Annotated in this window: 407 protein-coding genes, 3 tRNA genes, 5 pseudogenes and 1 riboswitch (1 of these 416 cut by a window edge); of the genes and pseudogenes, 181 read left to right on the top strand and 234 right to left on the bottom strand. The window is 56.4% G+C overall.

Going from position 1 to position 461,373, the window contains the following annotated elements:
- Positions 1-16: 16 nt before the first annotated feature.
- From potF to nfsA, 4 genes are all read right to left on the bottom strand, one after another.
- Positions 17-1,126, bottom strand: coding sequence for a spermidine/putrescine ABC transporter substrate-binding protein PotF (potF, locus tag CPA59_RS09870; RefSeq protein ID WP_038918839.1), 1,110 nt, complete (start codon positions 1,124-1,126; stop codon positions 17-19).
- A gap of 384 nt (positions 1,127-1,510) precedes the next feature.
- Positions 1,511-1,990 carry a YbjN domain-containing protein gene (locus CPA59_RS09865; RefSeq protein ID WP_033568365.1) on the bottom strand — a complete coding sequence of 160 codons (480 nt, stop codon included), beginning with the start codon at positions 1,988-1,990 and terminating at the stop codon, positions 1,511-1,513.
- A 129-nt stretch (positions 1,991-2,119) separates the two neighbouring features.
- On the bottom strand, positions 2,120-3,022 hold the full coding sequence (gene rimK / locus CPA59_RS09860) for a 30S ribosomal protein S6--L-glutamate ligase (protein ID WP_038918838.1): 903 nt from the start codon (positions 3,020-3,022) through the stop codon (positions 2,120-2,122).
- Between the two features lie 12 nt (positions 3,023-3,034).
- Positions 3,035-3,757 carry an oxygen-insensitive NADPH nitroreductase gene (gene nfsA / locus CPA59_RS09855; RefSeq protein WP_107759194.1) on the bottom strand — a complete coding sequence of 241 codons (723 nt, stop codon included), beginning with the start codon at positions 3,755-3,757 and terminating at the stop codon, positions 3,035-3,037.
- A 503-nt stretch (positions 3,758-4,260) separates the two neighbouring features.
- Between nfsA and CPA59_RS09850 the strand changes: the two genes are divergently transcribed.
- On the top strand, positions 4,261-4,518 hold the full coding sequence (locus tag CPA59_RS09850) for a GrxA family glutaredoxin (protein ID WP_107759192.1): 258 nt from the start codon (positions 4,261-4,263) through the stop codon (positions 4,516-4,518).
- A gap of 136 nt (positions 4,519-4,654) precedes the next feature.
- Here the strand turns inward: CPA59_RS09850 and CPA59_RS09845 are convergent, their stop codons facing one another.
- Positions 4,655-5,029: an inner membrane protein YbjM gene (locus tag CPA59_RS09845; protein ID WP_038920938.1), complete on the bottom strand. Its 375-nt coding sequence runs from the start codon at positions 5,027-5,029 to the stop codon at positions 4,655-4,657.
- 345 nt (positions 5,030-5,374) lie between these two features.
- Between CPA59_RS09845 and CPA59_RS09835 the strand changes: the two genes are divergently transcribed.
- On the top strand, positions 5,375-7,063 hold the full coding sequence (locus CPA59_RS09835) for an aspartate:alanine antiporter (RefSeq protein ID WP_100849437.1): 1,689 nt from the start codon (positions 5,375-5,377) through the stop codon (positions 7,061-7,063).
- Between the two features lie 480 nt (positions 7,064-7,543).
- Positions 7,544-8,314, top strand: coding sequence for a DNA-binding transcriptional repressor DeoR (gene deoR / locus CPA59_RS09830; RefSeq protein WP_049853884.1), 771 nt, complete (start codon positions 7,544-7,546; stop codon positions 8,312-8,314).
- 63 nt (positions 8,315-8,377) lie between these two features.
- Here deoR and CPA59_RS09825 read toward each other — a convergent pair whose 3' ends face one another.
- Positions 8,378-9,586, bottom strand: a complete 1,209-nt coding sequence (locus tag CPA59_RS09825) for a serine hydrolase (protein ID WP_038918834.1) — start codon at positions 9,584-9,586, stop codon at positions 8,378-8,380.
- A gap of 522 nt (positions 9,587-10,108) precedes the next feature.
- On the opposite strand from CPA59_RS09825, the gene CPA59_RS09820 reads away from it, so the two are divergent.
- Positions 10,109-10,927, top strand: coding sequence for an alpha/beta fold hydrolase (locus CPA59_RS09820; RefSeq protein ID WP_038918833.1), 819 nt, complete (start codon positions 10,109-10,111; stop codon positions 10,925-10,927).
- A 76-nt stretch (positions 10,928-11,003) separates the two neighbouring features.
- Here the strand turns inward: CPA59_RS09820 and CPA59_RS09815 are convergent, their stop codons facing one another.
- The 3 genes from CPA59_RS09815 to CPA59_RS09805 form a co-directional block, all read right to left on the bottom strand.
- Positions 11,004-11,666 carry a methionine ABC transporter permease gene (locus CPA59_RS09815; RefSeq protein ID WP_038659430.1) on the bottom strand — a complete coding sequence of 221 codons (663 nt, stop codon included), beginning with the start codon at positions 11,664-11,666 and terminating at the stop codon, positions 11,004-11,006.
- Positions 11,659-12,675, bottom strand: coding sequence for a methionine ABC transporter ATP-binding protein (locus tag CPA59_RS09810; RefSeq protein WP_049853882.1), 1,017 nt, complete (start codon positions 12,673-12,675; stop codon positions 11,659-11,661). Before CPA59_RS09810 ends, CPA59_RS09815 begins: the two co-directional genes overlap by 8 nt.
- 145 nt (positions 12,676-12,820) lie before the next feature.
- Positions 12,821-13,666 carry a MetQ/NlpA family ABC transporter substrate-binding protein gene (locus tag CPA59_RS09805; protein WP_107759190.1) on the bottom strand — a complete coding sequence of 282 codons (846 nt, stop codon included), beginning with the start codon at positions 13,664-13,666 and terminating at the stop codon, positions 12,821-12,823.
- 270 nt (positions 13,667-13,936) lie between these two features.
- Here CPA59_RS09805 and CPA59_RS09800 point away from each other — a divergent pair, with 270 nt between their 5' ends.
- A complete protein-coding gene (locus CPA59_RS09800; RefSeq protein ID WP_038659438.1) occupies positions 13,937-14,554 on the top strand; it encodes a glutathione S-transferase family protein in 618 nt (205 codons plus the stop codon).
- Between the two features lie 46 nt (positions 14,555-14,600).
- On the opposite strand, the gene CPA59_RS09795 is transcribed toward CPA59_RS09800, so the two are convergent.
- Positions 14,601-15,725, bottom strand: a complete 1,125-nt coding sequence (locus CPA59_RS09795) for a PQQ-dependent sugar dehydrogenase (protein WP_038918830.1) — start codon at positions 15,723-15,725, stop codon at positions 14,601-14,603.
- Between the two features lie 255 nt (positions 15,726-15,980).
- Here CPA59_RS09795 and rimO point away from each other — a divergent pair, with 255 nt between their 5' ends.
- Together rimO and sanA are read left to right on the top strand one after the other, a co-directional pair.
- Positions 15,981-17,384, top strand: a complete 1,404-nt coding sequence (rimO, locus tag CPA59_RS09790) for a 30S ribosomal protein S12 methylthiotransferase RimO (RefSeq protein ID WP_174213739.1) — start codon at positions 15,981-15,983, stop codon at positions 17,382-17,384.
- A 171-nt stretch (positions 17,385-17,555) separates the two neighbouring features.
- Positions 17,556-18,311 carry an outer membrane permeability protein SanA gene (gene sanA, locus CPA59_RS09785; protein WP_038918829.1) on the top strand — a complete coding sequence of 252 codons (756 nt, stop codon included), beginning with the start codon at positions 17,556-17,558 and terminating at the stop codon, positions 18,309-18,311.
- Here sanA and yeiB read toward each other — a convergent pair whose 3' ends face one another.
- Entirely contained in the window at positions 18,312-19,460 is a 1,149-nt protein-coding gene (gene yeiB / locus CPA59_RS09780) for a DUF418 domain-containing protein YeiB (RefSeq protein ID WP_174213738.1), read from the bottom strand. It abuts the gene before it with no gap.
- A gap of 11 nt (positions 19,461-19,471) precedes the next feature.
- On the opposite strand from yeiB, the gene CPA59_RS22985 reads away from it, so the two are divergent.
- On the top strand, positions 19,472-19,621 hold the full coding sequence (locus CPA59_RS22985) for a hypothetical protein (RefSeq protein WP_162942894.1): 150 nt from the start codon (positions 19,472-19,474) through the stop codon (positions 19,619-19,621).
- Here the strand turns inward: CPA59_RS22985 and folE are convergent.
- The 6 genes from folE to CPA59_RS09750 form a co-directional block, all read right to left on the bottom strand.
- The gene (gene folE / locus CPA59_RS09775) at positions 19,609-20,277 is read right to left on the bottom strand and encodes a GTP cyclohydrolase I FolE (RefSeq protein ID WP_038659451.1); all 669 of its coding nucleotides are present in this window, start codon (positions 20,275-20,277) and stop codon (positions 19,609-19,611) included. The genes CPA59_RS22985 and folE overlap by 13 nt on opposite strands.
- A 200-nt stretch (positions 20,278-20,477) precedes the next feature.
- Positions 20,478-22,163, bottom strand: a complete 1,686-nt coding sequence (locus CPA59_RS09770) for a methyl-accepting chemotaxis protein (protein WP_049853878.1) — start codon at positions 22,161-22,163, stop codon at positions 20,478-20,480.
- A 378-nt stretch (positions 22,164-22,541) separates the two neighbouring features.
- On the bottom strand, positions 22,542-24,209 hold the full coding sequence (locus tag CPA59_RS09765) for a methyl-accepting chemotaxis protein (protein WP_038918825.1): 1,668 nt from the start codon (positions 24,207-24,209) through the stop codon (positions 22,542-22,544).
- Positions 24,210-25,003: 794 nt separating this feature from the next.
- The gene (locus tag CPA59_RS09760; protein WP_107759186.1) at positions 25,004-26,665 is read right to left on the bottom strand and encodes a methyl-accepting chemotaxis protein; all 1,662 of its coding nucleotides are present in this window, start codon (positions 26,663-26,665) and stop codon (positions 25,004-25,006) included.
- 494 nt (positions 26,666-27,159) lie between these two features.
- Positions 27,160-28,833 carry a methyl-accepting chemotaxis protein gene (locus CPA59_RS09755; RefSeq protein WP_107759184.1) on the bottom strand — a complete coding sequence of 558 codons (1,674 nt, stop codon included), beginning with the start codon at positions 28,831-28,833 and terminating at the stop codon, positions 27,160-27,162.
- A gap of 661 nt (positions 28,834-29,494) precedes the next feature.
- Positions 29,495-31,087, bottom strand: a complete 1,593-nt coding sequence (locus CPA59_RS09750; RefSeq protein ID WP_241043414.1) for a methyl-accepting chemotaxis protein — start codon at positions 31,085-31,087, stop codon at positions 29,495-29,497.
- A gap of 836 nt (positions 31,088-31,923) precedes the next feature.
- Between CPA59_RS09750 and CPA59_RS09740 the strand changes: the two genes are divergently transcribed.
- From CPA59_RS09740 to CPA59_RS09725, 4 genes are all read left to right on the top strand, one after another.
- Positions 31,924-32,787 (top strand): LysR family transcriptional regulator, encoded by an 864-nt coding sequence (locus tag CPA59_RS09740; protein ID WP_049855401.1) that lies wholly within the window; start codon positions 31,924-31,926, stop codon positions 32,785-32,787.
- Positions 32,788-32,884: 97 nt separating this feature from the next.
- Positions 32,885-34,006 carry an S-(hydroxymethyl)glutathione dehydrogenase/class III alcohol dehydrogenase gene (locus tag CPA59_RS09735; protein ID WP_038918821.1) on the top strand — a complete coding sequence of 374 codons (1,122 nt, stop codon included), beginning with the start codon at positions 32,885-32,887 and terminating at the stop codon, positions 34,004-34,006.
- A 20-nt stretch (positions 34,007-34,026) separates the two neighbouring features.
- Positions 34,027-34,872, top strand: a complete 846-nt coding sequence (gene fghA / locus CPA59_RS09730) for an S-formylglutathione hydrolase (RefSeq protein WP_049855403.1) — start codon at positions 34,027-34,029, stop codon at positions 34,870-34,872.
- 329 nt (positions 34,873-35,201) lie between these two features.
- Positions 35,202-35,414: a KTSC domain-containing protein gene (locus CPA59_RS09725; RefSeq protein WP_038918819.1), complete on the top strand. Its 213-nt coding sequence runs from the start codon at positions 35,202-35,204 to the stop codon at positions 35,412-35,414.
- 48 nt (positions 35,415-35,462) lie between these two features.
- Here the strand turns inward: CPA59_RS09725 and CPA59_RS09720 are convergent, their stop codons facing one another.
- Positions 35,463-36,551, bottom strand: a complete 1,089-nt coding sequence (locus CPA59_RS09720) for an oxidoreductase (protein ID WP_107759182.1) — start codon at positions 36,549-36,551, stop codon at positions 35,463-35,465.
- 378 nt (positions 36,552-36,929) lie between these two features.
- On the opposite strand from CPA59_RS09720, the gene CPA59_RS09715 reads away from it, so the two are divergent.
- Positions 36,930-38,441, top strand: coding sequence for a sugar ABC transporter ATP-binding protein (locus CPA59_RS09715; RefSeq protein ID WP_107759180.1), 1,512 nt, complete (start codon positions 36,930-36,932; stop codon positions 38,439-38,441).
- Positions 38,442-38,524: 83 nt separating this feature from the next.
- A complete protein-coding gene (locus tag CPA59_RS09710; RefSeq protein WP_231348873.1) occupies positions 38,525-39,445 on the top strand; it encodes an ABC transporter permease in 921 nt (306 codons plus the stop codon).
- A gap of 167 nt (positions 39,446-39,612) precedes the next feature.
- On the opposite strand, the gene CPA59_RS09705 is transcribed toward CPA59_RS09710, so the two are convergent.
- The 5 genes from CPA59_RS09705 to CPA59_RS09685 form a co-directional block, all read right to left on the bottom strand.
- On the bottom strand, positions 39,613-40,686 hold the full coding sequence (locus CPA59_RS09705; protein WP_107759178.1) for an alpha/beta hydrolase: 1,074 nt from the start codon (positions 40,684-40,686) through the stop codon (positions 39,613-39,615).
- Complete coding sequence (locus tag CPA59_RS09700; protein WP_107759177.1) at positions 40,683-41,429, bottom strand: 2-oxo acid dehydrogenase subunit E2; 747 nt, start codon at positions 41,427-41,429, stop codon at positions 40,683-40,685. Before CPA59_RS09700 ends, CPA59_RS09705 begins: the two co-directional genes overlap by 4 nt.
- Positions 41,407-41,646, bottom strand: a complete 240-nt coding sequence (locus tag CPA59_RS09695; protein WP_038659498.1) for a phosphopantetheine-binding protein — start codon at positions 41,644-41,646, stop codon at positions 41,407-41,409. The genes CPA59_RS09700 and CPA59_RS09695 overlap by 23 nt, the downstream gene beginning before the upstream one ends.
- Positions 41,647-41,648: 2 nt before the next feature.
- Complete coding sequence (locus CPA59_RS09690) at positions 41,649-43,397, bottom strand: HAD family hydrolase (protein WP_107759175.1); 1,749 nt, start codon at positions 43,395-43,397, stop codon at positions 41,649-41,651.
- Positions 43,398-43,691: 294 nt separating this feature from the next.
- A complete protein-coding gene (locus CPA59_RS09685; protein ID WP_038918813.1) occupies positions 43,692-44,717 on the bottom strand; it encodes a 3-oxoacyl-ACP synthase in 1,026 nt (341 codons plus the stop codon).
- Between the two features lie 676 nt (positions 44,718-45,393).
- Between CPA59_RS09685 and CPA59_RS09680 the strand changes: the two genes are divergently transcribed.
- Positions 45,394-46,581 (top strand): sugar transporter, encoded by a 1,188-nt coding sequence (locus CPA59_RS09680; protein WP_038918812.1) that lies wholly within the window; start codon positions 45,394-45,396, stop codon positions 46,579-46,581.
- A 98-nt stretch (positions 46,582-46,679) separates the two neighbouring features.
- Here CPA59_RS09680 and CPA59_RS09675 read toward each other — a convergent pair whose 3' ends face one another.
- Together CPA59_RS09675 and yieE are read right to left on the bottom strand one after the other, a co-directional pair.
- Positions 46,680-48,164 (bottom strand): amino acid permease, encoded by a 1,485-nt coding sequence (locus CPA59_RS09675; protein ID WP_038918810.1) that lies wholly within the window; start codon positions 48,162-48,164, stop codon positions 46,680-46,682.
- A gap of 163 nt (positions 48,165-48,327) precedes the next feature.
- Positions 48,328-49,206 (bottom strand): DNA-binding transcriptional regulator YeiE, encoded by an 879-nt coding sequence (yieE, locus tag CPA59_RS09670; protein WP_038918809.1) that lies wholly within the window; start codon positions 49,204-49,206, stop codon positions 48,328-48,330.
- Positions 49,207-49,313: 107 nt separating this feature from the next.
- Here yieE and CPA59_RS09665 point away from each other — a divergent pair, with 107 nt between their 5' ends.
- Together CPA59_RS09665 and nfo are read left to right on the top strand one after the other, a co-directional pair.
- Positions 49,314-50,396, top strand: coding sequence for a YeiH family protein (locus CPA59_RS09665; protein ID WP_107759173.1), 1,083 nt, complete (start codon positions 49,314-49,316; stop codon positions 50,394-50,396).
- 80 nt (positions 50,397-50,476) lie between these two features.
- A complete protein-coding gene (gene nfo, locus CPA59_RS09660) occupies positions 50,477-51,334 on the top strand; it encodes a deoxyribonuclease IV (RefSeq protein ID WP_038918807.1) in 858 nt (285 codons plus the stop codon).
- Between the two features lie 50 nt (positions 51,335-51,384).
- Here nfo and CPA59_RS09655 read toward each other — a convergent pair whose 3' ends face one another.
- From CPA59_RS09655 to fruB, 4 genes are all read right to left on the bottom strand, one after another.
- The gene (locus CPA59_RS09655; RefSeq protein ID WP_038918805.1) at positions 51,385-52,095 is read right to left on the bottom strand and encodes a hypothetical protein; all 711 of its coding nucleotides are present in this window, start codon (positions 52,093-52,095) and stop codon (positions 51,385-51,387) included.
- Between the two features lie 122 nt (positions 52,096-52,217).
- Positions 52,218-53,906 carry a PTS fructose transporter subunit IIBC gene (gene fruA, locus CPA59_RS09650; RefSeq protein ID WP_107759172.1) on the bottom strand — a complete coding sequence of 563 codons (1,689 nt, stop codon included), beginning with the start codon at positions 53,904-53,906 and terminating at the stop codon, positions 52,218-52,220.
- Positions 53,907-53,922: 16 nt separating this feature from the next.
- Positions 53,923-54,861: a 1-phosphofructokinase gene (gene fruK / locus CPA59_RS09645; protein WP_038918802.1), complete on the bottom strand. Its 939-nt coding sequence runs from the start codon at positions 54,859-54,861 to the stop codon at positions 53,923-53,925.
- The gene (fruB, locus tag CPA59_RS09640; protein WP_038918801.1) at positions 54,858-55,997 is read right to left on the bottom strand and encodes a fused PTS fructose transporter subunit IIA/HPr protein; all 1,140 of its coding nucleotides are present in this window, start codon (positions 55,995-55,997) and stop codon (positions 54,858-54,860) included. Before fruB ends, fruK begins: the two co-directional genes overlap by 4 nt.
- Positions 55,998-56,332: 335 nt before the next feature.
- Between fruB and CPA59_RS09635 the strand changes: the two genes are divergently transcribed.
- Positions 56,333-57,514: a sugar efflux transporter gene (locus CPA59_RS09635; RefSeq protein WP_038659534.1), complete on the top strand. Its 1,182-nt coding sequence runs from the start codon at positions 56,333-56,335 to the stop codon at positions 57,512-57,514.
- 5 nt (positions 57,515-57,519) lie between these two features.
- Here the strand turns inward: CPA59_RS09635 and CPA59_RS09630 are convergent, their stop codons facing one another.
- A complete protein-coding gene (locus CPA59_RS09630) occupies positions 57,520-57,774 on the bottom strand; it encodes a YkgJ family cysteine cluster protein (protein WP_107760793.1) in 255 nt (84 codons plus the stop codon).
- A gap of 188 nt (positions 57,775-57,962) precedes the next feature.
- On the opposite strand from CPA59_RS09630, the gene yeiP reads away from it, so the two are divergent.
- The 8 genes from yeiP to yejF all read left to right on the top strand — a co-directional run bounded on the left by yeiP (position 57,963) and on the right by yejF (position 67,129).
- Complete coding sequence (gene yeiP / locus CPA59_RS09625) at positions 57,963-58,535, top strand: elongation factor P-like protein YeiP (protein ID WP_038659537.1); 573 nt, start codon at positions 57,963-57,965, stop codon at positions 58,533-58,535.
- 70 nt (positions 58,536-58,605) lie between these two features.
- Positions 58,606-59,580 (top strand): GTP-binding protein, encoded by a 975-nt coding sequence (locus CPA59_RS09620; RefSeq protein WP_107759171.1) that lies wholly within the window; start codon positions 58,606-58,608, stop codon positions 59,578-59,580.
- Positions 59,581-59,628: 48 nt separating this feature from the next.
- Entirely contained in the window at positions 59,629-60,342 is a 714-nt protein-coding gene (locus CPA59_RS09615; protein ID WP_107759170.1) for a phosphatase PAP2 family protein, read from the top strand.
- Between the two features lie 425 nt (positions 60,343-60,767).
- Complete coding sequence (mepS, locus tag CPA59_RS09610) at positions 60,768-61,343, top strand: bifunctional murein DD-endopeptidase/murein LD-carboxypeptidase (protein ID WP_038918798.1); 576 nt, start codon at positions 60,768-60,770, stop codon at positions 61,341-61,343.
- A gap of 251 nt (positions 61,344-61,594) precedes the next feature.
- A complete protein-coding gene (locus tag CPA59_RS09605; RefSeq protein WP_107759169.1) occupies positions 61,595-63,409 on the top strand; it encodes an extracellular solute-binding protein in 1,815 nt (604 codons plus the stop codon).
- Between the two features lie 9 nt (positions 63,410-63,418).
- Positions 63,419-64,513, top strand: coding sequence for a microcin C ABC transporter permease YejB (locus tag CPA59_RS09600; RefSeq protein WP_038918796.1), 1,095 nt, complete (start codon positions 63,419-63,421; stop codon positions 64,511-64,513).
- Entirely contained in the window at positions 64,510-65,535 is a 1,026-nt protein-coding gene (locus CPA59_RS09595; protein ID WP_107759168.1) for an ABC transporter permease, read from the top strand. The genes CPA59_RS09600 and CPA59_RS09595 overlap by 4 nt, the downstream gene beginning before the upstream one ends.
- A 1-nt stretch (position 65,536) precedes the next feature.
- The gene (gene yejF, locus CPA59_RS09590) at positions 65,537-67,129 is read left to right on the top strand and encodes a microcin C ABC transporter ATP-binding protein YejF (RefSeq protein WP_038918794.1); all 1,593 of its coding nucleotides are present in this window, start codon (positions 65,537-65,539) and stop codon (positions 67,127-67,129) included.
- Positions 67,130-67,201: 72 nt separating this feature from the next.
- Here the strand turns inward: yejF and CPA59_RS09585 are convergent, their stop codons facing one another.
- The 3 genes from CPA59_RS09585 to rsuA all read right to left on the bottom strand — a co-directional run bounded on the left by CPA59_RS09585 (position 67,202) and on the right by rsuA (position 69,884).
- Positions 67,202-67,546, bottom strand: coding sequence for a YejG family protein (locus CPA59_RS09585; protein ID WP_038918792.1), 345 nt, complete (start codon positions 67,544-67,546; stop codon positions 67,202-67,204).
- Positions 67,547-67,904: 358 nt separating this feature from the next.
- Positions 67,905-69,029, bottom strand: coding sequence for a Bcr/CflA family multidrug efflux MFS transporter (locus CPA59_RS09575; protein WP_237431766.1), 1,125 nt, complete (start codon positions 69,027-69,029; stop codon positions 67,905-67,907).
- 156 nt (positions 69,030-69,185) lie between these two features.
- A complete protein-coding gene (rsuA, locus tag CPA59_RS09570; protein ID WP_038659563.1) occupies positions 69,186-69,884 on the bottom strand; it encodes a 16S rRNA pseudouridine(516) synthase RsuA in 699 nt (232 codons plus the stop codon).
- 256 nt (positions 69,885-70,140) lie between these two features.
- Here rsuA and CPA59_RS09565 point away from each other — a divergent pair, with 256 nt between their 5' ends.
- The 3 genes from CPA59_RS09565 (at position 70,141) to rplY (ending at position 72,615) form a co-directional block, all read left to right on the top strand.
- Positions 70,141-70,380: a YecH family metal-binding protein gene (locus CPA59_RS09565; protein WP_107759167.1), complete on the top strand. Its 240-nt coding sequence runs from the start codon at positions 70,141-70,143 to the stop codon at positions 70,378-70,380.
- Positions 70,380-72,170 carry a DEAD/DEAH box helicase gene (locus tag CPA59_RS09560; protein ID WP_107759166.1) on the top strand — a complete coding sequence of 597 codons (1,791 nt, stop codon included), beginning with the start codon at positions 70,380-70,382 and terminating at the stop codon, positions 72,168-72,170. The genes CPA59_RS09565 and CPA59_RS09560 overlap by 1 nt, the downstream gene beginning before the upstream one ends.
- Positions 72,171-72,327: 157 nt before the next feature.
- Positions 72,328-72,615 carry a 50S ribosomal protein L25 gene (gene rplY, locus CPA59_RS09555; protein ID WP_038918788.1) on the top strand — a complete coding sequence of 96 codons (288 nt, stop codon included), beginning with the start codon at positions 72,328-72,330 and terminating at the stop codon, positions 72,613-72,615.
- 181 nt (positions 72,616-72,796) lie between these two features.
- Here rplY and CPA59_RS09550 read toward each other — a convergent pair whose 3' ends face one another.
- From CPA59_RS09550 to yejK, 4 genes are all read right to left on the bottom strand, one after another.
- Positions 72,797-74,014, bottom strand: a complete 1,218-nt coding sequence (locus tag CPA59_RS09550; protein ID WP_049854363.1) for an OFA family MFS transporter — start codon at positions 74,012-74,014, stop codon at positions 72,797-72,799.
- 185 nt (positions 74,015-74,199) lie between these two features.
- A complete protein-coding gene (locus tag CPA59_RS09545) occupies positions 74,200-74,934 on the bottom strand; it encodes a LytTR family DNA-binding domain-containing protein (protein WP_038659577.1) in 735 nt (244 codons plus the stop codon).
- 25 nt (positions 74,935-74,959) lie between these two features.
- Positions 74,960-76,660 (bottom strand): sensor histidine kinase, encoded by a 1,701-nt coding sequence (locus CPA59_RS09540; RefSeq protein ID WP_107759165.1) that lies wholly within the window; start codon positions 76,658-76,660, stop codon positions 74,960-74,962.
- A 144-nt stretch (positions 76,661-76,804) separates the two neighbouring features.
- Entirely contained in the window at positions 76,805-77,815 is a 1,011-nt protein-coding gene (yejK, locus tag CPA59_RS09535; protein WP_042859586.1) for a nucleoid-associated protein YejK, read from the bottom strand.
- A 161-nt stretch (positions 77,816-77,976) separates the two neighbouring features.
- Here yejK and CPA59_RS09530 point away from each other — a divergent pair, with 161 nt between their 5' ends.
- From CPA59_RS09530 to CPA59_RS09510, 5 genes and pseudogenes are all read left to right on the top strand, one after another.
- A complete protein-coding gene (locus CPA59_RS09530; RefSeq protein WP_013317597.1) occupies positions 77,977-78,207 on the top strand; it encodes a YejL family protein in 231 nt (76 codons plus the stop codon).
- A gap of 13 nt (positions 78,208-78,220) precedes the next feature.
- Entirely contained in the window at positions 78,221-79,993 is a 1,773-nt protein-coding gene (gene yejM, locus CPA59_RS09525; RefSeq protein WP_038918784.1) for an LPS biosynthesis-modulating metalloenzyme YejM, read from the top strand.
- 78 nt (positions 79,994-80,071) lie between these two features.
- A tRNA-Pro gene (locus CPA59_RS09520) sits at positions 80,072-80,148 on the top strand.
- A 186-nt stretch (positions 80,149-80,334) separates the two neighbouring features.
- Positions 80,335-81,585: pseudogene (locus tag CPA59_RS09515) on the top strand (integrase domain-containing protein).
- A 211-nt stretch (positions 81,586-81,796) separates the two neighbouring features.
- Complete coding sequence (locus CPA59_RS09510; RefSeq protein ID WP_255412293.1) at positions 81,797-82,396, top strand: hypothetical protein; 600 nt, start codon at positions 81,797-81,799, stop codon at positions 82,394-82,396.
- A gap of 466 nt (positions 82,397-82,862) precedes the next feature.
- Here the strand turns inward: CPA59_RS09510 and CPA59_RS09505 are convergent, their stop codons facing one another.
- From CPA59_RS09505 to CPA59_RS09485, 5 genes and pseudogenes are all read right to left on the bottom strand, one after another.
- Positions 82,863-83,258 carry an Imm63 family immunity protein gene (locus CPA59_RS09505; protein ID WP_049854362.1) on the bottom strand — a complete coding sequence of 132 codons (396 nt, stop codon included), beginning with the start codon at positions 83,256-83,258 and terminating at the stop codon, positions 82,863-82,865.
- Positions 83,255-83,485, bottom strand: a complete 231-nt coding sequence (locus CPA59_RS09500; protein ID WP_038659597.1) for a hypothetical protein — start codon at positions 83,483-83,485, stop codon at positions 83,255-83,257. The genes CPA59_RS09505 and CPA59_RS09500 overlap by 4 nt, the downstream gene beginning before the upstream one ends.
- 229 nt (positions 83,486-83,714) lie before the next feature.
- Positions 83,715-84,098: a hypothetical protein gene (locus CPA59_RS09495; RefSeq protein ID WP_049854361.1), complete on the bottom strand. Its 384-nt coding sequence runs from the start codon at positions 84,096-84,098 to the stop codon at positions 83,715-83,717.
- Between the two features lie 300 nt (positions 84,099-84,398).
- Positions 84,399-84,824: a glutaredoxin-dependent arsenate reductase gene (arsC, locus tag CPA59_RS09490; RefSeq protein WP_107759163.1), complete on the bottom strand. Its 426-nt coding sequence runs from the start codon at positions 84,822-84,824 to the stop codon at positions 84,399-84,401.
- A 43-nt stretch (positions 84,825-84,867) separates the two neighbouring features.
- Positions 84,868-85,179 (bottom strand): annotated as a pseudogene (locus CPA59_RS09485) (ArsB/NhaD family transporter); the annotation flags it as partial.
- 371 nt (positions 85,180-85,550) lie between these two features.
- Here CPA59_RS09485 and CPA59_RS09480 point away from each other — a divergent pair.
- Both CPA59_RS09480 and CPA59_RS09475 read left to right on the top strand, forming a co-directional pair.
- Positions 85,551-86,573 carry a sensor domain-containing diguanylate cyclase gene (locus tag CPA59_RS09480; RefSeq protein WP_100849405.1) on the top strand — a complete coding sequence of 341 codons (1,023 nt, stop codon included), beginning with the start codon at positions 85,551-85,553 and terminating at the stop codon, positions 86,571-86,573.
- Positions 86,574-87,356: 783 nt separating this feature from the next.
- A complete protein-coding gene (locus tag CPA59_RS09475) occupies positions 87,357-87,722 on the top strand; it encodes a protease inhibitor I42 family protein (RefSeq protein ID WP_038918774.1) in 366 nt (121 codons plus the stop codon).
- A 76-nt stretch (positions 87,723-87,798) separates the two neighbouring features.
- On the opposite strand, the gene CPA59_RS09470 is transcribed toward CPA59_RS09475, so the two are convergent.
- On the bottom strand, positions 87,799-88,215 hold the full coding sequence (locus CPA59_RS09470) for a helix-turn-helix domain-containing protein (protein ID WP_197724543.1): 417 nt from the start codon (positions 88,213-88,215) through the stop codon (positions 87,799-87,801).
- A 183-nt stretch (positions 88,216-88,398) separates the two neighbouring features.
- On the opposite strand from CPA59_RS09470, the gene CPA59_RS09465 reads away from it, so the two are divergent.
- Complete coding sequence (locus CPA59_RS09465) at positions 88,399-88,824, top strand: hypothetical protein (protein WP_198677302.1); 426 nt, start codon at positions 88,399-88,401, stop codon at positions 88,822-88,824.
- 101 nt (positions 88,825-88,925) lie between these two features.
- Here CPA59_RS09465 and CPA59_RS09460 read toward each other — a convergent pair whose 3' ends face one another.
- From CPA59_RS09460 to CPA59_RS09440, 5 genes are all read right to left on the bottom strand, one after another.
- Positions 88,926-89,933: an ABC transporter ATP-binding protein gene (locus CPA59_RS09460; protein WP_107759162.1), complete on the bottom strand. Its 1,008-nt coding sequence runs from the start codon at positions 89,931-89,933 to the stop codon at positions 88,926-88,928.
- Positions 89,923-90,945, bottom strand: coding sequence for an ABC transporter ATP-binding protein (locus CPA59_RS09455; RefSeq protein ID WP_255412292.1), 1,023 nt, complete (start codon positions 90,943-90,945; stop codon positions 89,923-89,925). The genes CPA59_RS09460 and CPA59_RS09455 overlap by 11 nt, the downstream gene beginning before the upstream one ends.
- A 7-nt stretch (positions 90,946-90,952) precedes the next feature.
- Complete coding sequence (locus CPA59_RS09450) at positions 90,953-91,798, bottom strand: ABC transporter permease (protein ID WP_107759161.1); 846 nt, start codon at positions 91,796-91,798, stop codon at positions 90,953-90,955.
- A gap of 5 nt (positions 91,799-91,803) precedes the next feature.
- Complete coding sequence (locus CPA59_RS09445; RefSeq protein ID WP_038918772.1) at positions 91,804-92,757, bottom strand: ABC transporter permease; 954 nt, start codon at positions 92,755-92,757, stop codon at positions 91,804-91,806.
- A 74-nt stretch (positions 92,758-92,831) separates the two neighbouring features.
- Complete coding sequence (locus CPA59_RS09440; RefSeq protein ID WP_107759160.1) at positions 92,832-94,391, bottom strand: ABC transporter substrate-binding protein; 1,560 nt, start codon at positions 94,389-94,391, stop codon at positions 92,832-92,834.
- A 509-nt stretch (positions 94,392-94,900) separates the two neighbouring features.
- On the opposite strand from CPA59_RS09440, the gene CPA59_RS09435 reads away from it, so the two are divergent.
- Positions 94,901-95,434 carry a hypothetical protein gene (locus tag CPA59_RS09435; RefSeq protein WP_038918768.1) on the top strand — a complete coding sequence of 178 codons (534 nt, stop codon included), beginning with the start codon at positions 94,901-94,903 and terminating at the stop codon, positions 95,432-95,434.
- Positions 95,435-95,563: 129 nt separating this feature from the next.
- On the opposite strand, the gene CPA59_RS09430 is transcribed toward CPA59_RS09435, so the two are convergent.
- Positions 95,564-95,905 carry a GlpM family protein gene (locus CPA59_RS09430; RefSeq protein ID WP_038659628.1) on the bottom strand — a complete coding sequence of 114 codons (342 nt, stop codon included), beginning with the start codon at positions 95,903-95,905 and terminating at the stop codon, positions 95,564-95,566.
- Between the two features lie 285 nt (positions 95,906-96,190).
- Here CPA59_RS09430 and pemB point away from each other — a divergent pair, with 285 nt between their 5' ends.
- Positions 96,191-97,492 (top strand): pectinesterase PemB, encoded by a 1,302-nt coding sequence (pemB, locus tag CPA59_RS09425; protein ID WP_107759159.1) that lies wholly within the window; start codon positions 96,191-96,193, stop codon positions 97,490-97,492.
- 51 nt (positions 97,493-97,543) lie between these two features.
- Positions 97,544-98,578 carry a hypothetical protein gene (locus CPA59_RS09420; RefSeq protein WP_159077934.1) on the top strand — a complete coding sequence of 345 codons (1,035 nt, stop codon included), beginning with the start codon at positions 97,544-97,546 and terminating at the stop codon, positions 98,576-98,578.
- Positions 98,579-98,649: 71 nt separating this feature from the next.
- Here the strand turns inward: CPA59_RS09420 and CPA59_RS09415 are convergent, their stop codons facing one another.
- From CPA59_RS09415 to CPA59_RS09355, 13 genes are all read right to left on the bottom strand, one after another.
- On the bottom strand, positions 98,650-99,930 hold the full coding sequence (locus CPA59_RS09415; protein ID WP_107759158.1) for an HlyD family secretion protein: 1,281 nt from the start codon (positions 99,928-99,930) through the stop codon (positions 98,650-98,652).
- Positions 99,920-101,365 (bottom strand): TolC family protein, encoded by a 1,446-nt coding sequence (locus CPA59_RS09410; RefSeq protein WP_049854354.1) that lies wholly within the window; start codon positions 101,363-101,365, stop codon positions 99,920-99,922. Before CPA59_RS09410 ends, CPA59_RS09415 begins: the two co-directional genes overlap by 11 nt.
- The gene (locus tag CPA59_RS09405) at positions 101,355-102,617 is read right to left on the bottom strand and encodes an ABC transporter permease (protein WP_255412291.1); all 1,263 of its coding nucleotides are present in this window, start codon (positions 102,615-102,617) and stop codon (positions 101,355-101,357) included. Before CPA59_RS09405 ends, CPA59_RS09410 begins: the two co-directional genes overlap by 11 nt.
- Positions 102,547-103,203 (bottom strand): ABC transporter ATP-binding protein, encoded by a 657-nt coding sequence (locus tag CPA59_RS09400; RefSeq protein ID WP_049854352.1) that lies wholly within the window; start codon positions 103,201-103,203, stop codon positions 102,547-102,549. Before CPA59_RS09400 ends, CPA59_RS09405 begins: the two co-directional genes overlap by 71 nt.
- Positions 103,204-103,278: 75 nt before the next feature.
- Positions 103,279-103,653 (bottom strand): hypothetical protein, encoded by a 375-nt coding sequence (locus CPA59_RS09395; protein ID WP_049854351.1) that lies wholly within the window; start codon positions 103,651-103,653, stop codon positions 103,279-103,281.
- Between the two features lie 410 nt (positions 103,654-104,063).
- A complete protein-coding gene (locus tag CPA59_RS09390; protein ID WP_049854350.1) occupies positions 104,064-104,456 on the bottom strand; it encodes a hypothetical protein in 393 nt (130 codons plus the stop codon).
- A gap of 385 nt (positions 104,457-104,841) precedes the next feature.
- Positions 104,842-105,330 (bottom strand): Hsp20 family protein, encoded by a 489-nt coding sequence (locus CPA59_RS09385; protein ID WP_049854349.1) that lies wholly within the window; start codon positions 105,328-105,330, stop codon positions 104,842-104,844.
- A gap of 167 nt (positions 105,331-105,497) precedes the next feature.
- A complete protein-coding gene (locus tag CPA59_RS09380; protein ID WP_038918758.1) occupies positions 105,498-106,802 on the bottom strand; it encodes a cytosine permease in 1,305 nt (434 codons plus the stop codon).
- 213 nt (positions 106,803-107,015) lie between these two features.
- Entirely contained in the window at positions 107,016-108,038 is a 1,023-nt protein-coding gene (locus CPA59_RS09375) for a biotin-dependent carboxyltransferase family protein (protein WP_100849390.1), read from the bottom strand.
- Positions 108,028-108,909, bottom strand: coding sequence for an allophanate hydrolase subunit 1 (locus CPA59_RS09370; RefSeq protein WP_107759155.1), 882 nt, complete (start codon positions 108,907-108,909; stop codon positions 108,028-108,030). Before CPA59_RS09370 ends, CPA59_RS09375 begins: the two co-directional genes overlap by 11 nt.
- 1 nt (position 108,910) lies before the next feature.
- The gene (locus CPA59_RS09365) at positions 108,911-110,296 is read right to left on the bottom strand and encodes an acetyl-CoA carboxylase biotin carboxylase subunit (protein ID WP_107759154.1); all 1,386 of its coding nucleotides are present in this window, start codon (positions 110,294-110,296) and stop codon (positions 108,911-108,913) included.
- Positions 110,297-110,353: 57 nt separating this feature from the next.
- Positions 110,354-110,602 (bottom strand): acetyl-CoA carboxylase, encoded by a 249-nt coding sequence (locus CPA59_RS09360; protein WP_038918755.1) that lies wholly within the window; start codon positions 110,600-110,602, stop codon positions 110,354-110,356.
- Between the two features lie 29 nt (positions 110,603-110,631).
- Entirely contained in the window at positions 110,632-111,414 is a 783-nt protein-coding gene (locus CPA59_RS09355; protein WP_038918754.1) for a 5-oxoprolinase subunit PxpA, read from the bottom strand.
- 127 nt (positions 111,415-111,541) lie between these two features.
- Between CPA59_RS09355 and CPA59_RS09350 the strand changes: the two genes are divergently transcribed.
- Positions 111,542-112,456: a LysR family transcriptional regulator gene (locus CPA59_RS09350; protein WP_107759153.1), complete on the top strand. Its 915-nt coding sequence runs from the start codon at positions 111,542-111,544 to the stop codon at positions 112,454-112,456.
- On the opposite strand, the gene CPA59_RS09345 is transcribed toward CPA59_RS09350, so the two are convergent.
- The gene (locus CPA59_RS09345) at positions 112,453-113,634 is read right to left on the bottom strand and encodes an MFS transporter (protein WP_038918753.1); all 1,182 of its coding nucleotides are present in this window, start codon (positions 113,632-113,634) and stop codon (positions 112,453-112,455) included. The genes CPA59_RS09350 and CPA59_RS09345 overlap by 4 nt on opposite strands.
- Before the next feature lie 97 nt (positions 113,635-113,731).
- On the opposite strand from CPA59_RS09345, the gene CPA59_RS09340 reads away from it, so the two are divergent.
- The gene (locus CPA59_RS09340; RefSeq protein ID WP_038918751.1) at positions 113,732-114,226 is read left to right on the top strand and encodes a MarR family winged helix-turn-helix transcriptional regulator; all 495 of its coding nucleotides are present in this window, start codon (positions 113,732-113,734) and stop codon (positions 114,224-114,226) included.
- 71 nt (positions 114,227-114,297) lie between these two features.
- Here the strand turns inward: CPA59_RS09340 and ompX are convergent, their stop codons facing one another.
- A complete protein-coding gene (gene ompX, locus CPA59_RS09335) occupies positions 114,298-114,813 on the bottom strand; it encodes an outer membrane protein OmpX (RefSeq protein ID WP_038918750.1) in 516 nt (171 codons plus the stop codon).
- Positions 114,814-115,184: 371 nt separating this feature from the next.
- Between ompX and rhtA the strand changes: the two genes are divergently transcribed.
- The 5 genes from rhtA (at position 115,185) to glnQ (ending at position 119,731) form a co-directional block, all read left to right on the top strand.
- Entirely contained in the window at positions 115,185-116,066 is an 882-nt protein-coding gene (gene rhtA, locus CPA59_RS09330) for a threonine/homoserine exporter RhtA (protein WP_038918749.1), read from the top strand.
- A gap of 435 nt (positions 116,067-116,501) precedes the next feature.
- Positions 116,502-117,005 (top strand): DNA starvation/stationary phase protection protein Dps, encoded by a 504-nt coding sequence (dps, locus tag CPA59_RS09325; RefSeq protein WP_038918748.1) that lies wholly within the window; start codon positions 116,502-116,504, stop codon positions 117,003-117,005.
- 501 nt (positions 117,006-117,506) lie between these two features.
- Positions 117,507-118,253: a glutamine ABC transporter substrate-binding protein GlnH gene (glnH, locus tag CPA59_RS09320; RefSeq protein ID WP_038918747.1), complete on the top strand. Its 747-nt coding sequence runs from the start codon at positions 117,507-117,509 to the stop codon at positions 118,251-118,253.
- A 99-nt stretch (positions 118,254-118,352) separates the two neighbouring features.
- Positions 118,353-119,012, top strand: coding sequence for a glutamine ABC transporter permease GlnP (gene glnP / locus CPA59_RS09315; RefSeq protein WP_038918746.1), 660 nt, complete (start codon positions 118,353-118,355; stop codon positions 119,010-119,012).
- Positions 119,009-119,731 carry a glutamine ABC transporter ATP-binding protein GlnQ gene (gene glnQ, locus CPA59_RS09310; protein WP_033568280.1) on the top strand — a complete coding sequence of 241 codons (723 nt, stop codon included), beginning with the start codon at positions 119,009-119,011 and terminating at the stop codon, positions 119,729-119,731. The genes glnP and glnQ overlap by 4 nt, the downstream gene beginning before the upstream one ends.
- Before the next feature lie 144 nt (positions 119,732-119,875).
- Here glnQ and CPA59_RS09305 read toward each other — a convergent pair whose 3' ends face one another.
- Positions 119,876-120,271: a nuclear transport factor 2 family protein gene (locus CPA59_RS09305; RefSeq protein ID WP_038918745.1), complete on the bottom strand. Its 396-nt coding sequence runs from the start codon at positions 120,269-120,271 to the stop codon at positions 119,876-119,878.
- 68 nt (positions 120,272-120,339) lie between these two features.
- Complete coding sequence (locus CPA59_RS09300) at positions 120,340-120,978, bottom strand: DsbA family protein (protein ID WP_107759152.1); 639 nt, start codon at positions 120,976-120,978, stop codon at positions 120,340-120,342.
- 84 nt (positions 120,979-121,062) lie between these two features.
- On the opposite strand from CPA59_RS09300, the gene CPA59_RS09295 reads away from it, so the two are divergent.
- Complete coding sequence (locus CPA59_RS09295; protein ID WP_049842543.1) at positions 121,063-122,034, top strand: LysR family transcriptional regulator; 972 nt, start codon at positions 121,063-121,065, stop codon at positions 122,032-122,034.
- 157 nt (positions 122,035-122,191) lie between these two features.
- The gene (locus tag CPA59_RS09290; RefSeq protein WP_049854341.1) at positions 122,192-123,889 is read left to right on the top strand and encodes a DUF1349 domain-containing protein; all 1,698 of its coding nucleotides are present in this window, start codon (positions 122,192-122,194) and stop codon (positions 123,887-123,889) included.
- 152 nt (positions 123,890-124,041) lie between these two features.
- Here the strand turns inward: CPA59_RS09290 and CPA59_RS09285 are convergent, their stop codons facing one another.
- Both CPA59_RS09285 and CPA59_RS09280 read right to left on the bottom strand, forming a co-directional pair.
- Positions 124,042-125,322 (bottom strand): phosphatase PAP2 family protein, encoded by a 1,281-nt coding sequence (locus CPA59_RS09285; RefSeq protein ID WP_255412290.1) that lies wholly within the window; start codon positions 125,320-125,322, stop codon positions 124,042-124,044.
- A 361-nt stretch (positions 125,323-125,683) separates the two neighbouring features.
- Positions 125,684-126,970 (bottom strand): phosphatase PAP2 family protein, encoded by a 1,287-nt coding sequence (locus CPA59_RS09280; RefSeq protein WP_038918741.1) that lies wholly within the window; start codon positions 126,968-126,970, stop codon positions 125,684-125,686.
- A gap of 300 nt (positions 126,971-127,270) precedes the next feature.
- On the opposite strand from CPA59_RS09280, the gene CPA59_RS09275 reads away from it, so the two are divergent.
- A complete protein-coding gene (locus CPA59_RS09275; RefSeq protein ID WP_159077933.1) occupies positions 127,271-128,389 on the top strand; it encodes a hypothetical protein in 1,119 nt (372 codons plus the stop codon).
- 90 nt (positions 128,390-128,479) lie between these two features.
- Here CPA59_RS09275 and CPA59_RS09270 read toward each other — a convergent pair whose 3' ends face one another.
- From CPA59_RS09270 to dinG, 4 genes are all read right to left on the bottom strand, one after another.
- Positions 128,480-130,345: a M3 family metallopeptidase gene (locus CPA59_RS09270; protein ID WP_107759149.1), complete on the bottom strand. Its 1,866-nt coding sequence runs from the start codon at positions 130,343-130,345 to the stop codon at positions 128,480-128,482.
- Between the two features lie 98 nt (positions 130,346-130,443).
- Positions 130,444-131,412, bottom strand: a complete 969-nt coding sequence (gene ybiB, locus CPA59_RS09265) for a DNA-binding protein YbiB (RefSeq protein ID WP_107759148.1) — start codon at positions 131,410-131,412, stop codon at positions 130,444-130,446.
- Positions 131,413-131,588: 176 nt separating this feature from the next.
- The gene (locus CPA59_RS09260; protein ID WP_107759147.1) at positions 131,589-132,755 is read right to left on the bottom strand and encodes a YfaP family protein; all 1,167 of its coding nucleotides are present in this window, start codon (positions 132,753-132,755) and stop codon (positions 131,589-131,591) included.
- Positions 132,756-132,924: 169 nt separating this feature from the next.
- Positions 132,925-135,030, bottom strand: coding sequence for an ATP-dependent DNA helicase DinG (gene dinG / locus CPA59_RS09255; protein WP_107759146.1), 2,106 nt, complete (start codon positions 135,028-135,030; stop codon positions 132,925-132,927).
- Between the two features lie 212 nt (positions 135,031-135,242).
- Here dinG and CPA59_RS23130 point away from each other — a divergent pair, with 212 nt between their 5' ends.
- Entirely contained in the window at positions 135,243-135,350 is a 108-nt protein-coding gene (locus CPA59_RS23130) for a membrane protein (protein ID WP_012770198.1), read from the top strand.
- Positions 135,351-135,468: 118 nt separating this feature from the next.
- Here the strand turns inward: CPA59_RS23130 and bglX are convergent, their stop codons facing one another.
- Positions 135,469-137,787, bottom strand: a complete 2,319-nt coding sequence (gene bglX / locus CPA59_RS09250; RefSeq protein ID WP_107759145.1) for a beta-glucosidase BglX — start codon at positions 137,785-137,787, stop codon at positions 135,469-135,471.
- Between the two features lie 1,175 nt (positions 137,788-138,962).
- Here bglX and CPA59_RS09245 point away from each other — a divergent pair.
- Positions 138,963-140,597, top strand: coding sequence for an NAD(P)-binding protein (locus CPA59_RS09245; protein WP_107759144.1), 1,635 nt, complete (start codon positions 138,963-138,965; stop codon positions 140,595-140,597).
- Entirely contained in the window at positions 140,594-144,169 is a 3,576-nt protein-coding gene (gene nifJ, locus CPA59_RS09240; protein ID WP_107759143.1) for a pyruvate:ferredoxin (flavodoxin) oxidoreductase, read from the top strand. Before CPA59_RS09245 ends, nifJ begins: the two co-directional genes overlap by 4 nt.
- A 439-nt stretch (positions 144,170-144,608) precedes the next feature.
- Here nifJ and CPA59_RS09230 read toward each other — a convergent pair whose 3' ends face one another.
- Positions 144,609-145,949 (bottom strand): aspartate aminotransferase family protein, encoded by a 1,341-nt coding sequence (locus tag CPA59_RS09230; protein WP_049854331.1) that lies wholly within the window; start codon positions 145,947-145,949, stop codon positions 144,609-144,611.
- Positions 145,950-146,349: 400 nt separating this feature from the next.
- On the opposite strand from CPA59_RS09230, the gene CPA59_RS09225 reads away from it, so the two are divergent.
- Together CPA59_RS09225 and CPA59_RS09220 are read left to right on the top strand one after the other, a co-directional pair.
- A complete protein-coding gene (locus tag CPA59_RS09225; RefSeq protein WP_071605195.1) occupies positions 146,350-147,126 on the top strand; it encodes a DeoR/GlpR family DNA-binding transcription regulator in 777 nt (258 codons plus the stop codon).
- A 96-nt stretch (positions 147,127-147,222) separates the two neighbouring features.
- Positions 147,223-147,909 carry a glutathione S-transferase family protein gene (locus tag CPA59_RS09220; RefSeq protein ID WP_107759142.1) on the top strand — a complete coding sequence of 229 codons (687 nt, stop codon included), beginning with the start codon at positions 147,223-147,225 and terminating at the stop codon, positions 147,907-147,909.
- A 19-nt stretch (positions 147,910-147,928) separates the two neighbouring features.
- Here the strand turns inward: CPA59_RS09220 and pbpG are convergent, their stop codons facing one another.
- Positions 147,929-148,882, bottom strand: coding sequence for a D-alanyl-D-alanine endopeptidase (gene pbpG, locus CPA59_RS09215; RefSeq protein ID WP_038918729.1), 954 nt, complete (start codon positions 148,880-148,882; stop codon positions 147,929-147,931).
- A gap of 253 nt (positions 148,883-149,135) precedes the next feature.
- On the opposite strand from pbpG, the gene CPA59_RS09210 reads away from it, so the two are divergent.
- The gene (locus CPA59_RS09210; RefSeq protein WP_038918728.1) at positions 149,136-149,819 is read left to right on the top strand and encodes an epoxyqueuosine reductase QueH; all 684 of its coding nucleotides are present in this window, start codon (positions 149,136-149,138) and stop codon (positions 149,817-149,819) included.
- 95 nt (positions 149,820-149,914) lie between these two features.
- Here CPA59_RS09210 and cyaB read toward each other — a convergent pair whose 3' ends face one another.
- The 3 genes from cyaB to CPA59_RS09195 all read right to left on the bottom strand — a co-directional run bounded on the left by cyaB (position 149,915) and on the right by CPA59_RS09195 (position 153,901).
- Positions 149,915-150,454, bottom strand: a complete 540-nt coding sequence (gene cyaB / locus CPA59_RS09205; RefSeq protein ID WP_038918727.1) for a class IV adenylate cyclase — start codon at positions 150,452-150,454, stop codon at positions 149,915-149,917.
- 751 nt (positions 150,455-151,205) lie between these two features.
- Positions 151,206-152,141 (bottom strand): tRNA dihydrouridine(16) synthase DusC, encoded by a 936-nt coding sequence (dusC, locus tag CPA59_RS09200; RefSeq protein WP_107759141.1) that lies wholly within the window; start codon positions 152,139-152,141, stop codon positions 151,206-151,208.
- A gap of 164 nt (positions 152,142-152,305) precedes the next feature.
- On the bottom strand, positions 152,306-153,901 hold the full coding sequence (locus CPA59_RS09195; RefSeq protein WP_049854328.1) for an ABC transporter substrate-binding protein: 1,596 nt from the start codon (positions 153,899-153,901) through the stop codon (positions 152,306-152,308).
- Positions 153,902-154,016: 115 nt separating this feature from the next.
- On the opposite strand from CPA59_RS09195, the gene pepT reads away from it, so the two are divergent.
- Positions 154,017-155,258, top strand: a complete 1,242-nt coding sequence (gene pepT, locus CPA59_RS09190) for a peptidase T (protein WP_049854327.1) — start codon at positions 154,017-154,019, stop codon at positions 155,256-155,258.
- Here pepT and CPA59_RS09185 read toward each other — a convergent pair.
- The 11 genes from CPA59_RS09185 to CPA59_RS09130 all read right to left on the bottom strand — a co-directional run bounded on the left by CPA59_RS09185 (position 155,250) and on the right by CPA59_RS09130 (position 165,531).
- Positions 155,250-156,128 (bottom strand): helix-turn-helix domain-containing protein, encoded by an 879-nt coding sequence (locus CPA59_RS09185; protein WP_049854326.1) that lies wholly within the window; start codon positions 156,126-156,128, stop codon positions 155,250-155,252. The two genes, pepT and CPA59_RS09185, sit on opposite strands and share 9 nt — an antisense overlap.
- 74 nt (positions 156,129-156,202) lie before the next feature.
- A complete protein-coding gene (locus tag CPA59_RS09180) occupies positions 156,203-156,544 on the bottom strand; it encodes a tRNA-binding protein (protein WP_049854325.1) in 342 nt (113 codons plus the stop codon).
- A gap of 45 nt (positions 156,545-156,589) precedes the next feature.
- Positions 156,590-157,552, bottom strand: a complete 963-nt coding sequence (locus CPA59_RS09175) for a DMT family transporter (protein ID WP_038918721.1) — start codon at positions 157,550-157,552, stop codon at positions 156,590-156,592.
- 79 nt (positions 157,553-157,631) lie between these two features.
- Complete coding sequence (locus tag CPA59_RS09170) at positions 157,632-158,396, bottom strand: AraC family transcriptional regulator (RefSeq protein ID WP_049854324.1); 765 nt, start codon at positions 158,394-158,396, stop codon at positions 157,632-157,634.
- A gap of 162 nt (positions 158,397-158,558) precedes the next feature.
- Positions 158,559-159,359 (bottom strand): glycerophosphodiester phosphodiesterase family protein, encoded by an 801-nt coding sequence (locus CPA59_RS09160; protein WP_049854373.1) that lies wholly within the window; start codon positions 159,357-159,359, stop codon positions 158,559-158,561.
- A 77-nt stretch (positions 159,360-159,436) separates the two neighbouring features.
- Positions 159,437-160,315, bottom strand: coding sequence for an ABC transporter permease (locus tag CPA59_RS09155; RefSeq protein ID WP_049854322.1), 879 nt, complete (start codon positions 160,313-160,315; stop codon positions 159,437-159,439).
- Between the two features lie 11 nt (positions 160,316-160,326).
- Positions 160,327-161,253 carry an ABC transporter permease gene (locus CPA59_RS09150; RefSeq protein WP_049854321.1) on the bottom strand — a complete coding sequence of 309 codons (927 nt, stop codon included), beginning with the start codon at positions 161,251-161,253 and terminating at the stop codon, positions 160,327-160,329.
- Positions 161,247-162,119 carry an ABC transporter ATP-binding protein gene (locus CPA59_RS09145; RefSeq protein ID WP_049854320.1) on the bottom strand — a complete coding sequence of 291 codons (873 nt, stop codon included), beginning with the start codon at positions 162,117-162,119 and terminating at the stop codon, positions 161,247-161,249. Before CPA59_RS09145 ends, CPA59_RS09150 begins: the two co-directional genes overlap by 7 nt.
- Positions 162,116-162,988 carry an ABC transporter ATP-binding protein gene (locus CPA59_RS09140; protein ID WP_107760791.1) on the bottom strand — a complete coding sequence of 291 codons (873 nt, stop codon included), beginning with the start codon at positions 162,986-162,988 and terminating at the stop codon, positions 162,116-162,118. The genes CPA59_RS09145 and CPA59_RS09140 overlap by 4 nt, the downstream gene beginning before the upstream one ends.
- Positions 162,989-162,998: 10 nt before the next feature.
- Positions 162,999-164,558 (bottom strand): ABC transporter substrate-binding protein, encoded by a 1,560-nt coding sequence (locus tag CPA59_RS09135; protein ID WP_107759140.1) that lies wholly within the window; start codon positions 164,556-164,558, stop codon positions 162,999-163,001.
- 199 nt (positions 164,559-164,757) lie between these two features.
- Positions 164,758-165,531, bottom strand: coding sequence for a DeoR/GlpR family DNA-binding transcription regulator (locus CPA59_RS09130; protein ID WP_038918714.1), 774 nt, complete (start codon positions 165,529-165,531; stop codon positions 164,758-164,760).
- Positions 165,532-166,045: 514 nt separating this feature from the next.
- Between CPA59_RS09130 and CPA59_RS09125 the strand changes: the two genes are divergently transcribed.
- Positions 166,046-166,942 carry a DMT family transporter gene (locus CPA59_RS09125; protein WP_042859510.1) on the top strand — a complete coding sequence of 299 codons (897 nt, stop codon included), beginning with the start codon at positions 166,046-166,048 and terminating at the stop codon, positions 166,940-166,942.
- A 143-nt stretch (positions 166,943-167,085) separates the two neighbouring features.
- Here CPA59_RS09125 and rhlE read toward each other — a convergent pair whose 3' ends face one another.
- Positions 167,086-168,456, bottom strand: coding sequence for an ATP-dependent RNA helicase RhlE (rhlE, locus tag CPA59_RS09120; RefSeq protein WP_049854318.1), 1,371 nt, complete (start codon positions 168,454-168,456; stop codon positions 167,086-167,088).
- Between the two features lie 421 nt (positions 168,457-168,877).
- Here rhlE and hlyD point away from each other — a divergent pair, with 421 nt between their 5' ends.
- From hlyD to clsB, 6 genes are all read left to right on the top strand, one after another.
- Positions 168,878-169,882 (top strand): secretion protein HlyD, encoded by a 1,005-nt coding sequence (gene hlyD / locus CPA59_RS09115; RefSeq protein ID WP_049854317.1) that lies wholly within the window; start codon positions 168,878-168,880, stop codon positions 169,880-169,882.
- Positions 169,872-171,623: an ATP-binding cassette domain-containing protein gene (locus CPA59_RS09110; RefSeq protein ID WP_100849368.1), complete on the top strand. Its 1,752-nt coding sequence runs from the start codon at positions 169,872-169,874 to the stop codon at positions 171,621-171,623. Before hlyD ends, CPA59_RS09110 begins: the two co-directional genes overlap by 11 nt.
- Positions 171,607-172,752 carry an ABC transporter permease gene (locus CPA59_RS09105; protein WP_107759139.1) on the top strand — a complete coding sequence of 382 codons (1,146 nt, stop codon included), beginning with the start codon at positions 171,607-171,609 and terminating at the stop codon, positions 172,750-172,752. Before CPA59_RS09110 ends, CPA59_RS09105 begins: the two co-directional genes overlap by 17 nt.
- A gap of 64 nt (positions 172,753-172,816) precedes the next feature.
- The gene (locus CPA59_RS09100; protein ID WP_100850444.1) at positions 172,817-173,923 is read left to right on the top strand and encodes an ABC transporter permease; all 1,107 of its coding nucleotides are present in this window, start codon (positions 172,817-172,819) and stop codon (positions 173,921-173,923) included.
- Positions 173,924-174,015: 92 nt separating this feature from the next.
- Positions 174,016-174,786 carry an endonuclease/exonuclease/phosphatase family protein gene (locus CPA59_RS09095; protein ID WP_107759138.1) on the top strand — a complete coding sequence of 257 codons (771 nt, stop codon included), beginning with the start codon at positions 174,016-174,018 and terminating at the stop codon, positions 174,784-174,786.
- Positions 174,783-175,994, top strand: coding sequence for a cardiolipin synthase ClsB (gene clsB, locus CPA59_RS09090; protein WP_100849367.1), 1,212 nt, complete (start codon positions 174,783-174,785; stop codon positions 175,992-175,994). Before CPA59_RS09095 ends, clsB begins: the two co-directional genes overlap by 4 nt.
- Before the next feature lie 277 nt (positions 175,995-176,271).
- Here the strand turns inward: clsB and CPA59_RS09080 are convergent, their stop codons facing one another.
- The 13 genes from CPA59_RS09080 to CPA59_RS09020 all read right to left on the bottom strand — a co-directional run bounded on the left by CPA59_RS09080 (position 176,272) and on the right by CPA59_RS09020 (position 188,185).
- Entirely contained in the window at positions 176,272-177,261 is a 990-nt protein-coding gene (locus tag CPA59_RS09080; protein WP_107760790.1) for an IS110 family transposase, read from the bottom strand.
- A 332-nt stretch (positions 177,262-177,593) separates the two neighbouring features.
- Positions 177,594-178,304 (bottom strand): Bax inhibitor-1/YccA family protein, encoded by a 711-nt coding sequence (locus CPA59_RS09075; protein ID WP_038918705.1) that lies wholly within the window; start codon positions 178,302-178,304, stop codon positions 177,594-177,596.
- Positions 178,305-178,485: 181 nt separating this feature from the next.
- On the bottom strand, positions 178,486-179,520 hold the full coding sequence (locus CPA59_RS09070) for an ABC transporter ATP-binding protein (RefSeq protein ID WP_107759136.1): 1,035 nt from the start codon (positions 179,518-179,520) through the stop codon (positions 178,486-178,488).
- Positions 179,517-181,019 carry an iron ABC transporter permease gene (locus CPA59_RS09065; protein ID WP_255412302.1) on the bottom strand — a complete coding sequence of 501 codons (1,503 nt, stop codon included), beginning with the start codon at positions 181,017-181,019 and terminating at the stop codon, positions 179,517-179,519. Before CPA59_RS09065 ends, CPA59_RS09070 begins: the two co-directional genes overlap by 4 nt.
- 124 nt (positions 181,020-181,143) lie before the next feature.
- The gene (locus CPA59_RS09060; protein WP_107759134.1) at positions 181,144-182,160 is read right to left on the bottom strand and encodes an iron ABC transporter substrate-binding protein; all 1,017 of its coding nucleotides are present in this window, start codon (positions 182,158-182,160) and stop codon (positions 181,144-181,146) included.
- A 246-nt stretch (positions 182,161-182,406) separates the two neighbouring features.
- Positions 182,407-182,856: a molybdopterin synthase catalytic subunit MoaE gene (gene moaE, locus CPA59_RS09055; protein WP_038918702.1), complete on the bottom strand. Its 450-nt coding sequence runs from the start codon at positions 182,854-182,856 to the stop codon at positions 182,407-182,409.
- Positions 182,857-182,859: 3 nt separating this feature from the next.
- Positions 182,860-183,105: a molybdopterin synthase sulfur carrier subunit gene (gene moaD / locus CPA59_RS09050; protein ID WP_038918701.1), complete on the bottom strand. Its 246-nt coding sequence runs from the start codon at positions 183,103-183,105 to the stop codon at positions 182,860-182,862.
- Positions 183,102-183,584, bottom strand: coding sequence for a cyclic pyranopterin monophosphate synthase MoaC (gene moaC, locus CPA59_RS09045; RefSeq protein WP_038659837.1), 483 nt, complete (start codon positions 183,582-183,584; stop codon positions 183,102-183,104). The genes moaD and moaC overlap by 4 nt, the downstream gene beginning before the upstream one ends.
- Before the next feature lie 6 nt (positions 183,585-183,590).
- Complete coding sequence (gene moaB, locus CPA59_RS09040) at positions 183,591-184,103, bottom strand: molybdenum cofactor biosynthesis protein B (protein WP_038659841.1); 513 nt, start codon at positions 184,101-184,103, stop codon at positions 183,591-183,593.
- 31 nt (positions 184,104-184,134) lie between these two features.
- Positions 184,135-185,124, bottom strand: a complete 990-nt coding sequence (gene moaA / locus CPA59_RS09035) for a GTP 3',8-cyclase MoaA (protein ID WP_107759133.1) — start codon at positions 185,122-185,124, stop codon at positions 184,135-184,137.
- Positions 185,112-185,255, bottom strand: a riboswitch (molybdenum cofactor riboswitch). Its footprint overlaps the gene before it by 13 nt.
- A 311-nt stretch (positions 185,256-185,566) precedes the next feature.
- Positions 185,567-185,713 carry a DUF2474 domain-containing protein gene (locus tag CPA59_RS09030; protein WP_071605258.1) on the bottom strand — a complete coding sequence of 49 codons (147 nt, stop codon included), beginning with the start codon at positions 185,711-185,713 and terminating at the stop codon, positions 185,567-185,569.
- A gap of 47 nt (positions 185,714-185,760) precedes the next feature.
- Positions 185,761-186,768, bottom strand: a complete 1,008-nt coding sequence (gene cydB / locus CPA59_RS09025) for a cytochrome d ubiquinol oxidase subunit II (RefSeq protein ID WP_107759132.1) — start codon at positions 186,766-186,768, stop codon at positions 185,761-185,763.
- 1 nt (position 186,769) lies between these two features.
- Positions 186,770-188,185 carry a cytochrome ubiquinol oxidase subunit I gene (locus tag CPA59_RS09020; protein WP_100849362.1) on the bottom strand — a complete coding sequence of 472 codons (1,416 nt, stop codon included), beginning with the start codon at positions 188,183-188,185 and terminating at the stop codon, positions 186,770-186,772.
- Positions 188,186-188,816: 631 nt separating this feature from the next.
- Here CPA59_RS09020 and yvcK point away from each other — a divergent pair.
- Entirely contained in the window at positions 188,817-189,737 is a 921-nt protein-coding gene (gene yvcK, locus CPA59_RS09015; protein ID WP_049854308.1) for a uridine diphosphate-N-acetylglucosamine-binding protein YvcK, read from the top strand.
- A 3-nt stretch (positions 189,738-189,740) separates the two neighbouring features.
- Here yvcK and CPA59_RS09010 read toward each other — a convergent pair whose 3' ends face one another.
- The 6 genes from CPA59_RS09010 to bioB all read right to left on the bottom strand — a co-directional run bounded on the left by CPA59_RS09010 (position 189,741) and on the right by bioB (position 196,673).
- Positions 189,741-190,172 (bottom strand): VOC family protein, encoded by a 432-nt coding sequence (locus tag CPA59_RS09010; protein WP_038918694.1) that lies wholly within the window; start codon positions 190,170-190,172, stop codon positions 189,741-189,743.
- 121 nt (positions 190,173-190,293) lie between these two features.
- Entirely contained in the window at positions 190,294-192,306 is a 2,013-nt protein-coding gene (gene uvrB / locus CPA59_RS09005) for an excinuclease ABC subunit UvrB (RefSeq protein WP_038918693.1), read from the bottom strand.
- Between the two features lie 732 nt (positions 192,307-193,038).
- Positions 193,039-193,719 (bottom strand): dethiobiotin synthase, encoded by a 681-nt coding sequence (bioD, locus tag CPA59_RS09000; RefSeq protein WP_038918691.1) that lies wholly within the window; start codon positions 193,717-193,719, stop codon positions 193,039-193,041.
- Positions 193,712-194,494 carry a malonyl-ACP O-methyltransferase BioC gene (gene bioC / locus CPA59_RS08995; RefSeq protein ID WP_107759131.1) on the bottom strand — a complete coding sequence of 261 codons (783 nt, stop codon included), beginning with the start codon at positions 194,492-194,494 and terminating at the stop codon, positions 193,712-193,714. The genes bioD and bioC overlap by 8 nt, the downstream gene beginning before the upstream one ends.
- Positions 194,481-195,635, bottom strand: coding sequence for an 8-amino-7-oxononanoate synthase (gene bioF, locus CPA59_RS08990; RefSeq protein ID WP_107759130.1), 1,155 nt, complete (start codon positions 195,633-195,635; stop codon positions 194,481-194,483). Before bioF ends, bioC begins: the two co-directional genes overlap by 14 nt.
- Positions 195,636-196,673 carry a biotin synthase BioB gene (gene bioB / locus CPA59_RS08985; protein WP_038920918.1) on the bottom strand — a complete coding sequence of 346 codons (1,038 nt, stop codon included), beginning with the start codon at positions 196,671-196,673 and terminating at the stop codon, positions 195,636-195,638.
- An 89-nt stretch (positions 196,674-196,762) separates the two neighbouring features.
- On the opposite strand from bioB, the gene bioA reads away from it, so the two are divergent.
- The 12 genes from bioA to CPA59_RS08920 all read left to right on the top strand — a co-directional run bounded on the left by bioA (position 196,763) and on the right by CPA59_RS08920 (position 211,184).
- Entirely contained in the window at positions 196,763-198,046 is a 1,284-nt protein-coding gene (gene bioA / locus CPA59_RS08980) for an adenosylmethionine--8-amino-7-oxononanoate transaminase (RefSeq protein ID WP_107760789.1), read from the top strand.
- Positions 198,047-198,456: 410 nt separating this feature from the next.
- Positions 198,457-200,433 (top strand): glycoside hydrolase family 3 protein, encoded by a 1,977-nt coding sequence (locus CPA59_RS08975; RefSeq protein WP_107759129.1) that lies wholly within the window; start codon positions 198,457-198,459, stop codon positions 200,431-200,433.
- A gap of 146 nt (positions 200,434-200,579) precedes the next feature.
- Positions 200,580-200,990, top strand: coding sequence for a CidA/LrgA family protein (locus CPA59_RS08970; protein WP_038918688.1), 411 nt, complete (start codon positions 200,580-200,582; stop codon positions 200,988-200,990).
- Positions 200,990-201,685, top strand: a complete 696-nt coding sequence (locus tag CPA59_RS08965; protein ID WP_038659877.1) for a CidB/LrgB family autolysis modulator — start codon at positions 200,990-200,992, stop codon at positions 201,683-201,685. Before CPA59_RS08970 ends, CPA59_RS08965 begins: the two co-directional genes overlap by 1 nt.
- A 102-nt stretch (positions 201,686-201,787) precedes the next feature.
- On the top strand, positions 201,788-203,134 hold the full coding sequence (locus CPA59_RS08960) for a PD-(D/E)XK nuclease family protein (RefSeq protein WP_107759128.1): 1,347 nt from the start codon (positions 201,788-201,790) through the stop codon (positions 203,132-203,134).
- Positions 203,135-203,307: 173 nt separating this feature from the next.
- A complete protein-coding gene (gene cdd, locus CPA59_RS08955) occupies positions 203,308-204,195 on the top strand; it encodes a cytidine deaminase (protein WP_107759127.1) in 888 nt (295 codons plus the stop codon).
- A gap of 280 nt (positions 204,196-204,475) precedes the next feature.
- Positions 204,476-206,173, top strand: coding sequence for an NAD-dependent malic enzyme (locus CPA59_RS08950; protein WP_038918685.1), 1,698 nt, complete (start codon positions 204,476-204,478; stop codon positions 206,171-206,173).
- A 218-nt stretch (positions 206,174-206,391) separates the two neighbouring features.
- Entirely contained in the window at positions 206,392-207,627 is a 1,236-nt protein-coding gene (gene moeA / locus CPA59_RS08945) for a molybdopterin molybdotransferase MoeA (RefSeq protein ID WP_107759126.1), read from the top strand.
- Positions 207,627-208,385 (top strand): molybdopterin-synthase adenylyltransferase MoeB, encoded by a 759-nt coding sequence (gene moeB / locus CPA59_RS08940; RefSeq protein ID WP_107759125.1) that lies wholly within the window; start codon positions 207,627-207,629, stop codon positions 208,383-208,385. Before moeA ends, moeB begins: the two co-directional genes overlap by 1 nt.
- A gap of 213 nt (positions 208,386-208,598) precedes the next feature.
- Positions 208,599-208,994 (top strand): acyl-CoA thioesterase, encoded by a 396-nt coding sequence (locus tag CPA59_RS08930; RefSeq protein WP_038918682.1) that lies wholly within the window; start codon positions 208,599-208,601, stop codon positions 208,992-208,994.
- Positions 208,995-209,109: 115 nt separating this feature from the next.
- Positions 209,110-210,162 (top strand): glycosyltransferase family 2 protein, encoded by a 1,053-nt coding sequence (locus tag CPA59_RS08925; RefSeq protein WP_107760788.1) that lies wholly within the window; start codon positions 209,110-209,112, stop codon positions 210,160-210,162.
- 467 nt (positions 210,163-210,629) lie between these two features.
- Positions 210,630-211,184 (top strand): flavodoxin family protein, encoded by a 555-nt coding sequence (locus CPA59_RS08920; RefSeq protein WP_038659899.1) that lies wholly within the window; start codon positions 210,630-210,632, stop codon positions 211,182-211,184.
- Positions 211,185-211,255: 71 nt separating this feature from the next.
- Here the strand turns inward: CPA59_RS08920 and CPA59_RS08915 are convergent, their stop codons facing one another.
- From CPA59_RS08915 to CPA59_RS08900, 4 genes are all read right to left on the bottom strand, one after another.
- Entirely contained in the window at positions 211,256-211,423 is a 168-nt protein-coding gene (locus tag CPA59_RS08915; protein ID WP_038918679.1) for a YqaE/Pmp3 family membrane protein, read from the bottom strand.
- A gap of 156 nt (positions 211,424-211,579) precedes the next feature.
- Complete coding sequence (locus CPA59_RS08910; RefSeq protein WP_107759123.1) at positions 211,580-213,658, bottom strand: discoidin domain-containing protein; 2,079 nt, start codon at positions 213,656-213,658, stop codon at positions 211,580-211,582.
- A 104-nt stretch (positions 213,659-213,762) separates the two neighbouring features.
- Entirely contained in the window at positions 213,763-214,110 is a 348-nt protein-coding gene (locus tag CPA59_RS08905) for a DUF3168 domain-containing protein (protein WP_107759122.1), read from the bottom strand.
- Between the two features lie 401 nt (positions 214,111-214,511).
- A tRNA-Ser gene (locus CPA59_RS08900) sits at positions 214,512-214,601 on the bottom strand.
- A gap of 94 nt (positions 214,602-214,695) precedes the next feature.
- On the opposite strand from CPA59_RS08900, the gene mtfA reads away from it, so the two are divergent.
- The 8 genes from mtfA to CPA59_RS08855 all read left to right on the top strand — a co-directional run bounded on the left by mtfA (position 214,696) and on the right by CPA59_RS08855 (position 223,413).
- Positions 214,696-215,487 carry a DgsA anti-repressor MtfA gene (gene mtfA, locus CPA59_RS08895; protein WP_107759121.1) on the top strand — a complete coding sequence of 264 codons (792 nt, stop codon included), beginning with the start codon at positions 214,696-214,698 and terminating at the stop codon, positions 215,485-215,487.
- Positions 215,488-215,596: 109 nt separating this feature from the next.
- A tRNA-Asn gene (locus CPA59_RS08890) sits at positions 215,597-215,672 on the top strand.
- A gap of 161 nt (positions 215,673-215,833) precedes the next feature.
- Complete coding sequence (locus CPA59_RS08885; protein WP_049112341.1) at positions 215,834-217,084, top strand: integrase arm-type DNA-binding domain-containing protein; 1,251 nt, start codon at positions 215,834-215,836, stop codon at positions 217,082-217,084.
- Positions 217,085-217,844: 760 nt separating this feature from the next.
- Positions 217,845-219,293 carry a xylulokinase gene (xylB, locus tag CPA59_RS08875; protein ID WP_072351807.1) on the top strand — a complete coding sequence of 483 codons (1,449 nt, stop codon included), beginning with the start codon at positions 217,845-217,847 and terminating at the stop codon, positions 219,291-219,293.
- On the top strand, positions 219,290-220,315 hold the full coding sequence (locus tag CPA59_RS08870) for an ABC transporter permease (protein WP_032693575.1): 1,026 nt from the start codon (positions 219,290-219,292) through the stop codon (positions 220,313-220,315). Before xylB ends, CPA59_RS08870 begins: the two co-directional genes overlap by 4 nt.
- Before the next feature lie 41 nt (positions 220,316-220,356).
- A complete protein-coding gene (locus CPA59_RS08865; RefSeq protein WP_107759119.1) occupies positions 220,357-221,337 on the top strand; it encodes a substrate-binding domain-containing protein in 981 nt (326 codons plus the stop codon).
- Between the two features lie 19 nt (positions 221,338-221,356).
- Positions 221,357-222,868, top strand: a complete 1,512-nt coding sequence (locus tag CPA59_RS08860; RefSeq protein WP_255412289.1) for a sugar ABC transporter ATP-binding protein — start codon at positions 221,357-221,359, stop codon at positions 222,866-222,868.
- Positions 222,869-223,128: 260 nt separating this feature from the next.
- Positions 223,129-223,413 carry a DUF3892 domain-containing protein gene (locus CPA59_RS08855; RefSeq protein ID WP_049112343.1) on the top strand — a complete coding sequence of 95 codons (285 nt, stop codon included), beginning with the start codon at positions 223,129-223,131 and terminating at the stop codon, positions 223,411-223,413.
- 51 nt (positions 223,414-223,464) lie between these two features.
- Here the strand turns inward: CPA59_RS08855 and hxlB are convergent, their stop codons facing one another.
- From hxlB to CPA59_RS08800, 12 genes are all read right to left on the bottom strand, one after another.
- The gene (gene hxlB, locus CPA59_RS08850) at positions 223,465-224,025 is read right to left on the bottom strand and encodes a 6-phospho-3-hexuloisomerase (protein WP_107759117.1); all 561 of its coding nucleotides are present in this window, start codon (positions 224,023-224,025) and stop codon (positions 223,465-223,467) included.
- A gap of 15 nt (positions 224,026-224,040) precedes the next feature.
- A complete protein-coding gene (locus tag CPA59_RS08845) occupies positions 224,041-224,793 on the bottom strand; it encodes an SDR family NAD(P)-dependent oxidoreductase (RefSeq protein ID WP_015697030.1) in 753 nt (250 codons plus the stop codon).
- Between the two features lie 109 nt (positions 224,794-224,902).
- On the bottom strand, positions 224,903-225,547 hold the full coding sequence (rpe, locus tag CPA59_RS08840; RefSeq protein WP_049089944.1) for a ribulose-phosphate 3-epimerase: 645 nt from the start codon (positions 225,545-225,547) through the stop codon (positions 224,903-224,905).
- Positions 225,548-225,571: 24 nt separating this feature from the next.
- Entirely contained in the window at positions 225,572-226,825 is a 1,254-nt protein-coding gene (locus CPA59_RS08835) for a PTS transporter subunit IIC (RefSeq protein WP_020439340.1), read from the bottom strand.
- A 24-nt stretch (positions 226,826-226,849) separates the two neighbouring features.
- Positions 226,850-227,143, bottom strand: a complete 294-nt coding sequence (locus CPA59_RS08830) for a PTS sugar transporter subunit IIB (protein ID WP_024359913.1) — start codon at positions 227,141-227,143, stop codon at positions 226,850-226,852.
- Between the two features lie 18 nt (positions 227,144-227,161).
- The gene (gene gatA / locus CPA59_RS08825; protein WP_047611334.1) at positions 227,162-227,611 is read right to left on the bottom strand and encodes a PTS galactitol transporter subunit IIA; all 450 of its coding nucleotides are present in this window, start codon (positions 227,609-227,611) and stop codon (positions 227,162-227,164) included.
- A gap of 419 nt (positions 227,612-228,030) precedes the next feature.
- Positions 228,031-228,999, bottom strand: coding sequence for a sugar-binding transcriptional regulator (locus CPA59_RS08820; RefSeq protein WP_015697025.1), 969 nt, complete (start codon positions 228,997-228,999; stop codon positions 228,031-228,033).
- Between the two features lie 198 nt (positions 229,000-229,197).
- Positions 229,198-229,509 (bottom strand): hypothetical protein, encoded by a 312-nt coding sequence (locus CPA59_RS22860; RefSeq protein ID WP_159077932.1) that lies wholly within the window; start codon positions 229,507-229,509, stop codon positions 229,198-229,200.
- Between the two features lie 223 nt (positions 229,510-229,732).
- Positions 229,733-230,494 carry a thiol:disulfide interchange protein DsbG gene (dsbG, locus tag CPA59_RS08815; protein WP_107760787.1) on the bottom strand — a complete coding sequence of 254 codons (762 nt, stop codon included), beginning with the start codon at positions 230,492-230,494 and terminating at the stop codon, positions 229,733-229,735.
- A gap of 90 nt (positions 230,495-230,584) precedes the next feature.
- Positions 230,585-231,937, bottom strand: a complete 1,353-nt coding sequence (gene gorA, locus CPA59_RS08810) for a glutathione-disulfide reductase (RefSeq protein WP_107759116.1) — start codon at positions 231,935-231,937, stop codon at positions 230,585-230,587.
- 34 nt (positions 231,938-231,971) lie between these two features.
- The gene (locus CPA59_RS08805; protein ID WP_049112349.1) at positions 231,972-233,195 is read right to left on the bottom strand and encodes a MalY/PatB family protein; all 1,224 of its coding nucleotides are present in this window, start codon (positions 233,193-233,195) and stop codon (positions 231,972-231,974) included.
- A 130-nt stretch (positions 233,196-233,325) separates the two neighbouring features.
- A complete protein-coding gene (locus CPA59_RS08800; RefSeq protein WP_049112351.1) occupies positions 233,326-234,174 on the bottom strand; it encodes a DMT family transporter in 849 nt (282 codons plus the stop codon).
- Between the two features lie 188 nt (positions 234,175-234,362).
- Between CPA59_RS08800 and CPA59_RS08795 the strand changes: the two genes are divergently transcribed.
- Positions 234,363-234,857 (top strand): thioredoxin family protein, encoded by a 495-nt coding sequence (locus CPA59_RS08795; RefSeq protein ID WP_024359916.1) that lies wholly within the window; start codon positions 234,363-234,365, stop codon positions 234,855-234,857.
- A gap of 244 nt (positions 234,858-235,101) precedes the next feature.
- Here CPA59_RS08795 and CPA59_RS08790 read toward each other — a convergent pair whose 3' ends face one another.
- The 4 genes from CPA59_RS08790 to CPA59_RS08775 form a co-directional block, all read right to left on the bottom strand.
- Positions 235,102-235,854, bottom strand: coding sequence for a S9 family peptidase (locus CPA59_RS08790; RefSeq protein WP_007374395.1), 753 nt, complete (start codon positions 235,852-235,854; stop codon positions 235,102-235,104).
- 87 nt (positions 235,855-235,941) lie between these two features.
- Entirely contained in the window at positions 235,942-236,715 is a 774-nt protein-coding gene (locus CPA59_RS08785; protein WP_032693564.1) for an SDR family NAD(P)-dependent oxidoreductase, read from the bottom strand.
- Between the two features lie 62 nt (positions 236,716-236,777).
- Complete coding sequence (locus tag CPA59_RS08780; protein ID WP_032693563.1) at positions 236,778-237,479, bottom strand: DsbA family oxidoreductase; 702 nt, start codon at positions 237,477-237,479, stop codon at positions 236,778-236,780.
- An 81-nt stretch (positions 237,480-237,560) separates the two neighbouring features.
- On the bottom strand, positions 237,561-238,667 hold the full coding sequence (locus CPA59_RS08775) for an alkene reductase (RefSeq protein ID WP_107759115.1): 1,107 nt from the start codon (positions 238,665-238,667) through the stop codon (positions 237,561-237,563).
- 368 nt (positions 238,668-239,035) lie between these two features.
- Between CPA59_RS08775 and CPA59_RS08770 the strand changes: the two genes are divergently transcribed.
- Positions 239,036-239,599: a YbhB/YbcL family Raf kinase inhibitor-like protein gene (locus CPA59_RS08770; protein WP_032693561.1), complete on the top strand. Its 564-nt coding sequence runs from the start codon at positions 239,036-239,038 to the stop codon at positions 239,597-239,599.
- Here CPA59_RS08770 and CPA59_RS08765 read toward each other — a convergent pair.
- Positions 239,583-240,377 carry a helix-turn-helix transcriptional regulator gene (locus CPA59_RS08765; protein WP_255412288.1) on the bottom strand — a complete coding sequence of 265 codons (795 nt, stop codon included), beginning with the start codon at positions 240,375-240,377 and terminating at the stop codon, positions 239,583-239,585. The genes CPA59_RS08770 and CPA59_RS08765 overlap by 17 nt on opposite strands.
- Before the next feature lie 339 nt (positions 240,378-240,716).
- Between CPA59_RS08765 and CPA59_RS08760 the strand changes: the two genes are divergently transcribed.
- Positions 240,717-241,046, top strand: coding sequence for a co-chaperone YbbN (locus CPA59_RS08760; protein WP_015697014.1), 330 nt, complete (start codon positions 240,717-240,719; stop codon positions 241,044-241,046).
- Between the two features lie 121 nt (positions 241,047-241,167).
- Here CPA59_RS08760 and CPA59_RS08755 read toward each other — a convergent pair whose 3' ends face one another.
- Positions 241,168-242,487 (bottom strand): 6-phospho-beta-glucosidase, encoded by a 1,320-nt coding sequence (locus CPA59_RS08755; RefSeq protein WP_032693560.1) that lies wholly within the window; start codon positions 242,485-242,487, stop codon positions 241,168-241,170.
- 141 nt (positions 242,488-242,628) lie between these two features.
- Between CPA59_RS08755 and CPA59_RS08750 the strand changes: the two genes are divergently transcribed.
- The gene (locus CPA59_RS08750) at positions 242,629-243,531 is read left to right on the top strand and encodes a LysR substrate-binding domain-containing protein (protein WP_032693559.1); all 903 of its coding nucleotides are present in this window, start codon (positions 242,629-242,631) and stop codon (positions 243,529-243,531) included.
- Between the two features lie 127 nt (positions 243,532-243,658).
- On the opposite strand, the gene CPA59_RS08745 is transcribed toward CPA59_RS08750, so the two are convergent.
- The 3 genes from CPA59_RS08745 to CPA59_RS08735 form a co-directional block, all read right to left on the bottom strand.
- Positions 243,659-244,000, bottom strand: a complete 342-nt coding sequence (locus CPA59_RS08745; RefSeq protein ID WP_032693558.1) for a carboxymuconolactone decarboxylase family protein — start codon at positions 243,998-244,000, stop codon at positions 243,659-243,661.
- Between the two features lie 16 nt (positions 244,001-244,016).
- On the bottom strand, positions 244,017-244,586 hold the full coding sequence (locus CPA59_RS08740; RefSeq protein WP_024359925.1) for a TetR/AcrR family transcriptional regulator: 570 nt from the start codon (positions 244,584-244,586) through the stop codon (positions 244,017-244,019).
- A gap of 183 nt (positions 244,587-244,769) precedes the next feature.
- Positions 244,770-245,327, bottom strand: a complete 558-nt coding sequence (locus CPA59_RS08735; protein WP_032693557.1) for an OsmC family protein — start codon at positions 245,325-245,327, stop codon at positions 244,770-244,772.
- Positions 245,328-245,787: 460 nt separating this feature from the next.
- Here CPA59_RS08735 and CPA59_RS08730 point away from each other — a divergent pair, with 460 nt between their 5' ends.
- The 4 genes from CPA59_RS08730 to CPA59_RS08715 are packed head-to-tail and all read left to right on the top strand — an operon-like array spanning position 245,788 to position 248,765.
- On the top strand, positions 245,788-246,507 hold the full coding sequence (locus tag CPA59_RS08730) for a cupin domain-containing protein (RefSeq protein WP_024359926.1): 720 nt from the start codon (positions 245,788-245,790) through the stop codon (positions 246,505-246,507).
- Positions 246,508-246,528: 21 nt separating this feature from the next.
- Positions 246,529-247,104, top strand: coding sequence for a DJ-1/PfpI family protein (locus CPA59_RS08725; protein WP_024359927.1), 576 nt, complete (start codon positions 246,529-246,531; stop codon positions 247,102-247,104).
- Between the two features lie 58 nt (positions 247,105-247,162).
- The gene (locus tag CPA59_RS08720; RefSeq protein WP_224328057.1) at positions 247,163-247,840 is read left to right on the top strand and encodes an HAD family hydrolase; all 678 of its coding nucleotides are present in this window, start codon (positions 247,163-247,165) and stop codon (positions 247,838-247,840) included.
- A 43-nt stretch (positions 247,841-247,883) separates the two neighbouring features.
- Positions 247,884-248,765: a polysaccharide deacetylase gene (locus tag CPA59_RS08715; RefSeq protein ID WP_015689823.1), complete on the top strand. Its 882-nt coding sequence runs from the start codon at positions 247,884-247,886 to the stop codon at positions 248,763-248,765.
- A 38-nt stretch (positions 248,766-248,803) separates the two neighbouring features.
- Here the strand turns inward: CPA59_RS08715 and CPA59_RS08710 are convergent, their stop codons facing one another.
- Together CPA59_RS08710 and CPA59_RS08705 are read right to left on the bottom strand one after the other, a co-directional pair.
- On the bottom strand, positions 248,804-249,706 hold the full coding sequence (locus CPA59_RS08710) for a LysR family transcriptional regulator (RefSeq protein WP_015689822.1): 903 nt from the start codon (positions 249,704-249,706) through the stop codon (positions 248,804-248,806).
- A gap of 425 nt (positions 249,707-250,131) precedes the next feature.
- The gene (locus CPA59_RS08705) at positions 250,132-251,049 is read right to left on the bottom strand and encodes a LysR family transcriptional regulator (RefSeq protein ID WP_107759114.1); all 918 of its coding nucleotides are present in this window, start codon (positions 251,047-251,049) and stop codon (positions 250,132-250,134) included.
- 142 nt (positions 251,050-251,191) lie between these two features.
- On the opposite strand from CPA59_RS08705, the gene CPA59_RS08700 reads away from it, so the two are divergent.
- The 24 genes from CPA59_RS08700 (at position 251,192) to CPA59_RS08590 (ending at position 271,905) form a co-directional block, all read left to right on the top strand.
- Complete coding sequence (locus CPA59_RS08700; RefSeq protein WP_024359930.1) at positions 251,192-251,896, top strand: type 1 glutamine amidotransferase domain-containing protein; 705 nt, start codon at positions 251,192-251,194, stop codon at positions 251,894-251,896.
- A 3-nt stretch (positions 251,897-251,899) separates the two neighbouring features.
- Complete coding sequence (locus CPA59_RS08695) at positions 251,900-253,093, top strand: MFS transporter (RefSeq protein ID WP_103072771.1); 1,194 nt, start codon at positions 251,900-251,902, stop codon at positions 253,091-253,093.
- A gap of 220 nt (positions 253,094-253,313) precedes the next feature.
- Positions 253,314-254,240 carry a hypothetical protein gene (locus CPA59_RS08690; RefSeq protein WP_071991933.1) on the top strand — a complete coding sequence of 309 codons (927 nt, stop codon included), beginning with the start codon at positions 253,314-253,316 and terminating at the stop codon, positions 254,238-254,240.
- Between the two features lie 138 nt (positions 254,241-254,378).
- A complete protein-coding gene (locus CPA59_RS08685; protein WP_009635172.1) occupies positions 254,379-254,573 on the top strand; it encodes an AlpA family transcriptional regulator in 195 nt (64 codons plus the stop codon).
- Positions 254,574-254,587: 14 nt separating this feature from the next.
- Complete coding sequence (locus CPA59_RS08680) at positions 254,588-255,175, top strand: DUF2857 domain-containing protein (protein WP_029669918.1); 588 nt, start codon at positions 254,588-254,590, stop codon at positions 255,173-255,175.
- On the top strand, positions 255,165-255,374 hold the full coding sequence (locus CPA59_RS08675) for a TraR/DksA family transcriptional regulator (protein WP_009635174.1): 210 nt from the start codon (positions 255,165-255,167) through the stop codon (positions 255,372-255,374). The genes CPA59_RS08680 and CPA59_RS08675 overlap by 11 nt, the downstream gene beginning before the upstream one ends.
- A gap of 396 nt (positions 255,375-255,770) precedes the next feature.
- Positions 255,771-255,992, top strand: coding sequence for a hypothetical protein (locus CPA59_RS08670; RefSeq protein ID WP_107759113.1), 222 nt, complete (start codon positions 255,771-255,773; stop codon positions 255,990-255,992).
- A 68-nt stretch (positions 255,993-256,060) separates the two neighbouring features.
- A complete protein-coding gene (locus CPA59_RS08665) occupies positions 256,061-256,708 on the top strand; it encodes a lytic transglycosylase domain-containing protein (RefSeq protein WP_107759112.1) in 648 nt (215 codons plus the stop codon).
- On the top strand, positions 256,708-256,986 hold the full coding sequence (locus tag CPA59_RS08660) for a TrbC/VirB2 family protein (protein WP_047611357.1): 279 nt from the start codon (positions 256,708-256,710) through the stop codon (positions 256,984-256,986). The genes CPA59_RS08665 and CPA59_RS08660 overlap by 1 nt, the downstream gene beginning before the upstream one ends.
- Before the next feature lie 11 nt (positions 256,987-256,997).
- Entirely contained in the window at positions 256,998-259,745 is a 2,748-nt protein-coding gene (locus CPA59_RS08655; RefSeq protein WP_107759111.1) for a VirB3 family type IV secretion system protein, read from the top strand.
- A gap of 23 nt (positions 259,746-259,768) precedes the next feature.
- Entirely contained in the window at positions 259,769-260,488 is a 720-nt protein-coding gene (locus CPA59_RS08650) for a type IV secretion system protein (protein WP_107760786.1), read from the top strand.
- Positions 260,489-260,498: 10 nt separating this feature from the next.
- The gene (locus tag CPA59_RS08645; RefSeq protein ID WP_107759110.1) at positions 260,499-260,774 is read left to right on the top strand and encodes an EexN family lipoprotein; all 276 of its coding nucleotides are present in this window, start codon (positions 260,499-260,501) and stop codon (positions 260,772-260,774) included.
- A gap of 73 nt (positions 260,775-260,847) precedes the next feature.
- On the top strand, positions 260,848-261,879 hold the full coding sequence (locus CPA59_RS08640; RefSeq protein WP_107759109.1) for a type IV secretion system protein: 1,032 nt from the start codon (positions 260,848-260,850) through the stop codon (positions 261,877-261,879).
- A gap of 89 nt (positions 261,880-261,968) precedes the next feature.
- On the top strand, positions 261,969-262,109 hold the full coding sequence (locus CPA59_RS22980; protein WP_015696803.1) for a hypothetical protein: 141 nt from the start codon (positions 261,969-261,971) through the stop codon (positions 262,107-262,109).
- Positions 262,102-262,785, top strand: a complete 684-nt coding sequence (locus tag CPA59_RS08635; RefSeq protein WP_107759108.1) for a virB8 family protein — start codon at positions 262,102-262,104, stop codon at positions 262,783-262,785. Before CPA59_RS22980 ends, CPA59_RS08635 begins: the two co-directional genes overlap by 8 nt.
- Positions 262,785-263,672 (top strand): P-type conjugative transfer protein VirB9, encoded by an 888-nt coding sequence (gene virB9, locus CPA59_RS08630; protein ID WP_107759107.1) that lies wholly within the window; start codon positions 262,785-262,787, stop codon positions 263,670-263,672. Before CPA59_RS08635 ends, virB9 begins: the two co-directional genes overlap by 1 nt.
- The gene (gene virB10 / locus CPA59_RS08625) at positions 263,669-264,973 is read left to right on the top strand and encodes a VirB10/TraB/TrbI family type IV secretion system protein (RefSeq protein ID WP_107759106.1); all 1,305 of its coding nucleotides are present in this window, start codon (positions 263,669-263,671) and stop codon (positions 264,971-264,973) included. Before virB9 ends, virB10 begins: the two co-directional genes overlap by 4 nt.
- A complete protein-coding gene (virB11, locus tag CPA59_RS08620) occupies positions 264,963-265,991 on the top strand; it encodes a P-type DNA transfer ATPase VirB11 (protein ID WP_107759105.1) in 1,029 nt (342 codons plus the stop codon). Before virB10 ends, virB11 begins: the two co-directional genes overlap by 11 nt.
- Positions 265,992-266,040: 49 nt before the next feature.
- On the top strand, positions 266,041-266,343 hold the full coding sequence (locus CPA59_RS08615) for a TrbM/KikA/MpfK family conjugal transfer protein (protein ID WP_107759104.1): 303 nt from the start codon (positions 266,041-266,043) through the stop codon (positions 266,341-266,343).
- An 18-nt stretch (positions 266,344-266,361) separates the two neighbouring features.
- On the top strand, positions 266,362-266,667 hold the full coding sequence (locus CPA59_RS08610; RefSeq protein WP_107759103.1) for a hypothetical protein: 306 nt from the start codon (positions 266,362-266,364) through the stop codon (positions 266,665-266,667).
- A 748-nt stretch (positions 266,668-267,415) separates the two neighbouring features.
- Positions 267,416-269,290, top strand: coding sequence for a type IV secretory system conjugative DNA transfer family protein (locus CPA59_RS08605; RefSeq protein ID WP_107759102.1), 1,875 nt, complete (start codon positions 267,416-267,418; stop codon positions 269,288-269,290).
- A gap of 10 nt (positions 269,291-269,300) precedes the next feature.
- Complete coding sequence (gene mobC / locus CPA59_RS08600; RefSeq protein ID WP_107759101.1) at positions 269,301-270,047, top strand: MobC family replication-relaxation protein; 747 nt, start codon at positions 269,301-269,303, stop codon at positions 270,045-270,047.
- A 103-nt stretch (positions 270,048-270,150) separates the two neighbouring features.
- Positions 270,151-270,435, top strand: a complete 285-nt coding sequence (locus tag CPA59_RS08595; protein ID WP_107759100.1) for a hypothetical protein — start codon at positions 270,151-270,153, stop codon at positions 270,433-270,435.
- 243 nt (positions 270,436-270,678) lie between these two features.
- On the top strand, positions 270,679-271,905 hold the full coding sequence (locus CPA59_RS08590) for a deoxyguanosinetriphosphate triphosphohydrolase family protein (RefSeq protein ID WP_107759099.1): 1,227 nt from the start codon (positions 270,679-270,681) through the stop codon (positions 271,903-271,905).
- Positions 271,906-272,161: 256 nt separating this feature from the next.
- On the opposite strand, the gene CPA59_RS08580 is transcribed toward CPA59_RS08590, so the two are convergent.
- The 4 genes from CPA59_RS08580 to CPA59_RS08565 all read right to left on the bottom strand — a co-directional run bounded on the left by CPA59_RS08580 (position 272,162) and on the right by CPA59_RS08565 (position 278,579).
- A complete protein-coding gene (locus tag CPA59_RS08580) occupies positions 272,162-273,079 on the bottom strand; it encodes an ion channel (protein ID WP_107759098.1) in 918 nt (305 codons plus the stop codon).
- 423 nt (positions 273,080-273,502) lie between these two features.
- A complete protein-coding gene (locus CPA59_RS08575) occupies positions 273,503-274,447 on the bottom strand; it encodes an ArdC family protein (protein ID WP_107759097.1) in 945 nt (314 codons plus the stop codon).
- Between the two features lie 656 nt (positions 274,448-275,103).
- Positions 275,104-276,327, bottom strand: a complete 1,224-nt coding sequence (locus CPA59_RS08570) for a hypothetical protein (protein WP_255412285.1) — start codon at positions 276,325-276,327, stop codon at positions 275,104-275,106.
- 38 nt (positions 276,328-276,365) lie between these two features.
- A complete protein-coding gene (locus tag CPA59_RS08565) occupies positions 276,366-278,579 on the bottom strand; it encodes an AAA family ATPase (RefSeq protein ID WP_255412284.1) in 2,214 nt (737 codons plus the stop codon).
- A gap of 260 nt (positions 278,580-278,839) precedes the next feature.
- On the opposite strand from CPA59_RS08565, the pseudogene CPA59_RS08560 reads away from it, so the two are divergent.
- Positions 278,840-280,007, top strand: a pseudogene (locus CPA59_RS08560) (IS3 family transposase).
- Between the two features lie 71 nt (positions 280,008-280,078).
- Here the strand turns inward: CPA59_RS08560 and CPA59_RS08555 are convergent.
- From CPA59_RS08555 to CPA59_RS08545, 3 genes are read right to left on the bottom strand one after another with little or no spacing between them, the layout of a single operon-like run.
- Positions 280,079-282,820: an AAA family ATPase gene (locus CPA59_RS08555; protein ID WP_255412283.1), complete on the bottom strand. Its 2,742-nt coding sequence runs from the start codon at positions 282,818-282,820 to the stop codon at positions 280,079-280,081.
- Positions 282,813-283,358: a hypothetical protein gene (locus tag CPA59_RS08550; protein ID WP_107759093.1), complete on the bottom strand. Its 546-nt coding sequence runs from the start codon at positions 283,356-283,358 to the stop codon at positions 282,813-282,815. The genes CPA59_RS08555 and CPA59_RS08550 overlap by 8 nt, the downstream gene beginning before the upstream one ends.
- A complete protein-coding gene (locus CPA59_RS08545; RefSeq protein WP_107759092.1) occupies positions 283,351-285,738 on the bottom strand; it encodes an ABC-three component system protein in 2,388 nt (795 codons plus the stop codon). Before CPA59_RS08545 ends, CPA59_RS08550 begins: the two co-directional genes overlap by 8 nt.
- A 1,022-nt stretch (positions 285,739-286,760) precedes the next feature.
- Between CPA59_RS08545 and CPA59_RS08535 the strand changes: the two genes are divergently transcribed.
- Positions 286,761-287,222 carry a hypothetical protein gene (locus CPA59_RS08535; RefSeq protein WP_107759090.1) on the top strand — a complete coding sequence of 154 codons (462 nt, stop codon included), beginning with the start codon at positions 286,761-286,763 and terminating at the stop codon, positions 287,220-287,222.
- Positions 287,223-287,675: 453 nt separating this feature from the next.
- Here the strand turns inward: CPA59_RS08535 and CPA59_RS08525 are convergent, their stop codons facing one another.
- The 3 genes from CPA59_RS08525 to CPA59_RS08515 all read right to left on the bottom strand — a co-directional run bounded on the left by CPA59_RS08525 (position 287,676) and on the right by CPA59_RS08515 (position 290,642).
- The gene (locus tag CPA59_RS08525) at positions 287,676-288,854 is read right to left on the bottom strand and encodes a DUF3800 domain-containing protein (protein ID WP_107759088.1); all 1,179 of its coding nucleotides are present in this window, start codon (positions 288,852-288,854) and stop codon (positions 287,676-287,678) included.
- 62 nt (positions 288,855-288,916) lie between these two features.
- Complete coding sequence (locus CPA59_RS08520; protein ID WP_107759087.1) at positions 288,917-290,344, bottom strand: hypothetical protein; 1,428 nt, start codon at positions 290,342-290,344, stop codon at positions 288,917-288,919.
- Between the two features lie 79 nt (positions 290,345-290,423).
- Positions 290,424-290,642 carry a hypothetical protein gene (locus tag CPA59_RS08515; RefSeq protein ID WP_107759086.1) on the bottom strand — a complete coding sequence of 73 codons (219 nt, stop codon included), beginning with the start codon at positions 290,640-290,642 and terminating at the stop codon, positions 290,424-290,426.
- Positions 290,643-290,807: 165 nt separating this feature from the next.
- Here CPA59_RS08515 and CPA59_RS23125 point away from each other — a divergent pair, with 165 nt between their 5' ends.
- Positions 290,808-291,044 carry a hypothetical protein gene (locus CPA59_RS23125; RefSeq protein WP_369831431.1) on the top strand — a complete coding sequence of 79 codons (237 nt, stop codon included), beginning with the start codon at positions 290,808-290,810 and terminating at the stop codon, positions 291,042-291,044.
- A gap of 136 nt (positions 291,045-291,180) precedes the next feature.
- Here the strand turns inward: CPA59_RS23125 and CPA59_RS08505 are convergent, their stop codons facing one another.
- Both CPA59_RS08505 and CPA59_RS08500 read right to left on the bottom strand, forming a co-directional pair.
- Entirely contained in the window at positions 291,181-291,609 is a 429-nt protein-coding gene (locus CPA59_RS08505; RefSeq protein WP_255412282.1) for a hypothetical protein, read from the bottom strand.
- Between the two features lie 46 nt (positions 291,610-291,655).
- Positions 291,656-292,600: an AraC family transcriptional regulator gene (locus tag CPA59_RS08500; RefSeq protein ID WP_369831430.1), complete on the bottom strand. Its 945-nt coding sequence runs from the start codon at positions 292,598-292,600 to the stop codon at positions 291,656-291,658.
- Positions 292,601-292,959: 359 nt separating this feature from the next.
- Between CPA59_RS08500 and CPA59_RS08495 the strand changes: the two genes are divergently transcribed.
- The 7 genes from CPA59_RS08495 (at position 292,960) to CPA59_RS08465 (ending at position 300,171) form a co-directional block, all read left to right on the top strand.
- Positions 292,960-294,108, top strand: coding sequence for an iron-containing alcohol dehydrogenase (locus tag CPA59_RS08495; protein WP_107759083.1), 1,149 nt, complete (start codon positions 292,960-292,962; stop codon positions 294,106-294,108).
- A gap of 81 nt (positions 294,109-294,189) precedes the next feature.
- Entirely contained in the window at positions 294,190-295,281 is a 1,092-nt protein-coding gene (locus CPA59_RS08490; protein ID WP_038918646.1) for an alpha/beta hydrolase, read from the top strand.
- A 289-nt stretch (positions 295,282-295,570) separates the two neighbouring features.
- Positions 295,571-296,506, top strand: coding sequence for a metal ABC transporter solute-binding protein, Zn/Mn family (locus tag CPA59_RS08485; RefSeq protein WP_038918645.1), 936 nt, complete (start codon positions 295,571-295,573; stop codon positions 296,504-296,506).
- On the top strand, positions 296,503-297,399 hold the full coding sequence (locus CPA59_RS08480; RefSeq protein WP_107759082.1) for a manganese/iron ABC transporter ATP-binding protein: 897 nt from the start codon (positions 296,503-296,505) through the stop codon (positions 297,397-297,399). Before CPA59_RS08485 ends, CPA59_RS08480 begins: the two co-directional genes overlap by 4 nt.
- Positions 297,392-298,246 carry a metal ABC transporter permease gene (locus CPA59_RS08475; RefSeq protein WP_038918643.1) on the top strand — a complete coding sequence of 285 codons (855 nt, stop codon included), beginning with the start codon at positions 297,392-297,394 and terminating at the stop codon, positions 298,244-298,246. The genes CPA59_RS08480 and CPA59_RS08475 overlap by 8 nt, the downstream gene beginning before the upstream one ends.
- 1 nt (position 298,247) lies before the next feature.
- A complete protein-coding gene (locus CPA59_RS08470) occupies positions 298,248-299,075 on the top strand; it encodes a metal ABC transporter permease (protein WP_107759081.1) in 828 nt (275 codons plus the stop codon).
- Positions 299,076-299,238: 163 nt separating this feature from the next.
- On the top strand, positions 299,239-300,171 hold the full coding sequence (locus tag CPA59_RS08465; protein ID WP_038920912.1) for a LysR substrate-binding domain-containing protein: 933 nt from the start codon (positions 299,239-299,241) through the stop codon (positions 300,169-300,171).
- Here CPA59_RS08465 and mdcH read toward each other — a convergent pair.
- The 9 genes from mdcH to CPA59_RS08415 form a co-directional block, all read right to left on the bottom strand.
- Positions 300,155-301,063 (bottom strand): malonate decarboxylase subunit epsilon, encoded by a 909-nt coding sequence (gene mdcH, locus CPA59_RS08460; RefSeq protein ID WP_107759080.1) that lies wholly within the window; start codon positions 301,061-301,063, stop codon positions 300,155-300,157. The two genes, CPA59_RS08465 and mdcH, sit on opposite strands and share 17 nt — an antisense overlap.
- A 1-nt stretch (position 301,064) precedes the next feature.
- The gene (locus CPA59_RS08455; protein ID WP_107759079.1) at positions 301,065-301,679 is read right to left on the bottom strand and encodes a malonate decarboxylase holo-ACP synthase; all 615 of its coding nucleotides are present in this window, start codon (positions 301,677-301,679) and stop codon (positions 301,065-301,067) included.
- 3 nt (positions 301,680-301,682) lie between these two features.
- Positions 301,683-302,642: an AEC family transporter gene (locus CPA59_RS08450; protein WP_038918637.1), complete on the bottom strand. Its 960-nt coding sequence runs from the start codon at positions 302,640-302,642 to the stop codon at positions 301,683-301,685.
- A 303-nt stretch (positions 302,643-302,945) separates the two neighbouring features.
- Positions 302,946-303,746, bottom strand: a complete 801-nt coding sequence (mdcE, locus tag CPA59_RS08445) for a biotin-independent malonate decarboxylase subunit gamma (RefSeq protein ID WP_107759078.1) — start codon at positions 303,744-303,746, stop codon at positions 302,946-302,948.
- Complete coding sequence (locus CPA59_RS08440; RefSeq protein ID WP_107759077.1) at positions 303,743-304,576, bottom strand: biotin-independent malonate decarboxylase subunit beta; 834 nt, start codon at positions 304,574-304,576, stop codon at positions 303,743-303,745. Before CPA59_RS08440 ends, mdcE begins: the two co-directional genes overlap by 4 nt.
- Positions 304,569-304,868, bottom strand: coding sequence for a malonate decarboxylase acyl carrier protein (mdcC, locus tag CPA59_RS08435; RefSeq protein WP_038918634.1), 300 nt, complete (start codon positions 304,866-304,868; stop codon positions 304,569-304,571). Before mdcC ends, CPA59_RS08440 begins: the two co-directional genes overlap by 8 nt.
- A gap of 9 nt (positions 304,869-304,877) precedes the next feature.
- Complete coding sequence (locus CPA59_RS08430; RefSeq protein WP_107759076.1) at positions 304,878-305,735, bottom strand: triphosphoribosyl-dephospho-CoA synthase; 858 nt, start codon at positions 305,733-305,735, stop codon at positions 304,878-304,880.
- Complete coding sequence (gene mdcA / locus CPA59_RS08425) at positions 305,735-307,390, bottom strand: malonate decarboxylase subunit alpha (RefSeq protein ID WP_038918631.1); 1,656 nt, start codon at positions 307,388-307,390, stop codon at positions 305,735-305,737. The genes CPA59_RS08430 and mdcA overlap by 1 nt, the downstream gene beginning before the upstream one ends.
- A 392-nt stretch (positions 307,391-307,782) precedes the next feature.
- Positions 307,783-308,757, bottom strand: coding sequence for a chemotaxis protein (locus CPA59_RS08415; protein WP_049855209.1), 975 nt, complete (start codon positions 308,755-308,757; stop codon positions 307,783-307,785).
- A gap of 711 nt (positions 308,758-309,468) precedes the next feature.
- Between CPA59_RS08415 and CPA59_RS08410 the strand changes: the two genes are divergently transcribed.
- Positions 309,469-310,713, top strand: a complete 1,245-nt coding sequence (locus tag CPA59_RS08410; protein ID WP_159077931.1) for an MFS transporter — start codon at positions 309,469-309,471, stop codon at positions 310,711-310,713.
- A 118-nt stretch (positions 310,714-310,831) separates the two neighbouring features.
- On the opposite strand, the gene CPA59_RS08405 is transcribed toward CPA59_RS08410, so the two are convergent.
- Entirely contained in the window at positions 310,832-311,452 is a 621-nt protein-coding gene (locus CPA59_RS08405; RefSeq protein ID WP_107759074.1) for a transcriptional regulator, read from the bottom strand.
- Positions 311,453-311,647: 195 nt separating this feature from the next.
- Between CPA59_RS08405 and CPA59_RS08400 the strand changes: the two genes are divergently transcribed.
- Positions 311,648-312,616, top strand: coding sequence for a threo-3-hydroxy-L-aspartate ammonia-lyase (locus CPA59_RS08400; RefSeq protein WP_107759073.1), 969 nt, complete (start codon positions 311,648-311,650; stop codon positions 312,614-312,616).
- 42 nt (positions 312,617-312,658) lie between these two features.
- Here the strand turns inward: CPA59_RS08400 and CPA59_RS08395 are convergent, their stop codons facing one another.
- The 10 genes from CPA59_RS08395 to CPA59_RS08345 form a co-directional block, all read right to left on the bottom strand.
- Positions 312,659-313,744: an alginate lyase family protein gene (locus CPA59_RS08395; protein WP_255412281.1), complete on the bottom strand. Its 1,086-nt coding sequence runs from the start codon at positions 313,742-313,744 to the stop codon at positions 312,659-312,661.
- 180 nt (positions 313,745-313,924) lie between these two features.
- Positions 313,925-315,304 (bottom strand): glutamine synthetase family protein, encoded by a 1,380-nt coding sequence (locus CPA59_RS08390; protein WP_100849342.1) that lies wholly within the window; start codon positions 315,302-315,304, stop codon positions 313,925-313,927.
- A 197-nt stretch (positions 315,305-315,501) separates the two neighbouring features.
- Positions 315,502-316,407 carry an alpha/beta hydrolase gene (locus CPA59_RS08385; RefSeq protein ID WP_107760784.1) on the bottom strand — a complete coding sequence of 302 codons (906 nt, stop codon included), beginning with the start codon at positions 316,405-316,407 and terminating at the stop codon, positions 315,502-315,504.
- Between the two features lie 76 nt (positions 316,408-316,483).
- A complete protein-coding gene (locus tag CPA59_RS08380; protein WP_107759072.1) occupies positions 316,484-318,277 on the bottom strand; it encodes an ABC transporter ATP-binding protein in 1,794 nt (597 codons plus the stop codon).
- A gap of 3 nt (positions 318,278-318,280) precedes the next feature.
- Positions 318,281-319,201, bottom strand: a complete 921-nt coding sequence (locus CPA59_RS08375) for an ABC transporter permease (protein ID WP_107759071.1) — start codon at positions 319,199-319,201, stop codon at positions 318,281-318,283.
- A complete protein-coding gene (locus CPA59_RS08370; protein WP_038659970.1) occupies positions 319,198-320,172 on the bottom strand; it encodes an ABC transporter permease in 975 nt (324 codons plus the stop codon). Before CPA59_RS08370 ends, CPA59_RS08375 begins: the two co-directional genes overlap by 4 nt.
- A 162-nt stretch (positions 320,173-320,334) precedes the next feature.
- Complete coding sequence (locus CPA59_RS08360) at positions 320,335-321,303, bottom strand: nucleoside hydrolase (RefSeq protein WP_038659973.1); 969 nt, start codon at positions 321,301-321,303, stop codon at positions 320,335-320,337.
- The gene (locus tag CPA59_RS08355) at positions 321,303-322,253 is read right to left on the bottom strand and encodes a nucleoside hydrolase (protein ID WP_038918622.1); all 951 of its coding nucleotides are present in this window, start codon (positions 322,251-322,253) and stop codon (positions 321,303-321,305) included. The genes CPA59_RS08360 and CPA59_RS08355 overlap by 1 nt, the downstream gene beginning before the upstream one ends.
- Positions 322,250-323,134 carry a dihydrodipicolinate synthase family protein gene (locus CPA59_RS08350; protein ID WP_107759069.1) on the bottom strand — a complete coding sequence of 295 codons (885 nt, stop codon included), beginning with the start codon at positions 323,132-323,134 and terminating at the stop codon, positions 322,250-322,252. Before CPA59_RS08350 ends, CPA59_RS08355 begins: the two co-directional genes overlap by 4 nt.
- Positions 323,135-323,326: 192 nt before the next feature.
- Entirely contained in the window at positions 323,327-324,865 is a 1,539-nt protein-coding gene (locus tag CPA59_RS08345; RefSeq protein WP_107759068.1) for an ABC transporter substrate-binding protein, read from the bottom strand.
- A 166-nt stretch (positions 324,866-325,031) separates the two neighbouring features.
- On the opposite strand from CPA59_RS08345, the gene CPA59_RS08340 reads away from it, so the two are divergent.
- The 3 genes from CPA59_RS08340 (at position 325,032) to CPA59_RS08330 (ending at position 327,969) form a co-directional block, all read left to right on the top strand.
- The gene (locus CPA59_RS08340; protein WP_107759067.1) at positions 325,032-325,931 is read left to right on the top strand and encodes a LysR substrate-binding domain-containing protein; all 900 of its coding nucleotides are present in this window, start codon (positions 325,032-325,034) and stop codon (positions 325,929-325,931) included.
- A gap of 172 nt (positions 325,932-326,103) precedes the next feature.
- The gene (locus CPA59_RS08335; RefSeq protein ID WP_107759066.1) at positions 326,104-326,868 is read left to right on the top strand and encodes a CDP-diacylglycerol diphosphatase; all 765 of its coding nucleotides are present in this window, start codon (positions 326,104-326,106) and stop codon (positions 326,866-326,868) included.
- Between the two features lie 174 nt (positions 326,869-327,042).
- Complete coding sequence (locus CPA59_RS08330) at positions 327,043-327,969, top strand: LysR family transcriptional regulator (RefSeq protein ID WP_049855196.1); 927 nt, start codon at positions 327,043-327,045, stop codon at positions 327,967-327,969.
- Positions 327,970-327,973: 4 nt separating this feature from the next.
- Here the strand turns inward: CPA59_RS08330 and CPA59_RS08325 are convergent, their stop codons facing one another.
- Positions 327,974-329,071, bottom strand: a complete 1,098-nt coding sequence (locus tag CPA59_RS08325) for an ABC transporter substrate-binding protein (protein WP_174213737.1) — start codon at positions 329,069-329,071, stop codon at positions 327,974-327,976.
- Positions 329,072-329,311: 240 nt separating this feature from the next.
- Between CPA59_RS08325 and CPA59_RS08320 the strand changes: the two genes are divergently transcribed.
- The 4 genes from CPA59_RS08320 to CPA59_RS08305 all read left to right on the top strand — a co-directional run bounded on the left by CPA59_RS08320 (position 329,312) and on the right by CPA59_RS08305 (position 334,742).
- Entirely contained in the window at positions 329,312-330,916 is a 1,605-nt protein-coding gene (locus tag CPA59_RS08320; protein WP_255412280.1) for an ABC transporter permease, read from the top strand.
- Complete coding sequence (locus CPA59_RS08315) at positions 330,913-331,716, top strand: ABC transporter ATP-binding protein (RefSeq protein ID WP_038659998.1); 804 nt, start codon at positions 330,913-330,915, stop codon at positions 331,714-331,716. Before CPA59_RS08320 ends, CPA59_RS08315 begins: the two co-directional genes overlap by 4 nt.
- Before the next feature lie 12 nt (positions 331,717-331,728).
- Positions 331,729-333,522 carry an aryl-sulfate sulfotransferase gene (locus CPA59_RS08310; protein WP_107759065.1) on the top strand — a complete coding sequence of 598 codons (1,794 nt, stop codon included), beginning with the start codon at positions 331,729-331,731 and terminating at the stop codon, positions 333,520-333,522.
- A gap of 215 nt (positions 333,523-333,737) precedes the next feature.
- Entirely contained in the window at positions 333,738-334,742 is a 1,005-nt protein-coding gene (locus CPA59_RS08305) for a DUF2167 domain-containing protein (protein ID WP_071605192.1), read from the top strand.
- Between the two features lie 277 nt (positions 334,743-335,019).
- On the opposite strand, the gene CPA59_RS08300 is transcribed toward CPA59_RS08305, so the two are convergent.
- The 5 genes from CPA59_RS08300 to CPA59_RS08280 form a co-directional block, all read right to left on the bottom strand.
- A complete protein-coding gene (locus CPA59_RS08300; protein ID WP_038918610.1) occupies positions 335,020-335,412 on the bottom strand; it encodes a hypothetical protein in 393 nt (130 codons plus the stop codon).
- 353 nt (positions 335,413-335,765) lie between these two features.
- Positions 335,766-336,425, bottom strand: a complete 660-nt coding sequence (locus tag CPA59_RS08295) for a methionine ABC transporter permease (protein WP_161131149.1) — start codon at positions 336,423-336,425, stop codon at positions 335,766-335,768.
- Positions 336,422-337,213, bottom strand: coding sequence for a methionine ABC transporter ATP-binding protein (locus tag CPA59_RS08290; RefSeq protein ID WP_072093975.1), 792 nt, complete (start codon positions 337,211-337,213; stop codon positions 336,422-336,424). The genes CPA59_RS08295 and CPA59_RS08290 overlap by 4 nt, the downstream gene beginning before the upstream one ends.
- A 3-nt stretch (positions 337,214-337,216) precedes the next feature.
- On the bottom strand, positions 337,217-338,023 hold the full coding sequence (locus tag CPA59_RS08285; RefSeq protein ID WP_038660006.1) for a MetQ/NlpA family ABC transporter substrate-binding protein: 807 nt from the start codon (positions 338,021-338,023) through the stop codon (positions 337,217-337,219).
- Between the two features lie 43 nt (positions 338,024-338,066).
- Entirely contained in the window at positions 338,067-339,101 is a 1,035-nt protein-coding gene (locus tag CPA59_RS08280) for an isopenicillin N synthase family oxygenase (RefSeq protein WP_107759064.1), read from the bottom strand.
- A gap of 507 nt (positions 339,102-339,608) precedes the next feature.
- Here CPA59_RS08280 and CPA59_RS08275 point away from each other — a divergent pair.
- A complete protein-coding gene (locus CPA59_RS08275) occupies positions 339,609-340,385 on the top strand; it encodes a DUF2076 domain-containing protein (RefSeq protein WP_038660012.1) in 777 nt (258 codons plus the stop codon).
- Positions 340,386-340,756: 371 nt separating this feature from the next.
- Here the strand turns inward: CPA59_RS08275 and CPA59_RS08270 are convergent, their stop codons facing one another.
- The gene (locus CPA59_RS08270) at positions 340,757-343,000 is read right to left on the bottom strand and encodes an NACHT domain-containing protein (RefSeq protein ID WP_107759063.1); all 2,244 of its coding nucleotides are present in this window, start codon (positions 342,998-343,000) and stop codon (positions 340,757-340,759) included.
- A 726-nt stretch (positions 343,001-343,726) separates the two neighbouring features.
- Here CPA59_RS08270 and CPA59_RS08265 point away from each other — a divergent pair.
- Positions 343,727-344,662 (top strand): LysR family transcriptional regulator, encoded by a 936-nt coding sequence (locus tag CPA59_RS08265; protein WP_038918606.1) that lies wholly within the window; start codon positions 343,727-343,729, stop codon positions 344,660-344,662.
- Here CPA59_RS08265 and CPA59_RS08260 read toward each other — a convergent pair.
- The 4 genes from CPA59_RS08260 to CPA59_RS08245 all read right to left on the bottom strand — a co-directional run bounded on the left by CPA59_RS08260 (position 344,649) and on the right by CPA59_RS08245 (position 351,681).
- The gene (locus CPA59_RS08260; RefSeq protein WP_049842652.1) at positions 344,649-345,383 is read right to left on the bottom strand and encodes a DUF6250 domain-containing protein; all 735 of its coding nucleotides are present in this window, start codon (positions 345,381-345,383) and stop codon (positions 344,649-344,651) included. The two genes, CPA59_RS08265 and CPA59_RS08260, sit on opposite strands and share 14 nt — an antisense overlap.
- A 109-nt stretch (positions 345,384-345,492) precedes the next feature.
- A complete protein-coding gene (locus CPA59_RS08255) occupies positions 345,493-348,261 on the bottom strand; it encodes a Tat pathway signal sequence domain protein (protein WP_107759062.1) in 2,769 nt (922 codons plus the stop codon).
- Between the two features lie 10 nt (positions 348,262-348,271).
- Positions 348,272-350,578 (bottom strand): TonB-dependent receptor, encoded by a 2,307-nt coding sequence (locus CPA59_RS08250; RefSeq protein ID WP_107759061.1) that lies wholly within the window; start codon positions 350,576-350,578, stop codon positions 348,272-348,274.
- Positions 350,579-350,667: 89 nt separating this feature from the next.
- Complete coding sequence (locus CPA59_RS08245) at positions 350,668-351,681, bottom strand: ABC transporter substrate-binding protein (protein ID WP_107759060.1); 1,014 nt, start codon at positions 351,679-351,681, stop codon at positions 350,668-350,670.
- Between the two features lie 541 nt (positions 351,682-352,222).
- Here CPA59_RS08245 and CPA59_RS08240 point away from each other — a divergent pair.
- The 6 genes from CPA59_RS08240 to CPA59_RS08215 all read left to right on the top strand — a co-directional run bounded on the left by CPA59_RS08240 (position 352,223) and on the right by CPA59_RS08215 (position 358,588).
- A complete protein-coding gene (locus CPA59_RS08240; protein ID WP_107759059.1) occupies positions 352,223-353,116 on the top strand; it encodes an energy transducer TonB in 894 nt (297 codons plus the stop codon).
- A gap of 14 nt (positions 353,117-353,130) precedes the next feature.
- On the top strand, positions 353,131-353,829 hold the full coding sequence (locus CPA59_RS08235) for a MotA/TolQ/ExbB proton channel family protein (RefSeq protein WP_049855188.1): 699 nt from the start codon (positions 353,131-353,133) through the stop codon (positions 353,827-353,829).
- A gap of 2 nt (positions 353,830-353,831) precedes the next feature.
- Positions 353,832-354,233 carry a biopolymer transporter ExbD gene (locus CPA59_RS08230; protein ID WP_049855187.1) on the top strand — a complete coding sequence of 134 codons (402 nt, stop codon included), beginning with the start codon at positions 353,832-353,834 and terminating at the stop codon, positions 354,231-354,233.
- Positions 354,234-354,251: 18 nt separating this feature from the next.
- The gene (locus CPA59_RS08225; RefSeq protein WP_107759058.1) at positions 354,252-355,832 is read left to right on the top strand and encodes an ABC transporter permease; all 1,581 of its coding nucleotides are present in this window, start codon (positions 354,252-354,254) and stop codon (positions 355,830-355,832) included.
- A 710-nt stretch (positions 355,833-356,542) separates the two neighbouring features.
- Positions 356,543-357,955 (top strand): GGDEF domain-containing protein, encoded by a 1,413-nt coding sequence (locus CPA59_RS08220; protein WP_049855185.1) that lies wholly within the window; start codon positions 356,543-356,545, stop codon positions 357,953-357,955.
- Positions 357,956-358,102: 147 nt separating this feature from the next.
- On the top strand, positions 358,103-358,588 hold the full coding sequence (locus CPA59_RS08215) for an EVE domain-containing protein (RefSeq protein WP_049855184.1): 486 nt from the start codon (positions 358,103-358,105) through the stop codon (positions 358,586-358,588).
- Positions 358,589-358,712: 124 nt separating this feature from the next.
- Here CPA59_RS08215 and CPA59_RS08210 read toward each other — a convergent pair whose 3' ends face one another.
- Both CPA59_RS08210 and CPA59_RS08205 read right to left on the bottom strand, forming a co-directional pair.
- Positions 358,713-361,787 carry an efflux RND transporter permease subunit gene (locus CPA59_RS08210; RefSeq protein WP_107759057.1) on the bottom strand — a complete coding sequence of 1,025 codons (3,075 nt, stop codon included), beginning with the start codon at positions 361,785-361,787 and terminating at the stop codon, positions 358,713-358,715.
- A gap of 2 nt (positions 361,788-361,789) precedes the next feature.
- A complete protein-coding gene (locus CPA59_RS08205) occupies positions 361,790-362,944 on the bottom strand; it encodes an efflux RND transporter periplasmic adaptor subunit (protein WP_107759056.1) in 1,155 nt (384 codons plus the stop codon).
- A gap of 159 nt (positions 362,945-363,103) precedes the next feature.
- Between CPA59_RS08205 and CPA59_RS08200 the strand changes: the two genes are divergently transcribed.
- The 3 genes from CPA59_RS08200 (at position 363,104) to dsbG (CPA59_RS08190) (ending at position 365,080) form a co-directional block, all read left to right on the top strand.
- Positions 363,104-363,748: a TetR/AcrR family transcriptional regulator gene (locus CPA59_RS08200; protein WP_049842649.1), complete on the top strand. Its 645-nt coding sequence runs from the start codon at positions 363,104-363,106 to the stop codon at positions 363,746-363,748.
- Between the two features lie 166 nt (positions 363,749-363,914).
- The gene (locus CPA59_RS08195; protein WP_107759054.1) at positions 363,915-364,256 is read left to right on the top strand and encodes a copper resistance protein; all 342 of its coding nucleotides are present in this window, start codon (positions 363,915-363,917) and stop codon (positions 364,254-364,256) included.
- Positions 364,257-364,327: 71 nt separating this feature from the next.
- Positions 364,328-365,080 (top strand): thiol:disulfide interchange protein DsbG, encoded by a 753-nt coding sequence (gene dsbG, locus CPA59_RS08190; protein ID WP_107759053.1) that lies wholly within the window; start codon positions 364,328-364,330, stop codon positions 365,078-365,080.
- A gap of 84 nt (positions 365,081-365,164) precedes the next feature.
- Here dsbG (CPA59_RS08190) and CPA59_RS08185 read toward each other — a convergent pair whose 3' ends face one another.
- From CPA59_RS08185 to CPA59_RS08165, 5 genes and pseudogenes are all read right to left on the bottom strand, one after another.
- On the bottom strand, positions 365,165-365,689 hold the full coding sequence (locus tag CPA59_RS08185; RefSeq protein WP_107759052.1) for a M20/M25/M40 family metallo-hydrolase: 525 nt from the start codon (positions 365,687-365,689) through the stop codon (positions 365,165-365,167).
- Positions 365,690-365,691: 2 nt separating this feature from the next.
- Complete coding sequence (locus CPA59_RS08180; protein ID WP_107759051.1) at positions 365,692-366,618, bottom strand: glyoxylate/hydroxypyruvate reductase A; 927 nt, start codon at positions 366,616-366,618, stop codon at positions 365,692-365,694.
- Positions 366,618-367,466, bottom strand: coding sequence for a GNAT family N-acetyltransferase (locus tag CPA59_RS08175; protein ID WP_107759050.1), 849 nt, complete (start codon positions 367,464-367,466; stop codon positions 366,618-366,620). Before CPA59_RS08175 ends, CPA59_RS08180 begins: the two co-directional genes overlap by 1 nt.
- A 9-nt stretch (positions 367,467-367,475) precedes the next feature.
- Positions 367,476-368,807: an FAD-binding oxidoreductase gene (locus CPA59_RS08170; protein ID WP_107759049.1), complete on the bottom strand. Its 1,332-nt coding sequence runs from the start codon at positions 368,805-368,807 to the stop codon at positions 367,476-367,478.
- Positions 368,808-369,035: 228 nt separating this feature from the next.
- Positions 369,036-369,218: pseudogene (locus CPA59_RS08165) on the bottom strand (ABC transporter); the annotation flags it as partial.
- Positions 369,219-369,470: 252 nt separating this feature from the next.
- Here CPA59_RS08165 and CPA59_RS08160 point away from each other — a divergent pair.
- Positions 369,471-370,277, top strand: coding sequence for a C1 family peptidase (locus CPA59_RS08160; protein WP_038918588.1), 807 nt, complete (start codon positions 369,471-369,473; stop codon positions 370,275-370,277).
- Positions 370,278-370,394: 117 nt separating this feature from the next.
- Here CPA59_RS08160 and CPA59_RS08155 read toward each other — a convergent pair whose 3' ends face one another.
- The 6 genes from CPA59_RS08155 to fdnG all read right to left on the bottom strand — a co-directional run bounded on the left by CPA59_RS08155 (position 370,395) and on the right by fdnG (position 380,040).
- Entirely contained in the window at positions 370,395-371,675 is a 1,281-nt protein-coding gene (locus tag CPA59_RS08155) for an MFS transporter (protein ID WP_107759048.1), read from the bottom strand.
- Positions 371,676-371,728: 53 nt separating this feature from the next.
- Positions 371,729-373,858: an alpha-galactosidase gene (locus CPA59_RS08150; RefSeq protein WP_107759047.1), complete on the bottom strand. Its 2,130-nt coding sequence runs from the start codon at positions 373,856-373,858 to the stop codon at positions 371,729-371,731.
- Between the two features lie 136 nt (positions 373,859-373,994).
- A complete protein-coding gene (locus tag CPA59_RS08145; RefSeq protein ID WP_107759046.1) occupies positions 373,995-375,020 on the bottom strand; it encodes a LacI family DNA-binding transcriptional regulator in 1,026 nt (341 codons plus the stop codon).
- 417 nt (positions 375,021-375,437) lie between these two features.
- A complete protein-coding gene (fdnI, locus tag CPA59_RS08140; RefSeq protein WP_042859393.1) occupies positions 375,438-376,079 on the bottom strand; it encodes a formate dehydrogenase-N subunit gamma in 642 nt (213 codons plus the stop codon).
- Complete coding sequence (fdxH, locus tag CPA59_RS08135; RefSeq protein ID WP_042859392.1) at positions 376,072-376,980, bottom strand: formate dehydrogenase subunit beta; 909 nt, start codon at positions 376,978-376,980, stop codon at positions 376,072-376,074. The genes fdnI and fdxH overlap by 8 nt, the downstream gene beginning before the upstream one ends.
- A gap of 12 nt (positions 376,981-376,992) precedes the next feature.
- Entirely contained in the window at positions 376,993-380,040 is a 3,048-nt protein-coding gene (gene fdnG, locus CPA59_RS08130) for a formate dehydrogenase-N subunit alpha (RefSeq protein ID WP_107759045.1), read from the bottom strand.
- 550 nt (positions 380,041-380,590) lie between these two features.
- Between fdnG and CPA59_RS08120 the strand changes: the two genes are divergently transcribed.
- The 3 genes from CPA59_RS08120 to CPA59_RS08110 all read left to right on the top strand — a co-directional run bounded on the left by CPA59_RS08120 (position 380,591) and on the right by CPA59_RS08110 (position 382,628).
- Positions 380,591-381,646, top strand: a complete 1,056-nt coding sequence (locus tag CPA59_RS08120) for an MBL fold metallo-hydrolase (RefSeq protein ID WP_107759044.1) — start codon at positions 380,591-380,593, stop codon at positions 381,644-381,646.
- Between the two features lie 279 nt (positions 381,647-381,925).
- The gene (locus tag CPA59_RS08115) at positions 381,926-382,186 is read left to right on the top strand and encodes a type II toxin-antitoxin system RelE/ParE family toxin (RefSeq protein WP_024105364.1); all 261 of its coding nucleotides are present in this window, start codon (positions 381,926-381,928) and stop codon (positions 382,184-382,186) included.
- Positions 382,187-382,259: 73 nt separating this feature from the next.
- Positions 382,260-382,628, top strand: coding sequence for a helix-turn-helix domain-containing protein (locus CPA59_RS08110; protein WP_024105363.1), 369 nt, complete (start codon positions 382,260-382,262; stop codon positions 382,626-382,628).
- Positions 382,629-382,759: 131 nt separating this feature from the next.
- Here CPA59_RS08110 and CPA59_RS08105 read toward each other — a convergent pair whose 3' ends face one another.
- From CPA59_RS08105 to phnE (CPA59_RS08030), 15 genes are all read right to left on the bottom strand, one after another.
- On the bottom strand, positions 382,760-383,401 hold the full coding sequence (locus tag CPA59_RS08105) for an RraA family protein (RefSeq protein WP_107759043.1): 642 nt from the start codon (positions 383,399-383,401) through the stop codon (positions 382,760-382,762).
- Between the two features lie 32 nt (positions 383,402-383,433).
- On the bottom strand, positions 383,434-384,243 hold the full coding sequence (locus CPA59_RS08100) for an ABC transporter ATP-binding protein (protein ID WP_049854931.1): 810 nt from the start codon (positions 384,241-384,243) through the stop codon (positions 383,434-383,436).
- Between the two features lie 11 nt (positions 384,244-384,254).
- A complete protein-coding gene (locus CPA59_RS08095) occupies positions 384,255-385,286 on the bottom strand; it encodes an iron ABC transporter permease (protein ID WP_039695444.1) in 1,032 nt (343 codons plus the stop codon).
- Positions 385,287-385,296: 10 nt separating this feature from the next.
- The gene (locus tag CPA59_RS08090) at positions 385,297-386,319 is read right to left on the bottom strand and encodes an iron ABC transporter permease (RefSeq protein WP_100849302.1); all 1,023 of its coding nucleotides are present in this window, start codon (positions 386,317-386,319) and stop codon (positions 385,297-385,299) included.
- A complete protein-coding gene (locus tag CPA59_RS08085) occupies positions 386,316-387,233 on the bottom strand; it encodes an ABC transporter substrate-binding protein (protein ID WP_107759042.1) in 918 nt (305 codons plus the stop codon). Before CPA59_RS08085 ends, CPA59_RS08090 begins: the two co-directional genes overlap by 4 nt.
- Positions 387,234-387,701: 468 nt before the next feature.
- Positions 387,702-389,624, bottom strand: a complete 1,923-nt coding sequence (locus CPA59_RS08075) for an IucA/IucC family siderophore biosynthesis protein (RefSeq protein ID WP_255412277.1) — start codon at positions 389,622-389,624, stop codon at positions 387,702-387,704.
- A 4-nt stretch (positions 389,625-389,628) separates the two neighbouring features.
- Positions 389,629-390,405 carry an HpcH/HpaI aldolase/citrate lyase family protein gene (locus CPA59_RS08070; RefSeq protein ID WP_107759041.1) on the bottom strand — a complete coding sequence of 259 codons (777 nt, stop codon included), beginning with the start codon at positions 390,403-390,405 and terminating at the stop codon, positions 389,629-389,631.
- Positions 390,399-392,255 (bottom strand): IucA/IucC family siderophore biosynthesis protein, encoded by a 1,857-nt coding sequence (locus CPA59_RS08065; protein WP_107759040.1) that lies wholly within the window; start codon positions 392,253-392,255, stop codon positions 390,399-390,401. Before CPA59_RS08065 ends, CPA59_RS08070 begins: the two co-directional genes overlap by 7 nt.
- A gap of 156 nt (positions 392,256-392,411) precedes the next feature.
- Positions 392,412-393,857, bottom strand: coding sequence for a DHA2 family efflux MFS transporter permease subunit (locus CPA59_RS08060; RefSeq protein WP_107760781.1), 1,446 nt, complete (start codon positions 393,855-393,857; stop codon positions 392,412-392,414).
- A complete protein-coding gene (locus tag CPA59_RS08055) occupies positions 393,847-395,082 on the bottom strand; it encodes a type III PLP-dependent enzyme (protein WP_107759039.1) in 1,236 nt (411 codons plus the stop codon). The genes CPA59_RS08060 and CPA59_RS08055 overlap by 11 nt, the downstream gene beginning before the upstream one ends.
- On the bottom strand, positions 395,075-396,937 hold the full coding sequence (locus tag CPA59_RS08050; protein ID WP_049854936.1) for an IucA/IucC family siderophore biosynthesis protein: 1,863 nt from the start codon (positions 396,935-396,937) through the stop codon (positions 395,075-395,077). Before CPA59_RS08050 ends, CPA59_RS08055 begins: the two co-directional genes overlap by 8 nt.
- Positions 396,938-397,191: 254 nt before the next feature.
- Positions 397,192-399,306 carry a TonB-dependent receptor gene (locus CPA59_RS08045; protein WP_049854937.1) on the bottom strand — a complete coding sequence of 705 codons (2,115 nt, stop codon included), beginning with the start codon at positions 399,304-399,306 and terminating at the stop codon, positions 397,192-397,194.
- A 171-nt stretch (positions 399,307-399,477) separates the two neighbouring features.
- Positions 399,478-400,857, bottom strand: a complete 1,380-nt coding sequence (locus CPA59_RS08040) for a diaminobutyrate--2-oxoglutarate transaminase (protein WP_107759038.1) — start codon at positions 400,855-400,857, stop codon at positions 399,478-399,480.
- Between the two features lie 433 nt (positions 400,858-401,290).
- The gene (phnE, locus tag CPA59_RS08035) at positions 401,291-402,181 is read right to left on the bottom strand and encodes a phosphonate ABC transporter, permease protein PhnE (RefSeq protein ID WP_107760780.1); all 891 of its coding nucleotides are present in this window, start codon (positions 402,179-402,181) and stop codon (positions 401,291-401,293) included.
- A gap of 2 nt (positions 402,182-402,183) precedes the next feature.
- Positions 402,184-403,050, bottom strand: a complete 867-nt coding sequence (gene phnE, locus CPA59_RS08030) for a phosphonate ABC transporter, permease protein PhnE (RefSeq protein WP_174213735.1) — start codon at positions 403,048-403,050, stop codon at positions 402,184-402,186.
- 27 nt (positions 403,051-403,077) lie between these two features.
- Here phnE (CPA59_RS08030) and CPA59_RS23120 point away from each other — a divergent pair, with 27 nt between their 5' ends.
- Positions 403,078-403,209, top strand: coding sequence for a hypothetical protein (locus CPA59_RS23120; protein WP_255412276.1), 132 nt, complete (start codon positions 403,078-403,080; stop codon positions 403,207-403,209).
- Here the strand turns inward: CPA59_RS23120 and phnD are convergent.
- The 3 genes from phnD to CPA59_RS08015 all read right to left on the bottom strand — a co-directional run bounded on the left by phnD (position 403,206) and on the right by CPA59_RS08015 (position 406,192).
- Entirely contained in the window at positions 403,206-404,138 is a 933-nt protein-coding gene (gene phnD / locus CPA59_RS08025; protein ID WP_107759037.1) for a phosphonate ABC transporter substrate-binding protein, read from the bottom strand. The two genes, CPA59_RS23120 and phnD, sit on opposite strands and share 4 nt — an antisense overlap.
- Positions 404,139-404,285: 147 nt before the next feature.
- Positions 404,286-405,146: a phosphonate ABC transporter ATP-binding protein gene (gene phnC / locus CPA59_RS08020; protein ID WP_107759036.1), complete on the bottom strand. Its 861-nt coding sequence runs from the start codon at positions 405,144-405,146 to the stop codon at positions 404,286-404,288.
- Between the two features lie 149 nt (positions 405,147-405,295).
- A complete protein-coding gene (locus CPA59_RS08015; protein WP_038920890.1) occupies positions 405,296-406,192 on the bottom strand; it encodes a LysR family transcriptional regulator in 897 nt (298 codons plus the stop codon).
- Between the two features lie 103 nt (positions 406,193-406,295).
- Between CPA59_RS08015 and CPA59_RS08010 the strand changes: the two genes are divergently transcribed.
- The gene (locus CPA59_RS08010) at positions 406,296-406,946 is read left to right on the top strand and encodes an NADPH-dependent F420 reductase (protein ID WP_038918565.1); all 651 of its coding nucleotides are present in this window, start codon (positions 406,296-406,298) and stop codon (positions 406,944-406,946) included.
- A gap of 129 nt (positions 406,947-407,075) precedes the next feature.
- On the opposite strand, the gene phnP is transcribed toward CPA59_RS08010, so the two are convergent.
- From phnP to phnF, 10 genes are all read right to left on the bottom strand, one after another.
- On the bottom strand, positions 407,076-407,825 hold the full coding sequence (phnP, locus tag CPA59_RS08005; RefSeq protein WP_107759035.1) for a phosphonate metabolism protein PhnP: 750 nt from the start codon (positions 407,823-407,825) through the stop codon (positions 407,076-407,078).
- Between the two features lie 442 nt (positions 407,826-408,267).
- Positions 408,268-408,807, bottom strand: a complete 540-nt coding sequence (gene phnN / locus CPA59_RS07995) for a ribose 1,5-bisphosphokinase (RefSeq protein ID WP_107759034.1) — start codon at positions 408,805-408,807, stop codon at positions 408,268-408,270.
- A complete protein-coding gene (gene phnM / locus CPA59_RS07990; protein WP_107759033.1) occupies positions 408,807-409,976 on the bottom strand; it encodes an alpha-D-ribose 1-methylphosphonate 5-triphosphate diphosphatase in 1,170 nt (389 codons plus the stop codon). The genes phnN and phnM overlap by 1 nt, the downstream gene beginning before the upstream one ends.
- Positions 409,973-410,695 carry a phosphonate C-P lyase system protein PhnL gene (gene phnL / locus CPA59_RS07985; protein ID WP_100849288.1) on the bottom strand — a complete coding sequence of 241 codons (723 nt, stop codon included), beginning with the start codon at positions 410,693-410,695 and terminating at the stop codon, positions 409,973-409,975. The genes phnM and phnL overlap by 4 nt, the downstream gene beginning before the upstream one ends.
- Before the next feature lie 24 nt (positions 410,696-410,719).
- Entirely contained in the window at positions 410,720-411,547 is an 828-nt protein-coding gene (gene phnK / locus CPA59_RS07980) for a phosphonate C-P lyase system protein PhnK (RefSeq protein ID WP_255412275.1), read from the bottom strand.
- Positions 411,534-412,388: an alpha-D-ribose 1-methylphosphonate 5-phosphate C-P-lyase PhnJ gene (locus CPA59_RS07975; protein WP_038918559.1), complete on the bottom strand. Its 855-nt coding sequence runs from the start codon at positions 412,386-412,388 to the stop codon at positions 411,534-411,536. Before CPA59_RS07975 ends, phnK begins: the two co-directional genes overlap by 14 nt.
- The gene (locus CPA59_RS07970; RefSeq protein ID WP_107759032.1) at positions 412,366-413,457 is read right to left on the bottom strand and encodes a carbon-phosphorus lyase complex subunit PhnI; all 1,092 of its coding nucleotides are present in this window, start codon (positions 413,455-413,457) and stop codon (positions 412,366-412,368) included. The genes CPA59_RS07975 and CPA59_RS07970 overlap by 23 nt, the downstream gene beginning before the upstream one ends.
- Positions 413,457-414,032 carry a phosphonate C-P lyase system protein PhnH gene (gene phnH / locus CPA59_RS07965; RefSeq protein ID WP_107759031.1) on the bottom strand — a complete coding sequence of 192 codons (576 nt, stop codon included), beginning with the start codon at positions 414,030-414,032 and terminating at the stop codon, positions 413,457-413,459. The genes CPA59_RS07970 and phnH overlap by 1 nt, the downstream gene beginning before the upstream one ends.
- The gene (phnG, locus tag CPA59_RS07960) at positions 414,029-414,478 is read right to left on the bottom strand and encodes a phosphonate C-P lyase system protein PhnG (RefSeq protein WP_107759030.1); all 450 of its coding nucleotides are present in this window, start codon (positions 414,476-414,478) and stop codon (positions 414,029-414,031) included. The genes phnH and phnG overlap by 4 nt, the downstream gene beginning before the upstream one ends.
- Positions 414,479-415,198 (bottom strand): phosphonate metabolism transcriptional regulator PhnF, encoded by a 720-nt coding sequence (phnF, locus tag CPA59_RS07955; protein ID WP_038918555.1) that lies wholly within the window; start codon positions 415,196-415,198, stop codon positions 414,479-414,481.
- A 637-nt stretch (positions 415,199-415,835) separates the two neighbouring features.
- On the opposite strand from phnF, the gene CPA59_RS07950 reads away from it, so the two are divergent.
- The 4 genes from CPA59_RS07950 (at position 415,836) to CPA59_RS07935 (ending at position 420,339) form a co-directional block, all read left to right on the top strand.
- On the top strand, positions 415,836-416,072 hold the full coding sequence (locus tag CPA59_RS07950) for a hypothetical protein (protein ID WP_107759029.1): 237 nt from the start codon (positions 415,836-415,838) through the stop codon (positions 416,070-416,072).
- A 187-nt stretch (positions 416,073-416,259) separates the two neighbouring features.
- On the top strand, positions 416,260-417,552 hold the full coding sequence (locus CPA59_RS07945; RefSeq protein ID WP_255412274.1) for a DUF4297 family anti-phage-associated protein: 1,293 nt from the start codon (positions 416,260-416,262) through the stop codon (positions 417,550-417,552).
- A 15-nt stretch (positions 417,553-417,567) separates the two neighbouring features.
- Entirely contained in the window at positions 417,568-419,238 is a 1,671-nt protein-coding gene (locus CPA59_RS07940) for an ATP-binding protein (protein WP_255412273.1), read from the top strand.
- A gap of 798 nt (positions 419,239-420,036) precedes the next feature.
- Positions 420,037-420,339 (top strand): hypothetical protein, encoded by a 303-nt coding sequence (locus CPA59_RS07935; RefSeq protein ID WP_107760778.1) that lies wholly within the window; start codon positions 420,037-420,039, stop codon positions 420,337-420,339.
- A gap of 105 nt (positions 420,340-420,444) precedes the next feature.
- On the opposite strand, the gene ygjG is transcribed toward CPA59_RS07935, so the two are convergent.
- Positions 420,445-421,863, bottom strand: coding sequence for a putrescine aminotransferase (gene ygjG, locus CPA59_RS07930; protein ID WP_107759026.1), 1,419 nt, complete (start codon positions 421,861-421,863; stop codon positions 420,445-420,447).
- 278 nt (positions 421,864-422,141) lie between these two features.
- Positions 422,142-423,578 carry an aminobutyraldehyde dehydrogenase gene (gene patD / locus CPA59_RS07925; protein ID WP_107759025.1) on the bottom strand — a complete coding sequence of 479 codons (1,437 nt, stop codon included), beginning with the start codon at positions 423,576-423,578 and terminating at the stop codon, positions 422,142-422,144.
- Positions 423,579-423,854: 276 nt separating this feature from the next.
- Here patD and CPA59_RS07920 point away from each other — a divergent pair, with 276 nt between their 5' ends.
- Entirely contained in the window at positions 423,855-424,004 is a 150-nt protein-coding gene (locus CPA59_RS07920) for a hypothetical protein (RefSeq protein ID WP_242449536.1), read from the top strand.
- Between the two features lie 684 nt (positions 424,005-424,688).
- A complete protein-coding gene (locus CPA59_RS07915) occupies positions 424,689-426,029 on the top strand; it encodes an anaerobic C4-dicarboxylate transporter (protein ID WP_038918550.1) in 1,341 nt (446 codons plus the stop codon).
- An 87-nt stretch (positions 426,030-426,116) separates the two neighbouring features.
- Here CPA59_RS07915 and CPA59_RS07910 read toward each other — a convergent pair whose 3' ends face one another.
- The 3 genes from CPA59_RS07910 to CPA59_RS07900 form a co-directional block, all read right to left on the bottom strand.
- On the bottom strand, positions 426,117-426,839 hold the full coding sequence (locus tag CPA59_RS07910) for an aspartate/glutamate racemase family protein (protein ID WP_107759024.1): 723 nt from the start codon (positions 426,837-426,839) through the stop codon (positions 426,117-426,119).
- Positions 426,839-427,852: a D-cysteine desulfhydrase gene (locus tag CPA59_RS07905; RefSeq protein ID WP_107759023.1), complete on the bottom strand. Its 1,014-nt coding sequence runs from the start codon at positions 427,850-427,852 to the stop codon at positions 426,839-426,841. The genes CPA59_RS07910 and CPA59_RS07905 overlap by 1 nt, the downstream gene beginning before the upstream one ends.
- Positions 427,853-428,032: 180 nt before the next feature.
- Entirely contained in the window at positions 428,033-429,055 is a 1,023-nt protein-coding gene (locus CPA59_RS07900; protein ID WP_107759022.1) for a malate/lactate/ureidoglycolate dehydrogenase, read from the bottom strand.
- 417 nt (positions 429,056-429,472) lie between these two features.
- On the opposite strand from CPA59_RS07900, the gene CPA59_RS07895 reads away from it, so the two are divergent.
- The 6 genes from CPA59_RS07895 (at position 429,473) to yghU (ending at position 435,206) form a co-directional block, all read left to right on the top strand.
- Complete coding sequence (locus CPA59_RS07895) at positions 429,473-430,441, top strand: ABC transporter substrate-binding protein (RefSeq protein WP_049854954.1); 969 nt, start codon at positions 429,473-429,475, stop codon at positions 430,439-430,441.
- A gap of 23 nt (positions 430,442-430,464) precedes the next feature.
- The gene (locus tag CPA59_RS07890) at positions 430,465-431,316 is read left to right on the top strand and encodes an ABC transporter ATP-binding protein (protein WP_038660166.1); all 852 of its coding nucleotides are present in this window, start codon (positions 430,465-430,467) and stop codon (positions 431,314-431,316) included.
- The gene (locus CPA59_RS07885) at positions 431,276-432,142 is read left to right on the top strand and encodes an ABC transporter permease (RefSeq protein WP_038918543.1); all 867 of its coding nucleotides are present in this window, start codon (positions 431,276-431,278) and stop codon (positions 432,140-432,142) included. The genes CPA59_RS07890 and CPA59_RS07885 overlap by 41 nt, the downstream gene beginning before the upstream one ends.
- A 34-nt stretch (positions 432,143-432,176) precedes the next feature.
- Positions 432,177-433,265 carry an iron-containing alcohol dehydrogenase family protein gene (locus tag CPA59_RS07880; RefSeq protein WP_107759021.1) on the top strand — a complete coding sequence of 363 codons (1,089 nt, stop codon included), beginning with the start codon at positions 432,177-432,179 and terminating at the stop codon, positions 433,263-433,265.
- 403 nt (positions 433,266-433,668) lie between these two features.
- Positions 433,669-434,301 carry a glutathione transferase gene (yfcF, locus tag CPA59_RS07875; protein WP_174213734.1) on the top strand — a complete coding sequence of 211 codons (633 nt, stop codon included), beginning with the start codon at positions 433,669-433,671 and terminating at the stop codon, positions 434,299-434,301.
- Positions 434,302-434,342: 41 nt separating this feature from the next.
- Positions 434,343-435,206, top strand: a complete 864-nt coding sequence (gene yghU / locus CPA59_RS07870; RefSeq protein ID WP_038918540.1) for a glutathione-dependent disulfide-bond oxidoreductase — start codon at positions 434,343-434,345, stop codon at positions 435,204-435,206.
- A gap of 38 nt (positions 435,207-435,244) precedes the next feature.
- Here yghU and CPA59_RS07865 read toward each other — a convergent pair whose 3' ends face one another.
- From CPA59_RS07865 to cbl, 4 genes are all read right to left on the bottom strand, one after another.
- On the bottom strand, positions 435,245-436,234 hold the full coding sequence (locus tag CPA59_RS07865; protein WP_107759019.1) for a Gfo/Idh/MocA family protein: 990 nt from the start codon (positions 436,232-436,234) through the stop codon (positions 435,245-435,247).
- 196 nt (positions 436,235-436,430) lie between these two features.
- The gene (locus CPA59_RS07860) at positions 436,431-437,201 is read right to left on the bottom strand and encodes a YdcF family protein (protein WP_107759018.1); all 771 of its coding nucleotides are present in this window, start codon (positions 437,199-437,201) and stop codon (positions 436,431-436,433) included.
- Positions 437,202-437,414: 213 nt separating this feature from the next.
- The gene (gltP, locus tag CPA59_RS07855) at positions 437,415-438,731 is read right to left on the bottom strand and encodes a glutamate/aspartate:proton symporter GltP (protein WP_107759017.1); all 1,317 of its coding nucleotides are present in this window, start codon (positions 438,729-438,731) and stop codon (positions 437,415-437,417) included.
- 435 nt (positions 438,732-439,166) lie between these two features.
- Positions 439,167-440,120: an HTH-type transcriptional regulator Cbl gene (cbl, locus tag CPA59_RS07850; RefSeq protein ID WP_107759016.1), complete on the bottom strand. Its 954-nt coding sequence runs from the start codon at positions 440,118-440,120 to the stop codon at positions 439,167-439,169.
- Between the two features lie 216 nt (positions 440,121-440,336).
- On the opposite strand from cbl, the gene CPA59_RS07845 reads away from it, so the two are divergent.
- The 3 genes and pseudogenes from CPA59_RS07845 (at position 440,337) to CPA59_RS07840 (ending at position 442,560) form a co-directional block, all read left to right on the top strand.
- The gene (locus tag CPA59_RS07845; RefSeq protein ID WP_107759015.1) at positions 440,337-441,311 is read left to right on the top strand and encodes a DMT family transporter; all 975 of its coding nucleotides are present in this window, start codon (positions 440,337-440,339) and stop codon (positions 441,309-441,311) included.
- 180 nt (positions 441,312-441,491) lie between these two features.
- A pseudogene (locus tag CPA59_RS23285) lies at positions 441,492-441,578 on the top strand (hypothetical protein); the annotation flags it as partial.
- Between the two features lie 247 nt (positions 441,579-441,825).
- Complete coding sequence (locus CPA59_RS07840; protein WP_107759014.1) at positions 441,826-442,560, top strand: DJ-1/PfpI family protein; 735 nt, start codon at positions 441,826-441,828, stop codon at positions 442,558-442,560.
- Between the two features lie 157 nt (positions 442,561-442,717).
- Here the strand turns inward: CPA59_RS07840 and CPA59_RS07835 are convergent, their stop codons facing one another.
- Together CPA59_RS07835 and hybG are read right to left on the bottom strand one after the other, a co-directional pair.
- Positions 442,718-443,665 carry a GlxA family transcriptional regulator gene (locus CPA59_RS07835; protein ID WP_107760777.1) on the bottom strand — a complete coding sequence of 316 codons (948 nt, stop codon included), beginning with the start codon at positions 443,663-443,665 and terminating at the stop codon, positions 442,718-442,720.
- A gap of 277 nt (positions 443,666-443,942) precedes the next feature.
- On the bottom strand, positions 443,943-444,218 hold the full coding sequence (hybG, locus tag CPA59_RS07830; RefSeq protein ID WP_038918529.1) for a hydrogenase maturation factor HybG: 276 nt from the start codon (positions 444,216-444,218) through the stop codon (positions 443,943-443,945).
- Between the two features lie 515 nt (positions 444,219-444,733).
- On the opposite strand from hybG, the gene CPA59_RS07825 reads away from it, so the two are divergent.
- Genes CPA59_RS07825 through hycI form a run of 11 tightly spaced genes read left to right on the top strand, consistent with a single transcriptional unit; the run spans position 444,734 to position 456,111 of the window.
- Positions 444,734-445,360, top strand: coding sequence for a 4Fe-4S dicluster domain-containing protein (locus tag CPA59_RS07825; protein WP_038660206.1), 627 nt, complete (start codon positions 444,734-444,736; stop codon positions 445,358-445,360).
- Complete coding sequence (gene hyfB, locus CPA59_RS07820; protein WP_107759013.1) at positions 445,357-447,396, top strand: hydrogenase 4 subunit B; 2,040 nt, start codon at positions 445,357-445,359, stop codon at positions 447,394-447,396. The genes CPA59_RS07825 and hyfB overlap by 4 nt, the downstream gene beginning before the upstream one ends.
- A 12-nt stretch (positions 447,397-447,408) precedes the next feature.
- Positions 447,409-448,356 (top strand): respiratory chain complex I subunit 1 family protein, encoded by a 948-nt coding sequence (locus CPA59_RS07815; RefSeq protein ID WP_038660209.1) that lies wholly within the window; start codon positions 447,409-447,411, stop codon positions 448,354-448,356.
- A gap of 16 nt (positions 448,357-448,372) precedes the next feature.
- Positions 448,373-449,812 (top strand): hydrogenase 4 subunit D, encoded by a 1,440-nt coding sequence (locus CPA59_RS07810; RefSeq protein ID WP_107759012.1) that lies wholly within the window; start codon positions 448,373-448,375, stop codon positions 449,810-449,812.
- A 9-nt stretch (positions 449,813-449,821) separates the two neighbouring features.
- Positions 449,822-450,472, top strand: a complete 651-nt coding sequence (gene hyfE / locus CPA59_RS07805) for a hydrogenase 4 membrane subunit (RefSeq protein WP_013317235.1) — start codon at positions 449,822-449,824, stop codon at positions 450,470-450,472.
- Between the two features lie 4 nt (positions 450,473-450,476).
- On the top strand, positions 450,477-452,138 hold the full coding sequence (locus CPA59_RS07800; RefSeq protein WP_107759011.1) for a hydrogenase 4 subunit F: 1,662 nt from the start codon (positions 450,477-450,479) through the stop codon (positions 452,136-452,138).
- The gene (locus tag CPA59_RS07795; RefSeq protein WP_038918525.1) at positions 452,131-453,858 is read left to right on the top strand and encodes an NADH-quinone oxidoreductase subunit C; all 1,728 of its coding nucleotides are present in this window, start codon (positions 452,131-452,133) and stop codon (positions 453,856-453,858) included. The genes CPA59_RS07800 and CPA59_RS07795 overlap by 8 nt, the downstream gene beginning before the upstream one ends.
- A gap of 10 nt (positions 453,859-453,868) precedes the next feature.
- The gene (hyfH, locus tag CPA59_RS07790; protein WP_039691199.1) at positions 453,869-454,438 is read left to right on the top strand and encodes a hydrogenase 4 subunit H; all 570 of its coding nucleotides are present in this window, start codon (positions 453,869-453,871) and stop codon (positions 454,436-454,438) included.
- Entirely contained in the window at positions 454,435-455,226 is a 792-nt protein-coding gene (locus tag CPA59_RS07785) for an NADH-quinone oxidoreductase subunit B family protein (RefSeq protein WP_038918522.1), read from the top strand. The genes hyfH and CPA59_RS07785 overlap by 4 nt, the downstream gene beginning before the upstream one ends.
- Complete coding sequence (locus CPA59_RS07780) at positions 455,223-455,621, top strand: formate hydrogenlyase maturation HycH family protein (protein WP_107759010.1); 399 nt, start codon at positions 455,223-455,225, stop codon at positions 455,619-455,621. Before CPA59_RS07785 ends, CPA59_RS07780 begins: the two co-directional genes overlap by 4 nt.
- Positions 455,614-456,111 (top strand): hydrogenase maturation peptidase HycI, encoded by a 498-nt coding sequence (gene hycI / locus CPA59_RS07775; RefSeq protein WP_107759009.1) that lies wholly within the window; start codon positions 455,614-455,616, stop codon positions 456,109-456,111. Before CPA59_RS07780 ends, hycI begins: the two co-directional genes overlap by 8 nt.
- 84 nt (positions 456,112-456,195) lie before the next feature.
- Here the strand turns inward: hycI and CPA59_RS07770 are convergent, their stop codons facing one another.
- Together CPA59_RS07770 and CPA59_RS07765 are read right to left on the bottom strand one after the other, a co-directional pair.
- Positions 456,196-456,684 carry a DNA-binding protein gene (locus CPA59_RS07770; RefSeq protein WP_038918520.1) on the bottom strand — a complete coding sequence of 163 codons (489 nt, stop codon included), beginning with the start codon at positions 456,682-456,684 and terminating at the stop codon, positions 456,196-456,198.
- Positions 456,685-456,691: 7 nt separating this feature from the next.
- Entirely contained in the window at positions 456,692-456,949 is a 258-nt protein-coding gene (locus tag CPA59_RS07765) for a DUF4160 domain-containing protein (RefSeq protein ID WP_107759008.1), read from the bottom strand.
- 497 nt (positions 456,950-457,446) lie between these two features.
- On the opposite strand from CPA59_RS07765, the gene CPA59_RS07760 reads away from it, so the two are divergent.
- Positions 457,447-457,989, top strand: coding sequence for a 4Fe-4S dicluster domain-containing protein (locus CPA59_RS07760; protein ID WP_107759007.1), 543 nt, complete (start codon positions 457,447-457,449; stop codon positions 457,987-457,989).
- Between the two features lie 34 nt (positions 457,990-458,023).
- Positions 458,024-460,174, top strand: coding sequence for a formate dehydrogenase subunit alpha (fdhF, locus tag CPA59_RS07755; RefSeq protein WP_049854965.1), 2,151 nt, complete (start codon positions 458,024-458,026; stop codon positions 460,172-460,174).
- 68 nt (positions 460,175-460,242) lie between these two features.
- On the opposite strand, the gene flhA is transcribed toward fdhF, so the two are convergent.
- On the bottom strand, positions 460,243-461,373 hold the 3' portion of the coding sequence (gene flhA, locus CPA59_RS07750) for a formate hydrogenlyase transcriptional activator FlhA (RefSeq protein ID WP_107759006.1). It continues 1,050 nt past the right edge of the window; 1,131 of the gene's 2,181 nt are visible here — the last part of the coding sequence; the start codon falls outside the window, past its right edge — the gene reads right to left on this strand; it ends in the stop codon at positions 460,243-460,245.

The raw sequence follows: 461,373 nt of genomic DNA, 5'->3' as shown, positions 1-461,373 counted from the left end.
GAATCAAGGGTGGCGGTTATTTCCCGCTTTTCACCTTGGTCCACGAACGCGTAATCACGCGATCGATTTTCGGTGACTGTACCTTGAGCGTAAACAGCTTGGCACGAATATCCGCAGGCGGATAAATGTTCGGGTTGTTACGCACGTCGTCTTTCACCAGCGCGGTCGCTTCCTTGTTAGGGTTGGCGTAATACACATGGTTACTGACGTTGGCAATCACTTCCGGTTTCAGCAGATAGTTGAGGAACTGATAGGCTGAATCCAGGTTTTTGGCGTCTTTCGGAATCGCGAACACGTCAAAGAACGCCAGCGCCCCTTCCTTCGGAATGCTGTAGCTGATGTTCACGCCGTTTTTCGCTTCTTTCGCCCGGTTGGCCGCCTGCATGACGTCGCCGGCCCAGCCGATAGCCACGCAAATATCGCCATTCGCCAGATCGTTGATGTACTGGGACGAGTGGAAATAACGCACGCTCGGACGCAGTTTCAACAGCAGGTCGGTCGCGTCTTTGGTGTAATCGGACTCATTGGTGCTGTTCGGGTTTTTGCCCTGGTAGTTGAGCACCGTGGCATAAATTTCAGCCGGCGCGTCGAGGAAGGAAACGCCGCAGCTCTTCAGCTTTTCCAGGTTTTCCGGTTTCAGCACCAGATCCCAGCTGTTGACCGGCGCATCTTTACCCAGTACCGCTTTTACCTTATCCACGTTGTAGCCAATACCGGTGGTGGCCCACAGATACGGCACCGCATATTTATGGCCCGGATCGTGTTCCTCGATCAGCTTCATCAGCTCGGGATCAAGATTTTTGTAGTTCGGCAGCTTGCTCTTATCCAGCGGCTGGAAGACACCGGCACTGATCTGGCGCCCCAGGAAGCTGGCGGAAGGCACCACCAGGTCGAACCCCGTGCTGCCGGCCATCAGTTTGCCTTCCAGCACTTCGTTGGAGTCAAACACGTCATACACTACTTTAATACCGCTCTCTTTCTGGAAATTCTCCAGCGTGTCCGGCGCGATATAATCAGACCAGTTATAGACGTGCAGCGTTTTCTCTTCCGCAGATGCGGTGACGGACGCGGCCATCATTAAGCCGGCTAAAACACCCGAAAGCCATTTTTTACGTTGGGTGAACATCCGTTCCTTCCTCCATACCAGGGGGTAAATATAGGGGGGTGAATGTACGGTGCCCGGAAACAACACCGCTCTTTGTTTCTCCGGGCTCAGAATGACGGCGCGATGAATGGCTATGCACCCGCTTTTTTCATCGTTAACACACAACCAACCGCGACGTTATTACCTGAACCATACAGAAATAAAGCATAACCGCACTGTTACGCCCGTACCATACCGGAACACAAAAAACAGGTTTTATCGATTATTTATTCACAATTTATCTATGTGCTGCGTCCTGAAACGATAAACGCAGAAAAACATCTGGCTTAGACAGTAAAAAACCGCATTAAATGCGGTTCGCAAAAATAAGAAAAGCTGATGGTCGGCTATTGATACATAACGCGATCAGTGCAGGCTTGAGGTATTAAAACGCTCAGCAGGGCTCTCTTCCTCATCTCCCAAAAACAGCAGATTATTGGCGCTGGCTTCCATGATCACCATGGAGATCTGCTCCTCAGCCTGCTGCATGAAATGGCGGAACTGTTCCAGCGTGATGCCGGCGCCGGCGCTGAATGTCTGGCAGACGATCAATTTAGGCAGGTTGTCGTCCTGAATATCGAGAAACGCCTTGGCGGTTAATGAACTGGCGTTGATCTGGCTTAGATTGCCCACCAGCGGAATCAAGGCGGTCGGTTTCACTTCCGCCAGCGCGGAGAACAGGATGACGCTGTCGGCCATATCGACCTTGGCGTCGAACACGCCGTCAAAATTCTGCATGTGCGGCAGATGCAAGGCCTGGCAGGAGTCGCACTCGAAGTAAATGATGCCCAGTTGATCCAGCCACCGCCGAAGCAAATTCAAATCAGGGACGATGATTGAATCCATCTGACCGCCTCATATTTCATGGATGATAAAAAACCCTGACCTACGCAATGCCTAACCCAGGAATAGAGGGCCAATCCTCGCTGACTGACCACGACGGCGCGCCCAAAAGACTGCGTCCGCGCCGGGCATTCACCCTGCCCTGACTGAACGGGATGTCGCACGGTGATGGTGTTCAATGTATTCGATCATCATCCCTGCGATATCCAGCCCGGTGGCGGTTTCAATCCCTTCCAGCCCGGGCGAAGCGTTGACCTCCATGACCAGAGGCCCGCGCGCCGACCGCAGTATATCAACACCCGCCACATTGAGTCCTAATGTTTTTGCGGCCTTGACCGCAATTGCGCGCTCCTGCGGCGTAATCCGCACCCGGCTGGCTGACCCGCCCCGATGCAGGTTGGAGCGAAAATCACCCGGTTTGGCCTGTCGTTCGATCGCCGCCACTACCCGTTCGCCGACCACCAGACAGCGAATATCCTTGCCATGAGCTTCACGGACATATTCCTGTACCAGAATGTGGGCGTTGAGGCCACGAAAGGCATCAATGACGCTTTCCGCCGCCTGATGGGTTTCCGCCAGCACCACCCCGATTCCCTGCGTGCCCTCCACCAGTTTCACCACCAACGGCGCGCCGCCGACCATCTTGATCAGGTCGGCGGTATCGTCCGGCGAGTGCGCAAAGCCGGTAATCGGCAAATCGATGCCCTGACGGGCCAGCAATTGCAGCGAATGCAGTTTGTCGCGGGCGCGAATCACCGACATGGCGTTATTCAGTACGACGCTGCCCAGCATCTCAAACTGGCGCAACACGGCCGTACCGTAAAAGGTAATCGCTGCGCCGATACGCGGAATCACCGCGTCATAATGGTCCAGTTGGCGCCCCCGATAATGAACGGACGGCGCGGCCGAGTTAATGTTCATATAGCACGACAACGGATTGATCACCTCAATGCTGTGCTGCCGCTCCTCCGCCGCTTCGCATAGCCGCTTGCAGGAATAGAGAGAACCGTCCTGCGACAGAATGGCGATTTTCATAGCGCTCCGGTGCTATCGGGTGGCCCAGCCCTGCTGTCGCAGGTAGTCCAGCATGAACGGACGACGTTCCTTGCTCAGGGTGCGTCGGATTTGGTCGCTCCAGCTTTCCATACGCTGATTGCTGTCGCGGTGGCGATAATACTCGACGATATGCTGGTCATATTCCGCCAGCACGGCGTGATCCAGCGGCTGATAGCGGTTCTCATGCACCACCAGCGCCGCCGGCAAACGCGGTTTGAGATCAGGCTGCGCGGCCGGATACCCCAGACACAGCCCAAACAGCGGCAATACCTGTTGCGGCAACGCCAGCAACCGGGTTACTTCGGCGATCTGGTTGCGCACGCCGCCAATGAAGACGCCGCCCAATCCCAGCGATTCGGCCGCCACCAGCGCATTCTGCCCCATCAGCGCGGTATCGACGCAGCCGAGCAACAACTGTTCCGCCAGCCCCAATTCAGCTTGCGGATAAATCTGCTGATGACGATGAAAATCGGCGCAGAACACCCAGAACTCCGCCGCCTGTCCGACCCAGGGCTGTTCGCCGGTCAGATGCACCAGATGCGAGCGTAATGTGGGATCGGTAATGCGAATAATCGAACTGCATTGCAGGAAACTGGAGGTGGACGCACTCTGTGCAGCGGCGATGATGGCATTGCGCTGCTCATCGCTGAGCGACTGGTCGGTAAACGATCGGATGGAGCGGTGCTGGCGTAACAGTGAAATGGTTGGCGTCACGTTGAATATCCCTGAAACACAATGTTGAGATGACACAACGCCGGCTGCGCTTTCCGGCGCGAAACACAGGCAGACAAGCGCGGTACCCGGCGTGCTGCCATCCGGCGTCGCCGTTCTGTTGATAAAACGACCATTCAGCGGCGTCCTGCACTGATTTCGCGCCGACAAGCTGAGGCTGGTTCGCCGCAGCCGTCACGCATCATGAACAGGAACAACCTGGATGCAACCTACCTTTCGGTATTAAGTGGCAAGTATATGTCAGACCGTCAGACAGACCAATGCCACCGGCGATTTTAGGCTATATCTGGCGTCGCACACGGTTGCAATAGATGACGCTAATCGTTATGACAGGCAATGACTACTTCAGATCGACCCTGATTGCAGGCATAGTAACGCAGTTGGCTACACTAAATAGTAACGCGGTTGACTAGAAACCGTTTACAACCTGGGTATCTCCCTGATTACAGGGAAACCCAGACAAAATTAGAACGTAAGGAGTTCACATGTACGCTGTTATTTTCGGTCGCCCCGGCTGTCCTTATTGTGTTCGCGCCAAAGAGCTGGCTGAGAAACTGACCGAAGAGCGTGACGATTTCAATTACCGTTACGTCGACATTCACGCGGAAGGCATCACCAAGGCCGACTTGTCCAAAACGGTAGGTAAACCGGTGGAAACCGTCCCGCAGATTTTCCTGGATGAAAAACACATTGGCGGCTGCACCGACTTCGAAGCCTACGCCAGAGAAAACCTGCTCCAGTAATCCCGGTTACCGGCAAAAAAAGGCGCCAGCGGCGCCTTTTTGTTTTTCTGCCATACGAGATGAGCACGTTGCCTCACAGCTATCTATGGCGTTGGGCAACGAACCACTGACGAAAACCTCTCCGACTGAAACAGCTTTAGTGGAAATAGTGTCGGCTGACCGCTCGCAAAAACAGGAACACCAGCCCTCCCATCAGGCACCAGAATACCGCACTGCTGACATAAGCCAGCTCCTGCCAGAACGACAGGCTGGAAAACTGCCACAGTTGCAGCACCAGCAGGCAGATCGGCATCGCCACCAACGCCCCCATCAGGGGATAATGTAATCGCCGGTTGCGCGACAGATAGCTCGATACCATCCCCGGCAGCAAAAACAGCAACATTCCGGGGTCGCCCCGGAAACCGTCTTCCAGCGACGTGCCGACAATTCGCATTTTCTGACTTAGAAACACCAGCGTAAACAAGACAAAACAACTGACCACGCCCAACCAACCTCTGTTGTTGCCTGTCATGTGAGCCTCCCCGAAATAGACTAAAGCCGCGCATGACGAGCGACGATCGTCGCCCACAGCAATCATGCCGCGGCAGGTATCCCTGATGGGACGAAAAGCCAGCGATGAGATGATTTATCAGCATCATCAGCTGGTTGTCCGCTGGAGAAATCACTAAAATGGCGTTGCCATACCAGACGGTGCCGCCGCTGTTTCGGGGCATTGCCGGATAATGAATAACGGAGCCAAGCCTTCCTTATCATCATGTTGTCGTCCAGACATGGCCGGAACCCCTGCAATGGGGTAAATTTAGTCTAAATTATTTTTTATATCAATAATTTACCAGTAAACAACAAGTTACATTCCATGAATATAAACGTCGCTGATTTGTTAAACGGGAATTACATTCTGCTGCTGTTCGTGGTTCTCTGTTTAGGTCTTTGTCTGGGAAAATTGCGGCTCGGTTCGGTTCAACTCGGCAATTCCATTGGCGTTCTGGTGGTTTCGCTGTTGCTCGGGCAGCAGCATTTCGCCATCAACACCGACGCGCTCAACCTCGGTTTTATGCTGTTTATTTTCTGCGTCGGCGTGGAAGCCGGCCCCAACTTCTTCTCGATTTTTTTTCGCGACGGCAAAAATTACCTGATGCTGGCACTGGTCATGGTCAGCAGCGCATTGCTGATCGCGCTGGTGCTGGGCAAGGTATTCGGCTGGGGAATCGGCCTGACCGCCGGCATGCTGGCGGGGGCGATGACATCGACGCCGGTGCTGGTGGGCGCCGGGGATACGCTGCGCAACACCATCAGCCTCGGGCCGCAGTTAGCGATGACGCAGGAGCAACTGAGTCTGGGCTACGCGCTGACCTACCTGATCGGTCTGGTCAGCCTGATTTTCGGTGCCCGTTACCTGCCCAAACTGCAACATCAGGACCTGCCGACCAGCGCCCAGCAGATTGCCCGCGAACGTGGGTTGGACGCCGACAGTCAGCGCAAGATCTACCTGCCGATCATTCGCGCCTACCGGGTCGGGCCGGAGCTGGTGGCCTGGGCTGACGGCAAAAACCTGCGCGAATTGGGCATTTATCGTCAGACCGGTTGCTACATTGAGCGCATCCGTCGCAATGGCATTCTGGCGACGCCGGATGGCGACGCCGTACTGCAATTAGGCGATGAAATCGCGCTGGTGGGGTATCCGGACGCTCACGCCCGCCTCAACCCCAATTTCCGCGACGGCAAGGAAGTGTTTGAGCGCGACCTGCTGGATATGCGGATCGTGACCGAGGAAATCGTGGTGAAAAACCACAACGCCGTGGGCAAGCGCCTGAGCCAGTTGAAACTCACCGACCACGGTTGTTTCCTCAACCGCATCGTCCGCAGCCAGATTGAAATGCCGATCGACGACGCCGTGGTGCTGAACAAAGGGGACGTTTTGCAGGTCAGCGGCGATGCCCGTCGGGTGAAAAGCATCGCTGACCGCATCGGGTTTATTTCCATTCACAGCCAGGTCACCGACTTGCTGGCCTTCTGCGCCTTTTTCATCATCGGCATCATGGTGGGGCTAATCACCTTCCAGTTCCGCAATTTCTCCTTCGGCATCGGCAACGCGGCAGGCTTGCTGTTTTCCGGCATCATGCTCGGTTTTCTGCGCGCCAACCACCCGACGTTCGGTTACATCCCGCAGGGCGCGCTGAATATGGTAAAAGAGTTCGGCCTGATGGTCTTCATGGCCGGCGTCGGACTCAGCGCCGGCAGCACCATCAACCACAGCTTCGGCGACATCGGCATTCAGATGGTGCTATCCGGGCTGATCGTCAGCCTGTTGCCGGTGGTGATCTGTTTTCTGTTTGGCGCCTATGTGCTGCGCATGAACCGGGCGCTGCTGTTCGGCGCCATTATGGGCGCGCGCACCTGCGCCCCGGCGATGGAGATCATCAGTGACGCCGCCCGCAGCAATATCCCGGCGTTGGGCTACGCCGGTACCTATGCCATCGCCAACGTATTGCTGACGCTGGCCGGGTCGTTGATTGTGATTATCTGGCCGCAACTGCCCGGCTGAGTCACTTTGTAAATCAACGTCAATTTTTTTCGAATTACGCAGAACTTTTTTCCAGAGGTAAAGTCTGAATAAATGCCACTGCTTTTCTTTGATATCCCTGAATTGAGGAGCCCGTCGTTCACGCCGGTTAGGTTCAAGAGCGACGGGCATTTTCTTTTTTATGGTTTAGCCCCCGATGTTATCTGCCGGCGTCACGCGAATTACCCATTGGTTTATTTACGTTAATTAGCCGATCTAATAAGGTCCGGTGCGTTATAACATTTTCATGATGGATTTGCGCCCCACCTTTCATGAAGGTTATATTAATGCCCCATCTGCTGAGCAGTCAGCGCACATTGCCTGCGGTTAACCATCCCCGGTGCATTTCACTTTCATCCTTAATCACGTATCCCGATTCAGGCATTTGTCATGAAGGATGGCGTAGTGCATGGTGAAGATTCTGCATCGGAGCACGTCTGACCGGCATTATCGAGGAAAAACATGGAAACGCGTCGCGCAGCACGGCTCAACAAACTGGCTCAGGCTTTAAAAAAGGCCGATAAACTGCACCTGAAGGATGCGGCGCAACTGCTCGGCGTCTCTGAGATGACAGTTCGACGCGACCTGAACGCCCAGCCGGAGGCGTCGGTAGTGCTGCTGGGCGGCTACGTGGTTTGTGATCTGAAAGCCAACGGCGCCACCAGCTATTTTGTCTCCGATCAGCAGACCAAGCATGTGGTGGAAAAAAGCATCGTGGGCGAGCTGGCCGCCGCCTGCATCGAACCAAACGATACCGTGTTTTTTGACTGCGGCACCACCATCCCTTTCATCATTGCCGCCATTCCGGATGACCTGCCGTTTACCGGCATTTGCTATTCGCTCAATACGTTTCTGGCACTGCAAGGCAAACCGAACGGCCGGGTGATCCTGTGCGGTGGGGAGTTTCATCCTGACAACGCCATTTTTACTCCGCTGGGGCGTCAGCATGAACTGGATCAGATCTGCCCGACCAAAGCGTTCATCTCAGCGGGGGGAATCGATCAGGAAGCAGGCGCCACCTGTTTTAACTTCGCCGAACTGGCGATGAAACATCGCGCCATGGCGTTATCCCAGCGCGTGATTCTGGTGGCGGACGGCAGCAAATTCGGCAAACGCAAGCCCGCGCGCATCGGCGCGCTGACCTTATTTGACACGGTCATTACCAACCGCACGCCGGACGCTGACTGCATACACTATCTCAAAGCCAACAGCATTCGATTGCTGACGCCCTGAGACTGACGACCTTACTCACGGCAGATGACCCGGCTGGGCCATCTGCTCGCAATTTCAGGCCGGTTAACCGAATACCCCGCCAAACCAGCCGGACAGCGTCATCAGCACCCTATCCCACAGGCGGCTGAAGAAGCCGGCTTCCGGTATATCCTCCATCACCACCAATGGACGCTGGCCGACACTGTTGCCATCCAGCTGAAAATCAATGGTTCCGACCACCTGACCTTTCTTCAACGGCGCCTGCAACTGCGGCTGCGCCAGCGTGAAACTGGCCTTCAGGTTTTTCATTTGCCCTTTCGGCACGGTCAGCGCGGCATCCTGCGCGACGCTCAGTCTGGCCTGTTTTTCGGTGCCGAACCACACCCGCGACGTGGTAAATGGCGTATCGCTGCGCACCGGCGTCACGGTTTCAAAGAAGCGGAACCCCCAGGTCAGCAGTTTTTCACTCTCCCGAAAGCGCACCGCGTCCGACGGCGCGCCCAGCACGACCGAAATCAGCCGCATGTCGCCATCGACGGCGGACGCCACCAGACTGTGACCCGCCCCGCCGGTATAGCCGGTTTTCACGCCATCCACGCGCAGATTGCTGTTCCACAGCAGGCGGTTGCGGTTTGGCTGGCGGATATTATTGAACGTAAATTCTTTTTCGCTGTGTAGCGCGTATTCGCCCGGTACATCGCGGATCAACGCCTGAGTCAGGCGCGCCATGTCGCGGGCGGTGCTGTACTGCCCAGACGTATCCAGACCATGTACCGTGAGAAAATGGGTATTCGCCAGCCCGAGTGTGGCGGCGTACTGGTTCATCAGGCTGACGAAGGCATCCTGGCTGCCGGCAACATAATCAGCCAGCGCGATACTGGCATCGTTGCCGGACTGAATCACCATGCCTTTATTAAGATCGGACACCGGAATCTGGTCACCCGGCTTAAGGAACATCAACGACGACCCGCGCAGCACCGGATTACCGGTAGCCCAGGCATCTTTCCCAACGGTGACTTTATCTTCCGGCGTGATCTTCCCCACCTTGATGGCCTGACCAATCACATAGCTGGACATGATTTTAGTCAGGCTGGCGGGATCCAACCTGACATCGGCATTCGACTCCGCCAGCACCCGCCCGCTGGCGTAATCGATCAGAATAAAGGCTTTGGCCTCAATTTGCGGCGGAGGCGGCATCTGCTCAGCCCGAAGTACCGGCGAAACCGTCATCAGCACCGTGGCGGCCACCACGACTACGCGTCCCCAGGAAATGAGAGGTGTCACTATCTTCATGCGCGCTGCCCATAAATTGTTAAAAGTGAAGAGGATCAATCGGTTTACCCAGTCTAACCCGTACTAAGGTAGCCCGGCATACCTGAGAATAAAATCGTTCACTCTGTAAAGTTCGTCAAAGAAAATAAAAAATCAGCAGAATCCGCCCGAGCACACAGTCAGATTCACTACCAACAGGCGATAATCCCCTTGTTTACGCCACCACAGCACGCCCTCGCCCACACATCTGTCGAAATCATTAAAATTTTTTACCAAATCATCTTTGCATACCGCTTAGGTCGACATTTTTAATATGTTATTTCTTTTTAGAAAGCTTAATGCTGCGAATAAATTAAGTGGCATTTATCTCATCCCAAATAATGTGATAAATTAACGATGTCAATATATTAACAACAAGGATAGAAACGGTTTTCCTTCGGTCTTTTTTCAGAGGGAGAATTATTAATTCGGTTAAATCTCACAAATAAAAATGTTCTAACGATAGCGCCATGCCTTGGCCGGGCAAACAAAAGGGAATTTATCATGTCCATAGAAAAATGCATTGTCACATATGACTCATGGAAAATATATGTTGAAAAGCATATTTCCGATCCTGCACATGAAACCATTATTATGGTTAACGGAGCACTATCGACAACCGCAGCATTCAAAAATACCGTAAAAAACCTGTCCAGCAGGTTTAATATAATTCTTTTTGATTTGCCGTTTATTGGTGAATCCCTGCCGCACAACACGCTGGATAGAGTCATAACCAAAAGCGATGAAGTCAATATCCTGCTTCATCTCATCGACACGCTTGAACCGGACCATATCCTGTCGATTTCCTGGGGCGGCCTGTCTTCAATGCTTGCCTTGTCAAACAAGCCCAAGCAGATCAAGAAAGCCGTGATCGCGTCATTTTCAGCGCATCTTAACGATAAAATGCGAGATTATATCCAACGCGCCAGGCAATATATTCACTCGAAGGAATTCGAAAACGCGGCAGAACTGCTCAATAATGAAGTAGGTAAATTCCTGCCGCCTTTATTGAAACATATTAATCTGAAACATATCTCCTCCATGAGCGAATTTGCATTCCAGCAGGTCAATTTCCATATCGACCAGGTTCTCACGCTCAAGGAAGAGCATTATATAGAAATGTTCAAAGATATTAACGCTGAGGTACTTTTTCTGAATGGTGAAAATGACGAGTACACCACCGCCGACGATATCAAGAAAATGGAAAAATATATCAGGATCTGCGAATTCAGTACGATTCCTGAGGCAGGTCACTTCCTTGACCTCGAAAACAGGAAAGCCGCAAAACAGGTAGCGGAAAGAATAATATCGTTTTTCGCATAACAAAACACTTATTCGCCAGGCCGCTGAACCAATATCAGCGGCCTGGTCACTAAGTAGATTATCAAATAATATTTAATTATCGGCGACGTTCGCGCTTGTCAGCGCGTTTTGCCAACCAGTCACCCAACGTTTGCACGATCTGAACCAGAATAACCAGTGCAATCACGGTAATCACCATCACCTGGGTTTCGTAGCGGTAATAGCCGAAGCGAATCGCCAGGTCGCCCACACCGCCGCCGCCGACAATCCCGGCCATCGCGGAGTAACCGATCAGACTGACCAGCGTAATGGTCAACCCTCGCAGCAACCCGGCGCGCGCCTCGGGCAGCAGTACCGTGCAGATGATGCGCAACGGACTGGCGCCAAACGCTTCCGCCGCTTCCACAATCCCCGGATCCACGTCACGCAGAGCGCTGTCGACCAGACGCGCATAGAACGCGATCGCCGCCACCGACATCGGCACCGCCGCCGCTACCGGGCCGATGGTGTTCCCCAGCAGGAACTGGGTCAACGGCAGCAGCAATACCAGCAAAATGACGAACGGAATCGAACGGATGATATTCACCAGCACAGTACCGAACAGATAGAGAAACCGATTTTCCCAGAACAGATGACGGTCGGTTACATAGATTAGGAACCCAAGCGGCAACCCGCCCAGCAACGCAAACAGCGTCGAAATGCCTACCATCTGGAAGGTTTCGCCAAAGGCATTGAACAGATCGGCCAGCAACTCAGCCATGCAGCACCTCCACCTGAGCCGTGCGTTGTTGAATGTGTTTCACCGCGTCCGCCACAACCCGATCGTCACTGGGATGGGTCAGTAGCGCGACCAGAATGCCTAACGCCCGATGACCGATATACTCGATTTTGCCGTGCAGGATATTGACCGATACGCCATAGCGGGTCGCCACATCCGACAACACCGGTTGCTCTGCCGACTCGCCGATGAACAGGATTTTCAGCAACGTGCCGCGCAACTCTTCCTTCAGGCGCGCCGGCAGTTCCAGATTGAGGGTGTGCGACACCAGTTGCCGGGTAAAGGCATGTCGCGGCGTGGCGAAAATATCGAACACATCGCCCTCTTCCACCACACGACCGCCGGTCATCACCGCCACCCGGTCGCAGATCGCCTTGATCACGCTCATTTCGTGGGAGATCAACACAATGGTGATGCCCAGCTTCTGATTGATCTCTTTCAGCAAATCCAGAATCGCCGCTGACGTTTCCAGATCCAGTGCCGACGTCGGCTCATCGCACAGCAGCACTTCCGGGTGATTGGCGATGGCGCGGGCGATGCCCACACGCTGTTTTTGACCGCCGCTCAACTGCGACGGATAGGCGCCGGCTTTATCCGCCAGCCCAACCAGCGCCAGAATTTCCGGAACCCGCTGATCGATAATCGGTGTCGGTTTACCGGCGGCGCGCAGGCTGAATGCCACGTTCTGCGCTACGGTGCGCGTCTGCATCAAATTGAAATGCTGAAAAATCATGCCAATTTTCTGACGCTCGGTCCGCAGCGCCTGGCCGCTCAGGTCGCTGACCTGCACGCCATTGACCCGTACCTGACCCGAAACCGGGCGTTGCAGCAGATTAATGGTGCGCAGCAGCGTACTCTTTCCCGCCCCGCTGGCCCCGACAATCCCGTAGACCTCTCCCTGACGAATGTGCAGGCTGACGTCATCCACCGCCCGCGCGCCCGCGCCTTTTCCCTGAGGAAATTCTACGCAGATATTTTCTAACTGAATCATTATCCGCATGACTCCTGATAACCAATGGAAGAAAAACAGAAAGCCGGTCGAAGACCGGCTCATGCTGATACTACGCGATCCTTGTGCTGAATCGGCGTACTGCCGATGGCGTCATACCTCAAACGCCATCGGCTTCAGGTGATTATTATTTGGCCGGCGCCGGCGTTTGCGCCGTCATCCAGTCAGGACGCTGGAACTGGCTGAACATCGTGGCCGGATCGTTAATCACCGCGGCATACGCCGGGGATTCCACTACCGCTTTAATCTCTTTCACAAACGGCTTGTCCAGATCATCGGTGCGCACCGCAATCACGTTTTTCAGGTTTTCATCCAGCGTTTCCAGCTTCAGCGCGGAAGAGAGTTTCAGCCCGGCGGCGATGGCGAAGTTGCCGTTCACCAGCGACGCGGTCACGCTATCCAGCGTACGCGGCAATTGCGCAGCCTCCAGCGGCTTGAACACCAGTTCGCGCGGGTTGTCCTGAATATCTTTTTCCGACGCTTTGGTCGGATCAATATTCGGTTTAATGGTGATCAACCCCAACGATTGCAGAAAACGCAGACCGCGCGCCAGGTTGGTCGGGTCGTTGGACAAGGTGATCACATCGCCTTTCTTCAATTGATCCAGCGAGGTAATTTTACGGGAGTAGAACCCCATACTGGCGGTCGGCACCGTGATCAGGCGAGTGAGTTTCAGCCCTTTATCGGCGGAAAATTTCTCCAGATACAGCGAATGCTGGAACAGGTTGGCGTCGATGCTGCCGTTAGACAACGCCAGATTAGGCTGCACATAGTCGCTGAATTCACGCACCACCACGTTGTAGCCTTTTTTGGTCAGCTCCGGCTTGATGGCCTGATTCACCATATCCCCGTATGGCCCTGGCGCTACGCCGAATACGATCGTGTGCGGGTCGCTCTGCGCTAACGCCAGCGAGGTTCCAGAAGCCAAAAGCGCAACCGTCAGCGCGGCGCGAATCGAATGGGTTAATGCCATGTAATAGTTATCCTGTCTGCTAATAAATAGCGGTCATTATTGGAAATATCAGCCTGATTGGTAAATAGAAAAAAGCTATATCAATATTTCCTGTCTGTCTGTTGTACCGAATGACGAATAAATCGCCATCTAAGAAGCGGTTACATCCCACCGCGGCTATGAGTATAGTGACAATAGCGTTATTTAAAGCACTGACATTAGCATGAGCGTCAGGCGGCACGATAACCGCCGGCGTCATTGCGTAAAAAACCAACGGGAAGGAGTGATGTGATGCTGATAATCTGGGGTCGTGAAAATTCGACCAATGTGAAGAAGGCGCGCTGGTGTGCGGCAGAACTCGGGTTGGCGTATGAACTGGTGCCGGCGGGCGGGCAATTCGGCCGCAACCGCGATCCGGACTATCTGTCCATGAACCCCAACGGGCTGGTGCCCTGCCTGCAGGATGACGACCTGGTGCTGTGGGAATCGCATGCCATCGTGCGTTATCTGGCCGCGCAATATGGTCAGGGCCGCTTCTGGCATGCCGACCCGAAAACACAGGCCGGCATCGATAAATGGCTGGATTGGGCCGCGGGGTTCACCGAACCTTACAAACAGGTCTTTATCAACCTGGTGCGTACCGCGCCGGAAAAACGCAATATGCAGGATGTCGAAACCGGCATCGCCGGTTGCGAAAAATTATTTGCTATCGCCGATGCGGTGCTGGCGAAGCAGCGCTGGCTTTCCGGCGATGAATTCGGCATTGGCGACATTCCGTTAGGGTGCATCGCTTATAGCTGGTTCAATCTGCCGATTAGCCGCCAGCCTCGTCCGCATCTGGAGCGCTGGTATCAGCAATTGACCGAACGGGACGCATTCCGTCAGACCGTGATGTTGCCGCTGACTTAATCTTGCTGGAGCGCCCGGCGCGGGCGCTCCGTTACGCTAGATGTCGTCACTCCGCCAGCCCGACTTTCAGCAATTTGCCGTTATCCTGATCGGTCAGCACATAAAGATAGCCATCCGGCCCCACCCGCACATCGCGGATACGCTCTCCCCGATCGGCCAGCAGCCGCTCTTCCGCAACGACCCGATCCCCTTCCAGCGACAGCCGGATCAGGCTGGTACTCGCCAGCGCGCCGATGAATAACGAATGACGCCAGGCCGGGAAACGGCCGCTGTTGTAAAACGCCATCCCGCTGATGGCCGGCGAAACTTTCCAGTAATAAACCGGGTTGGCGGTGCCGGCCACTTCCGTTCCCTGAAATTCCGGAATCTTTTGCCCCGAATAATCGATGCCGTACGTCGCCAGCGGCCAGCCGTAATTTTCGCCCGGCCGGGGAATATTCACTTCATCGCCACCGCGCGGTCCGTGTTCGCTTTCCCAGATATCGCCGGACCACGGATTCAGAGCCAGCCCCTGCGGATTGCGCAATCCGTAGGACCAGATTTCCGGTCTGGCGCCCGAGTGGTTAACAAACGGATTATCGGCCGGCACCTCGCCTTCCGGGGTGAGACGCACCAGTTTGCCCTGCAAACTGCCCAGATCCTGAGCCAGCATGCGCTGCTGATTTTCGCCCAGCGCGATAAACAGATGCCCCTGCCGGTCAAACGCCATACGTCCACCAAAATGGGCGCCGGTCGAGCGCTTCGGCAACTGCCGGAAAATCACGGTGAAGTTGTTCAGTTTGCGCATATCATCCGACAGAACGCCAAATCCCACCGTTGTTCCCGCCAATCCTTCCGGTCCCGATTCGGCATAACTCAGGTATACGCGGCGATCCTGCCGGAAATTCGGCGACAGCACCACATCGAGCAAACCGCCCTGCGAACGGGCAAACACCGCCGGAACGCCGTCGAGCGGCGCCGACAACCCTTTTCCAGCCTGCCAGTACCGCAACTGGCCGGAGCGTTCCGTCAGCAACAATCCCTGATCGTCCGGCAAGAACGCCAGCGACCACGGATGATCAAGATTATCCTGCAACACCGTGACTGTCGGCGCAGCAAACAGACTCATGGAAAACAGCCAGCCTGCCGCCAGCAGCGGCAAGGTAATAAAATGAACGCGGGGAAAAAACATGCAGGTTCTCCCTGTTATGGGACATGGCGATGAAATCACCACATGTAAAACGACACAGAATGTAAAACTAATAGCATGTTGAACCAAACCGCCAGGTAAAATTTACTCAAATTTGCATCCTGTTCCACCAAACCGCGCCAGTCGCCGGCGGTCGGTTCTCGCTGATTATTTTATAATCATCCGGGACTGTTTCCTGACGATGATTCAGGTATAATCCGCCGCATTTTTCCGCCCCAACCCGATGTATGAGACGCTATGACTGTTAACACCTTCGATCCATCCCAGACCACTACGCTGTCGGCACCGCAAAAAGCCCTGAGCGATCAATCCGGTGGCGCCGGCAAAGACCTGTCACGCAAGATCGGCTTTGTCAGCCTCGGTTGCCCGAAAAACCTGGTGGATTCGGAGCGCATCCTGACCGAACTGCGTACCGAAGGGTATCAGGTAGTGCCAAGCTACAACGACGCCGATCTGGTGATCGTCAATACCTGCGGTTTCATCGACAGCGCGGTGCAGGAATCGCTGGAAGCGATTGGCGAAGCGCTCAACGAAAACGGCAAGGTGATTGTGACCGGCTGTCTGGGTGCGAAAGAGAATCAGATTCGCGAAGTGCATCCCAAAGTGCTGGAAATTACCGGCCCGCATAGCTACGAGCAGGTGCTTAATCATGTGCATCACTACGTTCCCAAACCGGAACACGACCCGTTCACCAGCCTGATCCCGGCGCAGGGCGTGAAACTGACGCCGCGCCACTACGCCTATCTGAAAATTTCCGAAGGCTGCGATCACCGTTGCACTTTCTGCATCATTCCGTCGATGCGTGGCGATTTGGACAGCCGTCCGATCGGTTCAGTACTGGATGAAGCCAAACGGCTGGCGGATGCGGGCGTGAAGGAACTGCTGGTCATCTCCCAGGACACGTCCGCCTATGGCGCCGACGTCAAACACCGCACCGGGTTCTGGAACGGACAGCCGGTGAAAACCAGCATGGTCAGCCTGTGCGAGCAACTGGCGACGCTGGGGCTGTGGGTGCGCCTGCACTATGTTTATCCCTACCCGCACGTGGACGACATCATTCCGCTGATGGCGGCCGGTAAGGTGCTGCCGTATCTGGATATTCCGCTGCAACATGCCAGCCCGAAAATCCTCAAGCTGATGAAGCGCCCCGGCGCGGTGGAGCGAACGCTGGAACGCATCAAGCGCTGGCGTGAGATTTGCCCGGAGTTGACGCTGCGTTCAACCTTTATTGTCGGCTTCCCCGGCGAAACCGAGGAAGATTTCCAGATGCTGCTGGATTTCCTGCAGGAAGCGCAGTTGGATCGCGTGGGCTGTTTCCGTTACAGCCCGGTGGAAGGCGCAGCGGCAAACGACCTGCCGGAGCAGGTGCCGGAAGCAGTAAAAGAAGAGCGTTACCACCGTTTCATGCAGATACAACAGCAGATTTCCAGCCAACGCCTGCAGGCCAAAGTGGGCCGCGAACTGAAAGTGTTGATCGATGAAATCGACGAGGAAGGCGCTATCGGCCGCAGCATGGCGGATGCGCCGGAGATCGACGGCGCGGTCTATCTGAACGGCGAAAGCCGGGTCAAAGTGGGCGATCTGGTTACCGTGAAAATCGAACACGCCGACGAATACGACCTGTGGGGCAGCCGGGTCTGATTCCGTCCAAACCAGTCGGGTTGATAGCCCGGCTGGTGTTTCCCCACCCCGTCATTCTGACCAAAAAACCAGCAACGTTTATCGCTTCCGGACAGTTCGCCTTGCGTCGTTCCGACGCCTCAAGTAGCCTTGCCTCATGACTATCTACTCCATGCGGACGAAGGCAGCAGCATGTGGAAACGCCTGATATTTGGTCTTTTCACCGCCATTCTGGTGATGGCCTGCGGCGCTTTTCTGCTTGACCGCTGTATCAGCTGGCGCACCGCGCCTTACATTTACGAGGATGTGCAGGATCTGCCGCCGCGCCAGGTCGGGGTAGTCTTGGGCACCGCCAAGTATTATCGCGCCGGCGTCATCAACCAGTATTATCTGTTCCGGATTCAGGGCGCGCTCAACGCCTACAACAGCGGCAAGGTCAGCTACCTGCTGCTGAGCGGCGACAATGCCCAGCAAAGTTATAACGAACCCATGACCATGCGACGCGATCTGATCGCCGCCGGGGTTCCGCCCACCAATATTGTGCTGGACTATGCCGGATTCCGCACGCTGGACTCCATCGTGCGCACCCGCAAAGTGTTCGATACCAACGATTTCACCATTATTACCCAGCGATTCCACTGCGAGCGTGCGCTATTTATCGCGCTGCACAAAGGTATTCAGGCGCAGTGCTTCGCGGTGCCGTCGCCCAAGGATATCTGGCAGGTACGTATGCGGGAGTTCGGCGCCCGGTTGGGTACGCTGTTCGATCTCTACATTCTCAAGCGCGAACCCCGCTTTCTGGGGCCGCAGGTGCCGATTCCATCCGAGTACAAGATTTCGGATGACGAGCCCAGTTACCCGGCGGTGCCGCCTGAATTCATGAACGACCTGGATTCGCGCGTGGAGCCGCCGCTGCGGCAGAAACCGTCGCCGCCAGCATCCCGCTGATCAGGGTTCGTGCGCGGATTGCGCAGAAACCGGCCCGGCAACCCGAGCCGTCAGCCAGCGCCATACGCCCTCTAGCGGCCCTTGCCGGAAAGCGCCCAGCCAGATACGCGCCGCCAGCAGATTGCATAGCCATACCGGCGGTACCACCAGCAGTAGCTGCCAGCGATCCAACTGCATAAACCAGCCGAGGCGGTTGAACAGCGCGGTGCAAATCAGGGTTTGCAACAGATAGCTGCTTAACGCCATACGCCCGACATCGACAATCCAGCGAGTTAGCCGCCAGTTCGCCAGCGTCGGCCAGAATCCGTAACACAACGCCAGATACGCAATCGCCTGCAGCGGCGCGCCCACTTCCCGCGGGATTTGCAACAGCAAACCGCACCAGCGGTAGTCCCATCGCAGTTGCCACTGTGCAGCGACGCCCACCCCGTCAATCAGCAACGCCAACGGCAGCAGCCATAGCGCGACGCGGCGATAATGCCGCTGGCTAAACTGCCCACGCAGCCAGCCGCTGCGCATCAGCGCCGCGCCCATCACCATCGACCCGGCCAGCAGCCAGCCATACTGGATGCCCAGCGACAACAGGCTTTCATTCAGCAACGACAGTCGATTACGCCAGGCTTCCGGCCCGCCTTGCACCAGCCACCAGGCTTCATAGGTGACCTCGGCCGGCCCCGGCTGCCAGAAACTGCCGCCGTCCGGACTTAGCACCTGACTCAACACCACCAGCATCGCCAGCCCCATCAGATACAGCACCACACCGGTACGCAGCAACATGCGGGTGCTGTCGGCGTGCCGCAACAGGCCGTAGCACACCAGGCCGATCAGGCCATAGTCCAGCAGGATATCGCCGTCCCACATAAAAATGCTGTGAAACAGACCGAACACCATCAGCCAGAACAATCGCGCATGAATCCAACGCTTGCCGCGTTTTAGCAGCAGTTGCAGCCCGGCGCCAAACAGCAGGGCAAACAGGGTGAGAAATTTCCCCTGCGCCACCATATCCATCAGCGCCCACGTCCAGGCATCCGCGACAGAAGGCGGCCCCTGCCACGCCGGGTTGAGGTAGGCCGCGTGCGGCAGACCGAACGAGACAATATTCATTAACAGAATGCCGAGCATCGCCAGGCCACGGGCGAAGTCCAGCATAGGAATACGGGATGAAGAATGAGGCGGTGGCGACATGGCTTTTAGCAAATACAGGGAAGTATCAGCGAATTGTAGTGACTGGCACGGCAAATGCCCATGATTTTATGGCGGCCGACACCGGCCGCCGGAAGACAACCAACCGGGACGATCAGTTGTGGTGATGACGCACGGCGCGCAGGAACTCCTGCCGGGTATTCTGACTGGATTTGAACAGGCCGCCCAGCGACGTGGTGGTGGTGGCGCTGGTGGCGTCGCGAATACCGCGCGCCTTGACGCAATAGTGCACCGCGTCAATCGACACCGCCACGTTGTTGGTGCCGAGCAGCGTCTGCAACGCCACCAGAATCTGCTGGGTCAGACGCTCCTGCACCTGCGGGCGCTGGGAGAAGAACTGCACGATACGGTTGATTTTGGACAGCCCAATCACGCCCTCTTTCGGGATGTAGGCCACCGTGGCTTTACCGTCGATAGTCACAAAGTGGTGTTCGCAGGTACTGGTCAGGGTGATGTCGCGCACCGTCACCATTTCGTCCACTTTCATCTTGTTTTCGATAATGGTGATTTTCGGGAAATTGGCGTAATCCAGACCGGAAAAGATCTCTTCCACATACATTTTGGCGATGCGGTGAGGGGTTTCCGCCAGACTATCGTCTTCCAGATCGAGATTCAGCAGGTTCATGATTTCCGTCATGTGCTCAGCGATGAGGCGCTTACGGGTTTCACTCTCCAGCATCTTGCCGCGCAGTGGGGTTTCCAGGCCACGCGCCAGCAGCGCCTCGTGAACCAGGGCCGCTTCTTTTGTTAATACAGCCGACATGTTTTTCTCCAGCAGGTGTCTCTCAGTCTGACGTTGCCCAGGGCCAACGCCGGCCACAACTCTAATGGAGTGTCTGAAGATTATCCAGTGATTGTGTGTCATGGCTGATGAAAAGACTTCAACTTGCCACGGCGCTTACCACGTCAAACACCGCGCCCGCCGTATCCGTTACAACGAACACGACGGGTGGTCGGACAGGATCAGAATTTTTCCCAGTTATCCTGCTCGTTGGCCTTACGGGCAGGCGGCAAAGCCGGGGTTGTTCCCCTGAGCGCCGGGCGCTTCAGCGCCATGTTGCCCGCCGGGTTTGCGCGCCCGGCGGCCGTCTGGTGTTCAGTGCCGAGGTGGAACACTTCTACTGCCTGCGTCAGTTGTCGCGCCTGATCTTCCAGCGACGTGGCGGCCGTCATCGCCTGTTGCACCAACGCGGCATTCTGTTGCGTCACGCCGTCCATTTCATTGACGGCCTGTCCGATTTGCGCAATCCCCCGGCTCTGTTCATCCGATGCCGAGGCTATCTCGCCAATCAGGTCGCTGACATGCGATACGGCGGTGATAATCGTACCCATCGCCTCCCCCGCCTGTTTAACCTGCGATGAGCCGATATCCACCCGGGATACCGATTCCGCGATCAGCCCCTCGATCTCTTTGGCCGCCTGCGCGCTGCGCTGCGCCAGACTGCGCACTTCTCCCGCCACCACCGCGAATCCCCGTCCCTGTTCGCCGGCCCGAGCGGCTTCCACCGCGGCATTCAGCGCCAGAATATTGGTCTGAAAGGCAATGCCATTGATGACCGAGGTAATATCGGCAATCTTGCGGGAGCTGGCGGTAATACTGTCCATGGTTTCCACCACATTGTTGGTAATTTTCCCGCCCTGTTTTGCCGCGTCGGTGGCTTCTCCCGCCAGCTTACTGGCCTGATGCACGTTTTCAGCATTATGCAGCACGGTAGAGCTGAGTTGTTCCATGCTGGCGGCGGTTTCCTGCAGCGCGGAGGCCTGCTGTTCGGTACGGCTGGACAGGTCATTATTACCGTGACGGATTTCCGTCGCGCCCTGATAAATGGTTTCCGCGCTATTACGAATTAACGACACGGTATTTATCAGGCTATTCTGCAATTGTTTAATATCGGGAATAATACGCCCGGCGCAATTACGCCCAAATTCCGCCAAATGTTGATCCAGTCGCCCGGCGGTCAGCTTTGACATGTGCGCCTTAATACTGCCGATGGGGCTAACCAGATAGTTAGCCAGATAACGTTCGCTGATCACAAACACCAGCAGGCTCATCAGCAAAGCGAAAACCAAGACATTCCGGTTCCAGCCATTATAGGCATTCACCGACTGGATATAATCGGAACTGGTTATCGCGCTGGAGTACTTCTGGGCTACCTCGCCAAAAGCGACGCTGGCGGCGGGATAGACCGTCCGAAAAATACGCCGGAACTCATCCAGATTATTGCTTCTCAGCGCGCTATACATGGGTTCAATTCCGGTGCTGATTAAATTCGACCAGGTTGTGACCATGTTATCCGCCAACGCCTTATCAATTCCCACATGCTCCGCTGTTTTAAATTTTTCCAGCGCATCTTTGGTGTTGTTAATCGCATTTTGCGCTGAATCCAGCGTCTTTTTGGCATTGTCGGCATCATTGAATTGCAGATAATCCATTACCCGCGCCATGCGGGTAACCGAGCGAAAATATTGATCGTTGCCATAGACCAGGGAGGAATAGCTGTTTTTCTGAGAGACGCTTTTATTCAAAAGTACAGTCACATGCTGAAGCGAATAAAGACTGAAACCGGACGCACCGCACCATAACACCACAAAAAAACCCATGATGATTAACATCATAATTTTTATGCTGATATTTCTTAGAAAAGTCATAGTTAACTCCAGATCGTTATTTGACGTTTTTCCACGATTCACTGATTAGCAGAGCATCCTTCACCCCTTAATACGGCAAGACATAAATATCGGAACGCTAACGTTGCCACACACCACCGGCAAACACGTCATGCATAGAAAAAGCAAAAGTAACGCCAACCGGCAGTTATAAGCAGGAGAATCAATATCTGGTCAAGTGCGTTCTGATTACCAGCAAGTATAGGCAGGGATAGAAAAAATGGGATGACGCATCCGGCTATTCGCCTAAAAACCGTACCGGGAAAAAGCCAACACAGCGTTTACCTCGCCGGCGTTATGATGAAAAAATGCACCGGCAAGCCGGTGCATTCGGAGATAAAACGGGAAGCCCGAAACCCGTCAGAACGTTTCCCAATCGCCGTGGGACGAACTGGTCGCGGCCGGCAAGGAAGCTTTCAGCGCCGGTCGTTTCAGCGCCGGCACGGCGGCGCGAGGTGAAATAAACACACTCTGCCTGTCGCCAAGATCAAACGCCGCTACCGCCGCCGACAGACTTTGCGCCTGCTCTTCCAGCGACGCCGCCGCCGTGGTGGCTTCCTGCACCAACGCCGCGTTCTGCTGCGTCACGCCGTCCATTTCCGTCACCGCCTGACCAATTTGCGCAATGCCCCGGCTCTGCTCGTCGGACGCCGCCGAAATCTCGCCCATCAGGTCATGCACCCGCGATACCGAGGAGATAATCACTTCCATAGCGCTGCCCGCTTCGCGCACCAGTTCAGAACCGGTATTCACCCGGCCGACCGATTCGCTGATCAGCGTCTCAATCTCTTTGGCCGCCTGCGCGCTGCGCTGCGCCAGACTGCGCACTTCCCCGGCCACCACCGCGAAACCACGCCCCTGCTCGCCGGCCCGCGCCGCTTCCACCGCCGCGTTCAGCGCCAGGATATTGGTCTGGAAGGCGATGCCGTTAATTACGCTGGTAATATCGGCAATCTTGCGGGAACTGTCGGAAATGCTCTGCATGGTGGTCACCACGCTGTCGGTGATGTCACCGCCCTGCCGGGCCATCTGCTGCGCTTCTTCCGAAATTTGCCGCGCCTGACGTACGTTGTCGGCGTTGTTTTTCACCGTCGAGGTCAGTTCTTCCATGCTGGCGGCGGTTTCCTGCAAGGCGGCCGCCTGCTGGTCGGTACGGCGCGACAGCTCGTCATTGCCCTGGCGGATTTCGCTGGTACCGGTATGGATTACCGACGAACTGGTATGAATGGTTTGTACGGTATCGCTCAGGCTATGCTGCATCGCCCGAATGTAGGGGATCAACTGGCCGGCGCAGTTGCGGCCGAATTCATTCAGTTCCACGCCGAGTTTACCGCTGGTCAACAATTCCAGGTGACGTTTAATCTGACCAATCGGCGTCACCAGATAGGTGACCAGATAACGGTCGCTCAGGAACAGCACGATGACGCCAATAATCAGCGCGACCAGCAACACGTTTTTATTGAAGGCGATGTGTTCCTTCAACGCCGTGATGGTATTGTCCGCCTGGATGGCGTTGACGTATTTGTTCGCCACATCGCCAAATTCCACGCTCAGCGCCATATATTGTTGGCGGTAAAGCTGCTGGAAATCATCGTTCCGGCCTTCGCTAACCGCCGCCAACAACGGCGCCATTCCGTTTTGCAGCAGCCGACTCCAGACATCGACCATCTGCTTCGCCAGCGCCTCATCCACACCGACGTGCTCGCTGCTTCTAAACTGCGCCAGCGCCTCTTCGCTATTTTTCAGTGCGGTGGTAGCCGAGAGCAGGGTCTTTTGCGCATTGTCGGTATCGCCGGCCTGCCGGTAATCCACCACCCGCATCATCCGCGTTACCGAGCGGAAATACTGATCATTGCCTTTGACCAGATTCGAATAACTTTTCTTTTGGTCTATCGTGTCATCCAGCAGGTTGTTCATGCTGCTGAAGGAGTTCAATGTATAAATAGAGGCGATACCCCAGATAACGGTAAACAGTGCCAGAATCACCAGCATCATTCTTCTGACGGTAATATTTCTTAAAAAAGTCATAACAGGCTCCGGACAATTAATCGCGCGTTAAGCACATGTTTGATAGTAGCCACCTGCGTTTGGTTGACCCCGACTGTAGCCAGACGCATCCCTCACCACAGCCACTCGCTTCGTACCATGACAAGGAAACGCCTGGCTCAACAACAATCATCGGGAAGACGTCAGTAATAACATTTATGTTTCTGGTACGAATGATTACTGAGAAAATCAAAGCAACACGCCAGCGTTGACGACGTTCTATTTAGTCAGCCATGACCGATAACGCCCTCAATGGTTTTCACGTCGCTAAACTATACGATAAAAAACAAAACAATACGGTAAAAACCAGGAGCATCCTGATCTAAAATAAATAAAACCAATCAGGATCACGCCTTCTCAATTCGATTGCTTACATTTTAATTTCTCCCGTTACTGAGTTTAAGGTAATCATCCCAGATGGCAACTGTTCAGTTTTACACCACTTTATTCCCATCCCATCACGCATTATCGCCCCCAAATGATGCGTCAGCCCTATGCTAAAACGCGTGGCCCTGCTGGCTCGACACCGTAGCGACAACGATGCCACAGCCCGTTGATATCACTGACGACCGCCATTCGGTTTCCAGATGTTTCAGGCTGTTTCAATCGAGTATAGAAGCGATAAGAAATTATTAAAGTGCGCAGACGGCCGATTGACGGTCAATATCCGTTCCAGCCAGATGTCGGGTGTAGCGTGAGGTCTATACGGCGTGAAAAAGCGAATGCACCGGCTGGCCGGTGCATTCGAAGAAGATAACGCAGATGTCCCTAATACGTCAGAACGTTTCCCAGTCGCCGTTGGACGAACTGGCCGGCAGGGAGGCTTTCAGCACCGGCCGTTTCAGCACCGGAGCGGCAACACGCGGAGCGTTCAGCGCGGTCTGTCTGTCGCCAAGATCAAACGCTGCTACCGCTGCCGCCAGACTCTGCGCCTGATCTTCCAGCGACGCCGCCGCCGTGGTGGCTTCCTGCACCAGCGCCGCGTTCTGCTGCGTCACGCCGTCCATCTCCGTCACCGCCTGACCGATTTGCGCAATGCCCCGGCTTTGTTCGTCGGACGCCGCCGAAATTTCGCCCATCAGGTCATGTACCCGCGATACCGAGGAGATAATCTCCTCCATGGCGTTGCCCGCTTCCCGCACCAGTCCAGAGCCGGTATTCACCCGGCTGACCGATTCGCCGATCAGCGTCTCAATCTCTTTGGCCGCCTGCGCGCTGCGCTGCGCCAGATTTCTCACTTCCCCGGCCACCACCGCGAAACCACGCCCCTGCTCGCCGGCCCGCGCCGCTTCCACCGCCGCGTTCAGCGCCAGGATATTGGTCTGGAACGCGATGCCGTTAATCACGCTGGTAATATCGGCAATCTTGCGGGAACTGTCGGAAATGCTCTGCATGGTGGTCACCACGCTGTCGGTGATATCACCACCCTGCCGGGCCATTTGCTGCGCTTCTTCCGAAATTTGCCGTGCCTGACGTACGTTGTCGGCGTTGTTTTTCACCGTCGAGGTCAGTTCTTCCATACTGGCGGCGGTTTCCTGCAAGGCGGCCGCCTGCTGGTCGGTACGGCGCGACAGTTCATCATTGCCCTGGCGGATTTCGCTGGTACCGGTGTAAATCACCGACGAACTGGCATGGATGGTCTGCACCGTATTGCGCAGGCTGTGCTGCATCGCCCGGATGTAGGGGATCAACTGGCCGGCGCAGTTGCGGCCAAACTCATCCAGCTCCACGCCGAGTTTACCGCTGGTCAGCAATTCCAGATGACGTTTAATCTGACCAATCGGCGTCACCAGATAATTGACCAGATAGCGGTCGCTCAGGAACAGCACGATAACCCCAATAATCAGCGCGACCAGCAGTACATTCTTGTTGATGGCAATGTGTTGCGATGCCGAAATGATAGCGTCGTCGGATTGAATTGCCGTCGCGTATTTATCCGCCACGCCGCCGAATTCCACGCTCAGCGGCGGATACTGTTTGCGAAACAGCTGACGAAAATCGTCCATCCGACCGTCTTTAACCGCCGCCAGCATCGGCTCTACTCCGCTTTGCAGCAATCGGCCCCAGACATCGGTCATCTGCTGCACGACGTCTTTGTCCACACCGATATGTTCGCTGCTTTTGAACTGCGCCAGCGCTTCTTCGCTATTTTTCAGCGCGCTGGCGGCTGAACTCAGGGTTTTCTGCGCATTATCGGCATCGCCGGTCTGCAGGAAATCCACCGCACGCAGCATCCGGGTTACCGCACGAAAATATTGATCGTTGCCTTTGACCAGCATCGAGTAACTCTTCTTTTGCGCCATGTTGTCATTCAGCAAATTGCTCATGCTGCTAAATGAGTTCAGAGTAAAAATGGAGGCAATTCCCCAGAGGACGGTAAACAGTGCCAGGATAATTAACATCATTCTTCTGACAGTGATGTGTCTTAAAATATTCATAACAGGCTCCGGATAATTAGTCGCGCATTCAGCGCTTGCTTAGTCATAGCCACCTGCGATTGGTATTCCCCAGTGTAAATAGATGCATCGCTCACCACTGTGCTGCGCATTGTGACAAGAAAAACCCTGGCTCAATAAATTATTTTCAACAATGTAATAACAATTTTCATTCCGGCATGGATAACGGTTAAATAAATCCGCATTCCTTTTTAGCGTCCCGTATTCACTCTCATGGCCAGCAACACGTTCACTGTGTCTTCATCTCTAAGATTACAGATTGAAAATTAAGTGAGCCTTAAAATAAAAAAGTAAAATGGACCAGGATCACGTTATTTCATTTTCGACCTTGTTTATTTTTTAATTCCCTCCGTTATTGAGTCCAGGGTAATCATCCCGACGTCAACCACCCGCATACGAATTTAATCCATTGCATAAAGCAGAATGCACCGGCAAGCCGGTGCATTCTGGGATAACGCGAGAGAACCAGAAGCGTATCAGAACGTTTCCCAGTCCCCCTGAGAGGAAGCCGCAACCGGCCGCGCGTTAACCGAAGAAGTCAGTACAGGCCGTTTCAGCGCCGGAGCGGCCACACGCGGAGCGTTCAGCGAAATCTGTCGTTCTCCCAGGTCAAACGCCGCTACCGCCGCCGCCAGACTCTGCGCCTGATCTTCCAGCGACGCCGCCGCCGTGGTGGCTTCCTGCACCAGCGCCGCGTTCTGCTGCGTCACGCCGTCCATTTCCGTCACCGCCTGACCAATTTGCGCAATGCCCCGGCTTTGTTCGTCGGACGCTGCCGAAATCTCACCCATCAGGTCATGCACCCGCGATACCGAGGAGATAATCACTTCCATGGCGTTGCCCGCTTCCCGCACCAGTTCAGAGCCGGTATTCACCCGGCTGACCGATTCGCCGATCAGCGTCTCTATCTCTTTGGCCGCCTGCGCGCTGCGCTGCGCCAGATTTCTCACTTCCCCGGCCACCACCGCGAAACCACGCCCCTGCTCGCCGGCCCGCGCCGCTTCCACCGCCGCGTTCAGCGCCAGGATATTGGTCTGGAACGCAATGCCGTTAATCACATTAGTAATATCGGCAATCTTGCGGGAACTGTCGGAAATGCTCTGCATGGTGGTTACCACGTTATCGGTAATATCGCCACCCTGCCGCGCCATCTGCTGCGCTTCTTCCGAAATCTGCCGTGCCTGACGCACGTTGTCGGCGTTGTTTTTCACCGTCGAGGTCAGCTCTTCCATACTGGCGGCGGTTTCCTGCAAGGCGGCCGCCTGCTGGTCGGTACGGCGCGACAGCTCGTCATTGCCCTGACGGATTTCGCTGGTACCGGTGTAAATCACCGACGAACTGGCATGGATGGTCTGCACCGTATTGCGCAGGCTGTGCTGCATCGTCCGGATGTAGGGGATCAACTGGCCGGCGCAGTTGCGGCCGAATTCATTCAGTTCCACGCCGAGTTTACCGCTGGTCAGCAATTCCAGATGGCGTTTAATCTGACCAATCGGCGTCACCAGATAACTCACCAGATAGCGGTCGCTCAGGAACAATATGGTAATACCGATAATCAGCGCGGCCAGTAATACGTTTCTGCTAATCTCGATGTAATATCCCACGTTCATAATGGTGCTGTCGGACTGGATAGCGGCGGCGTATTTTTCTGTCAACTCACCGAACTCCACGCTCATCGGCGGATATTGTTTCAGGAAAATTCGTTTAAATTCATCCATTCGCCCGTCTTTCAGCGCGCTCATCATTGGCTCGACCGCATTGCTGAGGATCTGTTCCCACGATGCAGTCAGTTGCTGAACCTGTTCATTGCTAACGCCGACCTGCCGGCTGCGCTTAAACTGCGCCAACGCCTCTTTGGCATTGTTCAACGCATCCGTCGCAGAGCCCAACGTTTTCTGGGCATTATCCATATCGCCTTGCTGTATAAATTCCGGTATGCGCGACATACGCATTACCGCACGGGAATATTGGTCGTTGCCGCGAACCAGAATGGAATAACTTTTCTTCTGATCCTGATTGTCACTTAATAAACCATTGACATTGCCAAGTGAATACAGGGTAAACGAGGACGCCATTCCCCACACAACCGTAAACAGCGCCAGGATAATTAACATCATTCGTCTGACGGTAATATTCTTTAAGAAACTCATAACAGGCTCCGAATCATTTTCTGAGTGCATGGCACGTATATTAGTCATAGTCACCTGCGTTGGTTGCTACCCATGTAATCAGACGTATTCTTTACCGCTGCTTACCTATCTTCGCATCGTGACAAGAAAAACCCTGGTCAAACCGGCAAAGCCAGCGCTGAAAATCAGTCACAGCACTAATCTTTCCGGTGTAAACTATTGCCAATTAAACAAGTGAAATAGCACTTCAGTTTATCGTTTTCGTTGCTCAGAAAAATAATCCGAGAACCCGACAATCTTCACCTCAAAGATTATCTATTAAAAATTAAGCGAGCCTTAAATTAAAAAAGACAATTTCTTACGCGGTCACATTATAAAATATCTTTGTACCTTCCCTTTAATATTACTGACTATTTTCCTTTTGATTAAGGATACCTATTGTTGTCATCGTTATATCCTAACTTATTCCAGCGACAGGAAAGCCTTAGGCGAACGGGCCGTCATGCCGAAAAGGCAAGGCAGAGAAACGGGATACAGAGCAGCCGACGCGGGCAACCTGCCAAGTGATGGGGCATGATTTAGGCGATTTTAGCGATAAAAAAACCACCGGTATTGAACCGGTGGTTTTTATTACGCGATCGGGGCAAGAGAAGCCGCGATGTTCACGACACGGCGTTTAATATTACCGGGACGGCGATACGCTCAATGCCAGTGGTGAAGAAGGCAGCATTCCGTTGGCGGAATAGCGGTGCTCCTCCTCCGACAGGCTGAATACGGTGACGGCGTCCGCCAGTTGCCGGGCCTGGGATTCCAGCGATGCCGCCGATGATGCCGCTTCCTCGACCAACGCCGCATTCTGCTGGGTCACGCTGTCCATTTCCGTCACCGCCTGACCCACCTGCATGATGCCATTCTTCTGCTCTTCAGACGCCGACGCGATATCGCGGATCAACGCATCCACGCTCATGATGCTGTTAATAATATCGCTCATTGCCGCACCAGCCTGCGTCAATTGGATGGATCCCGCTTCGACGCGCTGAACGGAATCGCCGATCAACGCACCGATATCCTTAGCCGCCTGGCCGCTACGCTGAGCCAGATTACGCACTTCGCCCGCCACCACGGCGAAACCGCGCCCGGCCTCGCCCGCGCGCGCCGCTTCCACCGCGGCGTTCAGCGCCAGAATATTGGTCTGGAAAGCAATGCCGTTGATCAGAGTGATAATGTCATTGATTTGACGTGAACTGTCAGAAATCCCCTTCATCATCGATTCCAGCGATTTGCCGGCTTCGCCGCCGCTGAGCGCGCGTTCGGTGGCTTCCTGCGCCAGCTTGCTCGCCTGCTTAAGGTTATCCGCGTTCTGGATAACCGTGGCGCTCAACTGTTCCATGCTGGCGGCCGTCTGTTGCAGCGCCGCGGCTTGTTCTTCCGTCCGGCTGGCCAGCTCGTCGTTGCCGCTTTTAATCTCGCTCGCGCCGACATGCAGCGCCGCCGAACTATCGCGGATCACGCTCACGGTATCGCGCAGATTGCTCTGCATTTGCCGGATGTAGGGAATCAGTTGCCCGACGCAGTTACGGCCAAACTCCTGCAAATCCGCGCCAAGACGCCCCTCCGTCAGGGCGGTCAGATGACGCTTGATATCCCCTACCGGTTTAACCAGATAGTTGACCAGATAGCGATCGCACAGAAGCAACGCCAGCAGCCCGAAAATCAGAGCGGCGCTCAGCACATCCCGGCTGATGGAAGCCAGACGATTCGCTTTGCTCAACGAATCGTCGACCTGTATCGCCTCGCCGTACTGCGCCACGTTGTTGCCAAACGCCTGCGCCAGCGCGGGGTAAACGTCCAGATAATAATGCTGGTATTCATCGAAGCGGCCGGCGCGGCTGGCGTTCAGCATCGGCATCAGCGCCTGGGAAATGGCGTTATCCCACGAGTCGGCGATTTGTCCCGCCAGCGTGGTGTTGATGCCGTCATGGCTGGCGGCGCGAAAGGTGGTCAGCAGCGTTCGGGTGCTGTCGAGGTTGCCCTGCACTTTTTGCAGCAGCGCCTGAGCCTGAGCGCTATCCCCCCGTTGCTGGAACAGCGTACTGCGGTTAATCAGCGCGATGGACTGGGTAAAGGCTTCGCGGCCGTTGGACAGAATAGTGTAATTTTTTTTCTCGGTCTGATTGGTGTCCAATAAGGACTCGATTTTATTTAATGACACGATAGTGGTAATCGCGCTGCCTCCCCAGATTAAAGTGAATCCGACGAGTATGATTAACAACATGGCCCTGATGGTGATATTTTTTAAAATGCGCATCATGATATCCAGATAGTGTGTGTCTGATTTGAATAATGTCTCATCCGCAGCGCAGCAAACGCGATGGCGCAAGGATGCATGGAGCTATTTACCCTAAATAATTCAAGTCGCGCGCAGGCAGCAACCCAGCGGCTCCCCGGTCGCCTACACGGGTAAGAGACGGGAGTCAGGGAAAGCGACCAACACATCCGCAATTGAAATATGGCGGGTATAACGGGTAGGAGATCAGTCAGTTCTGACCGTCTGTGTCGTCCATAGGATGTCACAAAGAAAAAAGAGGAATAAACAGGCTCCGTGCCAAAACCCGAATCCCATCTTATCCTTACTCTGCGATAAAAAAAAAGCCGCGCTATTACCCGACGGCGGATTTAAATGTCACAAAAAATAAAAAAAACGGCGGCGAACGACCGGTGTTTATAGATATCTCCCCTAAAATAATTCGAGTTGCAGGCCGACGGCGACCAGGCGAATCCCCGGTCGCCGACTCTGGTTAGTATTGGGATGAGCTCGGCCAACCGGCGCCACGGCAATTTGCCGTCCGGCGGGGATAAACGGATAGTCAACGCTCGCCAATTACATGTTCGCCTAATCGGGGTTTTCCATATAACCATGACCACCGGTCTTTCATCACCGGTGGCACACATTGGGCCGTATCCGACACGGTGATGACGCCAAATGCATTTCCACACCGTTTCTGGCGGTCAGCAACCGGATCAACAACCGGGTTGCCAGTGGCAAACACAACCGTTACACTCAATATAAATAAACAACTCAATAAAAGTTATTCACGAAAAGAGAATAATATGGACCTAACCCAACTGCGTATGTTCTGTCTGGTGGCGGAAACCGGCTCGCTGGTGCGCGCGGCCGCACAGCTCGGCCGCGTGCCTTCCAACCTCACCACCCGGCTGCGCCAGTTGGAACAGGAACTGGGTACCGATCTGTTTATTCGTGAGCGCCAGCGCGTTCGCCTTTCACCGGCAGGCCATAATTTCCTGTGCTACGCCCAGCGTATTCTGGCGTTGAGCGATGAAGCGCTGGCGATGGCGCACACCAGCGAACCCGCCGGCCTGTTCGCGCTGGGCGCGGTGGAAAGTCTGCTGATCACCGCGCTGCCCGAATTGCTGGCGCTGTACCACCGCCGCTATCCGCAGGTTCAGTTAGCGTTGCGCAGCGACACCTGCGGCGCGTTGCTGGATGCCGTGAACGCCGGCGAACTGGCTACGGCGCTGGTAACCGGGCCGATTAATCATGACGCCGTCAACAGTTGCCGGGTGTTTTCACAACAGCTGGCGCTGATTACCGCCGCCGGCATACCGCCGGTTTCTCAGGCGGCGCAGGTGCGTAATCTGCCGTTGCTGGCCTTCGCGCCCGGCTGCGGCTACCGCCAGCGGCTGGAAGGCTGGTTTCGCGGGCAGGGCATCTCGCCCGCCGCCGTGCTGGAAATGCCGTCGTATAGCGCCCTGCTGGCGGGCGTGGCCGGCGGCAGCGGCGTGGCGATGGTGCCGCTCAGCGTACTGGAAGCCCTGCCTGCCGGTCAGCAGGTTCAGGTCCATCACCTGCCTACCGACATTGCGTCGGTCAGCACCTGGCTTATCTGGCGGCGGGACGCCTTCGGTCCCAATGTCGAGGCGCTGAAAAAACTGATGATTGAAATCGGCGCCTGATGCATTCCCTGTCGGCATTCGATGTCAATGCCGCATTATCCCTGGCAGCCGCTGCGTCATTCCGGCGGCTGCGCCACTCTGAATAAGGAGCTTCACCATGCAAATGATCAAAACCCGCGCCGCCGTCGCCTGGGGCCCCAACCAGCCGCTGTCCATTGAAGAAGTGGATCTGATGCCGCCGCAGAAAGGCGAAGTGCTGGTGCGCATCCTCGCCAGCGGCGTCTGCCATACCGATGCCTACACCCTGTCCGGTAAGGATCCGGAGGGCGTGTTCCCGGCGATCCTCGGCCATGAAGGCGCCGGCATCGTGGAAGCGGTAGGCGAAGGCGTGACCAGCGTGGCGGTCGGCGACCACGTCATTCCGCTGTACACCCCGGAGTGCGGCGAGTGCAAATTCTGCCGTTCTGGCAAAACCAACCTGTGTCAGGCCATCCGCGCCACCCAGGGCAAAGGTCTGATGCCGGACGGCACCACTCGTTTTTTCAAAGACGGCAAGCCGATTTTCCACTACATGGGCACCTCCACCTTTGCAGAACGCACCGTCGTGGCGGAAATCTCTCTGGCGAAAATCAATAAGGAAGCGCCGCTGGAAGAAGTGTGCCTGCTGGGTTGCGGCGTGACCACCGGCATGGGCGCCGTGACCAACACCGCCAAGGTGAAACCGGGCGACACCGTGGCGATCTTCGGTCTGGGCGGCATCGGTCTGTCCGCCATCATCGGCGCGAAAATGGCGGGCGCCGGTCGCATCATCGGTATTGACCTCAACACCAGCAAGTTCGATCTGGCCCGCAAACTGGGCGCGACCGATCTGGTCAATCCGAAAGATTACGACAAGCCGATCCAGGAAGTGATCGTCGACATGACCGACGGCGGCGTGGATTTCTCCTTCGAGTGTATCGGTAATGTCAACGTGATGCGTTCCGCGCTGGAGTGTTGCCATAAAGGTTGGGGCGAGTCGGTCATCATCGGCGTGGCTGGCGCAGGCGAAGAGATCGCCACCCGTCCGTTCCAGTTGGTGACCGGGCGCGTATGGCGCGGTTCCGCCTTCGGCGGCGTCAAAGGCCGTAGTCAGTTGCCGGGAATCGTTCAGCGCTATCTGGACGGTGAATTCCAGCTCAACGACTTCATCACCCACACCATGCCGCTCGAACAGATCAACGAGGCATTCGATCTGATGCACGAAGGGAAATCCATCCGTTCCGTGGTTCATTTCAACTGATGACAGGAAACTCGCACACCATGACTGCGTCACTGGAATTACTGGAAGAACACCGGTTGTTCGGCGGCTGGCAGCGGCGTTACCGCCATGCCTCCGCCACGTTGAACTGCGACATGACCTTCAGCGTGTTTTATCCTCCCCTCGCCGGGGAGGCTCCGCCGCCGGTGCTGTACTGGCTGTCGGGGCTGACCTGCAACGACGAGAATTTCACCTTCAAGTCCGGCGCCCAGCGGGTGGCGGCGGAACTGGGGCTGGCGCTGGTGATGCCGGACACCAGTCCGCGCGGCGATGAGGTTGCGGACGACGCCCAGTACGATCTGGGTAAAGGCGCCGGCTTTTATGTCAACGCCACGCAATCCCCCTGGGACCGGCATTTCCGCATGTTCGACTATATCAGCGACGAACTGCCGGCGCTGGTGCGCCAGCACGTCAGCGCCAGCGATCGGGTCGCCATCAGCGGTCATTCGATGGGCGGGCACGGCGCGCTGATGCTGGCGCTGCGCCATCCGGGGCGTTTTCGTTCGGTGTCGGCCTTTGCGCCAATCGTCAACCCGACGCAGGTGCCCTGGGGGCAAAAAGCCTTCAGCGCCTATCTGGGCGACGATCGCCAGCAGTGGCTGCAGTACGACAGTTGCCATCTGCTCGCTCACAGCGACGCGCCGCTGCCGACGTTGATCGATCAGGGCGACGGCGACAGCTTCCTGCCCGTCCAGCTTCAGCCTGAGCAGTTGGAAGCCGTCGCCAGCGCACGGCAATGGCCGCTGACGCTGCGTATTCAGCCGGGTTATGACCACAGCTACTACTTCATCGCCAGCTTTATCGAAGATCATCTGCGTTTTCATGCAAAGCACTTGCAGTCGAACTGATCAGAGTTGTTTAATAATGCGATAAAACCGGCACAACAGACGGTTCAGATTGAACCACCGCTGATGTGCCGGTATGACATTAAAAACGTGATCGCCACCAAAACAGGAATTCATCCTGACAGCCAATCGTTGACTGACAGATAGATTCCTGCAAACGTGGCATCATCTGCCGATGTGCAGGTGAAATAGGGAAATAATAAGCTGTTCTTGTATTCTTTCGTCTGTTTTGCTGACGATTTTTTCGACCCTCTGGCGTCGACGTTGACCAAAAAAAACACAGCAAGTAACATTACCGTTACATCGCAACCATCAACAGGGAGCAATTTGTTTTGCAACGCAAACGTGTATCTTCCACCGAGCTGTTTGCCGTAGGTTACGATTCGGAAACCAGCACATTAGAAGTAGAATTACTGAACGGCAGTCTGTTTCAGTACAAAAACGTAGCACGAATGATTTATGAGGAGTTAATGGCCTCTAACGCCAAAGCGCGTTATTACGCACGTTACATCAGGAATTCCTTTCCGTATGACAAACTGCAATAACCCAGCCCTCAATGACGGGGCGGTTTAAAAAACCGCCCCGTTGCTTTATTAGCCGTTCGCCAATTCCACTGCCCGGAACGCGGTCAGCAGCGTGTCAGCGTCCAGCGGACCGGGCAGATAATGAATGGATTCGCCACTCTGCAAAGTACGGGCGATGACCGCCTGCAATGCCGCTTCATCGCTAATATCCACATCCAGTTCGGCCAGCGACACCGGCAGCCCGAAGACCCGGAACGCCGCTTTCAGCTGACGCAGCGTATCGGTTTGCCCCAGCAGCGCGCACTGTACCAGAATGCCGTAGGCTACTTTGGTGCCATGCAGAAAATGCGCCGTCTGCGGCAGTACCGTCAAACCGTTGTGCACCGCGTGCGCCGCCGCCACCCGGGTGTAACGCTCGCCCAACCCGCCCACCATGCCGCCGCCGGCGATAATCGCGTCGACAACATCCAGAAAATCCTGGTTCAGCGAGGCGTTATGCGCCGCCTTCAACGCAGATTCGCTCTGGTTCAGCAGCACATCGCGAATATCCTGCGCGGTCTGCAAACCCAGACGCACCGTCAGCGACAGGGTTTCCGGCTGCGGGCTTAACACCACCGCCTCATACCATTTCGCCAGCGTATCGCCGATCCCCGCCAGCAAGTACTCCACCGGCGCCGCCAGCAGAATACGCGGTTCCACCAACACCAGATGGTTGGCATCGTTGAAAATCTCGAATCGCAGCGCCTGCCCGGCCTCGTTGTACCAGACCGAGAGCGGTGTCCAGGCGGCGCAGGTCGCGGCAATGGTCGGAATCGCCACCAGCGGCAGGCCAAGACGACGCGCCACCACCTTGGCGGTGTCCAGCACCGCGCCGCCGCCCACGCCAATCACCACGGTGCGATCATCGCCCGCCGCCGCCGTCAACCGCGCAATTTCATTTTCACTGCAGTGTGCCGAAAAACCGGCCGACCGGGCCGTCGGCGCAGAAAACGCCGCCGGCAGATAAGCGCGCGTCGCCGCCAGCGCGCGTTCGCCGTGTATCCAGAACGCGCGGGCCAGCACCTCGTCCGGATAAAATTCGTTCAGCTTGTCGATCGCCCCTGGGAAAGAAAAATAGTTGGCCGGTCCCACCTGGACCCGAATATCAGTGCTACTCATTACGGATACATTCCTGTCTGAATAAATTCTTGTCGTCACACAAAATAATTCGAGTTGCGGTCAGACGGCAACCGTGTAAATGCCCAGGCGCTTACATGGATCAGTGACCGAAGCGAACGAGGGCGGCCGACGCACCGGCAACGTAAAGCATGACGGGTAGAGATAATGCGCTGTTTAATCTGGAATCCTGCGCGGAAAAGCCCTCTTCAGGGATAGCCGGCGCGGGTCTTAATAACGTTTTTGCTTAAGTTATGCTTTTTCATTTCTTCTCTGGGGCGTCCGCAAGCCCATTCAGGCATTCCATTCTGCGGTTAATATGATATTTTTCAACGTCGACCTCCCGTCATTATCGCTGTTAAGAACCCGTTGTTGTCAATTATGTCCATAAACCCGCGTTCGCGTCTGGAAATGCGCTACATTTCCATCTCTTTTGCCGGATTCCCGGCGCTCAGACAGGTGAATTTCACGCTGGAAGGCGGATCTATCCACGCGCTGACCGGCGCCAACGGCGCGGGAAAATCCACGCTGATGGCGATTCTTTCTGGATCTTATGACCATTACAGCGGAGATATCCTGCTGGATGGCGAAAAAGTCGCAATTCATTCTCCCCGTGACGCCAAACGCCACGGTATTCATCTGGTTCAGCAGGAAGTGGACGCCGCGCTGGTCCCTACGCTGTCGGTGGCGGAAAATATCATGCTGGACCAGTTGGCACAGAGCGGTCACGTGCTCAACTGGTCAACGCTTTACCAGCAGGCGCAGGCCTTGCTGACGCAACTGGGGGTCAGCATCAATGTCCGCCAGCAGCTGGAACAGTGTACGCTGGCGGAAAAACAGCAAATCCTGCTGGCGCGCGCCCTCTCCCACCGCTGCCGGTTTCTGATTCTTGACGAACCCACCGCCCCGCTCGACCAGGAAGAAAGCGCCCGGCTATTCGCCGTCGTGCGCCGTCTGCAGCAGGACGGTATCGGCATCGTCTTCATTTCGCACCGTATCCACGAACTGAAAGCCATCTGCGATACGTTGACCGTATTGCGCGATGGGCAGTTTGTCAGCAGCGGCCCAATGCAGGGGCTAAGCGGCGGAGAAATTGTCGAGCGGATGCTGGGCCACCGGCTGGATGATATTTTCCCGCCGCGCCGCACGCTCACGGACGCAGAGCCGCTGTTGCAGGTAGACGGTCTGCATGACGACACCCTGCTGCACAACATTTCGCTCCGGCTGCGCAAAGGCGAGATTCTCGGCATCGCCGGTCTTGCCGGCGCCGGTAAGACCGAGCTGTGCAAGGCGCTGTTCGGCGCCGCCCGCAGCCGCATCGATTCCGGCCGCTATCAGGGAAAACCCTGGCGCCCTACCTCGCCGGCCGACGCGGTCCAGCAGGGTATCGCGCTGGTGCCGGAAGAGCGGCGCAAAGAAGGCATATTTATTGACGAATCCGTCACCATGAATCTCAGCATCAGCGCCAGCGACAGCTTTTCCCGCTACGGCGTTTTCGGTCACGGTCAGGCGCTGGCCTGGGCCCGCGATTTGATCCAGCGGCTGACCATCCGCACCAGCGGGCCGCAACAGCGGTTGCGCCGTTTGTCCGGCGGCAATCAGCAAAAAGTGGCGATCGGCAAATGGCTGCGCAGCGACGTGCAGGTGTTGATTCTGGATGAACCCACCAAAGGCGTGGATATCAAAGCCAAACAGGATTTATTTACCCTGATCGATTCGCTGGCGCAGCAGGGCAAAGGCGTGATTTACGCCTCCGGCGAGTTCTCCGAACTGGTGGGCCTGTGCGACCGAATCTGCGTGCTGTGGGACGGGCGTATCGTCGCCGAACTGGACGGCGCCGACGCCGACGAAGAGACGTTGTTACTTTATTCAACCGGAGGAACTCCCGCGTGAGTCAGCCACTTGCATCCAACGGCGCGCCCAACGAAGCGCTCCCCTTTCACCACCGCCTGTTTGACCTGTTCTACAAATGGGGGATGCTGATTACCGTCGTCGCGCTGATCGCCCTGTTCGGGCTGGCGTCGGACAATTTTCTGGATCCGAACAACATCATCAATATCCTGCGTTCCATCGCCATCGTCACGGTGATCGCGATAGCCGTTTCCATCTCGCTGTCGGTCGGCGGTTTCGACCTATCGGTCGGGTCGACCGCCTCGCTGGCGAACGCGCTGGTTGTCTCGCTGTTCGTCTGGCACGGTTTTGGCACCACCGGCGCGATTGTATTGACGCTGACGCTGTGTCTGCTGGTGGGGCTGTTCAACGCGTTTTTGATTGTGATATTGCGGATTCCCGACATGCTGGCGACGCTGGCCAGCCTGTTCGTGATTCAGGGCGTCGCCATGACCTACAGCTACGGCGGCTCCATCACCCAAAATATGCTGCTGCCGAGCGGCGAGATGGCGGAAGGCGTGATCCCCGAGGTGTTCGCCACGCTGGGACAGGTGCCGGTGATTGTGGTGATCATGCTGGTGGTGACGGTGCTGGTGCAGCTGTATATGTCGCTGACCAAGCACGGCCGCCGCATGTACGCGATTGGCGGTAATCCGGAAGCCGCGCGGCTAGCCGGTATTCGCACCGCTCGTTACCGCGTGCTGGCCTATCTGCTTTCGTCGCTGCTGGCCGCGCTGGGCGGCATCCTGCTGGCGTCCCGCATCGGCTCTTCGCAGGTTAACGCCGGCGGCGGGTACCTGATGGACGCGGTGGCCGCCGCCTATATCGGTTTTTCGCTGGCCGGTTCCGGCAAACCCAATGCGTTGGGAACGCTGGTCGGCGCGGTGATCCTCGGCGTGCTGCAAAACGGGCTGGTGATGTTGTCCGTGCCTTACTACGCCATGGATATCATCAAAGGTCTGGTGCTGGCGCTGGCGCTGGCGATGACCTATTTCCAGAAACGCTGACCGACGAGACGGCGCGGCACATAAAAAATGGGGCCGGTATTACCGCCCCAACGCGCCGCGCCCGGCATTGCCGGCTCCGTGTACCGACCCGCTTCTACGCGGTGCTCTGTGCGTCGATTGCCGCGTTTAGGATCCGCGTCGGCACACGAATCCTGACGAGACACCGCCTATCGCTTCAGACGCCGCAGGATGCGAAACCCCAGCCTGGCGACGCCGGCCAGAACCCGCGACAGGCGCAGCGAATCCAGCAACGACCACAGCAAATAAACCCGCACGGTTTTGCCGTACCCGGGCGACCCATGCACGTCATCCAGCGACAGAATATGGTGCTGCCGGGACAACCGGCGGATCGTGTCCGCTTCGACGTTCGGGATCACTTCATCGCGCAGGCTCTGAACGTAATACAGTCTGACGTCATGGTTGATATCCTCCTGGCGCATCACAAACGTGGTATCGAGGTAACGAAATACCTTGTCGTCGTCATCCAGTTCCGGATGCGTTTTCCCCACGTTATGCCCGATGACCAACCGTGTAACGTAAGGTAGCCGCCGATAGACATCCCGATCGTGGTACAGCGAATCCAGCGGCGTGCCCGCCATAGTGATGCCCACGATGCGGCTGTCGGTCAGGCTGTTCTTGTACGCGATAAACCCGCTGAAACTCAGGCCGAAAATATGGCACCGGATGTCGGACCGATCCTGGGCGAGGTAATCCAGCACGTCGCTGTACATGCGGAAGGATTGTTCGTTGTAGGGCAACTGGTTTTCCCCCACCCCCGGCATTTCCGTCAACACCACGGTAACGTCGAAACGTTCGAACAGACCCACCAGATGCACCCACTGCTCTTTCAGCGAGATAATGCCCCCATTAATAATGACGACGTTGCCGGTGTTCTTTTTTCTGACGTAGCACACCTGCCGCCCCTGCGACAGACTGACCCTCGTCACCGTGCCGCTCTCAATATACTGCCGACGGAACAACCGTTGACAATGCCGGTTGCTCTCATGCTGGAGCGGCGTTTCCGGATAGGGAAAACGCGCCAGGTTGTAAAGCGAACACGCCTTGAGCAATTCACCTTGATTTTCATAATCTTGCGCCTGACGGTAAAACACCTGGCTCCAGCTATGCGGCAAATCGTCGCCCAGATGATGAATATCCGGCAGGATGGCGCGGGTTTCCGCGCCGACATTCAGCACATTGCTGTGCAGCAGCACAAAATTCTTGAGTTCATCAAGCATCATGATGATGACTCCAGTGCAAAACCTTCCATGTTGCTTTTTATCTGCGCCAGAAACTCTGACGCCAGCCGGCCGTCCAGCACGCGATGGTCGAAAATCATCGACAGATTCGCCACGTGCGACATCGCCACGTCATGCGAGTTTCGCGACAACTTTTCGTTAATCAACCCCAGCGTAAACGTGAACGTGGAACCGGATATGGGGATACAGGCGTCGGGGCTGTTTTTCCCCAGCGATGTCACGGTGAAGCTGCCCCAGGTTTCCGCCTGCCGCGTCGGCGACAGCATCGCCAGCCGCAGCAACAGGCCGGCCAGTAACGGCGGCAATCGCTGAATAAGGCGAATTTTCTCGTAATGCTCGCTGGTAGCCGCGTCCTCCTGCTTGAACTGCTGCAGCGCCCGTTCGATATCGGCGACAGACAGCCGATCCGTATTGCTGATCACCCGCGAATACACCCCGGACACGCCGTTCAGCGCCTTTTCCAGCGTCACCCGGGTACTGATGTTGTCCGGGCAAATCAGCGTGCTGTCGCTGCCGAATCGGATCATCGCGTTCAGTTGCGGAAACTGACGCAGCGCCTCGCTGATCGCCTTGATGGTAATCGCCGTCATGCTGCGCTGCAGCCCTCCCGCCACAATGCGCGAGACATCTATCTCGCGCATGACGGTAATGGCCGGAATGCCCCTGGATATCGCCAGAAAAGAGAGCGTCTGGCGCCTTTCCCTAGAAACTTTCAGTAACTTCATGGCTCACAACCCTGTAAATGTCATTCAGCGTGGTGCACTGCAATACCTTCTCGACATCGATTTTGACGCTCTGCTGTTTTTCGATTTCCATCAACAGATAGACGAAGGTCAACGAGTCCCACTCCGGAAGGTTGGTCAAATCTTCCTGCGCCTGCTCGGTCGCCAGCGCCATGCCGGTTTTGGTGTTGATAAAGCCGATAAAATCGTCCAGTTTCATGGTCATTCCCCTTCTTTGACAGTGACGGTATTACTGTTCTCGGCCAGCAACGCGGGCGCCGGGTCGATAACGGTGAACACATTGCTTGCGGTTTCGCCGAACCCGCAATCCGGATAAAAACGCTGGAATTTTTTATTTTTTTCGGTCGGACCGTACGCGGCGGTAATCCGGTCGACACCTCGCGCCCGGCACAAGCCGAACAGCCAGCGCATCGCCGCGAACTCGATCTGACGCCCGAAGATACGGCAGCTCATGATGAAGTTATCGATGTGGCAGCCATCGCCGTCGAAACGCAGAAATATCGCGCCGATGGTGCCGTAGTCGCCGATTCGGTCGCGGCATGCCAGCGTAACCGCCAGATGCCCTTCCCGTGCGAGGTAGCCGGCCACGTCCTGCGTGGTCATCCGTTGCGTCGTCATATTGAACTGGTTGGTGCGCAGCGTCAGTTGCGATACGCGATCCAGCGTGGACGTTTCCACCGGCAGGATAGTCAGCGTCATGCCCAGGCTGGACAGAAAGGCGTGGTCATCCGCAAATTCTTTTTGCAGCTCCGTGCGGAGTTTATTCTGCGCATAGCTCAGATTGCGCATGCGGTCATCGCTGCTGATGGTCGGACGCAGGAAATAGTCGGCGGCGATCAATGCGGCGACGTTCTCCGCCACGTCGCCGGAAAATTCCAGCACGGTGATGGCTGGAATACGGGCCTTGACTTCCGCGCATTCGAACGCCGAGTCGTCAATAAAAAGCATGTGTTCCGGGGAGATATTCAACTCGTTGGCGATGTTCAGGATGTTGCCGCTTTTCCCCTGCCAGTTGGCGCTGACCACGGAAAATTTGTCCAGCGAAATGCGCATCTCGTCGGCGCGGCGTTTAAACGCCTCTTCCACATTCTCCAGATTGTTTTTGCTGCAAATGGCCAGAATGACGCCCTGATCGTACAGATGGCGCAGATACTCCTGATAGCGCAGGTGCCCCGTGCCGATATGTTTATCCGCCATCAGAATGCCGTCGGCGCCGTCGTCCGCCAAAATGCCCTTCCACAACGTGTTATCCAGATCGCTGACCACGCATTTCAGCGTTTTCCCCAGCGCGTGCCGGATAGCGGCGACGCCGGCGCGCGCAATAACGTCCAGCGCATCCAGACCCACGCCCAGACCGAGTAACTGCGCCGTTCGGCGGGTGGCCGCATCCTCCACTGTCCCGCCGCTCTCCTGCAGATCGACCACCGTCACGCGATCTTCCGTCTGCCCCAGCGCCAAAAGATACGCGTTGAACTCGCCGATCAGTTGCTTCAACGCCGCCCGCTGATCCTGCGCGATAATCTGTTTGAGCTGCGATTCAGCGATATGGACGGTGTTCAGCACAATGCGGGCATCGCAGCCGACAGCGGAAAAATTCAGCAGATACGCCAGCCGACTTTTGTGCTCCCGGATATTGTCGCGGATATCGTCCGCCGGCAGCAGCGAACCAATGTCGTTTTCGATAAAGGAGGAATCAAGGACATAAAAATGAAATTGCGCCCCGAACGTCTTGATATCGGCGGCATTACCCAAAACGTGGGGAAAATAGTCGCTGTAAATACCGTCATAAAAGGATGGATAACAGCCCAGGTCATTCAGGTTGAACGTAATCAGATCATTCAATGCTTTATGATTAAAATTGCTGAAAGTGGCTATGTTAACGATGCGCTTTCCTTCCGATGCAATTTTTTTCGAGGCGGCGATCCGACTTAATGCATTGTCCTGTTTCATAAATGTCCTTATTCTCTTTATCCTTACGCGCTTGTCGGTTGCCCTGCAACTCGAATTATTTCGGATAGATACCCTAAATAATTCGAATTGCGGGAAGGCGGCGACGCCGCGAATCCCCAGGAGCTTACTGAAGTCAAGTGACTGGGGTAAGCGACAACGCTGCCGGAAGCAGCGTTGAACGCGGTTTACCTCAGCCCCGCAGGGGCGAGGCCCAAGGATGGGCCGAGTAATAAAGCCAACGCGCCTGCAACTTGAAGTATGACGGGTATAGATAAAAGGTCTTTTTACATGATGCTATAAAAGGCCTTTCCTGTTTCGCAGAATCAGACCACCCGCCAGCCAACGCGATGACTCAACAGAAATACCGATGGCGCATTCATTGGCAAGAGAGATATCGCTGAATTCTTTTATCTGAAAAAATAACGCAGCATTAGCGGTATTACCGATTTCATCCACCAGGCTGAATACTTCATCTGCCGTATAACCGATATCGGACAAAATTTTCTCCAGCATCGAACCGGAAAGTTGCGGCGGCAGCAGCCAGTCCGGACGCCCGCCTAATTTATCCGTTAATGCATTGATCGTATCCTGGGTAATACCCGGCACCAGTTTTTCAATCAATTTATATTCTTCATTCAGCAAAGCACCATAATCAATATCATTACGGGTGCCACGCCAATTTGCCAATTGCCCGACCACTTCATCAACACCCAGATATTTAAAAGAAATATGTTCAATCTCAATACTGGATGCGGATGACTGATTGGAGATCAGGCATCCACCGACGCCGTCGCCAAACAGCGTATAATTCACCAGTTCCTTCGTTTCTTTCTTACCGGCATGTTCATCAAAGATATCCAGGAATTTATAAGCTGTCTCAACCCCGATGACCAGGCCGTTGTCCAGGCCATTGTCCGGCGCCGCCACCAGCTCGCGAGCCAGCTTGAGCGCCTGTACCGCGCCGGAACACCCCGAAACAATCTGGTAGGTTTCTATCTGCCGAAACCCCATGGCATGACACGCCTGATTTACACTACTTGGCAACAGCGTATCAGGCGTAGCGGACGCTACGATAATAAAATCGATGCGTTCTTTACTTATGCCGGAACTGGAAAGGAGTTTCTTGATTACGATGGTAATTAATTCCGCTGACGACGCGATAGGTTTACCGGTATTCATATTAACGGCAAAATGCCGACCGGTATTCCCGAAAAGCTTTTTAATTAACTCAGGTTTAAATCCGATTTTATTTCCCAACTCCTGATTACTAATAATCGGGCCAGGCAAATAGGTTTCCACCGCATTAATATATACGCTCATTGCTGTTCCCTCATCGAAGCTTGTGATAAAGTTCTCACACCTGTTTTTCTTTTGCAACCGCAATTTCATGCATCATTATAAAAAGCTATTCCACCTTATGCATGTTACCACTCTGTAAAATAAAACAATTACCAGGGTAATTCTTAGGCATACCAGTTTATTTTTCTATGGTTAGGCATAATAAATAGTAAAAACCCCACAAAACAAATAACAAGACGGCTATTCAGAAGCTATAAATCCCTGCCAAAAGCAAAATCCCCGGCATTCATTTTGAAAATGTAAAGCGTAATAGAATCGTCATATATTCGCATACAAAGGATATTCATAATTAATATTTCCGTTGCGTCACAATAGCCAAACACCAAAGAAAACAAATAATATTTCTTTATGTAGCTTATTTAAAACAAGCAAATACAACAAAATAATAATATTCATTCTGTCGCATAATTTTGAACGTCAATTATTGGCGGCATAATTCTATCTACAATAATATTAGGCGGTCTTCGCAACGATGCCTGCTATCGGCACGGACGCCAAACGGCCGTCGAAAGCAGCATGCCAAGCCACGATTCAGGCGCGGCGTCCCCTGGTTGAAATGTGATCGTAATCGCATTTTAACCCACGATTGACTACAATAGGCCGTTCGCAATTTGTAATACCCGACTGGAACCTGACTATGACATCCGCTTCCCCCTCACGCTCCACCGCCTGGTTACGCGTGGTGACGCTGGCTGTGGCCGCGTTCATCTTCAACACCACGGAATTTATTCCAGTGGGGCTGCTGAGCGACATCGCCAACACCTTTGCCATGAAAACCGAAGATGTCGGTCTGATGATTACTATTTATGCCTGGATTGTGGCGGTGGCTTCGCTGATCTGCATGTTGCTGACCAGCGGTATTGAGCGTCGTAAATTGCTGATCGGCCTGTTTAGCCTGTTTATCGTCAGCCACCTGTTGTCTGCCGTGGCCTGGAACTTTACCGTGCTGGTCATTTCCCGCGCCGGGGTGGCGCTGGCGCACTCGGTATTCTGGTCGATTACCGCCTCGCTGGCGATTCGCATGGCGCCTCCCGGCAAACGCGCACAGGCACTGGGGCTGATCGCCACCGGGTCGTCGCTGGCGATGGTGCTGGGGCTACCGCTAGGAAGGGTGATTGGTCAGTATCTCGGCTGGCGTGTGACCTTCCTGACCATTGCCGCCGGCGCCACGGTCGCCATGATCATGCTGGCGCGCTTGCTGCCGCTGCTGCCAAGCGAACATTCCGGCTCGCTGTCCAGCGTGCCGAAGCTGTTCCGCCGCCCGGCGCTGGTCGGCATCTACCTGCTGACCGTGGTGGTGGTGACCGCGCATTTCACCGCCTACAGCTATATCGAACCGTTTATCCAGACGGTGGCCGGTCTGCCGGAAAACTTCACTACCCTGATTTTGCTGTTGTTCGGCTGCGCCGGGATCGTGGGCAGTATGCTCTATAGCCGTTACAGCGAGCGCTTCCCGATTGGCTTTCTGGTGACCGCCATGTTGCTGCTGCTGGCCTGTCTGACGCTGCTGATGCCGCTGTCCGGTTATCCGTTCGGCCTGACGCTGCTGTGTCTGGTGTGGGGGCTGGCGATGATGTCCATCGGGCTGGCAATGCAGGCCAAAGTACTGTCGCTCGCGCCTGACGCCAGCGATGTCGCCATGTCGATTTTCTCCGGGCTGTTCAACCTCGGCATCGGCGGCGGCGCGCTGCTGGGCAGTCAGGTCAGCCTGCATCTGGGGATGGACAAAATCGGTTATGTCGGCGCGCCGCTGGTGCTGGCGGCGTTGTTCGCCACCCTGCTCAGCGTTTACCGCAACGTGCGGCTGGTGCATTCCCGCATTTGAGTTCCATCTTTTTCGTTCATAAAAGGCGTTCATAGCAAACGCTCATAAAAAAAGCCAGTCGCTAATCCGACTGGCTTTTTTGTTTACGAAACAGTTAGTTAATTTTCCTCGGAACGATGCTCAGGAAACGTCATCTCGCTGTATTTCACCACCCGCGAACCTTTTACCAACCGGTAGCCGAACCAGATAACCAGAAACAGCGGAATACCGATGTAAGTCGCCGTCACCGCGGACCAGTCGATCTTGTCGGCCAGAAACGCCTGATAGTTCTGGCCCAGCGTAATAATCAGGCACAGTACGAAGGCAAAGATCGGGCCCAGCGGGAAGAAACCGGAACGGTACGGCAGCGCGTTCAGATCGCGCCCCTGCATAACGTAGCCGCGACGGAAACGATAGTGGCTGATGGCAATCCCCAGCCAGGCGATGAACCCGGTCATGCCGGAGGTATTCAGCAGCCACAGGTATACCGTCTGGTTGCCGAACATGGAAGACAGGAAGCACAGGCCCGCCACCACCGTGGTGGCGTACAGCGCGTTGCGCGGCACCCCGCCTTTGGACAGTTTGCCGAAGCAGGCCGGCGCCTTGCCTTCCTGCGCCAGCGTAAACAGCATGCGGGTGGACGCGTACATGCCGGAATTACCCGCCGACAGCACCGCGGTCAGGATCACCGCATTCATCACCGCCGCCGCCGACAGCAGGCCAGCGTTCTCGAACACCAGCGTGAATGGACTGACGCTGATGTCTTTCACATCATTGCGCAGCAGGTTCGGGTCGGTGTAAGGAACCAGCAGACTGATGATCAGAATGGCGAAAATATAGAACAGCAGAATACGCCAGAACACCTGACGAACCGCTCGCGGAATGTTGGTCTGCGGATCTTTTGATTCCCCGGCCGCCACGCCAATCAGCTCCGTGCCCTGGAACGAGAAGCCGACAATCATCGCTACGCCGATCATGGCGGAAAAACCGCCGGCGAACGGCGCATCGCCAATCTGCCAGTTATGCCAGCCCGCGTGCTCGCCTCCGCGCAGAATGCCGATCATCATCATCAGCCCGACCGCGATAAACAGGATTACCGTGGTGACTTTAATCAGCGAGAACCAGTATTCCGCTTCGCCAAACCCTTTGACGGAGATGTAGTTCAGCAAAAACATCAGCGACAGGAACAGCGCGCTCCACACCCAGCCGGGCACCGACGGGAACCAGTATCCCATCACCAGTTGCGCCGCCACCAGGTCGACCGCGATGGTCACCGCCCAGTTGTACCAGTAGTTCCAGCCCAGCGCGAAGCCAAACCCTTCTTCCACATAGCGCGCGCCATAGGTGGAGAACGAGCCGGAAACCGGCATGAATGCCGCCAGCTCGCCAAGACTGGTCATCAGGAAATAGACCATCAGGCCGATCAGCGCATAGGACAGCAGCGCGCCGCCAGGGCCGGCCTGCGACACCGTCGCGCCGGAGGCGACAAACAATCCGGTGCCGATCGAACCGCCAATGGCGATCATCGTCAAATGCCGCGCTTTCAGCTCACGGCGCAGTGTGGTTCCCCGCTGTTCGGCGGAGTGAGTGTCATGTTGAGCCATTACAATCCATGCCCTTGAAAATTTGAGGGCGGATTGTAGGCAATCCGCTACCCGCTGAATAGCGCACAGCGCGGATTATAAGAGACCTTCATAACTCACCCGGCATCATAAGAAATCCCTCTGACTTGAGGCCCGGTTCGTTACACCGGTGTTGCCAGTCTGTTTAGATACCGTCATCGCCCTGGCAGTACCCCAGAAAACATTGCAGCACGCCGGATAAATGTTTCTGACGGTGGTGCACCAGATACAGCGTGCGGTTTAGCGGCGGCAAAGGAACCGGCAGTTCCACCAGCGTGCCGGCATCAAGCTGATCGGCGATCACATGGCGTGACAGACAGCTGATGCCAATACCGTGCCGCACCGCGTGCTTGATCGCCTCCGAGTTGCCCAGCTCCATCACCAGCCGGAAATGCGGCAGGCGCGCCAGCAGCAGGTGGTCCAGCACTTCGCGCGTTCCCGAACCGTGCTCACGCAGGATCCAGGGAGCGTCCGCCAGCATCTGCAACGTAAACTCACGATCAATCAGGGGATTACCCGGAGCACAAAACACCACCAGTTCATCTTCCCGCCAGGGCTGGGTGATCAGATCGGGATGATGGCACGGCCCTTCAATCAGCCCCAGATCGACCCGGAACTCGGAAACGGCATTGACCACATCCAGCGTATTGCCCACGTACAGCTCCAGCGGAATGGCCGGAAAATCCTGACGGTAGCGGGCGATCATCGCCGGCATCAGATAATTGCCGATGGTACTGCTGGCATAAATGCGCAGCGCGCCGTTATCGCTTCGGAACAGTTGCTCGATTTCAGCCGACTGCTCCAGCAGCGCCAGCGCTTTGGGATACAACAGGCGACCGTGCTCATTGACCACCAGCCGTTTACCGACGCGGTCAAACAGTTGCACCCCCAACTGACTTTCAAGATCGGCCAGTGCCGCGCTGACGGCCGACTGTGACAGCGACAACACCACCGACGCCTGCGTTGTTGAACCGCTTTTCAGGACTTCGGTAAACACTTCCAGTTGACGTAACGTAATATGCATAGGGGCTCTTATCGTAAATATCTATAGGTTATAAATATATAATCAATTTCTATTTTAAGTGTGCTGATCATAGGCTGTGCCCTCAACCTCTATCATCCAGAGTGGGTATGACTATGTTTTCATTTTCTTCCAGGATACAACGCTTCTCCCCGTTGTCCGCCGCCGGTCATCTGCTGACCGGCGTCATCCTGACCGGCCTGTTGACGCGGGGCGTGTTATGGTTATCCGGCCAGCCAACGATAGCCGGATTGGGACTAGGTTCCCTGACGCTGGCGATACTGGTTGGCATGGTGCTGGGCAATACCGTCTACGCGCATCTGCAACCCTGGTGCGACGCCGGCGTTCAGTGGTCCCGGCATCATCTGCTGCGCTGGGGCATCATCCTGTACGGCTTCAAACTCAGCTTTCAGCAAATCACCGCCATCGGCGCCGCCGGTCTGGTGATCGACCTGTTGACGCTCACCTCTACCCTGCTGCTCGCCTGCTGGCTGGGACAGCGCTGGTTCCGGCTGGATCGTCATACCGTATTGCTGATCGGCGCAGGCAGCAGCATTTGCGGCGCCGCCGCCGTACTGGCTACCGCGCCGGTGCTGAAAAGCAGCGCCGACAAGGTGGCGGTGGCGGTATCGACCGTGGTTCTGTTCGGCACCACCGCCATGTTTTTTTACCCGTGGCTGTACCAACATTTTATCCAGTATAGCGGCTGGTTATTTACCCCGCAGACTTTCGGACTCTACCTCGGCTCAACGGTGCATGAAGTCGCGCAGGTGGTGGCCGCCGGTCATGCCATTGGCCCGGAAACCGAGAATACGGCGGTCATCGGCAAGATGCTGCGTGTGATGATGCTGGCGCCGTTCCTGTTTCTCCTCGGCCTGTGGCTGAAACAGCGCCAGCCCGCACATCAGGCCGCCGCGCCCGCTACCGCGGGTTATCCGTGGTTCGCCCTGGGTTTTGTGTTGATGTGCGGGGTTAATTCGCTGAACTGGCTACCGGCGGGCTGGGTCGCCATGCTGACGCAACTGGATAATGCGCTGTTGACTATGGCGATGGTGGCGCTGGGGCTGGCTACGCGCCTGAGCACGCTACGACAGGCCGGCATCAAACCGCTGCTGCTGGCGGCGGTCCTGTTTATCTGGCTGGTGGCGGGCGGCGCGGCCATCAATCTGGCGGTACAGCATCTCTTCGCCTAAGCGAAATAACATGGATGAAACAAGGCTACAGCCAGCTAAGCAGTAATGTCATAATGCGCGGGCATGAAAAGGAGAAAAACATGAAATATGTCGGAGCCCACGTCAGCGCCTCGGGCGGCGTGGATCAGGCGGTTGCCCGCGCCCATGACATCGGCGCCACCGCGTTTGCGCTGTTTACCAAAAATCAGCGCCAGTGGCAGGCCCCGGCGTTGACGGCGGACGTCATCGAGCGTTTCCAGGCCGCCTGCGCGCAGTATCAGTTCGCCCCGGCCCAGATTCTGCCGCACGACAGTTACCTGATCAATCTGGGGCACCCGGACGACGACGCTTTGCAGAAGTCCCAGACGGCGTTTATCGACGAAATGTCGCGTTGTCAGCAACTGGGGCTGACGCTGCTGAATTTCCATCCCGGCAGCCATCTGCGTCAGATCGACGAAAGCACCTGCCTGAGCCGCATCGCCCAGTCTATTAATCTGGCGCTGGACGCCACCGCCGGCGTGACCGCGGTGATCGAGAACACCGCCGGTCAGGGCAGCAACCTGGGGTTTCGGTTTGAACATCTGGCGGAAATCATCGATCAGGTGGAAGACAAAAGCCGGGTCGGCGTCTGCATCGATACCTGCCACGCCTTTGCCGGCGGCTATGATCTGCGCACCGAGGCCGACTGTGAGCACACGTTTGCCGAGCTGGAGCGCGTAGTCGGCTTCCGCTATTTGCGCGGTATGCACCTGAATGACGCCAAAAGCGAATTCAACAGCCGGGTTGACCGTCATCACAGCCTGGGGGAAGGCAACATCGGTAAAACCGTGTTCAGCTATATTATGCGCGACCCACGCTTTAACGGCATTCCGCTGATTCTGGAAACCATCAACCCGGATATCTGGGCGCAGGAAATCGCCTGGCTGAAGTCACAGCAATCGTCTGTCGGCATCGCCTGAACACTCACGTCGCGGCCTGTTTTTAGGCCGCCCAACGGCTCGAATTCCACCTATTCGACTTCCTGCCGCCGCAGTTGCCCCGCCCGCTGGAATATCTTGTCCGATACCGTGCGCGGCTTATGCCCCTGTCCGCTGGGTTGCACCACACACTGAAAGGCATCGCGTAGCGGCATCGGCTTGCCGTGCGTATCCCGCCCAATTGCGTACTTATCGTGGAAGGGCGAAATCGCCAGCGCCAGGTTCTCGACGATAGTATCGCGATCGGCGAATGCACTCTTTTTTAGCGACAGCATCTGATTGATGATGGCGCAGTCAATCAGCGTGCCAGTAAGCCATTCGGTTTCTGAGGCATATCCGGCGCACCAGCGCAGATAGTTGCCGCTGGTAAATGTTTCCATCAGGTCGGTATGGGCGCCCACGAAACAGGCGCCGAGTAGCAGCCCGGTAATATTGAAATGATGGGACAATTCACCGACCGGTACGAGAACATCCCGGATATGCGTACCGCCAAGCTTTTTTCCCTGACCGTGCGCGGCGACATAAATAATGATGTTTTTGAACGGGATCTTGCACAGGCAATGCAATGCGGTGCGAAAACTCTTCTTATCGTAGAAGTTCGCGTAATACACCTCGGTATCACCGGCGACTTTGGCAATGCCTTCAATAAACGGCACCACGGATGAACGATTGGCATCGTGCTCATCCAGCTCCCAGGGCGATTCCAGCACCAAAATTCCACGACTGGCATGGTGACGCGGCATACGGTTCTCCTTCTCTTGCCTCACAGCAATACAAAATCATAGCGCTATTACCCGACTCGGCGGAAAAAACGTAAAAAAAACGCCAGTCGCAAGACTGGCGTTTGTCATCAAGTCAGCAACTATCAGGCTTTGACCAGTTGCTCTTCCGGACGTTTCAGCACGGCGTACAGCACGCCAGCCACTACCGTACCGGCAATGATGGAGAACAGGTAACCCAGTACCGGTGTAATCGCACCCGGAATCAGCAGCACGAACAGACCGCCGTGCGGCGCCATCAGTTTAGCGCCAATCGCCATGGAGATCGCGCCGGTCAGCGCGCCGCCCAGGATACAGCACGGCAGCACACGCATCGGGTCGCGGGCAGCGTAAGGAATGGCCCCTTCGGAGATGAAGCACAGCCCCAGCACCACCGCCGCCTTGCCGCCTTCACGTTCGTTGGCGGTGAATTTCTTGCCGGCAATGAAGGTCGCCAGACCCATCGCCAGCGGCGGCACCATACCGGCAGCCATGACGGCGGCCATCGGCGCATACACCTGGCTACTCAGCAGCGTCGTGCCGAACACGTAGGCCACTTTGTTCACCGGGCCGCCCATGTCGGTACACATCATGCCGCCCAGAATCGCGCCCAGGATAACCGCGTTGGCGGTGCCCATAGACTGCAGCCAGCCGGTCAGACCGGTCAGGATTTTCGCTACCGGCGTACCCACCACGTAGATCATGATCAAACCGGTGATCAGCGTAGCGACCAGCGGAATAATCAGGATCGGTTTCAGCGCCGACATACTCTGCGGCAGCGTCACATGGTTACTGATGGCGCGCGCCAGATAACCGGCCAGGAAGCCGGCGATGATACCGCCGAGGAAACCAGCGCCGGTGCTAACGGCCAGCATACCGCCGACCAGACCCGGCGTCAGACCCGGACGGTCAGCAATCGAGAACGCGATATAACCGGCCAGTACCGGCACCATCAGGGCAAAAGCCGAACCGCCGCCGATCTTCATCAGCGCGGCAGCCAGCGTCCCCTCTTCCTTGAACGCCGTAATACCGAACACGAACGACAGGGCGATACACAGACCGCCGGCCACCACCATCGGCAGCATGTAGGACACGCCGGTCAGCAGGTGACGGTACGGACCTGCGCCGCCTTTCTTGGCGGACTCGCCGCCAGCCGCCGCACTGTTTTGGGCGGACGGCTGGAACACCGTCGCTTCGGACAGCGCCTTGTCAAACTCCTGCGCCGTCTTCTTCAGCGCCAGACCGGTGGAGGTGCGATACATCTTTTTGCCAGCGAATTTGCTGAGGTCAACTTCGATGTCCGCCGCCACGATCACCAGATCCGCCTGCTCCACTTCTTCCGGACTGATCGGGTTGCCGGCGCCTACGGAACCGCGGGTTTCCACTTTCACCCACCAGCCGCGTTTTTTCGCTTCGCTTTCAATCGCTTCCGCCGCCATAAAGGTGTGCGCCACCCCGGTCGGGCAGGCGGTCACCGCCACGATGCGCTTAGCGGTAGCCGGAGCAGTTGCAACAGCGGCAGCAGGCGCCTGATACGTCTGCGCTTGCGCTTTGGCTTGTTCCAGAAACGCCGCCGGTTGACTCAACGCCAGTTCACTATCCCCGGCAAACACTTTTTTGCCATTCAGACCACTGTCTGCCTGTACGGGAGCGCCCAGCACGATGGCCAGCTCCGCGTCGGCAAACTGCTCAGTGAGGGTAAGTCCTGCGTTAGCGGCAGCAGCACCGAGCAAATTTTTCACCAGACGGCTTTTCGCCAGCCCCAGTGATTTATCAAGTATCAGCAGCGTTTTCATTGTTTATCTCCTGCTGTCAGTTAAATGGTTTGAGATCGACACGCGCCATCATCGCAGCCAGCTGCGGACGATCGCTAATGCCTACGTTGCTCTGGCTGACGGCCAATGCTGCCACCGCGGTTGCCAGGCGCAACGTGTGTTCACTGGACTCACGCATCAATAAGCCATAAATCAATCCCCCCACCATGGAGTCACCCGCACCTACCGTACTGATCACTTCACAGGCCGGCGGCAACGCCCGCCAGGCACCAGACGCATTGACCCACAGCGCGCCTTCCGCTCCCAGCGAAATCACGACATGGGCAATACCCTGTTCACGCAGCGCATGCGCCGCATCCACCACATCCGCCAGCGTGGGCAACTTACGTCCGGCCCAGATTTCCAGCTCCCGGCGATTGGGTTTCACCAGCCACGGCGAGGCTTTCAGACCTGCCACCAGCGCTTCGCGGCTGCTGTCGAAAATAATGCACGGACACTGGCTGCGCAGGCGCGACATCCAGTCGGTAAACGCATCCGGGTCAACGCCGCTCGGCAGACTGCCGCTAACGGCGACCATGTCAAACTGTCCCAGCCAGCTCAGCGAATCGTTGACGAAACGCTGCCAGTCCTGCTGGGTTACCTCGAAACCGGAGAAATTCAGGTCGGTTACATCGCCATTCTGCTCGGTGAGTTTGACATTAATGCGAGTACGCCCCGATACCACCTGGAAACGGTTGGCGATGCCCAGTTCGCTGAACAGTTGCTGAAAACCGTCCTGATTGTCTTTGCCCAGAAAGCCGCCCACGGTGACATCAATCCCGAGGTCTTTCAGCACCTTGGCGACGTTGATGCCCTTGCCTGCCGCATGCAGCCCGGTGGTCTGAACCAGGTTGACTTCGCCACGTTCGATTTCCGGGCAGTAGCCTACTAAATCATAGGCGGGATTCAGGGTGATGGTGGCAACGCGTCTGCTCATGCTGCGCCCTCCCCAAGACCGGACTGAATAGCTTCGCCGATGGCTTTCAGCGCCGCTTCAGCATCGCTGCCGTTGGCGGTAAAGCGCAGGCGGTGACCGCTCTTAACGCCCAGCGCCACCACTTTCATCAGGCTGCGGCCGTTGGCCGGTTTGCCGGTGCCGTCGAGGTTCGTCACGGTGATCTCGCTGGAGAACTGCTTGATGACGTTAACCAGCATCGCACCCGGACGGGCATGCAGACCGTGCTCGTTGCGGACGGTAAATTCCGCCGCCAGCGCGTTGCTCTCTTCTTCTTCCTCTTCTTCGCTGGTCAGCAGCGCCAGTAGCGTGGCTTCGTCAGCGGACAGCAGACGATCGGCCTTGCCGGCGATCAGCAGCTTGCTGAGATAATCCAGCGACGCGAACACCTGCTCATCAGCCGCCGAGACCGTCAGCAGCAGCGCCACGTTTTCGCCATCCACCGCGAAAGGCTCCGCCGGGCGGCTCACCGCCAGCGCGCTCACCAGATTGCCGTTCAGGCTGTCGCTCAACCAGACGCCCTGCCCCAGATGTACCGGCTTGTTGCCGACCACATGGCTGACAAAGCTGGCGTCGACCGCGCCAATCTGTTGCAGACGGCCGGCGTTCAGCGCCTGCAGCGTCATCAGGTTGTCGGTCGCCACATTCAGGCTAATCAGCGAGGTATCAAAACGGAACGCGCCCGCCAGTTGTTCGCCCATCAGCAACCCGCGCAGTTCGTCGGCTGACGTGGTGCTGGCCAGACGGGCCGCGACGCGATCATCACTCAGCACATGGGTCAGCTGACGCAGCAGCGCCAGATGTTCATCGGAACGGGCGGCGATCCCCAGCACCACATACGCGGTCTGGTCTTCGCCCCACGCGATCCCCTGCGGGAACTGGAACACCTGAACACCGGTTTTCTGCACCAGATCGCGCGTATCGGTGGTGCCATGCGGAATGGCAATACCGCTGCCGAGATAGGTAGAGGTCTGCTGCTCGCGCTGAAGCATCCCCGCGACATAGCCCTCGCTCACGCAACCAGCTTCGGTCAGTGCGGCAGCCACCTGACGGATGGCCTCCTCTTTACTGCCGGCGGAAGCACCTAAATGAATGTCGTGCTGTGACAACTGAAACATAACGCTCCTCTCTCGCTGAACTTGAATCGTTTCAGCCTTTATGAGAAATAATTTGCTGACTCTCTCAGGGTAGTTTCAGCAAAACCTCGCTGAAACGTTTCAAAAATTCTGCGTTTTTCACTATATGTATGCAAGCATTCTGCATAGATAAAATGACAGATCTTAGAGGTCACGCACATTTTCACCACGAAACACCAAAATTTGTAACACTTTGACACACCGGTGCTGAATTGGTGCTGAAGAAAAAAAACTGAAACGGACTTTCGTTTCTATTCCATCAGCGTAAGATAGCGCGTTCAGTTTCCTCCCTGCTTCTTTTTTAACCTGAATTCAGCATGACAATTTCTTCTGCCCGCGCGGCCCGACGCCTGCCCGACCTGACGTCTTCGGCGTTTCTGGTAATTGCTTTTCTGACCGGGATTGCCGGTGCGCTGCAGCTCCCCACGCTCAGCCTGTTTTTGTCAACGGAAGTACAGGCGCGTCCGTTCATGGTCGGGCTGTTTTATACCGGCAGCGCGGTGATCGGCATCGTCGTCAGCCAGATTCTGGCGACCTATTCCGATCGTCAGGGCGACCGCAAGACGCTGATATTGCAGTGCTGCCTGTTGGGCGCGCTGTCTTGCCTGCTGTATGCCTGGAACCGCAACTATTTTGTTCTGCTGTTTATCGGCGTACTGCTGTCGAGTTTCGGTTCTACCGCCAACCCGCAACTGTTTGCGCTGGCGCGGGAACACGCCGACCGCACCGGTCGCGGCGCCGCCATGTTCAGTTCGGTGATGCGGGCGCAGATTTCGCTGTCCTGGGTGATCGGGCCGCCGGTCGCCTTCGCGCTGGCGCTGGGCTTCGGCTTCCCGGCGATGTATCTGACGGCTGCGGTGGTATTCGTACTGTGCGGGCTGCTGGTGTGGCTGCTGTTACCGTCAATGCCCAAAACCCGGGTTAAATCCGCCGCGACGCTGGAATCGCCCCGCCAGAACCGACGCGACACGCTGTTGCTGTTTACCGCCTGTACGCTGATGTGGACCTGCAACGGCATCTATCTGATCAATATGCCGTTGTATCTGGTCAATGAATTGCAGTTACCCGAAAAGCTGGCCGGGGTCATGATGGGCACCGCCGCCGGGCTGGAAATTCCGGTGATGTTGCTGGCCGGCTACCTGACCAGCCGGTTAGGCAAGCGCCTGCTGATGCGGCTGGCGGTGATCGCCGGGCTGATTTTTTATGTCGGGCTGACGCTGCTGAACGGGTCGTGGGCCTTGCTGGCGCTGCAACTGCTGAACGCGATTTTCATCGGCATTCTGGCCGGGATGGGGATGCTGTATTTTCAGGATCTGATGCCGGGTCAGGCGGGCGCCGCCACGACGCTGTTCACCAACACCACCCGGGTAGGCTGGATCATCTCCGGTTCGCTGGCGGGCATCGTGGCCGAAGTCTGGAGTTACCATGCGGGCTTTGTCATCGCCATCGTCATGCTGGCCGGCGCCGCCGTCTGTATGTGGCGCATCCGCGACGCCTGATCCCGTCAGGACGCGGTGGCCTCTTCCAGTTGAAGCAGGTACAGCATCGCTTCATCGCGGTGATTTCGGCACATGTCGCGGCTCGGTTGCAGGCCGCGGCACACCGCCGGGCGCAACGCTGAATGGAACAGGCCGCAGCGCATGCGTTCATCCAGATGGATGCAGGGCGTATTGGCCGGTTTTCCCTGCGGCATGCCGGGAATCGGGCTGGAGATAGAAGGCGCGGTACAGCAGGCGCCGCAATCAGGACGACATTCCATCAGCATAACCTCCGGGGATTCCCGTTACTCTTTCAGGCCGCAGAGCCTAACAGGCTGCCAGTCGCAAGGCCAATATTTCCCGCCGGTTTGTTTGGCATCCGGCTGCCGCAAATCCCGCTTGCCTGAACCCATCCTGACGGGTAACGTGTCGCCACAAAAATTTCTCTTCTTTATTTAAGGTATGTTTCATGGCAAGAGCGAATGAAATCAAACGCGGCATGGCCGTTAATTACAACGGTAAGCTGCTGCTGGTAAAAGATATCGATATTCAGAGCCCCAGCGCCCGCGGCGCCAGTACGCTGTACAAAATGCGTTTCTCCGATGTCCGCACCGGTCTGAAAGTGGAAGAACGCTTCAAGGGCGATGACATCCTGGACACCATCACCCTGACCCGCCGTTCCGTTACCTTCTCTTATATTGATGGCGATGAATACATCTTTATGGACGAGGAAGACTATACCCCGTATACCTTCAAGAAAGAGCAGATCGAAGATGAACTGCTGTTTATTCCTGAAGGCGGCATGCCGGGTATTCAGGTATTAACCATGGACGGTCAACTGCTGGCGCTGGAACTGCCGCAGACGGTCGATCTGGAAATCGTGGAAACCGCACCGGGCATCAAAGGCGCGTCCGCCAGCGCCCGTAACAAACCGGCCACGCTGACCACCGGTCTGGTGATTCAGGTGCCGGAATACCTGAGCGCCGGCGAAAAAATCCGTATTCATATCGCCGAGCGTCGCTACATGGGTCGCGCGGACTAACCGCCGCCGATGAATACCCGCGTCTGGCGGGCCACGCCAGACGTTTCCCTGCAGACTCAAGGAGGCTCCTGTGTTGACGAAAGTAAACCTGATCACCGGTTTTCTCGGCAGCGGCAAAACCACCACTATCAGGCACCTGCTGTCCCGCAAACCCGAAGACGAAGTCTGGGCGGTGCTGGTCAATGAGTTCGGCGAAATCGGTATCGACGGCGCATTGCTGAGCGATACCGGCGCTCTGCTCAAAGAGATCCCCGGCGGTTGCATGTGCTGTGTGAATGGCTTGCCGATGCAGGTGGGGCTCAATATGTTGCTGCAGAAAAAGCCTCACCGCTTGCTGATCGAACCCACCGGTCTCGGTCATCCAAAACAGATTCTGAACTTGCTGACCGCAGAAGCCTATCAACCGTGGCTCCAGTTGCAGGCTACGCTGTGTCTGCTGGATGCGCGTCAACTCGGCGACAGCCGTTGCCTGGAAAATGAAAACTTCCGCGACCAGTTGGCCGCCGCGGACGTAATTGTCGCTAATAAGGAAGACACCTGGCAGGACAGCGACCGTGACGCGCTGATGGCGTGGTATCAGCAACAGGGTCAGGATCGTCGCCTGATCACGGTAGCCCAGGGGCAGTTGGATATCGCAGTGCTGGACCTGCCGCGGGAAAACCACAATGCGCTGCCGGATGCCCGCCACCATCATCACGCCGCCGCCAAAACCGGGCTGGCCGCACTGAAACTGACCGGCCGGGAAAGCTGGCGTCGAGCCTTGAATCAGGGCCAGGGCTATTATGCCTGCGGCTGGATTTTCGATGGCGACACCCAGTTCAACACCGCCAGTCTACTTGACTGGGTGCGTCTGGCACCGGTAAGCCGCGTTAAAGGTGTGATGCGTATCCCGGAGGGCACATTGGTGGTTAACCGTCAGGGATTCGACCTGCGCATTGAAACACAATCAGCTGCGCCGCCGGACAGCCGCATCGAAATCATTAATGAATCTGAAGCGGAATGGAACACGTTGCAAAAGCAGTTGTTAAATTCCCGTTTAATGTAAGCGGTGTAAGTTACACGCCTGGACAAATTTGACAGTGAGTCAGGATGTATGTCAAAGCGTAATACACTACTTATTTTATTCTTCAATCTTCTGGGTTTTGCTCTGTTCTTCTCCTGGTATTTACCAGCACAGCACGGGTTCTGGTTCGAGATAGACACATCGCTGTTTTTCTATTTCAACCAGCGCCTGGCTACATCCAGCGCGTTTCTCCATTTGGTGGCGATTACCAACAATCGCGCCTTTGATGCCTGCGCGCTGCTGGCGATGGGACTGCTTTATCTGTTCTATTATCTGCGTCGCTCCCATAACGCGCGCCGTCAGATGCTGCTTATCGGCCTGGTCATGCTGGTGACCGCGGTGGTGCTCAATCAGCTGGGGCATCTGATACCGGTGCAGCACAGTAGCCCGACGCTCTTTTTCAGCGGCATCAACCGGGTGGGCGAGCTGACCGGCATTCCCACCAAAGATGCGTCCAGCGACAGTTTCCCCGGCGATCACGGTATGATGCTAATGATCTTCGCCGTATTTATGCTGCGCTACTTTGGCCGTGCCGCCTTTGCCGTCAGCATGCTGATTCTGCTGGTGTTCGCCACGCCGCGTATCATGATCGGCGCACATTGGTTTACCGATGTCGCCGTCGGGTCGCTGTCGGTGGTGCTGGTGGGACTAAGCTGGTGGTTGCTGACCCCAGCCTGCGACGCCTTGATTAGCCGCATTGACCGCCTGCTACCCGGCAAAAAATCGCTCAGTCAGCCAGCCTGACTGGTGGTGACCGCAGCAAACGATCGCTCTCCTCGCTGCGGTCACCCCTGCCCGTCCATTCAATTTTTTTGGTTATTTTGCGCACGTTTTCTCGTTCCGCTCTCCCGCCGCAGTTTTTTATAGGGCTGGCGTAAAAGATTTCATCACGAAATCGTATAAACAAAAGAAACAAAAAAACTCGCAATCTAATATTCGTTAAGGTATGGTCACCGAGGTCCGTGATTTATGGGCAGACATCCGGCCAGTTAAACAACTGTTGCCACACCAATAATAATGTGCGGCATTGCACAATTTGATTGACGGATAATTGTCCCATTAAAAGTAGTGCTTTAGTCTGACACTCGTTTTGTTTGGCATAGATACATCGTTCATAAACACAGCGATAGCGATTGAATCGTTAAGGACATCAAGGGAACATAACAACAATGGTCAAATCTCAACCGACTCTGAGATATATCTGGCGGGCGCTGCCTGCCGTGGCGGTAGCGGTGATGCTTTCCGCCTGTACCAACAATACTGCCAGCATTAATAATCAAACTGATAGGCGTGTGGTTAACGGTGGTGACCCTTCACTACAAGCCTCTCAGGATGAATTCGAAGCGATGGTTCGCAACGTGGAAGTCAAATCCAAGTTGCTTGAACAATACGCCAGTTGGAAAGGCGTGCGCTATCGCCTCGGCGGCGACAGCCGGAAAGGCATTGATTGCTCCGGTTTCGTTCAGCGAACCTTCCGTGAACAATTCGGTATGGATTTGCCGCGTTCCAGCTATGAACAGCAGGACATTGGTGTTCAAATCCAGCGCAATAAGCTGCGCCCGGGTGACCTGGTTGTGTTCCATGCCGGCTCTACCGGCCGCCACATGGGCATCTACATCGGCAACCAGCAGTTCGTCCACGCGTCCACCAGCATTGGCGTGACCATTTCCAGTATGGATGATAACTACTGGAAACCCCGTTACCGCGAAGCGCGGCGGGTGCTGAAGCAGGATTCGCACAGCTGATTTTCTTTTCCTTTGATGTCGTCCAAACAAATTCAAAACGCCGCTCGTCAGACAGCGGCGTTTTTTATTGCGTCACTCGCCTTCCCGGTAACAACTTGGATCGATTAACAGTAGGTTTGACGCCTTATTTCATGATAAAACAGAACACCATAGCGTCCGGCATCGTGATTGCCAGGAATTTCAGGCACTTTCTCCGGTAAACCGGCTTTTCGTACGGAGAAACATGAGGTTATCAGGAGTCCGCCATTTCGATGTTTACACGTGCACTTATCGCCGTTTTGCTGTCTGCCTGCACCTGGCTGGCCTATGCGGAACCGACCACACAACAGGCTTATGCGTTCGCCACGCTGGGCGAACCAAAATACCGGCAGGGCTTTACCCACTACGATTACACCAATCCATCGGCCCCCAAAGGCGGCAAAGCCACACTCAGCGCGCTGGGCACCTTCGATAACTTTAACCGCTTCGCCTTGCGCGGTCTGGCCGCCGCCCGCACCGAAAGCCTGTACGACGCTCTTTACGTCAGTTCGGAAGACGAACCCGCCAGCTACTACCCGTTGATTGCGCTTACCGCCCGTTACGCCAGCGATTACAGCTGGATTGAAGTGGAGATGAATCCCGCCGCGCGTTTTCACGACGGCTCACCGATTACCGCCGCCGACGTGGCGTTCACCTTCAATATGTTCATGACGCAGGGCGTGCCGCAGTTCCGTCTGTACTACAAAGGCGCCGAAGTCAAAGCAGTCACCCCGCACACGGTCCGCTTTACTTTCCCTGAACCAGACAAGGAAAAGATGCTGGGGATGCTGACCTTGCCGGTCATGCCGGAGAAATTCTGGCGCGACCACAAACTCAGCGACCCGCTGAACACCCCGCCGCTGGCCAGCGGCCCCTATCGCATTACCGATTACCGCATGGGCCAGTACGTGATTTATTCGCGCGTGACCGACTACTGGGCTGCCGACCTGCCGGTCAATCGCGGCCGCTACAACTTCGACCAACTGCGTTATGACTACTATCTGGACGACAGCGTAGCGTTGGAAGCCTTCAAGGCCGGCGCGTTTGATCTGCGCATAGAGGGTTCACCCAAGCACTGGGCGACCCAGTACGAAGGCGGCAATTTCGCCCGCGGCTACATTCGCAAGAAAGATGAAACCAATCGGGCGGCGCAGGATACCCGCTGGCTGGTGTTTAACATCCAGCGGCCGCAGTTTAGCGATCGTCGGGTGCGTCAGGCGCTGGCGCTGGCCTTTGACTTCAACTGGATGAACAAGGCGCTGTTTTTTAATAGCTATCAGCGCCCCAACAGCTTTTTCCAGAACACCGAGTACGCGGCGCAGGGAACGCCATCGGCGGACGAACTGGCCTGGCTGACGCCGCTGAAAGACAAGATCCCCGCCGACGTCTTCGGCCCGGCATACCGGCCGGAAGGCTCCGACGGTAGCGGTTACGACCGCGCCGGCCTGCTTAAGGCGCTGCAACTGCTGCAACAGGCGGGTTGGGAACTGAAAAATCAGGTGCTGGTGAATAAACAAACTGGTCAACCTTTCCGTTTCGAACTGCTGCTGCCGAGCGCCGCCAACTCCATCTATGTGCTGCCGCTCCAGCATAGTCTGGCGCGACTGGGTATCCGCATGGAAGTACGCAGCGTCGATAGCCCGCAGTTCAACAACCGATTTCGCAAGCGCGATTTCGACATGATCCCGAAGCTGTACCCGGCGATGCCCTACCCCAGCTCGGACCTCGCCATCAGTTGGAGTTCCGGCTATATCAATTCCTCCTATAACTCGCCGGGGGTACAGGACGCCGCCATCGACCAGTTGATCGACAACATCATTCGCCATCAGGGCGACAAACCGGCGCTATTGTCGCTGGGACCGGCGCTGGACAGAGTGCTGACCTGGAACCAGTTCGCCATACCGATGTGGTATTCCAATCACGACCGTTTCGCTTACTGGAACAAATTTGCCATGCCTGCAACCCGCCCGGCCTATACGCTGGGTATCGACAGCTGGTGGTATGACGCTGACAAAGCGGCCACCCTGCCGGCAGCAGCGCGTCGATAAGGAGCCGATGTGGGAACTTACCTGTTACGTCGACTATTGCTGGTGATCCCCACGCTGTGGGCAATCATCACCATCAACTTTTTTATTGTGCAGGTCGCGCCGGGCGGCCCGGTCGATCAGGCCATCGCCTCGATTGAAATGGGCCAGGGCAGCGGTTTTAGCGCCGGCGGGGACGGCGGCGGGCTGGCGCGCGGGCCGGGCGGCGGCAAGCCGTCGGTGGAAAACACCTATCGCGGCGCTCGCGGGCTGGATCCGGAAATCATCGCGGAAATCACCAAACGTTACGGCTTCGATAAACCACTGCACGAACGCTATTTCAAATTGATCTGGGATTACGTGCGGTTTGACTTCGGCAACAGCCTGTTTCGCGGCTCGTCGGTCATTGCCCTGATTAAAGAGAGTATGCCGGTATCGATATCCCTCGGGCTGTGGAGCACGCTGATCATTTATCTGGTCTCCATTCCGCTCGGCATCAAAAAAGCGGTGCGCAACGGCTCGGCCTTTGACGTATGGAGCAGCACGCTGATTATCGTCGGCTACGCTATCCCGGCGTTCCTGTTCGCGATTCTGCTGATCGTGCTGTTCGCCGGCGGCGGTTATCTCGACTGGTTCCCGCTGCGCGGGCTGGTGTCGCCGCATTTTGACAGTCTGTCCTGGTTTGACAAGGTTATCGACTATCTGTGGCACATTGCGCTACCGGTGCTGGCGATGGTGATTGGCGGTTTCGCCACGCTGACCATGCTGACCAAAAACTCGTTTCTGGATGAAATCCGCAAGCAGTACGTGGTCACCGCCCGCGCCAAAGGGCTGGATGAAAAACGAATTCTCTATCGCCACGTATTTCGCAACGCCATGCTGTTGGTGATCGCCGGTTTCCCCGCCACGTTCATCAGCATGTTTTTTACCGGCTCGCTGCTGATCGAGGTGATGTTCTCCCTCAACGGTCTTGGACTGCTGGGATACGACGCCACCCTGCAGCGCGATTACCCGGTGATGTTCGGCACCCTGTACATTTTCACCCTCATCGGCCTGCTGCTGAACATTCTCAGCGACATGACCTATACGCTGGTTGACCCGCGTATCGATTTCGAGGAGCGCCAATGAGCCGTCTAAGCCCCATTAATCAGGCGCGTTGGGCGCGCTTTCGCGCTAATCGTCGCGGCTACTGGTCGCTGTGGATTTTTCTGGTGTTATTTGTCGTTACCCTGTGTTCGGAGCTGGTCGCCAACGACAGACCGCTGCTGGTGCGCTACCAGGGGCAGTGGTACGCGCCGTTTATGGTGGATTACAGTGAAACCACCTTCGGCGGCCAGTTGGCGACGCCGGCGGATTATCGCGATCCCTGGCTGGAACAGCGGCTGGAGCAAGGCGGCTGGACGCTGTGGCCGCTGATTCACTACCGCTACGACACCATCAACTACGCCACCCAACGCGCGTTTCCGTCGCCGCCGTCGCGCCAGAATCTGCTCGGCACCGACAGTCAGGGGCGCGACGTGCTGGCGCAGGTGTTGTATGGCTTTCGCATTTCCATTCTATTCGGGCTGGCGCTGACGTTGCTGTCCAGCCTGATCGGCATCGTAGTGGGCGCATCTCAGGGGTATTACGGCGGGCGTGTGGACCTGTGGGGACAGCGCCTTATCGAAGTCTGGTCCGGGATGCCGACGCTGTTCTTGATTATCCTGCTCTCCAGCGTGATCCAACCGAATTTCTGGTGGTTGCTGGGCATTACCGTGCTGTTTGGCTGGATGGCGCTGGTCGGCGTAGTGCGGGCGGAATTCCTGCGTACCCGCAATTTCGACTATATCCGCGCGGCGCAGGCGATGGGCGTCAGCGATCGCGCCATCATGTTTCGCTGCATGCTGCCCAACGCCATGGTCGCCACCCTCACCTACCTGCCGTTCATTCTCTGCGGCTCCATCACTACCCTGACCTCGCTCGACTTTCTGGGCTTTGGTCTGCCGATGGGGTCCGCTTCGCTCGGCGGGTTGTTGCTGGAAGGGAAAAACAACCTGCAGGCGCCGTGGCTTGGCATCACGGTCTTCATGGTGCTGGCGGTAGTACTGTCACTGCTTATCTTTATCGGCGAAGCGGTTCGCGACGCTTTTGACCCCAGCAAGGCGCATTGATATGTCCGCACAACCTTTACTTGAAATCCGGGACCTGAGCATTGCGTTTCGCAACGGCGGCCAGCAGCGACAGGTGGTCGATCAGGTCTCGCTGAGCATTGAGGCCGGAGAAACGCTGGCGCTGGTCGGCGAGTCCGGCTCAGGCAAAAGCGTGACCGCGCTGTCGGTGCTGCGTTTGTTGCCCTCGCCGCCGGTGGTCTACCCGCACGGCGACATTCTGTTTGCCGGCGAATCATTGCTGAACGCCAGCGAGCAGCGGCTGCGCCAGATTCGCGGCGACCGGATTGCCATGATCTTTCAGGAACCGATGGTGTCCCTCAACCCGCTGCACACCATCGAAAAGCAATTGGCGGAAGTTCTCTCGCTGCACCGGGGCATGCGCCATGACGCCGCGCGGGGCGAAATCGTCGGCTGTCTTGAACGCGTCGGTATTCGTCAGGCGGCGCGGCGACTGGCGGACTTTCCCCACCAGCTTTCCGGCGGCGAACGCCAGCGGGTGATGATCGCAATGGCATTGCTGACGCAACCCGCCTTGTTGATTGCCGACGAACCAACCACCGCGCTGGACGTCACCGTACAGGCGCAAATTCTGGATCTGCTCAACGAGCTGAAACAGGAGCTGAACATGGGGCTGCTGTTCATTACCCACAACCTGAACATTGTGCGTCGGCTGGCGGACCGGGTGGCGGTGATGCAGGCCGGACGTTGCGTGGAGCAGAACCAAACCCGCGAACTGTTCAGCGCGCCGCAGCATCCGTATACCCGGCAGTTGCTGGATGCCGAGCCGGCAGGGGAAGCCTTGCCGCTGGAACAGACCGCCGCGACGCTGCTGGATGTTCGGGATCTGGGCGTCAGCTTCCCGATCCGACGTGGCCTGTTACGTCGTACCGTGGGAGAAAAATCGGTGCTGCAGGCGCTCAGCTTTAGCCTGCGCCGCGGAGAAAGCATCGGGCTGGTGGGCGAATCCGGTTCCGGCAAGAGCACCACCGGGCTGGCGTTGCTGCGGCTGCTGCGCAGCCGTGGCGAGATCTGGTTTGACGGCCAGCCGCTGCACCATTTTAACCGTAAGCAGATGCTGCCGGTACGTCGTCGCATTCAGGTGGTGTTTCAGGATCCAAACGGTTCGCTGAATCCCCGCCTGAATGTGGAGCAGATTATCGCAGAAGGGCTGCGGGTGCATCACCAGTTAAGCCCGGCGGAACAGACGCAGCGAGTGATCCAGGCCATGCAGGAAGTCGGACTGGACCCGGACAGCCGCCATCGCTATCCGTCAGAGTTTTCCGGCGGTCAGCGCCAGCGTATCGCCATCGCCCGGGCGTTGATCCTGCAACCGGAACTCCTGATTCTTGATGAACCGACCTCATCGCTCGATCGCACGGTGCAGGCGCAGATTCTGACGCTGTTGAAAACCCTGCAGCAGACCCACCAGTTGGCCTACCTGTTCATCAGCCACGATCTGCACGTGGTGCGTGCATTGTGTCATCAGGTTATTGTGCTGCGGCACGGCGAAGTGGTGGAGCAAGGCGAGTGTCGGCAACTGTTTGAGCATCCACAGCAGGATTATACCCGGCAGTTGCTGCAACTCTCGGCCTGACTATTACTATTGGCCCGTTCGGGAAAGCATGGGGAAAGGCGTTACAGCAGCATCGTTACCGATGCTGCCGCTTCAGAAAGGATATTGAGCGCAGACGGATTCGGCGATCGCCACGCCGACGTCTTTCAGGCGGCACATGGCGGCGCTCTCATCCTGGCGATGCAGGAACAGGCATGGCTCGCCCTCCCACTCCACTATTGCGCACTGCAGCTGGATATCATCCAGTGATTGGTTGAGGTGGCGCATAATCTGGCGGGCCTCTTCGCCGTCGTGGCTGAGCAGTTTAAAACCAATCAGATAACTGTCGTCATCCATGCTGCAAAGCGGAATCGGTTCAACTTTGATGCCAGTAAAACCGGATAACCAGCGGTAACTTTGCGGCAAGCGATGAACTACCGAAAGTTGGAGAGTATTCACAGCGGTCTTCCTCAGCTAAGCTGCTTTAAAATTCACAAAATTATAACATAACCCAGCAAAATTTTTTGCTATGCACCCTTCTTTTCTCACCATCAGGATACAAAAAAGCAACATGTTTTCATGATGAGCCCGTCCCAGAAGCATGGCGCTCAGATTGGTAACCGTTCAAAACGTTAACGAGATCACGATTTTGACTGGTTTTGCGCTATATGTAACCTTTTATTCCCGATATCTCAATCATTTTCTTCAAATCGTTCACTTTCGATTCAATATTTTCACATTTTAGGAACAACCGGCGGGGCGCTGCCGGCGGGTTGCCGGCAGCAGAAGCAGGAAAGAGGAGAACAGAAGAGACGTCTTAACGCCGACCCGCGTACAGAAATAAGCCGAATGCGCCTGCCGAGCAGAACGCCATCGCGCCCACCATCGGCCATACGCTCTGGAACGTCGCCAGCGACAATAACGTTCCTACCAGCGAGCCCAACCCAAAGCGCATGGTGCCGGCCAGCGAAGACGCCGTTCCGGCCATATGGGGGAAATCGTCAAGAATCACCGCCATCGCGTTGGACGCCACCGTGGCGACACAGCCCACGAATGCCGCGACGCCGATCACCAGCGGGATAAACCCTAAATCGAAGCAGCTGACCACCACCAGCCATATCCCCATCACAAACTGGATAATCAGCCCCAGCCGGAACATAAACATCGCCCCCATACGCGACACGATACGGCTGTTGAGCAATGTCATCAGGAACAGGAACACGATGTTCAGCGCAAAATAGTAGCCAAAATGCTGGGGCGACACGCCATTAAGGTCGATATACACAAACGGCCCGGCGCTCAGAAAGGCAAACATGCCGGAAAACGACAGTCCGCTGGCAAACATATAGCTGAAGACGCGACGATGGCGAACCAACAGCAAAAAGTTCCCCAGCGTGGTACGCAAATGGAAACGCTGCCGTCGCTCCGCCGGTAGGGTTTCACGGATAAACAGCCACACCAGCACTGTCGCCACCAGCGACGCGGCGGCGATAGTCCAAAAGATCGCGTGCCAGCTGAGCCAGAACAGCAATGCGCCGCCGATGATCGGCGCCAGCAGCGGCGCCACCGTCATCACCAGGATCACGAACGACATCATGCGCGAGAATTCATCCTTCGAAAACATGTCCCGCATCAGCGCGTTGATCACCACGTTGGCCGACGCGGCCGACAAGCCGTGCAGGAAACGCATATGAATCAACTGGTCGACCGTTTGCGACAGCGCGCAGGCGGCAGCGGCCAGAGTAAAAATCAGCACGCCGCCCAGAATAACCGGCTTACGGCCGATGCTGTCCGACATCGGGCCGTAAAAAACCTGACCGATGGCAAAACCGAGCACATAGGAGCTGAGGGTCATCTGCACCCGACCCGGATCGACCGAAAACTCTTTTGCGATCACCGGCAGCGCCGGTAAATACATATCGATGGCGATTGGCATCAGCATCGATATCAACCCCAGAATAAAAATCAGACCGACGCGCGAGGATGATTGTGGTTGCACGAAAAGCGGTTCTCCAGGTAGACGACGGTTTCCCGCCACCTGACGGCGGCGGACAAAAGGACTTAACAAAGAACAAGGCGATAGCCGACGGTCTTGCGACTATTGCCCGATGCTGGCCACCTCTTCCGGCGTCAGCGGCCGATATTCGCCGGGCTCCAGCGCGTCATCCAGCGCAATCGCGCCGATGCGTTCACGATGCAATGCCACGACATGGTTGCCAACCGCGGCAAACATGCGTTTGACCTGATGGTAGCGACCTTCGCTGATGGTCAACCGCACCTGGTGCTCAGAAATCGGCTCCAGCGTCGCCGGGCGGGTCAGGTCCTTCTCGCCGTGTAATTGCACGCCGGCCTGAAAATGCTCCGCGGTGTCTGGCGCCAGCGGCTGTTCCAGCGTCACCAGATAGGTTTTTTCACAATGGTGCTTCGGCGAGGTAATACGATGCGACCACTGGCCGTCGTCGGTCAGCAGCACCAGACCGCTGGTATCGATATCCAGCCGGCCGGCGGCGTGCAGCTTGTGCGCCACCGGTTCATCAATAAAGTATAAAATCGTCGGATGGTCGGGGTCGTCGGTTGAACACACATACCCCTGCGGCTTATTGAGCATGAAATAACGCGGCCCGTTCTGCTGTTCAAGCACATTGTCGTCAAACGCCACTTCATGGTCCGGCAGCAGTTTGAACGCGCCGCTCTTCACCACCTCGCCATTTACCGTTACACGCTGCGCACGCAGTTCACGCGCTATCAGCGAGCGGCTGATCCCCAACTGTTGGGAAAGAAATTTATCCAATCGCATTAATGAGTACTGCCTATGGTCATCACGAATTGCCGGTCAGTCATGGCGCTGAGCGCCACCTGATAGGAAAAGGCGTCGGCTTTCACACCGGATATTGATATAAACCGCCCTTCTGCGCCGTTTAAAAAAAGCATAATAAAAGCAACTTTACTGTTCTTCCACCCTGCTCGTCACCGGGCAGGAAAGGGAGAGTATACCGCGACGTTTCGCCGTATTGGCGGCATTTCATCGCCCGATAATTATCAGGAGCCCTATTATGTCATCGATTCACGGTCATGAAGTATTACATATGATGGTGGCCGCCAACAGATCCTTTACCACTGATGAACTGATCGCCGCCATTGAGGCGCGTTTTGGCCGCGAGGCCCGTTTTCACACCTGCTCCGCCGCCGACATGACCGCTGCCGGGCTGGTGCAATTTCTGGCTGACAAAGGCAAATTCATTCCGCAAGATAACGGGTTTACCACACATGAAAGTAAAATCTGCCGCCACTGATGTCATTTACACTGCGCCCGTACCAGCAAGAAGCGGTTGACGCTACCCTTGCCTATTTTCGTCAGCATACCGCCCCGGCGGTCATCGTTTTACCCACCGGCGCCGGCAAAAGCCTGGTGATCGCCGAGCTGGCGCGGCTGGCGCGCGGCCGGGTATTGGTGCTGGCGCACGTCAGGGAACTGGTGGAGCAGAATCACGCCAAATATTGCGCGCTGGGGCTGCAGGCGGACATTTTCGCCGCCGGGCTCAACCAGCGCGACAGCGAAGGCAAGGTGGTGTTTGGCAGCGTGCAATCGGTGGCGCGCCACCCCGACAAATTTGATGACGCCTTCTCGCTGCTGATCGTCGATGAATGTCACCGGATTAGCGACGATGAAAACAGCCAGTACCAGCAAATCATCCAGCATTTGCAGCAGGCCAATCCCCAGTTGCGGTTGCTGGGATTGACCGCCACCCCTTATCGCCTCGGCCGAGGCTGGATCTATCAGTACCACTATCACGGCATGATCCGCGGCGACGACAGCTGCCTGTTCCGCGATTGCATCTACGAACTGCCGCTGCGCTACATGATCCGACATGGTTTTCTGGTGCCGCCGGAGCGGCTGGACATGCCGGTGGTGCAGTACGATTTCAGCCAACTGGCGGCGCGCAGCAACGGGCTGTTCAATAATGGATCGTTCAATAACGGATCGTTCAGCGATGTGGAGCTGAACCGGGAATTGAAGCGTCAGCAACGGGTCACGCCACACATCGTCCGCCAGATTACGGAGTACGCCGCTAACCGACGGGGTGTGATGATTTTCGCCGCCACGGTTGAACACGCGCGGGAAGTCGAAGGGCTGCTGCCGGCCGGCGAAGCGGCGTTGATCAGCGGTGAAACGCCCGCACCGCAGCGGGATGCGTTGATCGCCGCCTTCAAGCAGCAACAGCTGCGCTATCTGGTCAACGTGTCGGTGCTGACTACCGGCTTTGATGCGCCGCACGTCGATGTGATCGCCATTTTGCGCCCGACGGAGTCCGTCAGCCTCTATCAGCAGATAGTCGGCCGCGGTTTGCGCCTGTTTCCCGGCAAAACCGACTGCCTGATTCTGGACTACGCCGGCAACCCATTCGACCTCTACACGCCCGAAGTCGGCCACAGCAAACCGCACAGCGACAGCCAGCCGGTGCAGGTGTTCTGCCCACAGTGCGGCTTCGCCAACCTGTTCTGGGGAAAATGCACCGATGACGGCACCGTGATTGAGCATTATGGCCGCCGTTGTCAGGGCTGGCAGGCGGACGAACAAGGGCGGAGGCAACAATGTGATTACCGCTTCCGTTTCAAAAGCTGCCCGCATTGCGGTGCGGAAAACGATATCGCCGCCCGGCGCTGTCAGACGTGCGAAGCGGTGCTGGTCGATCCGGACGACATGCTGAAAGCCGCGCTAAAACTGAAAGACGCGTTGGTGCTGCGTTGCAGCGGCATGAACCTGCAACACGGCGCCGACGCCAAAGGCGAATGGCTGCGCATCACCTACTACGATGAAGACGGCGCCGACGTCAGCGAACGTTTCCGGCTGCACACCGCCGCCCAGCGCAACGCCTTTACGCATGTTTTTCTGCGAGCGCACCAGCGCGCGCCCGGCGTTCCCTTCCACTGGCAGCGTGCTGACGATGTCGTCGCGCAGCAGGCGCTGCTGCGTGCGCCGGACTTCGTGGTGGCCCGTTTGCAGGGCAAATTCTGGCAGGTGCGGGAAAAAATCTTCGATTATCAGGGCCGCTATCGCCGCGCCCATGAGCTACGCGGCTAATTTGCGGCGGTTTTATTTGCCCGCGACGCCATATTCCGCTAGAATCTCGCCCGCTTTTATTTCGAATAACAGCATCGTTATTTGAATGACAAGCATGATTATCCCGCCTGTTGCTGGGTCGCCTGTAACAGGTTCATTTTATCAAGTAGAGAAAGCAATGATTACTATCAACGCAGAAGTACGTAAAGAGCAGGGTAAGGGTGCGAGCCGCCGCCTGCGCACTACCGGTAAATTCCCCGCCATCGTTTACGGCGGCAGCGAAGCACCGGTTTCCATCGAACTGGACCACGATATCGTCAAAAACCTGGAAGATCGTAACAGCGAAGGCCTGTACGGTGAAATCGTCCTGGTTGTCGATGGCAAAGAAACCAAAGTAAAAATCCAGGCTGTTCAGCGTCACCCGTTCAAGCCGAAACTGACTCACATCGACTTCGTTCGCGTTTAATCACGCATAACGTCTTCGACGAGCCAGCAAAAACGCCGCACATGTTGCGGCGTTTTTGTTTTTCTCTCTTCCTTAGATTTTCTGTCGTCTCATCCAATCGTTACCATTGCTATCTCTCCCGCAAAAAAAAGCCACCGCATGATGGCAGTGGCGTTTGGCTACACGAAGAGTGCGAGGTTTATCAGGCGTGGCTGCCCTGTGCGACCAAGGGCGCATCCTGCTCGTGCGGCGCTTTCGGCGGCTGGATGAACAGGGTAATCACCAGCGACACCACCGACAACAGCGCAATGGCGATAAAGGTACTGTGGAATCCGCCCAACGCAGCGGCGATAAAGGAGCCAGCCAACGGGCCCAGACCAAATCCCTGATAAATCAGCCCGTAGTTTTTACTGTGGTGCTTCAGGCCAAAGAAATCCGCCACAATCGCCGGATACACGGTGATATTGCCGCCGAAACAGAAGGCCACCGCACCGGTACACAGGAAGAACGTCATGCCGTTAAGCGGCAGGAGCGCCATTACCGTCACCGCCAGCGCGGTCACCAGCAGCGTAAAGTTCAGCACCCGCAGGCGGCCCACTTTGTCGGACAGATAGCCAAGAATAAGACGCCCGGCGGTATTGCAGATAGCAATCGCCGATACCACGCTGGCAGCGGTCACCGCATCCAGCCCGGCCATTTTCACGCCGATATCCTTCGCGATGCCAATCAGGTACAAACCGCTCATGCAGGAGGTGAAGAACACCACAAACAGCAGCCAGGCTTCTTTACGACGCAGCATTTCACTAACGGTAAAGTTGACGTTGCCGCCGTTAACGGCCGTCTGAACCGGCTGCACCGGCGCATCCTTCAGCAGCATGGCGCCGCCGGTGATCATCAGCAGCGCCATCGCGCCCCACCAGAAGAAGGTCTGAGACACGCCGACCTGCGCCAGCAACGCGCTGTTGATGTATTTGAACACCAGGCTGCCGGTACCGTACGCGCCGACTGAAATCCCGGCGATAACGCCCTTGCGATTCGGGAACCATTTAATCAGATTGGACAAGGTGGTGATGTACGCCGCGCCGTCGGCAAACCCGACCACTACGCCCACCAGCAGCCACAGCATCGACAACGATGACACCATAGAAGCAGCCATCAGCGCCGTTCCCAGCACCAGACCGGCGATCAGCGTCAGTTTACGGATACCGATGCGCTCCTGAATGCGCCCGGCAAACAGCGTGGCGAACGCCAGGAAAAAGCTGGTTAGAGAAAAGGTGGTAGCCACCGAACTGAGCGGCCAGTCGAATTTGTCGACCAGCGGTTGGTTGTAAAGACTCCAGGTGTAAATGGTCCCCAGCCCCATTTGGGCGAGGATAGTCCCTGCAATAATAACGCCGCGATTTGCCGGTTTACTGTTCATGCCGGTCCCCTTAATTTTTCTGATGTGAAGATAAAGCAGGCCGGAGCCTGCCGAATGGCACCAGTATAAAGAGGGGCTAAATCCACGGGGTTAATAAGGGCATGAACGGCATGAATCAGGGAATGAAATGCATCCAGGACGGTATCAATGACATTGAAGACATTTCATGCCTGGCCTATTTGTTGTTACAGCCGCATCAGTTGGCGAAACTCCCGCACTTTGCTGCGGCTGACCGGTACCTGAAAATCCAGGTCGCTCAGTTTGAGAATATAGGTGTTGTTGAACCAGGGTTCGATCTCGCGGATCTTGCTCAGGTTGACGCAGTACGAACGATGACACCGGAAAAAATAGGCTTCCGGCAACCGGCTGCAAAACTCGGTGATGTTCATCGACATCACGAACTCGTCACGCCGGGTATAGACAAAGGTCAGTTTTTCGTGGGATTCGGCGTAATAGATATCGTGAATATTGGTGACGATAATCCGTTTATCTTTGACCAGATTGATGGTCATCGGCGCCGGGCGGTTATCGCCGCCGGCATGGGTAGGCAACTGCTGTTGCTGCCAGGCCGCCTCAAGTTTTTGCAGCATGCCGACAATGCGGGTTTCATGGTAGGGCTTGAGGATATAGTCGAACGCTTCCAGTTCAAACGCCTCCACCGCATGATTCTTATACGCGGTGATGAAAACGATCAATGGCTTATGGGCAAACTGGCTGATGTTTTTCGCCAGCATCACCCCATCCAGCGATGGAATGTTGATATCAAGGAAGATCACATCCACCCGGTTATCCTGCAGGTATTTCAGCACATCGAGGCCATCGTCAAACACGGCGTCGACCTCGATCTGACTGTGTTGTTTAATCAGCCAGCTCAGCTCCTGCTGCGCCAGAAATTCATCTTCGACAATGATCGCTTTCACGCTTTTCTCCTACCGCCAGCCCCGTTCACGAGGGAAACGCCACCATACTCTCCGAACGGTTGACGTTGTCCCGGGTGATAAAAAATTCGATTTCCGTGCCGGGGTTGAGCCGGCGAATCCGCAGCCCCTCACCATACAGCAGTTTAATCCGGTGATGCACATTGAGCAGGCCAATCTTGTTGCCCGGCAGTTCATTGCGCTCGACGCGGGCGATCACCTCATCACTGATGCCGCTGCCGGTATCCCGAACCGCCACCCGAATGCGTTCCCCTTGCTCCTGAATACTCAGCGTCACCACGCCCTTGCCTTTACAAGGCCGGATGCCGTGCACAATCGCGTTTTCAATCAGCGGCTGAATCAACAGGCTGGGAATATGGCAACTGACTTCTTCATCAATGTCGTAAATCACCGTCAGCTTGTCGCCGAAACGGGCCTGCTCAATGGCGATGTAATCCTTGACCTGATAAAGCTCGCTTTTAATATCAATCAGTTCCTCGTCATTGCGCTCCAGGTTATAGCGCAGATAACGCGACAAATTGATAATCAGCTGACGCGCCGTATCCGGGTTCAGCCGGATAGAGGTGGAAATGGCATTAAGCGCATTAAACAGGAAATGCGGGTTGATTTTACTTTGCAGCGCCCGCAATTCGGCCCGGTTGGCCATATCGCGCAATTGTTCGGCCCGCGAGACTTCAAGCTGGGTGGAAATGATCTGCGACAGCCCGATCGCCATCTCTTTCAACGACCAGGTGATACGATGCGCCCGCCGGTAATAGATCTTGAGCGTGCCGGTCACTTCGCCTTTTTCCCGCAGCGGAATCACGATCATCGAATGAATTTCCGGGGTACGGTAGGCCTCATCGTTATTTTTGATGATGATCTTCCCGCTCTTTAACGCCAGTTGGGTGGTCGGGCTGAGATCGCGATCGCCGCTGTGGTAATTCTCCTCCCCTACCCCAACGTAGGCCAGTACCTGCGAAGTATTGGTGATCGCCACCGCGTCGGCATCGATGTCACGGCGGATAATATCGCATACCGTACTCAATGACTGGCTATTGATATGGCGGAATAGAGGTAGCGTTTTGTTGGCGATATCCAGCGCCAGTTTGGCCTGTTGGGCGGCAATCGCCTCCTTTTCCCCTTCCACGCTGCGCACCAGCAGCACAATCAGGCCAATGCTGACCGCCCCCAGAATCATCGGAATAGCGATGTGGGCGACGATATCCAGCCCCAGCGAGAACGGCCGCGCCCACAGCACCACCAGCAACATGGTCAGCGACTCGCACAGCATGCCGCCGGCAATACCCACGCTCCAGTGGCGATCGCGCGGAATACGCCGGTGAATCCAGGCGGACATAAACCCGGCCACAATACTGGTGATCAGACAAGGTATCGAGGTAATGCCATGAATATCGATCAGATAGCGGTGCACACCGGCGATGACCCCGGTGGTGATGCCGACCCACGGCCCAAACAGGATACCGCCGGACATCACCGCCACCACCCTTACGTTGACCAGCGAACCTTCCACATTGATGCCGGACCAGGTGCTAAACAGCGCGAACAGAGAAAAAATAGCGGTGACCACGGCCAGGTCAAAGCGGGAATGCTCGTCCTGCTGAAGCAACTGGCGGAAATGACGGGTTCGCGTCAGGAAAAACAGGCAAATAAGCATCAATGCCGCACGGTCGTACACCGCCAGCAACATGTCAAAGGTCGAACGCACGGGAATCTCACAACACAAGCAGTCGAATGCCCATCATAAAACAGCGGGCAAGCGCTGCCAAACCGGTTTACAGGCAGGGATAGCCCCTGCCTGAACGCGCCGCTCGCCGCACACGGCGGAAAACGGGCCGAAGAAAAGAAAAAATCAGCGCTCGCCGCCGCCAAGCCGGCGCTGTAATTGATCGCGCAGATTAGGCGGCGTGCCTTTGATGGTCAGGGTATCGGTAGCCGCATCCCAGAAAATGCGTTCGCCCAGCAACAGCGCGTCAAAATTGATGCTAAGCCCGCCGCCGCTGCCGGCGAACTTGGTCAACTGGCGCAGCGTGCCGCGATCCGCCGGAAAACTCTCTTCCAGCTCATAGCCCTGCTCGGCCGTGAACGCCTGAAACGTCTTGTCGCCCAGCGGCGGCAACTCGTTCGACAGCGCTTCCAGTTCAATCTCTTCGCCCGCCTGCAACTGCTCGTTGCAGTAACTGTACACTTGCTGACGGTATTGCTGACGCTCGTTCTTGTCCAGTTCGGCGTCGGCGCAATAGTCATCCACCGCCTTCAGCAGCCCCTTGTTCTGCGCTTTGGTATCCAGCCCTTCCGCCGCAGCCAGAAAATCCATGAAAAAATCAGATACTTTGCGGCCGACACGGCCTTTGAGGAAGGTCAGGTAGCGAGTCGATTCCGGGCTGGTTTCCCATTCGGTCAGGTCGATGCGCGCCACGATATCCGCATGGTGGATGTCCAGATAATGGGTACTGCTGATATCCAGTTGTTCATTGACCCTCAGACTGTTGCAGCTGTTCAGCACCGCAATCAGCAGGTACTCCACCGCCAGATAGCGATACTGACAGAACAGCACCACGCCGCCTTCGGCGAACGGGTATTTGGCCAGTTCATCACGTAACCGGCCGGTGGCGGCGCGGGAGAATGCCAGAAAGTCATCATCGCCCTTGCGACAGGAACGCAATGCCGTCGCCAGTTCGCTCTCTTCATTAAACAGGCCGTACGCCTTGCTTTTGGCGCTGTAAACGCGGTGCAGTTCCGCCATCATATCGCTGACCGCGCCGTTCACGGTCAACAGCGAATCCCGCAGCACCATCTCCAGTGACTGCTCGTCGCGCTTGATCAACTGGTGCAGGGCAATCTGGTCGATATCCAGACTCATGGTAAACTCTCCTTCTAGTAAGGCGCGTATTCAAGCACCTGACGTTTCGGCATGCAACTCAAAGCATCCCGGTTCTGACGATCATCATTGATAAAAGTGCGGAAAACCACGCCCCTATACGGTAATATATTTGCCTTTCATCACCTGAGATACACGATTTTATGCCACAATCATCCCGTTACAGTGACGAGCAAATCGAACAGCTGCTGTCTGATCTGGTCAATGTGCTGGAAAAGCACCACACCCCGACCGATCTCGCACTGATGGTGCTCGGCAACATGGTCACCAATCTGCTCAATACCAGCATCGCTAATCCGAAACAACGCGAAGCGCTGGCTGGCTCGTTTGCCGACGCGTTGCAGGCGTCCATAAAAACCAACGACATCCACTGATACCGGCCCGTTTATGGTAACCAACCGTCCGCGCTACCGTGAAAAAGTCTCCCAGATGATCAGCTGGGGGCACTGGTTCGCCCTGTTCAACATTCTGCTCGCGCTGGGGCTGGGTAGCCGCTATCTGTTCGTTGCCGACTGGCCGTCGTCGCTGGCCGGGCGAGTCTATTCGCTGGTGAGTTGGCTGGGACATTTCAGCTTTATCGGTTTTTCAGCCTACCTGCTGATCATTTTCCCGCTGACATTTATTGTGATGTCGCAGCGCTTGCTGCGCTTCCTGTCCGCCGCGCTCGCCACCACCGGGCAGACGCTGCTGATTGTCGATGCCGCGGTGTTCGGCCGCTTCCATTTGCACCTGAACATGACCGTCTGGGATCTGGTGACCAACCCGGATCAAAGCGAGATGGTGCGCGACTGGCAGTTGCTGTTTATCAGCGTGCCGGTGATCTTCATGGTAGAGATGCTGTTCGGCACCTGGTGCTGGCAGAAGTTACGCAGTCTGGGTCGCCGCCATTTCGCCAAGCCGCTGGCGGCGGTATTCATCGTCGCGTTTTGCCTGTCTCACCTGATGTACATCTGGGCGGACGCCAACTTCTACCGGCCGATTACCATGCAGCGCGCCAATCTGCCGCTCTCCTACCCGATGACGGCGCGTCGTTTCCTGGAAAAACACGGCCTGCTCAACGCGCAGGAGTATGAACGTCGTCTGGCGTTGCAGGGCAACCCCGACGCGGTATCGGTGGAATACCCGCTCAGCGACATCAGCTTCCGCGACGCCGGCAGCGGCTACAACCTGCTGCTGGTGGTGATGGACAGCGTACCGGATCAGGATACGCCCCGCTCCATGCCTAATCTGGCGCGCTTCGCCGAAGCAAACGTACGCTTCAGCAACCATTTCAGCGCCGGAACCCAGCAGGATGGCGGTCTGTTCAACCTGTTTTATGGCATCTCCACCACCTACATGGATGGCGTGCTGGGCAGCAGCAAACCGTCGGCGCTGATCAACGCACTGAGCCAGCAGGGCTACCAGTTCGGCCTGTTCTCGGCCAGCGGATTCAGCAGCCCGCTTTACCGTCAGGCGTTGTTGTCAGACTTTTCGCTGCCGCCGGCACAGCCGCAGAGCGATGAGGCCATTACCACCCAGTGGACCAAATGGCTGGATAACAATACCGATGCACGCTCTCCGTGGTTCTCGTTTATCGAATTCAACCACAGTGAGCTTAGCAGCAACGGCCGCCCGGTTTCGGCCAATGACCAACAACGCCGTTATCGTCAGGACACCGCTAGCATTGATGAACAGATCGATCGCATCATCACTACGCTGCGCGAGAAAAACCTGCTCGACAAAACGGTGGTGGTGATTACTGCCGAGCAAAGCAGCGCCGAGCGTCTCAAAGACGACGACCCGTCGCCGATGAACCGCGAACATCGTCAGGTGCCGCTGGTCGTGCACTGGCCGGATACCCCGGCGCAGACCATCAGCAAAATGACCGACCCGAAAGACGTGATGACCACGCTGATGCAGCGTCTGCTGCATGTGAAAACCGCAACCGAGGATTACTCTCAGGGTGAGGACCTGTTCAGCGCCGAGCGCCGCACCAACTGGCTGCTCAACGGGGACAACAATGCGCTGACCATCATCACGCCACAGCAGGTTATTGTGTTGGGACGCAACGGCAACTACCGTGCTTACGACGCCAGCGGTCGGCTATTGCCAAACGAAAAACCCCAGCTGGGGCTGCTCTTGCAGGTGCTGACGACCGAACGGCGATTTATTGCCAACTAACTGCCTAAATCTAAAGCAGTCGTTCGGGGCGGCTATTGCAATCGGGTCAGGAAACGGTAGTATAGCGGCCCATAGCATCGGCACGTAGCGCAGCCTGGTAGCGCACCGTCATGGGGTGTCGGGGGTCGGAGGTTCAAATCCTCTCGTGCCGACCAAATATAACTTCCGTAAGTACCGGTTACTGACGGAAACCCCACAGAACCCGCATCCTCTCTGAGTTTGCGGGTTTTTTGTTGCCTGTTATCTGCCGGGATACCCCGTTTACAGCCGGAAACTTTGGGACTACATTTGGGACTAACTCGGCATAGTCCCATAAAACCGTAGTCCCAAAGGAAACGATCATGGCAATTCAGGCAAAGCCCCTCACCAACACGGAAGTCAAAGCCGCCAAAGCGACGGATAAAGAATTGTCATTGCATGACGGCGGCGGGCTGCTGCTGTTCGTCAAACCATCTGGTACAAAAACCTGGCGCTTTCGCTATTACCATCCACAGACCAAAAAGCGGACTACGCTCACCTTTGGCAGTTATCCAGCGCTCTCTTTGGCCGACGCCCGCCAAATGCGCGAAGCAGCCAAAGCACTTTTAGAAAAAGGCATCGATCCGCAATTCCACCAGCAACAGCAGCGCGAACAAGAGCAGGCAATCAGCCTGAATACGTTCGCCAAAGTCGCCGCCGACTGGTATGAAGTGAAAAAATCTCAACCGCTGGCCGAGAACACCATCAAAGATATCTGGCGCTCCCTGGAAAAATACGTGTTCCCGTTCATCGCAAACCAGCCTATCAGCCAGCTTACCGCCCGCCATTTCATCACCGCGCTGGAACCGATGCAGGCCAGCGGCAAACTGGAAACCGTTAAACGGGTTAGCCAGCGTATTAACGAAGTGATGGACTATGCCGTTAACTCCGGTCTGATACCGGCTAACCCGGCGGCGAAGATCCGCAAAGCGTTTCAGACGCCGGTGAAAACCCATATGCCAACCATCCGGCCAGAGGCATTACCTGGCCTGATGAAAACGCTATCGGTCGCCAGCATCGAGCTACAAACCCGGTTATTGATTGAATGGCAATTGCTGACCGTTGCCCGCCCGGCTGAAGCCGCAGAAACCCGCTGGAGCGAGATAGACCTTACGGAGAACACCTGGACAATTCCGGCTGGCCGCATGAAGATGCGCCGCGAGCACGTTATTCCCTTGCCCTCACAAGCGTTAGCCATTCTGGACGCCATGAAGCCAATCAGCGGCCACCGGGAATACCTGTTCCCTTCCGCTAAAGACCCGAAATAGCCGATGAACAGCCAAACCGCTAACGCCGCATTGCGTCGCATGGGTTACAAAGGCGTGCTGGTGTCCCACGGTTTGCGCGCTATCTTCAGTACCGCCGCCAACGAAGCAGACTTCCCGCCGGACGTCATCGAAGCCGCGCTAGCTCACGTTGACACCAATGAAGTGCGCCGCGCTTACAACCGCTCCACCTATCTGGAGCAACGCAAGGTACTGATGTGCTGGTGGGGTGAGTTTGTTGAAACCGCCGCCACCGGTAAGGCGATGGCTGCAGACGGCGCAAAAGGGCTACGAGTGATTAACGCCTAATACTGTTTATTTATACAGTTATTTGTTGATTCCTGTTACAGCACTTCCTAAAATGGCGCTATCCGGTGAAAACCGATAGAAACCAGTACATTGCACTGGCCCTATCACCACGGGCCTTTGCATTCGACACTCTAGCCGAGGGAATATGCTGAAAATACCCAGACACATGCGGGGACTGATCGAGGTCACAGCACAACAGGTTGCTAGCGTTATGGCATCGCAAGGTAACGAAGATGCGCCTGTCTCTTACTGCGTTGATGACTTCCTGCCTGACTCCGTTCCCTATTACCACCATGAAGCTGAAACCGAAAACTATCTACAAACCATTTTTCAGGCGGTCAGATTTGGCGTAATAAAACCGATCCGCGCCTCAGCGACGCACGCATGGGGCGACACCACCAACATATGGACAACCAAGATTGACGTAGACACTATCAATCAACACACGGAAATTCATGATGCCACCTTCCTGGCTACCGAGATTTGGCCGTGGGCTAACCAATTACTTTCTGATGATTCACCCTGGTATGGCTTTTCCGATCCCAAAAAAGACACACCATTACCAGAAAATTGGGGTGAATTCGCCAATCGTGATACCGCATTACTTCTTATCGCGGGTTTGGCAAAGGCACTTGAAGGTAAAAGTGGTGGTGTTTATAAGTGGGGCAACAAGCTGAATCAGAAAAAACTGGCGGAAGATGCAGCGCTAGCGGTGAGTTGCGTATTTGGCACCGGAGAACCCGACAAAACAGAATCTTTTCGTAAGTTAATTGGCGAAGCATTAAACTGCATTAACTCAGACTTAAACTGACAATTTTCGCGGACAGAACACAATCAAATCTGACAGACTGCATTGAGCGAAGAACGGTATTAACCGTGTTATGTTAGGCAACATAGAACTGAAAACCTAAACAGGATGTCATTCCAGTGAAAGTAAACAATTGCCAGACTTGCGGCCAACCGATGAGCAAAACACCAGAAACTCTGAATTTTGACTGTGGCGGTGATTGTTTAAATTGCATGGCTTGGCATGGTGATCCAGACGCAATTGAGATTGTTGAGAGACTGACTGGCGAGAAAGTTAATGTCCGTGGAAGCTCATATCGCTCCAGTAAGATTGAAGGGCAGCAATGAGCGAGAAGCGAAACTTTGCAATTCCTCTCATCGCCGAGGGATTATTGACATTGCGTGTATTAATCAACGGGGAGCAGGTCACTGGTCAAAAAGCGATTAATAAACATTAATAATAAAATGCATATGAAGATAAGCGTCAACCGTTATAGCTTGAGGAGCGCTGCAAATTCCTTGTGCTTTCTTGTAGCCCATTCGGGCTTGATAGAAAGCATTAGATGATACTGTTTTCGGAAATATACATCTCTGAACGTTCTGTCTGGAGAGCTATTCAAAGCCGCATAGCTTGAAGCCATACCACGTACACCACAGTCAGTGAACCAATAAAGGATGTCTTCGTCACTACGGGTCACATTACGCTCCCTTTCGATGCCTCTTTCACTGACGATGAAATGGTATTCCTCCCCATGAATTTCCAGATGTGGAGTAGCGAAACCATCAGGTTTGTCAGGGATGATGAAGTAATGATTTGGCCTTACTCCTCCACCAAGTTGCTGACCAATTTTAAGGAGCTCCGCTCTCAGTTCTTCGATTGTTTTCATCGGAATATGCTTTTCTTGTATTTCAGCCACTCATCCCAGACGAATTCTGCGTCAATATCAGGATAGCCGCGGTCCCTAACCATCTCCTTTGCAATTTCCTCTGGCAGTTGAACGGCGGTAGCATCATCGCGTATTGACTCAATTTCTTGCCGGGTCAATTCACGACCAGCTTCCTTCTCTTTTGCCTCCAACAATACGACCAGCGCAGGGATGAATACTATAGTCATTTTTTGTTCAACTCTGATATTTCAACATAAAGCAGATAGCTACTCTTCAGGATAATTATCGACTTTTCACGATAAAACTTCAGGCTTACATAGAGTCGTCCCTAAGATGCTTCGGCTACCGCGTATCGCCTGTAGGACTTTGACCGGCATGTGAGGCACTACCTACACGTTACATCAGGCGCCGCAAGGTTAAACTTGTCCTTTCTGGCCCGTTGTTGCGATATTCAAATCACTCAAGGGATACGTTGTAGTCATCGATAACCCACATTAAAACTACTCTTGGTGTATCTTTTGTACTAATTCTGAAGTTGCGCTTCAGCCGCTGCACGATCATCACCGTAGAGAGTTCGTTACCCAAATATGAGATAGTCAATTTTTTCCCCATGTTCTTATCGGTAATATCCTCCAATTGCTCGCCACATCTATCCATAAGATAAATGCCTAAGCTATCCGCCCCCGTTTCATCCTGCCTCACGTAATGAATGGACTTTATGCACGACGAATCGAAGATATGATTTTGGGTTCCAACCGAAAATTTAAACTCCCCTTTTTCTGCATACGACGCAAATGGTATGAGTAAAGACAAACATAATAAGCCGATCTTACTAGACATTTTATCCTCTATTATGGGAGAAAAACCGCTATGGACCGCCCCAGGACATGGCGAAACCTCAGAAAGAAATTTGCGAACATAATAATACGCTTTGGTTGCATACCAACGTCCTGGATAGATGTGCCGGGCGATAATACCAGACGTTGAATTAAGCTTCGCACATTCATCTGTAAGTCACAGGGAAAACTGGCTTATGAAATGTGGTAAATGCTTAGCGTCTTTATCAGCAGCGCGTAAACGATGCTGCACAAACGAGTTTTCTCACGCACTTCCTGCACATTCCAGGTTTTCAATTCCATTCTATTCCACTCGCCTCCCGAATTTATCGACGACTATCTCGCCATCCTCTTTGGTAAATTCCCCCTGCTGCGCATCGGGTAAAATATCCAGTACCACCTCTGACGGGCGGCATAAGCGAGTGCCAAGCGGCGTCACGACAATCGGGCGGTTGATAAGAATCGGGTGCGTCAGCATGAAGGAGATCAATTGCTCATCGCTGAACCTATCTTCGGCCAGCCCCAGTTGTGCATAAGGCTCTACATTTTGACGTAATAGCGCCCGGGGGCTGATCCCCATTGCGGAGATTAATCTGACCAGTTCGTCTCTCGACGGGGGTGTTTCAAGATAGTGAATGATGGTGGGTTCGACACCGCAATTACGAATCAGCGCCAGTGTATTACGGGAGGTTCCGCACGCGGGATTATGGTAGATGGTAATGTCTGTCATCGCTTTTCTCTTCAAACGGGTCTGCGGTGTACCACCGCGCAAGTCAGAGGGAAAGACGCAGCGCCAGGGCGGTCAGCGTCACAAACAGTACAGGAAATGTCATCACCGCACCAACGCGAAAGTCATCTCCCCATTTGATACGGTTCTCTTTCTGCGCCAGTACGTGTAGCCACAGCAACGTAGCAAGGCTACCGATGGGTGTCAGCTTTGGTCCTAAATCACAGCCGATGATGTTGGCGTAAATCATCGCGTCACGGATCACCAGCCAAAGCAGCCCGGCAAAGACAGCAGCAACCAGACTGACAGGCACGCCCAGCGGTTCTGGTACGAAAAAGTCAGTCAGCAACAAAACACCCCCGTTGTAAACCGTTCTCGTGCCGGCATGTATCAGCGCCGTCAGAATAATGAACAAGAGAGACAGTTCGCCGCGTTAACGAGAGTACGGGTCATCGGGAGCGGTTGACCGCAAGATTTCCCCCTCAAATTTCCACAAAAAACTTCTATTCTGGTCGCCAATGTTGGTTACCATGGATGTCCGTTGCTACAGGCACATAGACCCGCGGCTGCGATTAAACCGCATCAAAGCACAGTCGGAGAAAGTGTGATGTAGTGGATAACACGGACTCACAATCATAACAAAGAGAACCTGTGTCGCCGGTTGTTAAACATTAGCGTGTATCCGATGTGGTACGGTTGAGAACTTAAGGAACGGGGAGATTTGATTTCATGGCGGATAATCTGATTAAGCGCATTTCAGCCTCGCTGGAAACGGAAAAGACGTTGAAAGGGCTGGTCAGACAGTTGCTGCAGACGCTTGAACTGGTGACGAATATGGAATCGACCTATCTTACGCGCATCGAGTCGGAGCGTAATCTGCAGCACGTTGTCTTCTCGCATAACAGCAAAAAGATGCAGATTCCTGAAGGGCTGTCGGTTCCCTGGGGAGATTCGTTGTGCAAACGGGCGCTGGATGAAGGACGACGCTATATGTGCAACGTGCCAGAACACTGGGGAGACTCGCAAGCCGCGCGAGAACTCGATATCGCAGCCTATGTCAGTACGCCCGTGCTGTTAGACGATGGTTCGCTATACGGTACGCTCTGTGCCGCCAGTACGCAAAATCAACCGATTAACGAACGCAGCCAGCAAATCCTGCAACTTTTTGCCGAACTGATCGCGCAGTACATTCAGAAAGAACAACTGTTGCAGCAACTGCAGGAAGCGAATGAAGCGCTGACCACCGTTTCTTATACCGATGAGTTGACCCGGCTGCCAAACCGTCGTTCCATTTTTAATCAGCTACATCAGCTTTTTTCGCGGGCGCACTATACCGGGCGATACGTCATTATTGCGTTTGTTGATCTGGATGGTTTCAAGCACATTAATGATCATTACGGGCATAAGGTTGGCGATACCTTCCTGTTTGAAGTCGGTCAACGTCTGCAACAGGGGATACGCGCCGGCGACGTGCTTGGGCGTCTGGGCGGCGATGAATTTATCGTGGCGGGCTTTGGCGCGGCAACCCTTGCGGAATCGCTGACCATCTCACAGTCTCTCAAGACGCGGCTGACGGCGCGGTTGATAGGGTGCTTTGAGCTTAACACCTGCCGCATCGATTACGCCGGAGCCAGTATCGGGGCGATTGCGGTTAATCCGGTAACGGTCACCCCGGATGATGCGATGCGAGAAGCGGATGCAGTCATGTACGAAGAGAAGAAACGCCGGAAAAGCGTACAACTGTGCATGTAAACGCAAAGAGAGAGACGCCCGTCAGCAGCTGGGCGTTTCTTATAACAGACCAATGAACTCATCTCTCTTTCAGCCGAATAACCGGAAAAAAATAAACGGATGGTATCGAATTTTTCATCTGCCGATTGAATTTTTCGTCTGCTGATTGAAAGCGCATTGAAGGAATAATTAAAGCGCAGCCCATTATACTAAGCACGTCCCTGCCGGCAGAAATCAGGCACCCCAGCGTGTACTGAAAAATCAATATAATGCGCCATACAATAAAGTGCGTTTTCATCAGCGAACGCCGCAGGCGGAGTAAGTGATAGAGTCAGATAAACGCCCCGGCAGCGCCAATATACTACTCATTACGCGGATCATTATTTACCGCACCAACAGCACATTGGTTTATTAATAAAATTTAAATAATTCTATCTCTGCCGTTTTTATTCTTTATATAGTCATCACGAAAAATAACCCTGCACGACGAATAATGTCGTCACAATACAATTCACGCGCCACGCTAAGATATTTAGGTGATATTAATTTGCCATTTTCACATCTTGTGCCATCTTTTATAAAACATAAAATAACCTTATTTTTGAGGTAACCCTATGTCGCTACACATTTATTATCCCTCTGTGGTTTTCCCGCCATATTCGTTGCCTGAACACAGAGTGTCCTCTTCTTATATCGCTGATTATCATGGCGAGTATTACTACCTGCCCATGCAAAAACATGGGCCATAATCACCAATATGCAGGCCGTATTTTACTGTATTCACGATTATCTCTGGAGAACTTCATGAAAAGATTCGCTTTTGCAGTTGGTTTGATGTTCCCGCTGAGCGTCATGGCAGCCACGGCTGTCGATAATCAGCATAAAGAAACCAAAGTCGGCGAGCAGTTTGAAGTGACGCTGCCGGCCAACCCCAGCACCGGTTATACCTGGGCGATTAAAAAATTGCCGGATATCGTCGTGCTGACCGGCAAAACCTACAAACCCGGCGCCGACTGCCACGACAAAGTCGGATGCGGCGGCCATGAGATGTTTCACTTCAAGGCGGTGAAAGCAGGTACAGGCGAAATCGACCTGTCCTATGCCCGCCCGTGGGAAAAACAACCTCAGCCTGATGATAAAGAAGCGGTTATTAAGGTGACCGTCAAGTAACGCTCGCTTGTCGTTGGGCGACGTTTGGTACACTCGGCGTCCAACGCCCTCGCCTGACGGCACCGTTAGCGTCGTATTACTCCTCCGCGCCAGACATCGTTTGCTGGCGCGTATCCCATTGCGCCTGCGCGGCCAGCACCGCATCAATGTTCTTTTCGGCCCAGTGCGCCAGCGTAGCGACCGTTTCCGTCAGCGTATCGCCCAGCGGGGTCAACGCATACTCGACCGTGACCGGCACCGTATTGAACACCTGACGCGAAATCAGCCCATCCCGCTCCAGCTTACGCAACGTCTGGGTCAACATCTTTTGCGTAATCCCTTTGATGCCGCGCTTCAGCGCATTAAACCGAACAGGTGTGTGCGTTTGTTCCAGCCGTGCCAGCACCAGCAATGCCCATTTGTCCGCCAATCGCTCCAGCACCATACGGGTAGGACAACGATCCTCATAAATATCATAGACATATTTCACTTCTTCCTGCTCTGTCGCCGCCATATAGGTACCCCCGAGTAAACTAAGTCTCACGCGGGTGCGTTCTTCCGCCCCACCTGAATAAGGTTTATAAACATACTTAGTCTATCTCAGAAACCTGATTAACGGCGAGAACACGGGCAAACGCCCTTCTGCACCGATTCAAGCATCGTCGTGATTTTTCACCTGTAAAATGAAGGATATGTAATGACATTCAACGCATTATCGAAAAAATTCGCCGGCAAGATGCTGCTGCTGGCAGCCCTGACTGGCGTCAGCCTGACCACGATGGCCGCGTCTCAAGATCCGCATGCCGTTGCGGTGGCTAGCGATGCAGAATTTGTCGCGGTAGGTAAATCCTACAATGTCGATTTTGGCGACCAGAAGTTCCGTCTGGATTTCACCTCAGCCAAAGAGATGGTTTTCACCTCTCCGGATGGTAAGAATACGGCAAAAGTGGATATTACCGTCACGCCGATCGGCCATGACGTCTATATGATTTACTGGTCGCGCCGGGCCGGGCAACATGTTGTCCATGTAGATGATTTCCGCAACGGCATCGCCTATACCAATATCTTCCTGCCAGACGGTTCGGCTTCCCGCCGCAAAGGCACGCTGGTCGAAATTAAATAATCCAGACAGATAACGGCCGGGCGACGCATGTTCTGCCGTGCCCGGCATACCGCAATCTCTTTGCCTGATGCCGCCGCGAGTTTATCACTACCTTTAACCGGTTATTTTAAGTCACCATTACCGATGGCTTGCCCCTCCGGTTCCGGCACGCCATGCCAGCATGCCACCCGATGCCCTGCGGCAATGTCGCGTAACGGCGGCGCAGCGGCGCGGCACTGTTCGCTCGCCTGAAGGCAACGGGCATAAAACGGGCAACCGGCCGCCGCCGACCCGCCTGACTCGGCGACAATCGGCTCATCCGGCGTAACCGCGCGCGGATCCGGTATCGGGATTGATGCCAGCAGCATACGGGTGTAGGGATGTGTCGGATGCAGATACAACTGTTCTGCGGGCGCTTCCTCGACCAGCCGCCCTTGATACATCACCCCAATCCGGTCCGAAATATGGCGCACCATCGACAGGTCATGGGCAATAAACAGATACGTCAGCCCCCGCTCCTGCTGTAAGTCCTGCAACAGATTAACCACCTGCGCCTGCACCGACACATCCAGCGCCGACAGCGGTTCATCGCACACCACGAATTGCGGATTCACCGACAACGCCCGGGCAATACAAATACGTTGTCGTTGCCCGCCGCTGAACTCGTGGGGAAAACGATGCAGGTGTTCCGCCTTCAACCCCACCCGATTCAGCAATTCCAGTGTGCGCGCCTGTCGCTCATACCGCGCATAGCCGTGAATTCGCATCGGCTCGGCGATCAGTTGCGCCACCGTCATCCCCGGATTGAGTGAGGAATACGGGTCCTGAAAAATGGCCTGCACGCGCCGGCGAAACGGCTTTAACGCCGATTCCGGCAACGCGCTGATAAGCTCGCCGTCAAAATGGATCTCCCCGGCGGTAATCTCGACCAGCCGCAGCAGGCTACGTCCGAGGGTCGATTTGCCGCAGCCCGACTCGCCCACCAGCCCGTAGGTTTCGCCCGGCCAAATGTCAAAACTGACGCCATCCAGCGCCCGCACCGGTTGACCTTGTTTGCGCCAGCCCCGCCGCACGGCGTAGTGCTTTTTGAGTTCACGGATACGCAGCAGCGGTTGTCGGTTACTCTGCATGTCGCGCCTCCGTGGAATCCGCCAGCCAGCACTGCACCCAGTGATGATCGCCACACTGTCGCCGGTCCGGCTGCTGCTGGTCGCACACCGCCATACGCTGCGGACAACGCGCGGCAAACGGGCAACCGGTCGGCGGATGCAACAACCCCGGTGGAGCGCCCTCAATCGGCGACAGCCGCCGGCGCACGTCGTCATGCCGCGGCAACGACGCCAGCAATCCCCGGGTGTAAGGGTGTGCCGGTCGGTAGAAAATATCTTCCACGTCCCCCTCTTCCATCACCAGACCGCCATACATCACCACCACCCGAGAACAAAGCTGCGCGACCACGCCTAAATCGTGGGTAATCAGCATGATGGCGGCGCCGGTTTGCCGTTGCAGCTGTTTAAGCAAGCGAAGAATCTGCGCCTGAATAGTGACATCCAGCGCGGTGGTGGGTTCATCGGCAATCAGCAGCGCCGGGTGGCAGGACAGCGCGATGGCGATCATCACCCGCTGGCGCATACCGCCGCTGAATTCGTGCGGATACTGATCGTAGCGCTGCTCGGCATCAGCGATGCCCACCTGTTGCAGCATGGCGATCGCCCGCAGCCTGGCGGTTTTCTTATCGAGCCGCTGATTGCGCATCAGGATGTCGCGCATCTGCCGTCCAACCGTCAGCACCGGGTTAAGCGCCGTCATGGAGTCCTGAAAAATCATGGCGATATCGTTGCCCCGCAGTCGCCGTAGCGCCCCGGGGCTATAACCGGCCAGGTCGTCGCCGCGAAAGCGGATCTGCCCGCCGACGATACGGCCGTTGCCGCCCAGCAGTTGAATCACCGATTTGCAGGTGACGCTTTTTCCGCAGCCGGATTCGCCGACGATACCGACGATTTCACCCGCTTTGACGCTGAAACTGACGCCGCGCACCGCCTGCACTTCCCCATCGCGGGTGAAAAAGGAGGTACGCAGATTGTCAATCGACAACAGATCTTCACTCGGTGGCTCTTTATTCGACAAGAATGCGTTACCCATTAATGCCTCACTCATCGCGTTGCGCCCCCGGCTCAAAAGCGGTGCGGAACACATCGCCCAGCACGTTGAAACTGAGCACCGTCAGTAGGATCAACATGCCGGGGAACAGCGCCAGCCAGGTGGCGTCGCCAATATAGGCCTGCGCATTGTTGAGCATGCTGCCCCAGGAGGCGTTGGGCTGTTGCACGCCCAGCCCGAGAAAGCTGAGCGTGGATTCCATCAGGATCGCCGAGGCGATATTCAGCGTCGCCGCCACCATAATGGTCGGCAGAATATTGGGGATAATATGACGCAGGATGATACGCCACGCCCGTTCGCCGGATGCGCGCGCGTACAGCACATATTCCCGCTCTTTCAGCGACAGGGTTTCCGCCCGCACCAGCCGCGACAGGTTCATCCAGGTCAGCGCGCTGATGATCAAAATGATGTTGGCGACCCCCGGTTTAAGATAGGCATTCAGCACCAGCAGCAAAAAGAAGGCAGGGATCGACATCAGCATATCCACCGCCCGCATCAGCACCGTATCCAGACGGCCGCCGACGTAGCCGCTGACGGTCCCCACCAGCGTGCCGATCAGGGTGGAAAACGTCATCGCCAGCACGCCGACCATCAGTGAAATCTGCCCGCCATAGAGCGCGCGGGTAAAATAATCCCGACCGTATTCGTCGGTGCCGAACCAGTGCGCGCTATCCGGCGGCAGCATCCGCGCCTGAATCGCCATGGCGTTCGGGTCCCACGGGCTGAGCCACACCAGCGCCGACGTGACGCCAAACACCGCCAGAATCGCCAGCGCCAGCTGTGCCGGTCGGTTGCGGCGCAACTGTTGTTTTGCCTGTTGCCATCGTCTTCCCATCGGCCCTACCTCATCGCCTTGATGCGCGGATCGGCCACGCGGTACAGCACGTCCGCCAGCAGATTGCCGATCACCAGCATCAATGCCGACAGCATCACTATCGCCATGATTAACGGGTAATCCAATGACGTGATGGACTGAATACCCAGCAATCCCATACCCGGCCAGGAAAACACGCTCTCCGTCACGTAGGCGCCCACCACCAGCTCGGAAAACGACAGGCCGAACAGGGTGATAACCGGCAACATCACGTTTTTCAGCACGTGCCGAAACAGGATGTGAGCACGCGTCGCGCCGTACGCCAGCTGCGTTTGCACGTAGTCGGCGGAGAGCTGGGTGATGGTGTGAGAGCGGATGTAACGCACATAGTGCGACAGGTTGTAAAAGGTCAACGCGATGCACGGCAGCACGCCGTGTCGCGCCACATCGAGCCAGGAATCCGCCGCTCCGATGGTGCGCATTCCCATGCTCGGCAGCCAGTTAAGCTGGACCGAAAAAATGATGATCAACAGGATGCCGAACCAGAAAATCGGCACCGAAATACCGATATAGGCAAACAGATTGAGCAGATGATCCAGCCAGCGGTGGCGAAACGCGCCCGCCAGCAGCCCCAGCGGTATGGCGATCGCCACCGCCAGCAGCAGCGACGCGCCCATCAGGCCCAGCGTCGCCGGCAGCCGCTCGACGATCAGGGTCAGCACCGGGCGGTGGGAAATCAGCGAATAGCCCAGATCGCCCTGCACCACGTTTTTCAGCCACAGCAGGTACTGTATCGCCAGCGGCCGGTCTAATCCGAGACTATGACGCACCCGCTCGATGTCATCCTGGCTCATACGCGGCGTGATATACGCCTGCACCGGGTCGCCCGGCGCCAGCTTCACCAGCAAAAACGACACCAGTGAAATAAAAAATAGCATCGGCAGCAGTTGCACAAGCCGACGCGCCACTATGTTATCCATGAACTGTGTTATCCATGAGCCTTCCGCACGGGTTGCCGACGGCCGCCCGCCACGCTGCGAGCGGCCGGGGGGGATTATTTCTGATAGATTTTCGACAAATCCTGGAACAGGTAGACCGGTTTCGGTTCCGCCTCCTGCGTGCCGCCAAAGCGTTTGTCTACCGCCACCACCGCGTTGGTGTAGGCGATGGGGTACCAGACCATCTCGCTCGCCACCATCTGCTGGATATTCTGGTAGATCGCCGCACGCCGCGCCGTATCGGTTTCAATCGCGCCTTTGTCCCACAGCGCGTCAAACGCCGGGTTCTTGTAGTGGGCGTAGTTGTAATCCTCGTTACTCATAAACAGCGACTTGTAGCCGTCCGGCTCGGCGCCCATGATGTAACCGCCCAGACTCAGCTCATAAGCGGTGTTGTTCTTGTCGCGCCCTTTTTGCGACATGGCGTTGGCGTCCAGCGGCAGCAACTCCACATCAATGCCGATATCTTTGAGTTTCTGCTGGATATACAGCCCCATGCTCTCCTGAGTCTTATTGGCGTTGATATACGCCAGACGCAGCTTCAGCCCTTGTGGCTGACCTGACTCGCCGAACAAGGCTTTGGCCTTATCGAGGTTGTAGGGGTATGCTTCGACATCCCCGGTCTGGTAGAGCGTATCCGGCGTCAGGATCGAATTGGCGGGTTTGGCATAATCCAGCGAGGTAAAGGCGGTCTGCACCAGTTCATCCTTGTTGATGGCATAGGCGATCGCCTGACGCAGCGCCTTGTTCTTCATACTGTCGACGTTCTGATTGAACACCATGTAAGCCAGACGGCCTTCCGGATAAATAATGAAGTCAAAGCGACCGGTGGCCTTGAGCTGCCTGACATCCTGCGGGTCGATCAGCTTAAGATTGATTTCGCCGTTCTGCATCGCCAGCCTGGCGGCGTTGGCATCTCTGGCGAAGCGATACGTCACCGCCTCCAGCTTCGGCTTGCCGTTCCAGTAATCATCAAAGCGGCTCAGCGCATAGTACTGACCGGAGCGGTATTCGCCGAATTTGAACGGGCCGGAACCGACCGGCGCATCGTTTTTGGCGCTCTTCGACAAATCCGCTTCTGTGGCAAAAATATGCTGAGGGATGGGGTAAATCTGCACCAGCGAACCGACAAAAGCGGCGCTGACCTGCGGTAACGTGAATTTCACCGTCAGATCGTCCACCTTGCTGACCGCCACCGGCTGATTGTTATACACAAACATACTGCGGAAAAAGCTATGTTGCTGCTCATCCAGCAGCTTATTGAAAGTGAACACCACATCATCGGCCGTGATCGGCTGCCCATCCTGCCACTTAAGGCCGGGTTTTAGTTTTAGCGTATAGGACAGGTTGTCGGCTGATGGCGTCAGGCTTTGCGCCAACCCCCACTCCACCTTGCCGTCGTTATAACTGTACAGCGGCGAATACAGCGCCTGCATAATAGTCAGTGTGGTTCGGTCGCTGGCATACAGCGGATTCATCACCAGCGGGTCGCCGCTGGTGATGCCGATGATCAGATTGCCGCCCGCGCTGGCTGTCGTCTCCGCCGCGGCCTGGCCGCCGACGCCCAGCGACAGCATGATAGCCGCCGCCCATGCTGAAAATGCCAATTTACGCATTGTGTTTTACTTCCCCTGGAATGATAAAAATCCGAATATTGCACCGGGGGGCAGGCTTACCAAAGCGCGTAAATCGCATAAGGTTAGCGAAAAAAAAGCTAATCAAACCTCGTCATCGCCATCCGATTTACGCCGAATCCGCTAATGCGCGGTTCAGGGGTTATCACCGCCATTGCGCTGGCGGTCGTATCCGCCGGGAAAACCCGCTAGAGTAAGTGGATAAACCGGATATAACGCGGGAAAAAGAATGCGGTTCGATGACTGGTTATGGCGTAAAAAGCTGATTGTCCTACTGATTATAGTGATCGTGATTGAACTGGTACTGCTGCTGGTTCCCTGGGATCGTTTCTAAGCTTCCGAGCGGCATTTAGCCATAGCAAATAAATCGTTCTGAGAATCCGACAGTCGACGTAAGATAGACAAATTATTACCGCCAAGCCCATACGGTTCCTGTCCCCCGTCAGGCGCAAGGCCCACTCCCATAGCAACATACAATCACGAGGGATCTCATGAACAGGCCACATACCCCCTTGCTGGCGCTTGCCCTGTCGCTGCTGTCGCTGACGGTATCCGCCGCCGATGGCTACAAAAACCTGAAATTCGGCGCCTCCGCCGCCGCCATTCGGCAGCAGGCCAACTGTTCACTGCGCGGCCCGGAAATGATTATGGGGCAGACGGTGTATATCTGCCCGGACTTTAGCTTCGCCGACAAAAAAACGCAGGCGATCTTCAGTTTCAACAATGACAAGTTCAACCGTCTGGCTATTTCGATAACGCTGGCCGACGTGCCCAGCGTAGTGGAAGGGCTGAAGAGCAAATACGGCATGACGGCGCCGTTATCCGCCAGCGACGTCAATACCTTCATGAACACGCCTAACTCGCGGGTAACCGCCAGATTCGACAAAAACAACATCACGCTAGTGTTCGACAACGGCATCGACAGCCAGAAGAACATCTACCTGGTATACAACGCCGAAAACAGCGTCAGCGCCGGCCCGACCGCCGCACCGGCGACCAAGGGCATCACCAAGGACGACCTGTAACATCGCACGTCCGGCGCTCGCTGCGTCGGGCGTTTTTCCCGCCAGCGACGCGCCGTTAACGCCTATCCGATGCTATCCGGCACAGTAACGCCTATCCTGCATAGTAAGACCTATCCTGCGTAGTAAGACCTATCCTGCGTAATAACTGCTCCAGACTTTCACCAGTACCGCCGCCGACAGGCTCCAGCACGCCACCGCCAGTGCCAGCGCCGGCGGCAGACGCATCACGCCGGTAAAGTAATAGAGCGAAATCAAGTACACCAGATAAGGGATCACCGCCCAGATGCCAAACAGAATGGTGGCGCGCAGCGCTTCCATGCCGCGCTCCGCCCCCACGATGTAATGCGCTATCAGCGCAAACGTTGGGAACAGCGGCACCAGCCCGGCAATATAATAATTACGGGTTTTGGCCAGCAGGCCGATCAGTACGACTACGATAGCGCCCAGCGCCGCTTTTATCAGTAATGCCATGTTTTATGATGTTCAGTTATCGGTTTGCCATCCGGCGCGTCTGTCACGTCCGCCCTTTCCGTCGTCAATCTCCGACGGAACGCTCTTATATCTAACAGAAACGCCGCTAAAAATCAGAATTGCGCCCTATTTCGTCGCGGCTGTCCGCAGACAAAAATGAAACGCAGGTTTATTTTTCAGAAATTATGATCCCGCTTCGCGTTTTTTCGTACCGGGTTGAGTAGGCTGCCACAGCCTAACGTTCATGAATACAACAACATGACCTCAACCTGAAAGGAGTATGCTGTGAGTCTGACACACTATTCCGGGCTGGCCGCCGCGGTGTCCATGTCACTGATCCTGGCCGCCTGCGCCAGCCAGACGCCGAATCCGGCGCGTTTCCAGCCGGTGTTTCCCGGTACTGCCAGCCGTCCGGTGCTGTCGGCGCAAGAAGCCGGGCGTTTTACCCCGCAACACTATTTCGCCCACGGCGGCGAATACGCCAGACCGGTGGCGGATGGCTGGACGCCAACGCCGATTGACACCTCTCGCATCACTGCCGCCTATGTGGTCGGCCCCCGCGCCGGCGTGGCGGGCGTCACCCATACCAGCATCCAGCAGGCGGTGAACGCGGCGCTACGCCAGCATCCGGGCAAAGAACGTGTGTACATCAAACTGCTGCCGGGCACCTACACCGGCACGGTATACATCCCGGAAGGCGCGCCGCCGTTAACGCTGTTCGGCGCCGGCAATCAACCAGATCAGGTCGTGGTTTCGCTGGCGCTGGATTCAATGATGTCGCCGGCCGATTATCGCGCCCGCGTCAATCCGCACAACCAGTATCAACCGACGGACCCGGCCTGGTATATGTACGACGCCTGCGCCTCAAAGGCGGGCGCGACCATCAACACCACCTGCTCGGCGGTAATGTGGTCGCAGAGCGACGGTTTTCAGTTGAAAAACCTGACGGTGGTCAACGCGCTGCTGGACACAGTTGACAACGGCACCCATCAGGCCGTCGCGCTGCGTACCGACGGCGATCGGGTGCAGTTGGAAAATGTCCGCCTGCTCAGCCGTCAGGACACCTTTTTCGTCAATACCAGCGACCGCAAAAACAGCTACGTCACCGACCATTACAGCCGCGCCTACATCAAGGACAGCTACATCGAAGGGGATGTCGATTACGTGTTCGGCCGCGCCACCGCCGTGTTTGACGGAGTGCGTTTCCATACCGTGTCCAGCCGTGGTTCGAAAGAAGCCTATGTGTTCGCGCCGGACAGTATTCCGTCGGTGAAATACGGCTTTTTGGTGATCAACAGCCAGTTGACCGGGGACAGCGGCTATCGCGGCGCGCTGAAAGCCAAACTGGGCCGCGCCTGGGATCAGGGGGCGAAACAGACCGGTTACTTGCCGGGCAAAACCGCCAACGGCCAGTTGGTGATCCGCGACAGCACCATTGATAGCAGCTACGACCTCGCCAACCCGTGGGGCGCAGCGGCCACCACCGACCGGCCGTTCAAGGGCAATATCAGCCCGCAGCGGGATCTGGACGACATCCATTTCAACCGGCTGTGGGAATACAACACCCAGGTGCTGCTGCACGAGTAATGCCGGTATACCGTCTTGTGACGCTGTTGGCAAACAACCATGTTTTCCTGAGTGCACCCCATTAGTTGGATAATCGTCCAACAACGAGGTGCACTTATATTTATTGGCAAAAATCACACCAGAAATCAGGCTGGCCGCGTACCGGAATATCTTCGCGCTTTCGCCAGTAAAAAGGATCTTGGTAAAGTCTATGGCGTTGGGGAAACGGCTATTGCACGATGGCTCAGATTCTGGCGTCATCTGGCCTATTTTCTCAGAGCAGAAAAAGTATCGGCATCATTATCAACGCGCTGGCTGAACGGCTCCACGCCATCAGGGGGTAAGAATGATGACTATCGCCACCCTGTTGGGAGAAACAGCATGTTAATCAACCAGGAATTTTTCGAAATACAGCTGCATTTCGCAGCTTACGTGGCATCAGCGAAAGGTATACCACTCAGTAACGCCATCATGGATTACACAAATATTTATATCCGGCTGGGATTGGGGCGGGATTTTGATACGGATAATCCGGACTGGATGAAATATGTCAGCGGCTTGCAAACCGATACGATCAGGAATGCAGAACATACCTTAACAGTCTGGCAGTCAAGGCCTGAAATATTGCCCCCGGATATAGTCGCGAATTCAGGTTGTTTCTCATACGCATATGAGCCCGGAAATACAGTCAGAATTCACTTTGAAAATCGTCAGAACGAAAGTGAATCACCGCTGGACGATAGCCAGTACCAAATAAGACACGAAGAGTTGCGTAAACTTTTCCGTCTGGTACGTGATACTCACCCTGAAGCTGAAAATGTCTGTGGGCTGTCATGGTTATACAATATCAATGCTTACAGGCGGTTATTCCCTCCGCAATATATCTCATCATCCAAACCCGTTACTGACCGCTACCGGAATATGCCGCTTTGGGGACAGTTTCTGAATCGCCACGGAAAACTCAGAACTGAACAGGTGGCGTTATTTTATGAAAAACTCAACCACTGCCCCCCAGTGAGTGAGCTTTCATCATGTTTTCCCCTGCTGCCTCTTGCCGTTAAATTCCATATTTCAGCGTTTTACAGGTTCTACGGTATACCGTGTTAAATCCTCATGGTGACTACGCTTTCCTGCCGTTTAGTCAGCCTCGGCCCATTAATACGGTCGGGCCGATACACTCAGTTCGCGACGGGGTGGCAACAGTCCCACTTTCTGACCTCGCCGGGCTCCAGCCCTGTTACCAGAATGCCCTGCGGCAACGGCCCGACGACGTCAATTTGCCGTACTTCTTCGGGCGCCTGGGGCGTGCGACGATAATAGACCTCGGTCTTCCCCTGTTCATTCTGGCCGACCTCATCCGGCAACAGAACCATGCCATTAGGGTCGGAAAAGGTGGTGATTTTCAGCAGCGCGGACATGCCGAACCGCGGCACAGCCTGCCCGGCGCGGCAGCAGTCGAGATCGAAGACAACATCATAGGTGGCGCCCGGCTGCCCTTCGATATAGTTGGCCTGTGGGCTGACCGCCCGTAACCTGCCGGCCAGCAACTGGCCCGGCAGCGCTTCGCTGGTGAGGACCGCCGGCATGCCCGGCCGCAGGTGTTCGATGTCGGCTTCGTCCGCTTTGGTCCGTGCTTCAAAGCGCGTTACGCTCGCCAGAATGAATAGCGCTTCCCCCGCGCTGACCCGCTGCCCTAAGCGGGGAAAGGCGACCTTCTCCTTGTCGCCGTTTTGTATGCGCACCGCATAGCCGTCGCTGGGAGCATACACCTCGCTGCGGGCCTGCTGATCGCGGATTTGCTGTAATTTCTGTTCGGCGTTATTCAGTTCCAGTTCGGCCATCGCCTGATTCTCCTCGTTTCCCGGCACCTGAGCGGCCGTCAGCGCCTGACGCGCCGCCTGCAACTCCAGCCGCCGGCTGGCCACCTGCTGAAGCAGGCTGTCGCGCTCCGAACGTGCGATGATCCCCTGCTGATACAGCGGCTCCGCCGCACTCAACTGGCTGGACGCGTCTCGTTCGCTCATTTCCGCCATGAGTAATGCCCGCCGGGCCGACATGACTTCACTGCTGTTTTCCCAATAGCGTAGATTCCGCAGCGACTGGCGTGCCTTGAGAAACTGCGCCTGCGCATCGCGATACGCGAGTTGCAACGGCGTGGTATCCAGCGTCAGCAAGGCATCGCCTTTATGCACCTGCTGCCCTTCCTGAACGTTCAACTGGCTGATGTCACTCTCAAAAGGGGCGTTTATCAGATACTGCTGCGCCGCCTGCACGTGCGCCAGCAGCGTAATGTGGTTCTCCACCGGCGACGGCGCGACGGCGCGCCAGTTGGTTTCGGCCGCCGCCTCCTTTGCAGGCGGCCGGAATAAAAGCACCGCCGCAACCAGCGTTACCGTCACCCCGCCGAACAAGACCAGCCGCCGCCAGCGAACACCACCGTTCAGAACATTACCGATCATGCTGTTGTATTCCCCAGTGATCAAGGGTGGCGCCCAGCACGCGATCCAGCTCAGCACGTGTGTTGAGATAGGCGATCTGCGCGGACACGCGCGCGTTTTGCGCCGCACGCAGACTGCCCTGATAACTCAGCACCTGAAAGTTTGATGAACGTCCTGCCAGCAGTTTGGCCTGCTCCGCCTGCAGCGTTTTTTCCGACAGCCGCGTCAGGCGGTCGGCAATCAGAAACTGCTGCCAGTTGCTGTTAAGCGCGTTGACCTGCTGCGTGACCGTTTCCTCCAGTTGCTGACGCACGTCCGCCATCTGTAATAGCTGAATTTTCCCCGCCACCCAGGCGCGCTGTTCTTCCTGACGGGCTTGCAGGTCGTTCAACGGGATAGAGACGTTCAGGCCGACATAGCGCTGCCAGCGGCTATCATTCTGAATATCCGCCGCCCGGGTGTTGACCCGCCCGGCCCCGGCGACCAGATCCACCCCCCACAGGCGCTGGTTTTTCGCCTGCATCAGGTAGATTTGCTGTTTATCCGCCGTGAGCTGCTGAATCAGATAGTCAGGTTGATTTTTCATCGCCATCGCTATCGCCTGCGGCGTTTTCAGGGCGATCGGGCGTATTTCGATGCGATCGCTGGCGCTCAGTTGGGTGCGGGTATCGATGCCCAATAAGCCGCACAGCGCCAGACGGCGCTCGGTCAGGGCATTTTCTTGCTGTTCCAGACTTAACTGCTGCGAGGAGATATCGGTATCGCTCTGCAGTCTGTCGAGTGCGGCCTGTCTGCCGCTGGCGATCAACGCCAGCATCACGTCGCGCTGCGCGCCGGCGCGTTGCAGAGATTCTTGCGCCAGCCTCACCCCTTGCTGCGCTTCCAGCAATCCGTAGTAAGCCTGGATAATCCGGGTAATGGTATCGGCGATCTGCTTTTGCTGATTCAGGTGACCAATGCGCTCATCAAGCCGGGCCAGACGCACCGGCGCGGTATTAAATTCGACGCCGGCGCCTTTTAGCAACGGCTGCACGACAGTGATCGTGTTGCCCCGGCTTCGGGTGCTTCCGGACGAGGTCAAGCCGGAATAGTCCTCGTTCCAGTCCGCCTCAAGCTGCGTCCCCAATGGCGTCAGCAGGCTGGTGGACAGGCCGGAATGGCTTTCCTGTCCGGGCAATTGCTCGCCCATATTGCGGCGATACTCACTGTTCAACACCAGATGCGGCCGGAAACCGTCTTCGGCAACCACCAGATCAAACTTATCCATCAGCCGGGTTAGCGCGACGCTTTTTAGCGTGTTGCTGTTGCGTACGCCCAGCGCGACCGCATCGGCCAGCGTGAGCGGCACCGTTTCGCGCGCTAACGGCGATTCGGCCATCGGGACATTCGCCGCCGACAGCCAGGGCGACATCAGTAACGATAAAAAAGCGACGGCATGTGACGATTTAATGTTCACGCAACGCCTCCGCAGGGGATAAACGGGCAGCCGTGAGAGAAGGCTTCAGACCAAAAAATACCGCCAGCATCAACGCACTGCCGATAGCCAGCGGAAACACCCACGGGTCGGCCATCAGCGGCCAGTCGACGTAACGGGTATAACCCCAGGCAAGCAGCGCACCCGCCACGCTGCCCAGCACTGCGCCGGGCAGCGAAAGCAGCGCCGCTTCCAGCAAAAACAAGACGCCGATATCCAGCGAACGAGCGCCGATGGCCTGGCGCAGGCCGATTTCATGCCGCCGCGTCGACACGCTCATCACCATGACATTCATTACGCCAATGCCTCCCATCAGCAGCGCGACGGCGGCCAGCGCAGCCAGCAGGTAGCGGAAGGTCGCATTCTGCTTCGCCATGCTGTCGATAAGCTGCTGTTGAATCTGAATCTGGATCGTCCGCGTCGGCAGCATCTGCTCAAGCCAGGGGCGGATTGCATTGACAACCGGCGTCAGGAGCGCGGTCGACGTCACCTGGATGTACAGCAGGTCCGTACTCGCAAAAGGAGAAATCCGCGTGATCGTCTCTATCGGCACCAGCGCCACATGGTCGATAGTCTGACCGCCAATCGACACCGTCGCCGGTTTCAGGATACCGATAACATCGAAGGCGTAACGGCCGAGCTGAAGCGCGTGCGTCGATGAGGCACCCGCCAGACGAGACGCCAGCTCCGCGCTGACAATGCTATAGGTGCTGCGGCCGTCGTAACGGGAAAACGCCCGCCCCCGCGTCAGCGTCAGCCCCAGCAACGGCATCAGATCAGGCGTAGAGCCGATCACCACCAACGGGATGCCGTCGTCATCATTCTTTTGCGGCAGCCTGATATTCCAGCGAGCCAGCGGGACGACGCGCCGAATGCCGCGATGGACGCGGGCCAGCGCGGAAAAATCCAGATTAACCGGCAGCGGCACTGCCGACTGCGACGAGTTGTCCTCCTTTACGCCGATTTCAACCACGATGATATCGCCGCCCAGATTGTCAAACGCGCTCAACGCCATCTGCTGGGCGCTTTTGCCCAGCAGCAACAGCGCCACCACCAGCGCACTGCCAACGCCGATGCCCAGCATCGCCAGCGACGCGCGCTGATGGAACGCGATCAGATTGCGGCAGGCTTCAAGCCACTGTTGCATAACATTCATGGCGTGTTCACTCCCCGACCAGCGTACCGTCATGCATGCGGCAACGCCGCTGCAGCCGCTGCGCCAATCGTTCGTCATGGGTCACCATGACGATGGTTAACGCCCGCTGGCGGTTGATGTCCAGCAACAGGTTGAGGATTTCCTGCGCGGTTTCAGCATCCAGATTGCCGGTCGGTTCATCAGCCAGCAACACGGCCGGCTCGCCCACCAGCGCCCGGGCCAATGCGACCCGCTGGCGCTGCCCGCCGGACAGGGTTGCCGGGCGTTGCAGACGATACGAATACATGCCCAATTCGCCCAGAACCCCGGCGGCGCGGCGGCGGGCCTGCACAACCGGGACATTCCGATACAATAGCGGCAACGCCACGTTATCCAGCACGTTATGGCTGGTCAGCAAATGAAAATGCTGGAACACAAACCCCAGTTTTTGATTACGCAACCGGGCCCGCAAACTGGCGGAACACTGCCGGATATCCTCGCCATCCAGGTGATAGCTGCCCTGCTGTAGCGGCTCCAGCAGCCCCAGCACATTGAGCAACGTACTTTTGCCGCTGCCGGAGCGGCCGAGAATAGCGCAGGTTTCTCCGTGCCGGATATGTAATGAAAGCGCACGCAAGATCACCGTGTCACCATAACGGTGGTGCAAATTTTCGATCCGAATCACAGGTATCTGTTTCCCGTCCCCACCCCCACGAAAAGCAGTGAGCGACAACTGCCGGGGAATACAGTGAATAAACCATCACGACACATCGTTCGTGGTTATCACGTCAAATTGATAATAAAAATGTTTATCTTTTTTCCTGTGTTCGCTGCCAGCACATTGCTGTACCGTGTCATTTTTCGAACTGTTATAAAAAACGACATGGAGTTTTATCGGCCGGGGAACGGTGGTAGTCGCGGCGATAGTGCCCTCGTAAGTATCGTTTGGAATGTAATACGTTGACTTATTATCGCTAAAATCTTTATTATCCATCCTGGAAATAGCGACGCAATACCCACTTATATTTCCTAAGTGCGTATTTTTAGAAAAAACTTCTTTATTTTCTGCCACGACCGCCCCCGATGACATGAGAAGCAAGGCTATCGCACAATAAAATTTTTCAGCATACTTCATAATTCACCTCTGATGTTGTTAAAGTGATTCTCTAAAGAACCATGACAAAGCACATCATTTTAATTCCTTTTATCAGACATCAGATTTATAAAAATCAATATAAAGTATTACGGGACAGGATTTTGGTCCAACACCATGCAAACCAGGCCCATATAAATATGCAACTTGTTATTCTTAACAGGTTGATAATCCAGCCTATAAATATCCATACAATCACCAGTGTATTTGTACACAGTAAGTCAAGTGATTATAAGTATTAGCAACCTCTGCCATGCCTGAATCATGGTTACCTTAGCCCGTGCCATAGTTATTACTTCAAAAAATAAAAGTTGTAAAAACCGCCAAAAACACAACCAACCGCTACGCAAGCACCCGGTGTCATTTTGATTTTTCGGCATTATCAATGCCTGTTAGTACTGTACAGTACTCGTTATTGCTACCATAGGGCGATCTAACTTCAGGTGTTTTTTCCCTTTCATATAGAAATCCCCCCTACAAGGGTTATTGCCAATCTTGCCATCTTTACTGTCAGGCACATAAAAATCAACATCGACATAAACAGGGTGTTTTCCCATCACGGTCTCACCACTATCATCTTTAATATAAATGCGCGGTAAACTTTCACCGCCCTTGAAATCACCACTGAGATTACCACCGTCTTTACGGTGAACAACAGCACAATAACCACTTTCGTTAATCACATAAGTATTGCCATCATATAGATTTTCGTCTTTAGCCTCAGCCACACCTGAAAAAATGAGAATCGACATCACACACAAAACCCCACCATATACATATTTCATAAGAGCACCCTTCTAAGTATTCTAAGTAAGTTAAGATTAATAAACCCTCACAAAGCGCCATATCCTAGAATCAGAATTTTCACCTGTGAGTTTTAATACACATTTATTACCTGTTACTGACTTAATGATTTCTACTGATATCGCACAGCCATACAACTCTGATAATAAGAGCTTATCCGACCTCACCCATATCGGTATCAGAATACTCCCAACCATTACCCCAGAGAAACTATCACCATAAAACCAAAGAAAATAAACATTTATATACAACGACGGACAACCTGCAACGATTCCGGCAATATTAGGCAAACACTCTTAAATATTACTTATAAAAAAGCCCCGATAAAAATCGGGGCGAAGAAATCACAAGAAGGAATAATAAAAATTAATGTTCATGTTCCAGTGCCTGAACCCCCGCCTGGTTACGGTTTTCAATGGCAATTTTTTTCGGCTTTTCATTTTCCGGAATATCCTGCTTTAACGTGACGGTCAGCAGGCCATTTTCCAGATGCGCGCTTTCTACATTAACATGCTCCGGCAATGAATAACTGATGCTGAAATCAGTGTGGCTAATGCCGCGATAGAGCCAGCCCTCCTGCTCCTGCTGTGCTTCCGGCATCGCTTCCTTGTGTTTCCCACTGATGGTGAGCTGACCGCCATGCGTGCTGATCTCCAGTTCCTCTTCACGCCAGCCGGGCACGCTAACCGTGATGCCGTAGTGCGTATCGTCAAGCCGGCGGATGTCGTAGGATGGCGCCGCAGTGAGCGGCGTATCGCCGGTCAATTGGCTGAACAACCGATCGATGCGGTTGAAGCGGTCAGAGAACAGCGAGTCGGTGATTGCCGGAAATAAAGACATGGGTTTGAATGCCATGGTTAACCTCCTGAATATATCGTTACACACATTCAAAAGTGCAAACCGCAAGGCAACGACAGTGTCTTGCTTTCACCTTTTCATATAGATCCGCGCACGATTTTTTCAAGGCCAATGGCTGAAAAATGTGCGCGCAAGCGGCGAGCGGGCATCCCTGCCCTGCGCTTTCAGGCGCTACGCTTGTGCGGCAACAACCCGTACAGCGCCAGCGCGACGGCAAAGGTCACCGGCGCGGAAAACGACTGCAACACGGCGCTGCCGTGCATCAATGCCACCCCGGCTATCACGCTCAGCAGCCAGGCGCCAAGGCCGGTCGGATTAAACGCGCGCACTGGCGCTGCGGTGGGTTGTGCACGGTGAAAGGCGATATGCGCCAGCGCCACGCCGACCCACGCCACCACAAACACCCCCTGGTAGGCCAGCGCCTGCAAAATATAGGCGAACACATCCGCCAGCATCAGGACATAGACCGCCGCTCCTACCACGCAGGCCCAGACAATCTTGCGATAGCGCAGCCGCAGCAGGCGATCAAAAAACACCTGCATGTTGACGGTAGCCAGATAATAGTTGGCGGTATTGATGCGCGTCTGAGTCACCCACACGAACAACAGTCCCCAGAATCCCAGCAGATTGAGGATATTCACCACCACCGCGGTTTCACTGACGCCATTCTGCTGGGCAAAACTGCTGACCAGATAGATGCCGACCACCCCGTTCAACAGAAACGTGATCAGATAGAACGGCATACCGAAATTGATGCGCGCGTGGTACCGGCTGTCTTCCTGACGGCCAAACCGGGCGTAATCGAAGGTGTACATCATCAAAATCCACACCCCCATGTAGTAAGTGAAGCAGTTCCACCAGCCATAGGCGGGCGGCGATGCCGGGCCGAATGACAACCATTGCGGCTGATAGCCATAATGCTGAATAGACACCGCCACCGTCAGCGCCAGCCCAAGCAGATAAAACGGCAGCAGCACGCCGTTGAACTTGTCCAGCCAGTGCTGCACGCTGCCGAAAATCAGCGGCACGCTGTAGAGCACCACCAGCAGCGCGGCCCAGTGGTAATCCAGCGACGGGAACAGGTGATTGATGGCGAACGCAATCACCGAACCTTCAAACACCGCGTAATAAATGGCGGTGGAGAAAAAGATCAGCGTCGCCAGCGCCGACCCCGCCTGGCCGAACAGCTGGCCGGAAAATGCCGCCACCGACAGGCCGCTGCGAATAGCGAAGCGGCTAATGGCTGCGTTGATCAAACCGTAGCACACGACGGACAGCACCATACCGATAATGGCATTGCGCGCACCGTAATTCAGCGCCAGCGACGCCCCTACCACAATATAGAAAATCGCGCTGCACACCGCCCACCAGGCCATGGTCAGCGATAGTTTTCCCATACGCTCCGTTGCGGACACCGTATCGGCAGGCGATGCCGCCGCTGCCCCCTGAACATCAGATACCTCAGCCATCGCAACCCCTCCACAGACCCGTATTTAATGACATGCCGCCAGCGTCATACGGCATGCCGGCATGCGTTATGGCCGAACCCACCCGCCGCCGCGGCAAAAGCCGCACGGTCGTTCAGGTAGTTCGGTATGCAGACGAGGTCCCGCCGCCGTTGCCGTTCCTGGTGTTGGCGCAGGGAAAAATCGGCGGGACCGTCTGAAATCAGTGCGTTAACGTCAGTTCGTTAATAACAGCGTCAGCCGTTCAAGACGGCGACGATAGTGTTGCCGGGCAGCCAGCGCCTCCTCCAGCGATACAGGCGCAAAACGAACGCCATAGTGGGGTTGTAGTTGCCCGATGATGTCCAGATCGCTGCTTATCACCGTCCCCAGCGTCATGTAACCACCGCCGGACACCGCATCGCGCAACAGAATGATCGGCTCCAGACCACCCGGCACCTGCACCGAGCCGATGGGGTAACAGGCATCGACGATATTGGACGGATCCGAGCCGGCGCCAAACGGCGGCGTACGCGGTTCAAACGCCAGCGGCGCCCCGCCCTTGAGCCGGTAGCCGATGCGGTCGGCTTCGGTGCCGACCCGCCAGTCATCGGCAAAAAACTGTTCTACCGCCGCCGGGGTCAGGCGGTGAATGTATAACCCGGTCACCATACGCAGCGTCACGCGCTTGTCGAGCGGCTGGAGACAGTCGGCCGGCACGGTCACATCCGGCGCCGTTTTACGGTACGGCGTCCCTACCGGCAGCACATCATTGGCGGCCAGTCGACGCCCCTGATAACCGCCCAGCGCGCCGAGCGCATAGGTCGAACGGCTGTCCAGCACCTCCGGCACCGCGATGCCGCCCGCCACCGCCAGATAGGCGCGGCACCCGGCCGTCGTCGGCGCAAACCGCAGTACCTGACCGGCACGCACCGCAAACGAGGTATCCATCGGCATCGCCATACCGTCCAGCAGCGGCGGCATCCGCGCCCCGCACACCGCCACCAGCGCATCGCCCTCAAACTGCAGTTCCGGCCCCAGCAACGTCATTTCCAGCACAGCCGCCTGCGCCGGATTGCCCACCAGCAAATTCGCCAGCCGCAACGAATACTGATCCAGCCCGCCGGACGGCGGAATACCGAGGTGGTAATAGCCTTCGCGACCGCCATCTTGTATTGAGGTCGCCAGCCCCGGCCGGATGACATTGATCCGTACATTCGATATCTGCACACTTGATATCTGCGCGCTACTACCCTGCATACAGTACCCCCTGAAGATAGTGTTGATAGCCGGCCGGGTCAGCGAGGAACTTATCCAGTTCAAACGTTACCGGGCGAATGCGCAGGCTGAAGCGACCGGCTTCAACCGCCTGTACGTCCTGTTCATACCGTGCCAGATCGATCGGTTTGAACTGCACGATGTCGCCCGCGCGGAAAAACACCATCGACGATTGCAGATAGTCCAGGCGCTGTTCCGGGTCGTAAATCGGCGCCGGAGTGACGCCAAACAGCTGGTAGCCGCCCGCCCCCCGCACCGAGTAGATACAGCCGAAACAGCCGCCGTGCCCCAGCGACAGTTTGGGGGTATCGGTACGCGGTCGCAGGTATTTCGGCACCTGAAGCTGCTGCGCCTGCTCCACCATCTGAAACATGAACGGCAATCCCGCCACGAATCCCACCATCGACACGAACCACGGCGTGCCGCTGTGCGCCGCAATAAACGCCGCCACATCCTGATAGCCGTTGATGCGCGCGGCATATTCCAGATCGGTAGCCGCCGGATCCTGATGGCGATCGCGAAACCGCATCAGGGTTTCGTGGGTCCAGGGGTCGTTGTACAGCACCGGAATTTCGATGATGCGCGTGTCGAGCACCGTCATCGTCTGCGCCTGCTGTTCAGTGCTCTGCACCCTCTCCAGCAGCGCCTGCAGCGCGATGACATCCGGATTGAAACGCACCTGAAAGGACGCATTAGCCAGGCAAATATCCAGCACCCCGGGCAGCGCCTGCTGCTCCAGCGCGCGGGTCATCGCCAGTCCGCGGAAAAACGCGCCCAGCGACATTGCTTGGTCAATCTCGGCAAACAGGTGCTCATCGCCGCCGAAGGTGTAGCGTATTGCAGGAAACGTCATCTCAGGCCTCCTTCGACAGCGACAGTGATTCGGCTTCTCGCGCTTGCAGCCAGCTTTCCAACGAGGTGGTATCAAAGTGCCCGGCGCGCAGACGGGTATCCGTCAGTAGCCATTGATGCAATGACTGCGTGGTGGTGATGCCGCCGATCCGCAACTGATTCAGCGCCTGCTCGGCACGGGCCAGCGTCTGCTGGCGCGTCGGTCCGGATACCACCAGCTTGGCCAGCAGAGAGTCGTAATACGGCGGGACGCGGTAACCGCTAAACAGATGGCTGTCGATGCGAATGCCGGGGCCTTGCGGCCAGGTCAGCGAGCCCACCACGCCGGGACAGGGGAAGAAATTACGCGCCGGATCTTCAGCGTTGATGCGCATTTCACAGGCATGACCATGCAGCTCGATCGTCTCCTGACGCAGACTGAGCGGTTCGCCGCCGGCGATACGCAACATCCACTGCACCAAATCGACACCGGTAACCCGCTCCGTTACCGGGTGTTCAACCTGAATGCGGGTGTTCATTTCGATGAAATAGAACTGTTCCCGCTCGGTATCGAACAGATATTCCAGCGTACCGGCGCTGCGGTAGCGTAACTGTTGCGCCAGTTGCAGGGCGCTGCCACACAACGCCTCGCGCTGCGTCGGCGTCAGCGCCGGCGACGGCGCTTCTTCAAACACTTTCTGGCGACGACGTTGCAACGAACATTCGCGCTCATACAGATGCACCGCCCGCTCGCCGTCGCCCAGAATTTGTACTTCGATATGACGAGCATGGCGAATAAACAACTCCAGGTAGACATCGCCGCATCCGAACGCGGCTCTCGCTTCGCTCTGGGCAATCGGAAACTCGCGTTTCAGGTCATCCTCATGATTGACGACCCGGATACCGCGCCCGCCGCCGCCGGCCGCCGCCTTGATGAGCAACGGATAGCCGATCTCTGTGGCGGCCTGTAACGCCGCCTCCAGCGACGACAACACCCCCGAACCGGGCACAACCGGCACCCCCGCCGCCTGCGCGGTGTGCCGCGCCACGGCCTTGTCGCCCATCATGCGAATGGTTTCCGCCGTCGGGCCGACAAACACCAGCCCGGCCTGCTCCACCGTGTCGGCGAAGGCGGCATTCTCAGACAGAAAACCGTATCCCGGATGTATCGCATCCGCCCCGCTGTCGCTGGCCGCCTGCAACAACGCGGCCTGATTCAGGTAACTCTGGTCGGCGCGCGCCGGCCCCAGCAGCACCTTTTCATCCGCCAGACGCACGGGCAGCGAATCGACATCGGCCTCGCTACAGGCGGCCACCGTGGCAATCCCCAGACTGCGGGCGGCATGAATAATGCGAACGGCAATTTCCCCCCGGTTGGCGATAAGCAATTTTTTGATCGGCTGACGCATTATGCAGCCCTCCTGATGACGTAATGTAATAATGAAGATATAGGGTAGGTTTTACCGTTATTCATCGATTTTTATGATGGCTATTACCTGCCCCGGCTCCAGCGCATCACCGCTATTCACACAGAAAGACACCAATTCGCCAGCCTGCTCCGCATAAATTTCACTGAACTGTTTCATCACCTCGACCAGGCCAATAACGCTATTCGCGGTAACCGGGGTATTTTCTTCAATAAACGCGGGAGCATCCGGTGCGGGCTGACGATAAAAAATACCCGGTAAAGGAGAACAAACCTCATATGTTTTCATTAGCCTCAATCCTTATAATTATTTATCAATTACCGATTATTAAAACTATTCTGCAATGGCGAACGCACGCGAATATTGGCATTATTCAATGCGTCCCGGGTCGCTTTAATTAATGTCAGCGCGCCGGGCGTATCGCTATGAATACAAATCGAATCAAACTCGACGTGAATGTCTTCGCCGTCAACCGTCGTCACTTTGCCTTCCACACAGGCGCGCACCACTTTCGCCGCCACCCGCGCCGGGTCCAGCTCGCCAACCCGGCGGGTAAATACGATAGAGCCGCTGGCGTCGTATTCCCTGTCGCCATAAAACTCACAAATAACAGGGTGTTGCAGTTTTCTTGCTTCCTGCCAGACCCATGACCCGTGCAGACAAAACAGCCGTAATTCAGGGTCCAACCGATGCAGCGTTTCCACAAACAGCTGCGCGGACGGCTGATCGCGCGCCAGATGCATATACAGCGCCCCGTGCGGTTTAACGTGCTGCAACGGTAATTGATACAGCCGGGTAAATTCACGCAATGCCCCGAGCTGATATAGAATGTCATTCACCACTTCCTGCGGCTGACTGTGAATATGCCGCCGGCCAAAACCGACTAAATCGCGAAATCCGGGATGCGCGCCGACCGCGACGCCATAATCGCTGGCCCACTCAATGGTCTGCCGCATGGTCGAAGGATCGCCGGCGTGAAATCCGGCGGCAATATTGGCAGAACTTATATAAGACATAATCTGCCGGTCAACGTCATCGCCTATTTTCCATGGACCAAAGTTTTCGCCCATATCGGAATTCAGATCGATTTCATATTTCATAATTATTTCTTATTTGTGATGGTTTTGTTTAAAAATAATATAGAACCACTATTTTCTATTCGGAAAGACGTATTTTCAGAATGCTCGCTATCTGAAAAACAGAACGCTTACCGACAAGGGGCATGCCATGCTCACATTGCGTCAAATCCGCTACTTCATCGCCACCGCGGAGATGGGCCAGATATCCCAGGCGGCGATTCACCTCAATATCTCGCAGTCGGCGGTCACCACCGCGATTCAGGAGTTGGAAAATCTGCTGGGAAAACCGTTGTTCCTGCGCTCGGTGCACGGCATGACGCTGACCGAAAACGGCAGTTACTTCCTTAACCACGCCTACGCCGTGCTGCGCAGCGTGGATGACGCCATGCATATTCCGCTGACCGACAATCGCATCGCCGGTTCGCTTAACATGGCCGCCAGCTATACGGTGATGGGGTATTTTCTGCCGTTTCATCTACAGCGACTGTCATACGGCTTTCCCCACGTCACTATCCATCTCAACGAACGCGAGCGGCAGGATATCGAAACGGGGTTGCTGGATCGTTCTCTGGATTTATCGCTGGTGCTGACCGCCAACATTACCCATCCGGAAATCACCGCCGAGCCCCTGTTTAATTCGGAGCGGCGGCTATGGCTGCCCAGCCGTCATCCGCTGTGCGACAAACCGGAGGTAAGTCTGGCGGATGTCGCCGACGAGCCCTTTATCATGTTGACGGTGGATGAAGCGGATCACAGCGCCATGCGCTATTGGGAATTGAGCGGGCATCGCCCGAAGGTGATGCTGCGCACCAGTTCCGTGGAGGCGGTGCGCAGCATGGTGGCGAACGGACTGGGAGTGGCGATCCTGTCCGATCTGGTGTACCGCCCCTGGTCGCTTGAGGGGCGGCGTATCGAAACCCGATCGCTGAAAGACCGGGTGCATCCGATGAGCGTCGGGCTAGCCTGGTCTCGCGACGCCGAATTTACCCCGGCGATGCAGGCGGTTCGGGAATACTTCCGCAACCTGTTCCTGACGCCGCAGTTGGCGTTTTCACGCCGTTAGGCCGACGCTGGAACCTGATGGCGCGGCGCGAAACGCAGCGCCATCAGGATCAGCACCACGACCCCCGCCGCCATGATAAGCCAGGCCTGCTCCAGAGCGCTGGTGTACTGCCGGATGAAACCCGCCAGCAGCGGCATCAGGCTGGCGATCAGATAACCGCCGCCTTGCACAAACCCCATCAGCGCCCCCGCCTGACGCGGGTCGTCCACCTGATCCAGCGCGATAATCAGCGACAGCGGAAACAGCGCGCCAATCCCCAACCCCAGCGCAATCATGATCGGCAACACCAGCGTCTGCGGCGCCAGTATCAGGCCGGCCATTCCCAGCAGCAGCAATACCAATACCGGCAGCAGCAGATAACGCCGGTCCGGGAAGCGGTTGATCAGCAACGAAACCAGCAGCCCGGCCACCACTTCGGTCAGCGTCAGCCCGCCCAGCAATAACCCACTACGGGCGGGGCTCCAGCCAAGCTGGGTGTAATACGGCGGCAGCCAGGCCAGCACCAGGGTATACGCGGCGGTGCCGATGCCGAAAAAGATCATCAGCGCCCAGGCCCGGTTCTGCGACGACGCGGGCGCTGAACCCGAACGCGACGCGGTATCCGGCATCGGACTCAGCGACACCGTAATCAACCAGGCCAGCGTCGCCAGCGTCGCCAACCCGCCCCATATCGCCAGCGCGCCGTCCCAGTCAATGATGTCCGCCAGCGGCGAAATGCTGGCCGCCGCCAGCGCTGCGCCGCCCATGATGGCGGTCGTGTACAACCCCATAAGCCGGCTGCTTTGCCGACTGAAACTGCGCCGCAAAAACGACGGCATCAACGCCTGAATCAACGCGATGCCGATACCGGCCAGCGCAGCGGTCAGCAACAACCCGGCGGTGCTGGTCAGCCAGCAACGCAGCAGGCAGGCGACCGCAATCCCGACAATGCCGATGCCGATGCCGCGGTATTCTCCCAGTCTGGCCTGTAACCAACCGCCATACAGGGCGCAGATACCCATCGCGAATACCGGCAACGTAGTCAGCAGGCCAGCCTGCGTATCCCCCATGCCGGTCGCCGCCTGAATCCGCGACAGCAACGGCCCGACGCCTGCCAGCACCGGCCGGAGATTCAGCCCCAGCAACATGACGGTAATGACGACAAAAAACAGTGATCCTGCACGAATTGCGTGTGACATAACGCTCCTTATGACCCCTTGATGCTTGAACGACGACGTATATTTTCCGTAGAATATCTTCACAAAAAGAATCTTAACGTCAAGATAAATTACACTTATGACAGATCGTGCAGATAACGCTTATGAACAATGGCGGCGAGAAAGGCCGGATATTGACCCGTTCCCGATGCAGGTGCTGGGGCGGCTATTCGAAGCCACCCAGCGGCTCGAACGGGATCATCTCAACCCGCTGTTTGCCCGTTTCGGTCTGCGTCCCGGTGAATTTGACGTGCTGGCGACGTTGCGGCGCAGCGGCGCGCCCTATGCGCTGACGCCCACGCAGTTGTACGAAGCGCTGATGATGTCGTCAGGCGGCATGACCAACCGTATCGACAGGCTGGAACAAGCGCAGTGGGTGGCGCGTCAAAGCAACCCGCAGGATCGGCGCGGAACGCTGGTGACGCTAACGGAACAAGGGCGGGAACTGATGGATACGCTGGTGGCGCTGCATACTGACAATGAGCGGCAGGCGCTGGCGTCATTGAATGAAGACGAACAGCAACAGCTCAACCTGCTGCTCAAAAAATTGCTGGCGGGCTTGCCGCAGCCATAAAAAAATCCGCCCTGTCGGGCGGATTTTTCAGCACACATCGTTTCACGCAGTGCGTGCAACGCATGGCGCGATTAGAAACGGTAGCCTACGCCTACGTTCCAGCTGCCTACGTCAACGCTGCGAACACGGCTCTGCTCGTAACCAACATCAAAGGCTACGTTCTGAACCGGGTTGAACTGCAGACCGGCGCCGTATACAAAGCCCGCATCGCTGGAGCTGTTGTTGGAAGAACCGTCGGTGTTGTTGGCGGTGAATTTAGCCGCGCTCACGCCAACCAGGCCGTAGATGCTCGCCCAGTCGTTGAAACGGAAGGACGGACCTGCGCTGAAGCCGTAGTACTGCGCTTTGTTGTAAGTACCGGCAACAGTCTGGCTGTCTTGCAGGTAGGTGAAAGACCCTACTACGCCCAGCTGGCTGTTATCGAATTCGTAACGGTATTTCAGGTTGAAACCCGGCAGTTTGTTCTGCACGCCCTGAGCGTCGCCCTGAGCATAACCAAGAGATACAGTGCTTTCGCCAGCCACTGCAGTACCTGCGCTTACGGCCAGAACACAAGCCAGAGCGGAAAGACACGCGATTTTTTTCATAATATGCCTCGAATTATCTTACGAAAGAAGATTTAAGCGAGGCAAATATAACAAAAAATTAGGGCACATGCCGCCTGGTTATTATTTTTCAATTAGGTCAAACATGTAACAATTCATTTCATTTTCAATTTACACCATTGATTTAAAACAATAAATAAAGTTCAAGGTGGTATGAAAAAATAAATGATCCGCCCCGCTTCGATACGGAGTTTTCTTAATTTTTTGATTAATTTTCAAACTGAATTTATATCAAAAAAAAGATTTTCAAATGGAGAGTAAATTAAGGTCAATAAGAGTAAACTAACCTGGAATAATTTGTTCATTTATTGCCTGCTTTTTTCTGGTTGCACATCGAATTTTAAGGCCCCGCAATGACCTTGATTTCCACATTAAAAAACTCTGTATTACTGCCGGTATTACTGATCATCATCGCCATGCTGTCTATCCAGACCGGCGCGGCGATGGCCAAGATGGTCTTCCCGCTGATCGGCGCGTCCGGCATGACGGCGCTGCGTCTGGCGATAGGCGCGCTGATCCTGCTGGTGGTGTTCAAGCCCTGGCGGCTGCATTTCGGTTCGGATCGGTTGCCGTTGCTGGTCTACGGCATCACGCTGGGCGGCATGAACTATCTGTTTTATCTGGCGCTGCGCACCGTACCGTTGGGGATCGTGGTGGCACTGGAGTTCACCGGGCCGCTGGCGGTGGCGATTATGGCTTCTCGCCGTCTGCTGGACTTCATGTGGGTATTGCTGGCCGCCGCCGGGCTGTGGCTACTGCTGCCGCTCGGGCAGCATATTGACAATGTGGATCTGACCGGCGCCGCCTTCGCCGTTGGCGCCGGCGCCTGTTGGGCGGGTTATATTCTGTTTGGTCAGAAGGCGGGCGCCAGCCACGGCGCCGGTACCGTGGCGATGGGGTCGCTGATCGCCGCGCTGGTGTATTGCCCGATAGGTCTGCTGTTTTCCGATACCAACAGCCTGTTTTCCCTCAGTATTCTGCCAATCGGCATTGCGGTGGCGGTGCTCTCCACCGCCTTGCCGTATACGCTGGAGATGCTGGCGCTGACCCGGTTGCCGACGCGCACCTTCAGCACCCTGATGAGCCTGGAGCCCGCCGTGGCGGCCATATCCGGCATTATCTTTCTGAACGAGCATCTGTCACTCACCCAGTGGCTGGCGCTGGCGTTTATCATTATCGCCTCGCTGGGCACCACGCTCAGCGCGAAAAAGAACGCTGCATCGGCGTCGTCCTGAGCTCCACCTTGTCCTGAATAAATAAACGGCGTCATCACCGTTCCGCCTGAAAATAACCGTTTTCCCGGCCAGTCCGGCCGGGAAATATCATTTCATGTGACTATCCCGCCGACTGACTTAATTTTCATCAGACACATTCTGAAAAGAATTGCATATTAAAATAGCACTAAAGGTGAAATGCCAGCGATTTTCTTCCGTCAAAAATCAACGCAACCTGTTGTAATTTATATCAATATCCAACCCATCCTTTTCGACTATTTTACCAGCTGATTCGAATGATAAATAACGTGCCGGCAAGGCGATGCCCTTAGATGTCTGAGTCTATTCCTGTAATAGACCGAACTGAGCATCTTCCACTCATGTCGGCTGCTATAATTCGTTTCGTTGATAGCCGGAATCATTATCAGTAATAACGGAAATAAAGAGGATAATACTATGCGTACAGCTAAACTGGTAAAAACAGCTTCCGCTGATCTTATTTTCACCCGTAACGATCTGGACGATAACGTTAAAGCCTCGACCATCGCCCTGCTCAATCAGCTGGTCGTGGACTTTACCGATCTGTCGCTGATCACCAAGCAGGCGCACTGGAACATGCGCGGGGCGAACTTCATCGCCGTACACGAGATGCTGGATACCTTCCGCACCTCGCTGATTACCCACCTGGACACCTTCGCCGAGCGCGTGGTGCAGTTGGGCGGCGTGGCGACCGGCACCACTCAGGTCGTCCACGAGAAAACCGCGCTGAAGAGCTACCCGCTCAATATCCACAGCGTGCAGGACCACCTGAAAGCCCTGGCGGATCGTTACGCCGTCGTGGCGAACACCGTCCGCAAAGCCATCAGTCAGGCGCAGGACGAAGATACCGCGGACATGCTCACCGCCGCTTCCCGCGATCTGGATCAGTACCTGTGGTTCATCGAAGCCAACATCGAATAATTCATCAATGATGACCGGCGGCCCAGCCGCCGGATTTACCCGCCCATTTCCACCGGTTCATCCCTCTCTTGCTGTTTTATCCGTGCCGTTTCCCACGCATTTCTGCCTGTTAGGCAACCTGAAATAATATGCATTTTTTTTGCATCACTACGCAAATCGTTCGAATGCACGGCGCAAAACGTACAAAAAGTTAGCGCTTGTTAGCAATATTGTCCCCGGAACGTAATCAACGGTTGTGTCCCCTGCACAATTCAGTTATTCATAGCAGCGCATTCCATAGGCGTTTCTGATGGATGCCCATAATAATTAGCGGGTCTACCCGTCCTGTTTTGGCAACGACTCCCCCTGTTTTCTCCACCGCCCCCTGAATGGCAGTACGGCGGGTGACCAGACCGATGCCGGGCCATCGGCCCCATGCCTGCATGCCGGGGCTGACGCAGCAAATCCGTAAGGTGCGGTAAGACAGCGGAATATATAACCAACGAGAGGAAGGACGTTTTGATGAAATCGTTATTTAAAGCTTCACTGGCCGCACTTGCGCTGGCCTTTAGCCTGTCCGGTCAGGCGGCGGAGAAACCACTGCTCGTGGCGACCGACACCGCGTTCGTGCCGTTTGAATTCAAGCAAGGCGACAAGTACGTCGGTTTTGACGTCGACCTGTGGGATGCCATCGCCAAGCAACTGAATCTGAATTACACCCTGAAGCCGATGGATTTCAGCGGCATCATCCCGGCGCTGCAGACCCGCAACGTGGACCTGGCGCTGGCCGGCATCACTATTACTGAAGAGCGTAAACGCGCAATCGATTTCTCGGACGGTTACTACAACAGCGGCCTGCTGGTGATGGTGCGCGCCGACAATCAGGACATCAAAGGCGAGCAGGATCTGGCCGGCAAAGTGGTGGCGGTGAAGAGCGGCACCGGTTCGGTCGATTACGCTAAAGCCAACATCAAAACCAAGGAACTGCGCCAGTTCCCGAATATCGACAACGCCTATCTGGAACTGGGCACCAACCGTGCCGACGCGGTGCTGCATGACACGCCGAACATCCTGTACTTCATCAAAACCGCCGGCAACGGCAAGTTCAAAACCGTAGGCGAGTCGATCAAGGCACAGCAGTACGGCGTCGCCTTCCCGAAAGGCAGCGACGAGCTGCGTAACAAGGTAAACGGCGCGCTGAAAACCCTGCGCGACAACGGCACCTACGCCACCATCTACAAAAAATGGTTCGGTACCGACCCGAAATAACGGGTGGGACACCTGACAGGTTGAATAGCTTTTGCGGTGCCGCCGGCAAAACCGGGCGGCACCTGGCTATTATGGCGTTATCATTGCTGGAGAATGTTCATGCAGTTTGACTGGAGTGTCATTTGGCCGTCTATCCCTCAGTTGCTGGAAGGGGCCCAAATGACTCTGCTGATTTCCGTGCTGGGTCTATTGGGCGGCCTGGTTATTGGCGTCGTTGCGGGATTTGCCCGCGTCTATGGCGGGTGGCTATCCAATCGCATCGCGTTGGTCTTTATCGAAGTGATCCGTGGCACCCCCATGGTCATACAGATAATGTACATCTACTTCGCCCTCCCCATGGTATTGACATCGGTTCGTATCGACCCTGTTACCGCAGCCGTAATCACTATCATGATTAACTCGGGCGCCTACATCGCCGAAATTACGCGCGGTGCGGTGCTGTCTATCCATAAAGGCTTTACCGAAGCCGGCCTGGCGCTGGGGTTATCGCACCGCGCCACGTTGCGCCATGTGATTACGCCGCTGGCATTGCGCCGTATGTTGCCCCCGCTGGGTAACCAGTGGATCATCAGTATTAAAGACACCTCATTGTGTATCGTGATTGGTGTCTCTGAGTTAACGCGTCAGGCGCAGGAAATCATTGCGGGTAATTTCCGCGCGTTGGAAATACTGACTGCCACGGCGATTATCTACCTGGTAATTACACTGGTTCTTACCATTGGAATGCGCTGGCTGGAAAGAAGACTGAAGATTATATGATTGAATTCAAAAACGTATCGAAACACTACGGTCAGACTCAGGTACTGCACGACATCAACCTGAACATCAATCAGGGTGAAGTGGTGGTGATTATCGGGCCGTCCGGCTCCGGGAAATCCACCCTGCTGCGCTGCATCAACAAGCTGGAAGAGATCAGCAGCGGCGAGCTGGTGGTGGACGGTCTGACCGTCAACGACCCGAAAGTGGACGAGCGCCTGATTCGTCAGGAAGCCGGCATGGTATTCCAGCAGTTCTACCTGTTCCCGCACCTGACCGCGCTGGAAAACGTCGCCTTCGGCCCGATTCGGGTACGCGGCGCCAGCAAGGCCGACGCGGAGAAACTGGCCCGCGAGCTGTTGGGCAAAGTGGGTCTGGCGGAACGCGCGCATCACTACCCGTCCGAACTGTCCGGCGGGCAGCAGCAGCGTGTGGCGATCGCCCGTGCGCTGGCGGTCAAACCTAAGCTGATGCTGTTTGACGAGCCAACTTCGGCGCTGGACCCGGAGCTGCGCCACGAAGTGCTGAACGTGATGAAAGATCTGGCCGAAGAAGGCATGACCATGGTCATCGTGACCCACGAGGTGGGTTTTGCCCAGAAAGTGGCCTCCCGCCTGATCTTCATCGACAAAGGCCGTATTGCCGAAGACGGCCATCCGGATGCGTTGATTTCGAATCCGCCCAGCGATCGTCTGCGCGAGTTTCTGCAACACGTTTCCTGATAGCGCAATCAGGCCGCCGCTGGCGGCCTGATTGGCAACATGTATCAATACCAATACCGCGCGCTATACCGATATATACCGATACCCCTGCGCGTCAGGGGCTGGATATTCAGGTTAACCGCACCCCGGATTTAACGCCGCCGCTCAGGCTGTTTCCATCGCCTGACACACCATCGCGCTGTCCACATACTGCTCCATGCGGATAATCTGCCCTGCGCGCAGTTGATAAAGATGGGCGAACGTCGCCGTCATCGCCTTGCCCGTCGCACGGTACGTTCCTGAATAGACGCCAAAGGCCGCCACCCGATCGCCATCCGCCAGATAGGTGTGGACCTGCGCCCGATACCCTTCCCATTCGGTCGCCAGCCGATAAAACACGCCATCGACAATCTGCCGCGGACCGACATAAGTACCGGCATAAGGGAAGCCCGCCGCCTCAATCCAGACCGCGTCCGGCGCCAGTACCGATAACAACTGCTTGCCATTCTCTTCGGATGTGCCTTCATAGGTGGCACGGATAATATCCAAATTGGTCTGCATCTCACGTTTCCTCGTTCATGTATCGCCGCCGCAAAGGCGCGGACGCTACTGGCGGTATGGCTATACCATCACGCCGACAGCAACTGTTTGATAAACGCCTGCGGATCGGAATAAACGGCGTCACTGCGGACGAGTTGGTGCCGCCCGTCTTCCTCAATGATAAACGTCGGCACACCATGAACCCCCAACGCCGACATCACCCCCCGCGTTTGCCTGATGCGCGCCTGAGTGGCTGCCAGCAAAGCCGCGTCGGGTTGCGACAACCGCGCCGCCGCCAGCGTCATTCCCGCCTCACTCAGCAACACCGCCAGACTTTCGCGGCGCGTTACATCCCGGGCGTCTACATAACGCGCCTGCTGAATCGCCTTGAGCGCCGCGACTTCCCGCGACGGCTCGGTCAACGCAACCGCGGTCAGCGCCAGCGTCGCCGCGCCGCTGTCAAACGCCTGCTGACGGTCGCCCAGCACCTGCTGGCGATAACGCTCGGAAAAAGGCTGACCGGTTAATCGGGCGATACGCTGGTCATTACTCCAGGCATAAGCGGCAAACTCATCATTCATCGGCCGCGCACCCTCATCGGCGAACAGCCCGCTCGGCGACAGTTCCAAACGAAACGCCGGGTGATCGGCCAGCGCGGCGACGGTTGGGGAGGCGCCGTAACACCATCCGCACAGGGGATCAAAAACATAATGCAGGATTTTACTCATCACCGACTCCATTGTTTTGCAGAATGTCGCTTATGATAAGCAAAACCCATTGGCGTAAAAATACCGACAAACCTCATAGAGCGTATGCTAAAAGCAAACAATCGCAGCGATACCGGACCGGGTGATGTTCCCCACCTGCGGCGCATGGCCTATTTCGCCGCCGTCGTCGAAACCGGTTCATTCACCGCGGCCGCTGAACGGCTTGGCATCACCAAGGCCGTCGTCAGCCAGCAGATCGCCCGTCTTGAACGCGAGTTCAATACCGCCCTGCTGATTCGAACCACGCGCCATGTACAACCCACCGAGGCAGGATACCGCTTCTACCAACGCTGTGCGCTGATTCTGCATGAAGCGGGGGATGCCTTTGCCGAGCTGGCCGAAGCCGCGTCAGAGCCGTCCGGGTTGTTACGGTTGACCGCGCCGCTTGATTACGGCATCAGCGTGGTTGTCCCGGCGCTGGCGGATTTCACTCGCCAGTACCCGCGCTGCAAGGTGGACATGAAGCTGAGCGATCAACCGCTGGATTTGTTATCGGACAATATCGAACTGGCTATCCGGGTGGGATGGCTGACCGAACTTCATGTGCAGGCCCGGCAAATAGGCACCTTCCGGCAATGGCTAGTGGCGCCGGCGGCGTGGCGGGAACGCATCGCCCACCTGACATCGCCTGCGGCCATCACCGCACTGCCGTTTATCGCTAATACCGCCTTGCGCGACCCATTACACTGGGTCTTCTCCCGCCCCGGTGCCGACAGTTGCCCGGTCACAGTCAAGGCCGATCTGTTTTTTAGCGCCACCTTCGCCGTGCGTGAAGCCGTACGACAAGGCGCCGGGCTGTCCGTATTGCCGGATTTCGCAGTGGCGGAGGATCTGGCGCGTGGTCATGTGATACAGGTGTTGCCCGACTGGCAGTTGCCCGGCGGGGGCATCCATGCGGTCTTCCCCGCTTCGCGTTTTCGCCCGGCCAAGGTACGCGCCTTTGTCGATTTGCTGGCCGAGCGGGAAAAAACATCGTCAACCGCCATCACCCCGTCTCTGCCTGCCGGCGACGGCTGACCACGGCTCCGGCGTGGGCTGCCGCCGGAAAATTCTGATAACGCCAATGATGAGTTTGGCATTTTCCGCCAATTACTATACGCTGCCCGGGCGCATGGTCTGGCGTTTATCAATATCACTTAAAATCAATAAGTTATAAATTCACCAGGATACACTTATGGAAACTCTCCGTCATCGCCTGCCCCGACGTCGATTCAGCGCCCTGCTTGGCGGATTGCTGTTCGGCGCATACGGGTTCGCCGGCAAAGCTGCCGCCGTCGACACGCAACGCTGTGCCGGATCCGTCGCGGCGGCCGAGCATGCGGCGTTCGATAAGGGCGATCAGGATCTGTCCTATCCAAAGATCAACGGCCTGTATCAGCGACCGGCGGCGACCGGCGTCACGCTGGTCGGCAACAACGATGGCGAGGCGAATAAATACGTCGAACCCATTAAAGGCTCAAAGGAAGGGAAGTACCTGCTATTGCACGCTGGCGAACATCTGACCCTGACCGGTCAGGGATACTTTCTGATGCACTGGGAACTGAACTATTTCAACCGCGGCGGCACCCTGCTGGCGGAAAATGCGCCGCTGGTGACGACGACGCAGGGCTTTATCAAAAAGGTCGCGCTGACCGATCGCTACGCGCCGGATTATCCCCTTGACGGCGCGCCCGGCCGCTCCGCCGTGTGGAACGCCGGTATCCAGACCAGCACCGGCAACCCGATGGTTCCCTTTACCGTCGGGGCTCCGGCCGGTAACGGCGAAATCATGCCCAGCCTGTGGCTCAACGAAATTTTCTATCTGGACGGCACCGCCACCCTCACCCAGCGCGAAGGCCCGGTGGATTACGACGTCAGCATTACGCCGCTGACGCTCGCCGACGTGAACAACCGGCTGGCCGCGACGCGCCATCGCGTCAGCGCCAAAATCCTGCGCACAGGGATATCGCTGGATCCCTACATCGGTGAAGATAAGCCGCCGGCCTCGCCGGACAGCCTGACCGCCGGCGCGATCTCCAGTTCGGTGGTTCAACTGGACTGGAACGACTGTTCGGATAACGAGCGCGGCTTTATCGTCGAATATTCCTATGCGGGTACCTTTGGCGACGGCGCTTACGACACCACGCCCCGTGCCTATGAGGCGGGCGGCGCCTACACCAGCGCCGAATCGCTGGGGCCGGACGCCACCTCGGTGGACGTGGGCACGCTGGCTCCCAACACCACCTACGCTTTCCGGGTGAAAGCCTACAATCAGGCTGGCGATTCCGTTTATTCCAACGTGGTCAGCGTGACGACGCCGCCGGCGTCTCCACTCAGCGAGGCATGGAAACGGCAGGACATCGGTAAAACCGATACACCCGGCACCGCCACCGAAGATCAGGATGTGATTGCGCTGGAAGCGCACACCGGCGATATGTGGGGCGCCGCCGACGCCTTCAACTTCGTCTATCAAACCCTGAAAGGCGACGGCAGCATTACGGCGCGGCTGATCGATCTGCGCTATAGCGATCCTTACGCCAAAGCCGGCCTGATGATACGCAACACCCTTTCCGACAGCAGCGCCTATATGCTGACGGGGTATACCGCCTCGTCCGGCGCGATGTCGCAATGGCGTAGTAAAGACGGTACCGCTACCGGCAGCAGAGGCGTTTTCGCCAAATCTGAAAACGGCAGCCAGCCCACCTGGCTGCGGTTAACCCGCGACGGCAACACCTTTACCTCGGAGGTTTCCGACGACGGGCTGACCTGGACCACACTCAACAAGCGCATCAATCCCAACATGAACGATACGCTGTATATCGGGCTGGCGCTGTCATCGCGCAATAACAGCAACGGCAAGGTCAGCTTCGATAACGTCAGCATCAAGCGCTGACCAAAACCCGACGGACCCGGTTTAATCGCCGGACATCCGTTACAGAAGGGCTTCACGGGAAGCCCTTCTGTTTATCTTGCGGATGCCGGCAACCGTTATTGCTTCACTGAATAGCTATTGCCTCACTGAATCGCTATTACCTCACTGAATCGCTATTGCTTCACCGATTGCTCCGCCGCTTCCACCGCATCATGCAGGTTCAGGCGCTGCCAGAAATTGGCGTCCTCTCCGCCGGAAGACAGCGGATAGCCGTCGTCAATGGCGGTTTTCGCCATCAGCGCACGGCGCTGAGCGGCGCTCAGCTGCGGCAACGGCCCTTCCAGCAGCGCTTCCGCCCCTTCGGGCACATTGACCGGCTGGGCGGTCACTTCCGCCACCGGCAGGTTGTAGGTCATGGTGTAGCGGTAAAACGATTTCATCGCCGGGTCGGTGTAGGGGTCGTTTTTACCCTGTGGTTTGGCGCACTCGGCCAGCGTCGTGCCACAGGCTTTTTCCAGCGCGGCGCGCAACTGGGTTTTAGCGTCGTTGAACAGTACACGGTATTCCGGGTCGTTCAGAATATACGCCACGTTGCGCTCGGCCATCATACGTCCGCCGACCACGTCCAGCGGATAATGCACCCCCAGCACCAGACGGGAATAACCGTAGGTGGCGGCGCGGTCAATCAGCGGGACGAAGCGTTCCGGCAGCATCTGCCCCATCAGCAACGCGGTATTAAACCCGCCGCTGGTATGCCCGCTGGGGAAGGCGCCATCAGAAGCCGTGTAAGGCTGCTTATCCATCACGACCGCGGTATCCGGCACCAGATGGATATGGTTGCCGGGCTGCTTGAACGGGCGCGGGTAGTTAAAGGCGTTTTTGGCCGCCGACGTGCTGACGTTGGAGGCTTTGATCAACACCGCGGCCTTACCTATTTCGCCTTGCTGGTACACATCCAGAAACGCCTCGCCCAGCTTCGGCCCCAGCGCCTCCGCCAGCGCGTACAGATAGCGGGTATTTTCCGCATCAATCAGCGCCTTCTGGCGCAGCGCGGGCGACGCATCCTGATTAATACGCTCCACGATAGCCATATTCTCCTGCAAGACATCCGCCGGCAGCGCTCTGAACCCTAATAACAACGTGATGCTGTCCTGCTGCTGAGTGGTGGAGTTAAAACGATAGTTGGCGGCTTTCAGCCACCTTAAATCATCCCAGGGCTCGCTCAGATAGGGCGCATTATCCATCACCGTGCGGGTTAGCAGCGGCGCGTTTCCCTGCAACGCTTTTTGCAGATAGCGCTGCACCTTTTGCTGCATGGCGACCACCGGCTTACTGTCGCTGGCTTCGGTCGTCGTTTGCAGAAAAATCATTTGCTGCCGAGTGTCATCCCCCTCAGCGGCTTGCGCTTGCCATACCGCCAGCGTGCAGACCACCGTCATGAAAACTATTGACATGAAAACAACAGATGACATGAAAACAACAGGATACCGCATGCTACCCCCTCATTTTTCTGCTAACAGGAAACGACACCGGTGATGGTGAACGGTGAATGAGCCTGCCCCGCAAGCGCTCAAACATCACCCAATCAGCGTAGAATTAAACGCCACCCCTGCGCGAGAAACCCGCACCGGTTTAACGATACAAAATGTGACGTTACGGCCAGCCTGCGGCGGGTAGAGCCGATACAGCCATGAGCATGACCAGGACGTGAAAACAGAGGATGACGCGAAAAAAAACAGCCTATGTCGATATGACATTGGCTGTTCATCAGGCCCGGCGGAGAGCGGATAAAGGTGTCTTTTATTGCGAAAACGATTATTTGGTTACAGTCTTCGCCGCTTCCACCGCGTCATGCAGGTTCAGGCGTTGCCAGAAATTGGCGTCCACCCCGCCGGCAGACAGCGGATAGCCGTCGGCAATCGCCGTCTTCACCATCAATGCACGGCGCTGGGCGGCGCTCAGCTGCGGCAGCGGCCCTTCCAGCAGCACTTCCGCCCCTTCCGGCACCTTGACCGGCTGGGCTTTCACCTTCGCCGACGGCAGGTTGTAGGTCATGGTGTAGCGGTAAAACGATTTCATCGCCGGGTCGGTATACGGGTCGTTTTTACCCTGCGGTTTGGCGCACTCGGCCAGCGAGGTGCCGCAGGCTTTTTCCAGCGCGGCACGCAGCTGGGTTTTGGCATCATTGAACAGCACGCGGTATTTCGGATCGTTCAGGAAATGCGCCACGCTGCGCTCGGCCGCCATGCGACCGCCGATCACGTCCAGCGGATAATGCACCCCCAGCACCAGACGGGAATAGCCGTAGCTGGCGGCGCGGTCAATCAGCGGGACAAAGCGCTCCGGCAGCATCTGCGCCAGCAGTAGCGCATCGTTATACCCGCCGTTGGTATGGCCGCTGGGGAACGAACCGCCCGACGCCGTGTAACGGGCGTTATCCGCCACGACCGCGGTATCCGGCACCAGATGGATGTTGTTGCCCGGCTGTTTGAACGGACGCGGGTAGTTAAAGGCGTTTTTCGCCGCCGACGTGCTGACGTTGGTGGCTTTGATCAACGCCGCGGCCTTACCTATTTCGCCTTTCTGGTACACATCCAGAAACGCCTTGCCCAGCTTCGGCCCCAGCGCCTCCGCCAGCGCATACAGATAGCGGGTATTCTCTGCATCAATCAGCGCCTTCTGGCGCAACGGCAGGGTCGATTCCAGATTGATGCGCTCAACCGTCGCCAGGTTTTTCTGCAACACCGGCGCCGGCAGGGTTCTGAACCCTTCCAGCAGTTTCACGCTGGCCTGCTGTTGATCTTTCGGGTTGAAAACGTAACCGGTCGCTTTCAGCCATTTCATGTCGCCCTGCGGTTCTCCCTGATCCGGCGCTTTGTCCAGCACCGCGCGGGTCAGCTTCGGCGCGGTTCCCAGCAAGGCTTTTTGCAGATATTGCTGCACCTGCTGCTGCATTTCGATGACCGGGGCGCTGTTGCTGGCCTCGGTGGTGGTTTGCAGCAGGCTGACTTGCGGCAGTTGGGAATCGCTTTGGGAAGCGGCCTGCGCCTGGACTGTCGCCAGTGAGCAAGCCACCGCCATAAACACGTAAGAATAGCGCATGATATGTCCTTTTTATTGTCACGAATTATCGTCAAGGATAGGAAACCGCATCAGCCTAATCGGCGCAGATGACAGTTCGGTGAAACTTTTTTAATAACAGGCACTTTCATTGCGGATATCGCCAGACCAGTATAGGCACGGGCGGCTCCCGGCGCGAGAGAGCCGTACCGGTTTAGCGATACAAAATGAGTATGGAGAGTTGCCCGGCGGCCGGTTTACGCTGGAAATGACCTTGATATAACCGAGCGGGTGGCGAGGCGCGAAATTACGCTTGACCCAGGCCCACTACTAAAAGGTTATATGATGGATATCTTCGAGTATTTCTGTAATAAATGGCAGGACAAAGGCGCCCAATCACTGGGTAACAAATTCTATAATTCACTGGATTTAAATAACATTTCGCACGGCATCAACACGCTGGAGGAGATGCGTCGGGATGTCACCATCGCGGAATGCATCAGCATTCTGGCGCCCGAAGCCTGGTTTGCGCTGGATGTACATATCAACCTGCTGAATGAGGTCAGAGTGGGTACGAAACCTCAGGCGACACAATGTGAAGCCTTGGGACAAAAGCTATCAAGGGCAGGCAGTTATCTGTTCGCCTCACAGCCGATAGACACATACAGGAAACTGTATGACCACTTTGATGCTTATCTGAAAGCCGCCACCCCCTCCGCGCGTGAATTATCATCCATTCTCTTTGCGACGCCTGCCGTGACCACAAGCAGTGTCCAGGCGCCAGACCCATACGAAAAGGCTCTGCAATTGATCTCCAGCGACAAACCCGTATTGCTGCCTGCATTTGTGGCCGCCCGTTCGATACTGGCGCTGGAAAGTTTGCCGGTGACAGATCTGTCAAAAGACAAAACCGGCGACTATATCAAGCTTGCACTGGAAAAAGGGTCGGCCTACGTCGCCTCAAAAGGGCTTGGCGCCGTCATCGGGACAGTGAGTCCGTTGACATCCGGCGGCATGGTGCTGGCGCCCTGGATGGCCTTGAGCAGCTTCTCCGGCTACATGGAAAAACAGTCTCGCCTGTACGATATGCTGGAAATCATTACGCCATTGCAAATCACTAACGAAACGGTAAAAGACGGGCTCAAAACGGCCATTCACGACATCGATATCGGCGCCATGAAATCCGCCTTTTCCGTCACGCCTTTCGGGGTGCTGTTTACCGCTTACGATGGGATAAAGAAGTGTGCCGAACTGATTAACTTCAAAGCCAAAGATCACCAGAAGTTGGCTGAGTCGCTGCTGACGCTGGCGAAATCATGGAACGATAAATCCCTCAACCGACTGATGTGCCTGATGTTGCTATCTAACCTGTCCAAAAACATCGGGGACGTGATTACCGTACTCTGTCACCCCGACAGCCATGCCGCCGCCAAAGACGTTGCCGGCTGGCTGGAGCCCTGACCGGCAAGGTCGGCGTAATAACCGGCCTGAATCACCGTCTCCCGCGGCTTACGCTGCCGGGGGAGACGGCCTTGCCTGACGATTACTCGCTCAGGCGTGAGTCGGGTAAGCGTCTTCAATTACGCGAGCGAACGCCTGACACATGGCGTCGTCGCCGTCCTGGTTGTCCGCCAGCACCGCATCGCCGTCCACCACCCGGATACGGGCGTTAAGGTCGAAATCCGCCGCCGGTTGCGGGCGCGCCACGGCGGCGTCGATAGTCGCCTGCGCCTGCCGCCACGCCTCCTCCACCGTCAGGTTGCATTCACGGGCCAGATAATCCGGATTGAACCCTTCGCCGGTCAGGCTGCGCAACGTTTCATCATGGGTCAGGCTGTTGCCGGGCTGCCAGTAATGGCGCATCAGATCCGGTCCGATCGCCGGGTTATCGGTCAGGTAGCCGTCGCGCTGTTGGAAGAAATGCCGCGTTTGCTCCACCGCCATCATCGCCAGCAGATAGCCCTGATACGAACAGGCCGACTCCATCGACAGCAGATGCGGAATCGCCATGGTCGGACGCGGGCTGCCGTTGATGCCGAGAATGCGCAATTCGGTATCGCGCGCCAGTTGCAAAATCGCCTCGGGGGTACGTTCCGCGTCATCCATGCAGTACAGTTGCCATTCAAAATACGGCACCAGCAGAATATGGCGTTCGTTGAAGGCACGCATCGGCTGACGAGCACGGATATCGGCCTGAATCAGCGCATCGGGGATCGGTTCGCCCTGTGCGTTATGCGCATAGCGTTTCAGCCAGTCGGCATCCTGCAGCAAGCTATCGCAAAACATCGACTGAGTTTCGGCGTAGGCCATCGAGGTCGGCGGAAACTCCTGGGCGAAACAGGGCGCATTCTGGCGGATATTGGCGAAATGCGCCGCATGGCCGCCCTCATGGAACAGCGTGTTGATGCCGTTGGAGCCGCTGCCGACCTGATCCGGCTGCGCCAGACTGGTAAAGTTGATGCGCGCGGGCAACCACTGGCCCTGATCGACAAACGGCGGCACCGGCTGGTGCATGAAGCCGTTTTCATATTTGCCTTTGCGCACCAGCAGGTCGAGTTGCATCTGTGCGCCGCTAAAACCGATATGCAGGCGCTTGAAGCTGTTGACCCAGCGGGACAGCGACGCGGCGAACGGGAAATAAGGATCCAACTGGCGGGTAACATCGCCGGTGCTGGCGTAACGCACATTCCACGGCTGCAACGCCGCTTCGCCTTTTTCCGCCGCCAGTTGACGCAGGCTGCGCAGGTTGGCGTCACGCGTTTGCGCTTCAAAACGGTCCAGAATGGCGAACAGCTGTTCCGGCGTCATCCGCTCGGTTTTGTTCACCTTGTAATCAAAGTAGTTGCGATAGCCCATCTGGCGCGCAAAACGGTTACGCAGGCTGACCAGCGCCGGGAATCCGTGATTGACCAGCCACTGTTCCAGGTCACGCAGCGCCTGCTGCGAACTGCGGCGGCACTCCTCGTTATCATTGGTGGCCTGATTGGTCAGCAGCTCGCCCAGCGAAGCGGAAACCCGCTCGCCCTGCTCATTGAGGTGGGTGGGTTGATGGGTTTTACGGCGGGAAAACAGATCGTTTTCGGCGGCGATTAGCTCATCCATCAGCGCCTGAGCCTGCGGATCTTCAATCACATTGCAGTCAAAAAAGCGGTACCAGCCGCGCAAGCCGTGCAGCAGCGCGTCACGCGCCTCGCCGGCGGGGGCGGCCTCAACGGCGGCGAGGTGTTGCCGCAGTTCGGCCAGTCGGGATGATTGCGAGATAAAACGTTTCCAGGCGCTTTCCGCTTCAGCGAAACGGGCGGAAACGGTTTCGTCGCCGGTTCCCATATAACGCTGCCAGAAAAGATCCTCTTTGGTTTGATGCACCGCCAGATAATCGCGGTTCAGGGCGTCAAAATACGCCTTAGCCTGTTGCATGTGGTTGTTCCTTTCTTATATCCGTCCTACTTCGAGTCGCAGGCGCGTTGGCTTTCCGGCAACCCGAATTATTTTGGGTATATCGTTAATCGTTACGATCAACCCAGTCGTTTTCGTATCGTCGAGACCGCCTGCTCCATCGAGGCCGCCTCGCCGCTGCCGACCAGACAGCACGCCAGCTGCAGGCGAATCGCCTGTGGTATCGGCTGCTCGCCCGCCAGACAGGCCTCCGTCCAGCGGGCGGTGGTGGCGGCATCCTTCGCCGAAGGCAACGTCGCGCTATCTGCCACGACATCCTGCCGCCATTGCAGGATGTCCCGCTGTTGTTCACGGATAAAATGAATTTCCGGGCAGCGCTGCGGGTTAGCGTAGACCTCGCCTTCGGTGCCGTGCATCAACAACGCGCGGCCGTTAATGTCCTGAAAGAACGTGCCGACCCGGCCGACGTACTCCGGATGCGACACGCTCGCCAGCCGCAGCGCCGCCGACTCATCAAACGGCGTAGCCAGTTTGGCCAGCGTATGGGCGCTGTTGCGTACGCCCATACGCCAGCGTAGATCCAACTGACGCTCTATGGCGGGGCACAGCAGCGACACCGGCATAAATACCGGCTCGCCCCGATCGAGGCGCTGCTGTGCGGCCAGCGCGTCGTTCACCGGCGCGATGCCCAGTTCACGAAAAATCGCCTCGCTGGTGACACGGGTCGGGTCGTTGCTCACGCCGTGCACCACCACCGGCAGCCCCAGCCGGTGCAGCAGCAACGCCAGCAATGGCGTCAGGTTGGCCTGTTTGCGGGCGCCGTTATAGCTGGGGATAACCACCGGTATCGGACCGCCGGCCGGCGCGGACAGACGCAACGTCTGTTCGCTCATCGCCTGATAGAAACCGCGCATTTCGGCTTCGGACTCACCCTTGATGCGAAAGGCGATCAGCAGCCCGCCCAGTTCCAGCTCAGGCACCTGATCATTCAGTATCTGACCATACAGCTGATAAGCCGTGTCCTGATCCAGATCGCGCGCATGATTTTTGCCGCGGCCAACCTCTTTAATGATTCGGGTGTAATCCATGATGTGCTCTCATTGGTAAGGCGACGGTTAGACGGTGTCCCATAGACCGGGCGAGCCGATGACGCCCGTCATGGCAGGACAACTATTTGGAAACATAGCATGAATTTGTCACAGGGGAAGCGTGAAATCGCCGTTGCCGCCCCGGAGTCGGAGCGGCAAGAAAACGCGGTCAGCCGTTACAGCTTGCTTTTGATGCGGCTGATGGCCTGGTCGTAGCTGGCGCTGTCTTTCTGCGCTTTAGCCAGTTGATAATGGCGCAGGGCGTCGTCCAGTTGCCCGGCCGCTTCATAGATGCGGGCGATGTTATAGTAGGAGCTGGCGCGCACCGTTGCCGCGTTCGCCCCATCCGCCAGCGCGATCGCTTTACGGTTTGCCCAGATGGCTTCCGCGATGCGATCCAGTTTCTGGTAGGCCAGCCCCAGATTACTGTACGCCTGGCTGAACACCCCATCCTGCTCGATCGCCTGCTGGTAAAACGCAATCGCGCTTTCCAGATCGCCGCGACGATAGGCCTCTTCGCCCTGACGGTTCAGCGCTTTCGCCGCCGCCTGATTGACGCTGACCGCACCGGTCGCGGCCCGGCCGGACAGTTGGCCGCTCACCCCGGCAGCAACGTTATTGGGGTCCTGATAGCCGGTTTGTTTGATGGTGTTGATATCCTCAAAATCACCGTTCGGGTTCAGGCGGAACACCGTCCACAGGTTGCCGACCTGATTGCGCGGCACACTATAGGTTCTGACCAGCGATTGCCCGACGTAGACAAACACTTTCGCCTGACTGTTCGAGAGCGCGGCCTGATCCGGCTGATGAATATGCGTGTAGTCGTGTACCGCATACAGGTAGCTTTCGCCAAAACGCTTTTTCTCGATGGTGATGGTTTCCGGGCCGTAGCTGTCGATGTCATCCACATCCAGATTGGCGTCCGGCCCATTTTTATGTTCGAAGTAAATATGGCTGTTGCCATAGACCAGATGCGAATCGAGGTCGGCTGGGGTAGCGCCCCAGGTCAGCACGATGCGCATCCCGTCCAGATTTTTCATCACCGGGCTGATGGCATAAGTCAGGCCGTCGCACGGGCACTTGACCACCAGGTTGGAAAATCCCGGTTTTTTGATAATCAGCAAGGCATTCTCATCGGCGGTAAACGCCGGCGACAACTGCGCCTGTCCCTGGGTATTGGTACGCCCCACCGCCGTCTGTGCGCCGTCACGTTGCAGCAACACATCGGCATCGGCAATTTTTTTATCTTTAATGGTGGCGTCAAGCACTTCAATACTGACCGGCGCGGCCGAAGCCTGTGCCAGAAATAGCAGTGCGCCAAGCGCCATGATCTTTTTATTCATCACACATCCTTATCGAATCATCAAACGTCAGACTGTCTTGTACAAGCACCGCTGGCCGCGACGCGACAGGCGGCGCACAGTCTGTCACGCCACGGCCAACAGGCCGTGGCGGCGATATGATAGGGATTTGACGGCCGTTTGTCAGAAAAAATACATGAATAACAGCAGGCTACTTATCATCCGGCATGGCGCGCTGTTCGATGGGAAACACCGGCAAGGCGGCCAGTAGTTGAGCGCCGTAGCCTTTGGTCAGTAAGCGGCGGTCGTAGATGACGATTTCACCGAAACAGTCATGACTACGAATCAATCGACCAACCTGCTGAATCAGGCTGAATGAAGCGCTCGGCAAGCTCTGCACCACAAACGGGTGACGCTTGAGGCTTTTCAGCCACTCGCCTTCGGTGAGGATCACCGGGCTGTCCACCGGCGGAAAAGCAATCTTGTGGATATGCACCTGCGACAGCAGTTCGCCTTTGAGATCCAGCCCTTCGGCAAAGGATTGCAGGCCGATCAACACGCTGGTCTGGCCCTGTTGCACCCGCTGGCGGTGCAGTTCCACCAGCCGGTAGCGCGGCTGATCGCCCTGCACCAGCAGCATCAGCCGCAGGTCGGGCACCTCGGTGAGAAATTGCTGCATCGCCCGCTGGCTGGCGAACAGCATCAACATGCCCTTGTGAACTTCCCGCCGCAGTTCGGCACGGAAAAATCGCGCCATCTCGGCGAGATGTTCAGCTTCGTGCGCGATCAGCGGTTCATGGCGCATGCGCGGGATCACCAGTTTTCCCTGCTCGCGGTGATTGAACGGCGAATCCAGCGCGATGAAGGTATCGCCGTCTTCCTCGTCCAAACCGGACAGCTCTTTCAGGCGGGAAAAACTGTTGAGCGAGCGCAGCGTCGCCGAGGTGACCACCACATGCGACAGATTGCGCCACAGCAACCGGTCCAGTTGGTCGCACACGCGGATACCGGCGCAGTGAAAATACAGATGCAGTTGATTGTCGCGCCGTTCCCGTAGCAGCCATTTCGACACCGGCGCGTTAGAGGATTTCTCCAGCGCCGCCAGCCGCCATAACTTGCCCTGCGCTTCCCAGTAACCACTCAGACGGCTGATGCGCAGCATCGCCTGATGCAGCTTGACCACATCATGCTTGCCGGTTTTTTCCGCCAGGTCGTTGAGCAGGTATTCCGCCAGCCCGCGCAGGCTGTCGGCAAGCTTAAACAGCCGACTGCAGCACTCGCGCATCTCTTCCGGCAATTCCCCCATCGGGAAACGGTAATCGGCGTCCGGCTGGGCCGGCGGCAGAAACAGGCTGCTCAGCCGTTCGAACAGTTGCAACTGCTCCCGTATCTCGCCGCAGTGATCGCCCAGCCTGTCGGGCTGCATCAGCCGCGGCGGCGATTTAGGCGGAAACTGCGCCAGGCAGAGCCCCACCTGCTGAATCAGCTGATCCATCTGGTGCTGCACCGCGCTGACCGTCACCTCGCCGGACATCTCCAGCGCGTCGCGCGCCACATCCGGCACGTGATGGCCTTCGTCCAGCACCAGCAGCATGTTTTTCGCCTGCGGCAGCACCGAGTCGCTTTCCATCGCCGCCATGACCAGCGCGTGGTTGGTCACCACCACATCGGCGTCTTCGATTTCCCGGCGGGCGAGAAAGAACGGGCATTCGCGGTAATAATGGCAGTTGCGCCCCAGACAGTTGGCCTTGTCGGTACTGATGCGTTGCCACAGCGCGTCGCCGATCGATTCCTGACAATGGTCGCGCAAGCCGTCCCAGGCATAGCTTTGCAGCGCCTGTTGCAACCGGGCGCTGGTGGTTTGTTCCTCGCGGCTGGACGGCAAGTGGTCATCCATAAACAGCATCAGATCGCCCTGCGCCGACGCATCGGTCGCCATCGCCGCCAGATTGCGCGGGCACACGTACCGCCCGCGACCAAACGCCGCGGTGAATTTCAGTTCAGGAATAAACTGACGCAGCAGCGGCAAATCCTTGTTAAAAATCTGATCCTGCAACGCCACGTTGGCGGTGCTGATCACCAGCGTTTTCAGCTCCGCTCGCCCGACGGCAATGCCGGGTATCAGGTAGGAAAGCGTTTTACCCACGCCGGTCGGCGCTTCAATCACCAGATGACGTTGGTAGTCGCCCGCCAGCGCTTTCGCCACTTCGGCGATCATCTGGCGCTGTGGCGCACGGGAGACAAAATCGGGAATCTGCTGTTGCAGCGCTTTATACCAGTCGCCAATCTGCTGCTTTAACGCGGGGGTAAGGGTCATGCCATCTCACTGTCGTTCAATCTGGCCGGTATTGTCCCACAGACCGGCGGCAACGTCAGCAGCCATAATTGTGACGTTGTCACATTCATCCTGATATTGACGGATAGTGCGGTTGGCTTGTATCCGGTGCAGGAGGCTCTATAATCGCCGGAACTTAATCATCACCGGAACGTAACCATTTACCGGCCGGGACGTAACAAAAGGATAACCGGATGAATATCAAAAAACTGGGGGTTGTCAGCCTGTTTGCGCTCTGCGCGTTGGGCGGCATCGGCGGCGTGATGCTGGTGGGTTATATCATTATCGTGCACGGCGGCTGACGCCAAACCGGTCGGGTCCGGCCGCCCGTGGCGGCGCAGCCGGTTTTCCTGCCCGGCCCCGGGGAATCATCGCAGGGGCCGTCGTTTATCTACAGCATCGAGTGACATCACCAGACGCTTACAGCAAGGTAAAGCTGCCGGTTTTCACGCGCTGGGAATCCAGCCCGATCATCACTTCAAACTTGCCCGGTTCCGCTACCTGCTGCATCTGCGCGTTGTAGAACATCAGATCCTGCGGCGACAGGGTGAAGGTCAGGGTACGGCTTTCACCCGGCTGCAGCATGACTTTCTGGAAGCCGCGCAGTTCTTTCACCGGGCGGCTTACCGATGCCACCACGTCATGCAGATAAAGCTGCGCCACGGTTTCCCCGGCGCGTTTGCCGGTATTGGTGACCGTGACCGACGCTTTAATGCTGCCGTTACGCTTCATCGTCGGGCTGGAGAATTTCACGTCCGACACGTCAAAGGTGGTGTAACTCAGACCGTAACCGAACGGATACAGCGGCCCGTTAGCCTCGTCAAAATAGTGCGAGGTGTACTTGTTGGGCGCTTGTGCCGAATACGGACGACCGGTCGGTAGCTGGTTGTAGTACATCGGGATTTGCCCCACCGAGCGCGGGAAGGTCATCGGCAGCTTACCGGACGGGTTGTAATCGCCAAACAGCACATCGGCGATGGCGTTGCCCCCTTCGGTACCGCTGAACCAGGTTTCCAGCAGCGCGTCCGCCTGCTGATCTTCACGGCTCAGGTCCAGCGGACGGCCATTCATCAGCACCAGCACCAGCGGCTTGCCGGTGGCTTTCAGCGCGGCAATCAGCGCCTTTTGCTCCGGCGGAATGGTGATTTTGGCGCGGCTGGACGCTTCGTGCGCCATCCCCTGCGATTCACCCACCACCGCGATCACCACGTCGGATTTCTTCGCCGCGTCCACCGCTTCATCAATCATCGCCTGCGGCGCGCGCGGGTCGATTTCCACCGACTGGTCATACTGGTTAAGGAACTGGACCAGACCCGGGTGATTGGTGACATTGGAACCTTTGGCGTAATAAACGCGGGCGTTATACCCCACCGCCTTGCGGATCCCTTCGTATACCGTCACCGCCTGCGCCGGACGACCCGCGGCGGACCAACTGCCGATAATGTCGCGCTTGCTGTCGGCCAGCGGCCCCACCACCGCGATGGCGCCGGATTTTTTCAGCGGCAGGACATCAAGACGGTTTTTCAACAGCACCAGACTGCTGCGCGCCACGTCACGCGCTTCTTCGCGGTGCAGGCGGCTTTCGGCATTGGTGTCCACCGGGTCGGAACCGACCGGGCCGAGATGGTTGTACGGGTCCTGGAACAGCCCCATATCGTATTTCATGTTCAGCACCTGGCGGCAGGCGTCATCAATGTCCTTCATGCTGACCAGCCCGCGCTTGACCAGATCCGGCAGATAACGCACGAAATACTCGTCGCTCATGCTCATGCCGATACCGGACTGCACCGCGATGCGCGACGCATCGCTCGGGTCCGCCGCCACGCCGTGCTTGATCAGCTCCTTGATGGCGCCGTGGTCGCTGATGGTGATGCCTTTAAAATGCCACTGGTCGCGCAGCACGTCTTTCAGCAACCAGCGGTTGGCGGTCGCCGGCACGCCGTTGATGGAGTTGAGCGACGCCATCACGCCGTAGCTGCCCGCGTCGATCGCCGCTTTGTACGGCGGCATGTAATCCTGGAACATGCGCTGCGGACTCATATCGACGGTGTTGTAGTCACGTCCGCCTTCCGCCGCGCCATACAGCGCATAGTGTTTCACGCTGGTCATCAGCGAATGACGGCCGGTCAGGTCATCGCCCTGAAAGCCTTTCACCATGACGCGGGCGATTTCGCTGGTCAGATAGGTATCTTCGCCAAAACCTTCGGAAACACGGCCCCAGCGCGGATCGCGGGTGATGTCCACCATCGGCGCCCAGGTCATGTTCAGGCCATCTTCGGTCGCTTCATAGGCAGCGATCTTCGCCGACAGCGCCACGGCGCCCATGTCCCAACTGGACGCCAGCCCCAGGCCGATCGGGAACACGGTACGCTGGCCGTGCACCACGTCATAAGCAAAGAACAATGGAATCTTCAGGCGGCTGAGCTGCATCACCTGATCCTGCATCACCCGGATGTCCTGCCGGGTGACAGTATTGAAAATCCCGCCCACCTGACCGTTGCGGATCATTTCGCGAATGGCGTGTTTCGGGTTATCCGGGCCGACGCTGATCAGACGGAGCTGCCCAATCTTTTCATCCAGCGTCATTTTTTTCATTAAGTCGTTAACGAAGGCATCGCGCTGTTGCTGGGCGGAAGCCGCCTCCGGCGCAGTCTGTTGCAGCATAGAACCGGGCGTCTGCGCCCAAAGCGGGCTACAGGCCAGACCGACCGCAAGCGCCAGTGAAGTAAACCATTTCATTATTATTGCGAATTCCTTGTGCAGCTGCCGGTTAGGGAACGACAACCTGCCCGCTGATAGTGACAAGACAAGGCGGCTAATGTGCCACAAAACCGTCAGCGGAAAAATGGATATCGCGTATTTCCCGTTACGGATGTGATGTTGAACAAACACAATAATGACAAAACACGATGATGGCCTTAACGCAATGCTGCGACCGTTGCGAAAAGAAGCGGCACGGCCTGCCTGTAGCGTCAACGGCGAATGCCGCAACCACAGACGCCACGGCTATCTTCTCCATACGGTAAGTTGCAGGTACGGTGACGTGACTACCTACGCTATCCATCAGCCCTGCCCCTGAAGAGCCACGCGTTTCACTGTTCAAATCGCCCAGCACTTCCTGTGGCTCGAATTATTGGGGATAGACTCATCAATGTTATTCATTCCCATTTTCAAATGAAGAATGGTCCCCATCTCATTTCTCTCATGCATAGCAATATATATCGCCTTCTCCATCGAACGAGTTGGAGTTTGTAATAATGCACAGATCATCTGACAATCATCAGTTGAATCAGGCGGCAATAACATCGGTCAACCACGGGATATCCGGGGAAATACAACATACCTAAAAATTGAATTATCACGATTTCAATTGGAAATATACTAAACTATACAACGATCACTTTCAACCCAGATAAATAATTAGCAATCAATAATAATCATCATTTGTAAAATGAAATATTATTCCACATAAACATACAGTTAAAATAATTATCCAGTGTAAAACGCCAGAAATGGCATGATAAATAAAAATACTCCCCTTCTGGTTTCACCCAGTCAATATGCGTCAAGTGGTCTGTCATCGACTGCCCGACACAGTCGATTAGCTTATATTTGATCTGCCTCATTTATTGATTATTCCGACGGCGTAATCTTGTCTCAACATTATTTTAATAATCGCAAAATTATTCACCTATTTCCCGACAACGCGACCGAAACCGGCCACGTGATTGTCTTTATTTATGATTAATCCTGTTTTCGAAATTGTCCCTGTTTGCGAATCGTCCCTGGTTGAACATTGCCCTTCGCGCATTATCCCCCGCAAAGGCGCGCCACACCGCGGACGGCAGCACACAGTGACATGGGAAGCCCCACATATAACAACGAGTCAACATTGGACGTAGAGAAGCAATACGATGAGCAACGTAAAACACGATATGACGCAGCCGCCGGACCTGAAGGTAACCTCAGGCACCGGTCCGGTACGCAGTAAACATCCGGTCTATCAGGATTCCCTGCCCCCGTGCAATCATGCCTGCCCCGCCGGCGAGAACATCCAGTCCTGGCTGTCGCTGGTGCAGGAACAGCGCTATGAAGAGGCGTGGCAACGCCTGATCGAGAATAACCCCATGCCGGCGATCCACGGCCGCGTGTGTTACCACCCGTGCGAAAGCGCCTGCAACCGCCTGCAGGTCGATCAGTCGGTCAGCATTCATGCCGTCGAACGTTTTCTCGGCGACATGGCGCTGGAACAAGGCTGGACGCCGCGGATTACCGCGCCGGACAGCGGCAAAAAAGTCCTGGTGATCGGCGCCGGCCCGTCCGGTCTGTCCTGCGCCTGGCACCTGCGCCGTCTTGGGCATCAGGTGGAAATCCGCGAGGCCGGGCCGATGGCCGGCGGCATGATGCGCTTTGGCATCCCCGCCTACCGCATGCCGCGCGACGTACTGGATAGTGAAATCCGTAATCTGCTCTCCAGCGGTATTACCCTGACGCTGAACCACAAAGTCGAAGATGTGCTGCAGGAAAAACAGCAAGGCGGTTTCGATGCGGTCTTCATGGCTATCGGCGCCCATCTGGCGAAGAAAACCGATATTCCGGCGCGCGAAGCGGGCAAGATTCTGGATGCGGTCAGCTACCTGTCGGCGGTAGAGCGCGGCGACGCGCCGAAGCTGGGCCGACGGGTCGCCATCTACGGCGGCGGCAATACCGCGATGGATGCCGCCCGCACCGCCCGCCGCCTGGGCGCCGATGAAGCGATGATTATTTATCGTCGCGACATCGAACACATGCCGGCGCACCGCTTTGAAGCGGAAGAGGCAATGGAGGAAGGGGTCAAAATCAACTGGCTGCGCACCATCCGCAATATCGACAGCACCACCTTCACCGTGGAAGAGATGGCGATCGATGCCAACGGCCGCCCGCAGCCCACCGGGCGCTTCGAGACGTTACAGGCCGATAGCCTGATTCTGGCGCTGGGCCAGGATGTGGACACCCGCGTGCTGGAGCGCATTCCCGGCCTGACCATCCGCCCGGACGGTATCATCGATGTCGATGAACACATGATGACCGCGGTAACGGGTATCTTTGCCGGCGGCGATATGGTGCCGTCGGAGCGCACCGTCACCATCGCCACCGGGCACGGCAAAAAAGCGGCGCATCATATCGACGGCTGGCTGAGGCGCCAGCCTTACCATAAACCGGCCAGCGGCTCGGTTCTGGAATATCCCCATCTGCACCTGTGGTTCAATACCGAGGCCAACGCCAGCAGCCAGCCGGCGATCGCCCCCGAACAGCGCGGCGGTTTTGACGAAATCATCGGCGGGCTAAACCGTGAACAGGCCACCTATGAAGCCACCCGCTGCTACTCCTGCGGCAACTGTTTCGAGTGCGACGGCTGCTATGGCGCCTGCCCGGAAAACGCGGTGATCAAACTGGGTAAAGGACTGCACTACCGTTTTGATTACGACAAATGCACCGGCTGCGAAGCCTGCTACCGGCAATGCCCTTGCCATGCGATTGAGATGAATGCCGAGGAGGTGGCGCAATGAACCAGCAAAATGAATTTGTCATGGTGGACGGCAACGAAGCCGCCGCCTGGGTCGCCTATAAAGTCAGCGAAGTGTGCGCCATCTACCCGATCACCCCCAGCTCCACTATGGCGGAACTGGCGGACGAATGGGCCAGCAAGCGCCTGAATAACATCTGGGGCAACGTCCCGGACATCATGGAAATGCAGCATGAAGGCGGCGCCGCCGGCACCGTGCACGGCGCATTGCAGGCCGGCGCGCTCAGCACCACCTTTACCGCCTCGCAGGGGTTGATGCTGATGCTGCCGAACATGTACAAAATCGCCGGCGAGCTGACCAGCGCCGTGTTCCACGTCGCGGCGCGCTCGCTGGCGACGCAGGGGCTGTCGATTTTCGGCGACCATCAGGACGTAATGGCGGCACGCACCACCGGTTTCGCCCTGCTCTCCAGCGTTTCGGTACAGCAGGCGCAGGATATGGCGATGATCGCCCACAGCGCGACGCTGGAAGCGCGGGTGCCGTTCCTGCATTTCTTCGACGGCTTCCGTACCTCGCACGAGGTTAACAAAATCAGCAAGCTGAGCGATGCGCAGATTCGCGCCATGATCGATGACGATCGGGTGCGGGCCCACCGCGAGCGCGCGCTCAACCCGGATAAACCGGTGATGCGCGGCACGGCGCAGAATCCGGACACCTACTTTCAGGGGCGCGAGAGCGTCAACCGCTTCTACGACAGCGTGCCGGGTATCGTCGAACGTCACATGGCGCGTTTCGCCGAGCTGACCGGCCGCCATTACGGGCTGGTGGACTATCACGGCGCGGCGGACGCCCGCCACGTGGTGGTGGTGATGGGTTCCGCGTCGGCCACCCTGTGCCAGGCCGCGGATCGGCTTAACCGCGAGGGCGGCCGCTACGGCGTACTGACCATTCATCTGTACCGGCCGTTCCCGATGGACGCGCTGCTAAAAGCGCTACCGGCCAGTGCCGAGGTGGTCACGGTGCTGGATCGCACCAAAGAGCCGGGCGCGCAAGGCGAGCCGCTGTATCAGGACGTACTGGCCGCGCTGGTGCATAGTCTGCAACAGGGCCAGCGCCTGTCGCTGCCGCGCCTGAGCGGCGGGCGTTACGGCCTGTCGTCGAAAGAATTCACCCCGGCGATGGCGCGTGCGGTATTCGAGCAGCAACAGTCAGCGCAGGCGAAACCGACATTCACCATCGGCATCCATGATGATGTGACCGGCCTGAGCCTGCCGTGGGACGAAAGCTGGAAACCGGAGCCGGACGAACAGATCCGCGCGCTGTTTTTCGGCCTCGGCGCCGATGGCACCGTCGGCGCCAACAAGAACAGCATCAAGATCATCGGCGAACAGCCGGAATTCTACGCGCAGGGCTATTTCGTCTATGACTCGAAGAAATCCGGCTCGCGCACCACGTCGCACCTGCGTTTCGGCCCGACGCCCATCGATTCGCCTTACCTGATCGGCACCGCCAACTTCATTGGCTGCCATCAGTTCAACTTCGTCTATACCGTCGACATTTTGAGCTATGCGCTGCCCGGCGCCACCTTCCTGCTCAACAGCCCCTACCCGGCGGACAGCGTCTGGTCTTATCTGCCGCGTGAGATGCAGCAAACCATTCAGCAGAAACAGCTCACACTCTACGTCATCGACGCTGCCTCGGTGGCGCACGACGTCGGCATGGGCAACCGCATCAACACCATCATGCAAACCTGTTTCTTCGCGCTCTCCGGCGTGATGCCCAAAGAGAAGGCCATCGAGCTTATCAAGAGCAGCATCCGCAAAACCTACGGCAAGAAAGGCGACGACGTGGTGCAGAAAAACTTCCGCGCGGTGGATGAGACGCTGGCGCACCTGCATCAGGTTACGGTGCCGCAGGGCGACGGCCCATCGGTCGATCAGGGCTGGACGCTGTCGGAACAGGCGCCGCGCTTTGTGCGCGAAGTGACCGCGGAGATGATGCTGGACCGCGGCGACCGTATCCCGGTGTCCATGCTGCCGGTGGACGGCACCTACCCCACCGGCACCACGCGCTGGGAAAAACGCAATATCGCGCTAGAGATCCCGCAGTGGCGCGACGACCTGTGTATCCAGTGCGGCAACTGTTCGTTTGTCTGCCCGCATGCGGCCATTCGCGCCAAGTTCTACCATCAGGACCAGCTTGATGACGCGCCGGACGGATTCCGCTCCGCGCCGATCAGCGCCCGCGGCTTTCCGGAAACCCGCTACACCCTGCAAGTGTATCCGGAAGACTGCACCGGCTGCGGATTGTGCGTCGAAGCCTGCCCGGTACGGCATCACGAAGGGGAAACCGAGGTCCGCGCCGTCAACATGGTAGACAAACTGCCGGTGCTGGCGCAGGAAAAAGCCGCGCTGGGCTGGTTCGAACAACTGCCCTGGCCGGACCGCGCCGCGGTGGATTTCTCCACCATTCGCGGCGTGCAGTTCCTTGAGCCGCTGTTTGAGTTCTCCGGCGCCTGCAGCGGCTGCGGCGAAACCCCGTACCTCAAAACGCTGACCCAACTGTTCGGCGAACGCATGATGGTGGCTAACGCCACCGGCTGTTCCTCCATCTATGGCGGCAACCTGCCCACCACGCCGTGGGCGCACAATCAGGAAGGGCGCGGCCCGGCCTGGTCCAACTCGCTGTTTGAAGACAACGCCGAGTTCGGTCTTGGCTTCCGGCTGGCGGCCGACAAACATATGGAGATAGCGAAAGCGCAGTTGCTGGAATCAGCGTCGCTGATTGGCGCCGATCTGGTTGACGATATTATCCGCGCGCCGCAGCAGACGGAGAGCCAAATCGTCGCGCAGCGCCGCCGCCTCGAACAGGCGCGCGCCAAACTGGCGGAGCAGCAGACTCCCGCAGCGGAATCGCTGTTAAGCCTGATCGACCATCTGGTGCGCCGCTCGGTGTGGATCATCGGTGGGGACGGCTGGGCCTACGATATCGGCTCCTCCGGGTTGGATCATGTGCTGGCGTCCGGACGCAACGTCAACGTGCTGGTGATGGATACCGAAGTCTACTCCAACACCGGCGGGCAGATGTCCAAATCCACGCCGCTTGGCGCGATGGCCAAATTTGCCGCCAGCGGCAAGACCATGGCGAAGAAGGACGTGGCGTTGCAGGCCATCGCCTATGGCGACGTCTATGTAGCGCGCATCGCGTTCGGCGCCAATCCGCAACAAACGCTGGAAGTACTGCGCGAGGCCGAAGCCTACCCCGGGCCGTCGCTGATCATCGCCTACAGCCACTGTATTGCCCACGGCATCGATATGCGTCAGGGGTTGATGCAGCAGAAACGGGCGGTGCAGGCCGGCCACTGGCCGCTGATCCGCTACAACCCGGTGCTGCGCGAACAGCACACCAACCCGTTCCAGCTCGACAGCCTGCGGCCGACCCTGCCGTTGTCTGAGTACCGCAAGCACGAGACGCGCTTTAAGGCGCTGATGCGTGCGCACCCGGAAGACGCGGAACGGATGATGGCGACGGCGCAGCGGGTGGCGCGGCAGAAATGGGCCAACTACGAGACTATGGCTCGCCGGGACGAAACCGCCTTCCCGGATACCCACTAGGCGAAAAAAACCGGCGCACAGCGCCGGTGAGGCTGTTGACAAACAGCCTTGTTGTTTGTGTTATCGTCGATTTATGTCAGAACGGTGCAACGTTTCGTGCTGAATGACATCAGTTATCCCTTTGCAGCATCAGCGCACGCACGACAATGAGAGGCTCAGACGCCGCCTCTCCTTGACCACTGGCTGAATGGCTAAACTACGCCGCTAACGCGGTGCCTTCGGCGTTCGACTTCGCTGTTCGGGCCACCCGTGACGCGTTCCAGACGCGACACGGGCTTTCGCGACGTCCTGTCGCTCACCCGGCGAAGTCACCCACCTCAGCACAGTTTTTGACGCCAGAAAAATGCTTCATCCTGTACTTAAGGACTTTGTCAGCAGTCTGACCGGCGCACAGCGCCGGTTTTGATTTTTCAGCGCACCGAGCGCCGGGGCGAAGACTTCAGGAGGCGGTGGCGCTCAGCGCCTTGTCCAGCGCGCCGACCAGCCAGTCGATGTCGTGCTCCTGAAACGCCAGCGTCGGACGCAGTTTCAGCACGTTGCCGTGCGGGCCGGCCACCGATGTCAGCACCCGCTGTTCACGCAGCTGTTCGATCACGTTCAGCGCCCGCGTTTTATCCGGCGTCTTGTTGTCGCGATCGCTGACCAGTTCGAAACCGATAAACAGCCCGGCGCCGCGGACATCGCCGACGCTGGCATGGCGATCCGCCAATCCGGCCAGCTCCTTCAGCAGCCGTGCGCCTACCACCTTGCTGTGCTCCTGCAATTTCTCTTCACGGATCACCTTCAGCACCGCCTGCGCCGCCGCCATCGATACCGGGTTGCCGCCGAAGGTGTTGAAATAGGGAATTTCGTCGCTAAACGCCGCCAGCACGTCGGGTTTCGCCAGCAGCGCCGATACCGGAATACCGTTGCCCATCGGTTTACCCATAGTGATGATGTCCGGCACGATGTCATGACGGGCAAAGCCCCAGAAGGCGTCGCCGGTGCGGGCAAAGCCCGGCTGCACTTCGTCGGCGATGAAGATGCCGCCGTTGGCGTGCACCACATCGATAGCCGCTTGCAAATAACCGGCCGGCCCCGGCAACACGCCATCGGAGGAGAAAATCGAATCGGCGAGGAAACCGGCGAATTTGATGCCGTGAGCGGCCATGTCATCGATCTGCTTCTGGATTTCATTGGCGAACCAGACGCCCAGATCCGGCGCGTCCACGCGGTAACGGTCCGGCGCCGGCACCAGCCGGGTGGTCGCGGCAATCGGCTGACCGCTGCCCAGCGCCGGCGACGCGCCGGAGGTCAGCTCGCTGGTGCCGTGATACGCCTCGCGAGTGACGATAATCCCGGTGCCGCCGCTGTAGGCGCGCGCCACCCGAATCGCCAAATCGTTGGCTTCGGAACCGGTACACATGTACATCGCTTTGGTGATCGCCTGCGGCACCAGCGTCAGCAGGTCCTCGGTGTAATCAAGAATGCGATCGTGCAGGTAGCGGGTGTGGGTGTTGAGCTGACACATCTGCGCGTGCACCGCCTCAATCACCGCCGGGTGGCAATGACCGATGCTGGCGACGTTGTTGTACACGTCCAGATACTGATTGCCCGCTGCATCCCACAGATATTGCTTCTCGCCGCGCACCAGATGCACCGGGTTGCGGTAGAACAGCCGGTAAGAATCGCCCAGCACTCTGCCGCGTTTTTCCGTCAGCGTGCGGATGTCGTCTGTCAGTGCCGCCGCATGTTCCGCACGGAAGCTGTTGGTATCCATGATGGTTGAACGTGTCGCCATGATGACTCCAGATGAAAGTAATGTACCCAACGCGTAATGGCCACCGGCTCTCCGGCGCCGCTTGATGAACATACCCTACACCAAAAGCAACAAAATACACAAATACAAAAATACGCACTATTTACGGCGTGAAATTCACCAAAAAAGTGCATCAGCACCGTAGACCACACGCCAATCCACTGCGTTACCGCTCAATAAAAATAAATTTAAAAACAAACAAATAACTCAAAATCGTTCGGTGCCGCCTGTTTCCCCACGCTCAATTGCCAAAATCTGCACACCTGTTATGCTGAAAAGCACAGATTTACACAAACCGACTTATTATCTGTCGAACCTGATCGTCCGCCGCCTTGCCGTTATAATGGCGGCGACCGACACCTGACCGAGAGAATGCCCGCTGATGCTTGAAGAAACCCGCCTGCACCGTATCCGCCTGCTGCTGTCGTCCCTTAACCGGGTCACTACCGACCACATCATTCAGCATCTGGGGGTGTCGCGGGAAACCGTGCGGCGTGATGTCCTTAAACTGGAAGCACAGGGCGTGCTGCGCCGGGTGCACGGCGGGATCGTCGCGACCGGCGCCGAACCGGAACCGCCGCTGTCGGTGCGCAACACGGTGCGGGAACAGGAAAAGCTGGCGATTGCCCGGCTAGCGGTTCAGCAATTAAAGGCCGGTCAGACGCTATTTATCGACGCCGGCAGCACCACCACCCTGCTGGCCGGCGAGCTGCTCCCTCTTCCGGGCATGACCATCATCACCAACAGCCTGAATGTGGCGTTGAAACTCACCGCCGGCGACGCTGACGAGCGCTTGCCGCACGACGTGATTCTGCTCGGCGGGCACATGGGCGCGTCCGCACAGGCCACCAGCGGCGCGCTGACGGTAACGGAAATCCAGCGCTACCGCGCCGATATCGCGCTGTTGTCGCCGGTCGGCATCGCCAGTCAGTCCGGCGCCAGCAGCTTCTCCCATCATGAAGCGGCGATTGCGGGGGCGATGGCGCGCTGCGCCAGACAGCGCATCATGCTGGCGGACCACAGCAAGGTAGGCGTGACCAGCCGCATCCTCTATGCCGCCCCCACCGACATCGACATGCTGATTACCGACGGCGCCAGCGTCCACAATGCCGATTACCCGGCGTTGCAGTCGGCGTGCGGACAGGTGCTGCTGGCCTGAGACGGTTTTCCCGCCAATCAGGCGGTGCCATGCCGCTGATTTCATGGTAAATCTAGACGATATGGTTCACCGCCTTATCTCTCCACGGAGGAAAACATGTATCAGTTGCACATCGCCAACAAAAACTATTCATCCTGGTCGTTGCGTCCCTGGATCCTGCTGAAAGCGCTGGATATCCCGTTTGAAGAGGTGCTGACTCCGTTTGCGACCGGCCCGGTTCAGACGGCCTTCAAAGCCTTCTCGCCGACCGGCAAAGTGCCTTGCCTGACGGATGGCGATATCACCGTCTGGGATTCGCTGGCTATCACCGAGTATCTGGCGGAAAACCACCCGTCGGTCTGGCCGCAGGATAACGCCGCCCGCGCCTGGGCGAGAAGCGCCGCGGCGGAAATGCATTCCGGCTTCGGCGCGCTGCGCAACCAGTGTTCGATGAGCTGCGGCATACGTGTGAAGCTGCACGCCATCACCCCGGCGTTGCAAAACGATGTCGCCAGGCTAAATCAGTTGTGGCAGGAAGGCATACAGCGGTTTGGCGGGCCGTTTCTGGCGGGCGCGCAGTTCAGCGCGGTAGACGCGTTTTTCGCTCCGGTGGTGTTCCGGGCGCAGACCTATGGCCTGGCGCTGGCCGGCGAGGCTGAACGTTACGCGCAGCACCTGCTGGCGCAGCCGGCGATGCAGTTATGGTATCAGCAGGCGCTGGCGGAAACCTGGCGCGAAGCGAGTCATGAAGAAGAAGTATCGGAATGGGGTCAGATCGTGCAGGACTGGCGGGCGGCGCCGTAACGCCGCCCTATCCTGTCGGTTATTCGTCCACGGCGGCCGTCACGTCGGCGCCGTGCGGCTGGCGTGACGCCAGCGATTTCTGTTTCTTGTAGCTCAGCGCCGCTTCCGGCACCGGGCTGACCTTGCCGGTTTCCAGCCAGTTACGCAGGCGGTTGGCATCGGCGAAGTGGGTGAACTTGCCAAATGCATCCAGCACCACCAGCGATACCGGCCGCCCGTTGATCACCGTACGCATCACCAGACAATGACCGGCCTGATTGGTAAAGCCAGTCTTGGTCAGCTGGATGTTCCAGTCCTGACGATAGATCAGATGGTTGGTGTTGCGAAACGGCAGGCTGTAGGACGGCTGGGTAAAGACCGCTGTTTTTTCATGCGTGGTGCTGAGCTGGCTCAACAGCGGATACTGTTTGGAAGCGATCAGCAGTTTGGTCAGGTCGCGGGCGGTGGAGACATTGCTGGTCGACAGCCCGGTCGGTTCCACATAGCGGGTATGCGTCATGCCCAGCGCTTTCGCTTTGGCGTTCATCGCGGCGATAAACGCCTGATAGCCGCCGCGATAGTGGTGCGCCAGGCTGGCCGCCGCGCGGTTTTCCGACGACATCAACGCCAGCAACAGCATGTCGTGGCGACTGATTTCGCTGCCCAGACGCACGCGGGAATACACCCCTTTCATCTCTTTGGTCTGGCTGATATCAACGGAAATGCGTTCGTCCAGCGGCTGATTGGCATCCAGCACCACCATGGCGGTCATCAGTTTGGTGACCGAGGCAATCGGCACCACCACATCCGGATTGGTGGAATAGAGCACCTCGTTATTACGTAAATCCACCACCATCGCGCTGCCGGAAGCAATCTCCTGGCGGGATGTGACATGTTGTGTCGCGGGCGTTTTGGCGACGGCCTGCGGCGCAAACCAGACAGGCGCGGAAAGCAACAGCAGGCTTACAGCGGAAAGCCGAAATTTTTTATTCATTATTCAATAGCTTAAACAGTGTACTGTTAACTGAAAAAAGAGAACGACGCATTATAATGCGCCCCAGGAAAGCGTGCACTCCGCCGGCCGAAAAAGCTTTGTGACAAAGTTTGACAGCCGCGCCGCCTGCCCGTCGGCGGTTGTCATCCGCTTAATGATAACGGATACTGGCCGCGCGTATCGCCCCGGCGGTCAGACCGGGCGACGCCTCGACGACAATCCAGACCATCGACGACCAAAAAAGGATGAGACCGTGTCCGACAAGGAACAGACTACGGGCCTTCAGCGCCCGGTGCTGACACTGCCCAATCAGGCCGACAAACTGTTGCTGCACTCCTGCTGCGCGCCCTGCTCCGGCGAAGTGATGGAAGCCATCACCGCTTCCGGCATCGATTACACCATCTTCTTTTATAACCCGAACATTCACCCGCAGCGCGAATATCTGATCCGCAAGGAAGAAAATATCCGTTTTGCCGAAAAGCATGGCGTCCCTTTTGTCGACGCGGATTACGACAGCGACAACTGGTTCGAGCGCGCCAAAGGCATGGAATGGGAGCCGGAACGCGGCGTTCGCTGCACCATGTGCTTCGATATGCGTTTTGAGCGCACCGCGCTGTACGCCCATGAACACGGCTTTTCGGTTATTTCCAGCTCGCTGGGCATTTCCCGCTGGAAGAATATGCAACAGATCAATCAGTGCGGCATCACCGCCGCCGGCCGCTATCCCGGCATGACGTACTGGGACTATAACTGGCGTAAAGGCGGCGGTTCGGCGCGCATGATTGAAATCAGCAAGCGGGAACACTTCTACCAACAGGAGTACTGCGGTTGCATCTACTCGCTGCGCGATTCCAACAAACACCGTAAGGCGCAGGGCCGCGATATCATCCGCATCGGCAAACTCTATTACGGCGACGACGCCCCGTCCGATAGCTAATCCGCGATTCCGCGATCGGCTCAGTTCGCCCGGCAGCACCGGGCGTTCCGGTTATATTTCGCTATGGCTATCTTAATTACGCCCCGCTATAGCGCCTAGTACCCCAGCAACTGCCGATAGGAGCGGGTTTCGATGCTGCTCATCTGCAACCCCAGCCGCAAGGCGCAATCCTGACAATGCTCGCCCAGAATATCCAGCTCCGCCTCTTCCTCCGTCATGCAGGAGATTTCCACGAAATGCCCCAGCGACTCGATATAATCCAGCGTGATATGGAACCGGTCGAGAAAATAGATGCTGCGGGTTTTATTCACTTCGAAAATCGGCAGGAACCCCAGCGTTCTCAGCATACTGTCCGTCATGTCGCACGACTCGACGTTGACGGCCTCGCAGCGTCCGGTACGCGGCCCTTTTACAATCCAGAGCTTAATTCCCGAAGGCGCCATGCGGCGCAATAACATGCTGATATTCTGGTTCCCCAGCTTCTTTTCCGCTGAATCATAATAAATATCGTTTTCCTTATTTTCGAAGACAAACGACTCAGGATGGTGGCTGAATAAATTTTCACGAAAAGCGCTAATATCCTGAATACGAAATTTCAATTCAACTTCATATTTCCCTCTGAAATGCTCGTGCACGTTCTTTCTCCGCTTATCGGTTCTCTCTGACGCGTCTCATTATGGGATGAATACGGGCAGGGACGGGCGTCCAGACAACGTTACCTTTGTCATCAGACAATATTATTATCATGCTAATTTTTTATTCGGGCTGTCGTCGCTGCACAGCGAATCATTGCAGCCTACCGCTGCACGCAAACCGGGACTCGCCCCGGATAGCGGCAAGCGGGCTGCGCCAGCCGGCAATCTTATCGGCACGTTTTGCTGAAATGAGAACCATAAACACAAGCACAGTGCGCGCGCACCATGCTAAAAAAGAGAACGGATTAAACTGACGCCCCATTATTCCTTACCAGAAAACAAATCCCTCATTTTTCATCATGATTGATTTGCAAAAGAAATCTCACTCAGTCAATGCCAACCAGTCCGGTTTTACCGGAATTCATCATGCTGAATTCCGATTACTGGATTTTCGCGCTACCTCGAATTGACCGCAATACGGAACACGGTGTTTTACACCAATAGCCGCTATTTCATCGTGTCATTATTACAAAACGGTTTTTTCGCTAATCATGTATAGATACGAAAGCGTAATAATTCAATCCGCCAGCTCGCGTTTTGCCGATTAAACAGACACATTGTTGTAAATTTTCTTTTCACGAATAAATCGTCACCGCCACGCAGTGGTCTGCCGACAACGCGCCAGCCGTCTTTCCGATCGGGTGCGCATGCTCAAGCTACGACGACCCTGACCTCGCAGCGCGATATCCGCTCACCCGATGGCGTCGATAACCCGCGCAATATCGGCCGAGGTAGTCAGCGCGCGAATCCGACTGAATAGCTCGCTCGCCTCGTCGTACTCCTTGCGCAGGTAGCCCAGCCACTGCTTGATACGCGCCACGTGATACAGGCCGGTGTCGCCCTGCTTTTCCAGCCGCACGTATTTCTGCAACAGTTGCACCACCTCCGGCCACGGCATGCGCGCCTCGCGGTATTTGATCACCCGGCTCAGGTTGGGCACATTGAGCGCGCCGCGGCCAATCATTACCGCGTCGCAGCCGGTGGCGGCCATGCAGTCCTGCGCGCTTTGCCAGTCCCAGATTTCGCCGTTGGCGATCACCGGAATACGCAGACGCCGGCGAATCTCGCCAATCGCCGCCCAGTTGATGCGCTCCGCCCGATAGCCGTCCTCCTTGGTGCGGCCATGCACCACCAGCTCGCTGGCCCCCGCCTGCTGCACCGCATCGGCAATCTCAAACTGGCGCTCGCCGGAGTCCCAGCCCAGCCGCACTTTCACCGTCACCGGCAACGAGGACGGCACCGCCTCGCGCATCGCTTTGGCGGCCCGGTAGATCAAATCGGGGTCTTTGAGCAACGTGGCGCCGCCGCCGCTGCCATTGACCATTTTCGACGGACAGCCGCAGTTAAGATCAACGCCCCAGGAGCCCAGTTCCACCGCCCGGACGGCGTTTTCCGCCAGCCATTGCGGATACTGGCCGAGCAGTTGCACCCGCACCCGCGTGCCGGACGGCGTACGGCTGCCGTGGCGTAATTCCGGGCACAGGCGATAGAACGCTTTTACCGGCAAACGGCTATCCACCACCCGCAAAAACTCGGTGATGCACAGATCGTAATCATTCACTTCGGTGAGCAATTCCCGCACCAGGGAATCCAACACCCCTTCCATCGGGGCCAGTAAAACGCGCATAACTCGACTCATCATAAAAAAGGCAGGCAATGGTACTGTCGGCGGGAGAAACTGTCGATGAGAGAAGCTGTCGATGAGAGAAACTGTCGATGAGGAAACACCGCAATGGAGACAAGCGCAAGAACCAGCGGGAAAGTCTCGGCTTTCCCGCTACGGCGCTGAGATTACTGCCGGATATCCACCTGGTAGAAAATGTGTTTGCCGAACGGATCGATTTCATACCCGGTCACCGCATTGCGCACCGGTTCAAAGATAGTCGAATGAGCGATCATCACCGCCGGCGCCTGCTCATGCATCACGAACTGTGCCTGTCGATATAATTCCACGCGTTTCTGGTGATCCTGCTCGGCGCGTGCGTCGGTAATCAGCTTATCAAACGGCGGGTAACACCATTTGGACGAATTAGAGCCGCCATTGGCGGAAGTACAGGTAAACAGCGGGCCGAAGAAATTGTCCGGATCGCCGGTGGCGGTGGTCCAGCCCATCAGAGCCGCCTGATGCTCGCCGCTCTTCACCCGTTTGAGGTATTCGCCCCACTCGTAACTGACGATATTCGCTTTCACCCCCACCTTCGCCCAGTCGGCCTGAATCATCTCCGCCATACGACGCGCATTCGGGTTATACGGCCGCTGCACCGGCATCGCCCACAGATCGATAGCGGTCCCTTCCGCCAGCCCAGCTTCTTTCAGCAGCGCTCTGGCTTTTTCCGGATCGTACTCATAGTCCTTCAGGTCGGCTGCCGCGCTCCATACGCCGGGCGGCAGCAGATTTTTGGCGGCGGTGCCGGTGCCCTGAAACACCGCCTCGATAATCGCCGGTTTGTTGATCGCCATCGTCAGCGCCTGGCGCACCTTGAGGTTATCCAGGGGCGCTTTGCGGGTGTTGAAGGCCAGAAAACCGATATTCAACCCGGCTTTCTGCATCAGGGTGATGTCCTTGTTGCTCTTCATGTCCGCCAGTTCCGCCGGATTGGGAAACGGCATCACCTGACACTCGTTCTTGCGCAGCTTGGCGTAACGCACCGAGGCGTCCGGCGTGATGCTGAACACCAGCCGGTCCAGTTTGGCTTTGCCCTGCCAGTAGTCTGGAAATGCCTGATACAGGATGCGGGAATCTTTCTGGTACTGCGCCAGCTGGAACGGGCCGGTGCCGACAGGCTCCAGATCCACTTTCTCCGGCGTCCCGGCCTTCAGCATCTGGTCGGCGTATTCAGCGGACAGGATCGAGGCGAAATACCAGGCCAGATCGGCCAGAAACGGCGCTTCCGCATGGCTTAGGGTAAAGCGCACCCTGTAGTCATCCACCCGATCGATGGCGGTAATCAGGCTGCGGAACGACAGGCTCTCAAAATTGGCATAGGTACCGCCGGACACCTTGTGATACGGGTGATTAGGGTCGCGCTGGCGTTGAAAAGAGAAAATCACGTCATCGGCGTTGAAATCACGACTCGGGGTAAACTGCGCGTTGCGATGAAACTTCACCCCCTTGCGCAGATGAAACGTATATTGCGTGCCATCCGGACTGATGTCCCAGCTTTCCGCCAGGCTCGGCACCAGTTCGGTGGTGCCGACCTTGAAATCCACCAGCCGGTTGTAGATCGGCACCGCGCTGGCATCCACGCTGGTGCCGGAGGTATACAGCTGCGGGTTAAAGTTTTCCGGCGATCCTTCTGAACAGTACACCAGCGTTTTGGCGCACGCCGCCTGAGCAGCCGCCAGCGTCAGCGCCGCCAGCGCAACGCGCGTTATTACGTTTTTCATCCCCATCCTCGCTTTTTATTGACTTCCGGGCGGCTCGCTGAGTACAACGAAGCCTTTGATTATTGTTGAATAACGATACCTAATCTTTCGAATGGTTTACCAATAAGGATCCGCTATGAGCCATAACCAGGCGCGTCAGTTGACCGACCGTTTCTACCGCTATCTGGCGGTCACCAGCCAAAGCGACGCCGCCGCGGCCACGTTGCCGAGCACGCCGGGCCAGATGACGATGGCCCGCCTGCTGGCGGAAGAGCTGCGCGCGCTGGGGCTAAGTCAGGTGGAAATCGACGAGCACGCCACCGTTACCGCCGTGAAACCGGGCAACACGCCGTCCGCGCCGCGCATCGGCTTTATCACCCATATCGACACCGTGGATGTCGGCCTGTCGCCGGACATTCATCCGCAAATCCTGCGCTTTACCGGCGAAGACCTATGTCTCAATCCGGCGCAGGACATCTGGCTGCGGGTCAGCGAACATCCGGAAATCCTGCCCTATCGCGATCAGGAGATTATTTTCAGCGACGGCACCAGCGTGCTGGGCGCGGACAACAAAGCCGCCGTCACCGTGGTGATGACGTTGCTGGAAAACCTGCGCGACGACCAGCCGCACGGCGATATCGTGGTGGCGTTCGTGCCGGATGAGGAAATCGGGCTAAGAGGCGCCAAGGCGCTGGATCTGGCGCGTTTCGACGTCGATTTCGCCTACACCATCGACTGCTGTGAACTGGGCGAAGTGGTGTACGAGAACTTTAACGCCGCCGCGGCGGAAATCCGCTTTACCGGCGTGACTGCGCACCCGATGTCGGCCAAAGGCGTGCTGGTCAACCCGATTCTGATGGCGCACGACTTCATCAGCCGGTTTGACCGCCGGCACACGCCGGAGCACACCGAAGGCCGCGAAGGCTACGTCTGGTTCAACGATATTCACGCCAACGCCAATGAGGCGGTGCTGAAAGCCTCGATTCGCGATTTCGATCTGGCAGGATTCGAGCAGCGCAAACAACAGATTCGCGACGTCACAGCGCAGATTGCCGCCCACTACCCTACCGGCCAGGTCCGTTGCGCCATCGCCGATATCTACAGCAACATCAGCAACGCGCTGGGAGACGACCGGCGGGCGCTGGACTTGTTGTTCGCCGCCATGAACACGCTGTCGATTACACCGAAGGTGATTCCGATGCGCGGCGGCACCGACGGCGCGGCGCTGTCGGCCAAAGGCATTCTGACGCCGAACTTTTTTACCGGCGCGCACAACTTCCATTCACGCTTTGAGTTTCTGCCGGTGCCGTCGTTCGTCAAATCCTATCAGGTGGCGTTGACGCTGTGCCTGCTGGCGGCGCAGCAGCCTTCAGCCTGAACATTGCTGGCGTAGCGCCGAGGGCGTGATGCCGTATTCGGCGCGAAAACGCTGGCTGAAATGACTGGCGGAGCTGAACCCGCAGGCCAGCGCGATATCGGTGATGGAGCGGCTGCTGTGGCGCAACCACTGTTCCGCCTGCGCCAGCCGCCGCTTCATCACATACTGATGCGGCGCCACGCCTTCGCTCTGGCGGAACATGCGGGAGAAATGAAACTCGCTAAGATCGGCTTCCGCCGCCAGTTCGGCCAGCGTCAGCGCCTCCCCCAGCCCGGCGTCAATCCGCGCTTTTACCCGCCGCAACACCGCCGGAGCCAGCCCGCCGCGGCTGTTCGGCGCCTGCCACTGCAACTGGCTGTACTGACGCAGCATATGCAACATCACCATCGTAGACGCGGAACTCAGCATCATCTGGCTGGCCGGATCGCGCCAGTTGCCGGTCAGCAGAAAATGGCGATACAGCGCCTCCAGCGCCGGGTCGGCGATAAAAATGCGCTCATCAAGACGGATCGACGCCGGACTGCGGTCCCAGGTTTGCTCCGCCAACTGGCGCAAGTGCTGATCGGTACAGTAAAAGTGGGCGAAACGCAGGCTGCCGCGAATATCCCAGGTGGACTGGCTCTCTTTCGGCATCAGACAAAAACGCCCCGGCGCGCCGCCGTTGAACCAACCATCCGGACGCTTGTGGTAGCTTTCGTAGCCGTCCTGCACGTACATGCTGAAGATGTGGTGATGGGTGTTTTCCAGCGTGACCCGATCGTGGCTGTTCTGCCAGACCGCCAGTTGCACCTCGTTGGCAAGCGTGACCGTTTCCTGCAACCGGGTTTTGTATTGGCGCTGGAGCACCTCGAAAGCCTCGTATTGGTTCATGCCTACCGTCCTGTAAACCTATTAACTTGCAAACCTCTCGCCCTGTAATAAAAAGTACTACCTCAGGCAACAGATTAAAACAAGCGCCCGCCATTAGGAATGGCTCTCTCCGGGCCTATCAGCACCACGCGGTCTTTTTCATCCGGAAAACCCAGCGTCAGCACCTCCGAGATAAAAGGCCCGATACGACGCGGCGACAGGTTGACGACGCACGCCACCTGTCGGCCGATAAGATCATCGGGCGTATACAGGTCGGTTATCTGGGCGCTCGACCGTTTGCAGCCGATTTCCGGGCCAAGATCGATATCCAGTTTCCAGGCAGGCTTGCGCGCTTGTGGAAACGGCTCGACACGGACAATCGTCCCCACGCGGATGTCGACATCAAGAAATTGTTCAATGGTAATGGCGGCGTTCAACTGGTCACCTCAAGATTTTTATTTAAAACAGGATGATGGCTCGTGTCAGAGCAGCGCGTTTAAGCCGGTCTCGTTGCTCTGATGTACCGGTTTCCGGTGTGCCGCGACACAGGACATCACGCTGCAAACCACCAGCGTGAAGGCGGCGGCCTCCAGCCAGGTGGGCAGACGCTGCTCCCACAGGAAGCCGTAAATCAGCGCGAACAGGGTTTCGAACAGAATCATCTGCCCAACCAGCGTTAGCGGCAGCAACCGGCTCATCCGGTTCCAGAATAGATTGCCGACAATCGAAGCCAGCACCGCTACGCCCACCGATACGCCGGCGAACTGCGCCCATGCGACGCCGCTGTGGCTGTAGGTGTTAAACATAATGGCTAAAGGAATCAGGACCAGCGACTGCGCGCCGGTGACGAGGCCCATCAGCAGGTTCCAGTCGTGGGCCGAGACAGATGGCGCGCGGGCCAGCCAGCGGCTGTTGCCAACGGCGAAGCTGCTCCAGGATATCAGTGCGCCGAGCGCGCACAACAGGCCGATGGTTTGCTCGCCTGTGGTTGCGGACGCCGGCCCGCCCAATGCCTGCCAGCCGATGCAAATGGCGCCGGCCGCGCACACCAGCAGCGACGGCAACAGTCTGCGCAGCGGAACCGCGCCCCGGTCGCGGCTGCCGATGAGGGTCACCGCCACCGGCATAAAACCAATCACCAGCGAGGTGATGGCGATGCCCGCCATCTGTACCGCGCTGGATAGAAGAATGTAATACAGGGTGTTGCCCGCCAGCGACAACCAGCCCAGCGCAAACCACTCACGGCGCGTCAGCCGCCGCATCAGAGCCGACCAGCGCGGCGCCAGCAACATCAGCGAAATCAGGCCATAGGCGCTATAGCGGCCAATGGCGATCTGCAACGGGCTAAACGCGCGCACCAGCTCCGGCGCCAGGAAAACCAGCCCCCACAACGCACCGGCTCCCATGCCGCATGCCACGCCCGCTAACGTTCTTTTGCCATCCACTCTACGATTCTCCGCACTTTCGATTCTCCGCACTTGCACTGGCCGGAGAGTATCGCGCGGCGAATGACCCACGTCTTGATTAAGACTCGCGAGCTTTGGGCCCAGACTCCTGCAACTGCTGTCGAAACGCGGAGGGCGTCAGCCCCGTCGCCTTACGCATGGCCCGGGTCAAGGCGCTTTGGTCGGCGTAGCGGCCCCGGTAGGCAATCTCGGCGATGGGCAGATTCGTCGTCGCCAGCCAATGCTGCACCCGGCCCAGCCGAACGCGCGCCAACCAGGCGTGCGGCGTGGTATCCCGCTCGCTGCGGAAAACGGCGTGCAGCCGACTGACGCTCATCCCCGCCTGCTGCGCCATGAACTCGGTGGTCCAGTCCAGAAACGGGTCGCTTTCGATAGCCGCCATCAGTCCTGCCAGCCGTGAACGCGGCTGCGCCCCCTCGCCGGTCAGCGCATCCAACAGCAGCGGCGCCCACAGTTGAACCCGCGATTCAGGCACCCGACCTTTGGTCAGCATCCCGCCCATATAATCGATCAGATGATTGGCTTCCGGCGCAAGGCGCATAAACCGGCACGACGCCAGATATTCCGCCACATGGGGATCCAGATGGCCGGGCTCGACATCCACGATCAGAAACTGGTTGGTCCCGCGGCTTTCCTGAGCATGGGGAGAATGCCTGTCGACATAGGCGGCCAGACGGCGATCCAACTGAGCGCTCTGACCGGATATGTCGATACAGAGCGAACCTGACAGCGGTAAAACCAGTTGTGAGTGGTCGTGACGATGAGGCGCCTCCAGCGCGCCGTAGCCGCGAATGGACAGCATGAAGGCATTAGGTCTAAACATGTCTCACCACCACGATCGCCGATATATGAATGTTAGCGAAATGAACCAGCTCAAGGCCGTGTCTGCTGCAAATACCGTCTACGTCAAACAACGGCTGCGGCAAACAGTGTGGTTTACGGCGCAGGGAAAGGTCAATCATTTCCGGCGCCATCGGCGCGCGTATCAGCCGCAAGCTTGCTGTTTAAGCCTTGCCACCTGTGCAACGTCATCGCCAAGCAGTTGATCCAACTGGCCGTCACGAATCCATTGAACCACCTGAGCTTCGATATCGACGCCGTAGTCCTTGCGCTTCTGGTGTTCCTGGCCCGGCAGGTATAGGAATGCGGCAAAACCCTCGTCATGCAGTTGGCGCGCCTCTCCGCTGGCAAAGTGGTAGATCTCAATGTTCATCGCATCGAGATGGGCTTGCCGGGCCAGCGCGGCAGGGTCGATCAAGCGCGAATGCATCAGGCCGACGGTCGGCACTTCAGGTATCGCCGCTTTCACCGCTTTGAGTTGAACGTAGTCAAACGAGGAAAATTGCAGCAGGTCGGCGCAGTCCAGTTCATCAATCAGCGCGCTTAGCTTCGGGAAGAGCACCTCATTCCGATCGTATAACTTGAGCTCAAGCTGATAGAGGATGCCAAGCTCGCGGGCCAACTGCAGCGCATCTTTGAGCCGTGGAACGCGCTCTCCGGCGAATTCATGGCTAAACCATTGCCCGGCATCAAGTTGGGAGAGTTCGGCATAGCTCATGTTTTGCACCAGGCCGCGGCCGTTGGTGGTGCGGTCAACCGTATTGTCGTGAATCAGCACCAGTTCGCCATCGCGGGTGATGCCGAGGTCGGTTTCACAGATCACGCCGCGGCCGCCGTATTCAAACGCCTGTTTAAACGCGGCGAGGGTATTTTCCGGCGCCCCGGCGCTATGGCCGCGGTGGCCGCCGAGACGTATAGTCTCTGGCGTCATTCTTAGCGGATTCATGTTCGCTTCCTCCTGTTTACTTTCGTTTAGCATTGTTTCGCTCAACGGCGCTGCGCGGTGAAATCCGCGCGTTTCGATCACTTCAGCGTCGGGTCGAAGATGTCGCGTAGCTGGTCGCCGATAAGACTGATGGTTAGCGACAGGACGAAGATGACCACGCCTGGCGCGATAGCGATCCACCACTCGGTCATGATGTAGTCGCGGCCGGCGCCGACCAACGACCCCAGACTGACCTGTGGCGGTTGTACGCCGAGGCCAAGAAAACTCAGCGACGACTCCAGAATGAGGATTTCAGGCATCACCACCGTGAATGTCACCAGCACGACGGCAAGGATATTGGGAAGTACGTGAACCATCGCGATACGAAAACTGCCTGCGCCGTTGCGATGCAACGCGGCGATATAGGGCTTTGCCAGTTCAAGCCCGGCCATGGTCCGCGTCAGACGTGCAAACCGTTCCCAGCCAAACAAACCGAGCAGGCAGATGAACAGTGTGAGGCTGTTGCCGAGAAACGCCAGCACCGTGAGGGCGATGATGATAAACGGCATCGACGCCTGAAAATCGACCGCCACCCGGATGATGGCGTCGGCAAAACCGCGCCGGAAACTCGCGATGAGGCCCAGCGCCGTACCGATAATCATGCTGATGATCGACGCGCCGAGCGATATCAACATGCTCATACGCAGCGCAAAGAAAATGCGGCTTAGAATGTCGCGCCCCATCTCGTCGGTGCCGAGCCAGTGCGTGGAACCGGCCACGACGTGGAGTGGCGGCATTTTGCGTGCCCTCAGGTCGATCTGCGCAAAGCCGTATGGCGCCAGCGCGTCGGCGAATACCGCAACACCGACGGTAAACACGATGACCAGCACGCATACCACCAACAGCGGATGAATGCGCGGGAGTCTGGCGAAGAAGCCGGAAGTCAGCTTTGACGACGCAGGGGAGATATCGGCCATGAGTCCCTCCTTCAAGAACGTTTCGCGTAGCGCAGGCGGGGGTCGGCCATCACATGCAGGAAATCGACCAGCAGATTTGCGCTGACCATAGCGACGGTGATGAGAATGACAATCGCCTGAACCACCGCGACGTCGCGGGAAGCGACCGAACTGATCAGCAGCAGGCCGACGCCGGGCCAGGCGTATACCGCTTCAACCACCGCGGAGCCGCCAATCATTCCGCCGAGCAGGAATCCGAGCAGCGTCAGCAAGGGAAGCGCCGCGTTCGGCATCACATGCCTCACGATGATCCCCCACTCCGATACACGCTTCGCCCGGGCGGCGAGGATGTAACGTTGCCCACTCACCTCCAGCGCGCTTGAGCGAACGAACCTCGCGATGACGCCGGCATTGTAAAGCCCGATCACCAGCGTGGGCATCACCATGTGGGCGAGCGTCGCCCCGCCGCCAGAAGGCAGAAGCCGCAGCTTCACGGCAAACAGCTGGATCAGGAGAATGCCGGTCAGGAAGGTCGGCACAGAGTGCGTCAGCACGGCGAGGCTAATCACCGCGCGGTCGACAACGCCGCCGCGATACCGTGCCGCGACGATACCTAGCGGGACGCCCACCGCCAGCGCCAGTACCAGCGCGGCCGCCATCAGCCGCAGCGTCGCCGGAACCTTCTCGATGATGATGGCAAGCGCGTCCTGACCGCTTCGCAGCGAGGTACCGAAATCGCCGCTCAACATACGGCCGAGATAGGTGAAATACTGCTCGGCCACGGGACGATCCAAGCCCCATTGCTGGCGCAGCATGTCGACCACCTGCGGCGGGGCTTCGACGCCGAGGAGTGACGTCATCGGGTCGCCGCTGATGCGAAGCATGACGAAGGTAAAGGTCACCACCAGGAAAACCGTCAATATCGCGCGCAACAATGAGCCGGTCATGATGTTCAGCATGCTCTCGCCTCCGCCAGTATTGAGCAGTTGCACGCCGTATCCGCAGACGTTGCCCGACGCTTGCCTTTCGGCACGGCGGCAAGCAGCTTCGCGGTATAAGGGTCGGACGGTGCGGCAAAGACGGTTGACGTCGGCCCGCTCTCCACCACGCGACCGGCCTGCATCACCACGACCCGATGCGACACATGGCGCACCACGCGCACATCGTGGCTGATGAACAGGATTGACAGACCGCGCTTCTGCTGAAGGTCGAGCAGGAGATTGAGCACCTGAGCCTGCACCGACACATCCAGCGCCGAAACGGGTTCATCGCACAGCAGGATGTTGGGTTCGGTCACCAGCGCCCGGGCGATGGCGGCGCGCTGCCGCTGCCCTCCCGACATCTGATGCGGATAGCGATCCAGCATGGCGCCCGGCAGCGCAACGGCGCCGAGCGCTTCTTTAGCCCTATCGCGCCGCTCGCTCTTGCTGCCGATAGCATGAATCAGCAGCACTTCTTCAATCTGCCGACCGATGGGATGACGCGGGTCGAAAGCGCCGAGCGTATCCTGTGCGACGACCTGAAGAACGCGGGCCAGACGCCGGCGATTCGGCCTGAGATAGCCCGCGAAGGGCGCGTCGAAGAGTTCCAGCGTGCCGCTATCCGGCTGGCGGTCGCCGCACAGCAGAGCGGCGAGGGTCGATTTCCCGCATCCAGACTCGCCGACCAGACCGAGCGTTTCACCCTGACCAAGCGCGAGGGAAACGCCGCGGACGGCATGGTGACCCGCCCGCTTGCCCGGCAGAAGAGAAAATCCAGCGGGGTAAGTGAAATTCAGATCGCGGGCTTCAAGGACTGTCGTCCCGCCTGGCGCGTTCAAACTCATGGTAAGCGCTCCGCTGAGGTTAAGGATACGGCAGCGTCGAGCCGCCAGCTGTGGGGCATTTCCACCAGTCGGGTGAGCGGTTCGCCGTGCCCTGGCATCGCGTCCAGCAAAAGCCGGGTGTAGGGATGGCTCGGTCGTTCATAGATGTTTTCAGTCGTGCCGACTTCCATGATCTCGCCGCCGTACATCACGACGATGCGATCGCAGACCTCCGCGATCAGGTCAAGGTCGTGGCTGATGAAAATCATGGCAATACCGCGGTTGCGCACCAGCGACACCAGCAGCGACACCACCTGAGCCTGAACCGTGACGTCGAGTGCGGTCGTCGGTTCGTCGGCGATGACGAGCTGCGGCTCCAGCGCCAGCGCCGTGGCGATCATCACGCGCTGGCACATGCCGCCGGAAAATTGCGAAGGGTAGTCATGGTAACGCCTCTCCGGCTCGTCGATGGCGACGTCTTTCAGGAGTTGCAGCGCGATCTGGCGGGCTTGCTCCGCATCGTGCCCGGCACTTCGCGCCGCCTCGGCGATTTGCTCGCCAACGGTGCGTACCGGATTGAGGCAGGATACCGGTTCCTGAAAAATCATGCCGATCGGCGCAAGTTGTTTCGACGCCAGCGCCTGTTGCAGGTAGTCGGCGGCGAACGTCTGACCGCCGATGGCGACCGAACCGCAAGCCAGGGCCGTTGCCGGCAGCAGACCGGCAACGGCGAGGCACGACAGCGATTTTCCGGAACCGCTCTCCCCCACAATCCCCAGGATTTCGCCCTCCCTGACGTCAAAGGATACCGACTTAACCGGCGTCGTCCTGCCCTTTGCGGCGGGAAAGGAAATGCTCAAGTCTTGAATAGTGAGAACGGATTTGCGCATTGCGACAACCTCACCCGGCGGCATTGACGAAGGACAGGTTTTGCGGCCCCAGATCCATCGCGAAGGCGTGCTGCGGTTTCCACTTCACCTTTTTGGAGACGCCGAAGAAGACGGCGTTCTGGTGAAGAACCGTGATGCCTGGGTCCTTCCATTCAATGATGTCCAGCATGTCGGAGAAGATTTTGGCGCGATCCGCCGGAGCTACGGCCTGTTCAAGCTTCGCGCCAAGAGCGTCGAATTCGTCATTGATCCAGATCTTCTGCGTGCCCATCGTTGCGGTTCTGGCGAACGACAGCGAGTAGATGGAAACGTAAGGATCGGCAATGACCGCGGTGCTGGACCAGTTGCCGGTCGCCCGACCGCTGGCGTTATCGAAGAGCTTACCGGCTTCAACAAACTCCAGTTTGGCGTTGACGCCAACCGCCTGCCACATGGCGACGACCGCTTCGCTGACCGGGTTTTCCGCCGTGTAATAGTTGTTCTGCGAGCGGATCGTGATCGGTTCGCCCTTGTAGCCGCCCTCCTTTAGGAGCTGTCGGGCTTTTTCCGGGTTGTATTCGTATTTCGGCCGGTCCTTCAGGTAGATGGGGCCGAACTCCTTGAACTGCTCGCCGTTCGGGACCACGGTCAGGCCGTTCCAGATGGTGTCGACGATCGCCTGACGGTCGATAGCAATAATCAACGCCTGACGCACGCGCGGATCCTTGAGCGCAGGGTTGTATTTGTCGAAAAAGAGGATGCGGTTGTTTGGAACCGGGCCCCCGACGATCGTCGCAGTGCCGGACTTGTTCACCACGTCGAGCTGGTCCGGCGGCAGATCGGTCGCGATGTCATAGTCGCCCGCAAGAAGACCGGCGATACGAGATGACACTTCCGGCACCACCTTGAAGGTGACGCGCTTCGCGTTGGGCTTTCCACCGAAATACCGGTCGTGAGCGACCAGCGTGACATGATCGTTAGCGACGGATTCGAGAACCTTGTAGGGGCCGGCGCCGACCGGCTTTTGCTTCCACTTCGCCCAGTCGCCGCCCATCTTGACCCAGGCGTCTTTGCTGATGACCACCGCGGCATAGCTGGCCAGCCGCTGTAACAAGATCGGATCCTTAAACTTGGTGACGAAACGGACAGTTTGCGGATTCACAACGTCGACATGAGCAAGGCTGCTGAAGCTGGTCAGATAGGTTGGATAACCGGGTGCCTGCGGGTCGGTCAAACGTTGCGGCCCGAACGAAAAGGCCACGTCGTCAGCGGTCATCTCACGGCCGTCATGGAAAATGACGCCTTTGCGAAGCGTGACGTCGAGGGTTTTGTCGTCTACCCATCGCCACGAGGTCGCCAGGTTCGGCTGCACCGAGAAGTGACCATCAAGGTCAAGTTTCAGCAGCGTCTCGTGAATCGAGGGATTGTTGCGAAAAGCGACGTTGGACGCCGCGTCAACCGGCTCCTGCGTCTCCGGGTTTTTCTGAACCGCGATCCGTAACTCAGGACGATTGTCTTCCTGAGCGGCCGCGCCGCCTGCAAGGGAGACGGCGATCAACGCCGCCATAGCAATAAAAATGCGTATCTTCATCCAAACCACTCCTTAAGTAAGCAGGTCCGTCGAGCCGTGCCCGCGATTGTTCTTTTTTCACTACCCATCACCGCCAGGATGGCAGCGATTTCCCCCGTACAGAAACGCGTGCCGGAAGATACTTAAGCGAGCCGTCGTACCCGGATTAGTCCGGGCGGTTCAGCCGGATCCCCATGTCCGCCGACCAGAGGGCCGGATTTCAGTGCGCGATGACAAACTTCTTGCGCAGTTTCTCAGGTACGGTGTCGATGATGCTGCGGGCGCCGGCATCGGTAACAATGACGCCCACGTCTTCTATCCGGGTGATGACCGAGAGGCTTGATTTCGTGAATTTCGAGTGGTCAGCCACAACAATGACGCGGTTCGACACGTCGATCATGGCTCGCGCGACGCTCGCATTCACTGGCGATGAGGTGCAGATCAAACCACGGTCGACGTCGATCGATGCGGCATTCAGGATGAGTTTGTCGACATTGAACTGCCGTATGAAATACTCGGCCAGCGGCCCTCTGAATGAGCGGTTCGTGGCGGTAAATTCCCCCCCGACCGAGTAAATGCTCTGCCCCTCGCTGCGCGAAAATTCAGCAACGATGTCAAGGCCATTCGAGATCAGCGTCAGACTTCGACGACCAACGAGCTTTTTAGCCACTTCCAGCGCGGTCGTACCGGCATCCAGAAGCACGGTGTCGCCATCGGCAATCATGCCGGCGACGGCGGCGGCGATGGCCGCCTTCTCCGCCTGATTCCAGACGGCGCGGGCCTCGTTTGTCGCATCCAGCGCGACCTGATTGATATTGACCGCGCCGCCATGCGTTCTGCGCAGCAATCCGGCTTCCTCAAGATCGCACAGGTCCCGACGAACGGTGGCGACCGAAACCTCGAATCGATCCGTTAACGTGCGCAAATCAGCAAAATTCTCTTCGCGCAAAAATTCAACGATTTTCGCCTGACGCTCTTCCGCCTGAGTCAGCATAGGGTGGTTCCTTGTCATCATCATGACCGTTATCGATCAACAATCTGAGCGAACCCTATCCTTTCCAGATGACACTCGTATGAAGAAAATGCGTCGATTACCACCATCGAAGCGTTGCCGGACAAGAAGACTGCGCAATAAACCCTGAACCCATCTTAATGAACGAAATCGCTCACTTACCAACGGCGGCAACGGCTCACGCCGTACTCTGGCGCCCCGCCAACCGCCGATCGATAGCCCTGGCGTTATTCTGCGTAATCTGAAGGAAAACGTGCGGCGGCGGGGTGCGGCGCAGGTCGCCCCCTGTCGGTGCTGGAAGCCGTTTGAAATAAAAAAACCGCAGGATTCTGCTACTCGCCGCAAGCTGCTGACAGCCGCCGCCCTGCCAATCCCAGATACTCAATGTTTACGGTTGCTTGCGGATTGTTTGCGGAATTACCGGTGAAACTGTTTGTGAAATTGACTGTTTGTGAAATTGATTGTTCGTGAAATTGATTATTAGCGGAGTCTGACGATGAATAGCCTGCTTTATTGCGCCGTGGTGCTGATTTGGGGCACCACCTGGATCGCCATCAGTCTACAGCAAGGTAGCGTGCCGCCAGAAGTGTCGATTTTCTGGCGTTTCGCCATCGCTTCGGCGTTGTTAATGGCGTTTTTGATCCTGACTCGGCGCCTGCGCCCGCTGAGCGGCCGCGCGCATTTGCTGTGTATGGCTCAGGGGGTGACGGTTTTCGGCATGAATTTCTTTTGCTTTTATCATGCCGTCGCCTGGATCCCCAGCGGGCTGGAATCGGTGATCTTTTCGATGGCGGTGCTGTTCAACGCCTTCAACAGCCGGCTGTTTTTCGGCACCCGTCTCAGCCGCAACGTGAAGCTGGCTGCGCCGTTGGGGCTGGCCGGCATCATCCTGCTGTTCTGGCACGATCTGCTACAACTTGGCAGCAGCCCACAATTGCTGTGGGGGGTCGGCATGAGCCTGATCGCCACCTACTGCTTTTCGCTCGGCAACATCATCAGCGCCCAGCACCAACGCATGGGCCGGGACATCATGACCACCAACGGCTGGGGCATGCTGTACGGCGCGCTGGCGATGGGTTTCATCGCACTGCTGCTGGGTTACCGCTTTACGCCGGAATTCTCGCTGCGCTATCTCGGTTCGCTGTCTTACCTGGCGCTGTTCGGCTCGGTGATTGGTTTTGGCGCCTACTTCGCGCTGGTTGGGCGTATCGGCGCCAGCCAGGCGGCTTATGCCACCTTGCTGTTTCCGTTGGTCGCGCTCTCCGCCTCCACCCTGTACGAAGGGTACGTATGGCGAAGCAACGCCGTGCTGGGTTTACTGCTGATTCTGGCGGGCAATGCGGTGATGTTTTATCGCCCCCGGCCGCAACCGGTGGCGAAAACCGCCGCGTAAACGACCGTCTTCTCATCATGGGAAGACGACCTGGGCGATAACTGACTGGATAACAAGGTTTGCCGACGAATAGCTACCCGACCGGGTAGCTATTTTATTTGCTGCGTGACCGGATAGCGACCCGACCGTGCCGGGTAACCCGCTTACTGGCCGCCGGCAGGCTTGCGCGGCGGGCGACGGCGGGCGGATTGCCCTTCCGGGCGCTGTCCGGCCGGGCGCGCTGCGCCATCACGACGCGGCTGATGAGGACGTTCGCCCTGCGGGCGTCCGGATGCGCGTTCGCCTTGCGGACGATCGCCCTGACGCGGCGCACCGCCGCCACGACCACCGCGCCCGCCCTGCCGGCCGTTCTGGATCGGTTCGGCCTTGATCGTTGGGTCCGGTTCATAACCCGGAATCTCCATCCGCGGGATTTCCCGCTTCAGCAGACGCTCGATATCACGCAGCAGTTTGTGTTCATCGACGCACACCAGCGACAACGCCTCGCCAGTCGACGCCGCCCGGCCGGTACGGCCGATACGGTGCACGTAATCTTCCGGCACATTCGGCAGCTCGTAGTTCACCACATGCGGCAACTGGTCGATATCCAACCCACGGGCGGCGATGTCGGTCGCCACCAGCACGCGGATGTCGCCGTCTTTGAAATTAGCCAGCGCACGGGTACGCGCTCCCTGGCTCTTGTTACCGTGGATAGCGGCGGCGGTGATGCCGTCTTTATTCAGTTGTTCCGCCAGATGGTTGGCGCCGTGCTTGGTGCGGGTAAACACCAGCACCTGCTGCCAGTTGTGTTTGCCGATCAGGAGCGACAGCAGTTCGCGCTTGCGTTTCTTGTCCACGAAATGCACGTGCTGGGTCACCAGTTCGGACGGCGTATTGCGGCGCACCACTTCCACCGATGCCGGATTGGTGAGCAGCTTCCCGGCCAGTTCCTTGATCTCGTCGGAGAAGGTGGCGGAAAACAGCAGGTTCTGACGTTTGGGCGGCAGCTTCGCCAGCACCCGGCGGATGTCGTGGATAAAGCCCATATCCAGCATACGGTCGGCTTCATCCAGCACCAGAATTTCCACCTGCGACAGGTCGACCGCGTTCTGGTGCTCCAGATCCAACAGACGGCCCGGCGTGGCAATCAGAATATCGACGCCGCCGCGCAGCTTCATCATCTGCGGGTTAATGCTAACGCCGCCGAACACCACCAGCGAACGCAGACGCAGGTATTTGCTATACGCCAGCACATTTTCGCCGATCTGCGCCGCCAGTTCGCGGGTCGGCGTCAGGATCAACGCCCGCACCGGACGGCGGCCTTTCGCCTGCGACGGACGGTGGCTCAGCAATTGCAGCAGCGGCAGGGTGAAGCCGGCGGTTTTGCCGGTACCCGTCTGGGCGCTTGCCATCAGGTCGCGCCCTTCCAGCACCACCGGAATCGCCTGACGCTGAACCGGCGTCGGCTCACGGTAGCCCTGTTCTTCCACAGCGCGCAAAATATCGGCACTCAGGCCGAGGGATTCAAAAGACATAACGAGAACAACTCCAGATTCACCCTACCCGGCATCCGCCGGTGCAGTTTTCAGGGTGACAACAGATGGGTTCAGCGCCGCGTCGGCGTACACGCCTTACAACGCTGACTCCAGATGAATGGGCACAAACTACGGTGCGTGACTGCGCGCGATTGTAACAGAAAATCGCTTGTTTGAGGAATTTTTATCTGTCGATCACATTTTATCCTCCGCATTCTGCGCAAAATGGCCGAGCTCTTCATGGATATCAATCGTTTACTGATTAAAAAGCCGGTTCTCTTCTGCCGCGGCAGCGCATATCCGCGCTGAATCAGCACGCCGTCAGTCAGAACACGGCAATCTGTTGAATATCGGATTATTCTTAAGTGATGTCGTCGTAATAGCGGGATCGGCAATCACACGAAGTCATATCGGGAGCGCTATGAATAAAAAAACAGGGGTATGGTTGGTGCTGGCGTTGTTCGCCGTCACCACCGCCGGCTACGGCTTGATGCACTACCGTAGCCAGCAGGATGCGCCGCTGACGCTGTACGGTAATGTGGATATCCGCAGCGTCAATTTGGGGTTCCGGGTCAGCGGACGCCTGACCGCTCTAAATGTGGATGAAGGGGAGGTTGTCCAGCCGGGGCAGTTGCTGGCCCGACTGGATAACGCGCCGCAGCAGAACGCACTACGGCAGGAAAAAGCCAGCGTAGCCAGCGCGCAGGCGCAACTGGCGCTGCTGCGGGAAGGCTACCGCAGCGAGGAAATCGCCCAGGTGCGTTCGCAACTGGAGCAGGCGCAGGCCGCCTACGACTACGCCAACAGCTTCTACCAGCGCCAGCTTGGCCTGTGGCAGCAACACACCCTGGCCGCCAACGCGCTGGAAGACGCCCGTTCCACCCGCAATCAAACGCAGGCGACGTTGCAGGCGGCGCGGGAAAAACTGAGCCAATATGAGCGCGGCAACCGGCCGCAGGAAATAGCCGCCGCCGAAGCATCGCTGGCGCAGGCGCAGGCCGCTGAAGCACAGGCGCAACTCAGTCTGCAGGATACGCGCCTGTACGCGCCCTCTCCCGGCGTGATTCTGACCCGGGCCGCCGAAGCCGGCAGCATGCTGAGCGCCGGCAGCACCGTCTTTACCCTGTCGTTGACCCAGCCGGTATGGATTCGCGCCTACGTCAATGAAACCCAGTTGGGCCGCGCCGCGCCCGGGCGCGAGGTGCTGATCTACACCGACGGCCGCCCGAACCGCCCCTATCACGGCAGAATCGGCTTTGTGTCGCCCAGCGCCGAATTTACGCCGAAAAATGTCGAAACCACGGAGTTGCGCACCGACCTGGTGTACCGGCTGCGCATCATCGTCAGCGACGCGGACGACGGTCTGCGTCAGGGGATGCCGGTAACCCTCACGCTGATGCAGGATCGGTCGCGCCATGACCAGTGACCCGCCGCTGATCCGCCTCGACGCGCTGGAAAAACGCTTCGACGGCATGACGAAACCGGCGCTGGCGCAGTTGAGCGCCGAGATTCGCGCCGGCGCGGTCACCGGGCTGGTGGGGCCGGACGGCGCCGGCAAGACCACGCTGATGCGCATGCTGGCCGGATTGCTGACGCCCAGCGCGGGCACGATTCGGGTGCTGGGGCTGGACCCGATCGCCGATGACCGCCAGTTACATGCCCGGCTCGGTTACATGCCGCAGAAATTCGGCCTGTACGAAGACCTCACCGTGATGGAAAACCTGACGCTGTACGCCGACCTGCGCGGCATCACCGGCGACATCCGGCGCGCCACCTTTGATCGGCTGTTGCAGTTTACCGACCTCACCCGCTTCACCACCCGGCTGGCGGGCAAACTCTCCGGCGGCATGAAGCAGAAACTGGGGCTGGCCTGCACCCTGCTGGGGCAGCCCGGCGTGTTGCTGTTGGATGAACCGGGGGTCGGCGTCGACCCGATCTCCCGCCGCGAACTGTGGCGGATGGTGCATGAACTGGCGGACGACGGCATGCTGATTCTGTGGAGCACCTCCTATCTGGACGAGGCCGAACAGTGCCGCGACGTGCTGCTGCTTAACGAAGGCGAATTGCTCTACCGGGGCGCCCCCGCCGACCTAACGCAGCGGATGGCGGGCCGCTGCCTGCTGCTCGACCAACCGGGCAGCAACCACCGCCGTCTACTGCAACAGGCGCTGCGTCAGCCGCAGGTGAGCGACGGCGTGATTCAGGGGCGCTACGTGCGGCTGATTCTGAAACCGCAGGCGGATCGCGCCGCGCTGCTGCACGCCCTCAAATTGCCGCCGGACAGCGTGCAGGACACCGCGCCGCGCTTTGAAGATGCGTTCATCGACCTGCTGGGCGGCGGGCCGAGCGCCACCTCGTCGCTGGCGGCTATTCTGCCGCAGTTGGACACTCACCGCGGGGAGACGGTGATCGAAGCGCGGAACCTGACCAAAAAATTCGGCGATTTCGCCGCCACCGACCGGGTGAATTTTCAGGTGCGCCGCGGTGAAATCTTCGGCCTGCTGGGGCCGAACGGCGCGGGGAAATCCACCACCTTTCGCATGATGTGCGGCCTGCTGACGCCGACCGAAGGTCAGGCGCTGGTGCTGGATATGGACCTCAAGACCCGTTCCGGCCGGGCGCGACAGCATCTCGGCTACATGGCGCAAAAATTTTCGCTGTACGGCAACCTGACCGTGGAACAAAACCTGCGCTTTTTCTCCGGCGTTTACGGCCTGCGCGGCCAGCATCAGCAGGATAAGGTGGACAGTATGGCGCAGGCGTTCAACTTTCATCCGATCTTCCAGCAAACGCCCGACGCGCTGCCGCTCGGCTTCCGCCAGCGGCTGGCGCTGGCCTGCGCGCTGATGCACGAACCGGACATCCTGTTTCTTGACGAGCCCACCTCCGGCGTCGACCCGTTTACCCGCCGGGAGTTCTGGCAACACATCAACGGCATGGTGGACAAAGGCGTGACGGTGATGGTCACCACCCATTTTATGGACGAAGCCGAATACTGCGACCGCATCGGGCTGGTGTACCGCGGCCGGCTCATCGCCAGCGGCACGCCGGATGACCTGAAACGTCAGGCCGCCAGCGACGACGCGCCGGAGCCGACCATGGAGCAGGCGTTCATCACGCTGGTGCAGGCCTATGATCAGGAGGCCGGCCATGTCACCACCAATTGACGATAAACGTTTTTCCTGGCGACGCTTACGCGCGCTGTGCCTGAAGGAAACCCGCCAGATCCTGCGCGACCCCAGCAGCGCGCTGATCGCTTTCGTCATCCCGCTGTTGTTGCTGTTCATCTTCGGCTACGGCATCAACCTCGACTCCAGCCGCCTGAACGTCGGCGTACTGATGGAGCAACACAGCGCCGAGGCCGATAGCCTGGCGCGCGCCTTTACCGGCTCGCCCTTTCTGTCCGTCACCCTCAGCGATAACCGCCCGGCGCTGATAGCACGGATGCAGGCCGGGCAGATTCGCGGTCTGGTGGTCATCCCGGCCGACTTCGCCAAACGGCTGGCGCACCCGCAGGATCGCGCGCCGATTCAGGTCATCACCGACGGCAGCGAGCCGAATACCGCGCAATTCGTGCAGGGCTACGCTCAGGGGGTGTGGCAACTCTGGCAGCAGCAATACGCGCAGGACCACGGCGGCCGCTATCAACCGCTGATTGAGGTGCAGACCCGCTACTGGTTCAACGCCGCCGCCATCAGCCGGCATTTCATCATTCCCGGCGCCATTACCATCATCATGACAGTGATCGGCGCGATCCTGACCTCGCTGGTGATCGCCCGCGAGTGGGAACGCGGCACCATGGAAGCGCTGCTTTCAACGCAGGTCACCCGCGCCGAACTGCTGCTCACCAAATTGCTCCCCTATTACGTGCTGGGGATGATCGCTATGGCCCTGTGCGTGGTGGTGGCGGTGTTTGTGCTGAGGGTACCTTATCGCGGCTCGCTGTGGCTGCTGTTCGGCCTGAGCAGCCTGTTTCTCGCCAGTACGCTGGGGATGGGGTTGCTGATTTCCACCCTGACCCGTAATCAGTTCAACGCGGCGATGGTGGCGCTCAACGCCGCCTTTCTGCCGGCGGTAATGCTGTCCGGGTTTATTTTCGAAATCCACAGCATGCCGGTGCCGGTACAGGCGGTGTCGTACCTGATCCCCGCCCGCTATTTCGTCAGCACGCTGCAAACCCTGTTTCTGGCCGGGAATATCGGTAGCGTGCTGCTGATGAACCTGCTGTTTTTAATGACGTCCGCGGTGTTTTTCATCGGCCTGACCGCCTGGAAAACCCGCCGCCGACTGGATTAGGTGCGGTAATTCATCCACCGGGCCGTGCCGGATGTATGCCGGCACGCTGATGAGGGAAAAGAGTATGTTGCATCGTCTGTGGACGCTGATCCGCAAAGAGCTTCAGTCATTGCTGCGCGAGCCGCAAACCCGCGCCATTCTGGTGTTGCCGGTGCTGCTGCAGGTGTTACTGTTCCCGTTCGCCGCCACGCTGGACGTCACCGACGCCACGCTCGCCATTTACAGCGAAGACAACGGCCCGGCTTCGGTGGAGCTGACGCAGCGTTTCGCCAGCGCCAGCGCCTTTTCTCGGGTCATCACCCTGCACAACCCGCAGGACATCGCGCCCACGATCGATAACCAGCGGGCGCTGCTGCTGGTGCGTTTCCCGCCCGATTTCTCGCGCCAGTTGGTCAGCGGCACGCCGACCAGCATCCAGCTTCTGCTCGATGGACGCCACTCCAACAGCGCCCAGATCGCCGCCCGCTATGTACAACAGATCGTGCAGGATTATCAGTTAGAGCAGTTGAACGATCCGGCGCTGACGCACCAGAGCAAGCTGGTGATTCGTCACTGGTACAACCCGAATCTGGACTACAAATGGTTCGTGGTGCCGTCGCTGGTGGCGCTGATCACCACCATTGGCGTGTTGATCGTCACCGCGCTGTCGGTGGCGCGCGAACGGGAACAGGGCACGCTGGAACAGCTGCTGGTTTCGCCGTTGTCCACCGGGCAGATCTTTGTCGGTAAGGCGGTGCCGGCGCTGATTGTCGCCACCGTTCAGGCCAGCATCGTGCTGGCGGCCGGCATCCTCGCCTACCGCATCCCGTTTTCCGGCTCGCTGCTGCTGTTCTACCTCAGCATGCTGGTGTACGGGCTGTCGCTGGTAGGGTTCGGGCTGCTGATTTCTTCGCTCTGTTCCACCCAGCAACAGGCGTTCATCGGCGTCTTTGTCTTCGTAATGCCCGCTATTTTGCTGTCCGGCTACGTGTCGCCCGTCGAGAATATGCCGTTATGGCTGCAACAGCTTACCTGGGTCAACCCGGTGCGCCATTTCACCGATATTACCAAACAGATATATCTGAAAAACGCCAGCCTGGCCGTGGTCTGGCGCGGGGTGTGGCCGCTGCTGGCAATCACCGCCACCACCGGCAGCGCCGCCTACGCCCTGTTTCGGCGCAAGATTGGCTAGGCTGGCGCAAACCGCCGGCGCCCGCCGTCAGCGACGCTTTGCCAAACACTGACTACACTGATTATTCAGCTACTTGGGAACGAGGGAAAACAATGGATACCGTCTCGCAACCGTCATTGGGGTTTTCTTTCACCGTGCTGACCATCAATACCCATAAAGGGTTCAGCGCACTGAACCGCCGCTTCATCCTGCCGGAACTGCGCGATGCCGTACGCTCGGTTTCCGCCGATATCGTCTGTCTGCAGGAAGTGCTGGGCCGCCATTCCACCCATCCGTTGCAGGTAGAACACTGGCCGGACACCTCGCACTACGAGTTTCTGGCGGAAACCATGTGGAACGATTACGCCTACGGGCGCAATGCGGTCTACCCGGAAGGCGAGCACGGCAACGCGGTGCTGTCGCGCTTTCCCATTTTCAGCTATCGCAATCTGGACGTATCGGTATCCGAAAAAGCCAAACGCGGCATCCTGCATTGCGTACTGAAAGTCCCCAACCGGGATTTACATATCCACATCGTGTGCGTACACATGGGGCTCACCGCCTCGCACCGGCGACAGCAAATGGCATTATTGTGCGACCTGCTGGCGACGCTACCCGCCGAGGTGCCCCTGATCGTCGCCGGAGATTTCAATGACTGGCAGATGAAAGCCAGCGCCCTGCTGAAACGCAGCGCCGGTCTGGAAGAGGTATTCAGTCAGCATTTCGGTAAACCGGCACGGACCTTTCCGGCTCGCTTTCCATTGCTGCGCCTCGACCGCATCTATGTGCGCAACGCCCGAACCAGCGTACCGAAGTTGCTGCCGTCCAAACCCTGGTCGCACTTGTCCGATCATGCGCCGCTGGCGGTGGAGATTCATTTGTGAAAACCGAATGGCGCGACGGCAACCAAATTGAACTACTGGTGAATGGCGACGAATTCTATCCCAGCGTGTTTGACGCGATCCGTCAGGCCCGCAATCGGGTGGTGCTGGAAACCTTCATCTGGTTTGAGGACAAGGTCGGCTACGCGTTGCGGGAAGCGCTGATCGCGGCGGCGCAGCGCGGCGTCAGCGTGGATGCCACCGCCGACGGCTATGGTTCGCACGACCTGTCGCCCGCCTTTCTCGCACCGATGGTGGAAGCCGGCGTACGCTTCCATTTTTACGACCCGCGCCCACGCCTGTTCGGCCTGATGCGTACCAACCTGTTCCGGCGTCTGCACCGCAAGATCGTGGTGGTGGACAGCCACACCGCCTGGATAGGCGGCATCAACTACTCGGCCGACCACCTGAGCGACTACGGCCCGGAAGCCAAGCAGGATTACGCCGTTAAAGTGCGCGGCCCGGTAGTGGACGATATCTACCGGTTTGTGCTGGCGGCGCTGGCCCATGATGAGGAGCCGCGCATCTGGTGGCGGCGACGCTTTCGCCGCGCCGTGCGCAACCCCCACCCCGGTAACGCGCAGGCGCTGTTTGTCTGGCGCGACAACGGTCTGCACCGGCGCGACATCGAACGTCAATACCTGCTGATGCTGCGACGAGCCAAACGCGAGGTGGTGATCGCCAATGCCTATTTTTTCCCCGGCTATCGCCTGCTGCGGGCGATGCGCAAGGCCGCGCGACGAGATGTGCGGGTACGGTTGATCATTCAGGGACAGCCGGATATGCCGATCGTTCTGGTGGGAGCGCGTCTGCTCTATCCCTGGCTGGTGAAAGCCGGGGTGGACATTTATGAATACCGTCGTCAGCCGTTGCACGGCAAGGTCGCGTTGCAGGATGAATACTGGACCACCATTGGCTCCAGCAACCTGGATCCGCTCAGTCTGGCGCTCAACCTCGAAGCCAATCTGATCATCAATGACCGCGACTTCAACCAGCAACTGCGGGACAACCTGCACCAGCTTATTCGCGAAGACTGCGTACGGGTTGACCCTGCGCAACTACCGAAACGCTCGTACTGGCAGATGCTCAAAAACGTAGTGGTGTTCCATTTCCTGAAACGCTTCCCGTCGATGGTCGGCTGGTTGCCGGCGCACAGCCCGCAGTTAACCCAGGTGGGCCCCCCGCCGACGGATGACAGCGAAAAGAAATAACAAACACAAGCAGAGCCAATTTGGCCCGTTAGATTGCTGATAACCTTTAAATGTCAGGCGAAGGTTTTTCTGGCGTAAAAAACTGTGCTGAGGTAGGCGACTTCGCCGGATGCGCGGCAGGGACGCCGCGCAAGCCCGTGCCGCGTCTGGAACGCGTCACGGGCGGTCCGAACAGCGAAGGCGAATGCCGAAGGAACCGCGTAGCGGCACAGTTTAGCCACCAGCCAGTGGTCAAGGAGAGGTGGCGTTTGAGTAACCGTGTTGCCAGTCAAGTATTTCAACTGGCTACCACCCCATAATTCTTGTCATAGCGCTGCTGCGTATGCAGCACGCCATAACACAGATGGACCAGTTTCCTCATCGCCGCGCCTACCGCCAACATCTTCGCCTTGCCTTTCAGCAAAAGTCGCTCGTATTGCGCTTTTACATGACGATTGTGACTGATGGCGGCTATGGCTCCCATATACAGCTTTGCCCGCATCGCGGGCGGCCCTATTTTCGACAACCTGGCTCTGCCTCGTACCGAGGTGCCTGAGCGACGCTCTACCGGGATAACCCCCAGATACGCCGCTACCTGCTCCGCGCTCCTGAAGTGACCGCTCCGGATGGTGGCTAACATATTCCAGCCGATTTGGTCGCCAACACCATCAATCGATTTCAGGAGCTTCAGGTCGTTTTTTAGTCCGGGATGCTTGTCTATGTGGTCTTCTATCAGTCGCTCAATGCGTTCCAGCTCACTCTTTACATGCCGCACCATCGAGTCCAGCGACGCCACGACCTCTTCCGGGGCCTGTGTGGATGCTAACGTGCTCAGCCGATTTTCTATGCGTTGTTTATCACTCAGCAGACTATCCCTGTGCTGGAGTAATGCCTTGAGTTTCCTTATTTCTGGCGAAGGCGGGCTCCAGCCCTCCGGTTGGCGCAAACCGCCATAACAGGCCAGCACATAGGCATCCACTTTATCCGTCTTCGTGAGTATCCCCATTCCCCTGGCGAATTCACGCAACCGATGAGGGTTTATCACGGATACGGCAATGCCTGACTGATGAAGACCATAAGCGAGGTGTTCGTGATAAACCCCCGTGGCTTCCATGATGATATGGGCCTGACCCGGGTCACATTTTTGTCGCGTTAGCCATTCAGCCAAAGCCTGAACGGCGTTGGGGCTATTGGGTAACGTTTTCGTCTTCCGTTTACCTTTCATGCCATCAGCTAACAAACACACATCGACAAAACGCTTACTGATATCAATACCAACGTAATACATAATGATGTCCCCTTTCACTGAAGCCATCACGCCCGTTCCGCTTGTACATTCAGAGTCAGTGCTCTGGGTAACCGTTCAATGTTAATGCTGGCGTGAAAGGTGAAACAGAGGGCTTAAACTCAACCACAAGGTTTATAGCCCTGGCTCTCCTTCGAAGCTCACTCTGTTTCATGTCGTGATAGCTAATCACGACATGAGCAAGATACAAACCTCTCCTTGTCGTGCGTGCGATGATGTGGCAAAGAAACCACGCCGTTTATCCCGCACGAAATCATTCACTGACCAGACAAACTTCACCGTTCACAAAACAACCCGGCTGTTGGTTAACACCCTCACCGACGACTGCCGAACAAACGCAGCAGCATCAGGAACAGGTTGATGAAATCGAGATACAGGGTCAGTGCGCCCATGATCGAGTACTTGCGGAAACTGTCCCGGTCATCGACCGACAGCTCTTCACCGATGTTTTTCAGTTTCTGCGTGTCGTAAGCGGTCAGGCCGACAAACACCAGCACCCCGATGTAGGTGATGGCAAGCTGCAACCCTTCGCTTTTCAGCCAGAAATTCACCAGCGTGGCCAGCAGAATACCGATCAGCGCCATAAACAGCATGCTGCCCATGCCGGTCAGGTCGCGCTTGGTGACATAGCCGTACAGACTCATGGCGCCGAACATACCGGCGGTAATCACAAAGGTGCTGGCGATGGATTCGCCGGAGTAGACGATGAAAATACTGGAAAGCGTCAGGCCGGTCAGCGCGGAATAGAGCATAAACAGCGTGGTGGCGACGCCGCCGCTCAGGCGGTGCACCATGCCGGACAGCACAAACACCAGCCCCAGTTGGGCAATCACCAGCCCAAAGAAGGTGATCTTGCTGGAGAACACCATCTGCAACACCGCCGGGGTGTTAGCGGCATACCAGGCAACAAACGCGGTCAGCAACAGACCGCAGGTCATCCAGCCATAGACCTGCGCCATATAAGTTTGCAGACCGGTGCCGGCCTGCTGGACGATGGAACCGTTAGAACGTGGAAATCGATCCATGATGCAACCTTTGCATTGAGTGAAACAGAACGGGCTTACGCCCACCTGTTTTTCAGCTTAACACAAAATGCTACACGCAACGGATAACGCTTCCTCAACGGTCATCGCAATTTATGTAGGCTATGCGCCCGCACGGCGCGTGATTACGGCCAGCGCTCCACAGTGAAGGCGGCCGCCGGAACTAATCCAGTCGGTGCGCCCGCCCGGCTACCGTCAGATTGACGCCGCAACCGATGACGATATCTTCCCGGCTGACGCTTTTCAGTTCGATCATCTGCGCGCTATTGGTCATTCGCAGGCGCAGCGTGGACACGAATCCGGCAAACTCGATGTTCGCCACCACCGCCTGCGGCGCCGCCGACGGCTCGGCCAGCGAGAGCTGAATCTGCTCCGGTCGCAGCATGATGCGTGCGGCGCCGGCGGACTGATTATCGTCAACCGCGATATCGCCCAGCGCGCACGCGGCGCGCCCGTCTTTCAACTGTGCCGACAGCACCAGCGTGTCGCCAAGAAACGCGGCGGCGGCTTCATCCACCGGGCGCAGATACAACGACTGCGGCGATCCCACCTGCACCAGCCGCCCTTGCCGCATGACGGCCACCTGATCGGCAAACGACAACGCCTCCGCCTGATCGTGAGTCACCAGAATCGACGCCACGCCCGCCTCCGCCAGCAGGGCGGAAACCGCCTGACGGGTCGCGGCGCGCAGGCCGGTATCCAGCGCCGAGAAAGGTTCATCCAACAGCATCAGCGTCGGGCGCTGAGACAACGCGCGCGCCAGCGCCACCCGCTGCTGCTGGCCGCCGGATAATTCATGCGGCCACAGTGCTGCCAGCCGCGAGTCCAGCGACACCATCGCCATCAGTTCATCAATGCGCCGCTGTTTATCCTGTTTACTGCCCTCAAGCCCGAAACCGATGTTCTGCGCCACGGTAAAGTGCGGAAACAGCGCGCCGTCCTGCGGTACAAAGCCGATGCCGCGCTGGTGCGCCGGCACCCACTGGTGCGCATCTGCCACCACGCGCGTTTGCAGCCGCACGGTGCCGCTATCCGGCGCCTCGAAACCGGCAATAATACGCAGCAACGTTGTCTTACCGGAACCGGAGGGGCCGACAATCGCGGTACGGCTGCCCGGCGCAACCTGCAAATCTATACCATCCAGCACCGAGACGGCATTGAAAGATTTGCCGATGCCATAAAGTTCAAGCGTATTCATAAACCTGCCGTACGTTTCGATTGAGAATAGAGCAACCAGGTCAGCGGGAGCGACAGCACCACCATAATCAACGCATAGGGCGCGGCCGCCATATAGTCGATTTCACTGGTTAACGCCCAAAAGCCGGTCGCCAGCGTGCGGGTGCCGTTCGGCGCCAGCAACAGCGTGGCGGTTAATTCGTTGGTGACGGCGAGAAACACCATCGCCGCCCCAGCCGCCGCGCCCGGCGCCGCCAACCGCAGCGTGATGCGCCACAACGCCCGCCCGGGCGAACACCCCAGACTGCGCGCGACGTTTTCCAATTCCACCGGCGCCTGCGCAATGCCGGCGCGCAGGTTAATCAGCGCTCGCGGCATAAACATCAGCACATAGGCCAGCAGCAGGGTGAATTCGGTCTGGTACAGCGGCCGCAGGGTATGAATGGTTACGGTGACCAGCGCCAGCGCCACCACAATGCCCGGCAACGCGCTGGTGATGTAATTACAGCCTTCCAGCAGGCGATACAGCCGCGACGGATGGCGCACCGACAGCCAGGCCATCGGAAACGCGCACAGCGTCACCAGCGCCGCGCCGCTGACGCCCAGCCACAACGTCTGGCGCAATGCGGGCCACAGTTCGTCGTTGCGCCACACCTCCATGCCGCCGAGCCACAGCCAGCGAGCGAGCGTCATCAGCGGTACGCCCAGCGCCAGCACGGTTAACGCCAGCGGCAACAAAACGCAAACCAGCGCCGCCGGCGACGACAGCCGCCAGGGCGTCAGGTTACGGGCGCTGCCGGAGCCGACGCGGGCATAGCGCACGCGTCCGCGGGTCAGCGCTTCCAGCAGCAGCAGCCCCAGACAGCACAACACCAGCACGCCCGCCAGCATGTTTGCCGCCAGACCGTTAAAGGTAGACTGGAACTGTTCGAAAATTGCGGTGGTGAAGGTATCGAAGCGAATCATGGCGTACAGGCCGTATTCCGCCAGCAGATGCAATGCAATCAGCAGCGAACCGCCCCACACCGCCAGCCGTAGCTGCGGCAACACCACGCGAAAAAAAACACGCCAGGGTCTGGCGCCCAGTGAGGTCGCCACATCTTCCAGGCTGGGATCAAGCCGGCGCAGCACCGCCGCCGCCGGCAGATAAATAAACGGGAAATAGGCGAGAACCGACAGGAACACGCCCGCCGCCAGGCCATGCATGCCGGGCAACAGGCTGATCCAGGCATAACTTTGAACAAAGGCCGGTACCGCCAGCGGCGCGGTCAACAACAGCGACCACGCGCGGCGCCCCGGCAACGTGGTACGCTCGGTCAGCCAGGCCAGCGCTACCCCGAGCAGCGTGCAGAGCGGCAGCGTCACCGCCACCAGCAATACGGTATTAAGCAGCAGTTCCCCGACCCGAGGCCGGAACACCAGCGCTTTTATCGTTTCCCAGTCGGTTTCAAGGGTGATACCCACCACGAAACCCAACGGCAGCAACGCCAGCAACGACAACAGCAAGGCCATCAGCGCCATGCCGCCGCCAGCAATCCGGTATGGCCGCGCCCCCGGTCGCACCGGGTGGGTCACACCGACGCCGGCGACTTTCCATTCCACATCGGCCATATGCCTTATTGTACTCCCGCCCTGCACTGACGCATTACAGCAGACCTGCTTCGGTCATCAGCTCAACCACTTTCTTGCCGTTAAGTTTGGCGGCGTCCACTTTCGGCGCCTGCAGGTCTTTCAGCGGCACCAGTTTCGGGTTGGACTCGGCATTCACGCCCACCGCGTATTCAAAGGCGGTGTTGGTACGCAGCACTTCCTGACCTTTCTTACCGGTGATCCACTTGACGAAAGCCTGAGCCTGTTGCTTATGCTTGCTGGAGGCCAGCACGCCGCCGCCGGAGATGCTGACGAACGCGCCCGGATCCTGATGTTTGAAGTAGTACAGACGGATATTTTTGCTGTTTTCGCCGGTTTTAGCGCCGTCGACAAACGGGTAGTAGTGGTAAATAACGCCGCTGTCGATCTGGCCGGCGTTCACCGCTTTCATCACCGTACTGTTGCCTTTATAAGCGGTGAAGTTGGTTTTCATCGCCTTCAGCCATTCCAGCGTCGCTTTCTCGCCTTTCAGCTCCAGCACCGCGCTGACAATCGCCTGGAAATCGGCGCCGGACGGGGATGCGGCCCAGCGGCCTTTCCATTCCGGTTTAGCCAGGTCCATCAGCGACTTCGGCAATTGCGCCTCGGTCAGTTTCTCCGGATTGTAGACAAACACCGTCGAGCGAGCGGCGATGCCGATCCAGCGACCGTGGGACGGACGATACTGCGGCTCCACCTGCGCCAGCGTATCGGCGTCCAGCGGCGCGAACAGGTTGGCGTTATCCACCAGCACCATCGACGGCGAGTTTTCCGTCAGGAACACGTCGGCCGGAGAGGCATTGCCTTCCTGCACCAGTTGGTTGCCCAATTCGCTGTCGCCGCCATTACGCAGCGTGACTTTAATGCCGGTTTCCTGAGTAAAACCATCTACCCACGATTTCACCAGGTTTTCGTGCTGCGCGTTGTAAATCACAATACCTTCATCTTCAGCCTGCGCGCCGAAGGAGAACCCCATCACCAGGGAAGACGCCAGCAGGGTGGCGGGGAACAGGGAAGCAATACGCCGTTTCATACCATTATCCTTTTCACTGTATGGCAATTAACTGTATGACAATAAAAGCGAATCAGGCGGAACATAACCGCCGGCTCATTATCGTAGCACTAAAATAGAAATAAAAATGATTCTTATTAATTATTTCCTTAACACTATTTTAATGCAAAATTTATAATTCACTGCTTTTTATCGCTTTTTCTTCAACGGTGAAATTATTACGCTGAAAATCATACAGCGGCGGCAATCAATCCGCCGCCGTTGCCATTACCAACGCTCCGCCGCCTGCCGATCGCTATCGCGGGCGTCCACCCAGCGGTCGCCATCCGACGTCGCTTCCCGTTTCCAGAACGGCGCGCGCGTTTTGAGGTAATCCATGATGAATTGCGCCGCCTCGAACGAGGCATGGCGGTGGGCGCCGCTGACGCCGACAAAGACGATTTCGTCGCCGGGATAGAGCGCGCCGACGCGGTGAATCAGGCTCACGCGCTGAATCGGCCAACGCTGCCGCGCCGCGTCGACAATCTCCGTCAGCGCCTTTTCCGTCATGCCCGGATAATGCTCCAGCGTCAGCGCGTTGACGTGATCGCCCAGATTATGATTGCGCACTTTGCCGGTGAACGTCACCACCGCGCCGTCCGCATCGCTCGCCGCCAGCCAGGCATACTCGTCGCCCACGCTGAACGGCGCTTCCCCTACCTGAATACGCGTCTCCATCACTCAGCCTCCGGTTACCGGCGGGAAAAACGCCACTTCGTCGCCATCGGTCAGAGGGTGCGACATCGCCACCAGCGACTGATTCACCGCCGCCAGCAACTTACCGTCTTCCAGCGCCAACGCCCAGCGGTCGCTCCGCGCGCACAGCGCCTGTCGCAACGACGCCACGTCCCGATATTCCGCCGACAGCGAGAGCCGATCGGTGCCGGTCAGTTCCCGCACCTGCGCAAAAAACAACACGGTAATCATGATGCCTCCGCCTTGAAATCACCGGATTTACCGCCGCTTTTCGCCAGCAACCGCACCGGGCCGATCACCATGTCTTTCTGCACCGCTTTGCACATGTCATAAATGGTCAGCGCCGCCACCGAGGCGGCGGTCAGCGCCTCCATTTCCACACCGGTCTTGCCGGTCAGCCGACACAGGGATTCAATCCGCACCCGGTTGTGCTCCGGCTGGGCTTCCAGCTCCACCGCCACTTTGCTCAACAACAGCGGATGGCACAGCGGGATCAGCTCCCAGGTACGCTTGGCGGCCTGGATACCGGCGATGCGCGCGGTGGCGAAGACATCGCCCTTGTGATGCCGCCCGTCGATGATCATCGACAGGGTCTGCGGCGCCATTTCCACAAAGGCTTCGGCGCGCGCCTCGCGCACCGTGTCCGCCTTGTCGGAAACATCCACCATCGCCGCTTCACCGGCTGCGTTAATGTGGGTCAGTTGTGACATAACAGCTTACTTTTTCAAATGGGGATAAAGGTTACAGGGTTTCTGGCGCGCATCCAGTTGCTCGCGGATAATGCGCTCCCAGGCGGTATGACAGGCTTTGGTCGACCCCGGCACGCCGAAAATCGCCGTCTGGTTAGCCAAACCGGCAATGGCGCGGGACTGAATGGTGGCGGTGCCGATCTCTTCGTACGACACCATGCGGAACAGTTCGCCAAACCCGTCGATTTCCCGGTCGAACAGCACCCGGACCGCCTCCGGCACCAGGTCGCCCGGCGTAAAACCGGTGCCGCCGTTGATCAGGATAACCTGTACATCGTCGCTGGCTACCCAGGCGGAAACCTGCGCGCGGATCTGGTACAGGTTTTCGCTGACAATCGCGCTGCCCGCCAGTTGATGCCCATCATGCTGCAACGCTTCACGCAGATAATCGCCGGACGTATCGTCGGCGGCGGTGCGGCGCGACGACACCGTCATCACCGCCACGCGCAGAGGAATAAATTCGCTGCTGACCTTGCTCATAAACACTCCTTAACGCTATTGCGCGGCCGGTTCAGCCGCCGATAAAGGACAGATTCGGGGTAATGCCGCTGTTGCCGTCGTGCAGGAAATGCGATTGCCGTTTGCTGCTCAGGCCGCCGGAAATACGCAGCTTCAGCGCCTCCTGCTGGTCGTCATCCGTCAGCAAATCGCGCAGCGGAATGCCCTGCTCGCCGAACAGGCACAGGTGCAGATTGCCGATGGCCGACACCCGCAGCCGATTGCAGCTCTGACAAAAGTCTTTTTCGTACGGCATGATCAACCCCACTTCACCCTGATAATCCGGGTGCGAGAACACCTGCGCCGGGCCGTCGCTGCGCGCCCGCTCCTGCTGTTGCCAACCTTGTTGCAACAAGCGCTCGCGGATCACCTGACCGGATACATGGTGACGGCGGAACATCGACCGCCCTTCGCCGGTTTCCATCAGTTCAATAAAACGCAGTTGGATCGGCCGGGTGCGGATCCAGTCGAGAAAGGTGTGCAGGCTGCTGTCGTTGACATCGCGCATCAGTACGGTATTGACTTTCACCCGGCGAAATCCGCTGGCGAAGGCGGCATCGATGCCGTCCATCACCTGACGAAATTTGTCCTGCCCGGTAATGGCGTGAAACTGGCGGGCATCCAGGCTGTCGACGCTGACGTTAAGCGCCGTCAGCCCGGCCTCGCGCCAGCTCGCCACATCCCGCGCCAGCCGGTAACCGTTGGTGGTGACCGCCAGCGTGCGAATCGCCGGGTTTTCGCGGATAGCGGCAATAATGTCGACAAAATCCCGGCGCAAAGACGGCTCGCCTCCGGTCAGGCGCACCTTTTCGGTGCCCAGATCGGCAAACGCGCGGCCAACGCGGCGGATTTCATCCAGCGACAGAAAACGATGGGGCGTCGCGCCGTTCGACTGGTAGCCGTCCGGCAGACAATAGGTACAGCGAAAATTACAGACGTCCGTTATCGACAGGCGCAAATAGTAAAACTTGCGCGCAAACGCATCGGTCAGTTGACTCACCATAAACACCTTTCCAAATACGGGAGATGCGGGCATTTCTACCCTGCACCCTGGTGACCATCGGCCACGGCCAGGGAACCGTATCCTCGCTTGCGCGCGAACTTAGGCTCCGGGGCTAGGAGTTTGATTTCCCGGCGTCGCTTCACCGACGCCGAACAACCGTGATTGCTTCATGAAGTCTATCGCCAAATCAGGTTATCCGTCACTGAAAATGCGGTATATAATCCTGTATATAGCGGATTTCATTCACTATTTTTGCGCTCAGCATAGCGGAAATCCACTCAGCTTTCCTGACCTGAGTCATAGGATGACGCTTATCCCCTACCCCTCTGGAGGTAAGGCGCGCGAAATGAACCGGTTTGCCCGGTTAAAGAAAGCTGCCCGCCGAATAACCGGCAGGCATGGGGCGCGGATAAAAAATACGGCAGATACTACGGCAAATAAATCAGTGCGTTTTCAACCCGGCGGCGGTCATCAGCAGGCGAAACAGCGTCGCGACCACGCCGAGCGCCAGCACGCTGGCGCTCCATAGCACCGCCATCCATACCAGCCGCCGCCACAGCGGCCGCACCGGTTTTGGCGATGTCGCCATGTCGATTGCACTTTCCCTGGCAACGGTTCGTACGGCAAACAGCTTCATCAGTGGTACCCCTCATCCGGCCGGGTTTTTCCCCGGAAAACGTAATAACTCCAAAAGGTGTAACCCAGGATCACCGGGATGATCAGCAGCGCGCCGACCAGCATGAACCCCTGGCTCTGCGGCGGCGCGGCGGCATCCCACAGCGTCAGCGACGGCGGAATGATCATCGGCCACAGGCTGATGCCAAGCCCGGTGAAACCGAGGAAAATCAGCGCCAGCGTCAGCAGGAACGGAGAATAATGCGCGTGGCGACGCACGCCGCGCACTATTCCCGCCGCACAGGCCGCCACCAGCAACGGAACCGGCAGGAACCAGAACAGATTAGGCAGCGAAAACCAGCGCTGTTTGACCGCTGGATGCGCCAGCGGCGTCCACAGGCTAATGACCGCGATCACCGCCAGTAACGCCACCACCAGCGACGGCGCCAGCGCCGACATGCGGCGATGCAGCCTCTGCCCGGTTTTCATGATAAGCCAGGTACACCCCAGCAGCGCATACGCCACCACCAGTCCAGCGCCGCAAAACAGCGAAAACGGCGTCAGCCAGCCTAATACCGGGCCGGAAAAATGGCGATCGGTCACCTCAAAGCCGTTGAGCACCGCACCGACGGTGACGCCCTGAAAGAAGGTGGCGACCAGCGAGCCCCACATAAAAGCGCTATCCCAGAACGGGCGGTGCGACGGCGTCGCCTTGAAGCGAAACTCAAAAGCGACGCCGCGAAAAATCAGCCCAACCAGCATCAGCGTCAGCGGAATAGTCAGCGCATCCACAATCACCGCGTAAGCCAGCGGGAACGCGCCGAACAATCCGGCGCCGCCCAGCACCAACCAGGTTTCGTTGCCATCCCATACCGGCGCGACGGTATTGACCATCAGGTCCCGGTCGGCGGCGTGGCGATGAAAAGGAAACAAGATGCCGATGCCCAGATCAAAGCCGTCCATCACGATGTACATCAGCGTGGCGAAGATGATGATGGCGAACCAGATGACAGAAAGTTCGATACCCACGTTATTTCCCCTCTTCCAGCGTTTCCGGTACCGCGGACAGCGGCCGCGCCGGCGTAGACGATTGCCCCGGCCCGCCGGTAGATGCGGCGTCCCCCTCTCCCGCTTGCGGCCCTTTCTTGATCAGCCGCACCAGATAGACATAACCGACGCCGAATACCGACAGATACACCGCGATAAACAGCAGCAGACTGATGCTCATTTGCAGGTCGCCGTGCGCCGATACTGCGTCACGGGTGCGCTGCAGACCGTAAACCACCCACGGCTGGCGGCCCACCTCGGTGGTAAACCACCCCGCCAGAATCGCGATCAGCCCCGACGGCCCCATCAGTAGGGTAAACCACAAAAACGGCCGCGACTGATACAACCGGCGACGCCAGCGCAGCCACAGACCGATAACACCCAGCAGGATCATCAGCATGCCCAGCCCGACCATGATGCGAAATGACCAGAACACCACCGTCGAATTGGGGCGTTCGTCTTTCGGGAAACTTTTCAATGCCGGCACCTGCTTGTCCAGGCTGTGGGTCAGGATCAGGCTGCCCAGATAAGGAATTTCCAGCGCATAGCGGGTGGTTTCACGCTCCATATCCGGCCAGCCCACCAGGATCAACGGCGTCGGTTCGCCGGGCGGGTTATCCCAGTGGCCTTCTATCGCGGCAATTTTGGCCGGCTGGTATTTCAGCGTATTAAGGCCGTGCATATCCCCCAGCAGCGCCTGAACCGGCGCCACGATTAACGCCATCCAGAGCGCCATCGACAGCATTTTGCGAATCGCCGGCGTGTCGTTGTGACGCAGCAAATGCCAGGCGGCGGACGCGCCGACAAAGAAGGCGCTGGCAAGAAACGCCGCCGTCGCCATGTGCATCAGCCGGTACGGAAAGGACGGGTTGAAGATCACCGCCAGCCAGTCCACCGGCACCACTACGCCGTTATGGATTTCATGCCCCTGCGGGGTCTGCATCCAGCTGTTGGACGCGAGGATCCAGAACGTGGAAATGATGGTGCCAAGCGCCACCATGCAGGTGGCGAAGAAGTGCAGCCCCGGGCCTACCCGCTGCCAGCCAAACAGCATGACGCCAAGGAAACCGGCTTCCAGAAAAAAGGCGGTCAGCACCTCGTAGGTCAGCAACGGGCCGGTGATACTGCCGGCAAACTGGGAAAATCCACTCCAGTTAGTGCCAAACTGATAAGCCATCACCAGGCCGGACACCACGCCCATGCCAAAATTGACGGCAAAGATTTTCGACCAGAAATGGTAAAGATCGCGGTAGTCGCGGTTATTGGTTTTCAGCCATAACCCTTCCAGCACCGCCAGAAAACTGGCCAGCCCGATGGTGATGGCGGGAAAAATGATATGGAAGGATACCGTGAAGGCAAACTGGATCCTTGCCAGATGAAATGCATCGAGTCCGAACATGTCTTACCTCTGGACTGCAAACAGTCCTGCTATCGATTTACTTGTCGGCTGGGCGCGGGCCGGAATAGGAGCTATCGCCGACGCGCGCCGAACGAAACAGCGCCAGCCGTACTCACGCTGATGGCGGAATACCACTGGCAAGGATCTTAGAATGGGTGGGAATAAATGGACATAAACAGTCTGTATTATTTACGCCATAACAGTTTACGCTATAACAGCATGATTTCGCTGTACGTGACTTTTATTTTCCGGTGAAAAATTCGCAAATAAAAAATACAAATAAACTTAAAAAACAAAAACATAATAATAAATATGAAAAATATAACAGCATGCTTTATTACACTATTTATCAAGCCATCATATTTTAAAAAATCCGGTTTCCTGTTATTAACGATTATCGGCTAACCACTGATTTCCGCTGAAAAATCTATCCGTCGACGAACCTTTTTCTGGTTAACCGGCTGGCATTTCCTGCACCGCCGCCCAGCGCTTTTTTGCCGCCGGTTGTACAACCGGTAACCATCCGGTAAGACGCGTGGAAAATTTCTGCCGGCGCTTATGCTGCTTCAGGCCAAGATGTGGTATATATCCGCTACTTTTTACGGCAGATAACCGAAAGATAAGGGTATTTATGGGGAATCGCACATTGGCGGAGCTGGATCGTGTGGTGGCGCTGGGCGGCGGTCACGGACTGGGGCGCGTCATGTCGTCGCTCTCCTTTCTGGGGTCACGGCTGACCGGCATCGTCACCACAACCGACAATGGCGGCTCCACCGGGCGAATTCGCCGTTCGGAAGGCGGCATCGCCTGGGGCGACACCCGGAACTGCCTGAACCAGTTGATCACCGCCCCCAGCGTGGCGTCGGCAATGTTCGAGTACCGCTTCAGCGGCAACGGCGAACTGTCCGGCCACAATCTTGGCAATCTGATGCTTAAGGCGATGGATCACCTCAGCGTGCGTCCGCTGGAAGCCATCAACCTGATCCGTAATCTGCTCAAGGTGGACGCGCTGCTGATTCCGATGTCGGAACAACCGGTAGACCTGCTGGCGATTGATGCCCAGGGCAATCCGGTGTACGGCGAAGTGGCGGTAGACCAGCTCGCCACCCTGCCGCAGGATCTGATGCTCTACCCGGCCGCCCCCGCCACACGGGAAGCGCTGACGGCGATTACCGAGGCGGACCTGATCCTGATCGGCCCCGGCAGCTTTCTCACCAGCCTGATGCCGCCGTTACTGCTTACCGATCTGGCGCAAGCGCTGCATGACGCCCGCGCCCCGGTGGTGTACATCGGTAATCTGGGGGACGAACAAAGTCGAATCGCTACCCGCCTGACGCTGGCGCAGAAGCTGCAGCTTATCGAGAGCAAAATTGACCGGCGCATCATTGACGCCGTGGTCGTCGCGCCCCGAACGGACACCCGCGGGGTGGACGATCGCCTGATTATTCAGCAGCCGCTGGCAGCGCAGGACGTACCGCACCACCATGACCGCGTACTGTTGCGCGCGGCGCTGGAGCAGGCGGCACAATCGCTGGGACTATGCCCTGCCTGAGGTTCACTCTCTGAGCCACGGCGTATGGGTCATGCCCAGCAGCAGGCCCTCTGGGCTGAGGAAGCGGGTTACCGTCTGCCCCCAGGGCTCCAGCCGGTTCTCCACTAACAGCGGATATCCCTGCTGTTTGACCGCTTCGGTAGCGGCGGCGATATCCGCCACTTCCAGTTCCATCCAGCCCTGCGGCCTTGGATACGCCGACGGCCAGTCATCACTGCCGAAACAAGACTGACTGGCCTGCGCCAGCGGCCATAGCGCGAAATGCTTCACGCCGCCCAACTCGTCGCAGGAGAGGTAGATGTCATTGCCTTCCATCGGCTTTAGCGGCAGGTTCAACATCGTCTGATAGAACGTCTGACTAGCCGGAGCGGATACCGTTACCGGCCCAAAGCCAGCCACGAACAGCACGTCTACGCCAGGAATCGGATTATTCATCACTCAGCCTCTCTTTTGTATATGCTCTGCATCTGTGTAGGTTCTGCATCTGTATATAGGCGCTGCCTCGCCATGCCGCCGGCCGGGCGACAACGCCAGCACAGCGCTCACGCCGGTATCATCATGACGCGGCGATAAACTGTTCGCGCAGCGCGTGAATCTCGTCGCGCAGCCGGGCGGCTTCCTCGAATTCCAGATTCTGCGCATGGGCCAGCATCTGACTTTCCAGCTCGCGGATTTTTTGATCCAGCGCTTTTGGCGACAGTTGCTGGTAATGCGCCGCCGGTTCGGCCGCTTTCTTGCCGCGCCCTTTGCCCCGGCCGTTAGTCGGCTGACCAATCTGCAGGATGTCGCCAATCTTCTTGTTAAGCCCCTGCGGCACGATGCCATGTTGTTCGTTGTACGCCTGCTGTTTCTCGCGACGGCGCAGAGTCTCATTCATGGCGCGTTCCATCGACGGCGTAATCTTGTCGGCATACAAAATCGCCTTGCCGTTGAGGTTACGCGCCGCCCGGCCGATGGTCTGAATCAGCGATCGTTCCGAACGCAGGAACCCTTCCTTATCGGCATCCAGAATCGCCACCAGCGACACTTCCGGCATGTCCAGACCTTCACGCAACAGGTTGATGCCCACCAGCACGTCGAACTCGCCCAGACGCAAATCGCGGATGATCTCCACCCGCTCCACGGTATCAATATCAGAGTGCAGATAACGCACCCGCTCGCCGTGCTCTTCCAGATACTCGGTCAGGTCTTCCGCCATCCGCTTGGTCAGGGTGGTGACCAGCACGCGCTCGTTGATGACGGAGCGTTTACGAATTTCCGACAGCAAGTCATCCACCTGGGTGGTCACCGGGCGGACTTCCAGTTCCGGGTCCAGCAGACCGGTCGGCCGCACCACCTGATCGATCACCTCGCCGCCGGATTTTTCCAGCTCGTAATTGCCCGGCGTCGCCGACACATAGATGGTCTGCGGCGCCAGCGCTTCGAACTCCTCGAATTTCATCGGCCGGTTGTCCAGCGCCGACGGCAGGCGAAAACCGTACTCTACCAGCGTTTCCTTGCGCGCCCGGTCGCCGCGGTACATCCCGCCCAGTTGCGGAATGGTGACGTGGGATTCGTCGATCACCAGCAGACCGTCGGCCGGCAGGTAATCGAACAGCGTCGGCGGCGGTTCGCCCGGCCCGCGGCCGGACAGAAAGCGGGAGTAGTTTTCAATGCCGGAGCAATAGCCCAGCTCATTCATCATCTCCAGATCGAAGGTGGTGCGCTGCGCCAGCCGCTGTTCTTCCAGCAACTTATTGCCGGCGAGCAGCACCTGACGGCGCTCCGCCAGCTCAACCTTGATCTCTTCCATCGCCTGCAGGATGCGTTCGCGCGGCGTGACGTAGTGGGTTTTGGGGTAGATGGTGTAACGCGGCACCGTCTGCACAATATGCCCGGTGAGCGGGTCAAACAGCGACAGCCGCTCCACCTCTTCGTCGAACAGTTCCACCCGCAGGGCGATGTCTTCAGATTCCGCCGGAAAAATATCGATGATCTCGCCGCGCACGCGAAAGGTGCCGCGCGAAAACGCCTGATCGTTGCGGGCGTACTGCAACTCCGCCAGCCGCCGCAGGATGGCGCGCTGGTCGATCAGCATGCCCTGAGTCAGGTGCAGCATCATCTTTAGATACAGGTCCGGATCGCCCAGACCGTAAATGGCGGACACCGACGCCACCACCACCACGTCGCGCCGCTCCAGCAGCGCCTTGGTGGCGGACAACCGCATCTGTTCGATGTGTTCGTTGACCGAGGCGTCCTTCTCGATGAAGGTGTCCGAACTCGGCACGTAGGCTTCGGGCTGATAGTAGTCGTAGTAAGAGACGAAATACTCCACCGCATTATCCGGAAAAAACGCTTTCATCTCGCCATACAGCTGCGCCGCCAGCGTCTTGTTGGGCGCCAGCACCATCGTCGGCCGGTTGAGGTCGGCAATCACGTTGGCGATGGTGAACGTTTTACCGGACCCCGTTACCCCCAGCAGCGTCTGGTGCGCCAGTCCGTCTTCCAGCCCTTCTTCCAGGCGGCGTATCGCCTCGGGCTGATCGCCGGCGGGTTTGAAATCAGAATGCAGTTTGAACGCTTTACTCATGGATAAGACACCCGGATAAAAAACGGTTGGAATCACGCAACGGACATCGGCGGGTTAGGCCAGCGTCGCCGACAGGGAGAGACACACCTAGTATGAAAATCCCCGGTCAGATTTGCCAGCCACATATTACTGGATATAAAAACAGCATCAAGCAATTCTTAACCATTGACGGCACAACCATAGCGCCCTGCTTGACTAGCACAGAGTGATGCCGCTAATCCAGCAAAAAATAATGCATTTATCCCCAGAAATGCCGTTTCTCAAATTAGCTGCTACGACCAGTGCCGGTGATTTATTCAAACGGGTCCCGCTGCAATAAAAGTGACTTGCTTTTAATTAATTATTTGATTTTTAATGATTTTATAAAAAAGCGGAGATTAGCATCAAACCAGGCGCAACCCGCGCCAGCTCTCGGCTGGCGCGTTTTTTCTAACCCTAATGCACACGGTTATCCACAGAAATAGTGGATAACTCCCACAAGCGCCCGCGCCTCCTGTATTGGCGTGTTTTACTGTTTTTTTCCGCCACGAAAGCGCAAGGCGCTTTTAAACAAGATTTCCGTGTTTGACCCGGCGATCATTATAAAAAAAAGTGCTAAATGACACAGACTTAGCAAGAAGAAAAACTGCTGGCCCAGTGGATTCAGCACCTGTTTTCAAGATGGTTTTTTCTATCAATTTCAACCAGAAGAGGGGGAAAAGCTGCGACTCATGCAACATTTACTCAGAATCGTTAACCTCTCAGTAAAGTGATGTTTAAGTAATCGCCGATATCCTGCTGAATTGGCTCGGATAAGTAAGGGATTTCCCCCAGCTGCGGCGCCGGAATCCGCGCTTGCAACGTTTGCAGGTAGGCGTGATGGTGACGACCGGGCGGCTGCACCACGTTGGCGACCCAGCCCGCCAGCCGCAAACCGGCTTGCTGCACCGCCTGCGCCGTCAGCATCGCATGGTTGATGCACCCCAGCTTCACCCCCACCACCAGAATCACCGGCAGCGCCTCTTGCTGTACCCAATCGGCGAAGGTCTGCCGTGTGGAAAGCGGCGTAAACCAGCCGCCGGCGCCCTCTATCAGCACCCAGTCCGCCTGACGCTCCAGCTCGCGCAACCCCTCGCTGAGGGTGGAAAACGCAATCGGTCGCTGTTCGGCCGCGCTGACGATATGGGGCGACGTCGGTTCCAGAAACGCCAGCGGATTGACCGCATCGTAGGGCAGCGCCACGCTGCTGTTGGCCTGCAACTGCAATGCATCGCTGTTGCGGATGCCGTGCGGCGTCACGTCGCAGCCGGAGGCCACCGGCTTATACCCGGCGGTACGGTATCCGGCGCGGCGGGCGGCCTGCAGCAGCGCCACGCTGGCGACCGTTTTGCCTACTTCAGTGTCGGTTCCGGTAACAAACCAGCGTTCAGTCACGATAAATCACTCCAAAAACACGTTGATACGTCAGGGGATAGCCCTGCGAATGACGGCTGTAACGCGTGGTCAGTTCGGTCAGTTGCCGACGGCTCAGGCCGCCGTGGTCACGGCCGTCACGCAGCCAGGTGGCGCCTACCCCTTTGACCGAACGCATCAGGCTCAGCACATCGGGGAAATAGCAGGTCACCGGCGCCAGCGAGACATCAGCGTGGTAGAGACGGAAGGAGGAGACGATCGCCTCCAGCGACATAAAGCGGTTAATGCGACGCGAGCCGTCCAGTTGCTGCCAGGCGGCATCCAGTTCAACCAGCGTGCCTTCCGCCAGCGTACAGACGGCAATCGCCCCGCCCGGCCGGGTGACCCGGTAAAGTTCAGCCAGCCCGGCGTCGAAATCATCACACCATTGCATCGCCATGTTGCTAAAGCTGATATCCACGCTGCCATCCGCTAACGGCAGATGTTCGATATCGCCTTGCAGATAGCGCGTCGCCGCCCGCCGCTGACGCGCTATCGCCAGCATCTCCGTCGATAAATCCAGCGCCGTCACCTGTTTTCCGCTCGCCTGCCAGCGGTCGCTGAAATAGCCGGTGCCGCAACCGGCATCCAGCACCTCGCGGCCGGCATGGTCGCCGACCAGCGCCATCAACTGTTCCCCACTCTCGCGCTGCAGGGCGGCAAAGCGGTCGTAATATCCGGCCGCCCGGCCGAAGGCGCGGGCAATCGCCTGCTTATGGGGAGGATGCGGCATCAAGAGCGTGTTACCCGGCGTCATACAATACCTCCAGCAGACGGTCGATATCCTCCGGCTGATGACTGGCGGTCAGGGTAATGCGCAGGCGAGCGGTGCCCGGCGGCACGGTGGGCGGCCGGATGGCGTTCACCCACAACCCATGCGTACGCAGTTGCTGCGCCAATGCCAGCGCCCAGGCGTTATCGCCGACGATCAGCGGCTGGATAGCGCTCGTCGACTCCAGCAGACGAAACGGCAGCCCGGCCGCACCGTCGCGGAAACGACGGACCGCCTGCGCCAGCGCGGCACGTCGCGCCTCGCCGTCAGCGCCGCGAACGACCGCCAGCGCCGCGTCCAGCGCGCACGCCTGCGCCGGCGGCATGGCGGTGCTGTAAATCAGATGACGGGCGAACTGCAACAGGTATTCCGCCACCGACTGGCTGCACAACACCGCCGCCCCGCTAACGCCAAACGCTTTGCCGAAAGTGACAATCAGCAATTCGGGTTTCACCCCTTGCTGCCAGCTACAGCCGCGCCCCTGTTCGCCGACGATGCCGATGCCGTGGGCATCATCCACCATCAGCCAGACGCCATGATCGCGGCAGCGCGAATGTAACGCCGCCAGCAGCGCGGTGTCGCCATCCATGCTGAACACCCCTTCGGTGACCACCAGCGTCTGGCCGCCGACCGGTTTTTCCAGCAGCTGCTGCAACGAATCCGGCTGATTATGGTGAAAACGGCGTAACGTCGCGGGTGACAGGCTGGCAGCTTCCAGTAACGAGGCATGACTGAGGCGATCCGCCAGAATACGGTCCCCCTCCGTTAACAGCGCCGTCACCACCGCCTGATTGGCGGCAAACCCGGAGATCATCAACAGCGCCCGGTCGTACCCCAGCCAGTCCGCCAGTTGCTGTTCCAACTGCTCATGCGCGTTGGTATACCCGGTCACATGACCGGAACCGCCGCTGCCCACGCCGTAGCGCTCTGCGCCCTGCTGCCAGGCGCGCACAATCGCCGGATGCTGGCTCAGCCCCAGATAGTCGTTACAGGAGAAATTGAGATAACGCTGCTGCTCGCGCACCAGCCAGCGGCCGCTGCCGCCGTCATTGGGCAAGCGAACCCGGTAGGCGTCCTCCGCCTGCCGCTGCGCCAGCGCCTGATCGATCCGTTGTTGCCAGCCCATTCACACCGCCGCGTTGTAGTACTGAGCGGTATCGGCATGCAGCAGTCGTTCGGCCAGATGCTGCTGTTGCTGATTGTCGCCGTATTCGGTTTGGGTCTGCCGCGGGTTAAGCCCCAGTTTGCGGAACAGCAGCAGGTCCTTGTCTTCTTTCGGGTTCGGCGTGGTCAACAGCTTGCAGCCGTAGAAAATCGAATTGGCGCCGGCCATGAAACACATCGCCTGCGTCTGCTCGTTCATCTGCTCGCGCCCGGCCGACAGTCGCACGTAGGAGGCCGGCATCATGATACGCGCCACGGCGATGGTGCGGATAAAATCGAACGGATCCACGTCCTCGTTTTCCGCCAGCGGCGTCCCCTTCACCTTCACCAGCATGTTGATCGGCACGCTTTCCGGCGGCGTCGGCAGATTCGCCAGTTGCACCAGCAGTCCGGCGCGGTCGCGCACCGTTTCGCCCAGGCCGACGATACCGCCGGAGCACACTTTGATACCGGCTCCACGCACCTTACCCAGCGTATCCAACCGTTCCTGATAAGTACGGGTGGTGATGATGTTGCCGTAAAATTCCGGCGACGTATCCAGATTGTGGTTGTAGAAATCAAGCCCGGCCGCCGCCAGTCGTTCGGCCTGATCGCCATGCAGCGTGCCCAGCGTCATGCAGGTTTCCATTCCCATCGCTTTCACGCCGCGCACCATTGACTCCAGATACGGCATATCGCGCTCATGGGGGTTTTTCCACGCCGCGCCCATGCAGAAACGGGTAGAACCGGCCGCTTTGGCCTGTCGGGCGGAATCCAGCACCTGCTCGACCTGCATCAGCCGTTCGGTTTCAATGCCGGTACGGTAGCGCGCGCTTTGCGGGCAGTATTTGCAGTCTTCCGGGCAGGCGCCGGTTTTGATGGATAACAGCGTGCTGACCTGCACCTGACGGGGATCAAAGTGCTGGCGATGCACCTGTTGCGCTTCAAACATCAGTTCCAGAAACGGCTTATCGAACAGGGCCTGCGCCTGCTCCAGTGTCCAGTTTACGCGTTCGGTCATCATCATTGCTCCGGGTAAAAAAGTCTCGCCAGTGTAATTTATGTGGGTATACTGTCAACCAAATTGAGATCCAATTGGTTTACATCAGTATGAATCAGGACGACCTGAACTTCGACCAGCGCCATATCTGGCACCCCTACACGTCCATGACCGCTCCCCTGCCTTGTTACCCGGTGATCGCCGCCAGCGGTTGTCGGTTGCAACTGGCCGACGGCCGCCAACTGGTGGACGGTATGTCTTCATGGTGGGCGGCCATTCACGGCTACAATCACCCGCGGCTGAATCAGGCGTTGACGGACCAACTGGCGCAGATGTCGCACGTGATGTTCGGCGGCATTACCCATCCGGCGGCGGTGGCGTTGTGCCGCCAACTGGTGGCGATGACCCCGGCGGCGCTGGAGTGCGTGTTTCTGGCGGATTCCGGCTCGGTAGCGGTGGAAGTGGCGATGAAGATGGCGCTGCAATACTGGCAAGCGCGCGGCGAACGCCGCCAGCGCTTCCTGACGCTGCGCCACGGCTATCATGGCGACACCTTTGGCGCCATGTCGGTGTGCGATCCGGATAATTCGATGCACAGTCTTTATCAGGGATATTTGCCGCCGCATCTGTTCGCCGACGCGCCGCGCTGCCGCGTTGACCAGCCCTGGCAGCCGGAAGACATCACCGACTTCAGCGCACGGTTGCTGCAGCATCAGCACGACATCGCCGCCGTGATCCTGGAACCGATCGTGCAGGGCGCGGGCGGTATGCGCTTTTATCATCCCGAGTATCTGCGGCAGGTCCGCCAGTTATGCGATCGGCACGGCATTCTGCTGATCGCCGACGAAATCGCCACCGGGTTTGGCCGTACCGGACGCCTGTTCGCCTGCGAACACGCCGGGATAACGCCGGATATCCTGTGTCTTGGCAAGGCGCTGACCGGCGGTTACATGACGCTCTCCGCCACGCTCACCACCCGCGCGGTGGCGGAAACCATCAGCAACGGCGAGGCCGGATGTTTCATGCACGGCCCCACCTTCATGGGCAACCCACTGGCCTGCGCCGTGGCCCATGCCAGCCTGACACTGCTGGCGGAAAACCGCTGGCAGACGCAGGTCGCCGCTATTGAGGCGCAGTTGCGTCAGGCGTTGCTACCGCTCAGCGAGGCGCCGACCGTTGCCGACGTGCGGGTGCTGGGCGCCATCGGCGTGGTGGAAACTCGCCAGCCGGTCAATATGGCGCGTCTGCAACGCTTCTTTGTCGATCGAGGAGTATGGATTCGGCCGTTCGGCAAGCTTGTCTATCTCATGCCGCCCTTCATCATTCAGCCGGACGAGTTGCAGGCGCTGACCGATGCGGTTCGGCAGGCGGTTTCCAATCCGGCGCTGTGGTGAATCTGGCGTGAGGTAAATCCCCGTCTGCCAAAAGCCGGGCCGCAAATAGCGCCCGGTTTTATTTTTCTTTATTTGCCGACTCCGCTTTTCGTCCTCTTTCTTGTTATTTCCCAGCGATTGAAATCAAACAATCACAATAAGAAATTATCACCAATGACGGTGATTGAATAATTCTCACCCACCGGCAACACCTGCGCCAATTCTTTGATCCATCTTCAGAATTACTATTTACCCGCTTGAACCCCCAATTAAGACTGGCATAGCGTGACAGGAATTAATCGCTGGCGCTCACCGTTATTCCACTCAGCGGGCACAGGCTGTCTTTTCTTTTTCCGATGGTCTGTCGCGTTGAACCTTCACGGGCGCTCGCTGTTTTTTCCTCTGGCCCACACATAATGAGAAAGACCACCATGAAATCACGATTCTCGCCGCACACCGCGGTGGTTCTGCCCTGGATTGCCACCCTACCCTTGCTGTTTTCCCCGCTGGCGGGAGCGGTACAGCAAGCGGTGCTTGATACCCGCGAAGCCCCGCTGATCACCGTCGACGGCCTGAAATTCAAGGATCTCAACCGCGACGGTAAACTCAATCCGTACGAAGACTGGCGTTTGCCGCCGGCGCAACGTGCGGCGGACCTGGTGTCGCGCATGACGCTGACGGAAAAAGCCGGGGTGATGATGCACGGCTCCGCCCCCACCGCCGGCAGCGTCACCGGCGCCGGCGCCCAGTACGACCTCGCGGCGGCCAAAGCCATGATCGCCGAACGCTACGTCAACAGCTTTATTACCCGGCTTTCCGGCGATAACCCGGCCCAGATGGCGGAAGAAAACAACAAGCTGCAGCAACTGGCGGAAGCCACCCGGCTGGGTATCCCCGCCACCATCAGCACCGACCCGCGCAACTCATTCCAGTCGCTGGTCGGCGTTAGCGTGTCGGTCGGTAAATTCAGCAAATGGCCGGAAACCCTCGGTCTGGCCGCCATCGGCGACGAGGAGCGAGTGCGGCGCTTCGCCGATATCGTGCGTCAGGAATACCGCGCAGTCGGCATCACCGAAGCCCTGTCTCCCCAGGCCGACCTGTCCACCGAACCACGTTGGCCGCGTATCGACGGCACCTTCGGCGAAGATCCCGATCTGACCAAAAAGATGGTGCGCGGTTATGTCACCGGCATGCAGAACGGCAAAAACGGCCTTAACGGCCAAAGCGTGATTTCCGTGGTGAAACACTGGGTCGGCTACGGCGCGGCGCAGGACGGCTGGGACAGCCACAACGCCTATGGCAAATACGCGCTGTTCCGTCAAAATAACCTGCAATGGCATATCGACCCGTTTACCGGCGCGTTTGAAGCCCACGCCGCCGGCATCATGCCCACCTATTCCATTCTGCGCAACGCCCGCTGGCACGGCAAACCGATCGAGCCGGTCGGCGCCGGTTTCAACCGTTTCCTGCTCACCGACCTGCTGCGCGGCCAGTACGGTTTTGATGGCGTGATCCTCAGCGACTGGCTGATCACCAACGACTGCAAAGGGGACTGCCTGACCGGCGTCAAATCCGGTGAAAAACCGGTGCCGCGCGGCATGCCGTGGGGCGTGGAAAACCTGACGCCCGCCGAGCGTTTCATCAAGGCGGTTAACGCCGGGGTTGATCAGTTCGGCGGCGTAACCGACTCGGCCTTGCTGGTGAAAGCGGTACAGGACGGCCTGCTGAGCGAAGCCCGGCTGGATACCTCGGTCAACCGTATCCTGAAGCAGAAATTCCAGATCGGGTTATTCGAGCGCCCTTACGTCAATGCCGCGCAGGCCAACGATGTCGTCGGCAGAACAGACTGGCAGCAACTGGCGGACGAGACCCAGGCGCGGGCGCTGGTGTTGCTGCAAAACAACAATCTCCTGCCGCTGCGTACAGGCAGCCGGGTCTGGCTGCACGGCATTGACGCAAAAGCCGCGCAGGCGGCAGGGTTTATCGTCGTGGATGCGCCGGAGAAGGCGGACGTGGCGCTGATTCGCACTCATACCCCGTACGAGCAGCCGCACAAAAACTTCTTCTTCGGCAGCCGTCACCATGAAGGGTCGCTGGCATTTCGCGCCGACAATCCGGACTATCAGGCCATCGTGCGCGCCAGCGCCCGCGTGCCGACGCTGGTCACCGTCTATATGGAACGTCCGGCGATCCTCACCAACGTTGTGGACAAAACCCGGGCGCTGATCGCCAACTTCGGCGTCAGCGATAGCGTACTGCTGAGCCGGCTGGTTTCCGGCGCGGCTTACACCGCAAAATTGCCCTTCGAACTGCCCTCTTCCATGCAGGCGGTGCTGAAACAGCAGCCCGACCTGCCGTACGACAGCAATAAGCCGTTGTTCCCATTCGGCTACGGCCTGCCCCACTGACCCGCGTTGCCCCGGTTCGTCCGGGGCGACCATTTCCCGCCGCAGGGGATCGTCCAGGGAAAACCACACTCCGCGTTTTGTGATTCGTAGCACACTGACAATATTAGCGTTATCATCACTTCTACGGTTAATCAGGATTTTCCCTTATGCGTAATACCATCACGCTTTGCTGGCAGTATTTACGCGCTTTCGCATTGATTTATCTGTGTCTGTTCGCCGGCAATGCGATATCCGCGTTACTCCCCATCACCATTCCCGGCAGCATCCTCGGCATGCTGATTCTGTTCGCGCTGCTGGCGTCGCAGATTCTGCCTCCCAACTGGGTCAAACCCGGTTGTCATCTGCTGATTCGCTACATGGCGCTGCTGTTCGTGCCCATCGGGGTCGGGGTGATGAACTACTATGGCGTGCTACGCGACCAGTTCGGCCCGATTGTCGTTTCCTGTCTGGTCAGCACCTTTGTGGTGATGATCGTCGTCGGCTACACCACCCAGATGATGCACGGCGACCGGCAGGCTGGCAGCCGGAACGGCACAGAAACGAAGGAAGAAAAATAATGCTGAATTATCTGTGGTGGTCGCTGCCGCTGACGCTGGCGGTGTTTTTTGGCGCCCGCAAGGTGGCGATGACGCTAAAAATGCCGTTGCTTAACCCGTTGCTGGTATCGATGCTGGTGATCATTCCGCTGCTGCTGGTGCTGGATATCCCCTACAACCACTATTTCAGCGGTAGCGCCATCCTCAACAGCCTGCTGCAACCGGCGGTGGTGGCGCTGGCGTTTCCACTGTATGAACAGCTACATCAAATCCGCGCGCGTTGGAAATCCATCATCAGCGTCTGTTTTATCGGCAGCGTCACCGCCATTATTTCCGGCACCGTCATCGCCCTGTGGCTGGGCGCTTCGCGGGAAATCGCCGCCTCGGTGTTGCCGAAATCGGTCACCACGCCGATCGCCATGGCGGTCGCCAGTTCCATCGGCGGCATTCCGGCCATCAGCGCCATGTGCGTGATTTTCGTTGGCATCGTCGGCGCAGTACTCGGCCACGCGCTGTTCAACCGACTGAAAATCCATGCCAAATCCGCCCGCGGGCTGGCGATGGGCACGGCGTCGCACGCGCTGGGCACCGCCCGCTGCGCGGAAGTGGACTTTCAGGAAGGCGCCTTCAGTTCGCTGGCGCTGGTGATTTGCGGCATCATCACCTCGCTAATCGCCCCGTTTCTGTTTCCGGTGATCGTGCGCCTGATGGGCTAATGCCACCGGACGCCCTGACGTCATCCAAATTGCAGGTCCGCACCTTGAAACACCGGTCGGCCTGCATCCCGCCACATGATAAGAAAACATTCAGACTGCCACATGGACGAACAGACATTTTATACCTTTCTTGAAGATAAACATTTCATCGAGTTACAAGAGCTGCTCAAGACATCGGATGACATCCTTGATGTGATTACGCTAACGGAAAATCAACACTCCCATATGTTGGCCTGGTGCCTGAATCCGAATGAAGGCCACGGTCAGCGAGACGCGATAATTAAAGATTTTCTGACCGCCGCCTATTACGCCAGTACCGAACATAAATACGACAATAAAAAATTTTTCCATATCTGGACCCCCGGCTTAATCCATCAGACCAGCTTTGGTTCGCTGTTTGTCTGCCGGGAATTCAGCATTGTCGACCTTAACGGGGGTCGCCGCCGTCTTGACCTGTTTTTGATCGACCCGCAAAACAAATTTATCGTCACGATAGAGAATAAAGCGGGCTCAACCCCCGATGTCGCTCAGCTTGACGACTATCACGCCGCGGTGAAAAACGCGCTGGCGCGCAACGCCTGTTTCCATGGCTATAACTTCCTGTTCGTCGCCATCGACAAATGGTTTAACCAGTCAGCCGATAACGATTTTGTCAGCCAGGCCAAGCGCTGGGCATTTATGAACTACCAGTGGCTGGATAAAGCGGCGCACCGCGCCCGCCTGCAATCTGAAAATCATCATGCCGCGGTGCAGTTGCTGTTGTCGTACTGCCAGAAACAGGCCGACTGGCAAAGCCCGGCCGAGCAAAGAATCTCAGAACTCTCCGCCACGCTGGCAATCCGCTATGCGCCGCTGGTGGAACACTTTTACCAGCAAAGAAATCACTCGCCTGTCCAATGGCGTGTCAGCAAATTTGCCGGCATCGACGCCGAAATGCTGCTGTTCCTGCAACAGCACCGCCCGCTTTGCGACAAGCTGATCCAATCCCGCGGCATCGCCGGCGTGCTGGTTAACATGAAAAAAGCTCTGCCGGATTTGCAGGGTGACGACGGCTCGTACAGCAATAATCTGCAAATCAGCCGCACCTGGTTTAATTTTGCGACCGACGCCATGCTGGAAATCAGCGCGGAGACGTACTGGCCTATCTACGTGAACATTTTCAGAGAAAAAAGCGAAAACAGCCGTCATCCTCGCTTCGGCCTACGGGTGTTTTATGCCGAGGCCTACCTGAATGAAGCCTTCTCCTCTTCGCATTGCGCCTTCACCGACTTGCTCTATCAACATTTTCCTGAGGGAAGAAAATCCAGAGCCTATGACTGGAAAACACTCAGCCATCAATACGGGTTGAGCGCAACGGAGGTGGTTGAGCAGGCGAAAAGGCTCGCACAAAAAATAGATGCGATCATTCAGCAGGAAAATGAAGCGGCATTGCCGGACGGCGGTTCATAACCGCTGCCGCAATACCAACCGGACCTGCGGCCGATAAACTTGAGATACATCTCGCATTTGTGATTTCTTTTTCATGTATTTCATATAAAAAGTGATAATAATCACAAATAATCGCCGCGTGTCTGACCAGACTCTGGTTAACATGCTCTGAAAACCGGGAAAGAGAGACCATCATGCAAGCACGCTTCCACGACGCTTTCACGCAACTGCCTGCGGCGCTGCAAGCCGCGCTGGCGCCGATACTGACGCGTGATGATTTTGCCGCCATGCTGACCGCCGACGATGTCAGCAGCATTTGCGCCCAGAGCCAGCTCGACGCCGACAGTCTGGCTTTCGCCCTGCTGCCGCTGGCCGCCGCCTGCGCGCTGACGCCGGTGTCTCACTTTCACGTCGGCGCGATAGCACAGGGCGTCAGCGGCGCCTTCTACTTGGGCGCCAATATGGAGTTCGACGGCCTGCCGCTGCAACAGACCGTCCACGCCGAGCAAAGCGCCGTCAGCCACGCCTGGCTGCGCGACGAACCGGCGCTGCGGGCGGTGACGGTGAACTACACGCCCTGCGGGCACTGCCGCCAGTTCATGAACGAACTCAATAGCGCGCCCGAACTGCGTATCTGCCTGCCGGGGCGTTCACCCGCGCTGCTCGGCCACTATCTGCCGGATGCGTTTGGCCCGCGCGATCTGGCGATCAACACCCTGTTGATGGATGACATCGATAACGGGTTGACGCTGACAACAGACGATCCCCTGCGCCAGCTGGCGCTGGCGGCGGCCAACCGCAGCCACGCGCCGTACAGTAAAGCATTCAGCGGCATCGCGCTGGAAACCCGCCGCGGCCGCCGTTACGCCGGGCGTTATGCGGAAAACGCCGCGTTCAACCCCAGCCTGCCGCCATTGCAGGCGGCGTTGAATCTGGTCAATCTGGCCGGCGAGCCGTTCAGCGATATTCAGCGGGCGGTTTTGGTGGAATCCAGCCATGTGACGCTCAGCCAGTGGAGCCTGGCCCAGCCGTTGCTGGCGTCATTCGGCTGTACCGATCTGTGCCGCGAACCGGCGCACTAAAACATAGCGCGCCGCCATGCGTTCATATGGCGGCGCTGCGTCGATTCGGTGGTGGAAAATTCACACCGTGTGAGTAAGACCGGCCCCCCAAACCCCCTCTTTTTCCAGCAGAAGCGCGATAATATGTGACTTTCCCCACATATTTTTCATATGCAAGTCATCTGTAATTATTTTAATTAACAATCCCTGTACATATTTTTGGGGTACTTTAAGATCCGCGTTATCCTATCGTTTCGTTGGTTCTTCGAACCGATTTCCGCTACCCAAAGAGTCGAAAGTCATGGAATTGGAATACGAAAGTAAACGTCCGCTTTATATCCCTTATGCCGGTCCTATCCTGCTCGAATTTCCCCTGCTGAACAAAGGCAGCGCCTTTACCGAGGCGGAGCGCGCCCAGTTCAACCTGCACGGCCTGCTGCCCGAAGCGGTGGAAACCATTGAAGAACAGGCAGAGCGCGCCTGGCGGCAGTATCAGGAATTCAAGAACGACATGGAAAAGCACGTGTACCTGCGTAACATTCAGGACACCAACGAAACCCTGTTCTACCGTCTGCTGGAAAACCACCTGAGCGAAATGATGCCGATCATTTATACGCCGACGGTGGGCGCCGCCTGTGAACACTTCTCCGACATTTACCGTCGTGCCCGCGGCCTGTTTATCTCCTACCCCAACCGCGAGCATATCGACGATATGCTGCAAAACGCCACTAAACAAAACGTAAAAGTCATCGTGGTGACGGACGGCGAGCGTATCCTCGGCCTGGGCGACCAGGGCATCGGCGGTATGGGTATTCCGATCGGTAAACTGTCGCTGTACACCGCCTGCGGCGGCATCAGCCCGGCTTACACCCTGCCGGTGGTGCTGGATGTCGGCACCAACAACCCGCAACTGCTCAACGACCCGCTGTACATGGGCTGGCGTCACCCACGTATTACCGGCGACGAATACTACGAGTTCGTGAACGAATTCATTCAGGCGGTGAAACGCCGCTGGCCGAACGTGCTGCTGCAGTTTGAAGACTTCGCACAGAACAACGCCATGCCGCTGCTGAACCGCTACCGCGACGAAATCTGCAGCTTCAACGACGACATTCAGGGCACCGCCGCCGTAGCGCTGGGCAGCCTGATCGCCGCCAGCCGCGCGGCCGGCAGCCAACTGCGCGACCAGACCGTAGCCTTCCTCGGCGCCGGTTCCGCCGGTTGCGGCATCGCCGAGCAGATCATCGCCCAAATGAAATCCGAAGGCCTGAGCGATGAAGAAGCCCGCGCCCGCGTATTCATGGTGGACCGTTTTGGCCTGTTAACCGACAAACTGCCGAACCTGCTCGACTTCCAGAGCAAACTGGTGCAGAAAAGCGAAAACCTGGCCAAGTGGGACATCACCAGCGACGCTATCTCGCTGATGGACGTCATGCGCAACGGCAAACCGACCATCCTGATCGGCGTATCCGGCCAGCCCGGCCTGTTCACGGAAGAGATCATCCGTGAAATGCACAGCCACTGCGCCCGTCCGATCGTGATGCCGCTGTCCAACCCGACCTCCCGCGTGGAAGCGCGTCCGGAAGACATCATCCGTTGGACCGACGGTGCGGCGCTGGTAGCGACCGGCAGCCCGTTCGCCCCGGTACAGCACAAAGACAAGGTTTATCCGATCGCGCAGTGCAACAACTCCTACATTTTCCCCGGCATCGGTCTGGGCGTACTGGCCAGTGGCGCCAAGCGCATCACCGACGGCATGCTGATGGCCTCCAGCCGCGCGCTGGCCGACTGCTCGCCGCTGGCAAGCCAGGGCGAAGGTCCGTTGCTGCCGGAAGTCAGCACCATTCAGGAAGTCTCTAAGCACATTGCGCTGGAAGTCGCCAAAGCGGCCCAGTTGCAGGGCGTGGCGGAAGTCACATCCGAAGACGCGCTGGTGAAAGCGATTGCCCACAACTTCTGGCAGCCGCAGTACCGCACCTACAAGCGCACCTCTTTCTGATTGCGCTTTCCGATCGCGCTGCGTTCAGCGCGATCGTCGTTTCAAGCGCGGCTCCGGCCGCGTTTTTTTATCCCCCGCTCCTCCGACACGCCTCATTCTCCCGCCCGGCGATTTCTGCCATAATGGCAACCTATAGACACATCAATACCATACCTGTTTTCAATACGATGCCTGTTCTGCCCGCTTAGTGATGCGGCGAACAGACCTGTGGAGCTGTCATGGATACTTCGGGTTTACTCTCTCTGGAACAGGCGCTGCAAACCATGCTGGCGCAGGTTTCACCACTCACCGCCACAGAAACGGTTTCGATTTATCAGGCCGCCGGTCGCATCACGGCGAGCGCGGTAAACTCCCCCCTCGACGTGCCCCCGTTCGACAATTCTGCGATGGACGGCTATGCCGTGCGTTGTCATGAACTGACCGGTCAGCCGTTGCCGGTAGCGGGTAAAGCGTTTGCCGGCGCGCCGTTTGACGCCGACTGGCCCGCAGGCAGTTGCATCCGCATCATGACCGGCGCGCCGATTCCTGTCGGCGCCGACGCGGTGGTGATGCAGGAAGACACGGAAAACGATGCCGACGGCCGGGTCCATTTCACCCGCGCGGTCAAACCGGGCCAGAACATCCGCCGCATCGGTGAGGATATCCGCCGTCAGGCGCAGGTGCTGCCAGCCGGCACCCGACTGGGCGCCGCCGAACTGCCGTTGCTGGCGTCGCTTGGCATTGCGACGGTCGAGGTGGTGCGCCGTCTGCGAGTGGCGCTGTTTTCCACCGGCGACGAATTACAGCCGGTCGGCGAACCGTTACAGGCCGGGCAGATTTACGATACCAACCGCTTTACCGTACGCCTGATGCTGGAACAGCTGGGCTATGAGGTGATCGACCTCGGTATCGTGCGTGACGACCCGGCGGCGTTGCGTCAGGTATTTCAGGAAGCGGATCAGGCGGCTGACGTAGTGATCAGCAGCGGCGGCGTGTCGGTGGGCGAAGCGGACTACACCAAACAGATGCTGGAAACGTTGGGCGATATCCGCTTCTGGAAACTGTCGATCAAACCCGGCAAGCCGTTTGCCTTCGGCAAGTTGAGCCACGCCTGGTTCTGCGGGCTACCGGGCAACCCGGTGTCCGCCGCCGTCACCTTTTACCAACTGGTGCAACCGCTGCTGGCACGGCTGTCCGGTCATACCGGCTGGTCATTGCCGGCGCGTTTTCGGGTTAAGACGGCGACAGCGTTGAAAAAATCGCCCGGTCGACTGGACTTCCAGCGCGGCATTTTGGCCCGCACCGCCGGGGGCGACCTGGAAGTGCGCACCACCGGGCACCAGGGGTCCCACGTGTTCAGTTCATTCAGTCAGGGCAACTGCTTCATCGTGCTGGAAGCCGAGCGCGGCCGGGTGGAAGCGGGCGAATGGGTGGACGTAGAACCGTTTAACGCCTTGTTGCAGAGCCATTACTGATGTTACCTGAACTGACGGATGAAGAAACCCTGCGCTATAACCGGCAAATCGTCCTGCGCGGATTCGATTTTGATGCGCAGGAGCGCCTGAAAGCCTCACGGGTATTGATCGTCGGGCTGGGCGGACTGGGTTGCGCCGCCGCGCAGTATCTAGCCTCGGCAGGGGTCGGTCGGTTGACCCTGCTGGATTTTGATACCGTTTCATTGTCCAACCTACAACGTCAGGTGCTGCACTGTGACGATCGTATCGGCATGCCGAAGGTGGAATCCGCCCGCCTGACCTTGCAGGGCATCAATCCGCATGTTCATATCACGCCGGTTCAGGACAATCTGGACGATGACGCGCTGCTGGCGCTGGTGATGCAACACGATACCGTGGTGGATTGCACCGACAATGTGTCGATTCGCGATCGGCTCAACCGCCTCTGCTTTATGCAAAAAACGCCGCTGGTATCCGGCGCGGCGATTCGGATGGAGGGGCAAATCAGCGTCTTTACCTATCAGCCGGAGGAACCCTGCTACCGCTGTCTCAGCCGTCTGTTTGGCGACGGCGCGCTAACCTGCGTCGAAGCCGGCGTCATGGCGCCGCTGGTCGGCGTAATCGGCTCATTGCAGGCGCTGGAAACCATCAAGCTACTAGCCCGCTATGGGCAGCCGCTGGCCGGTAAACTGCTGCTGTTTGACGCCATGACGATGCAATTTCGTGAGATGCGACTGCCGAAAAATCCGGACTGCGACATCTGCGGGCAAACAGGCTAAGAGCCTATCCCAATAGACGTAATTGGCGCAGCCAGTTTGGACTCGGGCAGCGCGGAGAACCCGGAGCGTACACGCAGTACGTGAGGCGTTCGAGCACTGCCCTGGGCCAAAATGACAAGTAAAATAGCCCTGGTGGGATAGGCTCTAAATCCCGCCGGGGATGAAATTGATGTAAGATGACGATGTTCTGATTATCCACAAGGTCGCCGTATCATGACGCAATCCTTAACTATTGAAGAGCGTATTCAGCATTCCATCACCCGGGTCGCCAAAGTGGTCTTCCCCACCAATATCAACCACCATTCGACGCTATTTGGCGGTACTGCGCTGGCGTGGATGGATGAAATTTCGTTTATTACCGCCACCCGTTTCTGCCATAAACCGCTGGTCACCGTTTCCACCGAAAAGATCAACTTCACTACCCCTATCCCGTCGGGCACCATTGTCGAGCTGGTCGGGCAGGTCAGCCGGGTCGGACGCACCAGCCTGACGGTCGATGTATCGGTGTATCTGGAGCAGATGTATGCCGAAGGCCGCACCAAAGTGATTACCGGTCAGTTCAATTTTGTGGCGGTCAATGACGAAGGGCGCCCGATTCCATTATTCTGATCGCCGGCCGCTTTCATTTTTCAATGAATGAGGCAACACTGACGCACTAATGTTTCGTCAACGGTTTCCTCTGGTCGCCGTGGCATCATCAACCTTTTTCTGGCGGGTGAAAATAATGATTTCCGTCTGCATGATAATCAAAAACGAGGCCAGGCATCTTGCCGGCACGCTGGCATCCATCGCCGCCCATTTTGACGATATCGTTATTGTCGATACCGGTTCCACCGATAACTCCAGGGCCATCGCCAGTCAGTTCACAACCAATATCCATGATTTCGAATGGATAGCCGATTTCTCCGCCGCGCGTAATGCATCGCTGGATTATGCCCGTCACGATTGGGTGCTGGTGATCGATGCCGATGAAGAAATCGAATCGATTGATATCGATGCGTTATACGCACTGATAAAAGCGCACCCGCAGGCGATCGGGCGCGTGGAGCGCATCAATTATCTGGATGAAGGAAGCGATACCACGACCGTCCGGGAATCGATCAATCGTTTATTTCGCAAAGATCGTTATCATTACAGCGGCATTATTCATGAACAGGTTACGCCGCGGGAAATCAGCGCGCCGCCCGCGCCTTCATTTATCGCCCCGATACGCCTGAATCATGTGGGATACAAAAAAGAAATACTGCAGGAAACCGATAAAATTTCGCGAAACATCACCCTGCTGAAACAGGCGCTTGAAACACAGGCTGACGACCCTTATCTGCTGTTTCAACTGGGAAAAAGTTATTACCTGAAGCGGGACTATCCCTCCTCGATTGACTATTTCCGGCAGGCATTGCGTTTTGAAACCAATTTTACGTACGAATATACCGAAGACCTGGTCGAGACCTATGGTTATGCGCTGATCAATCAGGGCGAATATGCGGCGGCCATGGATATTCTTCATTATGAACCCCATTATTCATCCACTGATTTTATGTTTTTAAAAGCATTGATTATGATGAATAATGGTCAGCTTCAAAACGCGGTTGATTTGTTTATCCACTGCACAAAGATGCCGCCGGGGAATAAAGAAGGCGTCAATTCCTATAAAGCCAATTATAATATCGGCGTTATTCTGGAATGTGTCGGCATGAAGCAGAAGGCGCTGGAGTTTTATCAAAAATGCGGTAATTACGCGCTGGCGCGTGACGGCATTCAACGGCTGGTTCATTGAAGCGATTTGATATGCCTCCTCTGACATGTTTTTCCAGTGGAGGCGTGTATACCCTAAATAATTCGAGTTGCGGTGAATCCCGATGCGCTTACTCAGGTAAGTGATTCGGATGAACGACAACGCTGCCGGGAGCAGAGTTGAACGCTGCTGGCAACGGCCCCAAAGGGGCAAGGCCCAGGGATGGGCCGAGTAATAAAGCCAGCACATCTGCAACGTGACGTATGACGGATATAAAGCCGAATCACTTATTCATATTCTTCATAATCTATTTTAAAACGATGCGGCATCGCTGCATTCTATTAATATCCCTGATCATATTACCGTTATATGGTTACCACAAAGTAACCTAGGCACTTTCAGGTAATTCATTGTTTATGCAAATTTGACGCGATAATATGTCGCCATACCTGAGCAGAACTTATCGTTTTTAAGTTCTGTTTTTATCTGGCCATACTTGAGGAAATGCTATGAGCAAGATTGCAGTTGTCTACTATTCTGGCTACGGTCACACCAAACTTATCGCTGAACTGGTTGCGGAAAGCGCCAAAGCCAGCCTGATCGCTATCGACAGCAATGGCGATATCACCGACGCGGACTGGGAAACACTGAACGCCGCAGACGGCATCATCTTCGGCGCGCCGACCTACATGGGCAACGCCCCCTGGCAGTTCAAGAAATTCGCCGACGCCAGCTCAAAAATCTGGTTTACCCGCGGCTGGCAGGACAAGGTGTTTGGCGGCTTCGTCAACAGCGCCAGCCTGAACGGTGACAAACAAGTGACGCTGATTTATCTGCAGACGCTGGCTGCACAGCACGGCGGCATCTGGGTCAGCCTGGGTCAACTGCCGGCTAACGCGCTGGCTTCCACCCGCAACGACGCCAACAACCTCGGTGGTTCCGGCGGTGCGCTGATTCAGTCTCCGTCCGACGCCGGCGCCGATGCCATTCCGGCAGGCGATCTGGAAACCGCCAAACTCTACGGCGCGCGCGTTGCTGAAATTACCCGTCGCCTGCACGGTTAATCACGCCATACCCTCTGAAATTCACATGCCCGGTTTCCCGGGCATTTTTATTTATCGTCATTCTTTCCCGGCTAATGCCGTTCAGGGCGCGTTTGAATCCAGAACGCATGGATCAGGCCAGGCAGGTAACCCAGCAACGTCAGCACGACATTCAACAGGAATGCCCAGCCAAGACCTTTACCCAACAAAACCCCAAACGGCGGCAGAATAATGGTGAATAAAATACGCCAGAAACCCATTGGTAACCTCCCTTGCGGCCAGTAATCGGGTTAGATACGCCAGCATAATCGGTTGAATGTCAGTTTCTGATAGCTGTGGGTAAGGCTTTTCATACAGATGAAAAAGCGGACTGAGAATATCAGTCCGCCCGTGTTATTTAGGGATACAGTCAGGTATTACGGCTGTTGATAGGCCAGCTTGTAGTTACCCGCCGCCACGGTTTTAAACGTCACTTTGTCGGGATACCAGCGAATTTCCACTTCGGCTTCGGTCTGTTTTTTCCAGGCGGAAGATACTGCTGACAGTATAATTTGATCTACTTTAGCATCATCAGTAGCGCCATTAGGCACAGAGAAACCAAACGCAAAAGCAATATTGTCAGGTATCCCCTGTGTATTCACATATAGCAGGGCCCATTGCGTATTAGTCAGAGCATTCAGTACTGATGCTGACACACCTTGGGTATTTAATTTATCTGCCCCGTTACGGTCAATAGTTAATGTGCCAATAGAAATAAATGTACTACCGTTCCATGTAAACCACTCATTCCCATCTCGCGACACAGCCATTTTTACTGCACCTGCACCTGTCTGCGTTACCGTAGCTGTCACTGTGGATAATAAGCTATAGGATTTAATATTTGTCAGGATTGCTGTTTTAGCAATCTGCGGTGCAGGTGACACAATAACATTTAATTTTCCGTCCTGATTTGAGAACAGTTTTTTTACAATAACATTCGTTATTTTCCCAGAAGTAACGAAGCCAGTCGCAGAGATATCGGATGCAACAGATGGTACTGAAACCTGTTTGAGAGTACCGCCAGAAGCAGTGTAGTAATTGTTATCACTGGCCTGAATTAGTACGTATTGACTGTTTTTTATAAGGCGTAACTCATATAGGTTACATCCCGCATTCGAAAGTAGACGATAATAAGAATATGAAACCGAAGATTGTAGTGTTCTTGTTAAGTTAAACTCACCACCGTTGCCAGTATCTAACGTATCCCATGTGCCATTATCATTACTGCCCTGGAAGCTCCACGTTCCTACAAAGCTAGCATTGAGATAAAAGCTATCGACAGTAGTCTTGTTTTGAAACGCTACGCTAATGTTTGCTGGACCGATAGGCGGTTTCCAGTAAGTCCCCGCATTTCCATCAAATGCCTTCCATGGGTAGTTGATTTCATGAATAGCGCTTGCGGATACCGTTATCCCTGTCGCTGAAGTATTTGACGTCAACACAGGAATAATCGACGCATAGGTAGAAATCTGTATGTCGTTGATTGGAATTTCAGGTATTGACGCCTCGTAAATTTCACCCACAGCGCTGAGCGCTATATCACCACCAATGTATGGCTTCATGACGCCATTGAACATCAGCCCTTCTGTTGCAATCATGCCGGTACCGTTATCAAAGCTGTTCACAACAACCGGACTGGCAGCAGCAGCCTCTTCCTTCAACGCAAATGCCTCGAAGCTATAGTCCATCTGACCATTCGGGCTAATCGGGAAGGCAAACACCTGATTTGCCGTCGCACCACTACGCGTCAGCACGGTATAACCAGTGCCACCATTACCACTACTGCCGCCTGTCGCACTGACAACCAACTGATTACTGTTTGTATCATAATTCAGTGAAACACTCTGACCAGCCGCCAGCGTCGCCACAAGTACCTTGCGCACCGCGTCGGTGAAGTCGGTAATTTGCGAGGCAGTATGGGTATGATTAGCAAGGTCGGACTTATGCACCACATCGCTCAATCCAAGATTAGCGACAAACTGGGCTTTATCCGGGATATCCGCACCATTGAGGGTTTTATCCATCATCCGGCTGACGGCGTCGGTCAAATCCGGCAGCGTTTTCACCACCACGTTCTGACCATTGCTGTCCGTCAGGGTCACCTGACCGCGCTCGGTCAGCACCTGTTTCCACTGCGTCAACTGGGATTGATAACCTGCCAGCATCGCCGCAACCTGCGCCACATAGGCGGCGTGATCAAACGTGTCACTGCTGCTAAATGCCGGAATCGCGTAATGCACGCCATTTGCCGTACAACCACTATATTCGCTGGCCAACACCAGCTCAGTATCCGATACCACTGAGGCAATTTCATAAATTTTAATGCTGCAATCAGCAAAAATCAGCAACATGCCGCCGGCAATAACGCCATTATTCTTATCTGTCCAAATCGTATTATTCCCCAGAACAACCTTACTACCAGAAAATAAAGATAAGCTACCTGATTTATACCACATAAATTACGTCCTTTATTCCATAAAACAGTAAAAACCTGCCCAGCACAATGCCAGGATGGAAGTTAACCCAGGATGGAAATTAAATTCACTCGCTGAGGAAATAGTTAGCGAGAAATATCAACCTCCAGTGTCATACGGAACTTTTCGTATTCCACATCGAAGTCGTTATATTCGACAGTTTTATTCGGTTGCAATGCTGAAAGGGCCATTCCGACCTGCTCACGCAAGGCCCGAGCTTCGGCTACCGTATGAGCATAGCAATCTGCCGTGACGGTGACTTTCTGGCTGCTCAGTTGTTGCGAGGTATCGTAATTATTCTCCTGGATCAATGAGAAAAGGATAAACGGACATTTCTGATGAGGTGCATGATAATCGCAACACGGTACGGCATACGCATAAACACGACCATTAGCCAATTTACCCAGCAGTGGATAGATATCTTCTTCAGTCATTTTAATCGCCTACTTTGATAATAAATAAAATAGATTCTTTCGAAAACCTACCGTTTCGAGCATGATCATAATGGCTTTATGACTAGGCTTCTTGCTTTCACTGTTGTGCCGTCAACCAGAAATAAAAATTCTGGTCTATTAATATTTATCCCTGTTGAACGATAAAAACTTAAAAAATGACGGCAATCCACGAGATTAGGCCGGTTACCATAAATCAACGCATCAACGATGATAATTCGTGATGTAAAAATGGTGATTTCATGACGCTTCTGCCAGAAACATCACCCAATTGGGTGTTAGGCTGTGCCATACGTAATGGCGAGAGAAAAGGAAAAACAACATATCAGCAAGAAAAGGATAATTCAGACAGGAAAAAGACAAAGAACTAAAAGAGGGTTAAGTGGCGGAGAGAGGGGGATTTGAACCCCCGGTAGAGTTGCCCCTACTCCGGTTTTCGAGACCGGTCCGTTCAGCCGCTCCGGCATCTCTCCGTAAAAGTGGTGCCTATAATGCCCTGTTTTATGGCATGTTAACAAGAACAAACCGACGCCTTTGAATTCAAGTGATGACTTAGCGAGCAACACCATGATGAAGTGGCAATGGAAATCCCCTACCCCCGACGCTTTTTCGGACTGGCAGCAGGCATTGTCAATCCCGCTGTTAACGCCGCTGGCTGAGACTGAACGCCAGCGTATCGTCATACTGTCCAGGCAGTTTCTGCGCCAGAAACGCCTGGTGCCGCTGCAGGGGCTGGCGCTGACTGAGCTAATGGCGCAGCGCATCGCGCTATTGTTTGCGCTCCCGGTGCTGGAGCTGGGTATCGAATGGCTTGACGGCTTTCATGACGTACTGATTCACCCCGAACCTTTTATGGTTGATGGCGAATGGATGGATGAATTCGGTCTGGTGCATAGCGGCCCCAGCGTACAATCGGGTCAGAGCTGGGATCAGGGACCGATCGTACTGAACTGGCTGGAGATTCAGGATTCGTTCGATCTTTCCGGATTCAATCTGGTTATCCACGAAGTCGCGCACAAACTGGATATGCGCGGCAACGAACGCCCGTCTGGCGTTCCTTCCATGCCGATGCGTGATGTAGCACGCTGGGAGCAGGTGCTGCATGCCGCGATGGAGGAACTGCGCGAGGAAATAGAGCTGGTGGGCGAAGACGCCGCCAGTATGGACCCTTACGCCGCGACCGATCCAGCGGAGTGCTTCGCCGTGTTGTCCGAGTATTTTTTCAGCGCGCCAGACCTGCTGGCGGAGCGATTCCCGGCGGTATACCAACACTTTTGCGGTTTTTACCGCCAAAGCACGTTGGAACGCTTGCAGCACTGGCAAGCGAGCCATCCACTGGCTGATTTGTCATCAGAATGATGCTGAATCCTACGGATTGTACAGAAGCCAAGCAGTCAGCGCAGAATGTCGATGTTGCCCGTTGACAGCTTACGGGCACCACGGATAAGATGCGCCCCGTTCAAGCGATTCCTCTGTAGTTCAGTCGGTAGAACGGCGGACTGTTAATCCGTATGTCACTGGTTCGAGTCCAGTCAGAGGAGCCAAATTCTTGTTTTCATGCCTCTTTGCGAATCCTTATGTGATTTAGATTCAATAAGTTAGCGCGAAAAATCTTCCCGATGCATTTTTAGTTTTCCCTCCGCATCGGGAGAATTTGGTGGTCAGATTTGGGGTCATGTTGGTTCGATGACGGAGTGACCCCCAAATGTCTCTTAACGACACAAAAATCCGCAACTTAAAACCATCCGCTAAACCCTTCAAAATTTCCGATTCCCATGGTCTGTACCTGTTGGTTAATCCAGGCGGTTCACGTCTCTGGTATCTCAAATATCGTATCAATAGAAAAGAATCTCGCCTTGGCTTAGGCGCCTACCCTGACGTGTCTTTAGCTAATGCTCGTCAACAGCGTGATGGTATCCGTAAACTCCTCGCGCAAAATATCAATCCAGCACAACAGCGCTCTGCTGAAAGAACCACTTCCACACCAGAAAAAACCTTCAAACATGTGGCACTGGAGTGGCATAACAGCAACCGAACATGGTCTGAGAACCACGCATCCCGCCTGCTTGCCAGCATGAACAATCATATATTCCCTGTGATTGGACACTTGCCGGTAGCTGAACTGAAACCTCGTCACTTTATCGACCTGCTGAAAAGCATTGAGAAAAAAGGTCTGCTGGAAGTCGCAGCACGTACCCGGCAGCATATGTGCAACATAATGCGTCATGCTGTGCATCAGGAGTTGATAGAGCACAATCCCGCGGCAAATCTGGAGGGTATCATCGCCCCGCCAGTTAAACGTCATTACCCCGCCCTTCAGTTGGAGCGACTACCGGAACTGTTGGCACGCATTGAGGACTACAAGCAAGGACGAGAGTTAACCCGCCTGGCTGTCTCACTCACCCTTCACCTATTCATCCGTTCCAGCGAACTGCGTTTCGCCCGTTGGTTTGAGATCGATTTCAAAAATAGAATCTGGACCATTCCTGCCACTCGCGAGTCCATCCCCGGCGTCCGCTACTCTGGCCGTGGTGCAAAAATGCGTACTCCACATATCGTTCCACTCTCCTGTCAGTCTATTGCTATTCTGAAACAGATACGGGAAATATCCGGACATCAGGAACTTATATTCCCCGGCGATCATAATCCGTATAAACCGATGTGCGAAAACACGGTCAATAAGGCGCTACGCCTGATGGGCTATGACACAAAAGATGAAATCTGCGGCCACGGATTTCGGGCAATGGCATGTAGTGCCCTGATGGAGTCTGGCCTATGGGCGCAGGATGCGGTTGAACGGCAGATGAGTCACCAGGAGCGTAACAGCGTTCGAGCGGCTTACATCCATAAAGCAGAATATCTCGATGCCCGTAAAGCGATGATGCAATGGTGGTCAGATTATTTGGACAGATGCAGAGAGGAATTCGTGCCACCCTATGTCAGGGGCCGCCAGTAGCAGATGGTATGAACCTTAGGATGTGACTAATTGGTAATTTTGAAAAAGGGTTCAGCTAATGGACCCTGTTTTAATTTGCATAAACAGCCATAGAAATGATCGGTCCACAGTCATTTCTCATAGCCAGATAGACATTCTCACCACGCATTTTTTGCCGCAGGATATCTCGGTAACGTCAGAAATGTGGAAACAAGATCTGGTTGAGGCGAAAAGTTCATTTAACTCAACAATCCCCCCTGAGGTTATCATCATAGTGCCGTTTGATTTCGGATAAACCATGGCGTACTGCCAATGTATGCGGGAAATTGCTTTTATTAACCGTCTCTTAAGCATTGAGACCATTTATTATGAGCTTTCTGTATCACATCCCCAGCACGTTCATCTCACTTGATTATTTGCAAATAAAAACCCCTTCCAATAACTGCCCTTGCCAAAATAAACAATCTTAAACTCCATACAGAAGATCAAGCTCAGAGCTAATTTCTACCTGGCCGCAAAAAATCAAGGTTATTTCACTGTTCAAACGAACATACCATCAGAGCGGCCAGGTGAAACTAAAAGTGAGAGCTACGTAACGTTCCCTTAACACGACAATTGACGAATTTATTACGGTGGGTATTGTTTATATCTTACAAACGAGCAAACAAAACTGATCATATGAGCAAAAAGCTGAGTATCTAAAACCATAACCCAGTTTGCTTGTCATTCAGTTATCGCTTTCAGCTCTGTCATTTCTTAACGATAGTTCAGAGGTAGTTCAATGAAACAGGACCTTGTTGCGGGTATAGATTCCTCCACCCAGTCTTGTACCGTCATGCTGCGTAGTCTTGAAAATGGCAAGGTGATCGCACAGGCTCGTAAGTTGCATCCACCGACCACACCGCCGTGTAGCGAGCAGGATCCGCAAGCCTGGTGGGATGCATTAGTCTCCGCGCTCACTGAATTAAAACAATGGTGGCCACGTATTGCAGGTCTGGCTGTCGGTGGCCAGGGGCACGGCCTCGTCATGCTTGATAATCACGATCGCCCGCTGCGTCCTGCGAAGCTGTGGAATGACACGGAGTCTGCACCGCAAGCGCGTGAATTGTGCGAGAAGATTGCTCCGGAAGAATGGGCACGCCTGACGGGCTCCGTTCCGGGGCCAGCAATGACCATTTCTAAACTGGCCTGGACAGAACAAAATTATCCGGGGCTGCTGGAAAAAGCCCACCGCATCATGCTGCCGTTTGATTATCTGGTTTACCGTCTGAGCGGTAGCTTTGTGTGCGAGCGCGGCGGGGCATCCGGTACGGGTTACTTCAACCCCTTCACCAATAGCTGGGAACCACAGCTGGCAGCGGTGGTTAACAGTCAAATTGACTGGATTTCCCGCTGGCCCACTATCATCCCGTCGCATCAACCTGCAGGCGTGGTGAAGTTGATGCCTGAGCTGGAGGAACTGGCGGGTGCAATCGTGGGTGTCGGGACCGGCGATAACATGTCTGCCGCACTGGGTATGAACCTGAAAACCGGTGATACCGGTATCTCTATCGGGACCAGCGGTACGTTATATGGCATCACCAGGAAAGGGATTACCGACAGCACCGGCACCATCAACGGTTATGCCGATGCGGCCGATCGCTTTATCCCCATGATTACTACATTGAACTCCGCCAAAGTCACCGATACATTTCGCAAAATGCTGCGCGTTACCCCTGACGAATTCGACGAGCTCGCGCTGAGTTCGCCACCCGGCGCCAACGGTCTTCAGCTTGTTCCGTGGCTGGACGGCGAGCGCACCCCCAACCTTCCTGACGCCACGGGACACATGCGCGGATTACGTACCACCACAACGATGCAGGATATGGCTCGCGCCACCGTGGAAGGCGTACTGTGCGGCCTTCTGGCGGGCGGTCTGGTACTGAAACAACATGGCTTCACTGACGACGGTCGCATTGTTGTCACCGGCGGCGGCGCAAAGTCACGAGCCTATCGTCAGATTCTGGCTGACCTGACGGGCAAGCCCGTTTGGATTTCTCCGGTGGGTGAAACGGCAGCCGCGGGTGCAGCCATTCAGGCTGCTGCTGCCGTGCTGGGATGCACAAATATTGAAATGGCCGATCGCTGGAGTGTGCCGCTTGAGAAAGTGGCCGAGCCACAACAAGATGCGCGCCATGTCCTGGACGCTTACGTTACCTATGCCAATGCATTATCAGGAGAGCTGCAATGAGTTCAATAACTACCCCTGCAAAAATCAAACCGCCTAAGCAGCCGCTCAAAGTCCCTGCAGAAGCGGGTATCGCCGTTGTTTTCTTACTGGTCATGCTGGGCGGGTTTATCGCCACGCCTAACTTCCTGACTGTTTCGAACATGATGGTGTTGCTTCTGAACGGCGCGGTCATCGGCTTCCTTTGCCTGGGACAATCCTTTGTCCTGCTGACCGGGGGTATCGACCTCTCCTGCGGCTCCATCGTGGCGATGACCTGCGTGGTTGCAGCTTTGCTGATGGAGAAATTTGGCATTCCGTGGCAGCTTGCCGTACCCATCGTTTTGGCGGTGGGTGCGCTGAGTGGGCTGGTAAATGGTCTGATAATCGAACGCACCGGCGTGCCGCCATTCATTGTCACTTTTGCGATGATGGGGGTTGCGGCATCCATACCACAAATTATCACCGGCGCCGAATCGATACGCGTGACGCAAATTGGTTACAGCCTCATCGGTCAGTCAAAACCGCTGGGTATTCCGTTCCCTGTCATAGCGCTGCTGCTGGCCATTGTTATTGGTGTCATCTTCCTGCGCCGCACCATCACCGGGACTCACATCTATGCGGTAGGCGGTAACGCAGATGCTGCACGCTTATCGGGGATCAGCATTCCACGCATCACCCTGTTGGTGTATGCAATTTCCGGGCTTTGTGCGGCATGCGGCGGCCTGATTTATGGATCGCGTCTGATGACAGGCTATCCGACGGCGGGCCGTGGTGACGAACTGTTCTTCTCAATAGCGGGTGCGGTGGTAGGTGGCGTCAGTCTGTTTGGCGGCACTGGCAGCCTTATCGGCGCGATGATTGGCGCCATGCTTATTGCCTCAATATCGAATCTGATGAACGTGCTGAACGTCAGTGCCTACTGGCAGCCGCTGGTCATCGGCCTGATCATCCTGTTCGGCGTCACTTTCGATACCTTACGTACCTCGAAAAAAATCGTGATCCCCTGGCTCAAAGTCAGGAAGTCACGCAAAACACAACAATAACGCTTCTTAAACCCTGACCTACATATATCCAGGAGATAAACATGAAACTCCGTACCACAATCACCGCAGGTGCAGCGATAGTCGCACTGTCCTGCATGCTCGCCGGCTGTAACCGTGAGGATACTGAAAGCACCGTGGGTGCCGGCAAAAAAACATTGGGCGTTACGCTGCCGAACCTCACCAACCCTTATTACGTTGCCATGAAAAAAAGCTTTGAAGACAATGCAGCGGCACAGGGCTTGAACGTAAAAATTTCGATTGCTGATAATGACGATGCCAAGCAACTTTCGCAGGTGCAGAACTTCATTGAACAGAAGGTGGATGCGGTCGCAGTGAACTGCGTCTCCTCAGGCCCGTGCGTGTCGATCATAAACCAGCTTAATCAGGCAAAAATTCCGGCGTTTGCCATCAACATCCTTCCGGATACCGAGGGGATGAAGCAGCAAAACGTCACGCTGGTTCAAGGTGTTCAGACCGATCAGCGTGAAGGCGGCAAGCTCATTGGCCAGCAGTTGTTGAAAGACATTGGTGAAAATGGCACGGCGACAGTGGGTATCGTGGGAGAACCAACATCCATTGCCGCAAATGCACGTGATGAAGGCTTCAAGGAAGCCGTGGCATCCAACAAAAACATTAAGTTCGTCGCGCTGGTCAATGGCAAAGTAGAAGAAACAACCTCCCTGAAAGTCACCACTGAAATGCTGCAGGGCAGGCCAGAAATTAACGTCGTGTACTCAGACACCGAACCTTCCGCGCTCGGGTCACGGGCGGCAATCCAGCAACTGGGGGTCAGTGACAAAGTGAAGCTGTATGCGTTTGTGGATAAAGAAGGCGTCAAAGCCGTTCAGAACAACAGCATATTGAAAGCCGGTGCGATTCAGGAGCCGGTTAAACTGGCTCAGTTGCTGGTTGAAAATGCCAAGAAGAGTCTGAACGGTGAACAGGTTCCAGCCATGATCAACAACCCACCGCTGCTGGTCACCAAAGACAACGCAGCATCGGTAATGGGTTCAGCATACTGACTTAAGTGAAAGGCGAAGAATGATGAATTATGTGGCGAAGCAGGTCAAAATCGGTTTTTCGGGTGTGCAGGTTCTCCACGGTGTGGATTTCAGCGTAAAGCCTGGCGAGATCCACGGCCTCTTTGGCCATAATGGGGCGGGTAAATCAACGCTACTGAAAATCCTGGCGGGCGTTAACACGCAGGATAGTGGAGAGCTGATGATCGGCGAAACGCCGGTGCACCTTGCTTCGCCACGGGATGCACTCAACAAAGGTATTGCTTGTGTGTATCAGGAACTCCGTCTCATTCCCGGCATGAGCGTCTGGCAAAACCTTTTTCTCGGACGTGAATGTCGTAAAGGCAGTGGCTTTATAGATGATGCAAGTATGATCGCGCATACCGAGAAAGTACTAAATGATTACCATCTGAGTTTCAGCGCTACCGCGCTGGTCAAAAATCTGTCACATCCTGAAAAGCAGATGCTGGAAGTGGTTTCTAACCTTGATCGCGACGCCCGTTTTCTTTTCCTCGATGAACCGACGACCGCGCTGGAAGGTGCGCAGGCAGAAGAACTGCTGCAGGCAGTACAACGTATCGCACGCGAAAAGCAGATTGGCGTAGTGCTGGTCTCTCATAAATTAGACGAAGTGTTGGGTGTTTGTGATGAAGCAACCGTCATGTGCGGCGGCCGAGTGATTTATAACGAAGGCAAAAAGACGCTGAGCAAAAGCGCCATCATTGACGCTATTGTGGGCGATGCAAATGCTTATCAGGCGCCGTCTAACAGCCGTAGTCTGATCCGCGGCGCGATGGGCAAACCCTGGCTCTCGGTCACAAACCTGCAGACTGATCGCCTGAAAGGCATCAACCTTGAGGCATATCGCGGGGAAATTTTGGGTATATACGGGCTGGCCGGCGCAGGCCGAACGCGCTTGTGCCAGACGCTGTTTGGGTTGGAAACCGTTACCGGTGGTGATATCCGGCTGGGTCACAAAGAATACCATCCTTCTTCACCGGCAAAAGCCATTGATAAGGGGATTGCTTACCTGACAGAAGAACGTAAAAAAGATGGCTTCATTCCTCAGATGTCGAGTTATGCCAACGCCATGCTGCCGGTTCTGAAAAAATTCCGTTCTGGCGGATTTGTCAGTCACAGCGCTGCGCGGCAGGCCGCCGCTGAGTTGCTAAGCAAGATGAATACGCTGGGAACGCTGAGCGGACCGATTAAATCGCTTTCCGGCGGCAATCAGCAAAAAGTTCTGCTCGCCAGGGTCATTGCGCAAAACGCCAATCTGGTATTGCTGGATGAGCCGACCAAAGGCGTCGACATTGGGGCAAAAGCGGATATTTATCGCATCATCCATCAGTTGGCAGATAAAGGCTGCTGCGTCATCGTGGTATCGAGTGAGGAAGAGGAATTGCTGGACGTGGCAGATACCATTACGGTGTTCCGACAGGGTAAATGCGATGGTGCGATCATTCCTGCACGCGACCTTAAACCCGCAGATCTTCGCAAAGCCGCATGGGAGCATGCTGAAGCCCAGGCTTAGGGCACTCATTCCGAACAGAACGCATCCAACGGCCAGCTAAGCTGGCCGTTTTTGTTTCAGCATTTGATTAACGTTATAGCTGCCCTCCTGCAGAAGACCCAAACAAATTGCATCAAGTGAGTTACCCCGCATACAGGCTCTGAGCGCTGGCGCAAAATGAGTGGAAAAATTGTGCAATCTGTCATTGGCATATTTGCAACAGGGCAGATATTAAGTTGTGCAAAGTGGCTATACGGCATAGCGCAGCAGGGGCAAGAGAAATGGCAGACTTTTACATCTCGGGTGTACGCAGAGACAATGCAGGGCAACACATTCAGTACGTTAAAATCATCAAAGCCGGTAATGGGGAGAAGGACGCATCAATTAACTCGCGTCAGTTTGTCGCTGAGTTGATAAATGCCGGTAAGACAAGCTTTCAAACAATTAACTACGTGAATGACAAGTGGGTTTATGGGGCAATGGTTCATGTTATTGATGGGATTTATCTCACGACTGATCCTAATGATACCAAATGCGATGACCTGGGTAATTTGCCCACTTTTTAATTATGCGATGTTATAAGCGAATGAGCGCTTCCAGCGAAGCGCTCAGTGTCATTACTCAAAATCAGCGTGTCGTTTAAACATGGTTTCACTGGTTTCACGCAGTTGGTCCATGAGTTCAAGCACGATGGCATCGTAGGTGATAAAGCAGAGTTGCTCGAAAGAGGAACCCATTGGCTGCGAAAACTGGCCCAGAGAGCGATCGTTTTCAGTTTTGACCGTTCCCGGTAATACCAGCACGCAGTTGGCCAACTGGCCAATCGCAGAGTCTTTTTTCATGGTGACCAGCGCCACGTCGACACCACACTCAACGGCTTTCTGCGCAAGGCTCTTGAGACTGCCTGTTTCGCCACTGCCTGAACCAATAATTAACAAATCACCCGCTTTCGTATGAGGTGATGAAATTTCCCCAACTACGCTGACCGAGAAGCCTAAATGCAATAAACGGTTAGCGAACGCGCGGATGGCAATACCGCTGCGCCCTGCACCTTGCAGGAAAATATGCTTCGCATTGCGGATCTTTCCGATAAAATGCTGTGCCTGATCATTGTCGATATTGAGCGCGTTTTGTTCTAGTTCCCTGAGAATACTGACAGTATTTTCTTGAACACCCATTTTCTTTTCCTCCGGTCAGGCAATTGTACGGCCACCATCCATGAGGATCGTCTGTCCCTGGATGTAAGAATTTGACTTATCAGCAAGGAAGATGGCCAGGTTTGCGACATCATCGATTGTGCCCAGACGACGGACCGGAATTTTCTCCAGTACTGCGTCTAAATCTGCCTGCGTCGGGTAATTAACACGCATCATTTCGCCGGTGTCGATAAGACGCGGCGCGATAGCGTTGACGTTAACACCTTTTGGACCCAACTCCTTCGCCAGACCACGAATAAGACCTTCCCCCCCCGCTTTACTGGCCGGATAGCTCACCCCCCCGCCAGTACCTGACAGCGCAGAACCGGAGGAGATGTAAACGATTGAACCCTGGTTAGTTAAGAAGTCATCGTAAAATGCTTTGACCGTATTGAATAAACCCGTCAGGTTGATTGAGAGTGTTTTGTTCCACTCTTCGAAAGTAATGTCTTTGACTTTATTGGCAAAAGCGACACCTGCGTTCAAAACCAGAATGTCGATACGGCCATAAGTTTCGATAACTTTTCTGCGCACTTCAGCCAGTGCCTGCGGATCAGAGACGTCCGTTTTGACAAAGAGCGATTTAACATTGCCAAAGGTCAGTTCTTGCGCAGTTTTGATGCCATTAGCCTCGTTATAATCGACAATGACGGTATGCGCACCGCGTTCGGCGAATTGTTTTGCAATTCCTTTACCAATCCCATGCGCACCACCGGTAATTAGCGCAACTTTACCTTCAAAATGACTCATCGGTTGTTCTCCTGAATCTTTGTACTTAACGTGAGAGGAATCCCCCACGTCTGCGGTCTACATAATGATTACGCGCTCAATTAAGAGCGCGTGAATGTATGTTGGATACTTAATGCATGACAGACTTTAATGCCTGATAGCTTGCTTTAGGGTTGTCATTAAATAATGCGCCACCGACAACAATTAAATCAGCACCCGCCTCCTGTACTTTTTCCGCTATTTCCAGATTAACGCCACCGTCGACTTCAATTTGAATGTGTCGGCCAGCAATCATTTCTCTGGTTTTCCTGATTTTCTCGAGGCTTTTCTCGATGAAAGTCTGCCCGGGTTGCCCCGGGTTAATGGTCATAATCAGGATGTAATCAATATCGTCCAACAAATATTCCAGAACACTTTCAGGCGTACCCGGATTGATGACCACACCGGCTTTTCGCCCGGCCTTTTTTATTTTCTGTAAAATAAAATGCACATGCGGCGTTGATTCATAATGCACTGAGATCATTTCTGCGCCAGTATTGATAACATCATCAATATGTCTTTCAGGATTAGCCAGCATCATGTGTACGTCGAAAGTCATTTTGCTGGCTTTTTTCATTGCAGAAATTTGATTCGGCCCAAAGGCAATATTATTTACGAAGGTTCCATCCATTAAATCAACATGCAATATTTCAGTGTTCTCTTCTTCTAAAAAACGGAGCTCATCTTGCAGACTTAAGATATTCGCGCCAAAAATTGATGGTAAAATCTGTGCCATGGTAAGCAAACCTCATTTTTAAAATCAATGGAATACAGTGCTCAACCAATACGTCAATACTTCCCACGGGCCAGTCAGTACAAAGTCAGTACCCTGCCCCTGCAAGCCGACGCCTGCGCCATGCAGGAATTGGGTTGCACCCGGAGCCACATACCCTCCTAAATACATCACGACAATACTGAACAGTAAGGTTGAAATAATTGAGCGGATGACGTTTCCGTTGCTGGCCATTACGGTCATGGTTGTCATATAGATGATTGACATCAGAACGCCGATGGGGAAAATCATGATCCCCGGTAAAATCAGTGCGCAAAGCATGGTCAACGGAATGGTGATAACGGTGACGGTGATGGTCGCTGGGTCGCCCAGTGCCAGGGCACAGTCCATACCGATGTTCAGTTCGGCGTCTTTACCCATCTGCTTTTGCATAATCTCTTTGGCACTTTTCCCAATTGGAGACAGTCCTTCCATCAGGACACCCACCACTTTAGGCAGGAGCACCATTACCGCAGCCACCCCCATTGCCATCGGGACAATAGTGGTCACAGGCTGTTTCGTCAGCAGTCCAAGCAGACAACCTACAATGACACCGATGATAGCGGGTTCACCAAACACACCCAGACGTTTCTGTACGCTCTCCAAATCAACGTCGAGCTTGTTCAGGCCGGGGATCAGGTCGATAATTTTATTGACCAGCAGTGCAAAAGGTAATGTCCAGCCTATATGGATCATGGTGGTACAGGTCGTCCCTTCCAGGCCATAATATTTCTGCCAACGGGGAGCAATTAAATCGCCAATAAACAGAGCGATAACGCTAAGTGCGACTGCCACGCCAAAACCGATAAAGAAGCTGTCAAACACGAAATAGGCCAGCGCGCCGGGAACCAGGAAGTGCATATAATTCCAGATATCAACGTTCAGCGTTTTGGTTAATTTAAGCCGAACAAGTAGCAAATTAAGAATAATACCCACTGGAACAACTAAAGCGGCAAAGGGTGCCACCCATGCGGCCGCGCCCACCGCAGGCCATCCGATATCAGCCACAGTGAATCCGCTTCCCAGTTTTGAATAGTAGGCAATTGCCGGCTGCAGGGATGTACTCAACAAATTAACAACCAACCCTAAACCAATGAAACCGATACCCACGGTGATACCAGACTTAATGGCAGCACCGACTTTCATGCGGAAAACCAAACCCAAAATGAAGATGACAAGTGGTAGGATTGCCGTTGCCCCCATGCTTGTTATCGTTAGCATTATGTTTTTTAACATGTCCATCTTGTCATCCCCTGTGTTTTCTTATTAGTTTTTAGCCAGCTCTGTTAATAAATCCCCTAGTTTTTTTCGTAACACAGCTTCATTAATCCCGGTAATAAACCCGGCCACACTCATATGCGGTTTTCCGATATCACCTTTGTAGTTATTCGTGGTTAAAATCACATCAGCATTCTGTAATTCAGAAGGAAGTTCTGACATGCTGCATTTATTTATTTTGAACTGAGTAATGCCATATTCTGTACACACGGATTTCACTTCATCAGCAGCGATAGTTGACGTTGCGACACCGCTCCCGCAGGCTACGAGGATATTAATCATCATTATGCTCCTGAACTCTTATTGCATGACGGTGGAAATAAAAAGTGCCTGCGCTTTCTCGGAAGGAAGCTCAAGTAAATTTTGATAAAAGTCTTCCATTTGAAGATTACTAAAAAGGGCCTTCAGCAGTTGCAACTGATTAGCCGGATCGGTAACGACCAAATTGATAATGAGTTTGACCCACAATTTATCGTCGCCATCAGCCTGATCAACCTGAACCGGTTCAGGTAAGCGAATAATATAAATCGACGGGCTGTTGGCCTGGTTGCTGTCGCAATGTGGGATCGCCACAGAATAACCATCAAGCAAAATACCGGTTGGATACATGGCTTCGCGTTCGCGCAGTGCTGCCAGATAGGTCTTTTTCACTATCCCTTCTGAATACAGCTTTTCATGGATGTGCTGCAGCACCTCATCGTAATTTTTGAATGCTGCACCATCTGCAACATTAATAGCGACTGTACTCACCTTTTCACCTCGCCTTTTTGCTCATTAGAGCAAACACAATCGATCAGATGAGCAGTTATAGCATGCCAATTTTCCGCGCAAACAGAAAACATGCAAAAGTTATAAGCTGATCACAAAATAAATGCATAAGTGCACGAAAATAATTGCTCATATGAGCAAGATCGAGTAATTCATCTTTTAGATCAATCAAGTCAACCGGAGAGGGGAAGTAAAATTTTTATTATAAATCAGATGGATAATAGATTTTTTGAAGGTTTATATATGCGAACTGACCTATGTCAGAGGATTTGGCCATGCTCTGATCTAAGTCATGAGGGTTTACTGAATGACTGATAGCAGTGCCTAATGCATGCCTGAGAGGAAGGTGATCAAGGGCGCGGGCTACGCCCCTGTTGCTGATGTTCCGGGATCTATTTCAATCAGGAATTGACAAGCTTCACCGCAGTATCGAAGTCAGTGATTAACACATCTAAAAGGCCTGACTTGAGGGAAGCGACGATGCCTTCATACTTCTGTTCTCCCCCCGCCACACCAATCACGGTTTTCGTGTTACGCAATTGTTCGGTTGAAATACCAAACCCAAGACGGCTCATCGGGCTATCAAGGATCTCGCCTTTACTGTTAACGAGAGTAATGCAGACATCCGCAGCGATATCTTTCTCAAACAGATTTTTTTGCCACGACTCGGGAAAAATATCACACAAACTGGATGAGCCCGTTTTCCAGGCGCCAATACCGGTGATGACAACATCCAGCTGAGAATAATATTGTTGGGTATCCACCACAGCCGGATCACTGGCCAGTTTTTGGGCCAGGCTTTCATCATCCACCCACATCGGCACATACATAGGATGAGCCTTGCCCTGAGAGATAGTCGACAGTCTGTGGATAAGGTCGATCGGGCCCTGGCTAAATTCAATGCCGGGATGAACGCCAGATAGCTGAACAACATCTAATGCCGGCAAGCTGGTGAGTTGACTCACTGTGCTGGATAAAACGCGTCCCCAGGCAATACCAACCTTCATTCCCTCAGCGAGATTATTGTTGAGATAACTTGCAGTGATACCCCCCAGCTTCTCATTCAGTTCTTCCTGATTGGACCAGGATTCTGACACGGAAAGCACGATTGCCTTCTGCAGACCATACTTTCCGCAGAGATTAAGTGCGATCTCTTCGTCAAGCAGTTGCTGCTTTGGAAAGAGAAACTTCACATACTCTTCCTTTATTGCCTCATCGATAAGACGCGCCGCTTTAAATCTCGAAATCTCGAGTTCTTCAGCAATCTCAGTTTTGGTCTTCATCTCAACAAAGTAACGTCGGACGACGAGAGAATAGATATAGCGGGGATCGTAACCTGACCAGCGGCTGTTTTTTATACGTTTAGGCATAGAGCATTCCATCTTCATCCAAAGACAATATCAGCTGAGTTAAACTGTTACCCCTGCAATTTACTCATAAGAGTACACTTTTACCTGCTCTTTTGACATGAGCAAATGAGTCTTATCTTTTGGCGGTGTGATAGCTGACACATCGGATGATAATGGGTGAAGAGACCAGAGTTTTTTAGACGTTGGCAAGACTTTACATTATGTGCTCTCAATCAGTGACGCTGTGACCTGTGATTTCTGTTTTTTGGCGTGAAACGGGTTACATTGCTCATGTGTTCCTCGCAGATAAAAATGCCCATCGGGTGCGGCCTGAGTTCCACCGGGACAACCATTCATCCCAGATTTTCCGTTTTTTCCATTAAGACCAGCCCCACCGTTTTGATTACCGATTACCACGGAGCCCCCTTTTCCTCCAGTTCCGCCTTTCCCGCCTTCACCTCCCTGACAGGCAAACGCTATAACGGAAAATCCCGTTAAAAAAAGATAAGAAAACAATTGAGCTCTGTTCATGTCTTTTCTCCAGGTTGCATCGGGTTTCGTTAGTTAGGGTAGCTGATTTACATTTCAATCCGTTCACTTTGCGCTGCGCCATTCTAAATCAGTACAAAACACATAGCGAAAAGATCTGATAGCTACATAAGCACAAGATAAAAATAGGATTTTAAGGGGTGTACTCATAAAATCCCCACATCCATGTGTGAATTTACCCATTTCGCAGCCAGTGACTCAGAAACTATTTACACGCTATAAGATTGGCCATCTGTTCCTGGTCCGGCAGACCGATGATCTGTTGAAGCATGTTGGCGTGGTTAAGATAATAAATTGCTGGAGTACCGTTTGCCCCCACATCTTCCATCAATTTCTGGTTGTATTGGATCTGCGAGAAAATCGGCTGCGGCGTTTTCTCCAAAAGTGCAGGCTTGTTTTTGCCACCCGACAACTCGAAATCCTGCCAGACCTTCGCGGGGTTTTCAGAAGACAATATCGCAGCCGCGTAACGGCCACTGTCGGGCTGCATGACACCCACTAACTGCGTTTTCAAAGCGATTTTATTGTCCTTAATATAGGGCTGCACTTCCTGTCTGAATTTTGTACAGTAAGGACAAAAAGGATCGGCAAACACGACAATCTGACAATTTGCATTATTGCTGCCTTCCGTGATACCGGCAGCTTTGGACAGTGTTTTCCACATCTCGCGGCCAGCAGGGATGTAAATCTCCTCTTTTATGACCTGTTCGCTGAGGTTACTTCCATTCTCATCGTACATATAACCTGATATGGCATGTTTTTTATCGGGGGTCAGATAAATTGTCACCCCCGTTCCCTGATATTTTCCCAACCAGCCCTGAACCCCACCGGGAGCCGTGAAGGGTTTGATTATTTCTATACCTTGTTTTTCCAACTGCTTGATCGGTGCGGGAAGCGCTGCGGGCGTTGCTGCCTGAACCTGCGAGCCGATAAGTGCAGCAGATAACGCGAGGATGTATTTGTTCATTCTTATCTCAATATAATACGTACTCATTACGGGCCGTTGTTTAACAAACCTCCAGCCCTCCCGTCACGTGCTAAATGGCACTACTCACCATTATCTCATCGTGACAAATTCTTCTGCCGCAGTTGGGTGAATTGCCACGGTATTGTCGAAGTCTCTCTTCGTTGCTCCCATTTTCAGCGCAACAGCAAAGCCTTGCAGTATTTCATCCATGCCTAAACCGATACCGTGGATACCGACGATTTTCTCTTCCAACCCCACACATACCAGCTTCATGCGGGATGGCTGGCGATGACGCGTCACGCCGGTGTACATGGCGGTAAAAGATGACTGATAAACTTTCACCTGATCATCACCATATTCCTCACGCGCCTGGGGTTCAGTCAGGCCAACGGTACCTATTGTTGGGTGGCTAAAGACGACTGTGGGGATATTGTTGTAATCCAGATACTCATCCGGCTTGTTGTTAAACAAGCGTTCTGAAAGGCGACGGCCCGCAGCAACAGCTGCCGGTGTTAACTCAACCGCACCGGTATTATCACCCACCGCGTAAACACCCGGCACGTTGGTATTCTGATATTTATCAACTTTGACGTACCCTTTTTCATCGAGTTCAACACCCGCCATCTCAACGTTCAACTTGTCATTGGCTGGCTCACGGCCAATCGCCCAGATCAAACAGTCAACCGTTTGTTCACGACCATCTTCCAGCTTCAGTGTCAGGCTGCCGTCCTGGTTTTTGACCACTGCAGTGGGGATCGCTTGGGTGTGCAACGTTGGGCCTTCGACGTTCATGACTTCAACCAGTGTTTCTGTGAGCAACGGGTCAAAACTGCGCAAAGGCGCATGCTTACGTACGAACAAATGGGTTTTTGACCCCAATGCATTGAGAACACCTGCCAGTTCAACAGCAATGTAGCCTGCACCAACAACTGCAGTGCGCTCCGGTAGCGCCTCAAGCGCAAAAAAACCATCTGAATCAATTCCGTATTCCGCTCCCGGAATAGAGGAATGGCTAGGGCGACCACCGGTGGCTATCAATATATGGTCAGCGGTAATCGTTTCCCCGTTGACCTCCACCGTATGCGCGTCCACAAACCGGGCAAAACCTTTGATGACATCTACCTTGTTTTTACCTAACACATTTTCGTATGAAGTATGAATACGATCGATATAGGCACTGCGGTTTTTTAGCAAGTTAGCCCAGTCAAGGCGGTTTAATGTGGTATCGAAGCCATAGTCTGGGCCATAAAGATGAATGGCCTCTGCGATTTGCGCAGCGTGCCACATTATTTTTTTCGGTACACACCCCACATTGACGCAAGTCCCGCCCAACTCCCGCGCTTCAATCAAAGCGCATTTCTGCCCATACATCGCCGCACGGTTGATTGAGGCGATACCACCGCTACCACCACCAATCGCGATATAGTCATAGTGTTTCGTCATTTTGTTCTCCAGGCAGCATCGCTGCGGTCATCGTTCAGGTAGCATCGCCAGAACTCGCACTCAATGCCTTGCTTATGCGGTTGAGCCCCTCAGCAAGCATAGCGCGTGGACAAGCCAGATTAAGGCGGATGTGCCCGTCGCCGTTACTGACAAACATTTGCCCCCCTTCAAGCAATACACCCGCATGTCTGGCAAAAAAGAGGGTTACCTCTTCCTGATTACTGACATCTACCAAACGAGAGATATCAATCCAGGCAAGATAAGTCCCTTCCGGAATGATAAAACGGGCCAGCGGATGATATGTCCCCAGGTAGTCCTGCAGAAAACGGAAGTTCTCGTCAATGTAGTGCCTGACCTGAGTCAACCACTCATCGCACTCGGACCAGGCGGCCTTGTTAGCCACCAGGCTCAGCGGAGAGATAAAATCATCATGCAGGCGAAGCCATTCGGCTCTCACTGAGGCATCAGGGATCATGATGTTTGCAAGCAGGTTACCCGCCAGGTTGAACGTTTTGCTGGTCGACATGCAGGTGATAATTTTATGATTTTCAGGAAAAATTGACGCGGCGGGGATATGCGTGACACCCGAGCGGGATAAATCACAGTGGATTTCATCAGAAATAACCCACACATCATGTTTAAGGCATAACGCTATCATTTTCTGCAACTCATCACGTCGCCAAACTCGCCCGGTGGGATTATGCGGGTTACAGAGAAAGAAGGCTTTAATTCGCTGCTGCTCATCGCTCAGGGCTTGTTCCATTGCCTCAAAATCTACCGCCCAGTGGCCTTCGTTATTTCTAAGCGGGCAATCGACGACGCGACGACCGCTATAGTCTCCGGCTTTTTTAAACGGTGCGTAAGAAGGGGTCAGGATGAGGATGCTGTCTTCTTCGTGGGTCAGTAACGGCACCAATCGGTTAAGCGCAGGGATAATACCAGGGGAGAAAACAATGCTTTCTTCCTGAAACCGATATCCGTAATTCCTTTCACACCAGGCCCCAAAAATCTCATAGTAATCCCTGTCATAAATGCGGGTGTAGCCAAGAATTTTTTTATCTAACCGGGAACGTATGGCTTCAAGCACCGGCTCGGGGGTGGAAAAAGCCATATCTGCTACCCAGAGGTTTATAAAACCATTGGCCGGTACTTCCGGCGCGGGGCCTTCATGGGCACCAAACATATATTCACGCCAGCCGTCGACGGTTAAGCTGTCTGTCCCTGCCCTGTCCACTGCTTCATCAAAATCGTATTTCATAGAGGTTACCCGATTAGTTTATCCAAAGAGGTCACAGCGTCACTGATTTTGCTAACGATTAGATATTCCTTTGCTTTAAAACCTAAAAAACCATTTGCAGAGTGATCAAGTCATGACTGGCACGTTGATATCAGTGCCGTATTTTCTGCCCCGGTGCCTTGATCACCAACATAATGCCCGCAAGGACTGCCAGCGTTGAAAATGCCATTCTGAGGCTCAGTGACTCGCCCAAAAATGTTACGCCTCCCAGCATCGCCAGACAGGGCACACTCAACTGAACCGTACTGGCTGCAACAGACTCAAGACGAGGTAAAAGTGAATACCACAGCACATAGGCTCCGGCAGAAGCACCCGCACCAGAGAGCACTGCCAGGAGAATTCCGATACCGTCGAAGTGCGCTCCCTGGCTAATGAACGGCGACAACACCAGGGCAAAAGGTACAGCAAGGATGAAATTTGCCGCAGTGGCCTGCGCTGCGCTGGGAGAGCGCTTTCCGCAGAGGGTATAAGCCGCCCAGGCAAGGCCTGAAAGCGCCATCAGAACAGCGCTGCCCAAGGGGGGCGTTTTGGCACCAGGTAAGAGAAGAGCAGCCATGCCGGCTACAGCCAGCCCAAGCCCCGTTGCTCTGGAAAAAGACAGCCTTTCCCCATGGAAAAGGCCATGGGCCACCATCGCCAGTTGCACAACGCCAAACAAGAGCAAAGCACCTGTTCCTGTATCCAAATGGATATAGGCAAGGGAGAAACACAGGGCGTAGGCCATAAGAAAGAACCCGCTTTTCAAGCTCCAGACGCCCTGCTTTTTCCCCTCACGTCTCAACAACAGTGGTAATAAGACCACCGCCCCGCTCATCAGGCGAAGGTCACTGAACGTCACCGGGTCAATATGTTCGCCTTTCAACGCAATCCGACAGAGCACAGAATTGGCTGCGAATGCCATCATTGCTATCACTATCTTGAATCCAACAGACCGCCCCATCAGCGTGACGCCTCAAAATTAACAAATTACGTGATAATCTATCAATTAGTAGGTAGGATGGCAATATCTACTTATGGCAGCCAGACACTAAAATGGTACGCCTTTTCAGGTCATGCATGGAGAATTGGCCTTTATCATTGCCAGATTTATGTGAAGCCTTAGCCCCCGTTACTAACAAAGGAGAACATATGCAAGATTTCAACGTACTGCTCGAAGCAGCATCAGATTATAACGAATTTGTTGGCAGCGGAGCAGAAGAAGACCGCAATGCATTACGGCATTTTGAGGGGCTTGCCAACGAGGCATTACCTGACGATGTCATTAGTAAGCTCTCGCAACTTCCGGGTTCGTACAGCATTCTGGTAGCTGCTGAAATGTGGTGCCCCGACTGCCATAAAAACTTGCCTGTAATCCATGCCATTGCCGCGTCAGCGCCGGCAATACGTCTGGGTATTATCACCCGCGACAAGGCTGAAGCCGTCTTTAAGGCACACTTTGGTGTCGATAAAGTCAAAATTCCGTTTGCCGTGGTACTGGATGAGAACGCGACTCCGCTGGGGCAGTTTATTGAACGACCTGAAAATGCTACCGGCAACAATGGAGAAGTGAGCGAGAGGTACAAAAACGGTGAGCTTCTGGTCGATACCGCCCGCGAAGTGACTTCAATTTTTCCAGGAAAATAAGAGAGCGTTAAAGTTAAATTAATTGAATCTCAACTTGAAGGTAATAAACCTGGAAGTTGAGCAATGCCAGGGAAATAATAAAAATAAACCATAGCAACAATGCCCTTAGCCCTGCATCTAAGCAGGGCTTTTTTCGCGTAAAGAAAGCATGCTACGCAGTTTTGTATGTGCAATCAAAATGCTACACCCGTTTATTCAGTGGCCAACGACAGCACCAGCAGCTTCGCGAAGCTTTACACGCCCTCTAAATGTAAGCAGAACTCCAGGCAACGATAATCCCGGCAACATATTCCGCATCCTGAGGATGCGTCAGAAGATGATCTGCTTCACCCAGTGAGATAAAGCTTTTGGGGTGTCTGGCGGCTTTAAAAATTTTCTCTGCCTGTTCAATCAGCACGGTATCATCATTGGGAGCATGAAAAATCAGCAGCGGCTTATTCATGGTAAATACCTTCTCCGCTATTTTATGCTCCTGAATGTTATCCAGCATTTGCTTTTTGAGCGTGAATACCCGGCCTGCAAGCTCTACCGGGAAAGCGCCATGGTTCCTGATATCTTCGATATTGTCTTTGAACAACCGCTGTACATGCGTCAATTCGCCTGGCGAACCTATGGTTACGACCGCTCTGGCTTCAGGCACTTTGGCTGCAATAGAGAGGATTGCCGAACCGCCAAGGCTGTGACCAATCAGCAGCGAAGGAGCCTCGTATTCCCGACGAAGATAATCGACCGCGCACAGCAGGTCAGAAATATTCGAGGAAAAATTGGTATTGGAAAAATCGCCTTCGCTGTTGCCTAACCCGGTGAAATCAAAGCGAAGCACCGCAATTGAATTTTCTGTCAGTTTCCTGGCAATGCGTGCAGCACCTTTCAGATCCTTCCCGCAGGTAAAGCAGTGCGCCAACAGGGCAAAGGCTTTTGGATTTTCTGGCAATTCAAGCAACCCGGCAAGTTCCTCACCTTCTGCATTTTTGAAGGTAAATTTCAATTTTTTCATTATGTTAACTTTAAGAATGGTTGAATTACAAGCAAGATGCCTATCAGCCGCCCCATCATGGGGCGGCTTTGCGAGGTTACGACGAGCTTATCTGCGAACGGCCATGATACCGGCATCGACATCCCAGATTGCGCCAGTCACCCAAGAGGCTTTGTCGGACAACAGGAAGAAGATGGTATTGGCCACATCTTCCGGCGTGCCGACACGCCCCAGCGGATGGAAAGCGTTCAGCGATTGCATTGCGCCGGCAATGTCTTCTTTCGCCATGAAGCCTTCATAAATCGGGGTATGCACGATCCCTGGCGAGACCGCGTTCACGCGGATACCCGCACTGGCCAGCTCAATGGCCAGGTTGCGTGTCAAGGCGTGGAGACCGGCTTTGGCCATGGAGTACGCGGAAGCCGGTGAGTCGCCGAGTGCGGCTTGCGCGCCAATGGAGCCCACGTTCACAATCGCCCCTTCACGGCCGTCGGCCAGCATGTTCTTCACCACGTCCTGCGTGATGAAGAAGGTTGCCCGGTTCAACATCAGGTACATGTCGTAATCGGCTTCCAAATGCTCGGTAAAGCCTTTCGGCATGAAGATCCCGGCCGCATTGACCATCAGGCTAATATCGCGATGATTAGCATTAATCTCCTGACGAATGGCGTTCATGCCCTCTTCGGTCATCAGGTTTGCCGCAATCACGGACACGGAACCCAGTGGGCTCAGCTCTTTCTGAACCGCTTCTGCCTTGTCTTTTTTATTGCCCGTCAGTACCACGCTGCCACCGGCTTTCAGCACCATACGCGCCGTTTCCAGACCCATGCCGCTGGTGCCACCCACGACAAGCATTTTTTTGCCTTTAAAGTAATCGCTCATTTTGAACTCCGTTATTTGCAGGGTAGATTTGCCGGCAGTCATGCAGCCGGCTCGTTCAGGTTTCAGATGCTGCAACCGTCAGCGCCGCAGGTCTGGCCGTCGGTTTTTGCCAATTCGGCCGCTTTTTCTTCCCAGACTTGCTTCAACGCGTTCAGGAAGTTGTCCGCAGATTGCGCGCCGCTGATGGCATATTTTTCATTGAGCAGGAACAGCGGGACACCGCTGACCCCGATCGACCGGGCATGGGCTTCATCTTCAGCCACCGATGCACGGAAGGCCTCATTGGCAAGGGCACTTTCAGCGTCGGCTCTGGACATGCCCACTTCTGTAGCTAACGCAATGAGCTCCTGCGGATCGAAAATGGAACGCCCCTCAGTCACACTGGCCCGATAAAACCGTTCTGCCATGGCGTCGCCCATATTGGCGTGACGTGCAGCCGCGAGTAGCGTATGGGCATCTTCGGTATCGCCAAAGAGCATGGTGTCAAAGTTATACTGGAGCCCTTCTGCCTTCCCGGCCGTGCCCACCTGATTCATCATCAGTTCCGCCCCATGTTCCCCGCCAAACTTCTTGTAAAGGGCTTTGCGGAACGGCACGGCAGGCCGGTCGCCGGAAATACGGAAACTGTGGTGGCGGACCACGACCTGTTCCTTGTGTTCAAAGGCGGCAAGGCCCTGTTCGAAACGCTTTTTGGCAATCCAACACCAGGGGCAGACCAGGTCTGACCAGATATCTATCGTAATAATCGGCTTAAGGGTTTGCATATTGGCTCCTGAATACCCCATTAATGTCGTCTGGCGGTGCCTCTTTATGTGAGCACCGCAAATACCACCAGCTACGTGGCGTTAGTTGGCTTCCCAGGCGGGATAATCGGTGTAGCCTTTTTCCGGCGACCCCGTCACGCCGTAATACGTCGTGCGATCGCTTTCAGCCAGCGGCCAGCCGTTCTGCATTCTTTCGACCAGATCAGGGTTGGCGATGTACGGCACGCCAAACGCAACAAGATCCAGTTCGTCTGCCTCAAGTGCGGTTTCGGCAATCTCGCGGGTGAAGCCGCCGGCGGCAATAACGGTGCCCCCCAGAGTTTTACGGAACGCGGCTTTGAAACCGGCAGGTACCGGTGCCTGGGTATAAACAGGTTGATAATAGAGGTGCACATAAGCCAGCTCACGTTGGCCGAGGGCCGCAGCGATACTGGCCCAAATCTCTTCTTCACCTTCATAAGGCGCCAGGTCGTAAATCCGCCCGAACGGTGAAATGCGCAAGCCCACCTTATTGCTACCAATAGCCGCAGAGATGGCATCAACCGTTTCCAGCAGGAACCGCTGACGGTTTTCCACAGAGCCACCGTATTCATCAGTGCGAGGGTTCAGTTCACTGCTGAGGAACTGGTCGAAAATGAAGCCGTTCGCCGCCATGATTTCCACGCCGTCAAACCCGGCCTCCATTGCCAGACGCGCTGAATGGACAAAGTCAGCGGTAACGCGTCGAACTTCTGCGGTTTCCAGTGCACGCGGCTGGCTTGGAACGACAGGTCCCGGTTCGCCAGACTCGGTCAGTGCAAAGACGGTGGTGTTAACCGCTTGTACGGTACCGGCGGAAACTGGCGCGATGTTGCCCGGCTGAATTGAGGTATGAGACATCCGGCCCACATGCCACAACTGAGCAAAAATACGGCCGCCCTTCGCATGTACCGCATCGGTCACTTTGCGCCAGCCCTGAACGTGTACAGCGTTGTAGATCCCCGGGGTATACAGATAGCCGCGCCCTTCTTCAGAAACAGGCATGCCTTCGGTGATAAGCAGCCCCGCAGAGGCGCGCTGGGCGTAGTAAAGTGCAACGACGTCATCCGGCACGTCGTTCATTGTGCGGGTGCGGGTCATCGGGGCCATGACCACGCGGTTTTTTAACTGCATGCCTGACAGATTGTAGGGGGTGAACAACTTACTCATCGTATACCTCGCAAGGCGAAAGTGAGAAAAGCCCCGCTGGGGCCGGAGTTAATACTTAGCGGGCCGGGGAGCTGACGATCGCTTCCTGATGCCGGTTAAGCGTATGGCTGCACTATACCTACCTACTAGTTGATTGGTCAATAGGTAAAAGAACAAATCATGCTGTCCTTTTGTCACCGGAGACAGGCACAGGGAATGCTGTGTAAGGTGAGCTGCCGTCGGTGAGATGGTCGTCATCCTGTGAAATCAGGGAATTACAAATATCATTATTGGGCGTTATGGAGCTAAGACTGGCCGGTTCAGGGCGGCGAGGAGTCTTTCTCTCCCCTTATCATTGGGATATTAATCACCCCGATGGAGAAGAGTAAATGTCCAAACTTCACCTTACTGTTATCAGTACATTATGCCTGGCGTTGTCGAGCCAGGTCGCTTTTTCAGCCAGTTTTACGCTGACAAGTCATGAGCTTGAAAAAAACCGTTTCCCCGCAGCTCAGACCCTGAGTTCACCTTATGGATTTGGGTGCAGCGGTGGAAACCTTGCCCCCTCTTTTAACTGGAGTGGCGCGCCGGCAGGAACTCAAAGCTTCGCTCTCAAAATTTATGATAGGGATGCGCCGACAGGCCTCGGTTGGATCCACTGGCAGGTGGTGAATATTCCCTCATCTCTTCACTCGTTACCGGCTGGGATAACGGCGGATAACAAAAATCTCCCGCAAGGGGCTCTTCAGACCCGGACTGATTTCGGTATCCCGGGTTATGGCGGCCCTTGCCCGCCGAAGGGTGAAACGCACCGTTATGAGATCACGCTGACGGCACTTCGTGTCGACAAACTTCCGGGAATAACGGCGGACTCGACGCCCGCCCTGGTCGGCTTTATGGCAAAAGCGAACTCACTGGGCGAAGCGCATCTTCAGATTACGCAGGGCCGCTAACCGCAGCCAGGTTGCCGATAGCCTGGCCGGAAACCCGGACCAGGCTGGGGCTGAATCCGAAGCGAGTTCGAAATCTGGCGGCGAACTTAGACGGATTTTCATAGCCGACTTCCAGGGATATGCGGGTGACTGAAAGATCGGTCACCTGCAAAAGTGTCAGGGCGCGGCACATGCGAATGTCAGTCACCAGATGGGTGAATGACGTATTTTCGGCATGCAGATGGCGTCTCAGGGTGGTGGCCGACATACCCAATTCAGCCGCCACCTGCGCAGTATTCCAGTCTTGTGATATGTCTGCTGCAACGAGTTTGCGGATTTTTATCGCCAGTCCGGTATGTTGTTTCAGCGCGAAGAAAATTCGGTATTCATCCAGCCAACTCAGCATCTCTTCCATACGCCTGGCCACGATACTTTCAGGTATGTTTTCAGTATCTGTAATGGCCTCCGCAGTGTGATAAAAGGCCTGGCGAAAACTGTTGCCTGGCTCTGCCATTTTATTTGCTTCGTTCATGCTCATACGTGGGGCATGCATGAAGCAGTAGTTTTGGACGAAATCGGCACAAAAACTCAGCCATGATGCTTCGTACGTACCCGTTAAAGGTGATGGTGTATTGATGATATCAAAAGAGTGCCCCTCCCCGATGACCACCGCGTCCCCCGCTTCCAGCGTTATCTCCTCTTGCGCCCAGCGGATTATTTTCCTGCCATGGCGGACCAGGATGATTGTGGGTTCATCTATAGTGATATGGCGCATCATCAGGGGCTGCGTATGCAGCACATGCGCTGTACTCCCCACATTAATACGACTGGATAATGTTCTTTCCATCATCGCCTTACGAAAAGGAATAGGCCTGCCCTGTAGGCCGACACTTTATGGATGGGCTTGCTTTTTTATAAAGTAATCCCGATTTTACAATACGTCAGTTTTCTCATTCAGATGGAGTGAAATATCATAATCCTCAGCACGCCGTCCACATAAGATGACGCTTATCCATTGATAAAACATGGCATTATCTTCGCTTAAGCACCTTTCTATCGATGATAGCTTTTTATGTTAATTAAAAAAACCAACTAGTAGGTAGAATTACTATCAAGTTACATCCTGCAGGAGTGAATGATGCGTGAATTAACCCTTTACAATGAAGATAATTTTAGAGAAATCGAGAGGCATGAAGGGGTTGCGGTGGTGCGCTTCTCTGCCCCCTGGTGCCCACCTTGTCAGATGAGCGAAGACATTTTTAACCATTTTGCCGAGCAGATAGAAAGCGACGTCAAAGTCGGCAAAGTGAATGTGGATCTGGCACCGGTACTGACCACCAAATATGAAATTTGGGGACTGCCTTCCGTACTCATGTTCAAGGATGGGCAGTTGGTCCAGCGTATACCGGGTGTTAAATCGGCAGGGTTTTATCAGCAAGCATTGTCAGAGCTGAAAAAAGGGCAGTGATGCCATTTTATCTATGTTTAAAAAAGTCTCTTAGCGGTCTGATGCATCATCGGCAAGCGGTTACCCCTCGTTCAGAGTGATAACCGCTTTGTTATAAAATAACCGACCAGTCTGCTTAGCGTTATTTATTGCGTTGGAAGGCCGGCATCAACGCTTTGTTATGTTCGATCACTTCATCCAATGCATTTTCAAGCAGTTGACCGCTTTTGACTAGGGGATTAATAACCAAGGCACGCCATGCCGTATACCGATTACCACTGATGGCTGCCTCAATGGTCAATTGCTCAAAGCTTTTCATCAGTTGAATCAGACGAAGTACATCTTCCGGGAAAGGTTCGACATTCAGTGGTATAGGTCCTGAACGGGTGATCATTGAACTGACCTCAACCGCACAGTCATCCGGCAGGCCCGCAATCGCACCATCGTTTCGCGTATTGACATGCATGATGATGCGTTTGTCGTTATATATTGCGCTCATCAATTCACATGCCGCATCCGAATAGTACTGCCCTCCCCGACCTTCCAGCGCTTTCGGTTTCTCGGCGAGTTCCGGGTTTCGATAAATTTCGAATAGTTCTCTTTCGAGCTCCTTTACGATCTCACCACGAGTCCCTTCCCCTTGTGCTTCGCCAAGCTCCTGACGGTACATGTCGTCGCTCATGTAGTAATAACGCAGGTAGGGGCAAGGTATCATTCCCATATTCGCCAACAACCGATCCGGCCATTTGAAAGGAGGAATATTTTTAGGCACCAAAGGATCATTCCCCTCTGAAATCAGCTCAATAACCTGAGGCAGCTTATCCTTACCTTCATGAAAAATATGGCGCGCAAAAATGAAGTGATTAAGTCCCGCGACCTGCATGATAAATTCATTGATGTCACTGACACCTAAAGCACTGGCAATACCTTTTTGCATGATAACAGGCACATTGCACAGCCCTACGGTTTTGACTTTGCTGTATTTCAGTATCGCTTCAGTGACCATTCCCGACGGGTTGGTAAAGTTCAGCAACCAGGCATCCGGGCACAGTTGTTCCATTTCTTTCGCTATAGCCAATGCAATCGGGATAGTGCGGCATGCATTGGCAAACCCACCCAGCCCATTGGTTTCCTGACCGATCATGTCGTATTTCAGCGATATCCTTTCGTCGCTGATCCGTGCTTCCAGGCAGCCGGCCCTGAACTGAGAACAAACAAAATCGGCACCGAGCAGTGCTTCTGTGCGGTCAAGGGTTTCATAAACCGGTATATCCAGCCCATTTTTTTCCAGCATCCGTCGGGTGAGGCCAGCAATGATCGCCATTTTTTCACGGCCATCCTCAATATCAACCAGCCATAACTCGCGGATCGGAAATTCATTTTGACGCTTGATAATGCCTTCCATCAGTTCAGGTGTGTAGCTTGAACCCGCTCCAATAACCACTAACTTAAGACCCTTCATTAGATATTCCCCTCATCGTTGTTGTCAGGACGTCTGTTGGGCCAATTAAAGAGGACAAGGGGCTTAGTGGACAAACGATCAATTCCGAGGTATGCATTACTGTAAATAATGCATAAGAAAAATTAAGAAGGAAAATGATGAATGCTCGCTCAACAGAACATACTGGCACTATTGCATACGTTTGAAACGGCAGCACTGCATATGAGCTTTACTAAGGCGGCGACTACCCTCAATCTGACGCAAGGGGCCGTTAGCCAACGCATTCGTTCTCTTGAATCCATGCTCGGATTCAGACTATTTATCAGAATGACCAGAAAGCTTCAGTTGACCGATGAAGGGGAGCGTTTACTTGGCGTACTCGCGTTTTCACTTAAACGCATCAGTGATGAAATAGAAGATATTCGCGTGCAGGGGCTGAGAGGAACCTTGTCTGTCGGCCTTCCACCTACCTTCGCTTTTCTCTGGCTGATGCCGCGCTTACCGGTATTTACCGAACGGTGGCCGGGGCTGAATATCAATTTCAGAGTGAGAGCCGGTCTGGTAGATTTTAATCTTGAACGGGTAGATGTCGCTATCTACTACAGTAATCTGAAATACCCCGATCTCTACTGCGAACGGTTATCTGAAGAGACGCTGGTTCCCGTCTGTATTCCATCTCTTGCAAAAAAAATCAGGCAAGCAAACCATTGGTTAGCTGAAGTCCCATTCATTCATACGTCTGAATCCGTTGACTCCCAGAATGTTTTTTCCGAATGGCGAGAATGGTGCAGGGAGTCTGGCAAAAACCTGCCTGTTGAAGATAATTTTTTGAGCTTCAACAATTGTCAGATGTCGATTGAAGCGGCACTCAATGGCGGCGGTATCATCATGGGCAGAAAACGACTCATTCGACATTACCTCGATGAGGGCCGACTGATTGCCCCTTTTGAAATAGAAATACCCGCCGGGCGAGGATATGACCTCATTATGCCACGAGAAAACCTTAACCGACCAGGCGTTCAGGCTTTGGCCGAATGGGTAAGAAATGTGTTTAACGAGGAATAAAGTCTGTTTTCGTTCTGATAAGTGGCAATGTAAGTCATATCAGACCTAATGCCAGAGAGCATGATGACAATGTCTGTCAGAAGTGAAAAAAGGGCAGTCATGCCCTTTTATATTTTCAACGCGATAACTATTGCGCTTTCAGTTGCTTAATCGCATCCAGCGTACGTGCGGAATAGACAACGGCAGCGCCTGCATTCAGGTTGATTGCCACACCCAGGGCTTCAGCAATTTCTTCTTCTGTGGCGCCAGCTTTAACGGCAGCTTCGGCATGGACGGCGATGCAACCATCACAGCGAGTCGTCACCGCACAAGCCAGTGCAATCAGTTCACGCACTTTCGCGCCCAGGAGGTTGGTCTTATTGCCGGCGTTGCCCAAAGCCATGACGCCTTTTAGTGTTTCCGGGGTCAACTTACCCAGATCACCAACACGTTGCATCACTTCTGAGCGGTATTCATTCCAATCTAACATGGGGTCATCTCCAGAATTATTTTCTTTTAACAATCATTAGGATCTGTTCAAGCGTATCGTTGAAAAGCTCAGGCTTATTAATCGCCCGGGAAACAACGCTTGCGCCCTCGCATAAATTCAAAATAAGCAGAGCCATTTTTGATGGCAGCAGGTCAGCAGTCAGCTCCCCTGCATCAACGCCACGGCTGACAATCTTGGTCAACCAGGCAATCTGCATATCGAAATATTCGGTCGCCTGTACTCTGATATTCGGTGGCAGATTGGCCATTTCCGAAGACAAAGCACAGCATAGCGGCATACGCGACGTGCGATAGCTTTCGATGAAAAGCTCTACATAGGCGGTAAGCATCTGCGCAACCGTATTCTCCGTCGCTTCAATCTGTTCAAATCGGTTTTTGGTATCGGTATGGGCCTGAATCACCACTTGTTCGCCCAAAACGTCTTTTGTTGGGAAGTGGTGATGAATACTGGCCTTGGTGATACCAATGCTCTTTGACAAATCAGCATAGCTGAATGCAGAGTAACCCCGTTCGCGCATCAGATGGTCCGCTTCATTCAGAAGCCTTTCTCGTGTCATGACTGACATATAATCCTCACAATTATAATCTACTAGTTGGTAGATATTATCTGCGCCTGTTGTTCCCTGCAAGGGGACATCAGTTCACAACAGCGATTTAACCTTCTCTGATAACGCGTTTTGGTCGGGGTTAATAGCCATCAGGCAGTAGGGAAATGACAGTGTTCAGGCATTTCCCTCTCTGAGGTTTACCTACACCAACCGGGTATCAATACTGACCGGGTTCGCCAACGTATCGTGGATCGGCGAGCTTTCTGGCAGTGCACGAACCATTTCTTCAAGCTGTTCACGGCTGGCGGTCGGACTGGAGAGCTTAACGCCAACACGGATCGCTTTCGCCCCGTTGCGAACTTTTTCGTCAAGACCCAGGAAACCGTTCAGATTAATGTCGAAGTTCAGGTCAAGTTCAATACCATCAAGCTCAATGCCCTTTTCTGCCGCCATCACAGTCAGAGTCGCGGTATAACAGCCGGCAAGTGCCTGCAAAATGTACTCAGCTGGGCCCATACCGCTATCAGTACCCGATAAATCAGCAGGTTCATCGCCAACATTAGCAAATTTTCCGGAGCGACTGGTATCAACCTGGCCGTTCTGGATAGTCGCATGAGTTTCCACACGGACGGATACCCCACCGTTGGATTTACTCTTCATGTTAAAGGTGAGATTGCCCAGCTCTGGCTGCTGGCGAATAGCTTCTCGTGTACCGCGAATAACATTAGCGTCAGCAAAAGGTTTTTTTGAATTAGTCATGACAACTCCTGAAGTGTCGAGTGATCTCAAAGATAAGGTTGGTGCCAAACGCAATCAACCTACTAGATGGTAGATTACTTTAAGATTGAGGTGTTGTCTACCACTATGGGGGCAACTTCTTAAGATAGAGCTACAAACAGGGACGTAAACGCTGCGATATCTACATTATGCGATGTATCGTGCTGACGTACGAGTTCGGCATCTTGCTAAGCATCTTAATCGCTTGTGAGCTATGACCTCCTGACGGCATAGAATCTATGCATCTTTAACAGTACCCAAGTATAGAAGCATAGTTTTCAGTAATTATTGAGTATGAAGGACTGATCAAAAGAAACAATATAGGCAATCATCATAAAAGTTATTTCTCTCGTACTAAATAACCGTTATAGACTGAAATCACAGAACGATTGACCGAAGTGAAATCAACATTCAGCAATTCAATTAGCGGGGGAGCGACCATATGGAAATCCACAACCGGACTCCAAATGTATATGACTTGCTTGAAATAAACAAAATCCTACTTTCAACTTCAAATAATGGTGAGTCATTTGAGAAAGACTTACATCTCAATGGATTCATAGAAAAACCATGGGGATATGAGTATAGAGTTTATTGTGATTCTATTTTTGATGTATGGCGCCTTCATATATCAAAGAATCAATCCACGTCAATGCATTGTCATATACTCAAAGACACCGTCCTTATATGCCTACATGGTGATGGCGAGACCAGATTTCTTGATGGTACACATCAGGCGTTAAAATCTGGGGACAGCATATATATTGCAAAAGGTGTATTCCATCAGACTATTTCGGGAAAATCAGGCATCGAATTAATCGAAGTTGAAAATCCAAGAAACAAATTCGACTTACTCAGACTTAAAGATAATTATGGCCGGCAAAATATGGCATATGAAAAGAAATCACAGGAACATGATCTTTTACCTCCTTTGCAACAGATAGCTGCAGGCACATTGATCAGAGAACATGACCTACACAAATTAGCATACTTTTCCGTCAAAAATCTTGATAGAAAAATGTTGAATGACGAGGATGATTTTATTTTTATTTCATTAGATGTAAAAAGCCATCTAATGGGAAAGATTCATATCCTACGAGCTAAAGATGCCATCTCAGAAATGTACTGTGGTCAGAATGTATTTTTAATTAACGTCCCGTAACGCAATAAGAAGGAAAATAACATGTCTAATCCGACACGAGTAGTGATAATCACTGGTCCAGGTTTTCAGGATCACGATGTAGTTTATACTTACTATCGTTCTAAAGAGGAAGGATACGATATATCTATTGCAACAAAGGATGGAAGTGCAGTGACAGGGAAATATGGCATCACTGTTCCTATGGATAAAAGATCCAAAGACAATATTAATTTTGATCAACTCAACGCCACTGATTTTGATGCTGTTATTCTCACTGGCGGTCATGAAGCGCCTGATAGAGTTCGCCAAGATCAGAGAGTTAAAGATTTTCTAAAGCAGATGGTAATACAGGGGAAAGTTGTGGCTGGGCTCTGCCATGGTCCCTGGATTATGATTTCTGCCGGTATTCTAAGAGACAAACTCACCTGCGCTTATGTTGGTCTGAAAGACGATATGGTTAATTCCGGCGCCAATGTAATTGAAGCAGATGTAGTTGTCGACGGGAATATCATAACTTGCTCCTATTATGCTGAATGTGGAAAATTTATGCGTCAGACATTCGATGCAATAGATAGATGGAAGCGCGGCGAAACTCTTAAAGAACCGCTGGTGGTATAATTCGATGTTAATAGCAATGGATTTCGACGGGGTCGTGGTTGATGGAGTAGACGAATGCATGCTAATTACATGGAATGTATTACATGACAGACCTCTCAGTGATTTTAACCAAGATGTACTTCAAAACATCCCACGCCTGATGGCTAAACGATTCAGGAAATTAAGGAATTTTGTACGCCATGACGGTCACTTTATTGCCTCATTCACTGAATTTGGTAATGAAGCTATAGATAATGACAGATTCACTGCTATATATGAATCAATTCCAACTGAAGATAAGAAAATATTCAGGGATAAGTTCATCCATTATAGGAAGCTGGCAAGAAGTCTCTACCCTGATTTTTGGGCTGAACTACACCGTCCGCTATTGGATGTTTCAAATTTATTTGAAACAGCTAATGATATCTATATTGTATCAGGAAAGGATGAAGAGTCTATATTATACATTCTAAGTAAATATGGTTTAAACATACCCGCGAATAAAATATATGGGAGGATGACTGACAAAAACAAGACTCTTACCTTGCTAAAATCAATAGCCTTCGATAAAAACGAGGATATTCTATTTATTGATGACAATATCCAAAATGTTATTGATGCATTAGATCATGGCATTCAATCATTTTGGGCTAATTGGGGATACAACATCCCTGAGCATAAATTAATGGCACTTCAAAAAGGAATTAATGAATTAGATACCGAGGATCTCTTGAAATTAGTCAAGAAACCCTCTTAACGCAATATTATTTCAATTTTTTCTGTATGAGGAGTAATAACTCATGGCGAAAGAAATACTATGTGGTTTTGGAGTGGGTGTAGATGCCGTTGCAGGCTGGCTATCTTCTTATGGGGGAGAAGATTCTCCAAGCGATATATCTCGCGGTATGTTCGCTGGCGAAGTAGGTACTCCACGTCTTCTGAATCTATTTGACCAGTTTAATATCCCCACCACCTGGTTTATGCCTGGTCATTCCATCGAAACCTTTCCTCGGCAAATGGAAGCAGTTGTCAATGCTGGACATGAGGTAGGGGTTCATAATTACAGTCATGAAAACCCAATATCTATGTCGCCTGACCAAGAAAGAGAAGTCCTTCTAAAAGGCATTGACATGGTCACAAAATTAACAGGGAAGAGACCTACTGGGTATGTCGCTCCATGGTGGGAATTTTCTCCTGTAACCACAGATCTTCTATTAGAAAATGGCATCAAATATGACCATTCACTAATGCATCATGATCATCAGCCTTATTATGTCAGGAAAGGTGATTCCTGGACCAAGATAGATTATTCAAAGACACCGACCGAATGGATGAAACCGCTGGTACGCGGAGAAGAGACGGACCTTATTGAATTACCCGCCAGTTGGACAATCGACGATATTCCTCCTTTCATGTTCATGAAAACAAAACCCAACAGCCAAGGTTTCATGAATCCCAGGGACATCGAACAGTTGTGGAGAGATCAATTCGATTGGGTCTACCGTGAGCATGAATATGCGATCTTTACTTTTACGATTCACCCGGACGTATCTGGACGCCCGCACGTGTTAATGATGCTCGAACGCCTCTTAACTCATATGCTTGGTCATCCAGGGGTGAAATTCCTAAAATTGAATGACATTGCAGATGACTTTGCCAAGCGATCTCCACGGATAAAATAATGACACGGCAGCCGATAAGGCTGCCTGTTTTATGTATCTCAAACCATAAATCCGCTATTTTTTGATAGTTCGAGAATTCTGTCTCTTATTCCTGAAACGAGTGGGTTACGTAATGAGCTATCAATCCATACCAAATAGATTGAATTTATAGGGAGTCTCTCATGGACATTCACTTCAACGATCTGACCTCCTGCTATGCTTTGGGCGCATAAATACTCAGGCATCACAGTCCAACCAATATTTTCTCGGATCATTCTTTCTAAAATCCGCAAATCCGGTACAGTAATAGACGGACGAAGCAGTGCAAAAAATCGCGAAGAATCCTGGAAAACTTCCCTTATCAAGGGTAACTGTTCATCGTAAGCTATTAGAGGAAGCTTCGACAGCGTATCAATCACGTCCTCGTTTTCTTTGAAGTTGTCTGCTATGAGTGACGCTACCACAACTATTAACTTTTCCATTCCAATTTCAGCATATCCAAATTTTTGTTTATCCGGCATAGAAGTTGTGAAACCTAGTTGACAACTTCCGTCCAGAAGACAGCTGTATATGCGCTTCCTATTTCCTGTCAAAACTTTAAATTTAATACCTTCATTGAATAATATTTTCACCAAGTACGGTAATTTTGACCACATTAATTCTGCTGGCCCGATGAAAGATACTGTCCCCGAGGACTTTCTTGTACGTGATCTAAGCATCGACAACTTCAGTTCAATCGTTTCTAAATCTGAAGCCACCAATCTCGCCAATTCCTCCCCATCCACTGTAGCCACCACACCATGTGAACGACGAGTAAAGAGAACACACCCGGTAAAAGCCTCAAGTGAATGAATGTGGGCAGACATTGCAGGCTGGCTTATGCCCAACCGCATTGCCGCTTTTGAAATCGAACCAGCTTTGTATACTTCAACAAAACTTCGTAACTGAACCAGATAGCTCATACTGCGCATCCTTAAGAGCCTGAAGCTCTCCGATTACGACATAAAATCGAAAGCCTGCACAGTATTATGTTATAAACATGTTCCGTTAATGCTTCTATACATATTAACTTATTTTAACAATTAAAGGATTTTATAGGGCAAGGATAGAACATATCAAGATAACCCATTGATATAGCTATATTTAACGTGCGTTATACTGGTTGGCATTAAGGTTTCAAGCATGCCATGAGATTCGGATTGGCGTGTTGTCTTCTATTACATACTCTGGGAAGTGATAGTCGCTAAACCTTTAAATTGACTAAACAATCATTGTATTTTTATCTATTAACGTTGACAACCTCAACTCAAATCGAGTTATCACAAATTCCGTTGGTCAGCGAAGCGGTTAGCTTCTTTTAGACCGGTTCGGACTACCTCTCGGAACATTAATCATCATCCCATGGTGCCCGTTTCCATTTTTCAGTCATGAAATCAATAAATACACTTAGCCTACGGGGTATTGGTTCTCGCCGCGCCCGGACAACACTGATCTGAGATGTGTTTGCTTCCCAATCAGGCAGAACTCGGCAAAGTATCCCAGCTCTCAATTCATCATGAATATCCCAAGTTTCTCGAAGAGATATGCCAAGCCCCGCCAAACTCCAGGCATGCAATACGTCTCCGTTGTCACTGATAAGGTTGCCAGTAACGCTGATGCTTCTTTCATGACCGGCTTTACGTAACGTCCATGAATTGTGTAAAAAACCCGGGTAAGCGAATACTAAGCAGTTGTGATTTAAAAGATCTTCTGGTCGCTCAATGGGTGGATGATTCTTCAGATATTCGGACGATGCGATGAGAATACGTCTATTATTTGCTATTTTTCTGGCCAGAAGGCGAGAATCAGCCAGATCCCCCATACGAATAGCCAGATCGAAATCACCACTGTAAAGATCCTGGATTTGGTCAGATAACCTTAAATCAAAGCCCACCCTCGGATGTACTTGGCAGAATGCAGCGATCGCAGGAGCAACATATTTTCGGCCAAACGGTGCGGGCGCAGTTAAACGAATATTTCCGCTTAACTCCTCACTATCCCCTCGGGAAAGTTCCTTCATCTCATCCAGAACGGCCAACGCTACGCGAGCCCTCTCAGCTATAGCTCTGCCCTCGTCTGTAATACGTAGATTACGGGTGTTTCTTTCAAAAAGTGTAGTGCCAAGTGCAGTTTCCAGCCTGGCTATCTGCTTGCTCACCATCTTGGGGAGTATCTGTAGGTCTCGTGCTGCGGCAGAGAAATTGTTTCTGTCGACGACGTGTAAAAACACTTCAAGGTCGTCATTTCTCAAGTTTATTTTGTTCATTTTGGGGTAAGTGTTTGTTCGTTTAGGTCTATTTAAAGGATAAATAGATTGTTCCACAATAAGACTCAATATGACAAGTCTGTTATGTCGCATGCAGTCAGAAGAATTTTGCTTTAAGTCCCCCCATATAGAGGAAGTTAAAATGCCTAAACGTATCCTGTTTGTATTGACCAGCCATGACCGTAAAGGTCAAGCCGAGAGTAAAGATGCCGCACCCAGTGGTTTCTATCTTTCTGAGGTGTCTCACCCCTACGATGTACTCACAAAAGAAGGATATGAAATTGATTTCGTGAGTCCCAAGGGAGGCAAGACACATGTTGACGGTTTAGACCTCAGCGATCCGGTTAACGCCTCCTTTTGGAATAATGATTCCTTACGCGAGGCAACTAAAACCACATTAAAACCCTCGCAGATTGATCCTGACGTCTATGACGCCGTCTACTATGCAGGAGGGCATGCGACGATGTGGGATCTCCCTGACAATATAGAGTTGGCGGGTGTTTCATCACGAATTTATGAAAAGGGTGGCGTTGTCGCTGCGGTTTGTCATGGCCCCGCCGGATTGGTGAATATTCGGCTTTCCGATAATGAATATCTGGTTGCGGGCAAAAAGGTGTCAGCTTTTACCAACGATGAAGAACGTGCTGTAGGGTTGTACGACATTGTTCCATTCTTACTTGAAGACACGCTGAAGCAAAGAGGTGCTGAGCATCTTGCAGCCGCAAATTTTCAGCCACAGGTGATTGTCAGCGAGAGATTAGTGACCGGACAGAATCCCGCTTCCGCAAAAGGAGTCGCTGAGGCAATGCTGCCTTTGTTGGCTTCTATTGAAAATAGAAGAGCCTGAGTTATGAAAGAACGCATGCCTTTTGTTATATATGTCTTTGCACTCTGCGCTTTTGCTTTGGGATTCACTGAATTTGTCACGATCGGCTTAGTTTCCAGGATATCAGCTGATCTAAACGTCAGTGTCAGTCATGTAGGTACAGCGGTGACAGCCTACGCCCTCGGTGCCGTAATTGGTGCTCCGGGATTAACTGCGTTGGCAACACGATGGCCTCGTAAAAGATTATTACTTGTTGCTATGGGCCTGTTTACAGTTGGCAATGGTATCGTCGGTGCGTCTGAGTCCCTAACGCCTATGTTGATTGCACGATTTGCTTCCGGTTTAGGGCACGGAGTGTTTCTTGCTGTTGCTTCAAGTGTGGCAACCCAACTGGCTGGGCGACATCGTGCTGGCGCCGCTGTTTCGGTCGTTTTTGGCGGTCTTACAATTGCGTTGGCACTAGGCGTACCACTTGGTACCTACATCGGTAGTCTGTTGAGTTGGCAGTCTATATTCATGGCAGTAACGGCAAGTGGAGCGATCGGTTTCATTGGATTGGCAATGCTGATGCCCACGGATCAAAATGATCCCTCCTTGCAAGCAAATGCCATGGACGGTTTAAAAGCCATGTTCAACCCACTACTGCTTGCGGGAGCAGGAATTACAGTTTTGGCCTATGCAGGATCTTTTGCCCTGTATACGTATATTTCCCCGATTCTACTTCAGGTAACGCATGTAGACGAGCGTACGAGTAGTTTGCTTATGTTGGTCTACGGCGTGATGGCCGCTATCGGGAATGTCTGGGGTGGTCGCCTGACTGACAAGCAAGGTGCAGATCGTGCCGTGATGACAATTCTTATTGGTCTGGCGATCGTCCTCTTTGCTATGTGGTTCTCTGTCTCATCCTTAATGTTAATGGCACTGTTTATTGGGTTGCTTGGAGCATTGACATACGCAGCGGTCCCCTCAATGCAAGCAAGAGTGATAGGGCTATCTCACATACATGCACCTGAAGCTCCAGCTGTGGCAGCAGGACTGAATATTGCCGGTTTTAACGGAGGAATTGCATTAGGGTCGCTATTGGGGGGGGGAGCACTGGATGTTACTGGTCTTACAAGCCCTACTTGGGTTGGAGGCGGAGTAGTAATCGTTGGTATTTTATGGATGTTATTACAAATAAATTCTAATAAAAGACGCACCACCTCCGATTACTCCTGATAGTACACATAGCATTTAAAATGGCTCAGTGAACACCAAATCACTGAGCCATTTTATTTTACCTCTTTGAAAAATGTCACAACCAAACATAGGTTATTTTTTATTTTATAAAATCAGCCCATGTCATTCTGATCTATTTCATATCAATCAGAATGTTAAACATCTTTCAAAAACACAGCGAAATTCATCAGCAATATCATTGTGTGAAAGGAGATGTATTATGTCAGACAATCCAACTTGCCTAAACATTAGAGATGGAATTCCAGACTGGATAACTATAAGGGAGGCGGTAAGACTTCTCAATGCATTGAATGGGTGTAAAATAAGAAAAAGTGATTTTTATCGATTTGCTCTGCAAGGGAAAATTCGGTTTTCAATATATTTTCAATCCCCAGTAATATTGAGGAAAATTAAATCACGAAATCATAAATTAAAGCTAAGACCAATAAAAAATTCGTCAACGATGAAATCATTCATGCCTGCCGAAAGTTCCTTTGTCAACGAAAACAATTTAACTTTCAGTACTGAAGGAAGATATATCCACCCTGTACAAAGAGTCATTGACACAACATTACTCGGCTATGAATATGTCCTTATACAGCGTTTACTTGCACATTCATTAAAAATACCATCACCTGTAACAGGAGCAAAGTCGAATAATTATGGTATTACCGTCTGTTTATTGGGGGAATCGTTTCAACTTTTCGAAAAGATGACATGGCATGAAAGAATCGAACGACACGTAAAAAGGCTACCTAAAGATATTTCATCAGATGATTACGAAGATATAATACCAAACGCTACAAAGAAAGATTCGCATAAATATTATTTTCCTATGCATGAATTACCGAGTGATGCCTGCTTTGTCCTCAGAAAAAGTGAACTTGATAAGTTGATCAACAAACCGATCGAAAAAGAAATACTTCAACCGTCTCCAACTCGGATATCCACCCCTCTATCACGCCTCTTCTGGCTTGCCTGCAAAAATAATGAAACTATCAGTCCGTTAATCATGCAACCGTATAAACTATTGTCCATTTTTGAACAATGGGCATCTGAGGAAGGCATTACCGATCGATTCAGTGGCGACACGCTCAAGACTGCGCTTGAGCGCGGCTCGCCCCCTTCTCTACCAACACAAAAGTAAGATGATGCCCTTCGCTATGAAAACCCGTATTAAGGATTGTATTTTCCGTAATACGGGCTCATCAGCTTTCTCCACACCACTATTTTGTGTTGTCGTGTGTTCTCCCGGCTAGCGCTATATCTGCCACAGGAGAATACCGTGACATCTCATCAGTTATTACGTCTGAAACAGGTTGAAGAAAAAACTGGCCTGAAGCGCTCTCAAATCTATCTGTATATGAAAGACGGTACCTTCCCCCGCTCAATCAAGATTGGCCCGGCCAGTGTCGCCTGGCTCGAATCGGAAATTGACGAATGGATCAATATTAAGTTAGTCCGCCGCTCAATAGGCTGAAGGGAGAAAATACCATGATTATCCCGTCACTGAATTACGCCGTATTAACCGATGCCCTGCATGCATTGAAGGAGGGCAACATTCGTTACTGTGAATCGCTGGGATTCACTTTCGACGAAATGAATGCCCTCAACCAATTATCACTAGACGAGCTGTTTATCCTCAGTCGGGAGTCTGCACAGTTTTTGGCTGTGACGGTTCATCACGACGCATTACACCTCCTTCTGGCTAAATCCCGTGAGGAGGTTCTGCAGCAGCAACGTATCAATCATGCCATCCGGCTCGGGGGGTCAATTGCGCTACTCAACAAGTATTTTGGCCTCACCTCCAACGAAGTTTGCCTTCGCCGCCGGCTACTGGGCGTCCGTGTGCCTTATGGCCGGACACCAGAGCCGGACGAAGAGACGGATGCGGCCATCTGGCTGCAATGGCAACAATGCCGGGTGGTCAACCTGGAATCGACTGATGCGCTGACCGCCATGATGCAGGTAACGCAAACCCTGCTGCCGAAAGTCGAAGGGTTATCACTGACCATCGTCTGGAAGCGTATCGCACTTTGCGAACAGGAGGCGTCAGACCGGAGGGCCACACATGCCGGATGAGATCGACCGCGATCAGGAATTTAATGAGCAACGACTGGAGGATATGATTGAACAGAGTCGTTTTAAGCCAGGGTCTACGCCATCATTATTCCATTGTCGTGTATGCGGTAAGCCCATTCCTGAAAAGCGACGGCAGGCACTTCCGGGCATAACCACCTGCACGGAATGTCAGGAAAAACTTGAACGCCGAAGACGTTAATAATGGTCACAGAGACATGCAGGAATATTTCTCCTGCATGTCTCTATCATTAACTATAAATCCACAGTCGTCTTTATTATATATTTCACTTCCTTTTATTTACCCCAAAGCTTATCCCCTTCTACCGCTAATTTATCTCTCTCATTTTAACTTTGAATTTATCGTTTATATACCGCCCCGGATATCTGATCCTGAAAACCTCATTACATAATATTTACCCGTATTGACGTTAATTCTCTTGGATCGGGCATTGCTCTTTAAAAATAAGGTTCGGGCTGTCATGAAACCACAATTCAGGGTGCCGCTGAATGTTCTCGCTGACCCGTTAAAACCGGAATGCAGAATTGGGATGTGACATTTATTTAACTCATCGTTGTTTTTAGTAGAGGAGGCCTCATGCGAAAAACCATTTATCACGTATTTGTCACCCAGGAAAGTCAACCCGATGCACAGGGCGAAATAAACACGTATTGGACCAGGGTTGGCGTGGCGTTTGCTCATAACGGTAAGTCTGGCCTGAATATCATGCTGACACCCGGTATTGCTGTCTCCGGCAAGCTGGTGCTGCTTGAACCCAGAGAAGATAGCGGCATTTCGCAGGATACCGCCTCTGCTTAATCCGCTTTTGACCTTCCTCCGGCAGGGGCTTGGTATACACCCGCCGGGCTGACTGTTAAGAGGCCACCATGCTATCCACCACAGCCTTTCTTACGCTGTCGATGCAGTGCGCCGCCAGCGTTCACCCGTCTACGGCACTCGATGTAGCGCGGGTCGAATCCGGTTTGAATCCGTATGCCATCGCTGAAATTCTGCCCGGTGGCGAAGGCGTGACTTCACATTTCCCCGCCAGTAAGGATGAGGCCGTCAGCCTCACCGGACGGCTGGCGGCACAGGGCCGACGTTATTCAGTCGGGCTGATGCAAATCACCAGCACCAATTTCCGTCATTACGGCGTGAGCGCCCGTGACCTTCTTGACCCCTGTACCAACCTGTCCGTCTTTGAGCACATCCTCACCGACTGCTACCGCCGCGGCGGTTCCCTCAAGCGTGCGCTCAGTTGCTACTACTCGGGAAATTTCACGACCGGCCAACAGCCGGAATCCGCGTTTAACCAGACCAGCTACATCCAGCGCATCGGCTACGCCGTACCGTCAACGCGGGAAGACCGGCAGCGACCTCCCGCCGAAAAGCTCGTGCCGGAAATCCATTACCCCACCGCCGTCATGCGTGGCGAGCTTACCGATAACGCCACGCCAGTTCTGACATCCCTGCGCTACCCCAACGCCGTGATACGCGGCGCGTTACCCATCCCCGTCCCCCAGGAGGAACAATGATGAAACGAAAACAGACTGACTGGCCCGTCCTCACTTGCCTGTTAATGGCAAGCCCGGTGCTGGCAGCAGACAGCGGGTTTAATAAAGCCAATGAGACGCTGAGCAACACCTCTACCGGCCTGCTCGGACTGGCCGCCGTCACCATCACGCTGGCCACCATGTGGGTGGGATACAAAGTCTTATTTGACGGCAAGAGCCTGCATGACATGCGCAACGTCATCATTGGCGCCATCCTTATCGTCGGTGCGTCAGGTTTCGGTGCCTACTGGGCGTCATAAGGGAGGCAACGATGGCTACGCTGAACAAAGCGCTGACGCGACCTGCCGCCATAGCCGGCATTCCCCTCGTGCCGTTCGTGATGGTCAGCGGGGCCATCGTCCTGCTGGCGGTCTATGTCAGCTATTACCTGATATTACTGCTTATTCCCGCCTGGCTGGAGATGAAGGCAAAGGCCAGGACCGATATTCACTATTTCGGGCTGCTCTGGCTGGCCTTTAAAACCCGTGGCCGGTTTGGCACCAATAAACATTTTGGTGCCAATGCCATGCTGGCAAACCGCTATGACGCTGTTGACGTCTCGGAGTTTATTGAAAAAATGAAGTTAAACGAGCGCGTTACGCTGGATAAATACATTCCGTATTCCTCCCATATTCACCCGCACGTCATCAGAAACCGCCAGGGTGATTTGGTTGCCACTTGGGAGCTGGAGGGCACCGTTTTTGAATGCGAGGACGAACGCCACCTGACGTTAATGGCGACGCATCTCAATAACGTTATTCGTGCGTATGAAGGTCTGCCGGTCACTTTCTATCTTCACCGTATCCGGGAGAAATACCACGATGGCTTTGACGCGAATTCAGGTATTCCCTTTTCTGATGAAGTGACCCGGCGGTATTACCAGCCGATCAACGAAAAGCCGTTCTGGCGGCACCGGCTGTTTTTCACCGTCTGCTATGTGCCCTTCTCTCCGCTTGAGAAACAGGCCATGAAGGCGCAGCCATCGGGTAAACGCAAAGCGGCGCTGGATGATGCCCTGAAAGTGATGCTGGAACACCGGGAGGCGCTGGATTCGGCGCTGTCCCGCTATACGGCGACGGCGCTGGGGATGTATGAAGACAACGGGCGGGTGTATTCCGCCCAGCTGTCCTTTTATCACCGCCTGCTCACCGGACAGTGGCAAAAGGTGGCGGTCACGCGTGCGCCGTTTTATGAAACGTTAAGCACGCCGGATCTCTTTTTTACCACCGACACTGCCGAGTGCCAGACAGTCGGCGGCTCCCGCTTTTTCCGCAGTCTGGAAATCAAAGATTATTCACCTGAAACCGCGACCGGCCTGCTGGACGCGCTGCTGTATGCCGAAAGCGAGTACGTGCTGACGCAGTCCTTCACCTGCATGGCCCGCGATGAGGCGCAGAAGCATATTCGCCTGGCGGAAAAGCGCCTGACTTCGGCGGATGACGACGCCATTTCGCAGCGTGAAGAGCTGATTGTCCTGCGTGACCTGCTCCAGTCCGGGCATGTGTCCTGCGGGAAATACCACTTCTCCCTGCTGGTATCTTCAGACAGCCCAGAGCAGGTGGTGAAGGATACCAACGCGCTGGCGCAGCCTTTCGCCGACCTCGGCATCATGACAACGCTGTCCACGCTGTCGCTGCCCGCCGCGTACCTGGCGCAACTGCCGGGGGTGTATACGCTGCGCCCCCGTCTGGTGGCCGTCAGCAGCCAGAACTTTGCCGACCTGGCGAGCCTGCACAATTTTCATCCTCACAAACGAAACGGCAATCCCTGGGGAGATGCCATCGCCATCCTCAAATCCCCCGGCGGCGGCGGGTATTACCTGAACCTGCACGACAGCCAGAGCGGACGGAATGACTTCAACGAAAAAACGCCGGGTAACACAGCGATTATCGGTAAAACCGGCTCAGGCAAAACGATGCTGATGACCATGATGCAGCAACTGATGCAGAAGTACCGCAATCCGGCGACGTTCTCCGCCTCAGCCACAATCCAGCGGTTCACCACGGTGTATTTCGACAAGGACCGGGCGGCGGAGATGGTAATACGCCAGATGAGCGGACGCTACTTCCGTATCCGTACCGGCACTCCCACCGGGTTTAACCCGTTTTCGCTTGCCCCAACCCGGCGGAATATCAGCTTTATCAAACGACTGGTACGTATGCTGTGCCGCCGCAACGGCAAGCCGCTCGATCCGCGCGATGAGGAGCGGATCAGTGCCGCCATAGATACCATTATGCTCGACTACCCGCCTGAATACCGCAAGTTCGGTATCACCCGGCTGCTGGAAGTCCTGCCGGAGCCGCCAACCACCGACGCCCGCATCAACGGGCTACGTATTCGCCTTAAACAGTGGGCGCAGGGCGGCGAGTTCGGCTGGGTATTCGACAATGAGGAGGACACCTTCAACATCAGCGACATTGATAACGTGGGTATCGACGGTACGGAATTTCTCGATGATGACGATATTCGCGGCCCCGTCACGTTTTATCTGCTTTATCGCGTCACCAGCCTGCTGGACGGTCGCCGGCTGGTGATGTTTATGGACGAGTTCTGGAAATGGCTGGCCGATGTCGAATTTTCCCGCTTCTCCCTCAATATGCTGAAAGTGATCCGCAAGCTGAACGGCATCTTCGTTCCCGCCACGCAGTCGCCTGACGAAATCGTCAAGCACCCGATTGCCCCGGCGATTATCGAGCAGTGCAGCACGCAGATTTTTCTCGCCAACCCGAAGGCCAGCCGGGCGGATTACGTGGAAAAGATGAAAGTGCCTGAAAGCGTGTACGACATCGTCAGAAACCTCGATCCGGGTGAGCGCTCTATGGTGGTCCTGAAAACGCCATTACGCGCAGGTGAAAACCGGCCTTTTGTGGCGATGGCGAAAATGGATTTAGCGGGCCTCGGGAAACTTACCAAAATGCTGAGCGGGAGCGAAGACAACCTGAAACTGTTCGACACCCTGTATCAGGAAGGAATGCAGCCTGATGACTGGAAAGCCGCCTTCCTTGAACAAGCCCTGTAATAATCATGACGGAGGTAATGAAAATGCGGTTCAGAGATATCATACTGGCATTATCGTTGTTTATTTCCACCCAGGCGATGAGCGCCGGAATACCGGTATTCGACGCCGTACAGAATACCGAATCCATTAATCAGTGGATCCAGAAACTCCAGCAGTGGCAGGAAACCGTTACCCACTATAGAAGTGAACTTGATGCCTACAAGCAGCAATTAGCCACGGCAACGGGCGTGCGGGACGTTCAGGCATTTCTCCGCGAGGCCAAAAGTCTGAAAACCGATATTGATAATCTTCGTCAGCACGGTATTTCACTCGATGACCTGCTGAGCAACCAAAACGGGTCATATTCGTCTGAACTTAATAGCTTGTATAACAAATATAAATCGTTCGATACCTGTAACCCGTCCAGCTCTTCGCAGCGTTATCTGGACAGCTGCAAACAGATGATCCTGAATCAGGCCGTAGCGATAGAAAATACGTCCGAGGTTGAAAACAAGATCACGGGCACGCTCGACGATATATCAGATTTATCAGACCGTATTGCTAATGCGCAGGATTCGAAAGAGTCACAGGACCTGGCTAACGCCATCGCGGCCAAAAGCGTACAATTAAACGCGCTGACCAGCCAGTGGGAGATGTCAGTCAAACAGACTGAACAGCGAACAGTGCTGCTGGAACAGCAAAAACAGAAGGCCTTTCAGCAACAGCAGTTAACTGCGCCCGTTGCCGATCTGAACTCTCTATAGGGAGGTTAACATGTTAAAACCCGTATTAACCTTGTGCGTCATGTCAGGCATGCTCGTCTTATCAGGTTGTAAAGATACGAAATCAGAAGCCTGGTATAAAGAACATCCCGGTGAAACCTATAAGGTCTATATGCAATGCCTCAGGGATGGTGAGGCAAGCGACAACTGCGAGTTTGCGCACCGGGCAGCATTAATGTTTGCCCAGACAGGGAAACCCGGCATCAGGGAAAAATTCGAGACGCTGTTTCAGCAGGAAGCCCAAAAAAGAAAATCCGTCACTCAGTAAGGTCCCCGCCAACAAAAACAGGGATCCCTCCCTGTTTTTATCCCCTGTCTGTTCCTGACTAATGAGAGGCACCATGTCCGGTGGTATTTTTGTTGGTATGGACAAAAACATCATGGATGGACTTAACGCCGTGTTAAGAGGTCAGTCTTCTACCTACGGCACCCTAATCAGTGTGATTATCGTCAGTTCCTTCACCCTATTTATTACGTATCGCGGGTATCAGACGCTTGGCGGCAAACTCCAGACACCGGTTGAAGATGTTGTCTGGGATGTGGGGCGCATGTTGCTGATCACCACCTTTGTTTTAAACCGCGATGGCTGGCTGAATGCCATCATTGCGGCCATTGAAGGGCTTAAGGACGGCATCAGTGGCGATGATAATGTCTGGGCACTGCTCGACACGGTGTGGGAAAAGGCACAAGCGCTGGGGCAAACGCTGTTTAATCTCGATACCTCCACCTACGTTAAAGTGAATGGCGGTTTTGCCGAGGTGCTGGTCTGGGGCGGTGCAATCTTTCTGTTACTGGCTGCAACCTTTGTCAACCTGCTCGCCGAAATCACCATTCTGTTAATGACCACCACCGCCCCACTCTTTATTTTCTGCCTGCTGTACGGTTTTCTTAAACCCATGTTTGATAACTGGCTGAAAACACTATTTACCGCAATCTTAACGATCATGTTCTCTGCCCTGTCTGTCCGGATCGCCATCAACTACCTGAATAAAATACTGGATGCCGCCACAGCAACGTCTGCTGAAAGCAATATGGTGACCCTGGCGGCGCAATGTTTGCTGGCCGGGATTGCAGCAGGCGTAGTGGTGTATTTTTCAGCGAAAATAGCCACTGCGCTAAGCGGTGCAGCCGTGCAGGCCGTGTTACAGGGTGCAGCCATGAGCGGACTGAGCGGGCTGGTGAGCAAATCTGCCGACGTCGCCGGACCCGGCATAAAGGCCAGGGGCCGACTGACCGCCAAAGGTGGCATGGCAGCAGCCGCGACAACCGGCAGGTTCATTGCCGCAGGTGCGGGCAAAGCGGTGAACGCCTGGCAGAAACGTGCCACCGCCATTGAAGGCATGAAACGCCAGAATCAGCAGCGTCACCGTTAATCCTCCCGACCGCTAATTTCTTTTCTCCGTCACGCCATGGCCTCTGCCAGCGGTGCGGCCTTCCTGCATTTATCCGATAAGAGGCTTCCATGAAATTCAGCATCTTGCTTCTGGTGCTGTGCGCGCTTACGGGCTGCGCGCAGCATCAGGGCGACCTCCCGCCGGTGTCCGGCGATCCCCAGCCGGTTAATTCCCCCGCCATAATTCAGGAGCTGACTCACCATGTCTGATATTCAGCGCATCATCGATGTCTCGCGCTCTTTTGAATCCATCCTGCTGGAAAAGGAAGAGCGTTCCCGCAAAACTGCCTGGCGGGTGGCCGCTGCCGGGCTGATTCTGGCTGCACTGGCAATTACGGCCATGATTATTCTGCTGCCGCTGAAAACCACTGACATTGAATTGTGGTCGGTGGACAAACAGACCGGTCGTTATGAGTATATGACCCGCATTAAAGAGCGGGATATTGCGTCTGAAAAAGCACTGGCCCACTCACTGGCGGCACACTATGTCAGTCTCCGCGAAGGGTATAATTACTTCTCCCTCCAGCGTGATTACGACGACGTACAGTTATTTAACAGCGACAGCGTGAACCGGGATTATCTGGACGGGTTTAACGGCGACCAGGCCCCGGACGTTATTTTTAATAAAGCCGAATATGTCGTCTATATCGACATTATTTCCAATGTGCATGCGCCTGCCACCGGGTCGGATAACCTGGCAACACTGCGTATTAAGCGCACCCTCCGCCGTATTTCTGATAATTCAGTGAAAACGGACTTCTGGAATATCCGCCTCACTTACCGCTATGTCCCGCATCAGCAACTGACGGACAGCCAGCGTGAAGTGAACCCGCTGGGCTTTATTGTCACCAGCTACCAGCGCGATAAAGAACTGAGGAGCGAATGATGCTGAAAAACATCCTGCTCCTGACGGGCTTACTGGCGTCATGCGCGACATGGAGCGCCGCCACCCCGCGCGGCAGCGCCTATGACAGCCGGATGCAGAACGTATCGTATAACAGCCAGAACGCCACCGTGGTGAATACCCGCCCTGGCTACGTCACCACGCTGCTGTTTGACGACGATGAAGCTGTGATTGATGCGCAAGCGGGTTTTCCAAAAGGCTGGACGGTGACGAAAAGTGATAACCGGGTAGACGTCAGCCCGAACCCCATCACCCAGCCGGTGACGGACGCCAGCGGCAACAACGTCAGCCAGGTGTTCCTGCCCACGGCAAAGGACTGGAAGACCAACCTCTTCGTGGTGACCTCAAAGCGTGATTACAGCCTGGAGCTGAACGTGCTGGACCACGATTCCCCCTCGCAGGCGTTCGTTATCCGTTACCACTATCCGGCCGAGGTTCGCCAGCAATCCGCCGCCGCCAGCGCCGCGCGTCAGACGCAGCAGCGTGAAAGACAGGAGAAGCAGCAGATAGCAGCGGCATTCGGACAGGCCAGCATGCCTCTCAACTGGCGCTACACCAAACGGGTAGCAGCCGGTTCGGCCTCCATCGCACCGGATTTTGCCTGGGACGATGGTCGTTTTGCCTATATCGGTTTTTCCCCCACCAGAACCCTGCCTTCCGTTTTCCGGGTGGTTAACGGACGGGAGCAGGCGCTCACGCCCCGGACGGTTAAACAGGGTAACTACATCGTAATGGTGGTGCCGGCATCACCACAACTGGTGCTGCGTTACGGCACCTCGGTCGTGGGGATCGAAAACGACGGATTCGGGCGCATCCCGATAACCCGCAGCGACACTGTTTCACCGTCCGTTACTCTGGAGGCCAGATGACCGATAAACCTGTCCCGGATGAACCGGAAAAAACCACCGCAGAGCGGGAGGCGGAGGCCCGCGAACGCGCCCGGGCGGCAATGGCGTATCAGGAGCCGGAGCAGAAAACACCGTCCGGCCAGCCGGAAGTGACCCGTTTTCGTAAGGCATCCGGTCGCAGCACGCTAATCGTCAGCCTGCTGAGTCTGGCGCTGGTGATCGCCCTGGCGTCCGGCGGCGATCGTCTTTTCAGTGCATTGAAAGGGGGGAATGAGAAAGAAGCCGACACCGTGCCGCCGCCCTCCGCCGGGAAGACACTGCATGAGCGTCAAAATCTGGGCATGGACAGTAACCCGTTTGGCCTGTTGGGGTCGCGCGCGCAGGACGGAACAAACCCTCCCAGCCAGATCGTCACTTCCGCACCCACCCAGCCACCGGCACCACCCGTCCTGAACAAGGCAGCCGCGCTGGCTGACGGGCTGAACAACGCCCGAATAATGCCCGGCGATAATGCACACACGTCCCCGGGTGAAACGCGCAGCCACGCAGAAATGTCCGACAGTCCGTCATCATCCACGACGTACACATCCTGTCCGTCAGTACTGGCCAGGGGTAAGGATGGCCGCCTGCGCTGCCCGGAGACTGCCGCGCCGGAAACGGGTAACAACGACAATCTGGGCGTCGCCCGTGTCACCGGCGTCAGACGGCTGGGCCTCGATCCTGATCTCTATATCCCGGTGGACCGCTATATCCCGTGTTCGATGATGTGGCGCTTCGTGTCCGATGTCGGGGGGCATATTTCCTGTTTGGTCAGTGAAGATGTTTACAGCGCCAGCAACCATGTGACGCTGATCCCGGCGGGAACGGTCGCCCGTGGCATCTACCGCACCGGGGCGCTGCAACACGGACGCAGCCGGATGTTTGTGCTGTGGACGGAGCTGCGTACGCCTGAGCCCGGCAGCCTGCAAATCCCGCTAACTGATACGCAGGCCAGCGGCCCGCTCGGCGAGGCGGGGATCACAGGTTGGATCGACAACCATTTCTGGGAGCGCTTCGGCAATGCCCTGATGCTCAGTACCGTGCAGGACGTGGCTGCGGCGGCGTCGGATGCTGCCCCGGGGAAAGACCGCAATACCGACTACACCGAAAACACCCGCGCCGCCACGGCGGAAATGGCGAAAACGACGCTGGACAACAGCATCAATATCCCGCCCACCCTGTACCTGAATCAGGGTGATGTCATCGGGATCATGACCGGCACCGACATTGATTTCTCATCCGTCTGGCAGCTGCGACTGAAAAAGAGGTGGTATGAACGCTGAAAACCTGTCGCTGGATTTTATGAAAAACCAGCTGTTTGGTGAGTTTATTGCGCAGGACGGCCTGACGGAAATTGCCGTTAACCGGCCGGGTGAACTGCATACCAAAATCCGGGGAAAATGGCGAAAACATGATTCCCCGATTACGCTGCGTCAGTGTTACGCCTTTGCCAGAGCACTGGCGTCGTGGCAGGACGATAATATCGACGACACCTCGCCGATCCTTTCCGCCACGCTTGAATCAGGCGAGCGCATTCAGGCCATCATTCCCCCGGCCTGTGAGCGTAATACCGTGTCTATTACGCTACGCAAACCCTCATTCGGGCAGAAAACACATCAGTCATGGATTGATGCGGGATTTTATAACCGGGTAAGCGGTAAGGAGCGAACGGAAGGCAAAGAAGTTGAACTGATCCGCTATTTTCAAGGTGGGGATATTTCCCGCTTTATGGAAAAAGCGGTGGAATACGGCAAGACGATTTTTATCGTCGGTGAAACCGGATCCGGTAAAACCACCTATATGAAAACGCTGCTGCACTATATTCCCCGGCACCTCAGGCTGACCACCATCGAGGATAATCCCGAAATCCGCTTCTATCACCACACCAACTATGTCCATCTCTTTTATCCGGCGGATGCCGGGGATAATGCCATTGTCACGCCCGGCAGACTGATACGCGCCAATTATCGTATGAACCCTGACCGGATATTACTGGCTGAAATTCGCGGACAAGAGGCCTGGGAGGCGCTGAAAATCGTCGGTTCCGGGCATGAGGGATTAATGACTTCCCTGCATGCAGGCAGCCCGGAAGAATGTATTGAAGGGTTAATTGACCGCTGCTATGAAAACCCCGACTGCCGGAACATGCCTTTCGACGTGCTGTTACGCAAGGTACTTAAGAGCATTGATGTGATCGTCAGCATTGATATTCACGGTGACATACGCCGGATGAGTGATGTTTATTTTAAACCCCTTCATCTCAATGACATGAGAGGTGTATTCAGCAAAGGGCTCCAATAAATAACATATCGAATTACGCAACCCTCGTTTAAATATGAAGGTGACCGAAATGAAAAAAGCAATATCCTCCGCATTCTTGCTCTGCATTATGGCGTCATATTCAACCTCCGTCATGGCCGCTGACGCCTGTGAAGTGGTGTTATGCATGTACGGTAAAGCCACCGGGAATGGCGGCGGCAATGAATGCCATTCGGCCGAACGTGCATTCTTTAATATCGTCAAAAAGAACAAGCACGGTTTTCTGCCGGACCATACTGCCGATGCCAGAAAATCATTCTTACTTGAATGTGATTCAGCAGACCCGGCAATAATCAGCCAGATTATCAATAAATTTGGCCGCGTGCGTGGTTAATTAGCGGAGGTTACCTTTATGACCAAGCCGGGTTTTATTCAGCATCCCTGGACACATCAGCGCGGAGATTCCATGCGCGCAGCCTGTGTTATTGAGCACATTGAAAATGAGGCGATGCACGGATGCGGCCTTTATTATGAAATTTATCACTACCGGGTTGCCTGCCGGTTATTGCAGTTGCTGCAAACGTTAAACGCCACCGACAAAATAACGCTGACAGAAGAAGCTAACCGGCGTGGATTTACACTGGATGAAACCAGCGTTAAAGAAAGTCGTCAGTGTTATTCCGACATCATCAGGGAAATCCGTGAGAGCCACTATTAATTCCTGCCTTAGCTTTATTGGCAGGTCTCCTATAGTGCCAAAATATTTCAGCCGAATCAGGCTTAAGGCGTGGTGGTTTTCAGGTTTTTACGGCCCAGCACATTTTTCACGGATTAAGGAGTGAAGAAATGCGGGCCGTAAAAATGAGGCAGCGGACAGAATTATTTTCGCGGGTTAAGGAGCGAAAATAGTTCAGGCGCCGCGCCTCACCGGCAAACAGCCGCGCCCACGCGGATTTTGCCAGCCGGGGGGAGCCGAATAAATTTCGCCGCCCCAGCGAGCGAAAAGCTGTCGCCCACGACAGCGGTTTATTTGGGGGGCATCGCCCCGCACACCGTCGCGGCTAAGTCTCCGGCCAAAAGCCGGTAGCGTGGCGCGACCACCCTCTTTAAAGGTCAGCTTCCCTTTTATTCCCGCTGCGAGGAACGAGCAAAGGGAATAAAAAGGCGAAAGCGACCGTCTTAAAGGGGGTGGTCGCGCGTAGCGGGCGACGGTGTGCCGCCTTTGACCTCGGGGGTTTTGGCGCGGCGTCCAGCCGCAACATTACCCCCATGCGACAGGCAATAAGGGCGTCCAGCCCGCATGAACTGGTGCACGCCGTTTAATGCAGGAAAGCATGTTTCCATGCACATGGCCGCAACGCGGCCACCTTCTCCGTCCCTGACGTTCGCCCCGCCTTTTCGCCCAACACCGTGGGGCGAATTGATGGGGCGATGTCATGGGGCGAACTGCTGACGAAGGAGGCAACGTGATTTTGAATAAGCTGGCCGTTTCACTGTCGCCGATAGTGAATGGCGCGCTGAGCTTCATTGCTTTTATGCAACAGCACCAGCTGATGCTGGCGCTGTTATCGGGGCTGACGATGCCGTTTTTCGCGTCGATGAAAAGCGATGAACGGCAAAAAGCCCCGTTGTGGCAAAAACTGATTATCGCTTTTTCCCTGCTGTGTTTTCTTTCCGGTACCATGGCCCCGGTTGTTATCTGGATTTTCCAGTGGCTTTATAAAGGCCGTATAGTCGCCAGCATTCCCGTTCTGGCATGGCCGGTGCTGATTACCTTTACCGTAACGGGTTTTATTTTGCATATTCTGCTGCGCAGGGTATTAACACCTGAATTAGATAAAATAAAGAAACGCCTCGTCAGAAAAACAACGCTTGAACGGGAATTACGCACCGATGTCCGTACGGTGAAATCCCTGCTGCCGGAAACACTGCATTATGACCCGCTGGATTATATCGACCTGAACAAAGGGTTATTTATCGGCATGGACCGCGATATTCAGCCGATGTACCTGCCGTTAAAAGACTGGCAAAAACAACACGCTGATATTATCGGCACCACCGGCGCCGGTAAAGGGGTTGCCACCGGGATATTACTTTACCAAAGTATTCTGGCCGGCGAAGGCGTATTTGTTATGGACCCCAAGGATGATGAATGGGCACCCCACCTTTACCGAAAAGCCTGTGAAGATGCCGGGAAGCCCTTTGCCCTGATTGACCTGCGAAAACCCCAATACCAGTTAAACCTGATTGAAGAGATCACCGCCGATGAACTGGAAGAACTTTTCGTTGCCGGTTTCAGTCTGGCAGAGAAAGGTCAGGAATCTGACTTTTATCGGATTGACGATCGGAAAGCGGCCCGGATAGCCGCGCAGTTTGTCACCCGAAATACTGCCTCAACCATTCGGGATGTTTATAACGGCGACTACGTTCAAGGTATTGCCGATAAAATAAAAGCCTTTTTCGGGAAAATTGAAGAGCTGGCCTTACTCAATGCCATCAATGCGCCGACAGGATTTTCGCTTAATAAGATATTTGAGGCAGGCGGTTGCTGTTACGTCATCGGTTCAATGCGCAACAGCAAAATCATTACCGCTCAGCGCATGCTGCTGGTGCGCCTGTACCAGCTGGCAGAAAGGCGCGAGCGAGTGAAAGACGTGCCCCGCCCCATTGCTATTTATCTTTCCGAACTGAAATACCATTTATCGAGGCCCGCGCTGGAAGGCTTAGGCGCGGCACGCGATAAAGGCGTGCATATTATTATGGACCATCAGTCGATTGCCGATTTAAAAGACTGTCCGGCAGATTTGAAAGGTGACGCCGTTGTCGGCGCGGTCGTTGAGAACGCCAAATTCAAACTGGTTTATCGTGTCATGGACCCGGATACCGCTGAATGGGTGGCAAGGATGTCCGGCACCATATTAGTCGATGATGAGGTCCGCAAAGCGAAAACCGACGCCGTGCTGACAGAGACTATCGACGATGAACGCACCATCAGGCAGGCCGAGCGTTTCTTTACCGACAGCAATATGATCCTGAATCTACCCGATTTTGTCAGCTTCATCTTCACGACAAAAACACTGCCGTCTGCCTCTCTGATTTCGCCCATCAGGGTGAAAAAACGCGAACTGGAGATCTGTGCCGTGTCGCCCGCGATTGCCGCCACCGCAGCAACAGTAAACATCATCCTGGATTTTAACGAGGAGGAAACATCCTCCGTATCCGTATCAATGCCGGATATCACCACAACGTGGCCCGATCTTTTTTTTGAGGAGGTGGGCGAAAAAGACACGACAACACCGAATACCAACAAAGAAGAAAACCCGTCATTGCTGGATTTTTAAAGGGGAAATGATGCTCATCACCGCATACAGCGAACGCCAGACGCGACACCGCGAAAAAATACAACGACTGCTGAATTTCCTGAAGGAAGAAACGTACAGTGACTTTAAAACACTGATGCTGCTGTTCGGCTTCCGAGATCATAAATCGCTGTATTCCCTGCTTTCAAAAGTCGAGGGCATGGGCTTAATACAAAAGCATGTCCTAGTATCGCGCACCATGAAAATTTCATTATGGGGCATAACCAGTGACGGACTGGCCATAGTGTTAACCCCCGCCGATGCGCTTTTCCCGGCACGGTTTGAGCCGTCAAAAATCACCAGCTGGACGCTGGAGCATCACCTTGATAATCAGGCAGCCCGGATCATCCTTGAGCAAAAAGGCGCATCCGGGTGGATAAATGGCGATCGCACAACCTTCCTCAGTCGTTACCAGGTCAGTCACCGACCGGACGGTCTGATTACCCTCCCCGGCGGCACCGTGATCGCCATTGAGACCGAGCGTCGTCTGAAAACCAGAGCCCGTTATCAGTCGATCATCGCCAGCCATTTGCTGGCACGCACCCGTAAAGACTGGATTTACGTTTTTTATATCGTGCCAGACACGCAGAAAAAGCGCGGTCTTGAAAGGCTGTTTGACAGCATCAGGCACGTTATCGTTAACCATCAGCACATCCCGCTGGAAACCCGCCACCGGAATGTCTTCCGCATCTACACGCTCGACGAGCTGCAACGGCTCGATTTAGACCACGGCATATAGTTCTTCTGTATCACTTACAGTCCCAACCCACGCAGCAGCGCAACGAGCTGAAATAATGCCCCTCTAAATACTCACCCAAAATAAGAACAGACAGGACACCAGAATGAACAGAGAAACTGACCAACTTTCGGACGTACTGACTGAAATGAGCGCAAAAGCGCTGGTGACATGGATGACGCATTCCGCATTGCAGGATATAACGCGCGAAGCATTACTGGCTCGCGGCAACGATTTTGTGTATGCCTTACAAGCAAATTTTGTGCTGCTGCGGGATGTTCTGTCAGAAACACTGGAAGATATTGAGCAGCAGAGCCGTGACCTCGAAGAAAAACTGGATAGTCTGGAACAGCGGCTGCAGACGCTCCAGAAAGATACTGACTTGTATTAGCTCAGACTTGACCTGGCACAACTAGGACACAGGGCAAAACCTAATCTGACAGGCAGCTCTGTGCCAAAAGCGGAAGTAGCACAGAGTAGTCTATGTCAATCAATAGGAAGTAGGCTAAGCTGTGCATTTTGAAACTGCGGTAATAGGCAGTATTCATTAATAAATAATCACTACATAGAACATAGTCACCAAGCTTGTTCATCCTGTATTCTAGCTTAATGACTTCCTCAGCAAGGATGAAATATGTACGACAATGAATTAAAAACATTTGCGCAAGAGCAAGAGCAAAAGTTGATCAACGCCTTGGCAAATACTAGAGAACACTTTGGTACCAATTTTGAAGTAAGAAATCGAGATGACTATCAGCGTGATTACGCACGAATTCTGTATTCATCATCATTTCGCAGATTACAAGGAAAGATGCAGCTTTTTGAAGTCGATCCTGAAAAATTCAACAGAAACAGATTAACGCACAGTCTTGAGGTAGCGCAGATCGCCAGAAGTATCGCATCAGACCTCGAGCTGGTTCATCCCGTGGTGGTTGAGCTGGCAGCTCTCGCGCATGATATCGGCAATCCCCCATTCGGTCATTCAGGTGAAAAACTGCTTAACGAGCTGTCTGAGGATATTGGCGGTTACGAAGGTAACGCGCAAGCGCTACGCATCCTGAGGAAGCTTGAAAAAAAATATGCAGACTGTAGTGGCTTGAATCTGACTCACCGCAGCTTGCTTTCGGTTATTAAGTATCCCAATACTCGTTCCACTGCTAACAAATTCATTTATGATGACGACTTTGATTTTTACAATAACCTGCTTTCTGAAAGCCAGCTCGATCTAAAATCTGGAGAGAAAACGATTGATGCGCAGATAATGGATCTTGCGGATGAAATTGCTTATGCAGCACATGATCTAGAAGATGCCCTAAGCAGAAACATGGTCACGATTGAAGACATTGAGTATGAATTTCTGATTTCTGACAAATTCCAAGGCGTGTTAGACCAGTTCAGGGAAATTGTCAGTAAGTCAAAAGCAACAGCCTTTCAGGCAATTTCACTCAAGACCTCAGAAGAGTTTGCAATGATTTTCCGTAAGGAATTGACCTCCAATATTGTCAATCGCCTCGTCACGGACATTTCTGTAATAAAGAACAAAAATGGCTTTCATGAGCTTGGATTCGGAAATCTGAATGCCTTATCTGAAGGTTTAAAAAAGCTTCTTTTTAAAGTCATCATGCGAAAACGCAATATACTCACCTATGAGTTCAGAGGAAATGTGATAATCAATGATTTATACGTTTTCTATAACAAGGATGAAAATTATAAGTTCCTCTCCCCTGAACTCAAGTTTTCCTTGCCAAAAGAGGACACTGATGCATTTGAGGCCAAGAAAAAGCGGGCGGTGGTTGACTATATTTCAGGTATGATGGATACGTTTGCTATAAAAGAATGGGAAACACATTGTCTGAAATAATATAATTAGATACCGGAGGTGCGAATACTGTCGGCAACACTAATATAAGACCGTTAAGAGGTCATTATGTTGTGATGTTGACAAAACCAAGAGTCTCTGGGAGATCCAACTTCTGTTGGGCCATAAAAACTGGAAGGCACAGCCCGTTATCCGGGCATTGCAGTGGATGATACCTTAGAGATCTATGAGTCGATTGAAGTCTAAAGGCTGTCAGGGCTGCAACAGCAGCCCTGTGCCAAGAGCGGACGTCGCCCATCTAACAACAGTTAGGTCCTATGGACCATCGTGAATTTTTATTTTTTGACAAGAAACTTTGAGTTACGTTGGCTAGCACCAAAATAGATAACAACAGTTGTATGCAAACTAGCATTCTGATTAATCTTGAGTTAGCTACTAAATCACCAAATGTAGTCGTTGTTGATATTCCAATGCTGTAAAAAGCGAAATCCCAAAGGTTTAGATCTTCCTTTTGACGTTTACTCAACAAATCTTGCACATTATTTCTTATTTTTATCATTTCTTTGTTGTTTATAATTAATTTAGATCTTGTGTCATCTATTATTTTATTGGCGGCACTTAATTCAGAAACGAGCTTTGGATCATTGAAGTCACCAACATGTGACAAAACATACTCTAAAGCATCGAGTTCTGAAGTTGCTATCCTGAGTTTAACTTCCGATATTTCGATGTTTTTATCAGCCAATATAATATTAAACTGGCTTTCTTGAATTTTATTCTTCTGTGACAATATAGCCTTAAGCTCACTTTCTTTAGCATTCAGCTCCTTGTGATGTTTTAGAGACGCTTCATCCACATACGCCTGTGTATTCCTAGCCCATGCTTTTGACAAATTTACGTTTATTAGTTTTAGTTTTGATTCTTGCTGGGATAGTATACTTTCAAGTTTAATGTTTTGACTAATTATTATGTCAAATTCTTTTTTTGCTTTCAATGTCTCTTTGGAAAAGTCCTCGTTTGAAATATTATCATAATCTTCATGAATTTCACCATTATACGAAAACGCTAAGTTTATAGCATTATGAATGGGAGTGGAATTCAGGGAGTTATTTTTTATGAATGAGTCTGGATAAACTAACCAAGTAAAATAGTATACTGCAGCAAAAAATAGAATTATCAGAGAATAGGTTATTGCTGCTTTGTTTTTAATTTTCATGGTAATAATAATTTATTTTCTTCATTTCCTCTCAGTTTAACAAAATGGCTACCGAAAATGCAGTTTTTTTGAGTATACGCATGCATTATGTACCAGTTAGTGTCTACTGCTCAGCTGAGCTGCTCCCCATTGTTTCATACATTTCGATAAAAGTAAGCTTTTGAAACCTCTACCTTAGGTCGTTACCGACTGTAAGGTTGAATCTTGTTTTAACAGAGAACACTGCCAGATCAAGTCTGAGGCAATATTTATAAAGGGCTGAGCGGGCTCTTTGCCGCCCGCCCTGCAGCCTGAGAATTTTCCTGGCATCAAGTACCAGGAAAATTCTCATGGGGAATTATACCCCCCTGAAACAAGCTTTACTCTGCCCACTTACCTACAAGATTAAAGCTACATTCTTTTGTGGCTTCTTTCCCCCTTCCCTCAGGCTTTATCCACCAAATAACGATGCGCTTTGGATGCCGCGCTGGCGGCCTTGAAAATATAGCGTTTGTCGTTCTTCAGTGCTTTCAGCCAGGAAGCGATATAGCTTTCATGCTGCACCTCTCCAACGATCCCCAGATCCGCCATCAGGAACGCGCTTCCCAGTTCGGCGATCAACTCCTCAAACGCATACCCCTCACTGCCAAACTTCCCTTTCATTTCACGGTTCAGCCGACTTTTTGCCCCGCTCCAGTGAATCAGCTCATGCAGGCCGGTGGCGTAGAAATTGGCAGCATCGATAAAAAGACAACGTTCCGGTAAACGGATTTCATCGGTTGACGGTGCAAAAAAAGCGTTTTGTCCCTTCTCAATGATGGTTGCACCACTGTTACGGAAAAGCGCTTCCGCACGCGGTAACGGCTCAAAGGTCTCTGCCGGACAAACGGCCTCGTCACTCAGAGGCAAACCATCAATTTGCTCAACATTAAACACGGTGAACGTCTTCAGCATCGGGATATAGTCAGTTTCTCCGTCGTCATTTTCCTTTTCCAGCGTGGTATAGAAAATGGCGGTAGTGCCGTGTTCTCCCTTGCGCACCTGCCCGCCTTCCGCTTTTGCCTGCTTGTAGGTCATCCAGCGCGAATCACTGAATCCCTGTTTTGAGGCACTGCACCATAGCAACATGATATTCATTCCACTGTAAGCAGCACCAGTCGCGTAGTTTGAAGGTAATCCTGACATGCCTGGTACGCGCTGCCACGGGCAGGACCACGGCTTAACGCCTGTTTCAAGGGCAGAAATGATGCTGTGAGTGACTGTCTGATAAATATCGGTTTTGGTTCTGGAAAATTTCGTTTTTGAGGAGCCTGACTGCTCCAGCGGGGATAAGCTGGTCGCCGTTGCGGTGTTAGCGGCGCTAGTCTGGGTATGCAGGGAAATAGTCATGGTTTTTTCTCCGCCAGTGGTTTGATTTTCGTCTTCGTATCGCCTGACGGTTCGCTTTCCCGGCATCGTTCCGGCATGCAAGGGCGCAGAATGCGTGCCATTTACCCTTGCAGGACGGGTTGTGTTGGGAAACGATTAACCGGAAGCTGATACGGGAACGGAAATCACATGGGAGAAAAACCAGATTCTAAATACCCATTCGTAGCACCCCTTGCTCCGTATCGGTGAAAGAAGCTAAGGCTAGAGATGTGTAGTGGTTTGATTGGCTTAGGAATAAGGTCGAGCTAAAAAGTAAAATAAAAAGCAGGGGCGTTAACTCTTACAGGGCCTGCTACATGTAGCAGCTGTAGAAAATTTATGAATAGTAATTTTTTGAAAAAAATCTAACCCTTAATTTTATAATAAATATACTCTAGGACTATTTTTAAAATTCTTAATTTGCTCGAGAAGTCATCATCTGGATTTTCAGTTCCGCATTGAATATTAATGACAATAAATGAAAATATATTATTTATTTCAAATCCTGAGAAAGTAGAGCAACTTACTCTATAATTTCAGCTTGTCTTTTATTTTTTTAAGATGTAATAATGTTTATTTTCGATAAAAACCATTCATTCTCAGAAATTATCGTGATTGAATCGCCAATTTAATTACAACTATTTTTGGACGCCCTTGAAAAAAACAGAGCATCTCTCAATAATCGATGGCAACATTTCATCTATTAAATCATTTCTTAAAGTATGTTTGGAGTAGGGCCGAGGTATTATTATACAAGACAACTCCTGTAATGTGATAACTGAGCTTGGAAAATCTGCATCTGAACCAGCTAAAATTAAAGCCTCACGACCTAAATGTATTACTGAGTCAATACAATCTGCACACATTGCTGCGCTCTCATAATCCACTGTTTTTTTCTCAGAGTTGAATAGAGGCACTTTCTTTATTTCAAGTACCCAAGGATTTTTCTTCGAAGCTCTGACACACTCAATTTTAATTCTTTTGCAACAAGGGCACACCCATCGCTCATCATATCTATTCCAATATTTCCCCCTAGTAGAGGAAAGGTGGGAAATCTCATTTGATGTTGGCTCACGTTTAGCGATAAAACTTTTTTTCATCCTCCAAGAGTTAGTTGCTCCTTTAAAAACTTCAGTGTTATACAGTAAACTTTCAGGCCAATACTGATCAAACTCTAACAATCCATTAATCCTAAAAAAATGCCTGGCTAAAGTTTCTGTCTGTTTAGCAGTTTTTTCTGATGGTTGATACCAGTCTTGTTTTTCGGCAGCTATAGTTGCAAATTTTCTAGCCATATCCATGCGAATATTAAATACAGGCTCTACCCTCTCCCACACTTTTTTTGCGGCCTCAGCATTTATTTGATGTTCGCGATTACTGGCAACATGAATAAATTCCGATATCTCCGTTGGTGAAAATGAAAAAAATCGATGGCATTTAACTAAGCGCTTAGCATCAGCATCGGCTTTATTACAGTCAGAACATATTATCGTATTGTCATAGGCTGATAAAGAAAATGCTGTCTTTATGGCAAATCGTTCAGAGAGAGCATCCGCAACAATAGTTTTCTTCTTTGTTGAGAATTCCTCAAAAAGGGACTTTACGACCTCTTTCATATGGTCATGATGTTCATGTAGTTGGCAGCTTAAAAAATTATTTTTATTCAGCCTCACTATTTCTGATTTTTTCCTTCTGCAGCAGGGGCAAATCCACTCTACCGGGGTCATAACCCACCATTTATTAAGATGTGCCCCATCTGCTTTAAAAAGGGAAACTAAACGCTTTGTTGACAATGTAAATTCTGAATCAAGACCCGTAAGGTCTCGCTGTGCAAGAGAGAGTTTAAATATTTCCCAATCCATTTTAGACCTCAATCATTACTAATAATCATGCTAAGATTTTACTCGTCAACATCGTCGAAAATACTTCGTCCTGAAGACAAATTTGTACTCTGGGCTTCTTCTGTTTCTAATTCTTCGTAATCCACTGCCTCGGATTGCTTCTGCTTCAACATATCTTTCTTAGCTTCGATTTCACGGATGAATTGTTCAGATTTTTGCCATTCATCTTCATCATAAAAATCCGCACAATAAAGTTCATTGTTCTCGTCACGAAATCGCTCCAAAAGGCGTGTGACATCGTAGAATGCTTCGTCTACATCATCATCTGTACCCCAGGAATCCTCTATATCTTGGATTATTTCATTCATGTTAGAGTAAAACCCGACTTTTTGGACTGAAAGCCTGGCTGCATTCTCTTCTTGCGAGAGTAAAACTCCGACAAAGTCGGCATCGATGAAACAATCTGAATGGTTTACTGTGGCAAGAACGCTCAGCCTGTCCAGTACTTTTATTCTGAGCTCATCACCCAGTAGACCGTTTGCATTCAGCCTACCCAATATTGTAAGGCTATTATCGTATCTTCTCGCAGAGTTTATTAAATCAAGCAAATTAGCCTTTGTTTTGTTGTTATTGAAATAAAGTCCCAAGAATTCAGGTGAACACCTGCTTGCCAAAAATGAGAGTATTGGCTTACTGATGGAGGCTCTGTTGCCACTAGGATCGATGATGTCCAGAACGCTGTTGAACATACTATGTGGCACAACCAGTTTTATCCCCTCAATCCCCATATCCCCACAACTGATTTCCTCGATTAATCTTTCCTTTGTGACTCCGGAAAGGTAGATATCGATGAGTTCTGGATTACCCGAAACATCAGTTGCGAAAGCATCGCGAATGGTTGGATGGCGGAATTTCCAGTAGTGTTCGTCTTGTGTTTTGCTAATTCTGATGAGTGAATCATCTAATGCTGACAATGCAGCTTTCACGTCGCCAAAATTTGATTGCATGGACGTGATGATATTGGTTGTCTGAGGGTTTTCTAACCGCAGTGGGATTGGTAGTTCCCCTCCATTAGCAAATACGAGGGCTAAGGCCGCTCTTTCAGCGGGTGCAAGCCCACCAATAATGTCTGCCATGATCCCCGTGGGATTTGAGAAAAAATCAACGACCCCAACTTCGTTAGGCACAAGCTTATTCGTGAACTGTGGATTGGCGAATCTCCGGGCAATTTCCGGAAGAAATTTGGGCACTGATACTACTGACGGTAGAAAATTCTTTATTGCCCTTCTAAATCCTTTAGTCTGTTTCCCAAGCTTCAGGTGGTTGTACAGGATCATGGCTTTTTCAGGATCGGAGAGTTTCTCAACTTCAATTGTGACTCGGCTGTCTTTAAACAACTCGAATTTATTTGTATTTAAGCGATTCTGGGCTGCACGGAAGATATAGCTGCGCGAAGTGAAAATCACTCGCGCTCCCTTATGTATAGCAGCTTTCAACTTAGGGAGCCTTTGATTCCACTCTTGGACTCGGTTAAAGTCACAATGATTAGATCCAAAAGCATCGTCAACCCAAAAAAATTGTCCTGGATCGTCTGGGTTCCATTGCCTATCCAAATCTTCCGGGGAACTTAAAATCAGCGTTTGCAACCCCCACTCATCAGCCGCTGAGAGCGCTAACAAATTAGCTATCATAGTCTTACCACTTGCAGGCTCACCTATAAGCATCACGAATCCGTGATCCCTGAGAGCGTGTGCACAACGTCGGTATGCCTCTGTGGGGACGAAGCATGCAAGATCTGGTGCAATCGAATCGAGAACACTTTTTGCTTGCCGGAATGCCTGATTTGTAATTATCTGGGAAAGGTCACCAAGACCATATATTCGGGGTACCATACGCCTAAGACTTGGGTGTAAGGATATGCTGTGGTTTATCCATTCGGCACCGTAAATCCTTGCGAACTTTGCACCAGCTTTCCGCATGTCCTCTTCCATCAAGGCGGCTGTTTCAGCGGAAACTGAACAATTAGTGAATAAAAGGTATACATCGGCCAGCCCTTTACTCACAAGCCGCTCAATCTTAGGAAGTTCATCACTAACAACTCCCTTTGAAAGCTTCATATCTTGTTTGCTGGTATGTTTACATTGAGTAGTAAAACTAATGCTGATGTCATCGCCGAAACCAGTTCCAGACCAAGTGCCATAGAAAGCCCCATCGCGGCCGCCATCAACGCCGTCAGAGAATACTTGAAATGTCTGCCCAAAGGTCTCTTTCAAGATACATGATACGAGATCCTCGAAAGCCTTCCATCCAAGTTTGTGGAGGTCGAACTGGATTGATTGCATTGTTTTTTTAGAATTTCGGATTTAATAGATACTTATTTTAAAGTGTATGTTGGGGATGTCTAGGGATTGATTACAAGAAGCGAGTAAGGTAAGTGTTTACCTAAACAAGAACTGCTGTTTGTAGTGGTTTACTGAATTTGGCCACCTGAACAGAGGTGATATGCTCATCTCAGAACAAAGCAGGTGTCCCAATGAAAAGAAGAAATTTCAGCGCAGAGTTTAAACGAGAATCCGCTCAACTGGTCGTTGACCAGAACTACACCGTGGCAGATGCAGCCAGCGCTATGGATGTCGGCCTTTCCACAATGACGCGATGGGTGAAGCAGTTGCGCGATGAGCGGCAGGGAAAAATACCTAAAACCTCTTCCATTACTCCGGAACAAATTGAAATACGTGAGCTGAAGAAAAAGCTACAACGTATTGAAATGGAGAATGAAATATTAAAAAAGGCTACCGCGCTCTTGATGTCAGACTCCCTGAACAGTTCTCGATAATCGGGAAACTCAGGGCGCGTTATCCTGTAGCCACTCTCTGCCATGTGTTCGGGGTTCATCGCAGCAGCTACAAATACTGGAAAAACCGCCCTGAAAAACCAGACGACAGACGGACTGTATTACGAAGCCAGGTGCTTGAGTTACATAGCATCAGCCACGGTTCGGCCGGGGCAAGGAGCATCGCCACCATGGCAACCCAGAGAGGCTATCAGATGGGGCGCTGGCTTGCTGGCAGACTAATGAAAGAACTGGGCTGGTCAGTTGCCAGCAACCCACTCACCGGTATAAACGTGGCGGTCATGAGCACATCGCTATCCCGAATTACCTTGAACGACAGTTCGCAGTGACAGAACCAAATCAGGTATGGTGCGGCCACGTAACGTATATCTGGACAGGCAAACGCTGGGCATACCTCGCCGTTGTTCTCGACCTGTTCGCGAGAAAGCCAGTGGGCTGGGTAATGTCGTTCTCACCAGACAGCAGACTCACCATGAAGGCGCTGGAAATGGCGTGGGAAACGCGCGGCAAGCCGGCCGGCGTGATGTTCCACAGCGATCAGGGTAGTCATTATACGAGCCGGCAGTACCAGCAGTTACTGTGGCGATACCGGATCAAGCAGAGTATGAGCAGGCGTGGAAACTGCTGGGATAATAGCCCAATGAAACGCTTCTTCCGGAGCCTGAAGAATGAGTGGGTGCCGGTGACAGGTTATATTACCTTTAGCGAAGCAACTCATGCGATCACAGACTATATCGTTGGGTATTACAGCTCGCTAAGATCGCATGAATATAACGGTGGGTTACCCCCAAACGAATCGGAAAACCGATACTGGAAAAACTCTAAAGCGGTGGCCAGTTTTTGTTGACCATTACACTGTTAAACCCGCGGCGATTCATTCGGGCCTGCACCTCACAGGCCAGACGTTTACGCTCAGTGTTAATACTGCTCAATTTCAAAAGAGACGCCCTGACGAGGGTTACCATTCATGGTGATAATGCTCAGCAATGCACGATCGCCTGAGAGGGCCGAGAATTTTTGTCTCAGGTGGCGCCTCAGCGGGTCGCTTGCCGTCGTTAACACTAACCCAAGCCCCTTCTCCTGCATCGTCAGCATCCTGAAAATGTCCGTCATAGCCACGCGGTTCATATCATCCAGGTGAGCGACAGGCTCATCAAGGAAGAAGGTGCCCCCCAAGGTCCTTGCTCTGGCAAGATACAGGGACAGTGCAAGATCCTGTCGCTGCCCCTGACTGAAATAATCCTGCGTAATAAGTTCATCATCCGCTTTGTCACCTGTCAGTGCCCGCCATCTCAGCTTGCCGTCCTTTGCCACTTTCAGTCCATCGTAAACTTCATTGGCATGCATTCGTGAAAACATCTCCGAAGCAGGTTCGATGAGATTCTTAAGACTGAGGCTGGTCAGACGTTCGATTTCGGATGCTAGCTCATCACGGGCCTGCTCACCTTCCCGCTTTCTGCGTGTGTGTTCACCTATCCTGCGCTCCAGCGTCTCAATGCTGGTGCGAAGCGATCCCGCGCGACTAATAGTTCTGTGCAGATCCACGGCCCTCTGAGCCAGTACATATAGCGTCTCTAAGTGATTCAGGCGGTTTTGCATGCCTGCATGCGCCTCTTCACACTGGAGCAGATTCGCTTTTGTCAGGTCTGCAGCACTGACTTTTCTCCACTGAGTTTGGATGAACTGAAGGTCCGCAAGAACGGCAACAAGCTGTTCTTCTGCGGCCGTTATTTGTTGCAGGCTTTTAGAGACGTCTTCCCCGGTCTGCTTCAGCCCCATTTCGGATACCTGCTGCGCCAGCCGCGCCGTCCGGAGGGCGATGTCAGTATCATCCTTTATCTCCGCCAGCGAAGACTGCACAGACTGGCACCGGTCGTAGACGGATAATTCGACCACTGCGTCTGTATCCGTCTTTAGAAATGCTTCCGCGGCAAGTAGCCTCTCCCTGAACGCCGCATAACGTGCAGACAGCTCCAAGTGAGCAATAAACTGAGATAACTGTTCAGGTGACGATGAGGTTATTCCTCTCTCCTCAAAAAAGACACCATTGCAATGCGCCCTAAATGCCTCACTGAGCTTGCTCTCCGCTACGGCAAGGGATGCTGAAAAGGCGTCTGCATCACGCAATAAGCCTTCCTTTTCCCTGAGCGTCTCTTCCATGCCCGCATAATCACTGCGCATTTGCTCAAGCTGCACATTCAGCGCCTGTGCTTCAGGGGAAAGCCTGTCGCGGGCCGTACGTAACGCAGTTAATAAACGTTCATTTTTAACCCAGTCATGCGTGCAGAGCGGGCAACAGTTCCCCTGTACCTGACTGACAAGCTGCAATCCCAGTGCGTGCAGTTCAGCGGTCTGATCATCCAGCTCCCTGACCGAGGATGTCATCCGCTTAAGTTCATCCGCTGCCTGTTGTGCTTTAACACGTAACGCAACCACTTCATCCCGCGACACGCGCCTGATACGAGACTGCCATTCCTCACGAGCCTCTCCTGAAACATACACGCTGCGTGCCACCTCAAGGTAGCGACTCAGTTCTTCGTGATAGCCCTGCAACGCGCCTGACGGGATACCCTTTTCAAAATAGTTTTCAAGCAGCTGCGTATCCGTGAAACGGAGATTTGCGCTGACGCCCGCCTGCTGCATTATCTGAGCATAATCCTGCGCCGGGGAGCCTTGCGCAGCCATCCATTTCAGCCGCGTTTCCAGTTCCCGAACCTGACCGTCGTCACGCCGTTTTTGCTCCCCGGCATGCTGATGCCTCTGGTTGGCATCCTGCCATGCGCTGCGATGCACAAGGATTCGGGTGCGTAACTGCTGCTCCTCTCCGGATGCATGCTCAAAGGCTTCCCACCGGGCTGACACATCAAGACAGACGGCTCCGTAACTTTCCGTCTCACGTCTGTATTTCGCAATATCCGTTTGCGCACGCTTAAGGAAAGTTTCATGATTTGAACTGTCCTGCCCAGAATCCAAGCTGACGGCAAGCTGCGAAATCAGCTCAGCCGCATCTGATGCAGGTTCATTTGCTTTTTCAGCCTCATTGACGGCGCGGAGCTCTTCCCGGAGACGGTCTAGCCGCTGTGTCAGTTGGCTGACACCGGGCAGATACTGGAGATAACTGTTGATGGACTGCTGTAGGGGTATGAGATGTCCGTACCCCAGAATGTTGGCAAAGACCTGTGAACGCTGTTCGGCTTGCGATTCATCCACCAGCAGGGATAAGGCATTAGAATAAAGCCACCGGCTATTGCGAAGCCAGGCCTGCTTTGTCAGAACCGCCTGGGGACGGTTCTTGCCCGCACCAATTTCCTCCGGAGAGAGCAGGCTAAGAAGAGACAGGGTGTTGCATTGAGTGATGACCTGTCCGTCGGACTTCTCCAGTCCCTTCAGCGTGCGCGTTAGCCGGTACTGCTGCCCGCTAATAATGCAGTCTGCGGCAACAAAGGTTTCTCCATCCCCCCACTTACAGGTCAGCGAACTTTCTGAAACGTCAGGTAATATGCCCGTCAGTAACCACTCCACCGCCTGACAAAGCGTGCTTTTTCCCGTACCATTTGCGGCATAAATAACGGTCAGTCCCGTGTTAAGCGGAATGGTCACCTCTCCGGGTATTCCCCTAAACCGGCTGATCGTCACGTTTAATATCTGAAGATTATACATCGCTGCTCTCCCACTTACTTCCATGGTTCAGGGCGATAGCACGCGGGGAATTTCCCGACTCAAATTCAGCCAGAAGCGCTTGCGTGCTGCCTGTGACCCTAAGGTCTACGGCAGAGATTCCCCGCTGCTCCAGCGGGGCAAGCCCCAGCATTGTGACGCGACCGGTGCGTTTCCACTCCCCATTTTCCATCCACACGAAATGCTTTCTGACCAAACGGGTATTCTGCTCAACTTCTGTAATCAGGCCGTCAGGGACACCGTGAACTGACGGCATCGCATATACTACGCTTGCATCGATGACCCTGCCCTTGCCTTCACGAGCCCGGGCCATCGCGTCCGCAATCTTCTCGCTGACGATCAATTCTCTTTCCATCTGGTCAGGCTTCGCGTTTAGAGGCCACAGCAGCATGCAGGCATATTCGGATTCCCAGTAAAGACTGCCTTCAGACATACCCGTAAGGTATTCCACCGGCAATGTTTTCCTGAAGAATCCGGCAAAGGCCGCTTTTGCTTCAAATTCAGCAATCAGACTATCCATTTTTTACCGTCCATATACTGCTTAGATAGCACTCAAGCTCAGCCGGATCGTCATTTCGCGTCCGGCTGAGCAGAGGATTAAGGGGGAAAAGCCAGGCTCTGCGCGTTGAACGTGGCGCAGCGAAGGAGTCAGCCTCCGCCGCGGGTTCAGCAATATTGGCGCGAGTCAGATCCTGTCGGATTGAACGACCATGTGAAGGCAGGTCCTCTTCCACATCAGCAAACACGCTCAGGTCGCAATGCTCCCCCCCATCCTGTATCCACCGGGTCAGTATGGCGTCAACCTGCGTGTCACTCATTTCATCAGGTAACCATCCCATCACGGACTCAGGTGTCCCTACACCGTTCCATAAAAGATGACCCGTCACGGCATGATTACCGTTCCAGCTGACGCTGGGGTGCATTGAAAGGTAGCTTAGCGCTCTGATCACTTTACGCATGCCCCGGCGCTGTTGAAGGAATGTGTTCACCTGCGGATAGACATAGGACCTGGGCCCGCTCAGTGCATAATGAACAAAATAGCCGGCATAGGGGGGGTTACATGTCACCAGCGCGTGCCGAAATGCATTCACCCCCTCCTGTACAAGGAATTGCGGGGGATCAGTGAAGGGATCCAGCAGCACCCGCTGAAGCTCAAGCTGTATACCATCGCCTACCTCGTAAAAACACCCATTGTGCCATTGCCACATGTAACAGGATGTCGCGGTAAATTCATCACCCGCCGAATTAAACCGAAGGCAAAACATCGCAGAGGTCACGCTCTTATCCCGGATTAACAGGGCCGGTATCGGCCCGTTATCGGCGTGCAAAAGATCATCACCTGCACTGGCTGGGTAAATGCCTGAGGCATAACGTATGCCGTCCGTAATCTCCACCTGTGACTGATGGCAGAAAATGACCCCTAGAAAACGCTTCTGACGTAGGCTCTCAAAACGGCGGATTTGTGCGTTAAAATGCTCCTGTGTCAGCGCACAGGATGATGAGACCAGAAGGACGTTGGGTCGCCGGTGACCGTCATCAGCAATGCTCAGCGAGAGACGGTCATCCAGTACCGTGCCGGAAGAACCGGCCGGAGTGTAATAATCGGTGTTCAGAACGGGCCAGAGATTCACATCATTAAACGCCAGGCGAAGCGCGCGCCCTGCATAACTCAGAGCGGCATTGCAGTCGCAGGTTTCCAGTAAAATAAACCGGTGAATATCGCCCACACCGGACTTTACCCAGCACCAGCCCGCCTGATACTGAGCCCTTCCCGGGTAAAGGCCCTCGCTGTCAGCAGAAAGCCAGCCGTCGTTTTTCCAGGCGTTTAGCACGGTACCGGGCACGATGCCGCAGCCTGCCTGTAAAATAACGGTGCCCTGACATTCACTGATAAGCGCATCAATGAAGCACTGGTCAGCAGGGTCAAAAGCATTCGCGGGGCAGACCAGCATGACCGGATAGTTTCCGGCTACCTCGGGCATTTTATCTTTTAGGAATTCGCCCAGCATACGCACAGAAAGTCTTTCGCCCGCCGGAAAAATAAATGCGTTCAGCCGGCCTGCGGATAACAGGTTTTCATTTCCGTAATGGGTATAAACGTTTTCTGCATGCATGGCGCGTACATCCGCCGCAATAGCGCCCTCTGGATAAACCTCCCGGAAAAAATCCAGAACGCTCTTTTGAGAAAAATACACTTCACGGCGAAAATAGATGCCCATGAGGTTGTCGGACGCACGCACAAGTGGCGAGAGCGATTCACGGGTGTAAAGCTCAATATTCAGTCGCTCAAACTGCGGATGCACCATGTCATATAATGCCTGTCCGGTTTTTTCCTTAAGCAGCGGGGATTTTCTGAGCAACGCATATTTGTCGCGGACGGCAACCAGTGCTTTGAGGTAATCCGTTTTTCGGCCGATAAGATCGGCCAGCGCAGTAGGGTTTCGCTGGAAATACTGCTGTGTTTCGCCGTTAACGTTATCAGAAACTACGAGAATATAGCGAAATGGGAGACCGTCAGGAGGAAGCAAATCACTTATCACCAGACTGCGCAGGCAGATTTTTATCCACTCATCGCGAACTTCTGGCATGGTAAACGCTTTCGAACTGTACCGTTTACATTGCACGATGCCCGCAATCACTCGGTCTTTCATCAGCTGAACGTCGATACCGTTATCGGATCCATCGTTTATCCGAAAGGCCGTGTCATACCAGTCCCAGGTCGCCTCAACCTTTTTCTCATCAAATAAATCCCGGACGATTAATTCGAATGCTCTGGGGTCAAGCGTGCCAAAAGGCAACTGTCCGCAGTCATGAGCATAAATATCCCGGGCGTTGTTGTGAGCCAGCGCTCTCTCTCGATCATCGTCTTCATCGCTGTAAATACGAATACTGGCGTCCATTCACCATCCCTCAGACAACGTAGTCACTATTTTTGTGTCATTTTAAGATACTTTACTCCCACTTAAGCCGGGCACAAAGCCTGAAATGCTAAGAATTTCATCGCCATCAGTAACGGGGATATTTACCGCACGCCATGTTTTAATGCCTGGCAGGGTTATCCCGAAGGGATGAGCTCCGGATTCAAAAATACACTTGCTGAGGCCTGCTGAATCAGAGGGGAATGTGCGTAAGCGTTATTTTCAGGAATTTCAGGCGCGTGGCTGGCAGGTCCTTGCGAGATTCGCAGTTGCCCAATGTTAAATCAATACGTTGGAGCGAATTCGGGTTAAAACCTGTGAGAGCCCGGGCGGCGCGACTGACCTTTCAGCTTCTACCTCCAGGCAAATAAGGCCGGCGAGAACGACTCACGAATCCAGCTCACAGGGGAATAAGTCATCAGAAATCGTTAATTTGTTATTCGTTATTGCACCCTCTTTTATCAGCAAAGACGTTCGTTTAAATTGAGAGCCTGAAACCGTATTTAGTCAGCACGCATTGAATCACCATTGTGATTACCAATCACTTATTAATCGCAAACAGCAATACTTAAGCAACAAATGATAGCCGGAGAGTGCGGGATGACGGATTAAAAACATCAAAACTATTAACTTCAGATAAAATTAATTTCTTTGATTTTCTAAATATAGAATAACACCACTTTTTTTATTAATGAGTCACAAAGAATATTTTTTATTTTCCTGCATAACCAGATTACCTCTAAGCAGGACATTATCCGTATAGTCTGGAACGATAATTATCCGCGTATACGCGTCAATAATCACCACTAACTGGTATATAAACTGCTGGCGATGCTGGAACGTCACGATTTGCCCGCCAGACTCATCTTTACAATCCCCAATCATGGGCTCAAACTGAATGACCCCCTGTTGCACTCCCTGGCAGGGGTCTAAACCGTTATGACCGACGACGGGAATAAAAGCCTGCCGTCATCCGCGAGCTTCCCTCTGCATGCTAAAATTCAATGACGCGTATGTTCTCTCACCATTCGCTTTGCCATCATCTGCTGTGGCTGCTTATGGCCCTTGTGCTGGGCGTGAGCATTCACAATATTATCCGCATCCTGCCCGTGGTCGCGTCAACGGATATACCTATCCTTCCCGTGCCCATTTCAGGCCATCACACAGTTAGGATTTCACCATGCCGAGACTCTCTCTTTAATGAAAAAAATGCCTGGTCTCCAATTTTTGTTGATGAAATGACGCACGAAGACCCGCGATTACCCGACGCACCGATCAGTGCCCTGCTTTTCAGCGTCAGAGGGATCCTCTATGAGGACAAGAACACAAAATGTCTGATTATCCTTGCATCCGGCGCCGCGCAGTTTATCGTTGCCGAAGGCGATGGACTTCTGGACAGCGAGGAGGCTGTCGCGCGTATTTTCTCTGACCGCGTGACCATTATAAACAGGGGGGTTACGGATTGACCTGCTCCCCGCTGTTAGACACATTTGAGTCATTTAAGATGGCTCAAAAAGTGGTTGGTCCGGTTTACCGGGATGCTTACAAAGAAACCGGAAATCTCAAAAAGTGCCTGGAACTAAAGCTGGGATACTTACAGGGTCAGTTTAGGGATCGGAAATGTTTGTACGTTAAGCACATTTTTTAACCAATCCAGATACGTAAGGGATTGATTTAGCGTCAGTGGCTATCGCTTTTAGGTTATCCGATTAAGACAAAATCCCCTCAAAACGCTGTATAGCGCGGGAGTACACTCTATTGCTACAGGTAAGCCTGTTCAAAAAACAGGTTTACCGTACAATAATTCTACATATCCAAACTGACCCCTAGTAATACCACCCCATTGGCGCTTAAACTCACTGCAAGCCCGGACAACACTCCCACAACTGAAAAGTCTATGGGTACGGTACAGATGAGTGTTAATTGTTGTTTTGAGGCTGACATCCCTGACGTTGTTTCTCTAATAAATTATGAATAGTCTTGGTAAAGCCACTTCTGAATGCCGGAGTATATAATTCTCTTGCTTCTGAATTAAGTAATTCAAGATTATGAAAATCAATTTCTCTTTTTAATTCAGTTCCATGATAAAAAGATATATGCGGGATCGCCGGGACATCGAGCCTTGGAGAATGAATGAGTAACGGGCCAAGGTTCCTGGATGCTTTTACCACATCATCAACATTCCCTCTCAAGAAGCGATTGACAGCTGAAACAATTACATCAGCAGCTTGTAATCCTGATGATTTCGATGAATTACCGAAAATACTATACTGTTTTAGAATCTTACCAAACTGAAAGGGAAAAGAAGCATCTGCAACAGAAGAATGGTTTACACCAAATACTTTCATGCGTCGTTCCACTTCATCTTCAGGCATTCCAATACCAGCATCACTCACGCCAAAGTTTCTCTTGAACACCTCCATTTCTTCTGGCAAGTGTGGAATACCACGTGGCTCTCTGTAATAATCCAATTCAACAGTTTCAGGCATAAACTTTGAATAAAGCCATTCAAAGCTCAGAGGTGCGTTGTTTTTCCTGTCAAAAACCCATTCAAAGCGGGATAATTCTCGCGGATTATGGCGCAGATAAAAGGTAATGGTTTTATCCAGCATATGTGAAATCAAATACGACTGAATAACAACCTGATTATATTCCTGAATGCTTAAAGAATTGATGAGATTTTTTGTTTCTTCAAAAGAATGGTTAACCTCGGAAAACTCATCAGGAGTAAGGCCACCCCTGATTTTTTCAATATATCTAAGTCTGCCATCAATCTGTTGTTTCATGTGGAGACTGGTTAACTCATCATCTAATGATGTACGATTGACGGTCATCGCATGAAACGTGCAATCCAGTTTCAGTAAAGCGGTGATAAAATCGGCAAAGCAATCATGAGAAGGGTCTGGCCTTTTGAGATGTTTAATCTCCTCAGAAGAAGGCACGTTCAGTTTCGACTTAAGCTCCATTAATGCAGCACTGACTTTTTTTTCATTCTTATGGGGTACAGTTAACGCTCCAACTGTACCCCATGCTTTATCAATGGTGGCTAGATCGTTACTTGAACTGAATATCCCTGACTCATCAATATATATTTTCATTATAAATCCCTTTTAAATAACGTTTTAAGACAGTCAAAAAAATATGATAGTTACAGTCATTCTTACTTACCAAGTGACTTTAGCATCTCATTCTTTTTGTTCAGCAGTTCTTGACAGAAAACTTCATACTTTTCATCATCTAAGAACTCATCTATTACCTGAATGATTCTCTCATTATTAGTTGAGTTTAAATGTTTCTTAATGACTGCCTGCTCGAAATCCCGCCACCACCTACCCTCATCAGACATCGCAGCCTGATCGGGCAAGCCATTAAACCGTTCTTTATTCTGATAAATTTTATCAATATCGAGCAGCGCAACAAAGTTAGGCTTTAAATGCAGAATATGTGAGTTCTTATAAAATTCAAAACGCTGGATTGCTCTTTTGGTGTGATCATCATTTTCAACTATAAAAATTGCTTGCTTCTTACTTTCAGTAAGTAACTCCATTAATCTCTCAGACTGGTACAGACCTCCTAACGCAATGGCCTTCAAATCCGCGACATTAATTTTTTCCTGCAAAGCTTTATTGCTAATGAAGCAGTCGATAAAAAGCTCATCTACCTTCCCCTCAACAAACAACGTTATTTCATCTGACGTAACGCTGTTCTTTCTTTCTTCATTGGCACTTTTCAGTATTTTTGCAACGCCAGGAATAGATGTGGCCCGTGGGAAAAGAGGAAGCCACCCTTTACTGTTGCTCCAGATGACTGGAAGCGTTGTATTTGGGGTGTTATGGTCAAACGCCAGTAAGCCACCCAGCTGAGAAAATCCCAGTGTGGATGTCGATACGACCCTGTTATATTTTTTTATGATTTCCAGTGAAGCATTACGCTCCGATACCGGCATATCTTTATAAAATACGCCGTCAAGATTAGCCACAGTATCTTTTGAACAATATTCCAGAGCCGTAACAACGGTGGCGCCTGTTTCTTCAATTACATGTTTTATTCCATCTTCATAACCTGCAACCGTCAGAACAAATAAATTACGGGATTTTGTTAATGAATACACCTCTTCAGCAACCCGCTTAACTTCATGAGCAATGGTTTTTCCTGATCCAATGACATCATCGACCAATACGATATTTTCAATCTTGGACAGGTCTAGTTTATCTTCATCATCATTTGACACGAAATCCTTTTCTGATAAACCTACCGTTGTCCTGTAATGATAAGCTATCAATGAGCCACTTTTTGCCGTGTTTCCTATTGCTGCAAAAAGGGTATTATATTTCTCCATCGGCGAACCTTTTTCCGATATTTTCCTTATTAATTTTGTGTGTGCAACTTCCAAAGCCGACCTGATGCTGTAGGAATCAAGAATATCAATATTGTTGAGAATTCTGACAGCTAGGGGATAATGTTCAGCATCGAACTGCATAACCCATTTGATTGCATGATCCAGTGAAACCTTGACGGGCCATGAATCTATTATTTTTTCGATTTGTCCGACTAAAACGTTTAAGTTATTAGGTAATGCGTTGATCATTATAATTCCTGTATTTTAATTGAATGTACCAGGCTACAAAGCTCATTATATATCAGGCCTGCTGCACAGAGTTAAGCACTCACTTCAGCGAACATGGATACCCTGCCCACCTTGACTTTTCGTCCGCCGCCGCCTCCCACTCTTTAAACAGCAGGTCGATTGTGCTCTGTACTATCGTGCTTACTATAACGTCGTCCTCTGCATCCCGGAAGTATTCGTCCCTTATTTCAATCTCGGCCTTGAGTCGGGCTATTTCATCGGCCAGCTCGTCGTCAGTCATCCCTGCATATTTTGCCATCTGCGCTCCTTTTCCTTTCGTATGTATCGTCACACACCATTAATTCTTCAGCGCGTGGCGATCTGCGCCCGCGCGTCCTCCGGAGTCATCGAGAACCGCACGCCGTGCTGCACCAAGTGCATAGCAAACGAATCCCTGAACGTTCTCGTGCACAATGAGGTAACGATCACCACCTATGGTAGAGCGCTCAAATTAGTTTTGCGAACCCCGCAACTATTGGTGGTCATTTTGGTGGTCTTGACAGAAAGGGAATTCAGGTTTAGCTTGCTTATTAGCCAGTTAATGGCAAAGGCGATCCCAGTCAGAGGAGCCAAATTTAGAAAAGCAGATGTCGAAAGGCATCTGCTTTTTGCTTTTCAGACACTCACTACCCTCCCCTTCTCATCTATACCCGCCCAGTAAAGCACCCTGTAGTCATTACTCTTGTTGATATCTCTGTTTACAACGCGCTTATACCAACAGTAAAGAGGAATGCGCGCTGCCTATTATTGATACTAAATAAAACATTGAGCAGGAATACCGCTCACAGATAGCCTTGTTATAACAGCGCTATCTGCTGAATATTAAGATGATGCGATAGCTCGCGCACAATGACCAGATAGCTGATAAAGCCCGTGTCATCCGGGAATTCGCCGTCGTGAAAGGGGCTGCCGGAAATGACATCCGCCACCCGGTTGAACACGTTCTCGATTTGTTGCTGAGTCAGCATGTCGTGGCTGCCGGCGCTGCGGGCTATCTCTTTAAGATAACTGTCGGCAGAAGCAATATGTTGCGCCACCTCACGTAGCGCCGGTGTCGCCTGCAGTTGGTCTTCAATGGTGGCGATCGCCATTTCCACTTCATAAGGCGACGGGATTTTGCGGCGGAAAAACTGGCGGGCAATGGCGCGGTATCCTATCGACAAGGCGATATCGGGGGTAGTAAACCGCACATGCTCTTCGTCGATAGTGAACGAATCATTCATCATCGTGATTCCTGAAACAGGCATTGGATGACCAAAACAATAACGCTGATTAATCGGAAAAGGAAACCATCCCCGCTGGTTTTTGCGGCTTATCCGGCTCTCCGGGGTGAGAGTCGCCTCCCCCACTATCCGCCTTGCGCCGTAATCCGTCTATGTCACGCTTGGGCGGCGCCCCGAAAAGGCGCGTGTACTCACGGCTGAATTGCGACGGGCTCTCATAGCCGACGTCGAAGGCCGCGCTGGCCGCATCCAAATCCTCGTTCAGCATCAGGCGCCGGGCTTCATTCAACCGCAGCCATTTTTGATACTGCAAGGGGCTCATGGCAGTCAGTTGCCGAAAGTAATGATGCAGGCTGGATGTGCTCATCTGCACATAGGCCGCAAGCTCATCAATCCGGAGCGTTGCGGTGTAATTGAGTTTCAGCCAGTCGATAGCCCGAGACACCCGGTGCCCCTGGCTTCCTACCGACGCGATTTGCCACAGCCGCGCGGCCTGATCGCTCATCAGCAGGCGATAGTGGATTTCCCGTTCGATAAGTGGCGCGAGCACCGGGATCGAGCCGGGCTCATCAAGCAAATCCAGCATCCGCCTGAAGGATTCAATCAATACCGGCGTGACCGTACCGATACCAATGCCTCTGTCATTTGCCCGCTGCGTGGGCAACGGCACGCCGCCCTGTGCGATCAGCTCCGCCATGATGCGAAGATCGAACTTCATGGACAACCCCAGACAGGGCTTGTCCGGGCTGGCGACGTTCACTTGCGAATTAGCCGGAAGATCCAGCGATGTGATCAGGAAATGCCGGGTGTTATAAGAGTAGGCTTCGCCGCCCACCAGCATTTGTTTTTCGCCCTGAACCACGAGGACAATGCTGGGCTCGACCAGACAGGTGGTCGGCGGCATCGGAGCTTCACGTCGAAAGAGCGTCAGGCTCGGAATCGGAGTGGTACAGTCCGTCTGAGCGACGGTCCATCGCCCGATAACCTGCGCCATCGCCTCACTCGCCACGCCGACCGCGTCGACGTCGTGTCGTCTTATCTGTTGTTCCTGATTCGGCATACCACGTCTCCAGTCAGTGCCTTTTGGCAGCATATCCTCACCACACGATAGAGCCAATCGACAATCCCGGCAGTTGGAGGATCAGGCAATAAATGCGGAGTATCTGTCTATCGATGGGCTGACAAGATCACGAAAAATGCATCCTGCAAGAACGTTAAGCGGTCAGCGTAATCCCGGTCCTCCCTCAGCACGTGTTTTCGCTCCGTTCCGATATATGTCGATTCAGTCCGCTCATCCCTCAGCCTGTGTCCGGCGACAAAATGAGCAACCAGACAGATTCAAAGGATGTAAATATGGAAAACTTCACTTTCTTTAACCCGACCCAAATCGAATTCGGCGTCGGCAAGGAACAACAGATCGGTCAGCATCTGGCCGATCATGGCATTAAAAAAGTGCTGCTCTGCTACGGCAGTGAGCGCATCAAACGCAACGGTCTTTTCAACACCGTCAGCCAGAGTCTCTCCGGGCAAGGCATCGAACTGATCGAATGCGGCGGTATAGTCAGTAACCCGGTTATCTCGAAGGTGCGGGAAGGGATTGACCAGGCAAAAGCGCATCAGGTCGACGCCATTCTGAGCGTCGGCGGCGGATCGGTGCTCGACAGCGTCAAGGCGATCGCGGCCGGCGTCCGCTACGACGGCGATGTCTGGGACTTGTTTACCGGCAAAGCCCCCGTCGAGTCGGCGCTGCCGCTGTTCGCCATTCTGACGCTGGCCGCGACCGGCAGCGAAATGAACCCGGGCGCGGTGGTCACCAATGACGAAACCAAAGAGAAGTTCTTTATCTCGTCGTCCGCGCTGTTCCCCAAAGTATCCATCGTCAACCCGGCGCTGATGCAGGACGTACCTCGTGACTATCTGGTGTATTCCGCTTCGGATGTCATCGCTCATTTGATCGAGGTTTATTTCACCGCGACGGAGCATCCCAAGCTGCAATCACGGCTGGTTGAATCCCTGATCAACACGGTCATCGAGACAACCGAGGCGTTGCTTGCTGATGCGACAGACTATAGCGCTCGTGCACAGTTCGCGTGGGCCGCGACCTTGGCGCTGAATGGCCTGACCTTTTCCGGCGCAGCGGGCTTTAGCTATCCCAACCACGCCATCGAACACTCGCTTTCCGCGCTGTTCAACGTACCGCATGGCGCCGGCCTGTCGGTGGTGGTCCCGGCCTGGATGAAATGGTACATCGACCGCAACCCGGCGCAGTTCGAACGATTTGCCCGCAACGTATTTGGCGTCGATACCGGCGAGCAAGGCATCGCCGCACTGGAAGACTGGTTCAACACCATCGGTACTCCTACGCGTCTGCCACAGCTGGGTATCCGGGAAACCGCTTTGCCGGGCATCGTTGAAAACGTACAGAGCAACGTCCGTGTCTTTGGTATTGCCGACACCTATTCCCCGGACGTGGTGACCGCCATTCTGAAGAATGCGTTGTAGCCGTTTAGTTGTGACATCCCCCTGATAAGGTCAGTGTCCCTTATCAGGCGGTATCCCGTAATCATTCGAGAGATAATCCGCATGAACAGCCTGCTTTCCCGCAATACGTTCATTCAAAACGCTATCGCTATTTGCGTAGCGACAGTATTGACCAGCGTCCAGCCGGTGCTGGCGCAGTCCCCTTCCGCGTCAGCCAATGGCGATGCCCTGCAACTGACTCAGGAATGGGATAAAACGTTTCCGAAAAGCGATAAAGTCGACCAGCGGAAAGTCACTTTCAAAAACCGCTACGGCATTACCCTGGCCGCCGATCTGTATTTGCCAAAAAACCGTGGCAACCAGCGACTGGCAGCGCTTGCGATCAGCGGTCCCTTTGGCGCGGTAAAAGAGCAGTCTTCCGGTCTGTATGCGCAAACCATGGCCGAGCGCGGCTATGTTACGCTGGCCTTCGACCCGTCTTATACCGGCGAAAGCGGCGGAGAGCCTCGCAATGTGGCTTCACCGGATATCAATACCGAAGATTTCAGCGCCGCGGTCGACTTTCTCGGTTTGCAGCCCTTTGTTGATCGCAACCGTATCGGCATTATCGGTATATGCGGTTTCGGCGGCATGGGGCTAAACGCCGCCGCGGTGGACAAACGCATCAAAGCCGTTGTCACCACCAGCATGTATGACATGTCCCGCACCATGGCGAAAGGCCTGAACGATAGCCTGACCAACGCGCAGCGCACCGAAATGCTGGAGCAAATGAGCCAGCAACGCTGGGTTGACGCCCAGAAAGGCACGCCCGCCGCCGGTCCCCGCATTTTGCCGGAGAAACTGGACAGCAACCCCAATCCGATCATCAAGGAGTTTTTCGAGTATTACCGCACACCGCGCGGCTATCACAAGAACTCGCCGAACTCCAATGGCGCCTGGACTGCCACCACGCCGCTATCGTTCATGAATATGCCGCTGCTGACCTATGTCAACGAAATATCGCCGCGCCCGATCCTGCTCATCGCCGGCGAGAATGCGCATTCGCGTTATTTCAGTGAAGATATCTATCAGGCGGCAGCGCAACCGAAGGAACTCATGATTATCAAGGATGCCAACCACGTCGATCTCTACGATCGTCTGGATAAAATTCCGTTTGATAAGATTTCCGATTTCTTCAGCAACAACCTGAAATAAGCAATACGACGGCCATCGGGAGCGAGATGATATTCGTTGCCAGATGGCCTGTCGGCATTTTATATCCGCCATCGTTTATAACCGCACTGGTTTTACTCGTCCAGCGCGGACTGATCGTCGTATTTATCGCGCACAACCACTCCCCCCGCGCAGAAAGCGCATGAAACTACAACCATTTACACCCAAAACAATTTACTTCGTGGTGTTATTGAGGTGTTAAATGTAGTCTGTTAACATAGCGCTGATTTTAAATGAAAATGGTTATCATTATCATTGTTGGGAGAGTGTTATGTTTACGGCCTTTCAGATGCGCAAGACGTGGTTATCCTTCCCGTTTCCCTTTTCTGCTGCTGCGCTATCAGCGGCTCTGCTGGCGCTGCTGTTCGGTTTTTCGCTACCGGCGACGGCAAAACTCAAGGTGGTCACCACATTTACCATCATTCAGGACATCGCCCAACATGTTGCCGGCGATGCCGCTACCGTCGAATCGATCACCAAACCGGGCGCGGAAATCCACGACTACCAGCCCACGCCGCGGGATATCGCCAAAACGCAGTCGGCAAACCTGATTCTGTGGAATGGCCTGAACCTGGAGCGCTGGTTCGGTCGGTTCTTTGAAAACATTCAGGGCGTGCCGTCCGTGGTCGTCAGCGAAGGCGTCGCCCCTATCGCGATCAGCGAAGGCCCCTACAACGGCAACCCGAATCCCCACGCCTGGATGTCGCCGAACAATGCATTGATTTACATTGAAAATATCCGGGCGGCGCTGGTGAAATACGATCCGGATAATACGGAAACCTATAACCGCAACGCCAAAAACTACGCCGCGCAAATCATGGCGCTGGATCAACCGCTGCGGGCTCGGCTGAACAATATTCCGGCCGAACACCGCTGGCTGGTGACCAGCGAAGGCGCGTTCAGCTATCTGGCGCGCGACTACGGCCTGAAAGAACTGTATCTGTGGCCGATCAACGCCGACGAACAGGGCACGCCGCAACAGGTTCGCCATGTTATTGATGAAGTGCGCCAGCACCAGATCCCGGTCGTATTCAGTGAAAGCACGGTATCGGACAAACCGGCGCGTCAGATCAGCAAAGAAACCGGTGCGCGCTATGGCGGCGTGCTCTATGTGGATTCACTGTCGACCAAAGACGGCCCGGTGCCCGACTACATTTCGCTGTTGAAAACCACCGTAGACACCATTGCAAAAGGTTTTAACCAATGACCCGGCACGCAGAAGACGCACAGCTGACCGTGCAGGACATCACGGTCACCTACAACAATGGCCATACCGCCATCCATAACGCCAGTTTTCAGCTCCACGGCGGCACCATCTGCGCGCTGGTGGGGGTAAACGGTAGCGGAAAGTCAACGCTGTTCAAAAGCATTATGGGCATCGTCCGCCCCACCACCGGCAGCGTGTCGCTCAACGGTTTGCCCGTCAGGCAGGCGCTTAAAAGCAATCTCATCGCCTATGTGCCCCAGACCGAGGAGGTGGACTGGAACTTCCCGGTGCTGGTTGAAGATGTGGTGATGATGGGGCGCTACGGCAAGATGTCGATGTTTCGCATTCCGTCAGCGGAAGACAAAAAGCAGGTGGCGCTGGCGCTGGAACGCGTCGGCATGGCGGAACTGCATCAGCGCCAGATTGGCGAGCTGTCCGGCGGGCAAAAGAAGCGGGTGTTTCTGGCGCGCGCGCTGGCGCAGCAGGCGCAAATCATCCTGCTGGACGAACCGTTCACCGGCGTTGATGTGCAGACGGAAAACGCGATTATCAAATTGCTGAAAACGCTGCGCGAAGAGGGCCACCTGATTCTGGTGTCCACCCATAACCTCGGCAGCGTGCCCGAGTTTTGCGATCAGGTGGTGCTAATCAACCGCACCGTGCTGGCGGTCGGCCCGACGGAGAGCACCTTCACGCACCCCAATCTGGAAAAAACCTTCGGCGGCGTGCTGCGTTACCTGCGCCTGTCGGGGCAACAGCTGCATCAGGACGCCGATGCCCGCGAGCTGACGGTGCTGACGGACGATGAACGCCCCGCGGTCTTTTACGGCAAGGGCAGCCTGACGCCGCCCCATCGCGCATCCGCGGATGATGAGGATAAACGCCATGATTGATGCGTTGCTGGCGCCCTTCCAGTATGAATACATGGTCAAAGCCATCCTGATAAGCAGCCTCGTCGGCGGCACCTGCGCCTTTTTGTCCGCCTACCTGATGCTAAAAGGCTGGTCGCTGATGGGCGACGCGCTGTCGCATTCGGTGGTGCCGGGCGTGGCCGGCGCTTATGCGCTGGGGCTGCCCTACGCCGCCGGCGCGTTTTTCGCCGGTATTCTGGCGGCGCTCGCTATGACCTTCATCCGGCATCTGACCCGTATCCGGGAAGATGCGGTGATCGGGTTTATCTTCTCCACGTTTTTTGCCGCCGGGCTGTTGATCATTTCGCTGAACCCGACCGCGGTGAACGTGCAGTCGATCATCTTCGGCAATATTCTGGGCATTGCCGATGAAGACATTTTGCAGGTGGCGCTGATTATCGGTATTTCACTCATCGTGCTGTGTTTTATCTGGAAAGATCTGTTCGTCACCTTTTTTGACGAAATCCACGCCAGAACCATCGGCCTGTCGCCGCTGCGGCTGAAAATCATCTTTTTCACCCTGTTGAGCGCCTGCACCGTCGCCGCACTGCAAACGGTGGGCGCCATTTTGGTGATCGCGATGGTGATTACGCCCGGCGCCACCGCCTGGCTGCTGACCGACCGCTTCCCGCGGCTGGTGCAGATCGCCATTGCGCTCGGTACCGTCACCAGCGGCGTGGGCGCCTGGCTGAGTTTCTTTCTGAACGGCGCCACCGGCGGCATCATCGTTTCACTGCAAACGCTGATGTTCCTGCTGGCGTTTGTCTTCGCGCCCCGCCACGGGTTGCTGGCCGCCCGTCGTCAACGCCGTCTGGCGATGAGGAAATAATATGGAATGGTTGACCTTGTTAGCCGAACCCTTTGCCTTTCCGTTCATGGTCAAAGCCATGCTGGCGGCGGGCGTGGTCGGCATGGTGTGCGCGGTGCTCTCCTGCTTTATGGTGCTCAAAGGCTGGTCGCTGATGGGGGACGCCGTTTCCCACGCCGTGCTGCCCGGCGTGGTGCTGGCCTGGCTGGCGGGCATTCCGTTGGCGATCGGCGCGTTCGCCTCCGGTTTGTTTTGCGCGCTGGCTACCGGCTATGTGAAGGAGCGTTGCCGCATCAAAGAAGACACGGTGATGGGGATTTTGTTTTCCGGCATGTTCGCCCTCGGTCTGGTGCTGTTTTCACGCGTCAATACCGAGCAGCACCTGAGCCATATCCTGTTCGGCAACGTGCTGGGGATCACCCGCTACGAACTGCAGCAAACGCTGACCATCAGCCTGTTGGTGCTGGCGGTAATCCTGATTAAATGGCGCGACCTGGTGCTGTACTGCTTTGACGCCACGCAGGCGCAGGTCTGCGGCCTGCCGGTAAAACTGCTGCACTATGGCCTGTTGACCCTGCTGTCGCTGACCATCGTCGCCGCGCTGCAGGCCGTCGGCGTGATTCTGGTGATCGCCATGTTGATCACCCCCGGCATTACCGGGTTTGTGCTGTGCAAACGGTTCAGCGCCATGATGCTGGTGGCGGTAACCAGCGCCACCTTCTCGTCGGTTTTCGGCACCTGGCTCAGCTATTTCCTTGATGGCGCGACCGGGCCGTGCATCGTGCTGATTCAGTCGCTGATTTTTATCATCGCGCAGTGCACCGCGAAAATGCGAAAACCGCAACACTGACCGAGATAGGCCCGCGTTGAGCGGGCCTTCTGCGTCATGGCGGGCAATATCAGGTCGCTGCGGCTACATAACCATCTGACTCCCCTTTTACCACGCATTGCAGGTACAATTCCCTACCCGTTACCCCATTTACATCCGCGCGCTATCACGCAATGAGTCCGATATGTTAAAAGACGGCGACATCACGTTCCGCAAGCTTGAGATTTTCAAGACGTTCATGGAGAGCGGCACCATCACCCGCACCGCCGAACTCCTCGGGCTCAGCGGCGTCAGCGTGCATCGAGCGCTGCATACGCTAGAAGAAGGGGTGCGCTGCCCGCTGTTTATCCACAAAGGGCGCAATCTGGTGGCGCTGCCGGCGGCGCATACGCTGCTGGAGTACAGTCAGGAAGCGATGTTGCTGATGGAACGGGGGCTGGAGGAAACCCGCAAGACCGCGGGGGTTGGTCAGGGGCGCTTGCGCATCGGGACGCTGTATTCGCTGACGCTGGAAACGGTGCCGCGCCTGATTATGGGCGTCAAGCTACGCCGTCCGGATCTGGAGCTGGATTTAACCATGGGGTCGAATCAGCGCCTGCTCGCCATGCTGGATGATCAACAGTTGGACGCGATTCTTATCTCGCTCTCCGACAGCAACATCGACCGTAACCAGCTGGAATTCCTGCCGCTGTTTGAGGATGACATCTGTCTGGCGGCGCCGGCCGCTGCGAAGCTGGATACTCGTCAGCCGGCCGACCTGCGTGATTTCCATCACCAGCGGTTCGTTTCGCTGTCCGAAGGGTTCGCCACCTATGCCGGTTTTCAGGAAGCGTTTCATATCGCCGGGTTCGAGCCGGAGATCGTCACGCGGGTGGACGACATTTTCTCCATGCTGAGTCTGGTGCAGGCTGGCGTCGGCTTTACCCTCATCCCCGAGCGGATGAAAAAAGTGTACGAGAACGATGTACAGTTGCTGAAACTGGCGCCGCCCTACCAAATGCGCCAGCTCATCGCCATCGTGTTCGCCCGCAACCGCGAGCATGACCCGAATTTGCTGGCGCTGGTGGCGGAAGGCCGCATGTACGCCCGCGGCCTGAACGCTACCCCTGCGCCCTAAGCTGGCCGGCGCGGTGGACCACCACATCGATGCCGCTGCGCTCCAGAGCAAACGCCTCGCCACGGCTAAACGCCTGCTTCGCCAGACAGGTCAACACGCCGCCCGGCGGCATCTCAATCGCCAGCCGCACATCGCGCTCTTCAGCCGCAATCATCGCCTCATGCCAGCGCACGGTACGCGCCATGTTCAGCGCCAGGTCGTCCGCGATGCGTTCCGGCTGCCAGATTGCCCGGGCGGAACTGCCGCTCAGGTAGCCGCATTGCGGCGGCGACAGTTGCAGCGAAGCAAACGCCGCCGCCAGCTGTCTGGCGGGCGCATCCAGCAACGCACAATGCGACGGTACGCTGACCCGCAGACGTTGCGCCCGGCTGGCGCCGCGTTGCAGCGCCCGTTCCGCCACCTGCGCCATGTTCTCGTCGCTGCCCGCAATCACGATTTGCCGCTCGGCGTTCAGGTTGGCGAGATACGCGCCGCTGTCAACCAGCAACGCCTCCACCTCCGACTGGCTCAACCCCATGATGGCGGTGAGCCCATACCCTTGCGGATAGGCTTGCTCCATCAGGTCGCCGCGCAGCGCCACCAGCCGTAACGCATCGTCAAAACGCAGCACACCGGCGATCACCGCCGCCGGAAACGCGCCAATCGACAGGCCGCTGACCATATCCGGCATCACGCCGCGCGCCATCAGCGCTCTGGCCCAGCCAACGCCCGTGATCAGCAGGCACAGTTGTACCGCGCGGGTATGGCGCAGCGCCTGCGAGCTATCCAACTGGCGAACCTCGTCGCCCAGCACCGCCGCCGCTTCATCCATCACCCCGGTGTCGGCCGGCAGCGACTGCAACATACCGGCATGCTGCGCCCCCTGTCCGGGGAAGGTAAACAGAGTCTTCATCTCACCACTCCATTGCCCACGGGTCGCTGACCCGCCGCGGCCCGCGCTCGGTTTTCAACAGCGCCTGCCCGTCTCTCAACCACTCAGCCAGCGCGAAACCGCCGTTGGGCGTTTCCACTTGCGTGTCGGCTCGACACAGCCCCGACGACAATTGCCGTTGCCAGTCCCGCAGGGCTTCCAGGTCCGGCGCCCGAGGCGCGCGAATCAGCAGGTCCAGGTCGCTGTCGGCATGCAGCACCGGCACCTGCGTCGCCAGCGCGTATCCCGTACTGCCGGTTACCCCCCACTGCCACGGCCAGTGCTGCTGCGCCAGTTGAATCGCGACCTGCACCGGCGGTTGCGACACAAACGGCGATGCCAGCAGTGCGGGCAGCTCACCCAGCATTTCCGGGGTCGCCGCGCGTACAATATGCGCCGCCGCCACCCATCCGGCGGCGCGCTGGTCCCGGCGCATGCCGCGCACCCCGACCGGAATACGCCCGACCGGGTCAACGTCACGCCGCACCACCACCGGCAAAGCCGGTCGCCATTGGCTGTCCACCCAGGGCGCGTCGATACCTTCCAGCGCCTCGCGGGACGCCAGCCATAACAGATCGTGCGGACGTGTCGTTACCATGCTTTAGATTCCTGATGTCAACGTAATAAATAGCGGCAGCGACAGGATACAGAGTACCGAGCTTAACAGCAGCACCGCTTCCGCATCCGGCGACTGCACGCCAAACCGGTTACCGAAAACCACGCCGAAAAAGCCGGCGGACAGAGCAATCATCAGAATCGCGGTGATCGCCACCGCGCCGTGCAGCCCCAACATCAGCACCACCGCCCACGCCAGCGCCGGTTGTACTAACAGCTTGGCCAGCACCGCGGTGGTGACCACGCGGTTAAGCTTCAACTGGCGCGCCGAAAGAATAACGCCGGTCAGGAACAATGCGGTCGCCGTGGCGGATAGCCCCAGTGGCTTGATCGCCGCCAGCAGCAGTTCCGGCATGCGAATACCAATGGCGGACAGCACCACGCCCAGCAACGGCCCCAGCACAATCGGCTTTTTCACCGACCGCCACATCAGCACCGGCAGCATCGCCAGCGTAGAGGTCTGGCTGCCGCCTGACGCCCGCGCTTTTTCGCGTTCCAGGATCAGCAAACAGAACGGCGTCATCAGCACCGAACCACAGGCGATGGACACCGCCACCGACAGTGAGGTAGACGAACCGTCGCCCAGCACGCTGCCAAGAATCGGCAGGCCGAGCGCCGCATAGTTGGGCAGCGCCACGGTGAGCGTCAGCACCGCTGCGTCCTGCGGCGTTTTATGAAACAGTTTTACGGCCAGAAAATAAATGGCCGCATAGGTTACCCACATCGCCAGCGTCAGCACCACGATCAGCGGAGCCTGCTGGACAATGCCGGACCAGGGCGTTTGCACCGTGGCGCTGAACAACGCCGCCGGCAGCGCAAAATCCATGACGAAAATATTGAGCAGGGCAACGTTCTTGTTATCCACCATTTTGGCTTTGCCAGCCCAGAACCCCAGCAACATGATGATAAAAATCGGCGCGAGGGCATGAACAATTACATAAGTCATATCGTATTCACCTGTAATAAAAGAGCATGAGTTCCAGCGCGATGGTTAGGCGGCACCCGCTATTATTCGTGTGGCGGAGCACCGCATAGTTTTTTCAGACAAAGGGCGTCCGTGGGCATCCAATGACGCCCATTACCCTTTTCTGGCAGGTCTCTTTACTGGCTTACCGATATCAGGCGGCCGATCCTTGTTAACCAGGATGCTGACCGCCTGTGTGGGGCTGATTACCTGTGCGAGGCTTCTCCCCGAGTGACGTTCCCTGGTGACGCTTACACCGGCGCGTGGTTTACCCGCGGACGCGGCTTACCACTGCGCCCGCATCCGTTCGCGGACCAGCGACGAACTGCGCCGGTTGTCCGCTCCCAGCCGCGTTTTCAGTGAACGGTCACGACGGGCGTCGGCAATCGCCTGCTGCAACGCGGCGATCACCTGCGCCGACTCGTCGGCGGACGGCGCATCCGGATTGCTGATATCCAGCAACGTCGACAGCAACCCCAGCGTGGCGTAATTGCGGATGTCATACGCCATCGGCGGGATAGTGGCCGCCAGTTTCTCCAGTTCCTCGACGCTTCTGAGCGTGATGCGCGCGGCGGAGGCCTTGCCCATCGCGTGAATCTGCACCGCGGGGTCATTAAAGGCGATCAGCCGATTGGCCTGATAACCGTGGGCCAGAAACGCGCCGGACATCGCTTTGCCGACGATCAGCCCGATGACCGGATGCCCGGCGAGGCGAGCCTGCGCATACGCGCCCGCCGCTGCCGCCAGCGCCTGATGGATGCCGAACGCTTCCTCCCGGCGGCCATACGCCTGACTCGGCACGTCGATCACCGCCACAATCGGCCGTTTGTTATCGCTGTGCCGGTCCGCGGCGATAGTCTCATGCACCACTTTCGCCAGCGTCCAGCCTTCAAGCAGCCCCACCTCGCCCTGCGCGGCGCGCGGGTAGTGGTTATCCGCGTCAGGAACAACGGCGATAAAACGGACCGGTTCGCCGGCGATGTCGCCGTCAGCCGCCTGCACCGACGGGCATAGCCCGACCAGTCGCGGTTTACCGTGCGCCAGCGTTTCCAGCCATAACGCGCCGCGATGTGCTACGTGACTCATGGGTTTACCTCCCCGAAAAGCTGTTGGATCTGTTGCGTGTCGGCCTGCACCCGCGTATCGGCGTCGGTCAGTCGCGCCAGATACCACGCATAGTTATCCGACCGGTGTTGCGCCGGAACGCCGCTGGCGAGCGCGTTATCCACCGCCTGTTTGACGGCGTTAACGCCATCGGCCACCAGACTGTCGGCCAGGCCACTGCGGCGACGGATTTCCCCGCCGGTCATGCTCCAGATAAAAGGACGGTCGCGTGCGTCGTACTCGGCAATCCCCGCTTCCTGTTCAATTACCTGCGGGCCGTTGAGCCCAAGACGCGCCTCGCGGGTGACGATCAGGTGGCTGCACAGCGCGGCGGCGATCGACATGCCGCCAAAGCACCCCACCGTACCGGCGATGATGCCGATCACCGGCGTGTAACGGCGCAGGTCGACGATGGCGGCGTGGATATCGGCGATCGCCGCCAGCCCCAGATTGGCCTCCTGCAACCGGACGCCGCCGGTTTCCAGACACAAGATCGCCTGCGTCGGAATGCCCTTGCGCTGATCGTCCGCCGCCAGCTCCAGCGCGGCGGCCATTTTGGCGCCGGAGACTTCGCCCATGCTGCCGCCCTGAAACGCACCCTCAATAGCGATCACTACCGTCGGTTTGCCCTGCAGCGTGCCTTTCGCTACCACCATACCGTCGTCGGACTGCACCACGATGCCCTGCGGCCCCAGCCACGGCGAGACGATGCCGTCAAACGGGTCGAGCAATTCGCGGTAGCTGCCCTCATCCAGCAGCGCGCGGGCGCGCTCCCGCGCTTTGAGTTCGATAAAACTGCGGTCGTCACGCATGATTCACCCCTTCAAAAACCTGTTCGATACGGATGCGCGCCACACCGGGCGTGGCGCCGAAATCATGAATCTTCATGGCGCCGGCAGGCAGGCCGCCGAGCGAACTTAACCGGTCGAACAGCGCCTGCCAGCGCGCCCGACTGTTATCCACCGACGTGGTGATGTCGATGGAGAGCGTCTGTCCGGCGTTCGCCGTCAACAGCACTTCCATATCACCGGACCCCACCACGCCCGCCAGCGCGTTGCCGCTGGCCGTGCGGGTAGCCGGGAATGACAATGTAATGTGTTCCATAACACCCTCTTAATCGTATAAAGATGGCTGTGCGATACCATCAAGCAATAGCGTGGCGGCCAGCAGATCGGCCGCGCCGCCCGGCGACGCGTTCAGCGCCAGCATATGCGCATCCAGTTGCGCCAGCGCCTGCCGCCCGGCGGGACGAGATATGCCGCCGGCCGCCAATACCGCCCGCGCGCCGCGCTGCATCGTTTCCAGCCCGTCCAGCCCGGCGCGTGACAACACGCAGGTATCGCTCAGCGAGGTCATAATGCTCATCAGCGCATCCAGACGCGCCGCGTCTTCACCGGCGCCTTGCCGGCGGCTATGCAGCAACTGCGGCAGCGCCAGTCGGGTAATGTGCGGGAACCCCTGCTGCGCCTCTTCGCGCGCGCCAGGGACCTGATAACGCTGCGTCGCCCGTCGCCCTTTGCTAAAGACCGTCGGCGCGGCGCTATCCGGCAGGCGGGCAAGACGCGCCGCGGTGTCCGCGATAGCCTGCGAGTCGCCGCCGCCGCCGAGCATCGCCGCCGCGCTGACCAGCAGCCCCAGCGCCCAGATCGCGCCGCGGTGCGTGTTGACGCCGCCGGTCGCCAGCATCATGCGCTGTTCGCCTTCGCGCCCTACCCGACCGACCAACTGGCGCAACGCGGCATCCACCGGGCGTTGCCAGCTCTGAAGCGCCAGCGTATGGAATGTGTCGGTCAGGCTGCGGGCGGAACGCTCCATCAGCGCGAGCGTTAAATCCTGATGCGCGCCGCTGCCGCGGCTATCGACCAGCCCCGGCTTGGGGCTGAGCCGCGCTTCCTCAATCAGGCAGCGCGTCGCGGCCTCGGCCAGCCATTGCGCATACCCCTGCGCGTCGGACTGTCGCTGCGGCTTCATTACCAGCTCCGGAATTTCGCCGGCGGGTTGTACAGGCCGCCCGACCATTCCACCAGATCGGCCACGCTGCCGGCCGCCAGCAGCGAGCGGGTCGCTTCGGTACGGCGAATCCCCAAATCTTCCGGGTAGGCGACCTTGCCGTTGCGGCGGAACTCCGCCACGCGCTGCGCGTCCACCCCCAGCCCGATATCGGTGATCCCGGCTACCGCCGCCACCATCGCCCGGCGTTCCTCCAGACTGTCGGCGCGATAGAGATAGGCGATGCCTTCTTCCGTCAGCACATGGGTGACATCGTCGCCATAAATCATCACCGGCGCCAACGGCATACCGGCCGCTTTCGCCACATCCACCGCGTCGAGTTTTTCCACAAAGGTCGGTTTGACGCCGGCCTGGAAGGTTTCCACCATTTGCACCACCAGCTTGCGCCCGCGCTGCATCGGGTCAGGTTCGTTAATCATGGCGAGCCATGCCGGCGTGGCGTGACGGCGACCGTGCGGGTCATGCCCCATGTTGGGCGCGCCGCCGAATCCGGAAAGACGCCCTTTGGTGACGGTGGACGAGTTGCCCAGCCCATCGACCTGCAATGTCGAACCGATGAACATATCCACGGCGTACTGCCCCGCCAGTTGGCAAAACGCGCGGTTGGAGCGCATCGAGCCATCGGCGCCGGTGAAGAACACGTCCGGCCGGGCGGCGATATAGGCTTCCATCCCCAGTTCGCCGCCAAAGCAGTGGACGCTGTCGACCCAGCCGCTTTCAATCGCCGGAATCAGGGTGGGATGCGGATTGAGGGTCCAGTGCTTACAGATTTTGCCTTTCAGCCCCAGACGCTCGCCGTAGGTCGGCAGCAGCAGCTCAATCGCCGCGGTGTTGAAACCGATACCGTGGTTGAGCGACTGCACCTGATGCTCGGCGTAAATGCCCTTGATAGCCATCATCGCCATCAGGATGTGCTCTTGTTTGATCAAGCGCGGGTCGCGGGTAAACAGCGGTTCGATAAAGAACGGCTTGTCGGCGACCACCACATAATCAATCCAGGAACCGGGAATATCGACGCGCGGCAAATCCGTTTCGTCGTCCACCAGCTCATTGACCTGAGCGATGACGATACCGTCATGGAACGCGGCGGCTTCAACCAGCGCCGGCGTGTCTTCGGTACTGGGGCCGGTGTACAGGTTGCCTTTGCGATCGGCTTTATACCCCGCCACCAACGCCACATTGGGGATCAGGTCGACATACAGGCGGGAATAGAGTTCGATATAGGTATGGATGGCGCCGACTTCCAGCGCGCCATCCTCCAGCAGTTGCGAAATGCGCAGACTCTGCGTGCCTGAGAAGGAAAAATCGAGCTTGTGGGCGATGCCTTTTTCAAAGATATCCAGATGTTCGCTGCGCCCGACGCTCGGCATGATCATATGCAAGTCATGCACTTTTTGCGGATTGACCTCCGCCAGCGTGCGGGAGAGAAAATCAGCCTGCTTCTGGTTATTGCCTTCCAGCACCACCTTATCGCCGGGAGCGATCAGCTTTTCCAACATCGCGGCAAGATGTTCCGTGGGAAGCACCTTGCCCGGGACGGGTATCGACGCCTTGCGCCGTTGTTTTTCACTGCGGCGCGTATTCCAGAGCCGCGGTGACGTTTGCCCAGACAACATTATTAACCTCCTGATTCAGCTCATCATTTTGATTTGCCTTGGTCTGGTTAAAGTATGTTCCCCGGCCGATGCCGCTTCAATAAAGCCGGTTTCGCAATCATTAGCTTTAGAGTAAAGATTAATAGCGCGCCGCGGGTCGTCGTGATGCCAGCGCGCGTCCGCTCACGGTTTGCCCCTGCGGCCCGGTTTTGACTCATTGTGATCGACATCGCGCTTTTTAACGCGGGATGGGTAAGCGGTGGCTCAGCAAACGCCGCCGTTAACAGGCAGGGCAATACGGTACCGGCGGGGATTACCGTCTGCGGAGGTTATTGGTCATTCAGGAAAACAGTCCGGGCGGTTACGCTGTCAGCCCTGACCGGACAGGTCAGGGCTGTGGAGAACCGATTACATCACTTGGAGGGAGGGACTTTTTTGTCCACCACGCTGTGAATCGCGGCGGCCAGTTCATTGATTTCGAATTTCGCTACATACGAATCCGCGCCCACGTTACGCACATGGTCTTCGTTCGCGGTGCCGGACAGCGAAGAGTGGATAATAACGGGAATGCTCTTGAGCGTATCATCACGTTTGATATTACGCGTCAGTGTAAAACCATCCATCTCCGGCATTTCCAGATCGGTCAGCACAAAGGCAATCTTGTCCGAAATCGGCCGACCTTCCGCCTGTGCTTCCTGCGCCATTGCCTTGATCTTGTTCCAGGCTTCCAACCCGGTGATATGCATGATGTACGGAATATTCATCACCTTCAGCCCCGTTTCGAGCATCGTTCGCGCGACTTTCGAGTCTTCGGCTACAATCGCCACCGCACCGGGCTTCAGTTTGAAGGTTTTGGCTTCTACGCTTTCAATCTTAATCTCGCGCTCGGTCGGAATAATGTCGTGCAGAATCTGTTCGACATCCAGCACCAGCGCCAGACGGTTACTCGATGGATCGCTGTCCAGACGCGCAATACTGGTAATATAGGTATTGCTGACGCCTGCTTCGGCGGTATTTACCTGACTCCAATCCAGACGAACAATGTCATCAACGGATTCGACCGCAAAAGCCTGAGTGCTGCGTGCATATTCCGTCACCAGCAGGATATTGCGGCCGGTACTCGCAGCACATCCCACTACCGCCGGAAGATCGATAACGGGAATAATCTGCCCGCGAATATTAATCATGCCAAGCATCGGCGGTGTCATACCCGCGGCCTTGGTCAAGGTTGGCATCGGAACGATTTCACGAAGCTTGAACACATTGATGCCGAACAGCTCGGATGGCCCCTCACCGGTAGCCGACCCTAAACGGAACAATAACAATTCAAACTTGTTGGATGAGGTAAGATTGGTTCTCTCCTCAATCTCTCTTTGAAATTTATCCATTCTGTCCTCAATGCAAATAATTATTAATTGTGTGGTTACAAGGCAACATCAGTAATGCAGGCAAATCAGGGCAATACCCTGCCACCTCACTCTACGCGATCGCTGGCGCGCTTCAAATAGCTCTTACTTCTTATACACCATCAAAAAGAAAAATATGTGTCTCACGTCATCCGTCGCATCTTCCTGTTTTAAAAAGCATAGACCACCGGTCATTTATCCACCATTTTCCTGTGACAATTGTTCCGCATCCTGTGAGCAGTGGTTAAAACGCGTCATTGACATAACGTCTGCCGCGGTTTAACCACGAGGCGCTGATCCATTTTGCCGGCAAACTGCCCGCGCGACGCACAAACCGTCGGGACGGCGCATGACAAAACGCGCACGCTGGAAAGGGTTAAATAACAACCTTTCTCACCGCCCGGTCAGGTATTCGATGCATCGCCACGGTTATCGGAAAAAAGACCTCGCAGCGGCATCCGCGCCGTCACTGTTATTAACTTTATAAATAAGGTCACATTTAAAAACACCCGAGAACAGGATTTAACAAAAAGCTTAAATGAATAAGAGAAATCCCAGAGCATGAAATACTCTGTCGTTTACGCTCATGCACCACATTCTCCATCTATATTTTCGCCGCCGTCTGGCGTCATATAGATTGAAATAATGCCATACATTGGAAGTCATTCCATAGATTAGAAAATTTCCACAGATTTGAAAATCACAGGGTTATCCATAATGAAGTTTTTATTCACAAAAAATGTATTACTGCACAATAAATCCTGGTTTTTGCTATCAGGGACATTCTTATCCGTATTATCGTCATTTTTTATTATCCCCTATTACGTTGTGTATTTATACCAGACCCTGGGGATGAGCGTATTTCAGGTTTCGCTATTACTGATGCTACGCGCCACCCTTGAAAAAGGGCTCACCTTGCCCGCCGGCATGATGGCCGACAACATCGGCGCCAAAAAGGTGGCGCTGCTGGGCATTGCCTTGCGTATCATCGGGTTAATCCTGCTGGCGGATGCCCATACCTTTGCCGGGCTGGTCGCGTCTGCGCTGATCAACGGCGTCGGTCTGGCATGCGGCATGATAGCCAGCAAGAAAGCCATGCTTGAACTGATTGACAGCGACATGAAAGCCTTCGCGTCTATCGGTCTGGCGATCAACATGGGGGTGGCATTTGGTCCGCTATTTGGTTACCTGATGATCGGTTACAATTTCGCTTTTCTGTGCTACGCCAACGCCGCCTGTCTGGTGGTAGTCGCGATAATCTACCTGATTACGTTATCCAATTTCCGCAGTTATCATAACGATCGCGAACGGGCATCGCCCTGGCAATGGCTCTCAATGCTTCGACAGGTCAATATCCGGCCGTTATTTTTAATGCAATTATGCTTTTTTTATTTCTATACCTTTCTCGAACTGGTCTTTCCGCTTTATTCCTCTCTGAATATTTCATTACTGGCATCCGGAATGACATTTACCATTAACGCGATCACCGTAATTTTTTCAAACCTGTTTATTATCAGCAGAGTAAAAACAGTCGCTCTTGAGCTTTCCTATGGTTTTCTGGTTTTTTCCGTCGCCTTTATTTTGATTGCTATTTCGTCATTAATAGACTCCCCGTTGCAACTGGTTTTTTACGCCATTGGAATATTTTTCTTCAGCATTGCCGAGGTATTTTTCACGGTAATGATAGACGCTCAGGCAATAACCCGTGCGCCGGCAAACGCCAACGGCACCGTCATGGGCTTACTGGGGTTATTTTCGATGACTGGCGTCGGCCTCGGCTATACCCTGAACGGCATCCTTTTCGACTATTTCCATTCTCGTGACATCGTCCCCTGGTTCTGGGGGCTTTTTATTGCGATCAGCGGACTCTTTTTCGTTATCGCGCTCACGGTCAGCCGATGCTGTAAAGAGAACACGGCGCGCCCCAGGCGCTTTTGACCTTAACGTCTGGCCTTAACCTCGCCCACGCATCATCGGCAAAGGCGGTGGGCGAGCCGCGTTTGCCGACAGGGCCGCGATTATCCGGCCCGGTGAGGATTATTTGGCCGCGCGGAGATTATTTGGCATAGCTGTAAACCGAGGCGCGAGAAATCCCCAGGTGCTGGGCGATGGTTTCCATGGATTTTTTCACGTCGAGCAAGCCATTTTCCCGCAGTTCCTGGATCAGCTGGCGCCGTTCCGGCGCTTTAAGCGCGCGCGGCGTGGTCGCCAGACGCGCCGCAAACTGATCGATGCGCTGACGAATCGCTTCGGAACCAGACGGTTCCAGACTTTCGTTAAGCACGCCGGTACTGACCTGATTGAAGCGGGCGAATGCATGCTGAATGCCGCGAAACAGCGTCATATCGACATTGAGACACAGCGACGCGACATACTCGCCGCTGGCGTCCTTGATGCCGATCGAGGTGCTTTTCACCGGCCGACCATCGGCGAACTGGTTGGCGTAATTCGCCACGATACGGGGAAATTCCGGCGATGCGATACGCGCCAGCCCCAGTTCGGTCGCCGGTTGCCCCACTTCCCGCCCGGACAGGTTGTTGTAGATAGCCAGAATGGCGTGTTCCGGGTTTTTCAGATCGTGGATCACCACTTCGCAGAACGGCGCGAACGTCTCTCCCAGCCCTTCCGCAATGGTGCCAAGCTGCTCAAACAGTAGCGAATCAGGCAGATGCGTCATCGCGTTTATCCTTTCATCGACTCATTTTTGGATAAAATATTTACAAATAGACATTATGTCAAATTCAGCCCGGCCCTCGCCCAGCCGGGCAACGCCGTCAGCCCGCCAAAAACGGTTGGCAACGCCCAAAATACAGGCTATAAAAAATAAGACATTTTGTTTAAAACTGGATAAATCGTTTACACAGGTACCGCCATGAACCCGATTGTTCTGCCTTCTTATGACGACGTCGCCGCCGCCAGCGACCGGATTGCTGGTTATGCCCACCGCACGCCGGTTCTCACCTCCCGTACCGTCAACGATGCGTTCGGCGCGGAACTTTACTTCAAATGCGAAAACTTTCAGCGCATGGGCGCGTTCAAATTTCGCGGCGCGATGAACGCGTTGTTGCAATTCACCGATGAGCAGAAAGCCGCCGGCGTGGTGGCCTTCTCTTCCGGCAACCATGCGCAGGCGATCGCCCTGTCGGCAAGATTGCTGGGGATTCCGGCCACCATCGTCATGCCGCAGGACGCCCCCGCCGCCAAAGTCGCCGCCACCAAAGGGTACGGCGCGCGGGTGGTTACTTATGACCGCTACACGGAGGACCGTGAGGCTATCGGCCGCGAGCTGGCGCAACAGCACGGCATGACGCTGATCCCACCCTACGACCATCCGCAGGTCATCGCCGGTCAGGGAACCGCAGCCAAAGAGTTGTTTGAAGAGGTAGGCGAGCTGGATGCGCTGTTTGTCTGTCTGGGCGGCGGCGGGCTGCTGTCCGGTTCGGCGCTGTCGGCACGGCGGCTGTCGCCCGGCTGCCGGGTGTACGGCGTCGAACCTGAAGCCGGCAACGACGGCCAGCAGTCCTTTCGTTCCGGCCGCATCGCGCGTATCGATACGCCCAACACCCTCGCCGACGGCGCTCAGACGCAGTATCTGGGCCAATATACGTTCGCGCTGATTCGCGCCAACGTGGATGACGTTCTGACCGTCAGTGATGATGATCTGGTCGCGGCAATGCGCTTTTTCGCCGAGCGGATGAAAATGGTGGTGGAACCGACCGGCTGCCTCGGTTTCGCCGCCGCCCGCGCCTGCCAGCACGAACTGCGGGGGAAACGCGTCGGCGTGATCATCAGCGGCGGTAACGTCGACCTCGTCCGCTACGGCCAGTTACTGGCTGGCTAATCCTTTCAGTCAACACGCAAAGGCGCCGGCGATTCCGGCGTCTTACCGGCACGATGCCGCCGCCCACAGCCATCGGGGCGACGTAGCATTGAGTTTGCGGGCAATCTCCAGGTAGCGCTCATCCAGCAGGCTGGCCGACCAGTACAGGGCGGACGCGGTTTTGGCCGGCCATAATCCGTCGAATCCCGGCACGCCGGCCTGCCGACGCTCGATATCAAAACGCACCGTGGTGCGGGCAAATTCTTCGTGAGTCTTCACGCCGTCGGCGTAAGGTTTGAGCCACGCCAGCGCGGCGCGCAGACTTTGTCCGTCACGGCCTTTCAAATCAAGCCAGTCATGCCCCTGCGTGCGAGCGGCCAGCGCGGCGCGCACCAGCGGTTCCAGGCTATACACCACATAGTGCAGCGCATCGCGCTGGCTGAAATCCAGCACTTCGCCATCGGCGCGGACATTGGCGTTCAGCTGGCGTACAAAGGCCTGCTGCGCCGCCGCCATCAGGCGGGGATCGTCCAGCGCGGCCGCCCCCATCGTCACCAGCTTGACGCGGTGACTCTGCCAGTTATTGTTCCAGGTGCCGCGTTTATCCTGCTGATGCGCCTGCATCCGTTGCAGATACCCCGTCGTCAGGTCGTTCAGAAAACGGCGGGTACGCTCCCGCGTGGCCTCCGGCAGGTCGTTTCGGGTCAGCTGATAGGCGTCAATCAACCCGTCAAGGCCGGTTTCATCAATAGGATTGAAGCTCAGGCGGTAAGTCTTGATCCAGTCGTCCAGATAGACCGCCAGCCGTGACAGCGACGCCGCATCCCCAGCCATGCGCCACGCCAGCGCCAGATCGCGCATGTAGCCGAAGTCGCGTTTGGCCGCGTTGGAAATATCATAAATGCCCTGATGAGGCAGCGTGCCTTCGGTGTGCATGACCGGTATCGCCTGCGGTTGCGGCGACGGCGGGCGGGAGGCGGTCGACAGCAGGGCGGATTTTGACGGCGCTTTTACCGCCAGACAAAACGATTCGCCGGCCTGCGCCGACGTGATGAGACCGGCGGCGATCGCCCCCAGCATCCACCGGGAATGGCGACTAAGACGGACAACGCCCGCCTTACCGTTGACGTTTGACGTTATGGTTCCCACGCGAAAAACTCCTATCCATGCCCGGATCGGCGCACCGTTATCGGTATTATTGACGTTATAAAAATGAAGGATGTAACGCATCGTGGACTGCGGCGCAAGCCCGACAATCCTGCGGCAGACGGTCAGCGTGGCGGTTTGTGCGCCGGGTCACGGCCGCCACGCCTGTCGCCGGGCTCGCCGCTATAAATGCCACCCGTTTTCCGCCTCGGTCACCCGTGACTCAAAATGGCTCAACTCCGCGTTTTTGCACGTCAGCCACAGCTGGCTAAATTCGCGGCCAAGCAACGCTTGCAGCGGCAAACACTGCCGAAACAGCGCCAGCGCATCCTGCTGATACCGCGGCAACGCCACGCGCTCCGCGAGCGGAACCGCATCGTGCCGCCCGTTGCCGGGAAGCGGCAGGTCATGCTCAAGACCGTGCCACATACCGCTCAACAGGGCCGCCATCACCAGATAGGGATTGGCGTCGGCGCCGGCCAGACGATACTCGATACGCTGATTATCGCGATCCGCACAGGGCAATCGCAGCGCCACGGTGCGATCGTTGTATCCCCACGATGCGTGGAGCGGCGCATGTCCGCCCTGCCGCAACCGGCGAAACGCGTTCACATTCGGCGCCAGCAGCGCTACCGACGCCGGCATCAGCGCCATCATCCCCGCCAGCGATCGCCGCATCGTTTCGCTGAGCGCCTGCCCCGGTTCACCGGCGAGCAGGTTGATGCCGTTCCTATCCTGCAAGCTGATGTGCACATGCAGGCCGCTGCCCGACAGATGCGCGTACGGCTTAGCCATAAAACAGGCCGCATGGTTGAATTTTTCCGCCAGTTGTCGCGTCATCCGTTTCAGCGTCAACACCTGTTCACAGGCCTCCAGCACCCTGTCGCTATGCTGCAAATTGAGTTCGTACTGACCGGCGTCCGCTTCGGCGACGATTCCGGTCAGCGGCAAACGCTGCATTCTGGCGTGCTGTTCGATCTCATCAAGGAGGTAAACATGCGGTTCCGGCTCATCGACCAGAAAACAGTGGGAAGGCTGGGAGAGCGACGGTTCGGGCTGCTCGCGGTCGCGCAGATAAAACTCCAGTTCGGCCGCCGCCACCGGATACAGGCCGCGGTCATGAAAACGGCGCAGCAGGTTTTGCAATACCACGCGCGGTTCCAGCTCGCAGGCGGCGCCATCCGCATTTTTCATGGTCAACAGCAACTGGGCGTGACGCGCCGGATCGCTGGCGCAAGGCCGCAACGTGCCGCTGACCGGCAGGCACAAGCGGTCCGGCTCGCCCACCTGTTTACCCAATCCGCTCTGCTCGATGACGTGCCCTTCCAGACTCATGGCATACACCGACAACGGGAAATAGCATCCCTGTTCCAGAGAAAACAGCGTGCTGACCGACATACGTTTACCGCGCACGCAGCCATTCAGGTCATGGAGGTAGATGTCGACATGTTCGGTATCAGGATAGTGCTTCAGGTAGGTTTCCACTTCATCGCGAAAACATCGCTCAACCGGGTCGGGAAATGGTCCGCTAACGACGTTGGCGTTCATGACGCGTAATGGCATAACGATATCAGCCTCATCAGATAAGTGACGGGGTCGACAAGGCAGGAGCATAATCAGCCGCGCTGAGCGCAACCACCCTGCCGGCCCCAGTTAACGTCGGGCTGATTATTGGCCGGCAGGGATAAATTTTCTGTAAATTCTCCGCGGCGGGAAATAAAAATCCTGTAGGGCACCAGGCGAAAACCGCCGAAGACGCATTACCCCTGACGGCGCAGCCAGCTCAGGTAGGCCGCCGGCCAGGCCGCTGCCGGCGTGCCCGGCTCACCCAACCCAAAACCGTGCCCGCCGACCGGGTAACGCCGCATCTCCACCGGCACCTGCGCACGTCGGCAGGCCTGCGCCATGATCAGGGTATTGTGCGGGTCGGACACCGGATCATCGTCCGCCTGCACCAGAAAGAACGGCGGCGAGCGCCGCGACACGTAGGACTGCACCGACCATTCGGCTTCCGCCGCCGGCGTGGCGTTACGCCCCACCAGCTCCCGGTGGGTGGCGGTGTGCTGATAGGGTTTTTCCAGCGTAATCACCGGGTAGATCAGCGCGGCATGGTCAACCTGAAGCGGGAGGGTATCAAGCGCATCCTGCGGCGCATAAGCGGCGTCATGCCTGAGCGCCGCCATGCCCACCAGATGCCCGCCCGCCGAAAACCCCAGCACGCCGACATGCCGCTCGCGATGACGAATCAGGCGCAACGCGCGCTGGGCATCCTGTAGCGCCACCCGGTTGCCGTCATGCCAGCCTTCGCCGGGCAAGCGGTACGTCAGCACATAGGCGGTATAGCCCTGCGCCGCCAGCCAGGCCGCTGCCGGCCAGGCCTCCTTACCCATCTCGATACGCTGATAGCCGCCGCCGGCCGCCACCAGTATGGCCTGACCGTTGGGTTTTTCCGGCTGAAACACCTCAAGATAAGGGGCGGCGATCTGACTGAGCGCGCCTCTGACGCTCAACCGCGGCGCGCCGGAGGGTCCGCCGCCGCCCGGCGGCGAGTCATTCCACAGTGGGAGTCGGGGACGCGACGTCGGCAACGGCACACCGACCGCGCCCCCGATTTTCAGCGCGACGGCAGAAAGGGTGACGGCGGTCAGAAAACGTCTGCGATTCATGCTGATAGGCCTCTTCATGCCGGCGACGCGATGCTTCATCTCAGCGTACGGCAGGCGCCACACGCTGCTCCATCGCTCAGGATACTAGCACCAGATGGCCGTCGCCAACCTGCTGATAACGGCGCGTCGGCGGCTGATAGTCCGCCGGGCGCAGCGGGCTGTGCAGTTCATCGGCCTGCGTCGATCTGAGCACGCGCTTTTCCGGGTCGGGCACCGGCACGGCGGCCAGCAGGCGGCGGGTATACGGGTGCTGCGGATCGTTGAATACCGCCTGACGCGGGCCGATCTCCACAATTTCGCCCTGATACATCACCGCCACCCGATGACTGATGCGCTCGACTACCGCCATGTCGTGAGAAATAAACAGGTAGGCCAGCCCCAGTTGCTGTTGCAGGTCGAGCAACAGGTTGACGATTTGCGCCTTGACGGTCATGTCCAGCGCGGACACCGCTTCGTCGGCGATAATCACCTGTGGATTGAGCGCCAGCGCCCGCGCGATGCATAAGCGCTGACGCTGCCCGCCGGAAAACTGATGCGGATAGCGGCCGGCCATGTCGGCCTGCAACCCCACTTTTTCCAGCAGTTCCGCCACTTTTTGCGGCGCCTGTCGCGCTGACGCCAGGCCGTGGCTGATCATCGGTTCGGCAATCGCGCTGCCCACGGTCAACCGTGGGTTGAGGCTGTCGTAGGGGTCCTGAAAAATCATCTGCGCCCGCATCCGCAACCCGGCCAGCGCCGACGCGCCGGCCGCCAGCATGTTCTCGCCGCACAGCGACACCGCGCCGCCATTCGGCTCCAGCAGCCGCAGAATCGCGCGCCCGGTGGTGGACTTGCCGCACCCAGACTCCCCTACCAGCGATAGGGTTTCCCCCGGTTGCAGGCTGAAAGAGACTTTTTCCACCGCATGCACCCGGCCGGTCACCCGCCGTAGCCAGCCGCTTTTCACGTCAAAACGCTTGATCAGATCGCGCACCGCCAGCACCGGCTCTCCCGGCGTTACCGTGTCTGTCAGCGGTTCGCTCGCCGCCGCGGACTGCCCGAACAACGCAAACCGTCGCGGCAGACGGCTCTCAGCCATTTCGCCCAGTCGCGGCACCGCGGAGAACAGCGTCTTGCTGTACGAGTGCTGCGGCGCGCGAAACAGCTGGCGGGTATCCGCCATTTCCACCCCTTCGCCGTGGTACATCACCATCGTGCGGTCGGCCACTTCCGCCACCACCCCCATATCGTGGGTGATGAACAGAATCGACATGCCTTGCTCGTCCTGCAGCGTTTTGATCAGCGCCAGAATTTGCGCCTGAATGGTGACATCCAATGCCGTGGTCGGTTCATCGACAATCAACAAGCGGGGATTGCAGGCCAGCGCGATGGCGATCACCACCCGCTGGCGCATACCGCCGGAAAAGCTGAGCGGGTACTCGTCCAGCCGGGAGCGGGCGGCGGGAATGCGCACTTTTTCCAGCAGACGCACCGCTTCCGCCCGGGCGCTGGCGTGGTCCATTCCCCGATGACGCCGCAAGACTTCGGTAATCTGGGTGCCGATTTTCAGCACCGGGTTGAGGCTGGTCATCGGCTCCTGAAACACCATGCCGATATGATTGCCGCGGATGCGCTGCATCTCGCGGGCCGGCAGCGCCAGCAGGTCGCGGCCATCGAACAGCACCCGTCCGGTGGTGCGCACCTGCGGCCCGGCCAGCAGACGCATGATGGACAGCGCGGTGACGCTTTTGCCGGAGCCGGACTCGCCCACCAGCGCCACGGTTTCCCGTTCGCCAATGTCAAACGACAGATCCTGCACCACCTTCAGCCACTCACCGTTGACCCGAAAAGCGGTGTTCAGTTGTTCAACGCGCAGCACCGGCTGATTCACGCCTCACTCCTCTTGTCTGGTATTCAGCGCATCACGCAGGGCGTCGCCGATCAGGTTAATCGCCACAATCAGCAACAGCAGCATTACGCCGGGGAACAGGCTGATCCAGTAATCCCCGGACAGCAGATAGTCAAACCCGTTGGCGATCAACAACCCCAGCGACGGTTCGGTAATCGGCAGACCAATGCCGAGAAACGACAGCGTCGCCTCCAGCATGATGGCGTACGCAATACGCATGGTAGCGACCACAATCAACGGCGGCAGGCAGTTGGGCAGCATATGGCGAAACAGAATGCGCGGAGCGGAAAACGCCATGCCGCGCGCCGCATCAACATAATTACGGCGGCTCTCCAGCAGAGCGGAGGCGCGAATGGTGCGGGCGTAATACGCCCACTGGGTAATCACCAGCGCCAGAATAATTTTGTCCACCCCCTGCCCCAGCACCGCCAGCAGAATCAGGGCGATAAGAATGGGCGGAAAGCTGAGCTGGATATCGACGATACGCATCAACAGCGCATCGGTTTTGCCGCCCAGCCAGGCGCTCAACATGCCGGCGGCCATGCCGATGACCAGCGCCACCAGCGCGCTGCTGACGCCGACGATCAGGCTGGTGCGGGTGCCGTAGAGAATGGCGCTCAGCAAATCGCGGCCCTGATCGTCGCTGCCGAGCCAGTAAGTCAGCCCGCCCATGCCGGTTGAACCCGGCGGCAGGCGGTTATCCATGATCATCAGTTGGGTCAGGTCATACGGATTCTGTGGCGCAATCCAGGGCGCCAGCAGCGCCAGCGCCACAATCAATGTCAGCGTAAACAGCCCCAGCCGCGACAGCCGGTCATGAAACAGCATCGACAGCGTACGCGCCAGCGCCGAACGCGCCGCCGGTGCGGCGGATGGGGTATGTACCGAGCGTCCCGACATGCTCATTGCCCTCCTCCTAACCGGATGCGCGGATCCACCACCGCGTACAGCACGTCCACCAGCAGATTGATCAGGCTGAACATCACCACCGTCATCATCAGGTAGGCCAGAATCACCGGGCGATCCAGCACCGCGATGGAGTCGATAATCAGTTTGCCCATCCCCGGCCAGGCGTAAATGGTTTCGGTCACCACCGCAAAGGCGATCAGCGCGCCCAGTTCCAGGCCAATCACCGTAATCAGCGGGATCAACGTATTTTTCAGCACGTGCACAAACAGGATGCGGCGCTCCGACAGCCCCTTGGCGCGGGCAAAACGCACGTAGTCCTGTTGCAGGCACTCGCGCACGCCGGCGCGGGTCAGGCGGATAATCAGCGAAATCTTGAACAACGCCAGATTGAGCGCCGGCAGCAGCAGGTGCTGCCAGCCGTCCGACGTCAACAGACTTAGCGGCACGCCCGCTACCGTCACGGTGTCGCCCCGTCCCGACGACGGCAGCCACCCCAGCTTCACACTGAACAGCATGATCATCATCATGCCGATCCAGAACGTCGGCAGGCTAAAGCCCAGAATCGATACCGTCATCACCGATTTCGCCGCCAGGCTGTCCGGACGCAGGCCGGCGAACACCCCCAGCGGAATACCGATCAGCAGCGACAGCAGAAACGCCACCAGCGCCAGTTCCAGCGTGGCGGGCATGCGTTGCAGAATCAGATGTAGCGCCGGTTGGTTGAAAATGAAGGAGTTGCCCAAATCGCCCTGCAGCGCGTGGGTAACAAACAGCAGGTACTGTTGCCACAGGGTTTTATCCAGCCCGAACGCGCGGATCACCGCCTCGCGTTCGGCCGGGGTGGCGTTGCTGCCCAACAGCAAATCCACCGGGTTGCCGACCAGATACACGCCGGCGAAAACCAGCACCGACATGACCGCCAGCGTTATCAGGGTTTGCAGAAAGCGACTGAGTAAAAAGCGGGCCATAACGCGTCCTTGTTGGTTAGCGATGGGTTAAGAGCCTACCCCAATGGGCTATTTTACTTGCCATTTTGGACCTGGGCCGTGCCCGAAATCCTCACGTACTACGTGTATGCTCCGGCTGCTCGGCGCAGTCCGTGTCCAAACTGACTGCGCCAATTACGCCTTCTAAGCGTGACGCTCCGGGATATCCGGCCGGCCGTAGCGGCTGAGCACCCGGACCAGCAACGACAGAAAACCGGGTTCATCTACCGACTGCATCACCTGTGCATTAGGCGCCTGCGACAGCTTGCCATAAAAATCCGCCCAGGTATGCCCGGCGGTTTCACCGGCGACGGTCACCCCGACCAGCGCCTCCCGTCCGGCAAACAGCGACGGTTGCAATAGCCAGGCCACGGTGGTGGCGTCATGCACCGGACCGCCTTCGCGGCCGAAACGCGCCATGTCGCTGCGGTCAAAAGCGCCCAACAGGCGGGCGATGGCCTCACCGGGCCGCCCGGCGTCACGTTGCAAAACGTCGATCTCCTGTTGGGTAATCAACGCCTGAAACGTCATGTCCAGCGGCATGATCACCAAAGGAATGCCGCTGCCGAATACCCGGCGGGCGGCGTGCGGATCGGCATAGATATTGAATTCCGCCCACGGTGTGCGGTGGCCGAGCGCGGTAAAGGCGCAGCTCATGGTCACCACCTGACGGATGCCGCGCGCGACGTCCGGGTGCTGAATCAGCGCCAGCGCCAGATTGGTCATCGGCCCGATGGCGCAAAAGGTAATCGGGTTCTGTTCTTCCGCCGCCCGACGCGCGGTGCGAACGATAAAATCCACCGCGTGCTCCTGCACGACCCGGCACTCGCCCGCCGGCACCAGCTCATCGCTGAATGCGCCGATATGGGCGTACTTGCCGTAGCGCTGCGGACCGATCAGCGGCCTTTTCGCACCGGCGAACACCGGCACGTCATCACGACCGGACAGCGCCACAATCCGCCGGGCGTTCGCCAGCGTATTCTCCAGCGCCACGTTGCCGGCCACCACCGTAATACCCAATACGTCCAGTTCCGGCGAGGCCAGCGCCAGCCACAGCGCAATGGCGTCGTCTACGCCGGGATCGGTGTCAATAATGATTCGCTGACGTGTCATCACGCGGTTCCATAAGCTGAAAACAGCTGACAGAACAACTGAAACACCTCGTCGACCGCCACGCCGGTGACCACATCGACGTTCGCCGACAGGCCGGATTTACCGTAGATATCCATTACGCTCTGTCCCATACACAGTTCGCTCTGATGCTCCACCAGCACCCGCGCCCGTTCGGTCTGGAACAAATCGGGGCGCAATACCCAGGCGATCACCAGCGGGTCATGCAGCGGCCCGCCGCGGGAGCCGTAACGTTTAACATCATTGCGATCCCAAAACGCCATCAGTTGACTCAACGGAGCGCGCAATCGCCCGGCGTGAGCCACCAGTTCGCTGACGCGCTCCGGCGTCAGGATCACCTGATGGGTGGCGTCCAGCGGCAACAGCGTCATCGGCAGTTCCTGCGAAAAGACGATGTGCGCGGCATGCGGGTCGGCCAGCATGTTGAATTCCGACGTCATGGTGCGGTTGCCCAGCTCCCGGCAGGCGCCGCCCATTGATACAATTCGTTCGATGCCGTCCACGATATCGGGCGCGATACAGAAGGCGCTGGCCAGGTTGGTCAACGGCCCCAGCGAGCACAACGTAATGCGTTCGCCGCTCTGCGCCGCCGCCCGGCAACGGGCGATCAGAAAGTTAACCGCGTGCTGCATTTCCGCCGCTTTACGCGGCGCGGGAAAATCGCTGTCGCCCAACCCATTCTTGCCATGAAACTGACCGTGGATCGGCTCGCGCAACATCGGTTGCCAGCAACCGGCAAACACCGGAATATCGGTACGCTCGCCCAGTTCGACGATCTGCAGCGCATTGCGCAGCGTGTTGGGCAACGGCTGATTACCGTTCACCACGGTAATGCCCTGAATCGCCAGCTGTGGGGCGACAAACGCGCTCAGTAACGCCAGCGCGTCGTCAATACCGGGGTCGCAATCGATGATGATGGGAATCGACTTCACAGAGCGCCCACCAGTTTCAGCACGCTGGCGACTTCTTCCCGCGCGTGATGATTCAGCGGCTGTTGCGGAGCAATCGGGTTGCCGACCGCGAATCCCTGCATCTCCAGCGCGGCCTTGATGCAGGCGGCCACCGAGTATTTGGCGAAAATTTCATTCACCCGCCACAACGGGCGTTGCAGTTCCATCGCCAGTTGCCAGTCGCCGCGTTTGGCCGCCTCGTACAGCGCCAGGCTCTGACGCGGCACGATACAGGCCGGGCCGGCCATCCAGCCGACGCCGCCGATCAGCATGACGCAGGCGGGAATATGGGCCGAGGCGGCGAAAACCTGCATGCGTCCTTCGGTGCGTTCGATGATAGACAATAACCGGCCGGTATTGGTGGACGCATCCTTGATGTAACGGATGTTATCCACGTGGCTTAAACGCTCGATCACCGGCAGGCTTAAGTCGGAACGCTGGAAATGAGGATTGGTGTACAGCACCACGGGCGTGGGATGCGCGGCTTCGGCAATCGCCCGAAAGTAGCTCTCCACGCCGGCATCGGTCAACGGGAAATAAGCCTCAAGTATCGCCAGAATGCCGTCGACGCCCAGGCCAAGGTAAGCCTGCGTCTGCGCCACCGCATCCTGAATGGTGGTGGCGGCTACGCCGGCGATCACCGGCACCCGGCCGCGCGCCGCGTCAACCACGGTGCTGACGACATCAAAACGCTGCTTTACGGTCAGATAAGCGAATTCGCCGGTGCTGCCAAGCGGCGTCAAACCATGTACGCCGCTGGCGATAAGGTGCTCGACCAGTGCGGCGAGGACGGTTTTGTCCACATCGCCATTCGCTTTTATAGGTGAAACCAGATAGGGAAATACGCCGAAGAATTCGCTCATGGAGTGACCCTGAAAGTGGCAGGCGGAGTGTCCCGCCGCGCAATGCAGCGGGACACGGCCTGATGGGAGAACCCTGGTGTTAACGTAAAAATCGCACTATACCCGTCATACTTCGAGTTGCAGGACAACCCGAATTATTGGGGTATACATCATTTTCATTCACCACCAGCGCCGGGTGAAAAACTCACCGTTTTACTGCTTGTGAACGAAATAGGGCAATGTGTAGCCGTCTGTGCGGCCCACGTAGCTATAGCCTTTTTTCATTGCCCAGGTATTGGAGAGAAACAGCAGCGGGATAACCCCTTGCTCTTTCATCGCCAATTCGGTTGCCTGCTGCAGCAGAGCATCGCGTTGCTGTTCATCCAGCGTGGCGCGTGCCTGATTCAGCAGCTTGTCAAATTCGGCATTGGAATACCGTCCCCGGTTTCCCTGGCCGGCATTCGGGCCAAAGGTTTCCAGCAACGGCCCCAGCACGCCGGACGCCTCGCCGGTTTCAATCGCCGCGCCGCCCATCACCAGGCTGAATTCACGCTGCGCCGCCTTGGCGAAGTAGACGTTGCCGGGCATGGTGACCACTTCGGTCTTGATGCCCGCCTGACTGAACATCTGCCCCAGCGCCTGCGCGATTTTGGCGTCGTTGGGATAGCGATCGTTCGAGGCGTGGAACGTCAGGGTAAAGCCGTTCGGATAGCCCGCCGCCGCCAGTTTTTGTTTCGCCTGCGCCAGGTCGTAAACCGGCGCCGGTATCTTGGCGGAATATCCCGGATACCCTTGCGGCACCAGCTGCGACGAAGGCAGCCCCTGCCCGTCGAGGATACGCTGCACCAGCGCGTCGCGATTGATCGCCAGCGACATCGCCTGACGCACCTCCGCTTTTTTCAGCGGATTCTTGCCGTCGTCGCCTTTGGCGAACGGCGACTCGTCTCTGTCCTGATCCGGGTGCAGATACAAAATGCGGTTGCCCGGCACCGACTCCGTGGCGAAAGCCTGCTGACGCGCGATAGACGCGCGGTCTGCGGTCGGCACGCTTTCGATCATGTCCACATCGCCGGACAGCAACGCGGCAATGCGCGCGCTGCTGTTCTTGATGACGCGCAACGTCACCTTGTCCCACTCGGCTTTGCCGCCCCAGTAGTGGTCGTTACGGCTCAGCACCACCTTGTCATCCGGGGTATAGGAGACAAATTTGAACGGGCCGGTGCCAATCACGTCTTTACCGCCGTTCAGCACGTCGGTCGGCTGGTCGGCCAGCCGCGCCGGCAGTATCGCGATGCGGCTCAGGTTGTTGAGCAGCAGCGCCGCCGGTCCTTTGGTCTTGATTTCCACCGTCAGCGGGTCGATTTCACGAACCTCGCTGATGTCCGCCACGTAGGGCGTGTAAGCGCTGGGGCTGTTTTTCGCCGCCAACGCGATGCGTTTCACACTGGCCACCACATCCCGGGCGTTAAAATCGGTGCCATCGTGAAACTTGACGTTCGGTCGCAATGTAAATTGCCAGGTGGTGTCGTCGATAGCTTTCCATGACACCGCCAGAGCAGGGGTAATTTGTTGTTTTTCGTTTTGGTTAACCAGCCCGTCGAACAGATTGCGGGCCATTGCGCTGTTAGCGCCGCCGACATAAAACTGCGGATCCATCGAGGTGGTGGATGACGCCAGTCCAATCGTCAAATCCGCTGCCTGCGCGATGGGCATCAGCGTCATCAGGCCGGCAACAAACAACGTTCCTTTCATGGTTACTCCTTTAAATTCGGATCCATCCCGCATTCGGGTTTATCACGCTTTGTGCAAATCTATGACAAACTGTAACCTTCGGGATGGAGTCTACGTGTTGGTTAAAATAATTAAAAATCGTATTTTGTACCGAATTCATAAATAAACATTATGGTTGGTAACATCTATGAGCCGTATCAACTTAAGACAGGTTGAAGCATTCCATAAGGTGATTCTGACCGGCGGCATCACACAGGCCGCCAACATCATGAATATCACCCAACCGGCGGTCAGCCGGCTGATCAAGGATTTTGAGTACGCGGTTAAACTAAAACTGTTTGATCGGGATGGCCGGGGACTCGAACCCCGTGAAGAAGCACTTAAGCTTTTCCGGGAGATCGAACGGCTGTATCTGGGGTTGGATCACATTCTGCGGGTGGCGGACGACATCCGTCACGCCAAAGGCAGCGTGCTGCGCATCGGCGCGGTGTCCGCGCTCGCCAACCTCTGTACCGAACGCATTTTCCCCTCGCTGTTGAAGAAATACCCGGATGTGGCGCTTTCTATGGATGTGGAAAGCACGCTGGCGATCACCGAAATGGTGCTGAGCAACCAGTACGACATCGGTTTTATCAACAGTACGCCGGCAATCAAGGGTTTGCAGGCCGACCTGCTGGGCGTCGCCCAGGCGGTCGCGGTCGTCGCGCCAACCCACCCGCTGGCGGGCCGCGCCGGTATCACCCTTGACGACCTGAACCACTACCGCTCAATCCTGCCGGGGCGCAAAACCGTATTACGGGAACAGCTGGCGCAGGCTATCACCGCGCAGGATGTGGCGTTGCAAAGCCCGATCGAAACCTCGCTGCGCCATTGCTGCGTCATGGCGGGCGCCGGATTAGGGGTGGGAATTGTCGATGCCATTACCGCCCGCACCAGCGAAGCGACGCTGCTGATCAAACCCTTTGAACCGAAGATTGACGTCGCCTATCTGGCGATCTTCCCGCCCCAGCATGCGCGCAGCCTGCTGGTGGAAGAGGTCGTTCAGGTTATCCGCACGTTGATCGGCGAGAGCGCGTCGGCCGGGTAATCGGCATAGGCCGGCTGTCATCATGGCGCCATCTGCGCACGGCACTATGCTGCGCGTCATCACACGAATGCAGCCTATCGTCATACGACGAATCACCTTGCAACAAATAACGTTGCGACAATTGCGTTGCAATCAATAACCATGCGGCAACAACCCTTTACGGAATCCTGCCATGATACGCAAGAAATACCTTCTCGGTTTGATCGTTACGTTGCTGCTGGTCGCCCTGCTGCTCTATTTCTGGCAGCCTTTCGCCCGCCGCGGCAATGGCAACGCGCTGTGGACGTTCGTCAGCCAGCAGTGCGTACCCAACCAGCAGAAAAATAACTCGCCCGCCCCTTGTCTGGACGTCAATCTGCCAGGTCATTACGCCCTGTTCAAAGACCGGCGCGGACCGTATCACGACCTGCTGATCCCGACCGATCGCATCAGCGGCATTGAAAGCCCGTTGCTGTTGCAACCCGGCACGCCAGCCTATTTTGCCGCCGCCTGGAGCTACCGCGACAGGCTGTCGAGCCAAATGGGCAAACCGATCGGGGACGACGCGCTCGGACTGGCGATCAACTCGCTGTACGGCCGCACGCAAGGCCAGCTGCATATCCATATTTCCTGCCTGAAACCCGAGGTCTACCAGACGCTGCGCGCCCAAAGCGCTAACATCGGTTACGACTGGGTGTCGCTCGGTCAGCCGCTGTTGGGCCACGACTATCTGGCAACCAAGCTGAACGGCAGCGATCTGACGCGAACCGATCCGTTCAAGTTGCTCAATCAGTATGTGCAAACGCGCGGGGACCAGATGGAAAACTACGGTCTGGCGTTGACCGCCAACGCTCAGGGCGAACTGATTCTGCTGGCGGTGCGGCGTGATTTTATCGGCCTGTTCAACCGCGGCTCGGCGGAAGAAATTCTGGATGTGAGCTGCGCGCTGGCGCAATAACCGGGTACAGCCGCGCACGGCCGGCGGTAACGCGTGGTATGGCTTAATGATGAACGAGCTAACCCTGACCTTATCCGCCGCTAACACGTTATAAGTTATGCGTTTTTGTTCATTGCTTTGCCAACGCCCGTCAGCCTAGGCTGGCCCGGATTTCCATGCCCGGGCGAGAACATCATGCATCTGGATTTACGACAACTGCGCAATTTTCTGGCGCTGGCGGAACACCGCAGTTTTGTGCAGGCGGCGGAGGCGGTTTGCCTGTCGCAATCCGCGTTCAGCCGCAGCATTCAGACGCTGGAGCAAACCCTCGGTCACCCGCTGGTGGAGCGCCACAGCAAGCAGTTCACGCTCACCTGGCAGGGCAAAAAGCTGCTGCCTTTCGCCCAGCGCATGCAGGCGCTGTCGTGGGAGCTGATTCAGGACATGCGGCAACTCGGCGAAGATGACGCCGGCGAGCTGGCGTTCGGCTGCGGCCCGGCGCCGGCGGCGGCGCTGATCCCGCAGGCGATATCCGCCTTTCACCTGCTGCGGCCGCGAGCGCGCATCACCTACTGCGTCGACAACTGGCACGCGCTGCATCAGCGGCTACAGGCCGAAGAGTGGCCGTTTTTTGTGGCCGACGCCTGGCAAGCCGAACTGGACCCGCAGTTGCGGGTGCAGCCGCTCAACCCGCGCCGCTGTTTCTTCATCTGCCATCGCGACCACCCGCTGGCGCAGCAGGCGCAGGTCACGCCCGACGACCTGCTGCGCTTTCCGCTCGCGTCGCCCTATTTGCCGGTCGGCATGCGTAAAGTGCTGGCGGCGTTGACCGGCCAGCCGGACTATCGCCCGCAGATTCAGTGCGACCACATCCATTCGGTGTTCAGCGTACTGCGCCATACCCAGGCCATTAGTTTTTCCAGCGAGGACGGATTTGCGCTCGGCCGCGACAGCCATCAACTGGTGGAGATCGCCCTCACCGAACAACCCGCGGAATGGGCGCAGATGCAGACCCGGTTCGGCGTTATCTCCAGCCTGCAAAAACCGCTGCCGCCGCTGGCGCAACTGATGATCGACGCTATTCTGGAACAGGACCGGCTACGCCAGCCCGCTCCCGTATAAAGCATTACTGCGGTTTGCCGCTGGCGTCATACGCCGGCCACTGATGTTCCAGCTTCAGGTCAGTCAGCGCCTGATCGACAACGCGATTATCCAGCCACTCCTCCACCGAAAAAGCGGAACGAATTAATCCGGCCGCGCCGGCGCGCTGCACGCTATCCTGCAGGTTGCTGCGCAGGAACGGGTCCAGACGCGGCGACGTTTGCAGGTTGAGCGAATCCGGCCGGAACTGCTCTTCAAACAGCGCCGCCGGAATCTGGCTCTGGTCCGCCATCAGTTTGATATAGTCCGCCAGATGCGCCGGGTCGCTGGCCCACTGTGCTTCCTGCACCAGCGCCGCCACCAGTTGCTGAGTGACCTGCGGGTAGCGCTGGATAAAATCCTGCGTCGCCAGCACGACCGCCTGAGTAGTATTGGCCCAACCCAGGTCACGGCTGGAAGTAATAATGCGAATCCCCTGCGGGCGCAGCGCCAGCAGCGACACCCCGCCCCACACCGCGTCGACGCGCCGGGCCGCCAGCGCCGCTTTGCCGGCGGTCCAGTCAAGATTGATGACCCGGATATCCCGCTCGTTCAGCCCGGCGCTTTTCAGCGCCCGCTCAAACGACAGCTGGTCGGCGGTGCCTTTGTAGACCGCTACCCGTTTGCCGCGCAGGTCCTCAATACGCTGAATGCCGGACTCCGGCGTCGCCGCCAGATACGAACTCGAGCCGCGCGACCCCAGCAGCACCCGGGTAGGCAACCCGCCGGAGCGGCCGATGATCGCCGCCAGATCGCCGAGGTAGGCCACATCCAGTTGCTGGTTGGCCAACGCCTCGTTCACCGCCGGTCCCGCGCCTTTAAAGAACGACCAATGCACCTTGATGCCCTGTGGTTCAAACGTCTGTTCCAGACTGTGGCGAATATAGGCCAACCCCAGCGGTCCGCCGATAAACGGCTTGCTGCCCGCACTCTGATCCGGCAGCCCGATGCGGATTTCCGTCGGTTTGGCCTCCTGCGCCCGTGCTGAATTCCCCAGCGCCGCGACCGTCAACAGCACCAGCCCCGCGCCTTTAAACAGGCGGCGCCAGCCACGGTAACGATGACGATCTTGTTGTTGTTGCATGATTTTCTCCACTCATTGCAGGCGGTTTCAATGGCGAGAAACTAGCGAACGCGACCGGTGCGCCGTAAATAACATTTCCATGATTTATCAGCAAAAAAAAGCATAAATCAGCACCGGTGCCGGGTAGCGGGTCATATGCATTTCTTGCACGCGCAATATCGGTTTATTGCATTGGCGTATCACCGGGAAATCAGGTTTTTATACCCTATCTCTTCGTTTTGACTGAGCTTAAAAAGAAAAATGAATAAGCCATTGGTCATGCATAAATCCTGGTTTGTGAAAGCCCCGCAGGCGACACGCCCGCTCGCGCCGCGTCAAACCCGGCGTATCGCCGCGCCGTTGCTGTTGCCGCTGGCGGTGTTGCTGCTGTGGAGCCTCAGCAGCCTGCAGGGATGGATGCCGCCGCAAATCCTGCCCGCCCCGTCGCGGGTGGCGGCAACGGCCGTCGCTCTGTTGCAGGGCGACCTGCTCAATCAGTTATTGATCAGCCTGCACCGTCTGGTGAGCGGGCTTGCCGCCGGCGTACTGGCCGGCACGCTGCTGGGCGCGCTGATGGGCGCATCGGTGCGGGCGGAACGGCTGCTGTATCCCACCGTCTACGCGCTGGCCCAAATCCCCACGCTTGGGTGGATCCCGCTGTTTATGGTGCTGTTCGGCATCGACGACGGCCTCAAGCTGGCGGTGCTGATCAAAGCGGTGATCGTGCCGGTGACGCTGCACAGCCAACGCGGCGTACGCGACGTCCCGCCACACTTGCTCGACGTGGCGCGCACCCTGCGCCTGCCGCGGCTTACTCGTCTGACCCGGCTGATTCTGCCCGCCGCGTTGCCGGTGTGGTTTACCGGCCTGCGGCTGGCGCTGTCGCAAGCCTGGGTGTCGCTGATTGTGGTGGAACTGCTCGCCTCGTCGCAGGGCATCGGCTATCTGATGGTGTGGGGACGCCAGCTATTCCAGTTGGATATCGTGTTGGTGTGTATCGCCGTCATCGGGCTGACCGGCCTGCTGATGGAATGGGGCATCAACCAGTTGGACAAACGGCTGATCGCCTGGCCGCATCCGCCGGTCGGTCGGCTGCACGCCGTACCCGCCGGTCAGACCATCGGGCTGGCGGCGCCGCTGCTATTGCTGGCGCTGTGGCAACTGGCCAGCTATCACAGGTGGATCGATGCGCTGCTGTTGCCGCCGCCCGGCGATGTGCTCCGCGCTATCTGGCATGGCGTGAGAGAGGGTTCGTTGCCCGATGCCATGCGCCACAGCCTGTGGCGCGCGCTGATGGGCGGCGCCCTCGGCGCAAGCGCCGGTCTGCTGGCCGGGCTGGCGCTGGGGCTGAGCGCGCGCGCCGAGGCGGTATTTACCCCGACGCTGACGCTGTTGCGTCAGGTGGCGCTGTTTGCCTGGCTGCCGTTGATTACCGCCTGGGTCGGCAACGACGACGGCGGCAAGGTGACCTTCATCGCGCTGGTGGCGTTCTTTCCGATGCTGGTCGCCAGTCATCGCGGCGTGCGCCAGCGCTCCCTCGCCTTGCAGGAAGTAGCGCAGGTGCTGCGCCTGCCGTGGTTGCGCCGCCTGCGCGTACTGATCCTGCCCGGCGCGGCGCCCGCGCTGTTCACCGGGCTACGGCTGGCGATGATTTACGCCTGGCTCGGCGCCATCGGCGCGGAATATTTCATGTCGTCCGGCGTCGGGATCGGCAGCCTGATGATCAACGCCCAGCAATTGCTGGATATGCCCATCATTCTCAGCGGCATGCTGCTGATTGGCGTCACCGGCGCGCTGATCGACTACCTCGGTCAGCGGCTGGAACGCCGCGTGACCCGCTGGCGCACCACAGGAGACACCCAATGACGCAACCGCGCCCCCAACCGGTGGTCGCTTTCGACCGCCTGAAGAAACAGTTTCGCGTCGGCGGCAGCCCGCTGACCGTCATCGACGACCTCTCGCTGGCGATTTATCCCGGCGAGCTGGTGGCGATTGTCGGCAGCAGCGGCTGCGGCAAATCCACGCTGCTGCGCCTGTTGGTCGGGTTGGATGACGACTATCAGGGCCGCATTCTGGTGGACGGCGCGCCGATTAACGGCATCGGCGGCGAGCGCGGCATCGTGTTTCAGGAACCGCGGCTGTTTCCGTGGCTGACGGTGCGCCAGAACATCGAGCTGGGGCTGGCGAGCGAGAAGATTGGCCGCGCCGACCTTACCCGCCGGGTCGACCATTTCATTCGGCTGGTGCATCTGGACGAGTTCGCCGACGCCCTGCCCGCCCAGTTGTCCGGCGGCATGGCGCAACGCGTGGCGATCGCCCGCGGGCTGGTGGGCAACCCGCGCATTCTGATGCTCGACGAACCGTTCGGCGCGCTGGACGCGCTGACCCGACAACAAATGCAACAGGAACTACGACGGATTCATCAGCAGGAAGGCACCACCACCCTGCTGGTCACCCACGATGTGGAAGAAGCGGTCTATCTGGCCGACCGCGTCGTGGTGCTGGCGCCGCGCCCCGGCCGTCTGAAACACATCGCCACGGTGACGTTGCCGCATCCGCGTCAGCGCGACAGCCAGGCCTTCCACCAGCAGTGCAGCGAACTGCTCACGCTGCTGACTCACTCCGACGCCTCGGCCTTACCCGACGCCACGCTTATCACTGACTAAATGGAGTAGCACATGGGACACCCTTCCGTTTACCCGACCGGCACCACGATTTACCACCCGGACAAAGCCTGGGGCGGCTACACCGTCTTCCAGGCGCTGGAAACCGGCGCGGTCTTGATCGACATGAACGGGGCGGCGCTGCGGCTGTGGGAAGGCCTGCACGGTTTTCCCAATAAAATTCTGCCGGGCGGTTATATTCTCGGCCACAGCGGCCAGCGCGACGCCCGTTACGGCATGCAGGACATGGTGGATGTGGTGCAACTGGACTGGGACGGCAACCGGGTCTGGCAATTCAACGGTTACGAACACATCAGCGACCCGGATCTGCCGCCGGAGTGGATGGCGCGCGCCCATCACGACTACCAGCGCAGCGGCAACCCGGTGGGGTACTACGCGCCCGGTCTTGAACCGCAGGCGCTCGGCGGCAATACGCTGATTCTGGCGCACCAGAACCTGCACAACCCGAAAATCAGCGACAAGTTGCTGCTCGACGACACCATCATCGAAGTGGACTGGGACGGCAACGTGGTGTGGGAATGGCGCTGCAGCGATCACTTCGACGAACTGGGCTTTGACGACGCCGCCAAAACCGCGCTGTACCGCAACCCTAATATGCGCAGCAGCGGCGGCGGCATGGGCGACTGGATGCATATCAACTCCATGTCGACCCTCGGTCCCAACCCGTGGTTCGATCAGGGCGACGCCCGTTTCCATCCGGACAACATTATCTGGGACGCGCGCGAGTCCAACATCATCGCCATCATCGACAAGCAGAGCGGCGACATCGTGTGGCGGCTCGGCCCGGATTACAGCACGCCGGAGCTGAAACATCTGGGCTGGATCATCGGCCAACACCATGCGCACATGATCCCGGCCGGATTGCCGGGCGCGGGCAATATTCTGCTGTTCGACAACGGCGGCTGGGCCGGTTACGGCGCCCCCAATCCGGCGTCGGCCGACGGGGTGAAGAACGCCTGGCGCGATTATTCGCGCGTACTGGAAATCAACCCGGTGACGCTGGACATCGTCTGGCGCTATTCGCCGTACGAAGCCGGTATTCCGCACCCGACCGACGCGTTCCGGTTTTACAGCCCGTATATCAGCAATATCCAGCGCCTGCCGAACGGCAACACGCTGATCAACGAAGGCGCCAACGGCCGCCTGTTCGAAGTGACGGCCGACCATGAGGTAGTCTGGGAGTACATCTCGCCGTTCTGGGGCAAGAGCGTCAACACCAACATGCTGTACCGCGCCTACCGGGTACCGTACGACTGGGTGCCGCAACTGCCGCGCCCGCAGGAAACCCCGGTGCAGGCGCCGGACAACACCCGCCTGCGTCAGCCTGGCGCCGCGCAGCCCGGTTTCGCCAGCGTCGTTCCCGTCAGCGATACCCGGCCATACAAGCGCGGCGGCGATGCGCTGTGCGTCGCTACCGACAGCGAGGAGCTGAAACGCAGCCCGAAACTGTTCGCCGTCAACCGTCATCGCTTTACCGCCTTATCGCTGGCGCCGGATGAAGCGCTGTCGCTGCCCGCCGGCAACCAACTGCTGCTGGTGGGCGCGGAACGCTGCGTGCACTGTAAGAGCCTGTATCGCCAGTTGGAAACGGTCATCGGCGACGTGGCGTTCAACGGTCTGTCCTGCCACTATCTGGACGCCGACCATCATGTGCCGCACGCCGCACAGCTACAGGTTCGCTCGCTGCCCACCCTGCTGTGGCTGAAAGACGGTCAGGAACAAGCCCGACTGACCGGCGCACAGAGCGCGGACAAGCTGCGCCAGTGGTTAGGCGACATTCAGAGCTAATCGCCCCGCTTCCCGGCACGATACCGGCCGGGAAGCGTCCCGTTGGCCGAGAGATACCAAATCACGCCATTATTATTAATTAGTGATTATTTTATTTATAATTATAAATACGATTGAATAAGTAAGCGCGAATATAATTGAGATAGATTAATAACGAGAGTAATATCCCCCCGCTTTTCTATTTGCTCTCTTTTTATTATTAATCAGGATGATTTATGGCTCTCTCCGTACGTTTAATCAGCCAGCTGGCGCTGATATTTCTCCTTTCCTTTTCTCTTCGCAGCATGGCCGCAGACAATGCCGCGCCGCAGGTTCACAGCGCGCTGGACAACGCCGTTGAAGCCATGCAGCGCGCCGGTGTTGAAGGCCCCAAAGAGATCGACCTCGGTAATCAGGCGGTGCTGAAACTTCCACAGGGATTTATTTATATTCCGGTGCGGGAAGCGCGTGTATTTATGCGCGAACTGGGAAATTATGTGGGCGGTAATTTTTATGGTCTGGTGTTGCACCCTGACATCGATGGTTTTATTTCCATCGACTACACCTCGTCGGGTTATATCAAGGATGACGATGCCAAAGAATGGAATGCCGATGAATTGCTGGATAACCTGAAAGAAGGTACCCGTGAAGCTAATAAAGAACGGGTGAAGAAAGGCATTGCGTCTATCGAAATCCTCGGCTGGATTGAAAAACCCAACTACGAGCAGGCGACCCACCGGCTAGTCTGGTCCGCCGCGTTGCGCGATGAAGGCAGCAACATGGCGGAAAACGATCAGGGCGTCAACTACAACACCTATCTGCTCGGCCGCGAAGGCTATCTGTCGCTGAATCTGGTCACCAATCGCGGTACCGTCAACGAAGAAAAACCCAAAGCCCGGCTGTTGCTCAATGCCGTGACCTTCAACAACGGCAAGCGCTACAGCGATTTTAACGCCAGCACCGACCGCGTCGCGGAATATGGCCTGGCGGCGCTGATCGGCGGGATTGCCGCCAAGAAACTGGGCCTGCTGGCGATGATGGGCGTGGCGTTCGTGAAATTCTGGAAAATCATTCTGGTGGGTATTTTCGCCGTCGGCGCCATCTTCAGAAAACTGTTTTCCGGTAAGAAAAAACCACAGCCAGCGCAAGACGATGCCGGGAATGAAACCGTGCCGGAAACAAGCGCGGAAATAGTCCCTGAAACCGCAACCGTAACGGAAAAAGAACAACAGAAAGTCTGACATTAATAGCGCCAGCCCAAATAGCGCAAGCCCAGCTTCATCGCTGGGCGTATTAACATCGTCCGGAAATGCCGGCGCTGGCACACACCCGGCACCGATGCCTGCCCCGACGGCGATATTAATGAGTCCCGGCTGGGCATCATACCTGTTCTCTGCATCAGGCAAAAAACAGACGATGACCAGCCGGGAAATAAGGGCGCCAGCCCGATGATGCCTCTTCGGTTATTACTGACTCCCTTCAGTGACTGGCATAATTTTTAATTACAGCAATAATCCATTATTCCGTTTTGGCGGAAGTTATCGGTGTGGTTTTTTTCTCATCAACGTTATGTTTCTTTTTTTCCGCCGTTATTTTCTGCCCGGTTACTTTTTCTTCTTCCGATTTTTTCGACGCGACCGTTTCTTTTTCCGTCGTTACCGCTTTTTTATGTACGACTTTTTTCTCGTTGTGCGTTTTCACCTGGGCATCGGTGCTGGCAGCCGTCTGTTGCGCTGCCGTCAGCGTTTTGCCGCTCGCCTCCTGACTCGCTGTGGCGTCGGTGGCGGCCGTGGTTTTCACTTCCGCGCTGGCTGCCGTTCCGGTTACCGGTTTGGCGCTCACTTCGGTCGATGCCGCGTGTGCGTAAGAAGCAGCCAGGATAACGCCTAAAAACAGGGGTTTCATATTCATTATGAATTTCCTTTAACAAGTCATTTGCGATTAACCGGAAATAAAGTTTTATTCTCTGGTTAATAACTGAAGCGTTTAGGTAACCGCCTCGGGAGTGATTAAAGCAAAGCTGGAAATAAAAAGAATATGGAATATTCCTAGAAATCACTCCACTCATCCGACCTGATTATTTTATATTCTTCCCACCTGCATGGATAAATAACATGTTATACCTTATTTTTATTTGATTCTTCCCATCGCCGGGGGATAAGGCGAATTACACCATCAAAATTACTCACAGCCAATCGATTGAATGGCGGGGAAACTGGGGATAAGCGCCCGCCGGGCAGGCGCGTACCGTTGGAAAGCCGTGATTAGCGCCGGTAGGCCAGCGACCGCACCAGTCGATCGCCCAGCGACTGCACCAGTTGCACCAGCAGCACCAGAACGATCACCGTTCCCGCCATCACTTGCTGATTAAAGCGTTGATAACCGTAGCGGATTGCCAGATCCCCCAGCCCGCCGCCGCCAATCACCCCCGCCATTGACGAAAAGCCAATCAGCATCACCACCGTCAGCGTGATGCCCGCCAGAATCGACGGCAGAGCTTCCGGCAACAACGCCTTGGTAATCACATGCCAGACGGTGCCGCCCATCGACACAATCGCCTCTATCCGGCCGCGATCCACCTCAGCCAGCGCATTTTCCACAATGCGAGCGAAAAACGGAAACGCGCCGACGGTAATCGGCACCACCGCGGCGGTGCTGCCCAGCGTCGTGCCGACCACCCAGCGGGTAAACGGGATCAGGGCAATCAACAACACCACGAACGGCAGCGAACGTCCGACGTTGATCACGCCGCCCAGCACCGCGTTCACCCGCGGCAACGGCATGATGCCCGACTGGCGGCTGATAAATAGCAGCACACCGGTCGGCAGCCCCACCAGCACGGTAAACAGCGCCGCCAGCCCCACCATGTACAGGGTTTCCAGCGTCGCGTTCAGCATAATCGGGAAAAAATCTTCCCAGCTCAGGCGACTTTGCACAATTCGCCCTCCTCTACGCCGTGCCGCCGTAAAAACGCGCGCTCGGCGTCCAGATCCGGCAACAGCGCCTGTCGCAGGCGGGAAGTCGGGTCCGCCAGCAGCGTTCGCAGCGCGCCGCTTTCCGCCACCCGGCCTTGCTCCAGCAACGCCGCGTGATCGCAAATGGCTTTGACCACCTCCAGCTCATGGGTGATCAGCACAATGGTTAGCCCCAGTTGCCGGTTGATGTCGGCCAGCAGCGCCAGGATCGACGCGGTAGTTTCCGGGTCGAGCGCGCTGGTGGCCTCGTCGCACAGCAGATAACGCGGCTGGGCCGCCAGCGCGCGGGCGATGCCGACCCGCTGTTTCTGCCCGCCGGACAGCTGCGACGGATAGGCCTGCGCCTTGTCGCTCAGCCCGACCAACGCCAGCAACTCCGTTACGCGCGCCTCCCGTTCACGCTTGCCGGCCCCGGCGATTTCCAGCGGCACCGCCACGTTATCCCGCACAGTACGGGCATGCAGCAGATTGAAATGCTGGAAAATCATACCGGTGCGCTGACGCTGCTGGCGCAGCGCCCGCGGCGACAGGCTGGCGATATCGCAGTCGTCCATCAGAATACGGCCCGAGGTGGGCCGCTCCAGCAGATTGAGGCAGCGAATCAGCGTACTCTTGCCCGCACCGCTACGGCCGAGAATGCCGTACACCGCCCCTGACGGAATGGTCAGCGACACATTCTCCAGCGCGGGCTGCGCGCAGCCCGGGTAGCGTTTCCCCAGCCGTTCAATGCGAATCATGCGTTATTGCCCCGCCACCGCAATCACCGACCCTTTGTAGCGCTGGCTGATGAAGTCAGCCGTGGCTTTGGACTCCAGATCCTTCGCCAGTTGTTTGATGCGCGGATCGTTTTGCAGCGCCGGCGTAGTCACCAGAATATTGGCGTATGGGTTATGGCTGGCGCTTTCCAGCCCCAACGCATCGCGGGACGGCACCAGCCCGGCTTCCAGCGCATAGTTGCCGTTGATCACCGCCAGATCGACGTCATCCAGCGAACGGGGGATCTGCGCCGCTTCAATCTCTTTAATCTTCAGCTTTTTCGGGTTTTCGGCGATATCTTTCGGCGTCGCCTGATCTTTCGACGGGTCGCTATAACCCGCCTTGAGTTTGATCAGCCCCTGCCCCTGCAACAGGTACAGCGCCCGACTGAGGTTGGTGACGTTGTTCGGCACCGCCACGGTGGCGTTCTCCTTCACCTCGCCGAGCGATTTGTATTTTCGGGAATAAATCCCCAGCGGTTCGATATGCACCGTGGCCGCCACCACGAATTTTTTGCCCAGCGCTTTTTCCTGATCGCGCAGATAAGGCACGTGCTGGAAGTAGTTGGCGTCCACATCGCCGCTGGCCAGCAGTTCGTTGGCGTTCACGTTGCCGCTCAGTTCAACCACCTTCAGCTTCAGCGACGGATCCGCCTTTTGAATCTGCGCCAGAATTTCCGCATGCGGCACCGGGTCCGCCGCTACCCGCAAAGCATCGGCCGCCTGAGCCGATACCGACAGTCCCATTGCCAATGCCATCGCCGTCAGAGCAAAAAAATTATGATTTTTCATTTTGTTATCCCTTGATGATTTTCATTGTGATGACTAACCGAACTCAGGCGGTAACCGCCTGCTGCTGCGCCTGCAACACATCGCCGTAGTAGCGTTTAGCCACTTCCGGGTGAGAGCGCAGGCGCCCTTTCAGATAGTTCCAGCCCACTTCGCGCAACAGCGGGTTGTTGGGGTCACTGGCCGGCCCGCGGGCCAGTTTCGCCAATGCCGGCGACAGCGGAAACACCGGCACCACTGCATCCAGTTGCGCGCCGAGGAAAAAGGCCACCGACAACCGATCCTGACTGGCCGGCGGCGACACCACCCGGTGCACGGTGGCGCGCAGATAGCCGTCGGTCGCCAGTTCCAACAGTTCGCCGATATTGACCACGAACGAACCCGGCAGCGGGTGCGCCTCTACCCATTGACCCGGTTCAACCTCCACCTGTAAACCGGACTGTTGGTCCTGCAACAGCAGCGTCAGAAAGCCGGAATCCTTGTGCGCGCCAACGCCTTGCTGGCTGTCCGCCGTCGCCCGGCCGGGGTAGCGAATCAGCTTGATATGTTCGCTGGGTTTATCGCCGTACAGCGCATCAAACGCGGTTATCGGCAACCCCAGCACTTCAGCAAAAGCGCGCAGCAGGCGCAGCGAAATGCGGGTCAGGGTTTGCTGCCACTCCAGCAGTGCGATTTTCAGTTCCGGCAGCGACGCCGGCCACTGATTCGGCCCCTGCAACCGTCGCCAGGCGGGATCGCCGGATAACAGCCGCAGCGGCGGACGCTCCGCCCCGATATCAAACTGCTCGCGCCAGTCCGGCTCGCTGCGGGTACGCTCCGCGCCAGCGAGGTTGTAACCGCGGAAATGGGGAGAGTGAATCATCGCCACCCGCTGTTTTTCCGCGTCCGGCAATGCAAAAAAAGCGCGCGACAACCGTTGAACGCGTTGTTGCAGTTCCGGGTCGACGCCGTGGTGGGTCAGGTAGAAGAAGCCGGTTTCACGCGCGGCGTGATTCAGGCGTTGCAGAAAATCGGCACGTTGCCGGGCATCGCCGTCAAGCTGGGAAAAGTCGAGTACAGGCAGGGAAACGGGTTGACTCATGGCGGACTCCATTAATGAAATTAACAAATGTCGAAATCTTCGGCATGGAGCAACCGCAACAACACAAACGGGACATGGTGATTCCTCTTGGTCGATAAATAGGAAACCGGTTGGCAAAACGGCCCCCAAATGACGCATTCAGACCGTGCAAGCCACGCTGTGTAGCGTGACATCACCTCGCTGATACAGCGAGCGTACGGCGCCCTTAGCGGCGTCGCCTGCGCGGCCTGAGAGCCAGCGCGGGCAGGCTCCCGGCGTGTGTAAAGTATTAATCACCATTTCCCCCGGCAGGTAAAATATCAATAGCGGCAAAGGTAAGACGGAAACCGGCAGAGCGGTCGGCATCGGTTTGCCGTAATTGGTAACAAATTTGTAAGCAGCTTTACCCGACAATCATGTATTAGCCCGGAGGAACGCAGTAGGATGACGGCGAAGGGTGTGACAAAACAGCCGCAGGACCGGCCTGAACGGGCGGGTCCGCAATCCAATATCTCTTGAGGTAATCCTATGCAATCTGAAGAACAACGCCTTATTGATGGTCTGTTTAGCCGACTGAAAACAGCCGAGACCAACACGGGCCCTCGGGATCTCAAGGCAGAACAGCAAATCAATGACCACATTCGCCAGCAGCCGGCCGCGCCTTACTACATGGCGCAGGCGATGATTATTCAGGAAGCGGCGCTGAAACAGCTGGATCAGCGGGTGAAAGAACTGGAAGCCGAGGTCAACCGGCTGACGCAGGAAGCGGCTGCCCGTCCGCAGCAAAGCAGCGGCGGTTTTCTGTCCGGCCTGTTTGGCGGCGGCAACCGCAGCAGCGCGCCGCAGCCGTCGCAACCGGCGGGTTATGGTCAACCGGCCGGATACGGTCAACCGAGCCAGCCGATGGGATATACGCCGCCGGCGCCGGGTTACGGCCAGCCGGCACCGGGTTATGCGCAACCTGCGCCGTCCCGCGCGGGCGGTTTTCTGAGCGGCGCGTTGCAGACCGCAGCCGGCGTGGCGGGCGGCGTGGTGCTGGCCGACATGCTGACCGGCATGTTCCACCGCTCGCAGCCGGAAGAGATCGTCAACATTATCAACGAAACCCCGATGCTCAACGAGAATCCGCTGGGTAACGTCAGCGACAGCTTCCGGGATTTCGGCGCGAATAATCTGGACACGTTCAACGGCGCCGGCGCTGGCAACAACTTTTGGAACAGCAACGCCGGCGACGAACCGCAGAACAGCGACTACGACAATTACGCGGCTGATGATTCCTACGACGACGACGATTCCTACGTCTAATCCCCGCCCCCCTCCCGCTGACGCGGGAGGGGCCACGTTGTATAGAAATCGTAACCACTTGACCGTCTCCCCACGGGAGACGTTATTCGGCTTCAAACAAAATAACAAGACGGTACCCCTACCGTGTTATCTGTAACACCTAACTACCAACGAAAGCCGTACGTCGCAAACTCAGCCAGTTGATCTATTCCGCCCGGAACTCTGATTTAGCCTGGCACCAATTTGAGAAGAGATCAGAACTAAAATGAGTATACTTACATACTCTAATTGTTATTGATATGATCTCATTATTTAAAACGGGATTCCATAGGCGACATCAAACTTAAATTAATTAAAAATACATTTAATATTAACAATAAATAAAGATCGCACTAAGAATCTAGCTTAGTTATTTTTAACCACAACTCATCTTTTGACATTGACAATTCAGCCATGATTCTTTTCATCCTTTGGGTGTATTTTCTTATGGGTTTATATATTTTACCCTCATTGCCATTGATAATTTCGACATATCCTTCATTAATTAAAGAATCAATCACACTCAAAATTGCCTTTTTTTGTTTGCTATTATTAAATCCTTTTATTAACGAACTTTCCTTTCTTCCTGCCCCTCTTTGAAAATATATTCTCTTTAAAATGGAAATTAACGCAACCTGGTGCTCCATTAATCCAACAGACCTAATATCAACTGTATTATCAACAGAAGAATACTCTCCTATATCAGGTGATATCATCCACTCAGGAATACCAGAGAGAGCTGAAATGCCATCTAGCTTATTAACAATGCATTCTTTCAATTCCACACTATTTTCCGGATGAAATTTACTTCCTATTAAATTTAACTCATTTATCAAACAGTTACTTAAATACACATTTCCAAAAATAGCGTTACCAAAATTTAAAAAATCGAAGTAACAACCTGAAAATGATACCCCTCTGAAGTCTATAGACGATTGTTCATCGTACTCATTTATAAGACTCGACCAAAAATCAGCCGCTGCCTGATTATTGTTTTCATTCTTTGAATATAAACTTATCTTACTTATAACTTTATTTATCTCTTGGTTTTTTATATACTCAAAAACAAGTCTCTGTCCAAAAGATTTTATTGGGTTAATCCAATCTTTATATCTATTAATTTCCATATGATTATCATAATTCTCAACTAAAAAGTCAGCTCTTAATCCATCCAATATATAATCGTCAATGAATTGATAATCTAAACTATCGTTCGACACTCGTCCAATTGAGGGGATTCTAGCAAGCATAATAGCCGACTCATCTGTAGCATTACGACCAGTTACCTCGGCAAAAACCTGGCTAAATTCACTTAGTGTTATTGGCCCAGTATCCATTGGCTTTTTCCTAGTAAGGTTAGAAAGCCCCATGAGAACTTTTTTTATTACTCTTGAATCCAAAACACTATTATTAATATTAGCTTCTCTTTCACATATAAAATCAATTAGTTTATTCCAAAATTCAATTTCATTATTAATTTCACCATTTATTATTAGACCGCTATCCTTTAGTGTGGATATTAGGTGAAATATCAAAGGTTTCCTTGGTGCCCAGTCTGGAATAGACAGATCTAATAAATTTATATTTTTCATGTATTCTTGCATTTCATCATTACTAAATTCATCCTTACACGAAATCAGTATCGATGTATTTTCTTTTATACCTAAAAATGAAAACATTTCCTTATCACTAGTAAAATAATTTTCTCTACCTGTGATCAATATTCCTCCCTTTGCCTTTTGAATCAAATCTCTTACTCCGACAAGGGCATCTTTTTTTGTATCTTGTAACTTAGCTGGTTCACTACTCCACTTTTGAGAGCCTACTTCATCAAAACCATCAAGTAGAAACACTACATTAGGTAAATCTAAAAGCTTTGTTGAATGGTTAACTTGCTCAGGAGAAAAAGATAAATCTTCGAAATGCCTTCTTATTATTTCATTTGCTCTTTTTAGGCTCCAATTCTCTCTTAAATTTATACCAAATGCATAGGAGTAATTATTCTCTGCCGAATAAAGAGAGAATACTTCACTTAAACACCTACTTTTACCAGATCCAAAACTACCTGTCAAAATAACAACCTTTCCTTTATCGAGGTAATTTTTTATATCTTCAATGGAATAATTTTCATTCTTTTTTTTATCTACATATTTTACTGGAACATATGGAAGATCATCTAATTTACCAGTCAAAGGATCCACTGCACTCCCGAAAGTTTTTTTTCTTCTCGAATATTTATAAGTTTTGTAATCTACAAACTTACATTCAAATTTTTCAACACTAATTATTTCTATATTTAACTCTGCCGCTGTATTCTTCATGTTATCTGATGGCTCTCTATCAAGAACCATTAAGCAATGAGTAAATATATTTTTATTAATATTGCTACGTCTGACTATGTCAAGCTTTCTTATATCAGCTCTAACCTTCTCTAAAGTGAAATTCTCTGTTATTTCTATTGCACACACTTCATATGCAGATTTTTCAATATAACAATCAATTTGTTCGCCAGCTATTAACCTAGATTCTGCTTTTCTACTGTATAGACATTCAGCTATTGTGCGAACTTTTTCTTCCAAATCTTTCCAAGATGGCATAAATAGCCTCCATTTAATTAGACTAAAAACAATCATTTCATGTAATAGTGCAGTTATGAAAATCACAACCACCCATTATTTCATTATTTAACAACACTCAAACCCAGTAAAAAATCGGATACACTAACACAATAAAAGACGGTATGGTGATATTCATATACCAGTCTCAAAAAATAATCAACATCGACTGCTTATAATAAAAATCATAATCCTGCACAAAAATAGACAGCTATGACATAGCTTAGAAAAAGCCAAGAAATTAATCCAGTAGAGTATTAATTTTTCAACACTATCTGATTTAGTCACTGCGACATGAAATGTAATAACATTTCTCTCTTTAAAAATAGACATTCTTAATGCTATTTCATGCAACCGTTGCAAGAGCAAAGCACATACCCCAGTAACAAGTCATTATAGATGATCACCTTCTCGTCCACAAATAGGGAATAACTTTGAAAACGACCATACCATAATATAAATTAACTTTAAATAATCGAGCTAAACTGATCATGGAATTACATTTGCATTATAAATATCGGCAGCCTCGTGGCACCCTAAAGTATCTAACAAAACTGGATATACTATGGATAAATCATTTCTCACATCCTACATGTTCATTATATATAACAACCCGTAATATGGCCGCCCTATTGGTTATTTGTTGATGGGGGCGCCAGGCTGATAGCCTGTTCAGTCTGTCCGCCGCACAACATTGCCCTGAATGCCATGAACATCGACCTGCGTCAGTTACGCCACTTTATTGCGCTGATCGAGCACCGGAATTTCACTTCGGCGGCGCAGGCCATGAACATTTCACAGTCGGCGTTCAGCCGTAGCATCCAGTCGCTGGAACAGAGCGTGGGCGCGCGGCTGATTGACCGTCACCATAATCTGGAACCCACCAAGAAAGGGCTGCTGGTGCTGGAGCACGCCCGCCGCCTCACCCGCCACGCGCAAGATTTGATAAACGACATCGAGCAGTTCAGCGAAAAAGAGAGCGGCGAGGTGCATTTCGGCTGCGGCCCGGCGCCGGCGGCCTGGCTGATGCCGCAGGTGATCGGCGAATTCTCCCGCCAGTATCCACGGGTGCGGCTGGTGTTCCGGGTCGATAACTGGCAGGCGCTGGGGCAACGCCTGATGGCGGAAGAGTTTGCCTTTATCGTGGCCGATACCCGCCATTTCGAGCTGGACGCTCGCTATAACGTGCAGCCGCTGAGCCGGCACCGCTGGGGCTTCTGCTGTCGTCAGGGGCATCCGCTGGCCGCGTTTGATGAAATCAGCGTCGAGCAACTGTTCAGCTACCCACTGGCGGCCACCGTGCGCCCGCCCAACCTGCGTCAGGCGCTGGTGCGGCTGAGCGGTCAACAGGATATCCGCACCGGCATTGAGTGCGAAAACGGCTACAGCCTGCTGGATGTGATCCGCCAGTCCGACGCCATCGGCACCACCAATCACCGTCACGGACCGCTGCAACAGCCGCCGGACGGCATCCACATGCTGAAAATCACCGGGCTGGATGACGACACCGACGAGTTCTACACCCATTACGGCATCGTCAGCCGCGCCGACTCCCGCCTGTCGTGGCTGTCGCAGCGGCTGATCGCCATGTTTTTACAAGTGGATCAGGCGCCGCATCGCGCCAGCGCCTCTACAGCGGCGTAACGCTGAATTCGCTGATCGCCTGCCGTGAAAATACCGTCCGCAAGCCAAAATAGCCGCTGGCGGGCGGCTCGGCATAGTGGGCGCGAAAGTAGAGTTGGTTATCGATCAGGAAACGGGTTTCAGTGCGGTCCACCTCGATGGTCACCCGATAACGATGCCCGGCGCGCAACAGATGCGCTTCATCGGTGAATTCCCCCAGCAGTTGCCGCTCGCCGTGGCCGTTGTAGTAGCGAAAACGGGTGGTGCTGTTCCAGTTACCGCCCATGCCCACGTAATACAGCGCCAGATTATCGTATTCGCCCAACACGCCGTGGCGGGTGAACAACGAAGCGCGGGCGGGGTCCCGCGCCGCCCAAAATTGATTGAGATCGGAGAGCCGATCGTTCGGTTGCCCCTGTACCAGCACTTCGCGCAGATAGCTAATGCGATACCTGCCGGATAGCGGCTGGTCGAGCCATACCGTTAGCCCGGCGGCGGTATCCAGCGTCAAACTGTGTTCGTCAATGTCGATACGGGTGCGCGCCGGCTCTTCCTGCTCCACCCGCCAGCGCAGTGGCTTTCCGTCAGCGGAGTGCGCCCATTGCAGCGAGAACTGCCGGGCGTCTGATTCCCGATGAATACCTGATTCCCGCTGGGAGCCGCCTTCCGTGGCGGCGGTACACGCCTGACCGGCGTGACTTTCCATAACCGTGCTCTGTGCGCTATAGCCTGTGTCCGTCATTGATAATGTCCTGATGATGTCCTGTTGAAGCCCGCCGCGGCGGGCGTAATTATCTGGCGTTCGTCGTTATCGGACCGTGTTATCGGGCCTGTCGCTGGCTGAAGTATCGCTATCTGGGCGGCACGTCTCCCGCCAGCGCCAGCATGGCGATGGCGGTCAGCCCCCACTGCGCCACCGCATTGGTGGACAGGTTGGTGTCGGCGGCGCTGCCGGAACGCTGATCGATCGACGAGTCGATCTCCGCCTCTTTCACCGGGTAGAGCACCGCAGGCGGCGTTATCAGCCGTACCTGCCGGTTGGGGTGGACAATGCCGCCCTCGCCGTCCAGAAACTCGCGCCAGGCGCGCCGGACCAGCGCCTTGTCGTGCTGACGCCAGCCGGCAAACGCGCTCAGCCGGGCATGGCCCTGCACCAGATTGCGTTTTTTCACCGGCTGGCCGACAAACTTGCTCAGCGCCGCCGGGTCGTTGTACAGACGGCAATAGTCCAGCCAGGCGCGCTCGAACGCCGGGTCCGGCAATACCTGCAACAGTTCCGCGCAGACTTCCGCCAGCCCGAACACCGCGCTCAGATGCGAAATAAACCGTTGATCGGCCGCGGCAGGCCGGAACACGCCGGTATCCGGGTCCATCTCCGCCAGCCCGGTGAAGAAGCCGTGCGGCTGGGCCGCAATCGACCGCATACTGTTAAGCAGACGATCGCGTATCGTCGCATCATGTCGCCGTTCCCAGGCGGTCAGCCAAGCCGCCGCCACCGCGCCCCAGTCGGTGCCGAAATAGAGGCTGACCAGACGCTCGTCGGCAGGCGGTGGCTGGCCGATCTTGCGGCCCGGCATCACCCGTTGCAGCGTGCGCAGCGCCTCCACCTGCTCATCCATCAGCTCGCCGATGCGTTCATCGGCGGTCAGGTAATACAGAAAACGCCGGTTCGCCACGGTGGAGATGCGCAGTTGCTTGGCGCTGTCGCCCCAGTGGCGCACGTTGTGGCGCGACCCAAGCGGCTGGAAGCGCCCGGCATGGTGTACGTCCACCTCGCCGGTGTGGCGGGTCATCGCTTCCGCCATGCGGAACACGTCCGCCCGGCCGCTACGCAGAAAGTAGTACCACAGCCACAGATCGGTGCTCAGCTCCGAGTTATCCCAGGCATAGCCTCCGACGTCATAACGCCAGACGTGGCGATCGCTATCGTAGGTGTGCATCACGTCGCCAAAATCCCAGAAGCCGTACCATTTCCGCTGATCCACTTCCTGCTGATAGAAATCGAAATACCACGCCAGCTGTGCGTCCAGCGCCGGTTGCGGCTGATGCCCCGGCGCGGCTGGCGACCATACCGGGCCAAACGCGCCGGCGCGCTGTAAATCGGCGCCGTCGGCCACCAGCAGCGGCGGTTGTTGGTGACGGCGGGCCAGCGCCAGCAGCGTGTCGCTGTCCGGCGTAGCGGGCAGCACATCGAGAAACAGTTCGCTGGTGCGGGCGACGCCTTCCGGGGTGGCGAACCCCGGTTCGTAATCCTCGTAGGTGATTTCCAGCGCCTCGCGCTGCTGTTCGAAACTCGCCTGCCCCATGCCGTCGTGATAGAAGCGCAGATCCATCGGTTCCGCATACGGCGACCACAGCCACAGCGTGATCGTGGCCAGATCGGTATGCGCGCGCTGAATCTCCAGACAGGCCGGGTAGCTCTGCCAGAAATGACGGATACCGAACGCCACCCCGCCGGCGGGCGACCCCAGATAGCCGGTGCCGGAGGCCCGCTGCCCGGTGGCGGACAGCAGCCAGCCCTGCCCGGCGGCGGTGCGTTTATGGATTTGGTAGCCGTCGGGGTGATGCTGGGTCAGCCGGTAACTGCCGAACGCCGGAATGTAGTCCAGCCGCTTGCCCACCGCCGGGGGAAACTGCGCGACCGGCGGGGTGGCCTTTCCGGCCAGTTGCGCCGCGATAACCGCCTCGCCCGGATCGCGCCGCAAGCCGGTCAGGCCGCGTACCGCCTCCCGAAACAGCCCGCCCTGCGCCGAGGTGAACCGCACGTGGCGGTCGTGCAGTTCGCCCTGCTGCGGCGCATCAAACGCCACCCCCAGCCCTTTGATGAAGGTCTGTTGCTCATCGCCGTCGTAAATAATGGTGTGCAGCAGGCGCAGCGACGCCGAACCGGCATAGAAATAGAGCCGCACCACAAACGGCAGACGAGTGACGCCATCCTGCGCGGCATGGCGATGCACACCGCGCAGGGCGATGACCGCACGCTGCGGCCCGTTCTGCTCCAGCGTGACGCGCGCGGCGTGCCCCTGAAACGTCTCCACCGTCAGTGGCCCGTCCGTCCCTTCGCCGGACTGGATCTGCAACACCAGCCGACCGTTGCCGAGCGCCAGCCTGCCGTCCTGCCACAGCTCACCGATCAACCGCTCGCCATTTTTCGGCACCTGACAACGCAGTCGACCGGTATCCACCACCCAGTCCTGCGCCGTTTCGGTGACGAGGGCGGCGTCCGTTGCGGTAACCGGCGGCGCGGGCCGCAGCGACAGCCCGTGGCCGGGCGCGTGCCCGCCGCCGAGCGCATGGGCCGACCACTTCAGCGAGCCGTCCGGCCAGTAGGCCAGCGGCCAGCTCTGTAACACGCGATCCGTCTGGCCGTCTTCGCGCAGCACGAACCCGCTGTCGGCAGGCACCTGCCCTTGCGGCCAGGGCACGCCCCAGGTCACGCCGCCGAAGCTGGCGGGCGGTTGCCGCTCCAGCCAGTTCAGCCGTACCGTTGGCGTAGCGTCGGCAGCCGTGCCGCCGCCCGGTGCGCGCGCCGCCAGCGCCCGGTTCCACAGCGGCGTCGACAGCGCCAGCAGGGCGCCGTTACGGATGAAACGACGGCGCGAGGTATCATGCAGTGGCATCGGCGTATCCTTAGAAGTCATAACCCAGCGTGATCCCCAGCGTGCGCGGCTCGCCCAGCACGCCGTACGCCGACCCGTAATCGCCCGACCTGACGGTGCGGTAATAAGTCTTATCCAGCGCGTTATTCAGCCACAGGGTGGCGCGCCAGGCGTGTCCGTCCTGTTTGCCGCTCACGCCGGTGGACAGGTTGAGCACGCCGTAAGCCGGAATACGGGTAAAGTCGGAGTTGTCCACCGTGCCGTAGGCCCAGCTGCGCCAGGCCCAGCGTCCGGCCACAAACGCCTGCAGATTATTGAAGGCTTGCCACTCATAGCGGATGCGGGCGTTGTAGGTCAGCCTCGGCGAACTGAACACCCGCTCGCCGCTCAGGTCGCAGGAGGCGGGCGGGTTGGCCGCCAGCGTCACTTCCGGCGGGCATTTGGCGTTTTTGAAGTCCAGATAGCTGGCGTCCAGCAGGGTGCCGTTAAGGCTCACCGTCAACCCATCGACCGGGCGCAACGCCAGTTGCGACTCCACGCCGCGCGAGCGGAATTTACCGGCGTTCACCAGATAGCTACTCAGCGTTTCTTCGTCGTAGGCCGTGGTTTGGAACTCGCTGACCTCATTCCAGAACAGCGCGGTGTTCCATTCCACCCGGCGTTGCAGCCAGTGCGTTTTCACCCCCAGCTCCGCGGCGCGGGTTTTCTCCGGTTTGATATACAGGCTATCGATGCCCGCCTGCTTCGCCGCCCCGGAGGAGATGTTGAGGCCGCCGGCCTTTTCGCCGTAAGCCAGCGTCAGGTACGGCGTCACGCTGGGCGTGGCGTACCAGTTAAGGCTGACGGTGGCGGACGGCAGGTGATTACTCTGCGACAGATCGCCGGAGTCGAAATCGTTTTTGTTGATGCGGCGGAAGGTGCCGGTTTTCTTCTCGTAGGTTTCCCGCACGCCGGTGGTCAGGTCGAACCGGTCGCCCAGATGCCAGGTGCTGCGGGCGAAGGCTGAATACACCGTGTCTTCCAGCGAGCCGAAGCGTTGTACGAATTTGCCGGTGTTGCTGGTGTTGCCGTACCAGCGGGTGACGCGCGCATTATTGTAGTAACGGTCATGCGCGAAGGTATCCAGATTCTCGCCCCAGTAATCCACCCCGAACGAATAATCCGCCAGACCGCCTTTGGGCGAATCCACCCACAAGCGCTGCCCCCAGGTGCGGTCGCGGGCGTCCGCGCCGCTGTCCTGATACAGCGGAATGCTCAGGCCGTCGGCGGTGCCCGGCAAAAAGCGAAAGTAACGCAGCGATGACAGCGAATTCAGGGTATAGCCGTTGCGCAGCCGCCAGTTGGCTTCCACCGAGCCGCCGCCCTGCGCGACGCGGTTTTTGGTTTCGTCGTCCAGCGCCACCTGACGGCCGTCCACCACCCGCGCCCCGACCGCCGCCGCGCGCGTCCGGAACTGATCCACGCCGCCGACCGGGTAGCTGTCCACCAGCGACATCACCGGGTAGCTGGTCGCCTCGCTGTAATCGCCGATGATACGCAGGCTAAAGCCGTCATCCGGCTGGTACAGCAACTGACCGCGCACGCCGTTGCTGTTGCTGCCGCCCAGTTGGTGGCCGTTTTGCACGTTGTAGACGTAGCCGCCCTTTTCGGTGTGCGACAGGTTGATGCGCCCGGCCCAGTTATCGCTAAGCGCGCCGGACGCCATCAGTTTGGACTGCACGTAGCCGCGCTGGCCGAACGACTGTTCCAGCGACACTTCCGGTTTGAACGTCGGCCTGCGGCTACGGATATCCACCGCGCCGCCGGTAGTGTTAAAGCCGTACAGCGTACCCTGCGGCCCCTTCAGCACGCTAACCGCATCGATATCCAACAGGTCGTTGGACAACATGCCGGGGCGGGACAGGTATACCCCGTCCAGAAACAGACCGACGCTGCTCGGCATGCCGATGTTGATTTCGCTGCCGCCGCCGTCGCCGATGCCGCGAATGGTCACCCGGGTATCCAGCGCATCCGCCGCGGCGATATCCACGCCGGTGACCACCTGCGACAGATCTTCAAAGCGATAGAGCCGATCCTGCTCCAGTTCCTTCCCCTCCACCACCGACGCCAGGCTGGTTTGCTGCTGCGCCTGGCGGCGCTGCGCGTTGACCTGTACCCGTTTGAGCCGTACCGCCTGGGCGGAGGCCGCCGTGGCTTCGGTACTGGTCGCGGCGTCCGGCGTCGCCACGGCATTTGCCGCCGTCGTCGGCGTATCGGCCGCCTGCGCCATCCCCTGCATCGCCAGCACGCTGCCGATAACGACCGGGTATCGCCAGAACATCGTTTTTTTATTGCGCATATCCACCCCAGTTTTTAAATAAAGCCGCCCTTGCCGCGTCAGCGCGACAATAAATAAGGCGGAGAGAAAAATAATGAATGAAAAACAAATCAGCGCTGATGTTTTAAAAATGTGCTATCAAGCCATTCCTCCACTGCAAAGGATTTACGGATTAATTTCGCGTCATACGCCAGTGCAACGGACTGTTTGAGAATAGCGACAAAAGCGGAGTCCAGTTCCGGCGATAATAATTGGGATAACGGCGGCATACCGTCTAAATCTTCACGCAGCAATTTTTCCGGATAACCGGATTGCGCCGCCAGCAACTGAATATAATTATCCCGGTTGGCGGGTTGACTGGCCCACGCGGACGCTTCTTTCTGCACCTTGATAATACGCGTCAGCAAATTCTGATTCTGACGGGCAAAATCGCCGGCGACCAGAATCAGCCCGGTCAGTTGGCCCGCGCCCTGCAAATCGCGGGTAGATACCGCGATATCCGCCAGCCCTTTATCGCGCAACGCCAGCGCGTTGCTGCCGCCCCAGGTGGCGTCAATCTGGCCGGCGGCCAGCGCGGCGCTGGCGGCGGCGAAGTCCAGATTAATGATTTTCATATCCGATTCGCTCAGCCCGCGGGAGTGCAGCGCAGTGACGAACGACAGTTCCGCCGCGGTGCCGCGAAACAGCCCCACCCGTTTGCCTTTCAGATCCTCCAGCCGGCGGATCGGCGAGCCGCGGGACACCGCCAGATAGTGGTTGACGCCGCGCGCCGCCGCGCCAATCACCGTCGAATCCAGCCCGCGCGAACGGCCGATGATGCTGGCCAGATCGCCCAGATACGCCATGTCGATCTGATGATTGGCGAAGCCTTCGTTAATCACCGGTCCGGCGCCTTTGATAAACAGCCAGCGCACGCTAATGCCGTCGCGGGCGAACTCCCGCTCCAGCAGTTTCTGGCTGTAAATCAGATCCACCAGCCCGCCGCCGCTCGGTTGAGAACCGGCGCCGATATCCGATACCGCAATGCGGATCTCGGTGGCGCCGGCCGCCTGCGCTCCCGCGTGCCAGAACGCCGTTAAGGCCAGCAGGCCGGACAGTAACCAGTGTTTTCCCGTTTGCTTCATGTTTCCCCCAGCGTGAAAAGTCATCAGCGGACCCTGTTGTTGTGTTTGCTCCGGCAACATTTAAAGGGTGGGAAATAAACTGGCTAATATAAAAATGTCATTTGTATTTTTATGAATTAACTAAAACAGGAAATACCGGCGTTGTCCGCCTCATGCAGCAAACGCAAAAAAACTATACCGATGATGCATTAGCCTTTTTTTCCCGCCGACGATTAGGGTAAATGCCATCTGAGCGGGGAAATAACATAAATAACGGCTGACGCTGCAGGAATTCCATTCAGGCTCAACCGATAAAAGACGGCATATTGATATAGAGATATGGCATTTGACATCAAAAGCAAATGATTAAAAATCGACAACGCCGTTATTTATTTTATGGTCCGGTATTTTTGCTAAAAACCGATCCGACAGGCGCTCAGCCACGTGAATATTCGCTACGCCGGCCTCATTGACGCGTAAAGCACATGGTTGGCGAGTAACGCATACCGCCTGAACGGCCCAGACGGGTCAGGCTCTTATTCAGTTGAGGAGTAACGCCATCATGACTCATCCCCTGTACGCCGGGGCTGCCAGCGTCAACTGGCCGGACACATCGGGCAACGGCGCGGCCCCCCGACCGGCTAGCGCCCGCGCGATTGCGCCGGTCTGGCCGACGGCTTTGTCCGGGCGGCGTTCGGAAACGTGGCTCACCCTCACGCTGGCGCTGGCGTTGCACGCCGCGGTACTGGTGCCGCTGGCGCTGCGTCCTTCGCCGACGCTGGTTCCGCCGCGCCCGCTGCCGGTAACCATCGAATTCGCCGCCGCGCCGGCCGAAGCGACGCCGGCTGACACAATACCGCCCGAAGCAATACCGACAAAAACAGCACCGTCGGAACCGACGCCAGCGACCGATAGCGCGCCGGTCGAACCGCCGCCCGCTGTCGAACCGCCAGTGGATGAACCGCCAGTGGATGAACAAGCGCTGACGCCGCCACCGCCTCCACAACCAACGCGCGCCACTGAAACCGCGGCGCGAAAGACGCCGAAACCGGTCAAACCTCTCGCTAAAAAACCGTCGCCGCCGCGCCAGCCGGCGACGCCTGCGCCGCAGAGCGCGCCCGTCAGTACCGCCACGGCGCCCCCTGCCGCGGCACCGGCGGCGGCTGCAACGGTGACGCCGCCTTCCGCCAGCGCCGCGTATCTGCGCAACCCGCCGCCCGCTTACCCGGATGTGGCGATCAACCGCGGCTGGGAAGGCACGGTGCTGCTTAATGTCCAGGTACGGCCGGACGGCAAGGTGCAAACCATTCGTCTGCAACATTCCAGCGGCTACCCGGCGCTGGACGACGCCGCCCGCGAGGCGGTGCAGCACTGGTCGTTCGTACCGGCCCGCCGGGGCGACCAGCCGGAAAGCGGCTGGGTCGTGGTTCCTGTCGATTTCACCCTGAACTCATAGAGGCATCCATTATTATGACGCTCGAACACATCGCTCTGCTGTCCCCGGAAGGGGGCGTAATCCTGCTGTTGCTGTTTTTCTCGCTAGTCACCTGGTCCATCGGGCTGCTCAAGCTGGCGCAGTACGCCCGCCAACGGCGGCGTAATCAACAGTTCCGTCAGCTGTTCTGGCAACAGGAAAACATCGATACCGCGCTGCGCGATGTCGCCCATCCCGGCGCGCTGGCGAATCTGGCGCGCGCCACGCAACTGACGCTGGAACGGGTGAAAGACCGCATTACACCGGTCGCGCATCTGCAAGACCGGGTCGAGCGGGCGTTACAGCAGCAAATCCAGCGCGAGCGTCGCTCGCTGGAAACCGGCCTGGCGCTGCTGGCCAGCATCGGCACCACGTCGCCGTTCATCGGCCTGTTCGGCACCGTGTGGGGCATCATGGCGGCCTTGCAGACCATTGGCCAGTCGGGCTCCGCCAGTCTGGACACCGTCGCCGGCCCCATCGGCAATGCGCTGATCGCCACCGGCATCGGCATCGCCGTCGCCGTGCCCGCCGTGCTGATTTACAACTATTTTCTGCGTCGGCTGAAACTGGAAGTGGCCGACATGGACGACTTTGCCCATGACATTTACAGCGTGGCGCAGGCGCAGGAATTCCGCCTCGCCCCGGAACAACCGGCCGCGCCTTATGCGGTGCAGACGATCCGGGAGGTGGTGTAATCATGGCATTTGCTTCCCGCGACAATGACGAGGTGATGAGCGAAATGAACATCACCCCGCTGGTGGACGTGATGCTGGTGCTGCTGGTGGTGTTTATCGTCACCGCGCCGATGCTGACCAACAGCATCCCGATTCGTCTGCCCAAGACGACGGCGGTGGCGCCGGCCGACTCGCCACGCCCGCTGGTGGTAAGCCTTGATGCATCGCAGCAGCTGTTTATCGACCAGGAAGCCCTGCCCCGCGAGGCGCTGATGGCGCGCCTGCAACAGGCCAAAGCCGCCAATCCGGAGCTGGTGGTGCAGGTGCAGGCGGAAGACGCCGCCAACTATGGCGCGGTGGCCGCGCTGCTGGCCGATCTGGAAAAAGCGGGCATCACTCGTTTGTCGCTGCTAACCCGCAAGTGACCACGGCGCGCCATCATAATGTCGACGATGCCCAAACTAACGCTGACCCCGCCGCGGCCGTGGCCGACCGCCCGCCTGTCGGCGGTGTGCAGCGCACTGCTGATGCCGTTGCTGCTGCTGTGCGGCTGGTGGCTCGCCAGCCACTACGACTGGATGTCGGAACAAATTCTGCCCTCCCCCGCCACGGTGGCCGACAGCGCCCGCGACTTCATCCCGCAGGAACTGGCGCCCCAGTTGCGGGTTAGCCTTGCCCGGTTGGCGATCGGGCTGGCGGGCGGCATCGCGCTTGGCCTGACGTTCGGCGTGCTGTTCGGCCTTAGCCGCACGCTGGACCGGCTATGCATGCCGCTGTTCAACGTGCTGGCGCAAATCCCGACGCTGGCCTGGATCCCACTGCTGATGCTGGCGCTGGGCATCGGCGAAGCGCTGAAACTGGTGGTGCTGATCAAGGCAGTGACGGTGCCGGTCACGCTTTGCACCTGCGCCGGCATCCGCCAGACGCCGCAGACGCTCTACGAGCTGGCGCGCACGCTGCGCCTGCCCTGGCTGACCCGGCTGCGTCGGCTGGTGATCCCCGCCATGCTGCCGTATGTGATGACCGGCACGCGGCTGGCGTTCTCGCAAGGCTGGGTATCGCTGATCGCGGTGGAGTTGCTGGCGTCCAGCGAAGGGTTGGGTTACCTGATGGTGCAAAGCCGCCAGCTGTTTATGCTGGATCTGGTATTCGTGTGCATTCTGGCGATCGGCGCTTTCGGTCTGGCGGGCGAGCAGGCGCTGCAACGGCTGGAGCAGCGCTGGATTTTCTGGCCCGCGCCGGTGCTGAGTCACGAAGGCCCGACGCCGCGCGCCGCCTGGCACTCGCTGGCGGGCTGGTGCCTGCCCGCGCTACTGTGCCTGCTCTGGCAACTGGTCACCTATCAGCGCTGGGTGCATGCCGCGTTTCTGCCCGCACCCGATGAGGTCGTTACTGCCCTGCTGGCCGGGTTTGGCAACGGAGAACTGACATCCGCGCTGAGCGCCAGCCTGTCCCGCACGCTGGCGGGGTTCACGCTGGGGGCGGGTCTGGGTTGTCTGCTGGGCTGCCTGTTAGGCCGCAGCCGCGTTGCCGATCGCCTGTTGACGCCGCTGCTCTCCGCCCTGCGCAGCGTCGCGCTGTTTGCCTGGTTGCCGCTGCTCACCGCCTGGTTCGGGCTGGAAGAGAGCGCCAAAGTGGTATTCATCGCGCTGGCGGCGTTTTTCCCCGCGCTACTGGCAAGCTATCAGGGCATTCGCCATCTGCCGCCGTCGCTGCTGGAAACCACCCGCGTGCTGCGCCTCAGCGCGTGGCAGCGGCTACGGTGGCTGACGCTGCCCGCGATGCTGCCTGCGCTGTTTTCCGGGCTACGGTTGTCGCTGATGCACGCCTGGGTCGGCGCCATCGGCGCGGAATACTTCATCTCCTCCGGCAACGGCCTCGGCAGCATGATGATCCGCGCCCAGCAACTGTTCCAGTCGGAACGGGTGATCGCCGGCGTGGTGCTGATAGCACTGGTCAGCACGCTGTTTTATCGGCTCATCACGCTGGCGGAACGGCGTCTGACCGCCTGGCGTTTCCGCTGACGCCCGAAATCGCGCTTCCCGCATGACCGTTATTTATCGCATAAGCGCCGGGTCATCCGGAAAGTGGTGCGTCCAATCGTCAGCCGGATCGCCGGTGGCCTGACGATTGTCATTACGGTAGGTTTATTGACGGAACAATTAATGTGAGAAAAAGTTAATGCCCGGTATCACTGTGACAGGATTAAAAAGCATATACCCGTCATACTTCAAGTTGCAGGTGCGTTGGCTGCCCTCATTCACCCCGGTCACTTACTTATGTAAGCTCCCGGGGATTCACTCGGTTGCCGCCTTCCTGCAACTCGAATTATTTAGGGTATAAACCGTATGGCGGTCGTCGTGCGGCGAACCTAGTGAGAAGCCTATCGGCGATGCCGCCCGGATGGCTGCTAACGCGATGATCTATCGCTATATTCTTTCCGTTGCTCTCCTATCCTGACCATCCCCTTATTTATCGCATGCCGATGCCGCCGGGCGCGGGCCAGCGCCAATCACAAAGGGAAACACTACCTCATATTCGTTTGCTTGCTCGTTACGAATTGTCAGAAATAGAATAGAAGGGAAACAGTGCTAAACAGGCTTTTTTCATACCTTTTATCTATAACGATGTATCATACCGGTTCTACGCATGACCCACCGCTGCCAGAACGCAGCAAAGGCCGCCAGCGACATAGCGCCAGGGGAAGGCTATAAACGGAAAGTGGATTGACGGCATGCATCTGAATTTGGCTTTATTTAAAAACGACAGCACCGGGTTAAACAGCCTGAATGTTTTCATGGTGACGCTGATTGGCTGCAACATCGGTGCGCACGCCCGGCTTTCCGAGCTTGACCTGTCCGTCTTCTGGCCGGTGAACATCATCATCGCCGCGCTGTTTTACCGTTGCCGGTATCTGAACACGCCCTGGTACTACGCCGTCTCTTACGCGGCGATGATCCTGCAGGACTCGCTGTTTTACGGCTGGGGACTGACCGCGTTTACCATCAATTCCGCCAATATCGCCTTTATCGTCGTCCTCACCCAGTTGCTCAACTGGCCCGGTTTCCTTGCCCGCCGGGAAACCGACATGATCAGTTCGCTGTATGTCTTCGTCGCCTGCATGATCGCGGCGCTGGCCTGCGGTATCGTCGGCGCGCTGGCGCAACAACCCTGGCCCCGTTTCCCGGCGGCGGTGTTTCGCAGCAACTTTCTCAACTGGTTCAGCGACCAGTTCTACACCGCGGTGCTGTTCCTGCCGCTGCTGTTGACCCTGCGCAGCCAAATCCCGCTGCGTTTCCCGACGCTGCGGCTGCCGGACGCGCTGCCGCTGTTGCTGTTGCTGCTGTCGATCTGCGTGGCCCCGTTGCTCGGCCCGGTTGCCATTCTGGCGTTTCCGTTGCCGGCGCTGACCTGGTGCGCCATCGTCTATCCGCTGTGGCTGATTCGGTTGATCACCTTGTGTATCGGGTCCGCCGAGCTGATTCTGACCGCGGAACATGTTTACGCGCTGTATGGCTCGCAAGATCCGCTGTTTATGCATCAGGTCACCATCGCCCGCATCGGCATTGCCGCCACCATTTTCAGCCCGCTGATGATGGCGACCAACGCCCGCACCATTCGCCAGTTGAACGCCCGCCTGCTGCAACAGGCCAGCCATGATTTTCTAACCGAAACCCTGTCGCGCTACGGTTTTACCGAAGCGCTGACGGCACAGGGCCAGAGCGTCAAATCGCTGCAGAGCTCGGTCAATATCATGCTGATCGACATCGACCATTTCAAAAACATCAACGACAGCTTCGGGCACGACTGCGGCGATGAGATCCTGCGTCAGGTGGCGACCGTGATAAAACAGACCATTCCCACGCCGGGGCTGGTCAGCCGCATCGGCGGAGAAGAGTTCGCCGTGGTCTGCTTCAATCACAGCCCGTCGGCGTTTTACCGGCTGGCCGATGGGCTGCGCCAGACCATCCAGCACACCCCGTTTATGTTCAACCAGCAGCAGGTGCCGGTCACCGTCAGCATCGGCATCGCGCATGCGCCGACGCCGGGCAAATATCTGGTGGATACGGTGCATCAGTTATTTCCGCTGGCGGACAAAAACCTCTACACCGCCAAACGCGAGGGGCGCAACCGCACTATTCAGTAGCAGTAGCCGATACGGACCCAGTAGCCGGTGCGAGCTTGAATCAGCGCCGGAAAGACCTGATGACCATCACTGCTGACCATCACTGCTGACAACAGCTGTCAGCTGTCGCGTGTACATTCTCTGGGACTCAACCGAGAAGGAAACGCCATGTCATCCCATGCCCCAATCGCGCTATTTCCCCATGACCAGAACCCACCGCGCCACTACTGGGTCGGCGTAGTTTCCGCCGAACACGTCCAATACGCGCTCGACGGGGGGTACATTCAGGTTTGCCACGGCAAACTTAGCGCGCTGAAACGCGCAAGGCCCGGCGACGGGTTCGTCTATTACTCACCCAACCAGACTTTCAAAGGGAAGGAACGCCACCAGCATTTCACCGCCATCGGCATCATAAAACGCGGCGATCCCTACCGGTTCGATATGGGAGACGGCTTTGTGCCACATCGCCGCGACATCGACTGGGCGGGCGGCGTGGAAGCGCCCATCCGCCCGCTGCTGGACCGCCTTGATTTCACCGCCGGCCGGACGAACTGGGGCTACGCGTTGCGCTTTGGCCTGTTCTCCATCAGCGAGCATGACTTCCGCCTGATTGCCGAAGCCATGCAGGCGGACCAGTCCAGACTGTTCCCATGACCGCGCTGGGCGCGGGCATCGACGCTAACGCAACGCGCGCCAGCCGGGCGGGGAAAGAGGCCGGACATCATCCGGCCCGACGCGGCATCCGCTGACCAACGCGGTGCAGTACGCCATCAGCGCCTTACACATCACCCGCGTCCTGCGCCAGCTCGCGCATGCGCTCAGAAGCGGCGTGCGCACGGTGGTCGCGCGCCAGCAGGGTATAAATCGTCGGCAGTACAAACAGGGTGAAGAACGTGCCGATCAACATGCCGGTGACCACCACAATACCGATGGCGAAACGGCTGGCCGCTCCCGCCCCGCTGGCAAACAACAACGGCACCAGCCCCACCACCATCGCCGCCGTGGTCATCAATACCGGACGCATACGGATAACCGCCGCGCGGTGCATGGCGTCAAGCGGCCCCAGCCCTTCATGCTTCTGAATGTCGTTGGCGAAGGACACCATCAAAATCCCGTGTTTGGAAATGAGGCCGATCAGCGTCACCAGCCCGATCTGGGTATAGATATTCAGCGTGGTGTAACCCAGCCAGAGCGGCAGCAGCGCGCCACAGATCGCCAATGGGACGGTCACCAGAATCACCAGCGGGTCGCGCATGCTTTCAAACTGGGCGGCTAGCACCAGGAAAATCACTACCAGCGCAAACGCGAATGATACCGTCAGGCGATTGCCTTCTTTGACATATTGCCGGCTGTCGGATTGCCAGTCGATTTTCGCCCCCGGCGGCAGCGGCTGGTTTTGCAGGAACTCGACCGCCTGCCCCATCGTTACCCCCGGCATCAGCACCGCCGACAGCGTGATGGCGTTCATCTGGTTAAACTGCGGCAGGCGGTTGGCTTCCGGCTGGATATGCACGTCCACCACGGTAGACAGCGGCACCAGCTTGCCGGACTGCGCGCGCACGTAATACCCGCCGAGATCCTCCGGGGAAATGCGCTGTGCCTGCGGCACCTGCGCAATCACGTCGTAGGAGCGATCGAACCAGTTAAACCGGTTGATATAATTCTCCCCGACCAGCACGGCCAGCGTATCGGCAATGGCGCTCATGCTGACCCCCATTTCCCCCGCTTTGGCGGCGTTGATCGTCAGGTTCGCTTCCGGGCTGTCAAACGCCAGGTTACTGTCGACAAACGCAAACAGCCCGCTGCCCCAGGCCGCGCCTTTAATGCGCTCGACCGCGCCGTACAAACTGCGGAAATCGTCCGGCGAGCGCACCACCATCTGCACCGGGAATCCGGCGGTGCCGGCCGGCAACGGCGGCGGCTGGAACGCCGTGGCGTACACGCCGGTGATTTCGCCGCTGCGGGCATTCAGCGTCGCCTGCACCCCGGTCGCGTTCTGATGCCGTTCCGTCCACGGCGTCAGGATCACGCCGCCGAAACCATAGCTTGGCCCGTCGGTGCCGTTGACAAAGAAACTGCTCTGGTAATCCGGCAGCGCGCGAAACAGGTGCTCCACATCATGCGCATAGCGCTCGGTGTAATGAATGTTGGCGTATTGCGGCCCACGGGTCTGAACAAACACGTATCCCTGATCTTCCTGCGGCGCCAGCTCTTTCTGCAGCCCCATAAACAGCAGCACGATCCCGGCCAGCACCGCGGCGCATACCAGCAACACGGCGGCGCGGGCATGCAGCGTGCGCGCCAGCAGCCGCTCATAACGGCCAGCCAGCCCGTGCATGGCATGCTCAATACGTTTAGCCAGACGCCCTTCCGAAACGCTGGCGTTCAACAAATAGCTGCTCATCATCGGGGACAGCGTCAGCGCCACAATCCCGGACACGATGACCGAGCCGGCCAGCGTGAAGGCAAATTCCCTGAACAACGCGCCGGTCAACCCGCCCATCAGACCGATCGGGGCATAGACCGCAGCCAGCGTGATAGTCATCCCGATGACCGGGCCGATAATTTCACGCGCCCCCAGCAATGCCGCCCGCGGCGGAGACAGTCCGTCTTCAATATGGCGATGGATGTTTTCCACCACCACGATGGCGTCATCCACCACCAGACCAATCGCCAGCACCATCGCCAGCAGCGTCAACAGGTTGAGGGAAAAGCCGAACGCCAGCATCAGCATCGCCGTTCCCACCAGCGACAGCGGGATGGTCACTACGGGAATAATCACCGCCCGCAGCGAGCCGAGGAAGAGGAAGATGACCACAATGACAATCACGATCGCTTCCAGCAGGGTATGCATCACCTCATCGATAGCCGCATTCACAAACCCTGCGGTATCAAACTGGCTGGAGACCGTCATGCCCGGCGGCGCGGCGCGTTGCAGGTCAGGAATCAGGGCTTTCACGCCTTTTACGATCTCCAGCGGATTGCCGTCCGGCGTCGGTGAGATCGCCAGCGCCACCGTGCGCGTCCCATTGGTTAACGCGCTGCTGTCGTAGTTTTGCCCACCCAGTTCCACCGTCGCCACATCGCCCAGACGCACGATGCCGTTACCCGCCCGCTTAAGCACCATCGCGCGGAAATCGTCAACGCTTCGCAGGTCCGTCGCGGCCATAATCGGAACTTGCGTCACGTCGCCCTTGAGCATGCCCGGCGCCGCCTGCACGTTATTGGCGCGCAGGGCACCGGCCAGATCGGAAGCGGTCAGGCCGCGGGCCGCCAGTTTGACCGGGTCAACCCACAGGCGCATCGCCAGCGTCTGCCCGCCTTCAATACTGGCGGACGCCACGCCGGGAACCGACGTGATCAACGGCTGCGCCACCCGGGTGATAAAATCCGTGATTTCCGGGATGCTCTGCCGTTCGCTGGCGAACCCCAGGTATTGCACCGCGGAGGCGCCGTCGGTGATTTTGGAAATGACCGGATCGTTAACGCCCTGCGGCAGGCGATATTTCACCTGCTGCACCTTGGCGAGAATCTCCGTCATTGCCCGGTCCGCATCCGCGTTCAGCACCAGCTTCGCTTTGATCTGACTCTTGCCCTGAGTCGACGTCGATGACAGGTATTCAATGCCGTTGGCGGTCGCAATCGACTGCGCGATCGGCGTCGTCACAAACCCCTGCATGACATTTTGCGTAGCGCCCGGAAAGTTGGTGTCCACCACGATGGTGGCGCTTTCCATTTTCGGGTATTCGCGCATCGGCAGGGAAAAGAGCGACGCGACGCCGACCAGCAGGATCAGAATGCTGAGCGCGACGGATAAAATCGGCCGCCGGATAAAGATATCGGTAAACCGCATGCTTACTCCTTACCCGCATCAGGGCGGGCGACAGCGGCCGCCGGTTTTTGCACTACGTTGACGTCGGCGCCCGGCTGGATGCGCAACTGCCCTTCCGTCACCACCACGTCTCCGTCCTTAAGGCCGCGGGTGATCATGACCCGATCGCCGAGCCGACGCCCCGTCGCCACCGGTACGAACTCCGCCTTGCCGCCTTTTTCCGGCGATTCGCCGCGCACGGCGATCACCGCATCCCCGGACGACGAGGTCATGATGGCGGTCGCCGGCACCAGCAGCCCGTCGGGCGTGTCCGGCAATATCACCGTCGCCGTGACGTACATGCCGGGGCGCAGTTGCTGCGCGTCGTTATTCAGGCGGGCGCGAACGGTGGCGTTGCGGGTATCCGTCCCGACCTGCGGCTCGATAGCCGTCACTTTCGCCACCGACGCCGGCACGTCCGGCATGTCGCTGATGACATCCACATCCTGACCGGGCCGGATGCGGGACAACATCTGCTGTGGAACCGTGAAATCCACATACAGCGCATCAAGCGCCGTCAGCGTCGCCACGGTATCGCCGGCGTTCAGATACTGACCGGCGTCGACCTGCCGCAGCCCTAACTGGCCGCTGAACGGGGCGCGAATCGCTTTCTGGCGGATCCGCGCCTCAAGCTGCATCACCTGCGCGGCGGTGCGATCGCGCTCGGACTGGCGTTGTTGCAGGACTTCCGTCGAGATGGCGCCGGTTTCCGCCAGTTTATCGGCGCGCTGATACTGCTGCTGGGCAAAGACGGCGGCGGCGTTGGCGGCGACAAGGTCGGCGCGCTCAGGCGCATCATCCAGTTGCACCAGCGGCGCGCCGGCTTTGACGGTCATGCCCGAATCAAAACCGATTGCCGTCACCCGCCCGGCGGTTTCACTGGCCAGCGTGACCTGATTAACGGCGCGCAGATTGCCTAACGCATCGAAACGGTCCGGCACCGGGGCGGCCTGAAGCTTCAGCGCCACAACGTTGACGGGCGCGCCCGGCGCATATCCCCACGCGGTGTTGCGGCTGACGCGCCAGAACCAGAGCAGAGAAACAATCACCGCCAGTACAACCACGGTAACAATAACGATCTTCCAGGACCTGTGCCTGTCGGTATGGGCAAACGGCGCGTGCTGCGAATGGTGATTCATATCTACTCCAGAGAAAACAGACTGACAGTCTAATTACGCCGATTTTGTACTTTCAGTCGGTTTTTTGTCAAAGAATTATTTTCAGTGCAAAATACCGTCCGTATACGTCACCGGCGCGCGCTTTACGCGGCCCGGTCCTACCGATGGAAGGAGAAGCCTTTGCCACAGGAAACGCTGTCTGAACGGAGTGAACACGCCGCGACAGGAAGAAAAACCCAGCCGCGGGGACGCCGCAGCGCCCGTAAGCTACTGGATACCGCCATGGCGCTATTTGCGGCAAAAGGCGTTGAAGCCACCACGGTGGATGAGATTGTTGACGTGGCCGGACTGTCGAAAGGCACCTTCTACCACCATTACGACAGCAAAAGCGCATTGCTGGATGCGCTGCGCGCTGAGTTTATCCGGCGCTTTCACGAGCATATCAACGGCGCGCTGGCACGCTGCGCCAAAGAGGATTACGCATCCCAACTGGAAAGCTGGGTGCGGGCGGCGATCGAAAGCTATCTTGAGCTGGGAGAATTGCACGCCATTGTATTCAGCGGCGCCGACTACCTGCTGTGGAGCGCCAGCGATGAAGCGTTTATGGGGGAGTTCATCGCCATACTGGAACAAGGGCACCGGGCCGGCGCGTGGCGGGTAACTGACGCGCACCTGACCGCCACGTTTATTCTGCGCGGCTTACTGGGCGTGATCGATGACCGTCTGCTCAGTGGTCAAGACGCCCTGTCGGCCTGGCCGACGGTGGCGGCGCTCGTCGCTGCGTTGGTGGGCCTTCCCGGTCAGGTCGAGCCTCGCCAAGAGTAATAAGGTCTGCCGCTCGCCGGTCTGGTTCGCGGCGTGTCCGCACCGGCGAACCAGGCCTCGCCTCACCGCCAGGCGCCTTACCGTTCAGCGCCTTGCCATTGCGGCAGACTGCTCTATGATTAGTGCGTTTCACTACCCTCAGCGCGCGCCACAACGCGGAATAACCATGCGAAATCGCCAGCTTGTCGGAAACCTTTTTTTAGCGCTTGCCTGCCTGATCATGCTGACCTGCCTGATACAGCGGGTCGCCAGTTTGCAACTGCTGCTGGCGAACCCTATTAGCGCGACGGCGTCGGCGTTCGCACCAAGCGAGGATCCGCCCGCCGCCATAACGCCCTGCCAGCTAAGCGCGCATTCGCTGCTGATGGAACACATTATCCCGCTCCTCCCCCTGTTGTTTGCCGCCGTGGCTCCGCGGGTAAAGATCAGGCTGACGTTTCCGGTCGCCCACCTGTTTTTCCCGCCGCTACTGCGCATACACCTGAAGCATTGCGTTTTTCGTGAATGAGTTAACCGTCACCCCGGTTTTCTTCGCTGGCACAATGACATTCAACGCATGAAATTTATCGAGATATCACGATGAAATACCGTTACTTACTGCTGTCCGCCCTGCTTGCCGCCGTATCGGCGCAGGCCGAAAAGCCGATTCCCCCAGCCGTCAAACAGTTCGAAAAGCAGGGGATTAAACTCATCAAACCCTTTTCTGCGCCGGGCGGTTTACAAGGCTGGCTGGGCGAATATCAAAAAATGGGCGTCACGATTTACCTGACGCCGGATGGCAAGCACGCCATTTCTGGCTACATGTACGACGAGAAGGGCAACAATCTCAGCGAACAGCTGATTGAAAAAACGCTCTACCTGCCGGCGGGGCGGGAAATGTGGAAAAAACTGGAGCGCGCGCCGTGGATTGCCGAAGGTAAAACCGACGCCCCGCGCACCATCGTGGTGTTCGCCGATCCGTTCTGCCCGTACTGCAAGCAGTTCTGGGAAATGGCCAAACCCTGGGTGGAGTCCGGCAAGGTCCAGATCCGCACCTTGCTGGTCGGCATCATCCGTCCAGACAGCGGCCGTTACGCCGCCGCCATCCTCAGCGCGAAAGACCCTGCTCAGGCCTGGCGCGACTTTGAGTTATCAAACGGGAAAACCGTGCCGCCGTTCCCGGAGTCCACACCTACGGTGATTGTGAAAAAACTGCAGTACAACCAGCAGTTGCTCGACGAGCTAGGCGCCAACGCCACCCCGGCGATCTACTACATGAATGCCGACAACGCGTTGCAACAGGTCGTTGGTCTGCCCGATGAAAAACAACTGGCCGATATGATGGGGAAATAAACCATGCCCCGGCGCAGGCCGGGGCATGCTGTCACCTATTCGCCCGGTCGCGATGGCGCCACCGGGCGAATACCACGATGTGGTTCAGGGCAACGGCGGGGTCAGGGCAACGGCAAATCGGCATGCGTCATCTCTCTGATGAAAAACAACCGGGCTGATGAAAAATAACCGGGTCGATGAAAATAACCGGGCTGATGAAAATAACCGGGCTGATGAAATAACGGTTTCGATGAAAAAGAACGGTCCTGAGGAAAAACGGGCTTCAGTATGGCAATAAGCCGCCAGTTGCCGCGCCGCGCCCAGCAGCATGGCGGTGTGGCCGTCATGCCCACAGGCATGGTGCGCGCCGCTGTGCTGACTGCGCCACGGTTGCCCGCTCTGCTCGTCCATCGGCAGCGCGTCCATGCCGGCGCGCAGCCCGCCCCAACGGTCGCGGTTTCGGCCGTGCAGTACGCCCACCACGCCGGTGCCGCCGATGCCGGTATGCACTTCCAGCCCGCAGGCGGCGAGAAAATCCGCCACCCGCTCAGCGGTGCGATGCGCCAGAACCCCTAACTCCGGGTGCGCGTGCCGATCGCGGCGCAACGCCGCCAGCTCATTATCCGTCATGTTTAATACCCTTGTTGACGGTCGATCACGCCGACCATCGGCTCGCCCCGCTCAAAACGGGCGATGTTGTCCATCAACGCGCTCACCGCACTGTCCGCCTGGGTCTGGCTGGCGATATGCGGCGTCAGCCACAGCGCCGGGTGCGACCAGAACGGATGCGTCGGCGGCAACGGCTCCGGATCGGTGACATCCACCACTGCGCCCCGCAGGCGACCGCTATCCAGCGCCGCCAGCAGATCGTCGTGGTTCAGCTGCGCGCCGCGCCCGACCTGCACCAACGCCGCACCCGCCGGCAACTGGTCGAATAGCGACGCGTTGAGCATGCCGTGGGTGGCAGAGGTCAGCGGCAGCAGGCACACCAGAATGTCGGTGTCGGCCAGAAACGCCGCCCGCTGCGCGTCGCCGGCAAAACACGCCACGCCCGGCAAGGATTTGGGCGTGCGGCTCCAGCCGCGACAGGCGAAACCAAGCGACTGCAACTGCGTCACCACCGCCTGCCCAAGCTCGCCCAGCCCCATCACGCCGACGCGGCGTTGCGACGCCGGCACCAGCGGATGTCCCTGCCAGCGTTGTTCGCGCTGCTGTTGCAGATACAACGGCATGTCGCGGTGCAGCCCCAATACGGCAAAGGTGACGTACTCTACCATGCCGCTGACGATGCCCGGTTCCACCATTCGCGCCACCGGCAGCGACGGCGGCAGCGCCGCATAGTCGAATTGATCGGCGCCGGCCCCTACCGAAAACAACACCTTGAGATTGGGCAGGCTGGCGATCAGGTCCGCCGACGCGTCCCACGCCACCAGATAGTCCACCGCCGCCGGGTCCGGCACCTCGGGCCACTGCCAGAAACGCGCCTGCGGATAACGGCGGGCGATGATTTCCGCCCACAGCCGCCCACGCTCTGCCATCGACTTATACAGAATGTTCATTACGCCATCGCCTGCGTCATCAGCGCCCAGGCGCGCATTCCGCCCGCCTCCGGCTGCCACGGCGCACCCCGGATCATGGTGACCGGCGCGTCCACCTGCTGTAGCCCGCAGTCGGCCAGCCAGCTTCCCAGCCCGAGCGCGGCATCGCTGTCGATACGGACAAATTCGCCGCTGACCTCGGCCATCAGCGCGCCGATCAAGCGACGGGCGTTATCCACGCTGTCGGCAATCACCGGGCCGATGGCGTAACCGCGGCCAAAACGGCGCAGCGCGGCAAAACCAGCGGTACGGCCGTGCTGTTCCAGCACCCGACTCTGCGCCGACTGACGCAGCAACCAGGCGATCAGCGCCGGACGCGCCAGCCCGTGCGCCTGTTGATCCAACGCCGTCAGGTATGGCGCATCATCCAGCGCGGCGGCCCGCAGCCGTTGCCCATCGAGCAATACGGGCGCGGCGAACGCCGGCAACCGCGGACACTGGTACTGATGAACTTCGCCCACCGGCGCAAATCCCAGCCGGGCGTACAGCCCCTGCCCGGCGGCCGTGGCGTGCAGCCGCACCTGATAGCCGTCAAGGCCGGTTAACAACCCTTCCATGAGCATCCGGCCGATGCCGCGCCCCTGCTGCTGCCCGTCCACCACCACCAGACCGATGGTGGCCCAGCGGTCGCCCCAGCGCCAGCACAGCGCGGTGCCCACCGGTTGCCCCCGGTCTTCCGCCACCAGCCCTTCGCCCAGTTGCAGCGCGTCCCGCCAGTCTTCCAGCCGGTGCGGCCAGTTCATCTGCTGAGTCAGCGACCAGCCGTAGTCGGCATCCGCCGCCGTCATGGCGCGTAACGTTATCGTCATGTCTGGTCCTCACATCATGCCCGGCGCCTTCAGCCCGGAACCGTCCACCAGTCGGGCATAGCGGAACGGGGTCGGGTCCACCACCGGCGTCTCGCCGGTCACCAGATCCGCCGCCAGCCGACCGGCGCCCGGTCCAATGCCGAAACCGTGCGCGCTATACCCGGCGGACAACACCAGCCCCGGCAGACTCTCCACCGTCGAAATCACCGGAATGGCGTCCGGCGTGCTGTCTATCATGCCGCCCCACGCCTGTACGGCGCGGATAGCGGCCAGCGCCGGGTATTCACGCCGCATCGCCGCCAGCCCTTCGCTCACCATCGCCATGTCCGGCGCCGGGTCGAGAATGCGGGTTTTCTCGAACGGCGAAATGCCGTCGAATGACCAGCTTGCCCGCGCCTCCGGCCCGCACAGGAACGGTTTGATGCCCGGCCGGAACGACAGGTTTTTACGCCGGGCGCGGAAGGTAGGGTAAAATTGACGGGCGTAGCGCAGGCTCTGGAAACCCGGCTCCAGCCGGCCGCGCCCGGACACCGACACCGTATAGCTGCCGTCCAGCTGCGGGCGGCAGGCAAACGCGGCGGTGTAAAACGGCAGGCCGATCGCCTGTTCGATCGGCGCGGTGCGAAACGCGGTGCCAATCACGTTGCCCAGCGGCAGTTCGATGCCGTGACGACGGCAGAACAGCGAGCTCCAGACGCCGCCGGCGCAAATCACCGTTGAGGTTTTCACCCGCCCGCGCTCGGTCCACACGCCGCTGACCCGCCCGCCGCTGATGTCCAGCCCGCGCACCGCGCACTGTTGGATCACACTGGCGCCGAGGCGCTGGGCGGCGATCGCCAGCCCGGCGCAGGCCAGCGCCGGTTCGGCATGGCCGTCGGTGGGCGACGACACCCCGCCCAGCCACGCGGTGGTGCTGCCCGGCGTCATCGCTTTGGCCTGCTCGGCATTCAGGATGTCGCTGCGCACGCCATAGCCTTTCGCCATCTTGCCCCACTTGTCCCAGGCGTCGATCTCCGTCTGATCCTGCGTGGTGTACAGCAGGCCGGAGCGGCGGAATCCCAGCTCTTCGCCGGTTTCCTGTTGCAGTTCCTCCCAGCGGCGCAGCGCGTAGATAATCAGCGGCAATTCGCGCTCGTCGCGGTTCTGCTGCCGACACCATCCCCAGTTGCGGCTGGATTGCTCGCCGCCGACCAGCCCTTTTTCCAGCAGCAACACGCTGACGCCTTTTTTCGCCAGTTCATACGCTGCCGCCGCGCCGGCAATTCCGGCGCCAATCACCACCACGTCCGCCTGATCCGGCAACTGGCTGCTGTCCTGAACATATCTGATGGGTGCAGGCATGTTGTTCCTCTGTAATTCACTAAGAATAGAAAAGGCGTCGTTGACGCCGGGGCTGTTAACCAACAGCCCAATTGTTTTTGTTACCAACCCGTCCATGCACGTACGATAAGCGACGCTGCGCAGAATAAACAGCCATGTTGCGTTGCAACGCCCTCGCTCGCCCGCATAAGCGGTGAAGGCGCAAGCTAGCGGTCTGTCGCCACGGCGTTCCGTTTATTCCGCCCGCAACTATTCCGCCCGCAACACGTCGGCCGGTAAGAACTCATGCTCTTCCAGCCAGCCCTGCCGCAATTCCGGCACCGCCTGTTTGAGGCATTCATCATAGCGTTCCGACGACGGCTTATCGTAATCGGCGCGGGCCACCTGCGTCACTTTATGTCCATCTTTCATCACGATAATTTCATCGCATACCACCAACGCCCGCGCGGCCGATGCGCATTCAACAGGATGTAACGAAACAAACCACGGTGTTACCGGCGCAAACCGCATTTTGTGCCGTCAGCGGCAGGCGAACGGCGCTGGCGGACGATGCCGGATTTTCCGGGGTCATATCCTGCAACAGACGGTTATCAGCCGGTCACGATCTCTCAACCCATTCCGATAGCTGTATCAAGCGCATCGTCAACAATGGGCGGGAACCCTACGACCACGAGGTGGATTATCATGCTAACCAAAAGACGTAAATCCCTGCTGGGCTACATTCCTGATATCCCGGATATCCGCGACCATTTCTACGCGCCGGACCCAAGCGTACTGAAAGTCTTGCCGGCCAAAGTAGACCTGACCCCGACGTTCGAAGTGTACGATCAGGGCCCCATCGGCTCCTGTACCGCTAACGCGCTGGCGGGTGCCGTACAATTCAGCCGGTTGAAAATCGGTGAAAGGCCGAACTTCACGCCTTCCCGGCTATTTATCTACTACAACGAACGCACCATTGAAGGAGACGTCAAACACGACTCCGGCGCCATGCTGCGCGACGGTATCAAAACCCTGCACAAACTCGGCGTCTGCCCGGAAGACGAGTGGCCCTACGTGGCGACGCCCCCGCAGGAAGACGGCGGCGAGTTCCCGCCCGGCGCGCCGGCCGCCACCAAACCACCGGCGCGCTGCTATCAGGATGCGCAGAAATATACCATCACCAACTATCAGCGGCTGCATCAGGACCTGGCGCACCTGCAAAACTGTCTGGCCTGCGGCTTTCCATTTGTGTTCGGTTTTACCGTGTACTCCAGTTGGGTTGATTTGAAAAATCTGCCGGTGGTGGTGCCGTTGCCCTCCGGCAAGGACAGACCGGAAGGCGGTCATGCGGTGCTGTGCGTGGGGTATGACAACGCCACGCAGCTATTCAAATTCCGAAATTCGTGGGGAAAAGACGTGGGGGAGAACGGCTATTTCTACATGCCGTACGCCTACCTGCTGGACCGCCGACTGTCGCAGGATATCTGGACCATCAATACGGTTAAGAATTAGGCGCTCTGATTGGCCGGTATCCGGCAATACTTCGTGCAGCTTGCGCAGCGTCCCGCACACCGCGATGAAAGTACGGACAAGGCCGGCATCAGGCGGCAGACCTTGTCCTGTCTTTTTTCAGGATAGCGTTGTGCGATACGCGGGCTGCGCATTGGCACGCGAGCCGGATAGCGTGAACGCCGAGATAATAGTCACCGTCAGGGCGATCGCGCCAAGAATCAGATAGGTGTGCTGAAAACCGATGCGGTCATACAGATTCCCCGCCATCGCCGACAGGAAAATCGCCGCCGACTGTTTGGCGAACTGAAAGCCAATCAGGTAGATGGTGGCGGACAGCCGGGTGTCGAAGGTGGTGGTGATGTACTTGAACGCGCCCACCAGCAGGAACGGCACCTCCAGCGCATGCAGCATTTTCAACGCCACGACTTCCACCGCCGTGGTGGCGAACGCCGACCCGACGATGCGTACCGTCATGATCGTCCCCGCCACCAGTAACGTGTTTTTGGCGCCGATGCGGTTGATGATCCACGGCGAACAGAACATGATGACGGCATTAGCCAGTTCGCCAAGCGTGGTGGCAAAGCCAAATACCTGATTGCCCTGCTGCGGCGTGGCGAAAAACGATTTGAAGAAGTTGGCGAACTGCTGGTCGAACACGTCATACACGCAGGCCACCCCCACCACGTACAGCACAAACATCCACAGTTTGCGATCGCCAAATACCCCGGCCGCCATTTTCAGCGTCATTTGCGGTTGATTGGCGCCCAGCGCGTCCATCACCTGCGCCGTCGGATGCGGCTCGGGACGGGCTATCAGCAGCAACACCAGCAGAATCACCGCCGCGCCGGACCCCATCCAGAACACCAGCGCCGGGTTGACGTTAAACAACATGCCCGCCGTCGAGGCGCACAGCCCCCAGCCCAGGCAGCCGAACATGCGCGCCTTGCCGTACTCGAAACCGCTCTGGCGGCTGACGCGCTCAATGTAGGCTTCCACCGCGCCGGAACCGGCGGAAAACACCAGCCCGATATACACGCCGCCCGCCATCGCCCCCAGCAGGCTGTTGACCCTGAGCAGCGGCGCAAACACATACAGAAAGAACGGTGCGAACAAAAACAGCAAGATGGCGATAACCCACAGCAGGTGTTTTTTCAGCCCCAGCCGGTCCGACAATACGCCCATCAGCGGCTGAAACAGAATGGCGAACAGCGAAATGGCGGAAAACACCACCCCGGTCTGGGTTTTGTTCAGGCCGATCACTTCCGCCAGCCAGACCGGCAGAAACGGAAAGCAAGTCGCCATAATGAAGAAGTACAGAAAGAAGAACAGGCCGAAAATCCAGAAATTACGATTATGTTTGTGGGTGGTGATGCGTGGGGTCGGGTGGCTGATGTCCATATTATTATCCTCAGAGGGTCCAGACTGGGGAGAGGTCGCCCTCTCCCGCCGTATTACAGACGTTCCAACGCCAGCAGCAGCGCCGTTTCCGGGTTGAGGATCGGCAGGCGCAGCCCGGCTTTCATCAGCCATTCACCGCTGTATTCCGCCGGCGTCGCCATCCACGCCGGTAACTGGCGCATGGTGCTGCCGCCTTCGATCACCGGCTTCAGGTCAGGATGATCCACCACGGTCAACCGATAGCGAGCCTGCGGGTCCAGGCCGGGGAAGCGCAGCACCCCGGCCTGCGCGTAATCCGGCATCGCCAGTTGCGCCGCCAGAAACAGCGCCTGACGCCGATCGGCGCTGACCACCCCTTGCACCTGGGTGGAGGCGTCCGGCATGTCGACCCGCCACAGGCAGCCGGTGTGCAGCAGCGCGCGGTAACGCCGGTGCAACGCCACGTAATGGCGAAAACCAGCCTGCTCCTGCGCATCGGCGCGCACCGGATCCAGTTCGATGCCCATATGGCCGAACAGCGCCGTCAGGCCGCGAAAGGCAATGCCGTGCCGGCGTCCGGTGGCATGACAGCGATGATGACCGATGTGCGCCCCCATCACCTCTGGCGGAAAGAAGTAGCTCATACCGCGTTGAATCGTCTGCCGCTCCAGCGCGTCGTTATTGTCGGACGCCCAAAAGCGGTGGCAACGCCGCAGCACCTCATAATCGATACGCCCGCCGCCGGACGCGCAGGACTCAAACTCCACCTGCGGGAAGCGCTCGCCCAGCACATCGAGCAGACGGTAAAACGCCTGCGTCTGACGGTCGGCCGCCGCCCGTCCCTGATGCGCCGATTGCACCAGCTCGCGGTTCATATCCCATTTCACGTAATCGATAGGGTGCTCGCCCAACAGCCAACTCAGGCGCGCCAGCAGGTAATCGAAGACCTCGGGGTTAGACAGGTCGAGCACGTACTGGTAACGACCGCTCGGCTGAGCGTAGCCGGGCAGCGCCAGCAGCCAGTCCGGGTGGGCGCGGCAGAGATCGGAATCCGGGTTGACCATCTCCGGCTCCACCCAGATACCAAACTCCATGCCCAGTTCACGCACATGGTTTATCACCGGCATCAACCCCTGCGGGTACTTGCGTTGGTCCACGTACCAGTCGCCGAGCGCGGCGCGGTCATGGTCGCGGCCGCGAAACCAGCCATCGTCGATAATGAAGCGCTCAACGCCCAGCGCCGCCGCCTGACTCGCCATCTGCATGATGTAGGCCGGGTCATGCTCGAAGTAGATCCCTTCCCAGGTGTTGAGATGCACCGGGCGCGGCTTACCGTGCGGAAAACGGATAATCTCCTGACGCAAAAACCGGTGAAACTGCTGGCTCATGCCGTTCAGCCCCTGCCGGGAATAGGCGGCGTACAGCCACGGCGTGGTCAGAGACTCCCCCTGCGCCAGCGCGATTTCGCCGGGCAGATAGAGCGCCTCCGCCTGCAACAGCCGCCGGCCGTCGGTTTTCACTTCCGCGCGCAGCCGGTGATTGCCGCTCCAGCCAAGGTGTACGCCCCACACCTGACCATGCTGCTCGGCAAACCCCGGCTCGCCGCCGATCATCGCCGGAAAATATTCGTGCGACGTGCGCCCGCGGCGGTTTTCCTGCACCAGACTGCCGTGCGACAACAAGGTGCGATGCGGCTGAAACTCCCGCACCCAACGGCCGTGAAACGCCATCACCTCCGCCGCCGACTCCGGCAGCGGCAGCGTCGTCGCCAGCCGCTGTACCTGCCAGTCGCCCGGATGCAGGTTGGTCAGGCAGTGACGCAGTTGCAGCACCCCGCTGTCGGCGTGCAGCCGTAATTCGGTGGTCAGGCGCAGGCCGGCCTGCGGGTCTTCCGCCACGATAACCAGTTGCTGCGGGTCGAGTTGCCGTACCTCAACGGTGGTCAGCACCGCAAAGGCGTCGAGGCCGTTGCGATGACCTTCGATCCCCGGCGAGCCGAACAGCCCGCGTCCGGTTTCCGCCGCCAGCGTCACCGGCACATCCACATCCAGCCGTCCGTTCGCCACCGGCCGCGACAGGCTGTCGGCATCCTGCGGTGAAAACGTCGCCAGATGCGGCCCCCAGTACAGTATTTCCGCCGCCGGCCGGCAGCGGACAATCACGTCCGTCGCCGGACTGGCGAGACGAATCAGCGTCGTATCCATCCTCATCCTCCTGAACGATTGATGAGGTTAGTTGTATTCCGAAACGTTTCGGATAGGAACCGAAACGTTTTGGTTTTGTGATCGGGTTAAAAAGCGAACGATGAAAGCGATGATATGAACGCGTCGGCGGGAACGGCTATCCAGCCTGCGCCGGCGGTGGGTTATCGGTCTGCCCGGCACGCAATTGCGGTTGCCACAAGACCTGCAACGACGCAGGTTCGTCTCCCGCCAGCAGGCGAAATACCATATCGGCGATCTGCTGCCCGACCTGCGCGCGGGTGGCCTGCGTAATAGCGGTGACCGGTATCTCCACCAGCGAGTCAGCCGGCAGGCCGTCATAGACGATCAGCGATACCGCCTGCTCGCCCTGCAGGCGTCCGCTGTCGCGCAACGCCAGCGCTGCCCCCTCCCCCTGCGTACTGCCGTCGACAACGATGGCGGTGGGCGGCTGCGGCAGTGCCAGCCATTGCAAGGTGGTCTGGTATCCTTCCCGCCGTGATGGCGCGACCTGACGCAGCAATTCGTCACGCCGGTCGATACCGGCGGCGGCCAGCGCGTCCAGATAACCGGCGCGCCGCTGGACAATGAACGACTGCGGGTGGTGTTCGCCAAGAAAGGCGATATAGCGATGGCCGAGCGCGATCAGGTGACGGGTGGCGAGCGCGGCGCCGGCCTGACTGTCGAAATCGAACCAGGCATAGGGCGACGGCAGGTCGCTGCGCCCGAGCGCCAGAAACGGAAAGCGGATCGATTGCAGATACTGCAGGCGAGAGTCCTGTTGCAGGGTGTGGGCGACAATCAGCGCATCCACCCGGCGGCTTTCAATCATGCGCAAAAACGCAGGGTGGTCGGACTGCTCTTCGTCGGCGATCAACAGCAGGTCAATCTCCTGCTTCGACAATTCATGGCTGATCTCCGCCACCATCTCCATAAAGGTGGCATTGCTGAGCGGCGCAGGTTGCAACGGGAACACCAGACCCACCGCATCAATGCGGCCCATTTTCAGGCGGCGGGCAAAGGTATTGGGGCGATAGCCGAGACGTCGCGCCTCCTCTTCCACCCGCAGACGCGTCTCGGCGGCCACGTCATCGTAGCCGTTCAGCGCCCGGCTGACGGTAGTGACCGACAGCCCCAGCGTTTTTGCAATCTGTTTCAGTGACATGGCGCATCACCCACCCTGAATTCCGTTACGCGCCAGACTATCACAAATCGCCGCAAGGGGGGATGTGAGAGGCTGTTGACAAACAGTTGGATGTCTTGTGAATGGTATTATCCGTCTGGACTGTGGATGATTTCGTGCGAGGTAAAGCCAATCTTTCCTTTGTAATATTACCGCTCGCACGACAAGGAGAGGTTGTATCTTGCTCATGTCGTGATTAGCTATCACGACATGAAACAGAGTGAGCTCAAACGCCACCTCTCCTTGACCACTGGCTGAGGGCTAAACAGTGCCGCTTCGCGGTTCCTTCGGCGTTCGCCGCGTCCATGCGGCTCACCCGGCGAAGTCGGCCACCTCAGCACCGTTTTTAACGCCGGAAACCCCTTCGCCTGCCATGAAAGGCACTACGAGAAGGGAGCCTTATTTCTTGTCTTTATTGGCCTTGGCGATCACATCACGCGCCCAGCGCGGGTGATGTTTCAACGCCCACTTCTCGGATACCTTGCCTTCGATCATCCCTTTGATCGAGCCGCGCACCCAGAACGCCATGTACATGTGAATCAGGATGGCGTGGATCAGCACGATGGCCGCCGTGGCGTGCAGCAGAATGGCGTAACGCACCACGTCGATCGGGAACAGATGCGCGAAGTACGGGCGCCACATGATGATGCCGGTAATCAGCAGCACCAGCGTCAACCCCATGATGCTCCAGAACATCATCTTCTGGCCGGGGTTGTACTTGCCCACGTCGGCGACTTCATGCTCATTACCCTTCAGCACCTCGATGATGTTGAGGAACCACGGCAAATCACGCAGCTTCGGAATGTTATGCCCGACAAAGCGGAAGAACATCGGCACCAGACACACCACAATCAGAATACCGAAGAACGGGTGCATGATGCGTCCCATCTGCGGCGTACCGAAGGTCTGCGTCAACCATTGCAGCGTCGGGAAAAACAGCGCGATGCCGGACAGCGCCACCATAAAGAAGCTGATCACCACAATCCAGTGGCAGACACGGTCAATAAATTTGGTGCGCACAATCATTTTCGGGTTACTCATGCTTATCTTCTCCTTCGTGCGGTTGCCCTTCATGCGGGTGCGCGGTCTCTTCCGTGTTCGGCCCGATGCCGATGTAGTGGAACATCAACCCGGCGAAGGTGGCGACGAAGCCCAGCGTCGAAAGCGGTTTGAGAATGCCTTTCCACAGGTTGACCGGCGTCGAGATTTTCGGGTTGTCCGGCAGGTTATGGTACAGCGACGGTTTATCCGCATGATGCAACACATACATCACGTGGGTGCCGCCGACGCCCTGCGGGTCGTACAGGCCGGCCTGGTCGTAGCCGCGTTTTTGCAGATGCGCGACACGTTCGGCGGCGAGCTGCTTCATCTCGTCCTTGGTGCCGAAGTGGATGGCGCCGGTCGGGCAGGTCTTCACGCAGGCCGGCTCCTGTCCGGTGCTGACGCGATCCACGCACAGCGTGCATTTGTAGACGCGGTTATCCTGCTTGTTTAAGCGCGGAATGTTGAACGGACAGCCGGCGATGCAATAGCCGCAACCGATGCAGTGCTCGGACTGAAAATCGACGATGCCGTTGGCATACTGAATGATGGCGCCCGCCGATGGGCAGGCTTTCAGGCAGCCCGGTTCGGCGCAGTGCATACAGCCGTCCTTGCGGATCAGCCACTCAAGACGGTCTTCGCTTTCCACTTCGGAGAAGCGCATCACCGTCCAGGATTTGGCGCTCAGATCGGCCGGATTGTCGTACACCCCGGCGTTGTGACCGACGTCATCACGGATGTCGTTCCATTCGGAACAGGCCGCCTGACAGGCTTTACAGCCGATGCAGGTGGTGACGTCGATCAGTTTGGCGACTTCGCTTTTATCATCCCGAACCTGTGGCGGCGGCGTCAGGCTACTGGTGGCCGAGCGCTGGATAATATCCTGAGATTGCATTGACATAACGTTTTACCCTTACACCTTTTCCACATTGACCAGGAACGCCTTGTACTCCGGCGTTTGCGAGTTCGCGTCGCCGACGCTCGGCGTCAGGGTATTCGCCAGGAATCCCTTGCGCGTGGCGCCCTCAAATCCCCAGTGACAGGGAATGCCGACGGTTTCGATCGCTTTCCCGGCCACGGTCAGCGTCTTGATGCGCTTGGTCACCACCGCTTTCGCTTTGATGTAACCGCGCTGGCAGGACACTTTCACCATGTCGCCCGCCTGAATTCCTTTGCTTTTCGCCAGGTTCTCGCCGATTTCGACAAACTGCTCCGGCTGAATGATGGCGTTCATCCGCGCGTGTTTGGTCCAGTGGCGGAATAGCTCGGTAATGGAATAGGTGGTGGCGACGTACGGGAAATCGCTCGCCTTGCCCATGGTTTTGGCGTCGCGCGCGAACAGGCGCGCCGCCGGGTTGGACACCACCGCCGGGTGCAGCGGGTTGGTGCCAAGCGGGGTTTCTATCGGTTCGTAGTGCTCCGGGAACGGGCCGTCCGCCAGCTTGTCCAGCGAGAACAGCCGGGCCACGCCTTCCGGCAGCATGATGAACGGCATGGTGTCTTTGCCCGGAGGTACGGTGGCGGCGAAGTCCGGTACGTCGATACCCTTCCACTTCTGGCCGTTCCATTCCAACAGCTTGCGTTTGCTGTCCCAGGGTTTGCCCTGCAAATCGGCCGACGCGCGGTTGTACAAAATGCGGCGGTTCTGCGGCCAGCACCAGGCCCAGCCCGGCGTGCTGCCCAGACCGACGTCGGTATTGTCGCGGTTAGCCATCTGGTTGCCGACGTCGGTCCAGCTACCGGCGTAAATCCAGCAGAAGCTGGCGGTAGTGCCGTCGTCGCGCAGTTGCGAGAAATCGGACAGCTGTTGGCCTTTTTTCAGCACCAGATTGCCTTTGTCATCAAACACGTCCGCCAGCGCCATGCCGTTACCTTCGCGGGCGATCTCTTCCGGCGTCGGGTCTTCCGGGTCCTGATAGTTCCAGTTGATGTTCATCACCGGTTCCGGACAGACGCCGCCCTCTTCATGGTACAGCTCACGCAGGCGCATCATCAGCCGACCGAGGATTTTACCGTCGTGCAGCGCTTCACCCGGCGGCTCGGCCGCGGCCCAGTGCCATTGCAGCCAGCGGCCGGAGTTGGCGATGGAGCCGTTTTCTTCGGCAAAACAGCTGGACGGCAGACGGAACACTTCGGTCTGAATGTCAGCCGAATTCACGTCGTTAAACTCGCCGTGGTTCTGCCAGAACGTGGAGGTTTCGGTAGCCAGCGGGTCGATCACCACCATGTATTTCAGTTTCGACAGCGCGGCGGTGGCCTTGTTTTTGTTGGCGAACGCCGCCAGCGGGTTAAAGCCCTGAACGATGTAGCCGTTCATTTTGCCGTCCAGCATCAGTTCCGTCTGGACCATCACGTCATAGCTGCGGTCCCACTTCGGCAGCCAGTCATAGCCCCAGTTGTTGGACGCCTGCGCGTTATCGCCCCAGAAGCTCTTCATCATGCTGATAAAAAACTTCGGCGTGTTCTTCCAGTAGTTCACCTGATCCGGCAGCAGCGCGTCCGGCGTGATCTGGCTGAGGTAGGTTTTCAGATCGCCCTGTTTCTCGGACGGCAGCGGCATGTAACCCGGCAGGTTGAGGCTCAGCAGCCCCAGATCGGTATAGCCCTGAATGTTGGAATGGCCGCGCAGCGCGTTGATGCCGCCGCCCGCCATGCCGATGTTGCCCAGCAGCAGTTGGATCATCGCCGCCGCGCGGATAATCTGCGCGCCGTTGGTGTGGTGGGTCCAGCCCAGCGCGTACATGAAGGTGGCGGTTTTGTTGGGTACGCAAGTATCCGCCAGCGACTGGCAAATCTCTTCGTAGGCTTTCGCCGGCGTGCCGCACAGCGAGGTCACCATCTCCGGCGTGTAGCGGGAAACATGTTTTTTCAGCAGGTTCCACACGCAGCGCGGGTGGGTCAGGGTCATATCCCGTTTGGCGAAACCGTCCGCCCCTAGTTCGTACTGCCAACTGCTCTTGTCATACTGGCGAGTCTGTGGGTTATAGCCGCTGAACAGGCCGTCGTCGAAGCTGAAATCCTCACGCACGATCAGGCTGGCGCTGGTGTAAGACTTCACATACTCGTGGTGAATCTTGTCGTGGGTAATCAGGTAGTTGACGATGCCCAGCAGGAACGCGGCGTCGGAACCGGCGCGAATCGGCGCGTACAAATCGGCGACCGCGGCGGAACGGTTGAAGCGCGGATCGACCACAATCAGTTTGGCATCATTGTGGGTTTTGGCTTCCACCGCCCATTTGAAACCGACCGGGTGCGCTTCCGCTGCGTTGCCGCCCATCACGATAATCACGTTGGCGTTTTTAATATCCACCCAGTTGTTGGTCATCGCCCCGCGGCCAAAGGTCGGCGCCAGCGCGGCAACGGTCGGGCCGTGGCACAGGCGGGCCTGGCAATCGATGGCGACCATCCCCAGCGAACGGGCGAACTTCTGGTCGAGAATGCCGGTTTCATTGCTGGCGGCGGAAGAGCACAGCATCCCGGTGGTCAGCCAGCGGTTGACCAGCGCGCCTTTGGCGTTGACGCGCTCGAAATTGGCGTCGCGGTCTTTTTTCATCAGGCGGGCGATGCGGTCAATGGCGTCATCCCAACTGATGCGTTGCCATTTGTCCGAACCGGGCGCGCGGTACTCTGGGTATTTCAGGCGGCCTTCGCTGTGGATGTAGTCCACCAGACCGGCGCCTTTCGGGCATAACGAGCCGCGACTGACCGGATGATCCGGATCCCCTTCGATGTGAAAGATGGCGGGTTTGGCGTTTTTCGCCCCGTCGCCCAGGCTATACATCAGCAGCCCGCAGCCGACGGAACAGTAAGTGCAGTTATTGCGCGTTTCCTTCGCCCGCAGCAGCTTGTACTGACGGACCGATGCCATCGCTTCCGTTGGCGTAAACCCTAAGACAGCGAGTGTCGTCCCAGCCATTCCCCCGGCACAGACTTTAAAAAAGCCCCTTCGATTAACTTGCATGCTTTTCCCTATAAAATTTATGTATTTTTTTTGTTGCGGGAAATCTAACAACACGCCACGAGGAGATTTTGAGCAAAATCAAAAATTACGGTTTTAATGGTACATTCACCCCCTTTATGGGTATTGGCAGACGAATTTTCGTTATGTAATTAAATACATAACGATTAAAATGCTTATTTAATCGACATTATGGCGCTGTTTCGCCCCCTATTTTTTTCGGTATCAGCACCTCATCTCACCATCACCGCCCACCCGCCATTACCCATACCAATAACCTATCGCTACGAATGCGTAACAATCGCGCCGTTCGGCAATGGCGTGAAGAAACCGGCCTGACGCGATTTTGCAACATACCGTCAACAGCCGGTTTTGCTGATAAACCACTGGGACCGGATGTTCCGGCACGATCAGCCGGCAGACGGCGCGCAGCCATAACGCATGGCCGCGATGAAAATGGGGGTACGCCTTGAATCCTGACGCTTTTGGCACCACATCTATATCCATACGCTGATATAACCTGTAGCCACAGTTGCACTGATCCGGAGGCCTTATGGCGGACCCGCAAGCAAAGCATTATTCTCCCGAAACCGGGCGTTTCTTTAACCTGCGTCCGGCTACTGCGCCGCGGATGAGCCTGTGGCAAAGTTTGTCGCTGCTGTGGCGGCTCGGGTTTCAGCGCAAAGGGCGAGTGCCGGACAAACGGCTGCCGGAGGTATCCCCCGACCTCAATGCGTTCCTCGCCGCCGACGAACGCCTCAAATTTATCTGGTTCGGGCACTCGACCCTGCTGCTCAATCTGGATGGCGTTCGAATTCTGACTGACCCGGTGTTCTCCGCCAGCGTCTCACCGTTCAGCTTTATGTTCCGCCGTTTTCAGCCGCCGGCGCTGACGCGCGAAGCGCTGCCGGATATCGACATCATCCTGCTGTCGCACGACCACTACGACCATCTTGACGAGCAGACCATTCGCGCCTTCCGCGATACCACAACCCGCTTTATCGCCCCGCTGAAAGTGGGCGAACATCTGCAAAAATGGGGTATTGCGGCACAGCGGATTCAGGAACTGGACTGGTATCAGTCCCATACGCTCAACGGCATCACCTTTACCGCCACGCCGTCGCACCACTTTTCCGGCCGCAGTTTGTCCGGGCGCAACACCACGCTGTGGGCGTCCTGGGTGATTCAGGGGCAGCGGGAGCGTATTTTTTTCAGCGGTGATTCCGGCTATGGCGAGCACTTCCGCGATATCGGCGAACGCTTCGGCCCGTTTGATCTGGCGTTGATGGAAAACGGCCAGTACAACCACCGCTGGCCGGATTCGCACATGCACCCGGAACAGACCGTGCAGGCGGTGCAGGACGTGCGCGCCCGCCAGTTCATGCCGATCCACTGGGGTATGTTCGCGCTGGCCTTTCACGACTGGGCCGACCCGGTGCGCAGCAGCAGCCAACTGGCGCGAGAGCGACAGTTACCGATCATCATGCCGATGCTGGGGGAAGTCGTCACACTGGGAGCGCCGACGACAACGCCGGCATGGTGGGAGAAATGCGCCGACGCCCGGCAGGCATCACTGATCACCGATACCGCCGTGCAGGATGTGGAATAGCAGAGATGGGGGACGAACAGCGCGCCAGTATTGCCGATTTCACCCACGCAACCGGCTGAGATCTCAGCACATCGAGCTCCAACAGCTGGCGTTGCCGCTACTGTTAGCAACGAGATGGGCAAAAGATGACCGAAAGCGGCTTTCTTTTCATGAATGTGACCAAATTCTATGTTGCTATAAACTGAATGATAAGATAATAAGAAAAATTGCAGGAACTAATACTTTATCTTATTATTAACTTATCCAAAGGGATATGCTCTTTAAAAACTGAGGAAACAGATGGTAAAGGTGATCTGGTCAAGGAAAGCGCTGAAACAACGTCTGACCATCGACAAGCGATATCAGAACGCCATAAGTGAAAAGGTGACTGAACTGGAGAATTTCCCTGCTGTCAGGTTGGATATCGTCCCATTGAAGGGGAAAGAAAGTATGTTCAGGATGAGGGTTGGCGACTACCGGATCATTTTCCAAATCATTAAAGGTGAACCGGTGATCTGTGAAATCAAAGAAGTTAAGCGCAGAACGTCAACAACCTATTAATCAGGCAGGGAAAACCACACGTTTCCTCAATGACATAAGACGACCGCGACTCATAGAAACCCGGATAAAAAATATGTCAAAACCGCAATATATCAATGATGTGAACGGTAAACCGCAATTCGTGGTATTACCGATAGATGTGTACGAAAGCCTGCTCTCCAATGATGAGAGCGGGTACGAATCCATTCCTTATACCGCTGATGGGCATGATGATGAAACCGTGCCAAATGAGGTGGTCAACATTATGTTTCGTGACGATATCAGCCTGCTGGCCGCCTGGCGCGTTTACCGCGGGCTGTCGCAGTACGATGTGGCGGAACGACTGGGTACGACGCAATCAGCGGTTTCTCAGTGGGAAGCCAAAGACTCCCGCCCGCAGAAGAAAACCCGTCAAAAGCTGGCTGAACTGTACGGATGCCAGCCTGAACAGATGATTTTGTGATTTATGAGTGCGCATGTCTCTGTTCGCATGATCTAAAAAGGATCAATGATGCTACGGCCCGCCAGAAATGGCGGGCCGTTTCTCCGCAGGTGATGGCCCCCTATAAATAAAGGGGTTGCCGGCAATCACGGTCACCGGTCGTTGATGCCGGAGGCGCACTCGGGCAATTTCCGCCGCAACGTGTCCCGCCGTTCTGTATCCGCGAATTCCTTGTGTTGCGCCTTCTCCAGCCAGTCGCGGGCAGCGGACGGACTGAGAATAAACACCCCATCGTCATCGCCGATCGCCACATCGCCGGGTTGCACCGTCACGCCCGCCACTGTCACCGGTACATTGACCGCCCCTGCCGTTCCCAGCGTGCGGGTGGTAATGGCGCTGACGCCTTTGCAGAACACCGGCAACCCCAGTTGACGCAGCGCGCGCGAGTCGGTCACCGCGCCGGCCACCACCACGCCCGCCAGCCCTTTCACGCGCGCTGCCAGCGCGCGCAGTTCTCCCCAGCAGGCGCGTTCTTCCTCATCAGACGCATCAATCACCAGCACGTCGCCGGGCTGGCTCAGCAGCAGCGCCTCACGCAATACGCCGCCGTCCGGCGGGCACAGTTTCACCGTCACCACGTTGCCGACCATCTGCACGTCCGGCAGCAACGGCCGGATGCCGGACAAATACCCCGCCTCCGTCAAATGACCGAGGGTCGAGGTGCTGATGTGGCGGTAGCCTGCCAGCAGGTCATCACTGAGCGGCGGCACGCGGGGAATAATGTGATAATTCATCGTCTATCCTGCAACAGGTTGAACTTCCGGCTTCACGCCATCGGCGCGTCTTCCCGCGGTTTCTCGCGCCCGAACGGAATACACAGCGGCGTATGGAAAAACGGGTCGGGGATGATACGGCAGTCCAGATTGAATACCGTCTTGACCAGCGTTTCGTCGAGGATTTCAGCCGGCGCGCCCTGTGCGAAAGCGGTGCGATCGTGTACCGCCACCATGTGGTCGGCGTAACGGCAGGCCAGATTGAGGTCGTGCAGCACCATAATGATGGTTTTGCCGTGCTGGCGGTTCAACTCACGCAGCAAATCCAGCACCTCGATCTGGTGCGCCAGATCGAGGAACGTAGTGGGCTCGTCCAGCAGCACCACCTCGGTGTCCTGCGCCAGCGTCATCGCTATCCATACCCGCTGACGCTGGCCGCCGGACAAGGCATCCACCGGTCGTTCCGCCAGTTGCTGGGTACCGGTCTGCGCCAGCGCCAGGTTCACCATCCGCTCATCTTCCTGCGACCACTGCTGCAACCAGTTCTGGTAAGGGTAGCGCCCCAGGCTGACCAGCTGTTTCACGGTAATGCCTTCCGGCGCGTCCGGCATCTGCGGCAAAATCGCCAGTTCGCGCGCCACCTCGGCGGTGGACTTGCGGTGGATATCCTCGCCATTGAGGACAACCGTCCCGCTCAGCGGCCGGAGCAAACGGGCGAAGGATTTGAGCAGCGTACTTTTGCCGCACCCGTTGCTGCCAATCAGCACCGACACTTTGCCCTTCGGCAGCTGGATATCCAGATTGTCGATAATGGTCTGGCTGGCATAGCCGAGGGTCAGTTCCCGGCTGGTAATGGCGGTCATCATCCGTTTCCTTAATGACGTTGTTTAATCAATAAATACAGAAAGAACGGCGCGCCCAGCGCCGATACGAAAATCCCGGCGGGCAGATCCAGCGGCAAAAACAACGTTCGTCCGCACAGGTCCGCCACCATCACCAGCCCGGCGCCGCAAAGAAACGCCATCGCCGCCTGCCCGGCAAAGGTCGGCGCCACCAGCCGTTTGGCGATGTGCGGCGCGATCAGCCCGACGAACGCCATCGCGCCGCCCCAGGCAATCGCCGCGCCCGCCAGCGCCACGCTGAGCAACAACAGCGCCAGACGCAGCCACTGCACCCGCACGCCGATGCCCTGCGCCAGCCCATCGTCCAGTTGCTGGACCCGCACCTGACGCGCCAGCCACACCAGCCACGGCGCAATCAGCAGCAGCCAGCCGCCCAGCTCACGGGTTTCGCGCCAGCTGGCGCCGTAGACGCTGCCGGTCAACCAGACGTAAGCCGACAGCGTGGTGGTCAGCGGGCTGAACACCAGCATAAAGGTGGTCGCCGCCATCAACAGCGCCGACACGCCGACGCCGGTCAGCACCAGCCGCTGCGGCGATACGCCCGCCTGCCACGCCAGCCAATACACCGCCAGCGCCGCCGTCGCGGCCCCGATCATCGCCGCCAGCGGCAGGTAGTGCGCCCCCAGCGTGGTGGCGAGAAACGACAGGTAGAACACCGCCGCGGCGCTGGCGCCGCTGGTGATGCCCAGAATATCCGGCGAGGCCAGCGGATTGCGGATCATCGCCTGCAAAATCAGCCCGGACACCGCCAGCGCGCCGCCCACCAGCGCCGCCAGCACCACCCGCGGCAACCGTAACTGCTGCACGATCAGCGCCGCGCCTTCCGGCTGCGACGACCATAGCGCCCGCAGCACCTCCCACGGCGACAGCATCAGTTTGCCGACGCCGAGCGATGCCACCATGACCGCCAGCGCCAGCAGCAACGCCAGCGCAACACGGCCTACGGTGGTCAGGTTGATCTGGCGGGAAAAACGCCCCTGCCGCCACACCAGCACATGGCTCATCCCCCCATGCTTATCCATAACGACCTCCGCGCCGCAGCAGGAAAATAAAGAACGGCGCGCCGAACAGCGCGGTCATCACGCCAACCGGCACCTCCTGCGGCACAATCACCACCCGCGCCAAAATATCCGCCAGCAACAGCAAAGCGGCCCCCAGCAGCGCGCAGCCGGGCAGCAGCCAGCGGTGGTCGGCGGGCAACAGTTTTCTTGCCATGTGCGGCACAATCAAGCCGACAAAACCAATGCTGCCCGCCATCGCCACCGCGCCGCCGGCCAGCGCCACGACCAGCAGGCTCATCAGCAGCCGGATGCGCCCGGTGCGCTGCCCCAGCCCACGGGCTATGGCTTCCCCGGCGTTCAGTACGTTGACCTGCCCCGACAGCAGCAGCGCGCCGACCAGCGCCGCCAGACAGTAACCCATCAGCGGCAGCACCGTCGCCAGCTCGCGATCGGCCACCGAGCCCGCCAGCCAGAACAGTACCGTATCCAGCCCTTCCTGATTCACCACCAGCATCGCCTGGCTGAAGGCGGCGAACATGGCGGTGATGGCCGCGCCCGCCAGCACCATGCGCAGCGGGTTAAGGCTGCCTTTGCCCATAGTGCCGATCAACCACACCAGACACCCGGCCGCCGCCGCGCCGGCAAACGCCGACCACAGCCACACCGACATCGCCACTTTGGGAAACAGCGACACACAGACAATCAGAAAAAACATCGCCCCGGCGTTGATGCCGAACAGCCCCGGCGACGCCAGCGGGTTACGGGTCAGCACCTGCATCAATGCGCCCGCCACCGCCAGACTGGCGCCCACCACGATGGCGATCAGCGTGCGCGACAGGCGGGTAGAGGTAACCAGAATATGGCTGACATTGAGCGGATCCGGATGCCACAGCGCGCCCAGCACTTGCGACGGCGCAATCCACATCGGCCCGACCATCAGACTGAGGACGGCCAGCGCCAGCAGGCAAACGCCGCCGCCCGCCAGCACCTGACCAGGCGCCATCCGCTTCCCGGCCGGTATCACGGCATGACTCATGGCGTGCCTCCGGCGATACCGGTGACCCGGGCGATGTCGTCCAGCATCATGTTGGCGCCCAGAATGCCGCCGGACAGACTCCAGGTGACGCCATTCACCACCCACACCTGATTGCGCCGCGGGGCGCGTAACCGCTGCCACAGCGGGTGACGAATCAGGGACTCATAGTTGCGTTGCACAGACGGACTCTCGGATCGCAGGAAAATGAAAAAGATGTCGGCATCCACCACCGGGATACTCTCTTTGCTGGTCAGTTTGAGCGAGACGCCCGGCTGGGCGAGGCTGGCGTCGCTCCAGCCAAACCCCAGTTCGCTCAGCACCGAGCCGGGAAAACTGCCGGGCAAATAGCTGCGGATATGGTCTTCGCGGATATCCAGTATCGACACGGTCGGCGGCCAGTCGCCGCCGAACTTGCGTTGCAACTGCCCGCGCAGCCAGCCCACTCGCTGCTGCCAGTCCTCCAGCAACCGATCGGCCACCGCCTGACGCCCAAGCGCCTGCCCCATCACCTGCACCGTTTTTTTGAACTGGTAGATTTCATCCAGCATCACCACCGGCGCAATCTGAGACAACAACGGCTCCAGCCGCTGATGGCGAAAGCGCGACGCGATGATGGCGTCGGGCTTCAGCAGCACGATGTCTTCCAGACTGGGCTGGGTTTCCAGCCCCACATGCGGCACCCCGGCCAGCGCCTGACGCAGGTAGCGGTACATGGGCTTCTCGCTCCACGAATCCACCACGCCGGCGGGCGTAATCCCCAGCGCCACCGCAGTATCCGTGGCGCCCTGAAACAGGGTGATGACCCGTTGCGGCATAAACAAGGACTGGGCCAGCGCAGGCCGGCCCAGTCCCAGTGGCAACAGGCTTAACGACAACCGCAGCAACCTGCGGCGCGAAAGCAAATACTCATTCACGATTCTGTGTGATCTACCTTACAGGTTGAACTGTTGACGGACAGTTGGGGCTGTTAATAAACAGCCGTATTATTTTTGTTGCCGGTGAACTATGCCGGGACCGTGCGACATTTCGTGCTTGATAAACTGAGTGAATTCTTTGCAACTTCATCGCACGCACGACAAGGAGAGGCTCAAACGCCGCCTCTCCTTGACCACTGGCTAAGGGCTAAACTGTGCCGCTAACGCGGTGCCTTCGCTGTTCGGGCCGCCCGTGACGCGTTTACTCGCCCCATCCCTGGGGCTCGCCCTACGGGCCAGCGTAAACGCTGTTCAAAAACGCTCCCGGCGTTTTTGTCCGGCGCGGCACGGGCTTTCGCCGCGTCCATGCGGCTCACCCGGCGAAGTCGCCCACCTCAGCACAGTTTTTGACGCCCAAAAAACCAGCGTATATCCTGCAAGCTCGTCACTAAAAAAGTTAATGACAATCTATTTTCCAATAATCGTCTGGAATGGGTTAATCACTTCCCCTTTGCCGAACGGCATACTGCCCGGTCCGCCGGCGCGGGCGATCATCGGGGTGATCAGCAGTTTCTGCGGCCAGTTCGGTACGTCGAACAACCGGGTTTTCAGCATTGTCTGCGTATCAGCGGCGAAACCGGCGCGATCAATGGCGCCGTTGATTTCACTGCGCATCACGCCCCACAGCGTCGCAGCGTCTATCTCATAAGTCAGCGACAGCGTTTCGATAATCGCCCGCATGTTGACCTGAATGCCCAACGTTTGCAGCCAGAACAGCAGGTCATCCAGACGCTCGTGGTAAAGCGTATTGGCATGGCCTTGCTTGATACGGTACACAGGGTCATGCATGCCGTTTTGCTCCAGCGTCGGTACATGGATGCGCAGCGAGTCGTGATCGCGCAGCAGCAGACCGTGGGCCTGACCGGCTTTCCATACCAGCACCGCATTCTGACCGTGGATCTCGCCCAGCATCCCCAACCGGAACATGCGGAAATTAATGTCGAAGAAACAATGACAAAGCTCAGCAAACAATGTCAAGACCGAATCGGCGTTCGTCGGCAAGCCGCGATACGCCAGCCAGTCGTCGAAGAAATGACGGCTGCTGCCCGGCAGCGGCGTACCCAGCGCCGCCATCGGCAGCAGGCGGTAATCCGGATCGTCGAACAGCGCTGACGGATAACTGCGGACCATCGCCGACAGGTGGCGCGGCGCTTCGTCAAACAGCGTGGCCTGCGGCGGCATGAACGCCCACCACTTGCCTTCATCGCACAGATACAGCCGTTCCTGCAACACGGCGTCTTTGTCACGCGCCTGCCGCAGCAGCGCTTCGCTCAGTCCGCCGTTGATCATTTTCACCGCCGGCAAATAGCGCGATGCCCCCAGCGAGTAAACCGCCATCGGCAGCTTGAGGTAATCGGCGCTGGCGAAACACGGCGTCATTGAGCGCAGTGACGACGTCGGCAGATAGCGGGCGGCGCTGAAATCCAGCCGGTGGCAGTCGCCGTTGCGAAAGGCGTCGCCCAGTTGGGTTTCCAGAATGTGGTCGAATTGCCACGGGTGTACCGGCAGCGCGATATGGCTCTCAGCAAGGCCGCGCGTCGCCAGTTCCTGCTGCAACGCCGCCTGCTCCGCCTGCGGCAGCAGGTAATGCGCCGGGTACGAGTCAATCGCGTCGCTGATGCCGTCGCCGCATTGCAGGCGATTTTTCGCCACCGCCACCCAGTTCAGCGCCACCGGTTCGGCGAACTCGGCCACGTACCGGCGATACTCCTGCGCATTCAGCCCCTGTTTAGCCTTGGCGGTCGGATGGAACGGACGATCGCGCAACGACGCCCACTGCTCCATCACATGGAAGAAATCGGCGTTACCGCGTGCGAGCAGGTTATCGGTATCGATACGATGCTCGCGCGACAGCGCAGTCTGCTCGACGCTGGTGTTAAGCACATCCAGAAACAACGCCTGCCCTTTGGCATTACCTTCTCCGGCCTGCTCTTCTTCGCCATGCTGACCGGCGAACACCAGATTCATGAAGCTCTCCGGCTCCAGCTCACGCCAGTCATCGCCGCCCTGCTGCCAGGCGTAAACCTGCGTGTCCGGCACTTTTTCCCACCGCTGGGTAATACCGGGGCGCAGCGCCACCACCAGATGGCGCTGTTCGCGTTCATCGCTGCACCAGCGCCACAGGCGGGCCGCGCTATCCAGCGCGCCAAACGGCGCCGGTTGCCCATACTGCTGCCGCCACTCATCGGTGGTATACAACGCCAGCGGCTGCGGGCCAAAGAACTCCTCGGCCAGCAGGCAATCCACCAGATCCTGCATCACGCTGTGGCCGGCGTCCTTGTAGTGAGACGTGCTCTTAATCACACTACTTTCCATCGCATTACTTTCCATCGGATCACTTTCCTTCTGCTGAAATCGTTGCGGCCAGTCTGGCCTGTAAAGCGCGAAACGCGATACCGCGCTCGTCGCCCAATACAAATGCGCGCACGCCCTGCTCGCGCCAGCGTGCATGATCGTCGTGCTGGCGGGGAATAGCGCAGTACGTCACGCCATGCGCGTCGGCAGCTCGCCGCACCTCGGCCAGCGCCGTCTGCACCGGCGTCGCCGCGGTCTGCCACGGCATCCCCAGCGACTGGGAGAGATCCGCCGCACCCTCAAGAATCATGTCCAGCCCCTCTACCGCCGCGATCGCCTCGGCCTGACGCACGCCCCCGGCGCTTTCGATCATCGCCACCAGCATGATTTCCCGGTTTGCCAACACGACGTATTCCGCCAGGCTGTGCTTGCCGAATGCGCCGGGGCGGCCGCTATTTAGGCTGCGCTCGCCCTGCGGGTGATAATGGCAGGCGCGTACCGCCGCGCGTACCTGCTCAGCCTGCTCCACCATCGGCAGCACGATGCCCTGCGCGCCGCCATCCAGCAGGCGCAGCATGGTCTTGGGGTTATCATCCGCCACGCGCACCAGCGGCGTCAGCGCGTAGCTTTCCGCCACCCGGATCATGTTCTCCACCGTTTCCGGGTTAATCAGCACATGTTCGCTGTCGATAATCACGAAATCGAACCCGGCTTCGGCGATCAACTCCACCGACACCGGCGAGGGAATCGAGGCAATCAGCCCGTATACCGGCGTACCTGCCGCCAGCTTGCGCTTGAGCTGGTTGGTTCTTAGCATGACGACGGCCTGAACGGATGCAGCGGGTTCGGCACCGATTTGAAGCGACGCTCGCCGTCGCCCAGCAACCGGCGCTTAGTCAGTTCCTCCACCTCGTAGGTCGGCGCGAACACATCGAACAAGGTGTAACGCGAGCGATGTTGCGGGTGCTCGGCCTGATAACGCAGCACCACCTCCGCCGTCATTTCCCAGAACTGCGCTTCCGGCAGTTGATAATGCTGGCGCAGGAAGACGGCCATTTCCGCCAGACAAATGAAGAAGAACGAGTCACAGGTAAAATCGCGCACCGCGTCGATGTCATCGGTCAGAATGAACGAGTTACGGTTGATTTTGGCGTGGCTGGCGGGCAGCGGCACCAGATCCGGGCGCATGGCGGGGCGCGCCAGATGGTCCGGCGAATAACGCACGCCGTCATGGAAGTCCTTGAGCGCAATGCGCTGCGGCCAGCCGTCACGCACTATCAGCACGATATTCTGACCGTGCGATTCCATACCGATGCCTTCGGCGTACAGCATGTGGATAATCGGCGACACCGTGACCTGCAACAGTTGTCGGGTCCAGGCTTCCAGCCCGTACTGACGAATCCAGGCATCGATAAACGGCGCCTGCTCGCCACCGTCGTAACGGTGTTCGACGTGACTCAAACCGTTGAACGGCACCGCCTGCTCGTCCGGCTGCAGATACTGATGGATGCTTTCACGCCAGATCGCGCCCATCACGCCGTAGGCCTGCGCCATACGCGTGGCAGGCAGCGGCTGGGTGTCGAAACTCACGCCGGCGACTTCGCCGAGAATCACGAACTTCAGGTTGCGGGCGGTCTGGTCGGTGTCGATCAACTGCTGCAGCCAGTCGGTAATAATCGGTCCGTTCATTACCGTGTGCCGTGCCAGAATGCGGGTGCTGGAGGTGTTGGTCATGCTCATCGCCAGCTTGACGTAAGGCCGCGTTTTCTCCGTCACGTTAGCCAGCGTGCGGATAGACTGCTGCGCCTGCCAGCGGTCATCGGACGCGCCGAGGTAAATCAGCTCGCCGCTGACCAGCTCCGGATAAAACACCGGCGCAATCACGTTTTTCCACTGCCACGGGTGCACCGGCACCAACTGGTAGTCTTCCGGCTTACGGCCCTGACGCGCCAGCTGTTCGCCAAACGCCTGCCAGCGCGCCGCGCCGAATTCGGTCTGCAGGAAATCGTCCAGATCCAGTTTGGCCGAATGGTTGGCGGACGCCCGCTGCTTCGCCAGCGCCAGCCAGACAATGGCGAAAGGCTGGCCGAACTCCGGCCCCCATTGGGCGTTATCCTGCAGGCTGAAGCCGATGCGCGACTTGTAGCAGGGGTGGTAGCTGTGGGCGTCCATAAAGTGGCGTTCCAGTTCGTCGAAACTGAGCTGATGCGCCGGTTTGCCGGGTTGATAATGTTGCGCCCGCGACTGCAAATCCTTCAGTTGGGTCTGCTCCAGTTCCTGTACAAAACGCGTCAGGAAGGGATTATTCTCCTGCTCGCCCAGCAGTTCTTCCAGCATCTGGTGCAGGTTGGGCGACTGCGCGTCGCCGTCAGGGCCGATGCGGCGCACGCTGGCGTAGTCGAGGCGGATCAGACAGAAGCTGTCGCTAAACAGCCCGCTGCACCGGTACTCCACCGGCACCTGCTGCGCATCGCGCCCGGTTATCGCAAACTGGCTGTCGCCGTCGCCGATCGGCGTGCGGCGATAAGGCAGCACATCCTCGTACAGCAGCGTCTGCAGCAGCTGTCCGACCACACGCTGTTCCACCAGCTGATAACGCTGCGCATCCATTTGCGGCAGCCACTCGCAGGCGATGTCCTGAAATACGGCGGGGGATAATGTCTCCATGCTATTACCTTGTCAGTGTGTCGGTTGAGTCAGACTGAACGGGCGGCGTCGGTTCGAAACATGACGGCGCCCGGCCTGAAGAAACAGTAGGCTGTTCCCCATCGTGCAGTGACCGCCAGCGCCGGTCACACGTCATTACGGGGCACGACCTAAACATCAGCGCGGCCCTCTGACGCCGGTCAGCGCGTCTGGCGCGCCGGACTCGTCGGAGGCGGCCGCCTCATCGGTTGCCGTGGGAAAACGCAGGGCGCACGGCAGCGCCAGCACGATCAAAATGCCGGTGGCAATAAAGGTTTCGCTAATGGCCGCGGCGCGCACGGCTTCGTGCGCCAGCCCGCTGCCCGCCAGCCGGAATTCGAGGTACAGCGACGCCACCACGATCGCCAGCGACGACACCAGCCGGCGCGAAATGTTGTTCATGGCGGCGCCTTGCGTGACCAACGTTTCCGGCAGCACATTCAGCCCGGCGGTGGTGACCGGCATGTAGGACAGCCCCAGCCCGGCGCCGCGCAGCATCATCCAGCCGAACACCACGCCAATTGAGGTCTGCGCGCCCGCCATGCCTAACCCGATGGTCGCCAGCGCGGTCAGCAATACCCCGGCGCCCACCACCCGCGACGGGCCGTGGCGATCCAGCAGGCTGCCGCCGACCTTGCCGAACAGGCTGGCGAACAGCGCGGTACACAACAGCGCCAGCCCGGTCCAGATAGCGCTGTAGCCCATCACCATCTGCACCAGCATCGGCAACAGCACCAGGCACTCGAACATCCCGACCGACTGCACCACGGCGATCACCACGCTCAGTCGATAGCCGTGCAGTTGAAAAATACGCAGGTTAAGCAGCGGCTCGCGCTTACGCAGTTCGACGCGCACAAAAGCAATCAGGCAAACCGTAGCCGCCAGCAGCATCAGCAGGTTGAACGGATTCGCCAGCGCCGCGGCATGGTGCAATCGTCCGGCGCCGATCATCAGCAACCCGATGCCGGCGGACACCAGCAGATAACCGGTCATATCGAACGGTTTGCGCTCACCCGGCGCGGTTTTCGGCAACACCACCAGCCCCATCAGCAGCGCCAGCGCCCCAATGGGAATATTCATGGCGAACAGCGCCCGCCAGCTGAACCACTCCAGCAGGAGGCCGCCGCACAGCGGCCCCAGCGCCGGAGCCAGCATCACGATAGCGCCCCAGATGCCGGTAATACCGCCCCGCTCCTGTTTGGGGTACACCGAAAAAATCAGCGTCAGCGACAGCGGGATCATCAAACCGCTGGCGATGCCCTGCACCGTTCGGGCGGCGATCACCAGCGAGATGGAATCCGCCATCATCCCCAGCAACGAACCGGTGATAAACAGCGCCACGCCCAGCAGGTAGAGTGGTTTGTTGCCCAGCCGGTGGCCGAGATAGCCGGTCAACGGCATGGTCATGCCCATGCTGACCATGAACGCCGCCACGATCCAGGTGGCGAGCAGCGGCCCGATATGAAACACCTCGATAAACGCCGGCAGCGCCGGATTGAGCGTACTGTTATTCAGGCTGACGGTAGTGGTGCCGAGCAGCACATTGACCACCACCAGCCAGCGGGGAATAGCGTTACTCCACACGGCGCACCGCTCCGGCCGCATCCACCGTCATGCCGTCGTCAGTGATGAAATACTGCACGGGACGCGGATGACACAGGAAGTCGGCATGAGAAATGTTGTAGCCATAGGCGCCCGCCAGCGGCAACACCAGCAGATCCCCGATGTTGACGTCGGTCAGGCGCTGGTCGCGGCTAAGCACGTCCTTCGGCGTGCACAGCTGACCGACCACCGTCCAGTCACGCGTTTCCCCGGCCGTCGGCGCCGCTGCCAGCGGCAGATGGACCACCGGATGGTCGTGTCCCTGCGCTACCGGCAAACGGAACTGGTGAGTGCCGCCGCGGCACACCAGAAAATGTTTGCCGTGACTGCGCTTTTTATCCAGCACCTCAATGGCGTAATAACCGCAGTAGGCGCTGATGAAACGCCCCGGCTCGAAGCGGACTATCGGCGCGTCCGGCTGTTGCGCCAGCCGCGTGCGCAGGTAATCGCACAGCGCCGGCCAATCGAAACGCTCCGGCGTCAGATACGGCACGCCGATGCCGCCGCCCACGTTCAGGTGGGTAATGTGCTGCGGATGCGCGGACAGCGCTTTCCACTGCGGCCAGCGCGTCAGGTAGAGATCCAGCAATTGCTGGTGCCGCGCCACCACCATCTGGTGCGACATCGCGTGGACATGAAATCCTTTCAGTTGCAGATGGCTGGCGTTATCCACCTCCCGCACCGCATCCGCCAGGTCGGCCTCATCCATGCCGAACGGTGTCGGCGTTCCGGCCATCGCCAGTTTACTGGTCAGCGACGACGCCAGTTCCGGATTGATACGGATGAACACCGGCTGGACCACGCCATGCTGCTTCGCCCGCTGTTGCAGGCGGGCAATCTCGTGGCGACTTTCCACATGAACCGCTTCCACGCCCTGTTCCAGCGCAAGATCGAAGTCTGAGTCCAGTTTGCCCGGCCCGGAGAACACAAACGGTTTGCGCGTGTCGCAACCGGCCACACGCGCGATTTCACCGCCTGACGAGATTTCAAAGCCATGCACTAACGGCGCGATCGCGTCCAGAATCGGTTTTTCGCTGTTGGCTTTGATGGCGTAATAGAGTTCCACACCCGGCGGCAGCGCCGCCATCACTTCGCTGACGTGTTGGCGCAGCGCCGTCAGGTCGTACACAAACGCCGCCAGCGGGTCGGCATGCTGCTGTTGCAGGCGGACAATCACATCGTGGACGTGCAAAGGCAGCTTAGCCATGCTGCACCTCACCATGCTGTGCTTCGCTATGTGGTACTTCGCCATGCTGTACTTCACCAGACGGTACTTCGCTGCCGTGCTGCACGGCCTTACCCCAGGGCGACGGCAATCGGACATAGCTGGCCTGACGGTCGGCTTCGGCCGCCAGCCTGACCTTGAGGTTGGTTTTGCACGCCACCGGATGGCCGGCGATCAGTGCGTCCAGCTCCGGCGACGGTTGTTTCAGTTCCCCCTGAATGGCACGCAGTTGCTGTCGCACCCGTTGCCACATCAAGGGCGCCAGATGCGCACGTCCCTGACTCAAGGCCAGAATGGTTTCGGACAGATGATTAATGAACAGGCAGTACATGATGCGATTCCAGCCCTGCTCACGCGAGTACAGCAACGACTGGCGCACACGGGGATGGATGTCGTCGCTAATATAGCGGGCACCAAGATCATCGGTCAGCTTCACGCCTTCAAAGTCGCGCAGCAGCACCTGCTGCGGCCGCCCGTGTTGATGCACCAGCACGCTGTTTTGCAGATGCGGCTCCATCACCACGCCGTGATTGAAGAACAGCGACAGCACCGGGCGCAGCAGTTGCGTCTGGTAGTCATCAAACCAGTACAGCAACGCGTTGTCATCCAGCGCCTCGCCATAGTGCGTGCGCAGGAAGGTTTGAATCATCGGCTGCAAATCCACGCCGCGTGCAAACAGCGTACCGGCCATAATGCTGCGATCCGCGCCGGTACGACGGCAGAAATTCTCGCGCAGGATGCCGCCGGTCTGCTCGCGGAACCAGTGTCTGTCCGACTCGCTGGCGGCGACCGGGCTCCAGCTCACCACGCCGGGTTCGGCTGCGGCGACCAGCCCGCCCAGCGTGTCGGCATGCTGATCCAGCAACTGACGGAACAACCGGTCGATCAGCACCGTGCTTTCCAGTTCATACCAGGCGTTTTTGCGCACACAGTTGGTGATGCGCACATTCAGCGAACCTTTGATGAAGTAATCGTGATCGTCGATAAACCAGGTGCGAATAGAGGCGGTCGGGCTGGCGACGCGGCCGCTCTGCCCCAGATCGCGGATCACGTTATCGCGCAACAGCTGCTGCACGCGCTCATCTTGCATAAACAGCTGCGCCTGCACCGGGTGCATACAGATAATGGCGTGCCCTATAGAGGCTGACTGCTGGTCGGCGAACCCCTCCAGCACCTGTTGCGGCGTCAGGCCGTTGGCGCCGATGTGCAATCCGTCCACCGGCACTTCGAACTGATGCAGCGCCGCACGGGCCTGGAATTCAGGCGCCCATTGTTCCTGACCAAGATGCGCCGGCCACAGACGCGCTTTGGGCGCGGGGTGGCTGGGGTGGCCGAACCACAAACCCTGTTCGCTCTGCAGATAGTGCTGCAGCGGCGCGTCCGCGCGCTGACGGCCGTTGTGGCTGACAATAGCGCTCACCAGCCGCTGGCTCTGGAGAATCTGCTCGTACAACTCCGGGTTTTTCCTTCCGGCGATTTGCTCGCATGCGGCCAGCAGGCGTGCGACCAGACGTTCAAAATCGGGGCATTGCCATTCACTCTGCGCCTGACGCAGGTAAACATCGGACAGGTAATGTTGGCTGCCGAAGGTGTCGCGGCGGTCTACCATGACAAACAGTTGCAGTTGGTCGGGCAAGCCGATCATCATCGGGATGCCCTTCCAGTTTGCACCATCAAAATAGGCCCCCGGCGGGATCCCTTTCATTTCGTCTGGCCATTCATATCGCAAATACCCTTCCGGTATCGCGAACTCTTTGATAAGACAATTCAGTAACCCATGTAAGGCTGCTTTTTCGCTTATCATTGTGGACAAAACATCATGATTTCGGTTGTTCATCTCTGCTCCGTAAGAATAACAATCGGCCGGTGGTGTAGAGCCTATCCCAATAGGGCTATTTCACTTGCCATTTTGGCCCTGGGCAGTGCTCGAAATCCTCACGTACTACGTGTACGCTCCGGTTTCTCCGCGCTGTCCGAGTCCAAACTGGCGGCGCCAATTACGCCTAGTGGGATAGGCTCTTATTTCGTGGCGAAGGTTAAATATCCTGAATAAATCACTGAATAATGCCCCGCCTTACGGCGGGGTTATTATCAGAAGTCAACGCTGTATCCTAATGTCACGGTTCTTCCCCGACCGGAGAAATAACGCAGGGAGTTCACAATCGCACTTTGCGAGTAATATGTGATGTACTCCTTGTCGAACAAATTGGAGACCGCCAGATTAATTTTACCTTTCGGTAATTTATAACCGACGGCGGCATCCACCAGCAGATAACCGTTAAAGTCCTGCTGACGGTTATCCATAATTCTGTCAAAGGCATAATTAGCCTGAATAAAGGATGACCATTGCGGCGTCCAGTTGGCGGACCAGCTGGCGGTCAGGCGATCCGGCGGGATATTCAGCCCGTCCAGCTTGCCGTCCAGACTGCCGTTGCCATCGCTGTCATACCAGCCCTGAATATGGGAATAACCGAGTTTCAGACGGTGATCGTCATTCACCTTGTAACCCAGCGACGTCTCGATGCCATCGATACGGGTTTTCTGTCGTTCGCTCTGGAAGGTGCCGCTCACATCCACCACGCGCTCGCCCAGCTTGGATGTCGAGCGATAGTAGCTCAGCTCAAACTCCACCGGGTCTTTCTGGATGCGAAAGCCGGTTTCAACGTTGTCAGTCACAATCGGCTCCAGCGGCAGCATGCTGACCGACTGACCGGCGGTTTTAATGCCGCGCAATGTACGACCCACGTCCGGAATACCGAAGCCCTGCGAGTAGTTGGCAAACAGACTCAGCGGCTGGTAAGGCGTGGTCCACACCGCGCCGACGTTGTACAACGTCTTGTTGAAACTCAGGCGCCCGCCCTGAACATCCACGCTGTTATTGGGCGCACGCGCGGTGCTGGCCGCCACCGTGCGGAAGCTGTCGATATCCAGACGCGCGTACTCGTAGCGCACCCCGGTGGTGATTTTCAGCGACTCGATCGGCTGGATATCAAACTGCATAAACGGCGACAGATCGGTGTATTCCATCTGCGGCGCGTACAGGCGTTTGGTCAGCCAGAAATCCTGTTTGCCGGTATCGAACAGGGTATCGAACCCGACCGTCGCTTTCAGGTAATCGTCCCAGATATCATCCTTGGTCAGCGCCACTTTGCTGCCGTAGCGGCTGGAGGTCACCCGCGACTGATCGTACAGCTGATTGAGCGGCGCAATGCGGATATCCTGGAAAGATGCGGAATTGTCAGCGCCGAACAGCGACTCGTAATTCTGGTAATACACCAGCGAGTTCAGCTTCATGCCCGCCAGATTGTAGTTATCGTAGGTGGCGCTGGTGGTCCAGACGCTGTTCATCGGCGCATCGCCGACCGGGCGCCCGGATATCGAGGTGGTCGGGATGCCGTTATTACGGTCGCCGGCGACACCTAAATAGTTCATCTTGCCTTTGATCTGATAGCGGTTAAGGCTGAACTGTATCCGCTGGTCGTTATCCAGCCAGTAGCCCACTTTCGCCATCACATCGTAAGCGCGCGAATCCATCAGGTCGCCCTGGGTGTTATCAACCCCGATAGGACGATCTTTCCCGTCCAGGAACAATCCCTGATCTTCGTAACTGACTGAAAACAGGTAATCCAGATACTCTTCACGGCCACTGACCCCGTAGGTGGTTTTGTAGCTCATGGCGTCCGAGCTGACTTTCGTCGGCGAGGTGGTTTCCACGCTGAAGTGCTGGTTGAACGAGCCTGGCTCCGGGCGGCGGGTAATAATATTGATCACCCCGCCGGTCGCGCCGATACCGTTGCTGGCGCTGGCGCCGTGAATCACTTCGATGCGATCCACCATCGCGAAATCGATGGTGTGCATTTCACGCCCGGTAGGACGCAACGGGTTGGATTGCGGAATACCATCCACCAGAATCAACGGCGCGCGGCCGCGGAAGGTCTCGCCGCTGCCGCTCATTTTCTGGCGGCTCGGCGCCATCGACGGCAATAAGTTGCTTAATATCTGGGAAGAATCACTGGTAATTTGTCGCTGCTGTTCGATCTGTTCTTTAGTAATAATCGTCACGACCTGAGGCGAATCTTTTTTCTCGGTATCCGTTCGGGATGCCGTCACCACCATTTCGTTGTCATTTTTGTTTGTGCTGTCTGCTGCGTTAGCCTGTGCAAATAAAAATAATGGCGTCAACGCATATAATGCCCGAACCTTCATTCATTCAACCTCATTATTATCTTCCCAGTAAATAAACGCTGGCGGTTCCGCCAGCATACGTCGTTAATATTATTGTTTAGCCTCAGGCTATATCCGTAATAACGCCGGTTACGTTTTCTTTTTATTATCTCGTCGTCATTATCATTACGGACCATATACTTACCTCTGGCATTATGGATGACGGACTTGCGCCACGGCTTCGATCAACGCGCGCTCGAAGCGCTCCACTACGCTGCGGCACTGCTCCTCGGTAATAATCAGCGGCGGCAGCAGCCTGACCACGTTACCCTGTCGTCCGCCCCGCTCCAGCAACAAGCCCTGGCGGAAGCAGTGCTGTTGAATCGCGACCGCCAGTTCGGCATCCAGCGGATAACAGCCGCCCGCCTGCGTCGGCCGGCGCTCATCCACGACTTCAATTCCCAGCATCAGGCCGCGGCCGCGTACCTGTCCCAGGCAGGGGAAGCGCGTCTGTAACTGGGTAAACTGCTGCTTCAGCCAGTCGCCGCGGGCAGTCGCCTGCGCCGCCAGCTTGTCGCGCAGCAGAATTTCGATGGTGGTTTTGCCGGTGGCCATCGCCATCTGGTTACCGCGGAACGTGCCGGTATGGGTACCCGGTTTCCAGACATCGAACTCGCGGCGAATGCCCAGCACCGCCATCGGCAAGCCGCCGCCCACCGCTTTCGACATCACGATGATGTCCGGCTCGATGCCGGCCTGTTCGAAGGCGAACAGCGTGCCGGTGCGGGCGAATCCGGCCTGCACTTCATCCACAATCAGCAGAATGCCGTGACGGTAGGTCACCTCGCGCAGCGTTTGCAGCCAGCTGGCCGGCGCCGGGTTGACGCCGCCCTCGCCCTGCACCGCTTCGACAATGACGGCGGCCGGCAACGACATGCCGCGCTCGACATCCTCGATAAACGTGGTGAAATAGTGGCTCAGCGCCTGTACGCCCGCCTCACCGCCAATCCCCAGCGGGCAGCGGTATTCATGGGGGTAAGGCAGGAACTGGACGCCGGGCATCAGATTCTGCACCGCGTCCTTGGGACCGGTATTGCCGGTGACGGCCAGCGCGCCGTGCGTCATGCCGTGGTAGCCGCCGGAGAAGCTGATGATGCCGCCGCGGCCGGTATAGGTTTTCGCCAGTTTTAATGCGGCCTCAACCGCATCCGCTCCCGAGGGGCCGCAGAACTGCAGGCAGTACTGGTTTTCGCCGCCGGGCAGCTGCGCCAGCAGGGTTTCGCAAAAGGCGTCTTTCAGCGGCGTGGTGAGATCCAGCGTATGCATCGGCAGGCCCGACGCCAGAAATTGCTGGATGCTGGCCACCACTTCAGGGTGGTTATGCCCCAGCGCCAGCGTACCGGCACCCGCCAGACAGTCCAGATACGGATTGCCGTCTACATCCGTCACCCACACGCCTTGCGCTTTCTGGATCACCAGCGGCAGTTTGCGCGGATAACTTCGAACATTGGACTCAAACCATCCCTGTCGCTCCAGATAATCTGCATTGGTTCTCTGCACATGATCCGTAACCGCAAACTGTGTCTCTGACATCGTCTTCACCCCCCTGTGATATTGATAATGACAACAATTATCATTAACAATAATGACGCTCAAGTGTTATTTAAATGACAGTTTTCATAACCAAATCCTTACAATTAATGACGCTATATTCACTAAATGCATACAGCGCGAGGGTTTTGGCAACACGCTGTCGCCTAAAAACGGGGGAATCGCCGGTAAGATGAAAAAACGATTTTGTGACGCAAATCACAAAATATACGCTAAATAAAATCTGCATTTTGCCGAGAGGCAATTCCAGCGGAAATATGCTGCCAGTGGCGGCGATCTGGCATGGAACAGACGGAATCTGTCGCTATCCGGCATTAGACGGGGCGGCCTGCGATAAAAACCGGTTTTCGCCTCGACAAACCGGTTCGCTGATAAACGCTTTTTGGCAAACGCTGTTGAGAAACAAAAAAGCGGCTTAGCGCGCTGATGTCTCCGACTCAAACAGCGGCAACGGCTTGCCGATGATGTAGCGCCGGCGCAAATGCGCGGACAAGACATCCATCAGCATCACCACCGCCACCAGAATCAGGGTGATGAACATCACCACATCCCAGTTCCACAGTCGCATGTTTTCGGCGTACACCAACCCGACGCCGCCGGCGCCGACAAACCCCAGCACCGCCGCCGACCGCACGTTGGACTCCATCTGATACAGGCTTAGCGCCAGAAAAGTGGGAAACGATTGGGTGAAGATGCCGAAACGGTGTTTTTGCAGGCTGTTGGCGCCGACCGCGCCAAGTCCGCGGCTGGGTGAACGTTCTACCGCTTCATGCCCCTCCGCGTACAGCTTGCCGAGCAGACCGGCGTCCTGCATCAGGATCGCCAGCGCGCCGGACAGCGGCCCCATGCCCACCGCCCGCACGAAAATCAGCCCCCAGATCGCCATGTCGATGCCGCGCAAGATATCCAGCAGACGACGCACCAGCAACGCCACCGGCCGCAGCATCGGTTCGTGCATAACGTTGCGCGCCGCCAGGAACGACAACGGCAGCGCCACTATCGTGGCGGTCAGGGTACCGGCGAACACGATGGCGATGGTGATGAATACCTGCGACAGGTAGTAACCGAACGGCCAATCGAGAAAGTCATGCCACACGAACATACGCAGAAAATAGCGCCCCAGTTCGCTGAAGCCGCGCAGCCACTGTTCGGCGCTGATGCCGAAAAACGTCAGAAACGCCAGATAGTAAAGCAGCACGGCCGCCGCCATCAGCCCGACGCGCCGCAAGTAGCGGCGTTGCTGGCTGAACAGCGCCGGGTGCTGTTGTTTCATCGCGGCGATGTCCGCCGGCGTCAACGGGGTCATGTTCATTTGCCGCCCTCCACCACTTGCCGCCGCAACCGCCCGGACAGCGCATCCAGAATCGAGACCACCACGATGATCAGCAGCATGGTCATGCTGACCTGATCGTAGCGGTCCAGCTTGATATTGGTCATCAGTTCCTGACCGATGCCCCCGGCGCCCACCAGCCCAAGAATGGTGGACTGACGGAAGTTAATTTCCAGCCGCATAAAACTGTAGGACAGCACGATCGGTTTGACCTGCGGCCACAGCCCAAAACGCATACGCTGCAACACGCTGGCGCCACAGGCGGCCAGCCCGCGCACCGGCCGTTCCGAGGCGCTTTCAATCGCTTCATAAAACAGCTTGGTCAGGCAACCGACGGTATGCAGCGCCAGTGCCAGAAAGCCGGGAATAACGCCGATACCGAATGCCATCACGAACATCACCGCCCACGCCAGCTCCGGCATGGTGCGCAGAAACGCCAGCAACGCACGGAGAGTAAAACGCACGCCCGGCGGGCTTTGCGTATTGTTGGCCGCCAGAAACCCCAGCACCACCGACGCCGCCACCGACAGCAGCGTCGCCGCCAGCGCCAGGTTGAGCGTCTCCCAGATCAACGGCAACTGGATATTGAGGCGGTATCCCCAGTAGGCCAGCGAGCCTTCGGTATGACCGTCGGCGAACAGCAGCGGCCAGTGCAGCACCGGCAGCGTCTCGATCAGGTAGTCAAAAAAGTGGGGAAACGAGGTCCACAGGGTATGCAGATTGAATTCGGACAACGCGCCCGCGCCGATGTACAGCACGACCAGCACCAGTGTCCATATCAGCGACTCGCGCTTCTGCCGTGTGCGTATCCGCTGGTAATAGCGTTCAAAATCAGGGTTCAGCATGAGTTTGGTCTGAATGGTGGAAAAGCGATGATGGGTTTGGAACCGCAACAGTGTGAAAAAATAGGCATCCTGCCTGTGCCGCAGTCCGTCAATGTTGCGCCGTTGCGCACCGCCGGTCGGGAAAACGCCGAGCCTGACGACCCGGCGCGCCGCCCTTAGCGGTTGCCTTTGGTCAGTTCACGCTTCATGGCGATAATGGTTTTGTAATCGTCCACGCTGGCCGGGCCGATGTGCTGTTTGCCGCCCATCGCCTTGATGAAACAGGTATGATCTTCTTTATCCAGCTTGTTCACCGCGGTAATCAGTTTGGCTTTGAAGTCGGCCGGCAACGCGTTGCTCACCAGAATCGGGCCGTTCGGGATCAGCGGCGATTGCCAGATGATGCGAATCTGTTTCATCAGATCCGGGTGGTCCATGCGAATCAGACGGCCGAACGCGCCGCTGGTGTAGCCGGTGTTGTAGTCGCCAATCATCGACGCCCAGGTCACCGCGCCGTCAAACTGGCCGTTCAGTACGCCGAGGATGTCCTGCTCATGCCCGCCGGAGAAGGTGACGCTGGAGAAGAAATTGTTGTACTTGTTATCGACGCTGCCGCCGAATTTCTCTTTAAACGCCTGATTGGGAATCAGGTAGCCGGAGGTGGAATCCGGGTCGGCGAAACCGACCGCCTTACCTTTCAGATCTTCCAGCTTCTGGTACGGGCTGTCGGCCTTAACGATCACCACCGAATGATAGCCGCGCGACAGGTCGACGTCGTCCACCGCGATACCGACGACATCCACCGCGTTGGGATCTTTGATGTATACCGACGCATACGACGACGGCGACATGCTCAACACCAGATCAATCTTTTTGCCCAACAGCCCCTGAATAACCCCGGCATAGTCGGATGAGTTGCGCAATTGGGTATCGACATTCAGCTCTTTATCGAGAAACTGTTTAACGCACTGGTTATCGCCGATCTGCTGAGTCGCGTTCTGACCGCCCAGGATGCCCAGATTCAGCGTTTTCGGTGTTTCCGCGGCGAATACGCTGGCGGACACTACCGCACCGGCCAGCAAGGTGGTCAACGTGAAGGTTTTTTTCATCAGTTTTGCCTATGTTGTCGTTATGCCAAGGTGTGTTGTCGTTATGCCAAGGTGTGTTGTCGTTATGCCAAGGTGTAGCGATGTGATGTCGAAAAATCCGCTACCCGCGTTAAAACCACCGGGACGCGGGGAGTGCCAAAAAGGGAATCAGTGCACCGGCTGCAGATCGTCGCCGTACAGGGTACGCAGCAGGCTGTCGGTCAGTTCTGACGGCGGGCCGTCAAACAGGATGCGTCCCTGGGCGATGCCAATAGCCCGGGTGCAGTATTCTTTCACCAGCTCGACCGAATGCAGGTTCACCACGACGGTGATGCCGTTGTCGCTCACCTGTCGCAGTACGTCCATGATGCGGCGGGTGTTTTTCGGGTCGAGCGACGCCACCGGCTCGTCGGCCAGCAGGATTTTGGGGTTCTGCATCAGCGCGCGGCAGATAGCGACGCGCTGCATCTGGCCGCCGGACAGGTTTTCCGCCCGCTGCAACGCATGCGGCAGCAGGTTCATCCATTGCAGCAGCCCAATGGCGTGCGTGCGATCCTCATCGGAAAACAGTTTGAAAAACGACTTCAGGGGGGAGGTCCGGCTCAGGCGGCCCAGCAGTACGTTGGTCAGCACATCCAACCGCGGCACCAGACAAAAATCCTGAAAGATCATGCCGCATTCGCTGCGCCACTGGCGCATCTGCCGGCTGCTGAAACGCAGAATGTCCTGCGTATCGCCCTGCCCGCCATCGTGCTGGACAGGATAGCGCAGGATTTGCCCTTCGCTGGCCGGAATAGTGCCGTTCATCACGTGCAGCAAGGTGGACTTACCGGCGCCGGAACGGCCGATCACCGCCACCATCTCGCCGGCGTGCAAATCAAAACTGAGGTTCTCCAGCACCCGTTTCTGCTGACCGGAATAGGCCTTACACAGCTGACGCACCGACAAAATGGTCTGCTGCGGTTGCGTCTGGAAATGATGTGCGCGCAGTTGGGTAGCGCTTTCGGATGCCAACAGTGCCTGTGCCATGAGTTTCGTCATCGTTTAGTCAACAATATGGACGTTATTAAGCGCAGCGCAGATGAATACCTGATGACAGCTTTGTGATTAAAAAATGAACTCACGGACATTCCACCTCGCCTCATAACCGTTTCTGTCGCCGCTTTCGATGAGGGAATTTACGCCGACTCCCCGAAGCGCATTCTGAGCGCGTCGACAACGCTTTTAATTTTAACGGTCTGCCGCCGCCCTGCCGGCACCAGCACATGCATAGGGCGAGCAGGTCCTTCATACTCAGGCAACACCTGGACAAGACGCCCTTGCCGGATTTCTTCGCGCAGCACATCTTCTGGACCTAACGTAACGCCATAACCCTCTATCGCAGCATGTAGCAACGCCTTCCAGTCATTTGAGCGGAACCGGCCTTGCGGCCTGACGTCTTCGGTCTTGCCCGCTCGATGGAACACCCAACGGCAAGGGGCGGCGGGTGACCATATTCCGTAAACGAGGCAGGCGTGATGTGCAAGCTCAGCCGGTACTGCCGGTAAACCTTCGCGCGCGACATAGTCTGGCGAGGCACAGGCGATTAAACGGTAAGGCCGCAGCGGCCACGCCAGCATTGAACTGTCGGCCAGTTCACCGATGCGAATGATGACTTCAAAACCCTCTTCAATCGGGTCGACCAGACGATCACTCAACGTCAGTTCCACCTGCGTATCCGGATAATTTCCGAGATAGTGTGTAAGAAAAGGGGCCAGAGTATACGAGCCAAAGGTCACCGGTGCGTTTACCCGAATAACACCGGAAGGTGTGGCCTTCATGTCCAGCACAATGGCATCGGCGGCTTCTGCTTCAGCCAGTACCATCCGACACCGTTCGTAATAACTGCGGCCAATATCGGTCAGACTCTGGCGGCGCGTGGTGCGATTCAGCAATCTGACGCCGAGCCGTGCTTCCAGCCAGGCCACATGTTTCGCCACCATTTGCGCAGAGAGACTCAACGCCTCGGCTGCCGCTGCAAAAGAGCCAAGCTCCGCCGCCTTCACAAAAACGTTCATGCTGGTCAGCCTATCCACCATTCCCTCCATTTTGTTGTTTATTTATGTTTTATATTGCGCTTTATCTCCGATTTGTAGGGAACTATTTTCTTGTTATCTCAACACGAAAAAGGAAAAAACGATGAAGATTGGCATTATTGGCGCAGGTTTCGTCGGACGGGCAATAGCAACGCTGGCCATTAAAAACGGCCATCAGGTGATGCTCAGCAACTCACGCGGCCCACAGACGCTGTTCAGTCTCCGGCCAATGGTTGGCTGTGACGTTGGCACCGCCACCGAAGCCGCCATTTTTGGCGATGTCGTCGTCATCGCGGTTCCCCTCTCGGCTATCAGCCAGCTTCCTGTCGCGGAACTACGGGGAAAACCGGTGGTGGATGCCGTCAACTACTATCCTGAACGCGATGGGCAAGTTGAGGCGCTGGACAGACTGGAAACCACTACCAGCGAGCTTCTGGCCGGCTATTTGCCCGGCGCGCTGATAACAAAAGCATTTAACGCCATCCCCATGACACAGCTTGAAAGTGACGGGCTTCCCTCTGGCGCGCCGACGCGCCGGGCGCTACCGCTTGCCGGAGATGATGCGACAGGTAAACGGCTGGTCACCGAACTATACGAAGCTTTTGGTTTCGATGTCGTTGACGCAGGTGCTCTCGCCGAAGGATGGCGCTTTGAGCGGGGAATGCCGACTTATTGTGTACGGATGACAAAAGAGACGCTGAGCACAGCACTGGATAATGCTCAACGCAGTGACGTCGCTGTTTCCGGCAGATGACGCCGCAGCAATACCGCGACACGGGCACGCCGCAACATATTCCGGCTTAGACCTATCCGGTCGACTGATTTCTGAGCGGGAACTGACGCTATCTTCCCATCTCAGCTTATTTAGTTGCGGTTTTCGTCGCTACACGTTGATCCACGCGCCATCGGCCGCCGCGCGCACCCCGTCCGGCAGCTCGTTTAGCATCAGCCAGGCGTCGGTTTCGTGGCTGACATGGGTCAGCCAGGTTTGCGTCGGCCGCAGTTTTTCGCGCACCCGCAACACGGTGTTGAGGTCGCTGTGGTTGAGCGGCGGCCTATCCCGCGGCGGCTGGGTGCAGTCCATCACCATATGATCGAGCCGTTTGCCGCGCAGAAAATCCAGCGTATCGTCCGGCAGCCCGCAGGTGTCGGTCAGGTAAGCCACGGCCTGCCCGTCATGTTCCAGCAGATAGCCGAAGGTGGGTTTGGAATGATTAAGCGGCAGCGCGGTCACCCGCAACGCGCCCATCGCCACCGTCTGAAACGGCGTCATCGCCGGCTGAAAATCAAGCCGACGCGGATGCTTGTACAGGTCGTCGCATCCCTGTTCATCCGGCGGTCCGAACACCGGGATGCGATCGCCGATGCCCCAGCGCAGCGAAAACAGCCCCTGCACATGGTCGACATGGTAGTGCGTCAGCAGGATGCGACGAATCTCGTTGACGCCAAAGCGCTGCTCCAGTTGCGTGACGCCGGCGTCCAGCAGCGTCGCCTCGCCGTCGCACCGAACCAGCATGCTGCTCGGTCCGCGCCGAAAGCGCGGATCCAACCGCGCCCGCTCGCAGGCGATACACTCACAACCGGTCAGCGGCACCTGCTGCGCGTCGCCGGTCCCCATAAACATTAGCTCCATAACATTAGCTCCACTTTTGAGGCTGTTAACAAACGGCCGTGTTGTTTTGTTATTGGCGAATAGATGTCAACGCCGTGAAATGTTTCGTGCGTGATGACCTCAATGATCTCTTTGTAACGTCATCGCACGCACGACAAGGAGAGGCTCATCGCCGCCTCTCCTTGACCTCTGGCTGGTGGCTAAACTGTGGCGCTACGCGCTACCTTCGGCACTCGACTTCGCTATTCGGGCCGCCCGTGACGCGTTTACTCGCCCCATACCTGGGGCTCGCCCTACGGGCCAGCGTAAACGCTGTTCAAAAACGCTCCCGGCGTTTTTGTCAGACGCGGCACGGGCTTTCGCAGCATCCATGCTGCTCACCCGGCGAAGTCGCCCACCTCAGCACAGTTTTTGACGCCGGAAAAAAACACTCCCCCCGGGCTAAAGGGGGGTATCAGCAATCTCATTTTTCAGCCGCTAACAGGGTGTGAAACGCCAGCAGCGTTTGCGCCAGCGCACCATCGTTATTCAGTCGCCGGCACGCCGCCGGAACCGGCATGGCGTCAGCCCGCTGCAACCGCTGCGCGATCGCCGCGTCATCTTCCCGCCCGCGCTGACGCAAACGCTGCGCCAGCACCTCCGGGGATACCTGCAGGCACACCGGCAATAAGCGGTCGCCGTAGCGCGTTTGCGCCTGCTGATGATGAAAGCGCGATCCATTGACCACCACATCCAGCCCGGCGGACAGCCACAGGTCGATTTCAATGCCGATGCCGTACTGATAGTGGTGCGCCTGCCAGTGCAATGCGAACAAACCACACTCGCGGCGCTGCGCGAACTCCGCGTCGCTCAGCGCAATATGGTTTTCGCCGCCGGCCTGCGCCGGGCGGGTAATGTAGCGATGTGCCACCAGCAGGCGCGTCGGATTCGTCTGCCGCAGGGCATCCAGCAGGGAATCTTTGCCGGAGCCGGACGCGCCGGTCAGCCAGATTAGCCGCGCCATCAGAACACCTGTCGCCCCTGCGCCCACACCTGACGAATCCGTACCTGACCGTGTGAGTGGTGCGCCAGCACCAGATCGGCACGCAGCCCGTCGGCAATCCGCCCCCGATCGTCTAACCCGACCGACTGCGCCGGATTAGCGCTGACCATCGCCACCGTCTGCGGCAACGTAAACGGATTACGCTCATCCGCCGCCAGGCGAAACGCCGCATCCAGCAGGCTGGCGGGGTAATAGTCGGATGACAGAATATCCAGCAGCCCTTGCTCCGCCAGCCGGGACGCCGCCACGTTGCCGGAGTGGGAGCCGCCGCGCACGATATTGGGCGCCCCCATCAGCACCTTCATGCCGCTGGCGTGCGACGCCTGCGCCGCCATCTCGGTGGTGGGGAATTCAGCGATCACGCTGCCCAGCGCCAGCGATTCATGCACATGCGCAGCGGTAGCGTCGTCGTGGCTGGCCAGCGCGATGCCGCGCTCGCGGCAATGCGCGGCAATCGCCAGCCGGTTCGGCGTCGACCAGCGTTCGGACAGCGCCCGCTGTTCGGTTTCAAACGCATCCATTTCGGCATCGTTCAGGCGGTATTTGCCCTGATAATACTCGCGGTATTTTTCCGGCGTGGCGAACTGCCGCTGCCCCGGCGAGTGGTCCATCAGCGACACCAGCGCCACTTCCGGCGTGTTCATCAACGCTTCAAACAGCGGCAAGGTGGTGTGGTGCGGTAATTCGCAACGCAGGTGAATCAGATGCTGCGCCCGGTTCACCCCCAGTTGCTGGCTGTGGACGATGGCATCGATCATACGACGCAGGTTATCGAGCCGGTGGCCGCCGTCGCGTACATCGCCTATCGCCACCGCATCCAGCACCGTGGTGATGCCGCTGGCGACGATCAGCGCATCGTGGCTGCTCATCGCCGAATGCGCCGGCCAGTCGACCTTCGGGCGCGGCATGAAGAACTTGTCCAGATTGTCGGTATGCAGCTCCACCAGCCCCGGCAGCAGCCAGCCGCCTTCGCCGTCCAGCGCCTGCGGCAACTGACTGGGCGTGGAGGAAAAGGCCTCGATCGCGCCGTTGCGCCAGGCCAGCGATCCGCTGACCACCTCATCCTGCAACACCAACTGCACGTTATTGATGATCCGGGTAGTATCGCTGCTCTGAGTCGTCGCGCTCATGGCGTGAGCTCCTGCGTTACGGGCGTCATGTGATGCAGGCGGTCCGCCACGCGGGCGCGCACCTGCGCATCGTGGAAAATGCCGACCACCGCCGCGCCACGGGCACGCGCTTCCTCCACCAGCTCCACCACCGCGTCGCGGTTGGCGGCGTCCAGCGAGGCGGTCGGTTCGTCCAGCAGCAGCAACGGATAATCGGCGATAAACCCGCGGGCGATGTTGACCCGCTGCTGCTCGCCGCCGGAGAAGGTGGCGGGCGCCAGCGTCCATAGCCGGCGCGGGACGTTGAGCCGGGTCAGCAGCGCGTCGGCGCGCGCTTCGCATACCGCCCGGTCTTCGCCGCGTTCCAGCAGCGGCTGCATCACCACCTCCAGCGTCGGAATGCGCGGGATCACCCGCAGAAACTGGCTGACCCAGCCGATGGTATCGCGCCGCACCGCCAGCACCTGTCGGGCCGGGGCGGTCACCAGATCGACCCACGCCTCGCGGTGGCGCACCCATACCTGACCGCTGTCCGGCTGATAGTTGGCGTACAGCGACCGCAACAGCGTGGACTTGCCGCTGCCGGAATGGCCGTGCAGCACCACGCATTCGCCGGCGGCCACCGTCAGGCTGGCCTGATGCAACACCGGCAGCCGGGCGGCGTGCTGGTTGTGTAGTACAAAGGTTTTACTCAGATTTTCCACGCGCAGAACCGTCATGGACGTGCCTTCGGTTGTCATGTTTCACCTCATCGCCATTCACGCTTATCCCAACACCGACGACACCAGCAACTGGGTGTAAGGGTGATGAGGATCATCCAGCACCCGGTCGGTCAGGCCGCTTTCCACTACCCTGCCCTCGCGCATCACCAACAGCCGGTGCGCCAGCAGACGCGCCACGCCGAGGTCATGGGTAACAATCACCACCGCCAGACCGAGGTCGCGCACCAGCGTGCGCAGCAGATCCAGCAATCGTGCCTGCACCGACACATCCAGCCCGCCGGTCGGTTCGTCCATGAACACCAGCTTCGGATGGGTGACCAGATTGCGGGCGATCTGCAACCGCTGCTGCATCCCGCCGGAAAAGGTGGTGGGCAGGTCGTCGAGCCGGGACAGCGGGATCTCCACATCCTGCAGCCACTGACCGGCCTGACGACGAATATCGCCATAGTGACGGGCGCCGACCGCCATCAGCCGTTCACCGATGTTGCCGCCCGCCGACACGCGGGGACGCAGGCCATCCAGCGGATGCTGATGCACCACGCCCCACTCGGTGCGCAGCAGGCGGCGACGATCGCTTTCGCTCATCGCGTACAGCGAGCGGCCCTGGTAGTCGATCTGCCCGGCCTGCGGCGTCAGCCGGGCGGAAATCGCCCGCAGCAGCGTGGTCTTGCCGGAACCAGACTCGCCGACAATGCCCAGCACTTCGCCGGGGTACAGATCGAACGACACCTCGCAAAACCCCTTGCCGGGCGCGTACAGGTGGGTCAGGTTGCGTACCTGCAACAGCGGCGTCTCGTCGTCGCGGCCAGCGGGGGCGCCCGCAACTGGCACGCCTGCCGGTTCCAGGTCTGCCTGATCAATGTGATTCATGGTGCCCGGCCTCCTGACGCTCGCGGCAATAATCGGTATCGGAACAGACGAACAAGCGAGTGCCCTGATCGTCCATCACCACCTCGTCGAGGTAACTGTCGTGCGAACCGCACAGTGCGCAGGGCTGGTCCCAGCGCTGAACGCTGAACGGGTGGTCGTCAAAATCGAGGCTTTCCACCCGGGTATAGGGCGGCAGGGCGTAAATGCGCTTCTCGCGCCCGGCGCCGAACAGTTGCAGCGCCGGCATCATGTGCATCTTCGGATTGTCGAATTTCGGGATCGGCGACGGGTCCATGATGTAGCGGTCGTTCACCTTGACCGGGTAAGCGTAGGTGGTGGCGATGTGGCCGAAGCGGGCGATGTCTTCGTACAGCTTCACCTGCATGATGCCGTACTCCTCCAGCGCGTGCATTTTGCGTGTTTCCGTCTCACGCGGCTCGATAAAGCGCAGCGGTTCGGGGATCGGCACCTGATAAATCAGGATTTGGTCTTCGCGCAGCGGCGTTTCCGGGATGCGGTGCCGGGTCTGGATCAGCGTGGCGTCTACCGTACGTTCGGTGACGGCGGCTTCGCTGACCCGCTGGAAGAAACGGCGGATCGACACCGCGTTGGTGGTGTCGTCGGCACCCTGATCGATCACTTTCAGCACGTCGTCATCGCCGATCAGGCTGGCAGTCAGTTGTATGCCGCCGGTGCCCCAGCCGTAGGGCATCGGCATTTCCCGCCCGCCAAACGGCACCTGATAACCGGGGATCGCCACCGCTTTGAGGATGGCGCGCCGAATAGTGCGTTTACTCTGTTCGTCCAGATAACCGGGGTTATATCCGCTCAGCGTGTTCATCGCGCTCCTCCTGCGGTGACTGGCGCAACTGGCGCAGCAGCGCCAGTTCAGCCTGAAAGTCGACGTAATGCGGCAACTTGAGGTGGGAGACGAAACCGGCCGCCTCGACATTGTCCGCGTGCGACAGCACAAACTCTTCGTCCTGCGCCGGGCTGCCGACCGGCTCCTGATAGGCCGGTGCCTGCAATGCCCGGTCCACCAGCGCCATCGCCATCGCCTTGCGCTCGGCGCGGCCAAACACCAGCCCGTAGCCGCGGGTAAAGTGCGGCGGCTCATCCTCCGGCACGGTAAAACCGTTGACCATCTCGCATTCGGTCAACAGGATGTCGCCGATTTCCAGCGCAAAGCCCAGTTCTTCCGGCTCGATTTCCACCGTGACATAACCGGTGCGAATCTCGCCGGCGAACGGATGGGTGCGGCCGTAACCACGCTGGGTGGAATAGCCCAGCGCCAGCAGGAAACCTTCGTCGCCGCGCGCCAGTTGCTGTAACCGGGCGCTGCGCGGCATCGGGTAGGCGGGCGGATCGCGGGTGATATCCAGCGGCTCGCCGCCGTCGTCATGTTCGGCCACCGCCAGCCCTTCCGCCGTCATCATGGCGAACATGTGCGGGCAGTGGTCCGCCAGTGGTTCCTGCGCCTTTGGCGCGAGCGGCGGCTCGCCTTCCGCCAGCAGGACAAAATCCAGCAGCCGGTGGGTATAGTCATAAGTGGGGCCAAGCACCTGCCCGCCGGGCAGATCCTTGTACACCGCCGAAATACGCCGCTCCAGTTGCATGCGGCCGGTATCCAGCGGCAGGCTGTCCGCCAGCCGCGGCAGCGTGGTGCGGTAGGCGCGCAGCAGAAAAATCGCTTCCACCAGGTCGCCGCTGGCCTGCTTGATCGCCAGCGCCGCCAGTTCCCGGTCGTAAATACCGCCTTCGGTCATCACCCGATCCACCGCCAGCCCCAGTTGCTGTTCAATCTGCGCCGCCTGCACCTCTGGGAGCCGGGTGTCGCCGCGCCGCAGGTTAGCCTGTAACTGATGAGCGGCCTCAATGGCTTTTTCGCCCCCTTTCACCGCGACATACATCAGCACACCTCCACATGCGTAGTGCGCGGCAGCGCCATCAGCGTGCCGCCGCAGGTAAAAATGAAGTCCAGCCCAGCGGGAAACGGATGCGGGCGCTGTTCCAGATAATCCCGCACGCTGGCGGGCAGCTGCGGCGCAATCATGCGCGCTTCGGCAATCCCCGGCCCGGTCAGGCGCAAGGCGCGTCCGCCGCCCAGCGCGGGCACCTCCAGCACCAGCGTGACGCTGTTTTCCGGTGCCATCTCGTCGCCGGCGGTAAAGCCGTCCAGCGACAGTTCCCGGCTGACCGGCAACAGCGCGAACGCCGCCGCCTCGCGTTCCACCAGCTTCACGCCGGTGTGAAACCGCAGGTTGGTCAGCAACGTCTCCTGCGACAACGCCGGGTCCAGCCACAGCGGCGTTTCGCGATCCATCAGCGTCAGCGCCACCGCGGTGGCGGACGGCGATAAACCATCCCAGCCGATATCGTGATTCAACGACACCACCACGCCCGGTTCGCTCATCGCTTTAAGAATGCGGCGAAAGGCGTACTGCGCATCGCGCCAGGGATGGGAAAATCCTGCCAGTAGCGTCATACGTTATCTCCCCGCACCAGCGTAAAGAAATCGACCTTGCTGCTGGCGATCTCCCGCGCCCGTTGCTGACGCAGCTCGTCACGGGTAGCGGCCAGCGGCACGATCAGTTGTTGGTAGAGCGCGCTTTGCGTCCCCTGTTGTTGCAGCAGGGCGTCGATTAACGCGCACAGTTCGGCGTGAGGCTTGTTACGGCCGGTGACGTAGCTGTAGCCGCAGGTACCGTCTTCCAACCGCACCACCGCGCGGGTGACGGTGACATCACCCAGCACGAAGCGATTGCCGGTAGCGCCGATACGCGCCTGCAAACGAGCCAGCCCGGTTTCAGGCGCCCGTAGCGTTTGCCAGACCGGATGCAGACTCAGCGGTTGCCAGTGGCGCCGCAGTTGATCCGGGTCGCTGTGCGCCAGTACCGACAGCCAGCGTTGCCTTGCGGTTTGGGTTGCCATTCAGTGCTCCATTGTCAGTTCGATCATGTCGGCCCGTGCCAGACTGACGGAGTACTCCGCCACCCGGCCGCTGCCGCTACAGATATTGAGCGTGCGAATGCACATCAGCGGGGTTTGCCGCGCCACTTCCAGCAATTGTGCTTCTTTCGCCTGCGACGCCCGGGCGCTGATGCGGGTCTGGCGACGGGTCAGGGATTGCTGTAGTTCGCGGGCCAGAAAATCGTGCAGCGAGCCGCTGGTGAAACGCTGTAACGACGGCCACCATTTCAACTCCGGCAGGTAGTGATCGATCACCGATACCGGCACGCCGTTGACCCGACGCAGGGTGCGCAGGTGGATCACTTCATCGCCCTCTTCCCGCCCCAGCGCCGCCGCCACCTCGGCGTTGGCCGGGCGCAACACCGCCAGCAACCGCTCGCTGGTGGGATGGCTGCCCTGCTCCAGCAAGTTCTGGCTGAAACGCGCCTGCGCATGCAGCGGATAGTCATAGGGACGCATCAGCACCAGAATGCCGACGCCATGCCGACGCTGTACCAACCCTTTGTTGACCAGTTCGTCCACCGCACGCCGCAGCGTATGGCGATTAACCTCGTAGTGCGCCGCCAGTTGCTGCTCGGACGGCAGATAGTCGCCGCAGCGGTAGACGGTGCGCAGTTCTTCTTCCAGCCGGGCGGCGATGGCCTGATACACAGTGGTAGGATGTCTAGATATCATGTCCATAAAAAAACTCCTGCTCGCAGGGAGCCTTTCCGGGCGGACATTCGCTCACGGATCGGTTAGCCACGAAGCGCGACCGGAGTGCTGCCAGCGGGCAACGCGGTACATCGCTTCAATCAGGGGGATTGGCGATTATGTTGGCAAAGCTGTGTGACAGGCTGGCGAAGCGTGGATGACGAAATGGTGAAGGAAAAAGGACAGGTGGTGAGGCGGGTTGATTTAATAGAGAGGCGGGTAGTGAACGAGGAACGTCTTATGTGTGTTTGGTCATAAACGAAAACTCTTTTTTATTACTTTCACTCTAATCAACAAGCCTGTTAGCTAAATAGCTGTGCGGAATAGTGCTCCATTTTCAGCGAGCGTTTGCAGGGTAAGGTGTTGGAGCTGTTTTCTCTGCCTGGCCGCGCTGTATGGGCCTCGGATGTGTTGACCTCACGCAACATGCCACAGGCAGTAAGCAGTGGTGTAGCGGTATTAGGCGCAGCTATTTAGACAGATTACGCTTTGCTTTCAGACTAATTTTCGCTCAAAACTGCAAAAAAATCTTCGTGTGTAACTAATATTAATATGTATTATTACTAAATCACGATTGTTAGTTGATGAGGGGAAGATCGCATAGATTTGTTTGGGAGAAAAAATTATGATGCACGAGCTTTGGACAAATGAAGACGGGTTGGATTTGTTTTGCCTTGCAGGTCAGCGGGGAGATTCTGCTCGTAAGTTACTGGAGCAGGACTACAGATTAGTGTGGACATGTGATTCAGATTCTCATTTTGAAGCAATGATAAGGTATTATGAATTTCGTAATTGGGGAGAATATCAAACTGATTTCCCTGAGCAGGATAAGAAGACCTATAAAGAATTGGGGTGGGAATAAAATTTATAATATATTAACTTAGCGCCCTAATATATTGATGACGTCCATTCCTCGCTCATCGCTGCCTGATGACGTTACAGTGAACTGCTTCGTACCAGGAGCGGAACCATACTGCGCAGTGAAACACATATTAACTAGTTCTCATTCTCTGAACTATTTAACATTTTCATTAATTAGAATTTGAACTATGCATCTATTTGAAACATACTGCCAAGCATGGGAATTAGTAATTTCAAAGAAAACAGCTACGATAACCATTGGATATGCCATGGCCGACAGAAGTGCAGTTGACACAATACGAGGTTATTTTTACCAATTCGATCTGACTATTCTCAGCATATTGAAACTACCGTCCTTAGACGAATCTGTTGAAATCGAATGCATTGAGGACATTGACATTCGAACCGCAACTGACATCACCGCGACACAATGCAAATATTACGCCAAGACAGAATATAACCATTCTGTTATTAAAGATGCGATTATGCATATGGTATCACATTTCAAGGAAACGCTGACAGGTACGAAACCAAAGATCTTTTACTCTATCTACGGATACTATACATCTGGTCAAGAAAAACTAGATGTTGATATAGATGTTGATTTCCTAAAGAAGCACTTCCTAACATACACTAAGGAAAGAGTCACATACCATCATCATCAAGATTTGCAACTTACCGATGCCGATCTTAAAGAGTTCTTGAGACGGTTAACCATAAATATCAGAGCAGTGGACTTTGACACACAGTTTCGTGAGATTCTCGATACTCTCCAAAATATATTTAATTCTAAGTCGTTCTCAGCCGAATACTTTTATTACAATAACTCTCTAGCTGTTATACGCGAGCTTTCAATCGAGGCCGATAAAAAAAATCGATCAATTACAAAGAGAAAATTCCTAGAACGTATCAACACTTCCAGTATTCTCTTCAATGAATGGTTCGTAGAGAAGAAAGGAAAGGAAAAACATTTTGCAGCCCTACGAAATGAATACTTCTCAGAAGTTAACATATCTCCTTTCGAACGCTTCTTTCTAGTAGAAATAGATGAGACTTCTTACGTTCGATACGAACTCAAGAATCTTTTATTTGAGCTTTCTCGGAAGTGGTCAAAATTGTCGAAGCGAGAACCTTCTCCGTTCTGTCCGTACATCTATGTGCATGGATTACCGGATAGTGAGTTACTGGCACTAAAAAATGAACTCAGCACCGAAGATTTTAAAATCATTGACGGCCATGACTTCCATGGTGCTGAGTTTAGTTGCAAATCGATTGTTCTGGAAGCTACGCATGGCAATGGTATCAAGCTTAAGGTTCTCAATACTCTTCAAAACGTTAAGCATACTGTAGATACTATTACTAAAACTCGGCGCATTTACCAATTTCATATAGGCCCTAGCTTCTTTGAATACGATAACCCAGCAGTCCAACACGTCAAAATTCAGATAAAACAACTTTCAGATATCGTATCAATCATCTAATTGAAGGAAATGAACATGGACACCAAAATTAATGCCCAAGTCATTGCAGTCTTCCCCGATAAGGTTCGCATCGTTGTGGATGACCTCGAAAACTTTAAGATAGCGGAAGAGTCACTGAAAGTTGGTTCTTATGTCAAAATTGCGGACAACGAAAATGCGATCCTTATAGCAATCATTGAAAATTTCCAGATTGCAGTTAGCGCTGACGGAAAGCGGGATCACATCATTGAAGCTTTTCCTTTAGGCATCTTAAGGAATGGTAAGTTTGAACGAGGTGGTGATTCTCTAGCTATTCCGCCAAAAGAGGTTCAGCCCGCAACTATCGATGACATAAAGAAAATCTATGAAGACTCGGTGCCGGAAAAGACTTCTTTCCGTTTCGCAACATTAGCCTCAAACATAAGCGTTCCTGTTCCCGTCAACGGAAATAAATTTTTCAACAAGCATATTGCTGTCGTCGGATCCACCGGCTCAGGGAAATCACATACTTTAGCAACTATTATTCAGAAAGCTGTTAACGAAAAAGGAGGAAACTTCTCACTAAATAATTCACATGTAATTATTTTTGATATTCACTCTGAGTATAAATCAGCATTTCCTTCTGCAAATCACATTGATATATCTAATTTGGCCTTACCTTATTGGATGCTAAATAGTGAAGAGTTGGAAGAATTTTTCCTTGATACTGAGGCCAACGATCACAATCAGAGAAATATTTTTAAAGAAGCCATAATAAAAGACCGTATTGCGAAATTTTCTGGTTCAGATGCTGAAAAACAAAACATTCACCTCGACACTCCTATCCTATTCGATATTCGGGAAGTACTTGCGTACACGGTCGCAAAAAATGAAGAGATGGTTGATACTGGAGAAGTCTACGCGGCAAGTAATAAAGAAAAAGCAGGACAACCGAAATACACACAGGGTAGTCTATATGGAAAGCTTACGAACTTTGTGAATCGCCTTGAGAACAAGCTTAATGATAGTAGGCTAAACTTCTTTCTTGGCGATAAATCTATGAAAATCACATTCGAAGAAACCATCCAAAAGCTGCTGGGATACTCTTCGAAAAGTGAATCTAACGTAACTGTTATTGACCTAAGTGGAGTTCCATTCGAAGTTCTTAGTATAACAGTATCCCTTATCTCACGCCTCGTTTTCGAATATGGCTACATATACAAGCGCATACGTTTCGCCAAAAACCCTAATGAGAAAATTAATAATGACATTCCGATTCTGCTCGTCTATGAAGAGGCACACAAATATGTCCCTAATAGTGATCTTTCGAAATACCGCTCTTCAAAATTAGCCATAGAGCGAATTGCAAAGGAAGGTAGGAAATATGGAGTGACCCTACTGCTAGCAAGTCAACGTCCATCCGAGATATCCGAAACTATCTTTTCGCAGTGCAGCAATTTTATTGCTATGCGATTAACCAACCCGGCGGATCAAGGATACGTTAAAAAATTACTCCCAGATTCGCTCGGTTCATTGATCGATAAAATGACATCGTTCCGACAGGGGGAAGCATTGTTAGTCGGCGAATCTATAATTCTACCCTCAATCGTCCAAATTGACCCATGTGTTAATTCCCCATCTTCTAGCGATATCCCTTACTGGCAACTCTGGAAGGAGGAATGGAAATTAATGGACTTTGCTGCCATTAAGGCAGAGTGGTATAAATAATCTCAACATATTTGGTTAGCAAGTGAATCCCATATATTATAGTTTGAGTCTATTCACCCATAATCGGCTCAAACTATACCCCCCGTTGATAGTTTTAATTTCAATCAAATATCATCCATATTTCGACGCGAGAAAATCACCGCTAACATGCATTAGCCTTTATCCTCACAGATTGGCTTATGTTTATTTTAATATTATTTTTATTTATTGTATTCTGATGATTGTCGTAGACTCCAACACCATTAAATCCGCTTCTTTCTCATTACCGCCTATCAGGTTTAATCATGTTCTAACACAGAACACAGCCAGATCAGGGACCCTCATTAAAATATAAATCAACCGCATAATCACATAAAATTGTAGACATTTTCGTACATAATTCGTGAGATAAAAACGCTTATGTGAGGAAAGCCAACACGCCTGCAACTTGAAGTATGACGGGTATATACCACTGTTATTTTCTATACCAAACACAGACCAAAGCCACTGCTGTAAATCCTAACGTTAATCGCCCCCATGTTTCTGGAAAAAACTCCAATGTAATAATGACACACATTACAATGAGAATAACGGGAATCACACCCCACAAAATGTCGCTGGCAAGATTCATCAGAAATTTTATAATATTTCTAATCACGTTAATACCAAATTTAAAATAATCACATCTAAATATTATGGTAAAAACCACGTAACTACCACTTTTATAAACACCATTACAACATCAGTTGACACCAAGAATCACGTTTGGCATTTCAATCTGCAATAATGCTATTTGATTTATCCCAAAAGACGATAGTTATGAAGAAAATCACCAACAGCACATCAAGCATCGTCATGATCTTTTGCCTGTTACCGTGGCAGGTTACGTTAGCGAATACCGTTCATTTTCCTGATGACGTGCAACGATTTTTAAATAACGCGGAGGAATGCCAATATTTCTCCGGAGAGTGGGACAGCGCGTTGCCTAAATCACGCCAGCGGGACATTGAGCGGAAAGTGGATAAATACTGCAAGCCGGCGAAAAAGCAGCAGAACGAACGCAGACATAAGTACAAGGGAAATCAGCCGATAGCAGACAATCTCAGCGAATATAATTTTTAATTTCGCCTCAATACCCGACAGATTTGCCAAAAAAAAGCCAGTCGAATAATCAGACTGGCTTAACGTATCGGCTCAGCACCGGGCTGAACGCATAAGGGTGGGTGTTCACTGGAGTGCGAGTTCCTTATTGATAGGTTTGGGTTTGGCGTCATCCACACCGGTTGTCCGTAGCCTCGCCAGCACTCGTTCCGCCTCCTGCAGTACGTGCTGACATTGTTCGTGGGTGATGGTCAACGGTGGTTCGATGCGAATCGACTTGGCGTTGTTCAGCGTGCCCGCCACCAGCACCCGGCGCTGGAACAGTTCGCTGGCAAAGGCATAGCCAATCGCGTTTTCTTTAAATTCAATTGCCTGCAACAGCCCTTTACCGCGCGCTTCCACGATCAGGTCCGGGTACGCCGCCGCCAGCCGTTGCAGCCCAGCCAGCAAAAACGCCCCCTGACGCGCCGCCTGCTCCGCCAGATTGTCGCGCAACAGCACGTTGACCGTCGCCAGCGCCGCCGCGCAGGCCAGCGGGTTGCCGCCAAACGTGGTGGTATGCAGGAACGGGTTGTCAAACAGCACCGAAAACACCTCTTCGGTGGCGACCGTCGCGCCAATCGGCATTACGCCGCCGCCGAGCGCCTTGGCCAGACAGAGGATATCCGGCTGTACGCCATAGTGCTCGCAGGCGAACATCTTGCCGGTGCGCCCCATGCCGGTCTGCACTTCATCCAGAATCAGCAACGCGCCAATTTCATCGCACAAGGCGCGAACGGCGGGTAGATACTGCTCGGGCGGCACGATTACCCCGCCTTCACCCTGAATCGGCTCCAGAATCACCGCGGCGATGCCTTCGCCGTTACGCTGACACTGTTCGACTTTCTGCCGCATAGCCTGAATATCGCCAAACGCCACGTGGTGGAAATCCGGCAATAACGGCATGAACGGGCGACGGAACACCGGCTTGGCGGTAGCGGACAACGCCCCCAGCGACTTGCCGTGGAACGCGCCGTGGGTGGCGATGAAGCTGAATTTGCCGCGCGGAGACTGATAGGCTTTCGCCAGCTTCAGCGCCGCTTCCACCGACTCGGTACCGCTGTTGCTAAAGAAGCTGTACTTCAGCTTGCCGGGCGTGATGGCCGCCAGCGTTTTCGCCAGCATGGCGCGCAGCGGGTCCAGCAGTTCCTGGCTGTGCAGCGGCTGTTTGGACAGCTGTTTTTCCACCGCCGCCACCACCGTAGGGTTACGATGACCGACGTTGAAAATGCCATAGCCGCCAAGACAGTCGAGGTATTCATTGCCCTGCGTATCAAGCAGCGTGTTGGGGCCGCTGGCGCGCCATTCTACCGCACCGTAGCTGCCACCGGAGGTGACGGATTTTCTGTACTCCAGAAAACCGGGATTGACGTATTCACGAAAAGCGTTAAGGGTTTCATGGTTGAGCGCCGCCATCGCGTCGGCGGATAGGGTATCGCTCATAATCAAGTCAAGGGCCTGCTGAGAACACTCTAGCGGGTTAAGATGTGACAGTGGTCTGGACAAAATGAGCTCCTTGGGGGTGAGGTATCACGTGATACCAATTTAAGTAATGCATATAACGCACCACTTGCCCACCCGATTTGGAAATCACGATTTCCTCCTGCCATTGTCTATTTTTGAAACACTTTATAAACAAAATAATATATTTCGTATCACCCCCTGCCGTTAGCAGCCTTATAAAGAGCAAAAAACGCTCAAAAAACAAGGCGGACGCACTATTGCTGTGCAATCCGCCCCAGTACCGGGCACTTTTTCGTCACCGGTCCATACTCGTCATACCGTCAATGACGGATCATGATGTGCCGCACCACGGTGTAATCCTCCAGACCGTAGACAGACATGTCCTTGCCGTAGCCGGACAGCTTCTGGCCGCCGTGCGGCATCTCGCTCACCAGCATAAAGTGGGTATTGACCCAGGTGCAGCCGTATTCCAGGCAGGCGGCGACGCGATGGGCGCGACCGATGTCGCGGGTCCACACCGAGGACGCCAGCCCGTAACGTGAGTCGTTAGCCCACGCCACCACCTGCGCTTCGTCGTCAAACGGCGTAATGGAGATGACCGGGCCAAACACTTCCCGCTGGACGATTTCGTCCTCCTGCCGGGCATCCGCCAGAACCGTGGGCTGAAAATAGTAACCGCCGCCGGGCACCCGCTCCCCGCCGGTGATCAGCCGAATATGTGATTGCGCGCGGGCGCGATCGACAAAACCGGCGACCCGCTCCAGTTGCTCGGCGGTAATCAGCGGCCCCAGTTCGGTGGCGGGATCGTCGGGCGCGCCAATCTTCAGGGTAGCGACCGCCTCGCCCAGCTTCGTCACCAGTTGCTCATACACCGGGCGCTGCACATACAGGCGGCAGGCGGCGGTGCAATCCTGCCCGGCATTGTAAAAACCGAAACTGCGAATACCGTCCACCACCTGCGCCAGGTCGGCATCGTCAAACACAATCACCGGCGCCTTGCCGCCCAGCTCCATGTGGGTGCGTTTTACGCTGGCTGCCGCATTACCGATGATATGCGAACCGGTGGCGATCGAACCGGTCAGCGATACCATGCGCACCCGCTCGTGGCCGGTCAGCGCATCACCGATTTCTCGTCCCTGTCCGAACAAAATATTGACCACGCCCGGTGGGAACAGGTCGGCCAGCAGGCTGGCCAGATACAGCGTTGTCAGCGGCGTTTGCTCCGCCGGCTTCAGCACCGCGCAGTTTCCCGCCGCCAGCGCCGGGGCCAGCTTCCACGCCGCCATCATCAGCGGATAATTCCAGGGGGCGATAGAGGCGACGACGCCGACCGGATCGCGGCGAATCATTGAAGTATGCCCTTCCAGATACTCGCCCGCCGCCGAACCGTTCAGGCAGCGCGCCGCCCCCGCGAAGAAGCGGAACACATCCGCCACCGCCGGAATTTCATCATTCAGCGCCGCGTGATAGGGTTTGCCGCAGTTTAGCGACTCCAGCCGGGCCAGCGTTTCGCCGTGCGCCTCAATCAAGTCCGCCAGTTTCAGCAGCAGCGCGGCGCGTGTTTTCGGCGTGGTCTGCCCCCAATGGGCAAACGCGGCGTCCGCCGCCATCACCGCGGCATCCACCTGTGTCAGGTCCGCCTGCGCAATGGCGGCGATGGCTTCGCCGGTCGCCGGGTTGTATACCGTGTAAGGCTCCCCTTTGCCCGACACCCGTTTTCCGTCAATCAACATGTCAGTCAGTAAATTGTCGTGCATACCCTGTCCCTCGAAGCGATAGCTGTAGACGTACCGTAGCGGTTGTATTGCGAAACACTCGTGTAAAAGACCTCTGTGCCAAATAGTGCAAAATACCTGCCATCTTCACGGCGACGATGCGCGCGCCGCTGAAAAACCGCATTTACCCTACTTCAGGCGTAGCTGAACCCTTCAAGCGTAGCTGAGAGATTGCAAAGAGAGCGTGACCGGGAAACAACATCAATAACATCAGACGGGCGCGATTAGAGCATCGCCCAACTTAACGGCAGCGTAGGGTTGGAAACCCCGATCGCGACACTCGACGGTAAATGGAAAGTCAGCCAGAACAGAACGCCGGAAGACCGACAGGGGGTGATTGATGGGTTGCAACGTGAGAACGGCTGCCCGGCGATGGCCGAATGGGTCGGCGCCTGCGGGGCAAAATGAATTTAGTCTGCCCCCGCACTGATGCGTGACGCACGCTTAATAGATAAAAACACGCATGACGGTTTTATTTTAATAACCAGAAAAACTATTAATCGTTCTTCGTCATATTCATTTTACCCACAAATGAAATAATGTGATGCCATCGGTAGATTTATAAAATAACACGCTCAGAACCGCCGTGAATTATTATCATTTATTCCCGACCACTTCCATACTCGGTTGACATTAAAAAATAGAGTGATAGCGAAGAATTGTATTTATAGAAAATTCTTTAAAATCAACACATTGAAATAATAATTTATTATTGCCACATTTTTAAAACGATGTTCATTTTCACCCTACTCACTTTACTGGAGCAAAAACACAACCATAAAAAAACACCAGCACAACAAAAACAAAACACTTATCAAAACAAACCGCTGCAATAATAAAACCAATGAAACAAATTCACGACAACTCATCTTTATTAAGAATTATAAAATTAATCTTATAATTAATAAACTAAAAAAATCAGACGTTTTTTATTCTCGCCGTGCATCCCGTTAATTCGCTTTCAGGGAAAGAAACAGTTGGAATAGTAGATTTAGATCAAGAAAAAACAGACGGAATAATCTCTATAGTACCCATGACGACAGTAATCCAATCTCAATTAATTAACTCGTCATTTTGAGCAATGGGGAATCTATGGACTTTATCATTCAACTTATCATAGTCCTGATCTGCCTGTTTTACGGCGCGCGAAAAGGTGGTATCGCGCTCGGATTATTAGGGGGTATCGGACTCGTCATTCTGGTTTTCATTTTTAAACTGGAACCTGGGAAACCGCCGGTCGACGTGATGCTGGTCATCATTTCCGTGGTGGCCGCTTCTGCTACGTTGCAAGCCTCCGGCGGGCTGGATGTGATGCTGCAGGTGGCGGAAAAAATGCTGCGACGCAACCCGAAATATGTGTCGATCATTGCGCCGTTCGTGACCTGTACGCTGACTATTCTGTGCGGCACCGGCCACGTGGTGTATACCATTCTGCCGATTATTTACGACGTCGCCATCAAGAACAACATCCGTCCGGAACGGCCGATGGCCGCCAGTTCGATCGGCGCGCAGATGGGGATCATCGCCAGCCCGGTATCGGTAGCGGTGGTGTCGCTGGTCGCTATGCTGGGTAAATTCACCTTCCACGGCAAACACCTTGAATTCCTGGACTTACTGGCAATCACGATTCCCTCTACCCTGTTGGGTATTCTGGCCATCGGGATTTTCAGTTGGTTCAGGGGTAAAGACCTGGACAAGGACCCGGAATTCCAGAAATTCATTTCCGTGCCGGAAAACCGCGAATACGTTTACGGCGACACCGCCACCCTGCTGGACCGCAAACTGCCGCGCAGCAACTGGGTCGCCATGTGGATCTTCCTTGCCACTATCGCTGCGGTAGCACTGCTGGGCGCGGTGGAAAGCCTGCGTCCGTCCTTCGGCGGTAAACCGCTGTCGATGGTGCTGGTGATTCAGATGTTCATGCTGCTGTCCGGCGCCGTCATCATCATCGCCACCAAAACCAATCCGGGGTCGATTTCGAAAAACGAAGTGTTCCGCTCTGGGATGATCGCGATTGTCGCGGTGTACGGCATCGCCTGGATGGCCGAAACCATGTTCGGCGCGCACCTGACGCAAATCAAGGATACGCTGGGCTCGCTGGTGAAAGAGTATCCGTGGGCGTATGCGCTGATCCTGCTGCTGGTGTCCAAGTTCGTCAACTCGCAAGCCGCTGCGCTGGCCGCAATCGTGCCGGTAGCGTTGGCGATTGGCGTTGACCCGGCGTATATCGTGGCGTCCGCGCCGGCTTGCTACGGTTACTACATTCTGCCGACCTACCCCAGCGATCTGGCCGCCATCCAGTTCGACCGCTCCGGTACCACCCACATCGGCCGATTTGTGATTAACCACAGCTTCATCCTGCCCGGTCTGATTGGCGTCAGTACCTCCTGCGTGTTCGGCTGGGTGTTCGCCGCCATGTACGGGTATTACTGAGTTATCCCGCTGCGTCGGGCACATCGGCACAGCGGACGTTTCTCCCTCCAACCGCCCGTTCGGTCCCAGCCGTCGGGCGGTTTTTCATTACAGGTCCGCCTGTTCCCGCCACAGCGCGACGCAGCGCCGGGCCAGCGCCTCGGTGCTGTCGATACTGCGCGCCAGCCAGCGCGACTGCGCTGCCGCCAGCCCGGGCGCCACTTCAGTGCAGGCCAAAATCAGCTGGGTGGCGCCGCGTGCAGCCAATCGATCGGCCAGTTGCCCGAACAGCGCTCCGCCCGCCGCGACTTCGCCACGTTTCACCGCATAACAACCCGGCACGAACAGATTATCCATCTCCTGCTCGTCGGGCAGCACCATTTCGATATCCAACGCCGCCAGCCGCTGCTGATACCAGCCCGCCGCCAGCGTACCGTGGGTGGCGATGACCCCCACCCGCGGCGACGGCGTGCCGGCTAACGCCAGCTGCGTCTGCGCCAGCGTAGCGTCGGCGATGTGCAACACCGGCGCGCGGCTGGCCGAGCGTAGTTCATCAAACCAGTGATGCGCGGTATTGCAGGGAATGATCAGGTGACTGACATCCAGCCGGTTGAGATGTTCAATACCGTCCAGCAAGGCGGGCAACGGCGACTCGCCAATCCCGGCCAGCGCCCGCTGGCGATCCGGAATCTGCGGCACATTCCATACCGCCATCGGTACATGTTGCTGGTCGCGCTGCGCAGGCGTGGCGGCGATGATTTTCTGCAACAGATCGACGGTGGCGAGCGGCCCCATCCCGCCCAGCACCCCGATCAGAAAACGCGTCGGCATCACCAGCCTTCCTGCTGCTCGAACGCCTGACGGTAGCCAAACAGTCCCGCCGCTCCGCCGGTGTGAATAAACAGCACGGTGTCGTCTTTACCAAACCGCCCTTTGCGCACCAGATCGATCAGCCCGGCCAGCGCCTTGCCGGAATAGACCGGGTCCAGCAAAATCCCTTCCAGCTGCGCCGCCAGTTTCAGGGCTTCCAGCGTCCCGGCGGTGGGGATGCCGTATCCCTGCCCGACGTAATCACTGTTGACCTGAACAGCTTCGCGCGGCACCTCGCCCGCCAGCCCCAGTTTCTGCCAGGTGCGCTGCGCCAGTAGCCAGACATTCTCTTCCTGCTTCGCCTTCGGCGCCCGCACGCTGATACCCAGCACCGGAATGCCGCTGTTGCTGGCGGTCAGCCCGGTAACCAGCCCCGCCTGAGTGCCGGTGCTGCCGGTGGCGTGCACAATATGATCGATGCGCAGCCGCTGCTGGCTGGACTGATACAACAGTTCTTCGGCGCAGGCGACATACCCCAACGCGCCGGTCGGGCTGGAGCCGCCGCCGGGGATCACATAAGGCCGATGGCCTTGTTCGCGCAACGTCGCCGCCAGCGCTTCCATCGCCTGCTGCATGTCGGTGCCGGCAGGCAGGTGATCGACAATTTCGCCGCCCAGCAACTTGTCCAGCAACACGTTGCCGGAGCGCTGGTAATCAATGCCGTAATCCTCGACCCGCTTTTCCAGCAGAACCTGAGTCTTCAGCCCCAGCTTCGCCGCCGCGGCGATGGTTTGGCGCACATGGTTGGACTGGGTGGCGCCCTGAGTGATGATGATGTCGGCGTCCTGTTGCAACGCTTCCGCCAGCAGAAACTCCAGTTTGCGGGTTTTGTTGCCGCCGGTCGCCAGCCCGGTGGCGTCATCGCGTTTGATATAAATCGTCGGGCCGCCGAGATAAGCCGATAAACGCGGCAGCGGTTCCAGCGGCGTGGGAAAATGGCCCAGCGACAAACGGGGAAAACGGGCGAGATGCATATTCTTCTCCTTGGGAAATAATCAATGTGTTTTAACCATCTCGTGTTTCATCTTATTTCAGCCACGATAATGAACTGACGAAACAATAAAAACGTGTTGCAGAGAGCGTCATGAAATAAGGAAAAACGCAGGATGATAAAAGTAATAAAAATAAGCGCGGCGCACAGATTGGCCGCCGGATCAGGCCACCTGGCGTTCCAGCTCGGTTAATTGCCGCCAACTGGTGTCGTCGACGAAAATACCGTTCGCCAGCCGCTGGCGATACGCCTGCTGTTCCGGATCGCCGGGCAGCAGCAATCCGCCGTCGGGCCGCGACTGACGCACCCAATCCAGCAACGCCGGGATTTCCTGTTGATAGCTGGCCGCGCCGCCCAGTCGTTCCGGGTCGATCAGTATCGACAGCATGCTGTTGATGATCTGCTTACCCTGACCCGTGGCGGTGCGCTCCGTGGCCCCGCCGGTCAGCGCCGCACCAAGCAGCGAGCACACCAGCGCCAGACCGGAACCTTTATGCTGGCCGAACGCCAGCAGCGCGCCGAACGGCTCTTCCATCAGCCAGCGCGGGTCCACCGATGGCTGGCCCTGATTGTCGACAATCTGTCCCGACGGCAATGATCGGCCTTCGTTCCAGGCGATGCGCGCCTTGTTGCCGGCAATCACACTGGTGGCGAAATCGAGAATCACCGGCGAACCGCCTTCTACCGGGATCCCGGCGCAGAACGGATTGGTGCCGAAACGCGGTTGCTGTCCCTGCCAGGGCATGACGATCGGGCGGGTGTAGACATTGGCGAAATGCAGCGACACCAGCCCCGCTTGCGCCGCCTGTTCCGCCCAGGCGCCGATGCGCCCGAGATGGTGCGCGTCCGCCAGGCTGAGTACCGCCACGCCCTGCTGTTTCGCACGTTCAATCCCCTGAGCAATCGCCTGCCGGGCCACCACCTGGCCGAAGCCATGCTGCCCGGAAAACGCCAGCATCGGCCCGGCGTCAAGCGTCTTTTCCGCCTGCGCATGCGGCGCCAGCCCGCCTTCGCGAATCGCGGCGATATAGCGCGGCAACATGCTGACGCCGTGAGAATCATGGCCTTTCAGGCTGGATTCCACCAGATTATCCGCCACCAGACCGGCCACCTCCGCGTTCACCTCCACCTCTTTCAGGCGTTCGCGCAAATAATGACGTAAATAATCGTGAGAAAAGACAGGCATGCTCCGGGTCCCCGTAAATCAGAAAGGTTTTACTATAATCCTCGCGGAAATCGGGGTAAGTGAATAATACGGGAAACCATAGCAATAATATTGCTTAGCAGAATATCGACCCTACTTAGCAAAAATAACTATAAATAGAATTTAAATAACTTATTTCCAAATAAGCTTTGCCGTCGGTGATTATAAAAATAGCATGCGAAAATTATCTGGTTAGAAATGAAAAATGATCGCCGACTTTTATTAATTAAATAATTAACTGACTGTGAGACTATACCGATGGCGCCAGTGGAAATGCAATTCATAGCAATAAACCGGGTTGTAGAAATAAACCGGGTCGTAAAAATAACTCGAGCTGAAAACACGACCGGGCAGAATACATCCTCCAGCCACGTCAAACGCGGTTGGCTACTGGCACTGATGCTCGCGCTGGGTGCGGCGCCGCTGGCGGCACAGGCGGAGGGCAGCCTCAGCATCGCCCAGCAGTTCGGCATCGGCTACCTGATTCTGGATGTGGTGCGCGACCAGCAGTTGATTGAGAAACACGGTAAACAGCAAGGGCTGGACATCAAGGTCGACTGGCGCACGCTGTCCGGCGCCACCGCGATCAACGAGGCGTTGCTGTCCGGCGCGCTGGATGTGGCGTCCGCCGGGGTGCCGCCGATGCTGACCCTATGGGACCGCACGTTGGGCAAACAGAATGTGCGCGCCATCGCCTCGCTGGGGTCGATGCCGAACTATCTGCTGAGCAATAACCCGGCGGTGAAAACCCTGCGCGACCTGAGCGACCGCGACCGTATCGCCACCCCTGCCGCCGGTGTCGGCTTCCAGTCGCGCACGTTGCAGATTGAAACCGCCAAACTGTTCGGCGACGGCGACTACAAACGCTTCGACAATATTACAGTCAGCCTGCCGCACCCGGACGCCAACGCGGCGCTGATCGCCGGCGGGTCGGAAATCACCGCCCATTTTTCCAGCCCGCCGTTCCAGTATCAGGCGCTGGAACACCAGAACGTGCACAAGATTCTGAGTTCCTATGACGTGCTGGGCGGGCCGGGCACCTTCAACGTGCTCTACACCACCCAGAAATTCCACGATGAAAACCCGAAAACCTACCGCGCCTTTTACGACGCGCTGAAAGAGGCGTCCGACATTATCAACGCCAACAAGGCCGCCGCCGCTGAAACCTATATCCGGGTGGAAAACTCGCGCCTGCCGCTACCGCTGGTCAAACGCATCGTCGAAGACCCGGAGGTGAACTTCACCATCGTGCCGCAACGAACGTCGGTATACGCCGAAAAACTGCAACAGCTTGGCGTACTGAAAAACAAGGCCGCGTCATGGAAAGACTACTTCTTCAATGAAATCCACGATCAGCCGGGCAGTTAACTATCCGGCTACAGGAGATTGCGATGTCCGCTCATCCATTGCATCCGCTGTTGCAGGTCAACGGCGTTGACCTGCGTTACCGCACCCATCGCGCGCAGATACAGGCGACCCATGACGTCAGTTTTGACGTGTTCCCGGCGGAGCGCTTCGTGCTGCTGGGGCCGTCCGGCTGCGGCAAATCCAGCCTGCTGAAAGCGATCGGCGGATTTCTGTCGCCAGTCGGCGGTAGTATCCAGTTGGAAAACCAGCCGGTCACCCGCCCCGGTCCGGATCGCATGATGGTGTTTCAGGAATTCGACCAGTTGCCGCCGTGGAAAACCGTGCTGGAAAACACCCTGTTCCCGCTGGTCGCCAGCGGCACACTGAGCAAATCAGAAGCGCGCGAACGGGCGTTGCACTTTCTCGACAAGGTCGGGCTGGCGAAATTCGCCGATGCCTACCCACACACGTTGTCCGGCGGCATGAAGCAGCGGGTGGCGATCGCCCGCGCGCTGGCGATGCAGCCGAAAATCCTGCTGATGGATGAACCCTTCGCCGCGCTGGACGCCCTCACCCGCCGCAAGATGCAGGAGGAATTGCTGGCGCTGTGGGAAGAGGTGCGCTTCACGCTGCTGTTCGTCACCCACTCCATTGAGGAAGCGCTGGTGGTCGGCAGCCGGATCCTGTTGTTGTCCCCTCATCCCGGCCGGGTGCGGGCGGAAATCAACTGCCATCAGTTTTCGCTGAACGATGCCGGCGGCGATGCTTTCCAGCACACCGCCCGACGTATCCACGATCTGTTATTCCCGTCGACGCCGGCCTCTCGCGGCGCGTCGGCTTCACCTGAGGTATCCCATGAATACATCTCCCCCGGTCAGGCCCGAGTATCAGCGTGAACTGACGCCGCTGCCGCCCGACACGCTGGAAGCGCCGCTGCCGTGGCTGACCCGGCTGGCGCAACACACCTTACTGCGTCGGCTGATATTGGTGCTGTTGCTGCTGGCGTTGTGGGAAGTCGCCGCCCGCTGGCAGAACAACGACCTGATGCTGCCCGGCTTTCTCCAGACATTACAGGCGTTCCGTCAGGATATGTTGAGCGGCGAACTGCCGCAGAAAATAGCGGTCTCCCTCGGCACGCTGCTGAAAGGTTATGTCATCGGCAGCGTGCTGGCGCTGTTGCTCAGTACGCTGGCAGTGTCGGTGCAACTGGGGCGCGACTTACTGGCGTTGCTCACCGCGATGCTTAACCCATTACCCGCTATCGCGCTGCTACCGCTGGCGCTGCTGTGGTTCGGCCTCGGTGAAAAAAGTCTGGTTTTCGTGCTGGTGCATTCGGTGATGTGGCCGATGGCGCTCAACGCCTACAGCGGTTTTCTCGGCGTTTCCGACACCCTGCGCATGGCCGGGCGCAACTATGGCCTGACCGGCTGGCGCTACGTCGTTCACATGCTGATCCCGGCGGCGCTGCCGGCGATCATTTCCGGGCTGAAAATCGGCTGGGCTTTTGCCTGGCGCACGTTGATCGCCGCCGAACTGGTGTTTGGCGCCTCCAGCGGCAAAGGCGGGTTGGGATGGTACATCTTCCAGAACCGCAACGAGTTGTATACCGACCGCGTGTTCGCCGGGCTGGCTTCGGTGATCCTGATCGGGTTACTGGTGGAAGGGCTGATCTTCTCCACGCTGGAGCGCCTGACCGTCCGCAAATGGGGTATGCAGCGCTAGGCTGCGCAGAAAAATCGACAGGAGAAGCGAGAGCATGATCGCCATACAGGTTCCGGACACGTACCTCAATCAGGACGGCTTGCTCGCCCAGGTGGGCGACTATATTCAACCACTGGCTAAACGGGTGCTGATCATCACCAGCCCAACCGCCTGGCGGCACACTGCCGCCACGCTGGAAGCCAGTCTCAGACAACATGGTCTGCACTACCGGACCTTATTTCTCGAAGGCTATTGCACCGAAGAGAGTATCGCCGCGCTGCGCGAACAGGCGCACATCGAACGCGCGGAGCTGATTCTCGGCGTCGGCGGCGGCAAGGTGCTGGATACCGCCAAAGCGGTGGCCGACCAGTCCGGCGCGTTACCGATGATCGCCGTGCCGACGGTTGCCGCCACCTGCGCCGCCTGGTCGCCCATCAGCGTGCTGTACAGCCGCGACGGCGTGCATCAGGGGCGGCTTAGTCTGCGTCGCCTGCCGGTGTGGGTGCTGGTGGATAGCACCGTGATTGCCCGCGCGCCGGTGCGTTATCTGAAAGCCGGCATTGTTGACGCGCTCGCCAAATGGTACGAATTTCAGCCCTACCTACGGCACGGCGACGATGCCCTGTCGCTGCATATCAACGCGCGTATCGCCCGGCTGGCGATCGATATTTTTGACGCGGACGGCGAGCAGGCGCTGGCGGACAACCAGCGGCAGCAGGCAACGCCGGCGCTGCGCCGGGTAATCGACGCGGTGATCGCGCTGGCCGGTATCGCCAACAGCGTCAAGGACGAGCGTGCCCGGCTGGGCGTCGCACACGCCATTCATAACAGCCTGACCCGCCAGCCGGAATCCAAGCGCTGGCTGCACGGCGAAAAGGTCGGCTTTGGCCTGGCAGTACAGGCGCAACTGGAAGCACGCCACGGATTCGACAGTCAGGAGCTACTGGCGCAATTGCGCCGCTACGACAGCCCGCAGACGCCGCAGGCGCTGGGCCTGACCGACGAAGCACGCTGGGACCTCGTTGCCGCACAGGTGACCATCCCGGCCGATGTCGCCGCCCGGCTGCCGTTCGCCGTAGACCGCTGCGCGTTAAGGCAGGCGCTGGCCGCCACGGTGCAACCCGCCACGACCGAGGCGCACTAATGCTGCGCTTCAATCAGAAAGCGGGTTAATCCCCGCAAACGCATTGATAATGTCATCCCGCACATACGCAACGCCCGAACTGTTGACTGTACGCTTATGCCAGACAAGGTACAGCTCGTTGGTCGGCGCGTCGTCGGGTTTGATTATGGCAACCTTCAACGTCATTTGGCATTCAATGCCAATTTCTGGGGGATTTCACTAAATCAATGCCACCACTTTCGCCGGTAAGGGAACAATCGCAATCGCATGCCAGATTGTTTGGGGTAGGATATTAAACGGTGTCCTGCGCCGAGGCGTACCGAGGAATGCTCGCCTGCCGTGATCACACATACGTGATCACACATAAATGACAGGGCACCACCTACGACTCATATACGCCAGCCATGAAAACAGGAGACACCCGGTGACATCCACCCCTTTGCACCTTTACGTCGACGCCCAGTTCGTCAGCCCGTTTGCAATGTCGGCGTTCGTTGCCCTGCGCGAGAAAGCATTGCCGTTCGAACTGTCAACGGTAGACCTGGGTAACAAGGCGCAGCACGCGCCGGAGTATGCTGCAGCATCGTTGACCAGCCGGGTGCCGACGCTGGTTCACGACGGTTTTTCGCTGTCCGAATCGTCGGCGATTACCGAGTACCTTGACGAGGCGTTCCCCGGCACGCCGCTCTACCCTCAGTCTCCACAGCAGCGGGCGCGGGCGCGTCAGATACAGGCATGGCTACGGACGGACCTGATGCCCATCCGTCAGGAGCGCTCATCGGAAACGATGTTCTACGACGCCACGTCGGCGCCGCTGTCCGCACCAGCGCAACAGGCGGCGGAAAAGCTGTTCACGATCGCGGATAAACTGCTGCCAGCAGGCGCTTTAACGTTATTCGACGCATGGAGCATCGCCGACCTTGATCTTGCGGTCATGCTAAACCGGCTGGTGATGAACGGCGATGCCGTACCACAGCGGCTGGAAGAATACGCCCGGCACCAGTGGCAACGACCGTCGGTGCAAGCGTGGGTTATGATGGAACGTCCATTGCGTTAACCGCCCTTTCTCTGACGAATGTAATTATCAGGAGGTTTGCCATGTCCCACTCATCCGAATACATCCCGCCGAAAGTCTGGACCTGGAATACAGCCAGCGGCGGCCTCAATCGCCCAATCGCCGGCGCCACGCACGACAAAGACCTGCCGGTCGGTCGTCATCCGCTCCAGCTCTATTCGCTGGCGACGCCAAACGGCCAGAAGGTGACCATCCTGCTTGAAGAACTGCTGGCGCTGGGTCATAGCGGCGCGGAATACGACGCCTGGCTAATCAGAATCGGCAACGGCGAGCAGTTCAGCAGTGGCTTCGTGGAAGCCAACCCTAACTCCAAGATCCCGGCGCTCGTGGACCACTCCGGGCCGCAGCCGGTGCGCGTGTTTGAGTCAGGCGCCATTCTGCTTTATCTGGCGGAGAAATTTGGCGAATTCCTGCCGACCGACGCCGCCGAACGCGCCGAATGCCTGTCGTGGCTATTCTGGCAGATGGGCAGCGCGCCCTATCTTGGCGGCGGTTTCGGTCATTTCTACGCTTACGCGCCGATCAAGATCGAATACGCTATCGATCGCTTCGCGATGGAAACCAAACGCCTGCTTGATGTGCTCAATCAGCGGCTGGCGCAAAGCGACTATCTGGCCGGTTCTCACTATACGATCGCCGATATCGCCGCGTTTCCCTGGTACGGCGGTTTGGTGAAAGGCTGGCTTTACGACGGCGCCGAATTCCTGTCGGTTCACGAATATCCGCACGTGCAGCGCTGGGCGGACGCTATTCTCGCCCGTCCTGCGGTTCAGCGCGGCCGCATGGTCAACCGCCTGAGCGGCGATCCCGCCACCCAGTTGCATGAGCGTCACGACGCCAGCGACTTCGAAACGCAAACACAGGACAAAGTGTCGGCACCGCGCTGACTGTACTCATCCCGCCGCTGCACTGACGGGCGGCGGGCTTATTCTTCGGTGAGAGGGAAATGAATACCGCAACATTCCCTGGCCTGCTCCAGCACATTAGAGACGATGAGAGCAATATCCAGCAATTGATGGCACCGGGACATATCCTGTGCGTTGACGATATCCCTGAACGCCTCAAATTCATAAATCATGTGATTTCTATCCGTCGTGTCGTCATGTTTTATCAGCGTTCCCGCTGTCGAAAATTCAACATGCTTACATACACTCGGTATATCGGTAATTTTCACATAGCCAGCCGTCCCCTGAACGGTTAAATAACCCGGACTGGCCGAATCTTTCGCACCGGTGCAGACAGCAATGAATTTCCCGTAATTCATGACCAGAATACCGGAAGTGTCGATGCCGTTGTGTCCCTTATTACAGCTATAGCTCACGCTCTCCGGCGCCCCAAATAAGGCGCAGACATCATATATATTATATAAGTTGATATCGTAAAGCGCGCCGCCCGATTTGGCGGGGTCGAATGCAGGATGCACGATACCGTTGAGGTAGTCGTCATAGCGGCTTGAATATTGCGAGTAATTCGCCTGTATCAGCTTAATCTCACCGATGTCGGCGACATGAGTCGCCAGATAATGAAAACCGGGCGTGTGAATCGAGGTGATGGCCTCAAAAAGATAACGCCCTGTCGATTTCGCCAGCGTGACCAGTTCCAGTAATTGCGCATAATTCGACGTGAACGGCTTTTCACAAATAACATGCTTTCCGGCGGACAGCGCTTTATGGGAATAGGAAAAATGCAGGTGATTGGGTATCCCGAGATAAACAAAATCAATGTCGCTATCCTGCAACATGGCATCATAATCGGTATAAATCGCATGGATATTATATTGGCATTTTAATGCTTCGCCTTTTTGCAGACTTCCCTGCCGGACGCATAAGGCCGCAATATCAATGCCTTCAATGTTTTTCAGTGCATCAAGACAGGACAGCACAATTTTACCTGCCCCTACCAGCGCGATTTTCATGGGATAACTCCTGAGCGTATTACCGAAATACGACTGACTATACAAGATAGTCGTTATCGGTTATAGCCATCAGCGCTCAGGCTGCGTCCCGCCATTCTCTGCACCGGGCTGCGGTGAAATGCTGTCACGCCTCATTACGAGTACAACCGAAACAACAGGCCACACCGGCGTGGCCTGTTAGCATGGTTCAGAACGGTTATCTGACTCTCTCACTCAGCGACTGATTGCTCATTAGTCGCTCCCATGCCCGCGTGACCTCATCAGGAATATCCACATGTCCAATAAAACCGGCGCCTGACGGCCCATAGCCATTCTTATCATCTCTCAGGCGTTTAACCTCGCCTAAAACCATCGCGGTATAACGCTCAATTTCCCACACTTCCGGCATTTGCCCGCCGGTAATCATCGGCTCGCCGCCAATCATGATGAGCGACGGGGTAAACACCGGCCAGCTGATAAACCGGCTGTCCATCCCTTTCTTATTCCAGCTGAACAGGAAGGTTTCTGTCGTGCGCCGTTGCATCAGGGGATCCTGCACCAGAATAATTTCCTGACGCGCTATCTCTTTATCAAGCACCAATTCCCGACTAAAGTCGGCGTTTTCTCCGCAGTTTCTGGAAGCGCTTTCAATAAATAGTTTCTCCGCGGCGATGCCGAATACGCTCATGGCGATGCCGGCAAGCATTTCCGCCTCGCTTTTATCCGCGGTATCGATCGCAGCGGTCAGACGATTATTTTTCACCGCCTGCTGTAACAGCACCGTTGAATGGCCGATCCCACCGCTCAACAAGACCGGAATATCCGCCTTCTTCGCCAGCGTCAACGCGCCGAAAATGTTGGGTAAAATGGCATGACCAGCGATAATCATCAGGTCGGGATTCATGGTTTTCACCTGCGGGAAATCATCCAGCGCCAGCCAACTTGCGATATCGTTAAGGTCGTGAATCACTTCATCGGATAAATCCATAACACCTCTCTTCGCCATCGCCACATGAAAAAATCCATCGTGTGGATGGCTATTCCATACCCGAAAGCTCGGGCAGCCAGATTTGCCAGCCGCCAGTATGCATCATTCAATTCAACTTCGTCGCCGCTGACGATTGCACAGGCTGAAAGACGGCGACCTGTCGACGTAAAAAAACCGGGCCAGGGCCCGGTTGTCTGACGTCACGCGGCAGGATTATTCCTGACCGGCGGGACGTGTCGCCAGCGTCATCCGTTCCTGCTCGTACGCACGCGCCTTCTCTTCATCGAATTGCCCTTCCCATTTGGCGATCACCAGCACCGCCAACGCATTGCCCACCACGTTAAGCGCGGTGCGCGCCATATCCAGAATGCGGTCCACCCCGGCGATGAACGCCAGCCCTTCCAGCGGAATGCCGACGCTGCCCAGCGTCGCCAGCAACACCACAAAGGAGACGCCCGGCACGCCGGCAATGCCCTTGGAGGTGATCATCAACGTCAACACCAGCACCAGTTCCTGCCACAGGCTGAGATCGATACCGTACAACTGGGCAATGAAAATGGCGGCGATGCTCTGGTACAGCGTGGAGCCGTCCAGATTGAACGAATAACCGGTCGGCACCACAAAGCTGGTGATGGCTTTCGGCGCGCCATAGGCTTCCATCTTCTGGATAATGCGCGGCAGCACCGTTTCCGAGCTGGCGGTGGAGTAAGCCAGGATCAACTCATCCTTCAGAATGCGGATCAGCGTCATGATGCGCAGCCCGCACAGCCGCGCCACCGCGCCCATCACCACCAGCCCAAAGAACAAAATCGCGATATAGACCAGAATCACCAGCTTGGCGAGCGGCCACAGCGAGGCGAAACCGAAGTTGGCGACAGTAACGGAAATAAGCGCAAATACTCCGACCGGCGCATAGCGCATGATCATGTTGGTGACGCGGAACATGGTTTCCGACGCGCTGCGAAACACGTTCAGCAGCGGTTCACGCTGTTCGCGCGCCAGCGACGACAACCCGAGGCCGAACAGCACCGAGAAGAAGATCACCGGCAGCATTTCGCCCTTGGCCAGCGCGGCGAAAATGTTGGGCGGAATCAACGACAGAATGGTGCTCACCAGGCTGTGCGAACCACTTTGCACCTGCTCGGTGGTTTTCTCGTATTGGGAAATGTCCACCCGGGTGAGCATCGACATGTCAATGCCGTGCCCCGGCTGGAACACATTGGCCAGCGTAATGCCGATCACAATCGCCAGCGTGGTAATAACTTCAAAATACAGGATGGTTTTGAAACCGATGCGCCCCAGTTTTTTGGCGTCGCCGACGCCGGCGATGCCCACCACCAGCGTGGTGATAACAATCGGCACCACAATCATCTTAATCAACCGAATAAAAATATCCCCGGCCGGGCTCAGGACGTTGGCGATCAACCACTGCTTGTTGGCCGGGTTTTCATGCAACCAGGCTCCGACGGCAATACCGATGACCAACGCGATGAGAATTTGCCAGGCAAGGCTAACTTTCTGTTTTTTCATGATACGAATCCATTGTCTGTGCTCCCTGCGACTACTTGCCGATGGTGAAACCACTGCCATCGGACATTCCAGCTAACTGCTGAACTACGACAGATAAGGGGAGAGGTGAAGGTTGTTTTTTGCACAATTACGTGACCCACAGGCAAACATGTGACTCACCAAAACAGAGTGCGTAATCAAATAGTTATGCATTTAAAATGCGCAACTATTTGTATCGCAAAAGAAAATAAAAAAGCATAACCTGTTGTTATGCCGCGGCATGCTACTATTCCCTCCCCCTGAGATCAAGCGCTTCATTCAGGGAACTTTTCATAATTATGCGTTTCATCACTGTGTGCCGGCTGCCCCAGCGCCGATGACCATCACAAAAAAATCCGGCCGCGCAGCAACAACACGCGGCCGGATTTTCGGGGACTGGCGGCTGAATCGCCGCCGTCAGATTTGATAATCGATCACCGCTTCGTTGTCTTCGGCGAACACCCGAGCCTTGATGTCATCCTGCGTCAGCTCCGGGTTGCACAGTTGAATAAACTTCCAGGTGTAATTGCGTTGCAACTGCCCGCGTTTAAGACCCAGCCAGACCGTGCTGGCTTCAAACAGATGGCGCGCATCCAGCCGCACCAGTCCGGGATCGCGCATCGCGTCAAACGACATGTCGGCGACGATGCCCACCCCCAGCCCCAGTTCGACGTAGGTCTTAATCACATCCGAGTCCTGCGCGCTGATGGAAATATGCGGCGTCAGGCCGGCGGCGGCGAACGCGCGATCGATACGGGAACGACCGGTGATGCCCTGCCGGTAAGTAATCAGCGGCACCGCGCTGAGCTTATCAAGCGTGACCGCCGGCTCGTCCGCCAGCGCATGCCCTTCCGGCACCAGAATAGCGTGATGCCAGCGGTAGTAAGGAAATGCCGCCAGCGAATTCACGTTCATCAACTGCTCGGTAGCGATGCCAATGTCCGCTTCGCCGGATTCCAGCATCGCCACGATTTCATCCGGCGTACCCTGATTGAGCACCAGTTGCACCTGCGGATAAAGCGCGCGAAACTCCTTGATCACGCCCGGCAAGCTGTAACGCGCCTGCGTGTGCGTGGTAGCGATCACCAGTTGCCCGACGTCGTTGTCGCTGAACAGGTTCGCCAGCCGCCGAATATGATTGGCATCGTTGAGAATACGTTCGGCCATGACCAGCAGCTCTTTGCCCGGCTCCGTCATACCCAGCAGACGCTTGCCGCGGCGGATAAAAATCTCAATACCCAGTTCTTCTTCCAGCTCGCGGATGTGACGGCTCACGCCAGACTGGGAAGTGAACAGGGTATTGGCGACTTCGGTCAGGTTATAGTTGCACCGCGCCGATTCACGGATAATCTTCAGTTGTTGAAAGTTCACGCCCTTGTCCCTTGTCCGTCGTTCTTGTTATCACTATTCATACGAAGTATTGTTATTCCGTACAAATAAGGAAAATTTACTATTTATAACTTTTTGTGATATGACGGCGTATTTCACCCCGTCGCGCAACGGCAGTCCGCGGTTGCTTTTCGCAGTGTGCGTGATGGCGGATATATAAGTGATTGCAGGAACATAGACGTATCAACAGGAAAAAACATGCTAAGTGGGATCTTTTTTGCCCTGTCCGCCGGGCTGATGTGGGGACTGGTGTTTGTCGCGCCCTTGCTGGTGCCGGATTACCCCGCCATGCAATTGTCCACCGGACGTTACCTGGCATTCGGGCTGATTGTATTGCCGCTGGCATGGATAGACCGAAAACGGCTGCTACAGCTGACGCGCCGCGACTGGCTGGAGGCATTCAAACTGGCGGCGGTAGGCAATTTACTTTATTACCTGTTCCTGACCGCGGCGATTCAACGCATCGGCGTGCCGATCACCAGTATGCTGATCGGCACGCTGCCGGTGGTGATGGCGGTAAGCGCCAACCTGCTGTACGGCCGTCACGACGGACGTATGCCCTGGCGGCGGCTGGTTCCGGCGTTACTGTTGATCGCGTTGGGGTTGCTGCTGGTGAATATGGCGGAACTGAACGGCGAAGCGGCCGATGTGCCGGCCGGACGTTACCTTGTCGGTATAGCGTTGGCGCTGCTGGCGCTCGTCTGCTGGACATGGTATCCGCTGCGCAACGCGCGCTGGCTGCGTCAGAACCCGGAGCGACTGCCTGCCACCTGGGCCACCGCGCAGGGGCTGGCGACGCTACCGATCGCACTGGCCGGATTCATCCTGGTCAACAGTTATCTCGCTGTCACGACGCCGGATTTTACGCTGCCGTTCGGCCCGCAGCCGTGGCGTTTCCTGACGCTGATAGCGGTCATCGGCCTGTTCAGTTCCTGGCTCGGCACCCTGTGCTGGAATGCCGCCAGCCAGCGTCTGCCCACCGTACTGGTAGGGCCGTTGCTGGTGTTTGAAACCCTGTCGGCGCTGGCGTATACCTTTATACTGCGCCAGTCGTGGCCGCCGCTGATGACCGCCGTCGGTATTCTGTGCCTGATCGTCGGCGTGATTTACGCCATGCGTATCAAGCTTGAGCCGGTGGTCACCCGGCATTCTCCCGATATGACCGGCGCCTGACGCTGCCAGCCGCGACACCGCTATTAAGAGATAACGGTGTCGCCTGGCAGTATAAACAGGCTGCATCTTCAATGAACTGCGGCGCTGGCACGCCCTTTGCGCAGTAGCCATGCCGATAAAAGAGACACGGTCTGGTATTTGTAAATTACGACCCGGCCCGGCTGTCATAATCACTAGAGCCGCTCAATGTGGCAGTGACTGAAAAAAGTTTGTCACTTGATGAAAACAGCCAGTCCATTCCCCGGAGGGAAACAGGGTCTGGCAAAGTGTAGCGGTATTAGGTTCAACCATTTAGTTAACCCTTCCCTCTTGATGTCCTTTTTTAAGGTATTTACGTCCTTTACGCCACAACCTATCACTTCCAGAATGAAACGAAAGATCGGGCCAGGGTAGCGCTATCACAGGGATTGCGCATCGCTCCTCTGGCTTGATCACTCCCAAACAGGATTTTCTGTGAAGGCTTTCCGCTGACCCAGCAAGACTGCAAGGAATCTCAACCCTGGAGATAATTAACATGACAGATGATATTAAAAATAACGCCCCTGGCGCTCAATTAAGCAGCAGGGGCCAGGTTTCAAACGAACCTCTCAACATTGTTTTTGCTGTATACAATGGAGGTACGCTTCTCGACTTTGCCGGCCCCAGCGAGATCTTTCACCGACTGCCAAATACAAACGTTCGCTATGCCAGTCTCAACGGAGGAACCGTAACTCTCGAATTCGGCGTTAAGTACGGCAATACAGAGCGACTGATGGATATATTTAAGACTGATTTGATCATGGTACCTGGTGGCTCAGATATGACTGAAGCCATGCACCCTAAGTATCTGGCTCAGATAGGCCGACTGGCTAAAAACGCTAAATATATAACGTCGGTATGCACAGGCTCGCTCTCGCTTGCTGCGGCAGGCGTCCTTAAAGGCAAACGAAGTGCCTGCCATTGGGCTTTCGTCAACAGACTGGCAGAATACGGCGCCATTCCGGTTTCGGATCGTTTCGTTGAGGATGACAACGGCCGATTTATGAGCGGCGGAGGTGTAACGTCAGGTATTGATTTTGCACTTCATGTTGCCGAAAAGCTGAAGGGAAAGCAGCATGCCGAATTCACACAGCTTGTCATCGAATATGATCCCGCTCCGCAATTCAATTCCGGTCACCCAAGAAGTGCTCCGCCGGAGGTGCTTGCGATGGTTGAAAAAGTACTGCCTGGTGCCACCAAGGGCCTTGCACGAATTCCTGTCATTAAATAAGAGCCAACTGCTGAATGCGCAGGACTACAGTCGTGGTCTAACCATTACTCAATCCGCCATTTCCTCAACAGATCTAAGATAGGCTGTCACAACCGGCAGCAACCGGATGAGACGCGGCTATATAATTTATGGTGTAGGCGCTGGAGCCTAAATAAGCTCAGAGTTCTCTATCCATTCTGCCAGCTCTTCTTATTGATTGCGGCGGGTGTCCAAGAAGTTTGATAAAAGCACGTCGCATACGCTCGGGGTCATTGAACCCCACGGCAAGGGCGATTTGCTCTATGGGTTCGCTACCATCCTGCAGTCGCAATCGGGCAGCCTCAACACGTAAGCGTTCGACAGCCTTAGCCGGTGTTTCTCCCGTTTCACGGCGAAACACCCGTCCAAATTGCCGTGGGCTTAGCCTGGCTGCTTCTGCGAGACGCTCTATAGGCAACGTTTCATCCAGATGTTCTCTGGCAAAATTCAGCGCCATGCGAATACGGTCCGACTCAGGTTCCATTTGTGACATAGCTGAAAACTGAGACTGGCCTCCAGGCCGGCGATAGGGAACAACTAAATGCCTGGCAATAGCGCGTGTAATTTCAGCACCCAAATCTTTTTCAATCATAGCGAGCGATAAATCGATTCCAGCCGTGTGCCCTGCCGATGTCCAGATTGGTCCGTCAGCGATAAAGATACTATCAGCGTCGACCGTGATGCGCGGAAAGGCAGACTGTAGCTGGGCGGCATGACGCCAATGAGTCGTTGCCCGACGCCCATCCAGCAAACCGGTTTCAGCCAGCAGAAACGCGCCCGTACATACGCTTGCTATCCGCGAGGCCTTGGTGCTCAATTGCCTGGCCGCGTCTATGTTCTCAGGCGACTGCATGGCGTCAATATTTCCCCCGACAAATATGACGGTGTCAAATGTATGTACCCCAAACGGTTTCGTCTCAAGTGCAAGACCCGCATTACCCACGATCGGGTTCCCGAATCGCGAGATTACATACAGTTCGTACGGGCTATACCCGGCAACCTTAGCCACATGAGCAAACGCTGCAAGTGGGCCGGCAAGATCAAGTACCTCGTGGCCGCTGCAAACGAAGAATCCAATACGATGCATGATCATGCTAATCCCAAAATCCCACCGAGTGTCTTATTTTACGGAAAAGCCTCTATTAAAGCCAAAGTGTTATTTCCTGACGAGATCGAGTTGATCCATTTTTGTCTTTAAATAGGGGGAGTACTTTATTTCCGACAAACCTGAGCCTTCCTGCCGCCATCTGCACCGCTCAATCCGGCAGTTACTGCATAAAGTGCACCATTTCAAGGAAACGACCAGCCCGTTCCGAGAAGAAAACATAGTTTGGCGAAAGTGTAGCGGTATGGGGATCAGCAACTCAGACCGACTTAGCCAGAAAAACGCCGACATCCGACTCCACCTCTTCCATCTGCCGTAGCGCATCCAGCGTATCGCGCGCTTCCTGCTCGTCCAGCCGGCTCATGGCAAACCCGACGTGTACCAGCACCCACTGGCCTACCAGCGATGACGGTTGCCCGTCTTCCAGCACCAGCGCCACATTGACTTCGCGCCGCACGCCGCACACATCCACCCACGCCAGTTGATGATCCGCCGACGCCCATTCCACCACCTGCCCCGGAATTCCCAGACACATAACGATTTCCCGTTGTTCCTGACCACACTTGCTCGTCACCTCATTCCGGCGACAGCACCGTCTCCTGCTGATTCTCAGCGCGCACATAACGACCCGGACGACCGCAAGCACAACCCGCCATCGCCGCCTGCCGTTTGAGGCCGACTTGTCACGCCAGCATGCTAAGCAAATTCGGTGCCAGCCGCCTTGATCCTGCGCTGGCCGCGAGCGGAAAGCGCCCCAAGCTATAGTATGTTGTAACTAACTCACCGTTATCCGGTAAAAAACCGGCGACGCTCGTCAAAAGTGTCGAGTTTTCACCCTCGTCCGATGCTGTCGACGGTGACGACAATCGGGTAAAAACCGGCGGCAAAATGTCGTCACTAATGTCGAGCGGCAGGTTCGACTAGCCGCCGTTGATTTCGCGGTTTTATCTAACTGACTGATTTTAAAAACCATCACTCCACTGTTTTTCTTATGGCATGGAATATGCTTCCGGCGCAGGAAACATTTCTATCACCCCGGAGGGTATGGCTATGAACCGCTTCGTCATTGCGGAGCCAACGCGTTGTATCGGATGCAACACCTGCATGGCGGCCTGTACGCAGGTGCATCGCCAGCAGGGCCTGCAATCTCACCCTAGGCTGGCGGTCGAGCGCGATGCCAACGGCACCGCGCCGGTGTTATGCCGTCACTGTGAGGATGCGCCCTGCGCCAGAGTGTGCCCGGTCAACGCCATCAGGCATCAGGACCACGCCGTGCTGCTGGACGAAAACACCTGCATCGGCTGCAAACTGTGCGCCATCGCCTGTCCGTTCGGCGCCATCACGCCATCCGGCAGCACGCCGCTGGCAATCCCTACTACGTTTGATCACCACATCCCGTTGTCGCTGCTGTCCGATGTGCCGGTGAGTCAGCCGTCGGTTCATCCGATGCTGGCGTGGAACGCCGGGGTGCGCAGCATCGCGGTGAAATGCGATCTGTGCGATTTCCGCGAACAGGGGCCGGAGTGCGTGCGCGTCTGTCCGACACACGCGCTGTATCTGGTGGATGACGCCGCTCTGGACGACGCTATCGCCGCCAAACGCCGTCAGGCGGCGGAATGGCCGGAAGGCAACATCCCTTTTCCCGCCGCAGGGACTGACAGGGAGCAAACTTTATGATGATGCCGCTGCAATTGATGACGCCTCTGCAATGGCTGGGCCTGTCGCTCACGCTGTATCTGGCCGGCGCGCTGCTGTCGTTATGTCTGTGCCGCCAGGAGTCGCTGGCGATTCGCTTAAGTGGGCTGTGCGCGCTGGCGGGCGGTTGTGCCGGTGCGCTGGCGGCAGCGCCCGTCCTGCTCGGCGGCGGCGTACTGACCGCCGTATTCAACGGGCCGTTTGACGCCTTCGCTCACCTCACGCTGCGCTTCGATACTCTGGCCGCCTTCATGACGCTGGTGATCTCGCTGCTGGTGGCGGTGTCCGCCCTGTATTCGCTGGCTTATCTGGAGGAGTACCGCGGGCGCGGCGCCTGGGCGATGGGTTTCTTCATGAACCTGTTTGTCGCCTCAATGGTAGCGCTGGTGGTGGTGGACAACGCCTTCTACTTCATTGTGCTGTTCGAAGTGATGTCGCTCAGCTCCTACTTCCTGGTGATCGCCGATCAGGATGAAGAGGCGGTCGGCGCCGGGTTGCTGTATTTCCTGATCGCCCATGCCGGTTCGGTGCTGATCATGATTGCCTTCTTCCTGCTCTATCGTCATAGCAGCAGCCTCGATTTCGCCGATTTCCGCCACGCCGCGTTGTCGGCGCCGCAAGCCTCGGTGGTGTTCCTGCTGGCGTTCTTCGGCTTCGGCGCCAAAGCCGGGATGCTGCCGTTGCACGGCTGGCTGCCGCGCGCGCATCCGGCCGCGCCGTCGCACGCCTCGGCTCTGATGTCGGGCGTGATGGTCAAGATCGGCGTATTCGGCATCATCAAAGTCGGTGTTGATTTGCTGGGCGCGACCGAAGCCTGGTGGGGTGTGGTGGTGCTGGCGTTCGGCGCGGTGTCGTCGGTGCTGGGCGTGCTGTACGCGCTGGCCGAGCACGATATCAAACGTCTGCTGGCGTACCACACGGTGGAGAACATCGGCATCATTCTGATGGGGGTCGGCGTCGGCATGATCGGCATCGCCACCCATCATCCATTGCTGGCGCTGCTTGGCCTGCTGGGCGGGCTGTATCACCTGCTCAACCACGCGGTGTTCAAGGGGCTGCTGTTTCTCGGCGCCGGCGCGGTGATCTACCGCGTTCACACCAAAGACATGGAAAAAATGGGCGGACTGTCGCGACTGATGCCGCGTACCGCGCTGGCGTTTCTGGTCGGGTGTATGGCGATATCCGCCCTGCCGCCGCTCAACGGTTTCGTCAGCGAATGGTTTACCTACCAGTCGCTGTTCACCCTCAGCCATGACGGCGGCATCGGCCTGCGGCTGGCCGCGCCGATCGCCATCGTGATGCTGGCGATCACCGGCGCGCTGGCGGCGATGTGTTTCGTCAAAGTGTACGGCATCAGTTTCTGCGGCGCGCCGCGCAGTGAGAAAGCCACTCACGCCCGCGAGGTCCCCTGGCCGATGACGGTCGCCATGTTACTGCTGGCGCTGCTGTGCGTGCTGCTCGGCGTCGGCGCCAGCGTGGTGGTGCCGGTGATGACCCGCATCGCGGCGGATCTGGCGCACACCCCGGCCGTCATGATGGCCGCGGGGCTGGGCGTCTTCCCCGGCGACCACCTGCAAACCCGTCTCAATACGCCGCTGATTTTCATCCTGCTGCTGGCGCTGCCGTTACTGCCGCTGATGCTCTACAGCCTGCTGCGCGGGCCGCGTCTCGGCTTTCGCCACAAGGGCACGCCCTGGGCCTGCGGCTACGGCTACGAGTCCGCCATGTCGGCGTCGGCTGGCAGCTTTACCCAGCCGCTGCGGGTGATGTTCGCGCCGCTCTACCGCGTGCGTAAAACCCTCGATCCGGCGCCCGCGATGCAACAGGCGCTGGAAAAGACCACGCAGGCGGCGGCGTACGTCGAACCGGTATGGGACGACCACGTGGTGATGCCGGTGGTCAGCGGCGTGCAGCGCATCAGCCGCGCGGTGCAATGGATTCAGCACGGCGATTTCCGGGTGTACTGCCTGTATGTGGTGGCGGCGCTGGTTGCCCTGCTACTGGCCACTCTGGCTTAAGGAGACCGGAACATGACTTACGTTTCACTCGTTTTTCCGCTGCTGGGCGCGCTGTTGCAGGCCGTCCTGCTGATGGCGGCGGCTCCGCTGTTGTCCGGCATGTCGCGCGTGATCCGCGCCAAAATGCACTCCCGGCAGGGGCCGGGCCTGCTGCAGGATTACCGTGACATATTCAAACTGCTGCGCCGTCAGGAAGTGGCGCCCGAGCACAGCGGCGGCGTGTTTCGCCTGATGCCGTTCATCCTGCTCGCCACCATGCTGCTGGTGGCGATGACGCTGCCGGCCGTGACCGACAGTTCTCCGTTCGGCGCGGCGGGCGACGTCATCACCCTGCTGTATCTGTTTGCGGTATTTCGCTTTTTCTTCTCCCTGTCCGGCCTGGACTCCGGCAGCACCTTTGCCGGTATCGGCGCCAGCCGCGAACTGACGCTCGGCATTCTGGTCGAGCCGATTCTGATGCTGGCGTTGTTGGTGGTGGCGCTGGTCGCTGGTTCCACCAACATCGGCAACATCAGCGTCAAACTGGCGAGCGGCCACTGGGTGTCCCCCACCGCCACCGCGCTGGCGCTGCTGGCCTGTGCCTTCGCCACCTTTATTGAGATGGGCAAAATCCCGTTCGACGTGGCGGAAGCGGAGCAGGAACTACAGGAAGGGCCGCTGACCGAATACGCCGGCGCCGGGCTGGCGCTGGTGAAATGGGGCATCAGCCTCAAGCAGGTGGTGGTCGCCACGCTGTTTCTGTCGATTTTCGTGCCGTTCGGCAAGGCCGAAACGCTCACGGCGGTCAGCCTGCTGTGGGGCACGCTGGCGCTGATCATCAAGCTAGTGGTGGTGTTCGTCATCGCCGCGATTATCGAAAACAGCCTGGCGCGTGGGCGCTTTCTGCTGACCGGCCGGGTAACCTGGCTCGGCTTCGGCGTGGCGGCGCTGGCGTTCGTTTTCTACCTGACCGGACTATAAGGAGTCGGCATCCATCATGGAGAATATTGCTCTTGCGACCCTGCTGCTGCCGTTTCTCGGCGCGTTGTTGGTCGCCTTTGCGCCGCAGCGCTTCGCCAAAGGGGTGTGTACGCTGTTCGCCCTGCTGGCGACGCTCGGCATGGCGCTGCTGGCCTGGCGTTACCTCGACGGCGGCAAAACCGACCAGGTCGTCACCCTTTACCGTTACGGTCAGGCCGATCTGTTCGGTTTTGTGTTTGACCGCATCAGCCTGCTGATCGGCTTTGCGGTGGTATCGCTCGGTTTTCTGGTCAGCCTCTACTCCTGCGGCTACCTGACGCTGGGCAACCGCGAACATCCGCACGACGGCAGCAATCGCTACTACGCGTTTCTGCTGGTGTTCATCGGCGCAATGGCCGGGCTGACGCTGTCATCCACTATCCTCGGCCAGTTGCTGTTCTTTGAAATCACCGGCGGCTGTTCCTGGGCGTTGATCGGTTACTACCAGAAACCGAAATCGCTGCGCTCGGCGCTGAAAGCGCTGCTGGTGACCCATGTCGCGTCTGTCGGCCTGTATCTGGCGGCGGCCTGGCTGTTCGCCACCACCGGCACTTTCGCGCTCAGCGCCATCGCGCAACTGGACGACAGCAGCAAAATCATCGTGTTCGGCGGCATTCTGTTCGCGGCCTGGGGCAAGTCGGCCCAGTTGCCGCTGCATGTCTGGCTGCCGGATGCGATGGAAGCGCCGACGCCGGTGAGCGCCTACCTGCACGCCGCCTCGATGGTGAAAGTCGGCGTGTATATTTTCGCCCGCGCCATTCTGTCCGCCGTCGAGGTGCCGCACATCATCGGCGTGGTCGGCGTCATCATGGCGACCATCACGCTGGTGTACGGCTTCCTGATGTACCTGCCGCAAAAAGACATGAAGCGGCTGCTGGCCTACTCCACCATCACCCAGCTCGCCTACATCTTTCTGGCGCTGTCGCTGTCTATTTTCGGCTCGCGCATGGCCTTCGACGCCGGTATGGCCTACATCTTCAACCACGCTTACGCCAAGAGCCTGTTCTTTCTGGTGGCCGGCGCGCTCAGCTACAGCTGCGGCACCCGTATGTTGCCGCAGTTGCGCGGCATGATGAAGCGCCTGCCGCTGCTGGGCGTGGGTTTCTGCGTGGCGGCGCTGGCGATCACCGGCGTGCCGCCGTTCAACGGCTTCTTCAGCAAATTCCCGCTGTTCGCCGCCGGGTTTGCGCTCTCAAACGACGCCGTGTGGCTGCTGCCGTTGCTGATCATCGCGCTGGTGGAGTCGGTCGCCAGTTTCGCCTGGTTCCTCTACTGGTTTGGCCGCACCGTGCCGGGCGAGCCGTCCGAGGAAGTGGCGTCGGCCACGGCGGTGCCGGCGTCGATGAATCTGGTACTGCTGGTGCTGATCGTGATGTCGCTGTGCTCCAGCGTTATCGCCGCACTCTGGCTGAAATAAGGAACTCCCATGACTGGATCTCTTCTCGTCAATAATCTGGCTGGTTTGCTGATCATCACCTCGCTGCTGGTGATCGCCGCCAGAAAACCCACGGTGTCCGCCGCGCTGTACGCGTTGCAGTCGCTGGTGCTGGTGCTGATCTTTGTGGCGCTGGGCGGATTGCTGGGCTCCCACGAGCTGTATCTGTGGTCGCTGACCGCCTTCATCACCAAGGTGGTGATGGTGCCCGCCATTATGAGCTTCGCCTTCTGCCGGCTGGCTGACCCGAAAGCCGACGGCGGCGTAATCGGCACCGCGACCCTGATACTGATCGCCACCCTGATTGTGTTGTTGAGCTACTTTGCCGTCGCGCCGGTAAAACTGCCGATGGTCAACGACCTTAAACCGGTGCTGGCGGTATCGCTCGGCCACTTCCTGATCGGCCTGCTGTGCATCGTCAGCCAGCGCAACATTCTCAAACAGGTGTTCGGCTACTGCCTGATGGAAAACGGCGCTCATCTGACGCTGGCGCTGCTGGCCTACCGCGCGCCGGAGCTGGTGGAGATCGGCATCGCCACCGACGCCATTTTCGCCGTCATCGTGATGGCGCTGATGGCGCGCAAAATCCACCGCACGCTGCACACGCTGGATGTTCAGCAACTGACCGCGCTGAAAGGATAATCACATGACGACTTTGGATCTTTTTTCCCTGCTGCTGGGCGTGCCGTTTGCCGCCGCCCTGCTGGCGTTCGCCTGCCGCTTTACCGGCGCGGCGGCGCGTGCGCTGGTGAGCCTGATTCATCTGCTCGGCATCAGCGCGCTGCTGCTGACGGCATTGCTGGCGGTATGGACGGTGTACCAGCAGGGCGAGCTGCTGGCGGCCCACCGCTGGCTGCATCTCGACAGTCTGAGCGCGCTGTTTCTGGCGATTCTCGGGGTAATCGGCTTTCTCACCGGCCTCTACTCGATGGGGTACATGCGCCACGAAGTCGACGGCGGCGAGATTAGCGTCACCACGCTGTGCCACTACTACGGCTTCTTCCACCTGTTCCTGTTCACCATGCTGCTGGTGATCACCAGCAACAACCTGATCCTGATGTGGGCGGCGATTGAAGCCACCACGCTCAGTTCGGCGTTTCTGGTGGGCCTGTACGGCCAACGCTCGTCGCTGGAAGCGGCGTGGAAATACATCATTATTTGTACCGTCGGCGTCGCGTTCGGCCTGTACGGCACGGTGCTGGTGTACGCCAACGCCGCCAACGTGATGGCGGAACCGGGCAACGCCATTTTCTGGACCGAGGTGCTGCAACACGCCGGCGAGCTGGACAGCACGCTGATGCATCTGGCGTTCATCTTTATTCTGATCGGCTTTGGCACCAAAACCGGTCTGTTTCCGATGCACGCCTGGCTGCCGGATGCACACAGCGAGGCGCCCAGCCCCACCAGCGCCCTGCTCTCCGCCGTGCTGCTCAACTGCGCGCTGCTGGTGATCGTGCGTTACACCATCCTGATCAGCGCCGCCATCGGCCCGGAATTTCCGCAACGGCTGTTGCTGGTGTTCGGCCTGCTGTCGGTGGCCGTCGCCGCGTTCCTGATTCTGGTACAGCGCGACATGAAGCGCCTGCTGGCCTACTCCAGCGTGGAAAACATGGGGCTGATCGCCGTGGCGCTCGGCATCGGCGGCCCGCTCGGCATTCTGGCGGCGCTGCTGCACACCCTGAACCACAGTCTGGCGAAAACCCTGCTGTTCTGCGGCTCCGGTAACGTACTGCTGAAATATGGCACCCGTGATATGGACGCGGTGAAAGGCATCCTGCGCGTCGCGCCGGTGACGGGCGCGCTGCTGGCCGGCGGCGCGCTGGCGCTCGGCGGTATGCCGCCGTTCAACGTGTTCCTGAGCGAGTTCATGACGGTGACCGCCGGCATCCACGCCGGTCAGTTGCCGCTGGTGCTGGTGTTGCTGGCGCTGCTGACCGTGGTGCTGGCCGGGCTGGTTCGCATGATCGCCACCAGCGTGCTGGGCAGCCAGCCGGAAGCGGTCAGCAAAGGCGAACTGGGTTGGCTGACCACCGCGCCGATGCTGATTCTGCTGGTGTTGATGCTGGTGATGGGCACCCGCATTCCGCAGCCGGTCATCCATTTGCTGGAACAGGCCACCGCCATTGTTTTAAACGGCAGCCATGCCGGCGAGCCAACGCCGCCGAGTCTGGGCTGGCCGTCGCTGAGCGCCCGTACTACCACGTTGGGTACTACCACGTTGGATACTACCACGTTGGGTACTACCACGCCGGACACGGCGCCTGCGTCATCGTTAACCCCTTCCCGTCAGGAGATGTACCGTGATTAATTCATCCGCCGCGACCAGCGCTGAAAATTTAGGCGCTAATTACGTCGCCCATGTCAGACAGCAATTCCCGACGGCGATTCTGGAAGAAGAACGGCAAACCGCCAATCAGTTGACCATCACCGTCAAACTGCACCAGTTGCCGGAGGTGGTGGAATATCTCTACTACCAGCACGGCGGCTGGCTGTCGGTGTTGTTCGGCAACGACGAGCGTACCCTCAACGGCCATTTCGCCGTCTACTATGTGCTGTCGATGGAACAGGGCGAGAAGTGCTGGGTGGTGGTGAAAGCGCTGGTCAACCCAACGGTGCCGGAGTTTCCGTCGGTGACGCCGCGCGTGCCTGCCGCCGTGTGGGGAGAGCGCGAGGTGCGCGACATGTACGGGCTGATCCCGGTCGGCCTGCCGGATGAGCGCCGGCTGGTGTTGCCGGACGACTGGCCGGACGAACTCTACCCGCTGCGCAAAGACGCGATGGATTACCGCCAGCGCCCTGCCCCCACCCGTGACGACGAGTCCTACACCTTCGTCAACGACGCCACCGGCGACACCCGGGTGGTGCCGATCGGTCCGCTGCACATCACCTCCGACGAACCGGGGCACTTCCGGCTGTTTGTCGACGGGGAACAGATTATCGATGCCGACTACCGCCTGTTCTACGTCCATCGCGGCATGGAAAAGCTGGCGGAAACCCGCATGGGCTACAACGAAGTGACGTTTCTGTCCGACCGGGTGTGCGGCATCTGCGGTTTCACCCACAGCGTGGCGTATACCTCGTCCATCGAGAACGCGCTGGGCGTAGTGGTGCCGGCGCGCGCCCATACCATCCGCAGCATCCTGCTGGAGGTAGAGCGCCTGCACAGTCACCTGTTGAATATCGGGCTGTCCAGCCACTTCGTCGGTTTCGACACCGGCTTCATGCAGTTCTTCCGGGTGCGCGAAAAATCGATGCAGATCGCCGAAATGCTCACCGGCGCGCGCAAAACCTACGGTCTTAACCTGATCGGCGGCATCCGCCGCGACATCCTGAAAGAAGATCGGCTGAAGACCATCCGGCTGATCCGTGAAATGCGCGCAGAGGTGACGCAGTTGACCGATATGCTGCTCAACACCGCCAACATGGCGCAACGCACTCAGGGCGTCGGCGTGCTGAATCGTCAGGTGGCGCGCGACTACAGCCCGGTGGGGCCGATGATTCGCGCCAGCGGTTTTCAGCGCGATGTGCGCGTCGACCACCCGTTCGCCGGCTATCTGGATCTGCCGATGGAGCTGCATCACCTCGACGGCGGCGACGTTTACTCCCGCGTACTGGTGCGGGTGCGTGAAGTGTTCACCTCTTTGGCGATGATCGAATTCGGGCTGGACAACATGCCGGACGGGCCGATCCTCAACGAGCACATCCATTATCAGCCGCACAAGTTCGCTCTGGGCTTTACCGAAGCGCCGCGCGGCGAAGACATCCACTGGAGCATGACCGGCGACAACCAGAAGCTGTTCCGCTGGCGCTGCCGCGCCGCCACCTACGCCAACTGGCCGGTGCTGCGCTTTATGCTGCGCGGCAACACGGTGTCGGACGCGCCGCTGATCATCGGCAGCCTCGACCCCTGCTACTCCTGTACCGACCGCGTCACGCTGGTGGATGTCCGCAAGAAGAAAGTCACCACCGTGCCGTACAAAGAGATCGAGCGCTACGGACTGGAACGCACCCGTTCGCCGCTGAAATGAGGGAGGCCCTATGATTAAATTGTTCAAAACCATCCTCAAGGCGGGCAACAGCACGGTGAAATACCCGTTCGCGCCGCTGGCGGTGCCCGCCGGATTTCGCGGCAAACCGGAGTACGACCCGGAACAGTGCATCGGCTGCGCCGCCTGTACCATGGCCTGCCCGGCCAATGCCCTGACGATGGCTAACGACCTGGACAACGGCACCCGCACCTGGCAGCTGTTCCTCGGCCGCTGCATCTTCTGCGGCCGCTGCGAAGAAGTGTGTCCGACCCGCGCCATCGTGCTGTCGCAGGAGTTCGAAATGGCGGTCGCCAGCAAGGCCGACCTGTACCAGCGCGCCACCTTCCAACTGCTGAACTGCCATGTCTGCCAGCGGCCGTTCGCGCCGCAGAAAGAGGTGGAATACGCGATGGCGCTGCTGGCGCACGCCGGGGTGCCGGAAAACGAGGTGGAGGCGCGTCGCCACCAGTTCGAAACCTGCCCGGACTGCAAACGCAAACAGAACATGAACCATCAGGGCAACGTGCGGCTGAGTCAGCACCTGCCCGCCCCGACCACTCACAAGGGGAATGCGCAATGAGTATGCTGCCCAACGGGGTCGATCACTACCACACCACCCCGATTACGCTCGACGAACAGGCCCAGCAGCTGAAAAAGACGCTGCTGAAAGATATCCAGCGCTCCGCCTACGTCTACCGCGTGGACTGCGGCGGCTGTAACGGCTGCGAGATCGAGATCTTCTCCGCCATTACGCCGCTGTTCGACGCCGAACGCTTCGGCATCAAGGTGGTGGCGTCGCCGCGCCACGCCGACATCCTGCTGTTTACCGGCGCGGTGACCCGCGCCATGCGAAGCCCGGCGCTGCGCGCTTATGAATCGGCGCCGGATCCGAAAATCTGTATCTCCTACGGCGCCTGCGGTTGCGGCGGCGGCATCTTCCACGACCTGTACTGCGTGTGGGGCGGCAGCGACAAAATCGTGCCGATCGACGTCTACATCCCCGGTTGTCCGCCGACCCCGGCGGCGACGATTTACGGTTTTGCGGTGGCGCTGGGGCTGCTGGAGCAGAAACTGCACGGCAGCGACCACCAGCAGGCCGAACATGAGAAAGCGGCGCTGATTCATCCGGCGGTGCCGCTGGATTTGCGGGTGCGGGTGGAGCGGGAAGCCCGTCTGATGGCGGGGTATCGCCAGGGGCGGGAAATCAGCGACCGTTTCCTCGACTTGCTGGAAAACCAGCCGCTGGAAGGCTTTGAGCATCGCGTCACCCGTTGGCTCAACCAATATGAAGACCCGCGGCTAAACGAGATCGTCGGTCATCTGCTACAGATTTATCACGCCATGCTGCGCGGGGAGATCCTGTCATGAGCAGCGTTCGTTTTTATGCCCTGAACCGCAAGTTTCTCGACAGCCGCGACAAGATACCGGAGCAGGCGCAGCAGGTGATGTATTACTCGCTGGCTATCGGCCATCACGTCGGCGTCATCGACTGCCTGAAACAGGTGTTGCATTGCCCGCTGACGGAGTACGAAGGCTGGGTCGGTCAGTTGAGTGATGAGGAAGCCCGCCGCAAGATGCTGGGTTTGCTGCGCTTTGGCGAAATCACCATTGACCACACCCACACCGCGCTGCTGGGCGCGGCCTTCACCGCACTGGCGGAGGGGGATCGCTACCCGGAATGGACCGCTACGCTGGTGGACTATCTGGCGGCGATGCAACGGGAACCGGCTATTTATCTGATGGTGAAACGCCTTGATGACTGAACACCCTTTACACACCGAAGCCCCTTTATATATCGAAAACATGGTGCTGACCGTCGGCAACACCCTGATGGGGGACGACGGCGCCGGCCCGCTGCTGGCGGAACGCATGAGTCAGCAACCGGTAGCGGGCTGGTCGGTGATTGACGGCGGCGCCATTCCGGAAAATGCCGCTCACACGCTGCGGGAACTGAAGCCTCGCCGCCTGCTGGTGGTGGACGCCACCGACATGGGGTTGGCGCCGGGCGCCATCCGCATCGTCGATCCGGATCGTATCGCCGAAGACATGCTGATGAATACCCACAGCCTGCCGCTGAACTACCTGATCGACAGCCTGAAGGAAGACATTCCCGAGGTCATTTTCGTCGGCATCCAGCCTGCGCTGGTGGCGTTCTATTTTCCCATCAGCCTAGAAGTAACCCAGGCGGTGGACACCCTGTATCAGCGATTATCCGGCTGGGAGGAGAACGGCGGGTTTGAGGTGCTGGCGTAAGGCGCACGTGCATTGACGTGATATTGGCCCTGATAGGGCTACGGGCGGAGCAGACGCCAGCTCCGCCCCTGGCAGGCCCACGGCTTACTTCTCTTCCAGTTGCAGCACGGTATGCGCCAGGCTGACCACCGTCGCAAGACTGACATGGGTATTTTTATTCAGCGACTTATACAGACTGGTGCGACTTTTCGCCCCCGCCTCTTTGGCTACTGTGCTGTTGCCATGTTTTTCTACCGCGATTTTCAACGCCGCTTGCAGAATTTCCGGCCGGTTCTCAATCACGGCATCATAGAAGGCGCGAGAGATGACATCAGCGAAGTTCTTTTCTCGCACCGCAAGCGTGTGGCTGACATACTCCCCTTTTTTCCGCAATTCCGACGCGGAAATCTTAATATCCGGCGACCATTCCAGCGAACCATCCGGCAGCAGCCCAAACTTGATAAATAGGCTGGCGTTCGAAAATACCGGGCTGGAGGCATATTGATAAAGATTGATGTCGCAAACCAAACCATCCTCATAGGTCAGGCGCAACGAAAAGTCGCCAATCACGTCAACTTCCACGATTTTATGCATAAATGCCTCACAGTTTTCCCGGATTTCTCCCCACTACCGCCCGCTCCCACATACTCAGCAGTTGTTCCCGATGGGCTCTGATATGCGCAAGCGCCATCTTGCGCTTGTTATTCGGCAGATATCCTTCGATCTCTGTTCCAGTACGAATACTGATGATCAGCTCATGGTTGCCGTAGCAGACATGCACATGCGGCAAGTGGTGCCGTTCATCATCGTAAAAGTACAAATGGAAAATTAGCCCTGCCAGTCTGTCAATCTCAGGCATTGGCACTCCTTGTCAATGAGCAGATTAACACCGTATCCCAAAGGATACAACCATTCGATTCCCGTCTTCTTGCCTGTAAAAGGCTTCATGTTGATTTCACTGAAAAATAAAAAGCCATTGCGCGCCGCTGAAACGTGCGGGTAAAGCGCCATCGCGCTGAAGACACAATAAAGGCCAGACTTTCTAACCTCGATAGGCAGTTTTCAGAGCTGGAACACGCTTCGCAACAGATTGGTTTTTCTCTGCCTGTTGCTGCGGCCTGCATCGCACCGGGCACACGTCGTCAAATCTGCCGAACCTCGTCGACTGACACTCGTCACCGGCCGGTCACAGGCTGTCTTTTCCCCAAAAACTCACTTTAAATCTCTGATAAATCAAATTGATAAACCATAAGCATTCATTCTGGCATAAACCCTGCTTTATATGTGGCGATGTGTCGGCGGCCGAGCCTTCGACATAACCCTTAGTCCATCAGAGCCGCGGAAGGAGACCCTGTCATGAACCGGTTCGTTTTAGCAGACCCCAGGAAATGTATTGGCTGCCGCACCTGCGAAGTCGCCTGCGTGCTGGCGCACAGCGACGGTAACCCGTCGTCGCTGTCGCCAGAGCATTTCACACCGCGCCTGAAAGTGGTGAAGGGGCTGAATGTCAGCACCACGATTCAATGCCGCCACTGTGAAGACGCCCCCTGCGCCAATGTTTGTCCTAACGGGGCGATCGTACATGCCGGCGATCATATCCAGGTGCAGCAGGAAAAATGCATTGGTTGCAAAACCTGCGTGGTGGCCTGCCCGTACGGCGCCATGACGGTGATCAGTAAACCGGTGGCGCGTATCAGCCATTATCAGACGCTGGGTAACTGCATCAAGGCGGAGGCGCACAAGTGCGACCTGTGCGAAGGACGCGCCAACGGCCCGGCCTGTGTCGAAGTCTGCCCGACCAAAGCCCTGCGCCTGATCAGTCGGGAAGACATTCAGGAGATGATTCAACGTAAACAGCGGCGCGCAGCACTTGATGAAGCCGCGGAAATGAAATTCTGAGCGTGCCGCCGGTACGATGAAGGAGAGCAATGTCATGCAGAAAGTGATTACCGTCTGCCCTTACTGTGGGTCAGGCTGCAAAATTAACCTGTTGGTGGAAAACGGTAAAGTGGTCGGCGCGGAAGGCGCCAACGGCCTGACCAACGAAGGCGAACTATGCCTGAAAGGCTATTACGGCTGGGATTTTCTCAACGACACCAAGCTGTTAACCCCGCGACTGAAGCAACCGATGATCCGCCGCCAGAAAGGCGCGCCGTTTGAGGTAGTGTCCTGGGACGAAGCCATCGACTTCGCCAGTTCCCGCCTGAAAGCCATCAAAGAAAAATACGGCCCGGACGCCATCATGCACACCGGTTCTTCCCGCGGGCCGGGCAACGAAACCAACTATGTGATGCAGAAATTCGCCCGCGCGGTCACCGGCACCAACAACATCGACTGCTGCGCCCGCGTTTGCCACGGCCCGTCAGTCTCCGGTCTGCAGGTGACGCTGGGCAACGGCGCGATGAGTAACTCGATCTGCGAAATCGAACACACCGACTGCATTCTGGTGTTCGGTTACAACGCCGCCGATTCTCACCCGATTGTGGCGCGCCGCATCATCAAGGCCAAAGAACGCGGCGCCAAAATCATCGTCTGCGACCCGCGCCATATCGAAACCGCGCGTATCGCCGACCTGTGGCTGCCGCTGAAAAACGGCTCCAACATGGCGCTGGTCAACGCCTTCGCCAACGTGCTGATCAATGAAGGGTTGTATAACGCGAATTTCGTGGCCCAGCATACCGAAGGGTTCGAGGAATACCGCAATCTGGTGGCGAAATACACGCCAGAATACGTAGCGGACATCACCGGTCTCGACCCGCAGTTGATTCGCGACGCCATTCGCCTGTACGCCGCCGCGCCGTCCGCCACCATTTTGTGGGGCATGGGCGTCACCCAGTGGACGCAGGGCGTGGATGTGGTGAAAGGCTTGTCCGGTCTGGCGTTGCTCACCGGCAACCTCGGCCGCCCGAACGTCGGCGTCGGCCCGGTGCGCGGTCAGAACAACGTACAGGGCGCCTGCGACATGGGCGCCCTGCCGAACCAGTTCCCCGGCTACCAGAAAGTCACCGACGCGGACCTGCGCGAAAAATTTGCCAAAGCCTGGGGCGTACCGTCGCTGTCCGACCGTATCGGCTACTCGCTGACCGATGTGCCGCACATGATCAAGGAAGGCAAGATCAAAGCCAATTACCTGATGGGCGAAGATCCGCTGCAAACCGAACCGGATTTGTCGGTGGTGCGCGAAACCTTCAACCAGTTGGAACTGCTGATCGTTCAGGACATCTTCATGACCAAGACCGCCGCCGTGGCGGACGTGATCTTCCCCGCGACGTCCTGGGGCGAACATGAAGGGGTGTATTCAGCCGCCGACCGTGGTTTCCAGCGTTTCTACAAGGCGGTGGAGCCGAAGGGCAACGTCAAGCCGGACTGGGAAATCATCAGCCTGATGGCAACCGCTCTGGGTTACCCGATGCATTACAACAACACTCAGGAAATCTGGGATGAGTTGCGCAATCTGTGCCCGCTCTACTACGGCGCCACCTACGAGAAAATGGCCGGTCTGGGCTATGTGCCGTGGCCGTGTCTGACCGAAGACAGCCCAGGCACGCCGTGGCTGTATGCCGGTAACCAGTTCGACCGCCCGAACGGTAAAGGCTTGCTGTTCGCGACAGAATGGCACCCGCCGATGGAGCAGACCGACGCCGACTACCCGCTGGTGCTTTCCACGGTGCGCGAAGTCGGTCACTACTCCTGCCGTTCCATGACCGGCAACTGTACCGCGCTGCAAACGCTGGCGGACGAACCGGGTTACGTACAGATGAACCCGGAAGACGCCGCACGCCTCGGCATTCGCGATCAGCAACTGACGTGGGTGGCGTCACGCCGCGGCAAAGTGATCAGCCGGGCGATGGTCAGCGAGCGCATCAATAAAGGCGCGGTTTACATGACCTATCAGTGGTGGATCGGCGCCTGTAACGAACTGACGCTGGACGAAGTGGACCCGATCGCTAAAACACCGGAATACAAACACTGCGCGGTGAAACTGGAACCGATCGCCGACCAGAACTGGGCGGAGAACTACGTCACACAGGAGTACAGCGCGCTGAAAGCCCGTCTGCGTAAAGAAGCGGAAGTCGCGGGTTGATCCTTCGCCATCCTCCCCGGTCGGGGAGGATGGTTTTTTCAGACCCTCTCACCACCTCATCGCCTTAATCAGGAAATCCCTTCGATTTCCCGGGCGGAAATCCCCATGCGTTGCATCCGCGACAACAATGTGGTGCGTTTAAGCCCAAGCCGGGCGGCGGCGCCTTTCGGACCGGCGACGATGCCGTTGGTTTCCCGCAATACCCGGATAATCCGCTCGCGTTCCGATTCCTCTTCGGCATCCAACTGCCCAGATGACGGCTCGGCCGCCACCGGCGGCGGCGGCGTAAAGTCGCGGTGCGCCGGTTTGGGCACCTCCAGCGGCGACAGATGATGCTGCAATTCATCTATCTGCAAATTAAGCGTGGTGCCGCGCGTCAGGATCACCGCCCGCTCCACCACGTTTTCCAGTTCCCGCACGTTGCCGGGCCACGGTAAACAGCTCAGCTGACGCAGCATGTCGGACGGAATGCTGTCGATAGTGCGGTTCATGCGACGGGCGATCTTGCGGGTGAAAAACTTCACCAGCAACGGAATATCTTCCGGCCGCTCGCGCAACGGCGGAATAACGATGGGAAACACGTTGAGTCGGTAATACAGGTCGCTGCGGTACTCGCGGTCCGCCACCATCTGTTTCAGGTCACGGTTGGTGGCGGCAATCAACCGCACATCCACCGGAATGACTTTGCTGCCGCCCAGCCGTTCTATCTCCCGCTCCTGCAACACCCGCAGTAGTTTAGGCTGCAATTCCAGCGGGATATCGCCCACCTCATCCAGAAACAGCGTGCTGTTATCCGCCAGTTCAAACCGCCCCTGACGCTGGCTGGTGGCGCCGGTAAACGCGCCCTTTTCATGGCCGAACAGGTCGCTTTCCAGCAGGCCGGACGGAATGGCGGCGCAGTTCATTTTCACCATATGCCGGGCTTTACGCTGGCTCAGGCTGTGGATAGCGCGGGCAATCAGCTCCTTGCCGGTGCCGGTTTCACCCAAAATCAGCACCGTGCTGTCGCTGGCCGCCACCATCTCCACCTGTTCCAGCACCTGCCGGATGGCGGCGCTGCGGCCGATGATTTCACCGAACTCGTCGCCGCTGCGCTGATGAATATGCTCGGTAAGCTGTTCCGTCAGGTAGAAATTCTCATGCACCAGCGAATCTTTCATGCGGGTGATCTGCTCATAGGCCAGCGCGTTATCCAGCGC

Source organism: Dickeya sp. Secpp 1600 (assembly GCF_003049805.1).
Taxonomy (GTDB): domain Bacteria; phylum Pseudomonadota; class Gammaproteobacteria; order Enterobacterales; family Enterobacteriaceae; genus Dickeya; species Dickeya fangzhongdai.
The sequence above is the reverse complement of the archived record's forward strand: the minus strand, read 5'-3'. Positions and strand labels throughout refer to the sequence as shown.

Coding starts and splice junctions, on each gene's coding strand:
- potF (WP_038918839.1), bottom strand. CDS start 1,126: ATGTTCACCCAACGTAAAAAATGGCTTTCGGGTGTTTTAGCCGGCTTA.
- CPA59_RS09865 (WP_033568365.1), bottom strand. CDS start 1,990: ATGGATTCAATCATCGTCCCTGATTTGAATTTGCTTCGGCGGTGGCTG.
- rimK (WP_038918838.1), bottom strand. CDS start 3,022: ATGAAAATCGCCATTCTGTCGCAGGACGGTTCTCTCTATTCCTGCAAG.
- CPA59_RS09850 (WP_107759192.1), top strand. CDS start 4,261: ATGTACGCTGTTATTTTCGGTCGCCCCGGCTGTCCTTATTGTGTTCGC.
- CPA59_RS09845 (WP_038920938.1), bottom strand. CDS start 5,029: ATGACAGGCAACAACAGAGGTTGGTTGGGCGTGGTCAGTTGTTTTGTC.
- CPA59_RS09835 (WP_100849437.1), top strand. CDS start 5,375: ATGAATATAAACGTCGCTGATTTGTTAAACGGGAATTACATTCTGCTG.
- deoR (WP_049853884.1), top strand. CDS start 7,544: ATGGAAACGCGTCGCGCAGCACGGCTCAACAAACTGGCTCAGGCTTTA.
- CPA59_RS09825 (WP_038918834.1), bottom strand. CDS start 9,586: ATGAAGATAGTGACACCTCTCATTTCCTGGGGACGCGTAGTCGTGGTG.
- CPA59_RS09820 (WP_038918833.1), top strand. CDS start 10,109: ATGTCCATAGAAAAATGCATTGTCACATATGACTCATGGAAAATATAT.
- CPA59_RS09815 (WP_038659430.1), bottom strand. CDS start 11,666: ATGGCTGAGTTGCTGGCCGATCTGTTCAATGCCTTTGGCGAAACCTTC.
- CPA59_RS09810 (WP_049853882.1), bottom strand. CDS start 12,675: ATGATTCAGTTAGAAAATATCTGCGTAGAATTTCCTCAGGGAAAAGGC.
- CPA59_RS09805 (WP_107759190.1), bottom strand. CDS start 13,666: ATGGCATTAACCCATTCGATTCGCGCCGCGCTGACGGTTGCGCTTTTG.
- CPA59_RS09800 (WP_038659438.1), top strand. CDS start 13,937: ATGCTGATAATCTGGGGTCGTGAAAATTCGACCAATGTGAAGAAGGCG.
- CPA59_RS09795 (WP_038918830.1), bottom strand. CDS start 15,725: ATGTTTTTTCCCCGCGTTCATTTTATTACCTTGCCGCTGCTGGCGGCA.
- rimO (WP_174213739.1), top strand. CDS start 15,981: ATGACTGTTAACACCTTCGATCCATCCCAGACCACTACGCTGTCGGCA.
- sanA (WP_038918829.1), top strand. CDS start 17,556: ATGTGGAAACGCCTGATATTTGGTCTTTTCACCGCCATTCTGGTGATG.
- yeiB (WP_174213738.1), bottom strand. CDS start 19,460: ATGCTGGACTTCGCCCGTGGCCTGGCGATGCTCGGCATTCTGTTAATG.
- CPA59_RS22985 (WP_162942894.1), top strand. CDS start 19,472: ATGAAGAATGAGGCGGTGGCGACATGGCTTTTAGCAAATACAGGGAAG.
- folE (WP_038659451.1), bottom strand. CDS start 20,277: ATGTCGGCTGTATTAACAAAAGAAGCGGCCCTGGTTCACGAGGCGCTG.
- CPA59_RS09770 (WP_049853878.1), bottom strand. CDS start 22,163: ATGACTTTTCTAAGAAATATCAGCATAAAAATTATGATGTTAATCATC.
- CPA59_RS09765 (WP_038918825.1), bottom strand. CDS start 24,209: ATGACTTTTTTAAGAAATATTACCGTCAGAAGAATGATGCTGGTGATT.
- CPA59_RS09760 (WP_107759186.1), bottom strand. CDS start 26,665: ATGAATATTTTAAGACACATCACTGTCAGAAGAATGATGTTAATTATC.
- CPA59_RS09755 (WP_107759184.1), bottom strand. CDS start 28,833: ATGAGTTTCTTAAAGAATATTACCGTCAGACGAATGATGTTAATTATC.
- CPA59_RS09750 (WP_241043414.1), bottom strand. CDS start 31,087: ATGTTGTTAATCATACTCGTCGGATTCACTTTAATCTGGGGAGGCAGC.
- CPA59_RS09740 (WP_049855401.1), top strand. CDS start 31,924: ATGGACCTAACCCAACTGCGTATGTTCTGTCTGGTGGCGGAAACCGGC.
- CPA59_RS09735 (WP_038918821.1), top strand. CDS start 32,885: ATGCAAATGATCAAAACCCGCGCCGCCGTCGCCTGGGGCCCCAACCAG.
- fghA (WP_049855403.1), top strand. CDS start 34,027: ATGACTGCGTCACTGGAATTACTGGAAGAACACCGGTTGTTCGGCGGC.
- CPA59_RS09720 (WP_107759182.1), bottom strand. CDS start 36,551: ATGAGTAGCACTGATATTCGGGTCCAGGTGGGACCGGCCAACTATTTT.
- CPA59_RS09715 (WP_107759180.1), top strand. CDS start 36,930: ATGTCCATAAACCCGCGTTCGCGTCTGGAAATGCGCTACATTTCCATC.
- CPA59_RS09710 (WP_231348873.1), top strand. CDS start 38,525: ATGCTGATTACCGTCGTCGCGCTGATCGCCCTGTTCGGGCTGGCGTCG.
- CPA59_RS09705 (WP_107759178.1), bottom strand. CDS start 40,686: ATGATGCTTGATGAACTCAAGAATTTTGTGCTGCTGCACAGCAATGTG.
- CPA59_RS09700 (WP_107759177.1), bottom strand. CDS start 41,429: ATGAAGTTACTGAAAGTTTCTAGGGAAAGGCGCCAGACGCTCTCTTTT.
- CPA59_RS09695 (WP_038659498.1), bottom strand. CDS start 41,646: ATGAAACTGGACGATTTTATCGGCTTTATCAACACCAAAACCGGCATG.
- CPA59_RS09690 (WP_107759175.1), bottom strand. CDS start 43,397: ATGAAACAGGACAATGCATTAAGTCGGATCGCCGCCTCGAAAAAAATT.
- CPA59_RS09685 (WP_038918813.1), bottom strand. CDS start 44,717: ATGAGCGTATATATTAATGCGGTGGAAACCTATTTGCCTGGCCCGATT.
- CPA59_RS09680 (WP_038918812.1), top strand. CDS start 45,394: ATGACATCCGCTTCCCCCTCACGCTCCACCGCCTGGTTACGCGTGGTG.
- CPA59_RS09675 (WP_038918810.1), bottom strand. CDS start 48,164: ATGGCTCAACATGACACTCACTCCGCCGAACAGCGGGGAACCACACTG.
- yieE (WP_038918809.1), bottom strand. CDS start 49,206: ATGCATATTACGTTACGTCAACTGGAAGTGTTTACCGAAGTCCTGAAA.
- CPA59_RS09665 (WP_107759173.1), top strand. CDS start 49,314: ATGACTATGTTTTCATTTTCTTCCAGGATACAACGCTTCTCCCCGTTG.
- nfo (WP_038918807.1), top strand. CDS start 50,477: ATGAAATATGTCGGAGCCCACGTCAGCGCCTCGGGCGGCGTGGATCAG.
- CPA59_RS09655 (WP_038918805.1), bottom strand. CDS start 52,095: ATGCCGCGTCACCATGCCAGTCGTGGAATTTTGGTGCTGGAATCGCCC.
- fruA (WP_107759172.1), bottom strand. CDS start 53,906: ATGAAAACGCTGCTGATACTTGATAAATCACTGGGGCTGGCGAAAAGC.
- fruK (WP_038918802.1), bottom strand. CDS start 54,861: ATGAGCAGACGCGTTGCCACCATCACCCTGAATCCCGCCTATGATTTA.
- fruB (WP_038918801.1), bottom strand. CDS start 55,997: ATGTTTCAGTTGTCACAGCACGACATTCATTTAGGTGCTTCCGCCGGC.
- CPA59_RS09635 (WP_038659534.1), top strand. CDS start 56,333: ATGACAATTTCTTCTGCCCGCGCGGCCCGACGCCTGCCCGACCTGACG.
- CPA59_RS09630 (WP_107760793.1), bottom strand. CDS start 57,774: ATGGAATGTCGTCCTGATTGCGGCGCCTGCTGTACCGCGCCTTCTATC.
- yeiP (WP_038659537.1), top strand. CDS start 57,963: ATGGCAAGAGCGAATGAAATCAAACGCGGCATGGCCGTTAATTACAAC.
- CPA59_RS09615 (WP_107759170.1), top strand. CDS start 59,629: ATGTCAAAGCGTAATACACTACTTATTTTATTCTTCAATCTTCTGGGT.
- mepS (WP_038918798.1), top strand. CDS start 60,768: ATGGTCAAATCTCAACCGACTCTGAGATATATCTGGCGGGCGCTGCCT.
- CPA59_RS09605 (WP_107759169.1), top strand. CDS start 61,595: ATGTTTACACGTGCACTTATCGCCGTTTTGCTGTCTGCCTGCACCTGG.
- CPA59_RS09595 (WP_107759168.1), top strand. CDS start 64,510: ATGAGCCGTCTAAGCCCCATTAATCAGGCGCGTTGGGCGCGCTTTCGC.
- yejF (WP_038918794.1), top strand. CDS start 65,537: ATGTCCGCACAACCTTTACTTGAAATCCGGGACCTGAGCATTGCGTTT.
- CPA59_RS09575 (WP_237431766.1), bottom strand. CDS start 69,029: ATGCTGATGCCAATCGCCATCGATATGTATTTACCGGCGCTGCCGGTG.
- rsuA (WP_038659563.1), bottom strand. CDS start 69,884: ATGCGATTGGATAAATTTCTTTCCCAACAGTTGGGGATCAGCCGCTCG.
- CPA59_RS09565 (WP_107759167.1), top strand. CDS start 70,141: ATGTCATCGATTCACGGTCATGAAGTATTACATATGATGGTGGCCGCC.
- CPA59_RS09560 (WP_107759166.1), top strand. CDS start 70,380: ATGTCATTTACACTGCGCCCGTACCAGCAAGAAGCGGTTGACGCTACC.
- rplY (WP_038918788.1), top strand. CDS start 72,328: ATGATTACTATCAACGCAGAAGTACGTAAAGAGCAGGGTAAGGGTGCG.
- CPA59_RS09550 (WP_049854363.1), bottom strand. CDS start 74,014: ATGAACAGTAAACCGGCAAATCGCGGCGTTATTATTGCAGGGACTATC.
- yejK (WP_042859586.1), bottom strand. CDS start 77,815: ATGAGTCTGGATATCGACCAGATTGCCCTGCACCAGTTGATCAAGCGC.
- CPA59_RS09530 (WP_013317597.1), top strand. CDS start 77,977: ATGCCACAATCATCCCGTTACAGTGACGAGCAAATCGAACAGCTGCTG.
- yejM (WP_038918784.1), top strand. CDS start 78,221: ATGGTAACCAACCGTCCGCGCTACCGTGAAAAAGTCTCCCAGATGATC.
- CPA59_RS09510 (WP_255412293.1), top strand. CDS start 81,797: ATGGCATCGCAAGGTAACGAAGATGCGCCTGTCTCTTACTGCGTTGAT.
- CPA59_RS09505 (WP_049854362.1), bottom strand. CDS start 83,258: ATGAAAACAATCGAAGAACTGAGAGCGGAGCTCCTTAAAATTGGTCAG.
- CPA59_RS09500 (WP_038659597.1), bottom strand. CDS start 83,485: ATGACTATAGTATTCATCCCTGCGCTGGTCGTATTGTTGGAGGCAAAA.
- CPA59_RS09495 (WP_049854361.1), bottom strand. CDS start 84,098: ATGTCTAGTAAGATCGGCTTATTATGTTTGTCTTTACTCATACCATTT.
- arsC (WP_107759163.1), bottom strand. CDS start 84,824: ATGACAGACATTACCATCTACCATAATCCCGCGTGCGGAACCTCCCGT.
- CPA59_RS09480 (WP_100849405.1), top strand. CDS start 85,551: ATGGCGGATAATCTGATTAAGCGCATTTCAGCCTCGCTGGAAACGGAA.
- CPA59_RS09475 (WP_038918774.1), top strand. CDS start 87,357: ATGAAAAGATTCGCTTTTGCAGTTGGTTTGATGTTCCCGCTGAGCGTC.
- CPA59_RS09470 (WP_197724543.1), bottom strand. CDS start 88,215: ATGGCGGCGACAGAGCAGGAAGAAGTGAAATATGTCTATGATATTTAT.
- CPA59_RS09465 (WP_198677302.1), top strand. CDS start 88,399: ATGACATTCAACGCATTATCGAAAAAATTCGCCGGCAAGATGCTGCTG.
- CPA59_RS09460 (WP_107759162.1), bottom strand. CDS start 89,933: ATGCAGAGTAACCGACAACCGCTGCTGCGTATCCGTGAACTCAAAAAG.
- CPA59_RS09455 (WP_255412292.1), bottom strand. CDS start 90,945: ATGGGTAACGCATTCTTGTCGAATAAAGAGCCACCGAGTGAAGATCTG.
- CPA59_RS09450 (WP_107759161.1), bottom strand. CDS start 91,798: ATGGGAAGACGATGGCAACAGGCAAAACAACAGTTGCGCCGCAACCGA.
- CPA59_RS09445 (WP_038918772.1), bottom strand. CDS start 92,757: ATGGATAACATAGTGGCGCGTCGGCTTGTGCAACTGCTGCCGATGCTA.
- CPA59_RS09440 (WP_107759160.1), bottom strand. CDS start 94,391: ATGCGTAAATTGGCATTTTCAGCATGGGCGGCGGCTATCATGCTGTCG.
- CPA59_RS09435 (WP_038918768.1), top strand. CDS start 94,901: ATGAACAGGCCACATACCCCCTTGCTGGCGCTTGCCCTGTCGCTGCTG.
- CPA59_RS09430 (WP_038659628.1), bottom strand. CDS start 95,905: ATGGCATTACTGATAAAAGCGGCGCTGGGCGCTATCGTAGTCGTACTG.
- CPA59_RS09415 (WP_107759158.1), bottom strand. CDS start 99,930: ATGATCGGTAATGTTCTGAACGGTGGTGTTCGCTGGCGGCGGCTGGTC.
- CPA59_RS09405 (WP_255412291.1), bottom strand. CDS start 102,617: ATGACGAACGATTGGCGCAGCGGCTGCAGCGGCGTTGCCGCATGCATG.
- CPA59_RS09395 (WP_049854351.1), bottom strand. CDS start 103,653: ATGAAGTATGCTGAAAAATTTTATTGTGCGATAGCCTTGCTTCTCATG.
- CPA59_RS09390 (WP_049854350.1), bottom strand. CDS start 104,456: ATGAAATATGTATATGGTGGGGTTTTGTGTGTGATGTCGATTCTCATT.
- CPA59_RS09385 (WP_049854349.1), bottom strand. CDS start 105,330: ATGGCATTCAAACCCATGTCTTTATTTCCGGCAATCACCGACTCGCTG.
- CPA59_RS09380 (WP_038918758.1), bottom strand. CDS start 106,802: ATGGCTGAGGTATCTGATGTTCAGGGGGCAGCGGCGGCATCGCCTGCC.
- CPA59_RS09375 (WP_100849390.1), bottom strand. CDS start 108,038: ATGCAGGGTAGTAGCGCGCAGATATCAAGTGTGCAGATATCGAATGTA.
- CPA59_RS09370 (WP_107759155.1), bottom strand. CDS start 108,909: ATGACGTTTCCTGCAATACGCTACACCTTCGGCGGCGATGAGCACCTG.
- CPA59_RS09365 (WP_107759154.1), bottom strand. CDS start 110,296: ATGCGTCAGCCGATCAAAAAATTGCTTATCGCCAACCGGGGGGAAATT.
- CPA59_RS09360 (WP_038918755.1), bottom strand. CDS start 110,602: ATGAAAACATATGAGGTTTGTTCTCCTTTACCGGGTATTTTTTATCGT.
- CPA59_RS09355 (WP_038918754.1), bottom strand. CDS start 111,414: ATGAAATATGAAATCGATCTGAATTCCGATATGGGCGAAAACTTTGGT.
- CPA59_RS09350 (WP_107759153.1), top strand. CDS start 111,542: ATGCTCACATTGCGTCAAATCCGCTACTTCATCGCCACCGCGGAGATG.
- CPA59_RS09345 (WP_038918753.1), bottom strand. CDS start 113,634: ATGTCACACGCAATTCGTGCAGGATCACTGTTTTTTGTCGTCATTACC.
- CPA59_RS09340 (WP_038918751.1), top strand. CDS start 113,732: ATGACAGATCGTGCAGATAACGCTTATGAACAATGGCGGCGAGAAAGG.
- ompX (WP_038918750.1), bottom strand. CDS start 114,813: ATGAAAAAAATCGCGTGTCTTTCCGCTCTGGCTTGTGTTCTGGCCGTA.
- rhtA (WP_038918749.1), top strand. CDS start 115,185: ATGACCTTGATTTCCACATTAAAAAACTCTGTATTACTGCCGGTATTA.
- dps (WP_038918748.1), top strand. CDS start 116,502: ATGCGTACAGCTAAACTGGTAAAAACAGCTTCCGCTGATCTTATTTTC.
- glnH (WP_038918747.1), top strand. CDS start 117,507: ATGAAATCGTTATTTAAAGCTTCACTGGCCGCACTTGCGCTGGCCTTT.
- glnP (WP_038918746.1), top strand. CDS start 118,353: ATGCAGTTTGACTGGAGTGTCATTTGGCCGTCTATCCCTCAGTTGCTG.
- glnQ (WP_033568280.1), top strand. CDS start 119,009: ATGATTGAATTCAAAAACGTATCGAAACACTACGGTCAGACTCAGGTA.
- CPA59_RS09305 (WP_038918745.1), bottom strand. CDS start 120,271: ATGCAGACCAATTTGGATATTATCCGTGCCACCTATGAAGGCACATCC.
- CPA59_RS09300 (WP_107759152.1), bottom strand. CDS start 120,978: ATGAGTAAAATCCTGCATTATGTTTTTGATCCCCTGTGCGGATGGTGT.
- CPA59_RS09295 (WP_049842543.1), top strand. CDS start 121,063: ATGCTAAAAGCAAACAATCGCAGCGATACCGGACCGGGTGATGTTCCC.
- CPA59_RS09290 (WP_049854341.1), top strand. CDS start 122,192: ATGGAAACTCTCCGTCATCGCCTGCCCCGACGTCGATTCAGCGCCCTG.
- CPA59_RS09285 (WP_255412290.1), bottom strand. CDS start 125,322: ATGTCAATAGTTTTCATGACGGTGGTCTGCACGCTGGCGGTATGGCAA.
- CPA59_RS09280 (WP_038918741.1), bottom strand. CDS start 126,970: ATGCGCTATTCTTACGTGTTTATGGCGGTGGCTTGCTCACTGGCGACA.
- CPA59_RS09275 (WP_159077933.1), top strand. CDS start 127,271: ATGATGGATATCTTCGAGTATTTCTGTAATAAATGGCAGGACAAAGGC.
- CPA59_RS09270 (WP_107759149.1), bottom strand. CDS start 130,345: ATGCAACAGGCTAAGGCGTATTTTGACGCCCTGAACCGCGATTATCTG.
- ybiB (WP_107759148.1), bottom strand. CDS start 131,412: ATGGATTACACCCGAATCATTAAAGAGGTTGGCCGCGGCAAAAATCAT.
- CPA59_RS09260 (WP_107759147.1), bottom strand. CDS start 132,755: ATGAATAAAAAGATCATGGCGCTTGGCGCACTGCTATTTCTGGCACAG.
- dinG (WP_107759146.1), bottom strand. CDS start 135,030: ATGACCCTTACCCCCGCGTTAAAGCAGCAGATTGGCGACTGGTATAAA.
- CPA59_RS23130 (WP_012770198.1), top strand. CDS start 135,243: ATGAATATCAAAAAACTGGGGGTTGTCAGCCTGTTTGCGCTCTGCGCG.
- bglX (WP_107759145.1), bottom strand. CDS start 137,787: ATGAAATGGTTTACTTCACTGGCGCTTGCGGTCGGTCTGGCCTGTAGC.
- CPA59_RS09245 (WP_107759144.1), top strand. CDS start 138,963: ATGAGCAACGTAAAACACGATATGACGCAGCCGCCGGACCTGAAGGTA.
- nifJ (WP_107759143.1), top strand. CDS start 140,594: ATGAACCAGCAAAATGAATTTGTCATGGTGGACGGCAACGAAGCCGCC.
- CPA59_RS09230 (WP_049854331.1), bottom strand. CDS start 145,949: ATGGCGACACGTTCAACCATCATGGATACCAACAGCTTCCGTGCGGAA.
- CPA59_RS09225 (WP_071605195.1), top strand. CDS start 146,350: ATGCTTGAAGAAACCCGCCTGCACCGTATCCGCCTGCTGCTGTCGTCC.
- CPA59_RS09220 (WP_107759142.1), top strand. CDS start 147,223: ATGTATCAGTTGCACATCGCCAACAAAAACTATTCATCCTGGTCGTTG.
- pbpG (WP_038918729.1), bottom strand. CDS start 148,882: ATGAATAAAAAATTTCGGCTTTCCGCTGTAAGCCTGCTGTTGCTTTCC.
- dusC (WP_107759141.1), bottom strand. CDS start 152,141: ATGCGCGTTTTACTGGCCCCGATGGAAGGGGTGTTGGATTCCCTGGTG.
- CPA59_RS09195 (WP_049854328.1), bottom strand. CDS start 153,901: ATGAAAAACGTAATAACGCGCGTTGCGCTGGCGGCGCTGACGCTGGCG.
- pepT (WP_049854327.1), top strand. CDS start 154,017: ATGAGCCATAACCAGGCGCGTCAGTTGACCGACCGTTTCTACCGCTAT.
- CPA59_RS09185 (WP_049854326.1), bottom strand. CDS start 156,128: ATGAACCAATACGAGGCTTTCGAGGTGCTCCAGCGCCAATACAAAACC.
- CPA59_RS09170 (WP_049854324.1), bottom strand. CDS start 158,396: ATGTTTAGACCTAATGCCTTCATGCTGTCCATTCGCGGCTACGGCGCG.
- CPA59_RS09160 (WP_049854373.1), bottom strand. CDS start 159,359: ATGAATCCGCTAAGAATGACGCCAGAGACTATACGTCTCGGCGGCCAC.
- CPA59_RS09155 (WP_049854322.1), bottom strand. CDS start 160,315: ATGGCCGATATCTCCCCTGCGTCGTCAAAGCTGACTTCCGGCTTCTTC.
- CPA59_RS09150 (WP_049854321.1), bottom strand. CDS start 161,253: ATGCTGAACATCATGACCGGCTCATTGTTGCGCGCGATATTGACGGTT.
- CPA59_RS09145 (WP_049854320.1), bottom strand. CDS start 162,119: ATGAGTTTGAACGCGCCAGGCGGGACGACAGTCCTTGAAGCCCGCGAT.
- CPA59_RS09140 (WP_107760791.1), bottom strand. CDS start 162,988: ATGCGCAAATCCGTTCTCACTATTCAAGACTTGAGCATTTCCTTTCCC.
- CPA59_RS09135 (WP_107759140.1), bottom strand. CDS start 164,558: ATGAAGATACGCATTTTTATTGCTATGGCGGCGTTGATCGCCGTCTCC.
- CPA59_RS09130 (WP_038918714.1), bottom strand. CDS start 165,531: ATGCTGACTCAGGCGGAAGAGCGTCAGGCGAAAATCGTTGAATTTTTG.
- CPA59_RS09125 (WP_042859510.1), top strand. CDS start 166,046: ATGAATAGCCTGCTTTATTGCGCCGTGGTGCTGATTTGGGGCACCACC.
- rhlE (WP_049854318.1), bottom strand. CDS start 168,456: ATGTCTTTTGAATCCCTCGGCCTGAGTGCCGATATTTTGCGCGCTGTG.
- hlyD (WP_049854317.1), top strand. CDS start 168,878: ATGAATAAAAAAACAGGGGTATGGTTGGTGCTGGCGTTGTTCGCCGTC.
- CPA59_RS09110 (WP_100849368.1), top strand. CDS start 169,872: ATGACCAGTGACCCGCCGCTGATCCGCCTCGACGCGCTGGAAAAACGC.
- CPA59_RS09105 (WP_107759139.1), top strand. CDS start 171,607: ATGTCACCACCAATTGACGATAAACGTTTTTCCTGGCGACGCTTACGC.
- CPA59_RS09100 (WP_100850444.1), top strand. CDS start 172,817: ATGTTGCATCGTCTGTGGACGCTGATCCGCAAAGAGCTTCAGTCATTG.
- CPA59_RS09095 (WP_107759138.1), top strand. CDS start 174,016: ATGGATACCGTCTCGCAACCGTCATTGGGGTTTTCTTTCACCGTGCTG.
- CPA59_RS09080 (WP_107760790.1), bottom strand. CDS start 177,261: ATGTATTACGTTGGTATTGATATCAGTAAGCGTTTTGTCGATGTGTGT.
- CPA59_RS09075 (WP_038918705.1), bottom strand. CDS start 178,304: ATGGATCGATTTCCACGTTCTAACGGTTCCATCGTCCAGCAGGCCGGC.
- CPA59_RS09070 (WP_107759136.1), bottom strand. CDS start 179,520: ATGAATACGCTTGAACTTTATGGCATCGGCAAATCTTTCAATGCCGTC.
- CPA59_RS09065 (WP_255412302.1), bottom strand. CDS start 181,019: ATGGCGCTGATGGCCTTGCTGTTGTCGTTGCTGGCGTTGCTGCCGTTG.
- CPA59_RS09060 (WP_107759134.1), bottom strand. CDS start 182,160: ATGAAACGGCGTATTGCTTCCCTGTTCCCCGCCACCCTGCTGGCGTCT.
- moaE (WP_038918702.1), bottom strand. CDS start 182,856: ATGGAGACGCGTATTCAGGTAGGGGAAGCGCCGTTCAGCGTGGGCGAC.
- moaD (WP_038918701.1), bottom strand. CDS start 183,105: ATGATTACCGTGTTGTTTTTTGCGCAGGTGCGGGAACTGACCGGCACC.
- moaC (WP_038659837.1), bottom strand. CDS start 183,584: ATGTCACAACTGACCCACATTAACGCAGCCGGTGAAGCGGCGATGGTG.
- moaB (WP_038659841.1), bottom strand. CDS start 184,103: ATGAGCAAGGTCAGCAGCGAATTTATTCCTCTGCGCGTGGCGGTGATG.
- moaA (WP_107759133.1), bottom strand. CDS start 185,124: ATGGTGAGTCAACTGACCGATGCGTTTGCGCGCAAGTTTTACTATTTG.
- CPA59_RS09030 (WP_071605258.1), bottom strand. CDS start 185,713: ATGGCGACATCGCCAAAACCGGTGCGGCCGCTGTGGCGGCGGCTGGTA.
- CPA59_RS09020 (WP_100849362.1), bottom strand. CDS start 188,185: ATGTTCGGACTCGATGCATTTCATCTGGCAAGGATCCAGTTTGCCTTC.
- yvcK (WP_049854308.1), top strand. CDS start 188,817: ATGGGGAATCGCACATTGGCGGAGCTGGATCGTGTGGTGGCGCTGGGC.
- CPA59_RS09010 (WP_038918694.1), bottom strand. CDS start 190,172: ATGAATAATCCGATTCCTGGCGTAGACGTGCTGTTCGTGGCTGGCTTT.
- uvrB (WP_038918693.1), bottom strand. CDS start 192,306: ATGAGTAAAGCGTTCAAACTGCATTCTGATTTCAAACCCGCCGGCGAT.
- bioC (WP_107759131.1), bottom strand. CDS start 194,494: ATGACGCCGGGTAACACGCTCTTGATGCCGCATCCTCCCCATAAGCAG.
- bioF (WP_107759130.1), bottom strand. CDS start 195,635: ATGGGCTGGCAACAACGGATCGATCAGGCGCTGGCGCAGCGGCAGGCG.
- bioB (WP_038920918.1), bottom strand. CDS start 196,673: ATGACCGAACGCGTAAACTGGACACTGGAGCAGGCGCAGGCCCTGTTC.
- bioA (WP_107760789.1), top strand. CDS start 196,763: ATGAATCAGGACGACCTGAACTTCGACCAGCGCCATATCTGGCACCCC.
- CPA59_RS08975 (WP_107759129.1), top strand. CDS start 198,457: ATGAAATCACGATTCTCGCCGCACACCGCGGTGGTTCTGCCCTGGATT.
- CPA59_RS08970 (WP_038918688.1), top strand. CDS start 200,580: ATGCGTAATACCATCACGCTTTGCTGGCAGTATTTACGCGCTTTCGCA.
- CPA59_RS08965 (WP_038659877.1), top strand. CDS start 200,990: ATGCTGAATTATCTGTGGTGGTCGCTGCCGCTGACGCTGGCGGTGTTT.
- CPA59_RS08960 (WP_107759128.1), top strand. CDS start 201,788: ATGGACGAACAGACATTTTATACCTTTCTTGAAGATAAACATTTCATC.
- cdd (WP_107759127.1), top strand. CDS start 203,308: ATGCAAGCACGCTTCCACGACGCTTTCACGCAACTGCCTGCGGCGCTG.
- CPA59_RS08950 (WP_038918685.1), top strand. CDS start 204,476: ATGGAATTGGAATACGAAAGTAAACGTCCGCTTTATATCCCTTATGCC.
- moeA (WP_107759126.1), top strand. CDS start 206,392: ATGGATACTTCGGGTTTACTCTCTCTGGAACAGGCGCTGCAAACCATG.
- moeB (WP_107759125.1), top strand. CDS start 207,627: ATGTTACCTGAACTGACGGATGAAGAAACCCTGCGCTATAACCGGCAA.
- CPA59_RS08930 (WP_038918682.1), top strand. CDS start 208,599: ATGACGCAATCCTTAACTATTGAAGAGCGTATTCAGCATTCCATCACC.
- CPA59_RS08925 (WP_107760788.1), top strand. CDS start 209,110: ATGATTTCCGTCTGCATGATAATCAAAAACGAGGCCAGGCATCTTGCC.
- CPA59_RS08920 (WP_038659899.1), top strand. CDS start 210,630: ATGAGCAAGATTGCAGTTGTCTACTATTCTGGCTACGGTCACACCAAA.
- CPA59_RS08915 (WP_038918679.1), bottom strand. CDS start 211,423: ATGGGTTTCTGGCGTATTTTATTCACCATTATTCTGCCGCCGTTTGGG.
- CPA59_RS08910 (WP_107759123.1), bottom strand. CDS start 213,658: ATGTGGTATAAATCAGGTAGCTTATCTTTATTTTCTGGTAGTAAGGTT.
- CPA59_RS08905 (WP_107759122.1), bottom strand. CDS start 214,110: ATGACTGAAGAAGATATCTATCCACTGCTGGGTAAATTGGCTAATGGT.
- mtfA (WP_107759121.1), top strand. CDS start 214,696: ATGATGAAGTGGCAATGGAAATCCCCTACCCCCGACGCTTTTTCGGAC.
- CPA59_RS08885 (WP_049112341.1), top strand. CDS start 215,834: ATGTCTCTTAACGACACAAAAATCCGCAACTTAAAACCATCCGCTAAA.
- xylB (WP_072351807.1), top strand. CDS start 217,845: ATGAAACAGGACCTTGTTGCGGGTATAGATTCCTCCACCCAGTCTTGT.
- CPA59_RS08870 (WP_032693575.1), top strand. CDS start 219,290: ATGAGTTCAATAACTACCCCTGCAAAAATCAAACCGCCTAAGCAGCCG.
- CPA59_RS08865 (WP_107759119.1), top strand. CDS start 220,357: ATGAAACTCCGTACCACAATCACCGCAGGTGCAGCGATAGTCGCACTG.
- CPA59_RS08860 (WP_255412289.1), top strand. CDS start 221,357: ATGATGAATTATGTGGCGAAGCAGGTCAAAATCGGTTTTTCGGGTGTG.
- CPA59_RS08855 (WP_049112343.1), top strand. CDS start 223,129: ATGGCAGACTTTTACATCTCGGGTGTACGCAGAGACAATGCAGGGCAA.
- hxlB (WP_107759117.1), bottom strand. CDS start 224,025: ATGGGTGTTCAAGAAAATACTGTCAGTATTCTCAGGGAACTAGAACAA.
- CPA59_RS08845 (WP_015697030.1), bottom strand. CDS start 224,793: ATGAGTCATTTTGAAGGTAAAGTTGCGCTAATTACCGGTGGTGCGCAT.
- rpe (WP_049089944.1), bottom strand. CDS start 225,547: ATGGCACAGATTTTACCATCAATTTTTGGCGCGAATATCTTAAGTCTG.
- CPA59_RS08835 (WP_020439340.1), bottom strand. CDS start 226,825: ATGGACATGTTAAAAAACATAATGCTAACGATAACAAGCATGGGGGCA.
- CPA59_RS08830 (WP_024359913.1), bottom strand. CDS start 227,143: ATGATTAATATCCTCGTAGCCTGCGGGAGCGGTGTCGCAACGTCAACT.
- CPA59_RS08820 (WP_015697025.1), bottom strand. CDS start 228,999: ATGCCTAAACGTATAAAAAACAGCCGCTGGTCAGGTTACGATCCCCGC.
- CPA59_RS22860 (WP_159077932.1), bottom strand. CDS start 229,509: ATGAACAGAGCTCAATTGTTTTCTTATCTTTTTTTAACGGGATTTTCC.
- dsbG (WP_107760787.1), bottom strand. CDS start 230,494: ATGAACAAATACATCCTCGCGTTATCTGCTGCACTTATCGGCTCGCAG.
- gorA (WP_107759116.1), bottom strand. CDS start 231,937: ATGACGAAACACTATGACTATATCGCGATTGGTGGTGGTAGCGGTGGT.
- CPA59_RS08805 (WP_049112349.1), bottom strand. CDS start 233,195: ATGAAATACGATTTTGATGAAGCAGTGGACAGGGCAGGGACAGACAGC.
- CPA59_RS08800 (WP_049112351.1), bottom strand. CDS start 234,174: ATGGGGCGGTCTGTTGGATTCAAGATAGTGATAGCAATGATGGCATTC.
- CPA59_RS08795 (WP_024359916.1), top strand. CDS start 234,363: ATGCAAGATTTCAACGTACTGCTCGAAGCAGCATCAGATTATAACGAA.
- CPA59_RS08790 (WP_007374395.1), bottom strand. CDS start 235,854: ATGAAAAAATTGAAATTTACCTTCAAAAATGCAGAAGGTGAGGAACTT.
- CPA59_RS08785 (WP_032693564.1), bottom strand. CDS start 236,715: ATGAGCGATTACTTTAAAGGCAAAAAAATGCTTGTCGTGGGTGGCACC.
- CPA59_RS08780 (WP_032693563.1), bottom strand. CDS start 237,479: ATGCAAACCCTTAAGCCGATTATTACGATAGATATCTGGTCAGACCTG.
- CPA59_RS08775 (WP_107759115.1), bottom strand. CDS start 238,667: ATGAGTAAGTTGTTCACCCCCTACAATCTGTCAGGCATGCAGTTAAAA.
- CPA59_RS08770 (WP_032693561.1), top strand. CDS start 239,036: ATGTCCAAACTTCACCTTACTGTTATCAGTACATTATGCCTGGCGTTG.
- CPA59_RS08760 (WP_015697014.1), top strand. CDS start 240,717: ATGCGTGAATTAACCCTTTACAATGAAGATAATTTTAGAGAAATCGAG.
- CPA59_RS08755 (WP_032693560.1), bottom strand. CDS start 242,487: ATGAAGGGTCTTAAGTTAGTGGTTATTGGAGCGGGTTCAAGCTACACA.
- CPA59_RS08750 (WP_032693559.1), top strand. CDS start 242,629: ATGCTCGCTCAACAGAACATACTGGCACTATTGCATACGTTTGAAACG.
- CPA59_RS08745 (WP_032693558.1), bottom strand. CDS start 244,000: ATGTTAGATTGGAATGAATACCGCTCAGAAGTGATGCAACGTGTTGGT.
- CPA59_RS08740 (WP_024359925.1), bottom strand. CDS start 244,586: ATGTCAGTCATGACACGAGAAAGGCTTCTGAATGAAGCGGACCATCTG.
- CPA59_RS08735 (WP_032693557.1), bottom strand. CDS start 245,327: ATGACTAATTCAAAAAAACCTTTTGCTGACGCTAATGTTATTCGCGGT.
- CPA59_RS08730 (WP_024359926.1), top strand. CDS start 245,788: ATGGAAATCCACAACCGGACTCCAAATGTATATGACTTGCTTGAAATA.
- CPA59_RS08725 (WP_024359927.1), top strand. CDS start 246,529: ATGTCTAATCCGACACGAGTAGTGATAATCACTGGTCCAGGTTTTCAG.
- CPA59_RS08720 (WP_224328057.1), top strand. CDS start 247,163: ATGCTAATTACATGGAATGTATTACATGACAGACCTCTCAGTGATTTT.
- CPA59_RS08715 (WP_015689823.1), top strand. CDS start 247,884: ATGGCGAAAGAAATACTATGTGGTTTTGGAGTGGGTGTAGATGCCGTT.
- CPA59_RS08710 (WP_015689822.1), bottom strand. CDS start 249,706: ATGAGCTATCTGGTTCAGTTACGAAGTTTTGTTGAAGTATACAAAGCT.
- CPA59_RS08705 (WP_107759114.1), bottom strand. CDS start 251,049: ATGAACAAAATAAACTTGAGAAATGACGACCTTGAAGTGTTTTTACAC.
- CPA59_RS08700 (WP_024359930.1), top strand. CDS start 251,192: ATGCCTAAACGTATCCTGTTTGTATTGACCAGCCATGACCGTAAAGGT.
- CPA59_RS08695 (WP_103072771.1), top strand. CDS start 251,900: ATGAAAGAACGCATGCCTTTTGTTATATATGTCTTTGCACTCTGCGCT.
- CPA59_RS08690 (WP_071991933.1), top strand. CDS start 253,314: ATGTCAGACAATCCAACTTGCCTAAACATTAGAGATGGAATTCCAGAC.
- CPA59_RS08680 (WP_029669918.1), top strand. CDS start 254,588: ATGATTATCCCGTCACTGAATTACGCCGTATTAACCGATGCCCTGCAT.
- CPA59_RS08675 (WP_009635174.1), top strand. CDS start 255,165: ATGCCGGATGAGATCGACCGCGATCAGGAATTTAATGAGCAACGACTG.
- CPA59_RS08670 (WP_107759113.1), top strand. CDS start 255,771: ATGCGAAAAACCATTTATCACGTATTTGTCACCCAGGAAAGTCAACCC.
- CPA59_RS08665 (WP_107759112.1), top strand. CDS start 256,061: ATGCTATCCACCACAGCCTTTCTTACGCTGTCGATGCAGTGCGCCGCC.
- CPA59_RS08660 (WP_047611357.1), top strand. CDS start 256,708: ATGAAACGAAAACAGACTGACTGGCCCGTCCTCACTTGCCTGTTAATG.
- CPA59_RS08655 (WP_107759111.1), top strand. CDS start 256,998: ATGGCTACGCTGAACAAAGCGCTGACGCGACCTGCCGCCATAGCCGGC.
- CPA59_RS08650 (WP_107760786.1), top strand. CDS start 259,769: ATGCGGTTCAGAGATATCATACTGGCATTATCGTTGTTTATTTCCACC.
- CPA59_RS08645 (WP_107759110.1), top strand. CDS start 260,499: ATGTTAAAACCCGTATTAACCTTGTGCGTCATGTCAGGCATGCTCGTC.
- CPA59_RS08640 (WP_107759109.1), top strand. CDS start 260,848: ATGTCCGGTGGTATTTTTGTTGGTATGGACAAAAACATCATGGATGGA.
- CPA59_RS22980 (WP_015696803.1), top strand. CDS start 261,969: ATGAAATTCAGCATCTTGCTTCTGGTGCTGTGCGCGCTTACGGGCTGC.
- CPA59_RS08635 (WP_107759108.1), top strand. CDS start 262,102: ATGTCTGATATTCAGCGCATCATCGATGTCTCGCGCTCTTTTGAATCC.
- virB9 (WP_107759107.1), top strand. CDS start 262,785: ATGCTGAAAAACATCCTGCTCCTGACGGGCTTACTGGCGTCATGCGCG.
- virB10 (WP_107759106.1), top strand. CDS start 263,669: ATGACCGATAAACCTGTCCCGGATGAACCGGAAAAAACCACCGCAGAG.
- virB11 (WP_107759105.1), top strand. CDS start 264,963: ATGAACGCTGAAAACCTGTCGCTGGATTTTATGAAAAACCAGCTGTTT.
- CPA59_RS08615 (WP_107759104.1), top strand. CDS start 266,041: ATGAAAAAAGCAATATCCTCCGCATTCTTGCTCTGCATTATGGCGTCA.
- CPA59_RS08610 (WP_107759103.1), top strand. CDS start 266,362: ATGACCAAGCCGGGTTTTATTCAGCATCCCTGGACACATCAGCGCGGA.
- mobC (WP_107759101.1), top strand. CDS start 269,301: ATGCTCATCACCGCATACAGCGAACGCCAGACGCGACACCGCGAAAAA.
- CPA59_RS08595 (WP_107759100.1), top strand. CDS start 270,151: ATGAACAGAGAAACTGACCAACTTTCGGACGTACTGACTGAAATGAGC.
- CPA59_RS08590 (WP_107759099.1), top strand. CDS start 270,679: ATGTACGACAATGAATTAAAAACATTTGCGCAAGAGCAAGAGCAAAAG.
- CPA59_RS08580 (WP_107759098.1), bottom strand. CDS start 273,079: ATGAAAATTAAAAACAAAGCAGCAATAACCTATTCTCTGATAATTCTA.
- CPA59_RS08575 (WP_107759097.1), bottom strand. CDS start 274,447: ATGACTATTTCCCTGCATACCCAGACTAGCGCCGCTAACACCGCAACG.
- CPA59_RS08570 (WP_255412285.1), bottom strand. CDS start 276,327: ATGGATTGGGAAATATTTAAACTCTCTCTTGCACAGCGAGACCTTACG.
- CPA59_RS08555 (WP_255412283.1), bottom strand. CDS start 282,820: ATGTATAATCTTCAGATATTAAACGTGACGATCAGCCGGTTTAGGGGA.
- CPA59_RS08550 (WP_107759093.1), bottom strand. CDS start 283,358: ATGGATAGTCTGATTGCTGAATTTGAAGCAAAAGCGGCCTTTGCCGGA.
- CPA59_RS08545 (WP_107759092.1), bottom strand. CDS start 285,738: ATGGACGCCAGTATTCGTATTTACAGCGATGAAGACGATGATCGAGAG.
- CPA59_RS08535 (WP_107759090.1), top strand. CDS start 286,761: ATGACGCGTATGTTCTCTCACCATTCGCTTTGCCATCATCTGCTGTGG.
- CPA59_RS08525 (WP_107759088.1), bottom strand. CDS start 288,854: ATGAAAATATATATTGATGAGTCAGGGATATTCAGTTCAAGTAACGAT.
- CPA59_RS08520 (WP_107759087.1), bottom strand. CDS start 290,344: ATGATCAACGCATTACCTAATAACTTAAACGTTTTAGTCGGACAAATC.
- CPA59_RS08515 (WP_107759086.1), bottom strand. CDS start 290,642: ATGGCAAAATATGCAGGGATGACTGACGACGAGCTGGCCGATGAAATA.
- CPA59_RS08505 (WP_255412282.1), bottom strand. CDS start 291,609: ATGATGAATGATTCGTTCACTATCGACGAAGAGCATGTGCGGTTTACT.
- CPA59_RS08500 (WP_369831430.1), bottom strand. CDS start 292,600: ATGGCGCAGGTTATCGGGCGATGGACCGTCGCTCAGACGGACTGTACC.
- CPA59_RS08495 (WP_107759083.1), top strand. CDS start 292,960: ATGGAAAACTTCACTTTCTTTAACCCGACCCAAATCGAATTCGGCGTC.
- CPA59_RS08490 (WP_038918646.1), top strand. CDS start 294,190: ATGAACAGCCTGCTTTCCCGCAATACGTTCATTCAAAACGCTATCGCT.
- CPA59_RS08485 (WP_038918645.1), top strand. CDS start 295,571: ATGTTTACGGCCTTTCAGATGCGCAAGACGTGGTTATCCTTCCCGTTT.
- CPA59_RS08480 (WP_107759082.1), top strand. CDS start 296,503: ATGACCCGGCACGCAGAAGACGCACAGCTGACCGTGCAGGACATCACG.
- CPA59_RS08475 (WP_038918643.1), top strand. CDS start 297,392: ATGATTGATGCGTTGCTGGCGCCCTTCCAGTATGAATACATGGTCAAA.
- CPA59_RS08470 (WP_107759081.1), top strand. CDS start 298,248: ATGGAATGGTTGACCTTGTTAGCCGAACCCTTTGCCTTTCCGTTCATG.
- CPA59_RS08465 (WP_038920912.1), top strand. CDS start 299,239: ATGTTAAAAGACGGCGACATCACGTTCCGCAAGCTTGAGATTTTCAAG.
- mdcH (WP_107759080.1), bottom strand. CDS start 301,063: ATGAAGACTCTGTTTACCTTCCCCGGACAGGGGGCGCAGCATGCCGGT.
- CPA59_RS08455 (WP_107759079.1), bottom strand. CDS start 301,679: ATGGTAACGACACGTCCGCACGATCTGTTATGGCTGGCGTCCCGCGAG.
- CPA59_RS08450 (WP_038918637.1), bottom strand. CDS start 302,642: ATGACTTATGTAATTGTTCATGCCCTCGCGCCGATTTTTATCATCATG.
- mdcE (WP_107759078.1), bottom strand. CDS start 303,746: ATGAGTCACGTAGCACATCGCGGCGCGTTATGGCTGGAAACGCTGGCG.
- CPA59_RS08440 (WP_107759077.1), bottom strand. CDS start 304,576: ATGCGTGACGACCGCAGTTTTATCGAACTCAAAGCGCGGGAGCGCGCC.
- mdcC (WP_038918634.1), bottom strand. CDS start 304,868: ATGGAACACATTACATTGTCATTCCCGGCTACCCGCACGGCCAGCGGC.
- CPA59_RS08430 (WP_107759076.1), bottom strand. CDS start 305,735: ATGAAGCCGCAGCGACAGTCCGACGCGCAGGGGTATGCGCAATGGCTG.
- mdcA (WP_038918631.1), bottom strand. CDS start 307,390: ATGTTGTCTGGGCAAACGTCACCGCGGCTCTGGAATACGCGCCGCAGT.
- CPA59_RS08415 (WP_049855209.1), bottom strand. CDS start 308,757: ATGGATAAATTTCAAAGAGAGATTGAGGAGAGAACCAATCTTACCTCA.
- CPA59_RS08405 (WP_107759074.1), bottom strand. CDS start 311,452: ATGACGCATCTGCCTGATTCGCTACTGTTTGAGCAGCTTGGCACCATT.
- CPA59_RS08400 (WP_107759073.1), top strand. CDS start 311,648: ATGAACCCGATTGTTCTGCCTTCTTATGACGACGTCGCCGCCGCCAGC.
- CPA59_RS08390 (WP_100849342.1), bottom strand. CDS start 315,304: ATGCCATTACGCGTCATGAACGCCAACGTCGTTAGCGGACCATTTCCC.
- CPA59_RS08385 (WP_107760784.1), bottom strand. CDS start 316,407: ATGAATCGCAGACGTTTTCTGACCGCCGTCACCCTTTCTGCCGTCGCG.
- CPA59_RS08375 (WP_107759071.1), bottom strand. CDS start 319,201: ATGAGCATGTCGGGACGCTCGGTACATACCCCATCCGCCGCACCGGCG.
- CPA59_RS08370 (WP_038659970.1), bottom strand. CDS start 320,172: ATGGCCCGCTTTTTACTCAGTCGCTTTCTGCAAACCCTGATAACGCTG.
- CPA59_RS08360 (WP_038659973.1), bottom strand. CDS start 321,303: ATGACACGTCAGCGAATCATTATTGACACCGATCCCGGCGTAGACGAC.
- CPA59_RS08350 (WP_107759069.1), bottom strand. CDS start 323,134: ATGAGCGAATTCTTCGGCGTATTTCCCTATCTGGTTTCACCTATAAAA.
- CPA59_RS08345 (WP_107759068.1), bottom strand. CDS start 324,865: ATGAAAGGAACGTTGTTTGTTGCCGGCCTGATGACGCTGATGCCCATC.
- CPA59_RS08340 (WP_107759067.1), top strand. CDS start 325,032: ATGAGCCGTATCAACTTAAGACAGGTTGAAGCATTCCATAAGGTGATT.
- CPA59_RS08335 (WP_107759066.1), top strand. CDS start 326,104: ATGATACGCAAGAAATACCTTCTCGGTTTGATCGTTACGTTGCTGCTG.
- CPA59_RS08330 (WP_049855196.1), top strand. CDS start 327,043: ATGCATCTGGATTTACGACAACTGCGCAATTTTCTGGCGCTGGCGGAA.
- CPA59_RS08325 (WP_174213737.1), bottom strand. CDS start 329,071: ATGCAACAACAACAAGATCGTCATCGTTACCGTGGCTGGCGCCGCCTG.
- CPA59_RS08320 (WP_255412280.1), top strand. CDS start 329,312: ATGAATAAGCCATTGGTCATGCATAAATCCTGGTTTGTGAAAGCCCCG.
- CPA59_RS08315 (WP_038659998.1), top strand. CDS start 330,913: ATGACGCAACCGCGCCCCCAACCGGTGGTCGCTTTCGACCGCCTGAAG.
- CPA59_RS08310 (WP_107759065.1), top strand. CDS start 331,729: ATGGGACACCCTTCCGTTTACCCGACCGGCACCACGATTTACCACCCG.
- CPA59_RS08305 (WP_071605192.1), top strand. CDS start 333,738: ATGGCTCTCTCCGTACGTTTAATCAGCCAGCTGGCGCTGATATTTCTC.
- CPA59_RS08300 (WP_038918610.1), bottom strand. CDS start 335,412: ATGAATATGAAACCCCTGTTTTTAGGCGTTATCCTGGCTGCTTCTTAC.
- CPA59_RS08290 (WP_072093975.1), bottom strand. CDS start 337,213: ATGATTCGCATTGAACGGCTGGGGAAACGCTACCCGGGCTGCGCGCAG.
- CPA59_RS08285 (WP_038660006.1), bottom strand. CDS start 338,023: ATGAAAAATCATAATTTTTTTGCTCTGACGGCGATGGCATTGGCAATG.
- CPA59_RS08280 (WP_107759064.1), bottom strand. CDS start 339,101: ATGAGTCAACCCGTTTCCCTGCCTGTACTCGACTTTTCCCAGCTTGAC.
- CPA59_RS08275 (WP_038660012.1), top strand. CDS start 339,609: ATGCAATCTGAAGAACAACGCCTTATTGATGGTCTGTTTAGCCGACTG.
- CPA59_RS08270 (WP_107759063.1), bottom strand. CDS start 343,000: ATGCCATCTTGGAAAGATTTGGAAGAAAAAGTTCGCACAATAGCTGAA.
- CPA59_RS08265 (WP_038918606.1), top strand. CDS start 343,727: ATGAACATCGACCTGCGTCAGTTACGCCACTTTATTGCGCTGATCGAG.
- CPA59_RS08260 (WP_049842652.1), bottom strand. CDS start 345,383: ATGACGGACACAGGCTATAGCGCACAGAGCACGGTTATGGAAAGTCAC.
- CPA59_RS08255 (WP_107759062.1), bottom strand. CDS start 348,261: ATGCCACTGCATGATACCTCGCGCCGTCGTTTCATCCGTAACGGCGCC.
- CPA59_RS08250 (WP_107759061.1), bottom strand. CDS start 350,578: ATGCGCAATAAAAAAACGATGTTCTGGCGATACCCGGTCGTTATCGGC.
- CPA59_RS08245 (WP_107759060.1), bottom strand. CDS start 351,681: ATGAAGCAAACGGGAAAACACTGGTTACTGTCCGGCCTGCTGGCCTTA.
- CPA59_RS08240 (WP_107759059.1), top strand. CDS start 352,223: ATGACTCATCCCCTGTACGCCGGGGCTGCCAGCGTCAACTGGCCGGAC.
- CPA59_RS08235 (WP_049855188.1), top strand. CDS start 353,131: ATGACGCTCGAACACATCGCTCTGCTGTCCCCGGAAGGGGGCGTAATC.
- CPA59_RS08230 (WP_049855187.1), top strand. CDS start 353,832: ATGGCATTTGCTTCCCGCGACAATGACGAGGTGATGAGCGAAATGAAC.
- CPA59_RS08225 (WP_107759058.1), top strand. CDS start 354,252: ATGTCGACGATGCCCAAACTAACGCTGACCCCGCCGCGGCCGTGGCCG.
- CPA59_RS08220 (WP_049855185.1), top strand. CDS start 356,543: ATGCATCTGAATTTGGCTTTATTTAAAAACGACAGCACCGGGTTAAAC.
- CPA59_RS08215 (WP_049855184.1), top strand. CDS start 358,103: ATGTCATCCCATGCCCCAATCGCGCTATTTCCCCATGACCAGAACCCA.
- CPA59_RS08210 (WP_107759057.1), bottom strand. CDS start 361,787: ATGCGGTTTACCGATATCTTTATCCGGCGGCCGATTTTATCCGTCGCG.
- CPA59_RS08205 (WP_107759056.1), bottom strand. CDS start 362,944: ATGAATCACCATTCGCAGCACGCGCCGTTTGCCCATACCGACAGGCAC.
- CPA59_RS08195 (WP_107759054.1), top strand. CDS start 363,915: ATGCGAAATCGCCAGCTTGTCGGAAACCTTTTTTTAGCGCTTGCCTGC.
- dsbG (WP_107759053.1), top strand. CDS start 364,328: ATGAAATACCGTTACTTACTGCTGTCCGCCCTGCTTGCCGCCGTATCG.
- CPA59_RS08185 (WP_107759052.1), bottom strand. CDS start 365,689: ATGACGGATAATGAGCTGGCGGCGTTGCGCCGCGATCGGCACGCGCAC.
- CPA59_RS08180 (WP_107759051.1), bottom strand. CDS start 366,618: ATGAACATTCTGTATAAGTCGATGGCAGAGCGTGGGCGGCTGTGGGCG.
- CPA59_RS08175 (WP_107759050.1), bottom strand. CDS start 367,466: ATGACGATAACGTTACGCGCCATGACGGCGGCGGATGCCGACTACGGC.
- CPA59_RS08170 (WP_107759049.1), bottom strand. CDS start 368,807: ATGCCTGCACCCATCAGATATGTTCAGGACAGCAGCCAGTTGCCGGAT.
- CPA59_RS08160 (WP_038918588.1), top strand. CDS start 369,471: ATGCTAACCAAAAGACGTAAATCCCTGCTGGGCTACATTCCTGATATC.
- CPA59_RS08155 (WP_107759048.1), bottom strand. CDS start 371,675: ATGGACATCAGCCACCCGACCCCACGCATCACCACCCACAAACATAAT.
- CPA59_RS08150 (WP_107759047.1), bottom strand. CDS start 373,858: ATGGATACGACGCTGATTCGTCTCGCCAGTCCGGCGACGGACGTGATT.
- CPA59_RS08145 (WP_107759046.1), bottom strand. CDS start 375,020: ATGTCACTGAAACAGATTGCAAAAACGCTGGGGCTGTCGGTCACTACC.
- fdnI (WP_042859393.1), bottom strand. CDS start 376,079: ATGAGTAACCCGAAAATGATTGTGCGCACCAAATTTATTGACCGTGTC.
- fdxH (WP_042859392.1), bottom strand. CDS start 376,980: ATGTCAATGCAATCTCAGGATATTATCCAGCGCTCGGCCACCAGTAGC.
- fdnG (WP_107759045.1), bottom strand. CDS start 380,040: ATGCAAGTTAATCGAAGGGGCTTTTTTAAAGTCTGTGCCGGGGGAATG.
- CPA59_RS08120 (WP_107759044.1), top strand. CDS start 380,591: ATGGCGGACCCGCAAGCAAAGCATTATTCTCCCGAAACCGGGCGTTTC.
- CPA59_RS08115 (WP_024105364.1), top strand. CDS start 381,926: ATGGTAAAGGTGATCTGGTCAAGGAAAGCGCTGAAACAACGTCTGACC.
- CPA59_RS08110 (WP_024105363.1), top strand. CDS start 382,260: ATGTCAAAACCGCAATATATCAATGATGTGAACGGTAAACCGCAATTC.
- CPA59_RS08105 (WP_107759043.1), bottom strand. CDS start 383,401: ATGAATTATCACATTATTCCCCGCGTGCCGCCGCTCAGTGATGACCTG.
- CPA59_RS08100 (WP_049854931.1), bottom strand. CDS start 384,243: ATGACCGCCATTACCAGCCGGGAACTGACCCTCGGCTATGCCAGCCAG.
- CPA59_RS08095 (WP_039695444.1), bottom strand. CDS start 385,286: ATGAGCCATGTGCTGGTGTGGCGGCAGGGGCGTTTTTCCCGCCAGATC.
- CPA59_RS08090 (WP_100849302.1), bottom strand. CDS start 386,319: ATGAGTCATGCCGTGATACCGGCCGGGAAGCGGATGGCGCCTGGTCAG.
- CPA59_RS08075 (WP_255412277.1), bottom strand. CDS start 389,624: ATGGAAAGTAATGCGATGGAAAGTAGTGTGATTAAGAGCACGTCTCAC.
- CPA59_RS08070 (WP_107759041.1), bottom strand. CDS start 390,405: ATGCTAAGAACCAACCAGCTCAAGCGCAAGCTGGCGGCAGGTACGCCG.
- CPA59_RS08065 (WP_107759040.1), bottom strand. CDS start 392,255: ATGGAGACATTATCCCCCGCCGTATTTCAGGACATCGCCTGCGAGTGG.
- CPA59_RS08055 (WP_107759039.1), bottom strand. CDS start 395,082: ATGGCTAAGCTGCCTTTGCACGTCCACGATGTGATTGTCCGCCTGCAA.
- CPA59_RS08050 (WP_049854936.1), bottom strand. CDS start 396,937: ATGAACAACCGAAATCATGATGTTTTGTCCACAATGATAAGCGAAAAA.
- CPA59_RS08045 (WP_049854937.1), bottom strand. CDS start 399,306: ATGAAGGTTCGGGCATTATATGCGTTGACGCCATTATTTTTATTTGCA.
- CPA59_RS08040 (WP_107759038.1), bottom strand. CDS start 400,857: ATGTCAGAGACACAGTTTGCGGTTACGGATCATGTGCAGAGAACCAAT.
- phnE (WP_107760780.1), bottom strand. CDS start 402,181: ATGACCCCGTTGACGCCGGCGGACATCGCCGCGATGAAACAACAGCAC.
- phnE (WP_174213735.1), bottom strand. CDS start 403,050: ATGCTGAACCCTGATTTTGAACGCTATTACCAGCGGATACGCACACGG.
- CPA59_RS23120 (WP_255412276.1), top strand. CDS start 403,078: ATGATGGGTTTGGAACCGCAACAGTGTGAAAAAATAGGCATCCTGCCT.
- phnD (WP_107759037.1), bottom strand. CDS start 404,138: ATGAAAAAAACCTTCACGTTGACCACCTTGCTGGCCGGTGCGGTAGTG.
- phnC (WP_107759036.1), bottom strand. CDS start 405,146: ATGGCACAGGCACTGTTGGCATCCGAAAGCGCTACCCAACTGCGCGCA.
- CPA59_RS08010 (WP_038918565.1), top strand. CDS start 406,296: ATGAAGATTGGCATTATTGGCGCAGGTTTCGTCGGACGGGCAATAGCA.
- phnP (WP_107759035.1), bottom strand. CDS start 407,825: ATGGAGCTAATGTTTATGGGGACCGGCGACGCGCAGCAGGTGCCGCTG.
- phnN (WP_107759034.1), bottom strand. CDS start 408,807: ATGGCGCGGCTAATCTGGCTGACCGGCGCGTCCGGCTCCGGCAAAGAT.
- phnM (WP_107759033.1), bottom strand. CDS start 409,976: ATGAGCGCGACGACTCAGAGCAGCGATACTACCCGGATCATCAATAAC.
- phnL (WP_100849288.1), bottom strand. CDS start 410,695: ATGACAACCGAAGGCACGTCCATGACGGTTCTGCGCGTGGAAAATCTG.
- phnK (WP_255412275.1), bottom strand. CDS start 411,547: ATGAATCACATTGATCAGGCAGACCTGGAACCGGCAGGCGTGCCAGTT.
- CPA59_RS07975 (WP_038918559.1), bottom strand. CDS start 412,388: ATGAACACGCTGAGCGGATATAACCCCGGTTATCTGGACGAACAGAGT.
- CPA59_RS07970 (WP_107759032.1), bottom strand. CDS start 413,457: ATGTATGTCGCGGTGAAAGGGGGCGAAAAAGCCATTGAGGCCGCTCAT.
- phnH (WP_107759031.1), bottom strand. CDS start 414,032: ATGACGCTACTGGCAGGATTTTCCCATCCCTGGCGCGATGCGCAGTAC.
- phnG (WP_107759030.1), bottom strand. CDS start 414,478: ATGGCAACCCAAACCGCAAGGCAACGCTGGCTGTCGGTACTGGCGCAC.
- phnF (WP_038918555.1), bottom strand. CDS start 415,198: ATGGACATGATATCTAGACATCCTACCACTGTGTATCAGGCCATCGCC.
- CPA59_RS07950 (WP_107759029.1), top strand. CDS start 415,836: ATGATGCACGAGCTTTGGACAAATGAAGACGGGTTGGATTTGTTTTGC.
- CPA59_RS07945 (WP_255412274.1), top strand. CDS start 416,260: ATGCATCTATTTGAAACATACTGCCAAGCATGGGAATTAGTAATTTCA.
- CPA59_RS07940 (WP_255412273.1), top strand. CDS start 417,568: ATGGACACCAAAATTAATGCCCAAGTCATTGCAGTCTTCCCCGATAAG.
- CPA59_RS07935 (WP_107760778.1), top strand. CDS start 420,037: ATGAAGAAAATCACCAACAGCACATCAAGCATCGTCATGATCTTTTGC.
- patD (WP_107759025.1), bottom strand. CDS start 423,578: ATGCACGACAATTTACTGACTGACATGTTGATTGACGGAAAACGGGTG.
- CPA59_RS07915 (WP_038918550.1), top strand. CDS start 424,689: ATGGACTTTATCATTCAACTTATCATAGTCCTGATCTGCCTGTTTTAC.
- CPA59_RS07910 (WP_107759024.1), bottom strand. CDS start 426,839: ATGCCGACGCGTTTTCTGATCGGGGTGCTGGGCGGGATGGGGCCGCTC.
- CPA59_RS07905 (WP_107759023.1), bottom strand. CDS start 427,852: ATGCATCTCGCCCGTTTTCCCCGTTTGTCGCTGGGCCATTTTCCCACG.
- CPA59_RS07900 (WP_107759022.1), bottom strand. CDS start 429,055: ATGCCTGTCTTTTCTCACGATTATTTACGTCATTATTTGCGCGAACGC.
- CPA59_RS07895 (WP_049854954.1), top strand. CDS start 429,473: ATGCTCGCGCTGGGTGCGGCGCCGCTGGCGGCACAGGCGGAGGGCAGC.
- CPA59_RS07890 (WP_038660166.1), top strand. CDS start 430,465: ATGTCCGCTCATCCATTGCATCCGCTGTTGCAGGTCAACGGCGTTGAC.
- CPA59_RS07885 (WP_038918543.1), top strand. CDS start 431,276: ATGAATACATCTCCCCCGGTCAGGCCCGAGTATCAGCGTGAACTGACG.
- CPA59_RS07880 (WP_107759021.1), top strand. CDS start 432,177: ATGATCGCCATACAGGTTCCGGACACGTACCTCAATCAGGACGGCTTG.
- yghU (WP_038918540.1), top strand. CDS start 434,343: ATGTCCCACTCATCCGAATACATCCCGCCGAAAGTCTGGACCTGGAAT.
- CPA59_RS07865 (WP_107759019.1), bottom strand. CDS start 436,234: ATGAAAATCGCGCTGGTAGGGGCAGGTAAAATTGTGCTGTCCTGTCTT.
- CPA59_RS07860 (WP_107759018.1), bottom strand. CDS start 437,201: ATGGATTTATCCGATGAAGTGATTCACGACCTTAACGATATCGCAAGT.
- gltP (WP_107759017.1), bottom strand. CDS start 438,731: ATGAAAAAACAGAAAGTTAGCCTTGCCTGGCAAATTCTCATCGCGTTG.
- CPA59_RS07845 (WP_107759015.1), top strand. CDS start 440,337: ATGCTAAGTGGGATCTTTTTTGCCCTGTCCGCCGGGCTGATGTGGGGA.
- CPA59_RS07840 (WP_107759014.1), top strand. CDS start 441,826: ATGACAGATGATATTAAAAATAACGCCCCTGGCGCTCAATTAAGCAGC.
- CPA59_RS07835 (WP_107760777.1), bottom strand. CDS start 443,665: ATGCATCGTATTGGATTCTTCGTTTGCAGCGGCCACGAGGTACTTGAT.
- hybG (WP_038918529.1), bottom strand. CDS start 444,218: ATGTGTCTGGGAATTCCGGGGCAGGTGGTGGAATGGGCGTCGGCGGAT.
- CPA59_RS07825 (WP_038660206.1), top strand. CDS start 444,734: ATGAACCGCTTCGTCATTGCGGAGCCAACGCGTTGTATCGGATGCAAC.
- hyfB (WP_107759013.1), top strand. CDS start 445,357: ATGATGATGCCGCTGCAATTGATGACGCCTCTGCAATGGCTGGGCCTG.
- CPA59_RS07815 (WP_038660209.1), top strand. CDS start 447,409: ATGACTTACGTTTCACTCGTTTTTCCGCTGCTGGGCGCGCTGTTGCAG.
- CPA59_RS07810 (WP_107759012.1), top strand. CDS start 448,373: ATGGAGAATATTGCTCTTGCGACCCTGCTGCTGCCGTTTCTCGGCGCG.
- hyfE (WP_013317235.1), top strand. CDS start 449,822: ATGACTGGATCTCTTCTCGTCAATAATCTGGCTGGTTTGCTGATCATC.
- CPA59_RS07800 (WP_107759011.1), top strand. CDS start 450,477: ATGACGACTTTGGATCTTTTTTCCCTGCTGCTGGGCGTGCCGTTTGCC.
- hyfH (WP_039691199.1), top strand. CDS start 453,869: ATGATTAAATTGTTCAAAACCATCCTCAAGGCGGGCAACAGCACGGTG.
- CPA59_RS07785 (WP_038918522.1), top strand. CDS start 454,435: ATGAGTATGCTGCCCAACGGGGTCGATCACTACCACACCACCCCGATT.
- CPA59_RS07780 (WP_107759010.1), top strand. CDS start 455,223: ATGAGCAGCGTTCGTTTTTATGCCCTGAACCGCAAGTTTCTCGACAGC.
- hycI (WP_107759009.1), top strand. CDS start 455,614: ATGACTGAACACCCTTTACACACCGAAGCCCCTTTATATATCGAAAAC.
- CPA59_RS07770 (WP_038918520.1), bottom strand. CDS start 456,684: ATGCATAAAATCGTGGAAGTTGACGTGATTGGCGACTTTTCGTTGCGC.
- CPA59_RS07765 (WP_107759008.1), bottom strand. CDS start 456,949: ATGCCTGAGATTGACAGACTGGCAGGGCTAATTTTCCATTTGTACTTT.
- CPA59_RS07760 (WP_107759007.1), top strand. CDS start 457,447: ATGAACCGGTTCGTTTTAGCAGACCCCAGGAAATGTATTGGCTGCCGC.
- fdhF (WP_049854965.1), top strand. CDS start 458,024: ATGCAGAAAGTGATTACCGTCTGCCCTTACTGTGGGTCAGGCTGCAAA.